The organism is Streptomyces stelliscabiei (assembly GCF_014873495.1).
In the GTDB taxonomy this organism is placed as follows: Bacteria; Actinomycetota; Actinomycetes; order Streptomycetales; family Streptomycetaceae; genus Streptomyces; species Streptomyces bottropensis.
Genome location: NZ_JADBGF010000001.1, coordinates 9801503 through 10262875 on the forward strand (window position 1 = coordinate 9801503; position 461373 = coordinate 10262875).

General features: G+C 69.7%; 395 protein-coding genes and 56 pseudogenes (2 of these 451 only partly in view). 238 read left to right on the plus strand and 213 right to left on the minus strand.

Going from position 1 to position 461373, the window contains the following annotated elements; all coding sequences use genetic code 11:
- Positions 1–43, minus strand: the 5' end (the start) of a protein-coding gene (locus H4687_RS42790; RefSeq protein ID WP_046917864.1) for an SPFH domain-containing protein. It extends 905 nt beyond the left edge of the window; the window shows 43 of its 948 coding nt (coding positions 1–43); the start codon lies at positions 41–43; the stop codon falls past the left edge of the window.
- Between the two features lie 221 nt (positions 44–264).
- On the opposite strand from H4687_RS42790, the pseudogene H4687_RS42795 reads away from it, so the two are divergent.
- A pseudogene (locus H4687_RS42795) lies at positions 265–660 on the plus strand (DUF1062 domain-containing protein); the annotation flags it as partial.
- A gap of 82 nt (positions 661–742) precedes the next feature.
- Here the strand turns inward: H4687_RS42795 and H4687_RS42800 are convergent.
- From H4687_RS42800 to H4687_RS42835, 8 genes are all read right to left on the minus strand, one after another.
- Positions 743–1909 (minus strand): NAD(P)/FAD-dependent oxidoreductase, encoded by a 1167-nt coding sequence (locus H4687_RS42800; protein ID WP_046917863.1) that lies wholly within the window; start codon positions 1907–1909, stop codon positions 743–745.
- A 72-nt stretch (positions 1910–1981) separates the two neighbouring features.
- A complete protein-coding gene (locus tag H4687_RS42805; RefSeq protein WP_046917862.1) occupies positions 1982–2695 on the minus strand; it encodes a GntR family transcriptional regulator in 714 nt (237 codons plus the stop codon).
- A 162-nt stretch (positions 2696–2857) separates the two neighbouring features.
- Entirely contained in the window at positions 2858–3550 is a 693-nt protein-coding gene (locus H4687_RS42810; RefSeq protein ID WP_046917861.1) for a DUF4232 domain-containing protein, read from the minus strand.
- A 525-nt stretch (positions 3551–4075) separates the two neighbouring features.
- Positions 4076–4576 (minus strand): hypothetical protein, encoded by a 501-nt coding sequence (locus H4687_RS42815; protein ID WP_046917860.1) that lies wholly within the window; start codon positions 4574–4576, stop codon positions 4076–4078.
- A 136-nt stretch (positions 4577–4712) separates the two neighbouring features.
- Complete coding sequence (locus H4687_RS42820; RefSeq protein WP_046917859.1) at positions 4713–6278, minus strand: FAD-dependent oxidoreductase; 1566 nt, start codon at positions 6276–6278, stop codon at positions 4713–4715.
- Entirely contained in the window at positions 6275–7003 is a 729-nt protein-coding gene (locus tag H4687_RS42825; RefSeq protein WP_046917858.1) for a class I SAM-dependent methyltransferase, read from the minus strand. The genes H4687_RS42820 and H4687_RS42825 overlap by 4 nt, the downstream gene beginning before the upstream one ends.
- Positions 7004–7091: 88 nt before the next feature.
- Positions 7092–8330, minus strand: coding sequence for a lycopene cyclase family protein (locus H4687_RS42830; protein ID WP_046917857.1), 1239 nt, complete (start codon positions 8328–8330; stop codon positions 7092–7094).
- A 364-nt stretch (positions 8331–8694) separates the two neighbouring features.
- Entirely contained in the window at positions 8695–9321 is a 627-nt protein-coding gene (locus H4687_RS42835) for a sigma-70 family RNA polymerase sigma factor (protein WP_046917856.1), read from the minus strand.
- 491 nt (positions 9322–9812) lie between these two features.
- On the opposite strand from H4687_RS42835, the gene H4687_RS42840 reads away from it, so the two are divergent.
- From H4687_RS42840 to H4687_RS47060, 8 genes are all read left to right on the plus strand, one after another.
- Positions 9813–11138 (plus strand): polyprenyl synthetase family protein, encoded by a 1326-nt coding sequence (locus H4687_RS42840; protein ID WP_046917855.1) that lies wholly within the window; start codon positions 9813–9815, stop codon positions 11136–11138.
- On the plus strand, positions 11135–12679 hold the full coding sequence (gene crtI, locus H4687_RS42845) for a phytoene desaturase family protein (protein ID WP_046917854.1): 1545 nt from the start codon (positions 11135–11137) through the stop codon (positions 12677–12679). The genes H4687_RS42840 and crtI overlap by 4 nt, the downstream gene beginning before the upstream one ends.
- Positions 12676–13728: a phytoene/squalene synthase family protein gene (locus H4687_RS42850; RefSeq protein ID WP_078907314.1), complete on the plus strand. Its 1053-nt coding sequence runs from the start codon at positions 12676–12678 to the stop codon at positions 13726–13728. Before crtI ends, H4687_RS42850 begins: the two co-directional genes overlap by 4 nt.
- The gene (locus H4687_RS42855; protein WP_046917853.1) at positions 13725–14729 is read left to right on the plus strand and encodes a DUF5914 domain-containing protein; all 1005 of its coding nucleotides are present in this window, start codon (positions 13725–13727) and stop codon (positions 14727–14729) included. Before H4687_RS42850 ends, H4687_RS42855 begins: the two co-directional genes overlap by 4 nt.
- 149 nt (positions 14730–14878) lie before the next feature.
- Positions 14879–16024 (plus strand): MerR family transcriptional regulator, encoded by a 1146-nt coding sequence (locus tag H4687_RS42860; protein ID WP_078907313.1) that lies wholly within the window; start codon positions 14879–14881, stop codon positions 16022–16024.
- Positions 16025–16262: 238 nt separating this feature from the next.
- Positions 16263–16541, plus strand: a complete 279-nt coding sequence (locus H4687_RS47050) for a helix-turn-helix domain-containing protein (protein ID WP_225966986.1) — start codon at positions 16263–16265, stop codon at positions 16539–16541.
- Positions 16453–17034 carry a hypothetical protein gene (locus tag H4687_RS47055; RefSeq protein WP_225966987.1) on the plus strand — a complete coding sequence of 194 codons (582 nt, stop codon included), beginning with the start codon at positions 16453–16455 and terminating at the stop codon, positions 17032–17034. The genes H4687_RS47050 and H4687_RS47055 overlap by 89 nt, the downstream gene beginning before the upstream one ends.
- Positions 17035–17063: 29 nt before the next feature.
- Complete coding sequence (locus H4687_RS47060; RefSeq protein WP_225966988.1) at positions 17064–17300, plus strand: hypothetical protein; 237 nt, start codon at positions 17064–17066, stop codon at positions 17298–17300.
- Between the two features lie 31 nt (positions 17301–17331).
- On the opposite strand, the gene H4687_RS42870 is transcribed toward H4687_RS47060, so the two are convergent.
- Both H4687_RS42870 and H4687_RS42875 read right to left on the minus strand, forming a co-directional pair.
- Positions 17332–18831: a hypothetical protein gene (locus H4687_RS42870; RefSeq protein ID WP_046917852.1), complete on the minus strand. Its 1500-nt coding sequence runs from the start codon at positions 18829–18831 to the stop codon at positions 17332–17334.
- An 85-nt stretch (positions 18832–18916) separates the two neighbouring features.
- Positions 18917–19504: a hypothetical protein gene (locus H4687_RS42875; protein ID WP_373560600.1), complete on the minus strand. Its 588-nt coding sequence runs from the start codon at positions 19502–19504 to the stop codon at positions 18917–18919.
- 396 nt (positions 19505–19900) lie between these two features.
- On the opposite strand from H4687_RS42875, the gene H4687_RS42880 reads away from it, so the two are divergent.
- Positions 19901–21289, plus strand: coding sequence for a DUF5685 family protein (locus H4687_RS42880; RefSeq protein ID WP_050398588.1), 1389 nt, complete (start codon positions 19901–19903; stop codon positions 21287–21289).
- Between the two features lie 243 nt (positions 21290–21532).
- On the opposite strand, the gene H4687_RS42885 is transcribed toward H4687_RS42880, so the two are convergent.
- The 3 genes from H4687_RS42885 to H4687_RS42895 form a co-directional block, all read right to left on the minus strand.
- A complete protein-coding gene (locus H4687_RS42885) occupies positions 21533–21826 on the minus strand; it encodes a putative quinol monooxygenase (protein ID WP_046916479.1) in 294 nt (97 codons plus the stop codon).
- Positions 21827–21861: 35 nt separating this feature from the next.
- A complete protein-coding gene (locus tag H4687_RS42890) occupies positions 21862–24390 on the minus strand; it encodes a glycoside hydrolase family 32 protein (RefSeq protein ID WP_046916478.1) in 2529 nt (842 codons plus the stop codon).
- A 215-nt stretch (positions 24391–24605) separates the two neighbouring features.
- Complete coding sequence (locus H4687_RS42895; RefSeq protein ID WP_046916477.1) at positions 24606–25568, minus strand: carbohydrate kinase family protein; 963 nt, start codon at positions 25566–25568, stop codon at positions 24606–24608.
- A 248-nt stretch (positions 25569–25816) separates the two neighbouring features.
- Between H4687_RS42895 and H4687_RS42900 the strand changes: the two genes are divergently transcribed.
- From H4687_RS42900 to H4687_RS42945, 10 genes are all read left to right on the plus strand, one after another.
- Complete coding sequence (locus tag H4687_RS42900) at positions 25817–26845, plus strand: sugar ABC transporter substrate-binding protein (RefSeq protein ID WP_046916476.1); 1029 nt, start codon at positions 25817–25819, stop codon at positions 26843–26845.
- Between the two features lie 151 nt (positions 26846–26996).
- Complete coding sequence (locus tag H4687_RS42905) at positions 26997–28010, plus strand: ABC transporter permease (protein WP_046916475.1); 1014 nt, start codon at positions 26997–26999, stop codon at positions 28008–28010.
- The gene (locus H4687_RS42910; protein ID WP_046916474.1) at positions 28007–28843 is read left to right on the plus strand and encodes an ATP-binding cassette domain-containing protein; all 837 of its coding nucleotides are present in this window, start codon (positions 28007–28009) and stop codon (positions 28841–28843) included. Before H4687_RS42905 ends, H4687_RS42910 begins: the two co-directional genes overlap by 4 nt.
- 78 nt (positions 28844–28921) lie before the next feature.
- Positions 28922–29953 carry a LacI family DNA-binding transcriptional regulator gene (locus H4687_RS42915; RefSeq protein WP_046916473.1) on the plus strand — a complete coding sequence of 344 codons (1032 nt, stop codon included), beginning with the start codon at positions 28922–28924 and terminating at the stop codon, positions 29951–29953.
- 1028 nt (positions 29954–30981) lie between these two features.
- Positions 30982–32982, plus strand: coding sequence for a serine/threonine protein kinase (locus tag H4687_RS42920; RefSeq protein WP_046916472.1), 2001 nt, complete (start codon positions 30982–30984; stop codon positions 32980–32982).
- Positions 32983–33056: 74 nt separating this feature from the next.
- Positions 33057–34142 carry a DNA polymerase III subunit beta family protein gene (locus H4687_RS42925; RefSeq protein ID WP_078907312.1) on the plus strand — a complete coding sequence of 362 codons (1086 nt, stop codon included), beginning with the start codon at positions 33057–33059 and terminating at the stop codon, positions 34140–34142.
- A 355-nt stretch (positions 34143–34497) separates the two neighbouring features.
- The gene (locus tag H4687_RS42930) at positions 34498–35187 is read left to right on the plus strand and encodes a DUF485 domain-containing protein (RefSeq protein WP_078907311.1); all 690 of its coding nucleotides are present in this window, start codon (positions 34498–34500) and stop codon (positions 35185–35187) included.
- Positions 35184–36842: a solute symporter family protein gene (locus H4687_RS42935; RefSeq protein ID WP_046916471.1), complete on the plus strand. Its 1659-nt coding sequence runs from the start codon at positions 35184–35186 to the stop codon at positions 36840–36842. The genes H4687_RS42930 and H4687_RS42935 overlap by 4 nt, the downstream gene beginning before the upstream one ends.
- Before the next feature lie 310 nt (positions 36843–37152).
- Positions 37153–37398, plus strand: coding sequence for a hypothetical protein (locus tag H4687_RS42940; protein ID WP_179859931.1), 246 nt, complete (start codon positions 37153–37155; stop codon positions 37396–37398).
- Between the two features lie 11 nt (positions 37399–37409).
- Positions 37410–38162 (plus strand): hypothetical protein, encoded by a 753-nt coding sequence (locus tag H4687_RS42945; protein ID WP_159026187.1) that lies wholly within the window; start codon positions 37410–37412, stop codon positions 38160–38162.
- Between the two features lie 13 nt (positions 38163–38175).
- Here H4687_RS42945 and H4687_RS42950 read toward each other — a convergent pair whose 3' ends face one another.
- Genes H4687_RS42950 through H4687_RS42970 form a run of 5 tightly spaced genes read right to left on the minus strand, consistent with a single transcriptional unit; the run spans position 38176 to position 44034 of the window.
- Positions 38176–39606 carry an MATE family efflux transporter gene (locus H4687_RS42950; protein WP_046916468.1) on the minus strand — a complete coding sequence of 477 codons (1431 nt, stop codon included), beginning with the start codon at positions 39604–39606 and terminating at the stop codon, positions 38176–38178.
- On the minus strand, positions 39606–40664 hold the full coding sequence (locus H4687_RS42955; protein ID WP_046916467.1) for a cysteine synthase family protein: 1059 nt from the start codon (positions 40662–40664) through the stop codon (positions 39606–39608). The genes H4687_RS42950 and H4687_RS42955 overlap by 1 nt, the downstream gene beginning before the upstream one ends.
- A gap of 18 nt (positions 40665–40682) precedes the next feature.
- The gene (locus tag H4687_RS42960; protein WP_046916466.1) at positions 40683–42029 is read right to left on the minus strand and encodes an alanine racemase; all 1347 of its coding nucleotides are present in this window, start codon (positions 42027–42029) and stop codon (positions 40683–40685) included.
- Entirely contained in the window at positions 42026–43048 is a 1023-nt protein-coding gene (locus tag H4687_RS42965; RefSeq protein ID WP_078907309.1) for an ornithine cyclodeaminase family protein, read from the minus strand. The genes H4687_RS42960 and H4687_RS42965 overlap by 4 nt, the downstream gene beginning before the upstream one ends.
- A complete protein-coding gene (locus H4687_RS42970) occupies positions 43045–44034 on the minus strand; it encodes a TauD/TfdA family dioxygenase (protein ID WP_046916465.1) in 990 nt (329 codons plus the stop codon). Before H4687_RS42970 ends, H4687_RS42965 begins: the two co-directional genes overlap by 4 nt.
- Positions 44035–44324: 290 nt before the next feature.
- On the opposite strand from H4687_RS42970, the gene H4687_RS42975 reads away from it, so the two are divergent.
- The 6 genes from H4687_RS42975 (at position 44325) to H4687_RS43000 (ending at position 50784) form a co-directional block, all read left to right on the plus strand.
- Complete coding sequence (locus H4687_RS42975) at positions 44325–45875, plus strand: ABC transporter substrate-binding protein (protein ID WP_046916464.1); 1551 nt, start codon at positions 44325–44327, stop codon at positions 45873–45875.
- A gap of 68 nt (positions 45876–45943) precedes the next feature.
- Positions 45944–46879, plus strand: coding sequence for an ABC transporter permease (locus H4687_RS42980; RefSeq protein WP_225968392.1), 936 nt, complete (start codon positions 45944–45946; stop codon positions 46877–46879).
- A complete protein-coding gene (locus H4687_RS42985) occupies positions 46876–47682 on the plus strand; it encodes an ABC transporter permease (RefSeq protein WP_046916462.1) in 807 nt (268 codons plus the stop codon). The genes H4687_RS42980 and H4687_RS42985 overlap by 4 nt, the downstream gene beginning before the upstream one ends.
- Positions 47679–49241, plus strand: a complete 1563-nt coding sequence (locus H4687_RS42990) for an ABC transporter ATP-binding protein (RefSeq protein WP_050398586.1) — start codon at positions 47679–47681, stop codon at positions 49239–49241. Before H4687_RS42985 ends, H4687_RS42990 begins: the two co-directional genes overlap by 4 nt.
- A gap of 133 nt (positions 49242–49374) precedes the next feature.
- Positions 49375–49950, plus strand: a complete 576-nt coding sequence (locus tag H4687_RS42995) for an AMIN-like domain-containing (lipo)protein (protein ID WP_046918456.1) — start codon at positions 49375–49377, stop codon at positions 49948–49950.
- Between the two features lie 105 nt (positions 49951–50055).
- The gene (locus H4687_RS43000; protein WP_046918448.1) at positions 50056–50784 is read left to right on the plus strand and encodes a hypothetical protein; all 729 of its coding nucleotides are present in this window, start codon (positions 50056–50058) and stop codon (positions 50782–50784) included.
- Between the two features lie 118 nt (positions 50785–50902).
- Here the strand turns inward: H4687_RS43000 and H4687_RS43005 are convergent, their stop codons facing one another.
- Entirely contained in the window at positions 50903–51535 is a 633-nt protein-coding gene (locus H4687_RS43005) for a GyrI-like domain-containing protein (RefSeq protein WP_046918447.1), read from the minus strand.
- Positions 51536–51660: 125 nt separating this feature from the next.
- On the opposite strand from H4687_RS43005, the gene H4687_RS43010 reads away from it, so the two are divergent.
- Positions 51661–55122 (plus strand): S8 family serine peptidase, encoded by a 3462-nt coding sequence (locus H4687_RS43010; protein ID WP_159026246.1) that lies wholly within the window; start codon positions 51661–51663, stop codon positions 55120–55122.
- A gap of 7 nt (positions 55123–55129) precedes the next feature.
- Here the strand turns inward: H4687_RS43010 and H4687_RS43015 are convergent, their stop codons facing one another.
- Positions 55130–55618 carry a hypothetical protein gene (locus tag H4687_RS43015; protein WP_192781784.1) on the minus strand — a complete coding sequence of 163 codons (489 nt, stop codon included), beginning with the start codon at positions 55616–55618 and terminating at the stop codon, positions 55130–55132.
- Entirely contained in the window at positions 55576–56067 is a 492-nt protein-coding gene (locus H4687_RS43020; RefSeq protein WP_046918446.1) for a hypothetical protein, read from the minus strand. Before H4687_RS43020 ends, H4687_RS43015 begins: the two co-directional genes overlap by 43 nt.
- Before the next feature lie 351 nt (positions 56068–56418).
- Between H4687_RS43020 and H4687_RS43025 the strand changes: the two genes are divergently transcribed.
- The 3 genes and pseudogenes from H4687_RS43025 to H4687_RS43035 all read left to right on the plus strand — a co-directional run.
- Entirely contained in the window at positions 56419–57363 is a 945-nt protein-coding gene (locus H4687_RS43025; protein WP_046918445.1) for an acyl-CoA--6-aminopenicillanic acid acyltransferase, read from the plus strand.
- A 208-nt stretch (positions 57364–57571) separates the two neighbouring features.
- Positions 57572–57771 (plus strand): annotated as a pseudogene (locus tag H4687_RS43030) (NAD-dependent epimerase/dehydratase family protein); the annotation flags it as partial.
- Between the two features lie 96 nt (positions 57772–57867).
- Positions 57868–58669 (plus strand): annotated as a pseudogene (locus H4687_RS43035) (IS5 family transposase); the annotation flags it as partial.
- Positions 58670–58780: 111 nt separating this feature from the next.
- On the opposite strand, the gene H4687_RS43040 reads toward H4687_RS43035, so the two are convergent.
- The 6 genes from H4687_RS43040 to H4687_RS43065 all read right to left on the minus strand — a co-directional run bounded on the left by H4687_RS43040 (position 58781) and on the right by H4687_RS43065 (position 63145).
- Positions 58781–59617, minus strand: coding sequence for an ATP-grasp domain-containing protein (locus H4687_RS43040; protein ID WP_046918442.1), 837 nt, complete (start codon positions 59615–59617; stop codon positions 58781–58783).
- Positions 59618–59698: 81 nt separating this feature from the next.
- Positions 59699–60808: an NADH:flavin oxidoreductase/NADH oxidase gene (locus tag H4687_RS43045; RefSeq protein WP_046918441.1), complete on the minus strand. Its 1110-nt coding sequence runs from the start codon at positions 60806–60808 to the stop codon at positions 59699–59701.
- Positions 60809–60890: 82 nt separating this feature from the next.
- Positions 60891–61559 carry an SDR family oxidoreductase gene (locus tag H4687_RS43050; protein WP_046918440.1) on the minus strand — a complete coding sequence of 223 codons (669 nt, stop codon included), beginning with the start codon at positions 61557–61559 and terminating at the stop codon, positions 60891–60893.
- 2 nt (positions 61560–61561) lie between these two features.
- On the minus strand, positions 61562–61963 hold the full coding sequence (locus H4687_RS43055; RefSeq protein ID WP_046918439.1) for a RidA family protein: 402 nt from the start codon (positions 61961–61963) through the stop codon (positions 61562–61564).
- 48 nt (positions 61964–62011) lie between these two features.
- On the minus strand, positions 62012–62665 hold the full coding sequence (locus tag H4687_RS43060; protein ID WP_046918438.1) for an NAD(P)H-binding protein: 654 nt from the start codon (positions 62663–62665) through the stop codon (positions 62012–62014).
- Between the two features lie 48 nt (positions 62666–62713).
- On the minus strand, positions 62714–63145 hold the full coding sequence (locus H4687_RS43065; protein ID WP_046918437.1) for a VOC family protein: 432 nt from the start codon (positions 63143–63145) through the stop codon (positions 62714–62716).
- Positions 63146–63273: 128 nt separating this feature from the next.
- On the opposite strand from H4687_RS43065, the gene H4687_RS43070 reads away from it, so the two are divergent.
- Together H4687_RS43070 and H4687_RS43075 are read left to right on the plus strand one after the other, a co-directional pair.
- Positions 63274–63936 (plus strand): GntR family transcriptional regulator, encoded by a 663-nt coding sequence (locus H4687_RS43070; protein WP_046918436.1) that lies wholly within the window; start codon positions 63274–63276, stop codon positions 63934–63936.
- 103 nt (positions 63937–64039) lie between these two features.
- Positions 64040–64399 (plus strand): hypothetical protein, encoded by a 360-nt coding sequence (locus H4687_RS43075; protein WP_046918435.1) that lies wholly within the window; start codon positions 64040–64042, stop codon positions 64397–64399.
- A gap of 656 nt (positions 64400–65055) precedes the next feature.
- On the opposite strand, the gene H4687_RS43080 is transcribed toward H4687_RS43075, so the two are convergent.
- On the minus strand, positions 65056–65736 hold the full coding sequence (locus H4687_RS43080; protein WP_046918453.1) for a class I SAM-dependent methyltransferase: 681 nt from the start codon (positions 65734–65736) through the stop codon (positions 65056–65058).
- Between the two features lie 369 nt (positions 65737–66105).
- Here H4687_RS43080 and H4687_RS43085 point away from each other — a divergent pair, with 369 nt between their 5' ends.
- From H4687_RS43085 to H4687_RS43100, 4 genes are all read left to right on the plus strand, one after another.
- The gene (locus H4687_RS43085) at positions 66106–67893 is read left to right on the plus strand and encodes a VanW family protein (RefSeq protein WP_078907308.1); all 1788 of its coding nucleotides are present in this window, start codon (positions 66106–66108) and stop codon (positions 67891–67893) included.
- 713 nt (positions 67894–68606) lie between these two features.
- The gene (locus tag H4687_RS43090) at positions 68607–69104 is read left to right on the plus strand and encodes a winged helix-turn-helix transcriptional regulator (protein WP_046918434.1); all 498 of its coding nucleotides are present in this window, start codon (positions 68607–68609) and stop codon (positions 69102–69104) included.
- 173 nt (positions 69105–69277) lie between these two features.
- Positions 69278–69802, plus strand: a complete 525-nt coding sequence (locus H4687_RS43095; protein ID WP_046918433.1) for an SRPBCC family protein — start codon at positions 69278–69280, stop codon at positions 69800–69802.
- A complete protein-coding gene (locus H4687_RS43100; RefSeq protein WP_046918451.1) occupies positions 69802–70860 on the plus strand; it encodes an LLM class flavin-dependent oxidoreductase in 1059 nt (352 codons plus the stop codon). Before H4687_RS43095 ends, H4687_RS43100 begins: the two co-directional genes overlap by 1 nt.
- A 140-nt stretch (positions 70861–71000) precedes the next feature.
- Here H4687_RS43100 and H4687_RS43105 read toward each other — a convergent pair whose 3' ends face one another.
- On the minus strand, positions 71001–71783 hold the full coding sequence (locus H4687_RS43105; protein WP_046918450.1) for an IclR family transcriptional regulator: 783 nt from the start codon (positions 71781–71783) through the stop codon (positions 71001–71003).
- Between the two features lie 162 nt (positions 71784–71945).
- Here H4687_RS43105 and H4687_RS43110 point away from each other — a divergent pair, with 162 nt between their 5' ends.
- Positions 71946–72656: a CoA transferase subunit A gene (locus H4687_RS43110; protein ID WP_078907307.1), complete on the plus strand. Its 711-nt coding sequence runs from the start codon at positions 71946–71948 to the stop codon at positions 72654–72656.
- A gap of 11 nt (positions 72657–72667) precedes the next feature.
- Entirely contained in the window at positions 72668–73303 is a 636-nt protein-coding gene (locus H4687_RS43115) for a CoA transferase subunit B (protein ID WP_046918432.1), read from the plus strand.
- A 47-nt stretch (positions 73304–73350) separates the two neighbouring features.
- Here the strand turns inward: H4687_RS43115 and H4687_RS43120 are convergent, their stop codons facing one another.
- Positions 73351–73920: a YrhB domain-containing protein gene (locus tag H4687_RS43120; RefSeq protein ID WP_046918431.1), complete on the minus strand. Its 570-nt coding sequence runs from the start codon at positions 73918–73920 to the stop codon at positions 73351–73353.
- A gap of 371 nt (positions 73921–74291) precedes the next feature.
- Here H4687_RS43120 and H4687_RS43125 point away from each other — a divergent pair, with 371 nt between their 5' ends.
- The 3 genes from H4687_RS43125 to H4687_RS43135 all read left to right on the plus strand — a co-directional run bounded on the left by H4687_RS43125 (position 74292) and on the right by H4687_RS43135 (position 78066).
- Positions 74292–75707 (plus strand): family 2B encapsulin nanocompartment shell protein, encoded by a 1416-nt coding sequence (locus H4687_RS43125; RefSeq protein WP_046918430.1) that lies wholly within the window; start codon positions 74292–74294, stop codon positions 75705–75707.
- Positions 75708–75795: 88 nt separating this feature from the next.
- Complete coding sequence (locus H4687_RS43130; protein ID WP_050398582.1) at positions 75796–77169, plus strand: family 2 encapsulin nanocompartment cargo protein terpene cyclase; 1374 nt, start codon at positions 75796–75798, stop codon at positions 77167–77169.
- 15 nt (positions 77170–77184) lie between these two features.
- A complete protein-coding gene (locus H4687_RS43135; protein ID WP_046920160.1) occupies positions 77185–78066 on the plus strand; it encodes a geranyl diphosphate 2-C-methyltransferase in 882 nt (293 codons plus the stop codon).
- A 147-nt stretch (positions 78067–78213) separates the two neighbouring features.
- On the opposite strand, the gene H4687_RS43140 is transcribed toward H4687_RS43135, so the two are convergent.
- Entirely contained in the window at positions 78214–79056 is an 843-nt protein-coding gene (locus tag H4687_RS43140; protein ID WP_046920161.1) for an NAD(P)H-binding protein, read from the minus strand.
- 73 nt (positions 79057–79129) lie between these two features.
- Entirely contained in the window at positions 79130–79570 is a 441-nt protein-coding gene (locus tag H4687_RS43145) for a nuclear transport factor 2 family protein (protein WP_046920162.1), read from the minus strand.
- 151 nt (positions 79571–79721) lie between these two features.
- Between H4687_RS43145 and H4687_RS47780 the strand changes: the two are divergent.
- A pseudogene (locus tag H4687_RS47780) lies at positions 79722–80135 on the plus strand (LysR family transcriptional regulator); the annotation flags it as partial.
- Between the two features lie 80 nt (positions 80136–80215).
- On the plus strand, positions 80216–80611 hold the full coding sequence (locus tag H4687_RS47785; RefSeq protein WP_257034277.1) for a LysR substrate-binding domain-containing protein: 396 nt from the start codon (positions 80216–80218) through the stop codon (positions 80609–80611).
- Positions 80612–80713: 102 nt separating this feature from the next.
- On the opposite strand, the gene H4687_RS47790 is transcribed toward H4687_RS47785, so the two are convergent.
- The 3 genes and pseudogenes from H4687_RS47790 to H4687_RS47075 all read right to left on the minus strand — a co-directional run bounded on the left by H4687_RS47790 (position 80714) and on the right by H4687_RS47075 (position 81853).
- The gene (locus H4687_RS47790; RefSeq protein ID WP_267886954.1) at positions 80714–81061 is read right to left on the minus strand and encodes an MMPL family transporter; all 348 of its coding nucleotides are present in this window, start codon (positions 81059–81061) and stop codon (positions 80714–80716) included.
- 34 nt (positions 81062–81095) lie between these two features.
- Positions 81096–81230 (minus strand): annotated as a pseudogene (locus H4687_RS47795) (hypothetical protein); the annotation flags it as partial.
- Complete coding sequence (locus tag H4687_RS47075) at positions 81227–81853, minus strand: hypothetical protein (RefSeq protein ID WP_225966990.1); 627 nt, start codon at positions 81851–81853, stop codon at positions 81227–81229. The gene H4687_RS47075 and the pseudogene H4687_RS47795, both read right to left, overlap by 4 nt.
- 306 nt (positions 81854–82159) lie before the next feature.
- Here H4687_RS47075 and H4687_RS43160 point away from each other — a divergent pair, with 306 nt between their 5' ends.
- From H4687_RS43160 to H4687_RS43175, 4 genes are all read left to right on the plus strand, one after another.
- Positions 82160–83026: a hypothetical protein gene (locus H4687_RS43160; protein ID WP_225966991.1), complete on the plus strand. Its 867-nt coding sequence runs from the start codon at positions 82160–82162 to the stop codon at positions 83024–83026.
- Positions 83027–83322: 296 nt separating this feature from the next.
- On the plus strand, positions 83323–84387 hold the full coding sequence (locus tag H4687_RS43165; protein WP_050398581.1) for a tetratricopeptide repeat protein: 1065 nt from the start codon (positions 83323–83325) through the stop codon (positions 84385–84387).
- Entirely contained in the window at positions 84384–85421 is a 1038-nt protein-coding gene (locus tag H4687_RS43170; RefSeq protein WP_046918201.1) for a polyprenyl synthetase family protein, read from the plus strand. The genes H4687_RS43165 and H4687_RS43170 overlap by 4 nt, the downstream gene beginning before the upstream one ends.
- A 278-nt stretch (positions 85422–85699) precedes the next feature.
- A complete protein-coding gene (locus H4687_RS43175; protein WP_046918202.1) occupies positions 85700–86470 on the plus strand; it encodes a methyltransferase domain-containing protein in 771 nt (256 codons plus the stop codon).
- Between the two features lie 396 nt (positions 86471–86866).
- Here the strand turns inward: H4687_RS43175 and H4687_RS43180 are convergent, their stop codons facing one another.
- Complete coding sequence (locus H4687_RS43180) at positions 86867–87226, minus strand: hypothetical protein (protein ID WP_046918203.1); 360 nt, start codon at positions 87224–87226, stop codon at positions 86867–86869.
- A gap of 268 nt (positions 87227–87494) precedes the next feature.
- On the opposite strand from H4687_RS43180, the gene H4687_RS43185 reads away from it, so the two are divergent.
- From H4687_RS43185 to H4687_RS43195, 3 genes are all read left to right on the plus strand, one after another.
- Positions 87495–88799: a glycoside hydrolase family 30 beta sandwich domain-containing protein gene (locus tag H4687_RS43185; protein WP_046918204.1), complete on the plus strand. Its 1305-nt coding sequence runs from the start codon at positions 87495–87497 to the stop codon at positions 88797–88799.
- A 186-nt stretch (positions 88800–88985) separates the two neighbouring features.
- A complete protein-coding gene (locus H4687_RS43190) occupies positions 88986–90905 on the plus strand; it encodes an ABC transporter ATP-binding protein (protein WP_046918205.1) in 1920 nt (639 codons plus the stop codon).
- A gap of 773 nt (positions 90906–91678) precedes the next feature.
- Positions 91679–92566, plus strand: a complete 888-nt coding sequence (locus H4687_RS43195; RefSeq protein WP_233443469.1) for a M23 family metallopeptidase — start codon at positions 91679–91681, stop codon at positions 92564–92566.
- A 5-nt stretch (positions 92567–92571) separates the two neighbouring features.
- Here the strand turns inward: H4687_RS43195 and H4687_RS43200 are convergent, their stop codons facing one another.
- The 4 genes from H4687_RS43200 to H4687_RS43215 all read right to left on the minus strand — a co-directional run bounded on the left by H4687_RS43200 (position 92572) and on the right by H4687_RS43215 (position 97849).
- Complete coding sequence (locus H4687_RS43200; RefSeq protein ID WP_404819305.1) at positions 92572–93966, minus strand: serine/threonine-protein kinase; 1395 nt, start codon at positions 93964–93966, stop codon at positions 92572–92574.
- A complete protein-coding gene (locus tag H4687_RS43205; protein ID WP_179859929.1) occupies positions 93963–94829 on the minus strand; it encodes a serine/threonine protein kinase in 867 nt (288 codons plus the stop codon). Before H4687_RS43205 ends, H4687_RS43200 begins: the two co-directional genes overlap by 4 nt.
- Positions 94830–96475: 1646 nt before the next feature.
- Entirely contained in the window at positions 96476–97102 is a 627-nt protein-coding gene (locus tag H4687_RS43210) for an NAD(P)-dependent oxidoreductase (RefSeq protein WP_046918207.1), read from the minus strand.
- Between the two features lie 168 nt (positions 97103–97270).
- Positions 97271–97849 (minus strand): TetR/AcrR family transcriptional regulator, encoded by a 579-nt coding sequence (locus tag H4687_RS43215; protein WP_046918208.1) that lies wholly within the window; start codon positions 97847–97849, stop codon positions 97271–97273.
- Positions 97850–98105: 256 nt separating this feature from the next.
- Between H4687_RS43215 and H4687_RS43220 the strand changes: the two genes are divergently transcribed.
- Together H4687_RS43220 and H4687_RS47080 are read left to right on the plus strand one after the other, a co-directional pair.
- Complete coding sequence (locus H4687_RS43220) at positions 98106–98654, plus strand: maleylpyruvate isomerase N-terminal domain-containing protein (protein WP_199813429.1); 549 nt, start codon at positions 98106–98108, stop codon at positions 98652–98654.
- 4 nt (positions 98655–98658) lie between these two features.
- Positions 98659–98910, plus strand: a complete 252-nt coding sequence (locus H4687_RS47080; RefSeq protein WP_199813430.1) for a hypothetical protein — start codon at positions 98659–98661, stop codon at positions 98908–98910.
- 56 nt (positions 98911–98966) lie between these two features.
- On the opposite strand, the gene H4687_RS43225 is transcribed toward H4687_RS47080, so the two are convergent.
- Positions 98967–99605: a hypothetical protein gene (locus H4687_RS43225; protein ID WP_159026239.1), complete on the minus strand. Its 639-nt coding sequence runs from the start codon at positions 99603–99605 to the stop codon at positions 98967–98969.
- A gap of 242 nt (positions 99606–99847) precedes the next feature.
- Here H4687_RS43225 and H4687_RS43230 point away from each other — a divergent pair, with 242 nt between their 5' ends.
- From H4687_RS43230 to H4687_RS43240, 3 genes are all read left to right on the plus strand, one after another.
- A complete protein-coding gene (locus H4687_RS43230; RefSeq protein ID WP_225966992.1) occupies positions 99848–103096 on the plus strand; it encodes an ABC transporter permease in 3249 nt (1082 codons plus the stop codon).
- Complete coding sequence (locus tag H4687_RS43235) at positions 103093–105879, plus strand: ABC transporter permease (RefSeq protein ID WP_107082382.1); 2787 nt, start codon at positions 103093–103095, stop codon at positions 105877–105879. The genes H4687_RS43230 and H4687_RS43235 overlap by 4 nt, the downstream gene beginning before the upstream one ends.
- 74 nt (positions 105880–105953) lie before the next feature.
- Positions 105954–106919, plus strand: a complete 966-nt coding sequence (locus H4687_RS43240; RefSeq protein WP_046918212.1) for an ABC transporter ATP-binding protein — start codon at positions 105954–105956, stop codon at positions 106917–106919.
- Here the strand turns inward: H4687_RS43240 and H4687_RS43245 are convergent.
- From H4687_RS43245 to H4687_RS43255, 3 genes are all read right to left on the minus strand, one after another.
- The gene (locus tag H4687_RS43245) at positions 106906–107598 is read right to left on the minus strand and encodes an ABC transporter ATP-binding protein (protein WP_046918213.1); all 693 of its coding nucleotides are present in this window, start codon (positions 107596–107598) and stop codon (positions 106906–106908) included. The genes H4687_RS43240 and H4687_RS43245 overlap by 14 nt on opposite strands.
- Positions 107599–107873: 275 nt before the next feature.
- Positions 107874–108740, minus strand: a complete 867-nt coding sequence (locus tag H4687_RS43250; protein ID WP_046918214.1) for an SDR family oxidoreductase — start codon at positions 108738–108740, stop codon at positions 107874–107876.
- An 84-nt stretch (positions 108741–108824) separates the two neighbouring features.
- Positions 108825–109019, minus strand: coding sequence for a hypothetical protein (locus H4687_RS43255; protein WP_046918215.1), 195 nt, complete (start codon positions 109017–109019; stop codon positions 108825–108827).
- A 104-nt stretch (positions 109020–109123) separates the two neighbouring features.
- Here H4687_RS43255 and H4687_RS43260 point away from each other — a divergent pair, with 104 nt between their 5' ends.
- Positions 109124–109303, plus strand: coding sequence for a helix-turn-helix domain-containing protein (locus H4687_RS43260; RefSeq protein WP_306458957.1), 180 nt, complete (start codon positions 109124–109126; stop codon positions 109301–109303).
- 48 nt (positions 109304–109351) lie between these two features.
- Here the strand turns inward: H4687_RS43260 and H4687_RS43265 are convergent, their stop codons facing one another.
- The 7 genes from H4687_RS43265 to H4687_RS43295 all read right to left on the minus strand — a co-directional run bounded on the left by H4687_RS43265 (position 109352) and on the right by H4687_RS43295 (position 117260).
- Positions 109352–110767, minus strand: coding sequence for a M1 family metallopeptidase (locus H4687_RS43265; RefSeq protein WP_046918217.1), 1416 nt, complete (start codon positions 110765–110767; stop codon positions 109352–109354).
- Between the two features lie 250 nt (positions 110768–111017).
- Positions 111018–111713: a type 1 glutamine amidotransferase domain-containing protein gene (locus H4687_RS43270; RefSeq protein WP_046918218.1), complete on the minus strand. Its 696-nt coding sequence runs from the start codon at positions 111711–111713 to the stop codon at positions 111018–111020.
- A gap of 250 nt (positions 111714–111963) precedes the next feature.
- A complete protein-coding gene (locus H4687_RS43275) occupies positions 111964–113079 on the minus strand; it encodes a S8 family peptidase (RefSeq protein ID WP_046918219.1) in 1116 nt (371 codons plus the stop codon).
- 170 nt (positions 113080–113249) lie between these two features.
- A complete protein-coding gene (locus H4687_RS43280) occupies positions 113250–114239 on the minus strand; it encodes an ornithine cyclodeaminase family protein (RefSeq protein WP_046918220.1) in 990 nt (329 codons plus the stop codon).
- A gap of 141 nt (positions 114240–114380) precedes the next feature.
- Complete coding sequence (locus tag H4687_RS43285) at positions 114381–115349, minus strand: glycoside hydrolase family 113 (protein WP_046918221.1); 969 nt, start codon at positions 115347–115349, stop codon at positions 114381–114383.
- The gene (locus H4687_RS43290) at positions 115343–116359 is read right to left on the minus strand and encodes a hypothetical protein (RefSeq protein WP_050398580.1); all 1017 of its coding nucleotides are present in this window, start codon (positions 116357–116359) and stop codon (positions 115343–115345) included. Before H4687_RS43290 ends, H4687_RS43285 begins: the two co-directional genes overlap by 7 nt.
- A gap of 199 nt (positions 116360–116558) precedes the next feature.
- Positions 116559–117260, minus strand: a complete 702-nt coding sequence (locus H4687_RS43295) for a TetR/AcrR family transcriptional regulator (RefSeq protein WP_046918223.1) — start codon at positions 117258–117260, stop codon at positions 116559–116561.
- Positions 117261–117397: 137 nt separating this feature from the next.
- Here H4687_RS43295 and H4687_RS43300 point away from each other — a divergent pair, with 137 nt between their 5' ends.
- Positions 117398–118561, plus strand: a complete 1164-nt coding sequence (locus H4687_RS43300; protein ID WP_046918224.1) for an FAD-dependent oxidoreductase — start codon at positions 117398–117400, stop codon at positions 118559–118561.
- 81 nt (positions 118562–118642) lie between these two features.
- On the opposite strand, the gene gap is transcribed toward H4687_RS43300, so the two are convergent.
- From gap to H4687_RS43325, 5 genes are all read right to left on the minus strand, one after another.
- A complete protein-coding gene (gene gap, locus H4687_RS43305; protein ID WP_046918225.1) occupies positions 118643–119641 on the minus strand; it encodes a type I glyceraldehyde-3-phosphate dehydrogenase in 999 nt (332 codons plus the stop codon).
- A 196-nt stretch (positions 119642–119837) separates the two neighbouring features.
- Positions 119838–120794 (minus strand): GlxA family transcriptional regulator, encoded by a 957-nt coding sequence (locus H4687_RS43310; protein WP_046918226.1) that lies wholly within the window; start codon positions 120792–120794, stop codon positions 119838–119840.
- 195 nt (positions 120795–120989) lie between these two features.
- Positions 120990–121346, minus strand: coding sequence for a hypothetical protein (locus H4687_RS43315; RefSeq protein ID WP_192781785.1), 357 nt, complete (start codon positions 121344–121346; stop codon positions 120990–120992).
- A 5-nt stretch (positions 121347–121351) separates the two neighbouring features.
- Positions 121352–121804 carry a DUF1622 domain-containing protein gene (locus tag H4687_RS43320; protein WP_046918258.1) on the minus strand — a complete coding sequence of 151 codons (453 nt, stop codon included), beginning with the start codon at positions 121802–121804 and terminating at the stop codon, positions 121352–121354.
- 330 nt (positions 121805–122134) lie between these two features.
- Positions 122135–122989, minus strand: a complete 855-nt coding sequence (locus tag H4687_RS43325; protein ID WP_046918228.1) for an aldo/keto reductase — start codon at positions 122987–122989, stop codon at positions 122135–122137.
- A gap of 271 nt (positions 122990–123260) precedes the next feature.
- Here H4687_RS43325 and H4687_RS43330 point away from each other — a divergent pair, with 271 nt between their 5' ends.
- The 5 genes from H4687_RS43330 (at position 123261) to H4687_RS43350 (ending at position 127316) form a co-directional block, all read left to right on the plus strand.
- A complete protein-coding gene (locus H4687_RS43330; RefSeq protein WP_046918229.1) occupies positions 123261–124034 on the plus strand; it encodes an MBL fold metallo-hydrolase in 774 nt (257 codons plus the stop codon).
- A gap of 45 nt (positions 124035–124079) precedes the next feature.
- Complete coding sequence (locus H4687_RS43335; RefSeq protein ID WP_046918230.1) at positions 124080–124436, plus strand: hypothetical protein; 357 nt, start codon at positions 124080–124082, stop codon at positions 124434–124436.
- 143 nt (positions 124437–124579) lie between these two features.
- Positions 124580–125989, plus strand: coding sequence for a M1 family metallopeptidase (locus tag H4687_RS43340; protein ID WP_225966993.1), 1410 nt, complete (start codon positions 124580–124582; stop codon positions 125987–125989).
- Positions 125990–126111: 122 nt separating this feature from the next.
- Entirely contained in the window at positions 126112–126654 is a 543-nt protein-coding gene (locus H4687_RS43345) for a DUF6882 domain-containing protein (protein WP_046918231.1), read from the plus strand.
- A gap of 50 nt (positions 126655–126704) precedes the next feature.
- Positions 126705–127316: a hypothetical protein gene (locus H4687_RS43350; protein ID WP_233443468.1), complete on the plus strand. Its 612-nt coding sequence runs from the start codon at positions 126705–126707 to the stop codon at positions 127314–127316.
- A 213-nt stretch (positions 127317–127529) separates the two neighbouring features.
- On the opposite strand, the gene H4687_RS43355 is transcribed toward H4687_RS43350, so the two are convergent.
- A complete protein-coding gene (locus H4687_RS43355) occupies positions 127530–127850 on the minus strand; it encodes a hypothetical protein (RefSeq protein WP_046918233.1) in 321 nt (106 codons plus the stop codon).
- A gap of 252 nt (positions 127851–128102) precedes the next feature.
- On the opposite strand from H4687_RS43355, the gene H4687_RS43360 reads away from it, so the two are divergent.
- The 4 genes from H4687_RS43360 (at position 128103) to H4687_RS43375 (ending at position 133440) form a co-directional block, all read left to right on the plus strand.
- On the plus strand, positions 128103–130850 hold the full coding sequence (locus H4687_RS43360; RefSeq protein ID WP_046918234.1) for a helix-turn-helix transcriptional regulator: 2748 nt from the start codon (positions 128103–128105) through the stop codon (positions 130848–130850).
- Between the two features lie 95 nt (positions 130851–130945).
- On the plus strand, positions 130946–131770 hold the full coding sequence (locus H4687_RS43365) for an alpha/beta fold hydrolase (RefSeq protein WP_046918235.1): 825 nt from the start codon (positions 130946–130948) through the stop codon (positions 131768–131770).
- An 18-nt stretch (positions 131771–131788) separates the two neighbouring features.
- Positions 131789–132613: an alpha/beta fold hydrolase gene (locus H4687_RS43370; RefSeq protein WP_046918236.1), complete on the plus strand. Its 825-nt coding sequence runs from the start codon at positions 131789–131791 to the stop codon at positions 132611–132613.
- A 29-nt stretch (positions 132614–132642) separates the two neighbouring features.
- Entirely contained in the window at positions 132643–133440 is a 798-nt protein-coding gene (locus tag H4687_RS43375; protein WP_046918237.1) for an alpha/beta hydrolase, read from the plus strand.
- 106 nt (positions 133441–133546) lie between these two features.
- Here H4687_RS43375 and H4687_RS43380 read toward each other — a convergent pair whose 3' ends face one another.
- Complete coding sequence (locus H4687_RS43380; RefSeq protein ID WP_046918238.1) at positions 133547–134380, minus strand: PIG-L family deacetylase; 834 nt, start codon at positions 134378–134380, stop codon at positions 133547–133549.
- A gap of 68 nt (positions 134381–134448) precedes the next feature.
- Between H4687_RS43380 and H4687_RS43385 the strand changes: the two genes are divergently transcribed.
- Complete coding sequence (locus H4687_RS43385) at positions 134449–134739, plus strand: MmyB family transcriptional regulator (RefSeq protein WP_159026240.1); 291 nt, start codon at positions 134449–134451, stop codon at positions 134737–134739.
- 27 nt (positions 134740–134766) lie between these two features.
- Here H4687_RS43385 and H4687_RS47800 read toward each other — a convergent pair whose 3' ends face one another.
- Positions 134767–135462 (minus strand): winged helix-turn-helix transcriptional regulator, encoded by a 696-nt coding sequence (locus H4687_RS47800; protein WP_046918239.1) that lies wholly within the window; start codon positions 135460–135462, stop codon positions 134767–134769.
- A gap of 220 nt (positions 135463–135682) precedes the next feature.
- On the opposite strand from H4687_RS47800, the gene H4687_RS43395 reads away from it, so the two are divergent.
- The gene (locus tag H4687_RS43395; protein WP_046918240.1) at positions 135683–136555 is read left to right on the plus strand and encodes a class I SAM-dependent methyltransferase; all 873 of its coding nucleotides are present in this window, start codon (positions 135683–135685) and stop codon (positions 136553–136555) included.
- Positions 136556–136667: 112 nt separating this feature from the next.
- On the opposite strand, the gene H4687_RS43400 is transcribed toward H4687_RS43395, so the two are convergent.
- The 4 genes from H4687_RS43400 to H4687_RS43415 all read right to left on the minus strand — a co-directional run bounded on the left by H4687_RS43400 (position 136668) and on the right by H4687_RS43415 (position 143456).
- Positions 136668–139595: a glycosyl hydrolase 115 family protein gene (locus H4687_RS43400; RefSeq protein ID WP_107082384.1), complete on the minus strand. Its 2928-nt coding sequence runs from the start codon at positions 139593–139595 to the stop codon at positions 136668–136670.
- Positions 139596–140130: 535 nt separating this feature from the next.
- A complete protein-coding gene (locus H4687_RS43405; protein ID WP_046918242.1) occupies positions 140131–140586 on the minus strand; it encodes a (2Fe-2S)-binding protein in 456 nt (151 codons plus the stop codon).
- A gap of 22 nt (positions 140587–140608) precedes the next feature.
- Positions 140609–142759 carry a xanthine dehydrogenase family protein molybdopterin-binding subunit gene (locus H4687_RS43410; protein WP_046918243.1) on the minus strand — a complete coding sequence of 717 codons (2151 nt, stop codon included), beginning with the start codon at positions 142757–142759 and terminating at the stop codon, positions 140609–140611.
- Positions 142760–143033: 274 nt separating this feature from the next.
- Positions 143034–143456, minus strand: a complete 423-nt coding sequence (locus H4687_RS43415; protein ID WP_046918244.1) for an amphi-Trp domain-containing protein — start codon at positions 143454–143456, stop codon at positions 143034–143036.
- A 223-nt stretch (positions 143457–143679) separates the two neighbouring features.
- On the opposite strand from H4687_RS43415, the gene H4687_RS43420 reads away from it, so the two are divergent.
- Positions 143680–144006 (plus strand): carboxymuconolactone decarboxylase family protein, encoded by a 327-nt coding sequence (locus H4687_RS43420; protein ID WP_046918245.1) that lies wholly within the window; start codon positions 143680–143682, stop codon positions 144004–144006.
- 180 nt (positions 144007–144186) lie between these two features.
- Here H4687_RS43420 and H4687_RS43425 read toward each other — a convergent pair whose 3' ends face one another.
- On the minus strand, positions 144187–145227 hold the full coding sequence (locus H4687_RS43425) for a LacI family DNA-binding transcriptional regulator (protein ID WP_046918246.1): 1041 nt from the start codon (positions 145225–145227) through the stop codon (positions 144187–144189).
- Positions 145228–145505: 278 nt separating this feature from the next.
- Here H4687_RS43425 and H4687_RS43430 point away from each other — a divergent pair, with 278 nt between their 5' ends.
- The 3 genes from H4687_RS43430 to H4687_RS47095 are packed head-to-tail and all read left to right on the plus strand — an operon-like array spanning position 145506 to position 149451.
- Entirely contained in the window at positions 145506–148865 is a 3360-nt protein-coding gene (locus H4687_RS43430) for an alpha-L-rhamnosidase-related protein (protein WP_079028256.1), read from the plus strand.
- Between the two features lie 55 nt (positions 148866–148920).
- Positions 148921–149235, plus strand: a complete 315-nt coding sequence (locus H4687_RS47090) for a GNAT family N-acetyltransferase (protein ID WP_225966994.1) — start codon at positions 148921–148923, stop codon at positions 149233–149235.
- 3 nt (positions 149236–149238) lie between these two features.
- The gene (locus tag H4687_RS47095) at positions 149239–149451 is read left to right on the plus strand and encodes a GNAT family N-acetyltransferase (protein ID WP_267886940.1); all 213 of its coding nucleotides are present in this window, start codon (positions 149239–149241) and stop codon (positions 149449–149451) included.
- A 193-nt stretch (positions 149452–149644) separates the two neighbouring features.
- On the opposite strand, the gene infA is transcribed toward H4687_RS47095, so the two are convergent.
- Together infA and H4687_RS43445 are read right to left on the minus strand one after the other, a co-directional pair.
- Positions 149645–149869, minus strand: a complete 225-nt coding sequence (infA, locus tag H4687_RS43440) for a translation initiation factor IF-1 (RefSeq protein ID WP_046918247.1) — start codon at positions 149867–149869, stop codon at positions 149645–149647.
- The gene (locus H4687_RS43445; RefSeq protein WP_046918248.1) at positions 149866–150657 is read right to left on the minus strand and encodes a GNAT family N-acetyltransferase; all 792 of its coding nucleotides are present in this window, start codon (positions 150655–150657) and stop codon (positions 149866–149868) included. The genes infA and H4687_RS43445 overlap by 4 nt, the downstream gene beginning before the upstream one ends.
- Before the next feature lie 386 nt (positions 150658–151043).
- Here H4687_RS43445 and H4687_RS48590 point away from each other — a divergent pair, with 386 nt between their 5' ends.
- The 3 genes from H4687_RS48590 (at position 151044) to H4687_RS43455 (ending at position 154222) form a co-directional block, all read left to right on the plus strand.
- Positions 151044–151256: a hypothetical protein gene (locus H4687_RS48590; RefSeq protein WP_046918249.1), complete on the plus strand. Its 213-nt coding sequence runs from the start codon at positions 151044–151046 to the stop codon at positions 151254–151256.
- On the plus strand, positions 151256–151933 hold the full coding sequence (locus tag H4687_RS48595) for a hypothetical protein (protein WP_046918250.1): 678 nt from the start codon (positions 151256–151258) through the stop codon (positions 151931–151933). The genes H4687_RS48590 and H4687_RS48595 overlap by 1 nt, the downstream gene beginning before the upstream one ends.
- Positions 151934–152089: 156 nt before the next feature.
- Positions 152090–154222 (plus strand): eCIS core domain-containing protein, encoded by a 2133-nt coding sequence (locus H4687_RS43455; protein ID WP_225966995.1) that lies wholly within the window; start codon positions 152090–152092, stop codon positions 154220–154222.
- Between the two features lie 98 nt (positions 154223–154320).
- Here H4687_RS43455 and H4687_RS43460 read toward each other — a convergent pair whose 3' ends face one another.
- Positions 154321–155463 (minus strand): substrate-binding domain-containing protein, encoded by a 1143-nt coding sequence (locus H4687_RS43460; RefSeq protein ID WP_046918252.1) that lies wholly within the window; start codon positions 155461–155463, stop codon positions 154321–154323.
- Positions 155464–155885: 422 nt separating this feature from the next.
- On the opposite strand from H4687_RS43460, the gene H4687_RS43465 reads away from it, so the two are divergent.
- From H4687_RS43465 to H4687_RS43480, 4 genes are read left to right on the plus strand one after another with little or no spacing between them, the layout of a single operon-like run.
- Positions 155886–158312, plus strand: a complete 2427-nt coding sequence (locus tag H4687_RS43465) for an ATP-binding protein (RefSeq protein WP_050398578.1) — start codon at positions 155886–155888, stop codon at positions 158310–158312.
- Between the two features lie 2 nt (positions 158313–158314).
- Complete coding sequence (locus H4687_RS43470) at positions 158315–158785, plus strand: roadblock/LC7 domain-containing protein (protein ID WP_097248650.1); 471 nt, start codon at positions 158315–158317, stop codon at positions 158783–158785.
- A 26-nt stretch (positions 158786–158811) separates the two neighbouring features.
- Positions 158812–159258, plus strand: a complete 447-nt coding sequence (locus H4687_RS43475; protein ID WP_046918264.1) for a DUF742 domain-containing protein — start codon at positions 158812–158814, stop codon at positions 159256–159258.
- Entirely contained in the window at positions 159206–159820 is a 615-nt protein-coding gene (locus tag H4687_RS43480) for a GTP-binding protein (RefSeq protein ID WP_046918253.1), read from the plus strand. Before H4687_RS43475 ends, H4687_RS43480 begins: the two co-directional genes overlap by 53 nt.
- A gap of 227 nt (positions 159821–160047) precedes the next feature.
- Here H4687_RS43480 and H4687_RS43485 read toward each other — a convergent pair whose 3' ends face one another.
- Positions 160048–161733 carry a TROVE domain-containing protein gene (locus H4687_RS43485; RefSeq protein ID WP_050398577.1) on the minus strand — a complete coding sequence of 562 codons (1686 nt, stop codon included), beginning with the start codon at positions 161731–161733 and terminating at the stop codon, positions 160048–160050.
- Between the two features lie 746 nt (positions 161734–162479).
- Between H4687_RS43485 and H4687_RS43490 the strand changes: the two genes are divergently transcribed.
- Positions 162480–162920: a VOC family protein gene (locus tag H4687_RS43490; RefSeq protein ID WP_046914817.1), complete on the plus strand. Its 441-nt coding sequence runs from the start codon at positions 162480–162482 to the stop codon at positions 162918–162920.
- A gap of 89 nt (positions 162921–163009) precedes the next feature.
- Here the strand turns inward: H4687_RS43490 and H4687_RS47100 are convergent.
- Positions 163010–163175 (minus strand): annotated as a pseudogene (locus tag H4687_RS47100) (IS5/IS1182 family transposase); the annotation flags it as partial.
- Here H4687_RS47100 and H4687_RS43495 point away from each other — a divergent pair.
- The gene (locus H4687_RS43495; RefSeq protein ID WP_373560597.1) at positions 163107–163553 is read left to right on the plus strand and encodes a hypothetical protein; all 447 of its coding nucleotides are present in this window, start codon (positions 163107–163109) and stop codon (positions 163551–163553) included. The pseudogene H4687_RS47100 and the gene H4687_RS43495 sit on opposite strands and share 69 nt — an antisense overlap.
- A 54-nt stretch (positions 163554–163607) precedes the next feature.
- Here H4687_RS43495 and H4687_RS43500 read toward each other — a convergent pair whose 3' ends face one another.
- Together H4687_RS43500 and H4687_RS43505 are read right to left on the minus strand one after the other, a co-directional pair.
- On the minus strand, positions 163608–165935 hold the full coding sequence (locus tag H4687_RS43500) for an outer membrane protein assembly factor BamB family protein (RefSeq protein ID WP_046914816.1): 2328 nt from the start codon (positions 165933–165935) through the stop codon (positions 163608–163610).
- Positions 165936–166191: 256 nt separating this feature from the next.
- The gene (locus H4687_RS43505) at positions 166192–166794 is read right to left on the minus strand and encodes an MmyB family transcriptional regulator (RefSeq protein ID WP_233443466.1); all 603 of its coding nucleotides are present in this window, start codon (positions 166792–166794) and stop codon (positions 166192–166194) included.
- A 762-nt stretch (positions 166795–167556) separates the two neighbouring features.
- Between H4687_RS43505 and H4687_RS43510 the strand changes: the two genes are divergently transcribed.
- The gene (locus H4687_RS43510; protein WP_225966996.1) at positions 167557–167919 is read left to right on the plus strand and encodes a hypothetical protein; all 363 of its coding nucleotides are present in this window, start codon (positions 167557–167559) and stop codon (positions 167917–167919) included.
- Between the two features lie 165 nt (positions 167920–168084).
- On the opposite strand, the gene H4687_RS43515 is transcribed toward H4687_RS43510, so the two are convergent.
- Complete coding sequence (locus H4687_RS43515; protein WP_046914824.1) at positions 168085–169200, minus strand: acyl-CoA dehydrogenase family protein; 1116 nt, start codon at positions 169198–169200, stop codon at positions 168085–168087.
- A gap of 487 nt (positions 169201–169687) precedes the next feature.
- The gene (locus tag H4687_RS43520; RefSeq protein ID WP_046914815.1) at positions 169688–170188 is read right to left on the minus strand and encodes a GNAT family N-acetyltransferase; all 501 of its coding nucleotides are present in this window, start codon (positions 170186–170188) and stop codon (positions 169688–169690) included.
- 384 nt (positions 170189–170572) lie between these two features.
- Here H4687_RS43520 and H4687_RS43525 point away from each other — a divergent pair, with 384 nt between their 5' ends.
- Complete coding sequence (locus H4687_RS43525) at positions 170573–172525, plus strand: RICIN domain-containing protein (RefSeq protein ID WP_046914814.1); 1953 nt, start codon at positions 170573–170575, stop codon at positions 172523–172525.
- Positions 172526–172601: 76 nt separating this feature from the next.
- On the opposite strand, the gene H4687_RS43530 is transcribed toward H4687_RS43525, so the two are convergent.
- Entirely contained in the window at positions 172602–172979 is a 378-nt protein-coding gene (locus tag H4687_RS43530) for a nuclear transport factor 2 family protein (RefSeq protein WP_046914813.1), read from the minus strand.
- Positions 172980–173341: 362 nt separating this feature from the next.
- Here H4687_RS43530 and H4687_RS43535 point away from each other — a divergent pair, with 362 nt between their 5' ends.
- From H4687_RS43535 to H4687_RS43550, 5 genes and pseudogenes are all read left to right on the plus strand, one after another.
- Positions 173342–173797 carry a CPCC family cysteine-rich protein gene (locus tag H4687_RS43535; RefSeq protein WP_078907321.1) on the plus strand — a complete coding sequence of 152 codons (456 nt, stop codon included), beginning with the start codon at positions 173342–173344 and terminating at the stop codon, positions 173795–173797.
- A 105-nt stretch (positions 173798–173902) separates the two neighbouring features.
- Positions 173903–174046: pseudogene (locus H4687_RS47105) on the plus strand (GNAT family N-acetyltransferase); the annotation flags it as partial.
- Positions 174047–174066: 20 nt separating this feature from the next.
- Positions 174067–174327: pseudogene (locus H4687_RS43540) on the plus strand (telomere-associated protein Tap); the annotation flags it as partial.
- A gap of 3 nt (positions 174328–174330) precedes the next feature.
- Positions 174331–174890, plus strand: a pseudogene (gene tpg, locus H4687_RS43545) (telomere-protecting terminal protein Tpg).
- A 239-nt stretch (positions 174891–175129) separates the two neighbouring features.
- Complete coding sequence (locus H4687_RS43550; protein ID WP_046914811.1) at positions 175130–175909, plus strand: polysaccharide deacetylase family protein; 780 nt, start codon at positions 175130–175132, stop codon at positions 175907–175909.
- 114 nt (positions 175910–176023) lie between these two features.
- On the opposite strand, the gene H4687_RS43555 is transcribed toward H4687_RS43550, so the two are convergent.
- Entirely contained in the window at positions 176024–178447 is a 2424-nt protein-coding gene (locus tag H4687_RS43555; RefSeq protein ID WP_046914822.1) for a SpoIIE family protein phosphatase, read from the minus strand.
- A 328-nt stretch (positions 178448–178775) separates the two neighbouring features.
- Positions 178776–178982: pseudogene (locus H4687_RS43560) on the minus strand (winged helix-turn-helix transcriptional regulator); the annotation flags it as partial.
- A gap of 88 nt (positions 178983–179070) precedes the next feature.
- Between H4687_RS43560 and H4687_RS47805 the strand changes: the two are divergent.
- From H4687_RS47805 to H4687_RS43575, 3 genes are all read left to right on the plus strand, one after another.
- Positions 179071–179406 carry an MBL fold metallo-hydrolase gene (locus H4687_RS47805; protein ID WP_233443465.1) on the plus strand — a complete coding sequence of 112 codons (336 nt, stop codon included), beginning with the start codon at positions 179071–179073 and terminating at the stop codon, positions 179404–179406.
- Complete coding sequence (locus H4687_RS47810) at positions 179379–180173, plus strand: transposase (protein WP_233443464.1); 795 nt, start codon at positions 179379–179381, stop codon at positions 180171–180173. The genes H4687_RS47805 and H4687_RS47810 overlap by 28 nt, the downstream gene beginning before the upstream one ends.
- Before the next feature lie 171 nt (positions 180174–180344).
- Positions 180345–180932 carry a 3'-5' exonuclease gene (locus H4687_RS43575; protein ID WP_046914810.1) on the plus strand — a complete coding sequence of 196 codons (588 nt, stop codon included), beginning with the start codon at positions 180345–180347 and terminating at the stop codon, positions 180930–180932.
- An 89-nt stretch (positions 180933–181021) separates the two neighbouring features.
- Here H4687_RS43575 and H4687_RS43580 read toward each other — a convergent pair whose 3' ends face one another.
- Complete coding sequence (locus tag H4687_RS43580) at positions 181022–181474, minus strand: DUF5707 domain-containing protein (RefSeq protein WP_046914809.1); 453 nt, start codon at positions 181472–181474, stop codon at positions 181022–181024.
- A gap of 319 nt (positions 181475–181793) precedes the next feature.
- On the opposite strand from H4687_RS43580, the gene H4687_RS43585 reads away from it, so the two are divergent.
- Positions 181794–182363 (plus strand): dienelactone hydrolase family protein, encoded by a 570-nt coding sequence (locus H4687_RS43585; RefSeq protein WP_046914808.1) that lies wholly within the window; start codon positions 181794–181796, stop codon positions 182361–182363.
- A gap of 250 nt (positions 182364–182613) precedes the next feature.
- Entirely contained in the window at positions 182614–183375 is a 762-nt protein-coding gene (locus H4687_RS43590; RefSeq protein WP_192781786.1) for a LamG domain-containing protein, read from the plus strand.
- Positions 183376–183572: 197 nt separating this feature from the next.
- Here the strand turns inward: H4687_RS43590 and H4687_RS43595 are convergent, their stop codons facing one another.
- The 3 genes from H4687_RS43595 to H4687_RS43605 all read right to left on the minus strand — a co-directional run bounded on the left by H4687_RS43595 (position 183573) and on the right by H4687_RS43605 (position 186715).
- Complete coding sequence (locus H4687_RS43595; protein ID WP_046914807.1) at positions 183573–184154, minus strand: dihydrofolate reductase family protein; 582 nt, start codon at positions 184152–184154, stop codon at positions 183573–183575.
- A 373-nt stretch (positions 184155–184527) separates the two neighbouring features.
- Positions 184528–185646 carry a fatty acid desaturase family protein gene (locus H4687_RS43600; protein ID WP_046914806.1) on the minus strand — a complete coding sequence of 373 codons (1119 nt, stop codon included), beginning with the start codon at positions 185644–185646 and terminating at the stop codon, positions 184528–184530.
- A gap of 7 nt (positions 185647–185653) precedes the next feature.
- The gene (locus H4687_RS43605; RefSeq protein ID WP_046914805.1) at positions 185654–186715 is read right to left on the minus strand and encodes a ferredoxin reductase; all 1062 of its coding nucleotides are present in this window, start codon (positions 186713–186715) and stop codon (positions 185654–185656) included.
- An 86-nt stretch (positions 186716–186801) separates the two neighbouring features.
- Between H4687_RS43605 and H4687_RS43610 the strand changes: the two genes are divergently transcribed.
- Positions 186802–187941: a PucR family transcriptional regulator gene (locus H4687_RS43610; protein ID WP_046914804.1), complete on the plus strand. Its 1140-nt coding sequence runs from the start codon at positions 186802–186804 to the stop codon at positions 187939–187941.
- 150 nt (positions 187942–188091) lie between these two features.
- Here the strand turns inward: H4687_RS43610 and H4687_RS43615 are convergent, their stop codons facing one another.
- Positions 188092–189444 (minus strand): serine hydrolase domain-containing protein, encoded by a 1353-nt coding sequence (locus H4687_RS43615; RefSeq protein WP_046914803.1) that lies wholly within the window; start codon positions 189442–189444, stop codon positions 188092–188094.
- Positions 189445–189605: 161 nt separating this feature from the next.
- Here H4687_RS43615 and H4687_RS43620 point away from each other — a divergent pair, with 161 nt between their 5' ends.
- A complete protein-coding gene (locus H4687_RS43620; RefSeq protein WP_046914819.1) occupies positions 189606–190289 on the plus strand; it encodes a TetR/AcrR family transcriptional regulator in 684 nt (227 codons plus the stop codon).
- 264 nt (positions 190290–190553) lie between these two features.
- Here the strand turns inward: H4687_RS43620 and H4687_RS43625 are convergent.
- The 3 genes and pseudogenes from H4687_RS43625 to H4687_RS43635 all read right to left on the minus strand — a co-directional run.
- A pseudogene (locus H4687_RS43625) lies at positions 190554–191783 on the minus strand (IS256 family transposase); the annotation flags it as partial.
- Between the two features lie 275 nt (positions 191784–192058).
- Entirely contained in the window at positions 192059–192832 is a 774-nt protein-coding gene (locus H4687_RS43630) for a maleylpyruvate isomerase family mycothiol-dependent enzyme (RefSeq protein WP_050398575.1), read from the minus strand.
- A 503-nt stretch (positions 192833–193335) separates the two neighbouring features.
- Positions 193336–193923 carry a carboxymuconolactone decarboxylase family protein gene (locus H4687_RS43635; RefSeq protein WP_159026269.1) on the minus strand — a complete coding sequence of 196 codons (588 nt, stop codon included), beginning with the start codon at positions 193921–193923 and terminating at the stop codon, positions 193336–193338.
- 538 nt (positions 193924–194461) lie between these two features.
- Between H4687_RS43635 and H4687_RS43640 the strand changes: the two genes are divergently transcribed.
- Positions 194462–195085, plus strand: coding sequence for a hypothetical protein (locus H4687_RS43640; RefSeq protein ID WP_046919535.1), 624 nt, complete (start codon positions 194462–194464; stop codon positions 195083–195085).
- A 373-nt stretch (positions 195086–195458) separates the two neighbouring features.
- Here the strand turns inward: H4687_RS43640 and H4687_RS43645 are convergent, their stop codons facing one another.
- Positions 195459–196022 carry a dihydrofolate reductase family protein gene (locus H4687_RS43645; protein ID WP_046919534.1) on the minus strand — a complete coding sequence of 188 codons (564 nt, stop codon included), beginning with the start codon at positions 196020–196022 and terminating at the stop codon, positions 195459–195461.
- An 80-nt stretch (positions 196023–196102) separates the two neighbouring features.
- On the opposite strand from H4687_RS43645, the pseudogene H4687_RS43650 reads away from it, so the two are divergent.
- The 3 genes and pseudogenes from H4687_RS43650 to H4687_RS43660 form a co-directional block, all read left to right on the plus strand.
- A pseudogene (locus tag H4687_RS43650) lies at positions 196103–196561 on the plus strand (hypothetical protein); the annotation flags it as partial.
- Between the two features lie 315 nt (positions 196562–196876).
- Positions 196877–197005, plus strand: a complete 129-nt coding sequence (locus H4687_RS43655) for a DUF4259 domain-containing protein (protein WP_159026091.1) — start codon at positions 196877–196879, stop codon at positions 197003–197005.
- Between the two features lie 360 nt (positions 197006–197365).
- Positions 197366–197593, plus strand: a complete 228-nt coding sequence (locus H4687_RS43660; protein WP_046913873.1) for a hypothetical protein — start codon at positions 197366–197368, stop codon at positions 197591–197593.
- 10 nt (positions 197594–197603) lie between these two features.
- Here H4687_RS43660 and H4687_RS43665 read toward each other — a convergent pair whose 3' ends face one another.
- Positions 197604–198569 (minus strand): helix-turn-helix transcriptional regulator, encoded by a 966-nt coding sequence (locus H4687_RS43665; RefSeq protein WP_046913872.1) that lies wholly within the window; start codon positions 198567–198569, stop codon positions 197604–197606.
- Between the two features lie 92 nt (positions 198570–198661).
- On the opposite strand from H4687_RS43665, the gene H4687_RS43670 reads away from it, so the two are divergent.
- Together H4687_RS43670 and H4687_RS43675 are read left to right on the plus strand one after the other, a co-directional pair.
- On the plus strand, positions 198662–199027 hold the full coding sequence (locus tag H4687_RS43670) for a VOC family protein (RefSeq protein WP_046913871.1): 366 nt from the start codon (positions 198662–198664) through the stop codon (positions 199025–199027).
- Positions 199028–199951: 924 nt separating this feature from the next.
- Complete coding sequence (locus H4687_RS43675; RefSeq protein WP_046913870.1) at positions 199952–200806, plus strand: RCC1 domain-containing protein; 855 nt, start codon at positions 199952–199954, stop codon at positions 200804–200806.
- 792 nt (positions 200807–201598) lie between these two features.
- Here H4687_RS43675 and H4687_RS43680 read toward each other — a convergent pair.
- The gene (locus H4687_RS43680) at positions 201599–201745 is read right to left on the minus strand and encodes a hypothetical protein (RefSeq protein WP_159026090.1); all 147 of its coding nucleotides are present in this window, start codon (positions 201743–201745) and stop codon (positions 201599–201601) included.
- A gap of 176 nt (positions 201746–201921) precedes the next feature.
- Here H4687_RS43680 and H4687_RS43685 point away from each other — a divergent pair, with 176 nt between their 5' ends.
- The 4 genes and pseudogenes from H4687_RS43685 (at position 201922) to H4687_RS43700 (ending at position 207679) form a co-directional block, all read left to right on the plus strand.
- Positions 201922–202554, plus strand: coding sequence for a DUF6368 family protein (locus H4687_RS43685; RefSeq protein WP_050398573.1), 633 nt, complete (start codon positions 201922–201924; stop codon positions 202552–202554).
- Positions 202555–203194: 640 nt separating this feature from the next.
- Positions 203195–204955, plus strand: coding sequence for a S8 family peptidase (locus H4687_RS43690; protein ID WP_046913868.1), 1761 nt, complete (start codon positions 203195–203197; stop codon positions 204953–204955).
- 891 nt (positions 204956–205846) lie between these two features.
- Positions 205847–206647, plus strand: coding sequence for a class I SAM-dependent methyltransferase (locus H4687_RS43695; RefSeq protein WP_046913867.1), 801 nt, complete (start codon positions 205847–205849; stop codon positions 206645–206647).
- Positions 206648–206700: 53 nt separating this feature from the next.
- A pseudogene (locus H4687_RS43700) lies at positions 206701–207679 on the plus strand (IS5 family transposase).
- A gap of 69 nt (positions 207680–207748) precedes the next feature.
- On the opposite strand, the gene H4687_RS43705 reads toward H4687_RS43700, so the two are convergent.
- The 3 genes and pseudogenes from H4687_RS43705 to H4687_RS48600 form a co-directional block, all read right to left on the minus strand.
- The gene (locus tag H4687_RS43705; RefSeq protein ID WP_046913865.1) at positions 207749–208699 is read right to left on the minus strand and encodes an SDR family NAD(P)-dependent oxidoreductase; all 951 of its coding nucleotides are present in this window, start codon (positions 208697–208699) and stop codon (positions 207749–207751) included.
- 449 nt (positions 208700–209148) lie between these two features.
- Positions 209149–209655 (minus strand): allene oxide cyclase barrel-like domain-containing protein, encoded by a 507-nt coding sequence (locus H4687_RS43710; RefSeq protein ID WP_225966998.1) that lies wholly within the window; start codon positions 209653–209655, stop codon positions 209149–209151.
- Between the two features lie 271 nt (positions 209656–209926).
- A pseudogene (locus tag H4687_RS48600) lies at positions 209927–210569 on the minus strand (SDR family oxidoreductase).
- Here H4687_RS48600 and H4687_RS43720 point away from each other — a divergent pair.
- From H4687_RS43720 to H4687_RS43730, 3 genes are all read left to right on the plus strand, one after another.
- Positions 210458–211162, plus strand: coding sequence for a sugar isomerase domain-containing protein (locus H4687_RS43720; protein WP_199813392.1), 705 nt, complete (start codon positions 210458–210460; stop codon positions 211160–211162). The pseudogene H4687_RS48600 and the gene H4687_RS43720 sit on opposite strands and share 112 nt — an antisense overlap.
- Complete coding sequence (locus H4687_RS43725; protein WP_046913863.1) at positions 211144–211485, plus strand: hypothetical protein; 342 nt, start codon at positions 211144–211146, stop codon at positions 211483–211485. The genes H4687_RS43720 and H4687_RS43725 overlap by 19 nt, the downstream gene beginning before the upstream one ends.
- A gap of 172 nt (positions 211486–211657) precedes the next feature.
- Positions 211658–212194: an AAA family ATPase gene (locus tag H4687_RS43730; protein WP_159026088.1), complete on the plus strand. Its 537-nt coding sequence runs from the start codon at positions 211658–211660 to the stop codon at positions 212192–212194.
- A gap of 247 nt (positions 212195–212441) precedes the next feature.
- Here the strand turns inward: H4687_RS43730 and H4687_RS48310 are convergent, their stop codons facing one another.
- Positions 212442–212666, minus strand: a complete 225-nt coding sequence (locus H4687_RS48310) for an MmyB family transcriptional regulator (RefSeq protein WP_046913861.1) — start codon at positions 212664–212666, stop codon at positions 212442–212444.
- Positions 212641–213204, minus strand: coding sequence for a helix-turn-helix domain-containing protein (locus H4687_RS48315; RefSeq protein WP_318787730.1), 564 nt, complete (start codon positions 213202–213204; stop codon positions 212641–212643). The genes H4687_RS48310 and H4687_RS48315 overlap by 26 nt, the downstream gene beginning before the upstream one ends.
- On the opposite strand from H4687_RS48315, the gene H4687_RS43740 reads away from it, so the two are divergent.
- The gene (locus tag H4687_RS43740) at positions 213139–214092 is read left to right on the plus strand and encodes a sialidase family protein (protein WP_052768274.1); all 954 of its coding nucleotides are present in this window, start codon (positions 213139–213141) and stop codon (positions 214090–214092) included. The genes H4687_RS48315 and H4687_RS43740 overlap by 66 nt on opposite strands.
- 135 nt (positions 214093–214227) lie before the next feature.
- Here the strand turns inward: H4687_RS43740 and H4687_RS43745 are convergent, their stop codons facing one another.
- From H4687_RS43745 to H4687_RS43765, 5 genes and pseudogenes are all read right to left on the minus strand, one after another.
- Complete coding sequence (locus tag H4687_RS43745; RefSeq protein ID WP_046913859.1) at positions 214228–214767, minus strand: hypothetical protein; 540 nt, start codon at positions 214765–214767, stop codon at positions 214228–214230.
- 711 nt (positions 214768–215478) lie between these two features.
- Positions 215479–216072, minus strand: coding sequence for a TetR/AcrR family transcriptional regulator (locus H4687_RS43750; RefSeq protein ID WP_046913858.1), 594 nt, complete (start codon positions 216070–216072; stop codon positions 215479–215481).
- Between the two features lie 241 nt (positions 216073–216313).
- A pseudogene (locus H4687_RS43755) lies at positions 216314–216502 on the minus strand (alkene reductase); the annotation flags it as partial.
- Positions 216503–216557: 55 nt separating this feature from the next.
- Positions 216558–217220, minus strand: coding sequence for a response regulator (locus H4687_RS43760; RefSeq protein WP_046913527.1), 663 nt, complete (start codon positions 217218–217220; stop codon positions 216558–216560).
- Positions 217217–218506, minus strand: a complete 1290-nt coding sequence (locus H4687_RS43765) for a sensor histidine kinase (RefSeq protein ID WP_225966999.1) — start codon at positions 218504–218506, stop codon at positions 217217–217219. The genes H4687_RS43760 and H4687_RS43765 overlap by 4 nt, the downstream gene beginning before the upstream one ends.
- Before the next feature lie 392 nt (positions 218507–218898).
- Between H4687_RS43765 and H4687_RS43770 the strand changes: the two genes are divergently transcribed.
- The gene (locus tag H4687_RS43770) at positions 218899–220353 is read left to right on the plus strand and encodes an alpha/beta hydrolase family protein (RefSeq protein ID WP_199813389.1); all 1455 of its coding nucleotides are present in this window, start codon (positions 218899–218901) and stop codon (positions 220351–220353) included.
- 184 nt (positions 220354–220537) lie between these two features.
- Here H4687_RS43770 and H4687_RS43775 read toward each other — a convergent pair whose 3' ends face one another.
- Complete coding sequence (locus tag H4687_RS43775) at positions 220538–221425, minus strand: helix-turn-helix domain-containing protein (protein ID WP_050398571.1); 888 nt, start codon at positions 221423–221425, stop codon at positions 220538–220540.
- The gene (locus tag H4687_RS43780; protein ID WP_046913525.1) at positions 221418–222242 is read right to left on the minus strand and encodes a helix-turn-helix domain-containing protein; all 825 of its coding nucleotides are present in this window, start codon (positions 222240–222242) and stop codon (positions 221418–221420) included. The genes H4687_RS43775 and H4687_RS43780 overlap by 8 nt, the downstream gene beginning before the upstream one ends.
- 329 nt (positions 222243–222571) lie before the next feature.
- Here H4687_RS43780 and H4687_RS43785 point away from each other — a divergent pair, with 329 nt between their 5' ends.
- The 3 genes from H4687_RS43785 to H4687_RS43795 all read left to right on the plus strand — a co-directional run bounded on the left by H4687_RS43785 (position 222572) and on the right by H4687_RS43795 (position 226973).
- Positions 222572–222982 (plus strand): peptidoglycan-binding domain-containing protein, encoded by a 411-nt coding sequence (locus H4687_RS43785; protein ID WP_046913524.1) that lies wholly within the window; start codon positions 222572–222574, stop codon positions 222980–222982.
- Positions 222983–223833: 851 nt separating this feature from the next.
- On the plus strand, positions 223834–225135 hold the full coding sequence (locus tag H4687_RS43790; protein ID WP_046913523.1) for a hypothetical protein: 1302 nt from the start codon (positions 223834–223836) through the stop codon (positions 225133–225135).
- A gap of 389 nt (positions 225136–225524) precedes the next feature.
- A complete protein-coding gene (locus H4687_RS43795; RefSeq protein ID WP_046913522.1) occupies positions 225525–226973 on the plus strand; it encodes an FG-GAP and VCBS repeat-containing protein in 1449 nt (482 codons plus the stop codon).
- Between the two features lie 263 nt (positions 226974–227236).
- Here the strand turns inward: H4687_RS43795 and H4687_RS43800 are convergent, their stop codons facing one another.
- From H4687_RS43800 to H4687_RS43815, 4 genes are all read right to left on the minus strand, one after another.
- Positions 227237–227776, minus strand: a complete 540-nt coding sequence (locus tag H4687_RS43800; protein ID WP_046913521.1) for an NAD(P)H-dependent oxidoreductase — start codon at positions 227774–227776, stop codon at positions 227237–227239.
- 98 nt (positions 227777–227874) lie between these two features.
- Entirely contained in the window at positions 227875–228855 is a 981-nt protein-coding gene (locus tag H4687_RS43805; protein WP_046913520.1) for an aldo/keto reductase, read from the minus strand.
- A 294-nt stretch (positions 228856–229149) separates the two neighbouring features.
- The gene (locus H4687_RS43810) at positions 229150–229632 is read right to left on the minus strand and encodes a nitroreductase family deazaflavin-dependent oxidoreductase (protein WP_046913519.1); all 483 of its coding nucleotides are present in this window, start codon (positions 229630–229632) and stop codon (positions 229150–229152) included.
- A gap of 10 nt (positions 229633–229642) precedes the next feature.
- A complete protein-coding gene (locus H4687_RS43815) occupies positions 229643–230488 on the minus strand; it encodes an SDR family oxidoreductase (protein WP_046913518.1) in 846 nt (281 codons plus the stop codon).
- A gap of 252 nt (positions 230489–230740) precedes the next feature.
- Here H4687_RS43815 and H4687_RS43820 point away from each other — a divergent pair, with 252 nt between their 5' ends.
- Both H4687_RS43820 and H4687_RS43825 read left to right on the plus strand, forming a co-directional pair.
- Positions 230741–231691 carry a helix-turn-helix transcriptional regulator gene (locus H4687_RS43820; RefSeq protein ID WP_046913517.1) on the plus strand — a complete coding sequence of 317 codons (951 nt, stop codon included), beginning with the start codon at positions 230741–230743 and terminating at the stop codon, positions 231689–231691.
- Positions 231692–231993: 302 nt separating this feature from the next.
- Positions 231994–232947, plus strand: a pseudogene (locus tag H4687_RS43825) (helix-turn-helix domain-containing protein); the annotation flags it as partial.
- 93 nt (positions 232948–233040) lie between these two features.
- Here H4687_RS43825 and H4687_RS43830 read toward each other — a convergent pair.
- Positions 233041–233541: a helix-turn-helix transcriptional regulator gene (locus tag H4687_RS43830; RefSeq protein ID WP_050398570.1), complete on the minus strand. Its 501-nt coding sequence runs from the start codon at positions 233539–233541 to the stop codon at positions 233041–233043.
- Between the two features lie 67 nt (positions 233542–233608).
- Here H4687_RS43830 and H4687_RS43835 point away from each other — a divergent pair.
- A protein-coding gene (locus H4687_RS43835; RefSeq protein WP_233443437.1) for an IS5 family transposase occupies positions 233609–234405 on the plus strand; the annotation gives its coding sequence in 2 pieces (ribosomal slippage) (positions 233609–233944 and positions 233947–234405; 795 coding nt in all).
- Here H4687_RS43835 and H4687_RS43840 read toward each other — a convergent pair.
- Positions 234395–234859: an AraC-like ligand-binding domain-containing protein gene (locus H4687_RS43840; protein WP_159026080.1), complete on the minus strand. Its 465-nt coding sequence runs from the start codon at positions 234857–234859 to the stop codon at positions 234395–234397. The genes H4687_RS43835 and H4687_RS43840 overlap by 11 nt on opposite strands.
- A gap of 369 nt (positions 234860–235228) precedes the next feature.
- Between H4687_RS43840 and H4687_RS43845 the strand changes: the two genes are divergently transcribed.
- Positions 235229–236002, plus strand: coding sequence for an alpha/beta hydrolase (locus tag H4687_RS43845; protein WP_233443310.1), 774 nt, complete (start codon positions 235229–235231; stop codon positions 236000–236002).
- Positions 236003–236303: 301 nt separating this feature from the next.
- Here the strand turns inward: H4687_RS43845 and H4687_RS43850 are convergent, their stop codons facing one another.
- Positions 236304–237179, minus strand: a complete 876-nt coding sequence (locus H4687_RS43850; protein ID WP_046913532.1) for a LysR family transcriptional regulator — start codon at positions 237177–237179, stop codon at positions 236304–236306.
- Positions 237180–237301: 122 nt separating this feature from the next.
- On the opposite strand from H4687_RS43850, the gene H4687_RS43855 reads away from it, so the two are divergent.
- From H4687_RS43855 to H4687_RS43870, 4 genes and pseudogenes are all read left to right on the plus strand, one after another.
- Entirely contained in the window at positions 237302–238300 is a 999-nt protein-coding gene (locus tag H4687_RS43855; RefSeq protein WP_046913533.1) for an NADP-dependent oxidoreductase, read from the plus strand.
- 102 nt (positions 238301–238402) lie between these two features.
- Positions 238403–238555, plus strand: a pseudogene (locus tag H4687_RS43860) (oxidoreductase); the annotation flags it as partial.
- Positions 238556–238847: 292 nt separating this feature from the next.
- The gene (locus H4687_RS43865; RefSeq protein ID WP_225967001.1) at positions 238848–239015 is read left to right on the plus strand and encodes a hypothetical protein; all 168 of its coding nucleotides are present in this window, start codon (positions 238848–238850) and stop codon (positions 239013–239015) included.
- A 210-nt stretch (positions 239016–239225) separates the two neighbouring features.
- Positions 239226–239672 carry a hypothetical protein gene (locus tag H4687_RS43870; RefSeq protein ID WP_050398116.1) on the plus strand — a complete coding sequence of 149 codons (447 nt, stop codon included), beginning with the start codon at positions 239226–239228 and terminating at the stop codon, positions 239670–239672.
- 11 nt (positions 239673–239683) lie between these two features.
- Here the strand turns inward: H4687_RS43870 and H4687_RS43875 are convergent, their stop codons facing one another.
- Both H4687_RS43875 and H4687_RS48605 read right to left on the minus strand, forming a co-directional pair.
- On the minus strand, positions 239684–241402 hold the full coding sequence (locus H4687_RS43875; protein WP_046913535.1) for a cellulase family glycosylhydrolase: 1719 nt from the start codon (positions 241400–241402) through the stop codon (positions 239684–239686).
- 370 nt (positions 241403–241772) lie between these two features.
- A pseudogene (locus H4687_RS48605) lies at positions 241773–241922 on the minus strand (NUDIX hydrolase); the annotation flags it as partial.
- Between the two features lie 424 nt (positions 241923–242346).
- On the opposite strand from H4687_RS48605, the gene H4687_RS43880 reads away from it, so the two are divergent.
- The 5 genes from H4687_RS43880 (at position 242347) to H4687_RS43900 (ending at position 247257) form a co-directional block, all read left to right on the plus strand.
- Positions 242347–242688: a PadR family transcriptional regulator gene (locus tag H4687_RS43880; protein WP_046913536.1), complete on the plus strand. Its 342-nt coding sequence runs from the start codon at positions 242347–242349 to the stop codon at positions 242686–242688.
- A complete protein-coding gene (locus H4687_RS43885) occupies positions 242685–243641 on the plus strand; it encodes a hypothetical protein (protein WP_046913537.1) in 957 nt (318 codons plus the stop codon). Before H4687_RS43880 ends, H4687_RS43885 begins: the two co-directional genes overlap by 4 nt.
- 93 nt (positions 243642–243734) lie before the next feature.
- Positions 243735–244646, plus strand: coding sequence for a phosphatase PAP2 family protein (locus tag H4687_RS43890; RefSeq protein WP_050398117.1), 912 nt, complete (start codon positions 243735–243737; stop codon positions 244644–244646).
- Between the two features lie 718 nt (positions 244647–245364).
- Positions 245365–246345, plus strand: coding sequence for an alpha/beta fold hydrolase (locus H4687_RS43895; protein WP_046913539.1), 981 nt, complete (start codon positions 245365–245367; stop codon positions 246343–246345).
- A 363-nt stretch (positions 246346–246708) separates the two neighbouring features.
- Positions 246709–247257 (plus strand): putative immunity protein, encoded by a 549-nt coding sequence (locus H4687_RS43900; RefSeq protein ID WP_046913547.1) that lies wholly within the window; start codon positions 246709–246711, stop codon positions 247255–247257.
- Positions 247258–247291: 34 nt separating this feature from the next.
- On the opposite strand, the gene H4687_RS43905 is transcribed toward H4687_RS43900, so the two are convergent.
- A complete protein-coding gene (locus H4687_RS43905) occupies positions 247292–247585 on the minus strand; it encodes a transposase family protein (RefSeq protein WP_046913540.1) in 294 nt (97 codons plus the stop codon).
- 53 nt (positions 247586–247638) lie between these two features.
- Between H4687_RS43905 and H4687_RS43910 the strand changes: the two genes are divergently transcribed.
- Both H4687_RS43910 and H4687_RS43915 read left to right on the plus strand, forming a co-directional pair.
- Positions 247639–248166 (plus strand): type 2 periplasmic-binding domain-containing protein, encoded by a 528-nt coding sequence (locus H4687_RS43910; protein WP_225967002.1) that lies wholly within the window; start codon positions 247639–247641, stop codon positions 248164–248166.
- Positions 248167–248577: 411 nt separating this feature from the next.
- On the plus strand, positions 248578–249087 hold the full coding sequence (locus H4687_RS43915; RefSeq protein ID WP_046913549.1) for a GNAT family N-acetyltransferase: 510 nt from the start codon (positions 248578–248580) through the stop codon (positions 249085–249087).
- Between the two features lie 302 nt (positions 249088–249389).
- Here the strand turns inward: H4687_RS43915 and H4687_RS43920 are convergent, their stop codons facing one another.
- The 3 genes from H4687_RS43920 to H4687_RS43930 all read right to left on the minus strand — a co-directional run bounded on the left by H4687_RS43920 (position 249390) and on the right by H4687_RS43930 (position 250874).
- Entirely contained in the window at positions 249390–249833 is a 444-nt protein-coding gene (locus tag H4687_RS43920) for a DUF2267 domain-containing protein (protein WP_046913541.1), read from the minus strand.
- A 113-nt stretch (positions 249834–249946) separates the two neighbouring features.
- Positions 249947–250342: a DUF2267 domain-containing protein gene (locus tag H4687_RS43925; protein ID WP_046913542.1), complete on the minus strand. Its 396-nt coding sequence runs from the start codon at positions 250340–250342 to the stop codon at positions 249947–249949.
- A 100-nt stretch (positions 250343–250442) separates the two neighbouring features.
- A complete protein-coding gene (locus H4687_RS43930; RefSeq protein ID WP_046913543.1) occupies positions 250443–250874 on the minus strand; it encodes an Hsp20/alpha crystallin family protein in 432 nt (143 codons plus the stop codon).
- A gap of 124 nt (positions 250875–250998) precedes the next feature.
- Here H4687_RS43930 and H4687_RS43935 point away from each other — a divergent pair, with 124 nt between their 5' ends.
- The 3 genes and pseudogenes from H4687_RS43935 to H4687_RS43945 all read left to right on the plus strand — a co-directional run bounded on the left by H4687_RS43935 (position 250999) and on the right by H4687_RS43945 (position 253366).
- Positions 250999–251637 carry a hypothetical protein gene (locus tag H4687_RS43935; RefSeq protein ID WP_050398120.1) on the plus strand — a complete coding sequence of 213 codons (639 nt, stop codon included), beginning with the start codon at positions 250999–251001 and terminating at the stop codon, positions 251635–251637.
- 239 nt (positions 251638–251876) lie between these two features.
- Entirely contained in the window at positions 251877–252476 is a 600-nt protein-coding gene (locus tag H4687_RS43940; RefSeq protein WP_233443311.1) for a uridine kinase family protein, read from the plus strand.
- Positions 252477–252524: 48 nt separating this feature from the next.
- A pseudogene (locus H4687_RS43945) lies at positions 252525–253366 on the plus strand (IS5 family transposase).
- On the opposite strand, the gene H4687_RS43950 reads toward H4687_RS43945, so the two are convergent.
- From H4687_RS43950 to H4687_RS43995, 10 genes and pseudogenes are all read right to left on the minus strand, one after another.
- Positions 253348–253800 carry a DUF5959 family protein gene (locus tag H4687_RS43950; RefSeq protein ID WP_046919599.1) on the minus strand — a complete coding sequence of 151 codons (453 nt, stop codon included), beginning with the start codon at positions 253798–253800 and terminating at the stop codon, positions 253348–253350. The pseudogene H4687_RS43945 and the gene H4687_RS43950 sit on opposite strands and share 19 nt — an antisense overlap.
- Positions 253801–254089: 289 nt before the next feature.
- Positions 254090–254487: pseudogene (locus tag H4687_RS43955) on the minus strand (winged helix-turn-helix transcriptional regulator).
- A 171-nt stretch (positions 254488–254658) separates the two neighbouring features.
- Positions 254659–254814 carry a hypothetical protein gene (locus tag H4687_RS43960; protein ID WP_005477440.1) on the minus strand — a complete coding sequence of 52 codons (156 nt, stop codon included), beginning with the start codon at positions 254812–254814 and terminating at the stop codon, positions 254659–254661.
- A 730-nt stretch (positions 254815–255544) separates the two neighbouring features.
- Positions 255545–256342 (minus strand): maleylpyruvate isomerase family mycothiol-dependent enzyme, encoded by a 798-nt coding sequence (locus tag H4687_RS43965; protein ID WP_046919592.1) that lies wholly within the window; start codon positions 256340–256342, stop codon positions 255545–255547.
- 429 nt (positions 256343–256771) lie between these two features.
- Complete coding sequence (locus H4687_RS43970; RefSeq protein WP_046919591.1) at positions 256772–257932, minus strand: oxygenase MpaB family protein; 1161 nt, start codon at positions 257930–257932, stop codon at positions 256772–256774.
- A 92-nt stretch (positions 257933–258024) separates the two neighbouring features.
- Entirely contained in the window at positions 258025–259077 is a 1053-nt protein-coding gene (locus tag H4687_RS43975; protein WP_046919590.1) for a polyprenyl synthetase family protein, read from the minus strand.
- The gene (locus tag H4687_RS43980; RefSeq protein WP_046919598.1) at positions 259070–259348 is read right to left on the minus strand and encodes a hypothetical protein; all 279 of its coding nucleotides are present in this window, start codon (positions 259346–259348) and stop codon (positions 259070–259072) included. The genes H4687_RS43975 and H4687_RS43980 overlap by 8 nt, the downstream gene beginning before the upstream one ends.
- A 792-nt stretch (positions 259349–260140) precedes the next feature.
- Entirely contained in the window at positions 260141–261484 is a 1344-nt protein-coding gene (locus H4687_RS43985; RefSeq protein ID WP_143685338.1) for a TraB/GumN family protein, read from the minus strand.
- Between the two features lie 548 nt (positions 261485–262032).
- The gene (locus H4687_RS43990; protein WP_192781787.1) at positions 262033–263505 is read right to left on the minus strand and encodes an RICIN domain-containing protein; all 1473 of its coding nucleotides are present in this window, start codon (positions 263503–263505) and stop codon (positions 262033–262035) included.
- Positions 263506–264445: 940 nt separating this feature from the next.
- Positions 264446–265393: an alpha/beta fold hydrolase gene (locus tag H4687_RS43995; RefSeq protein ID WP_050398121.1), complete on the minus strand. Its 948-nt coding sequence runs from the start codon at positions 265391–265393 to the stop codon at positions 264446–264448.
- Positions 265394–265516: 123 nt separating this feature from the next.
- Here H4687_RS43995 and H4687_RS44000 point away from each other — a divergent pair, with 123 nt between their 5' ends.
- Both H4687_RS44000 and H4687_RS44005 read left to right on the plus strand, forming a co-directional pair.
- Positions 265517–266131, plus strand: coding sequence for a TetR/AcrR family transcriptional regulator (locus H4687_RS44000; RefSeq protein WP_046918340.1), 615 nt, complete (start codon positions 265517–265519; stop codon positions 266129–266131).
- Positions 266132–267185: 1054 nt separating this feature from the next.
- Positions 267186–268508: an aldehyde dehydrogenase family protein gene (locus H4687_RS44005; protein WP_046918341.1), complete on the plus strand. Its 1323-nt coding sequence runs from the start codon at positions 267186–267188 to the stop codon at positions 268506–268508.
- A gap of 364 nt (positions 268509–268872) precedes the next feature.
- Here the strand turns inward: H4687_RS44005 and H4687_RS44010 are convergent, their stop codons facing one another.
- Entirely contained in the window at positions 268873–269397 is a 525-nt protein-coding gene (locus H4687_RS44010; RefSeq protein ID WP_050398122.1) for a hypothetical protein, read from the minus strand.
- 521 nt (positions 269398–269918) lie between these two features.
- Between H4687_RS44010 and H4687_RS44015 the strand changes: the two genes are divergently transcribed.
- Positions 269919–270917 (plus strand): YdcF family protein, encoded by a 999-nt coding sequence (locus tag H4687_RS44015; RefSeq protein WP_046918782.1) that lies wholly within the window; start codon positions 269919–269921, stop codon positions 270915–270917.
- A 33-nt stretch (positions 270918–270950) separates the two neighbouring features.
- Here H4687_RS44015 and H4687_RS44020 read toward each other — a convergent pair whose 3' ends face one another.
- Positions 270951–271541, minus strand: a complete 591-nt coding sequence (locus tag H4687_RS44020; RefSeq protein WP_046918781.1) for a TetR family transcriptional regulator — start codon at positions 271539–271541, stop codon at positions 270951–270953.
- Between the two features lie 73 nt (positions 271542–271614).
- On the opposite strand from H4687_RS44020, the gene H4687_RS44025 reads away from it, so the two are divergent.
- From H4687_RS44025 to H4687_RS48610, 4 genes and pseudogenes are all read left to right on the plus strand, one after another.
- Entirely contained in the window at positions 271615–272451 is an 837-nt protein-coding gene (locus H4687_RS44025) for an SDR family NAD(P)-dependent oxidoreductase (RefSeq protein WP_046918780.1), read from the plus strand.
- Positions 272448–273875 carry a coniferyl aldehyde dehydrogenase gene (locus tag H4687_RS44030; protein WP_046918779.1) on the plus strand — a complete coding sequence of 476 codons (1428 nt, stop codon included), beginning with the start codon at positions 272448–272450 and terminating at the stop codon, positions 273873–273875. The genes H4687_RS44025 and H4687_RS44030 overlap by 4 nt, the downstream gene beginning before the upstream one ends.
- Before the next feature lie 517 nt (positions 273876–274392).
- Entirely contained in the window at positions 274393–275190 is a 798-nt protein-coding gene (locus H4687_RS44035; RefSeq protein WP_046918778.1) for an SDR family NAD(P)-dependent oxidoreductase, read from the plus strand.
- Positions 275191–276139: 949 nt separating this feature from the next.
- Positions 276140–276208, plus strand: a pseudogene (locus tag H4687_RS48610) (hypothetical protein); the annotation flags it as partial.
- Positions 276209–276501: 293 nt separating this feature from the next.
- On the opposite strand, the gene H4687_RS44045 reads toward H4687_RS48610, so the two are convergent.
- Both H4687_RS44045 and H4687_RS44050 read right to left on the minus strand, forming a co-directional pair.
- On the minus strand, positions 276502–276717 hold the full coding sequence (locus tag H4687_RS44045; RefSeq protein ID WP_046918783.1) for a hypothetical protein: 216 nt from the start codon (positions 276715–276717) through the stop codon (positions 276502–276504).
- Positions 276718–276785: 68 nt separating this feature from the next.
- Positions 276786–278987: a helix-turn-helix transcriptional regulator gene (locus H4687_RS44050; RefSeq protein ID WP_079028260.1), complete on the minus strand. Its 2202-nt coding sequence runs from the start codon at positions 278985–278987 to the stop codon at positions 276786–276788.
- A gap of 189 nt (positions 278988–279176) precedes the next feature.
- Between H4687_RS44050 and H4687_RS47130 the strand changes: the two genes are divergently transcribed.
- The 5 genes and pseudogenes from H4687_RS47130 to H4687_RS44075 all read left to right on the plus strand — a co-directional run.
- On the plus strand, positions 279177–280379 hold the full coding sequence (locus H4687_RS47130; RefSeq protein ID WP_225967003.1) for an Acg family FMN-binding oxidoreductase: 1203 nt from the start codon (positions 279177–279179) through the stop codon (positions 280377–280379).
- A gap of 74 nt (positions 280380–280453) precedes the next feature.
- Positions 280454–282034 (plus strand): MFS transporter, encoded by a 1581-nt coding sequence (locus H4687_RS44060; protein WP_079028224.1) that lies wholly within the window; start codon positions 280454–280456, stop codon positions 282032–282034.
- An 89-nt stretch (positions 282035–282123) separates the two neighbouring features.
- Positions 282124–282534, plus strand: coding sequence for a winged helix-turn-helix transcriptional regulator (locus tag H4687_RS44065; protein WP_046914291.1), 411 nt, complete (start codon positions 282124–282126; stop codon positions 282532–282534).
- 106 nt (positions 282535–282640) lie between these two features.
- A complete protein-coding gene (locus tag H4687_RS44070; protein ID WP_046914292.1) occupies positions 282641–283498 on the plus strand; it encodes a PhzF family phenazine biosynthesis protein in 858 nt (285 codons plus the stop codon).
- A 249-nt stretch (positions 283499–283747) separates the two neighbouring features.
- A pseudogene (locus H4687_RS44075) lies at positions 283748–284122 on the plus strand (transposase); the annotation flags it as partial.
- A 76-nt stretch (positions 284123–284198) separates the two neighbouring features.
- Here the strand turns inward: H4687_RS44075 and H4687_RS44080 are convergent.
- Both H4687_RS44080 and H4687_RS44085 read right to left on the minus strand, forming a co-directional pair.
- The gene (locus tag H4687_RS44080; protein WP_046914294.1) at positions 284199–284735 is read right to left on the minus strand and encodes a hypothetical protein; all 537 of its coding nucleotides are present in this window, start codon (positions 284733–284735) and stop codon (positions 284199–284201) included.
- Positions 284736–285030: 295 nt separating this feature from the next.
- Entirely contained in the window at positions 285031–285435 is a 405-nt protein-coding gene (locus H4687_RS44085) for an mRNA interferase PemK (RefSeq protein WP_046914295.1), read from the minus strand.
- A 166-nt stretch (positions 285436–285601) separates the two neighbouring features.
- Between H4687_RS44085 and H4687_RS44090 the strand changes: the two are divergent.
- Positions 285602–286000, plus strand: a pseudogene (locus H4687_RS44090) (transposase); the annotation flags it as partial.
- 136 nt (positions 286001–286136) lie between these two features.
- Here the strand turns inward: H4687_RS44090 and H4687_RS44095 are convergent.
- On the minus strand, positions 286137–286274 hold the full coding sequence (locus H4687_RS44095; RefSeq protein WP_167358685.1) for a hypothetical protein: 138 nt from the start codon (positions 286272–286274) through the stop codon (positions 286137–286139).
- Between the two features lie 320 nt (positions 286275–286594).
- Here H4687_RS44095 and H4687_RS44100 point away from each other — a divergent pair, with 320 nt between their 5' ends.
- A complete protein-coding gene (locus H4687_RS44100; RefSeq protein WP_046914296.1) occupies positions 286595–287095 on the plus strand; it encodes a peptidylprolyl isomerase in 501 nt (166 codons plus the stop codon).
- Between the two features lie 133 nt (positions 287096–287228).
- Here H4687_RS44100 and H4687_RS48615 read toward each other — a convergent pair whose 3' ends face one another.
- On the minus strand, positions 287229–287432 hold the full coding sequence (locus tag H4687_RS48615; protein WP_323806059.1) for a hypothetical protein: 204 nt from the start codon (positions 287430–287432) through the stop codon (positions 287229–287231).
- 102 nt (positions 287433–287534) lie between these two features.
- On the opposite strand from H4687_RS48615, the pseudogene H4687_RS48790 reads away from it, so the two are divergent.
- Together H4687_RS48790 and H4687_RS44105 are read left to right on the plus strand one after the other, a co-directional pair.
- Positions 287535–287654: pseudogene (locus H4687_RS48790) on the plus strand (IS630 family transposase); the annotation flags it as partial.
- A gap of 16 nt (positions 287655–287670) precedes the next feature.
- Positions 287671–288495: a hypothetical protein gene (locus H4687_RS44105; protein ID WP_046914297.1), complete on the plus strand. Its 825-nt coding sequence runs from the start codon at positions 287671–287673 to the stop codon at positions 288493–288495.
- A gap of 28 nt (positions 288496–288523) precedes the next feature.
- Here H4687_RS44105 and H4687_RS44110 read toward each other — a convergent pair whose 3' ends face one another.
- Positions 288524–288844, minus strand: a complete 321-nt coding sequence (locus H4687_RS44110) for a hypothetical protein (protein ID WP_097248606.1) — start codon at positions 288842–288844, stop codon at positions 288524–288526.
- A gap of 343 nt (positions 288845–289187) precedes the next feature.
- Positions 289188–290240: a LacI family DNA-binding transcriptional regulator gene (locus H4687_RS44115; RefSeq protein ID WP_046914299.1), complete on the minus strand. Its 1053-nt coding sequence runs from the start codon at positions 290238–290240 to the stop codon at positions 289188–289190.
- Between the two features lie 101 nt (positions 290241–290341).
- Here H4687_RS44115 and H4687_RS44120 point away from each other — a divergent pair, with 101 nt between their 5' ends.
- From H4687_RS44120 to H4687_RS44130, 3 genes are all read left to right on the plus strand, one after another.
- Entirely contained in the window at positions 290342–290539 is a 198-nt protein-coding gene (locus tag H4687_RS44120) for a hypothetical protein (protein WP_046914300.1), read from the plus strand.
- 32 nt (positions 290540–290571) lie between these two features.
- On the plus strand, positions 290572–290736 hold the full coding sequence (locus H4687_RS44125) for a hypothetical protein (RefSeq protein WP_159026113.1): 165 nt from the start codon (positions 290572–290574) through the stop codon (positions 290734–290736).
- Positions 290737–291081: 345 nt separating this feature from the next.
- On the plus strand, positions 291082–291834 hold the full coding sequence (locus H4687_RS44130; protein WP_233443805.1) for an NAD-dependent epimerase/dehydratase family protein: 753 nt from the start codon (positions 291082–291084) through the stop codon (positions 291832–291834).
- Here the strand turns inward: H4687_RS44130 and H4687_RS44135 are convergent.
- Positions 291824–292789 (minus strand): annotated as a pseudogene (locus H4687_RS44135) (IS110 family transposase); the annotation flags it as partial. The gene H4687_RS44130 and the pseudogene H4687_RS44135 overlap by 11 nt on opposite strands.
- A 432-nt stretch (positions 292790–293221) precedes the next feature.
- Positions 293222–293628 (minus strand): annotated as a pseudogene (locus H4687_RS44140) (telomere-associated protein Tap); the annotation flags it as partial.
- A gap of 567 nt (positions 293629–294195) precedes the next feature.
- On the opposite strand from H4687_RS44140, the gene H4687_RS44145 reads away from it, so the two are divergent.
- Positions 294196–295149, plus strand: a complete 954-nt coding sequence (locus H4687_RS44145) for an FHA domain-containing protein (protein WP_046914303.1) — start codon at positions 294196–294198, stop codon at positions 295147–295149.
- 14 nt (positions 295150–295163) lie between these two features.
- Positions 295164–295556 carry a hypothetical protein gene (locus H4687_RS44150; protein WP_046914304.1) on the plus strand — a complete coding sequence of 131 codons (393 nt, stop codon included), beginning with the start codon at positions 295164–295166 and terminating at the stop codon, positions 295554–295556.
- A gap of 231 nt (positions 295557–295787) precedes the next feature.
- Here H4687_RS44150 and H4687_RS44155 read toward each other — a convergent pair.
- Positions 295788–296755: pseudogene (locus tag H4687_RS44155) on the minus strand (TIGR01777 family oxidoreductase).
- Positions 296756–297231: 476 nt separating this feature from the next.
- Here H4687_RS44155 and H4687_RS44160 point away from each other — a divergent pair.
- From H4687_RS44160 to H4687_RS48620, 3 genes and pseudogenes are all read left to right on the plus strand, one after another.
- Positions 297232–297429: a YlcI/YnfO family protein gene (locus H4687_RS44160; RefSeq protein WP_225967005.1), complete on the plus strand. Its 198-nt coding sequence runs from the start codon at positions 297232–297234 to the stop codon at positions 297427–297429.
- Positions 297426–297722 carry a type II toxin-antitoxin system PemK/MazF family toxin gene (locus tag H4687_RS44165; protein WP_046914305.1) on the plus strand — a complete coding sequence of 99 codons (297 nt, stop codon included), beginning with the start codon at positions 297426–297428 and terminating at the stop codon, positions 297720–297722. Before H4687_RS44160 ends, H4687_RS44165 begins: the two co-directional genes overlap by 4 nt.
- Positions 297723–297747: 25 nt before the next feature.
- Positions 297748–297939, plus strand: a pseudogene (locus H4687_RS48620) (hypothetical protein); the annotation flags it as partial.
- Positions 297940–298245: 306 nt separating this feature from the next.
- On the opposite strand, the pseudogene H4687_RS47135 reads toward H4687_RS48620, so the two are convergent.
- The 3 genes and pseudogenes from H4687_RS47135 to H4687_RS47820 form a co-directional block, all read right to left on the minus strand.
- Positions 298246–298513: pseudogene (locus H4687_RS47135) on the minus strand (NF041680 family putative transposase); the annotation flags it as partial.
- A 93-nt stretch (positions 298514–298606) separates the two neighbouring features.
- Positions 298607–298840: a DUF6207 family protein gene (locus H4687_RS44170; RefSeq protein ID WP_159026115.1), complete on the minus strand. Its 234-nt coding sequence runs from the start codon at positions 298838–298840 to the stop codon at positions 298607–298609.
- Positions 298841–299526: 686 nt separating this feature from the next.
- The gene (locus H4687_RS47820; RefSeq protein WP_257034254.1) at positions 299527–299661 is read right to left on the minus strand and encodes a hypothetical protein; all 135 of its coding nucleotides are present in this window, start codon (positions 299659–299661) and stop codon (positions 299527–299529) included.
- Between the two features lie 633 nt (positions 299662–300294).
- Here H4687_RS47820 and H4687_RS44175 point away from each other — a divergent pair.
- Positions 300295–300810 carry a MarR family winged helix-turn-helix transcriptional regulator gene (locus H4687_RS44175; protein WP_046914307.1) on the plus strand — a complete coding sequence of 172 codons (516 nt, stop codon included), beginning with the start codon at positions 300295–300297 and terminating at the stop codon, positions 300808–300810.
- Between the two features lie 78 nt (positions 300811–300888).
- On the opposite strand, the gene H4687_RS44180 is transcribed toward H4687_RS44175, so the two are convergent.
- The 4 genes from H4687_RS44180 to H4687_RS47140 form a co-directional block, all read right to left on the minus strand.
- Positions 300889–301305 (minus strand): PPOX class F420-dependent oxidoreductase, encoded by a 417-nt coding sequence (locus H4687_RS44180; RefSeq protein ID WP_046914308.1) that lies wholly within the window; start codon positions 301303–301305, stop codon positions 300889–300891.
- 72 nt (positions 301306–301377) lie between these two features.
- A complete protein-coding gene (locus tag H4687_RS44185; RefSeq protein ID WP_046914314.1) occupies positions 301378–301773 on the minus strand; it encodes a nuclear transport factor 2 family protein in 396 nt (131 codons plus the stop codon).
- 35 nt (positions 301774–301808) lie between these two features.
- Entirely contained in the window at positions 301809–302591 is a 783-nt protein-coding gene (locus tag H4687_RS44190; RefSeq protein WP_046914309.1) for an MBL fold metallo-hydrolase, read from the minus strand.
- A gap of 143 nt (positions 302592–302734) precedes the next feature.
- Entirely contained in the window at positions 302735–302935 is a 201-nt protein-coding gene (locus H4687_RS47140) for a VOC family protein (RefSeq protein ID WP_225967006.1), read from the minus strand.
- Between the two features lie 465 nt (positions 302936–303400).
- Here H4687_RS47140 and H4687_RS47145 point away from each other — a divergent pair, with 465 nt between their 5' ends.
- Together H4687_RS47145 and H4687_RS47150 are read left to right on the plus strand one after the other, a co-directional pair.
- Positions 303401–303577, plus strand: a complete 177-nt coding sequence (locus H4687_RS47145) for a hypothetical protein (RefSeq protein ID WP_225967007.1) — start codon at positions 303401–303403, stop codon at positions 303575–303577.
- 469 nt (positions 303578–304046) lie between these two features.
- Positions 304047–304283 (plus strand): hypothetical protein, encoded by a 237-nt coding sequence (locus H4687_RS47150; RefSeq protein WP_225968449.1) that lies wholly within the window; start codon positions 304047–304049, stop codon positions 304281–304283.
- Between the two features lie 197 nt (positions 304284–304480).
- Here the strand turns inward: H4687_RS47150 and H4687_RS47155 are convergent.
- Positions 304481–305047, minus strand: a pseudogene (locus H4687_RS47155) (winged helix-turn-helix transcriptional regulator); the annotation flags it as partial.
- A complete protein-coding gene (locus H4687_RS44210) occupies positions 304932–305897 on the minus strand; it encodes an ADP-ribosylglycohydrolase family protein (protein WP_046919619.1) in 966 nt (321 codons plus the stop codon). The gene H4687_RS44210 and the pseudogene H4687_RS47155, both read right to left, overlap by 116 nt.
- 215 nt (positions 305898–306112) lie before the next feature.
- Between H4687_RS44210 and H4687_RS47160 the strand changes: the two genes are divergently transcribed.
- The 3 genes and pseudogenes from H4687_RS47160 to H4687_RS44220 all read left to right on the plus strand — a co-directional run.
- Positions 306113–306379 carry a DNA ligase-like domain-containing protein gene (locus H4687_RS47160; protein ID WP_050399434.1) on the plus strand — a complete coding sequence of 89 codons (267 nt, stop codon included), beginning with the start codon at positions 306113–306115 and terminating at the stop codon, positions 306377–306379.
- A gap of 140 nt (positions 306380–306519) precedes the next feature.
- Positions 306520–306651, plus strand: a complete 132-nt coding sequence (locus H4687_RS47825; protein ID WP_257034252.1) for a hypothetical protein — start codon at positions 306520–306522, stop codon at positions 306649–306651.
- A 24-nt stretch (positions 306652–306675) separates the two neighbouring features.
- Positions 306676–306849: pseudogene (locus tag H4687_RS44220) on the plus strand (transcriptional regulator); the annotation flags it as partial.
- Between the two features lie 212 nt (positions 306850–307061).
- On the opposite strand, the gene H4687_RS47165 reads toward H4687_RS44220, so the two are convergent.
- Entirely contained in the window at positions 307062–307706 is a 645-nt protein-coding gene (locus H4687_RS47165) for a winged helix-turn-helix transcriptional regulator (RefSeq protein ID WP_318787731.1), read from the minus strand.
- Positions 307707–308277: 571 nt separating this feature from the next.
- On the minus strand, positions 308278–308886 hold the full coding sequence (locus H4687_RS44235) for a TetR/AcrR family transcriptional regulator (protein WP_046919617.1): 609 nt from the start codon (positions 308884–308886) through the stop codon (positions 308278–308280).
- A gap of 502 nt (positions 308887–309388) precedes the next feature.
- Here H4687_RS44235 and H4687_RS44240 point away from each other — a divergent pair.
- Both H4687_RS44240 and H4687_RS44245 read left to right on the plus strand, forming a co-directional pair.
- Positions 309389–310240 (plus strand): alpha/beta fold hydrolase, encoded by an 852-nt coding sequence (locus H4687_RS44240; protein ID WP_046919616.1) that lies wholly within the window; start codon positions 309389–309391, stop codon positions 310238–310240.
- A 1557-nt stretch (positions 310241–311797) separates the two neighbouring features.
- Complete coding sequence (locus tag H4687_RS44245; RefSeq protein ID WP_233443651.1) at positions 311798–312664, plus strand: alpha/beta fold hydrolase; 867 nt, start codon at positions 311798–311800, stop codon at positions 312662–312664.
- Between the two features lie 367 nt (positions 312665–313031).
- Here H4687_RS44245 and H4687_RS44250 read toward each other — a convergent pair whose 3' ends face one another.
- Positions 313032–313625, minus strand: coding sequence for a TetR/AcrR family transcriptional regulator (locus H4687_RS44250; RefSeq protein ID WP_046914613.1), 594 nt, complete (start codon positions 313623–313625; stop codon positions 313032–313034).
- A 164-nt stretch (positions 313626–313789) separates the two neighbouring features.
- Between H4687_RS44250 and H4687_RS47170 the strand changes: the two genes are divergently transcribed.
- Entirely contained in the window at positions 313790–314110 is a 321-nt protein-coding gene (locus H4687_RS47170; protein ID WP_046914614.1) for an AMP-binding protein, read from the plus strand.
- Positions 314111–314191: 81 nt separating this feature from the next.
- On the opposite strand, the pseudogene H4687_RS47175 reads toward H4687_RS47170, so the two are convergent.
- From H4687_RS47175 to H4687_RS44265, 3 genes and pseudogenes are all read right to left on the minus strand, one after another.
- A pseudogene (locus tag H4687_RS47175) lies at positions 314192–314602 on the minus strand (SDR family NAD(P)-dependent oxidoreductase); the annotation flags it as partial.
- A 211-nt stretch (positions 314603–314813) separates the two neighbouring features.
- On the minus strand, positions 314814–315881 hold the full coding sequence (locus H4687_RS44260) for an alkene reductase (protein ID WP_046914616.1): 1068 nt from the start codon (positions 315879–315881) through the stop codon (positions 314814–314816).
- 194 nt (positions 315882–316075) lie between these two features.
- Entirely contained in the window at positions 316076–316915 is an 840-nt protein-coding gene (locus H4687_RS44265) for an alpha/beta fold hydrolase (RefSeq protein WP_046914617.1), read from the minus strand.
- Between the two features lie 68 nt (positions 316916–316983).
- On the opposite strand from H4687_RS44265, the gene H4687_RS44270 reads away from it, so the two are divergent.
- Together H4687_RS44270 and H4687_RS44280 are read left to right on the plus strand one after the other, a co-directional pair.
- A complete protein-coding gene (locus H4687_RS44270; RefSeq protein WP_225967009.1) occupies positions 316984–317655 on the plus strand; it encodes a TetR/AcrR family transcriptional regulator in 672 nt (223 codons plus the stop codon).
- A 370-nt stretch (positions 317656–318025) separates the two neighbouring features.
- Positions 318026–318271 (plus strand): hypothetical protein, encoded by a 246-nt coding sequence (locus H4687_RS44280; RefSeq protein WP_143685337.1) that lies wholly within the window; start codon positions 318026–318028, stop codon positions 318269–318271.
- On the opposite strand, the gene H4687_RS44285 is transcribed toward H4687_RS44280, so the two are convergent.
- The gene (locus H4687_RS44285; RefSeq protein WP_046914620.1) at positions 318237–318929 is read right to left on the minus strand and encodes a TetR/AcrR family transcriptional regulator; all 693 of its coding nucleotides are present in this window, start codon (positions 318927–318929) and stop codon (positions 318237–318239) included. The genes H4687_RS44280 and H4687_RS44285 overlap by 35 nt on opposite strands.
- 149 nt (positions 318930–319078) lie before the next feature.
- On the opposite strand from H4687_RS44285, the gene H4687_RS44290 reads away from it, so the two are divergent.
- Genes H4687_RS44290 through H4687_RS44300 form a run of 3 tightly spaced genes read left to right on the plus strand, consistent with a single transcriptional unit; the run spans position 319079 to position 320501 of the window.
- Entirely contained in the window at positions 319079–319750 is a 672-nt protein-coding gene (locus tag H4687_RS44290; RefSeq protein WP_046914621.1) for an SDR family NAD(P)-dependent oxidoreductase, read from the plus strand.
- Positions 319751–319791: 41 nt separating this feature from the next.
- Positions 319792–320265, plus strand: a complete 474-nt coding sequence (locus tag H4687_RS44295; RefSeq protein ID WP_046914622.1) for a PNPOx family protein — start codon at positions 319792–319794, stop codon at positions 320263–320265.
- Positions 320265–320501, plus strand: coding sequence for a hypothetical protein (locus H4687_RS44300; RefSeq protein WP_050399436.1), 237 nt, complete (start codon positions 320265–320267; stop codon positions 320499–320501). Before H4687_RS44295 ends, H4687_RS44300 begins: the two co-directional genes overlap by 1 nt.
- Positions 320502–320558: 57 nt before the next feature.
- On the opposite strand, the pseudogene H4687_RS44305 reads toward H4687_RS44300, so the two are convergent.
- The 6 genes and pseudogenes from H4687_RS44305 to H4687_RS47830 form a co-directional block, all read right to left on the minus strand.
- A pseudogene (locus tag H4687_RS44305) lies at positions 320559–321556 on the minus strand (IS5 family transposase).
- A 332-nt stretch (positions 321557–321888) separates the two neighbouring features.
- The gene (locus H4687_RS44310) at positions 321889–322719 is read right to left on the minus strand and encodes an enoyl-CoA hydratase/isomerase family protein (RefSeq protein ID WP_046914625.1); all 831 of its coding nucleotides are present in this window, start codon (positions 322717–322719) and stop codon (positions 321889–321891) included.
- A 623-nt stretch (positions 322720–323342) separates the two neighbouring features.
- On the minus strand, positions 323343–324041 hold the full coding sequence (locus H4687_RS44315) for an SDR family oxidoreductase (protein WP_046914627.1): 699 nt from the start codon (positions 324039–324041) through the stop codon (positions 323343–323345).
- Between the two features lie 434 nt (positions 324042–324475).
- Positions 324476–324883: a DUF4345 domain-containing protein gene (locus tag H4687_RS44320; protein WP_050399437.1), complete on the minus strand. Its 408-nt coding sequence runs from the start codon at positions 324881–324883 to the stop codon at positions 324476–324478.
- A gap of 212 nt (positions 324884–325095) precedes the next feature.
- On the minus strand, positions 325096–326007 hold the full coding sequence (locus tag H4687_RS44325) for an alpha/beta hydrolase (RefSeq protein ID WP_046914628.1): 912 nt from the start codon (positions 326005–326007) through the stop codon (positions 325096–325098).
- Positions 326008–326108: 101 nt separating this feature from the next.
- Positions 326109–326234 carry a hypothetical protein gene (locus H4687_RS47830; RefSeq protein ID WP_257034248.1) on the minus strand — a complete coding sequence of 42 codons (126 nt, stop codon included), beginning with the start codon at positions 326232–326234 and terminating at the stop codon, positions 326109–326111.
- 184 nt (positions 326235–326418) lie between these two features.
- Between H4687_RS47830 and H4687_RS44330 the strand changes: the two genes are divergently transcribed.
- Positions 326419–326733, plus strand: a complete 315-nt coding sequence (locus H4687_RS44330) for a hypothetical protein (protein WP_050399438.1) — start codon at positions 326419–326421, stop codon at positions 326731–326733.
- 200 nt (positions 326734–326933) lie between these two features.
- Here H4687_RS44330 and H4687_RS44335 read toward each other — a convergent pair.
- From H4687_RS44335 to H4687_RS44345, 3 genes and pseudogenes are all read right to left on the minus strand, one after another.
- A pseudogene (locus H4687_RS44335) lies at positions 326934–327469 on the minus strand (transposase family protein); the annotation flags it as partial.
- Positions 327470–327562: 93 nt separating this feature from the next.
- Positions 327563–328366: a class I SAM-dependent methyltransferase gene (locus H4687_RS44340; RefSeq protein ID WP_179859921.1), complete on the minus strand. Its 804-nt coding sequence runs from the start codon at positions 328364–328366 to the stop codon at positions 327563–327565.
- Positions 328367–328622: 256 nt separating this feature from the next.
- A complete protein-coding gene (locus H4687_RS44345) occupies positions 328623–329387 on the minus strand; it encodes an IS5 family transposase (protein WP_046914629.1) in 765 nt (254 codons plus the stop codon).
- 266 nt (positions 329388–329653) lie between these two features.
- Between H4687_RS44345 and H4687_RS44350 the strand changes: the two genes are divergently transcribed.
- A complete protein-coding gene (locus tag H4687_RS44350; RefSeq protein WP_159026124.1) occupies positions 329654–330211 on the plus strand; it encodes a hypothetical protein in 558 nt (185 codons plus the stop codon).
- Positions 330212–330274: 63 nt separating this feature from the next.
- Here the strand turns inward: H4687_RS44350 and H4687_RS44355 are convergent, their stop codons facing one another.
- Positions 330275–330721, minus strand: a complete 447-nt coding sequence (locus H4687_RS44355; RefSeq protein ID WP_046914630.1) for a hypothetical protein — start codon at positions 330719–330721, stop codon at positions 330275–330277.
- Between the two features lie 382 nt (positions 330722–331103).
- On the opposite strand from H4687_RS44355, the pseudogene H4687_RS44360 reads away from it, so the two are divergent.
- The 3 genes and pseudogenes from H4687_RS44360 (at position 331104) to H4687_RS44370 (ending at position 335410) form a co-directional block, all read left to right on the plus strand.
- Positions 331104–332646 (plus strand): annotated as a pseudogene (locus H4687_RS44360) (ISL3 family transposase).
- A gap of 581 nt (positions 332647–333227) precedes the next feature.
- Positions 333228–334646, plus strand: a complete 1419-nt coding sequence (locus H4687_RS44365) for a non-reducing end alpha-L-arabinofuranosidase family hydrolase (RefSeq protein WP_046914633.1) — start codon at positions 333228–333230, stop codon at positions 334644–334646.
- A 626-nt stretch (positions 334647–335272) separates the two neighbouring features.
- Complete coding sequence (locus tag H4687_RS44370; protein WP_159026125.1) at positions 335273–335410, plus strand: hypothetical protein; 138 nt, start codon at positions 335273–335275, stop codon at positions 335408–335410.
- A gap of 368 nt (positions 335411–335778) precedes the next feature.
- Here H4687_RS44370 and H4687_RS44375 read toward each other — a convergent pair whose 3' ends face one another.
- The 6 genes from H4687_RS44375 to H4687_RS44400 all read right to left on the minus strand — a co-directional run bounded on the left by H4687_RS44375 (position 335779) and on the right by H4687_RS44400 (position 338851).
- On the minus strand, positions 335779–336090 hold the full coding sequence (locus H4687_RS44375; RefSeq protein WP_046914634.1) for an STAS domain-containing protein: 312 nt from the start codon (positions 336088–336090) through the stop codon (positions 335779–335781).
- A gap of 68 nt (positions 336091–336158) precedes the next feature.
- The gene (locus H4687_RS44380) at positions 336159–336434 is read right to left on the minus strand and encodes a hypothetical protein (protein WP_046914635.1); all 276 of its coding nucleotides are present in this window, start codon (positions 336432–336434) and stop codon (positions 336159–336161) included.
- A gap of 10 nt (positions 336435–336444) precedes the next feature.
- Positions 336445–337041, minus strand: a complete 597-nt coding sequence (locus H4687_RS44385) for a DUF5994 family protein (RefSeq protein ID WP_225967010.1) — start codon at positions 337039–337041, stop codon at positions 336445–336447.
- Between the two features lie 147 nt (positions 337042–337188).
- Complete coding sequence (locus H4687_RS44390; RefSeq protein ID WP_046914637.1) at positions 337189–337536, minus strand: hypothetical protein; 348 nt, start codon at positions 337534–337536, stop codon at positions 337189–337191.
- Positions 337537–337894: 358 nt separating this feature from the next.
- A complete protein-coding gene (locus H4687_RS44395) occupies positions 337895–338443 on the minus strand; it encodes a DUF5994 family protein (RefSeq protein WP_050399440.1) in 549 nt (182 codons plus the stop codon).
- A gap of 156 nt (positions 338444–338599) precedes the next feature.
- On the minus strand, positions 338600–338851 hold the full coding sequence (locus H4687_RS44400) for a hypothetical protein (protein WP_046914638.1): 252 nt from the start codon (positions 338849–338851) through the stop codon (positions 338600–338602).
- A gap of 151 nt (positions 338852–339002) precedes the next feature.
- On the opposite strand from H4687_RS44400, the gene H4687_RS44405 reads away from it, so the two are divergent.
- Positions 339003–339488, plus strand: a complete 486-nt coding sequence (locus H4687_RS44405) for a DUF5994 family protein (protein WP_046914639.1) — start codon at positions 339003–339005, stop codon at positions 339486–339488.
- Between the two features lie 1299 nt (positions 339489–340787).
- On the opposite strand, the gene H4687_RS48320 is transcribed toward H4687_RS44405, so the two are convergent.
- From H4687_RS48320 to H4687_RS44420, 3 genes are all read right to left on the minus strand, one after another.
- Positions 340788–341561, minus strand: a complete 774-nt coding sequence (locus tag H4687_RS48320; RefSeq protein WP_318787732.1) for a DUF5994 family protein — start codon at positions 341559–341561, stop codon at positions 340788–340790.
- 443 nt (positions 341562–342004) lie between these two features.
- A complete protein-coding gene (locus H4687_RS44415; RefSeq protein WP_046914640.1) occupies positions 342005–343183 on the minus strand; it encodes a N(5)-(carboxyethyl)ornithine synthase in 1179 nt (392 codons plus the stop codon).
- 1662 nt (positions 343184–344845) lie between these two features.
- Positions 344846–345781: a hypothetical protein gene (locus H4687_RS44420; protein WP_159026126.1), complete on the minus strand. Its 936-nt coding sequence runs from the start codon at positions 345779–345781 to the stop codon at positions 344846–344848.
- 270 nt (positions 345782–346051) lie between these two features.
- On the opposite strand from H4687_RS44420, the gene H4687_RS44425 reads away from it, so the two are divergent.
- Positions 346052–346621 (plus strand): DUF4232 domain-containing protein, encoded by a 570-nt coding sequence (locus tag H4687_RS44425; RefSeq protein WP_046914643.1) that lies wholly within the window; start codon positions 346052–346054, stop codon positions 346619–346621.
- Between the two features lie 377 nt (positions 346622–346998).
- Here the strand turns inward: H4687_RS44425 and H4687_RS44430 are convergent, their stop codons facing one another.
- From H4687_RS44430 to H4687_RS44440, 3 genes are all read right to left on the minus strand, one after another.
- Positions 346999–348630, minus strand: a complete 1632-nt coding sequence (locus H4687_RS44430; protein ID WP_046914644.1) for an MFS transporter — start codon at positions 348628–348630, stop codon at positions 346999–347001.
- A gap of 83 nt (positions 348631–348713) precedes the next feature.
- Positions 348714–349721, minus strand: a complete 1008-nt coding sequence (locus tag H4687_RS44435; protein ID WP_192781788.1) for an NAD(P)H-binding protein — start codon at positions 349719–349721, stop codon at positions 348714–348716.
- A 215-nt stretch (positions 349722–349936) separates the two neighbouring features.
- Positions 349937–350953 carry an NAD(P)/FAD-dependent oxidoreductase gene (locus tag H4687_RS44440; RefSeq protein ID WP_046914645.1) on the minus strand — a complete coding sequence of 339 codons (1017 nt, stop codon included), beginning with the start codon at positions 350951–350953 and terminating at the stop codon, positions 349937–349939.
- Between the two features lie 90 nt (positions 350954–351043).
- On the opposite strand from H4687_RS44440, the gene H4687_RS44445 reads away from it, so the two are divergent.
- Together H4687_RS44445 and H4687_RS44450 are read left to right on the plus strand one after the other, a co-directional pair.
- Entirely contained in the window at positions 351044–351280 is a 237-nt protein-coding gene (locus H4687_RS44445; protein WP_046914646.1) for a hypothetical protein, read from the plus strand.
- Positions 351281–351369: 89 nt separating this feature from the next.
- On the plus strand, positions 351370–352131 hold the full coding sequence (locus H4687_RS44450) for a methyltransferase domain-containing protein (protein WP_046914647.1): 762 nt from the start codon (positions 351370–351372) through the stop codon (positions 352129–352131).
- Between the two features lie 95 nt (positions 352132–352226).
- On the opposite strand, the pseudogene H4687_RS48625 reads toward H4687_RS44450, so the two are convergent.
- Positions 352227–352416 (minus strand): annotated as a pseudogene (locus H4687_RS48625) (IS5-like element IS4811 family transposase); the annotation flags it as partial.
- Between the two features lie 1859 nt (positions 352417–354275).
- Between H4687_RS48625 and H4687_RS44460 the strand changes: the two are divergent.
- From H4687_RS44460 to H4687_RS44470, 3 genes are all read left to right on the plus strand, one after another.
- The gene (locus H4687_RS44460; protein ID WP_046914648.1) at positions 354276–355178 is read left to right on the plus strand and encodes a TIGR03619 family F420-dependent LLM class oxidoreductase; all 903 of its coding nucleotides are present in this window, start codon (positions 354276–354278) and stop codon (positions 355176–355178) included.
- A 291-nt stretch (positions 355179–355469) separates the two neighbouring features.
- The gene (locus H4687_RS44465; RefSeq protein WP_107082326.1) at positions 355470–355763 is read left to right on the plus strand and encodes a protein-arginine deiminase family protein; all 294 of its coding nucleotides are present in this window, start codon (positions 355470–355472) and stop codon (positions 355761–355763) included.
- The gene (locus tag H4687_RS44470; protein WP_046914649.1) at positions 355760–356647 is read left to right on the plus strand and encodes a nuclear transport factor 2 family protein; all 888 of its coding nucleotides are present in this window, start codon (positions 355760–355762) and stop codon (positions 356645–356647) included. Before H4687_RS44465 ends, H4687_RS44470 begins: the two co-directional genes overlap by 4 nt.
- A gap of 131 nt (positions 356648–356778) precedes the next feature.
- Here H4687_RS44470 and H4687_RS44475 read toward each other — a convergent pair whose 3' ends face one another.
- Positions 356779–358521 (minus strand): IS1182 family transposase, encoded by a 1743-nt coding sequence (locus H4687_RS44475; protein WP_234317453.1) that lies wholly within the window; start codon positions 358519–358521, stop codon positions 356779–356781.
- Positions 358522–358779: 258 nt separating this feature from the next.
- On the opposite strand from H4687_RS44475, the gene H4687_RS47185 reads away from it, so the two are divergent.
- On the plus strand, positions 358780–358971 hold the full coding sequence (locus H4687_RS47185; protein WP_225967011.1) for a hypothetical protein: 192 nt from the start codon (positions 358780–358782) through the stop codon (positions 358969–358971).
- A 107-nt stretch (positions 358972–359078) separates the two neighbouring features.
- Here the strand turns inward: H4687_RS47185 and H4687_RS44485 are convergent.
- Positions 359079–359892 (minus strand): annotated as a pseudogene (locus H4687_RS44485) (helix-turn-helix transcriptional regulator).
- Between the two features lie 136 nt (positions 359893–360028).
- On the opposite strand from H4687_RS44485, the gene H4687_RS44490 reads away from it, so the two are divergent.
- On the plus strand, positions 360029–360883 hold the full coding sequence (locus tag H4687_RS44490; protein ID WP_046914651.1) for an NAD-dependent epimerase/dehydratase family protein: 855 nt from the start codon (positions 360029–360031) through the stop codon (positions 360881–360883).
- A gap of 338 nt (positions 360884–361221) precedes the next feature.
- On the opposite strand, the gene H4687_RS44495 is transcribed toward H4687_RS44490, so the two are convergent.
- Positions 361222–363540 carry a family 43 glycosylhydrolase gene (locus H4687_RS44495; protein WP_318787733.1) on the minus strand — a complete coding sequence of 773 codons (2319 nt, stop codon included), beginning with the start codon at positions 363538–363540 and terminating at the stop codon, positions 361222–361224.
- A 107-nt stretch (positions 363541–363647) separates the two neighbouring features.
- Entirely contained in the window at positions 363648–365099 is a 1452-nt protein-coding gene (locus H4687_RS44500) for a glycoside hydrolase family 43 protein (protein ID WP_046914652.1), read from the minus strand.
- A 697-nt stretch (positions 365100–365796) separates the two neighbouring features.
- On the opposite strand from H4687_RS44500, the gene H4687_RS44505 reads away from it, so the two are divergent.
- Both H4687_RS44505 and H4687_RS47195 read left to right on the plus strand, forming a co-directional pair.
- On the plus strand, positions 365797–366369 hold the full coding sequence (locus H4687_RS44505; protein WP_046914653.1) for an RICIN domain-containing protein: 573 nt from the start codon (positions 365797–365799) through the stop codon (positions 366367–366369).
- A 379-nt stretch (positions 366370–366748) separates the two neighbouring features.
- Positions 366749–366879 (plus strand): annotated as a pseudogene (locus H4687_RS47195) (DUF418 domain-containing protein); the annotation flags it as partial.
- Positions 366880–367048: 169 nt separating this feature from the next.
- Here H4687_RS47195 and H4687_RS44510 read toward each other — a convergent pair.
- The 4 genes from H4687_RS44510 to H4687_RS44525 form a co-directional block, all read right to left on the minus strand.
- Complete coding sequence (locus tag H4687_RS44510) at positions 367049–368494, minus strand: purine-cytosine permease family protein (protein WP_046914654.1); 1446 nt, start codon at positions 368492–368494, stop codon at positions 367049–367051.
- 15 nt (positions 368495–368509) lie between these two features.
- Complete coding sequence (locus H4687_RS44515) at positions 368510–371539, minus strand: aminotransferase (RefSeq protein WP_046914655.1); 3030 nt, start codon at positions 371537–371539, stop codon at positions 368510–368512.
- Complete coding sequence (locus H4687_RS44520; RefSeq protein ID WP_046914656.1) at positions 371532–372965, minus strand: amidase; 1434 nt, start codon at positions 372963–372965, stop codon at positions 371532–371534. Before H4687_RS44520 ends, H4687_RS44515 begins: the two co-directional genes overlap by 8 nt.
- A gap of 61 nt (positions 372966–373026) precedes the next feature.
- On the minus strand, positions 373027–373839 hold the full coding sequence (locus H4687_RS44525; protein WP_046914657.1) for an SDR family NAD(P)-dependent oxidoreductase: 813 nt from the start codon (positions 373837–373839) through the stop codon (positions 373027–373029).
- A gap of 311 nt (positions 373840–374150) precedes the next feature.
- Between H4687_RS44525 and H4687_RS44530 the strand changes: the two genes are divergently transcribed.
- Together H4687_RS44530 and H4687_RS44535 are read left to right on the plus strand one after the other, a co-directional pair.
- A complete protein-coding gene (locus H4687_RS44530) occupies positions 374151–374795 on the plus strand; it encodes a TetR/AcrR family transcriptional regulator (RefSeq protein WP_046914658.1) in 645 nt (214 codons plus the stop codon).
- 319 nt (positions 374796–375114) lie between these two features.
- On the plus strand, positions 375115–375633 hold the full coding sequence (locus tag H4687_RS44535) for a HEAT repeat domain-containing protein (RefSeq protein WP_046914659.1): 519 nt from the start codon (positions 375115–375117) through the stop codon (positions 375631–375633).
- Between the two features lie 123 nt (positions 375634–375756).
- On the opposite strand, the pseudogene H4687_RS48325 reads toward H4687_RS44535, so the two are convergent.
- A pseudogene (locus H4687_RS48325) lies at positions 375757–376044 on the minus strand (thermonuclease family protein); the annotation flags it as partial.
- A gap of 117 nt (positions 376045–376161) precedes the next feature.
- On the opposite strand from H4687_RS48325, the gene H4687_RS44545 reads away from it, so the two are divergent.
- From H4687_RS44545 to H4687_RS44570, 7 genes are all read left to right on the plus strand, one after another.
- Positions 376162–376995 carry a hypothetical protein gene (locus H4687_RS44545; RefSeq protein WP_192781848.1) on the plus strand — a complete coding sequence of 278 codons (834 nt, stop codon included), beginning with the start codon at positions 376162–376164 and terminating at the stop codon, positions 376993–376995.
- A 141-nt stretch (positions 376996–377136) separates the two neighbouring features.
- Complete coding sequence (gene araB, locus H4687_RS44550) at positions 377137–378819, plus strand: ribulokinase (protein ID WP_046914661.1); 1683 nt, start codon at positions 377137–377139, stop codon at positions 378817–378819.
- A 64-nt stretch (positions 378820–378883) separates the two neighbouring features.
- Complete coding sequence (araA, locus tag H4687_RS44555; RefSeq protein WP_046914662.1) at positions 378884–380401, plus strand: L-arabinose isomerase; 1518 nt, start codon at positions 378884–378886, stop codon at positions 380399–380401.
- A 49-nt stretch (positions 380402–380450) separates the two neighbouring features.
- Positions 380451–381176, plus strand: coding sequence for an L-ribulose-5-phosphate 4-epimerase AraD (gene araD / locus H4687_RS44560; protein WP_037683737.1), 726 nt, complete (start codon positions 380451–380453; stop codon positions 381174–381176).
- 22 nt (positions 381177–381198) lie between these two features.
- Positions 381199–381456 (plus strand): DUF6248 family natural product biosynthesis protein, encoded by a 258-nt coding sequence (locus tag H4687_RS48630; RefSeq protein WP_404819306.1) that lies wholly within the window; start codon positions 381199–381201, stop codon positions 381454–381456.
- A gap of 870 nt (positions 381457–382326) precedes the next feature.
- Positions 382327–383415 (plus strand): homoserine dehydrogenase, encoded by a 1089-nt coding sequence (locus H4687_RS44565; protein ID WP_046914677.1) that lies wholly within the window; start codon positions 382327–382329, stop codon positions 383413–383415.
- Positions 383408–384838, plus strand: a complete 1431-nt coding sequence (locus tag H4687_RS44570) for an aldehyde dehydrogenase family protein (protein ID WP_078907576.1) — start codon at positions 383408–383410, stop codon at positions 384836–384838. Before H4687_RS44565 ends, H4687_RS44570 begins: the two co-directional genes overlap by 8 nt.
- A 68-nt stretch (positions 384839–384906) precedes the next feature.
- Here H4687_RS44570 and H4687_RS48330 read toward each other — a convergent pair whose 3' ends face one another.
- The gene (locus tag H4687_RS48330) at positions 384907–385368 is read right to left on the minus strand and encodes an Lrp/AsnC family transcriptional regulator (RefSeq protein WP_046914663.1); all 462 of its coding nucleotides are present in this window, start codon (positions 385366–385368) and stop codon (positions 384907–384909) included.
- A pseudogene (locus H4687_RS48635) lies at positions 385355–385615 on the minus strand (helix-turn-helix domain-containing protein); the annotation flags it as partial. The gene H4687_RS48330 and the pseudogene H4687_RS48635, both read right to left, overlap by 14 nt.
- Before the next feature lie 687 nt (positions 385616–386302).
- Between H4687_RS48635 and solA (H4687_RS44585) the strand changes: the two are divergent.
- The 8 genes and pseudogenes from solA (H4687_RS44585) to H4687_RS48640 all read left to right on the plus strand — a co-directional run.
- The gene (gene solA / locus H4687_RS44585; protein WP_046914664.1) at positions 386303–387442 is read left to right on the plus strand and encodes an N-methyl-L-tryptophan oxidase; all 1140 of its coding nucleotides are present in this window, start codon (positions 386303–386305) and stop codon (positions 387440–387442) included.
- Positions 387443–387488: 46 nt separating this feature from the next.
- On the plus strand, positions 387489–388625 hold the full coding sequence (gene solA, locus H4687_RS44590; protein ID WP_050399446.1) for an N-methyl-L-tryptophan oxidase: 1137 nt from the start codon (positions 387489–387491) through the stop codon (positions 388623–388625).
- An 18-nt stretch (positions 388626–388643) separates the two neighbouring features.
- Positions 388644–389615, plus strand: a complete 972-nt coding sequence (locus H4687_RS44595) for a succinylglutamate desuccinylase/aspartoacylase family protein (RefSeq protein ID WP_192781789.1) — start codon at positions 388644–388646, stop codon at positions 389613–389615.
- A gap of 399 nt (positions 389616–390014) precedes the next feature.
- Entirely contained in the window at positions 390015–390323 is a 309-nt protein-coding gene (locus H4687_RS44600; RefSeq protein WP_225967012.1) for a cupin domain-containing protein, read from the plus strand.
- A gap of 76 nt (positions 390324–390399) precedes the next feature.
- Positions 390400–390780: an ABC transporter permease gene (locus tag H4687_RS44605; RefSeq protein WP_225967013.1), complete on the plus strand. Its 381-nt coding sequence runs from the start codon at positions 390400–390402 to the stop codon at positions 390778–390780.
- Positions 390777–391094: a succinylglutamate desuccinylase/aspartoacylase family protein gene (locus H4687_RS44610; protein WP_225967014.1), complete on the plus strand. Its 318-nt coding sequence runs from the start codon at positions 390777–390779 to the stop codon at positions 391092–391094. The genes H4687_RS44605 and H4687_RS44610 overlap by 4 nt, the downstream gene beginning before the upstream one ends.
- Positions 391091–391702 (plus strand): annotated as a pseudogene (locus H4687_RS44615) (aldehyde dehydrogenase family protein); the annotation flags it as partial. The gene H4687_RS44610 and the pseudogene H4687_RS44615, both read left to right, overlap by 4 nt.
- 12 nt (positions 391703–391714) lie before the next feature.
- Positions 391715–392007 (plus strand): annotated as a pseudogene (locus H4687_RS48640) (Tn3 family transposase); the annotation flags it as partial.
- 204 nt (positions 392008–392211) lie between these two features.
- On the opposite strand, the gene H4687_RS44620 reads toward H4687_RS48640, so the two are convergent.
- The 3 genes from H4687_RS44620 to H4687_RS44630 are packed head-to-tail and all read right to left on the minus strand — an operon-like array spanning position 392212 to position 395115.
- Positions 392212–392883, minus strand: a complete 672-nt coding sequence (locus tag H4687_RS44620) for a HisA/HisF-related TIM barrel protein (RefSeq protein WP_052768298.1) — start codon at positions 392881–392883, stop codon at positions 392212–392214.
- Between the two features lie 46 nt (positions 392884–392929).
- Entirely contained in the window at positions 392930–393913 is a 984-nt protein-coding gene (gene pdxA / locus H4687_RS44625) for a 4-hydroxythreonine-4-phosphate dehydrogenase PdxA (RefSeq protein ID WP_234317490.1), read from the minus strand.
- Positions 393910–395115, minus strand: coding sequence for a four-carbon acid sugar kinase family protein (locus H4687_RS44630; RefSeq protein ID WP_052768299.1), 1206 nt, complete (start codon positions 395113–395115; stop codon positions 393910–393912). Before H4687_RS44630 ends, pdxA begins: the two co-directional genes overlap by 4 nt.
- 110 nt (positions 395116–395225) lie before the next feature.
- Between H4687_RS44630 and H4687_RS44635 the strand changes: the two genes are divergently transcribed.
- Positions 395226–396122, plus strand: coding sequence for a LysR family transcriptional regulator (locus tag H4687_RS44635; RefSeq protein WP_046917078.1), 897 nt, complete (start codon positions 395226–395228; stop codon positions 396120–396122).
- 202 nt (positions 396123–396324) lie between these two features.
- Here H4687_RS44635 and H4687_RS44640 read toward each other — a convergent pair whose 3' ends face one another.
- A complete protein-coding gene (locus H4687_RS44640; RefSeq protein ID WP_159026209.1) occupies positions 396325–396474 on the minus strand; it encodes a hypothetical protein in 150 nt (49 codons plus the stop codon).
- A gap of 172 nt (positions 396475–396646) precedes the next feature.
- A pseudogene (locus tag H4687_RS48645) lies at positions 396647–397127 on the minus strand (transposase); the annotation flags it as partial.
- Here H4687_RS48645 and H4687_RS44650 point away from each other — a divergent pair.
- The 4 genes and pseudogenes from H4687_RS44650 to H4687_RS44665 all read left to right on the plus strand — a co-directional run.
- A pseudogene (locus tag H4687_RS44650) lies at positions 397103–397201 on the plus strand (IS5/IS1182 family transposase); the annotation flags it as partial. The pseudogenes H4687_RS48645 and H4687_RS44650 sit on opposite strands and share 25 nt — an antisense overlap.
- Entirely contained in the window at positions 397177–397533 is a 357-nt protein-coding gene (locus H4687_RS44655) for a hypothetical protein (RefSeq protein ID WP_107082365.1), read from the plus strand. The pseudogene H4687_RS44650 and the gene H4687_RS44655, both read left to right, overlap by 25 nt.
- A 17-nt stretch (positions 397534–397550) precedes the next feature.
- On the plus strand, positions 397551–398051 hold the full coding sequence (locus H4687_RS44660) for a hypothetical protein (RefSeq protein WP_159026210.1): 501 nt from the start codon (positions 397551–397553) through the stop codon (positions 398049–398051).
- A gap of 45 nt (positions 398052–398096) precedes the next feature.
- Positions 398097–399173: a ferritin-like domain-containing protein gene (locus H4687_RS44665; protein WP_225967016.1), complete on the plus strand. Its 1077-nt coding sequence runs from the start codon at positions 398097–398099 to the stop codon at positions 399171–399173.
- On the opposite strand, the gene H4687_RS44670 is transcribed toward H4687_RS44665, so the two are convergent.
- From H4687_RS44670 to H4687_RS44685, 4 genes are all read right to left on the minus strand, one after another.
- Positions 399099–399377: a hypothetical protein gene (locus tag H4687_RS44670; protein WP_050399376.1), complete on the minus strand. Its 279-nt coding sequence runs from the start codon at positions 399375–399377 to the stop codon at positions 399099–399101. The two genes, H4687_RS44665 and H4687_RS44670, sit on opposite strands and share 75 nt — an antisense overlap.
- A 169-nt stretch (positions 399378–399546) precedes the next feature.
- Positions 399547–400101, minus strand: a complete 555-nt coding sequence (locus H4687_RS44675) for a transposase (protein WP_046917079.1) — start codon at positions 400099–400101, stop codon at positions 399547–399549.
- A gap of 186 nt (positions 400102–400287) precedes the next feature.
- Positions 400288–400500 carry a hypothetical protein gene (locus tag H4687_RS44680; RefSeq protein WP_050399378.1) on the minus strand — a complete coding sequence of 71 codons (213 nt, stop codon included), beginning with the start codon at positions 400498–400500 and terminating at the stop codon, positions 400288–400290.
- Between the two features lie 191 nt (positions 400501–400691).
- Positions 400692–401732, minus strand: coding sequence for a glycoside hydrolase family 5 protein (locus H4687_RS44685; RefSeq protein ID WP_050399379.1), 1041 nt, complete (start codon positions 401730–401732; stop codon positions 400692–400694).
- Positions 401733–402040: 308 nt separating this feature from the next.
- Here H4687_RS44685 and H4687_RS48795 point away from each other — a divergent pair.
- Positions 402041–402256 (plus strand): annotated as a pseudogene (locus tag H4687_RS48795) (transposase); the annotation flags it as partial.
- 102 nt (positions 402257–402358) lie between these two features.
- Here the strand turns inward: H4687_RS48795 and H4687_RS48800 are convergent.
- Positions 402359–402815, minus strand: a pseudogene (locus tag H4687_RS48800) (ISAzo13 family transposase); the annotation flags it as partial.
- Between the two features lie 22 nt (positions 402816–402837).
- Positions 402838–402924: pseudogene (locus H4687_RS44695) on the minus strand (IS5/IS1182 family transposase); the annotation flags it as partial.
- Between the two features lie 435 nt (positions 402925–403359).
- Here H4687_RS44695 and H4687_RS44700 point away from each other — a divergent pair.
- From H4687_RS44700 to H4687_RS44720, 5 genes are all read left to right on the plus strand, one after another.
- Positions 403360–403506: a hypothetical protein gene (locus H4687_RS44700; protein WP_159026212.1), complete on the plus strand. Its 147-nt coding sequence runs from the start codon at positions 403360–403362 to the stop codon at positions 403504–403506.
- Complete coding sequence (locus H4687_RS44705; protein WP_159026211.1) at positions 403503–403661, plus strand: hypothetical protein; 159 nt, start codon at positions 403503–403505, stop codon at positions 403659–403661. Before H4687_RS44700 ends, H4687_RS44705 begins: the two co-directional genes overlap by 4 nt.
- A gap of 60 nt (positions 403662–403721) precedes the next feature.
- Positions 403722–404539 (plus strand): IS5 family transposase gene (locus tag H4687_RS44710; protein WP_167358665.1). Its coding sequence is split into 2 segments (ribosomal slippage): positions 403722–404082 and positions 404082–404539, totalling 819 coding nucleotides; the frame shifts between segments, so codons are not numbered across the junction.
- Positions 404540–404609: 70 nt separating this feature from the next.
- Positions 404610–405427 (plus strand): IS5 family transposase gene (locus tag H4687_RS44715; RefSeq protein WP_167358665.1). Its coding sequence is split into 2 segments (ribosomal slippage): positions 404610–404970 and positions 404970–405427, totalling 819 coding nucleotides; the frame shifts between segments, so codons are not numbered across the junction.
- Between the two features lie 297 nt (positions 405428–405724).
- Entirely contained in the window at positions 405725–413803 is an 8079-nt protein-coding gene (locus H4687_RS44720) for a SpvB/TcaC N-terminal domain-containing protein (protein ID WP_046913444.1), read from the plus strand.
- A gap of 31 nt (positions 413804–413834) precedes the next feature.
- On the opposite strand, the gene H4687_RS44725 is transcribed toward H4687_RS44720, so the two are convergent.
- The 4 genes from H4687_RS44725 to H4687_RS44740 form a co-directional block, all read right to left on the minus strand.
- Positions 413835–414164, minus strand: coding sequence for a nucleotidyltransferase domain-containing protein (locus H4687_RS44725; RefSeq protein ID WP_046913445.1), 330 nt, complete (start codon positions 414162–414164; stop codon positions 413835–413837).
- A gap of 14 nt (positions 414165–414178) precedes the next feature.
- Complete coding sequence (locus H4687_RS44730) at positions 414179–423592, minus strand: Tc toxin subunit A-related protein (protein WP_159026076.1); 9414 nt, start codon at positions 423590–423592, stop codon at positions 414179–414181.
- 459 nt (positions 423593–424051) lie between these two features.
- Positions 424052–427861, minus strand: coding sequence for a CHAT domain-containing protein (locus H4687_RS44735; protein ID WP_046913447.1), 3810 nt, complete (start codon positions 427859–427861; stop codon positions 424052–424054).
- Between the two features lie 28 nt (positions 427862–427889).
- The gene (locus H4687_RS44740) at positions 427890–429875 is read right to left on the minus strand and encodes a caspase family protein (protein ID WP_046913448.1); all 1986 of its coding nucleotides are present in this window, start codon (positions 429873–429875) and stop codon (positions 427890–427892) included.
- A 466-nt stretch (positions 429876–430341) separates the two neighbouring features.
- Here H4687_RS44740 and H4687_RS44745 point away from each other — a divergent pair.
- The 3 genes and pseudogenes from H4687_RS44745 to H4687_RS44755 all read left to right on the plus strand — a co-directional run.
- Positions 430342–431777: pseudogene (locus H4687_RS44745) on the plus strand (ISL3 family transposase); the annotation flags it as partial.
- A gap of 70 nt (positions 431778–431847) precedes the next feature.
- Positions 431848–432156 (plus strand): transposase, encoded by a 309-nt coding sequence (locus tag H4687_RS44750; RefSeq protein ID WP_046913449.1) that lies wholly within the window; start codon positions 431848–431850, stop codon positions 432154–432156.
- Positions 432153–433070, plus strand: a complete 918-nt coding sequence (locus H4687_RS44755) for an IS3 family transposase (protein ID WP_046913450.1) — start codon at positions 432153–432155, stop codon at positions 433068–433070. Before H4687_RS44750 ends, H4687_RS44755 begins: the two co-directional genes overlap by 4 nt.
- Here the strand turns inward: H4687_RS44755 and H4687_RS44760 are convergent.
- On the minus strand, positions 433049–433321 hold the full coding sequence (locus H4687_RS44760) for a hypothetical protein (protein ID WP_159026077.1): 273 nt from the start codon (positions 433319–433321) through the stop codon (positions 433049–433051). The genes H4687_RS44755 and H4687_RS44760 overlap by 22 nt on opposite strands.
- A gap of 446 nt (positions 433322–433767) precedes the next feature.
- On the opposite strand from H4687_RS44760, the gene H4687_RS44765 reads away from it, so the two are divergent.
- The 4 genes and pseudogenes from H4687_RS44765 to H4687_RS44780 form a co-directional block, all read left to right on the plus strand.
- A complete protein-coding gene (locus H4687_RS44765) occupies positions 433768–434091 on the plus strand; it encodes a PadR family transcriptional regulator (protein ID WP_199813387.1) in 324 nt (107 codons plus the stop codon).
- A 44-nt stretch (positions 434092–434135) separates the two neighbouring features.
- A complete protein-coding gene (locus H4687_RS44770; RefSeq protein WP_046913452.1) occupies positions 434136–434636 on the plus strand; it encodes a hypothetical protein in 501 nt (166 codons plus the stop codon).
- A gap of 260 nt (positions 434637–434896) precedes the next feature.
- On the plus strand, positions 434897–435070 hold the full coding sequence (locus H4687_RS44775; RefSeq protein ID WP_159026078.1) for a hypothetical protein: 174 nt from the start codon (positions 434897–434899) through the stop codon (positions 435068–435070).
- A 114-nt stretch (positions 435071–435184) separates the two neighbouring features.
- Positions 435185–435310: pseudogene (locus tag H4687_RS44780) on the plus strand (peptidoglycan bridge formation protein FemAB); the annotation flags it as partial.
- Between the two features lie 209 nt (positions 435311–435519).
- On the opposite strand, the gene H4687_RS44785 reads toward H4687_RS44780, so the two are convergent.
- From H4687_RS44785 to H4687_RS47845, 3 genes and pseudogenes are all read right to left on the minus strand, one after another.
- The gene (locus tag H4687_RS44785; protein ID WP_225967017.1) at positions 435520–436056 is read right to left on the minus strand and encodes a tetratricopeptide repeat protein; all 537 of its coding nucleotides are present in this window, start codon (positions 436054–436056) and stop codon (positions 435520–435522) included.
- Positions 436057–436068: 12 nt separating this feature from the next.
- A pseudogene (locus H4687_RS48655) lies at positions 436069–436170 on the minus strand (hypothetical protein); the annotation flags it as partial.
- 134 nt (positions 436171–436304) lie between these two features.
- Positions 436305–436433, minus strand: a complete 129-nt coding sequence (locus H4687_RS47845) for a hypothetical protein (protein WP_257034236.1) — start codon at positions 436431–436433, stop codon at positions 436305–436307.
- A gap of 542 nt (positions 436434–436975) precedes the next feature.
- Between H4687_RS47845 and H4687_RS47210 the strand changes: the two are divergent.
- A pseudogene (locus H4687_RS47210) lies at positions 436976–437554 on the plus strand (telomere-associated protein Tap); the annotation flags it as partial.
- A 95-nt stretch (positions 437555–437649) separates the two neighbouring features.
- Here the strand turns inward: H4687_RS47210 and H4687_RS44790 are convergent.
- Both H4687_RS44790 and H4687_RS47850 read right to left on the minus strand, forming a co-directional pair.
- A complete protein-coding gene (locus H4687_RS44790; protein ID WP_225968450.1) occupies positions 437650–438012 on the minus strand; it encodes a hypothetical protein in 363 nt (120 codons plus the stop codon).
- 12 nt (positions 438013–438024) lie between these two features.
- Positions 438025–438150: a hypothetical protein gene (locus tag H4687_RS47850; RefSeq protein ID WP_257035699.1), complete on the minus strand. Its 126-nt coding sequence runs from the start codon at positions 438148–438150 to the stop codon at positions 438025–438027.
- Positions 438151–438412: 262 nt separating this feature from the next.
- Here H4687_RS47850 and H4687_RS44795 point away from each other — a divergent pair, with 262 nt between their 5' ends.
- The 8 genes and pseudogenes from H4687_RS44795 (at position 438413) to H4687_RS44830 (ending at position 447239) form a co-directional block, all read left to right on the plus strand.
- Positions 438413–440251 (plus strand): APC family permease, encoded by a 1839-nt coding sequence (locus H4687_RS44795; protein ID WP_046913455.1) that lies wholly within the window; start codon positions 438413–438415, stop codon positions 440249–440251.
- Positions 440252–440351: 100 nt separating this feature from the next.
- A complete protein-coding gene (locus tag H4687_RS44800; RefSeq protein ID WP_167358672.1) occupies positions 440352–440513 on the plus strand; it encodes a hypothetical protein in 162 nt (53 codons plus the stop codon).
- Positions 440510–440599 (plus strand): K(+)-transporting ATPase subunit F, encoded by a 90-nt coding sequence (gene kdpF, locus H4687_RS44805; protein ID WP_037690246.1) that lies wholly within the window; start codon positions 440510–440512, stop codon positions 440597–440599. The genes H4687_RS44800 and kdpF overlap by 4 nt, the downstream gene beginning before the upstream one ends.
- Positions 440600–440607: 8 nt before the next feature.
- Positions 440608–442272 carry a potassium-transporting ATPase subunit KdpA gene (kdpA, locus tag H4687_RS44810; RefSeq protein WP_046913456.1) on the plus strand — a complete coding sequence of 555 codons (1665 nt, stop codon included), beginning with the start codon at positions 440608–440610 and terminating at the stop codon, positions 442270–442272.
- Positions 442269–444401 (plus strand): potassium-transporting ATPase subunit KdpB, encoded by a 2133-nt coding sequence (gene kdpB / locus H4687_RS44815; protein ID WP_079028216.1) that lies wholly within the window; start codon positions 442269–442271, stop codon positions 444399–444401. Before kdpA ends, kdpB begins: the two co-directional genes overlap by 4 nt.
- A gap of 5 nt (positions 444402–444406) precedes the next feature.
- Positions 444407–445078 carry a potassium-transporting ATPase subunit C gene (locus H4687_RS44820; RefSeq protein WP_046913458.1) on the plus strand — a complete coding sequence of 224 codons (672 nt, stop codon included), beginning with the start codon at positions 444407–444409 and terminating at the stop codon, positions 445076–445078.
- A 133-nt stretch (positions 445079–445211) separates the two neighbouring features.
- Positions 445212–445607: pseudogene (locus H4687_RS44825) on the plus strand (response regulator transcription factor); the annotation flags it as partial.
- Between the two features lie 397 nt (positions 445608–446004).
- A pseudogene (locus tag H4687_RS44830) lies at positions 446005–447239 on the plus strand (IS110 family transposase).
- Positions 447240–447248: 9 nt separating this feature from the next.
- Here the strand turns inward: H4687_RS44830 and H4687_RS44835 are convergent.
- The 4 genes from H4687_RS44835 to H4687_RS44850 all read right to left on the minus strand — a co-directional run bounded on the left by H4687_RS44835 (position 447249) and on the right by H4687_RS44850 (position 451763).
- Positions 447249–447686 (minus strand): VOC family protein, encoded by a 438-nt coding sequence (locus tag H4687_RS44835; protein ID WP_046913459.1) that lies wholly within the window; start codon positions 447684–447686, stop codon positions 447249–447251.
- A gap of 134 nt (positions 447687–447820) precedes the next feature.
- Complete coding sequence (locus H4687_RS44840; RefSeq protein WP_225967018.1) at positions 447821–448735, minus strand: protein-L-isoaspartate O-methyltransferase family protein; 915 nt, start codon at positions 448733–448735, stop codon at positions 447821–447823.
- Positions 448736–448958: 223 nt separating this feature from the next.
- Complete coding sequence (locus H4687_RS44845) at positions 448959–450401, minus strand: glycoside hydrolase family 43 protein (RefSeq protein WP_225967019.1); 1443 nt, start codon at positions 450399–450401, stop codon at positions 448959–448961.
- A gap of 1074 nt (positions 450402–451475) precedes the next feature.
- Positions 451476–451763 carry a hypothetical protein gene (locus tag H4687_RS44850; protein ID WP_192781790.1) on the minus strand — a complete coding sequence of 96 codons (288 nt, stop codon included), beginning with the start codon at positions 451761–451763 and terminating at the stop codon, positions 451476–451478.
- A 604-nt stretch (positions 451764–452367) separates the two neighbouring features.
- Between H4687_RS44850 and H4687_RS44855 the strand changes: the two genes are divergently transcribed.
- Together H4687_RS44855 and H4687_RS44860 are read left to right on the plus strand one after the other, a co-directional pair.
- Entirely contained in the window at positions 452368–453810 is a 1443-nt protein-coding gene (locus H4687_RS44855) for a non-reducing end alpha-L-arabinofuranosidase family hydrolase (RefSeq protein WP_192781791.1), read from the plus strand.
- A gap of 148 nt (positions 453811–453958) precedes the next feature.
- A pseudogene (locus H4687_RS44860) lies at positions 453959–454087 on the plus strand (4-hydroxyphenyl-beta-ketoacyl-CoA hydrolase); the annotation flags it as partial.
- 69 nt (positions 454088–454156) lie between these two features.
- Here the strand turns inward: H4687_RS44860 and H4687_RS44865 are convergent.
- Positions 454157–454742, minus strand: a pseudogene (locus tag H4687_RS44865) (chorismate-binding protein); the annotation flags it as partial.
- A 7-nt stretch (positions 454743–454749) separates the two neighbouring features.
- On the opposite strand from H4687_RS44865, the gene H4687_RS44870 reads away from it, so the two are divergent.
- The 3 genes from H4687_RS44870 to H4687_RS44880 all read left to right on the plus strand — a co-directional run bounded on the left by H4687_RS44870 (position 454750) and on the right by H4687_RS44880 (position 456463).
- Entirely contained in the window at positions 454750–455049 is a 300-nt protein-coding gene (locus H4687_RS44870; RefSeq protein ID WP_199813419.1) for a tetrahydrofolate dehydrogenase/cyclohydrolase catalytic domain-containing protein, read from the plus strand.
- 214 nt (positions 455050–455263) lie between these two features.
- Positions 455264–455710 carry a hypothetical protein gene (locus H4687_RS44875; RefSeq protein ID WP_046916618.1) on the plus strand — a complete coding sequence of 149 codons (447 nt, stop codon included), beginning with the start codon at positions 455264–455266 and terminating at the stop codon, positions 455708–455710.
- Positions 455711–455896: 186 nt separating this feature from the next.
- Complete coding sequence (locus H4687_RS44880; protein WP_046916617.1) at positions 455897–456463, plus strand: Uma2 family endonuclease; 567 nt, start codon at positions 455897–455899, stop codon at positions 456461–456463.
- A gap of 349 nt (positions 456464–456812) precedes the next feature.
- Here H4687_RS44880 and H4687_RS44885 read toward each other — a convergent pair whose 3' ends face one another.
- Positions 456813–457463, minus strand: a complete 651-nt coding sequence (locus tag H4687_RS44885) for a TetR/AcrR family transcriptional regulator (protein ID WP_046916616.1) — start codon at positions 457461–457463, stop codon at positions 456813–456815.
- A 221-nt stretch (positions 457464–457684) separates the two neighbouring features.
- On the opposite strand from H4687_RS44885, the gene H4687_RS44890 reads away from it, so the two are divergent.
- The 4 genes and pseudogenes from H4687_RS44890 to H4687_RS44905 all read left to right on the plus strand — a co-directional run.
- Positions 457685–458539: an MBL fold metallo-hydrolase gene (locus H4687_RS44890; protein ID WP_225967021.1), complete on the plus strand. Its 855-nt coding sequence runs from the start codon at positions 457685–457687 to the stop codon at positions 458537–458539.
- Positions 458540–458641: 102 nt separating this feature from the next.
- Positions 458642–460243: an MFS transporter gene (locus tag H4687_RS44895; RefSeq protein WP_046916614.1), complete on the plus strand. Its 1602-nt coding sequence runs from the start codon at positions 458642–458644 to the stop codon at positions 460241–460243.
- Positions 460240–461184, plus strand: a complete 945-nt coding sequence (locus H4687_RS44900; RefSeq protein ID WP_046916613.1) for a fumarylacetoacetate hydrolase family protein — start codon at positions 460240–460242, stop codon at positions 461182–461184. The genes H4687_RS44895 and H4687_RS44900 overlap by 4 nt, the downstream gene beginning before the upstream one ends.
- Before the next feature lie 74 nt (positions 461185–461258).
- Positions 461259–461373, plus strand: a pseudogene (locus H4687_RS44905) (CoA transferase subunit A); it runs 649 nt beyond the window's last position.

The following is a 461373-nucleotide window of genomic DNA, read 5'->3' on the forward strand; positions in this document are numbered from 1 at the left end:
CGACTGCGTCCGGTGCGTCCGGCGTGCGGTCCTGTGTGCTCATGGTGTGCTCCCCGATGCGAGTGGCCTGAGTGGTGGGCGAGGGGCGTTTCCGGTGGGTCCGCCCCCGGGGATCTGTTCCCGGGTTCGTTCCCGACGGGTCGCCGGCCTCGCCATCTAGCATAGTGATATCACTTTATTCGTCGAAGTGAAAGCGGTGGAGCGGCGGCCCTGTGCGCAACTACCGTGCTTCCGGGCCGAGTCGTCCGCGAAAGGACGTGCCGTTGTACACCGTGTGAGACCCCCCGAGCGCTGCTGGAGCGGATGCCTGTGCGCTCCGTACGGCCTGAACTGCTGGACCGGCTGCATGCCAACGACCATGGCCTGACAGCGGAGTTGCTCCAGGACCCGGTCGTGCGGCGCCGCAATCGCGTCGCCCTGGACTGGGACGACGCCTGGCGGCTGGACACCGGCGGGGTCGATCACCTGGACCGCGAGGCGATCGACGTCGCCGTCCGCTTCGCGGCGCGGATTCCGGTCCGGCCGGTGCGACTGATCGCCGAAGGATGCGGTCTTTCGCGGGCCGAGGTCGAAAGGCTGGTCACGGAGGGGAAGGCCGTCTCGACGGTACGGCTGAGCGGCAAGCTCTCCGGCGATTTCACCTTCACGCTCAAACGCTGAGCCCCCGGACCACGGGCCTGTACCGGACGAGGGGCCTGCCCGGCGGGAGCCGCCGGACAGGCCCCGTCGCGGATGCCGTCGGCTACTGCTCACCCAGCCCGACGGCGCGTTGGTCCACCTCGGTGTCCGAGCGGGCCGCGCCGGTGAACCGGGTGGGCCGGAAGGCCCCGAGGAGGTCCTGTTCCAGGTCGGTGGTGATCTCGGCCGCGGCCAGGCGCCCCAGAATCGGCGCCAGGGTCACCCCGCTGTGCGTGACGAGACAGTAGACGCGGGACCGCGCGGAGGCGTAGCCGGCGATGGTGTGGCCGTCCGCGGGCAGCGACCGGATGCCGACGCGCAGATCGATCCTCGGTGTGACGGCGGGGTCGGGCAGCACCGCGCGGAACCGTCGCGCGAGAGCGTCGGCGATGTCACCGTCGGCGGACGGAGGGTCCGCCGGATCGACGTCGGCGTTGAGATCGAGGGCCTGGAGGACGGTGTGCCCGTCAGCGGCGGGGCGGAGGTTGAGCCCGGGGCTGTGGACCACACACCGCAGGTCGAGCCGCGGGTGCCGGGCGTATCCGAGCAGGCCGACGGTCTGCGCCCCGCGACCGGTGTCCGTCACCATGGGAACGTCGATCCCGGCCCGTGCGGCGAGCCGTCGCGTCCAGCGGCCTGCCGCCAGGACGACGCGGTCGCCCGTGTGGACCCGGCCTCCGGCCAGGGTGACGGTGACTCCGTCCGGCCTGTCGTCGATGGTCTCGACCTCGCCGGTCAGGTACGTGGCGCCGTGCCGGACGGCATCCGCCAGCAGGGTCCGGACGAAGAGGTCCGGCAGGACGTATCCCTCGCCGGGGAAGTGCGCGAGTGCGGTGATGGCCGCCGGAACACTCAGGTCGCCCGCTATCCGGACGGCCTCGTCGGCCGTGACCCACTCCGCGGCGTAGCCGAGGGACCGCAGCCGTGCCACGTTGTCGGCGAGTCGCCGCTCGTTCGCGGCGTCCGCCCACTGCAGGGCCCCGCTGGGGAAGTAGGACGGCGCGCCGCGCAGTCGCCCGGCGAGCCTGGCATGTTCCTCCATCCCCGCGAGGTTCAGCCGGTGGTAGGCCGGATCGGGCTTCCGGCTGGAGTTGGTCCAGGCGAAGGTGGTCGCGGACGTGCCGGTGCCCGCGCCCCGCCGATCGAGCAGGAGAACGTCTTCGCCGGCGACGGCGAGATGCCTCGCGACACTCACGCCCAGGACGCCGGCGCCGATGATGATGACCTTCATTGTCTGCGTATCTCCTTTCCGGGAACGACACGCTGCTCACGGACGGCACGCTGCTCACGGACGGCACGCCGCTCACATGGCCGGGACCGGAAGCTCCAGGAAGAACTCGGCGGTTCCCGGACGGACCAGGGTCGTGACCACCTCGACGGTGCTCCCGTCATCGGTCCGCAACTCCCTGCGCCTCATCAGCGCGGGCGTACCGATCTCGCTGTCCAGCAGTGCGGCGTCGTGCTCGTCGAGGGTCACCGGGTCGAGGTAGAGCCGGATCGTGTCGACCGGAACGCCTCCGCGCCGCAGATACGGCAGGGTGACCAGGTGTTCGAGGTTCTCGCTCAGCAGGTCGGGGGCGGCGGCGAACAGCACGACATGCCGCTCGACCGACTGCGGCTTCTCGTGAACGTCGAGTTTGCGGCGGACCAGCTCCACCACGGCGGTGTCCGCGGCGGCGCCGGGGAGGCGCAGGACGGCGTCGGCGGCCCTGACGACCCGCGCGGAGACGACGTCGTGTCTGCCCGGGGTGCCCTTGGCGGCCGTCGCGGGGGTGACGAAGTTCAGCAGGTTGATCTGCCGCGTGACGTCGGCGACGAACGTGCCGTGGCGGCGTCGGCGGATCGCCAGCCCCGCCTCCGCCAGGTCGTTGAGGACGCGCTGGGCCGTGGCGCGGCTGACGCCGTACCGGGTGCTGAGGTCCTTCTCGGTCGGCAGCCGCGCGCCGGGGGGCAGCTCCCCGGCGCGGATCCCGGCTTCGATCTCCCGCCTGATGCGTACGTACAACGGTGCGGTCATAGGGGGTCCGTGAGGTCGCGAGGCAGGGCAGTGTGGCGTGCCATTAGACCGTACAATTCTTCAATTGACCGGTCAATTGCCTGGAGGCTGGCCCACGGGGTCCGGCGCGCCGGTGCCGTGCTCGATGCGCGACCCCGCTCCGCCAGGGAGGCGGAATGCCGATCAGTAGGTGAGCGCGTCCTCGGCCGTGCCGAAGAAGCTGGTGACCTGGCCGTCGTTGACCGTCACGGGGCCGTCGGCGATCGTCACGGTCGCCGGGCTCTCGGAAGCGGTGAGTGCGACCTCCACCTTGTCGGCGCTCTTGCCGCCCGCGGTGTCGGCGCGGGAGAACAGGATCCCGGCGTAGGCGGTCTCGCCCGCCTTCATGATCCAGTCCTTCCCCTCCGGGCCCATGTGCTCGGCGGCGCCGTCGAGCCCCGGAATCGTGATCACCAGGTCATTGGCCGGCAGCAGGCAGGGGTCACCGCTGTTGTTGGTCGCGGCCAGCAGGGCGTGGTTGACGAGCTTGGACGCCACGGTGACCTTGTAGGTCAGGTCGGTCGTCTCGCACATGCCGACGCCGCCGTCCTGATCGTCGTCCGCCCCGGGCTCCGAGGATGCCGGGGTGCTGTCGGAGCCGCCGGACGCGTCCCCGCTGCCGCCGTCATCGCCGCCCTGGCCGGCCGTCGAGGGCTTGTCGGGCTTGTCGGCGTCCTTGCCGCCGTCCGAGGCGGACGGGCTCGCTGCCGTGCCCGGGCCGGAGGCGTCCGCCTCGGCGTCGCCCTTGCAGGCGGTCAGGGTGATGATGCCGAGCGAGAGAACGGCGAGTACGGCGGTGGTGCGGCGTGTGCGGCGTGAACGAGCTGTGTAAGCCATGAGAAGCCCCCCGGGAAACGGAATGTCGGGGTGATAGTGCCGCACGGCAGCGGCGCCGGAACCCGCTGATATCGAGAGAGAACCGTCTTCGAACGGATTTGTGACACTGTGACGGGCGCCATGACGGGGGCGTCCTGACGGGGAGCGCGACGTCGCGTGCATCGATACGTCCGCGCGCCGTTCGCGCTGCCGCGCGCCCTGCATCGGAATCTCCCGCTACAGCGACGAGTTCTTCGCCGTAGTCCTCTCCGCCGACCGCACGGCCGGCGGCCTGCAGCTGATCTTCGCGTCGGCCGGGGATTCCACGCCGCGCAGTCCGCGGACATCGTGCCTGAACCAGGGCGGCGCGCAGGAGTACGCCGAGGACGTCCGGCTGGAGCGCAGCGACACGACCCTGAACCACTTCCACTACGGCGCCATGAACCTCCCGCCCGGCGCGCCGGGCAGCAGCTTCACCTATTCGTGCGCCGACGACTGCAGCGCCGTAGCCCTGCCGTGAGGGGGCATGGAGGAATGGAAGCACGGTCACGGTCTCGGCCTACGGTCGAACGGAGCCGTCGGGTTGCGGGTGTTCGGGCTGTCGGGTGTGGGGGTGTGGTCCGGGTGGTCGTGGGTGCGGCGGGATTCCTTCATCTCCGCCTCGTACAGGTGGTCGCGTCCTGCGGCGAGTTGGTCCACCGCGTCTCGCTCCAGGGCCTTGAACGCCTGGTAGTAGGTCTGGTCGTAGGCCTCGACGATCTGGAACGTCCAGTGGCCCGGAATGACGTTGCGTCCCAGGACCTCCGTTTCGACGCGGCGGGCCCACTCGTGGTGGCCGGCCTCGCGGAGCAGGGACGTGGCCCGGTCGAGTTCGAGATCCGCCGTGCCGGTCAGCTGGTGGAAGGAGAACAGGTGTCCTCGGGCACGTTCGGTGGTCTCCAGCGCCTTGGACAACGAACCGAGCGCCTCGACCGTCGCGTCACTGAGGCCTTCCGGACGCCGATGCGACCTGTCGGGCCCCTCAGCCTCCTCGTGCGGGCTTGTCATGGTCGGCCGGCCCCTTTCGTGTGTGACGGGTGACGAGCGTGGCAGCCACCCGGGCCACCGCGAACGCTGCCACGCCGGTCCACGGCCGTGGGGCCCCGACCGGCGCCGCTCCCGGCGGGTGCCCACTGCCGCCCGCCTATGTCGTGAGCCGTTCGAGTCGCGCGAGGCGGCGCAGCAGGGGGCCGCGCCCCTGGTCCGGCACGGTCCACAGGGTCTGGCCCCTCACCCCCCACCGTTCGAGCAGCGCGTTGGCGGCGAGGAACCCGCTCGTCGCCGCGCGCTCCATGAGGGCGACCGGGAGGCCGGTGCGGACCAGATCCCCGGCCAGCACCAGGCCGGGATCGCCGGTGCGCACGGTGGGGCGGTCGTGGTACCCGCCGACCGGGAACAGCGGGCAGTCGGCCCGCCACTCGTGCCGTTGGTCCAGGACGGTCGCCTCGCGGGTCTCGGGGTAGACACGGTGCAGTTGCTCCAGCAGACGCTTCTCCTCGACGTCGTGGGGTGAGCGCTCGGACAGGGCGTAGGCGTGGAGTTCCACCACGGATCCGCCCGTGCGGGCGGCCCAGCGCGCCGCCTCGCCCTCCCAGCGGTCCAGCACGCTGATGTTGTCCAGCGTGCCGTAGCCGCTGGTGCCCAGGAATCCAGGACGGTCGGCGGCGACCGGCCGGTCCAGCCAGAGGCGGGACACCAGGAACGGCGGCGCGGTCCGCAGGGACGCCACCCGCTCGCGCCACACCGCGTCGGCCAGCCGGGGGGAGCGTTCGACGAGCGAGCGGAGGCCGTCCGTGTCCAGGGCCAGGACGACGGCGTCGTGCCGCCGCTCCTCCCCGTCGGCGACGACGAGGAAGCCGCCGTCGGGGGTGGGCTCGACCGTCTCGACCGGGGTTCCGGTGCGCAGGTCGGCTCCGTGACCGCGCAGATAGCCGGCGAGGGGGTCCCACAGGGCGGTGGGGAAGGGCTCGGCGGGTACGTCGAACAGGAGCCCTTCCGCCGAGCCGAGGAAGTAGATGTGGAACATGAGGACCATCTCGGCCGCCGACAGCTCACGGGGGTCGGCGAAGAAGCTGCGGGAGAACACCTCGAACGCGAGGTGCTGCGCGGCCTCGGGGAACCGGATCGCGTCGAGGAAGTCGCGGGCGCTGACGTCGTCGAAACGGTCGTGGATCTCCGGGACCCGGACGTCCAGCAGCGGCAGCGCGGCGACCGGGTTCATACGCAGTAGGTCCCGCAGGCCGAAGGAGGGGCTCAGGGCGACGAAGCCGAGCGCGCTCCACGGCGGGGTGCGCGGGACGTGCCGGAAACTGTCGTGGAGCCCGTCGGAGTGCCGCAGAGGGTAGTCGGGCAGTGCCCGCAGGCGCGCGAGAGCCGGGTCGGTGCGCCGCAGCAGCCCTCGCAGGTTGTAGTACTGGCGGAAGAACGCGTGAAAGCCACGGCTCATGGTGACGGTCGTACCGTCCGACAGGACGGTGGACCGCCCGGCCAGGCGTCCGCCGAGGGACGCCTCCCGTTCGTGGAGCGTGACCCGTGTGCCGCGTTCGGCGAGGGCCGTCGCGGCGGCCAGTCCGGCGATGCCGCCCCCGACGACGGCGGTGGACGGCGGACGACCGCTCGTGAAGCGCGGGGCGCCCGGCACGGGGTCCAGTCTGCGGGCCCGCCGGTCCCTGCCGTGCCGCATCGGGTCGGTGCGCCCGGCGGCCCTCATCGGCCGTCCCCGGAGGCGGCCGCTCGGCGCGCGACGATCGTGTGCGTGATGCCGGTCTGCCACCCGGGCAGCGGCAGCACCCTCACGGTGTCGAAGCCATGGGCGCGGACCCGGGCGGCGAAGGTGTCCGCGGTGTCGAAGTCCACCACGCTGCGCCACAGGTGGCGGTACAGGTCACCGTCGCCGAGGAGGGTGGCGACGGGCAGGACCATGCCGCGGCACACCCCTGTCCACACGGCTCGGTGGGTGGCCCGGCCGCTGAGGGTGTACTCGTGCACCGCCAGGCGGCCATGCGGTGCCAGTACCTCGCGCACGGTCGACAGGACGGCGTCGGGGTCGGCGACGTTCCGGAAGAGGTAGGCCGCGAACACCGCGTCGAACGGCCCCTCCACACCGGCCTCCACCAGGCGTTCGGCGGGCGCGCGTACGAAGCTCACCCCGTCGCGCCAGGGTTTGCGGGCCGCCCGCTCCAGCATGCCCGCCGACGCGTCCACGGCGGTGATCTCGGCACCGGGGAGCACGGCGCCGAGCGCGGCGGTGGACGCACCGGTGCCGCAGCCGAGGTCCAGGACGCGCAGGCCGGTACCGGGGCGCGGCAGCCCGAGGCGGCGCGCCGAGCGGCGCAGATGGGCGTGGTAGCCGGGGTTGGCGGCCACCAGCGTGTCGTAGCTGCGCGAGGCGTGGTCGAACGCGGCGGCCAGGTCCTCGTCGCGGAGCAGGGTCATGCGGTGTCTCCTCAGGCGGAGTGGACGGAGGCGGAGTGGACGGAGGCGGGGTGGGCGGAGGCGGGGCGCACGGAGGTGTCCGTGGCATTCATGGGTGGCCGCCGGGACGGTGGCCCGGGAAAGGCATGCCGGGGTCGGCGGGCGGCGCGGGTCTGCGGGGCAGCCAGGACAGTTCGGCGGCGGAGCGGAGCATCGGCAGCACGGGCGTGCGGAGGCCCAGGGCGAGGTCCTCGTGGAGGCGGGTCTCACCGTCCAGGAAGCGCAGCAGCCGCTCCGCCGGCACCCGCGAGAACAGCCGTGCGAAGAAGGCGGCGCCGTCGACCCGGCCGCTGTCCAGGGCCCTGAGCAGGACGGCGTCCATCGCGCGGGAGCGCGCCCGGTGGGCAGGGGGAGGCAGCGGGTGCCGGCCGGCGCGCAGCGCGCCGGCGACGGCCCGTGTCTGCCGTTGGATCGCGGAGAAGGTGTAGCCCGTCGACGGCCGGGTGGCGCCGGCGGCCGCGCCGATGCGGAACACCGACGGTCCCGACCGGCGGTCGAAGCGCGCGTCGGTCATGGGGATCACCCCGGTCTCGGTTGAGACGACCTGGAAGTCGCCGAGCCCCAGCACCTTCTCGGTGTAGTGGCGCAGCGCGGTGTCATAGGCCTCGGGGGCCAGGACGGCGCGGGAGAACTCGGTGTACTCGACGAGCGCCCGGCGGCTGTCGGTGGGCAGGACATAGCCGAAGGCGAGCCCGCCGGACGGCTGCGGGACCCGGAAGTCCATGAACTCCACCGTGCCGTGATCGAACACCGGCCGCCCGGCGCGGACGTACCAGCCGTGGAAATGCTGCAGCAGGGTGGTGCGGGCGGTGGGCAGGCTTCCGAGGGGCCGGGAGTCGAAGACCCAGCGGGCGCGTACCGCCACGGGGACGCCCTGGCCGGTGCGGGCCCGGATCTCGGCGCCCTCGGTCACGCCGTCCACCGTCTCCACGGCCGCCTCGATACGGCGGACCACGTCGCTGTGGGCCAGTTCGCGCGAGACGAGATCCTCGAAGTCGTCGGAGCGGATCATCTTGTACGCCAGGGGCGCGATGTCCTCCTCAAGGAGCCGGCCCTCGGGCGTACGCACCCGCAGTCGCCGCCAGACGGCGCTGAGGGCGGCGTCGTACGGGCCCGCCCCCTCCTCCCAGAAGCACCACGTACGGACCGGCGGACGCAGCGGGCCGGGCGGGGCGTCGATCAGGAGGACCGACAGGCGAGGGCCGGCGGGGGCGCCACGGGACAGCCGGTGGGCGAGGGACAGTCCGGCCGCTCCGGCGCCCACGATGGCCACGTCAGCTTCCAGCACCTACGGCTCCCTCCCTGTCCGACCGCACCGGCGGAACGTGTGCGGCCACCGGCGTCTCGCCAGCTTTCCGCCCCGGCGGCCGCGGCGGATGCAGGCTCGGCCGGATTGTCGGCCGGGTGGACGGCGAATTGCGGGGGCCAGCGGGTGCGTAACGCATGGGTTCCGTCTGCCCAGGGACGAGGCATGCAGGGTTCTGAGTCGCGGCGCTGCGTCCGCACCGATACCGCAACGATGTGTACCGACGGAACGCCGATGAAGCGCCGACCGCCGACCCGACAGCGCACCCGTGGAGCGCCCGTGGAGTGCCCGATGGAGCGCCGATGGAGCACCGCTGTCTCCGGCCGTGCCGCGGCCGTGCTCCGCATCACGCCGAGTGATCGTCGGCGCCTCCCTCCTGCAGGCTGCGGCTCAGTCGCTGCAGACCGCGCCGGGCGTGGCTCTTGACGGTGCCCAGCGGCCAGCCGGTGACCTCGGCGATCTGGGCCTGTGTCAGGTCGTCGTAGAAGGCCAGGGTGAGCACCCGGCGCTGAGGGGCCGGAATCCTGGCGAACTCGCGGCCGATCAGCACCCGGTCGAGCACGGCGTCGGGCAGCGTGTCGCGGTCCACGGGCGCCTCGGCCATGCGTGTTCCGGCCGCCGCCACGAGTTCGGCCTGCCGTGTCCGTGCCGTCAGCGCGTCGGCGATCTTGCGGCGGGTGATGCCGACGAGCCAGGCGCCGAGGGCGCCGCGCTCCGGCGCGTAGCCGGCACGTCCGCGCCATGCCGCGAGGAACACCGACTGCCTGACGTCCTCCGCCTCCCTGGCGTCGCCGAGAGAGCGCCGGGCCAGGGTGTACACGAGCGCGCCCCACCGGTGGTAGGCGGCGGTCAGACACTCCTCGTCACCTGCGACGAACCCGGCGGCCAGTTCCTCCTGCGCCACGGAGTCCTCCACCGGGGCCCAGAGCGCGACGCTGTCGTGGGTCCTGTCTGCTGCCTGCTGTGCAGTCATGGCGTCTGCTCCTTGTGCGATGCGGGCTGTGTCCGTTGCGCCCGGTGGGTGACGGGCGGGCTCGTGGGGGCACCCGTCCCGTCCGTGTCGGGCGCGCGTCGCTCGGCTCCTGCAACTCCTCCACCCTGGGAGGACGAGGGAAGAGGGGACAACTTGCATCGCCTGTGCAGCGCTTTGCGCGGGCGCAGCGTTTTGCGCCGGACGGTGCCGTGCCGTCGTACGGACGATGCCCGCCGTCGCTCGGACGGTGCCGTGCCGTCGTACGGATGGTGCCGCGCTATCGCTCGGACGGTGCCGCGCCCTTGTGCGGACGGTGCCGGACCGTCGCACGGACGGCCCCAGGCGGTGCGCGGACGGCCCCGCCTGGTGCACGGATGGCCCTCCGGCGGCGCACGGGCCGCACCTTTTCACTCCTCCGGCGCATCCGCGGACGCCTCTGCCGCGGAAAGCGTTGAGGCAGGACCGCTGTGTTTGCGACGGAAGGAACCGTGATGGGCCCCAGCGACGCGAAGGACCACCCTGTGGCTGCGTCACCGCCCGGATCCCGCGCGGCGCCACCGGGGGAGCCCACGACCGACGCCCCCTGCCCGGGGGACCATGGTCCCTCTGCCGGTACGCGGCACGAAGGCCGCCCGCATCAGCCGCCCGGCACGAGCGAGCCGCGCGGCATCGACCAGGACGTGCCGGGGGCTGTGCGGCGCGTACTGGAGAGCCTGCTGGCGGAGCGCACCGAACGTGCCGCCGCGCTCGACCCGGTGTTCGCGGGGGACCTGGCCGAGCGCGTCGCGCGATTCGCCCTGGACGGCGGCAAACTCATGCGCCCGCGCTTCGTGTGGTGGGCCCTGCGCGCGTGCGGGGGCGGTGCCGCGGAGGCGGAGGCCGCGCTGCGCATCGGCGCCGCGCTCGAACTGATCCAGACCTGCGCGCTGGTTCACGACGACGTCATGGACGGCTCCCGGCTGCGCCGCGGACGGCTCTCCCTGCACGCCGACATCGCCGCGCAGTACACCGACGGCATGGCCCCGGCGGACGGGGCGCGCTTCGGCGAGGCCGCGGCGATCCTCGCCGGAGATCTGGCCCTGGCCTGGGCGGACGACATCGTCGCGGCGACCATCACGGCGCCGGGCACCGATCGCGTCGTCCGTGAGCTGTGGAGCACCATGCGCACCGAGATGGTGGCCGGGCAGTACCTGGACATCCAGGGCCAGGCCACCTCGTCCCGGTCGCTGGCCCGCGCCATCCGCGCCGCCTGCCTGAAGAGCGCCCTGTACTCCGTGGAGCGTCCGCTGGCCCTCGGAGCGGCGCTGGCGGGCGCGGACGCCGCGCGGACCCGGGCCCTGTGCTCGGCGGGCCGGTGCGTCGGCATCGCCTTCCAGCTCCGGGACGACCTCGGTGACGTCTTCGGCGGCCCTCGGCACACCGGCAAACCCACCGGGGGCGACATCCGGGCGGGCAAGCCCACCTATCTGGTCGCCGTCGCCCAGGCCCGGGCCGAGGCGGCCGGCGACCGCCGCGCCGTCACCGTGCTGCGGCAGTCGCTAGGCGACGCCGATCTGCCGGAGAGCCGTCTCACCGAGGTCGTCGACGTCCTCGTGCGCACCGGCGCACGTGACCTCGTCGAGGCCAGGATCGACCGGCTGGTCGCCCAGGGCCTGCGCCATCTGGAGTCCGCCCCGCTGGAGGCGGAGGGCCGACTGCGCCTGCGGGAGCTGCTGCACGCCACGGCCGGCAGCACGCCGCCCTTCGCCGCGCGCGGTCCTCTGGACGGCATCCCGGTCTCGCTGCTGCCCAGCGCCGTCGAGGAGGTGGCTCGTTGAACCGGACCGTTCCCGGGCGTACGGATCACGTCGTGGTCGTCGGCGCCGGACTCTCCGGCCTGGCGGCCGCACTGCACCTGCTCGGTGCGGGCCGCCGGGTCACCCTCGTCGAACGGGACGCGCTGCCCGGCGGGCGCGCCGGACGCCTGGTGCGCGGCGGCTACCGCATCGACACCGGACCCACCGTGCTGACCATGCCCGAGCTGGCGGACGAGGCCTTCGCCGCGGTCGGGGAGAACCTGCGCGACCGGGTCGAACTGGTCCCCCTGCACCCGGCCTACCGGGCCCTGTTCGCCGACGGCAGCGGCATCGACGTGCACACCGACGCCGACGCCATGGAGGCGGAGGTCGAACGCTTCGCGGGCGCCGAGGAGGCCGCCGGCTACCGGCGGCTGCGCGGGTGGCTGGAGGAGCTGTACCGGGCACAGATGCGGCGCTTCATCGACACCAACTTCGACTCCCCCCTCCAACTGCTCACCCCCGACCTCGCGCGCCTCGCCGCGCTCGGCGGCTTCGGACGGTTGGACGCGCGGATCGGCCGTCACCTGCGCGACGAACGCCTGCGCCGCGTCTTCTCCTTCCAGGCGCTGTACGCGGGTGTGCCGCCCGAGCGGGCGCTCGCCGCCTACGCCGTGATCGCGTACATGGACACGGTGGCCGGCGTGTACTTCCCCCGCGGCGGCATGCACGCTCTCCCGCAGGCCATGGCGGACGCGGCCGCCGAGGCGGGCGCCGACCTGCGCTTCGGGCAGGAGGTCACCCGGCTGGAACGCTCCGGCGACCGCGTCAGCGCCGTGGTCACCGCACAGGAACACATCCCCTGCGACGCCGTCGTCCTCACCGCCGACCTGCCCGCCGTCTACGGCCTGCTCGGCCGCACGCCGCGCCGCCCGCTGCGGATCCGGCACGCGCCGTCGGCGGTCGTCCTGCACGCCGGCACCGACCGGACCTGGCCCGGGCTCGCGCACCACACGCTGTCCTTCGGGGCGGCGTGGCGGCGCACCTTCGACGAACTCACCCGCACCGGCAGCCTGATGAGCGACCCGTCGCTGCTGATCACCCGTCCCACCGCCACCGACCCGACCCTCGCCCCGCCCGGCCATCACCTCCACTACATCCTCGCCCCCTGCCCGAACACCGACATCGGACCCGATGCCGCAGCATGGGGCGACCTGGCTCCCCGCTACCGCGACAGCATCCTGTGCGAGCTGGAACGGCGCGGCTTCGACGGCCTCGCCGACGCCGTGGAGGAACAGGCCCTGATCACCCCGGCCGACTGGCACGCCCAGGGCCACGCGGCGGGCACCCCCTTCTCGGCCGCCCACACGTTCGCGCAGACCGGCCCGTTCCGGCCCCGCAACCTCGTGCGCGGCACCACGAACGCCGTACTCGCAGGCTGCGGCACCACACCGGGCGTCGGCGTGCCGACCGTCCTGCTGTCCGGCAAGCTCGCCGCCGCCCGGATCACCGGAGGGCACGCGGCCCCCGTCCCCAGGCGCGGGCGCACCGCGCGGACCGCACCGGAAGGACTCACCTCATGACCGCCCGCGAACTCGACGCGGCGGGCATCACCGAGCCGGCCCTGCGTGACGCCTACACGCGCTGCCGCCGCCTCAACGCCCGGCACGGCAGGACCTACTTCCTCGCCACCCGGCTGCTGCCCGTGGAACGCCGTCCCGCCGTGCACGCGCTCTACGGCTTCGCCCGCTGGGCCGACGACATCGTCGACTCCCTGGACACGAACCTGCCCCGGCACCGCCGCGCGGCGGACCTGACCCTCCTGCACGAGCGCCTGGAACGCGGCCTGCGCGACGGCGACAGCACCGAGCCCGTGGTCCTCGCCCTGGCGGACACCGCCCGCCGGTACGCCATCGACCACCAGCACTTCAGCGACTTCATGGCGTCCATGCGCAGCGACCTGGACGTCACGGACTATCCGACCTACGACGCCCTGCGCGCCTACATGCACGGCTCCGCCGCCGTCATCGGGCTGCAGATGCTGCCCGTCCTGGGCACGGTGGTCCCGCGCGAGGAGGCGGCCCCGCACGCCGCCGCCCTGGGGCTCGCCTTCCAGTTGACCAACTTCCTGCGCGACGTGGGCGAGGACCTCGACCGGGGCCGCGTCTACCTGCCCGCCGACCTGCTGGACGCCCATGGCGTGGACCGCGACCTGCTGTCGTGGAGCCGCCGCGCAGGCCACCGAGACCCGCGGATCACCCGTGCCCTGCGGGCCTTCGAGGACCTCACCCGGGGCGTCTACCGCGAGGCCGCTCCCGGCCTCGCCATGCTCGACCCGGTCGCCCGTCCCTGCATCCGCACCGCGTTCGTGCTCTACGGAGGCATCCTGGACGCCGTGGCCGACGACGGCTACGCGGTGCTGCACCGGCGGGCCGTGGTCCCCCGGCGGCGGCGGGCGGCCGTCGCCGCCGACGGGCTCCTGCGCCTGACGGCGGCACGGGCCCGCATGCGTGCCGGGGCGCGTGCCGGGACGCGGGGGACACCACCGCCGAGTGCCCCGGCGCCCGCCGCCGGACACCCGCGGGCCGACGTGACCGCCGCACCGGCCCCGCTGCACGAGGAGGTCGCGTGAGCCCCCGACGCCCCGTCCGCCGCGGACGGTACCCCTTGTCCCTGTACCGCGGCCCGGTGGCCTGGGAACGACAGCGGCCCACCTGGCGCGAGGCCCGCCCGGCCGTGATCGCCCGTGCCCTCAAGCGCGCGCAGGCACGCCCGTCGGGCAACTGGTACGTCGTCGGCGCGACTCGGGACCTCCGCGACGACCGGCCCCTGGCCCGCACGGTCGCCGGCCGGGAGGTGGTCCTCTGGCGCGACGCGGACGGCCGGCTGGTCGCCGGTCCCGGCGTCTGCCCCCATCTGGGCGCGCCGCTGAAGGACAGCCCCGTGCGCTGCGGCACGCTCGTCTGCCACTGGCACGGACTCGCCCTGCCCGGGACCCCGTTCGCCGGCTGGGAGCCCCTGCCCGCGTACGACGACGGCGTGCTGGTGTGGGTGCGGCTGGACGACGTGGGCGGCGAGGCGCCGCTCGACGCCCCGGTGGTGCCGGAGCGGCCGGCCCGTGCGGCGTCGGTGTCGGCGGTCTACGTGGGAGTCGGCACCTGTGAGCCGGAGGACGTGGTCGCCAACCGGCTGGACCCCTGGCACGGCGCCTGGTTCCACCCGTACTCCTTCGTCGACCTGACCGTCGCCGACGTACCCACGGGGGAGGAGGACGCCTTCGTCGTCGACGTGTCCTTCCGGCTCGCAGGGCGGCTCGTCGTGCCGGTGCGGGCGGTGTTCACCGCGCCCGAACCGCGCACGGTCGTCATGCACATCACCGAGGGCGAGGGACAGGGGTCGGTCGTGGAGAGCCATGCGACGCCGCTGGCCCCCGACGACCGGGGCCGGCCCCGGACGGCGGTGGTGGAGGCGGTCGTGGCGGCGTCGGACCGGCCCGGTTTCGCCGTGGCACGCAAGGCGGCTCCGCTGCTGCGGCCACTCATGCGGGCGGCCGCGGGCCGGCTGTGGCGCGACGACCTCGCCTACGCGGAGCGGCGCTGGCACCTGCGCTCCACGGGGCGCTTCCCCGGCTGAGGCGATGCGGCCGTGCCGCCGTGGCCGGGACGCGGGCACCAGGCCTTCGACGCGCGGTGGTCCTCGCGTGCATCCGTTCACCCGGGTCCGCCGGAAGTGATGCCGCGTGGTCCACCCGGGCCCGCGGCAGGCGGAAGGAGGCGGAACCCATGGCGGACCACCGCTCGCGGGGGCTCACCGGCCTTCCTCCGGGCAGCCGTTCCGCGTCGATCGCACCGGACCCGCTCGGCGAACCGGGCACGGACCCGGTCGGTGAGCCGCCCCGGCACGGGGTGACGACGGGCTTCCTCGCACGCCAGCTCGGGGTGTCACCGACCACGCTGCGGTCCTGGGACCGCCGCTACGGGCTGGGACCCGCCGTACGGGCCGAGGGCCGCCAGCGCCGCTGGTCGCCCGAGGACGTGGCGATGCTGCAGGACATGTGCCGGCTGACGGCCACCGGCATACCTCCGGCGGAGGCCGCCCGCGCCGCCATGCGGCGAGCGCGGGGACGCGCCGCCGATGTGCCCGCCGACGGGGCGGGCACACCTTCGCTCGACGCCGACGCGTCCGCATCCCCGGCCAAGGAACACCGGGAGCATCGGGTACACCGGGAGCCCGGGTCGTACGGCGGCGGTTCCCACTCGGCCACCGCCCTGCCGCTGGGCGATGTACGCCAGGAATGCCGGGGTCTGGCCCGTGCCGCTGTCCGGCTGGACGCGGCGGCCGTTCAGGAGCAGCTCCTGACGGTGGTCCGTACCTACGGGCTCGTCGTCGCGTGGGAGGAGGTGATCGCGCCCACCCTGCGCGCGGTCGGCCGCAAGTGGGAGTCCTCCGGCGACCGGTACGTGGAGGTCGAGCACCTGCTGTCCTGGCACATCTCCACCACGCTGCGGCACCTGTACGCGGCCGCGCCGCAGCCGCAGGGGGATGCGCCGCCCGTACTGCTGGCCTGCCTTCCCGACGAGCACCACACCCTGCCACTGGAGGCGCTCAGCGCCGCGCTGGCGGAGTCGCGCGTACCGGCGCTGATGCTCGGCGGCGCGGTCCCGGCCGACGCGCTCGACGGAGCCGTCCGACGCACCGGCCCGGCCGCGGTCGCCCTGTGGGCCCAGTCGCGGCGCACCGCCGGCCTGCCGCTGGCCCAGCACACCGCCGCGACCCGGTGGGGGGTCCGCGGCGCACGCAGACAGACCCCCGTCCTGCTGTGCGGCCCGGGCTGGGGCCGCCGTACGCCCGAGGAACTGCTCCGGCCGTCCGGGCTGCGCGACGCGGTGGCCATGCTCGTCGCGCTCTCCACCGCGTGCAGACCCTGACGGTGCCGCGGTCGCGACACGGGGGCGGCCCCTGGGCGGCGGCTTGCCACGCTCGACAGGCAGCAGAATGGAACGGCCGTCCCGGCTGCCGAGTACGACGACGGCTCCGGTGGCGGCGAGCTGCTCCGCGGCGAAGTAGCCGATCCCGGCGTTACCCCCGGTGAACAGGAAGGTCCGGCCCTGGGCAGACCGCAGCCGGTGAACGTCCCACGGTCGGCTCTGGGATGCGGAAGACACGATGACAGGCTCCTGGCTCTCTGGGGCAGCGTGGCACGCCGCACGCGGACGCTCCAACGCGCGCATCGCCCGTGAGACGGGGCTGGATCTGGACACGGTCCGCTGCTGGCGCGGCCGGTTCGTCGAGCACGGTCCGGCCGGTCTGTCCGACCGCGAGCGGTCAGGGCGGCCCGTCGTTCACCGCGTTGCAGGTGGCCCAGGTCAAGGGCCTGGTCTGCCGGCTGCCAGCCGAGAGCGGCGTGCCGCTGGCGCGCTGGTCGTGCCCGGAACCGGCCCGTGAGGTCGTCGCCCAGGCGATCGCCTGCTGGGTCTCCGCCTCCACCGTGCGCCGCTGGCTCACCGACGACGCGCTCAAGCCCTGGCAGCACCAGTCCTGGATCTTCATCACCGATCCCGGCTTCCGGACCAAGGCCGAGCGGGTGCTCGGCTTGTACGCCCGCACCTGGCGAGGCGTCCGGCTCGGCGAGGACGAGTACGTCATCAGCGCGGACGAGAAGACCTCCATCCAGGCCCGCTGCCGCTGCCACCCCACCCTCGCCCCCGGCCAGGCCCGCGCGATGCGCGTCAACCACACCTACGGACGCGGCGGCGCCCTGGCCTACCTCGCCGCCTACGACGTCCACGCCGCGAAAGTGTCCGGCCGCACCGAGCCACGCACCGGCATCGACCCGTTCATGAACCTGGTCGCCCAGGTCATGAGCACCGAGCCCTACGCCAGCGCGAAGCGCGTGTTCTGGATCGTGGACAACCCGCCGCCTTCCCCAACGCGGTGATGGTCCACACCCCCGTGCATGCTTCGTGGTTGAACCAGGTGGAGATCTACTTCTCCGTCGTACAGCGCAAGGTCGTCTCACCCAATGACTTCACCGACCTCGCCCAGGTCGGCGACCGGCTTGGGGCCTTCGAAGACCGCTACAACGCCACAGCACAGCCGTTCCAGTGGAAGTTCACCACCTCCGACCTGGACGATCTGCTGGCCAGGCTCGACCGGCACACCACCGATCACCACGAAGAATCCTCCGCCGAGCCAGCTACATGATCAACCCCCGAAGGGCTTACGGAGCCGACCGCTAAGGCACCAGATTTCGCATCACCGCACCCGGCAGCGAAGCATTGCCCGCCGCCGCCTTCGCCACATGACCGTCATCGTCGGCGAGCAACTCCACGATCACCTGGGGCGGGAGGGCCGGATGGCCCGCGGCAATGGGCCTCGCCTGGCCGTCCGTCAGGCAGGCGAGCAGGGCCCGCGGGGTCGCGTGGGGGTGGGCGGCGATTTCGCGGAACGCCTGGTGCACCGGCGGACAGTCGTGGGCGAGGTGTTCCAGGAGTGCCCCGGACGCGTCCGGGTTGGCCGCCACCGCCGCCAGGACCTGGACTCCGTGCCGGTCGACCATGGCCCGCAGTCGCGCCTCGGAGAGGCCGGGGTGCGGGGCGATGCTCTTGAGCACCTTCGCGTCGGGGTCGGTGGCGAGGGCGTCGCGTATCTCGGCGGGCAGGTCGCGGCGCAGGGCCACGAGCATCCGCACGGTCGAGTCGGCCGAGTGGGCCAGTTTCCCGACCTCGGCCGGGGACGCGGCCTCGACGCGGGGTAGCAGGGTGGGGCCGATTTTCGTGGTGGCGATGAGGCGAGCGAGGACGTCGAGGGGCACGTTGGGGTTGTGCGCGAGTCGGCGCCGTACGTCCTGGTATTCGTCCTCGGCCAGTACGCGCATCAGGGCGTCGTCGCCGGCCGGCTTCTCGGCGATGCAGGCCCGGATGTGCACGTCCGGGTCCGTGGCGAGCCGTCGGCTCACCTCCGGGGGCAGGTCGGAGCGCTCGGCGAGGGCCCGGCGCAGGAGCTCCGACGGGTCGTCGGCGAAGGGGATCGCGGCCTCGATGGGGGTGGCGGGGTTGCTCAGGGCCCCGTGCCGTACGTCGTGCACGGCGGTCTCGTGCGTGCCGCCGCAGACATCGTACGCCCACACCTCGCAGCCGGTCTCCTCGACGCCGCAGACCGAGCACCGCTGTACGGGAGGCAGTCCCTTGTCGTCGAGGAGTGCCGCCAGTACGGCTGGTGGCGTTGCCTCGTTCCAGGCCGCGTACTTGCGGACCTCGGCGTTCGGATGCCCCGCGAGCCTCGTGGCCAGCGCCCGATCCGTCGTCCACAGGGCGAGTTCCCCCACCACCCGCACATCCGGACCGGCGGCGAGCGTCTCGACGACATCGGGCGGCAGGCCCACACACCGGGCCAGCCGCTGCCGACGCCAGAAATCCGGGTCCGCCACGAGGACCCGGCCCCACACCGGATCGCCGCGCCCCTCGCCGAGCAGCGCGAGAGCGGTGTCCGGATCGGCTGCCGGATCGACGTCGGCGACGGTCAGCCGGCCCTCGCACGCGAGCTGTGGGCCGCTCTCCGGGACGCGTGCGTACAGCGCGAGCGCCTGCGCGTGGGTGAGGTCGGGGCGTTTGGCGAGGTCATCGGTGAAGTCGGCGTCGGTGTCGGCGACCGCGAGTTCGATCAGACGGTCGACGAGTTCGGGCGGAAGGGAGGCGTTGGCGGCAAGCCCGCTCAGGACATCGGCATGCTTCACAGGAGCATTGTGACCGCAACAGGCCCTGGCCTTCAGGCATTAATTGTCCCGCCGAATCGAAGCAGTGTGGACTCAGACATCGGCCTCAGACATCGGGCTCCAACTCGCGCAGAAACCCACCCGTCCGGGAACCGCCCCCGTCCTCCTCCTCCGCCGCCCGCGCGACCTGCTCCGGTGTCCCCTCGGCCACCACCCGCCCTCCCCCGGCGCCGCCCGCCGGGCCGAGGTCGATGATCCAGTCCGAGGCGCGCATGACGTCGAGGTTGTGCTCGATCGTGACGACCGAGTGACCCGCGTCCACGAGGCGTTGGAGTACGTCGAGCAGGCGGGCGGTGTCGGCGGCGTGCAGGCCGGTGGTCGGCTCGTCGAGGAGGTAGAGGGTGCGGCCGGTCGCACGGCGCCCCACCTCCTTTGCCAGCTTGAGGCGTTGGGCCTCGCCGCCGGAGATGGTGGTGGCGGGCCGGCCCAGCGGGAGATAGCCGAGGCCCACGTCCGAGAGCCGTTGCAGCCGAGCCGCGATCTGCCGTACGCCCCGGAAGACGGTCAGCGCCTCGTCCACCGTCGCGGCCAGCACCTCCGCGATGTCGTACCCGTCGTAGCGCACCGCGAGGACCTCGCTCCGGAACCGGCGGCCCCGGCAGCCCGGACAGACGCACTCGACTGTGCCTGCCATCTCCACCTCGCCGCCCCCGACACCTGAGCAGACGCCAGACACAGAACTGCCTCCGACGTCAACCCCCGAAGGGCTTACGGAGCCGACCACTTAGGCAAGCCCGGCTGGACGCTCACTATCGCACCGAGGCACCGAGGCACCGAGGCACCGAGGCACCGAGTCGCCTCGCAGTAGCCCTGGTGCAGCCACGGTGTCCAGGCGGCCGTTCGTCACGCAACGATTCTGGATTCGTCTCGTTCCCGCCACTGCAGACACCGCACGGAATCGACCATTTAGGATGTCGGCCGCGCGTCGATGTCACGCGTGGCCGTGCCTCTCGGGCGGTTCGGGCGGTCGCGTCCGTGAGCCGTGCGTCTGGCTGTGCCCGGGTAGCTGTATCTGCGGGGGAGAACATCGGTGTTCGGAATCATCAGACCGTGCCGGCATCGCCTGGGCGACGGCATGCGGACCGAGTGGATGGCGCACCTGTGCGGGCTGTGCCTGGCGCTGCGCGGCGAGTACGGGCAGTTCGCGCGGGTGGCCACCAACTACGACGGCCTGATCGTCTCCGTACTGACCGAGGCGCAGTCGGAGCGCACCGGCGACTGGCGGCGGGGCGCCGGTCCGTGCCCGCTGCGCGGGATGCGGTCGGCGGACGTGGCGCAGGGCGAGGGCGCGCGACTCGCGGCGACGGTGTCCCTGGTGCTGGCCGCGGCGAAGATACGTGACCACGTGGCCGACGGAGACGGCCTGTTGGGGCGCCGCCCGGTCACTCTGGCGGCGCGACGGATCGCCTCCGGCTGGAACCGCGCGGGCGCCGCCGGCGGCGAACGGCTCGGTTTCGACACCGCCGTGCTGCTCGCGGCGGTGGACCGACAGACGGAGATCGAGCGGTCGACGGGCCTCGGAGGCTCGCTGCTCACGGTCACGGAGCCCACGGAGACGGCGACCGCCGCCGCTTTCGCGCACACGGCTGTGCTCGCCGACCGTCCGGCCAACGCCGAACCGCTCGCGGAAGCAGGCCGTCTCTTCGGTCGGCTGGCGCATCTGCTGGACGCGGTGGAGGACCTGGACGCGGACGAGGCGTCCGGCGCGTGGAACCCCATCGCCGTGACCGGCGTCGAGCGCGCCGAGGTACGCCGCCTCTGCGACGACGCCGTCCGAGGCATCCGACTCGCCCTGTCCGACGCCGAGTTCGTCGACGCGCGTCTGGTACGGGCGCTTCTGGGCGGTGAGTTGGAGCGCGCCGTCGACCGCGCCTTCGACCCCCGGCACCGTCACGACCGTCACCATCAGGACCGCCCCCAGGCGCGGGGCGCGCGCCTGCTGCCCTGGCTGGGCCTTCGCACGGCGACGGAACCCACCTCGCAGACCGGCACGGACCCCGCCTGCGGCGTCGGCGCGCTCGCGGGCGCGGCCCCCGAGGGCGCTCGGATGGCGTCTGGCCGGCCGCGAGAGGGGGAGTGCCGACGGTGTGGCCGGTGGCGCCGCCTGTGCGGATCCTGCGGGCTGTGCCCCAACTGCTGTACCTGCGACGACGAGGGCCCGGACGACGGGGAATTCCAGTTCGGCAACGACAACCGCGACGGCGGCTCGGGCCGCGACGGTTCCGGGGGCGACGGCTGGTCCGGCGGCTCGGGTGGCGGCAACTCGGGTGGCTACTCAGGCGGTTCGGGCGGCGGTCATGGGTCCGGCGGTCACGGGTCCGGCGGTTCGGGTGGCTCCGGAGGAGGCTCGGGTGACGGCTGCGGCTGCGGTGGCGGCTGCTGCAACCCGTGCAAGTGCTGCTGCGACTGCTGTGACTGAGAGCATGTGACCGTCGGGGATACGTGCGCGAGGGAGCGCGGTGCTGAGCAGCGGGTCGAGCTGCTTGTCAGCGGGGCGCCCCCCGGTCCTGGGAGCCCGACGGAGTGCAGAGGTTCCGGTGGCGTCGGGCGGTGCCACGGGTGAGGACGCCGAGGGCTGGCGCGTCGGTTCGGGGGCTGCCCCGGGACCGAAGCCCCGGGGCAGCCCCTCGCGGGTCCGATGCCGCCGGCCGCGTGGGGGCCCTCAGGTCACCGGGTCGAGGAACGTCAGCACCGACGCGTCCTCCTCGATCAGGGGAGTGAGGGCGGTGTTGAACGGGCCGCCGTAGGGGGCGTCGATGTGGGCCTGGAAGGCGGCCTCGTCCCGGTACACCTCGAAGATCCAGAAGGCGCGGGGGTGGGACGCCTTGGTGTAGACGTCGAAGACGAGGTTGCCTTCCTCCTCGCGCACCTTCTTGGCGTAGTCCAGGATCAGGCGGCCCACCTCGTCCTCCGTGCCCTCGCGGGCGGTGAACTCGGCGAGCAGGGTCTTGTTCATGATGTGGTGCCTTCGGTGTCGGGGGTGGGTCGGGATCAGTCGTGGGCGGAGGTGAGGTGCCAGACGGTGGCCTTGTCCAGCTTCACCGAGCCGTTCTCGGCGAAGACCTGGACTCCCTGGCTGGCGGGGTCGGGGAAGATCTGGTCGGTGATCACGGCCTCGCCGTCGCCGCCGAAGACCTCGACGGACGACCAGTCGACGAGGATCCGCAGTCTGATCTTTCCGTTCGCCGCCTTCAGAGGTGCGGTCTGGATGCCGGGGAAGGTGCTGTTGAAGTTCACGGCGCCGGAGCGGGTGCGGTCGACGTAGAGTTCCTGGGTCGTGGTGTCGTAGCCGATGACGGTTTCCTCGCCCGCGGTGCCGGTGCGTACCTTGAGCCCGAAGCGTTCGGCGTCCTTGAGGGAGAAGGTGGCTTCGATGTCGAGCGCCTTGCCGTCGGCGGCGGGGCCGATCAGTGCCTTCGAGGTGTTCGTCACGGTTCCCGCGGTCGCGGTCGCCGGAGGTTCCTGCCGCAGGGACTTCACGCTGTTCACCGGCTCGCTGGTCAGCCGGACGCGGCCGTCGACGGTGCGCAGCGCCATCTCGCGGGGGATGCTCTGTGCTCCGCGCCAGGGGGAGGTGGGGGTGGCTCCGGCGTAGTCCCAGTTGCTCATCCAGCCGATCATGTGCCGCTTGCTGCCCGGGGTGTTCTCCCAGGAAACGGCCGCGTAGTAGTCCTTGCCGTAGTCGGCCCAGTGGGCGCGCCGCAGGACGGAGAGGGCGGGAGCGTCGGCGGCGGTGAACCGGTCGGCGAGGATGTGGCCCCAGCCGCCGGTGTTCATGTCGACGAGCTGGATCTGCGCCTTCCTGCCGAGATAGGGGCGCATGTCGAAGGAGGCCCAGTCCAGGGTTTCGCTGTCGGCGCCGGTCGCGCTGCGGACGACCTGGCCGTCGACGATCAGACTGACGGAGGTCTCCTGGGCGCCGGGCTGGGCCTGGGTGTCGGACAGCGTGATCTGGTCGACGTTGAGGTGGCCCCAGCCGCCGGTGTTGTCATCGACCACCCTGATCCGTGCCTTCTTGCCGACGAGGTCGTGGACGTCCCAGGACGCGGTCTCCAGTTCCTCCGCGTCCTTGCCGGTGGCGCTGCGGACGACCTGGCCGTCGACGAGGAGTTCCAGGGCGGTGGGGTCGGCGGAGCCGGCGGGGTGGTTGCCGCCGCCGATGAGGAAGTTGACGTAGCGCTTGTCGATAGTGAACTCGGGTGAGGTGAGGGTGCCGGTGCCGCCGTCGCCGTTCAGGAAGGTGTTGACCAGGCCGCTGCCCTGGAAGCCGGAGACCTGCTGCTGGCCGGGGAGGGTGCCGGTGGCCGGTGCCGGGCCGAAGGCATCGCCGGTCGTCGTCCAGTCGCCGTAGGTGCCGCCCTCGAAGCCGGCGAGGACCTTCCCGGGCTGGTGCGGGTGCCGGCCGCCACCGATCTTGAAGTTCAGGTAGGGGCTGTCGACGGTGAAGGAGGGCGAGGTGAGGGTGCCGGTGGTGGCGTCCCCGGAGTGGAAGCTGTTGGCGAGGCCCTTGCCGTCGAAGCCGGAGACGGTCTGCTGCCCGTCGAGCGTCCCGGCCGCGGGTCCCGGGCCGAACGCGGTGCCCGTGGCGGTCCACGAACCGAAGCCGGTGCCCTCGAAGTCCTGCACGACCGTCCCGGCGGGCGGGGTGTAGACGCCGTCGTCCTCGGCGGTGAACTTCGTGCCGTCGAAGTCGCCGATGAAGTACTGGGCTGCCGAACCGCCCGCGATACCGCCGGGGTTGATGTTGACGACCAGCACCCACTTGATGGTGTTCTTGTCCCCGTCGACGGCGAGGGGGAACAGGTCGGGGCACTCCCACACGCCGCCCGTGGCGCCGGCCGGGCCGAACTCGCTGAGCCGTGTCCAGTCCTTGAGGTTCTTGGAGGAGTAGAACCGCACCTTGTGTTCGGTGGACAGCGACACCGTCATCAGCCAGCTCTTGGTGGGCGCGTACCACTGGACCTTGGGGTCGCGGAACTCCTTGGAGCCGATGTCGAGGACGGGGTTGCCCTGGTATTTCGTCCAGGTGCGACCGCGGTCGGTGCTGTGGGCGAGCGACTGCGACTGGATGCCGGTGGCTTTGTCGAGGCTGGTGTAGACCGCCACCATGGGTGGGTTCTTCTTGGTGCCGAACCCGGTGGTGTTGTCCTCGTCGACGACCGCGCTGCCGGAGAAGACCATCTCCTCGTCGTCGTGCGACAGGGCGAGCGGCAGCTCCGTCCAGTGCATGAGGTCCGTGCTCACCGCGTGCCCCCAGGACATGTCTCCCCAGGAGTTGCCGTTCGGGTTGTACTGGTAGAAGAGGTGGTATTCGCCCTTGTAGTACACGAGGCCGTTGGGGTCGTTCATCCAGTTCTTCTCCGGTGTGAAGTGGAACTGGGGCCGGTAGGTCTCGGAGTACGGCGCGGTGCCGGCCGCGGCGGCCGGCGGTGTGAGCGGGGCGGCGGACAGGACGCAGACGGTCGCCGCCGCCGCGATCATCCGGGTGCGGGCATGCCGGGATACACGTCCAGAGCGCATGAGGTCTCCTGTGCTGCGGCCGTCGGAGCGACGGAGCCGGATGCCCGGCGCGGCCGACCGAAGTGACGGGTGCCGACGCCGTCGTCCACGGCGTCCGGCCGCATGTCATCGTTGACTTGTGTCATCGATGACATCGCGTGGCCCGATGATGGGGGCAGTCCGGCCGGTGCGTCAACAGTTCGATCGTGCCGCCGTCTTGTACGACAATCCGCCGCTCAGGCGTGGTCGGCCGCGGTGAGCTGCGCCAACTGGCTCTCCCACGGCGGGTTGGGGCCGACGACCGAGCAGGTCAGGGCCGCGACCCGGACGGCGAAACGGCACGCCTCGGCGACGTCGTCGAGGCGGAGTTCGGTGAGCCGGCCGCCGAGGAGACCGCGGGTGCCGAGGTGGTGCAGCAGCCCGGCGGTGAAGGAGTCGCCCGCCCCGACCGTGTCGGCGACCGGCGTCCGCACGGCGGACACCCGCACGCGCTCGCCGTCGAGCGAGGCCAGTACGCCGTCGGCGCCGCGCGTGATCACGACGAGCCGGGCCCCGGCCGCGTGCCAGAGGTCGCACGCCTGCTCGGGCGGGGTGCCCGGCAGCAGCAGTTCCAGGTCGTCCTCGCTCAGCCGGAGCACATCGGTGAGGGCGCACCAGTGTGCCAGCCGGGCGCGGTACACCTCGGGGTCCACCAGCAGGGGGCGTACGTTCGGGTCGATGCTGATGGTCGCGCCGGGGGCGGCCGCCGCCAGGAAGTCCTCCACCGCCGCCGCGCCGGGTTCCCGGACCAGGGCCAGTGACCCGGTGTGCAGGCAGGCGGTGCCGGACAGGTCCACCCGTGCCAGCTCCGCGGCCGTCCACTGCCAGTCGGCCGTGCTCTGCGCGTGGAAGGAGAACGTGGCCTGTCCCCGGGAATCCAGTTCCGCCACGGCCAGGGTGCTGGGCTCGGCGGCCTGGACGGCACTGGACAGATCCACCCCGGACGCCTCCAGGTGGGCACGGAACAGGCGGCCGAACACGTCGCCGGACAGCCGGGCCAGGAAGCGGGCCGGGGTCCCCAGCCGGGCCAGGGCCACCGCCGTGTTCGCGGGTCCCCCGCCCGGCAGGACGCGCAGAGCGAGTTCGTTCGAGGCGCTGGAGGGTTCGGCGAAGGCGTCCGCGACGCACTCTCCCAGGACGGTGATCTGACGCGGGCTCATGAGCTGCTCTTCTCTGACGGACGAACGGGCCTACCGGACGGGTCCCGGCCGCTGCCGGACGGCTGCGTGGGGGCGGCGGGCGCCTACGTTGCCGATTTGTGACGAGTGCAGGGCATTGACGTTTCCGGGAGACGGAGTCCATCATCCTCGCCAGGCAGTGTCAACGATGACATAAGTCAACGATGACACCCCGGACGGTACGCACCGAACCTGATCCCGTGCCGCCCGCTATCCCACAGGAGTCGAACATGTCTCGCACCACTCGCCTGTCCTCCTCCCTCATCAGAACCGCCGCTGTCGCGGGCGTCGCCGCTCTCACCCTGACGGCCTGCGGATCCGGCTCGGGCTCGACCTCCACCGGCTCGGGCTCGGGCTCGGGTTCGGGCGAGGTCAAGGTCGGTCTGATCACCAAGACCGACACCAACCCGTTCTTCGTGAAGATGAAGGAGGGCGCCGAGAAGGCCGCGGACGCCGAGGGCGTCAAGCTGATGACGGCGGCCGGCAAGTTCGACGGCGACAACGCCGGTCAGGTCACCGCCATCGAGAACATGGTCGCCGCCGGAGTGAAGGGCATCCTGATCACCCCGAGCGACTCCAAGGCCATCGTGCCCGCCATCGAGAAGGCCAAGGCCAAGGGCGTCCTCGTCATCGCCCTGGACACCCCCACCGAGCCCGAGAGCGCCGTCGACGCCCTGTTCGCCACCGACAACCTCAAGGCGGGCGAGCTGATCGGCGAGTACGCCAAGGCCGCCATGAAGGGCAAGAAGGCGAAGATAGCCGCCCTGGACCTCGCGCCGGGTGTCTCCGTCGGCGTCCAGCGCCACAACGGCTTCCTCAAGGGCTTCGGCGCCACCGACAAGGACGTCGCCTGTGCCCAGGACACCGGCGGCGACCAGGCCAAGGGCCAGACGGCGATGGAGAACTGTCTCCAGAAGGAGCCGGACATCAACGTCGTCTACACGATCAACGAGCCGGCCGCGCTCGGCGCCTACACCGCGCTCAAGGCCAAGGGCCGCGAGAAGGACGTCCTGATCGTCTCCGTCGACGGCGGCTGCACCGGCACCCAGGCCGTCAAGGACGGCAAGATCGCCGCCACCTCGCAGCAGTACCCGCTGAAGATGGCCGCCGAGGGCGTCAAGGCCGTCGTCACGTACGCCAAGGACGGCAAGAAGGCGTCCGGTTACACCGACACGGGCGTCACCCTGATCACCGACAAGGCGCAGGACGGGGTCACGTCCAAGGACACCGCCTACGGCCTGGAGAACTGCTGGGGCTGAGCAGCCCCCTGAGGCCGTACGACTCCGCCTCACCCTTCAGCGGGGCGGCCGTCCCCTCCCCTGACCGGGACGGCCGCCCGCCCGTCCTCCTGTCCGCCGATCTCCTCGATCAGCGCGGGCGACGACCTCTGTCTTCCGACAAGGACTTCGCATGACTGCCACGACCACACCCCCGGGCACGTCCTCGCCGTACGCCGAGCTCAAAGCACCGAACCCGGCCCGCCGGCTGCTCACGGCACCGACCACCGGCCCCCTGGTCGCCCTGCTCCTGGCCTGCGCCTTCTTCTCCCTCTCGTCCGACCAGTTCCTCACCGGCGGCAACTTCTCGCTGATCGTGCAGCAGGTCATGGTCGTCGGCACCCTCGCCATCGGGCAGACCCTGATCATTCTCACGGCGGGCATCGACCTGTCGTGCGGGGCGGTGATGGCGTTCGGCAGCATCATGATCGCCAAGATGGCCGCGGAGGGCTCCCTGCCCCCGCTCGCCGCCATCGCCCTGGGGCTGGTCGTCTGCGGAGGCTTCGGACTGCTCAACGGGCTGCTGGTGCAGAAGATCCCGCTGCCCCCGTTCATCGTCACCCTCGGCATGCTCAACGTGGCGTTCGCCCTGACCCACATCTACTCCGAGGAACAGACCGTCACCAACCTGCCCGGCCCGCTCACGGCCCTCGGGCAGACCTTCCCGCTCGGCAGGACCGACATCACCTACGGGTCCCTGGTCACGATCGCCCTGTTCCTTCTGCTCGCCTACACCCTGAGCAACACCGGCTGGGGTCGCCACGTCTACGCCCTGGGCAACAGCCCGGAGGCCGCGCGCCTGAACGGCATCCGCACCGGCCGGCTCACCATCGGCGTCTACACCGTCGCCGGCATCCTCTACGGCATCGCCGCCCTGCTGCTCATCTCCCGCACCGGCGTCGGCGACCCGCAGGCCGGACAGACCGACAACCTCGACAGCATCACCGCCGTGGTCCTCGGCGGCACGAGCCTCTTCGGCGGCCGCGGCTCGGTACTGGGCACCTTCATCGGCGTCCTCATCGTCGGTGTCTTCCGCAACGGTCTGCAGCTGATGGGCGTCGCCTCCATCTACCAGACCCTGATCACCGGCGTCCTGGTGATCCTCGCGGTGACCGTCGACCAGATCTCCCGGAAGAAGGCACGATGACCGCCACCAGCACCGTCACGCCCGTTCTGCAGGCCCGCGGCCTGGTCAAGCGCTACGGACATGTCACCGCCATCGACGGCGCCGACTTCGACCTGCTGCCCGGCGAGGTCCTCGCCGTCATCGGCGACAACGGAGCCGGCAAGACCAGCCTCATCAAGGCCCTCACCGGCGCGGTGACCCCGGACGCGGGCGAGATACGCCTCAACGGCGAGCCCATCACCTTCTCCGGACCGCAGAGCGCCCGCGCCCACGGCATCGAGACGGTCTATCAGGACCTGGCCGTGGCCGCCTCCATGGACATCGCCTCCAACATGTTCCTCGGACGCGAACTGCGCCGGCCCGGTGTCCTCGGCAGTGTCTTCCGCATGCTCGACAAGAAGCGCATGCGCGACGAGGCCGCCGAACACATGGCCGACCTGAAGATCGGCCTGCGCTCTCTGACCCAGTCGGTCGAGACCCTGTCCGGCGGGCAGCGGCAGGCCGTCGCGGTCGCCCGTTCCGTCGCCTGGGCGCGCAGTGTCGTCGTCATGGACGAACCCACCGCCGCCCTCGGGGTCAAGGAGTCCGGCCAGGTCCTCGACCTCATCCGCCGGGTCCGGGACCGGGGTCTGCCGGTCGTCCTCATCAGCCACAACATGCCGCACGTCTTCGAGATCGCCGACCGCATCCACGTGCACCGACTGGGCCGGCGGGCCGCCGTGATCAAGCCCTCCGACTACTCCATGGCCGAGGTCGTCGCCATCATGACCGGTGCGCTCACCGTCGACGAGGCCGGGGATACTGTCGTAGCGGATTCCGCGGCGGCGAAGGCCGCGGGCGTCCAGGCCGACTGACGCCACGATTCACGTCACTCACAGGTTCCGGCCGAAGGCCGCGGCCGGAACCGACGAGCGCAGGGAGACCGTTCCACCATGGCAGCGAACCGCCGCCCCACCCTGGCCGATGTCGCCCGTGAAGTGGGCGTCAGCGCCAAGACCGTCTCCCGCGTACTCAACGAGGACGGACCCGCCTCCGCCCAGACCCGCGAACAGGTGATGGCCGCCGTGGCCAAGCTGGGCTTCCAGCCGAACCTCATGGCCCGCAACATCCGTGTCGGCGGACCCGACACCACCGTCGGACTGGTCATCCCCGACCTCGGCAACCCCTTCTTCGGAGCCGTGGCCAGCAGCATCGAGGACACCGTCCGCGACCGGGGCCTGACCCTGCTCATGGGGTCCTCCGCCGACGACCCCGGCCGTGAACGCGCCCTGACGGACAAGTTCCTCGCCCGGCGCATCAGCATCCTGATGGTCGTGCCGTCCGTCGGCGCCGACCACTCCCATCTCAAGTCCCATCGCGCCGCCGGGCTGCCCGTCGTCTTCCTCGACCGCCCCGGAGCGGCCCTCGCCACGGACCACGTCGTCAGCAGCAACCGCACGGGCGCCCACGACGGCGTCGCCCACCTGATCGCCCACGGCCACCGCCGCATCGGTTTCATCGGCGACCTCCCCACCAAGCTCTACACCCGCCGCGAGCGCCTGGCCGGCTACCGCTCGGCCCTGCAGGAAGCCGGCCTCCCCGCCGACCGTTCCCTGATCACCAACGCCCACGACCAGCGCGGTGCCTCCGTCGCCACGTCCCAGCTCCTGGGCCTGGCCGATCCCCCCACCGCCCTGTTCGCCGGCAACAACATCGTCGCGCTGGGCATAGTGACCGAACTCGCCCGCACCGGCCGCAAGGACGTGGCGGTCGTCGCCTTCGACGACGTGGCCCTCGCGGACGCCCTCGAACCGGCCCTGACCGTCGTCGCCCAGAACCCCGAGGAGATCGGCAGAACCGCCGCGACCACCGCCCTGGCCCGCCTCGACGGCGACCGCACCCGCGCCCGCACCATCACGGTCCCCACCCGCCTCATCGTCCGCGGCTCGGGAGAACGCCCCGCACCGGCGCTGCAGGAGGCGTGACGGGGGGCCGACCCCGTCCCGGGCGAACGGGGAGAGTACGCCGGCGGGCCCGAACCTCCTGACCGGTGGCTTCGGCGTCCCGCGTCTTCGCGCCGCCCCTCCCGGCGACCACGTCCGCCTGCGCGGCGACCCCGACGAGCAGTGGGCCGGCGTGAAGAACACCCGCTGCCTGCACGTCATAGGCGGCAGGCACGGCCTGCAGATGCGCGGCGTGCCGGGCCGTCCCGACGCCGAGATCTGCCACCCACGCCCCGTCCGGGCCGCCCAGGCCTCCTTCTTCGATCCGACGATCGGTCAGATGGTCAACGTGGGCGCCGGTTTGAAGACATCGCGGTCATGCGGGCGGATCCATGCGGGAGTTCAGCCGCTTCTCCCACTCGCCGGCGCTTCCCGGATTCAGGGTGCGTGTGCGCCTTGGCTGCTCCGGCCGGCGCGACTTCGCGGGGTGACGTGCCTTCAACCGGCGTGTGTATTCACGCTGTTCACGCTGTGGCGGGGTACGAAATCGGGGATGATGATGCGATGAGTGGCGACATCGGGCACGGGCGGCCAGGCCCGAGAAACAATCCGAAGCGGCAGCGGCCGCTGAAGCGGGCGCGCGGTGGGGCGGCCGGTGGCGCTGCGGCTGGGGCTCGCGGAGCCGCCGCCGCGCCCACTCGGCACCTCGTCCGTTCGCCGGCCTTCGGTCTTCCAGCACAGCGCCACGAGGGCACGGGGCGAACGCCGTTGCGGCTGCGGTGACGCGAAACGAAGCCGGCTGTCTCAGCGCACGCAGAATACGGGGGAAGCACAGTGGCGGATGAGAAGAGCGGTGAGACACCTTCTCTGCATGGGCGTTCCCGGTCGAGCGCGCTCGGCCGCGCACCGACCGACACGACGGCCCGCGAACCGCTGCACGGCACCGGAGAGCCGGGCCGGAACCAGGCCCGTGCCCGACGCGCCAGACTCGCCCGCCCGCGCGCCACTCTGTCGATCCGTCATTCCCTGTCGGCCTGTTCCAGGCCGCTCCTCAGCGCAAGGAAGTACTCGTGAGCGCAATCGGCCCCGGCGGAAGAGTCCAACCGGCCCGTCCCGGCGATCCCTCGCGCATAGGCCCCTACCGCATCGTCGGCCGTCTCGGCGCGGGCGGCATGGGCACGGTCCACGCCGGAGTCACCCCCGACGGAACGCGCGTGGCGGTCAAGGTGATCCATCCCGAGCAGGCGCAGGAGCCGGAGTTCAGAGCCCGTTTCGCACGCGAGGTGGCCCTGTCCTCCCGTGTCACCGGCCCGTATCTGATTCCGTTGCTCGCCGCCGACACCGACGCGACGACTCCGTGGCTGGCCACCGCCTACGTCCCCGGCCCGACCCTGGATCAGCACGTGCACGAACGTGGGCCGCTCGCCGAAGGGAGCTTGTACGCTCTCGCGGCGGCCACCGCGCAGGCACTGGCCGCCATCCATGCCGCCGGCGTGGTGCACCGCGACGTGAAGCCTCAGAACGTCATTCTCACGCCCGCCGGTCCCCGCGTTCTGGACTTCGGCATCGCGCACGCCCTTGACGGCACCAATGTCACCCGTACCGGAGTCATGACCGGGACACCGGGCTGGATCAGCCCCGAACAGTACCGGCAGGGCACCGCCGGCCCGGCGGGCGACGTGTTCGCCTGGGGAGCGCTTTTGGCCTACGCGGCGACGGGAAGGCTGCCCTTCGGCGTCGGGCCACCTGACGTGGTCGCCTTCCGCGTGATGTCGGGGGAACCGGACCTGGACGGCGTCGCCGCCTCCCTGCGCCGGATCCTGGAGAAGGCGCTGTCGAAGGAACCGGAGGACCGTCCTCCGGCCGCCGAAGTGGCCCGGCTGTGCGAGGCGTCGCTGGCTTCCCAGGCGACTCAGATCGTGGGCGTCGACGCCCTGCCGACCCAGGCCGGGGACCTGGTCACCCCACTGTGGGAGATGCCGGCCGGAGACGACCCGTCATGGCAGGTGCCGCCGGGCCGGTCGGCGAAGCGACGGGTGGGCGCCGTGGTCGTGGCGGCGGCGGTGATCGGCGGCCTGGTCGGCGGAGTGACGGCCCTGATGCCCGACACCACCGACGGCGGGAAGCGCGTGGCGTCTTCTTCGCCCTCCGTGCCCGCCGAGTCCGGGACGCAGTCCGCGAACACCGACAAGGCGGGTACCGCGGCGGAGCGGGGCAAGGTCGTGAGCGACGGCGCGGCGAGTGCGGTGAGCTGGGCGGAAGCCCGTACGGCTCAGGGGCAGGGTGAGCACGACGTGGCCCGGTCCGTACTGCACGACCAAAGTGTTCTGTCCGGGGAGATGAGCGACGTCCGGCTCTCCCCGGGGAGCGTGACGTTCCACGAGTCACGCCGGGAGGTCTATTTCTCCTACAGCCTGGACACCGACGCGCACGGAACGTTGATCGCGGAGACCGAGATCGCCAGAGCGATGTGCCTCTCGTTGCGTGATGTGGTGCTCAACGTCCACCCGGATCTGCCGTATCGCACCTACGTCACGGTGCGGGAGGAGGCGGGCCGCGACCCGCAGGTGACGTGGCAGGAGGACTTCGTGGCCGACGATCGGTGTCGGTCGGCCGCCGAGGACGGCACGGCGAAGAACGACGGCACCGAAGCGGAGTCGGAGTGGGAGCCGGACGACAGCGGCCTCGGGGCGGCGATGGTCCCCAGCACCGACGGCGACGAGATCCGGGTCGCGGACCGTGCCGCCAAGAAAATCATCGTGCGCAGCAACGAGATGCGCACGACGCTCGGCACCGGTCAGGTGCTCGGCCACGAAGAGATCATGGTGGGCTTCGACCCCGCGAACTCGGCCATGTACGTGTGGTCCGACTACCTGATGTGGAACCAGGAGCAGGTCGAGACGTGGGCCGACATGGCCGCGGGTGAGGCGTGCCGTGCCCTGGTGAACCAGAGGCGGAACGCGGGCTCCGGCTGGCTGTACACGCGCTACGCCGTGGCGGAGATCGGCGGGTCGGGCTACCTCATGATCCGTTGGGGCACGGCCACCGCGCTCGCCGACTGTCCCACCTGAGCGAGAAGGGGGGCGGGACCGAGGTTGACCCTCGACATGGTCGAGGCACCAGAGTCCCGGGTGTGGAGAGCGAGATGCGCAGCATTGGAGAAATGTCCCGGGACAGTGGGCTCGGGGTGAGTGCCCTGCGGTTCTACGACCGTGCCGGAGTGCTCATCCCGGCCTGGGTGGACCCGGTGAGCGGTTACCGCTGGTACGAACCCGACCAGCTCGAAGAGGCCCGGCTGCTGGCCCGGTTGCGTCGGGCGGGCATGCCCCTGGCCGACATCCGGCTCGTCCTGGCCGGCTGGCACGGCGCGGACACGGAACTGGTGCGCGGTCTCCTTCAGGCGCACCTGCGCCGTCTCGAACTGGGGCTGTCCGATGCCCGCAGCGAGTTCTCCACGCTCCGCGCTCTACTCGACCACAGGGAGACAACCTCCATGACCTCGCTTCACACCACCACCGCCCGCTTCTCCGCGCCCGCGCAGGAGGTGGCCGCCGCGCTGGACGCGGTCCGTTTCGCCGCCGGTAACGACGCGTCGCTGCCGATGCTCGGCGGGATCCTGTTCGACATCGAGGGAGAACTGCTCCACCTCGTGGCCACCGATCGCTACCGCATGGCGGTCGCGCAGGCACGTACGACCGGGCACGGCGGACCTCGCACGCAGGTGGTCGTGCCTCTTCCGCTCGCCGACGCGATGCGGGCCCTGCTGACCGGCGAGGAGCCCGCGCGGCTCGTCGTGGACGGTGATCGCGTGACGCTCGAGACCGGGGATCGCCAGGCGGCCGGGCAGAGCCTCGGTGGCGAGTTCCCCGACTACCGTCGCCTTGTCCACCTCCCGGCCGGTCGCCGGGCCCACGTCGAGACGGCGGCCTTCCGCCGGGCCCTGGAGACCGGCCCGGTCCGCGAGGGCGAGACACGTGAGCAGGACGGCGAGCCGTACGACCTGAGCGTGCTCCGGGTGGCGGAGGACGGGACCGTGATCGTCTGTGACGACCGTGACGACGACCAGGACAACGTGGCCGTCAACCGCGAGTTCCTGCTGCACGCGCTCACCGCCGGGGCCCGGGACGAGCTGATCCTGGAGCTGGGCGCGTCCACGGCGCCGCTCGCGATCCGCCGGCCCGACGACGAGCACGCCTTCTCGCTTCTGATGCCGGTCCGCTTGGAGGACTGACTTCCCGCGTGACGCGTTCCGTTTCCGGCGGGCAACTGCGGTGGGGCGGGCGTGGGTGAACGCAAGGCACGCAAGTACCTCATATCGTTGCCGTTCCCGACTTGTCGGCCCAATGATCACTGCGGCACGGTAGGGGCCGATGAAGCGAGGACGGCGGTGGGGCCCGGGACGGCTCGGCCGGCGAACCGTGTGCACGGTTTCGGGGCACGCCCGGTCCGTCTCGGTGTCATCCCCTGCCGAGTGTCTTCGTCGTTGACGTCGGTTCCTCGACCGTGAGTCGGGAGGAGCCGTATGGCCACAAGCCTTCGTCCTGCGCGCTCTCCCCATCCGTATCACTTCCTGCCGAGGACGACTGATGGATTCCCGCGATCTTTTTTCCGATCAAGACCCTCCCGCGGCTGCCGCGCTCTATCTCAGTGCGCTCGACCACGAACAGCACTACTCCGCCGCTGAGTTGCGGCAAGCCGTCTCCCGGGCCCAGGCGGCCACCGGCGGTCGGCCGGCCGAACTCGCGCGGCTGTACCGGCAGTCCACGCTCGGAGCCGACGCCTCCGAGTACGACGTCCGGGCCGGCCGAAGATCCTGGGCCCTCGACATGGCCCGGCACCTGGCACTGGACGAAGGCCGCCCCGCCGACGCCGAGCCTCCTGCGTGGGCGGCCTGGGAAGAACCGGTCACCGCCTTCCTCGCGGCGCCCCACACACCCTCGGCGTCCTCGTCCCGACACGCGGCCCCACCGTCGTACCCCGGCCCTCGACAGACCACCGCGCTGCGTGAACTGCGTGCCGCACGCCGTCGCCCGGCGCGGGTCGCCGCCGCGGTCGTCATAGCCCAGATGGCAGGCGTCGTCCTGGCCAACGAGGCACCAGGTGTCATGGCGACCGCCTGGGCGGGACCCCTCAACATCGGGCTCACCCTGGTCCTGGCGCAAGTGGTGTGCACCGGCTGGGCGGTCCTCTGGTACGCACGGTATGCGCGAAGGCGTCTGGAGCCCCTCGTCGAGCGCCATCGGGCGTCCTTCCCGCACCTGGAGAGCCCCCGGTGAACTCCCTCCTCGCGCTCTCCGACTTCGCGCGATCCGACTCCGCGCTCTCCGACTCCGGCGGCGCCTTTCCGCTTCTCGCCGTCTTCGGCCTCTGTGTCGTCTGTACGCTGCTCCTGTCGATCGGGTCGATCCTCCCCGAGAAGGACGAGCTGAGCGGCTTCTACCTCGGTCAGCGGCGGCTGCCGTCGGCCGTCAACGGGCTGGCCATCTTCGGCAGTTACATGTCCGCGGCAGGCATGCTGGGCAACCCCGGTCTGATCGCGCTCACCGGTTACGACGGCATCGCGTACGTGCTGGCACCCATGGTCGCCTGGTCCGTCCTGGTGCTGCTGGTCGCCGAGCCGTACCACAGCACCGCACGGTTCACCATCGGCGACTCCCTCGCCCTACGGCTGCACGCCCGGCCGGCGCACCTGGCGGCCGGCGTCACGAGCGTGGTCGTCTGTCTGCTGTACCTGACCGCCCAACTCGTCGGCGCCGGAGCACTCGCGGCCACGGTCCTGGGCATCGACGGAGACGGCGCCCAGCGGGTCGTCGTGGCCGGCCTCGGTCTTCTGATGGTCCTCTACGTCGTGATCGGCGGCATGCGCGCCGCGACCCTGGTCCAGGGCGTCAAAGCCGTAGTCCTGCTCGCCACAGGCCTGTTCGTCGTCCTGGCGGTGATGTCGGAGTTCGGCTGGAGCCCGGCACGCCTGCTGGACGCCGCCGTCCTGCGGAGCGGCTTCGGTGACGCCTTCCTGGAACCCGGCATCCGCTTCCACGACCGCACCAGCAGAATGGACTCGCTCAGCCTGCAGCTGGCGTTCGTGCTGGGAGCGGCCGCCCTGCCGCACGTCCTGATGCGGATCGGGACCGTGTCCAGCGGACGCAGAGCCCGCAGGTCGGCCGGGTGGGCAGCCTGCCTGGTCATCGTCTTCACCCTGTTCGAGGTGGTGACGGGTTTGGGCTCCGCGGCGCTGATCGGCTCGCAGAGCATCGCGGGTGACGCCACCTCCGGCAATACCGCCGTGCTCCTCCTCGCCGAGCGCCTGGGCGGGCCGGTCCTGCTCACCGTGGTCGCCTGCGTCGCGTTCGTCACGATCGTGGCCGTCGTCGCCGCTCTCACCCTCACCGCGGCGGCGGCCCTGGCCCACGACGTCTACGGTGCGACGATCATGCGGGGCAGAGCGTCCGAGAAGAGCGAACTCGCCGTGGCGAGGTGGGGCGTCGGACTGATCGGCGTCGCGGCGATCGCCCTGTCGATGCTCGCCCAGCACCTCAACATCGCCTTCCTGGTCAGCCTCGCCTTCGCCATCGCGGCATCCGCGATCCTGCCGGCACTGCTCTGCAACCTGTGGTGGAAGGGATTCACGACGCAGGGAGCGGTCTGGAGCATGTACGGCGGCCTTCTGGTCGCCGTGGTGCTGACGGCACTGTCCCCGGCGGTCTCGGGCAATGCGACCGCCCTGCTGCCCGATGCCGACTTCGCGGTGTTCCCCTTGCGCAACCCCGGCCTCCTCTCCATTCCCGTGGGATTCCTGCTCGCCTGGACCGGCTCGGTACTCGACCGCCGACGACGAGGAGGGGGAGCGGACTACTCGGAGATGGAGATCCGCGTCCTCACCGGAACAGGCTCCGGACGCACCGGAACAGGCCCCGGCCGTCGCGGCGGTTGACCCCCGCCGGCGGACCACCTCGGCAGGGGCCGGCAGTCCGGACTCGGCGTAGAACGGCACCCCAGGCGCCTCCGGAGCCGCAAAAACCCGTTCGGCACCCGTCGAGATCGTGGCACCATGTGCGGCATGACGACGAACCGAAAGGTCCATGCCGCGTAGACGGCCAGGACGAGTCCGGGTCGGCACTGCCCGTCTCCGGACAGCGGAAGCGAGGTCGGACATCGACGGCCTGTCCTCGCGTGCGCGGGCCGAGATCCTGCTCCTCGAACGTACGCGCAACTATTTGCGGCCAGGGGACGTCGGTGCTGCCGTGCGTCTGTGGAGGGACTACGTCCAGCGCCCCGAGCGGCAGCACTGGGCCGACCACGAATCGGGCAACGAGTACTGGGACTGCTGCGGTGATCCCCTCGAAGCCCGTGCTCTGCTCGCCACCGTGATGCGGGCGATGTCACCACGCAACGCGCGCGAGCTCAGGCAGGCTGTCGGCCGGTCCGACGCCGTCTGGTGCCGATCGTCGCCGCCGTACGACCTGGGCGAGAATCAGAGCGTCAGCTGAACACCGGAGACATGACGACCGTGCCCCTCCCACGACACCGCATCCGGGGCTTGGCGTGGTCCGTGCCGGCCACGCTCGCCGTGGTGGTGGCCGCCGGCTGCCAGACCTCGTCGCCCGCGGCGAACAAGCCACCCGCGACGGACGGACCGGCGGTGTCGGGCACGACGTCCGAGGCCGGGAAGGCCTCTTCCCCAAGGGAAGAGGGCTGCCCGAGCACCCGCGCCTCCGGCCGGAAGGCGGGTCCGACCTCACCGCCGGCGGGGGTCTCCCGGCGGATGTTCCACGGTGTCGCCGTCCCCGCCTCCGCCACCCTGGGGCCGAGGAGGACGGCGGGGGACATCGCACGCTGCTACGCGCACGACTCCTCCGGCGCGCTTCTCGCCGCCGCACAGATCGGGGTCCGCTTCCCGCTGTCGACGCGATGGAGGACCGTGGTCGAGGAGCAGACCTACGGCGACGGGCGCGACGGCTACGTCCGCGCGCGCACCCGGCGGGAGGCGGAGGCCGGCGGGCCTCCCACGCCCGCGGCCGGAGAGCTGCTGCAACTGGCCGGGTTCCGGTTCGACAGCTACTCCGACCGGCGGGTCGTCGTCTCCCTGGCGTACCGGCAACCCGGTGGCGGCCTCATCGAGGCCGCCACCGTCACCATGGAGTGGCAGGGCGGAGCCGGCGGGGACTGGCGCTACGAGATTCCCCGGTCTCCCGGCCCGTACCAGAAGCTGAACAGCCTCAAGGGCTACGTCGCGTGGGGGGCACGGCGCTGAGCCCGCGCCCCCGTCAGGGAGTCGCTAGGGCCGCGGTCGTGTCGCGCAGTCGTACGCCTCGGTTGAAGCGGCGCAGGAGGAGCAATGCCGTGGTGGCGAGGCCGGTGAGGAGGCCGAGCCAGATGCCCGTGGTGTCCCAGCCCGTGGTGAAGCCGAGGAGCAGGGCGGCGGGCAGGCCGACGAGCCAGTAGCCGACCAGGGTGATGCGGAAGCCGCCCTTGGTGTCGTCGAGGCCGCGCAGGAGGCCGACGCCTATGTTCTGGGCGCAGTCGAAGAACTGCATCACCGCGGCGATCAGCAGGAGGCTCGTGGCGAGGTCGGTGGCCGTGCGGCTCTCGCCCTCGAAGAAGGGGGCCAGCACCAGGCCCGGCACGGCGACGTACAGGAGTGCCACGACCGCCATGACGGCGGCGGCACACGCCAGCGCCGTGGACTTCAGCCGCTGGGCGGCCGCCGTGTTGCCGAGGGCGAGTTCACGGCTGACACCGAGGGACGCGGCGTGGGAGAGGCCGACGGCGATCTGGAAGACGATGTAGACGAGCTGGTTGACGGCGGTGTGCGCGGCCAGCGCGGCCGTGCCGAAGCTGCCGACCAGCAGGGCGACGACGGAGAAGAAGCCCGCCTCGGATCCGTAGGTGGCGGCGATCGGCGCGCCCAGTCCGGTGAGGCGGCGCAGGGTGGCCGGGCGGGTCTTCCAGATGCTCAGCGACAGCACCGGCGCCAGCCGGGGATCGCGCCGGGCGGAGAGGTACAGCGCCAGGAACGACAGCGCGTACACGGAGGTCGTGGCGAGTCCGATGCCCGGCAGGCCCAGCTTCGGCAGGCCCCAGGTGCCGTGGATGAAGGCCCAGTTGAGGCCGGCGTTGACGGCGATCGAGGCGAGGGTGATGCGCAGCAGCGCCTGCGGGCGGCGCATACCGACGGTGAACTGCCGGATGGCCTGGAACCACAGGCAGGGCAGCAGCCCGGGTGCCAGCGCGTACAGGACGGGCTTCGCCGTGTCGACGACGTCCGGGTCCTGGCCGAGGAACACCACGGCGTGCCCGATCCCCACCATCAGCAGTGCTCCCGCGAGACCCGCGAGCGTGGACAGCAGCAGGCTGGCCCGGACCAGGTCCCTGACCTCCTCGTGAGCGGCCCGCGTCGCGTGCGCGGCCTCCGCCCCGGCACCGTCCGTCTCCGTGTCCCGGGACTCGGCACGGGCGTCCGCCGCGGCGACCTGGTTGCCGACGGCGGTGACCAGGCCCACCCCCATGGTCCGCAGCTGGTTGAAGATGACCAGGGCGAGGCCGCCGGCGGCCAGGGCCTCGGTACCCAGCAGGCCCATCATGATCGTATCGGTGGTGGTGAGCGCGACCTGGGCGAGCTGGGTGAGCGCGAGCGGTACGGCGAGGGTCGCCAGGGCGCGGCTGTCGGTGAGGAGGCGGGTCAGGGCGGGTGGCATCAGGTCGTTTCCTGCGGGGGCTCGGGTGCTGCGATACGGCGGAGTTTGATCAGCAACTCGTCGATCTCGCGCTCCACCTGGGGGGAGAGGAGATCATGGGCGGCCATCCAGTCGTCGTCGAAGACGGTGTCCATGTACTTTTCCCCGCCGTCGTTGATCAACGCGACCATAGTCGTGCCGGGCGGCAGCGCGGACAGCCGGGTCAGGGCCTCGTGCACGACTCCGCCGGCCGAGCCGCCGAGGAGCAGTCCGGTGCGCCGGGCGACGGCCCGCGCGGTGGCGAACGCCTCGACGTCGCCGACCTTCACGCCCTCGTCCAGCAGGGAGTAGTCGACCATCGCTCCGATCGTGGCGCCCTCGGGTGTGCCGGTGCCCGACTGGTGGTAGTCGTGCGCGGGCGGTCCGAACGCGATCGAGCCCTTCGGTTCCACGCCGACGATCCGCAGCCCGGGCACGGTCTCCCGCAGTGGGCCCCCGGTCCCGAACAGCCCGCCGCCGGTGCCCACCGCGCCGATGAGGATGTCGATACGGCCGTCCAGCGCGGCGTGGAGTTCCCGGGCCACCGGGTGGTAGCCCACGCCGTTGGCCATGTTGTTGTGCTGCTCGGTGAAGTAGGCGTTGTCGGACTCGGCGGCCAGCTTCTCCGCGAACTCCTCGCGGGCGGCGGTGGCCAGGTCCCCGTCGCCCTCCTCGGCGACGTACACCAGCTCCGCGCCGAGGGCCTTCATCGCGCGCAGCTTGTCGACGGCGGCGTGGTGGTCGACGACGGCGGTGAAGGTGTAGCCGCGCTCGGCGGCCACGACGGCGAGGCCGAGCCCGGTGTTGCCTGAGGTCGATTCGACGATCCGGCCGCCGGGGCGCAGCAGGCCGCGCTCCTCGGCGTCGACGACCATCTGCCGGGCCATGCGTATCTTGGCGGTGCCGGTCGGGTTGAACTGCTCCAGCTTCAGCAGCAGCCGGGTGTCGCTCTCCGTGCGGGCCAGCTCGAACAGCGGGGTGGCGCCGATGAGTTCGGAGACCTGCCGTACGACGGGCGGCCGGTACAGGGGGTCGTCCATGGGGGCTCCTGGGGGTTCTCAGTGGGGGTGGCGGTCGAGGCGCCAGCGGAAGCGGGCGCCCGAGGGCTCGACGACGACCTTCGGGGGCAGAGGGAGGTCGTGGAACGGCGATTCGTTGGAGTCCATCTGGTAGCCCGCCGTGTTGAGGTACACGAGCAGGTCACCGGCGATCGGCCTTAGCGGGAAGGGGATCTTCCGCCAGGTCAGCATGTCCGACTCCAGGCAGGTCGCGGCTCCCACGCAGGCCGGGTACGGGCCGGCGCCGGCGACGGGGCGTGTGCCGGCCGGCACCAGCATCGGGTCGGGCAGGAACTCGCTGTCGAACCACTGCTCCGACAGGCTGAGGCTGGTGCCGTCGACGGTGAGGAGCGCGTATCCGTCGCGTTCCTTGACGCCCTGGACCCGGAACACCGTGAACCCGGCCTGGTCCAGCAGGGCCCGGCCCGGTTCGACGAGCAGGGTGATCCCGGCCGCCCGCAGCAGCCCGGCGAGGCTGGTGCCCTCGTCCGCGCCGGTCGGGGTGGCCGTCAGGATCGTCCGCAGGGCGTCGGCGCCGGCGACGGGGGAGTGGTACGGGTAGAAGCCCCCGAAGGACTTCTCCGCGTGGAAGTGCTCGGGGCGCCGGCTCTCCTCGAACCGCCGCCAGTCGTCGGCGGCGACGTAGTCGACGGCGAAGCCGCCGCCGATGCTGATCCGGTCGGCGCGCAGCCCGAGTCCGCGGGCCCGCGCGCAGAGGTGGATCAACTCGGCTGTCAAATCGGTGCGTTGGCGCGTGTCGTAGCCGGAGAGGTGGAAGCTGAAGCCCTCCATGTCGACGGGGCCGGTGGCGCACCGCCGCAGTGCCGAGTCCAGCTCGCCGTCGTCCAGGCCGAAGCGGCTGTGCGGCTGTTGCGGGGGCAGTCTGCGCAGCAGCGCCCGTGCGGTGCGGCCGAGTTCCGCCGCGAGCGACAGGAGGCGGTCCAGTTCGTCGAGCGCGTCGACGGCGACGAGGGCGCCCTGGAGCAGAGCCACGCGCAGCAGGTCGTCCGCCTTGGCCGGGCCCGTCACCACCAGGTCCTCGCCGCGCACCCCGGCGGCGAGGACCTCGCGCAACTCGCCCTGGCTCGCCACGTCCACGCCCAGCCCGGCCACGGCGGCCCGCTCGGCGTAGACGGCCGCCTTGTTGGCCTTCTTGGCGAAGTACACCCGGCCGTCGACGCCCGCCTCGGTGAACGCCTGGCGGAAGGCGGTCGCGTTGGCGTCGAAGCGGTCCGGGAAGAGCACGTGGTAGGGCCCCCGCAGGCCGTGGCTCAGCTCGTGCAGCAGCGCGTCGCCCAGCAGGGCACGCACCTCGGGCGTGGTGTGCGAGGCGAGCACCGACGTCATTTCCACAGCGGCACCGCCGTGCCCAGCCCCTGGGCGAGGGCCAGTTGGGCGAAGCGATGGCCGAGGGCGATGTCGGTGACGACCAGCCCGCTGTTGTACGCGAAGATCCGCTGCCCGGCGTCGGTGCGGCCCTCGGTGCGGCCGGCCAGTACGCCGGGGAACTCGGCGTCCACGTCGGGAAGTTGTCCGTCGGCGTCGGCCATGTCCACGCCGGTGACCCGCATCTGCGCGGCGCTGGTGGCGATCACGCGGTCGGCGCGGTGCAGGGTCGAGGGCGCGATGCCGTAGCCGATGAGCACGGACAGGGCCGCGGGCTTGAGCCAGTCGGCGTCCACGGAGGCGGGGGTGTTCGGGCCGGCGGTGGCCAGCACGATGTCCGCGTCCCCGGCCGCCGCCCGCAGATCGGTCACGACCTCCAGCTCACGGTCGGGGAAGTGGGTGCGCAGCTGCTCGCGCACCGCCCGTATGCCGTCCGGGTGCGTGCCGAAGAGCATCAGCCGCTCCAGGTCGGGCAGTGTGGTCAGCAGGAACGGCAGGGCGAGACGCCCCTGGGTACCGGTGCCGATGACCAGGGCGCTGCGGGCGCCGGGCGCGGCCAGTTCGCGGGCCAGCAGCGCGGAGACCGCCGGGGTGCGCAGTGCGCCCACCCGGCCGCAGTCCAGCATGGCGACCGGCAGCCCGGTCTCGTCGTCGTACAGCGTCAGCGTCGTGTAGTAGTGCTGCTTGTCGCGGTCCTCGTGCAGGCCGTACTTGTACGAGGTCTTCACCGCGACCACCCCGCGCACGCCGTCGCGGCCGAGCATCGCGTACGCCACCGAGTGGCCGTCCTGCGGCTTGACGGTGAGCTTCCGGGGGTTGTCGGACTGTCCGTCGGCGAGGGTGCGGTACGCCTGTTCGACCACGGACACGACGTCGGCGAGGGTGATGTCGATGCCGGCCACGTCGCTGGTGCTGAGGATGCGCAGGGTCGTGTCGTCGGGCGCCATGGCGGTTCCTCCGGTGCTGTCGTCGCCGGTCATGCGTGGGCCTCCACGGCGGCCTGGCCGTAGCCGTGCTCCGACTCCTCGGCGGGCGGCCGGGTCCGGCGGCCCTTCGCCCGTACGGAGGAACGTTTCAGCCAGCGGTCCGTGCCGTCGTACCGGGCCTGGAAGGGGACCCGGCCGTGCACGACCAGGTCGTTGTCCACGACCAGCACCTCGCCGGGGTCGAGGCTCACGGCCACGCTGACCCGGGCGAGTTCGTCCTCCAGCCGGGCGTAGGCCGCGCGGTGGTCGTCGGGGGCCCGGTCCAGCGGGGTGTACGCCGGGTCGAAGCGCAGGGTCAGACCTTCCTCCGACTGCCACAGCGTGGGCACGGGCGGCGGGTCGCCCTGGTAGGCCTGGGCCTCCTCGTAGGCGTCGTCGGGGAGGATCGGCAGCACGGGTCGGCTGAGCAACTCCACGTCGAAGTCGGACAGTTCGACGTTGCGGATGCCGGCGGCCGTGGTGGCGACCGAGTCGTGGTTGCGCATACAGCCGAGGATCAGCAGGTGGGCGCGGCCCGGGTGGAAGGCGTCCTCCGTGTGCGGGCTGAGCAGCACGCTGCTGCTGGCGCCGGTCTGCTCCACCTCGTGGCCGGGGCTCGGCACGATGTTGTGGACGAAACGGCCTTCCTGCTGGCCCTCCCAGGCGATGGGGGTGCCCATCACCGTCGACAGCAGGAGCAGGATCACGTCGTACACGGCTCCGGCGCTCCCGGCGGTCGACCAGTGGCCGGGGGTGGGGCCCACCGCGTCGTCGTCGACGTGCAGGCCGCGCAGGACGAAGAGTCCGTCCGCGGTGTCGACGGGGCGGCAGGCGTGCCGGATCGGGTCGCTCAACGAGGCTGCCGCGGCCGGGACTTGGCTCAGCAGGCCGGGGTGGGTGGGGTCGCCGTCGTGCTCGGCGAGGAGGGCGTGGGCGACGGCGGTGAGTTCTGCCGCCGAGGCGTGGTCGAGCAGGCGTACGGGAGTGCTACCCGTGGGCATGGGGGGTCCGTCCGTTCCGGTGCGGAATGCGTGTGCGGGCGCGGTGCAGGGGCTACGGGTGGGGCTGTGCGAGACGGTCGGCGGGCATGGCGAAGAAGGCCGCCCGAGGTGGGCCGCGTGGGTCAGGTGCGGCTCCGGTCGACCTCCGGAAACATAGCCAGACGGTGAATAGTAGGGAAGGCTTGCCTAAGTTGATGAAGATCACATACGAGGTGGTCTTGTCACGTAGCCGCCGCACAAGATAGGTAAGGCTAAGCAAATCAAGCCAACTGCGGGAAATTGAGGGACAAGTGCACCTGACGCGACGTCAACTGCTGTGGACCGGCGGCGCCATCGGCGCGGGCGTCATGCTCACCGCCTGCGGCGGCGACGACAAGCCCACGGCCTCGGCCACCGGCGACTCGGCCAAGCCCCGCAAGGGCGGCACCCTGCGCGTCGGAGCGCTCGGCCGGGCCGGCGCCATCACCCGCGACCCGCACGGCAGCCAGGCCAACGAGAGCGACTACCTCATCATCAGCCTGCTCTACGACACCCTCACCGTCCCCGGCGCCAAGCCCAACACCGAACCCCGGCTCGCCGCGAGCTGGAAACCCTCCGAGGACCTGAAGACCTGGCGGTTCACCGTCGCCAAGGGCGCCACGTTCCACGACGGGACACCGGTCACCGCCGAGGACGTCGTCTTCTCGCTGAAGCGGCTGCGCGCCACCCCCTCCGGCGCCTCCCGCCTGCCCGGCATCCAGGCGAAGAACATCACCGCCGACGGCACCGACACCGTCGTCATCGTCTCCGACTACGCCAACGCCGAACTGCCCCTGCTGGTCCGCCTCACCACCTTCGTCGTCCCCAAGGGCACCACCGACAAGGACATCGCCAAGGCCCCCGGCACCGGCCCCTTCAAGCTCGACTGGTTCCGCGGCGGCAACGCCCGCCTCGTGCGCAACGACGACTGGTACGGCGGCCAGGTCCACCTCGACGCCATCGAAGTCAAGATCTTCGAGAGCCCGCAGGCCATGGCGAGCGCCCTGCTCGCCGGGCAGATCGACCTCGCCTCCAACGTCGGCGCCGTCGCCGCCCGGACCGCCGAGAGCCGCAAGGACGTCCAGGCCGTCCGCCGCCCCAACGACATGGCGATGCCCCTCGTCATGCGCACCGCCGACGGCCCCTTCGCCGACCCCAAGGTCCGCGAGGCACTGCGCCTCGCCGTCGACCGCGAGGCCATGGTCAAGCAGGTTCTCTCCGGCTACGGCACCGTCGCCAACGACGTCCTCGGCACCGGCGACCCCGCCTACGACAAGGATCTCCCGCAGCGCACCCGGGACCTGACCAAGGCCAAGGCCCTGCTGAAGGAGGCGAAGTTCGACACCTCCAAGACCTACGAGCTGTACACCACCGAGGACATCTCCGGCCTCGCCGAGTCGGCCACCCTCTTCGCCACCCAGGTCCGCGAGGCCGGCGTCAAGATCAAGGTCGTCAAGCAGGAATCGGCCACCTTCTGGGACAAGACCTGGCTCAAGGGCGACCTGTACACCACGTACTGGGGCACCAACGACTCCGTCGTCTTCTTCGCCAGCAAGACCATGGTCTCCGACAGCGGCACCAACGAGGCCGGCTGGAAGGACGACGACTTCGACACGGCGTACGAGAAGGCCATCGGCACCGCCGCCCCGGCCGAGCGCACCGCACTGCTGAAGGCGCTCCAGAAGATCGAGTACGACAGCTCCGGCTACCTGCTGTGGGGCATGGCCGACGGCATCGACCTCGCCGGGGCCAAGGTGCGCGGGCTGCCGACCCTGCCCGGGTACGGAAGGGTGCAGCTCGAAGGCGCGTGGCTGGCCAGTTGACCCCCGACACCGCCGCGCCGGCCGCCTCCCGGGTCACTCCGGGCAGGCGGTCGGCGCGTACCTCTGTCCTGCTCCTGGCCCGCGGGGGCACGGTCCTGCTGAAGCGAGCGGTCCTGCTCGCCGTGCTCCTCGCCCTCGTCTTCGGCACCGTCGAACTGCTGCCCGGCGACGCCGCCACCGCCACCTCCGAACGCGGTGAGAGCGCCGCCGACCTCGCCGCCCGCCGGGCCCTCCTCGGCCTGGACCGCCCGGTGCTCGAACGCTTCGGCGACTGGATGACCGGTCTGCCCACCGGCGACCTCGGCACCTCGGCGCGCGGCGAGAAGGTCACCGACCTGCTCTCCAGCGCCTTCCCCAACACCCTGCTGCTCGGCGGCATCGCCCTGCTGCTCACCGCGCTCGTGTCCCTCGCCCTGGGCTGCTGGGCCGCCCTGCGCCCCGGCGGACGTCTCGACCGGGCCGTTTCCGGCACCGCGACCGCCGTCCTCGCCCTGCCCGAGTTCGTCGTGGCCGTCGCCCTGGTCCTGGTGCTGTCCCTGTGGACCGGCTGGCTGCCGGCCGTCACCCTCACCGGCGCCGACGGAACCCCCGCCGACTGGACCATGCTCGTGCTGCCCGCCCTCGCCCTCACCGTCCCGCAGACCGGCTGGAACATCCGCATCGTGCGCGCAGCCCTCGCCGACGAGGCCCGCGCCCCCCACGTGGAGACGGCCGTCCTCGACGGACTGCCGCCCCACCGCGTCCTCACCCACCACGTGCTGCCCGGTGCCCTGCCCGCCATCGCCGCGGGCCTGGCCACCTCCACCGGCATGCTGCTGGGCGGCGCGGTCGTCGTGGAGACCATCTTCAACTACCCCGGCATCGGCTCCGTCCTGGCCTCCGCCGTCAGCGACCGCGACAGCCCGGTCATCGCCGGCGTCACGGCCCTGTCCGGCGCCGTCATCACCGCGGTCCTGCTCCTGGCCGACCTGGTCCGCGACCTCGCGACAGGAGTCCGACGGTGAGCATCAGAGCCGCCCTGCGCAGCACCCCCGCCCTGCTCCTCATCGGCCTCGCCCTCGTCGGCCCCTGGCTCGCCCCGAACGCCGTGGACGCACCCGTGACCGCCCCCTACGCCACCCCCGACGCCGCGGCCTTCCTCGGCGGCGACCAGCTCGGCCGTGACGTCCTCAGCCGTCTGCTGGCCGGCGGCCGCGACCTCGTGCTCTCCTCCCTGCTCGTCGCCCTCCTCGTCACCGGCACGGCCGCGGTACTCGGCGCGATCGGAGCCGTACGCCCCCTCGTCGGACGCCTCGTGGAACGCACCGCCGACGTCCTCATGCTGCTCCCGGCCGTGCTCGGCATCCTCCTCGTCACCCTGTCCTGGCCCGACGGCGGCCGCCTCGCCGTCATCGCGGCCTCCGTCGTCCTCGGCGTGCCCTACGCCGTCCGGCTCGCGGCGAGCGCGGCGACCCCCATCGCCGAGGCCGGGTACGTCGAGGCGGCGGCCGCCGGCGGCGAACGCCTGTGGTACCTCGTCGTCCGCGAGATCCTGCCCAACCTGCGCGCCACCCTGCTGGCCCTGTTCGGCCTGCGCTTCGTCGCCGCCGTCTACCTCGTCGCCACCGCCGGCTTCCTCCAGGTCGGCCCCCAACCACCCGCCGCCGACTGGGCGTTGATGATCCGCGAGAACTCCTCCGGCCTCCTCCTCAACCCCTGGGCCGTCGTCGCCCCCAGCATCGCCATCGGCCTGCTCGCCCTCAGCGTCAACCTCGCCGCCGCCACCCTCGCCCCCCAGACCGGCCGGAAGGCGGTGACCGTCCTGTGAGCCACACCCGCGACCGGTACGCGCACACGGAGACCCCGCCGGGCGACGACTCCCCGGCGGTCAAGGTCACCGACCTCACCGTGGCCGCACCCGACGGCCGGCATCTGCTGCGCGACGCCTCCCTGACCGTCCACCCCGGCCGCCTCGTCGCCCTCACCGGCCCCTCCGGCGCCGGCAAGACCACCCTGCTGCGCGCCCTCACCGGCCTCCTCCCGCCGGGCACCACCCGCACCGGCGGCCGGGTCGACGTCCTCGGCCACGACGTCTTCGCCCTCACCGACCGGGAACTGCGCACCCTGCGCGGCACCCGCCTCGCCTACGTCGGCCAGGACCCCGGCTCCGGGCTCAACCCCCGGATGCGGGTACGCACCCTGGTCCGCGAACTCGCCGCCGACCGCGGCCCCGAGGCGGTCACCGCGCTCCTCGCCGAGGTCCGCCTCCCGGACGACGGCCGCCTGACCAGCCGCCGCCCCGGCACCCTCTCCGGCGGACAACAGCGCCGCGTCGCCCTCGCCCGCGCCCTGGCCCGCCGCCCCGACGTCCTCCTCCTGGACGAGCCGACCGCCGGCCTGCACCCCGAACTGCGCGACGAGATAGCCGAGTTGCTGCGTCATCTCGCCCGCGAACACCATCTCGCCATCGCTCTGTCCTGCCACGACCCGGCCGTGGTCGAGCGCTTCGCGGACGACGTCGTGGAACTCGGCCCGCGCCCGGCCCCGCGCTTGCCGATGCCCGTCCCCGCCCCCGCGACCCGTACCGCCGCCCTCGCGACCCGTACCGCTCCCGCGGCCCCCGCGAGCCAACCTGCTCTCGACGTACGGAACCTGCACGTGGCGTTCGGCGGAACGCCCGCGCTCACCGGTGTCGACCTCACCGTCGCCTCCGGCGCCGCGGTGGGCATCGTGGGCGTCTCCGGCTCGGGCAAGACCACGCTGGTCCGTACCGTCGTGGGACTCCAGCGCGGCACGGCCGGCACGATCCACCTGGCCGGCACCCCCCTGAGCACGGGCCTGCGCGGCCGTACCCGCGAACAGCGGCGCCAACTGCAGCTCGTCACACAGAACCCGCTCGGCGCGCTCAACCCCAGCCGCTCCGTCGCCGACACCGTGGGGCGCCCGTTGCGCCTGCACCGCCGCTGCCCCTCGGCGGGGATCGACGAGCGAGTGACGCACCTCCTGAAACAGGTCGGCCTGTCGGCCGCCTTCGCCGGCCGCTACCCCCACGAGCTGTCCGGCGGACAGCGGCAGCGGGTCGCCATCGCCCGGGCCCTGGCCGCCGAGCCCGAGGTCCTGATCTGCGACGAGGTCACCTCCGCGCTCGACGCCGACACGGGCCGCGCCATCATGGACCTGCTGGCCGACCTCCGCGAACGCAGCGGCACCACCCTCGTCCTCATCAGCCACGACCTGCCGCTCATCGCCGACCGCACGAGCACGGTCACCGTGCTGGAGGCCGGCCGCGTCGTGGAATCCGGCCCCACCGCCGAGGTCTTCACCATGCCCCGACACGCCGCGACGAAAGCCCTGTTGGGAGCGGCCGTACCCGCGACGGGACCCTGATTCCGCTTCGCCGTGACGCGCGCGGGAGAGATCCCCCGATTTTTCCTCTGCCGGGCGTGCAACCATCCCGCCCGTCCAGCTGTCTCATCCGGCACCAGGAGCTACACGGCAAAACGTGATCAAGGGGCACATCATGCGACGTATCGGAGCGGCAGTGGCCGTACTCGTGCTCGCGGGCACCACGCTGGGGACGGCGGCCGGCACCGCGGGTGCCGAGACGAGGACAGAGGGCACGCGCGCGGTGGCGGCCTGCCCGACGGGCTGGGGCAGCGGCGCCAAGGGCGGCCCCGCGGTGGGCGCGGATCACCTGCGCGACATCAGGACCGGACGGCACGCGTGCTACGACCGCATGGTGTTCGACGTGCCCGGCGGCGGCAAGGTCACCTACCACGTCGCCTACGTGGACCGGCTGTACGCGGACCCGTCGGGCCAGTACATACCGGTCAGTGGCGGGGCGATCCTCGACATCCGCGTCGGCGCGTGGAGCTGGGACCTGGAGGCCGGCGTGCCGACCTACCCGGGCGTGGTGGGCAAGCGCCTGCCCGGCGTGAACGTCAGCGGCTACAGCACCTTCCGGGACACCCGCTTCGGCGGCACCTTCGAGGGGCAGACCCAGGTCGGCCTCGGCGTCCGTGCCCGACTGCCGTTCCGTGTGCTCCAGTTGGACGACCGGATCGTGGTCGACGTCGCCCACAAGTGGACGAGCTAGTACGACGCTCCGGACCTCCACGAGGTCACCGTCGGCAGGCCGGGGCGGCACCGGGTGCGGCCGGTCGGCGGAGCGTGATCCCCGGCGTGTGGTGAAGTGGGGATCATGACGAGAACCGACGCGATCGTGGTGCCGGAGCTGTACGTCGGTTACCCGGGGGTGGCCTTCGGCGGCTACGTCGCCGGTGTGCTGGCGGACAGGCTGGGGACGCGGACGGCACGGGTGGACTTCCGTGGGCCGGTGCCGGTCGGCGCGCCCCAGGCGATCGCGGAATCGGCGGAGGGAGGCGTTCGGCTGGGTGAGGCCGAGCGGCCCCTCGCCGCGGCTCGCCCCGCGGAGTTGTCGCTCGACGTGCCGGCCGCCCCCTCCTGGCAGGAGGCGGCCGCCTCGTCCGAGAGGTACCGGGCCGAGCCACCGCCGGGGGTGGTCGACTGCTTCGGCTGCGGCCTGCGGGCACCCGACCGCGGCCTGCGCGTGCACTGCGCGCCGGTGCCCGGCCGGGACCTCGTGGCCTCCGCCTTCATTCCGTCCCGGACCTTCGCCGAACCGGACGGTCTTCTCCCGTCCCGACTGGTCTGGGGCGTCCTGGACTGCCCGGGGAACTGGGCGGGGCGCTTCCTCGGCACCCAGCGTCCCGGCGCGGTCACCGCGGCCCTGACGGGGTCGCTTCTGCGGCCGGTCGCCGCGGGTGAGCGGCACGTCGTGTACGCCTGGCTGCTGTCGGAGTCCGGCCGCAAACACACGATGGGTGTCGCGCTCGCCACCGCCGACGGTGAACTGTGCGCCGTCTCCGAGTCGTTGTGGATCGATCCCCGGCCCGTCCCTGATTCCTGAAGCCGACCGCGCCCCCTCCAGCCCCGCGCGGGCGGCACGAGGCTCACCGCCCCCTGCGGGCGGCACGAGACTCACCGCTCCCTGCGGGCGTCACGAGACTCACCGCTCCCTGCGGGCGTCACGAGGCGTCGCGCAGTCGCTCCACGGGTTGCCGCAGGACGGTCCGCAGCTTGGCCGGGTCGGTCCTGCGGGGGTCGCTGAGATAGATCTCGTGGTGCAGCCCCGCCTCCCGCAGGCCGTTGGCGGGGAGGTAGTCGTGGTGCAGCCTGGTCAGGACAGGTGTCTCGTCGTCGTAGGACCCGAGGTGCAGGACCTGGGCGCTGGTCCCCTCGTGGAGCGTCTCCGGCCGGACCTCCCCGATCACGGGATTGCCCTTCTTCACCAGGGCGGTCCGCCGGGCGTCCTCGATCACGGGGTCGGTGATCCAGTCGGGGACGTTGATGAGCAGTCTCCACCGCCAGTTGTCCTTGCGCCTGGCCAGGAAGTCGGTCATGTCGTCCGCCCACCACAGCCCTTCGAGCGGGCCCACGACGAAGTCCCGGCCCAGCTCCCGCTTGCTCGTGAACTTGACGGTGTAGGCGACCGCGTAGAGCGCCTCGACCGTGTGGCGGTACGCGGCGGCGGTGTTCGGGTCGCCGTGCCCGTCGACGGCGAGGAAACGCAGTTCGGGGATGTCGACCAGCTCCCAGTCGGAATTCCTGGGTGCATAGCACCGCTTGAGCTCACGCTTGACGTCGTACTTGGCCGTCATGCCCCGCCCCTCTCCGCCGTCCCCCGATTCGCTCTCGCCACAGCGCAACCTAACTTCTCACCCGTGCGTAGTACCGGAGAACACGTTGGTGTGCAGAGGTGTGCGGATGAGGCGGGGGAACACGAGTGGGATCCACAGCACGCGCGAGAACGGCGGTACTGGCCGCCGTGATGGCCGGGGCGTTGGTCACGGGGGCGGTGTCCGTCGGCGGACAACAGGCGCGAGCCGACGGCCCGGCCGTGTTCGACGGGGTGAAGAACCCGGACGGGAAGAACCCGGACGGGAAGGACTCGGACGACGGGAAGGACTCGGACGACGGGAAGGGCTCGGACGACGGGAAGGGCTCGGACGAGGGGAAGGGCTCGGACGAGGGGAAGCAGCCGGCCACCGTCACACTGATCACCGGCGACCGTGTGGTCGTCGACTCCGGCGGTGAGGTGCTTCGGCTGGTGCGCGGCAACGGCCGTCAGGGGATGGGCTTCTCGGTGCGGCGTGAGGCGGGACGCACCTACGTCGTCCCGCAGGACGCCCTGCGCCTGGTCGCCGACGGCGTGCTCGACCGGCGCCTCTTCGACGTCGAGCGGCTCGTCCGGGACGGGTACGACGACGGGCACCGCACCACGCTGCCGCTGATCGTCGGATACCGGCAGGACGGCCCCGGAGCGCAGGCCCTCACCGCCGCCCGCGACCCGTTCGCGGGGGTCGCCGTCCGCCATCGCCGGGCACTGCCGGCGGTCGACGGCGAGGCCTTCGAGGCACCCAAATCCGGCACCCCGGCCCTGTGGGCGGCTGTCACCGGCCGCTCTCCGGCCCGTACGGCAGGCGGTACGGCCGCCCCCTCGCGGCCCGTCGCCCATGTCTGGCTGGACGCGAAGGTCCGGGGGGCGCTGGCCGAGAGCGTGCCGCAGATCGGTGCGCCCGCCATGTGGAAGGCGGGCTACACCGGCAAGGGCGTCAAGGTCGCGGTCCTGGACTCGGGCGTGGACCAGACCCACCCGGACCTCAAGGGCCTGGAGATCGCGCAGAAGAACTTCAGCGACTCTCCCGACGTCAAGGACCGCGTCGGTCACGGCACACACGTGGCCTCCACCATCGCCGGCAGCGGCACGAAGTCCGGCGGCCGCCACAAGGGCGTGGCACCCGACGTGAAGCTGCTGGACGTCAAGGTCCTGGCCGACGACAACCGCGGAGACATCTCGAAGATCGTCGCCGGTATGCAGTGGGCGGTCGACCAGGGCGCGCGGATCGTCAACATGAGTCTGGGCTCACCCGACACCCCGGGGGTCGATCCGATGGAGGCGGCCATCGCCCGGCTCTCCGACAAGGCCCTCTTCGTGGTGGCCGCCGGCAACGCGGGCGACGGCCCCGGCACGATCTGGTCACCCGGCAGTGCCCCCGCCGCGCTCACGGTCGGTGCCGTGGACAAGCAGGACCGGATCGCCGACTTCTCCAGCCGGGGCCCGAACCTCGACGGTACGGCCAAGCCGGACCTCACCGGCCCCGGTGTGGACATCACCGCCGCCCAGAGCACCCAGGGCTCGCCGCCCGCGGGCGAGGACTACGCGACGCACTCGGGTACGTCGATGGCCGCCCCGCACGTCGCGGGCGCCGCCGCTCTCGTGCTCCAGCTGCACCCGGACTGGAGCGGAGCCCGGCTGAAGTCGCTCCTGACCGGCTCGGCCGAGCCCAACCCGCTGCTGAGCGCCCATCAGCAGGGCGCCGGCCGGGTGGACCTGGAGCGTGCCGCCACGGCCCTGGTCGTCTCCGAACCGGGCTCGCTGAACTTCGGCACGCAGGCCTGGCCGCACACCGACGACAAGCCGGCCTCCCAGACCGTCACGTACCGCAACGTCGGCCCCCGGCCCGTCACCGTGCACCTGAGTGTCTCCGGGACCGGTCCCTCGGGCGGCCCCGTCCCGGCCGGCATGTTCACCGTCAAGGACACCCAGCTCACCGTTCCGGCCGGAGGCACCGCGAAGACCACCGTCACCGCCGACACACGCAAGGGCACCGTCGACGGCGTCTTCGGCGGCACGGTACTGGCGAAGGGAGACGGCCAGGAGGTGCGCACCGGCCTGGTGGCCGAGCGGGAGGCGGAGTCGTACGACGTCACGGTGCGGCACATCGACGCCGACGGCGCCGTGCCGCCCTCCTACGCGACGACGATCAGCCGCAGGGACGGGGACGGCCAGTACGTGGAACTCCCGTACCGCGCGAACGGCACGGTGGTCCAGCGTCTGCGCAAGGGATCCTACCACCTGCAGAGCCTGGTCTTCGCCGAGGACGGCGAACTCGGCTTCTTCGTCCAGCCCGTGCTGAAGGTGAACGGCGATGTCACGGTCACCCTCGACTCCCGCAAGGCGAAGCCGTTCTCGGTGAAGGCCTCGGACCGGACCGCGAAGCCCGTCACCTCCGTCGTCGGCTACTACGACGAGGCCCTGGGTGTGGGCGACTCCTGGTCCACCAGCGGGGCGCCGCCGGTCCGCACCGCCGGCCTCGGCCCGGCGTCCCCCACGCTGCGGGCCCAGTTCCACGGCGTGTGGAAGGCGCCCGGCGCGGCCGCCAAGAACGTCGACCACCGGCTCGCCTTCAACCGCGAGGGCAGCTTCTTCACCGGGCTGACCCGCACCCTCACCCGGGCCGACGTGACCGAGGTGAAGCTCGGCTTCGGGGCGTCCGTCACCGGGGCCGGGGGCCAGGTGCACCTCACACCGCTGGACGGAGGCGGCAACAGCATCGGCGGACAGGAGCCGCCGGTGCAGAAGCTGCCGCTGTCCACGACGCACTACCTCACCACGGCCGGTGTGCGCTGGTCCTGGAAGGCCACGCAGCTCGACGCCCGCGGCGAGCCCCGCATGTTCTACGCGAAGGACTCGGTGACCTACAGGCCGGGCTCCCGTCACACCCTGAGGTTCAACACCGGTGTGGTGGGCCCCGATCTCGCGGCGGGCAGCCCGCAGGAGCAGGGCGCCGAGCGGACCGGTGACCGTATCGACGCCAGGGTCCCGCTGTTCCACGACGGCAGCGGCAACCCCGGGTTCTCGATCGTCACCGGTGGCTTCGCCCGGCTGGAATCCGGCGGGCGGGTACGGGGCGAGGGCCCGGCCACGGACTGGCTGAGCGCCGAAGTCCCCGACGCCTCGGCCGCGTACCGCCTGACGGTCGAGGCGAGCCGCTCGGCCGCGGACACCTCCACCAGCACGAAGGTGTCCGGGGTGTGGACCTTCACCTCGGCCCGGCCGGCCTCGGACCGCTCGGTCGCGTTGCCGCTGTCGACGGTGCGGCTCACGCCGAAGCTGAGCCTGAAGGGCACGGCGCCGGCGGGCGGCACGCTCACGGTGCCCCTCAAGCTGAGCGGCGCGGCCGCGAAGGCCGGGCAGGTCGCGGCGCTCGCCGTCAACGTCTCCTACGACGGCGGCCGGACCTGGAAGCCGCTGACCGTGAAGACCGACGCCAAGGGGGCACGCTCGGTGAGCGTGAAGCACCCGACGACCGCCAAGGCCGTCTCCTTCCGAATCGACCTGAAGGACAAGGGCGGCAACACCGTGCGCGAGACGATCACGAACGCCTACCGGCTCGCCCCGTGAACTGACCTCACGCCGGTGACCCGTACCCGGCACCGGTGAATCCTCCGGCCCGGCCCCCGCACCTGGGGGAACCGGGCCGGAGCTGTGTTCGCCACTCCCCGAACGCCCCCACGGCCCGGTCGAGCAGTGCGGCCAGGGCCCCCGGCCGGGTGTCCGTGGGAAGGCAAGGGACAGTCTCCAGCCGAGGGGCGACCTCGGACACCCACCAGCTCCGCCCGGCCAGCTGCTTCTCGTGGTGCCGGGCCCGAAGTGACGGGGTTTCCCGGAGCATGCGGAGATAGCTGAGCACCTGCTCGGACGCCTCCTCGTTCATCCGCGTAGGAACGTCGAACGCCCTGCGCAGGGCTTCCCACGGCCGCTCGTCGTCCGGGCGGGCGGCGAGCGCCTGCGCGATCCGGCGGCCCGATTCCTGCAGGCCGCCCAGGACGTCACCGGGCGGTGGCCTGCGTGCCGTCAGACGGCGTCGCCCTGGGCCTCGGCCGTGACGTCGGCCCACTCCTCCCACGGGAGGTTCTTGTGTCGCCGGAGCTCGCCGATCCGCTCCACCGGGAGGTCGCGCCAATGATCGGCGAGAGCACGGGCCTCGACAGGGGTGAATGCGAGCGCGGCGATCGTGTCGGCTGGCAAGGTCTCGGGGTTCCAGTCTTGGTGCTCGTGATCGGGACCGAGCTGGTCGATCACCCACATCCGAAGCATGAAGTCATGATGCGTCTTTCGTGCCCGATCCCATGGACTGTCCCCAGGCAGACGCTGGTTGGCCCGCAGGGAAAGCTCCGCCCACTGGCGGCGGGCTGCGCGGGGCGCGTCGGCGTCGTAGGCATGACCCTGCGCGACGACACGTACCGATTCGAGCTGCGGGCCATGGGTGGCATCGGCGAATGACCGAAGACGCTGGATCGTCCAGGTGCTGAGGTCACGGCTGGGGCTGTCGTCATCGGCGTTCAAGAGCCCTCGTTCCTCATGGTGGGGGTGCCGAGGCCGATGTCGGTTCCCGTGGGCGAGATTGTGCATCGCTCCGGCCGGACACCGACACCGAGCGGACACCGACATCGAGTTCCTTCGACTTCGCCCAGCCACCCCGCGGGAGAGGGCGAGCGGAGGGTCCCCTCCCAGAGGACGACGTTCCTGTTCCGTCAGGCGTCCCGGTCTTCCGCCCGGTACTGACGTCTGCTGGACGTCCGAGACCTGACCGGCGGCGCTGCCGGTGCTGCTCCAGGGACCTAGTGAATCACCTGCGGAGTTGGCATGGTTGCCGTCACCTGCCTCGCAGTCCAACGTCCAGTAGGGAGCGGCCGCATGAGCCAACAGCAGAAGACTTTCCGTGCTGTAGAGGTCGGCGACGGAAGTGATGGGCGATGGGCAACCCATACACAGGCCTTGTGGCCGCTCGCGGAGGAGTGGATGACCGAGGAGGGGCGGACCTTAGAGGGGGCGAACCGTGCTCGGAAGCTGTTCGAGACGCACATGCCGGAGCTGGTTCCCGTTCTGGACCGCCTCTCCGGGCAGCTCGACCGGCCCGACGGGGAAACCTTTCTCACCCTCGCCGCCCTGCGGCCGTTCTTCTCGGGCTGCACTCAGATCGGCGGCAACGGCACTCTGTTGCGCAACTACGACTTCAGCCCCGACGAGTGTGAGGGCACCATTGTCTCCTCCCACTTTCTCCGACCGGTGATCGGAATGCAGGATGCCGCCTGGGGCTTGCTGGACGGGATGAACGACGCCGGACTCGCGGTGTCACTCACCTTCGGTGGACGATTCGTCCACGGCCCTGGCTTCGCCATCCTCATCGTCCTGCGCTACCTGTTGGAGACATGTGACACCGTCGATGAGGCAGTCGGCAGGCTGCGGTCCCTACCCATCGCGATCCCGCAGAACGTGACGCTCGTCGACTCCGAGCAGGCGGTGACGGTGTTCGTGGGGCCTGACATCGCGATGACCGAGGCCGCGGACGCCTGCGCCGCCAACCACCAGCACGAGCCGGTTCCTGAGGAGCAGGAGCGGTTCTCCCGGACCCAGGAGCGGCTGAAGGCTGTTCGTGCAGCGGGTACAGAAGTGGCGGCGATGTTGCGGCCGCCGCTGTACCAATCCGCGTACGACGAGGGATTGGGAACGGTTTACACCGCCCGCTACCGGCCGTCCGAGGGCCGTGTGACCTACTACTGGCCGGGCGAATCCTGGGAACATTCCTTCGACGGCTTCACTCCGGGATCCCGCACCGTGACCATCGGCCAAGCCGACTGAGCGGGTCCGTCGATGCCTTCGGCGCGGTGACGGACGCGCTTCAGAGGGCGCCACGGCGTACGGACGCTGGTCGCCTCGTCCGGCGTTACGGGCTGGTGGCGGTGGCGGTGGCGGTGGCGGTCCGGTCGGGGGTGGAAAGGCTTACGAATCCCTGACGGCCGGGCGTCGTCCGGTCCGGGGTCGGGCGGGTCGTCGTACGGTCGGCGGCATGTTGATCCTGGTCACCGGGGGTGCGGGCTTCATCGGCTCGTACGTCGTCACCGCTCTCAACGGCGCCGGGCACGAGGTACGCGTCCTCGACGCCCTGCTGCCGGCCGCGTCGCGCCGTCGATCCCCGAAGGGGTGGACTGGCGGCACGCGGACGTCCGCGACGTCACGGCCGTGGCCGACGCCCTGCGAGGTGTCGACGATCGGGGACCGGGCCCTGGAGATCGAGCCGATCTCATCGCGGGGGCCGCCCGGACGGCGGGCGGCCCCGGCAGCACTGCAGAGGGCCAACCCGTGATGCGTCTCCGCCGCTATCCCTCGGACACCACCAACGCCGAATGGGCCCTGCTCGAACCCCTGCTGCCCACACGGGCCTGCGACACCAGCCGCGGCGGCCGGCCGGCCGGAGAAGCATCCCCGCCGCGACATCGTCGACGCGATCCGCTATGTCGTGGACACGGACTGCGAATGGCGGGCTTTACCTGCGGATTTCCCGCCCTGGCGCACGGTCTGGGGCTTCATGGCCCGCTGGGCCGCGGCCGGTGTCGTCGGCCAGATCCGCGACCAGCTCTCCGGGCGGATCCGCCGCGAGATGGGCAAAGGCCCCCGCGCGGTCGCCACCGTCATCGACTCCCAGTCCGTGAAGGCCGCGGAGACCGTCGGTAAGGACTCGCGTGGCTACGACGCGGGAAAGAAAATCAATGGACGCAAGCGGCATCTCGTGGTCGACACCCGCGGCCTGCCCCTGATGGTAATGGTCACTCCGGCCGACTTGCACGACTCCGCAGCGGCGAAGGAGGTCCTCTTCCGCCTCCGGCTGATGCACCCCGAGATCGCCCTTGCCTGGGCCGACCGGGCCTACGCGGGCAAGCTCGTGACCTGGGCCAAGCGACACCTGAACCTCACGATCAAGACCGTCAGCCGTCCGAAGGACACCTCCGGGTTCGTCGTTCTGCCCCGCCGTTGGGTCGTCGAACGGTCGCTCGCGTGGCTCATGCACGCCCGCCGTCATGCCCGAGACTACGAACGACTCGTTCAGCACTCCGAGTCCCTGATCACCTGGGCGGCGATCACCCTCATGACCCGCCGCCTCACCCGCAAGCCGGCACGGCAGCGGACATCGGCCGCCGCCTGCCGCCGGAGGCCCTAAACCCGTGTCGGGGCATGTCTGCCCAGGGCCGCGCTCGCTCTTGAGGGCTCGTATGCCACCTCAGGCGCGTGGCTGAGCGTCCAGGAACCGGTGGAGGGATGCCGTCATGCTCGCCACGAACGCGTCACGGGTCCGGTCGGAGACCAGATCCAGGGACAGGTACGGGTTGAGGTCCTCCAGCTCTACGAGGAGCAGCTCGCCTTCCTGGGCGCGGCAGGCGTCCACGCGCTGGATGCCGTGGTCGAGGGTGTTCCAGTCGATGAAGGGCCGGGCGAAGGCCAGGTCGGCGTCGGTGGGCTCGTAGGGCTCAAGGACCCAGCGCCGCTCGGGATCGGGGGCGTGAAGGGCGTACTGGAAGGCGTCGTCGACGTAATAGAAGGACACCTCGTAGCGGAAGTCGATGCGCGGCTGGACCAGGATGTCGCCGTAGGCCAGGTCGCTCAACTGCTCTCGGGGCACGAAGGTCAGGCCGATGGAGTCCGCGCCCGCTTTCGGCTTGACCGCGTACTGGCCTGCCTCGGGCAGCAGGTGCAGGTCCTCGGGCCGATCGATGGTGGGGATGACCGGGTATCCGGCGGCGGTCAGGTCCAGCAGGTACTGCTTGCCGGCCATGTCGCCCCGGCCGGACAGCGGGTTGTAGACCCGGATGCCACGGACCATGGCCTGCTCCCGGAAGGCGTCGTACTCCTTCTGGTAGTGCAGCACGGGCCCGCTGTTGCGGACCACGACCACGTCGAAGGCGTCCATCAGGGCGGCGGCGTCCAGCGGGTGGCACAGGGTGATGGCGAAGCCGTCGCGCAGTCGGGAGGTCAGGAAGATGTCCTCGTCGCAGTAGCGCCGCCCCCGGGCTGGGTAGGCGAGGTCGGTCACGAACAGAACTCTGCGGCGCTCGGCCATCGTGCAATCTCCCAAGGAGGTGGTGCAACGCATCGTGCCTGGTGAGGCAGAAGGCTGGTGGTCAGGAGGGTGGCTTGAGGGTCAGCGCTTGCGGCGCTGGACGACGTAGGCGTACTGGTCCGGCCAGGTCGGCTCGGCATTGAGTGCGAGGGCGGCGTGCTGTGCCCAGTATGGGTCGCGGAGCAGTTCGCGGCCGAGGAAGACGGCGTCGGCCTGGCCGGAGGCGATGACGTCCTCGGCCTGCTGCGGCTCGGTGATGATGCCGACGGCGGCGGTGGGGATACCGGCCTGGTTGCGGGCCCGGGCGGCGAACGGCACCTGGTAGTTCGGCCCGGCGACGATCTTCGCGTCGCGGACCATGCCGCCGGTCGAGACGTCGAGCAGGTCGACGCCGTGAGCGGTCAGTTCCTTGGCGAGGCGGACGGTGTCCTCACCGGTCCAGCCCTCGCGGGTGTCCTCGGGGTTCTCGGTCAGCCAGTCGGTCGCCGAGGTGCGGAAGAAGACCGGCAGCTCGGCGGGCCACACGGCGCGCACCGCGTCGACGACCTCCAGGGCGAAGCGGATGCGGTTCTCGAAGCTGCCGCCGTAGGCGTCGGTGCGGTGGTTGGAGACCGGGGAGAGGAAGGAGTTGATGAGGTAGCCGTGGGCGCCGTGCACCTCGGCGACCTGAAAGCCGGCGTCCAGGGCGCGCTTGGCGGAGTCGGCGAAGTCGGCCACAAGCTGCTGGATCTCGGCCACGGTCAGCTCGTGCGGGACGGGCAGGCCGTCGTACGCGACCGTGCTGGGCGCCACCGTCTGCCAGCCGCCCTCGCTCTGGGGCACGTACCGGTCGGACAGCCAGGGCTTGTCCACCGACGCCTTGCGGCCGGCGTGGGCGAGCTGGATGGCCGGGACGGCGCCGTACGCCTTGATGGCCCGGGTGATCCTGGCGAACGCCTCCTGCTGACGGTCGTTCCACAGGCCCAGGTCCCAGGGGCTGATCCGCCCGTCGGGGCGGACCCCGGTGGCCTCGGCCATGACCAGGCCCGCGCCACCGGCGGCGCGCGAGGCCAGGTGGGCGAGGTGGAAGTCGGTCGGCGCGCCGGTCTCCGGGCCCGTGGGGGCGGCGGAGTACATGCACATCGGCGACATCCACACCCGGTTGGGTATCTGGAGGGAGCGCAGCTTTAGGGGGGTGAACAGAGTACTCACGGTGTTTCTCTTTCAGGTGGGGCATCGCCGGCCGGGACAACGCCGTCGAGGGGGAGATGAGGGGAGACGCGGAGTGGGCGGGTCAGTGGGCTGCGTGGGCTGCCACGGCGTCCGCGATGGGAGTGCTGCCGCCGATGACCTCGACGGTCCGGCCGGTCAGCCGCGATTCGTCGAGCAGTGCCAACAGGACGGCGGCGACATCGGCCCGGGAGATGGGGCCCGGGCCGGTCCGCTCGGCGAGCGTGACCCGGCCGGTGCCAGGGGTGTCGTCGAGCAAGCCCGGGCGGACGATCGTCGCCTGGAGCGCGGTCCGGGACCGGACGGCGCTCTCGGCCGCGAGCTTGGCCCGCAGATAGGTCCGGAAGACCGGGTCGAGGCTCTCGTCGTCGACGGCCCGCAGATCGGTGCCCATGGCGGAGAGCAGCAGATAGCGTCCGGCACCGGCGCTCTCGGCGGCGTCCGCCAGCAGGATCGCCGCGCCGCGGTCCACGCTGTCTTTACGGCCCACCGAACTCCCGGGGCCCGCTCCGGCGGCGAACACCACCGCGTCGGCACCCGTCAGATGCCGGGCGACCTCGTCACTGGTGGCCTTCTCCAGATCCACGAGCCGGGCCTGGGCCCCGGCCTTCTCCAGCGCCTCGGCCTGGGCCGGGTTGCGGATGAGGCCGGTGACCACATCGCCGCGTTCGGACAGGAGCTGCTCCAGGAGGAGGGCGACCTTGCCGTGTCCTCCGGCGATGACGACCTTCATGATCAGGCCGGCAGACGGGTGTCGAGGACGAAGTTGACCTCGATGAGCTGGCCCGGGAAGAACAGCGAGGCGACGCCGATGGTGGAGCTGGTGGGGCGGTGGTCACCGAAGTAGGCCAGGTTCGCCGCGGCCATCGCCATGTTGTACTTCGGCAGGTCCACGATGAACTGGGTCTCGGAGACGACCTGGTGACGGGTGGCGCCGTAGTGGGCGAGCACCTTCTCGAAGTTGGCGTAGGACTGCTTCAGCTGGGCGTCGAAGTCGCCCGGGTAGAGGAAGTTGCCCTGCTCGTCGTGGGAGAGCTGTCCGGAGACGTAGATGGTGTCGCCGACTTTGATGGCCTGGGCGAAACCGAACTCCTTCTCGCCGGAGACGTCGTGGCTGTAGGAATCGATGGCGGTCATGGTGCTTCTCCTTGCTGAGGGTGCTGTGGTTGAGGTGCGGGTGTGAGCTCAGGCGACCGCGAGGCGGGTGACGGCGTCCGCGACGGGGGTGTCACCGGAGGTGAGCTCGACGATCACGCGGCTGAGGGTCGGCGCGTGCAGGGCGGCGTCGAGGAACGCGGCGACGTCGTCGCGGTGCACGTCGCCGTACTCGACGGCGGGACCGGCGGCGACCCGGCCGGTGCCGGGGGTGTCCAGAAGGGTTCCGGGACGGACGATCAGCCAGTCCAGATCGGAGCGCGTCAGATAGACGTCGGCGGTCTTCTTGACCTTGATGTAGTGCTCGAAGCCCTCACTACGTGTCCCGTCGCGCAGCGCGTCGGGGAACACCGAGACGAGGACGAACCGCGCCACCCCGGCCAGCGCGGCCGCGTCGGCGGCCTTTTGAAGGCCACGGCCGTCGATGAGGGTCGTCTTGTCCTGACCGGTGCCATGTGCGCCGGCCGAGAAGACCACGGCATCATGGCCGCGCATCCTGCCGGCCAGGTCATCGACCGAGTCGGCGATGAGATCACCGACCACCGGAGTCCCGCCGGCCGCCCGCACCGTCTCACCCTGAGCGGGCCCGCGGTGCATGCCGGTCACACAGTCACCGCGTGCGGTGAGGAGTTGAGTGAGGCGGCGGCCGACTCCTCCGGCGGCGCCGATCTGGAACACCTTCATGAACTCGTCCTGTCTTTCGCGTGTGGGGGTGGGGGTGCCGGCCGCCGGTCAGGCGGCGAACACCTGCGAGTCGTCGGCGAACGCCTTGAACTCCAGCGCGTTGCCGGCCGGGTCGAGGAGGAACATCGTCCACTGCTCGCCCTTCTGGCCCGCGAAACGCACATACGGCTCGATGACGAACTCGGTACCCGCCGCCCGCAGCCGCTCGGCGAACTCCTGGAAGGCCTCGACCGTCAGAACCAGACCGAAGTGCGGCACGGGTACGTCGTGGCCGTCGACCGGATTGTGTAGGCGCTGCGCGCGCTCCGGCGCGAGGTGCGTGACGAACTGATGGCCGTGCAGATTCCAGTCCACCCACGTGTCCGCACTGCGGCCCTGCTCCAGGCCCAGGACGTCGCCGTAGAAGCGGCGCGCGGCAGCCAGGTCGTCGACCGGCACGGCCAGGTGGAAGCGGGGGATCGGGGAGTCGAGAACGGTCATGGCACTGCCTTCCTGCCGGGGAGCGGAGCGACCCATGGGCGATCCCGCTCGACTTGTCCTAATGTTGACATCACGACAACGTCCGAATGTTAACATTAGGTCATTGGTGGAGGAGGTGCAATTCGGTCATGAGTGATCAGGGCAAGGTGGCCCCGGCTCGCCGCCGGGGTCTGGCCGACGAGGTCGCGGACCGCATCCGCGAGGCCATCTTCAACGGGGCCTACGCCCCGGGCGAGCAGCTGCGCGAGGTGGAGCTGTCCGGTGAGCTGGGCGTCAGCCGTGGTCCGGTGCGCGAGGCGCTGCGGCTGCTGGAGCGCGAGGGCCTGGTGCACTGTGCCTGGCACCGGGGCACGACGGTGACGACGCTGTCCGCCGAGGACGTGGCTGAGCTCGACAGCCTGCGCGGCGCGCTGGAGGACCTCGCCGTACGGCAGGTGATCGCCCACGCCTCGGACGAGGACCTCGCGTCCATCGCGAAGACGGCCGACATGATGGAGCGGGCCGGCGATGCGCACGAGATGGTGCGCCTGGACATCGCCTTCCACGACGCGGTGTTCGCCGCCGCAGGGCACCAGCGCCTCGCCGACGCCTGGGACGGCATACGGTGCCAGGTCCACCTGTTCCTGCTGACCCGGATCGGCCGCAGCACCGCCGGCTACCTCGACTGCATCCCGCGCGAGCACCACGGACTCGTCACCGCACTGCGCGCCCGGGACACCGACACCGCCCTCGACCTCTTCGCAGCACACCGGCGCCACGCCGTCGACGTGGTCGCCGGAACCACTGCCTGAGTGTCGGCAAACGATCGAATGACGACAGGCACGGCAGGCGCCCGATGAACCCGGACTTTCCGGGGCCCGACAGCGGCGCCGACCCAATCAGATCCGATGGCGGATGACAGGGTTTGCCAACAGCACCGCATACCTGGAAGGCCGGTCCATCGCCACCCTCGCCCGCGACCACGACGTACGCCGCGGCGCCATCCCCGTCGCCGACCTCCTGTCCGAGCGTACGGTCGCCGACCCGGGCGCCCCAGCCCCGGAGCTGCCGGTCGTCCTCGACATGCCAGGCAAGGTCGCCGACTTACTTCGCACGGCCGACCCGGTGCCCGCCGAGCGCGCCGCGCTTGACCAGGGGGTGACCGTACGACGCGGCCACGGCTACACCCTGCGCGTCACCGCCGCGCCCGCGGTCCACCGCCAACTCCTTGACCGCTGCCAGCTCCCTGACCGGACCCAGGGCACCCCGAGTTGAGAAAACAGGCACTGAGAGGGCCCATGATCGCGTTGGTGACGAAGTTCTTGTCCTGCTGACGGGCACCGGCCGAACTCCGTAGCCGCTGGTACGCCTCGGCCACCTGCTTGTCGAGGAGGGCGAGTTCTCTGTCGACCTGCCCCTTGGCCTGGCCGGGGACCGAGGTCAGTGTCGCCCTGACGTCCGGGCAGCTGGTCGTGACGGCGCCGGCCGCCGGCGTCCGAACGGCCCGGCCCTGACTCTGGCTCCGGGAGACGCGTGTGGTCGCGTAGTCGCCTCCGCCCTCGTGGGCGGAGGCGTACACGTTGACCGCCACCAGACCTCCCGCTCCCAGGGCCAAGCCTGCCGCGGTGGCGACGACCCGGCGGGTCGCCCTGGATCGCTTGAGTGTGTCGCGTCGCATGGGGCTCCTCTGGCGCTCTCGCGTCAGCAGCTGCGGCTCGTCAGGCCGCTGGACGACAGGTCGTCGACCGGTGTGATGCCGTGGTCAGAGTTACGGAGGGGATCAACGTGAAGGCGGGTTTCCGTCATCACGTTGATCCCCTCCGTAAGAACTCGGAGCCGGCCCGGAGCCTAGCCCGTCGTACGTCGACCGCTGGTCCATGTCGGCGCGCATGACTCCGCCCCGGCTGTCACCGAGGGCCCAGAGGGAGCAGTCAGCGCAGGCGCCGTACCCGCAGCACCACGTCGTCGGTGTGGTGCGCGCCGGCGCCGCCCTCGGGTGCCACACGCGGCCGCTGCTCGTCCACCTCCACCACCCAGTCGTCGTCGAGCAGGTCGGCGACCATCGAGGGCCAGACGTAGTCGGCGGGATCGAAGCCGCCCTCGTGCGGCTCCTGGGTGTCCATCCCCGCGTGATGGACGAGCAGCAGCACGCCGCCGGGCGCGACGGCAGCGAGCAGCGCCCGCTCGGCCGCGGCGTCGGGGGTGCGCAGCAGGGCCGGATACTGCGCGGAGACCAGATCGAAGGAGGCCGGTGGGAGGGCGGCCCCGGTGAGTTCGGCGTGCACCCACCGCACCGTGAGGCCGGCGTCCCGCGCGTGTCCGGCCGCCCGCTCCAGCGCCACGCCGGAGACCTCCAGCGCGGTCACCTCCCAGCCTTGGCGCGCGAGCCAGACGGCGTCCGCGCCCTCGCCGCAGCCGACGTCGAGCACCCGCCCCGGGGTGAGTCCGGCGATCTCTGCCACGAGCGCGCCGTTGGGCCGACCGCTCCACAGCTGTGCTCGGTCGGTGTAGCGGCTGTCCCACTCCGCGCGCACCGAGGGGTCTCCCACGTACGCGTCGGCAGGCGAGGGGAGGTCGGACACGGGCGATCCCGCTGCGATGTCATCAGTCACGGGCTCACCGTCGCCCACCGTGCCCCCGTACGCCATTTCTGTTGCCGGTCCGGCAAAACAGTGCCCCAAGCCTGTCCCAAGGGCGTCCCAAGGACGGAGCACGGGACGCCCGCCGGTACCTGTCTGCGCCGTCCCGCCGCCGGAGTGCTTCCTGCCTTGCGGCGGCCAGGTGCCCGCCAGGTTCCGGTCCCGCGCCAACCACGTGCCCGCCCCCGTGATGATCTCCCTGACGGCCCGGTGTGATCCGAAACATACGTGTTCTGCGGCATACGTGCCTGTAATCCGTTATGGGTAGCTTGAGGTGCTTGCCCAGCTCGTGGCGCCACGCCGTCGCGTGCGCCGCCCTTCGATCCCTCGTCCGGGAGACCCATGCGCCTGCGAATAGCCTCCGTGCCGTCCCCAGTGCTGACAGGGGGTGTGCTGACCGTCGGTCTCGGTGGTCTGTATCTGGCCGGGCTGCTCGTCACGGGCGGGGAGATCGCGGCGGGTACGACGGTGCACGGGGTGGACATCGGGGGCCTCAGCCGTACGGAGGCCATCCGCAAGCTGGACGATCACCTGGCGGCGGCCGGCTCGCGGGACCTGGCCGTACGGGTCGGCGACCGCAGGGGCACCGTCGACCCGCGGCGGGCAGGACTCAGCTTCGACACCGAGCGGACCGTCGACCGGGCGGCACGCACCTCGTCCGACCCCGCCAGTGTGATCGGCGGATTCTTCCGCTCGGGGGGTGACATCGAACCGGTCGTACGCGTCGACGAGGGCAGGGCCCACACCACGCTCGGACAGCTGGCGAAGGCCCTCGACCAGAAGGTGCGCGACGGTGCCGTCACCTTCGAGGACGGCCGGGTCGAACAGGTCGCTGCCCACAGCGGTTACGCCCTGGACGTGAACGCCGCCGTCGACACCCTGCGCGAGTCCTTCCTGAACGGCGCGGCGCACACGGTCACGGTCCTCCCCGCCCGGGAGACCGAGCCGAAGGTGGCGACGGACGAGGTACGGCGGGCGGTGCGCGACTTCGCGTCGCCGGCCATGTCGGCGCCCGTCACGCTCACCGCCGCCGGCAGGCGCTTCACGGTCGATCAGGCCGTCCTCGGCACGTACCTGACCATGCGGCCGGACGGCTCCGGCCGGCTGCTGCCGAACCTGGACGCCAAGGGCCTGCGCTCCGCCCCCGCGATCGCCCGCCCCCTGGCCGCCGTCACCACCACGGCCGAGAACGCCCGCCTGCGGCTCGACGGCGATCGCGCCGTGGTGGCCGAGGACGCCCGCCCCGGCGTACAGATCAGCGACGACGCGCTGAGCGAGGCCGTACTCCCGCTGCTCACCAGGACGGGTTCCGCCCGTACCGGAGAAGTGGCGGCGCGACGCACCCAGCCCGAGGTGACCCGCGAGAACGCCGCGCGGTTGGGGCTGACGCAGAAGATGTCATCCTTCACCGTCAACTTCGAACCGGCCGCCTACCGCACGAAGAACATCGGGCGGGCCGCCCAGCTCATCAACGGCTCCGTCGTCATGCCCGGCAAGACCTGGAGCTTCAACCGGACCGTGGGCCAACGCACCGAGGCCAACGGTTTCGTCGAGGGCATCATGATCCTCGACGACCAGTTCACCAAGGCGGCCGGCGGCGGAGTCTCCTCCGTGGCGACGACGATGTTCAACGCGATGTTCTTCGCCGGGGTCAAGCCCGTGGAGCACGGCGCCCACTCCTTCTACATCGAGCGCTACCCCGAGGGCCGTGAGGCGACGGTCGCCTGGGGCAGCCTCGATCTCAGGTTCACCAACGACTCCGGCAAGGCCATCTACATCCAGGCCGAGTCCACCGACACCTCGGTGACCATCACCTTCATCGGCACCAAGCGCTACGACGAGATCAGGTCGGTGAAGGGGCCCCGGACCAACGTGAAGCCGCCTGAGAAGAAGGTGCGCGTCGACGACAAATGCGTGCCCCAGACACCGCTCGAAGGCTTCGACGTCACCGTGGACCGCGTCTTCTACGACGACGGCAAGGAAGTGAAGCGGGAGCCGTACCACACCCACTACACACCGCGTGACGAGATCACCTGCGAGGCACCCAAGCCTTCCGACAGCAACAGCAACAGCAACAGCAACAGCAACAGCAACAGCAACAGCGACACGCCCGACGCCGCCACCAGGTAGGCCACGCCCTACAGCGTGCCGCGCTCCGCGCCTCCGCACCTCGGGTGGTGAGTCCCGCGCCGCGGACCGCACCCGCACCTGACACCCCGCCGCGTGCAGGTGAACGTGCACCAGACCCAGATCGGCCCCGGCGGGCGCACGCAGATCGGGCACGTCACGCGCGTGCAGCTGCGCCAATGGGTACATCGCTGTCGGACCGTCAGGCAGGGGGACGGCCGGGCGACTTGTCACCGGATAGCTCCTCGCGGGGCGAATCCGGGCCAGGGTCTCCCGTTCCTCCGGGGTCATGCTCCTGCCGTGCGCGGCGGCACGGATCTGTCGTTCCAGCCTCACATCCGCCGGGGGCCCGGCCGGGTTCGGCCTGTCGGGTTCGTGGGGGCCCTCGCAGTGCGGCCACGGCTCGTCGGCGGGCCACAGCAGCGGGCCGCCGACCGAACTGTCCTGTGGTGCAGGAGATCCGGGGCGGGGGTGCAACGGGTCGCCGTACGTGCCAGCGGAGCGAGATCGGGGAAGGCCGCGGCGGCATCGAGCGGTCGCGGCGGTGTGCATGGTGACTGATGCTGCCAGCGGCCTCTGACACCGGGCGGCCGTTCGCCTTCGCGTGCGGACCCCCGCGGACCGCCGTCGCCCCCGGCTCCGGGGCTTCCTCCCCCTGTGTATCGACGTCCCCACCTGCTGGGTTGCTTTACCAGATGGACACGTATGCTGGCGTCATGAGACGGACGTCCTTCGCGCACTGGCCCTGCTCGATCGCTCGGACCATGGACCTGCTGGGCGACTGGTGGACGCCACTGGTGCTGCGTGAGGCCGGGTACGGGATCAAGCGCTTCGACGCGTTCCAGGAGTCGCTCGGGATCGCGCGCAACACCCTCACCGACCGGTTGCGGCGACTCGTGGACGAGGGGCTGATGGAGAAGCGGCCCTACCAGACCGAGCCGGTCCGGTACGACTACGTCCTCACCGAGAAGGGCCGCGACTTCCACACCGTGCTGCTGGCGATGAGCCGCTGGGGAGACCGCTGGCTGGCCGGTGACGAGGGCCCGCCGGTCGTGCTCCACCACGACACGTGCGGACAGGAGAGTCACGCCGAAGTGGTGTGCGCCGCCTGCGGTGGGCCGATGACCGCCGACAACACGCGCTCCAGAATGGGGCCGGGGTATCCGCCGCGCCTGGCCGAACGCCCGGACGTCCGGGCGAGGTTCGCCGACTGAGACAAGATTCGCGAGACCACTCCCTCTGCTTGACAAGTGAGTCTATCTACACAACTTTAGTGGTCAGAGACACGGAGACGTAAATGTAGCCGTAGGCACAGACGCAGACGCAGAGGCGCAGGGACCCCTTCGCCGCTGCCGGGGTCTGTCGTGGTGACGAGGAGGGCCGGGCCATGGAGTGGACGGGTGCGCGCTATGCGGACAAACCGACGGTCGAGGTGCCGATCTGGATCGCTGCCCCGCCGGACCGGGTGTGGGAGCTGGTCTCCGACATCGAACTGATGCCCCGCCTGAGCCCGGAACTGCGGTCGGTGGACTGGCTCGACGGAAGCACGGGCCCGGCGTTGGGGGCCCGGTTCGTGGGCAGGAGCAAGCACGAGGCGTTCGGTGAGTGGGCCACCACCTCCCACATCGTCGGGTACGAACCCCCGAGCCTGTTCGCCTGGGCGGTGGAGAACCCCGAACACCCCTCCGCGATGTGGAGGTTCACGCTCGATCCGCAGGACGGCGGCACGCTGCTCCGGCAGTGGATGCAGCTGGGCCCCGGCCGCTCGGGCCTCTCCTTCGCCATCGACCGCATGCCGGACAAGGAGCAGAAGATCGTCTTCGTGCGGATGCGCGAGTTCGAGCGAAACATCGGCACCACCCTCGAACAGATCAAGAAGCTGGCCGAAGAGGCCGGAAAGGCGTGTGGCTGATGCGTACGTCGACCACGATCGAGGCGTCCACCGGCTGGCCGGAGACGGTGGAGTTCGTCACCGAGGCGGAGAAACTGGGCCTGGACATCTGCTGGGTGGCCGAGGCCTGGGGCGCCGAGGCCCCGTCGCCGCTGGGGTATCTGGCCGCGCGTACGGAACGGATGCTGCTCGGCTCCGCGATCATTCAGCTCTCCACCCGCACACCGATGGCCATCGCCCGGGCCGCGATCACCCTGTCGAACATCTCCGACGGCCGCTTCCTGCTGGGACTCGGCCCGTCCGGTCCGCAGGTGATCGAGGGTCTCCACGGAGTCCCGTTCGCCCGGCCCCTGTCGCGTATGCGGGAGACGGTCGAGATCGTGCGGCAGGCCGTCGCGGGCGGGAAGATCTCCTACCAGGGCCGGGAGTTCCAGATCCCGCTGCCCGACGGTGAGGGCAAGCCGATGGGCCTGTCGACGCGCGCCGAGCACGACATCCCGATCTACCTTGCGACCCTGTCACCCAAGATGCTGCGCCTGACCGGCGAGATCGCCGACGGATGGCTGGGCACCAGCTTCGTCCCCGAGGGCGCCAAGGAGGCGTACTTCGACCACCTGGACGCGGGGCTGGCCGTGGCGGGGCGGTCGCGCGCCGACTTCGACGTCTGCCAGGGCGCGGAGGTGGCCTTCGCGGAGGACGAGGAAGCGCTGCGCGCGATGGTGGGCGGACGCAAGAAGGAACTGGCTTTCAGCCTGGGCGGGATGGGCTCGCGGACCACCAACTTCTACAACAACGCCTACAGCCGCCAGGGATGGGCGCAGATCGCGGCAGAGGTCCGGGAACGCTGGCAGGCCGGAGACCGTGACGGCGCGGCCGGCCTGGTGACCGACGACATGGTGCTGGCCACCACGCTGATCGGCACCGAGGACATGGTCCGGGCGCGGCTGAGGGTATGGCGCGACGCCGGGGTCGACACGGTCCGTCTCTATCCGGCCGGCGACACCCTGGACGCCCGCCTCACCAACCTCGGCCGGGCCATCGACATGGTCCGCGAGCTGGACGGGGAGACGGCGGCCTAGCCGCGCCGCGGGCAGGACGGGAAGCGCGGGAGCGCTGAATCGCCGCCGAGTCGGCGGTGTCCACGGGCCAGGTCGAACGGTCGGCCGGTCCGAGCGGCCGACCGCTCCGAGCGGTCGGTCCGAGCGGTCGGCCGTGGGGGTCAACGGCGGGCGTTCGCCCCGCTGTTGAGCGTACGGCCGAGCAGATGGGCCTCGCGGAGCAGGAGCGCGCCGAGTTCAGGTCTGCGCTCGGCGCGGAACCTGGTCTCCACACCCGTCACGGTCAGCGCCCAGGCGGGCTGTCCCGCGTGGTCGAAGACGGCCGCCGCCATGCCCCAGCTGCCCTCCACGACCAGGCCGGGGTTCACGGCGTAGCCGTCGGTCCGGGTCCGCGTGATCCGCTCGCGAATCGCGTGCGGGGCGTGTGCCGCGCCCCAGCGGTCGACCAGACCCTTGCGTTCCAGATAGGCGTCGATCTCGGCGTCGTCGAGGAACGACAGCACCACCAGGCCCGCCGACACCACACCCAGCGGGAAGCGCGCGCCCTCGTGCAGGACGAACGACCGGATCGGGAAGTCCCCGTCCTCGCGCAGCAGGCACACCGTCTCGTCACCGCGCCGGGCCGAGAAGAACGCGCTCTCACCCGTCGACGCCGCGAGCCGTCGCACACTCTCGCGTGCGTGGCGGGTGATGTCGTAGCGAATGCCGGCCACCCCGCCCAGCAGATACAGCTCGGGGCCGAGGAACCAACGCCCGCTGCGGCGATCACGGTCGACGAACCCCTCGTCCGCCAACGAGACGAGCAGCCGGTGCGCGGTCGGTCTCGGCAGGCCGGTCGCTCGCGCCAGCTCCACGGTGGCCGCACCGGTCTCGTTGACCGTCGACAGCGCGCGCAGCAGTGCGCCCATCCTGCCGACGAGGTGCGCTGCCGGGGTCGCGTCCATGCACCCCATCGTACGTTCACTCAGTGGACGCCTCGCACCCTCCTCGCTCACCCGTCAACCGGTTTTCGTCCTGCGATCCACTGTTCCTTGCCCATATGGGCCGCACGCCGGTTGACTCTGGCGCTCAGCCAGTGAACGCCCGAGATGTGACGAGGGGGAGAGTTGATCAAGCTGCGCGCGACCACGGAGGAGGCAGTGGCCGACGTGCTGACCGACGGGATGACGATCGCCGTCGGCGGCTTCGGTCTCTGCGGTGTCCCGCATGACCTCATCGAGGTCGTACGGGACAGCGGAGTCACGGACCTCACCATCGTGTCCAACAACATGGGCGTCGACGGCAAGGCTCTCGGCCTGTTGCTGGAGAACCGCCAGGTCAGCAAGGTGATCGCCTCGTACGTCGGCCAGAACAACCTGTTCGCCGAGCAGTACCTGAACAAGGTGCTCGACGTGGAGTTCTCCCCGCAGGGCACGCTCGCCGAGCGCATGCGCGCGGGCGGGGCCGGAATCCCGGCGTTCTACACGAGGGCCGGGGTGGGCACGTCCGTCGCCGAGGGCAAGCCGCACGCGGAGTTCGACGGACACGTCCACATCCAGGAGCGAGCCATCGTCGCCGACCTCGCCCTCGTACACGCGCACACCGCCGACCGGGCGGGCAACCTCACGTACCGGGCCTCCGCGCGCAACTTCAACCCCCTCGCGGCCATGTGCGGCCGGGTGACCGTGGCCGAGGCCGAGCACCTGGCCGAGGAGTTCATCGACCCCGATCTCGTCACCACCCCCGGCATCTACGTGAGCCGTCTGGTGGTCGCGCGTAAGCGGACCAAGGACATCGAGCAGCGTACGGTCCGCCCCCGCGCGACCGCCGACACATAGGAGCGACGACCGTGCCCTGGACACGCGACGAGATGGCCGCGATCGCGGCCGCCGAACTCAGCGACGGCGACTACGTGAATCTCGGCATCGGCATTCCCACGCTCGTGGCCAACCACATCCCCGACGGCGTCCGCGTGACGTTGCAGAGCGAGAACGGCATCCTCGGGCTCGGCCCGTTCCCGTGGGAGGGGGAGGAGGACGCCGACCTCATCAACGCGGGCAAGCAGACGGTCACCGTCAACCCCGGTGCGAGCTACTTCGACTCCGCGACCTCCTTCGGCATGATCCGGGGCGGCCGCATCGACATCGCCGTCCTGGGTGCCATGCAGGTGAGCGCGAAGGGCGACCTCGCGAACTGGACCATTCCCGGCGCCCTCGTGAAGGGCATGGGCGGTGCCATGGACCTCGTGGTCGGCGCCCGCCGCATCGTGGTCCTCACCGACCACGTCGCCAAGGACGGCAGCCCGAAGATCGTCGAGGACTGCACACTGCCGCTCACCGCCGCCGGCGTGGTCGACCGCATCATCACCGACCTCGCCACCCTCGACGTGCGCCGGGACGGCCTGCACGTACGGGCGCTCGCTCCGGGCGTCACCGAGGAGGAGGTCAGGGCCAGGACGGCAGCCCCCGTGCGCGTGTCGGGGTAGTCGGCAGCAGGCTGGGCCAAGCCCCCGGCCGCCCGGCCGTCTCCCGGTCAGTCGGTCCGCCGGCGCGCGGCGGGGCGAACGGTCTCCACGGCCGCCACCGGGTCGAAGGGTTCGACGAGTTCCGCGGTGGCCACCGCGAAAAGACGCCCCGGGGGATCACCTCCCAGCAGTGCGCTCACGTACTCCAGGGCCTCGGCAGGCGACAGCACCGGCAGCCTCCGGCGCAGTGTCCGTACAGCCCGCATGCGTCCGCGCGCAGCGGCGACTTCGCGTACGTCGTCGTGGAGATCGTCCACCGCCGTGCGCACCGGCAGCCCGCGTATCCGGGCCCGGTAGTCGGCCTCCCATGCCCCGGACTTCGCCGAGACGACGCCGATCCGGTGCAGTGCCCCGTCGACGCGATCGACCAGGTACGGGCCGTTGCCGATCAGCATGGACGCGGTGTTCTGTGTGCGTAGGAACTCTTCGGACTGCCAGGACACGATCCACACCAGCTCGTGCTCCCTGACACAGACCACCGCCATGCGCATCGCCTTGTCGTCGGCGGCCGACCACTCTCGATAGTCACGGGCCAACTGCTCCACGACCACGCGGACCGCGGCTTCTCGGTCGATCACGCGTGCAGCATCCCGTACGGGTGTGTGCCTCGGCCAGTGAATTGTCCGGCCCAGGCGGGCCCCTCCGACGACTCCCGGGCCGGAAACCGTAGGCGTTGGACTCCGCCGGACCACGGCCGTGGTGGCTCGGCGAGGACCGGGCACGGGCGCGGAGATGACGCATGTCAGGCCGATAAACCGCATCGCACTGATTGTCACCGCTTCGAGGTAAGCATCTCGTCCGCCCGGTGGTTGCGGCCGGTCAGGGGGCTAGGTTTTTGCAGGTGAACGGATTCCCGTGATCCTCTCGCCCGTTGCCCACTCCTCCCTGTCTCCCGGTCGGCGTACCCGTGTGCGCCCGACGGCCCGTCGCGCAAGGAGAAAGACCCCCGATGTCCGTCGACAGCGTCCCGGAAGCTCGGACCACCACCGACGCGCCGCAGCAGTCCCTGAGTACCGCTGCCGCCCGTAATCTCGCCACCACCACCAAGTCCGCCCCGCAGATGCAGGAGATCACCTCCCGCTGGTTGCTGCGGATGCTGCCCTGGGTGGAGGTGGAGGGCGGCGCCTACCGGGTCAACCGACGACTGCGCCACACCGTGGGCGATGGGCGCATCGAGTTCGTCCAGGAGGGGGCCGCGGTCCGGGTGATCCCCCGGAAGCTCGGTGAACTGGCCCTGCTGCGCGGATTCGAGGACACGGGCATCCTCACCGCCCTCGCCGACCGCTGCGCGCAGCGCGACTTCGCGGCGGGCGACGTCCTCGTGGAACGCGGCAGCACCGCGGACCGGATCCACCTGATCGCCCATGGCCGGGTCAGCCGGACCACCGAGGGCAAGTACGGCGGAGAGGACACCCTCGCGGTGCTCGCGGGCGGCGAGCACTTCGGTGCGCACGCGCTGACGGATTCCGCCGCGCACCACGACTGCACGGTCACCGCCGAGACCTCCGGCACCCTCCTCACCCTCTCCCGTGCCGACTTCCTCGCGGTCCAGGCCTCCGCGCCACGCCTCCAAGCCCACATCGACGCGGTCGGCTGCCGTCAGCGGCGGCGGCAGAACACGCACGGTGAGGCCGAGATCGCCGTGTCGGCCGGCCACGTCGGCGAGCCCGAACTGCCAGGCGCCTTCGTCGACTACGAACCGGCACCACGCGAGTACGAGCTCTCCGTCGCGCAGACCGTCCTGAGAATCCACACCCGGGTCGCCGACCTCTACAACGGGCCGATGGACCAGAGCGAGGAGCAACTCCGGCTCTCCGTCGAGGCCTTGCGCGAGCGGCAGGAACACGAGCTGGTCAACAACCGGGAGTTCGGTCTGCTGCACAGCGCCGACTTCAAGCAGCGGATCCAGCCCCGGCTCGGCCCCCCGACCCCGGACGACATGGACGATCTGCTCTGCCGACGTCGCGGCACCAAACTGTTCCTCGCCCACCCGAGGACCATCGCCGCCATCGGACGCGGCCTCAACGCCTGCGGTCTCCGTCCGGACCAGGTCGAGGTGGACGGGCACTCCGTGCCCGCCTGGCGCGGGGTTCCCATCCTTCCCTGCGACAAGATTCCGATCAGCAGGGAGCAGACCAGCTCGATCATCGCGATGCGCACCGGCGAGAAGAACCAGGGCGTCATCGGTCTGCGGCGCACAGGACTGCAGGACGAGTACGAACCGGGGCTCTCCGTGCGGTTCATGGGCATCAACGAACAGGCGGTCATCTCCTATCTCGTCAGCACCTACTTCTCCGCCGCGGTGCTCCTGCCCGACGCCGTCGGCGTGCTGGAGAACGTGCTGATCGCCCCCGGACCGCGTTGAAGCCCTGATCCGTCGCAGGTCCACGCCTGAGACGCATGCTCCGCGCACCGCGGAGCGCCCACCCCGCCGCAACAAGGAGCCCCCGACGATGCCCACTTCCGGGCCCCTCGGATCGATCACCCCTGAGCAGGGGCAGCCGACGCCCCCCACAGCCGTGCCGGACACGGCGGCGCCGGCGGCCCCGGACCACCGTCCGGTGACAGCGACCGCCTCCGGCTTTCTGGCAGCACTGCACCCGCCGGTCGCGATCCTCGCCCCACCACCGCCGACGCCTCCGCCCCCGCCCGTGGAGCCCGCCACCGCCGTACGGGACGCGCCCGCCACCGCCGTACGGGACACGCCTGACACGACCGCGGCCGGTTCCGCCCTCCAGCGGATCCTGCGCGGACCGACCGGACCGGGCACGGCCTCACTCGCCGTCGCCGGCAGGTACGAACCCCCGCTCCCGAGTCCGGTGTCCCCGGCCCCCGCCGAGCCCGCCGCGGGGCGAGCCGTCCCCGGCCTCTACCACCACCCCGTCCCGGAGCCCGACCCCGTGCGCGTCGAGGAGGTGAGCCGCCGGATCAAATGCTGGGCCGAGGACGAGGTCCAGCTCTATCCGAAGGAGTGGGAGGGGCAGTTCGACGGCTTCTCCGTCGGCCGTTACATGGTCGCCTGCCACCCCGACGCCCCGACGATCGACCATCTGATGCTCGCCACGCGGCTGATGGTCGCGGAGAACGCGGTGGACGACTGCTACTGCGAGGACCACGGCGGGTCACCCGTCGGTCTCGGCGGGCGCCTCCTTCTCGCGCACACCGCGCTCGACCACTTCCACACCACCGCGGAGTACGCGCCGGCCTGGCAGGAGTCCCTCGCGTCGGACGCCCCGCGCCGGGCGTACCGCAGCGCGATGGACTACTTCGTCGGCGCGGCCACGCCCTCCCAGTCCGACCGCTACCGGCACGACATGGCCCGGCTGCACCTGGGCTACCTCGCCGAGGCCGCCTGGGCGCAGACCGGTCATGTCCCGGAGGTGTGGGAGTACCTGGCGATGCGCCAGTTCAACAACTTCCGCCCCTGTCCCACGATCACCGACACCGTCGGCGGCTACGAACTGCCCGCGGACCTCCACGCCCGGCCGGACATGCAACGGGTCATCGCCCTGGCCGGCAACGCGACCACCATCGTCAACGACCTCTACTCGTACACCAAGGAACTCGACAGCCCGGGTCACCACCTGAACCTGCCGGTGGTGATCGCGGAGCGGGAGCGGCTCTCCGAGCGCGACGCCTATCTGAAGGCCGTCGAGGTCCACAACGAACTCCAGCACGCCTTCGAGGCCGCCGCCGCCGACCTCGCGGAGGCCTGCCCCCTGCCCCCTGTGCTGCGCTTCCTCAGGGGCGTGGCCGCCTGGGTCGACGGCAACCACGACTGGCACCGCACCAATACCTACCGCTACACCCTGCCCGACTTCTGGTAAAGAACGGATGTCTCTGTGACCACTGAAAAGCCCTCCACCTCCACCGCCACCGTGAAGATCCCGGCGCCGGCGACCCCCTATCAGGGAGACATCGCCCGCTACTGGAACAACGAGGCGCGGCCCGTCAACCTTCGTCTCGGTGACGTGGACGGGCTCTACCACCACCACTACGGCATCGGCGCCGTGGACCAGGCCGCGCTCGGCGACCCGGCAGACAGCGAGTACGAGAAGAAGCTCGTCGCGGAGCTGCACCGGCTGGAGTCGGCGCAGGCGGAGTTCCTCATGGACCACGTCGGCCCCGTCGCTCCGGACGACACCCTCGTCGACGCCGGCTGCGGGCGCGGCGGATCCATGGTCATGGCCCACCGTCGCTTCGGCTGCGCGGTCGAGGGTGTCACCCTGTCCGCCACCCAGGCCGAGTTCGGCAACAACCGCGCCCGAGAACTGCGTATCCAGGACCGCGTCCGCTCCCGCGTGTGCAACATGCTCGACACGCCCTTCGACAAGGGCAGCATCACGGCCTCGTGGAACAACGAGTCGACCATGTACGTCGACCTGCACGACCTGTTCGCCGAGCACTCCCGCTTCCTCAAGGTGGGCGGCCGGTACGTGACCATCACCGGCTGCTGGAACCCCCGCTACGGCCAGCCGTCGAAGTGGGTCTCCCAGATCAACGCCCACTTCGAGTGCAACATCCACTCGCGCCGCGAGTATCTGCGCGCCATGGCCGACAACAGGCTCGTGCCGCAGACCATCGTCGACCTGACCCCGGACACCCTGCCCTACTGGGAACTGCGGGCCACGTCGTCGCTGGTCACCGGAATCGAAGAGGCGTTCATCGAGTCGTACCGGGACGGCTCCTTCCAGTACGTCCTGATCGCGGCCGACCGCGTGTGACCCCGCCCCCGCGGGGCCGGGCCGCCGGTCGGCGACCCCGCGCACGACGGTGATGACGGTGCGCTGCCCGGTCACCGGCGACACCCCGTGCGTGGGGGTGTCGCCGGTGCCTTGTGGCGGACCAGGGGTCAGGGCGCGTTGCTGCGGTCAGCCGAAGGCGGGTGCGTTGTCCCGTGCCCAGTCGGCGAACGTACGCGCGGGCCGGCCCAGCAGGGCTTCCACGGTGTCGGTCGTGGGTCCTGGGCGCAGGGCGTAGTCCGCCAGGGAGCCGAGGAGGCGGTCGGGGATCTCCTCGGGCAACCCCTGCGCGAGCATGCCCTGACGTACGCGCTCGGGCGGGAGTTCCTGGAAGGACAGCTTCCTGCCGAGTGCGTCACCGAGGAGCCGCACCTTGTCGACCTGGGTCAGTGACTCCGGGCCGGTCAGGGTGTGGGTCGACCCCGCGGGCACGCTGCCCAGGAGGGCGCGTACGGCGACTTCCGCGATGTCGGCCTCGTGAATCGGGGAGGTGGCGGCCGTGCCGTACGCGCCCCGCACCACGTCACCGGCCCTGAACTGGGGCGCCCAGGCCAGCGAGTTGGCCGCGAAGTCGGCCAGCCGCAGGACCGTCCAGTCCAGACCGGATTCCCGGACCAGGTCCTCGTACGGCGGCCGGAACTGCGCGGCGAAGCGGGCCTGCCCAGCGGGGTGTTCCACGGTCGTCGCCGACAGCAGGACCGCCCGCTGTACGCCCTGCCCGGCGGCGAGCCGCAGCAGTTCACCCAGCCCCGGGCCCGTGGCGCGTGGACTGATCAGCAGAGCCTTGGCCTCTTCCAAAGACGGCTCGATCCACCGAGGGTCGAACAGGTCGCCCGTGAGCGCCTGGACGCCGTCCGGGAACGCGGACACGCCGGCACCGCGGCCGACCGCGCCGACGGCTGCACCCTTCCGTAGCAGCAGACTCATCACCTGACGCCCTACGACGCCGTTGGCTCCGGTGAGCACGAACATGACGGTTCTCCCTTTGCTTGAGGCTGTGAACGGTGTCGATCTGCCGCCGGCCGTCCTCGGACGGCCTCGCGGCTCAGGAGGTGGGCGGTGCACCCGTCAGCGGGGTGAGGTCGTGATACCTGACCTCGTAGACGCGCTCGTCGAACTTCCAGCCGTCGGACGTACGCCGGTAACGGTCGTGATAGACGGCGTAGTTGAGATGTGAGCCGCCGTCCCGCATCCGTCCGAACTCCTGGACGTACGCGCGCCCGACCGCGGTGTCGCCGTCGAGGCGGACGACGCCGGGGTGGACGTTCTGCACGAAGAACTCCCAGAGCCCCTGCCCCCACGCGATCCCCGAGCGGATCTCCTGCCTGCCCACGAACTCCCTGTCGATGTGCGGCCACCGCATGCTGCCCTCGGGCGTGAACAGTGCGGCGGCGCGGTCGTAGTCGCGCATCATCACCGCGTCGGTGATCTCGGCGCGCAGCGCCTCGATCTCGAAGCGGTCGACGACCGCGTGAAACTCGCTCATCGGTCCCCCCGGCGTTGTCGGCGCGTCGATGCGTCGATGCGCCGGCGAGTTGTCTCTCACCCGTTCTCCGGGCGATGTGTTCATCATCGGTGCAGGTCAGGGGCGTAACAAGGTAGAGTTCGCGGGGCTACTCATAACTCGGGGGTTATGTATGGGGCTACGTGACATCGAGATCTTTCTGACGCTGGCGGAAGAACTGCACTTCGGCCGCACCGCCGAACGGCTGCATGTCTCCCAGGCCCGTGTCAGTCAGGCCGTCCGTCAGCAGGAACGCCTCCTCGGCGTGACCCTGTTCGACCGCACCAGCCGTCGCGTCACCCTGACCCCCGTGGGCCGGCGTCTGCGGGAAGATCTCCAGCAGGCCCTCGACCTCATCCACGCAGGACTCGCCCGCGCCCAGGAAGCCGGCCGGCACGCGGACCGGACGCTGCGACTGGGCGTCTTCGGCCATGCCGGACACGAACTACGGCCTCTGGTCGACGCGTTCCGCGCCCGCCACCCGCAAGGCACCCTCCAGTTCGGCGAGATCAACGCCAACGACGCGTTCACCGCCCTGCGCGCGGGCACACACGACGCCCATGTGCTGTGGCTGCCCGTCGCGGAACCGGACCTCACCGTCGGCCCCACCGTGCTCACCGGGGCCGCGTGCTGGCCGTGTCCGCCGACCATCCGCTCGCGGAGCGCGGCACCGCGTCCCTGGAGGACCTCGCCGACGACCACGTCGTCGACCTCGGCCCCGACGCCCCCGCGTACTGGGTCGCCTCCATGGTCCCCACCCGCACACCGCTCGGCCGCCGCGTTCCCCGCGGGCCCGCCGCGCGGACCTTCCACGAGATCCTCTCCCTGGTCGCCGCCGGGCGCTGCGTCCACCCGCTGGGTGAAGTCGCCGCCCGCTACAACAAGCCGCCCGGCATCGTCTTCGTGCCCCTGCACGACGCACCCACCCTCGAATGGGCCCTCACCTGGCGCACCACGGCCGACAGCCCCACCCTCCGCGCACTGGCCCGGACCGCCGCCGACCTCGGCCCCATCACCCTGTGACGGAGCCGACGGGCACGGCAGGGGGCAGGGGCAGGCGACGGACGCCCACCGGCTCGCATCCTGTGCCCGGGTACGGAGTCACTGTCGAAGGTGTCCCGCTTTTCATGGACTTTCCGGGACCGTGACGACGGGAGTGAGGACGCGCTGACCGACCAGCATGCCGAGCAGCGCGACGACGGTCAGGCCGGCGAAGACGACCGCGCGGCCCGAGGTGTTGAGGGACTTGGCGATCGACTCGGCGACCGGCATGCCGGCCATCAGGTTGCCGCGGTGCCGGTTCACGATGAACAGGGCGTAGTCGATGCCCACACCCAGGCCGATCAGCGAGCCGAGGGTGAGCGTGGTGCTGGAGAGCGTGATGACATGGCCGAGCAGGATGACCGCGACCGCGGAGGTACCCACACCGATGACGGCCGTGCCGTGTGGGCAGCGCGGCCACCCACACGGCACGGAACACGAACAGCAGCACGACGAAGGCGAGGACGATGCCCATCGCGTCGGCGACCGGGTTCGGCTCGGGGTTGATCGTGAACGCCTGACCGTTGAGCGCGATGCGCAGGTTCGCCGCCCGCGGGGCGGTGGCGAGTTCCCGCACCCGGTCGACCCGGGAATCCGTCACGTCCCGGTCGAAGGCGACCGTCGCGTACGCCGTCTCGTCGTCCCCGCTGACCTGTGTTCGTCCGGGCTGCCGACCGCGACGACGCCCGGGGCGTCGGCGATGCGGTCCAGCGCGCGGGACATCGCCTTCTCGGCCTCGGTGTCGGTGGCCCTGCCGCCCTTCAGCTGCCAGACGACACGGCCGCTCTTGCCGGCGGCGCTGTCGGAGGCTTGCCGCAACAGGGCCGTCGCTCGGGCGGAGTCGGTGTCCTGCGAGGCCGAGCTGTTGCCGAAGGCGTTGCCGGCCGCGCCGACCCCGGCGCCGAGTGCGAGCAGCAGGCCGACCCAGGCCAGTACAACGACGAGCCGGTGCCGGTGCCGGTGACACCAGTGGCGAGAGGGGACATCGACGAGCCATTCCGGAGGTGCGTCACGCGAGCGGGCCGTCGATCCCGGCCCACGCTCACGCTCGCAGTTCGGGACTCTCTCGTCGTTGGCCGTCCGCAGACACTTGTGTCTCCTGCGATCGCAGCAGGACCCGGCCCTGCAGCGAGACCGTCGACGGCGGCGAGGGGTGGTCACGGTGTGCTGTGCGGGTACCGTGCGCCGGGTGGTCGCCGTGGTGTTCCCGGGGCGATCGCACAAGCTCCTGGGCCTTCCTTACGCAACACGAGTGAATCTGCCGGCTTTGTGGCTCGGTTCCGGTGTGGGTTCCGTACGGTCTGCGTACGGATCCGGCGGCCGGAGAAGAGAAGGCCTGACGGCGGACACCGCACGAAGGGGCAACTGCATGTCGAGGTCGGGGAAGTGGCCGGACGTGCGCAAGGTCCTGATGAGGCACCGCAGAGGGAGCAGCGCGGCATTCTGCGGGGTGGTCGGTGCGGCAGGTGTCGTCGGAGCAGCGCCGCCTGCTCCCGGTGGTGCGCGGGCTGGAGGCTGGGGTTGCGGGTGATGTCCTTCGGACCGGCCGTCGGCTGCTGGGTGTTGACGATTTCCCTGCTGCTGCGTGTCCGGGGTGCGCGTGGGCGAGCGCGGACGCGGCTGTTGCTGGTGGCGGGCTCCGCCGCCGCCGGGGGTGTCTACCGGGCCGCACTCGCCGCGCTGCCGGCGCAACCGGCGCAGGCATCGGATGCGGCCGGGCTGGCCGGCTTGACGGTGGTCGCGGGGGTGACGATCACGGTGGGGCTGGGGACGGCCGGTCTGGTGGCGGCGGCCGATGCCGGTTCGGGCTGGCGGACCTGGTTGCGGCGCGTGCTCGACGGGGCCGTCATGGCCGGGGCCGCGTTCATGGCGGGCTGGGTGTTCCTGGGCAGGTCGGAGGAGGGCTGGCGGGCGGGGACGGGAATGCTCGGCGTCCTGTGGGCCTCGGAGGTCGTCTTCCTCGGATTTCTGCTCGCTCTGCGTCGTCTCGTACGCGCCGATCAGCAGGCGACTGTCTGGGCGGCGATCGTAGGGGTGTCCTTCCTCGTGATCGGCGACAGTCTGCCGCTGTCGACGGGTGGTCCGGGTGGCGACGAGGCGATGTCGTTCCGGCCTGCGGACCTCTTCGTCACCGCGGGCCTGCTGATCGTCGCCGTCGGCCCTTGGGTGCCCGGCGGGGCGAGTGTCCTGGTCGCCGGACGGCCGGCGCTGCGATCGGGCATGGAGGGCGCCGCGGCGTTCGTCCCGCTGACCGTCTGCACGGTAACGGCGCTCGGGTACGTCTTGGCGCCTTCCGCCGGCGACCCGGTGCCGCTGTTGGTCGGCGCGGTGGCGCTGCTGGGACTGTGGGCCCGTCAGATCTGCCTGCCGAGCGAGGTACAGGCGCGGGACGACTGAGCGACGGGTTCCCGGCCTGTCGGTTCGATCGAACCGCCCGGCATCCGAGCCGAGACGCGATCGGGTGTTTTGTCACCGCGCCGGGCCCTCGCGTGAGGTGATCTGCGCCTCACGGGCAACCTCCTGGGCGCGTACGGCATCTTGATCGGCAACAGATGCGGCCGAGGCCCTTGGGGCACCGCTCATCTCCGACCCCGTATACACGCCATGTATACACAATATGTATACATGGCATGTATAGATCGCACGCATGGACCCCACGCGGTGACAGCATGCGACCGGACCGAAAGGCAACCATGTACGGCAAGGCGTTCGCCCCCGAATACCAGGGCGCCCTGACCACCCTGTCCGTGAACTCCTCGCTCACCGAGGTACTGGCGGCCGGCACCCGGCAGTTGAGAGAGGCCGAGAGTGCCGGGGAGCACGGCGAGGCGGCGCGCTCCGGGCTGGCGGTGGCCGAGGCGCACCGACGGCTGGGACAGATCGGCGAGGCCGACCAGGCGTGGAAGGCGAGTTACCGGGCGGCCAGAGCGGTGGGAGACCTGGGGGCGATGGCCTGGGCGCTGTGGAGCGGCGGCACCCTGGCCCGGCAGCGAGGCTCCTTCCCGCTGGCCCGGCGCCTCCTCGGCCTCGCGGCCGGGCTGGGTGAACGGGGCGGTGATGTCGTCGTGCGCGGCTACTCCCTCGCGGGACTGGCCGAGACCGGCAGGATCCAGGGTGACTACGAGGCCGTCGCCCGGCTGCACGAGCAGCTGCTGGCCGAGGCCCGACGGCGCGGCGAGGCGCGGCACACGGTGTGGGCGCTGGAGGGCATCGCCCAGATCCACCGCCAGCGGGGGTCGTACGGCAGCGCGTACGCGCTGTTCGAGGAGGCGGCCCAGATAGCCGCGGGCGCCGACGACCGGCGCGGCCACGCCTGGGCGCTGCGCGGGCTCGCCGACATCGTCTCGGCGCGGGACGGGGACGTCGAGCGGGCACTCGCCCTGCTGTCGGAGGCGGAGGCCACCTGCCGGGCGATGCGCCTGTCCAGCGCGCTGGCCTACAACCACAAGATGCGCGGCAACGTGTACTACCGGGCCGGGCGTTACGCCGAGGCGCGGGACACCTACGAACTGGCACTGGCCGAGTTCCGCGAGATGAGCGAGCCACGCGGACAGGCCCTGGCCCGGCTGGGGCTCGCCAAGTCACTCGCCCGGCTGGGCCGCGACCACGACGAGACGGCCACCGAACTCGCCTCACTGGCAACGGAGTTGGAGCGGATCGGGCTGCGGCACGCGCGGGAGATGGTGGCGCGGGCGCACGACGAACTCGGGGTGCGGACCCATCGGCAGGGCGGCGTCCGGGCGGAGGCCGCACGGTGACGACGCTCTCCACGGCGCTACGGGCGCCGGTCGACGTCCCCCTCGTCCTGGAACGCTGCCGCGAGGTGGTGCGGCCCGCGCTGCGGGAGGCGGTCGGGCGAACGCACCCCTGGGTGGGTGAGATGGCGGCGTACTCGTTCGGCTGGTGCGAGGTCGGCGGCGCTCCCGCTGCCGCGTCCGGCGGCAAGGGCGTGCGGCAGGCCCTGGCCGTGCTCGGCGCCGAGGCGGTGGGCGCCCCCGCCCGGGCCGGGGTGCCCGCGGCGGTCGCGGTGGAACTGGTGCACGCCTTCTCGCTGCTCCACGACGACATCATGGACGGCGACACGTCCCGGCGGCGACGCCCCGCGGTCTGGAAGGCGTACGGCACCGGGCCCGCGGTTCTCGCGGGCGACGCCCTCTTCGCGCTGGCCGTCGAGACGCTCGCCGGCACGGAGGCGGGTGCGCCAGGGCTGCGGACGCTGTCGGCGGCGCTCGGTGATCTGGTGCGCGGACAGGCGGACGACCTGCTGTTCGCCGCACGCCCCTGGACGGGGCCGGAGCGGGTGCGGCCCGCGGAGTACCGGGCCATGGCCGAGCGGAAGACCGGCGCGCTGCTGGGCTGCGCGGCAGCGCTCGGTGCCCAGCTCGGCGGCGGCCCGCCGACCGCGGTGGCGGCTCTCGACCGGGCGGGCCGCCGTCTCGGCCTCGCCTTCCAGATCGTCGACGACGTGCTGGGCATCTGGGGCGACCCCGAGGTCACCGGCAAACCCGTGCACGGCGATCTCCGCGAGCGCAAGAAGACCTTCCCCGTCCTGGCCGCGCTCGACTCCGCGTCCCCCGAAGCGCGACGTCTGGCCGCGCTGCTGACGTCGGGAGCGGACCCGCAGGAGGCGGCCGTACTCGTCGAGGCGGCGGGGGGCCGGGCGGCGGCACTGGACGAGGCACGCCGGCACATCGCGGCGGCGGAGACCGCGCTGGCGGACATCTCGCTGCGGGGCACGGCCGTCGACGAGTTGCGCGCACTGTCGGCGTTCCTTCTGCGGCGCGACGTCTGAGGGCTCTCAGGGCGGGGTGAGCGTGTCCCGGGGCCTTCGCGGGCCTCCGCCGGGCTCGGGGCCGTCGAGCGCTCCCTCCCCAACGGGGGCGCGCCGACCCCGGGTCGGCTGTCCGATCAGCGCATGACCTTGCCAGAGTGGCATATAGCGAACATAAGGCCCTGATGCGGTGTATCGGCCCTCGACCGCCTATGGGGGAATTCGTCATCCCACTGCGCGCGTGCCTCCGTGATCCTATGCTGACGCCGAGGGGTGGACACGAGCTGGGGGGATGCCTGATGAGAGCGGTTGGCAAGAATCCGTCAGTAGTGAAGTCCGGTGTCAAGCGGCTCTTGGGGCGCGCTGGATTCGACATCGTGCGCAGCACCAACAACCTGGGTGGAGTCGACGACTTCATACCGTTCGAAGCGACGATGCGTGCTGCGCGGGCGTCGGGCATGTCGATCGGCGACCATATCGACGCGGTCATGAACGGGACACCTGGCGCCACCCAGTCCACCATCGACGAACTCCGCGCTCACGGCGTCTTCGCCGACAAGCCGGGCACGGTGCTGGAGATAGGTCCCGGGTCCGGTCGGTATCTGGAGAAGACGCTGAAGGAGTGTTCACCGGACCGCTACGAGATCTATGAGACGGCGGAGCCCTGGGCCACCTACCTGGTGGAGACGTTCGGCGTGGTCGCCCAGCCGACCGCGGGATCCAGTCTCGCCCCGACACCCGACGGCAGTGTCGACCTCGTGCAGGCCCACAAGGTCTTCAACACCGTGACCTTCCTGTGCGCCTCCCGCTACTTCCTGGAGATGGCACGCGTGACGCGACCGGGTGGTCGCATCGTCTTCGACGCCATGACGGAGACGTGCCTGGAACCGGCCGCGGTACGGGCCTGGGCGTCGGAGGGTGGCGCGGGGCACGGCTCCTACCCGGCCGCGATGCCGCGCCAGACATGCGTGGACCTCTTCGAGACGCTCGACTGCAGCCTGGAGGCCAGCTTCCTGGCGCCCATGGGCGTCGGCTCCACGGAGGTCCTTGTCTTCGCGAAGCGGGCCTGACCGCCGCCCCGGCGGCGACCCCGGGAGGCGTCGTTCGCCGATCCGGGGGCGCACCGGCGTGCGATCTGGCCGAGCACGAGCGTATGTCCCGACGCCGCAGGCGCGCGCGGGCACGGCTCGTCCAGGTGTGCACACCCGCGTGCGCACCGCGTCCTGTGCCACCGCTCACGAGCGGCTGATCGTGAGCGGCTGATCGTGAGCGGCTGATCGTGGGCGGCTGACCGGTCGCCGCTCATGCGCGGCGACCGGTCGGGAACAGGGATCGGAGCTGGAGCGTGGGGTGAGGTGACGTGGCGAGGGTCGCGAACCGGCTACCGAGCGCCCTCGGTGAACCTGTGCCGGCGCGCGGCGCGAACAGGATCGACCCGAGGGGCACTCGACAGCCGGCGACCTCCGTCAGCTGTCGGAGTAGCTGAAGTCGCCCACTGTCCAGGCGCTGACGTCCTCGATCGCCACGCGATACATTCCCCCTGTTTCCGGAATGCCCACAGTGCCCTGCAGGATGCGGGCCACGTGGAAGTGCAGATGAGTGGGTGTCTCGTCCTCCTTGCCGGGGGCCTCGAACATGGCGGAGAACTCGCCCAGGCGGTCCGAATCCCTGAGCACATCCGACACCCGCTGCCTCCACACCGTCTCGGGAGCCAATCGGCCGGTGATGACGGCACCACTGGTGACCACGGTCAGGGACATCTGATTGCTCTGCTTGGACTCGACCAGGGCGGCGACGTCAACGAGCAGCTTGTCAGGCTTCGACATGACGCAGAGTGTATTCGCCGCCTCGTGCGGCTGGGGGGCCCGGGAGGGAGTGAAGCGGCGCTTTTACCACCCGGACGCCCACGAACCGCTCGGCTCGAACCAGGTCCCGGCGGGGCCGGGCCTGAGGCCCCGGTCCTCGGCGTCGTCGGCCACCCGCCTCCCGCGTGGCGAAAATGGCGCGATCTATCGTCGCTTTTTTATTGGTGGGAGCGCTCCCATATTCAGGGGAGTGGGGTCGGAGCCGGGGCTGCAGCCAGGAGGAGAAGACATGAGGCAGAGCCAGAACGAGCCCACCGACGGACACCAGGGAGCGCCTAGCCGCAGGACCGTGCTGGCGGCGGCGGGAGCCCTGCCGATTCTCGCCGCCACGGCGGCACCGGCCGCCGGGGTCACGAAAGCAGCTGCCGGCGCGGCGGTCATCGACCCGTCCGTGCGGCGCCAGACCGTCCGGGGCTTCGGCGGGATGACCCACACGGCCTGGATCGGCGACCTCACAGCCGCCCAGCGGGACACGGCATTCGGCACCGGAGAGGGGCAACTCGGGCTGTCGCTGCTGCGGATTCCCGTTCCCGAGGACAGGGCGGCCTGGAGCCGCGACCTTGCCACGGCGAAGCGCGCGGTCGGGCTCGGGGTGGCCGTCATCGCGTCTCCCTGGAACCCTCCCGCCCCCATGGTCGAGACCTTCGTCCACGGCAGTCAGACCAACGCCCGGCGTCTCAGGTACACCATGTACGGCGCCTACGCCCAGCACCTCAACGACTTCACCACGTACCTGCGGGACAACGGCGTCCCCCTGTACGCCATATCGGTGCAGAACGAGCCCGACTACGCGCAGGACTGGACGTGGTGGACCTCGTCCGAGATGGTCCGGTTCCTGCGGGAGAACGCCGGCTCCATCGGCACCAGGGTCATCGCGCCGGAGTCGTTCCAGTATCTGAAGAACATGTCGGACCCGATCCTCAACGACCCGACGGCGCTGGCCAACGTGGATGTCATCGGGGCCCACCTCTACGGCACCTCGTTCTCGAACTTCCCCTACCCCCTGTTCAAGCAGGAGGGCGTGGGCAAGGAACTCTGGATGACCGAGGTCTACTACCCCAACAGCACCGACTCGGCGGATCTCTGGCCCCAGGCCCTCGATGTGGGGGAGCACATCCACCGCGCCATGGTGGACGCCGAGTTCCAGGCGTACATCTGGTGGTACATCCGGCGCAGTTACGGTCCCCTGCGCGAGGACGGCAGGATCAGCAAGCGCGGTGCCTGCATGGCGCAGTTCGCGCGGTTCGTCCGGCCCGGATACGTGCGGATCGAGGCGACGCCTAAGCCGACGTCGGACGTGTACGTCTCGGCGTACCGGGGCACCGGCTCCACGGTGGCCGTCGTCGCCGTCAACAAGGGGGGCTCGGCGGTGAGTCAGCAGTTCACTCTGGCGAGTGGCGCGCCGTCCGGTGTCTCGTCCTGGGTGACCGACGCGGGCCGCAGCGTCGCGCCCCTGGGTAGGTCCGGTGTGTCCAACGGGACCTTCACCGCCACGCTGCCCGCGCGCAGCATGACGACGTTCGTGACCGGCTGACCGGCTGACCGGCTGACCGGTTCACGTGCGGCAGAGGCTGCCCGGCGTCGGAGTGCGCGGCGCCGGGGACCTCCGTCGCGCACGCCTATCGGAGCGATGTCCGATTCTCGCCGTTCCGCGTTAAATGCCTGGACTGGAAACCGCCCCGGACGGGACACTTCCGACTTCCGAACCTCCGGGAGTGTGATGGGGACCACAGACATGTCAGGACCGACGCCGGGCAGGAGCGCGGTCGTCCTGGCGCTGCGCCACTACGGCCGGGAGCTGCTGCGACTGCGACGGCTGGCCCTGCCCGCGCTGCTGTTGCCGGCCGTGGGCAACATCGGCATCCGCTACGTCGCCCCCTTGCTGATCGCCAAACTGGCGGCCCAGGCCGCCGATGACGGTCTCACCCTCGGCTCGGCACTGCCGTACGTGCTGGGCTTCGGTGTGACACTGCTGCTCGCCGAGGCCGTGTGGCGCGTCGGGCAGCACTGCCTGAACCGCGTGGACGCCCTCGGCATGGAACACCTGTACGTGAGCGGCATGGACGAACTGCTCGCCAAGGACGCCGCCTTCTTCCACGACAACTTCGCGGGCTCCCTGACCAAACGGGTGCTCAGCTTCGGCAAGCGCTTCGAGGACTTCGTCGACACACTGACGTACCGGATCGTGGGCAGCCTCGTCCCCCTGCTCTTCGGCGCCGTGGTGCTCTGGAGCTACGAACCGATGCTCGTCGTCGGCCTCCTGGTGATGATCGCGCTGACCGTGGGGGCCGCGACGCCGCTGATCCGTCGTCGGCAGAGGCTCGTCAACGACCGTGAGGAGGCGATCGCCCGGGTCTCCGGCCACGTCGCCGACAGCCTCATGAACATGGAGACCATCCGGGCGTTCGCGGCCGAGCGGCGCGAGGCCGACGAACACCGCAGCCGGGTCGCGGACTCCCGGCGCCTGACGCTGAGATCGTGGGACTACGGCAACCTGCGCGTCGACATCCTGATCGCCCCCATGTCCGTCCTGACCAACGTACTGGGCCTGTTGGTCGCCATCGCCTTCGGCAGCCCGGGCCAGGGAGTCGAGGAGATCGTCGTCGCCTTCACCTACTACTCCAACGCGACCCAGATCATGTTCGAGTTCAACCAGATCTACCGGCGTCTGGAAAGCTCGATGACCGAGGCCGCGCAGTTCACCGAGCTGCTGCTGGATCCGCCCACCGTGCTCGACCCGCCCGAACCCGAACCGCTCGCGCCGCGGGACACCAGCATCCGTTTCGACGCGGTGACCTTCGCCCACGCGGGTGCGAAGCCGATCTTCCAGGGGCTCGACCTGGATGTGCCCGCAGGGGCGCGAATCGGTCTGGTCGGCAGGTCCGGCGGTGGCAAGACCACGCTCACCCGCCTCCTGCTGCGCATGTCGGACATCGACCACGGACGCCTGGTGATCGGGGGCCAGGACATCAGCCGACTGCGCCAGACCGACCTGCGCTCACTGATCGCCTACGTTCCGCAGGAGCCCGCGATGTTCCACCGCAGCCTGCGGGACAACATCGCCTTCGCCCGCCCCGGCGCCACCGACGAGGAGGTCCGCGCGGCGGCAGCGGCCGCGCACGTCACGGAGTTCGCCGAACAACTCCCCGACGGCTTCGCGACCTTGGTGGGGGAGCGGGGGGTCAAACTCTCGGGCGGCCAGCGCCAGCGTGTCGCCCTCGCCCGCGCGATCCTGCGCGACGCCCCGATCCTGCTGCTCGACGAGGCGACCAGCGCGCTGGACTCGGAGAGCGAGTTCCTGGTCCAGGACGCCCTGTGGCGGCTGATGGACGGACGTACGGCTCTGGTGGTCGCCCACCGTCTGAGCACGGTCGCCGGCATGGACCGTCTCGTCGTCCTCGATCGCGGAAGCGTCGTCGAGCAGGGCACCCACGAGGAACTGCTCGCGTCACAGGGTGCCTACGCCAAACTGTGGCAGCACCAGTCGGGCGGCTTCCTCGGGGAGAGCGACGACTCGGCCGACGCATGCCCGCCCCCGCAAGCCGACCCCGGCAAACTGCCCGGCCCGGCCGATCCTGGGGCGGCGGACGGGGACCTCAGGACGTGGTCGCACGCCCGTACGGGCACTGGGTCCACGTGAGCGAGACGGAAACCGGCCATTCTCGACCGTCGGCGCCGTCACGCTGACACATCCGCCGCGAACGGTGCCGGCGCAGCCGTCGGCCCTCCCGTGGGGAGGGCGGGAGGGACGGCGCGGCCCCGCCCGGGCACGAGTGCGCGGGCGGGGCCAAGCGGGGTGACCCCCAACGGGGGAATGGGGGAGCACCGCTGTCACAGCTTTGCACTGGATCCGGCCAAGCGACAGAGGTGTGACTGAAATCAGTTGCCTGGCATCTTCCGGCCCGGACACCATGATCGGTGTGCCCGGGCCGATGCGCCCTCAGCAGATGTCGAGGCGATTGAAGTCGTACGTCGCGTGGTCCGGCACCGTATAGATCACGCCGTTCGCAGGATCTCGACGTTGTACGTGGGTCCCCAGAAGTGGACCTGGGCTCCGCCGGTCTGGTTGTTGCGAACAGCGAGCGCGTCGATGAAGTTCGAGAGCGAATTCGATCTCCTCTGTTGTGGCCGGTCACGGTCAGGATGTGCGCCGGGGGCGTGTGCCGATGAGGCTCGGCGCTCCCTGCCCGCACAGTGCTCAGCACTGCTCGGGGCAAGATCCGTTCGGCGACGGACCCTAGGCGGGGGCGGCGCGGGAGGACATCCGGAACATGCGGGAGTCTCCTTTCCCGCCGGTTGGGGGACCCTGCCGACGGAACAGTCATGTGGATCGGTGACAGGGAGGGGTGGGGTTCTGTGCGGCTCCGACGAAGGAGAGGTCCGGGCCGGGCGGCCGCGGTATGGGTGACGCTCGTGGCCGTCCTGACGGCACTGGCGGCCACGGCGTCGGCGGCATCCGCCGCGCCGCCGGCCGCGCGCTCGGCGGCCGCGGCGCCTGCCGACAGACCCGACTTCAAGTTGCCCTTCGCCTGCGGCCAGACCTGGCAGCTGCAGACGTACCGGGGCCATGCCCCCGACGACAAGAAGCTCGACATGTACCGGGTCGGCGGGAACACGCTCGGCTCGTTGGTGGCGGCGTCCGCGGCCGGCACGGTCACCGAGCTGTTCGAGCCGGGCGGCCTGGAGATCAACCACGGCAACGGCTGGTTCACGGTCTATCTGCACATGGACCGCAGGGACGTGAGCGTCGGGCAGCGGGTGGCCTCCGGCACCACACTCGGGCGGCTCGGCCTGGTCGAGACGACCTCGGCGCATCTGCACTACGAGCAGCTCTACGACACCAACGGCGACAACAACGGCGAGAACGACGAGATCGTCCACCCGGTGATCCAGGGAACCGAGTACCGGCTCTCACCGGATCAGACCTTCCCTCGGGTGACCAGCACCAACGCCTGTGGCGGAAGCGGTGAGCCCGAGAAGTACTGGGTGGACACCTTCGCCGACGCGACCGGTTACGCCGCCGTCGACTGCGTCGGCGACAGCAGGCCGCAGTGCGCGCCCCAGGGCAAGCTGTACAAGGGCACCAACTACGTCCTGTGCAAGAAGTGGGGCGCCGAGGTGCGGGTGGGCACGTCCTTCAACCACTACTGGCTGCTGACCGACCTCGACGAGGTGGTGCCCGGTGGGAAGGGCCGTGCCTATGTGTCGGCGTACTACCTCCAGCGCTGGGGGAACGACGAGGCGAAGGACAACGACGGGCGTGTGATCCGCGACTGCGGGGCCGACGAAGTCCCGAGGTGACGTCCTCAGGAACACTCGGGCAGCACCGGACTGTCCTTCGTGCGTACGGCGGGCAGCCAGGCCGTTCTGTTCGGTGCGTCGTCCGGGAGACGGACCCGTAGCCACCGGGCGGAGAGTCTGCCGGACTCGTCCTTGACCGTCGTCCCGCGCGGGAGACGGCAGTCGACAGTGAGGATGTCTCCGTGCCACACCCGGGTCGCCACGACGTTCTCGACGGTGTACGGGAGTGCCGGATCCACGGCCAGGCCGAGGCTGCACGCCGCAAGGCGTTCCTCGGCCTGGTCGCGGCACAGCTTCACGATGTTGAACACGGCGATGCGGCCCGCCGGTGGGGCGGTGCTCCGTCCGTCGGACCGGTCGTGCCCGTCACCGCCGGAGGCGTACGTTCCTCCGGCGGCCGCCGCGCCGCACAGCAGGGTGGCCAGGGCGACGCCGAGCAGAGCCTTTCGCCGTCCGACGGACTTCGGGACCGACGCCGTCCGCATTCGAGCCAACAGGCTCTCGGCGGTGTGGACGGAACGCTCGGCATGCGTCGGAGCCAGGCAGTCGGCGGCCAGCTCGCGCCAGAAGAGGGGTACGGCACTGTCCAGCCGCAGCGGCGCACGCCCCTCGGCGTACTCCTGCGCGGCCGCCCCGCGCGCCATGGGTGTGGCCCCGGCGAACGGTGAGGCACCGCCGGCGAACATCTGGTGGATCATGATGCCGAGAGCCCAGATGTCGTTGCTCGGCCGCACCTGTACGCCGCGCTCGCCCAGCGGGGCCCTCCAGCGCTCGGGGGGCAGGTAGTCGGGGGTGCCCAAGGGCGGCATGTAGCCGTGGGTGCCGTCCAGCTCCACGGCGAGACCGAAGTCGGAGAGCCTGGCCGAACCGTCGGCCATGATCAGTACGTTGTCGGGTTTGAGATCGCCGTGCACCCAGCCGATGCCGTGCAGATGGGCCAGCCCCTCGCAGATCTCGGTGAGGAGCCGAGACTTCTCGGACTCGGCCGGCCCCGGCCCGTCCTGTTCGAGGAGCTGGCGCAGGCTGTGCTCCGCCCGCTCCATGATCAGGACGACGGAGCCGTCGAGAACGGCGTCGCCGGGTTCGCTGAGCACGACCGAGTCGAGCATCCGGATCAGCCGAGGATGGCGAGCCCGGCGCCCGAACTCGCGCTCCCGCCGGGCGGTTTCCACCAGGGCGCGCGCCTGGCGTGGTGCCAGCCCGGCGGTCGGCAGGAACTTGAGCGCGACGACATCCCCGTCCCCGTGCCCTTCTCCGGACCTGGCTGCCGGTTCCTGGTGCCGGGGACGTGCGGCCCGGCCCTCGTAGACGGTTCCCCAGCCCCCACTCGCGATCCGGTCACCGACCTCCCAGCCCCCCACCCGGTAGCCGGGCGGGACCTGGTCCACGGACGCGCTCACGTGGCGCACGCCTTCGCGCGTAGCCCACTTGCGGCGCGCGGCGGCAACAGACCGAGGTGCTCCTCGCGGACCAGACCGAAGCGGAGAGCCAGCCCGACGATCGCCTCGCGCTTGCCGTTACGACGGGCCCCGTGCCCGGGGTCCGTCGCGACGGGAACTCCCAGCCGGAGTTTCTCCTCGGCGAGGTATTCGATGTGGGAGCTGACGGCGCGGGCCGAGAGCCCGCCGTACTCCGGAGAGCTTTTGAGCCGTTCGACGACCTGAGGCGTGGTCGGCACGGCGACCGCGGACTCGTCACGCAGCCGGGGTTCGCAGAGCGCGACCAGGACCAGGAAGTAGGTGGCCGTCTCGTCCAGGGAGTAGGCGGTGAGGGTCTGCGTGCCCCACCGGCCGCCCGCGTGCTGCGCGCGGTCCGGGTCGAGGTACACATGATCCGGCGCGAACACCTGAAAGCTCACGGTCGACCCCCGGGTGGGCAGCACGACCCGGGCGAACTCGAAGGGAATGGGCGCCCCCACGCGGCGCGGCGGGACCCGCAGATATTCGCCCGCCCCTTCCGGATTCTCCACCAAATAGCTATGGCCGGCACTGAAGTTGCTCAACTGCCAGTGATCGTCGGTCACCCGTATCTCGCCCGCCAACCGGGACACCGCCGGGTCGCCGAGCCGCAGTTCGACAGGGGTGTCGGCCGACCCGCGCCCGAAACGGGCCACGGCTCCCGGCCCCAGCCGCAGGGTCACCGGGCCCGCACCGCGTTCCGGCCGGCCCTCGGCCCCGGCGTGGCTCCCGGTGCGCACCTCATGGCCGTAGCCGCCCCCGTCGCTCCCTTCGCCCTGCGGAAGATGGATCACTACTCCGCTCATTCGCTCCCCCAGATCTTGCCGGTTCCGGCCCCGTCGGTGCCGTACACGGTGAACACTGTGCTGTTTCACAGGAGTTCACTCCCGCCCTCGCTCTTTCAGCGTGCCGTTGACAACGTTGGCCGTCACACGGGCGTGCGCCCGGCGGTTCTCACCCACAGCAGGTCGGTGGTCAGGCCGTCCTGCTCGACGGTGCGCCGAGCGGCAGTACGCCGATTGCAGGGAAGGGTCCGCCGACGGGCCGGACACCTTCACCGGGATCGAGCTACCGCTGAGCGCCGCTCACGGATGGTCGGGCATGGCACCGCGGCAGGCGACCGACGGTGCCGGTCGGCCGGCGCCGTCGAACGGTGCTTTCGCGAACAGGGCCGTCAGTGCGTCGGACGATCCCAACGCGGCTTTACGCACTGTCTTCTCCTGTGTCCATCGGGATGAGGTGCCGCTGGATGCGGTCATTGGTTATACGCACGAGGCAACGGCCTGGTTGCACAGGAGTTGTGCCTCTTGCGTCCGGTACTCCCGGGCCGGCGGGTGGGACGGTGAGTTCGGCCCGGATCGAAGGGGTTCGTGCTGCCCAGGCCGGGGTGGGACGTGGGGCGCTCCGGGGGGCCTCTCCGGAAGAAGCGGGACCAGACCGTGGCGAACACGATCGCCCTCAGGGCGTATGTGAGCAGGGGCCATGGAAGGACCGGGCGAGGCCTGCAGCAGCGGCTTCTTCAGGCGGCGGACCATCCGGCAGGCTTCGGCGACGCCGCCGCCGGTCGGCGGGACCGCCCGCCGACCGGCGGAGATTCCTCACTGTCCGGTCGGGCTGACCGGACGGCGGCCCTCACCAGCCACTCGGCGGGGGCACAGTGGGTGCCATGACAGATAGTTCCGCCCCTCTCCCTCCGGACGTGGACGACCGCCAGGCGGTGGAGGAGCTCCTCGGGCGCCCCGTGAGCCGGACATGGCCCACGGGTGCACTGGCACCAGGAAGCCGGGTCACAGTCGTGCGCGCGCTGGACTGGGACGGACCGTGGCAGGTCGAGTTCGCCGGAACGATCGACGCCTTGGGCGCGCCCGAACCCAACGAGCATGCGCAGGCGCTGGATGGTGAGTTGCTGTACTGGGTCGTCTTCGACACACCACAGCACGACAGCGGAGGGGGTGGCCCCTATCGCAAGGCTCAGATCTGGGGTCGCTATCTGAGAGCCGAGCCGAGCCGAGCCGGAGGCGGCACCCACCCGCTGAGGTCGCGGAATCCTGCCCGTGACGAGAGGCCAGCTGCCGGAGCGCCACCAGAAGGCGGGCATCGATCCGGCAGGACAGACTGACAAGGGCCCACGAAGATCAGCACACTGGGCGCATGCGATACGAGGAGAGAGCGAAGCTCGTCGCGGCGAGGGCCCTGATCCCGGCGGCCCTCCTCGTCGCTTCGCCGGTGCTGCTGATAGCCGGAGCGCCGATTCGCCGTGGATACCTGCGTCACGTACACCGCGAGGGAGCCGCACCGATCCTGGACAAGGAACAGGGGCGGATCAGTGTCCACTGGTTCGTGGTCACCAGCCCACTTCTCGGCTTGCTCTGCCGACCCACGGAGTCGCTCGCCCGACTCCTCTCACGTCGAGGTAGAACGGCAGGCTGAAGAAACTGAGCGAGCGATGGCGTCAGTCGGTGATCACGGGGCTGCGGTGGATCCACTCGCTGCCGTGGACCGCCAGGTGCATGAAGGCGGCCACGTCCGCGCGGCTGATCGTCGGGTTGCCCTTCATCGGCAGCCGGTCGGCCGCACTGTAGACGCCGTTGGCGGGGCCGTTCGTCAGACGGGTCGGGTAGACCACGGTCCAGTCCAGCCCGCTGGAGCGGATGCGCTCGTCGGCGATCGCCTTGTCGGCGTATATGGACCGCAACAGCGTGCGGTAGATGGCCTTCTGGGCAGTGCTGGCCGAGTCGAAGGTCCGGCCGACGCCGAACGACGACAACCACACCAGGCGGGAGACACCGGCCTCCTCGGCCGCACCGATCACGGCCGACGAGGAGCGGGTGAAGAGTTCGTCGGCGCGAATCGACGTGCTCCTGCCGAGGGCGGAGACGATGGCGTCGTGCCCGGCCGAGGCCGCGAGGAGGTCGCGGTGCGATGTGGCGTCGCCGGTGGCCACGGTGACCTTCGCGGCCAGGTCACCGAGGGCCGCCGGGTTGCGTACGAAGGCTGTGACGGAGTCACCGGCGCGCAGGGCCAGGTCGACGACATGACGACCGGTCGGGCCGGTCGCACCGAGGATGAGCAGCTTCATGGCAGGAGTGTCTTTCGTCAGGGTGGGCCGCACGCGAGGCGCGTGGGAGGACTATGGAACCGGATAGCTGTCCGTCCCAGGAACGTACCGGACAGCTATCCGGTTAACAAGGTCGAACCCTCGACCGAGAACGTGCGTGCGGGCGAGCGGGCGAGTTGACGGCGGCTCTCAGCGCCGTCCCGGGGCCCCGGCTCGCAGGCCGTCCATGACGAGGTCCAGTAGTCGGGTTACCTGGACGTGCCAGTCTCCGCGGATGTCGATCTGCCAGATGCCGGCGATGGCGAGGAGGAAGTCGTCGACGGTCATGTCCGGGCGAATCGTGCCGGCTTCGTGGTTGGCGTCGAGCAGGGTCTCGATCGATTCGCGCACCAGCGCGTACCCCGACAGCTCCTTCCCTCCCTTCGTGCTGGCCTGACGCAGTGCGACCGCCATCCCGGTCTTCGCCATGATGAAGTGGGCGAGGCGGTCCATCCATGCGCGCAGGGCCTGATCGGGCTCCCTGGTCTTCAGCAACTCGGCGGCGCCGTCAGTGAGTTGCTGCACCTCGTGGCGGTACACCTCCAGGACGAGCGCCTCGCGGTTGGGGAAGTTGCGGTACAGGGTGCCCTGGCCGACGCCCGCCTTCTTGGCGATCACGCTCAACGGGATGTCCGCGGAGCGCGACAGCTCGACCAGTGCCACCTCGAGAATGCGCTCCCGGTTGCGCTGGGCGTCCGACCGCTGTGGCCCGTCATTCCTGGAATCCACATGCCCTCCCTCGGGGCTCACGTCGAAGCCCTTGCCTTAACGGACGCCCGTCCGGTCATCGTGCAGCTCGGACGGTTGTCCGCTTACGCCTCCACCTTAGCGGGCGGTGCGGTGCGGTGTCGTTGACCGTGGCGCGTGGCACCGGCGCCTGTTCGCCATTCCGCCCGGTCACGCCCCGGCCTTCCCGGCCCGCGGCCTCGCGTCGGCCGCCCCGCCTCGGCCGCGACCCTCCCTACGTGAGCCACGGAGATGCAGCATGAGCAACACCGCTGAACGCGCCGACCAGGTCATCGCCGCCCTGCACGCTGGACATGACCACCTGGCCTCTGTCGTACGCGGCCTGGACGCTGCCGACCTCACCCGGAAGTCCGGGGCCGTGGAGTGGGACGTGTCTCAGGTGCTCAGTCACCTGGGCAGCGGTGCGGTGACCGGCCGGGCCGTCCTCGACGGTGCCTTGGACGGGACGGGACCCAAGGGCGCGGAATTCAACAAGTCGGCCTGGGCACGGTGGGACGCGATGTCCCCCGGCGAGCGGGCCGAGCGCTTCGTGTCCGCCGACGAGGAGCTGGTCGCCCGCTACGAGAGCCTGGACGCGCGGACACGCGAGGCGTTGCGGATCACCCTCGGCTTCCTGCATGTGCCTGTGGACGTGGCCACGTTGGCGGGCCTGCGGCTCGGCGAGGTCACCTTTCACACCTGGGACGTCGAGGTCACCTTCGACCCGGCGGCCGTGCCCGGCGCCCGTCGCGAGGGGACCCCTGCTCGGCCAGACCGGGTTGCTCATCGGCCGCCTCGGCCAGGCTGACGCCGTGGACGGCCGTCCGGTCCGCCTCGCGATACGGACCACTTCACCCGACAGGTCCTTCCGGGTCGACCTCGGCGAGACGGTCGCGCTCGGCGACCCTTCGGCCGTGCCCGACGTGGCGTTGAGCGCGCCCGCCGAGTGGTGGCTGCGCCTCATGACGGGCCGCCACGCGCCCGCGTACACACCGGCGAGCGTGACCCTCACCGGAGAGGCCTTGACGCTGGACGACCTGAGGCGGGTCTTCCCCGGGTTCTGACACAGGGGAGACCACCGCCTTCTGTCTCCGGCACCGGCTCCTTGACCGTGAGGCGGTCAGGCAGCAGTTTCCGGACCAGGGGGCAGGCGCACATCCCGGGGCCAGCCGTTCAGCCGGGCGAACTGACGCATGAAGCGCTCGCACCGTTCTACGAAGTCGTCGCCCCGGTCGGGCAGCCGCGTGAGCTCGACCATGCGCGCGGGATTCGACTCGGGCCTCGGCAACATGGAGATCTCGGCGTCGACGAACCGGCCACCGCCCAGGCTGCCGGCTGCCAGTGCGAGGGCCGTCGCGGTCACCACGCCGACACACGTCCGTGGGGGGCTGAACACCGCCTCCACGGGCTCAAGTTGGTCGTTCGACGCCTGGTGGTCCAGCACCTCGCACGGGTCGAACACGATCAGTCCCACGGTGTCCTCCCCTCCGGCTACGCGGAAGTCGAAGTCGCGCTCGTGCGGACGCTGGCCGGCGGAGTGGGTGGGGCGCTCGCCGATCAGCAGGGTGCCGAGTTCCTGGCGCAGAAGACGACGGCCTTCGTGGACTGGGCGTCCCCGCTCGGATTTTCGTTCAGTGACGACCTCGATGACGGGGGCCGCCTGCATACCGAGCAGGCGTGCCAGCGTCTTCCCGGCCGCGTCGACGAGCACGTCCAAGGGCACCGGAGTGTGCACTGTTCCCACGAGGTCGACGGACATGGTGACCAACATAGACGCTGTTGTGGGGAAGCCCTGCCGTGGATACCGAGGGCGGCCATCGGCTTTCGGCCGGGGCGGGGCGAAAACGGCTACGTGGTCGTGCCGTACAAAACGTGCCGCATTCGATCACAGGATGACCAAAGTCGGTCCTACAATGCTCTCTGCACCCGCACGCCACCCACGCCGCACAACGGCCCGGTGCGTGTGGTGGAAAACCGGGGGGTTTGGTGGGGGAACGAGCGTTGCCTGCGGGCGCGTTGCGCTTCGTCGTGCTGCGAGCGTGGGCGTACCGCGTGCTTGTCGGTGCCGTGCTGCTGACCGTGCTGCTGACCACAGCCGTGCTGGCCGCGCTCACCGCCTACTCGGGCGCGATGGGTGACGCGGCACTGCGGCGGTCGCTCGCCGAGCAACGCACCGCCGCCGAGGCCGCGTTGGTGCTCAAGGCCGACGTGCCGGCCGACGAACGGAAGGCGGCCGACGACGCCGTGCGGGCGGGCGCCCGAACCATGTTCGACGGGCTGCCCGTTCGGGTGCGGACCTTGATGAGGTCCGGCCCCTACGCCCTGCCGCCCGCCCTGCGGCCGGCCTCCGAGCGGAGCGAGAACCCGGACCTCACCTACTTCGCCGCCCTGGACCGCACGCAAGTGCGGACCGTCGCCGGCCGCCTGCCCCGTGAGGCGGCCAGTGCCGGGACCATCGAGGCGGCACTGCCGCAGAGCGCCGCCCGACGGCTCAAGGTGGGCCCCGGCGACCGGCTGACCGTCACCGACCAGCTGCACGGCCCGGCGGTGCGCGTGCTGATCACCGGCGTGTACCGGCCGGTGGATGTCCGGGCACCCTACTGGCGGTTGGACGACCTGGGCGGCCGGGGTGTGCAGGCGTCGAGCTTCACCACGTACGGCCCCCTGCTCACCGCCGCGGGCGTGCCGGCGTCGGGGCGGGTCAGCGTCGGCGCGTCGGGGTGGCTGGCCTCGGCCGACTACTCCTCGCTCACCACGGAGCGGATCGACGCGCTGCGCGAGGCCGCCCGCTCGGGGAGCGCGGCGCTGCGCAAGGAGCCCTCGCTCAGCGGTGCGACGGCGGCGGACACCGCGTTGCCCGAGGTGCTGGACCGGGTCGAACGCTCCCTGCTCGTCACGCGCTCCAGCATGCTGATCGTCGCCGGTCAGCTCGGACTGCTCGCGGCCTGCGCCCTGTTGCTCGTCGCGCGGTCGCTCAGCTCCGAGCGCACGGCCGAGACCCGGTTGCTGCGGGCGCGCGGTGCCACCCGGGCACGGCTGGCGGGCCTGGCCGCGTTGGAGGCCGTGCTGATCTCTGTACCGGCGGTGGTGGTGGCACCTTTGTCGTCGGGGCCGTTGACGCGGCTGCTGGTCGGGCAGGGTGCCCTGGGCCGGGCCGGGATACGTGTCGACGTGCCGGTCGCGGGCCGTGCCGAGGTGTGGGTGGTCACCGCGGGCGTGGCCGCGCTGTGTGCGCTGGCGGTGGCTGTTCCGGCGTGGCGGGCGTCCGCCACGGGCACCGTCGGGGCGCGGACGGGGGCGCTGGCCGCGCCGCTGCGCGCCGGCGCGGACGTCGGGTTGCTGTCCGTGGCCGGTGTCGCCCTGTGGCTGCTCGGCAGCCAGGACTCCGGCGCCGTCAGCGCCGACCGCGAGGGGGTCCTCGGCGTCGACCCGCTGCTGGTGGCGGCGCCCGCTCTGGTGCTGCTCGCGGGAACGGTCCTGGTGCTGCGGCTGCTGCCCGTCCTGGCGCGTGTCGGCGAGCGGCTGGTGACCCGCGGCCACGGGCTGACCGCGGCCATGGTCGGCTGGCAGTTCAGCCGCCGACCGATGCGGGGGGCGGGGCCGGTGCTGCTCCTGGTCGTCTCCGTGGCGCTGGGCGTGATGGCGATCGGGCAGAACGCCTCCTGGCACCGCTCCCAGGCCGACCAGGCCGACTTCCGCGCGGGCGCCGATGTACGCGTCAAGTCCGCCGGGGGCGGCGGCCTGGGCCGTACGGACGTCTACGCGGACCTCCCGTACGTCGATGCGGTGATCCCCGCGGTGCGGAGCGCCGTGCCGTTGTCCGGCAGCCGCAGTGCGACCGTCCTGGCCCTGAACACGACGGAGGCGGCCGGGGCGGTGCTGGCGCGAAGCGATCTGACGGACGGTCCGCTGCTCGCCGGGCTCGCGCCGCGCAGTGCGTCGGCAGGTGTCGAGGTGCCGAAGGGCACGACCCGGCTCAGTCTGACCGCTGCCCTGCACAGCACCGGCCCCGAGGAGGACGCGGACGTCACGCTCACGGTGGGGGACCGTCACGGAACCTCCTACGAGATACCGTCCGGCCACCTCGCCGCCGATGGCCGCCCGCACCGGCTGAGCCCGGATCTGAGCGGCGCCCGGGGCCCGTTGACGCTGATCGGACTCAAGCTGAGTACGCCGCAGCCGACCGACCGTGCCCACCGGCACCGCCTGGTCCTCGGCTCGCTCACGGCGACCACGGGCGACGGTGACACCCGGCGGCTGACCTGGCCGACGAAGTGGACGACCGCGATCGAGGCCGACTCGGCCGCCGCCCCACCCGACGACGACGCCCGGCCGACCCGCCCCCGGCTCACATCGACGGCACCCGTCACCCTCACGTACGGCACCGGGTACCAGCAGTCCGGCATCTCGCCGCCCGCCCTGCCGCTGGAGGTCCGGCTCGAGGTCGCCCAGCCCACGGCGCCCGAGATCGTCGCGGTCGCCACCGAGCGGTACCTCATCGCGTCCGGCGCGCGCGTAGGACAACGCGTGAAGGTGACGTTCGACGGCCGTTCCGTGCCCGTACGCATCGTCCGCACCGCGAGCGCCCTGCCCACGACGGAAGCCACCACCCAGGACGGCGGGGCCCTGCTGGTCGACCTGCGGGCCGTGAACCTGGTGCTGCAGGCCCGCTTCGGAACCAGCGCGAAGCCCACCGAATGGTGGCTGAGCACCGAGGCGCCCCGTGCCACCGCGGCGGCCGTGCGGGCCCTGCCCGACGTCGATCCGGAGCAGGTGACGGTGCGCGACGAGATAGCGGCGGAGCTGCGCGAGGACCCCTTCGGGGCGGCACCGGAAGCGGCGCTGACCGGGGCGGCGGCGGTGACGGTGTTCTTCGCCTCGCTCGGCTTCGCGGTGAGCGCGGCGGGGGCCATGCGTACCCGGGACGGCGAGTTCGCCGTGCTGCGCGCCCTGGGGACACCGCGTCGCCGGCTGGCCCGTATGGTCGCCGTGGAGCACGGCGTGCTGGTGGCGCTGGCGCTGCTGGTCGGCACGGCCCTCGGCATGGTACTGACGCGCGCGCTGGTTCCCCTCGTCGTCCTGACCGGGCAGGCCACCCGGCCGGTCCCACCGGTGCTGGTCGAACTCCCGCCCCTGCCGCTGGCCGTCCTGCTGGCGGCCCTCGCGGCGGGCCCCGCCCTCGTGACCGTGGCCCTCGCGCTGCGGCGGGCGAAGCCCGTGATGGCTCTCAGGGACGAGGTGACGCAGTGACCGAGCAGCCGGTACCCCCTCAGGACGGGGGGACGAACGCGGGGAGGCCGCGCGTACGGGCGGGGTTGTGGACCCGCCTGCAGACCTTCGCCGGTACGTCCCTGGCCCTCGCCCTCCTGGTGGCCGTGACCGCGGCACTGGCCGCCGCCTACCCGCGTGCCGTCGACCGGTACGGGGACGCCGGACTGCTCCGGGCGGTCGAGCAGGCCGGGCCCGATCAGACGACCGTTCAGGTACAGGTCCCCCTGCCCTGGATGGACACGGTCGGGGAGATCGAGGCAGCCCTGCGCCCGGGTCCGCTGGCGGCGGCGCGGGCCAAGGTCCTCGACACCGCCGAGGCACCGCTGGTCCCCGACCGCGCGCAGTCGTCGTACGGCGTGCGCACGACCGTCCCCCTGGAGGTGCCCGACCCCTGGCTTCCCCAGCCGGGCGGCCGCCCCGCCCAACTGGTGCTCGCCGCCCAGCAGGAGCTGGGCTCGCACGCCAGAGTCGGCGCGGGCCGGCTGCCCCGCACCACGGGCGCGCCGGCGACCGCGCAGGTCGAGGCCGCCGTCACCGTGGAAACCGCCCGCACGCTCAAGATCCGCGTGGGCTCGGTCATCCACATACCGGGCTCGGGACGCGCCCCGCTCGCGGTCCGGATCACCGGGATCGTCGTCCCGCGCGCGCCCGAGGGCGCCTACTGGTCGGCCCTGCCGGTGCTGCGCACCCCCGCCCTGAGCCACCAGTCCGGACGCCTCCCGGGGGAGGTCCACTGGTTCGGCGGCCTGCTTCTCGCCCCCGATGCCGGCCCGGCCCTCCTGGGCACCACCGGCCGCCCGGAGCGGTACTGGAACGTGGCCCCCGACATCGCCACCCTGCGCGGCCACGATCTCGACCGTCTGACGTCCGCCGTGGCGGCCCTGGAGTCGGGCCCCGGAGTGCAGCGACTGCGGGCGGACCTCGACCAGAGCCTGGAGGCCCAGACGAACCTCGACGAGGTTCTCGCGGACCACGCCCGGCTGCGGTCGGGGATCGACCCGCTGCTTCTGCTCGCCGCCGTCGGGACCGGCAGCCTCGCCGTGATCGTCCTGGCCATGGCCGGCGGAGTGGCAGCCGATCGCCGCCGCGCCGAGCTGGCCCTGCTGCAGGCCCGTGGCGCCTCACCGACCGGCCTGGCCGCGCGGCTGCTGGCGGAGACGTCCGTGGTGGCCGTGCCGGCCGGCGCCCTCGGGCTGAGTGCCGCACTGCTCGCCCTGCCCGGTGCCCGTACCGCGCCCCCCGTCGTCGCCGCCCTCGCCGTCACCCTCCTCGCCTGCGTCGCGCTGCCCCTGCGCGCCGTGGTGGCGCACCGCACGGTACGGCTGCACGACGGCCGGGAGGACCTCACCGCCGCCCGGCCGTCGCGGCGCCGCACGGTGGCGGAACTGACCGTGCTGGTGATCGCGTCGGGGGCGGTCGTCGCACTGCGCCGACAGGGATCCGGCAGCACCGCTCTGGTGGCGGCCGCCCCGCTGCTGACGGGCGTGGTCGCGGCGCTGCTGCTGGCACGCCTGCACCCCCTGCCGCTGCGCGCACTGAGCAGGGCGAGCACGCGCATGCGCGGCCTGCTGGTCCCGCTGTCGCTGGCGCAGGTGGCCCGCGCTCCCGGCTTCGCCGTACTGCCCCTGCTCGCCCTGCTCAGCGCCCTGACCACGGCCGCGTTCGGCGGCTCGGTCCTGGCAGGGGTCACGGAGGCCCGCGACCGGGCCGCGCTCCTCGACGTCGGCGCCGACGGCCGCGTCGAGACCATCACCGGTGAGCTGCCGCGAACCCTGTCCGACCGCGTACGCCGGCTGCCCGGCGTACAGGACATGACCGAAGCGAGCGTCATCTACGACGCCAAGCCGGAACGAGGCATCCAGCCGCTCCCGCTGGCCGGTGTGGACCCCGGCGCGTACGCGCACCTGTCGCACCGCATGGGCCTGGGCCCGTTCGACGCGTCGAGCCTCGCGTGGAAGGACGCCGGCACGAAGGAGAAGGACGCCGGTACGCGGGGGAGCACCGACCGGCCCCTGCCCGCGCTGGCCTCACCTCGCGTGGCCGACGAGTACGGTACCGGCCCGCACTCCCTCTCACTCCCGGACGGCACCTCCGTCACCGTCCGGATCGTGCTGGTCCGCGAACACACCCCCGCCGTCTTCGGCGACGACTTCCTGATCGTGGACCGCGCCGCCCTTCCCCGTACCGCCGCGCCCACGACGACCCTGTTGCTGACCGGCGACACCCTGAACGGCCGGGCGCTGCGCTCGGCGACGAAGGGCACCGCGGCCACCGTCCGGCTGCGCACCGAGGAACGCGATCGACACGTCGACTCACCGCTGCAGTCCGGCGCGGAGCGCCTGTACGGTGTCGCGGTCGCCGCGGGCGCCGGTTACGCGGTCCTCGCCCTCGTGCTGACCGTGCTGCGCACCGCGCCCGAACGCGGAGCCCTGCTCGCCCGGTTGCGCACGATGGGCATGACCCGCTCCCAGGGCCGTCGGCTGCTGATTCTCACGGCCCTCCCCCAGGCGTTCCTGGCCGCGGCCGGAGGCATGCTGACCGGCTGGGCCGCCATCCACCTGCTCTCGCCCGGGGTCGACCTCACGACCATCGCCCTGGCCTCCCCGTCCGCTCTGGAGGGCGCCGCGCTGCGCACCGATCCGCTCTCGCTGACCCTTCCGGCGCTCACCGTGCTGTTCCTGGCGATCGGGGTGCCCGCCGGTCAGGCGTGGTGGGCCGGCCGGCGCGGCTCGGTGCGCGAACTGAGGCTCGGTGACGACTAGACCGTGACCACGACCTCGCGACCAAGCCCCTTCCGGCACCGGCCCGTGTCCCTCCGACCGCCCAGGAGCAGCCGATGACCAGCAGCCCGACCTTCCACGAACTCGCCGACCGTGCCCTCGCCGAGCGCGACGCCGCCGCCTACGGGCACGACGCCCTGATCACCTGCGACCGGCTGGTGCGCATCTTCTCGGCCGACGGCGTGGAGGTCCAGGCACTTCAGGGCCTCGATCTCCTCGTGCGCAAGGGCGAACTCATGGCCCTGGTCGGCGCCTCCGGCAGCGGCAAGTCCACGCTCATGAACATCCTGGCCGGACTGGACAGACCCACCGCCGGCGCCGCCCGCGTCGCCGACCACGACCTGGTCACCATGTCCGCCAAGGAACGCCTCGCCTACCGCCGCAGGACCGTCGGCTTCGTCCGGCAGCAGACCTCACACAACCTCCTGCCCTACCTCACCGCCGCACAGAACGTCGCCCTGCCCCTGCAGTTGGCTCGCGCCGGAGGCCGGCACCGCGACCGGGCCGACCGCGCCATGGAACTCCTGAACATCCTCGACGTCGCCGCCTGCCGTGACCGCCGGCCGCACCAGATGTCCGGCGGCCAGCAGCAGCGCGTCGCCCTCGCGGTCGCCCTCGCCAACGACCCCGCGGTCCTGCTCGCCGACGAACCCACCGGCGAACTCGACTCGCACACCGCCGAACAGGTCTTCGCCGCGTTCCGCACCGCCAACGAGGAGCTGGGGACCACCATCGTGATCGTCACCCACGACCAGTCCGTCGCCGAGGAGGTCCGCCGTACGGTCGCCATCCGGGACGGCCGTACGGCGACCGAGGTCCTGCGCCACAGCGAGGTCGACTCCACGACCGGCCAGGAGAACCTGGTCGCCCGCGAATACGCCATGCTCGACCGGGCCGGCCGCCTCCAGTTGCCCGCCGAGTACACCCGGGCCCTCGGGATGCGCGACCGCGTCGCCCTGGAACTGGAACCGGACCACATCGCCGTCCGCCCGGACGACGCAACCGGCCCTAGAACTCCGTGATCTCGCCGTCCCTCAGCTCCAGCACACGATCGGCGAGGTCGAGAAGTGTCGTGTCATGGGTGGCCACCAGCGCCGTGATCCGTTCGCTGCGGACGACCGCGCGCAGCAGTTCCATCACGGAGTGCCCGGTCTCCGCGTCCAACTGACCGGTCGGCTCGTCGGCGATCAGGATCGAGGGACTGTTGGCCAGGGCGCGGGCGACGGCGACGCGTTGGCGCTGGCCGCCCGACAACTCACCGGGGCGCTGCTCGGCATGGTCCGCGAGTCCCACCAGGGACAGCAGCAGTTCGACGCGCTCCCGCCGCTCGCGGGGGTCCGCCTTCCTCAACCGCAGCGGCACACCCACGTTCTCGGCAGCGGTGAGGATGGGGATGAGCCCGAACGACTGGAAGACGAAGCCGATGCGCTCCCGGCGCAGCGCGAGGAGGGCGTCCTCACCCTGGTCCCCCAGGTGCAGCCCGTCGACGGTGACGCGTCCGCTGTCCGGCTCGTCCAGACCACCGACGACGTTGAGCAGGGTGGTCTTGCCCGAGCCCGAGCGCCCCTTCAGAGCGACGAGTTCCCCCCGGGGAACCTCGAAGGAGACGCCACGCAGCGCGTGAACGGCGCCGGCGCCCCGCCCGTACGACTTGTGCACGTCCTCCACCTGCAGCATGGCCGCGGTCACCGCCTGGCCCATCGTGCCCCCCGTATGCTCCGCCGATTTCGCAGCGCACCACTATCGCACCCGGCAGAACGAGCGGCAAAGGGTGACGCCGACCCCGGCGGCCGGGGCGACGGCCGCGTTCACCGCGCGCCTGCGCCGAGTGCCTCCCGATAGACCCGTTCGTCGTCGTCCTCGAACACGGTGAACACCACGCTCACCCAGATGAATAGCGCCTTCTGATAGTCAATGAGCGACACTCTTTGTATCCGGGGCGGCCGGACGCACCCTGTCGCCGGCCCTGGTAGGAGTCAGCCCCGTGCGGCGCGGACGACGTCGGCGAGGGGAGTGGCGGGGTGGCCGGTGAGGCGGGGAACGGCGTCGCTGACTCCGTCGAGTTCGCCGGACGCCATGGCCGTGTAGGTGGACACCCAGGCGTCCAGCTGCCACGGCGGAGCGCCGTAGGAGGCGCGTGAGGCGTAGGCCTCCTCGACCGTCTCCTGCTGGTAGGTGACGGTGCGTCCGAGCAGCTCGGACAGGATGACGGCCGCCTCGTCCAGTGCGAGGGACTCGGGTCCGGTCAGGTCGTAGGCCGTGCCCGCGTGGTCGTCGGGCCGGAGCAGCACCGTCGCGGCGGCGTCGGCGATGTCGTCCTGACCGACGAACGCGGCGCGCCCGTGCCCGGCCGGGCCACGGATGACGCCGTCCTCGCCTACGAGGTCCGGGACGAACTCCGCGTAGAGGTTGTCCCGGAGGAAGGTGTACGCCAGGCCGCTCCCGCGGATGTGCTGCTCGGTGTGGAAGTGGTCGCGTGCCAGGGTGAACGTGGCGTCCGCCGCCGCGCCGTAGAAGGAGAGGTACACCAGGTGCCGGACACCTGCCTCCTCCACGGCGTCCACGAACGCCTTGTGCTGGGCGAGCCGGTCGGCGCTCTCGGAGGCGGAGACCATGAAGACGGTGTCGATGCCGGTGAGGGCCTTGCGTACGGCGTCCCGGTCGCCGTAGTCGGCCCGTGCGGCCACCGCGCCGGGAAGGCGTGGAGTGCGTTCCGGGCTGCGGGCCAGGAGTCTCTGCGGGACACCCCGCTCGGCCAGCCGCCGGGCGACACGCCCGCCGAGGCGGCCGGTGGAGCCGGTGACGGCGATGGTGGGGACGGAGGTCCCGGATGCCAGGGACATGGCATTGCCTCACTTTCTGTGGTGACGTCCTGTGGGGACGCGGGTGCGCTGCCTGGGGTGACGAGGGTGCGCCGGCGCCGTGCGTCAGGGATGGAGTCCGTCGAGCAGCTGGTCCGCTCCGAGGGGAACGGACAGCGCTCGCGAACCGAGGTCCGACGGAACATCGGGATGGGCGGGGTTGATCCGGACGAGCCGGGCCCGTGAGGTCTGGCGCACCAGCTTCTCCATGGGCCGACGGATGACGCCGGGGGTATGGAATCCGGCCCCGATCTCCACCACGCGCAAGGCGCTGTCCGCGGGCGCGTCGTCGAGCCACTTCCCCAGGCGTCAGCCCGCGGGCAGGTAGGCGTCGTCGACGAACTCCGGGCCCACACCGCCGGGTGGTGCTGGAGGCGAAACGTCTGCTGGCGCACGGCGACGAGACCGCGGCACAGATCTCGGACCACCTCGGCTTCGTCACGACCTCCCAGTTCAACAAGTACTTCATGCAGCGAACGGGCCGGTCCCCGATCGACTTTCGTCGAGAGATCCGGGGACAGGCGACGAGTGAGTGGCCCACCTGAGCGTCCGAGCGTCGGCACCCACATCCGGCTTCCGTTCCGCTGTGGCTGTCAGGGGGTGCCGGGCTTTCCCTGGGCATAGAGCCACTTGTGGAACAGCGGAGCGAGGTCCTTCCCGGAGAGCTGCTCCGCGAGCCGCTGGAACTGGGCGGTGGTGCCGTGTCCGTTGCGCTGCTGTGTGGCCCAGGAGCGCAGGAGGCGGAAGAAGACACGGTCACCGACGGCGGTGCGCAGGGCGTGCAGGGTCATGGCGCCTCGGTCGTAGACCGGGCGTTCGAAGATCTTGGCGCCGCTGCCGGGGTTGCCGGGCGGGAACGCCCACAGGGAGTCCTTGGAGGGGGTGGCATACAGGTCGTCGAAGGTCCGCTGGGCGCTGGGGCCGCCGTGCTGTTCGGCGTAGAGCCATTCGGCGTAACCGGCGAAGCCCTCGTTGAGCCAGATGTCCTTCCAGGAGGTGAGGGTGACGGAGTCACCGAACCACTGGTGGGCGCTCTCATGGACCAGAGTGATGAGGTCGGGTGCGCTGCTGTAGACGGGCCGGGTCTGCGTCTCCAGGGCGTAGCCGACCGTGGGGGCGTGGTCGACGATGGAGCCGGCGGCGCGGTACGGGTAGGGCCCGAACAGCTTGCTTCCCCACTCCAGTACGGCCGGCAGCCGCTTCAGGACAGGTGTGGCTTCCTTGGTGAGGCGCGGGTCGACGGCGTCGTAGACCTTGATTCCGCCGGGGGTCGTGTACTGCTTGACCTTGAACTTCCCGATGGTCGCGGTGGCGAGGTAGGCGGCCATGGGTTCCTTCTGCCGCCAGTGGAAGGTGGTCTTGCCGTTGCGGGTCTTCTGTCCGAGCAGGACGCCGTTGGAGACGGCGGTGCGCCCCTTGGGGACGGTGATCGTGATGTCGTACGACGACTTGTCCAGCGGGTGGTTGTTGGCCGGGAACCAGGTCATGGCGCCCTGGGGTTCGCCGGCGACGAACGCGCCGTCGTCGGTGGGGATCCAGCCGTCGAGGGAGCCGTCGGGGTCGGTGACCGGACCGGGCTTGCCCTGATAGGTGACGGTGACACGGAACGTCCGTCCCTTGTCCAGCGCGCGCCGGGGCGTGATGACGAGCTCCTGTCCGCTGCGCTTGTAGGCGGCTCTGGCCCGGTCGACGGTCAGGCCGGTGATCTTGAGGCCCTTGAGGTCGAGGTCGAAGCGGGACAGGTGCTGGGTGGCACGGGCGGTGAGGACCGCTTTACCGGTGAGGTGACGGCTCGTCGTGTCGTAACCGAGCGTCAGACCGTAGTGGGTCACGTGGTAGCCGCCGTTCCCGGCGAGCGGGAAGTAGGGGTCGCCGACGCCGGGGGTGCCCGCCTGTCCCGCCGCGGTGGCGGGTCCCGCCGCGGTGAGCAGCGCCGCCACGGCGACCGGGACGGTGAGGCCGACGATTCTGCGGCCGAGGACGGCGGGGCCCTCAGGGGAATGGCTCACGTGCACGCTCCTTGGGGGGTGGTGTGATCAAGCGAACCCCAGGTTATGCAACCGCCGTTCCCGCGTGCACCCGGCTCGGGTGAAGTCAGCGGGTCCGCGACGAGCAGGGGCTTTCCGGCCGACGTTCGTGCGTGCCGTTGTGGTGTCGCAGCTGTTCGTGGCGCACCCCGGGGCGGCTCGCGGACGTCGCCGTCGAGCCCGCGTGCGGGACCACCCGGCGGCGCCGGGCGGCCCCCTGCGCGGCCGGTGCTCAGGTGAGTCGGCGGACCACCGCCTCGGCGACGGCCCTGGCGCTGCCCGGGTTCTGTCCGGTGATCAGACGGTCGTCCTCGACGACGTATGTGTCGAAGGGCTTCTCCGCGATGCTGTAGTGCGCGCCGAGTTCCTTCAACCGGTCTTCGAGGCTGTAGGGGACGGCGTCGGCGCGCTGTGCGAGTTCCTCCTCCCGCCAGGAGAAGCCGGTGACGTTCCTGCCCCTCACCAGGGGTTCGCCGTCGCTCAGGGTGACGTCGAGCAGACCGCACGGACCGTGGCAGACCGCCGACACGATCCGGCCGGTCTCGTGGAACCGGGCGATGAGCGTCTCCAGCGCCTGGCTCTGGTGGAAGTCGAACATCACGCCGTGACCGCCGGTGAGGTAGATGGCGTCGTAGTCGTCGACGTCGACCTCGCTCACGGCGGTGACGTGCTTCAGCTCGTCCATGAACGCGCGGTCGGCGTACCGCTTGTCCGTGCCGAGATCGCTGAGAACGTTGTGGGCGAGGCTCTCCGGGTCGAGCGGCACGGCGCCGCCTTCGATGCTCGCGATGGTGAGTTCGAAGCCGGCCTGCTCGGCGACGTCGTAGAAGTGGGTCAGTTCGCCCAGCCAGAGGCCGGTGCGGTAACCGACCTTCTCGTACTCGCCGGTGCTGGTGACGATGATCAGGATGCGCTTGGTGGGGGACATCTGCGTCTTTCTGTTCAGAGGGGCCGGGCCGCCGTGCGGACACCGGGGCCTCGTGCGCTCCTCGCCGGCGGACACCGGGTCGGAGCGCTGAACCCTGGAGGCCGGTCCCACGATAGGACGTGATGGCGGGTCAGACCCGGTACCGGGGAGGCGCATCGTCGAGCGGGGGGCAGTACCGCAGTGCTACCTCCGCACCTCGGTGGGAGCCGAGGGAGCCGTGGCCGAGGACAGGCCCGGTCAGAGGCCCGCCTCAGAGGCCGCCGGTGAAGAGCAGCCGGTTGGGCGTGTCGGAGCGGACGCCGCCGACGACGCCCCGGGTCGCCGCGTGGTCGAGCCAGACGTGGACCTCGCGAGCCGTGGCGTGGGGGTGTGCCGACAGGTACAGCGCGATCACACCGGTCGCATGGGGGGCCGCCCAGGACGTCGCGCCACCGGTCTCCGTGACCGTACCGCCGCCGGCGAGGGCGGCCGTCACCTTCTGCCCGGGGGCGTACAGGTCCACGCACCGCCCGTACCCCGATCCGTAGGAGCCGCCGTCGCTCCACACACGGTCCTTCGACGTGGAGGCCGCCACGACGATCGTGCCGGGAACGCCGGACGGGGAGTGCTTGCAGGCGTCGTCGTTGTAGTTGCCGGCCGACACCACCGTCGGGATCCCCGCGTCGACCATCTTCTTCACGGCGGCGTCCACGGACGACGACCGGTGCCCGAAGTTGAGCGACATGTTCACCACCGCCGGCTTCTGCGCATGCGCGATGACCCACTTGACGGACTTCACCACGGCTTTCTCGGCCGCCGCCTGGGAACCGCCGCCCTGGCTCTCGCACAGGACGCCCTGGACGCGTACCAGTTGAGCCTTGGGGGCCACCCCGTACTTCGCTCCCGCGATGATCCCCGCGACGAACGTGCCGTGACCGGTCCCCTCCTCGCTGAAGCAGTCACCGGAGTCCTTCGGGCCCACGAAGTCGGCGCCGAGGCGGGCGCGTTTGCCGAACTCCTTGTGCGCGATGTCCATTCCGGTGTCGATCACATAGACGTGGACACCCTGGCCCGTGGCGGTGGTGGTGAGCCTTCCGTTCAACGGACGCGACCGCTGATCCAGGATGTCGAGATTCCACGGCACCTTTCGGGTGAGGAGCGGTCCCGAGGTCCGCGCCGTCCCGGACATCTTCTCCACGCTGTCAGCAGACGCCGACGCCGAGCCGGACGACTTCCCGCCCCCCGAGGACACCGCCGACCTCGACTTCCCCTTCCCGTGCGCGGAGAGCGTTCCGCCGGACCCGCCGGCCTCCCCGCCGCAGGCCGAGGCCCCGAGCACCGTCACCATGGCCACGGCCAGAAGACCGGCCTTCGTCACGTTCCGCATCACATCGTCCCCCGTATCCCGCTTCGTGCACAGTCAGCGCACAAGACGACCACAAGTCGCGGGCGGTTCCGGCGGGGTGGGGACGGGCCGCTCCACACGCTCCAGGCCCACCGCGCGGCCCGGACATGCGTCAGCCACTACAGATGCCGTGATCCGTGCTCGTATCGGCATCACCACAGCGTGATCTCCTCGCCGACCGACCGCTCCCGGGCGGAGGCGAGGACCAGAGCCGCGGCCGCCGCGTCCTGCGCCGCCACGCCGACCGACTTGTAGAGGGTGATCTGGTCCGGATCCGTGCGCCCCGGTCTGCTGCCGGCGATGAGTTCGCCCAGTTCCGCGTGCACGTGGTCGGCCGTGATGAGGCCGTCGCGGATCGGGACGAGCAGGTCGTTGCTGCCCGCAGGAGGCGGAGCGAGCACGGCCTGACGCGATTCGACGCACACCAGCGCCTCGGCGATCGTGGCGTCGTCGATCTCGCGGCCGGCCAGGTTGTATCCCACGGACGTGATGTGCACCCCGGGTGTCAGCCAGGGACGGCGGATCACGGGTTCGACCGCGTGCGTCGTCGCGGCGGCGATGTCCGCTCCGTCGAGGGCCTCCGCGTAGTGGGACACCGCACGGATCTCGGAGTCCAGTACGGCTGAGAGCTCCTCGGCGAGGACGGCCGCTTTCGCCGGATCCCGGCCGGCGACGCGGATCTGCCGGATCGGGCGGACCCGGCACATCGCGCGGGCATGGGACCGGGCCTGTACGCCGGTGCCGAGCACCGCCAGCACGGACGCGTCCTCGCGGGCCAGCAGTCTCGCGGACAGCGCGGAGCAGGCGCCGGTCCGCGCCGCCGTGATGGCCGTGCCGTCCAGCAGCGCGGCGGGTTCGCCGGTGTCCGGATCGAAGGCCACGATCAGCGCCTGATGTGTGGGCCACCGTGCCCCGTCGTTGTGCGGGAAGAGTGAGACGAGCTTGGTCATGAGTACGCCGCTCGACGGCACGAAGCCGGGCATGGCCGCCAGGAAGCCGTCGCGTTCGGGCACCAGGGCGGCGACGCGGTCGGGGACGGAGGCCCGGCCCGCGCTGAGGTCCGCCATCGCCGTGGCCATGGCATCGATCAGCGCGTCCGGGTCGAGCAGTGCCTCGACCTGCGAGCGGCCCAGAACGAGCATGTGGCTCAGCCTCCTTGTACCGGTCATCGAGTCAGCGACAGCACAGTCCAAGCGTCGACCGTAGGCTCCCAGTGTCCCGGCTACGACACGCTGGCCCTCGTGCGCCGACGCGGGGCGTGCCCGGCGGTGTGTCTCGCCGGGTCATCCTTCCTCGGCGATGTCGCCGTAACGCCGCGCGACCTCGTGGAACGCCTCCTTGGGGCCGCGCACTCCGTCGTCGGTCACCGCCACGATGCCGAAGCCGGCCCTGTCCAGGTCGAACCGAGGATCGTCGTGGCGCGCGAAGTCGGGCATGGCGAAGGTGAACACGAAGCAGCCGTGCACGCCTTCGGCGTCGTACTGGCCGATGAGCTCACCGAGGTAGCGGGCCTGGACGGTCTCGTCGCGAGGGTGGTCGCCGCGGATGCGCGGGGGCACGGCGAACCAGTTGACGATCCAGAAGGAACCGGCTCCCCGCCGGTCGGCCCCGGTGAAGGCGCCGCACCCGAACTCGGTGATGACGACGGGCTTGTCGTGATCGCGCACCAGAGTACGCAAGCGGTCCGCGTAGGTGGGGTGGTTGCGGCCGGAGCGGTAGAGGCTGACGCCGACCACGTCGAACAGGGACCAGTCGACACGCTCCCACGCGGCCGCGGAGTAGGTGACCGGCCCGCCGAAGCGCCGCCGCGCTGTGGTCACGGCGGTGGGGAGCAGCCGGTGGAGCCGCCGGTCGATCCTTCGCCGCAGCACCCGATGGAAGCGCACGATGAGCTTCAGGCGCAGGAACGACCGAGGTCCGGGGACGACACCGGGCACGGTGTGGGAGAACTCGCTGCCGACCAGCAGCGTCACCCGGTCCGGGTGTTCCCGGCGAAGTGCTTCGGCGGCCTCGGCGACGGCGTCCAACTGCTCCAGTACCTGGGGCTGAGGCAGTTCGGTGACGTGCGGCCGGATGTAGACGCCGAGACCGGTCTCCAGTGCGGTACGGGCGGCATCGATCAGCCGCTTGCCGTCCCCGATGAGCATCACCGTGGTGCAGTGCAGGTCCCGGGCGATGACCTCCATGTCCCTGCGCGTGTCATCGGCGCTCGCCTCGCCGACCAGGTAGGAGATGCCGCGGACGGTCAGCATGCGGTCGGCTCCTGTCGACGCAGACGGTGGGCGGCGACGAACAGAAGGGCGGCGACACCACCGAGCATGGCGGCGTTGACCATGTACTTCACGGTGAGATCCACGCTGTCGCCGAGCGGTTCGACCAGGAAGGACAGCCCGGCCCGGACGACGAGGGCACTGCCCGCGGCGGCCAGTACGTGCCGACGGTCCCACCCCTGCCGGCGCGACCAGCGCAGCAGCAGCCAGCCCAGTACGAGCATGGCGGCGACGTTCACCGTCACGCCCGTCCAGGTCGCCGGCAGCAACTGGCCGGCACACCACGCGACACCGGTGACACCGCCGACCAGCCACCACGACGGTGCCGTCGCCGCCGACCGGGTCCGCGCGGACCGGACGGTGAACGCGGTGGTGATCAAGGCAACGGCGACCGCCGCGGCGCCGATCAGCTGCGCCGGGTCGGCGGGGGAGTCCGCTGCCGTGTCGATGTGGATCAGCGTGGCGCTCAGCGCCCACAGCAGCGCCAGGCAGCCGATGCCGATCGGGCCCAGCCATCGCCGGTCGGCGATGCGCGGGGCACAGGACTCGACCACCGCGATCGGGGCGGCGAAACTCCAGATCACATGCCCCCCGACGTAGTTGAGGAAGTTCGCCGCGTCGACCCCCAGGCCGGGGACGAGGGTGACGAGCGGCTGGGTCGCCCAGTCGGGCCCCTCGGTGTCGGCCTGAAGGTCGAAGAGCGTCTGGTCGATCAAGCCGGCCTGGATCATCCCGAAGGCCGCGCTCAACAGCAGGATCGTCGGCCAGCCGCGGCCCGTGCGCCGGGTGATCTCGCGGATGAGCACCGCGACGGTTCCGTAGAGCGGCGCGAGGATGAGCAGGCCTGCCAGGAGTTCGAGCGGTCGACCGGTGCTTTCGCCGTAGCCGATGAGGTACTCGGCGCTGATCGGGGAGAGCACCAGCAGGCCGGCCACGGCCGTCCAGCGGTGTCGAAACCGCGGTAACGCGGCAGGGGTGGACTGTGCGGGCATGAGGATCCTCCGCGTGGTGGTCACAGGGAGACCGGGGCGGTGTCGGTCCGCTCGACCCTAGGGAGACCGTCGACGGCCGGGCATCCGTCTTTCGTCCACGCGCACATGACTTCCGTCTAGACGTGCGCCGCCCTCCGGCCCCACCCGGTCCGAGCCCGACCGCGACTCCGGCTTGCGACGGTGATGCGCCCGTCCTGTGTCATGCGGGCGATCGCGGGTCCGTGGTCGCCGTGTGCAGGCCGTCCAGGAGCAGGTCGAGGCCGGTGGTGAACTGATCCCGGTCGGTGTGGTCGCGCAGCTCGGCGCTGGAGCGCGTCAGGAAGGGATAGACGGTGGGGTCCAGCTCCTTCCAGTGCTCGGCGGTCCGGGCGAGGTAGGCGTCACGGCTGATGGTCGCGCCGAGGGTGGTGCTGGGGGCGATGATCTGGGCGCTGACGCCGGTGATGTAGTAGAAGATCGCGGTGCAGACGGTGAACCGTCGCTCGGCGGGCAGTCCGGTTCGCTCGACCAGGATGCCGATGCGGTCGAGCAGGCGTAGTGAATGCGCCAGCGTGGCCGGCGCGGTGAGGCGGGACGCGGCCCACGGGTGCCGGTCGAGCGTGTCGAAGACGTCGACGGCGAGCGCGCGCAGCGCGGAGCGGGTGCTCTCCTCGGGGCGCGGGTCCGTGGTGACGACGTCGCCGAGCACCTGGTCGGCGGCGAGAGCGACGAGCTCGTCCTTGTTCGACACGTGCCAATAGAGGGCGCCGGTGCCGGTGTTCAGCTGTTCGGCCAGCAGCCGGAAGGTGAGTCCCCGTTCGCCGCGCTCGTCCAGCAGCGCGACGGCCGCGCGGACGATCACCTCCTGCGAGAGGCCGTCGGCACGGCCTCCGGCGGGTGCTCTTCCTCGCGTCCGTGGCATGAACTCAGTCTGACACACGCTGGACCCGCGTTCCATTTTGCTTTTGGAACGTTGGTCCATATGCTTTTGGAACGTTGGTCCATTTGAGTGTCCGGGGCAACGCCTGGTGCGCTGCTCGTACAGGAACGAGGAAGCCCATGACCGGCACCACCCACTCGATCGTCATCGTCGGCGCCGGACTCGGCGGCCTGATGCTCGCCCGGGTCCTGCACGTCCACGGCATCCCCGCGACGGTCTACGAGGCCGACCCCTCGGCCGAGTCCCGTACGCAGGGCGGCCAGCTCGACATCCACACGGACGACGGGCAGCGCGCGCTCGCCGACGCCGGCCTCACCGATGAGTTCCGCGCGATCATCCACGAGGGCGCCGAGGCGCTGCGCGTGCTCGACCAGCAAGGGAAGTTGCTGCACGACAACCCCGACGACGGCAGGACGGCACGCCCCGAGGTGCTCCGCGGCGACCTGCGCCGCATCCTGCTCGATTCCCTGCCTGAGGGAACGGTGCGGTGGGGACGCAAGGTCACCGGCGTCCGGTCAAACGGCGACGGCCGGCACGAACTCGCCTTCGCCGACGGCTCCACCGTGACCAGCGACCTCCTCGTCGGCGCCGACGGCGCCTGGTCGAGGATCCGCTCGCTGCTCTCCGACGCCGAACCTCATTACAGCGGAACGACCTTCGTCGAGACCTGTCTGTACGACGTCGACGAGCGGCACACCGCGACCGCCGACCTCGTCGGTGTCGGCGCGATGTACGCGCTGACACCGGGCAAGGGGATCGTCGCGCACCGCGAGGCGGGGGACATCCTGCACACCTACGTCATGGTGAACGCCCCCGCCGACTGGATCGCCGACATCGACTTCACCGACCCCGCCGCCGCGACCGCCCGGGTCGCGAGCGAGTTCGAGGGATGGGCGCCGGAACTCATCGCGCTGATCACCGACGGCGAGACCGCTCCCATCGCGCGGATGATCCACACACTGCCCGACGGGCACCGATGGGAGCGTGTGCCGGGCGTGACGCTCCTGGGCGATGCCGCGCACCTGATGCCGCCTTCCGGCGACGGCGCGAACCTGGCCATGTTCGACGGCGCCGAACTCGCCAAGGCGATCGCCGCACACCCCGACGACACCGAAGCGGCACTCGGCGCCTACGAACAAGAACTGTTCCCGCGCACCGAGGCCTTCTACGCCGACGCCCACGCAACCATGGACCTCTGCCTCGGCGACCGCGCGCCGTTCGGACTCGTCGACCTCATCAGCGGCGGCTCCCAGGGCGGGCCCGGAGCACCCGAGCAGTCCTGAGCCCGCTCGACCGGTCAACCGGAGCGCCCGAAGGAGTACTGGCCGACCCGGGCACCGGAGGTGGGTCCTCCCCGCGTCCGGTCAGCCGGTGGCGAGGAGTTCGAGCGTGTCGATCACGCGGTTCGAGAAACCCCACTCGTTGTCGTACCAGGCGACCACCTTGATGTGGCGGCCGTCGACGCGGGTGAGGTCCGAGTCGAAGATCGACGAGGCGGGATTGCCCGTGATGTCGGAGGACACGAGCGGGTCGTCCGAGTACTCCAGGACACCGGCGAGCGGCCCCTGGGCCGCGGCGCGGTAGGCCGCGAGCACCTGGTCGCGCGTCACGTCGCGGGCGACGGTCGTGTTGAGTTCGACGATCGAGCCCACCGGCACCGGTACGCGGATCGAGTCGCCCGACAGCTTGCCTTCGAGGTTCGGCAGCACCAGGCCGATGGCCTTGGCGGCACCGGTCGTCGTCGGCACGATGTTGACGCCGGCGGCCCGGGCGCGACGGGCGTCGCGGTGCGGTCCGTCCTGGAGGTTCTGCTCCTGGGTGTAGGCGTGCACGGTCGTCATGAACCCGTGCTCGATGCCGGCCAGTTCGTCCAGGACCTTGGCCAGGGGCGCGAGTGCGTTGGTGGTGCAGGAGGCGTTGGAGACGACCGTGTGCAGGTCCGGGTCGTAGGCGTCGGTGTTGACCCCGAACGCGAGGGTGACGTCGGCGCCGTCCGACGGCGCGCTGACGAGAACCTTGCGGGCGCCCGCGTCGAGATGGGCGCGGGCGGCCTTCGCCGAGGTGAAGCGGCCGGTCGCCTCCAGGACGATGTCGACGCCGAGTTCGGCCCACGGCAGCTGCGCCGGCTCACGCTCGGCGAGCACCGTGATCCGGCGGCCGTCCACGACGAGGGCGTTGCCGTCGACGGTCACCGGGCGTCCGAGGCGGCCGGCCGTCGAGTCGTAGGCGAGCAGCCGGGCGAGTGTGGCGGGCTCGGTGAGGTCGTTGACGGCGACGATCTCCAGGGTGCTGTCACGCTCCAGCAGTGCGCGCAGCACATTGCGTCCGATGCGGCCGAATCCGTTGATGGCGATGCGAGTCATGTGTGGTGTCCCTTCCCTTCGCCACACAAGGCTCGCCCGCGGCTCACCTCGCTGACAGTGGCGGGATCGCCATGGTTCACAAGGATCGCGCCACGGCCACGGTTCCGCGACGGCCACGGTCCGCGCACGGTTCCGCGACGGCCACGGTCCGCGCACGGTTCCGCCACGGCCACGGTCCCGCCACGACCAGGGTTCATCACGTGCCGCGGGTGAAGGTGCGTCGGTACTCGCTCGGGGTGGTGCCCAGGATGTGCTGGAAGTGCAGGCGGAGGTTCGCGCCGGTGCCGAGACCGACGTCGGCGGCGATCTGTTCGACACTGCGCTCGGAGCGCTCCAGCAGTTCGCGGGACAGGTCGATGCGGGCGCGCATCACCCACTGCATCGGCGTGTAGCCGGTCTCCTCGACGAAGCGCCGGGAGAACGTGCGCGCCGAGACGCCCGCCTGCCGCGCCAGGGTGTCGAGGCTGAGGGGCTCTCCGAGGCGGTGCAGCGCCCACTCGCGAGTGGCGGCGAACCGCTCACCGAGCGGCTCGGGGACGCTGCGCGGCACGTACTGGGCCTGGCCGCCGCTGCGGTACGGGGCCGCGACCAGGCGGCGGGCCGCGTGGTTGGACGCGGCCACTCCGAGGTCGCCGCGCAGGATGTGCAGGCAGAGGTCGATGCCGGAGGCGGCGCCGGCCGAGGTGAGCACGCTGCCCTCGTCGACGAACAGCACGTTCTCGTCGACCTGGACCAGCGGATGCCTGGCCATGAGCGCACGCGTGTAGTGCCAGTGCGTCGTGGCGCGTCGGCCGTCGAGCAGACCCGTGGCGGCGAGCGCGAAGGCGCCCGTGGAGATGGCGGCGAGCCGCGCGCCCCGGGCGTGGGCCGCGACCAGCGCGTCGACCACGGCCTGGGGCGGTTCGTCGCGGTCCGGATGCCGGTAGCCGGGCACGAAGACGATGTCGGCCCACGCGAGCGTGTCGAGGCCGTGCGCGACGGCGTACGACAGGCCGTCGCCGCCGGTCACGAGGCCGGGTGCCGCCCCGCACACCCGTACCTCGTACGGCATGCTCGCGCGGGTCGTGAAGACCTGTGCGGGAATGCCGACATCGAGCGGCTTGGCACCTTCGAGCACGAGGACGGCGACGCGATGCAGGGGGGCGGCTGGCATGGGGGAGAGGCTACGCGGGGCGCGACGGGGACCTCGCGACTGCGGACACGGCACCGCGACGGCCGGCGTGCGGGCGAACCGTCATGATCCCAACGCCCGCCGTGACCCCCACCTGCGCTGCGGACCCTCCCCCTGCGCGGAGGCCAGCGGGCACATGGGGCCGGCTCAGCGCGCGCGGGGCCAGGCCGGCACCGCTCAGGTGCGAGGGCGCGCCCCTGGCTCTTGCTGCTGACCCGATGCCCGCCCAAGCTCGGCTGCGGCTGCGGCTGCTGCTGCCTCTTCCTCCGACTGAGGCGCTGCCGAGGAATCGCTCCGCCGAGCGGAAACCACGGCGCGCAACCCCGAGTTGAGCAGCATTCTGAGGGCGGCGGTCGCCGCGGTGATGGTCAGGGTCGTCCACGACGGATCCGCGGCGAGCCGTATCAGCACCGCTGCCAGGAGGAAGTCGGTCAGCAGGGCGACCGGGGGTCGCACGCGCCGCAGGCGTACCCCGGCGCAGGCGGCGGCGATCAATCCGAGCAGCGTCACCAGCAGGGCCGCCTGGTGCAGCACCGCTGTCATCCGAGGGCCGCCGGGTTCGCGGCGGGCCCCTTGTCCGGTGTCCGCTCGACCTCCTCGCGCTCCTTCTCGATCTCCTTGCCGAGGAAATAGTTCAGGGCGGTCCGGATGGCGGCGATCGCGGCCAGCTGTCCGATCTCCGTGTACGTCGGCGCGACGGCCGTCCGCAGGATGTCCCCCGCCAACTGGAACTCGAGCCCCAGCGTGAGGAACCGTCCCAGGGACAGCCGAATCCGATTGAACTCGAACTGCGGCTCCCGCACACCGGTACGGGGCGACCGGATCCACAGCACGGCGCTCTTCAAGAGCTGCCCGAACGCCCACAGCGCGCCGAAGAAGATGACGAGCGCACCGGCGAACTCCACCAGATGCACCATCGTGTCGACGACTTCCTTCAACGTCGACTCCGGGAGCAGATACCCGGCCGCGACGACCCTGTTGTCGTCCCGCATCACATCCACCACACGTCACTCCTTGCTTCCCTTGCTTCGAGAACACGTGTCGCACGAAAAGCACGCGGATCACGTCACCGACACCGCCGACGTGATCCGAGTACCCGGCGAAGGCGAGGTCAGATGGTGGTGTCGTGCGCGTCCGGGTTCCCCGCATACACGGCCTCTACGGGGCGCGTCCCCGCGCGACGGACCCACGCCAACGCCGTGGGCGCCCGCCTCCACCGAGGCTTCACGGCTGGGAGTTGGGTGTCGTTCGCGGTCCGGCTACTGCCCTGTGGCGTGTGTCGGTCGGCCTTCCGTTCCCCGCCGGAGCTGCACGACCGGGCCCTATGCCGAGCGGGCCAGCCGGTCGAGGCGATCGCGGTGGGCCTGGGTCAGCTGGACGCCTTCCGCGGCGAGGTTCTCCTCAAGGTGGTCGATCCGGGCGGTGCCGGGGATCGGGAGAATGACCGGTGAACGGCTGAGGAGCCAGGCGAGGGCGACCTGCGTGGGCGTGGCGCCGGTCTCGGACGCCACGGCGGCGACCTCCGCCCTCGTCCCGGACTCCCCCCAGGCGACAGGGCGCCATGGCAGGAACGCGATCCCCGCCGTCTCGCAGGCCCGGAGTACGGGCTCGTGCTCACGATCGAGCAGGTTGTAGCGGTTCTGCACGCTCGCGATGTCCACGATCTCCCGTGCCGCCCCGAGCTCGTCGACGGTTACCTCGGACAGCCCGATCCGGCCGATTTTGCCCTCGCTCCGCAGGTCCAGCAGCGTCCCGAGCTGGTCGGCGAGCGGCGTCCCGGGATCGATACGGTGCAACTGCAGCAGTTCGATACGCTGCAGGCCCAGTCGGCGCAGAGCCTGCTCGACCTGAGTGCGCAGAACAGCGGGCCGCCCGTCGAGTTTCCACTCGCCGGAGGGGCCCGAGCGCGCGACGCCGACCTTGGTGGTGACGAGCAGCTCGTCCGGATAGGGGCGCAGGGCCTCGGCTATCAGTTCCTCGTTGGCGCCCCCACCGTACAGATAGGCGGTGTCGATGAGTGTGACGCCCAGCTCGACGGCCCGCCGGACGACCGCGGAGGAGTTCTCACGGGCCGGGCGTGGCTCCGCCGGCAAGTGCATGGCCCCGAAGCCGAGCCGCCGTACGGTGAGGTCCCCGCCGATACGGAACGTAGCCGGTGTCACGTGCTGTCTCCCCATCCTCAAGGGGCGAAGCTAGCACCGCAGTTGGCCCACATCGCGGTTCACTGACAAAGATCGGCCACGGGCTGGAACAGCGGCCGCAGACCGCAGACCGCAGACCGCAGACCGCAGACCGCAGACCGCAGACCGCAGACCGCAGACCGCAGACCGCAGACCGCAGACCGTGGGCCGTGGGCAGAGAGGTGCGGACTGAGCTGGAGGAGGCTGAGGCGATGACTTTCGCCGCACCCCGCTGTCTCAGCACCGTAGTCGACCGTGAGGAGTGGAGATGGGCGAGCTGACACAGGTGGCCGACGGCGTCTGGGTGCGCCAGAGCGAGTGGGCGTGGAGCAACTCCATCGCGGTGCGCGCCGAGGAGGGGATGATCCTGATCGATCCCGGCATCAACGGCTCCGAGTTGCAGCAGCTGGCCGATGCCGTGGAGCGGCTCGGCATCCCGGTGGTCGCCGGGTTCTGCACCCATCCCCACTGGGATCATCTGCTCTGGCATTCCCGGTTCGGCGACGTGCCGCGTTATGCCACCCCGGCCGCCGCCCAAGTCGCCGCTGGGGTCCGGGAGAGGGCGCAGGCGATGGCGGCGGAGAGCGCGTCCGGCATCCCTCTTGAGCTGGTCGGGCTCATCACCCCGCTGCCCGCGGACGGTGGAGCGATGCCGGGCGAGATCATCGAGCATCGGGCGCACGCCGTCGGCCACGCCGCGATCCTCCTCGCGGACCGTGGCGTCCTGCTCGCCGGCGACGTGCTCTCCGACGCCCTGATCCCGCTCCTGGACGTTCGTCAGGACGATCAGGTGGGCGCCTACGAGGCGGCACTCGACCGGCTGGCCGAGGCGGCCCGGCATGCCGATGTCGTGGTCCCCGGTCATGGAGCCGTGGCCGAGGGCCCTGAGGTGGCGGCCCGTCTCGCCGCCGACCGGGCCTACATCGACGCGCTGCGGCGAGGAGAGGAACCTGCCGACGGGCGTCTGGGGCCGCACGCGGACTGGCTCCAGGGCCCCCACCGGTCGAACCAGGAACAGGCCCGCCGAAGCGGTAGGACCTAGGCTGAACTGTGGCTGACTGACAGGGGCGTCGAGGGGGAGTTGAGCATGGGCAACTGGGTCGTGATCGCGCAGTACTCCCACGGCGAGATGTACCGGACCGAGTTCATCTGCCGGGGGAAGGACACGAAGGACCAGGCGCTGGAGGCACTCCGTGGTGCCCTGCGCACGTACTTGCCGAGCAAGAACATCATCGAGAAGCGGCGGCACGTGTACCGCTTCGCCGACCAGGAGTCGTACCTGGTGGTGATCAAAGGCAAGCTGACGGAGTGGGAGTGCGTCCTGCGCGTGGCGGAGCTGGTCTCGGACTCGGCCGATCCGGCCGTCGCCAAGCGGGCGCGGTGGGACGACGGCGCGAGAGCGGTGGATGACGGGCCGCAGGACCAGATCCCGCCCAGACACTGACCGGCGGACCGGATGCGACTCCGGACACTGACCGGCGAACCGGACGCGACTCCGGGCCCATGGCCGGCCGGCGCATCACGAGCCGTCGTAAGGACCGTCCAAGTCGGCTCCGTACGGGGTGAGTTGTGGCAGGATCCCATGGCATGTCGCTGTCGGTCATGTGGTCGCGCACGTCCGGTCGTCGTCTGACGGGTGTCCTGCTGGTGCCGCTGGTGCTGCTCGCGCAGCTCCTCGCGGTGGGGCCGGGTGCGCGCGAGGCCGGCGCGTCGACCGGACCGGGAGCGGCCAGGGCCGCGGCGCCGGATCGCGCACGCTACGACGTGTCCCTGCGCTCCGACACCGACGGCAGTCACTGGACGGGACGGCAGCGGGTGTCGTTCCGCAACGCCTCCCGTCAGCCGTTGCGGGAGGTGTATCTACGTCTGTGGGGCAACGGCGAGGACGGGTGCGGCACGCCGGGCGCGCCGTCGCCCGTCACCGTCTCGCACGTCACCGGCGGCACGCCGGAACGGCTCTCCGTGCGGTGCACGGCTCTGCGCATCGCCCTGCCCAGGCCGCTCGGACGCGGCGAGAGGGCGTCCGTCGCCTTCGACGTCTCCCTCGCCGTGCCCGACCGCAACGCGCGCTTCGGCCGCGAGGGTGCCCACCGCTTCCTCGGCAACGCCCTCCCCGTGCTCGCCGTGCACGACACGCGAGGGTGGCACCTCGATCCGTACGTGTCCCTCGGAGAGAGTTTCTACGCGCTGACGAGCGACTTCCGGGTCCGCCTCGACCACCCGTCGGCCCTGAAGGTGCCGGCGACCGGCCGCACCCGGGCCCTCCCCGCCGGCCACGGCCGTACGGTGACGCTGAGCGTCGCACACCGCGTGCGGGACTTCGCGTGGGCGGCGGGCCCGTTCCGCACGGCGACGCAGACCACGCCCGGGGGCGTCCGCGTGAAGTCGTACTGGGGGACCGACACACCGGCCGAGGGAGTGCGCCTCAACCGTGCGGACGCCGTCACCGCGATCGACCGCTTCGGCAGGGAGTTCGGCCGCTACCCGTACGGCGAGATCGACCTCGTGATGACCAGTCAGTTCGGCGGCGGCATGGAGTACCCCGGTCTGGTCCTGGTCGGTACCACCGAAGAGGGCGGCGCCGTCGTGCACGAGGTGGCGCACCAGTGGTGGTACGGCATCATCGGCAACGACGAGTACGCCTCACCGTGGCTGGACGAGAGCTTCGCGCAGTACGCCAATGCCCGCTTCTACGGGTGGGAGACGCGCGACTGCTGGTCGGACGTCTCCTGGCCGGACGACAGCACCATGCTGACGAACTCGATGGGCTACTGGTCCCGGCATCGCGGTGACTACCACCTCGTCTACACGGCCGGGCCCTGCGCCCTGGCCGACCTGGAACGCACCCTGGGCGCCCGCACCATGGCCCGCCTGCTCAAGCGGTACGCCCATGACCACTGGTACGGCGTCTCCACCACGGCCGCCTTCAAGAAAGCCGCGCAGGCGATGACGGACGAAAACCTCGGCCCGTTCTGGGAGACCCACCGCATCCGGTGAGGACGCGCGAACGGCGCGCCGCCGGGCCGAGCCGATTCCCCACGGGGAAGCGGGAGAGGCGAGGCGACTGGGTGCAGGAGGGGGAGGCGGGCTGGTCGAAAGCCTCTGGCAGACTTCGCGACATGGGACTGTTCAAGCGAACCAGGAAGTCCGAGAGTGCTGCTCAAACCGGGGATCGGGCTGACCTGAGCACGCTGGTGCTGCAGGGCGAGGACATGATCGACCAGCTGGCTCACGCGCACATGTCCTGGGGTCTGGGCTCGGCGGACCGCTGGGGCCTGGATCAGCGAACCGGCCTCATCACCTGGACTTTCGCCGACAGGATCGCGACGGCACCCGCACAGATCCTCGGCAGTTTCAGCCCCACCTCGGGCTCCTGGCTGTGGGCGTGGGCGAACGAGAGCATCCTCCCCGAGATGAGCCGCGACGCCCGAAGCGTTCGGGAGTGGGCGCAGGCCCATGGCCATGCCGCCCTCACCCAGCCGAAGATCGACGCGGACGAGGAGGCCGCGGTGACCCTCGCGGCCCTGGCCGTCCGGATCACCGAGGCGACCGGCTTCTATCGGGGCCCCGGAGCCAACTCCGTCGCCATCATCACGTTCGGTCCGGTCACCCTCACCGCCGAGGACGGCAGCACGTCCACGTTCGACGTCCATGTCGACTAGCGTCGTCGACGCCGTACGGCAGGATGCGCGTACGTGCGGGGGAGGGGATCGTGGTGGGGATCGGATACAAGACGTCCTGGCTGGCCGTGCCCGACGGTGACAACGGGCAGGTCGCCGACGCGCTGGGGTTGCACACGAGGGTGACCATGGACTGGGAGGCGGGGACGGAAGCGGCCTACCGGCGAGGCGTCTTCGTGGCCTCCCCCGTGGACGGCTGGACGCTGGCTCACGGCCGGATTCACCTCGAAGCCGGAATCGAGGACGGCGGTCCGTCCCTCCTGTCCTGGCTTCGGTCACTGGGCTCGCACCTGGGCGACTTCCAGTACTTCCGCACTGATCGCATCGGCGAGTTCCACGCCTGGGCGAGAGTGGAGGCCGACCGGGTCGTCCGCGCCTACGTCTATGACAGCTCAGCCGGTGACGTGCCCCTGCGCATCGGTGAGCCGACCGACATCGAGCGCCGACTCGGTGTCGGAATCAGAGGTGCGGAAGAGGGCATGGCGTCCTGGAGCGAATCCGAATGGGACGACTGGTACGCCGCCATGCCGTACGAGCGGCACGTCATGGCCATCGCCAAGGACTGGGGAATATGTCCTCCCGAAATCCCGGAAGCGCCACCTGGGGGCAACGGCATCTACGGCCTTCCGCCTGGAGTCGAGTGACATCACACGGAGTCGAATGGCTTCGGTGGCGGCGCGGCAGGGCAACGAGGCCCCGCGCGTGCTGATGAGACTCGCCGAGAGCAGCTCGTACGCCACCCCACAGAACCCCAGTTGACGGGACGGCACCCGCACCCTGGCAGGGGCCGGCTCCGGGCACCTCCTGGGTGGCCCCGACGGCGTGCGTCGGGCCACGCCGGAGAACCCGCCGGCCGGTCAGAGGCCGGCCACGTCCCTCGCCCGCTTCGCCACGGAGCCGAGCGCGTCCACCACCGTGTTGTGCCGCTTCGCGCGCGCCGCCTCGTCCGCGGGCACCAGCCGGGCGGCAGCCTGTACCGCGTAGGCGTCCGGATCGCCGAAGGCGGTTCGCGGATGCTCTCCCGACTCCGCGCAGTGCGCCGTGACCTCCTTGACCGCCCGGAGCACGACGGCCCGGTCCACGCCCGGCTGCATGGCCAGCCGCACCTGGAAACGCGCCATCCACTTCTCGCGGTCCTTCTCCTGTGCCGCGTCCGTCTTCTGGTCCTTCTCGGCCATGCGCTCTCCCGGTCGATCGGCGGCCCTCGTCGTGGAGTTGGACGCCGGGGCATCGGGGCGGGTTGCGTACGCGCGGACACGTCTGCCGGGCGAAGCGGAGCAGTGCGTGTGACTTCTGGAGGTCTCACATAAGTGATGGCGAACCTGCGCAGGATGATCAGAACTGGCGGAGGGTGTCCGTGTGGGGTGCGTGGGGGGCCACGTCGACCTTGTTCTCCGTCATCCGGTCTTTCTCTCCGAAGGGGTGTCGGCGTGGTGCTCAAGGGGCGGGTCAGGGAACGGGAAGCGCTGGATCGGTTCGTCAGGGAGTTACGCGAGGGGTTGAGCGGTGTCGTCCTGCTGAGGGGGGATGCCGGGATCGGCAAGACCGTCCTGCTGGATCATGCGGCCTCCGAGGCCGCCGACCTGCGGGTCCTGCGGGTGGCGGGCGTGGAGGCGGAGTCGGGGTTCGCGTTCGCGGCGCTGCACCGCGTGCTCGTGCCGTTCCTGGACGGACTGAAGGAAGCCGGCGCGCTGCCCGGGGCCCAGGGCGAGGCGTTGCGGGTGGCGTGCGGACTGGCCGACGGCCCGCCCGCCGATCGCTTTCTGGTGGGGCTCGCGACGCTCACGCTGCTCGCGGAAACCGCGAAGCAGCGGCCCCTGCTGGTCTGTGTCGACGATGCGCAGTGGCTCGACGAGGAGTCCTTGGGTGTGCTCGCCTTCGTAGGGCGGCGTGTGCATGCGGAGGGGGTCGGCCTGTTGTTCGCCGCGCGCACCGGTTTCGAGATGCCTGCGGGCCTTCAGGCCACCGAAGTCGCCGGTCTGGAGCACCAGTTCGCCCTGGAACTGCTGCGGGACATCGTCCCCGGGCAGCTCGACAACCGTGTGGCGGCACGGATCGTGGCCGCCACCGCCGGCAACCCGCTGGCGCTGACCGACCTGGGGCGGGAGCTGTCCGCCGATCAGCTCTCCGGCGGGCTCGCGCTGTCCGAACCGCTGCCGGTGGGCGGCAGACTGGAGGCGTACTACCTCCGCACGGTGCGTGCGTTACCGCAGCCGACGCAGACCTGGCTGCTCCTCGCCGCCGCCGAGCCGGGCGGCGACCTCGGCTACCTGATGAGCGCGGCCCACCGTCTCGGGATCGGCGCGGACGCTTCCGGCCCGGCCGAACGCGCGCGTCTCGTGGTGGTGCACGCGACCGTGAAGTTCCGTCACCCGCTGGTGCGCTCGGCGATCTACAGCGGTGCCACCAGCGTGGAGCGACGGCAGGCACACCAGGCGCTGGCCGCGGCGACCGCTCGTCCGGCCGACAGCGACCGGCGGGCCTGGCATCTGGCCGCGGCCGCGATCGGTGAAGACTCCACCGTCGCCGCGGAGGTGGAACGGGTGGCCGACCGGGCGGGCGCGCGAGGTGGCTACGCCGCCCGCGCCACCTTCCTGACCCGGGCGGCCGAGCTGACACCGGCGGGCGAAGTGCGGGCGGGGCGGCTGCTGGCGGCGGCCGAGGCGGCACTGCGCGCCGGGGCGCCGCTGCAGGCGGAGTCGCTGCTGGACGCGATCGACGAGGAACTGCTCGGCGATGTCGGCCAGGGCCGGGCGCTGTTGGTCCGGGCGAACACGGGCATCACGCTGGGCGGCGCGGATTCGTTCGCGCACGCGCCGGCGCTGTGCGTACGTGCCGCGGTGCTTCTCCTGGACGGCGAACCGGACCTGGCCCGTGAGGCGCTCCTCGGGGCGATCGAGCGCGCCATCACCGCGGAGCACCTCATGCGGGACACGACACTGGCCGAGATCGCCCGAGCCGTGGAGACGCTGGTACCGCGAACGGCCGAGGCGAGGGGGCTGGACCTCGTGCTGCGCGGCTTCGCCGCCCTGGTCACCGACGGCTACGAACGCGCCATGCCCCACCTGCGAAGGGCCTGCGCCATGATGCTGGATCCGGGGACCGCCGAGGAGGAGGTGCTGCGCGGCTACCTGCCTGCCGTCACCATGTCGATGATCCAGTGGGACGAGGAGATCCACGCCGCTGTGATCGAACGGGCGGCCGACGTCGCCCGGCGCACGGGTTCCCTGTGGCAGCTGGACACCGCGTTGTTCTGCGCCTCGATGTCCGCGACCAATCTGGGTGAACTGGCGGCGGCCGACGCCCTGTTGGCCGAGGGCCACCAGATTCGATCGGCGATCGGCGCGAACGACGACGTGTGGGCCATCTACCGGCATCCCGAGCTGCTGGCCTGGCACGGCGAGCGCGACGACCTCGACGCCGTGCTGCACGGGTCGATGCAGGCCGGCACCTATCTCGGCAGCGGCGCGGTCGAGTCCATCGCCGGCATCGCCATGGTGGTGCTGGCCCTGAGCCGCGGTGACTACGCGAGGGCCCGCACCGTCGCGCACACGCTGATCGGGCAGGACGTGCTCGGGGTGCACTCCCGGCTGCTTCCCCAGCTCGTCGAGGCGGCCGTACGCTGCGGCGACCGGGTGCTGGCGACGGAGGCACTGGGCACACTGACATCCCGGGCGACGGCCTCCGGTACGCCATGGGCCCTCGGCCTCCTGGCCCGCTCAAGGGCCCTGCTCGCGGCGGCCGGTGACGCCGAACCGCTGTATCGCGAGGCGATCACCCTGCTGTCGGGCACCGGCGCCCGCTCCGACCTCGCCATCGCCCACCTGTTGTACGGCGAGTGGTTGCGCCGCCGTAAGCGCCGCAGGGACGCCGGCGAGCAACTGGGCACGGCCGTCGCGATGTTCGACGCCATGCGGGCCACGGGATACGTGGCGCGCGCCGTCCAGGAGCTGGCCGCCACGGGCGCGCGGCCTCGGCGCGGGACGGTCGGCACGGCGTCCGCGCTGACCCCGCAGGAACTCCAGATCGCCCGTCTCGCCAAGGGCGGGGCGACCAACGCCGAGATCGCCGCCCAGCTGTACATCAGCGCCAGCACCGTCGACTACCACCTGCGAAAGATCTTCCGGAAGCTCGATGTCACCTCCCGCCGGCAGCTGCAACAGGCCCTGGAGGACTGACCGGGCTCACGACTACGCGCTCCACGGGATTCGAGCACCGTCCGTCCGGGCCGACGCTGGGGCGACCGGACAGATCCTGCAGAAGGGAGCACGGCATGCCATACGTCACCGCACGTGACGGAGCGCGGATCTTCTACAAGGACTGGGGCACGGGCCGGCCGGTCGTGCTCAGCCACGGCTGGCCGCTGAACTCCGACAGCTGGGAGGCGCAGCAGCTGTTCCTCGCCTCGAACGGCTTCCGCGCCATCGCCCACGACCGCCGTGGGCACGGCCGCTCGTCCCAGACCTGGCACGGCAACGAGATGAACACCTACGCCGACGACCTCGCCACCCTGATCGACACCCTCGACCTGCGCGACGCGACACTCGTCGGCTTCTCCACGGGCGGCGGCGAGGTCGCCCGCTACATCGGCCGGCACGGCACCGGCCGCATCGCGCAACTGGTGCTGGTCTCCGCCGTACCGCCGTTCATGCTCAAGACCGACGACAACCCCGGCGGCCTTCCGATCGAGGTGTTCGACGCGATCCGCGCCGGTTCGCTCGCCGACCGCTCACAGCTGTACCACGACCTGGCCGACGGGCCGTTCTTCGGACACAACCGACCCGGCTCGGACGTCTCCCAGGGCGTCCGGGACGCGTTCTGGCTCCAGAGCATGCAGGCCGGACACCGGGGCGCCTACGAATGCGTCGCGGCCTTCTCGGCCACCGACTTCCGTGCCGACCTCGACGCCTTCGACGTGCCCACGCTGGTCGTCCACGGCGACGACGACCAGGTCGTCCCCTTCGAGGTGGGCGGGAAGGCGTCGGCGGCACGGATCAAGAACGCCACGCTGAAGGTCTACCCGGGCGCCCCGCACGGGATCACGGACACGCACAAGGAACAACTCGGCGTCGACCTGCTGGACTTCCTCAACTCCTGACCCGGAAGGACCCCACACATGATCTCCGAAGGTCAGCCCCGCCGCCGCGTCCTCGGCGGTCTGCTCGCCGCGGGTGCGGTCACGCTCGCCGGCGCTCCCGCCTCGGCCGCGGCCCCCTCCGGCAGCGGCAAGAAACCGACCGTCGTGCTCGTGCACGGCGTCTTCGCCGACTCCTCAGGCTGGAACGACGTCATCGCCCGGCTGCTGAAGGCCGGCTTCCCGGTCATCGCCCCCGCGAACCCGCTGCGCGACCTCGCGGGCGACTCCGCCTACGTCTCCAGCGTCATCGGCAGCATCCCCGGCCCGGTCATCCTGGTCGGTCACTCCTATGGCGGCGAGGTCATCACCAACGCCGGGCGCGGTCACTCCCACGTCAAGGCCCTGGTGTACGTCGGGGCCTTCGCGCCCGACAAGGGCGAGAGCGCCCTGCAACTGGCCGGCATGTTCCCGGGCAGCAAACTGCCGGAAGCCCTGCTGACCCGGCCGTTCCCGCTGCCCGACGGCACCACCGGCCACGACGGCTACATCGACCCGGCGAAGTTCCACGAGGTGTTCGCCGGGGACCTGCCGACCTCCGTGACGCGGCTCATGGCAGCCACCCAGCGCCCGGGAAACGTGGACGGGCTGACATCCGCCAGTGGCGCACCGGCCTGGAAGAACCTGCCGTCCTGGTACGTGATCCCCACCGCCGACAACGTCATCCCGGCCGCCGCCCAGCGCTTCATGGCCAAGCGTGCCCGGAGCACCACCGTCGAGGTCGAGGGATCCTCGCATGTGGTGATGATGTCTCACCCCGACATCGTCGTCCGCCAGATCCTGGCCGCCCACCGCGCCACCCGCTGACACCCGCTGACACTCGGGAAGGAACACCGATGACCGCACCGGACACCATCGTCCTGATCCATGGCTTCTGGGTCACGCCCCGCAGCTGGGAACACTGGATCGACCGCTACGAGAAACAGGGCTACCGGGTGATCGCGCCCGCCTACCCCGGCTTCGAGGCGGAGGTCGAGTCCCTGAACGCCGACCCGTCCCCGATCGAGGCGATCACCGCCCCACAGATCGTCGAGAGCCTGGCGAACGTGATCCGCGGCCTCGACGAGCCACCCGTCCTCATCGGTCATTCGGCGGGCGGGGCGTTCACCCAGGTCCTGCTCGATCACGGCTTCGGCGCGGCCGGGGTGGCCATCAACTCCGCGCCCACGGAAGGCGTGCGGGTGGCTCCGCTCAGCCAGCTGAAGTCGACCTTCCCCGTGCTCAAGAACCCCGCCAACCACCACAAGGCGGTCGGCCTCACCCACGAGCAGTGGCACTACGCCTTCACCAACACCTTCTCCGAGGAGGAGTCCCGGGCGCTCTACGAGCGTTACGCGATCCCCGCCTCGGGCCGCATCCTGTGGAACAGCGTGCTGGCCAACCTCCAGCCAGGCCACCAGGACATCTGGGTGAACTACCACAACGACGGCCGTGCGCCGCTGCTGTTCCTCTCGGGTGAGCTGGACCACCTCATGCCGCCCAGGATCCAGCAGTCCAACGCCAAGCACTACAAGTCGAACACCGTCACCGAGGTCAAGGTGTATCCGGGACAGCCTCACCTGATGCCGGCCTCGCCCGGCTGGGAGGAGATCGCGGACCACGCGCTGTCGTGGGCCCTGTCCCACGCCCGCTGACTGCCAGGACGCCCGGGGCGGGCGGGTCACACACCCCGCCCCGGGCCGACGGAAGAACTCGGATCAACGGCTGCCGGGTCAGCGGTTGCGCATCAGCGGTTGCGGTTTAGCGGAGCCCGGCGAAGAGGTCGTTCTCGGGCGTGGCCGCGCCGGTGGTGTCCTGGACGCGTACGAAGGTCTCCAGGCCCATCAGCTCGCCGAACCTCTCCTTGCCCATCCTGAGGAAGAAGATGTTCTCGCCCTGGCTGGCGTGCGCGGCCAACGCGTCGAACTTCTGGCCGCTGAACGCGGTGGTGTCCACCCACGTCGTGATCTCGTCGTCGGGCAGGCCGATCTTGGCCAGCGCGGCGGTCTCGGCGGGATCCGGCTCCGGCATGTCCTCGTGGAACTCGCGCATGATCTCGCCGAACCGCTGCATCATCGAGCGGGGCATCGTCGTCCAGTACACCTTGGGTGTCAGCGTGGTCATCTCCAGCGCCGCCATCGTGATGCGATGGGCCTGGATGTGGTCGGGGTGCCCGTAGAAGCCGTTCTCGTCGTAGGTGACGACCACATCAGGCCGGTAGTGCCGCATCAGCTCCGCGAGGCGGGCCGCGCCCTCCTGCACGGGGGTCTGCCAGAAGGCGCCCGGGGCGTCGTTGCTCGGCCAGCCCATCATTCCGGAGTCGGCGTAGTCCAGCATCTCCAGATCGCTGATCTTCAGGACGTCGCAGCTCTCCTGCAGTTCGTGACGGCGCATCGAGGCGACGGCCGAGGGATCGTGCCCGGGATCGCCCGGCTTGACGCCCCCCGGTCCGTCACCGCAACCGCCGTCGGTACACGTCACCAGAACCGTGCGGATGCCTTCGGCCGCGTACCGCGCGAGAACCCCTCCCGTTCCGGTGGCCTCGTCGTCGGGGTGGGCGTGCACAGCCATGAGCGTCAGCGGCCGGTCAGCCATGAAGAAGTCCTCCTGCGAAATCCGTCAGAGATCCGTCTGGGTCTGCTTGCGTAACCGCGCCGACCCGACTGGCTGTTCCCGGCGCGGTCGCTTGTTTATCAGGCGACGAGTTCCGCACCCGCTGGGGCGCCCACGACGTCCGCCACCACGGCACCGGCACCAACGCTTCCACCACCAGGCCGTGCGATCTCACCCTCGCCTCCGAGGGCCTGGAGGCGGCCGCCGAACCCGGCCTCACGCTCACCGTCCACACCGCCGAACCCGGCTCACCGTCCGAGGAGGGCCTGCGCCTCCCGGCCTGCCTGGGCGCAGCGCGGACAGCCGCCTCGGGTACCGAGCAACCGTCCGGCCCCCGCTGACGCGCACAGCGGATGCCGTACCCGCTCCTACGACTCCGTCGTGGCCGAGACGGGCCGGGGCACCGCGGCGAACACCGACAGCGCGAACCATCCCGGCACCGCCCGGCGCAGTGGCTCCAGGCCCTCCACCCGGACCGCGCCCACCCGCAGAGCCTCCGACCAGCTGACGTCACCGCGCCACACCTCGATCATGCGGCGCAGGCCGGCGGTCACCGTGACCGTCACCGGGTGACCGGGGTCCACGTCGCAGACGTCGGTGTCCTCCGGCGTGATCACCAGCCACCAGTCCCGGGCGCTGATGGGTACGTCCGGGAAGCGGAACCGGACCACCGTCCGCCCGTCGGGAACGGCGTCATGGACGACGTTGCGGTGCAGGTCCCACAGCAGCAGTTTCGGGTCGAGATCCTCGTCCCCGATCCGTCCGATCCAGCGCGTGCCCCAGACGCCGAGCGCCTCGATCACCGGACGCAGTTCGAGCCCCGCCGGAGTCAGGACGTACTGCACGTCCCTGCCCTCGGTCCGCTTCTCCACGACACCGGCGCGCACCAGCTGGTGCAGCCGCTTGGACAGCAGCGTGGGGGACATCCGGGGCACCCCGCGGCGCAACTCGTTGAAACGCCGGCTGCCGAGCACGAGCTCACGCACGACGAGCAGCGTCCAGCGCTCGTCGAGCAGCTCCATGGCCTTGGCGACCGGACAGAACTGGCGATACGGGGACCCCATGCCGCGCAGCGTATGTCCGCGCGGCCGGACGAACCAGGCCAGTGTCGGCCTGATGGTGCCGAATGCCGACGCTCCGGTACAGATCTGGTACTAGGAGACGGCGCGCCTCGTTCCTAGGCTCTGTTCCGTCATGTTCCGTCGCGTTGCGTGACGGGCGGCGTGCTCGCCGTCCCGTCACCGTCGTGCTGGTTCCGCGTACGTGCGCAGAAGGAGAGCCGTCGTGAGTGAAGTTCCCGACCCGGTCGAGGCCGACCGTGCCCTGAAGGCCAAGCACCGGGCGATGTGGGCGCAGGGTGACTACCCCGCCGTGGCCGCCGAGATCATCCCCGACCTGGGCCCGATCCTGGTCGAGGCGTGCGGCCTGCGAGGCGGGGGCGGCACCGGGGCTCCCGGCGCCGAAGGCAGGGGCACGCGGGTGCTGGACGTGGCGGCCGGCTCGGGCAACGCCGCGATCCCCGCGGCGCTGGCCGGCGCGAGTGTGGTGGCGAGCGACCTGACTCCGGAGCTGTTCGAGGCCGGACGGCGGCTCGCGGCGGAGCGGGGCGTCGAGGTGGAGTGGCGCCAGGCCGACGCCGAGGCGCTGCCGTTCGAGGACGACGAGTTCGACACGGTGCTGTCCTGCGTCGGGGTCATGTTCGCCCCGCACCACCAGGCCGCCGCCGACGAACTGGTACGCGTCTGTCGTCCCGGAGGCACGATCGGCCTGCTCAGCTGGACACCCGAGGGTTTCCTCGGCCAGATGCTCGCCACCATGAAGCCCTACATGCCGCCGCCCCCGCCGGGTGCGCAGCCCCCGCCCCTGTGGGGGGACGAGGCGCACGTCCGCGCCCTGCTCGGGGACCGGGTCACGGACGTCGAGGCACGCAAGCAGACGGTGCTGGTCGACCGCTTCAAGAGCCCCGAGGAGTTCCGCGACTACTTCAAGGCGCGCTACGGCCCGACCATCGCGGCCTACCGGGCCGTCGCCGACGACCCCGACCGCACGGCCGCGCTGGACCGCGACCTCGCCGAACTCGCCCGGCGGCACGACAAGGGGTCGGGCAGCACGGCGATGGAGTGGGAGTACCTGCTGTTCACCGCTCGAACGGCGTGACCGCTCGAACGGCGTGACCGCGTGACCGCGTGACCGCGTGATGCATGGTTCTTGAGGGACGCCGCGTCCGGCCGTGGGCCGTCGCGGCGCCCCTCGTGGCTACCGGTGACACCTACCGGCCCGGCGAGTCCGGCAGCTCCGGGGCCGCTTCCGGCACCGGGTCGGGATTGAAGGAGTGGTGGTAACTCTCCGGCGGGGCCAAGTAGGTGACGGGCAGCCCCCCGGTGTCGACGACGATCTGGTCCACGGCGATGGCGGGGTCGACCATGAAGAGCCGCAGGACATGTTCGCCGGGTTCGGTGACGGTCACCGTGGTGGTCAGTTTCTCGATGCCGTCCTCGACGTTACGGGCCCAGGCGTCGCCGCGATTGCCGGTGGCGACGGCCTGCCCCGACAGCACCGTGACCGGCTGGTCGTCGAGGGCGAGGGCGACACGGCGACGGCCGCGCTCGTCGAGGGAGGGAAGCCGGAAGAGGGTGACCCGGAAGTCCCCGGTGCCGGCGAAGCGGACCCGGTAGCGCAACTCCGGTGCCCGGCTGGTGATTTCCTCGGTGATCGGGGCTGCCGTCGAGGGCGCCGCCTCCATGGCGGCCGTACGGCGGCCGAGTCCGCGTACCGTCCGCCAGCGGGCCCCGCCGCGCGCCACCCGGTGGTCGAAGTGCGCGGCGTCGATCGAGACGTACCCATGGGCCTCGACGAAGCCGCGCGCCCGCTTGCGCGCCCGTGTCCCGTCGTTGACCACCCGCAGGGGTACGGCGACGCTGTTCCCGCCTCCGGCGAAGGTCACCTCGGCGTCGTACGCGCCTTCGGGGGCCCGGTCCCAGTCGATCTCCACCGACACCCGGGTCTGCTCGGTCATCGTGCCGCCGGAAGCGCTCAGCCGCACCCAGGGGTGGCTCGCCTCGGCGGCCCAGTCCAGCGGCAGGAAGCCGGTGTTGAACACGTCGACGAAGCGTCGGTCACGGGTGTACGAGGAGAAGGACAGCGGCCGCCCGGTACCGGTCTCGTTGCCCTCGGCCGCCACACCCAGACCCGAGGTCTCCTTCCGGGCGACCCTGGTGACGCTCGGACGGCCCGGCGCCTTGGGAATCTCCGAGGGGTACGGGTTGACGATCCCGTTCCATTTTCCGCCGGCCACCTCGGTGTTGTAACGCCTGGTGATGGCCACTTCCTCGGCGTGGGCGGCGTCGGACAGGTCCGCGAAGCGGTTCGTGCCGGCCCCGCGCCCCTGGCGGACCGCGAGAGCGTTGCGTTCCGCCCAGTAGAACTTCAGGTTCATCAAGTAGGCGCCGTGGACCGGGTATTCGACCAGTTCGTAGAAGGCGTCGCGGTAGGCCGCCGGCAACTCGGCGCCGAGCGTCCGGACCCGCCGCAGGAGGCGGTCGTAGGCGGACATCCGACGGCCCGCCTCGTCACCGTGGTGGACCACGGAGAGCAGACCGCGGGCGACGAACTCCGGGCGCAGCTCCGCCGCGAGCCGGTAGTACTCGGTGCGGATCGTGGCGATCTCCGCTCCGTGGCGCTGCCCGAACTGCCGGCCGGCCCATTCGACGAGGAAGCCCTCCACGTCGTGGGCGTCCCAGCGGTCCACGTCCCAGGCCATGTCCATGGAGAAGGACAGTCCGGTCTCGATCGACTTGATGTCTCCCACGTTGAAGATCCACATACGGTCGGCGCCGTGCTCGTGGACCCGTCTCAACTCCTGCCAGACCTTGGCCAGTTGCGTGGTGTCCAGCCACAGATAGCTCTTGGGCCGGCCCCAGTAGGAGAGGTGGTAGTAGATGCCGTTGCCGCCCGAGCGCCGCCGCTCCGCCTCGTCGGGCAGCTGGCGCATGTTGCCGTGGTTGTCGTCCGGCCAGATCAGTGTGACGTCGTCGGGCACCTGGACGCCCGCGTTGTACAGCTCCAGGACCTCCTTGTACGGGATGAAGATCTGCGGCCGGGCCGCGGCGCCCACCTCTTCGGTCAGAAGGCGGCGCTGGTCCGCGATGATGTCGTTCATCACCACGACCTTCTCCGCGAGGGTGGTGGCGTGCCTGGTCTCCAGCGCGCTGTCGTGCAGACCGCGCATCCCCAGGGTCCAGCTGCTCTCGTAGCCGGCGTTCTGCCGCGCCCTCGCCCGCCAGTAGTCGGAGATGACGGCGGGGTTCACCGTGTAGTCGTACACCGGCGCGCTGCCGTCGGCGGCCGGGTGCTCCTCGGCCCAGGGCTCCCACTCGTGGACGCCGTTGCGCAGCATGGCCTCGGGGTGGCTGGAGCCGACGACGACGCCGTAGTGGTCGGCCAGTTCGGGGTTCGCGCGATGTTTGTTGAAGAAGTCGGAGTACGGGTGCATGGCGGGCCACAGGTAGTTGGCCTTGAGGCGGAGCAGCAGTTCGAAGACGCGTCGGTAGGTCTCGGGGCCGATGTTCTTGTCCGGCTCCTGCGTCCGGTGGGACCACGTGGTGAGGTTCTGCTCGTCGTTGATGAAGATGCCCCGGTAGCGGACGGACGGCTCGTACCGCTTCGAGACACCCGACGGCACCGTCACGGTGTCGCGGCGTTCGACCGGAACGTCGGCCCACCAGTGCCAGGGCGAGACACCGATGCGCTCCGAGGTGTCGTAGATGCCGTAGACGGTTCCGCGCCGGTCGCTTCCGGCGATCACCAGGGCGCGTTCCACTCCCGGCAGCGGGCGGTCCACGACCTGGGTCACGGACGCCTCCCAACGGCCCTTCACCCGGGAGACGTCCAGCCGCCGCTCCGCGATGAGCCGGTCGATGGCAGGGCTCGCCCCGATGGTGCCCACCAGGACGAGGTGCGAGGCCTGCTCCGGCAGGGTGCGCAGCAGCCGTGGACGCACGCCGCCGACCCGTTCCACGTCCGCCTGGAGGTCTCCGGCGGCGCGGGCCACGGCGGGATCGTCGGCCGGATCGACGAACAGGTCGACGGCGACGCCGCCCCGCAGCAACGGGAAGTCGCCATCACCGTCCGGCGAGGCGGCCCGGGCCGACGAGGGCAGCACTCCGGGCAGCAGCGGAGCCACTCCGACGGCCGCCATTCCCCGGAGGAACGACTTACGGGTCCACGCGGGCGCTGGCGACGGGCTCAGTGGTTCGTCGTGCGGCACGGGGCGCTGCCTTTCCGCGCCGCGCCCGCACCGAGGCCAGGTCCGGGCCGTCGGGCAGGGCTGGCGCATGACTCACTGACGGAGGCGGGGGAGCGGTGCGTTCGGCGCGGGGCGGAGCGTGTCGGGCGTAGGGGGCGTGGACCGGCGAGCCCAGGGCATGGGTTGCCATGACCAGATCAGAAAGCGCTTACTGCACACCCTAGGCCAGGCCCACGAGGGCGTCCAGACGCCGGGAAACGCCCTCAGCTGAGCTGACCCGCATACGGCAACCCGCACCCCGGACACGACCTGGGCGGACACCCGTCGCCTGGGGACTGCCTCCCTGCACACCTGCTTGATGGCCGAGAAAGTCATGTTCTTGTGACGCGGCCTTCTTCTCCTGTCTCGTCGTCCCGGCCGTGTTCGACCGCACCCTTCTGCCTCTGGCGGATGATCATCCGCATTCGCCAGTACCACGGGCCGAAGGTCAGTCGTTCGCCGCCGCCTTTTTGATCGCCTCGCGGATCCGGGAGTACGTCCCGCAGCGGCACACGTTCTCGATGCGGTCGATGTCGGCGTCGGTCGGATGGCGCGTCTTCTTCAGCAGGGCCACCGCGGCCATGATCTGGCCCGGCTGGCAGAACCCGCACTGCGCGACATCGCGGTCCAACCAGGCCTGCTGCACGGGGTGCAGCTCGTCGCCGTCGGCCAGGCCCTCGATCGTGGTGACCTCACGGTCCGCGCAGTCCGCGACCGGAACGACACAGGGCTGGATCTCGCCACCGTCGAGATGGCTCGTGCAGGCCCGGCAGACGCCGGTGCCGCAGCCGTACTTGGGGCCGGTGACGTTCAGCATGTCCCGCAGGACCCAGAGCAGCGGCATGTCGGCCGGTGCGTCGACAGTGACCGGCTTCCCGTTGATGAGGAAGGAGTAGGAGGGCATCGGCACCTTCTCGGAGAGGGGTTCAGAAGTCGAGCGGGAAGCGGCGGGGCTTGGTGCCGGTCGCACGGGCGTAGGCGTTCGCCACGGCGCCCGCCGCCGCAGGAACGCCCAGCTCACCCGCTCCTCCCGGCTCCCGCCGGGAGGGCATGATGTGTGCCTCGAAGCGCAGCGGGGCGTGACGCTGGCGGGCGTACCGGAAGTCGGCGTAGCTGCTCTCGCGGACCGCGCCCCGGTCGATGTGCAGGCCGGCCTGCAGGACGGTGGAGATGCCGTCGATCGCGGTGCCCATGAGCTGGGCTTCGAGTCCGCCGGGGTTGACGGCCGTCCCGACGTCGGCCGCCATCACCGCCCTGGTCACCCGGGGGTTCTTCGGATCGGTGACGTCGATCTCGACCAGGCACGCCACGCACGAGCCGTACTCCTCGTGGACCGCGACCCCCTGCGCGCGACCGGCAGGCATGGTCCGGCCCCATCGGCCGGCGTCGGCGACCTTGTCGAGCACGGCTTTCACCGCCTTGCTCCTCAGCGTGGTGCGCCGGAAGGCGACCGGATCCTTGCCCAGACGCTTCGCGACCTCGTCCACGACGATCTCCTCCGCGGTCCGCATGGTCCCGGAGTCCACCGACCGCCAGGCGCCGAGAGGAACCGCCAGGTCGATCGACCCCCAATCCCCGGTGACACGGCCGAAGTTGTACAGGCCGCTGTCGCTGGGCAGCGGATCGGCGGCGCGGGCGACGGCCTGGGTCACCCGGCCCCGGACGGGCCCTCGGGCGCTGCCCTGAGCGGAAAGCCCCTGTCCCTCGTACGCCTCGCTCACCGAGGCCACCGCGTGGGTGAACGCCACCACCCGGCCCCGTGCGTGGCTGGCTCGGATCCTGTGATGGCTGGCCGGGCGCATCCTGCCGTGCCGGATGTCGTCGGCGCGGCTCCACATCAGTTTGACCGGCAGACGTGCCGCCTTCGAGATGAGGGCGGCCTCGATCGCGGCGTCGTGGTTCAGCCGCCGGCCGAACGAGCCGCCGCCTCGTACGACGTGGACCTTGACCTTCGACTCGGGCACCCCGACCGCCGTGGCGATGGTGTCCCGCGCGTCCATCGGCGACTGGGAGGAGAACCAGATCTCGGCACGGTTCGCGCGGACGTCGGCTATCGCGGTCAACACCTCCATCGGGGCATGGCCGACGAAGGCGAACTCGAACTCGGCCTCGGTCTGCGCCGAACCGGGCGGAGGGGTGCCGAGCCGGGGGACGGCGGCCCGCAGCCGTGAGCGGATCGCGGAGTCGGAGAGCGCCACGAGCGGGCCCGGGGCCCAGGTGATCCGCAGGGCGTCCCTCGCCTGGAAGGCGTGGTGGAAGGACTCCGCCACCACGGCGACCCCACCGGCTACCTTCACGACCGCGTGTACGCCGGGCATGGCCCGCGCGGCCTGTGAGTCGACCGAGACCGCCTTCCCGCCGAGCGTCGGCGGCCGTGCCACCACGGTCGGCTTCGCCCCGGCCACGGTCAGGTCACCGGTGTAGTCGGCCTTGCCGGTGACGATGTCCCGGGCGTCGATCCGGGTCGTCGCCTTCCCGATCACCTTGTGCCGGGAGGCCGGCTTGGGTTTGGCCGACACGGTCGGCCGGGTGATCCGGGCGGCGCTCGCGGTCAGTGACCCGAAGGTGGCCGAACGCCCGTCCGGTGCGACCACCTTGGTGTTCCGGGTCTTCAGGGTCCGCGCGGGCAGGTGCCAGCGCCGGGCCGCCGCGGTCACCAGCTTGGCGCGCGCCAGGGCGGCCAGTTCACGGGCCGGACCGTACAGCGAACTCACCGAACTCGAACCGCCGGTGAACTGGTTGCCCTTGGCGCGGGCGTCGGCGAGCGGGATGTCCACGTCCACGAGCCGCGCGTCCAGCTCCTCGGCGATCATCATGGCGACCGCGGTCGTGACCCCTTGGCCGACCTCGACGCGCGGCAGCCGAACGACGACCCTGTTGGCCTTGGTGACTTCCAGGACCAGCATCTCCTCGTCGGCACCGGTCACCAGGACGTCGGACGGCCGACGCGCGACGTCCGCGGGGGGCTCGACGCCTTGCGCCATCGACGCGTCACAGCCGAGCGGCGCGGCCACGGTCAGGGTGGACGCCGCGAGCGAATAGACGACGAACTTCCGGCGGGACAACTGACGAGCCAACGGACGCCCCTCTCCAAGTAACCCCGTGCTTCCCCTGTTTGAGGGATCAGCGCCCTACGGGGTTGCCTGGGAGAGCGGATTTGTCGAAGGCATGCCGAGCCGAGTGGGTGAGGGTCGCCCCTGACCTCGTGGCGGCGGCAGGGAGATGGCCGGGGCAGACATGTGCCGGCCGGGCGTGGTCGCGTGACACCGTAGAGGTCACTCAAGACCCATGCCGGCCCGCCCCGCCGAGCGCACCCATCTCGGCTGTCCGCCAAGCCGGATCAAAGCCCACTCAGGGTGACGCGGTGGCGGACCGCTTCGCGACTTTGCCCCGGTTGGGGGCGGAAGAGGTGCCGCTCCGAGTCGGCTCGTCGGCCGGGCGCTTTCGCCGTGCGATCTTCTTCGTGTCCGTCGTAGCGTCCGTCTTCTCCGTCTTCTCCGTCGTGTGTGCCGTGTCCGCTGCCGTCCGCGATCGTGCCGTACCGGTCGGCGCGGTCGGCCACTTGAACTCGATTTCCAGCTCGATCTCGCCGTTGCCGATCTCGACCTCCACCTCGCTGCGCAGGTCGTCGGGGATCCGCAGGCTCAGCGTCCCGGGGCCGAATTCCAGTTCGGCCTCCCCGCCCTCCCGCAACGCGGCTGCGAGGGCCGTGAGCTGGTCAGCTGCTTCAAGCCGCGAGAGAGAGCGCTTGTGCTCGAACTTGAGGTCCTTCACGTTGTCTCCGATCCGACAGACGGGTAGACAGTGTTCATTCTGGTGCCAGGTGCGGGATCGGGCATCCTCACGCCTGCGGCTGGAGCCGGCGCTCGTGTCCGCCTCGTGCGCGCGGGCCGGATGGGTTCTACGGTTGAGAAGAACTCACTCCCGAGTTCGCGGACCCGGGTCCTTCCGCCGCGTCGGTTCCTCGGGCCCGAGACTCACCCGGAGGTCATGCACTATGACGACCGCGTCTGAAACCCCTGTCCTGGACACCCTCGCCGCCATGACGGTCGACTCGCTGGAGCGCTGCCGGCTGGCCCCGGACACGCTCATCCTCACCCGCATCGCGGCACTCGCCGCCTCGGACGCCCCGCCCATCTCCTACGTGGCCCACATCGACCCCGCCCTCAGGGCCGGCATGACCGCCGACCAACTGCAGGACGTCCTGGTCGCCATCGCTCCCATCGTGGGCACCGCCCGTGTCATGACGGCAGCGGGCAACATCGCCACGGCGCTCGGCATCGCCATCGCGGTTGCCGATACCGAGATCGGGCCCCAGGGCTGAGAGAGAACGGACGCCTGGAGGCGATGATCCGGCTGGAATGACCCGAGTGTGTCGACCCGGGCGACGGAGGCGAGCGTCGGGGCCAAGGGTCCTGGCGCCGCGGGTCGACCCAGCCGGCTCCGTGGAACGTTCCACGTTCGAGACCGACCCAACCCGCTCACCCGCCCCGCACGTACAGGCTCACCGGCGAGCCGGACCACTGCTCCCGCGCGGCACCAGGTGCGGGGTCGACGCCATGACCACCGCCCGGTCGCGTCGCTTCTCGATCCGCTCCAGGAGCAGCCGGGCCGCTGTCTCGCCCATCATGGCGCCGGCTTGATCGACGCTGGTCAGGCTCACCGGCGCCAGCGCGGCGACCGACGTGTTGTTGTAGCCGGCCAGTGACAGATCCTCCGGGATGCGCAGGCCCAGCTCGGCGGCGGCCCGGAAGACGCCGGTCGCGGCGACGTCCGCGCCCGCGAAGATCGCGGTGGGCGGGCGCGTGGAGGTGAGCAGTTCCCTCGCGCCCCGGTAGCCGCCCTCGTCCGAGTACCCGGAGTGCTCGATCCGGGCCAGGTCCGCCAGCCCGTGCCGTGCCATCGCCGCACGGTAGGCCGCTCGGACGTGGTGCTCGGGCCGCTGCTCCCACTGGGTGCCGCGCACGGTCGGATGCGACAGATGGGCAATGTCCCGGTGTCCGAGACCGACGAGGTGGTCGATGACCAGGTCCACGCCCACCCCGTCCTGGTTGACCACGGAGTCGTACGTGGGGGAGGGGTCGTGATGGCCGATCACGACCGTCGGCACCTCGGCCGCGAGGCGCTCCACCTCCGTGCGCCGGACGGCGGGCGCGATCAGGATCAGGCCGTCCATCTGACGGTCCGCCATGGCGTGGACGAGCCGGGTCTGGTCCTCCATCTCGGACGAGCCGCTGGAGCCCAGGAACAGGGCGTACTCGGTGTCGCGCAGGGCCGCGTTCACGCCGTCCAGCAGATCGGCGTAGAAGGCGTTGCGCATGCTCGCCAGAAGCATGCCCAGCGTGTAGGTGCGGCCCCGCATGCCGCGTGCCGCCGCGTGCGGGCGGTAGCCCAGTTCGGCCATGGCCGTCCGCACCCGGTCGTGCATCGCCGGGCTCACCCCATAGGCGTTGTTGAGCACCTTCGACACCGCCGAGGTGGACACCCCGGCACGACGCGCGACATCGGCGATCGTGACTCTCTTCGAGCCGCCCGCTGGTTGCACTGGTGGTCCCCGCCTCCGTCGTTCGAACCCGCGTCATGCATCGCCACGCCCCTCGGCGCCTCGTCGTCTCGTGGCCTCGGCACCTCGGAACCTCGGGAACGTTATACGCCGAGACCTTGACGATGCGGGCCTCCTCCCCGCAACCTTTGGGCATTCCCGTGTGGCACGTTTTACGAATGTGCACATGAGCCGCCGCGTTAGCCATATGAGACCCTTCATTGAATCGATTCAATGCACCGTCGAAGGTCGATTCAGATCGCCGAACCAGGAGAGCCGCCATGCCCGACCCCACACGCCGGTCCACCCTGCGCTCGGCCATAGCCGTGGCCCTCGCTCCCACCCTGGGCTCCCTCGTACTGCCCGGCCTCGCGTCCGCGGCGGCCGCCGCCGTCTCCTGGACCGCGAAGTGGATCTGGGCGCCGTCCAGTTCCGCGAACCAGTGGGTGGCGTTCCGCAAGACGTTCATTCTGGCCTCGGCGCCGTCGAAGGCGGTCACGCGGATCGCGGCCGACTCGAAGTACTGGCTGTGGGTGAACGGCACGCTGGTGGTCTTCGAGGGCGGACTCAAGCGCGGCCCGAACCGTACGGACACCTACTACGACGAGGTCGACCTCGCCCCCTACCTGCGCAGCGGCAGCAACACGGTGGCACTGCTGGTGTGGTACTTCGGCAAGCAGGGGTTCTCGCACAACAGCAGTGGCAAGGGCGGGCTGCTGTTCCAGTCGGACATCGAGACCGGCTCGACCACCACACGCGTGATCAGCGACACCGGTTGGAAGCACACCGTCCACCCGGGCTACGCGAACAACACCAGCGGTACGCAGGTCAACTTCCGGCTGCCCGAGTCCAACGTGTACTACGACGCCCGTGCCGCCGCCGTCATGTCGGGCTGGCGCTCGCCCGGCTTCGACGACAGCGCCTGGACGGCCCCCAACGACTCCGGTGCCGTAGGGGCCGCGCCCTGGAACGGCCTCGTCGAGCGGCCGATCCCGCAGTTCCGCTACTCCGGCCTGAAGACCTACACCAACGCCTCGTCGCTGCCGACGACCGGACGCGGGTCCACCGCGATCTCGGCCACGCTGCCGTCCAACATCCAGGTGACCCCGTTCTTGAAGGTGGACGCCCCGGCCGGGGCCGTGATCGGCATCCAGACCGACCACTACGACGACGGCGCGGGCCTGGTGGGCATCGAGCCCGGGACGCAGTACAACATGCGCGCCACCTATGTATGCGCCGGTGGTGTGCAGGAGTTCGAGTCACTGGGATGGATGAGCGGCACCGCGGTGCGGTACACCATTCCCTCCGATGTGACGATCCTGGAGCTGAAGTACCGGGAGTCGGGTTACGACACCGACTTCGCCGGGTCGTTCAGCAGCAGCGACGCCTTCCTCGACACACTGTGGACCAAGGCCGCCCGCACTATGTACGTCAACATGCGTGACAACTACATGGACTGTCCCACGCGTGAACGCGCCCAGTGGTGGGGGGACGTCGTCAACCAGCTCAAGGAGGGTTTCTACACCTTCGACACCAGGTCCCACGCGCTCGGCGAGAAGGCCATCGCCCAGCTCGCCGCCTGGCAGAAGTCCGGTGGCCAGCTGTATTCCCCGGTCCCCACGACGATCTGGACCGCGGAACTGCCCGTCCAGATGCTCGCCTCGGTGTGGTCGTTCTGGACCTACTACCTCTACACCGGCAACGAGAACGCCGTCACCGGCGCCTACCCGGCCGTGAAGAAGTACCTGGGCCTGTGGACCCTGGACAGCGACGGCCTGGTCAACCACCGGGCGGGGGACTGGGACTGGGAGGACTGGGGCTCCGACATCGACGCCCGGGTCCTCGACAACTGCTGGTACTACCTGGCGCTGGACACCGCGGCCAAGCTCGCCGATCTGAGCGGCAACGCCGCTGACGTGGCGGGCTGGAAGTCCCGGCGCGACGGCATCAGGACCAACTTCGACCGTGTCCTGTGGGACACCTCCAGGAACGAGTACCGCTCACCCGGCTACACCCGCGACACCGACGACCGCGCCCATGGCCTCGCCGTCGTCGCCGGCCTGGCCCCCGCATCCCGGTACAAGGCCATCACCGAGGTACTGCGCACCCACCTCAACGCCAGCCCCTACATGGAGTTCTACGTCCTCGAAGCGCTGTACCTGATGGGCGCGGCCACGGTCGCCGAGGAGCGGATACGCAACCGGTTCGCCGCCCAGGTCACCGACCCCGCCTGCCACACGCTGTGGGAGGTGTGGGAGAAGGCCGCCGGCACCGACAACCACGCCTGGAACGGCGGCCCGTTGTACGCCCTGTCCGCGTACGCCGCGGGTGTTCGTCCCACGAAGCCCGGCTGGAGCACGTACGAGGTGATCCCGCAGACCGGCACCCTGACGAAGATCGACTCTGTGGTGCCCACGGTCAAGGGTGACATCCGCTTCGGGATCACCCGCGAGGGAGCGAAGGCGACGCTGACCCTCACCTCCTCGAACGGCACGACCGCCCGGGTGGGCGTGCCGACCTACGGCGGTGCGCAGCCCGTCATCAAGGCGGGCGACACCACCGTCTTCAGTGGCGGTTCCTCCACCGGCAGCGTCGGCGGGCTCGCCCACGACGGCAAGGACGCCTCGTACGTCTACTTCCTCCTCCAGCCGGGCGCGTGGACCTTCACGGTCACCGGCGCGGGCCGGCTCGACAACCTCGCGCTCGCCCGTCCGGTCACCAGCAACAACAGCCTGGAGAACGCCGACTGGGGCAGCGACCGGCTCACCGACGGCAAGCCGACCGGTGTCAGCGGCGCGCGGGGCTACACCAGCAACGAGTTCACCTCCGCCGACATCGGTGCCACCCCCGTCTGGATCGAGGTCGACCTCGGAGCCGACACCGACCTCGACGCCGTGCGGCTCTTCCCCCGCACCGACACCCCGGCGGCCGGGGGCGGAACGGCGGGTTTCCCGGTCGACTTCACGATCCGGACCCGCCCCGACGGGTCCAGCTCCTACACCACCGTCCGCACCGTCACCGGGCAGGCCAACCCCGAAGGCCGGGTCCAGACGTACGGCTTCCGGACGACCACCGCCCGGTACGTGCGGCTGCGGGCCACCCGGCTCGGCACCCCCGCCACGGACGAGTCCGCCAAGTACCGCCTCCAGCTCGCCGAACTCACCGTCCCCACCGCCGCGACCACCGTCACCGCCAACTGCACGCTGGAGAACGGCGACTGGGGCAAGACCCGGGTGTTCGACGGCACCCTCACCAGCACGGCCGGCGCCAAGGGCTTCACCACCATCGACTTCCCCTCCGCCGACGTCAGCGGCACGCCCGTCTGGATCGAGATCGACCTCGGCGCCGACCGGGCCATCGGTAGCGTCACCCTCCACCCCCGCACCGACACCAGCGGCGCGGGCGGCGGTACGGCGGGTTTCCCGGTCGACTTCACGATCCAGACCCGCCTCGACGGCGCCACCTCCTACACCACCGCCCGCACCGTCACCGGTGAACCGAACCCCAACGGAGCCGCCCAGACCTACACCCTGACCTCCACCGGCCGCCACCTACGGCTGAGGGTCACCAAGCTCGGCAAACCCGCCACGGACGAGTCCGCCAAGTACCGGCTCCAGCTCGCAGAGATCCGCGTCGGCTGACGACCTCGCTGAAAATGCCTGATCACGGGGGCGGGTGAGCGTTATCGTCGCCCACATGCCTGAACTGATCCCGCCCACCGGCCGACTTCGGCTTTCCTGGCTCGCGGCGCGTGACGAGTGGTCTCCAGGCGCTCACCAAGCCGGCACCGGCCTGGGCCTCATGCCCGAGGCTGACCTCGACGATCCCGCCGTCTTCTCGGCGTGGGTGGAGCAACTGCAACGGCAGTCGGACAGGTCGGTTGCTCTGCGGGACGGGTGGGTCCACGCCACCCACTGGTGGATCGTCGAGGGCGACAGCTATGTGGGAGCCATCGATCTGCGGCACCGCCTGAACGCCTTTCTGCTCCATAGCGGCGGGCAAATCGGGTAAAGTATCCGGCCCTCCGCCCGAAGGCGCGGCCTGGCCACGTGGGCTCTCGGGGCTGTTCTCCCCGAGGCCCGTGCGCTCGGTATGGGCCGCGTCCTCATCACATGCGACGACGACAATGTCGCGTCGGCACGCACCATCGAGCGCAACGGCGGCGTTCTGGAGGACGTCCGCACCACCGACGAAGGCATCAAGCGCCGCTACTGGATCACACTGTAGGCGAGCGGTTGCCGCCAGGGCGTCAGGGATCCGGCGGCTGCGGTGGATGCTCCGCCGCAGCCGCCGTCCCTCGTCGTCATCGATCTCACGAAGCCGTACGTGTTCCACCACGTGATCATTCCGGGCCGGTCCACCGCGCAGGGAACCACCCACGCGGCAGACCGTCACGAGTCGAACGTGGCCTGCTCCAGCCCTAGTTCCGGTACCGGAACACGATCCGGCCGCGCGCCAGGTCGTACGGCGGGAGCTCCACCAGCACCCGGTCCTCCAGCATGATCTTGATGTAGTTCTTGCGGATCTTCCCGCTGATGTGCGCGAGCACCTGGTGGCCGTTCTCCAGCTCCACGGTGAACATGGCGCTGCGCAGGCACTCCACGACCCTGCCCTCGACCTCGATGACGTTCCTGTTCCTCGTCATCGCACCAGCTCCAGGTTGCTGCTCATCGACTGGGCGCCGATGCCCTCGAACAGCGCGGAGGCCGCTCGGTTGGACTCGTGGACCTCGGTGTGGGCCTCGGCGAACCCCGAGTGGCGCAGAGTTCGCAGTGCGTGGGCGAGCAGCGCCCGCGCGATTCCGCGACGCCGCTCGCCGGCCCGGACCGCGATCAGCCCGATGCGCGGCCGGATCGCCGTCACCACGCGGATCAGACCCAGGTAGCCCTCTGGCGAGGCGGCCACCGCGTACTTCGACGGGTCGACGATGGTGTCGCCTTCGGGGAAGGGGACCACCTCGGCGGGCATCGACTGCCAGCCGACACTCGCCTCGACCTCGTCGCGGATCGCGCCGTCCACCGCCCGCAGCAGACTCTCGTCCGCCTGACCGGCGGGCACGATCGTCACACCCGCAGGCGGCAGTACCGCATCAAGTCCTGTGACCCGTGGGTCGGTCGGCACGACGTACTCCCACTCGCGGCGCCTGACCGTGAAACCGGCTCGCAGCCAGCCTGCCGTCAACTCGACGTCGGCTGCGTCGACCACCGTGTACAGCGGGGCCGGCAGGTCGGCCAGCATCGCCTCGACGAGCCGGTCGAAGGTGACCTCGTGCCAGGCGTCGACGCTGACGAACAAGCGTCCGTCGGGCCGTTGCGCCGCATGTCCGCGGCCGACCACCAGGTCGTCGTTCAGTGCGTGCCAGTGTCGGTCCGCGACGCGTGTGATCGTCACAGCGTTCTCGCTCGGGCCGTATGTGATCTCTTTTGTGTCCATCGGAGTCTCCCTCCAGGAGTGCCTCGACCTCAGGCGCTCCTGGCGACACCGAGTGTCAGCCGCCGGACCGTGACGGGTTGGGGGAGCGCCCACGGGTAACTGCGTTCACGGGGCTCACCTCCCAGCGTCGGTTCAACGGTCCACCGCGAAGCTAGCAGCGGGGCGCCGCCTCGTTCCAGTCCTTTTCCACACCCGGCAGCGGTGCGGCCCAACGTGCCGAGTCCGCAGGCGGCTGTCACTCTCCTGCCGCTCGCCATGGTGGTGAACCCCGTCGCTCCGCGGCCGACCGGACCGCCACCCGGCGGGGGCCGTACCCGCCGGGTGGCGGGGGTGGGCCGGACATGCGCCGGATACTCCGGGCGCCGGCTGCGCCACAGCCTGGACGCATGACCCAGAACACAGACGGCGCGATGACCGTGCTCCCGGGTGCCGCTCCGGCCGAGGCCCCGGTGGGCGCACCGAGCACCGTGTCCGAGACCGGACGTTCCCAGGTGGGACGCCTGATCGGCGTGGACCTGGCCCGGGGGCCGGTGGTCTTCGGGATGTACGCGGCCCACGTCGGCCCGACCCTTCCGAGGGCGGCACGACAGGCTTCCTGATGGAGCTGGCGCACGGCCGGGCCTCCGCGCTCACCCTGTCCGGCACTCCGGTCGAGGTGATCCTCGCCTTCTACGGCCTGTACTTCCTGATCGTCCTGCCGCTCCACCGGCTCGGTGCCCGTCCGCTGGCGATCATCACGGCGGTCGGTGCCCTGGTGCTGCCCCAGGTCCTGTACCTGGTCCAGCGCGCGCTCGAAGCGGCGGGAGGGCCGGCGCCGCCGTGCTTCCCCCCAGCACGTGCCGTGCGCCGTCGCACCGGCTCCGAGGACGTCCTCCGGGCCGGTGCGACGTTTTCCGACTGCAGAGTAGGACGGGGTTCTCGGGGGCATCCGTTCCTGCCCGTTCTGGTCCTTCCTCCGGTGCGGCGCCTCGGTTACAACAGGGGTGCAGGGTGGCCCGGTTGCCCGCCGGGCCGGTCAGGGTGGTGCAGAGCCGGCGCGGAACGGTGGGGTGTGGTGGAGGACGGGGCGTCGCAGGGGGCAGCGGTCAGCACCGGGACGCGGCACGAGGGGCCGTCGGGCGTGGACGGAGGAATCGCGCAGTCCGCTCCGGAGGTTTCCGTGGTCGCCCGCCTGGCCCATCTCCAGGACGCGGCGGGGAACGCCGCCGTCGTACGGCTGTTGGGCGCGGGGGCGGCTGCCGACGACACCCTGGGGGCACCGGATCCTGCCTCTTAGGTCCTTCCGGTGGGGCGCGGGCTTGGTCTACAACGGGTGGCAGGGCAGCCGAGTTGTCGAGGAGGACCACCTGTGCACTCCGTCGGTCGGGAGCACCTCAGGGTCGGCGAGCCGGCATCGGGGACGACGCGCCGGACGCGGTCGCCGTCGACGACCATGAGCGGTGCGTGGGTACGGCATCTGCAGCGCGTGGCTGCGGGCGGGCCCACCTCGTCGTCCGCCGGAGCCGACCGGGAGACCGAGGTCGTCGACCAGTCCCAGGTGCAGCGGGCCGCGGTGGACGAAGGCCTGCGCTCGTCGTCGCGCCCCCTCGCCCCCGCGCTGCGCGGCGAGATGGAACAACGGTTCGGCGGGGCCGACTTCAGCGGCGTACAGGTGCACGACGGTCCCGCGGCGCGGCGTGCTGCCGCGGCGGTCGAGGCCAGGGCCTTCACCAGCGGCGCGCACATCGTCGACGGTGGCGGGATGTCCAGGAAGGACTGGGCGCACGAGCTGGCGCACACCCTCGATCAGGCGGTGGGGCCCGTGCCGGGCTCCGACAACGGCGCGGGCCTGCGTATCTCCAACCCCCGTGACGAGGGTGAACGCCGGGCGGTCGCCGCGGCCGACCAGGTCATGAGCGCCCCCGCGCCCGTGCAGCGCCTGACCTCGGAGCACGAGCACCCGAACGCCCACGCGGAGCACGACCACGCGCACCCGCACGCCGGTGCGGCGTTCGTCCAGCGGGTGCGCCAGAGCGCCGCCACCGGGGAGCCCGTCACCGAACAAGCCGCGGGGGGCGAGCAGTCCGGGCAGTCCGGGCCGCAGGCCAAGGGGGCGGAGGTCATCGCCCGCCTGAGCCGGTCGATCGAACAGCACACGGTCCAGAGCAAGATGAAGAAGAACGTCTTCGCGCCGGGCACCTGGTGGCCGGAGCAGTGGATGGTCGAGGGGCCGGCCCGGCTCAGGAAGACCCTCGATCGGCGCGTGATGCGCGGCGAGACGTTCAACGACCAGGAGCTGGACGACATCAGGCACCTCTCCAAGGTGAACGCCCAGTGGCTCGAAGCGGTGGGCATCGGCACCTACGAGCAGGCCGAGAAGTACACCGAAGGCCGTTTCGACACCTGGCTGACGCTTCCTGCGGGCAAGCGTGTGCTCACGGCCACCCTGGCCGTTCGCGCCAACCATCCGGACGTGCGGGCGACGGGCCGGGGCACGCCGATCTCGCCGGACTACACGCTCGGCCGGTTCATGCTCACCCAGGCCCCCGACACCTCGCCGGAGGAGAAGGAGGGCCTGGAACGGGAGCGTGACCAGCAGATCCGGGAGACGGCCGTCGACACCCTGTACCCGGCCGGGATCGCACCCGGGCGTCGACACCCGGACGGCGTCCCCGAGGCGGGCCCCACGACGGCCAAGGGCAAGGGCAGGAGCACGGAGTCGGACTTCGCGGCGAAGGACGCGCGGGCCCGCGAGATGCTCACCAAGGTGCTGCTCATCCTGCAGCACGGGCTGAAGCTGTACGACCCGAAGGCCGGGGCACACGTCGCCGACTACGAGAAGGACGTCATCCGAGCCCTCGCCCACGGCGGCCGGGTCAACATCCGCATCCCCGCGCTGAGTTCCGCGGACGAACCGGCCTACTCGCTGCCGGAGTTCCTGGGCGTGACCCAGGACGACCGTACGAACACCCGCGCGGGGGACGTCATCGACCGTGGCTTCGCCACGCACCGCACCTCCATCGAGGCGAACAAGGAGGGCAAGCCCGGCGCGTTCAAGGAGAAGGGCGGTCCCATCGCGTCGGTCACCAACATGGTGTCCGTCGGTGCCAACCGGCCGGACCTGTGGGGACAGAACGTCTCCGGCGGCGGCCTCGGCTCCAAGGACTGGAACGGCGACGTGGTACTGCCGAACGGGTCGCACGGCCACATGCTGCTGGTCCACCACCGGCCGACCACGCGGAAGGACGGCTCCCTGCAGATCGGCATCGAGACCCTCGCACCGCACGCCACCAGCCCGGTGGGCTACCAGCACGACTTCCGTTCCACCGAGGCCACCGCCAACCCGGAGTCCGTCCTGCACGGCCACAAGGGCGACAAGGTCGGCTCGGGCGGCCTGGGCAAGAACGAACGCCTGGTCGAACTCGCGGAGATGGGCAAAGCCCATTCCAGCGGCGACTGGCGCACCTTCCTGGACGAGATCAAGAAACAGTGGGACGCCGCGCTGGCGGAAACCGGGGAGGAGTCGCGGGAGCGGCGGGTCTTGTACGAAGGCCTGGTCGGTCCGCGGACCCGAAGCCCCTCCTGACCACGCGAGCCCGGCGGTCCAGTGCCATCCGATCCCGAGAGGGTGTGTTCGTACGGGGCGGTTCGCACCACGGCGCGACTGCGGCCGGTCGCCCGTTGCTACTTCTCCCAGATCTTGCGGTAGGCCCTGCGGTACCCCTCGGAGTCCCAGGACAATGCACCGCCGCTGTTGGCCGCGGTGGTGATGTGGACGGGGGCGACGTAGGAGCTGGCCGGTTCGTCGGTGAAGGCGCGGTTGAACTCGTCGATGATCTGCCAGCCCTGTTCCGACAACGGCTCGGGCACGGTGGCGGACTGGTACTGCTTGCCGTTGATGCGTTGGAAGGCCGACGGGTCGCCGTCGCCGGCACCGATGTTGAAGGGTGCGCCGTCGCCCTTCCGGTCCGCGGCACGCAGGGCGGGCGCGGCGTGGTCGAAGTACAGGTCGTTGATGGCGGCGGAGTAGGTCCACCGGTCGCCGAAGCGTGAGTGGAGTGCGGAGACCCTTTCGACGGTGCGGCTGTTGGCCTGGGGGATGGGGATGTTCTCGTAGCTCAGCAGATCGATGTCGGAACAGGTGGCGAGTTCCTTCTTGATCAGTTCGGACTTCCGCTTCGCGAACGGTATGGATGCGTCGGTGAACAGCACCACGCCGGCGCGGCCGTTGGACCGGGCGATGATCCAGTCGGCGCTGATCCTCGCGACGTCCTCGACCTTGGTGGTGATGTTGCTGAACAGCTTGGGGTTCTTGCTGGGGCCGGGGGTGGCCGTGGCGTGCCAGCCGATCAGGGGTATCCCCGCGGCGTTCGCCTGGTGGACCTGCTTGGTCACGGAGTCGGGGTCGAAGCCGCCGACGACGATGCCGGAGGGTTTGAGGGCGATTGCTTCGGCGAAGGCATCGCGGATGCCGGTGGGTGTGCCCTCTCCGTCGATGGTGCGTACGTCCCAGCCGATGATCTTGGCTGCTTCCTGAACGCCCTTGGCGACGCCGGAGACGCCGGGGTTGGTCATGGTCTGGGCGACGTAGACGATGGTCCTGCCGGGGACGGCTTCGGGTCCGGTGGTGGGGCCGCTCCAGGGGGCGTTGACGTCTTCGGCCTCCTTGACAGCCTGCTTCGCCTTGGTCAGGGCGGTGGGGCAGCCCGGTTCCTGGGAAGCGGCGGTGGCCGCGGTGGTGGTCGAACCGCTCTCGCAGCCGGTGGCGGCGGTGGCCAGGGCCAGGAGCGCGATGGCTGCCGCGGTCGCCTTGCGGGTGGAGTGCACGGGGTCTCCTCAAGTGGGCGCGAGGGGCTACGGAACGGGATGGGGGAGGAGACCGATCCAGCCAAACGGCTGGTGGCGCAGCGGTCATGACGTGCCTCAGGCTGTGGCCGGGAGGCTGTCGCGGTGGAATGTAGCAGGGCTCCGACATGGTCATCCACGCCGAGGACGTCGTTCGGTAGGCATGCGTGAACAATTCGTAATCACGTATTGGTTACATAGAGGTTCACAGCGATCACAAAGGCGATAGTCTCCGGCCGACGAGATCCGGACACGTGACGCGATGTGGCGACCTGCGCGCGGGTCCGGTCGCTCACGCCCGCTGCCCCGTCGCGAGAGCGTCAGGTCAGTTCCCCGGTCGTCGACGGTCAGGCGGTAACAGCACCACGACCGCCACCGATCAGAACACACCCAAGGAGACCAGCGTGCCCGCGAACCCAGTGGAGCCGCCGCCCGGGCAGAGAGACCGGACTTCTCCGTTCCGACGGAAGACGGGCTCCGTTCTCGCCCGGTGGCCGTTCCGGCGGAAGCTCAACATCCTGGTCGTCGCGCCCGTCGTGGTCGTCGGAGTGCTGCTCGCCGTCGGCGTCACCGGACAGATGGAACAGGCCGGCGACGCCGACCGGATCGCCGAACTCGTGCGCGACAGCGAGCAGGTCGCGACCCTCATCAACGACGTACAGGCCGAACACCGGCTGGCACTGCTGCTGTCGGTGCAGTACGAGGCGGCCCGCCCCGGAGCCGCCCGGCCGTCGACCACCGCCTATCGCGAGGCACAGCAGGCCACCGACGCGCAGGTCACCGCCGTGCGGTCCGCCTTCGGGTCGAGCCTGCCGGCCGAGGAGGAACAGGCACTCACCTACATCACCGGCCTGGACGTCCTGCGGGAGAAGCTCGGCCGGGACTACGTCCCCGCCGCCAACATCGACCCCGCCTACGCGGCCGCGGTCGGCTACCTGATCGACGGCATCGGGCTCGACCTCTTCGCTGTGACCTCGGCCTCCTCGGCGACGTCCGTGCCCCATCTGCTGGACGCGATCCTGCGCGCCGACGCCGCCCACGCGGCCTTCGAGAGCGCGGTGTTCTCCGCCCAGACCCGCGACGCCAACGCCCTCACGGAATACACCCGCGCGGTCGGCGCCCACGAGCTGTACACCTACCAGTCGGACCGATTCGGCCGCATGGCCACGCCGGCACAGGTGCTCAGCATGGCGGCCATCGAGCGCGGTTCCGAAGAGAACGACATCGAGGCCCAGTTCGCGGCACTCCAGATCGATCCGTCCGCCCTGCAGTCGCAGACCACCCGGGAACTGCGCGAGAAGATCACCGCCGGTGAGCGGCAGGCCGAGATCCGCCTCGGCGTCACCCGGACACTGATCGAGCAGACCGCCGCACAGGCCGACTCCGCCTCCGCGGACGCCCTGCGCAAGGCATGGATCCTGCTCGGTGTGGCCCTGCTCGGATTCGCCGCCTGGCTGGCCTTCTGCGTCCTGGTCCGGCGCTCGGTCGTCCGTCCCCTGGTGGCTCTGACCGGCTCCGCCCAGCAGGTGGTCGAAGCCGCCGACGAGGAGCTCGCCCGGGTCGCGGACGACGAACTCGTCGACAGCGCCCCCTTCAGCCCACGGGCGATACCGGTCCCGGTACGCGACGAGATCGGCGAACTGGCCGAGGCGTTCAACCGGGTGCAGGACACCGCCGCCGCGCTGCTGGAGCGCCAGGTCCTCAGCCGCCGCAACATCGCCGAGATGTTCGGCAACGTCGGGCGCCGAGTCAGCAATCTGACCACACGGCAGCTCCTGCTCATCGACGCCGTGGAACGGGAGGAGACCGACCCCGACCTCCTGGACCGGCTCTACCGCATCGACCACATCGCCGTACGCCTCCAGCGCAACGCCGACAGCCTGATGCTGCTCGCCGGAATCCGGGAGACCGACGTCGAGGCCCGGCCGATCACCCTGGCCGACGTCATACGTTCGGGCCTCGGCCGGATCGAGGGATACCAGCGGGTGTCGCTGCGCTCCGAGACGGACATCACCGTCGGACCCGACATCACCGGCGACCTGACCCTGCTGCTGGCCGAACTGATGGAGAACGCGGTCGCGTTCTCCCCCTCCGACACCCCCGTCGAGGTGGTCGTCCGGCCCGGCACCGACGTCACCAGGGACGGCGGCGCCCTGGTCGAGATCATCGACCACGGCCTCGGCATGAGCGCGGAACGCCTCGCCGAGGAGAACGCCCGCCTCGTCCGCCGCGAACGCCTCGACCTCGTACCGACCAAGGTGCTCGGCCTCTTCGTGGTCGGCAGCCTCGCCCGCCACCTGAATCTGCAGGTGGCCTTGAGCCGCACACCGGGCGGTGGCGTCACCAGCACCGTATGGATCCCGGCCACGCTCCTGCTGGCCATGAGCCCCCTGGACGCCTCACCGGCCCACGCCGGCCAGAACAGAACCGTCCAGGCGTTCACACCGAAGGCCGCCGCGCCCGCACCGGCCGCCGCCGCTCCCGAACGTCGGCCGGTCGCCCTCCCGCCGGAGGGCGCGCTGCCCCGGCGCGTCCCGCTCCGCCCCCGCACCCCGGACACCGACGCGCCCGGCGGCGCGTCCCCGTCGATCACCGCCCGGCCACTGCGCCGGCGAGTCCGGGGCGCGACGCTCACCGTGACCGCCACGGCAGCCGAACGGAACATCCCCACGGCGCGACAGCCCGCGGACGCCGACGCCGTCCGCGCGGAACTCGACGAATTCGAGGCCGCCGTCCGCAGAGCCGAACAGGACAGCGCCACGGCCCCGGGCCCAGCCCGCACGACCGCGACACGAGAAAACCCCAGAAGGCCAGAAGGAGACGGGCAGTGACCATGTCGGCAGAGGACAGCACCCCCGAACAGACGCAGCCCACCGACCTGCGTACCGCGGCGGCCGACTTCACCTGGCTGCTCGACCGTTTCGCCACGGAGACCGCCGGTGTCGTCGACGCCATCGCGGTGTCCTCCGACGGTCTGCTGATCGCGGTCTCCCAACTCCGCGACAGAGCCGACTCCGAGCGGCTCGCCGCGATCGTCTCCGGCGTCACCAGCCTCGCCGCCGGTGTCTCCGGCAACTACGGCCTCGGCGGCCTCAACAAGGTCATCATCGACCTGGAGGGCGGCCACGTACTGGTCTCCGCCATCGGCAACGGCGCCGTACTCGGCGTGGTCGCCTCCAAAGAGGCGAAACTGGGCAACATCGCCTACGAGATGACCCTCTTCGCCAACCGCGCCGGAGCCGCACTCACCCCCCAACTGGTGATCGAGCTGAAGAACAGCGTCGGCTCCCCAGTCGTCGGCTGACCCATCCCGCGAGGCAGGAGGTCGTCATGGCCGACGGTGGGCGAGAACCACACGAGACAGACGAAGAAACCTGGCACGACACGGCGGATCCGGTCGGCCGTGCCCCAGCGGTCCGACCGTTCCTGCTGACCGCCGGCCGGGTGTCGGGGGGAGGACCGGCCGCGCCCATCCCGATCGAGACCCAGATCGTCTCGACGGCCGCCGGACTCTCCCTCCTCGGCCGGCTCGCCTTCGAACACCACGACATCGTCGCCGCCTGCCGACGGCCGCAGTCGGTCGCGGAACTGGCCGCACGCCTGCGACTGCACCTCAACGTGGTCCGTGTACTCGCCGAAGACCTGTGTGCCGCAGGGCACCTGGCGATCTACGTACCGCACGCCAGGATCGCCCAGGACATCTCCGTACTGCGAAGGGTTATCAATGGTCTCCGTGCCGTCCCCGACTCACGGGGCACACTCCGCGACAGCGGTTGAACAGCCGCCGCTGCCGGTCAAGCTGGTCATCGCCGGCGGCTTCGGGGTCGGCAAGACCACCACCGTGGGCTCGATCTCCGAGATACGGCCCCTCACCACCGAGGCCGCGATCACCGAGGTGGCCGCAGGCGTGGACGACCTCACCCACACACCGGACAAGACCACCACCACCGTCGCCATGGACTTCGGCTGCATCACCCTCGACCCGACCCTGAAGCTGTACCTGTTCGGGACACCGGGCCAGGACCGCTTCGGCTTCATGTGGGACGACATCGTGGACGGCGCCGTCGGCGCCCTGGTCATCGTCGACACGCGCCGCCTCGACGACTGCTACGCGGCCGTCGACTACTTCGAGCACAAACGCATCCCCTTCGCGGTCGCCGTCAACGCTTTCGACGGAGAGGTCGAACACGATCTCGATGAGGTGCGATGGGCACTGGACATCGCCGAACACGTCCCCCTGACCGTCTTCGACGCCCGCCGCACCGGCTCCGTCCGCGACGCGCTGCTCGTCGTGCTCGACGTCGCCCTGTCCCGCGCCGAAGCGGCCGCGGTCACCTGAGGCCGGCGTCCCGGGAGGTGGAAGGGCGACACCCACGACCACATCCGTCCCGACGCCCGGGCCGGGGGAGCGCCGCGGGCAGGCAGGTCCTGGCACGTGTCCGCGATGTGGTCGTGGGGCGGCGATGCTCGGCATCGTCACCTGCCGCGACATGGTGGCCGCGCGGAGCGGGAAGAGAGTGCCCCACTTGGTTCTCCGACCCTGTTCGCAGTCCAAGCCCAGGAGGGCTACGAAGCCGTCTCCCACGGCCACTCGGAGTCCCGGCCGGCTTCGATGAGTGGGATCAGCCGGAACGCGGCGTCGCTGAGGCCGCCGAAGGTGTGGTGGTGCGGGCCGGACGGCGCGTGGGCCGGGGCGTAGCCGGCCAGGTTCCAGGTGTAGACGGGGACGCGGAGAGGGATCGCCTGCAGCGGGTTGGACCACTGACTGGGCCCGGCCTGTTCGTCGGTCACCACGACCACCCGGTCGTGACGGTCGTAGTGCCGCCTGAGCGCCAGGGCCGTATTGGTGCCGCCGAGGTCATGGAAGCGATCCAGGACGCGCAGTACCGGCTCACCCGGGACGAGTTCGACGCGACGGCTGTCCGAGCCGAACTCCACCAGGTCGGCCCGCGCGGCCCGCTGCGCCAACGCCGTACCGAAGATGGCCGCCGAATCCGCCCGGTTGAGCTGGGTGCGCTCACTGGGTTGGTCGAACATCGAGCCCGACCGGTCCACCAGGATCAGCGTGCGGCCGGGCAGTTCGGGGACGTTGGCCAGGGAGTGTCCGAGTGCTGTCTCCAGGGCCTTCTCCCAGCGGCGCGAGGGCGCGTTGCGATGGGCTGCCAGGTAGCGGAACGGGAACTGCCGCGAGCGGCGCACCTCGTCCGGGCAGGAGATCCGCGCGGCGACCTCGGCGGCGACCCGGTCGCTCACGCCGGCCTGGTCGAGGTTGCGCAGATTGCGTACGAGTGCCATCGCCCCCATCGAGGGGATCAGCGCCTCCCACACCGCCGCGTCGAGTGGCCCCTGCAGCCAGCCCGCCACCGACTCCCAGGTCATCCCTGCCGCGCTCAACCGCTCATCGCCGCCCGGTGCGGTGACCAGGGCACGCCGTTCCTCGACCGGTACGGCCAGCAGCTCCCGGTGTGCGGCGAGCAGCGTCTCACCGGACGGGGGAAGAGCGCGGTCGGGGTGGTGGCGGCGGTCGATCGCGTACTTGAACAGGTCACCCTGCCAAGGACGGCGGGGGTCGGGGGAGGGGTGGGTGAGTTCGACGACGTCGCCGAAGCGGTAGGGGCGGGAGGCGGTGTCGTACTTGAGGAGCGCGCGCCCGGTGTACAGACGTCGTGCGGCGTCGGCGATTCCGCGCTTGAGCGGCTGCGGGATTCCGCGCCCGTGCCGGGACGTCCAGCACGCAAGCAACTCACCCGGCTCGTCGGCCCGTTGGAGGACGACGGACACGGCCTGCCGTGAGAAGCCGACGGCCCCCGCCTCCAGCCTGGCCCGCACGAACTCGGCGGCGCCCACGAGGGAGGCGGTGCGCATGTGGGCCTCGGTGCGCAGCCAGCCCAGCAGGCCGAGGGTCCACTCCGGATCGCTGACGGCGAGCGTGCGCACCAGCTGCTCGTAGCGCTCGTCGCGGGCGGCGGCGTCCTCGTAGAAGGTGTGATGGCCGACCATGTTGGCCACGGCGAGCAGGAAGAGTTCCATCTTGGGCGTGCGGGCGTACGCGGCGCCACCCTGGTGCGTACGGTTGTGGAGTCGGTGCGCGGACGGGGGCCGCAGGCCCGGTGTGGTGGCGGACGGGGTGAACAGCCACCGGCCGTGGGTGGAGAGCGACGAGGTCGCTCCGCCGGCGGTCAGGCCCGGTATCTCCGCCTGGATCTCGCTCCGGGCTTCGGACTTGGCTCGCTGACGGTTGAAGTGGGGCATGCAGAAGGTCCCTTGGGAGACGTTCCTGGAAGAAGGAGAGACGCCTTCCGAGATCAAGAGTGGCACCGGGGTGGTGTTGCGGTTTCAGAAAGGAAGTAACCGGGGCACAGCGCATCGGAAGGCGTCGGACACGCACGCTAGTCGAAGCGGCGAGCGGCCGCACGCCATTTATTGCCGCACTCCGCCCGTTCCCAGGTCCCACCCCTCGGGCCGACCCGAGCAGGAGCCGCCGACTGACGAGGTCCGTGACTGCGCGCCTTGAGCTGGGTGTCCGGTGGGCGGTTGTGGGTCGTGGTGAGGCAGGCCTGCGCCGCTCCGCTGCTTCGGAGAGTCTCAAGACCTGGTAGACCGTCTCGCCGACGAAGTAGACGGTTGGGCATCGGGTGTCACGGCGACGACGCTCACTGTGGTCACAGCGGCGGCGACGTCGTCGAACGCGGGGGTACGCCCGCGGACCAGTTCCTGGTCCTTGAACGTGGCGAAGTTCAGGGCGCTGCTGACGCTGAAAGCGCTGCGTCGTGAGAGTAGGACGCCACACTGTGGCTGAGCGTCTTCGCGAGCGGCTGCCTGCGCTGCACGCAACGCCGCTGCTGGCGCGAGGCTCCCGGGTCTGCTGTCGTGTCGTTCCGGGTGCGATCCAGGCTTTCGGGTTCGGTGGTGTGAGGATGTCGAGAACGTGCCGGCCGCTCCGTCCCAGGAGCGACGGCGGGCACCACCGGCCGCACGGGAACGAGGGAGGATCCGGCATGGCGATTCAGCGGATGGACAACGTCGGCATCGTCGTCGAGGACATGGATGCCGCCATCGCGTTCTTCGTCGAACTCGGTATGGAGCTGGAGGGCAGGGCGGAGGTCGAGGGCCTCGTCGCCGACCGGTGCACCGGGCTGGACGGCGTCCGGTGCGACATCGCGATGGTCCGGACCCCGGACGGTCACAGCCGGATCGAACTGGCGAAGTACCGCAGCCCTGCGGCGACCGGCGACGAGCCGCGCAACCGGCCCCACAACATCCTGGGCACGCACCGCGTCATGTTCGCCGTCGACGACCTGGAGGACACCGTCGCCCGCCTGCGCCCTCACGGCGCCGAACTCGTCGGAGAGATCGCCCGGTTCGAGGACAGCTATCTGCTGTGCTACGTCCGCGGTCCGGAGGGCATCATCGTCGGACTGGCCGAGCAACTGCGCTGAGAAGCGAACCTCTGCGGAGCGCAGCGCCAGTTGCTGTCCCGTAGATGATCGCCTGTGCGGGAGGGCACGGTCGGTCAACTCGCCATCGCCCTCAGGCTGCAGTCGCGAAGGATCTTCCAGCTCCTCATCCGGGCGAAGACGTGCTCGACGCGGGCTCGGACCTGTGGCGATGCAAGGCACGCGTTCGTGGCGGTGCGGGATGGCCGGGCAGGTGCCCCGACAGCCGGCGTCGGCGATCGCCAGCACAGAACTCAGCTTTCGGCGGAACGCGCCGAACAGCAACGACAGCAGATCTCCTTGTCGGAGGCCCGGCGCGCGGAACGGCTGGCGCTGCTGGAGCGGTTCATCGAGGTGGCGGCCGAGGCAGAACGCTCCGCGTTCAGCCGACCTTCCGAGTGGGACGACACCCACGACTGGTACCTGACGACCCAGGACGTCATGAACAGGCTGTGGGTCGCGGAACGACTCATCCGCGTCCAGTTCCCCCTGCCCGTGCACGACGCGGCACGGGCGTACTTCCTCGACCTCAACCGAACCGTGTGGGAAGGCCTGCCCGACGGCGAGAGTGTGCGGGACTACCTGGAGGCCAACCGGCTGGCTTCTCTCGACGCGGCTCGTGCGGTCATGGGGTAGCCCACCAGCCAGGCTGCCACATCGTCGAAGGCGCGCCGGGCGCGGCCGTCGGTCTCAGTCCCCGTCCTTGCTGATGGCGTACACCTTGCCCTCGTCGTCGCCCACATAGACCGTGCCGTCGGCCACGGCAGGCGCGGAGCCGGCCAGGGCGGTGGTGGTCGCATTCCAGTTCGTGTCGCCGGTGGTCGCGTCCACCGCGTACACGTGGTCGCCGCTGACCACGTACACGACGCCCTTGGACACCACCGGGCCGTAGGGGGTGCCGTAGCCGACGGAGGTGCTCTCCCATGTGCGGCGGCCGGTCTTCGCGTCCAGGGCCATCAGTTCGCCCTCCCCGGAGACGTAGACGGTGTCGCCGACCACCGCGGGGGCGGAGCCCTGCCAGTCGCCGCTGGCGACGGACCACCTTTCCGCGCCGGTCGCCGCGTCGAGGGCGTAGAGCGTCTTGTCCCGGCTGCCGACGTAGAGGGTGTCACCCGACAGGACCGGTGCCGACTCGATCCAGTCGCGGGTCGGATACGTCCACTTCTCGTCGCCGGTGGCGGCGTCGAGGGCGTACACCTTGTAGTCGCCGCTGCCCACGTAGACCGTCCCGCCCGCCACCACGGGGCGGGTCTCGACGGCGCCCTTGGTCCGGTGCGCCCATTTCCGGGCGCCGGTCCTCGCGTCCAGGGCGTACACCTGGGCGTCGCCGCTGCCGACGTACACCGTGCCGCCGGCCTCGACCGGTGTGGACTCGACCCCGGACGCGGTGGTGTAGGCCCACTTCTTGTCGCCGGTGGCGGCGTCCAGGGCGTACACCTTGCCGTCGCGGCTGCCGACGTAGACCGTGCCTCCCGACACGAACGGCGAGGCCTCGATCGCCTCGCCCGTGCGGTAGGCCCACTTGCGGGCGCCGGTGGCCGCGTCCAGGGCGTACACCTTGCGGTCGTTGCTGGTGACGTAGACGGTGTCGCCCGCCACCACGGGCGCCGACTTGACGGCTCCGGTGGTGGCGAAGGTCCATCGGTTGCCGCCCGAAGGGGAGTCCTCGGATTCGGCGCCGCTGTACAAGCCGGTGAGGCCCGACGCCAGGGCCATCCCGCCGGCGGCGAGACCCGCGACCACGACCGCGGCTGCCAGACCACCCGCCAGCATCGGGGCCCAGGGGCGGGCGCGCCGCGCCCGCGGCCCGACGGTGACCGAGACGGACACCGGATCCGTGAAAGGGGTGCCGCCGGGCGTCGGAGGTGAGGCCGGGCCCGTCTGCGTGGCCCATGTCGGAATTCCGAACGTCACGGAGTCGGCTGCCGAGCGTCCCCGGGGCGCGGTGGCCCACGTCGGCGCGGTCGGGGTGGACGCGGCGACGGTGCGGACGGCCGTCTGGGCGCCCTCGTCGACCGCCGGGCCGCGCCCGGCCCCTCCATTCGGCGCTCCGGGCGGTCCATCCGGTGCTCCGCCCGGTCCCGGCCGGCGAGGTCGCGCGGGAGTGGCCGGCCGTGTCGCCGCGCCCGGACCGGCGGGCACCGTCATGGCGTCCGGCGCGACCGGACCGGCGGGCATCGTCGCGGCGTCCGGCGCGGATCGCGGGGAGGTGGGCAGGGCGGCACGCAGGCGGTCACGGACCTCGGCGGCCGTGGCGGGACGGTCATCGGGATCCTTCGCCAGCAGTTCCAGTACCAGCGCGTCCACCTCCGGTCCCGGCCCCGGACGCACCTGGCTGGGCGCCGTCGGCACCTGCTGCAAGTGGGCCACCAGCAGTGCGGCGGTCTCCAGATCCCCGAACAGCCGCTCACCGGTGAGGAGTTCGTACAGCACGCAGCCCAGTGCGTAGAGGTCCGCCCGACCGTCACCCGGCCGCCCGGCCAGCCGCTCCGGTGGCATATAGGCCACGGTCCCCACCACCGCGCTGCTCGCCGTGGTCGTGGCCGCGTAGCGCGCGATGCCGAAGTCGAGGATCTTGAGCAGGCCGGCGTCGGTGAGCATCAGGTTCGCGGGCTTGAGGTCGCGGTGCACGATGCCCGCGGCATGGGCGGCGGCCAGGGCATCCGCCGCCTGGGCGGTCCAGCCGAGCGCGTCGGCGACCGGCGGCGGGCCGTCCTTGCGGAGCACCGTCGACAGATCCCGGCCCGAGAGCATCTCCATGACCAGGAAGAGCGTGCCGTCCGTGTCCTCGCCCAGATCGTGGACGGTGACGATGCCGGGGTGGTTGAGGCCACCGGCCGTCCGCGCCTCGCGGAAGAACAGCCGGGTCCCCTCACCGCCCTCCAGGTGCGGCTGGAGCAGCTTGACCGCCACCCGCCGCTGTATACGGGTGTCGTGCGCGACCCAGACCTCGCCCATGCCCCCGCGCCCCAGCAGCACCTCCAACTCGTAGCGACCCGCCAGCATTCGCCCCGTCATGACGCTCCCTCAACCCAACAACGCCGCAAGACCCCCCTATGCGGCACCCGGGCCACGCAGGACACGCGGGCGATCGTAGTGCCCCGCCCGCCCGCTCACGGCACATGGGGAGGCGCTCGCGGAAACCGTGCGGCACAAAACTGGACACATGTACGCATCGGCGCGGGCGGGCGCCAAGAGTCCGCCACGGCCGACCGTTCCCCAACCCGATGACCGGCCCCCTCCACGCGGGACCACGCCGCCGTCCCACGGCCGTTCAGCGCAGCTGGTCGGTGGGCTTCGTGGTCCGGACGGGAGCGGCCGTGGCCGCCAGGCTGGCGAGGAGCTGGAGGCGTTCTTCGGAGGTGCTGCCGGGTTCGGCGGTGTGGAGGCTCAGGTCGTGCACGGCCCGCTGCGAGACGGGCAGGGCCAGCGACTGGTAGGTCAGCTCCAGGGGGCCGACCTCGGGGTGCCGCAGTCGCTTGGTGCCCTCGTGGCGGATACGGACGTCGTGCGCGGCCCACATGGTGCGGAAGTCGGCACTGAGCGTGGACAGTTCGCCGATCAGCTCGCGCAGGGCGCGGTCGTGCGGTTCACGCCCTGCCTCGGCACGCAGCAACGCGACGGTCGCGGTGGCGCCGGCGTCCCAGTCGACGAAGAAATCCCGCGAGCCGGGGTCGAGGAAGTGGTAGCGGGCGAAGTTGGGACGGCCGCCCTTGTCGGTCGTGGGGCTGTCGAACATCGGCGTGTGCAGGGCCCGGCCGAGCGCGTTGTGGGCGATGACGTGCAGGCGGCCGTTGCGTACGAAGGCGGAGCCCGATCGGGCCCAGGCCGAGGACGGCGACGCTCTCGCCGGGGCGGATCCCGGCCCGCCGACCACCGTCCTGGCCCTGCACCGCCACCGCCGAGCCGCGGCGGCAGGCTCGACGCACGTTGCGCACTGCTGGGCCGACATCCTGCGGGCCGAGGAGGCGGGCCGCCGTGGTGGGCACCGCCATCGCCGCCCTCACTCTGATCCCCACCTTGCCGGCGTGACGGACGGCCAGGGCCATCAGGACCGGGTTGGCGCCGAGGCCGAAGAAACCGAGCAGGGCGACGAGGACGATCGTGGCGGGGCGGAGCCGGCCGGCAGGACGATCGCGAGCAGCAGGAGGGTGGCACCGGCGGCCGCGACGAGGGTCACCGTGGTCGGCGACGACGCGCCCTGGCGCTCCGGTTCGTGCTCCCCCTCAATGTCCCCCCAAGACAGGATGTGGTCCTTCGCCGGCTCCCCACCGCGGGACCACGAGCATGCAACCGCGACGGCACCGTGGGGTCAATGTGCCGCATGACTGTCGAGAGGCATGGTTCCGGACAGTTGAGGTCGGACTGCCGCGCGCAACGCGCCGGGCCACGGGGACGGATGCGACGAGTGAGTGTCAGGTCCATCATGGCTGTTCGGAGGCGGTTTTGGTAGGACACACGGCACGTCCGTTCGACCTTGTGGCAGCTGGGACCGCGCGCCAGACTCGTCGTCATCCACTCTCCGGCCAACCTGTCGGCAGCCTCTCTCGGTTGTCGGCGCTTTCGCTGTGCCGTCTCGCCGTGTGACGTGCATCGGCCGGGTGTGTGGGGGGACGAAGGGGGATCGATGGATCAGGACATGGTTGTGCAGGCGAGGGTCAGGCTGCTCAGCGCCAACCGGCGAGTGGTGCGTGGTGCCGAGGGGCTGTGGATCTACCGCCTTCTGACGCAGGTCGAGCCGGAGGTGTACGGGTCGAAGCTGGCGTACGTCCTGGTGGAGGCGAGCACGTCGCCCCTGGTGCGGGAGCTGCCTGAGAGGCGGTTGGCCCTGTTGGACGAGGCGGTGGAGGTGGCGAAGGCCCTCAGCAGGGAGAACCCCTACCGGGCGAAGATGCTGGCGAGGGCTCTGACTGCCAGGCAGCGGGAACTGGCGGGCCCTCGCGCGGCCGGTGAGCGGGAGCATCGGGCGGATCCTCAGGAGGAGCGGCGAGAAGGCGCATGACCTGGTCGGTGTGGGGAGTTGACCCAGGTCGGTGAATGAGGGTGGCCGAAGAATGCCCCGGGGCTCATGGCCCCGGGGCGGTGACGGGCGGGGCGCGGTCCACCGGGAGGCCGCCGCGTCTCGGTCGCGGCTGGAATTCGCCGCTGGTGCGGGTCGCGCCGTGCCTCACACGAAGGCGCTCTGGCCGGTGATCGACTTGCCCACGATCAGGGTGTTCATCTCGCGGGTGCCCTCGAAGGAGTAGATCGCCTCGGCGTCGGCGAAGAACCGGAAGATGTCGTGGTCCAGGAGGATGCCGTTGCCGCCGAAGATCTCCCGGCTCCAGCCCACGACCTCGCGCATGCGCGAGGTGACGAACGCCTTGGCCAGGGAGGAGTGTTCGTCACGGAAGATGCCGGCGTCCTGGAGGCGGGCGAGCTGTACCAGCATGGCCCACGAGGCGGTCAGATTGCCGAGGCTCTTGACCAGGAGGTCCTGCACGAGCTGGAAACCACCGATGGGACGTCCGAACTGTTCACGCTCCCGGGCGTAGTCCAGGGCCAGTTCGTACGCGCCGGTCATGACGCCGAGCGCCTGCCAGGCCACCCCGGCACGGGTCGCGCGCAGGATCTCGGCGACGTCGCGGAAGGAGTTGACGCGCCGCAGGCGGTCGGCCTCCGGGACACGGACGTCGGTCAGGGTGATCTCGGCGTTCTCGACGATGCGGAAGGCGACCTTGTGCTCGATCTTCTCCGGGGCGAAGCCGGGGGTGCCCTTCTCGACGACGAAGCCCTTGACGTGGTTGTCGTCGACGTCCCGCGCCCACACGACGACGTAGTCGGCGAAGGTGGCGTTCCCGATCCACTTCTTGGCGCCGTTCAGGATCCAGCTGTCGCCCTCGCGCCGGGCCGTGGTGCGCATGCCGCCGGCGACGTCGGAGCCGCCGAGGGGCTCGGTCATCGCGAAGGCACCGATCTTGTCCATCGCGGCCATCGCCGGCAGCCAGCGGTCGCGCTGCTCCTGGGCGCCGCCGGAGTGGATGGCGTACATGGCCAGGCGGTTGTGCACGCCGAAGAAGGTCGACACCGAGGCGTCGGTACGGGCCAACTCCAGGGCGAGCATGCCGGACAGGAGGTTGCTCGTGGCGGGCCTGTGCTCGCCGTAGCCCTCATAGGGCAGTCCGGCCAGGCCGCCGTCGCGGAACAGGCCGATGAGCTGCGTGGGGAACTCGCCCTTGGCCCAGTTGTCGTTCACCAGCGGCTTGACCTGCTCGCGCATGAGGGCGCGGGCCTTGAGGAGGATCTTGCGCTCCTCGACACGGGCACGGTATACGGACTGCTGGGGGCTCTCGGGGGAGCCGGCATCGCCGGCCTCGCGGCCATCTACGGCCCGGACTCCTGCGCAGCGCTGCCCAGTCAACGGTCCCGTCACGGCACGAGGTTCTGGAGGTCCTGGAGCGGGTTCGCGCCGCGCGGGCCCAGCTGAATGCCGTGTTGGTCGAAGAGATCGCCCACCTCAACGAAAGTCGCAGGCGGCGCACATAGCAGAGGGCATGCGGCTCGCCTGCGTCGTCTCCTGGGGTCGTTGACGGTGAGGCGAGAAGTGAAGCCGCTGACGGGGGATCGGGGAGGTCGCCGAGCGTCGTCGTCGAAGACTGTCCAGCGCGCCTGGGCCGTCGAGGCGGCGGCCGCCAAGACTTGCGGCCGAGGATGGTCACTTGCGGCTCATGGCGGTCAGTGGTGGCCGCGGCTGTCTCTCGGTTGGCCTCAAGCCTCAAGTGCGGTCGCTTCTACGGCTGGTGCAGGAGTTTTCGTTCGTGCCAGGTTCCTTGCTTTCCGCCGAGGTGTGCGGGGTCGGCCGGGCCGGCGGAGGTGAACCCCGCTTTGGCCAGCACCCTCTGAGATGCGGCATTGTCGTGGCTGGCGGCCGCCCGCAAGGTGTGCAGCCCGTGCCGGGACGCCGCGAGCAGGCACAGCTCTCGGACCGTGGCGGTGGCCACGCCGTGGCCGGCGGCGTGCTGAGCGACCCGGTAACCGAGTATCGCGCTGTGGTCTTCGAAGTCGATCAGGTTGAACCTGCCCATCACCGAGCCGTCGTCGGCGAGGAGGACGTAGAAGGCGCAGACGCCGGCTTCCTGCTCTGCGAGCAGGGCGTGGAACCGGTCGGTGAACTGGTTGAAGTAGTCGTCGCCGCGGTCGGAGATCGAGGCGGCGAAGTACGCGCGGTTCTCGAGTTCGAAGGCCAGGACCGCCGGGGCGTGGGCGGCGTGCAGCTGTTGCAGCTCGGGCATGGCCCGACTCTATCCAGGAGACGCGTCGTGGGCACTTGGGTTACCGACGGCGGTAGCTGTCTCTCTGGCTGGGGTGGCGCGGACGGAAGCTGCCGGTGTGCGGTGCCGCCGGAAGTTCGTGAAAACATGGCATGTATATAAGGCGCATAAAGCAACTTTGCCATCATATTGGACTCTCTTTGTTCTTGATCGGAGCGCTTTCATCCCCGTACTCATTGACATCGGGGCGTCATATCACTGAACTTCATGCGTAACATCCGGCGCCTGAGGGCCCGGAGGAAGTCCGCCGCGTCAACTAGGCCTGCCGGCCGGCCGAACACCCTCCGGCTGTCACCCAGTGCTGCACTCCGACCCATCGGAGCCACCCGAACCGGGAGTACGCCCATGTCATCAGGAAGACCGTCCCGTCGCGCGCTGCTGGGTGCCGCGGGCGGCGCTGTGGCCGGCACCGCGCTGCCCGTGCTTCCCGCGTGGTCGCCCCTGCTGACGCAGGCGGCCGCCGCGGACACCCAGACCAATCTCAGCAACCTGGTGAACATGCGGTTCGGCATGTTCAACCACTTCAACCTGGGCACGTTCACCAACGAGGAGTGGGCCGCCCCGAATCAGAGCCCCGCTCTGTTCGCGCCCACCGCCGTGGACTGTGCCCAGTGGGCGGCGGCCGCAGCAGCGGCGAAGATGAGCTACGGCATCCTGACGACCAAACACCATGACGGCTTCGCGCTGTGGCCGAGCGCCTACGGCACCCAGAACGTCGCGAACAGCTCCTACAGGCAGGACGTGGTGAAGGCGTACTGCGACGCCTTCCGGGCGAAAGGGCTGAAGGTCGGCCTCTATTACTCGATCTGGGACCGAACCTTCGGTGTCGAGGCGTGGGAGAGCCGACACGGGGTGTCCGGTCTCGAGCCAACGGACGCCATCCAGCCCGGAGACATGACGTTCATCCTGGGCCAGATCACCGAACTGCTCACCAACTACGGCACCATCGACCTGTTCGTCACCGACGGCTACGCATGGCAGATGGGGCAACAAGCCCTCTCCTACCAGCGGATCCGGGAACACGTGAAGTCGCTCCAGCCGGACATCGTCATGATCGACCACGGTGCGCTGTCGGTGCCGTTCCTCGGTGACGCGATCTACTTCGAGGAGCCGCTGGGGGTTTCCGCCCCGGCCGGGAACACCTACGCCGCCACGCAGGGGCAGACGATCAGCAACGGGTGGTTCTGGCATCCCTCCACGCCCACCGAGGGCCTGATGAGCAAGGGCGCGATCCTGTCCCATCTGGCGGACCTGGAACCGAAGTACACCTCGTTCATCCTCAACTGCCCGCCCAACCGCAACGGCAAGCTGGACACCAACATCGTCAACCGGCTCGCCGAGGTCGGCGCGGCATGGAGCCCCAACACCTCCCGGCCGGCGCTGCCGACCCAGATGCTGCGCGCCGAGCACCCCGTGGCACCCGTCAGCGCCTACGCGACCGGCTTCCGCACCGGCGAGGGGCCGCTCAACGCCATGGACGGGCTGAGCGACAAGGGGTACGAGACCTGCTGGTCGACATGGGGACTGTCCTCGGCCCTGCCGCACTCGATCACCATCGACCTGGGCGGGGTATGGAGCAACGTCTCCACTCTGGAGTACCTGCCCAAGCAGTGGAACCGCAACGACTCCACTGACGGCGACATCACCTCGTACACCATTTCCACCAGCACCGACGGCGCGAACTTCACCCAGGTCGCCACCGGCACCTGGGCCGGCAACCGCGCCACCAAGGTGGCCGAATGGCCCGCACGGAACGTGGGCTTCGTGCGGATCCGGGCCACCGCGGCCACCGGCGGCTACGCCAACGTCGGCGGCGTCCACATCGGCGGCCGGACGGCCAAGCCGTCACTGGTGTCCACCACGCTGCCCGGCAACGCCACCGTCTATCGGCTGGTCAACCGCAACAGCGGCAAGGTCGCCGACGTGGAGGGCGGAGGCACCGCGAACGACACCCACCTCCTGCAGTGGCCGTGGCTCAACGCGGCGAACCAGAAATGGACCCTCGCCAACACCGGCGACGGCTACTACAAGATCAAGGGTGCGGGCAGCGGCAAGCTACTGGAGGTGGGCGCGCTCTCCCGCGACGACGGTGGCTACGTCGACATCTGGTCGGACGCCGACGCCCCCCAGCAGCAGTGGGCGGTCACGCCCACCGGTGACGGCTACTACTTCCTCATCAACCGCTACAGCGGGCTCTGCCTGGCCGTGGACGAGGGCAGCACCGCCGACGGGGCGAAGATCGAGCAGCAGCCGTATGCGTCGCTGACGCGGCAGCAGTGGCAGATCATCGCCGTCTGACGATCCTGGCGATCCTGACGACGGGCGTCGACTTCGCCGACGCCCGTCGTCGTTTGTTCCGGGTGCCGGACCGGGCTCAGAACATGGTGTTGTCGTTGGCGCTTTTCTCGGGCACCTCCTGCACCACGTCCCAGTGTTCGACGATCTTCCCGTCGACAACGCGCCAGAAGTCCGCGACGGCCATGCCCCGGTCGCCGAACTTGAGATGCAGGTCGCTGTGTGTGACCACGAGGTCGCCTTCGGCGATCGCGCGCTTGATGTCCAGCCGCAGTTCGGGGAATTGACCGCGCAGCCAGTGGACGTAGCCGACGAAGGCCTCCTGGCCGTCCTGCGCCTCCGGGTTGTGCTGGCGGTAGGTCTCGCCGAGGTGGGCGGCGGCCTGCTCCGGTTGCGAGTCGTTCAACGCCTGCTCGTAGAACGCGACCACCAGTGCCTTGTTGTCTGCGGCGGGCATGGGCTCTCCTGCCTCGGGGATACGGGAAATCGGACCGACGCGAGTCATTCACCGGCGTGGTGTCCGAGGAAGGCCGCACGTGACGACGGCATCGGCGATCGCCCTCGGTGCTGATGCTGAGGCCGGGGTCGGTGCGCGCCGAGTCCGGCATTCCCACGCGCTTCCAGAAGCCGTACGAGACGATCACTGTGTCAGCCGACCGCAGCCCCGTGGCGGGGAGCCGAGCTTCTGGACAGCGCCACACCGGGAGACCGCTCACCGAGAGCGCAGCCTGTGGTGCTCCAGGAAGCGGAGCAGGCAGGCGGCCGGTAGTGGTGGGTCATACCGACCTCGGGCGGTCCTGGCAGAGCGGCGGTGGCCTCATGAGCCTCGATGTCGGCTCGCTGGAAATCGAGTTGGTTGCCGTCGCGGGGCCGGGCAGGATCACCCGTGTGGTACTGAGATATCCCTGCGTCTGCTGCGGCCATCTGACGATGGATGAGCCGCCGGGCTCCTATCAGATCTGTCCGGTGTGCTTCTGGGAGGACGACGCCGTCCAGCTTCGCTGGCCGGGCTACTGGGGCGGTGCGAACCGGCCTTCGCTGATGGAAGCTCAGAAGAACCACCAGGCTTTCGGAGCTTGTGAGGAACGCGCCGTGGAGCACGTCCGCCCGCCCGAGGACCACGAGCCGTTGGACTCGAGTTGGCGCCCCATCGATCCCGAGCGTGACCAGTTCGAGCCGAAAGACCTGTCGCTGGCCCCATGGCCCGACGATCGAACTGCCCTGTACTGGTGGCGCTATCGGAACACCGGGTTCTGGCGTTCTGCCGGCGGATGATGCCGCCACCTGGTCCGGGATCGTCTCCGTCGCAGGTGTCGTCAGCTTTCGCCGGTCGGCCCGCGAGCCTTGATCGCCGCCGACTCAGTTGATTGGCTGATGGTCATGACTGACCTCGGAGCCGGCGCCTGGCCGCCTGCCCCGATCAGGACGGAGCGGCTTGTACCGCGTGAGTCCGAAGCCGGGGATCGTGCGGCGTTCGTCGAGCTGTTGGCATCGCCCGAGGTGCACACCTACCTCGGCGGGCCCGTGGCGGCACGAGGAGCTTGAAGATGACCGGCCTGTACCCGCCCGCCGTACTGTCCGACTGCGTCGTCTACCCCTCACCGGGCCCGAGCCCCCTCGACTTCCTGCCCTACGACGCGTCCGGCAAGCCTCGGCCCGGAGCCTTCCGGCTCGGGCTCTCGCCGGGACTGGCGAAGCTGGAGGGCGTGCAGCCGCTGGCCTGGGCGGTCGACCTGATGGAACGGGGCCTCAACCCGGCCCGGCACATCAAGGGCGGCGAGGCCGTCCTGAACGAGGGCGAGTAGACCATGGCCGGAGAGATCCATGACGCGATCGAGCGCGCCGACCGGGAAGGCTTCACCCGGCAGCCACCCAGCACCTGAAGGGCCAGATCAATCACCTGCTGCGCCAGTTGGGCAGTGCCCGCGCGGTAGCGACCGAGATCGGCGTGACAGCGGACTCGGTCAACCGCTACCGCCGCGGCGCCCGCTAGCACGCCCGCCCGGACATCGCCGCGGGAATCGACGAGGCCGTCCGGCAGCGCCGGCAGCCCCAGGTCCGCAAACGCCGTCGGCGCCAGGCCGCCACCACGGGTGGCATCACCGTGGAGACCCGGGCCCGGTTCGGGTACGCCGCGCCCGTCGGGACCACTGACGACGGCCGCTTCCGCCGCCTCACCGTCCACCTCCCACCCGCCTACGCGCAGCGCCTCTTCGACGCCCGCGCGCAGGGTGCCGGTGACCGCCGACTGCGCGGAATCGTCGCCGAGGGGCTCAAGGACATCTACTTCCAGGACGGCGGAAGCCGCGCCACGGGACTCTCGGACGTGGAGATCAACGACATCGACCATCTTGATCTCGATTACTGAAAGGATCACCCGTTCACGGATCACGTCTCCTGTGTGCCGTGCTTCAGCGAGAACTCCCCGTGGTGCAGGAGCGATTGCTCGGCACTGAAGTGAAGCTCCTGAGCGACCGGCTGCAACACGCCGCCCGGAAGAGGGATTTCGTCCTCACGCGGGCACCTGAAGCACAGTACATCCATGTGTCCTGCCTCACTATCGAGGCCGCTGGGCAACCCTTCCGCCGCTGCAATCTTCTCCTTGGGATGAAGATCCTGAAAAGGCGGCTTCGATTACTCATACCCCTGACCCTGGCCGCGGTGGCGGCCGTGACCTTGACCGTCGTCCTGGTCATCCAGGCGAACAAGTTGGAGACACTCTCCCCGCGCGAGGAACGTGACCAAGCGGCCGCATCCGGACCAGGCGCGTTACCTGGACAGGTGGACTGCCGGAAAGCCAAGTGCATCGCGCTCACCTTCGACGGCAATCCGGGCGAACCCACCGGCCGACTGCTGGACCTTCTGAAGGAGTACAAGGCGCCGTCGACGTTCTTCCTCGAAGGCCGACGCATCCACACGTTCCCGCACGTGGTGCGGCGGATCGCCAAGGAGGGCCACGAGATCGGGAACCACACCTGGACGCACGCAGTGCTGACCGACGTCTCCGATACGCAGATCCGCGACGAGCTGCGCCGCACCGCACGGGCCATCTCCAGCATCACCGGCAGCGAGCCGACGCTGATGCGCCCGCCCCAGGGCCGCACCGACGACCGCGTCTCCCGGATTTCGAAGGACATGGGGATGGCGCAGGTGCTGTGGACCGTGACCGCGAAGGACTACGAGACGGACGACACCGCGCTGATCACCAAGCGCGTACTCGCGGGCGCCGACCGCGACGGAATCATCCTGCTCCACCCGCTGCACAAGGGCACCATGCCGGCCATGCCTTCCGTCCTGAAGGCGCTCAGCAGTCAGGGCTACACCCTCGTGACCGTCTCCCAACTGCTCGCCCCGGCCGAGGCCGAGCCCGGCGAGATCTACAAGTGACGGACTGACTCTCGCGGCAGGCACTGCTGGAGAGCACGTGGCGGCACCTGCCGCGACCGGGGCAGTGCGACCGCGACCGCGACCGCGACCGCGACAGTGCGGCTGCGGCTCAGGCTAGGGGAGGGCCTGCGCGCACCAGATGGTCTTGCCGTCGGTCGTGTGCCGGGTGCCCCATCCCTGGGTGAGCTGGGCGACGAGCAACAGACCCCGGCCGCCCTCGTCGAAGGCGCGGGCCCGGCGCAGGTGCGGAGCCGAGGTGTTGGCGTCGGAGACCTCGCAGATCAGGGAGGCGTCGCGAATCAGTCGCAGCCTGATCGGCGGCTGACCGTACCGGATGGCGTTGGTGACCAGCTCGCTGACGACCAGTTCGGTGACGAAGGCCGTCTCCTCCAGCCCCCAGGCCTCCACCTGGTCGACGGCGAACTTTCTGGCGTGCGGCACCTGCGCGGTGTCCGGCTCGACGTCCCAGTCGGCGACGTGCTCGGGATCCAGCGCGTGAGTGCGAGCGAGCAGCAGAGCGGCATCGTCGGTGCGGCTCGCGGAGAGCATGGCGTCCATCGCCGTGTCGCACACGGCCTGCAGCGACGTGACCGAGTGGGTGACCATCTGCTGCAGTTCGGCGACCCCCTCGTCGACGTCCCGGTCGCGGCTTGTCACCAGCCCGTCGGTGTACAGGGCGAGCAGGCTGCCCTTGGGCAGCTGGAGCTCGGTGGCCTCGAAGGGCAGCCCACCGATGCCGAGCGGCGGTCCCGGCTGTGCGGCCACCGGGACCCGGGCGCCGTCCGGGGAGATGATCAACGGCAGGGGATGGCCGGCGCTCGCCAGCGTGAAGCGCCGGGAGACCGGGTCGTAGACGGTGTACAGGCAGGTGGCCCCGGTCTCGCCGGTCGGCTGGAAGTGGCCGGTGGGCTGATGGTCGCTGGCGAGGTGGAGGACCAGGTCGTCCAGGTGGGTCAGCAGCTCGTCCGGCGGCAGGTCGACGTCTGCGAGAGTGCGTACGGCCGTGCGCAGTCGGCCCATGCTGGCGGAGGCGTGCAGGCCGTGACCGACGACATCGCCGACGACGAGGGCGACACGGGCACCGGACAGCGGAATCACGTCGAACCAGTCACCGCCCACTTCCGCACCGGTCCCGCCTGGCAAGTAGCGGGATGCCACGTCGAGTGCCTCCTGCTTCGGCAGCCCCTGCGGCAGCAGACTGCGTTGCAAGGTCAACGCGGTCGTGCGCTCGCGCGAGTACCGGCGGGCGTTGTCGATGGCCACGGCTGCCTTGGCGGTCAGCTCTTCGGCGAGGATCAGGTCGTCCGCCGTGAAGGCCTCCGGCCGGTCCAGACGGCAGAAGGCCACGACACCGAGCAGCACACCGCGTGCCCGGAGCGGCACGGTGATCCGGCCGGTCAGTCCGTCCGCGCCGAGGGATTCGTCGATCACCGGGTTGCCTGGTGGCCAGTGGGCCGGGTCGGCGGCGAGTCCGGGCCCGAAGGCCCACTCGCCGCCCTGGCCGGGCTCAGCGGCAAGTTCGACCGTGGACGTGCCGGTGCCCAGGCAGCGGGCGGCGGCGGAACCGGGAACATGCGTGACGGATCGCCCCGGTGCCCGGTCGGTGTTCTCCTGCGCGCTGTGCTGGGCGGCACGGCTGAGCCTGATCGTCTCGCCGGGGACGAACGCCGACACCGCGGGTGGTTCCTCCCCGTGCAGCACCTCGTCGAAGAGATCCACGCTGACGAGGTCGACGAATCCCGGCACCGGGGCCCTGGCCAGCTCTTGGGCGGTGCCGATCACGTCGAGTGTCCGGCCGATACCGCCGCCGGCCTCGTTGAGGATGAGCAGCCGCTGCCGGGCCCAGTACTCGGCACTCATGTCGAATCCCCAGTTGGCGACCGCGCGGACCCTGCCCTCGCCGTCTCGGACGGGCCAGATGCTGGTGGCCCAGGCATTGGCGTAGTCACTTCCGCGAGGGCGGAAGACGGTGATCAGACGCGCGGGCTCGCCGGTCCTCGCCACCTCGGAGAGCTTGTCCGTGTAGGGCTTGTCGTCCCTCTCGGGAAACAGCGTGCGGTCGAATTCGGGCAGCACCTCGCGGTACTTCCTCCCAAGCACTTGCTCCTCGGAGTGCGCTATCACCCGGCCCGAGGAGGCGTTGATCCACAAGAACCGCAGCTCAGGGTCGTAGACGCCCAGAGCGAAGGGGCACTGCTCGAAGGCCCGGTCGGCGATCACCGGACGGCGTGCCCAACGCTGGAAGGTCACCACGTGGCCCGGTGCCCGCCCGTCGCGGCCGAACAGCGGTTGAGCGGCCACCACGGCGTCCACTGTGGAGCCGTCCCGATGGCGCAGGGGAAGGAACTCCGAGGGGCCGGCGCCGTAGCCCGCGGGGAAGCCGGGCGGCGGATCGACCAGGAGGTCGGCCACCGGGCGGCCGACGGTGTCCTCGGCCGTCCAGCCCAGCAGCTGTCGGCCCCCTTCGTTCCAGCCACTCACCGTGCCGTCCGGGTCCACCACGGCAACGGCAGTGGGAGCGTCTTTCTTGTCGGCCATCTCCACGCGCCACGCCTCCGTCCGGACAGCCGTGCCCGTCAGGGCTGGTCGCCAGCGGCTGATTCCACACTAGAGCGGCTCGCGGGCTACGGCCTCCGGGGCTGGAGCCGGACGACATGCGCCGCGGGACGGGAGCACGGTGAGGCGCGCACGCCCGAGCCTGCCTTTCAGGGGTATGGGTGGGGCGTGTGGGCCTGTCGGCGGTGGGCGTAGCCGCTGGTGTGCTGTTCGGCCCGTTCTGCGGGTGTTGCGGTGCGGCGGTGGCGCCGCGAGCGAGGTCGGTCAGGAGGTACTGCACCGTCGGAGAGCCGCTGGGGTGCACGGTGCGGGTGATCAGTCCACCGGCTTCGAGGTCGCGGAGGGTCTGCGCGAGCATCTTGTCGCTGTCGCTGTCGCTGCCGGCCCGCCGGCGCAGCTCGGACCAGCGTTGCGGGCCGTCGATGAGGTGGACCAGGACCAGGGTGGCCCACCGGGCGGTGACCAGGTCGAACAGCTTCCTGCTGGGGCAGGCGGGATCTCGGACGTCGCCTCGCATGCTTTCCCGCAAGCGCTCACCTCACCTCACCTCAAGCCATGTACTTCCCGACAGAAAGCAGCTCGGTCAGAGTCACCCCTGATCGACGGTGCTCGGCGGCCCCACCGCGCTGATCCGCCTGGGCGGCTGGACGCTGCTGACCGACCCGACCTTCGACGCCGCCGGCACCGAGTACCAGGACGGCCCGGTCCGACCGCGCAAGACCGCCGACCCGGCGTTGATGCCCGAGCGACCGCCCTCTCTCGACGCCGTCCTGATCAGCCACACCCAGCACCGGGACAACCTCGACACCACCGGACGTACGGTGGCCTCCGGTGCCCCGAACGTGCTCACCACCGTCGCCGGTGCTTCCAGGCCGAGGTCAAACGCGACCTCAAGCGCGTCGCCCGGCCGGACATGGCGGTCGGTATCGACCTCGGGGTGAAGACCCTCGCGGTCATGGCCGACAGCACCGGCGAGATCCGCACCGCGCCCGGTCCCGGCCACTACGACGCCGCGCGCAGGCAACTGCGCCGCGCCTCCCGCGTCGTGTCCCGCCGCCAGGGTCCCGACCGGCGCACCGGACAGCAGCCCTCCCGCCGCTGGGAGAAGGCCAACGCCGCCCGCAACAAGGTCCGCCACCGGGTCGCGAACCTCCGCGAAGACGCCCTGCACAAGCTCACCACCGCCGTTGCGGCCGAGTACGGCACCGTCGTGATCGAAGACCTCAACGTCGCCGGCATGTTGAAGAACCGGCGCCTGGCCCGCCGCATCGCCGACACCGGATTCGGCGAGATCCGCCGCCAGCTCGACTACAAGAACCGCCGGCGCCACGCCACCCGCACCATCGTGGCGAGCCGCTGGTACCCCTCTTCCAAGACCAGTTCCGGGTGCGGCGCGGTGAAAGCCACGCTGCCGCTGCACGTCCGGACCTACGCATGCGACGCCTGCGGCCTGGTCATCGACCGGGACGACAACGCCGCACTCAACCTCGCCGCCCTCGTGGCGGCCTGTGTGACTGGTACCGAAGTGGCCGGAGACCAGGACACCGCCCCGGCGGTGTCGAAGCCTCGTGGAGCCGACCAGAAGACCCGCGCCACCCGCACCCGCCGCAAGGCGAGTGCGGGGCGGGCAGGTGGCGCAACCCTGCCGCAGCAGCGGCAGGAGGAAGCGAGAGACCGTACTCAAGCCGAGCCCCTGAAGCTCTGGTGATGTGGCGGACCTTCCGGGCCGAAATGCCCGGAATGCTGAGACCTGACTACGGACTCAGCAACGGTTGCTCGTCCGCCTCGACCGAAGGCGCCCCACAACCGAGGTGTTCTCACCCCTTCTCACCAGAAAATGAGGTGCTGGGATCCGGAGCATTTCCCTACCCTCGTCCCCATGCACCACGAATCCTCCCTGCTGAACGTCATTGATGTGGAAGCCACTTGCTGGGACGGACAGCCGCCGCCCGGCTCCGTGAACGAGATCATCGAGATCGGTCTCTCCGTCGTGGACGTGTCGGCCGGGCGCCGGGTGTCCCGGCACCGTGTCCTGGTTCGCCCTGTCCGGTCGACGGTGAGTGACTTCTGCACTGAACTGACAGGTCTCACGCAAGCCGAGGTGGACCGTGGCGTCACCTTCGCCGAGGCATGCCGGATCCTCGTCGAGGAGTACGAGGCGGGGGAGCGCCCCTGGGCGAGCTGGGGAGAGTACGACCGGCGGCAATTCGCTCGGCAGAGTCAGGCCGACGGGGTGGCGTACCCGTTCGGCTATCCGACGGAGCGCACCCACACCAATGCCAAGGCCGTGTTCACCGCGGCGTACGGGTTGGGCAGGAAACCCGGCATGGCCCAGGCCCTACGGATCGCCGGACTGCCGCTCGAGGGACGCCATCACCGCGGTGAGGACGACGCGTGGAACATCGCCGCACTCGTCCTCGACCTGCTGGACCGTGGGGCATGGCCGGTCAGGGCCACAGCCGCATAGGACCGCACGGGTTGTCCGGCTGCGCCACTTCGCAGGCGGGGATCAGTGACCAGTATCGCATCCGTGCCACGATCACCCGCCCGCCTGGATCATCCCACCGTGAAATCGGCTGCCTTGGTGTCCAGCGTCGTGTCGCCGTTCTCGGCGGTGGCCAGGACAGCCACGTGCCACCGGCCCTGAGGGGATCCCTCGGCATCGGCGCGGGTGACAGTGAGCTTGTAGGTGCACCGCTCGGTGTCCCCGCCCGAAGGCTCGCACACGGCCCGCTCGGCGGCGGCCATGTCCTTCGCGGTCAGTCCCTTCTTCGCGAAGGACGAGTTCGCCGGCCATGCCAGCACCTTCACACTCTTGACGTCGGAGGACGCCGTGACGACAGTGGTGAAGGTCAACGAGCCGACGCGGTCGCCGTCGGGAGCGGTGTAGCGGGCCTTGCTGTGCTCCAGCGCCGGAGGTTGGCCCCCGGCGTAGGCGAGGGAGAAAGCGCCGGCCCCGGCGAGGACGACGACACCGGCGGTCACGGACAAGGCGATACGACGCGACATGAGAGATTCCCCTGACAAGCTCAGCTGGATCACACCGGCGCTCTCGGTGGCGCCGTGCACCCATACTGGCCGCGCAGCGGGCACCGGGTATGAGCTTGGGTACTCAAATCCCGCCTGAGTAACGGCTGTTACTGCCGTGAGCGAATCATGGTGTCGGCCAGCCCGTTCTCGACGGCGGAACCGATTCGTGTGCGGGGCCTGGAGGTGAACCGCCTGCCATGCCCGCAGGCGCTGTGAGAGGCTCGGGTGCTGAATGAGGTACCAGCGTCCTGGTGCCTTGGCGGAACAGTCGATCAACAGGCGAAGGACACCGCGAAACATGGCTGAGGTGCTGCTTTACCATCACGTCCAGGGCTTGACCGACGGGGTGCGGGCGTTCGCCGACGACCTGCGACAAGCCGGCCACACCGTACACACTCCGGATCTGTTCGAGGGCCGCACCTTCGGCAGTCTTGAGGAGGGCATGGGGTTCGCGCGGGAGACCGGGTTCGACACTCTCAGGGAACGTGGTGCGGCAGCCGCCGAGGAACTCGGCCCAGAACTGGTGTACGCCGGCTTCTCGTTCGGCGTGACGATCGCCCAGAGGCTCGCACAGACGCGGCCCGGCGCACGTGGAGCACTGCTGATGCACTCCTGCATCCCCGTCACCGAGTACGGGGATTCCTGGCCCGACAGTGTGCCGGTACAGATCCACGGCAAAGAGGGCGACGAGTTCTTCGAGGAAGACCTGCCCGCGGCACGCGAGTTGGCCAAGTCCGCATCGGCGGCAGAGCTGTTCGTGTACCCCGGCGAACAGCACCTGTTCACCGACGCCTCCCTCGAGGCCTTCGACTCGGAGGCATCCGGGCTGCTGCTTGAGCGCGTGCGGGCGTTCCTCGCCACCGTCTGATTGAAGGTCTGAGCAAAACATGCTCAACTGCAGGAGACCGTAACCGCTCCGGTGATGAATTCCACGGTTACCTCCACCGGCTCGCAGGCTTTGATCACGGCGGCCAACAGCGGCTGATCGTCCCAGTGGATGCAACCACACCAGTGGACGCAGAAAATTGTTGTCATATAATTTCGCCCGTACGAGTTTTCTGTTCCGTCATTTCACCGGCATTTGCATGCCGAAGTCAGATGCGGAGCAGCATCCATGCATGGAGAATTCTGGAAACGACGGAACACCGTCGACAGAGGCGATCTTGACTGGCGCTGAGGTCGTCTTCACGGCGGATTTCACGTCCACCCGTCAATGGGTGGCGGGACGTTCGTGGGCATATCCGAACGGCGGACCGATCAACCCCGGTGACAACAAGCTGGATCACCTGACGGCGGACCCGGCCTACAGCCGTTCGGGTACCTTCCGTGCCACCCGCCGCAGGGACGGCCGGTGGACCACCGGCCTGCTCACCACGGAGGGGAGCGAGGAGGGCTTCACCGTCCGCGCGGGGGATGTGCTGGAGGCACGGGTCAGGTTGCCGCACGAGCTGGGCGCGTGGCCGGCCATCTGGACCTGGCGGGACGGCGACCAGGAGATCGATGTCTTCGAGTACCACCCCGACAACGCCGACCTCCTGGAGCTGACCAACCATGTTCGCGGCGCCAACCTCTACTACCGCGACCCCGCCATCGGCCCGGGCGCATGGGTCGATCTTCGCGTCGAGTTCGGTCAGAGGTCCGTGATCTGGTGGGTGAACGGCAGTCGGGTGTTCGCCGACCGCCGAGGTGTGGGACGCTCCTGGCACGCGTACCTCATCGTCAATCTGTCGGTGTGCGCAGGCCGTTACCACCCTCCACCGGCTCCTCATGTCAAGGAGATGTCGTACAAGGTCCAGCACCTCGTGGTGCGGCGGCCGGTCGCACTCCTGGAGGCGGTGTCCGACGATTCCGAGGAGGTGGCGGACAATGACGCACCGTGATCATCTGGGGCGACGGAGAATTCCGTAGGTGCCAGTCGGGATTCGGATGTGCCATCCCGGATCGCTCTCACCGGTGCATGGGCAAAGGTGCCTTCGGCAGGCAACAAGGCAGAATTCGCGCACGCCGCCGAACTTGACCTCGTCCATTCGCGTGTCGCCGTTCGCGGTGGGCTTCTCCGCGTACGCGCTCTGATCGGTCAACGGCGTACCTGATAACGCAGATGAAGCACCCGGTTGCCCTGAATCACCACGTCAGGATCTTCCAACAGGTGCTGCGCGTGGACCGACCCGAAGTAGCGCTTGCCGGACCCGAACACCACGGGTACGACGTCCATGCGCACCTCGTCGACCAGACCCGCGGCCAGCACCTGGCCACCGACGTCGCCAGCGGCGACCTCGACCGTGCGGTCGCCCGCAAGCCCTTGCGCCTTCGCCATGGCTGCCTCGACGCCGTCGACGAAGTGAAACGGCGCCTCGGGGTCCCAGCCCTCGGGTTCCGGCCGGTGCGTCACGACGACCACGTGGTCGATCCCGCCCGGAGGCTTCCCGGCCCAGCCGTCCGTCAGGTCGAAGACGTGGCGGCCGACGACGGTCACCCCGATCTGGTCCCAGTACGGCCGGGTGTAGTCGAAGGACGCCTGCGACACCTTCAGCTCGCCGCTCTCGTCCAACGGGACGTCACCGCTGGACAACCAGTCGAACAGCGGTCCGGGCTGGTCATTCTCGTCCGCGACGAAGCCGTCCACCGACACCGAGCTGTACATGACCACAGTGCCCACGGGGCTCTCCTCTGCTTTGGGGTGCCCCCAAACTAACGCGTCGTCAGCTGCCGCTCCTGGAGGCGAGCCAACAGGCCGGCAGAGGCCAGCTGTCCAAGACATCTGCTGCCAGCCTCTACACCGGTTGGGGTCCCAGCCGGTGCAGAGCGGTGACGGCGGTCGCCGGCCTCGATTCCCTGGATCCTCGCTTGGCTCCGGTCGCCAGGCAGCTCCGATGACAGGTGCCTTATCGGCCGCGCGGACAAGGTGGCATGGGTGGTCGCACATGCCTGGGTGGCCAGATCGGACACGTACTCGGGCCCTGCCATCAGATCTCACCGAGACGAAGGTGATGCCGTCGGCACGGCCGAAGGTTCCGAACCCATACCGGGAATCAGGCCGCGACGAGCTCCTGCTCGCGATCCGGCGCCTGGAGCTTGGGCTTCTTGTTCGGCAGGGAGAGCCGGAAGACCTTGTGCCACGCGGAGAACACCTGCTTGGGCAGCGGTCCGCTGACGTACTCCAGCTCGTACTTCTCGAACAGCGCGCGCACCTTCACCGCGACCTCGGCGTACCGGTTGCTCGGCAGGTCCGGGAACAGGTGGTGCTCGATCTGGTGCGACAAGTTGCCGGTCATGAAATGCATGGCCTTGCTGCCGCTGATGTTCGCCGAGCCCATCATCTGGCGCAGGTACCACTGGCCGCGCGTCTCGCCCTTGATCGACCGGCGCTCGAAGACCTGCACGCCCTCGGGGAAGTGCCCGCACATGATCACCGAGTGGGTCCAGATGTTGCGGACCAGGTTCGCGGTGAACGTGGCGGCGAGCGTGGTGAGGAACGACGGGCCCGACAGCAGCGGGTGGATCACGTAGTCCTTGAGCACCTGCTTGCGGATCTTGCGGCCCACGGCCCTGGCCCGCGCGCGGAACTCCGGGTTCTTGCGGCGGCGCTTGTGCAGGTTCTTGCCGAGCTCCAGGTCGTACGCGGCGATGCCGTACTCGAAGAAGCAGGCGTTGATGAAGTTCCACAGCGGCTGGCCGAGGTGGAACGGGTACCACTTCTGGTCCTCGTCCACGCGCATGATGCCGTAGCCGAGGTCGTTGTCCTTGCCGATCACGTTGGTGTACGTGTGGTGCAGCTCGTTGTGCGAGTGCTTCCACTGTTCGGCCGGCGAGACGTGATCCCATTCCCAGGTGGTGGAGTGGATCTTGGGGTCCCGCATCCAGTCCCACTGGCCGTGCAGGATGTTGTGGCCGATCTCCATGTTGTCCATGATCTTCGCCACGGACAGACCGGCGGTGCCGATCAGCCATGCGGGCGGGAAGATCGAGAACAGCAGTACACCCCTGCTGACCAGTTCGAGCTTGCGCTGCGCCGAGATGACCTTGCGAATGTAGGCAGCGTCCTTCTCGCCGCGGTCGGCGATCACCTCGTCGCGGATCGCGTCCAGTTCGCGGCCGAGCTCCTCGATCTGCTCCGCGGTCAGGTGGGCGGTGGGGTCGATGGCGGTCAAGGTGCTCCTACCGTTCGATGTCGCAGGGGCCCGCCGCGGCGGACACACAGGTCTGGATGAGAACGCCCGGCTCGGCCTCGGTGATCTCGCCGGTGCGCAGGTCGCGGACGGCGCCCGCCTTGAGCGGCGTGACACAGCCGAAGCAGATGCCCATACGGCACCCGGACGGCATGAGCACGCCGGCCTCTTCGCCGACGTTCAGCAACGGCGTGGCGCCGTCCGCGTCGACGGTCTTGCCGGTGGTGCTGAACGTGACCTCACCACCGCCACCGTCGACGGCGACCACGATGCCGGGGCGGAAGCGTTCGGTGTGCAGGCGCTCTTGGACGCCGTGCTCGGTCCAGTGCTCTTCGGCGGCGTCGAGCAGGCCCGCGGGCCCGCAGGCCCAGGTCTCGCGCTCGGCCCAGTCGGGCACGAGTTCGTCGAGTCGGGCGATGTCGAGCATGCCGTCCGTGTCGGTGTGCACCTCGATGAGACGCAGCTTCTTGTCCGCGACCAGGCCGTGCAGATCGTTGCGGAAGATCACGTCCTGCGGCTGTGGCGCGGAATGGACCATGACGACGTCGTCGAACTCGGTGTCGCGCAGCATGCCCATCACGGGCGTGATGCCGCTGCCGGCCGTCAGGTAGAGCACCTTGGCCGGCTTGGCCAGCGGCAGCACGAAGTCACCGGTGGCCTGGTCGAGCTGGATCAGCGTGCCCGGCTTCGCCCTGCGGACCAGGTAATTGCTGACCTTGCCGTCGGGAATCGCCTTCACGGTGATCGTGACGCGGCCGTCCTGGCGGCTTGTCGGCGAGGTGACGGAGTAGGCACGCCACAGGCGCACCCCGTCGACGTCGACCCCGATCCGTACGTACTGACCGGCCGTGTGCCCGCGCCAGCCTCGTCCCGGCCTGATCACGACGGTCGCGGCGTCATCCGTCTCGGGGTGCACGGCCTCGATGCGCCCACGCAGGTCGGCGCCCGCGCGCAGCGGGCTGACCAGGTCGAGGTAGTCCGACGGCAGCAGCGGCGTCGTGACCATCTCCAGCATTTTCCACGCCCTGGTGCGGAGGGCTGTACTCGTCATGACTCCAGCTTGCTGTGCCTCAGGGCGTAAAGTCCTGACCGCAGGACGTGAATCTGGTCGGTCGATTTGTTCGCAGGGAACAAAAAATGAGCCATGTAATCCGGAGGGCCACCGAGCCGGCCCTGGATGAGACGACGGTCACCGCGCTTCGGGCCGCGCTGAGAACCACCGCCGACGAGGTCGTCCAGGCGATCATCGACGAGGTCCCTCCCTACGCCAACGCCCTGTCGGGCCGTATGGGCGGCACGATCCGCCGAGCCGTCCGCACGGCCCTGGGCCACTACCTGGACGTGGCGAGCGGGAACGCCACGGGCGGCGACGCCGGTGACGCGGCCTACGAGCTGGGCCGCGGCGAGGTGCGCGACGGCCGTTCGATGGACGCCCTGCTCAGCGCCTACCGTGTCGGTGCCCGCGTGGCCTGGCGATGCCTGGCCGCCGGTGCCGTACCCGCAGGTCTGCCCGCCGCCGAGGTCGCCAAGTTCGCCGAGTTGACCTTCGCCTACATCGATGAGCTCTCCGCCGCGAGCGCCGCGGGCCATGCCGACGAGCTGGCCGCCCGGGGCCGGGTTCATGAGCGCCACCTGGAACAACTGGTCCGCGACCTCCTCGCCGGCGCGAGCCCGGACGTGCTGCTGGCCTCTGTTCAACGGGCCGGCTGGCAGCCTCCGGTTTCGCTGACCGCGGTCCTGCTGCCCGCCGCCCAGGCCCGGCCTGCCTACCGCGCGCTCGACCCGAGCACCCTCGTCCTCGACGATCTGCCGGACGCCTTGGGCGTACTGCTCGTCCCCGATGCCGACCGATCACATCTCCTGAGGCAGCTGGCCGACCGCACCGCCGTGGTCGGCCCGGCCCGGCCATGGACCCGTGCGTCCGCCTCGTACGAACGAGCGGTACGCGCGCGCTCCCTCTCCTCCGACATCCGCGACACCGAGGACCACCTGCCCGAGCTGGTGCTGAGCGCCGACATGGAGGCGTTCGCGGACCTGCGGGCCCGAGCCCTCGCACCGTTGCGGACCCTGCCTGACGCGACCGCGCGGCGGCTGGAGGAGACGTTGCGGGCGTGGCTGCTGCACCAGGGCAGACGGGACGAGGTGGCGGCGGCGCTGTTCGTCCATCCCCAGACCGTCCGGTACCGGATGTCGCAGCTGCGGGAGCTGTTTCCCGATCTGGGGTCGCCGCACCGGGTCCTTGAACTGACGCTGGCGGTCGGTCTTCGGGGCAGCTGATGAGTTCCTTCGACCGTCCATGACAGCGTCCACGGCCGCGTCCGCGAGTGGTCCAGAACCGTGTCCGCGAGGAGTAATTGTCAAATGTTGTGGACCTGGGCGAGGCTGTCACCGGCCTCACCTGCGGTGCTCTCCGGGGGTTCCCAGGTTTCACTCGGCGGGTGTCGGGACCCGGTTGAAGAACCGTCCGGCCATGTCGGCCCCGATGATGGCGCCGTTGGCGTCGCGGGTGAGGAAACCGCGCTGGCCGATCAGGCCGCCACCGGTGACGATGTACTCGTCGCCGCAACCGGGTAGCAGGCCGAGGCCGGCTGGCGGCAGGTCCGCCGGCAGTTCCCGGTCGGCCGCCGCGCGGATCTCCGGCTTGATCCGGCATTCAACCGTCATCGTGTCACCGTCGGTGTCGATGATCAGCGTCATGAATTCGTTCGCGTAGTGCCCGGTGATCTCATGGGCTCGCTGCGGGTCGTACGGGAGCGGCTCGGGGTCCCGCTCGACCACGCCGAGGTAGTGTTCGAGCGCCCAGCGGAGCACGGCCTGGTTGAACTCCAGCCCGTTGTCGGGCCCGGCGTTGGACGCTGCGACGACGGCGAAGTCCCGCTCCGGAACCAGTAGCAGGTTGGCGAACTGGCCGTTGGTCGATCCGCCGTGCCCGACGGTGCGCACGCCGTCCACGTCGCGCAGGAACCAGCCGAGGCCGATGGCGTCGCCGAGCGTGGAGCCGTGCAGTTCCACCGTCGGCTCCTGCATGCGCCGCGCCAGGTCACGGCCGCCGAGGTGGAACCGGGCCCAGCGCAACTGGTCGGAGACCGAGGACACCAGGCCGCCGCCCGGGTTGTTGCCGCGCGTGTCCTTCCACGTCCGGGCGACCTTGAGCGCCCCTTCGCTGAGGTTGTGACCCACGGCGAACCGGCGGGTGATGGCCTGTCCGGCGGTGAAGACGCTGTCGGTCATGCCGGCCTGTTCCAGGACGAGTGAGGCGACAGCGGCCTCGTAGGTCTCACCGGTGACGTTCTCGACGACCCGGCCGAGCAGGTTGTAGCCGAGCTGGCTGTAGGAGGCGCGGCCGCCGACTGGGCCGATCAGCGCCACCTCAGCCATGTGGGTCACCTCGCGGGCCAGCGCGTCGTCTCCGTCTCCGCTGTCGAAGACCATCCGGGTGTCCAGCCCGGCGGTGTGGTTGAGCAGGTTCAGGATGGTGATCTGCGCGGCCGCGCACTCATCGGGGAGCCGGAGTTCGGGAACGTAGCGGCGCACCGGCGCCTCCAGCTCGACCCGCCCCTGCTCGACCAGGCGCATGATCGCGGTCGCCGTGTAGGTCTTGGTGACCGAGCCCAGCACGAACAGCGTGTCCCGGTCGACGGGCAGCGGGTTGTCGATGCTCGTCACGCCGTGGCAGACGGTCAACTCCCGTCCGTCCACCAGGACTCCCACCGCCGCACCCGGGATGCCGAGCTCCTTGGCCTTCTCCTCGATGAGCTCCGCCAGCGCATCGTGTGACATCTCGATTCCCCCTCGATCGGTGTGGTTCGCGCTCGGCACCGAGCTGCCCATCCGGGCGTCGCGGCGACTTGCACTGTGTTCAAGTGGAGGCTAGCGAACGACTTGAACACTGTGCAAGGAGTTTCTTGAACAGCGTGCAAGTCGAGGGCTATCGTGAATCCATGCCCCGCAACACACTGACCCGCGAACAGATCCTCATCGCCGCCATCACCCTGCTGGACGCTGAAGGGCTGGAGGGTCTGAACATGCGTGCTCTGGGCCAGCGGCTGGGCTCGGCGGCCACTGCGGTCTACTGGCACGTGGGCAGCAAGGACAACCTCATCGCCCTCGCCGGCGACCAACTGTGGCACGAAATCGCGCTGCCCTGCCCCGACGAGGTCGGCTGGCGCACGGCGGCCACCATCATGGCCAGTGACCTGTACGCGATGCTCACCCGCCACCCGTGGCTGCTGCAGGCCTTTGGCTCCCTCCTCATGTTCGGCCCCGGCAAGGCCCGCCACGACGACCACCTCCTCGCCATCTACGAAACCGCGGGATTCGCTGGCCCCGCAGCCGACCAGGCCGCGGCCGCCGTTTTCACCTTCGTCCTCGGCAACGCCCTCGGCACAGCCGCGACAGCCTCGCTCACCCGCAAACTGCGGCGCGAAGGTAGCGGTGACGCCGAACAGGCCATCGGCGACGCCCAGGCCGAGGCTCGCGAGATCGCCGCACAATTCCCTCGGCTGCGCGCCCGCCTGGACACCCACAGCGCCGACTACGGCGCGGCGCCCGACAACACTTTCCAGATCGGCCTCCAGGCCATCCTCGACGGGCTGGAGGCGCTGCGACGCGGGCCTACTCGGTGACCATCACGCGATTATCCGGGAAGGCACGCTCGGCCCACGGTTCGAAGACGGGGCCGAGGCGGAGGGCGGCGGCCCTGCGGTCCAGGTGCCGCAGCACAGCAGACTGGGCCATGGCCTGGTCTGGATCGGTGAGGACCTTCGTGACCAGAACCGTCTCTTCAGCGCCGGTGACCTGCACGAACTCGCGAAGGTAGGCAGCGAAACGTAGGGGCTCGGCCGGCTCTTCCTGTGGGGCGTCGTAGGGGCGCATGCGGCTTGGTCCCGCCGCTCGACCAAGACGCCGTTCTCGAACCTCGCTCCCGCGCGGACGAGGGCGACGAGGTGGGCTCCGGTGATCGCGCGCCAGCGGGCCTGGGCGGACTCGACGAGCTTGAACACCATGGCGAGCGCGGCGGCCGGGCTGCCGGCGCCGCGGGTGACCTCGGTGCGGAGCTTGACGGTGGAGAAGGTCGACTCGATGGGATTCGTGGTCCGCAAGTGGATCCAGTGCTCGGCCGGGAAGTCGTAGAAGGCCAGCAGTTCCTCCTGGTCGTCGGCGATCTTCGCGACGGCTTTGGGGAACTTGGCGCCGTAGGTCTTCGCGAATGTATCGATCGCCTTCTCGGCGTGGCCGCGGTCCTCGGCGTTGTAGATCTCCTGCATTGCCTTCGTCGCGCCCGGCTGTGCCGACTTCGGCAGGGCGTTCGTGACATTTCGAGCCTTGTGGACACAGCAGCGCTGATGCCGGGCGGCGGGGAACACCTCGGACAGGGCCTTCCACAGGCCCATCGCGCCGTCGACGACGACGAGCTCGGGGTCGTGCATGCCGCGGCGGCGGCAGTCGCGCAGCAGGTCGGCCCACGACTCAGTGGACTCTCGCAGCCCCTCGGCCAGGGCGATCAGCTCCTTGGTGCCATCCAGGCGCACTCCGAGCAGGACCAGGACGCAGGAGTGGGCCTGGCCGAGGCGGACCTTGGGGTGCACCCCGTCGGCCCACACGTGGACGAAGTCGCTGTCCGCGAGGTCTCCTGGAAGGCGGCGTGGTCGTCGCTCCACTGCTTGGTCAGCCGGGTCACGGTGGCCGGCGACAGCCCGGCCGACGAGCCGAGGAACTGCTCGAGCGCGGGCACAAAGTCGCCGCTGGACAGCCCGTGCAGGTAGAGCAGCGGCAGCACCTCGCTGACCTTGGGCGACTTGCGGCACCACGGCGCAAGGATCTTCGAGGAGAACCGCATCCGCTCGCCGGTGGCCTCGTCCACGCGCCGGTCGTTGACTCGGGGCGCGGTGACCTCGACCGGTCCGGCCGCGGTGGCCACCGCGGCCGGACCGGTGGCGGCCGTTGCGGACCACCAGGCGGCGGCCACGCTCGTCGGTCTCCGCAGCCAACTCGGATATGTACTGATTGACTTCGGCCTCCAGGGCGGCGGCGAGCATCCGCCGGGCGCCTTCGCGGACGATCTCGTCGATCAGAGAGCCGGTCTCGGTCGAGCCGCCGGCGTTCACTGCGGTGAGCACGGGCGTGCCTTCCCAACCCGCGCTGCGAACGCGGGCCTACTCGGTGACTGGTCGATCAATCACCCGGGAAGGTACGCCCTTCGCGCGCTCCGGGGGAGCCGATCCACAAGTCCTGAGCATTGCTACCGTGTCCGCGAGTGGTCCAGGACTGGCACCTCGTCCTTGGCGCGATCAGCTGGCTGGTGCCCCCCGGGAAAGAACCTACCGAAGCAGCAAGGCACGTTCTTGCGCGAGGACGAGTCGGAGAGGTCGCTCAGTGGCAATCTGCTCGCTCTCTACGGCGCTGTGAAGAACATCGGGAAGCGCAGGCCCAGCCACGGTTTGCGGCCCCAGACGAGGACCTTGGCGCGGGCCATGACGGTGGGGGTGGTCCAGCGGCCCAGGGCGAGGAGGAGGAAGGCGACGGGGTCGATGGCGATCGTGCAATCGGGGCGCCGGGGCGGGGTGTCGGTGACCGTGGGCACGCCGTCCGCGAAGGTGACGGCGAAGCGGTCGCTGCCGATTCGCAACAGGTAGCACGCATGATGGCCGACCGCGCCGGAGTTCACTACACGGGGCATGGCCAGTCGTATGAAGGGCAGCGTGAACGCGACCACTTCCCGGTTGACCATGTGCGGCCCGCGCAGCGCGACCGCGATGTCGTAGCCGTGCCCGAGCAGGTGCGTGAGCAGGTACGAGCCCAGGGTGGCCCTATCCATCGGCCCCATGGGCGTCAGCATCGTCTCCCGCGAACTGCAGTCGGCAGCGGCCGCAACGAAAGCCCGCGCCCTGTCCGCGATCTCCGCGCCGAGGATGGCCGGATCCCGCTCCGGGAAGACTGCCAGCGCCGCACGGTTGGCCGCCGCGAGGCCGCTCGGCGTCCCATCGCCGTAGGTATGGTGCTGGCCCGCCCCGATGTCCGCCATCAGCTTCCCCGCCAGCGCGAGGTGCGCCGCCGCCTCGCCCACCGTCCACTCCGCGCCCGGCAACGGCGTCTGCGGGTCGGCCCCCGCCTCCAGCAGCACCGCGATCCGGTCGGCAGTGGCGACAATGGCATCCTCGGGTGTCATGAGCACGATCCTTTACGCACTCGGACGTCCTGTCCAGAGTCCTGTCGTCCCACTCCCCGCCCCAACCTGAAGAACCACCACCGGTAGTTCGTCAAATCCGGCGGTGGCGGTGGCGGTGGCGGTGGCGGGGGTTGGCGGTAGGCCGGGCCTTGCCGTCCGGGTGTAGGTGGTGCTTCTGCGGTCCGCACTCGTCGGCGGATACCGTCGATCAGCTTCCGCCGCCAAAACCGGCGGCCGCCCCACCCCCGCTACCGGCAACAGCGGCGCCAGCACCGACCACTGCTCGTCATAAAAGCACCCCCGGCCCTACCCGGCCCAGCCGCCACAGCCCTGGCGTCTCTGTACGCGAGCGCGGTGAGGGGCCCACGGACTATCGGCGGGCCCTTTCGCGGATTCCCACACACCCTCCGGCGGCGGACGCGCCAGCCGATCCCGACCCTTCTTCGATCTCCGGGACTACCGGGGCAGGGAAGACTCGCCCGGCTGCTGCCCAAGACGTTCTGTCAGCTCATGGGGGGCAGCCCGGGTTCCGGCAGTACCCGCAGGGAGTTCAGGGTGAAGGCCAGCAGATGGTAGTGGCCCACCAGCATGGGGAGTTCGATCAACTGTTGCTCCGTCAGGTGACGGGTCAGCCCTGCCCACGTCGACTGACCGATCCGGGCGTCGGAGTGCAACTCGTCCGTGGCCCGCAGCAGCAACGACTGCCGTTCCGTCCAACCCGGCGCGTCGGGCCCCACAGCCACCCGAGCCATGTCCTCCGATGACAACCCCGCCTTCGCCGCGATTCTCACGTGCTGGCCCCACTCGTAGGGCGAATCGCAGTTGCGCGCCACTCGAAGAATGACCAACTCGCGGTCGGCGAAGGGTAGCTCCCCCGCAAGCAGCAACTGGCTGCTGAAGGGAAGCCAGGCGGCGAACAGCTTCGGATGACGAGCAAGCGTCGTAAACACGTGTGCCTCACCGAGCGAAGACACGCCGAGGCCCAGTGATCCGATGTCGGCGGACAACGTCTCCCGCACGGATTCATCCCATTCATCCGCGGGCTGCGGGGGAATGCGAGGCGCGGCGGGCGGCATCGGCGGCTCTGACACGCGGGCCACGGTATGTCAAAGGCAGTCCGGCGGTAACGCCAACGACAAGCCACGTATCTGAAGCACTTCCAGCCACGCGTCACCGACGGCGGACGACGGCGGCGCGGGATGGTGGACAGCGGACACCACGGCACGGAGGAGCACGAAGCCTGTTCCGCCTCGTACCCGGCACCGGCCACATCCTCGACTCCTCGGTTGTCCTCCACCGCGGCAAGGTGGCGGCTGCGCATCCACGAGGGCGGCGCGTTCTCCACGATGGGCCCTGTGGCCGTCGGCTTATACCGACAGGGTTGCCTTCTCCGCGTACGACGTACGACGTACGACCTCGCCCGGCCAGGGCACGGTATCCCAGGCACTCCATGTATCCGCAGGTCAGGCGGGATGGGATGGTCCCATCCCGCCGGATCGGCCGTGGGTGGTTGCGCGCGGCTGCTGCGACCGTTGATGCTGTGGATGCCGCACCGACCAGGCCCGGGCTGACCAGCCGGCCTCGCCGCGGCATCCACGTCCACGCACTCACATCCACGGGGGAACACCCATGTCCATGCGCATTCGCACGAGCGCTCTGACCGCACTGACCGTCGCCGCTGTCGCGGCGGGCACGGTCCTGACCGCACCTGTCGCGGGCGCCGCACCGAAGGCGGCCGCGCCCAAGTTCCTGTCGGCGTCCCAGCTGCCGCCGCACCCGACGTCATCCTGGACCGCCGGGCCGGTCACCGAGGGGTTCCCGGAGGCACTCGGCCTCTGCGTGAGCACGGAGGGCGTGCTCGACTACGACTACCGCCACCGCACCTTCCGAACCGATGTGGACGCCAGTGCCGTGCAGCTGACCGTCGTGACGGGCACGGCCGCCCAGGCCAAGGCCCTGGCGAAGCACTACGACGACCTGATCCGCACCTGCGCCGACCGACTCGAGGCCTCCTCGCCCGACATCGACGCCGAGGGCCGGGACTACGGCACGCTGCCGGTCGAGGAGGGCGCCCACGTCCGTGGCCTCAACACCGAGACGTCCTGGGGCGCCAACGACGTAGCCCTGCTGTCGGTCGGACGGGACGGCAGGACCGTCACCGTCGTCCAGTGGGGACAGATGGGCGACTTCGTGAACGCGCCGGTGACCGCTTTCAAGACGACCACGACCACGGCCGTCAACAAGCTGTACTGACCAGACGACCACCGGGAAAGGGGCCGGCCGCCGCTCTTCGCCACGGGGGTCGGAAGGACGGCCCCCGTTCCGGTCATGCCCCGGGGACCTCCGAGTTGGTTGCCTAGGCATTCCTCGCCTCGGGCCGCGACGACTCCGACGGCGTCGGCCCGGCCAACGTGCTCGACCTCCGGCGGTGAGCGCGGTGCCCTGGCCCGTACGCACGTGACTGAAGGACTGTCCGTCCTGCAGGACGTCCGTCCTGGAGGACCTGCCCGAGCAAGGCCGGGCGATGTTGCGTGACGTGCTGGACATCGCCCGGCCGCGCCCGACAGCAGCCGGGCGGGCGGGGCGGTGGCCATCGTCTGGCGTGCTGCCGTATGCGGACGGGCGCTCAGCGCCTCGTCTCGTACCTGGTCAGGAGCACGCCGCCGGGAAGCGTCCGCGTCTCCACCAAATTCAGGTTCACCCAACCGTCCAGCGCGGTGAAGAACGGTGTGCCGCCGCCCGCCAGGACCGGCGCGGTGGCCAGCACGTACTCGTCGATCAGTCCGGCCCGCATGGCCGCTCCGGCGAGCGTCGCGCCGCCGATGTCCATCGGGCCGCCGTCCTCGGCCTTGAGCCGGGTGATCTCGGCGACCGCGTCGCCGGTGACCAGGCGGCTGTTCCAGTCGACCTTGTCGATCGTCGAGGAGAACACCACCTTCGACATGTCCCGCCAGCGGCGCGCGAACTCGGCCTCCGCCGGGGTGGCGTGGGGCTGCTGGTCGCCGGTCGGCCAGTAGGAGCTCATCGTCTGCCACAGCTTGCGCCCGTACAGCGTGACGTCGGTCGCCTGCAACTGGTCGGACCAGAACTGGAACAGCTCATCGCTCGGCACGCTCCAGCCGATGTCGTCGCCGGGTGCGGCGATGTAGCCGTCCAGGGTCACGTTCATGCCGTAGATCAGTTTCCGCATGGCGCCAGCCTTCCGTAAGTCGGTCTCACACGTGGAGACCGGCGCGGGGCGGGAAACTCATCGGTGCGCGATCTGCTCGTATGGAGTCCTCGTGGTCGGTGGCTCAGGCGATAGTTCCTTCCCGCAAACGCACGGGCCGGGACCCGGCCGTGCTGCCCCGCAGCGTGGTCTACGACCCCGATCATCGCCGTGAACCCCGGCGGCCTGTGAGCCCGCACCGATGCTCTGCGTGGCGCCTGGCTGTGCGGGGCCTGTCTGGACGCCACGACCCTGTCGCTGCACCACAAGCTGTGCCACGTCCTGGGCGGCACCTCTGCTTGCCCCACGCCGCCCTCCACACCGTCCTGGTGCCGTACGTGACCGCCTTCAACCTCCCCACGGCGCCGGCCGCCGAACAGGCCCTCCGTCGCGCCCTGGCCACGGATGCGTACCGAAGCACCTGGCGCGAGCATCAAGCCGAACTCGGCGCCCCGCGCTCGCTTGCCGAACTCGGCCTTGACGACGGGGACTTGGGCGGGGCCGTCGCCCAGGCCCTGGCCCACCCCTACACCAACCCCCGCCCGGTCACCGCCAAAGCCCTCCGCGCGCTCCTCGTGGACGCCAGGAGGGGCACTCGATGTGATCGCTGTCCGCGGCGGTGCGGCAGGTGGACGGAGCGGTTGCGGTCGGCTCTCGGCCGAGGTGGATCTCGTCCGCGCCGGCCGGCCTCGACCGGAACAGGAAGCTCAAGCGCCAGATGTGCGCACGCGCCGACTTCGCACCGCTCGCCAAGCGGGCCCTCCTCGCCCCGTGACCGATGTCAGGGGCGCATGGAAGCATGCCTTCGTCCGAGACAGCCGTATCAGGAGCCATGCATGGGAACGTGGGGAACCGGCCCGTTCGACAACGACCGCGCCGCAGACTTCGTCGACGAACTTGAGGGGCTCACCCGGCAGCAGGTCATTGACGTGCTGGAGCGGGCATTCCGCCGAGTCACCGACTAGGGAGTGCGCGTCGACGGCGGAGACGGGGCCGATGCCGTTGTCGCCGGCGCTCTCGTCGCCAGCACCCTTCCGGACAGTCCCACCGGCATCAACCCCGATGTCGGCCGATGGCGGGGGCGCCGCTGAAGACAGCCCGTGATCGTGCGTCCGGACGAACCCAGGGGGCCTGAATCGCTCCGGGTGGTGCACATTGGGTGGTGCGGTGGCGCCGGTTCTCTCGCGCGGTGTCGTCAGAGGCGGGCAGCGGCCCGCCAGGCCGACAACAACGACGTCCGGCACGTGCCACCGGGACGGCCGGGACGGGTCGGCGCACGGAGCCGCGGGTCATCCGCGAGCCGACGGTTCCGCCGGGAAGGTGTCGTGGTCGTCGACATCCGTGAAAGCAGTCGCACACTCTGTCCGAGCCCCTCGGCCGAACTGGTGGACCCGGGCGGGAAGGCCGAGCCCCGGAGCCTGGACGGACCCGGAAACCACCGTCGCGTCGAGCATGAGGGCGAGCCGGAGCTGCGGATCCCGCCCCAGTACAACCAGGACGTCATCGCCGGCGAGTTGCCCGCAGAGATCACACAAGTCCTTGCCGTCACCTAGCTGTTGCGGGTCAGGACGTGGGTGACGGCGCATAGTGGTGGGCAAGGCTGGTGGCGAGGTCACGGAGGTGAGCCCTGGCTTCGGTGGGGCCGTGCACAGTGATGGTGCTCCCGAACGGCAGTAGTGCTCGGAGGTCCTCCAGTTGCAGGAAGCGGATCGTCACCTTGTGGCCGGTGGCGGATGCCTCATGGTCGTCGCGGACGAGTCGTTGTCCAAAGATTCGTCGCGCTCGCTCGATCTGGGTGTGGTCGACGGTGGCGCTGACCTCGATCGCATGGCTGTGTTCCCACTGATCAACGAGCGCTGCAGCGACGGTGGCCAGCGTCTGGTTCGCGCGAATCCGTCGTGGCTGGTCGACTTCCTTCCACGTCGTGATCCGTTCGAGTCGGTACATCCGTGGCACTTGGGCACGGTCGGCGACGAGATACCAGGTGCCGGCCTTGGCGAACAGCCCGTAGGGATCCACGACCAGGCCGCGTGGGCATGACTCGCGGGGGCTGTCGTATTCGATCCGTAGTCGGCGACCTCGCCGCACCGAGCCGATCAGCGAAGCCGGAGTCGTGCCCGAAGCTCGTGTCTGGAGCCAGGGACGGCTGTCCGCGTGCACGACGTCGGTGAGCGGCAGGAGTTCATGACCTCGACGTGCCTGTGTTGCGACGATCTTGGAGAGCGCCCGCCGGCTTTCGACCGATGCGTTGAGCTCCGCACGTTGCTTCTCGTCCAGCCCGGTGAGCGAGAGATGATCACGCTCGCCCGGCGTGAGCCGCGTGAGGTCGAGCCCGGACCCGGGCAGCATGGTCACGCCGCCGAGGCGGCCCCGTTGTGCGGTCACCGGCAGACCGGCGTCGCGGAGCCAGTTCAGGTCCCGGGTGATGGTTCGAAGGGACACCCCGAGGGCCGAGGCAAGTTCCTGTGTGGTCACGGCATCCCGCGATTCGAGGAGCAGCATCAGGGTGAAGAAGCGGTCTGGCGTCACACCCCAAGTTTTTCAGGAATTGCGACACGATGCGGCGCAGATTCCGATCAGGCTGGTGGATGTGTACCTACGACCCGTGAGAGGGAGCAACCATGACCACATCCGTCGTGTCCATCGTCTACGTGAACGACGCTCCCGCCGCAGCGCGTTTCTACGGCGACCTCCTCGACATGAGGCCGTCGTTCGAGACTTCGGGATACATCACCTTCGACCTCGGGCCGGGCGCTGACCTCGCTCTGTGGGCTGGCCAGTTCGAGGATCTGTCACCGGACGTCCCGCGTACCAGTGAGGTGTGCGTGGCCGTCGACGGTGGGCCCGACGAGATCGACGCGATCTTCAAGCAGTGGCAGTCCAAGGGCGTCACGATCCTGCACGAGCCTCATGATGAGGGGTTCGGGCTGACCTTCCTCGCAGCTGATCCCGACGGGAACCGTATCCGCGTCGCACCGCAGGACTGAAAGTCCACAACGTGGCAGGCGCACACGACGAGTGTCGCGCCTGCCGCCGTCCGACTTCGAGAGGACGTCGAGTGCCCCACGCGATGCGGCCCCTGGGCGTCGAGGGCCGTAGGCGGCTCGTGCAGCGGTGTCAGACACGCCCCATCGCCCACGTCGCCAATCCGAACGGGGCACCAGCATGGCTCATCGAGCAGAGCGATTCCTGGCGCCGCGAGCACGAGTGGTCCGGGCAACGGATCACCCACGAACCTGTGAGCATCGGTCTGTGATCGATCGGCGGACTGTCAGTCGAACACCTGACCGACCCGGCTGGGCCTCGGCCCACGCCGCTTCAACGACACAGGCGGCGAGAACAGCCGGAAGCCGGGGAAAGATCACCGCCCGCCGGCCCTGACGCATGGTGCACCGGGAGGTGAAGAAGGTCGGCGGGATCCTTGATGGCGGCGGGTGCCGGGCCACGCACAGCCGAAACAGCGATCAGGCCGAGGTCGCCAGTCGGGCGAAGTCGGCGGGGCGAAGCGCGGCTACGTCTACCTGCACTCCGTCGTCGACGGGTTCTCCCGGCTCGCCTACACAGAACCGCTGGGCGACGAGAAGGGCGCGACTGCTGCTGGCTTCCTTGCCCGGGGGGAAGGTCTGGCTGGCCGCCCACGGCAGAGAACACATCCACCAGGTCGTCACCGACCATGGCACTTGCTACCGCTCCGGCGACTTCGCCCGCATCGTCGGGCAAGGCGCCCGGCATCAGAGGACCAAGCCATCCACACCTCGACACCACGGGAAGGCGGAGCGCTACCAGCGCATCATGGCCGAGGAAGCACTCCTCTACGCATGTGAGTTCACCAGCGAAGACGCCCGGTCAGCCGCGATCGCAGTGTGGAATCATGGCGCGGACCCGCCCCAGCGTAAGGACGAGGAGTCAGCATGCTCGCCAATTGGTCGGCGCTGGCGGCCGGAAGGCGTCATTCGGTGGGACGGCGCAGGGACGGAACCGTTCTCGCCGTGGGCCATACCGCAGCCGATGAATGTCGCGTCGAGCGCTGGGAGGATGTCGTCGCCGTGGCAGCCGGCAACGTCCATACGGCGACGAACACGGGCAAGTCCCATACGGTGGGACTCCGGTCGGACGGCACGGTGCTGGCGACGGGGTGGAACGGCGATGGGCAATGTGAGGTCACCGGATGGAGCGGAGTCGCGGCCGTGGCCGCCGGCTGGCGCCGCACCCTCGGGCTGCTCGGGAACGGCCGCGTGCTGGCCGTCGGCCGGAACTCAGAAGGGCAGTGCGACGTGCGGTCCTGGCGCGAGATGGTCGGCCTCTCGTGCGGCGACTGGCACTCGGTCGGAGTTCGGGCGGACGGTTCCGCACTGGCCGCGGGCAACGATCGACGACGTCAGTGTGCCGTCGAAGGGTGGCGTGACCTCGCCGCCATCGCGGCCGGGTATGCCCACACCGTCGGCCTCAGGGCCGACGGGCGCGCAGTGGCGACCGGAGACCGGACATCCGGAGCGTGCGAGGTCGATCGGTGGGAAGAGGTGGTGGCGCTCGACGCGGGCAGCCACCACACCGTCGGGGTGACTGAGTCCGGGCGAGCCGTCGCCGCGGGAGACAACAGCTACGGACAGTGCGAAGTCGGCGATTGGCGCGACATCATCGCCGTGGCAGCCGGTTCGACGCACACCCTTGGCCTGCGGGCGGGTGGCACAGTCGTGTCCACAGGAAACAACGCCGACGGACAGTGCGCCGTCGACGCCTGGGCCGGAATCCGGCTTCCCTGGTAATCCGGCCGGACTTTATATGTGTCCTGGAGATGTGGACGTCGGTCAGCGCGAACACCTCGTCCTCGTCGCTGTCCCAGCCGGTCGCCGGGTCGTCGGGGCGGTGCACCCGCGACGCGCGGTAGGAGCAGCCGTCCTGGTCGGCTTCCGCCCAGGTGAAGGGCGCGGCCTCGCCGGATTCCCGGGACGCGGACGAGTCGGGGTCCGGGGTGCGCACGGCCGAGAAAGGCGCCCAGACCTCGCCCGGTACCTCGGGCGAGGCCCAGACCCCCCGGCCGGACTCGTCGTCCCACGACCGGCCACGCCCGCGGCGCCCGACGCCGAACCGCCCGTCACGTCGGTAGGCGACATCGTGGTGGACTCCGTCCACCAGCGGGCCGTCGTCAGCAACCCGCGCGGCGGCCAGATCGTCGTCACCGACTACGACGGCAGGACCATCAGAACCGTGCCTTCGCTACCCGGCGCGAACGGTCTGGAACTGTCGGCCGACTCGGGCACGCTGTTCGCGGCGGTGCCGGGCGCCGACGCGGCTCAGAGTTCTTCCCGCTCGGTACGACCGGCGTCTCCGAGGTCACGCTCACGGGCACCCCGACCACGAAGGTCCGCTTCCGGTTCCGCTCGGAGTACCACGACACCGCCTCCGGCGACAACGTCAACACCACGACGTACGGCGCCTGGAAGTACTTCATCTTCACCAGTTAGCGCTGGCGCATCAGACGACGTCTGCCCAGTGCGGGATCTCCCCGAGGCGTTCGTCGGCAGGGTGCATGTTCCGCCAGATGATGTAGTGGCGGATCAGGCTGCCCTGCGGTTGAGTCGGGAGCTGTTGGTCTGATTGCGGACGATCTCCGCGTGGTTCGCCGGCGCCCGGGTCGCGACCCGACGGCAGAGCTTCGTCGTCAGGTGCGGTGAGTAGTCGTCACGGACGATCGCCATACCCACGTTCGCCGGGTACAGCGAGCGCAGGTAGCGGCAGCACTCCTGGAACTTCGCCCTGTTTTCCGTCCGGGCGTGTCTAGTGCTGTGACCGCACGGGTTCGCCGTGGCGGCGGCGTCGGTGCTTGGACCGGCTGGAAGAATCTGTGCGGTCGCGGAGCAGAGCAAACTAGGCTCCCGACATGTCTGGTCCGACGTTGGTGATCGATCTGGCGGAGCCGCTCTCCCCATCTGCGCTGCAAGAGTTCCGCGCTTTGATGGTGGGGCTCTCCTCCCACTTCGCCGAGAAGCGGCCCGGGTTCTTCGACGTGAACGTGCCTGCGGAGCGGCTGGGCGTCCAGGACAGACGAGAGGAGGACTGGCGAAAGCCGTTCCCGCTTCCGCTCCTCGGCAACACCCCCGCGGACGAGGAGCTCACCGCCCTGGTGGGATTCAATCCGCAGCGTGAGGACTGGCGTCGGCCCTTCCTGGTCTACTTGATGGGACCTGGTATCGGCGATGAGAGCATCTTCCAGGCTGAGCACGCGGACGAGCCCGAGGTGGAGGCCGTCCTGGGCTTCAGACCGACCCATGCCGTCAATGTCAGCGCCTGCTGCAATCGCGAGATCGATCACGTGACCACGGCCCTGCTGACTGCCGCTGTCATGGACGTCATCGGGGGCGTGGCCAAGGCCGAGCTGCTGGACGGACAGGTGTCGGTCGTCGCCGGCCTTCCGGGGGTGTTGGGGATCACGGACGACGACTGGACCGTGCTGGGAACGGCGGAGTTCCTGCGGGCCTGGGTTGGGCAACCCGCCTTCCGGCTGGTCAAGTAGCCCATACAGATCCGCGATAGAGGTGATGCTGTGACCTGGAACGTTTGCCGTGTTCCGAAGTTCCGGGCGTCTGCCACGCCCAGCGCCGCGTCTGCCAGAGTGCCAGTGACGACGGCCGCCCGCGGCGGGTAGATGCGGAAGAGACGGCCGATCCGGAACGTCCGCACGCACGTCCCGGAGGAGTCGAAGCGCGTCACGGGCATCGACAAGCGGCCGCCGTACTTGCTGTACAGCGCGATGTCGCCGGTCTTGACGTATCCCGGCGTCCAGCGACGCGGGGATGATGTAGCCGCTGACCAGGAAGCTCGGCCCGATGTTGGGGGCCCGAGTCGGCCCCACCCTCGACGTGGGGCTGGGCCGCTCGGTGTGGGTCTCCGTGAGGGGGCGATGTCGGGTGGCCGCGAAGGAAGAGCTGTTCCTGCTGATCCGTCGGGACTCGTGGCGGAAGGGGTACGTCTCTTTTCAGCCATGCTCGTACAACGTCCCTGCACGGAAAGGTACTTCCGTGGAGGAGCATGCACCTGACATCTTGCATCCACCACTCGTTTCGTACGGCCCGGCCGGTGCCCTCAACACGGCCGGCCCGTCTCCGGAGGACGCATTGATACCCCACATATCCAGCCGGTCCAGACGCACGCTGGTGCTGGCGGCCACCCTCGGCGCCGCCCTCACGTTCGGCGCCCCGGGCGCCCTCGCGGGCACCCTCCCCGTCGTCCCCTCCACCGCGCCGGCCGCCAAGGCCCCCGCGCCGGCCGCGAAACCGGCTTCCCAGAGTGCGAGCTGGGTGGCCGGCACGCGTGCCTACCTCGTGATCACCGCCCCCGGTGACAACTCGGCGGTCCGCTCCGCGATCGCGGCCAACGGCGGCACCGTCTTCTCGGACTTCGACGCCATCGGCGTGATCGTCGCGCACTCGGCGTCCAGCGGATTCGCCGCCACCATGCGCGGCGTCGCCGGCGTGCAGCAGGTCGGTGCCACGCGTACCTCGGACGTCCCGGCCGACGCCTACAACCCGGCGCTCCCGGCCAATCCGGCCCAGGCCTCGACCCCGGCCGGGGAACCGGTCCGGGCCGACATGAGCCAGATCAAGGCCGACCAGGCCTGGGCCGTGAACCCGGGCTCCGCCTCGGTCAAGGTCGGCATCCTCGACACCGGTGTGGACGACCAGCACCAGGACCTGGCACCCAACTTCGACGCGGCCGACTCGGTCTCCTGCGCCTACGGCAAGCCCGACACCCGTACCGGCGCCTGGCGGGACGTCGACACGCACGGCACCCACGTAGCGGGCACCGTCGCCGCGGCCAAGAACGGCAAGGGCGTCGTCGGCGTGGCACCCGGAGTGAAGATCGCCGCGGTCCGGGTCGCCGAGCCGGGCAACTCCTTCTTCTTCGCCGAGAACACCATCTGCGGCTTCGTCTGGGCCGGTGACCACGGGTTCAAGGTCACCAACAACAGCTATTACACGGACCCGTGGCAGTTCAACTGCCCGGACAACATCGACCAGGCCGCCATCATCGAGGGCGTCAAGCGTGCCCAGGAGTACGCCGAGGCCAAGGGCTCCCTCCAGATCGCCGCCGCGGGCAACGAGAACTACGACCTCGCCCACAAGACGACCGACTCCGCGAGCCCGAACGACTCGACGCCGGTCACCCGCACCATCACCAACGCCTGCCTCGACATCCCGACCGAGCTGCCGGGCGTGGTCACGGTCGCGGCCAACGGCACGGGCGTCACCAAGGCCTCGTTCTCCAACTACGGGCAGGGCGTCATCGACGTCGCGGCGCCGGGCAGCAGCGTGTACTCCACCGTCCCCGGCGGCGGTTACGGCAGCAAGAGCGGCACCTCGATGGCCACCCCGCACGTGGTCGGCGTGGCGGCGCTCATCGCCAGCGCCGACCCGGGCATCACCCCGGCGCAGATCCGCGCCAAGCTGGCCACCCAGGCCAACGACATCGCCTGCCCCTCGGACAGCCGCTGCACGGGCACGACGGCCAACAACGCGTTCTTCGGCGAGGGACAGGTCGACGCCCTCAAGGCCGTCGGGGCCACCCCGCCTCCCGGCACGTACTTCGAGAACCTCGCGGACTTCGCCATCAACGACAACGCGACCGTGGAGAGCCCGATCGCCGTCACCGGCGTGACCGGCAACGCCCCGGCCACCCTCAAGGTGGGTGTGGACATCAAGCACACCTACATCGGTGACCTGAAGGTCGACCTGGTGGCGCCGGACGGCACCGTCTACGCGCTGCACAACCGCGCCGGCGGCAGCACCGACAACATCGCCCAGACCTACACCGTGAACGCCTCCTCGGAGGTCGCGAACGGCACCTGGAAACTGCGCGTCAACGACAACGCCGCCTCCGACACAGGCAAGATCGATGCCTGGAACCTGACCTTCTAGCGCAGGGCCCGGCAACGCCCGCGTGCAGGACGCACTGCGCCGACGACAGCTGCCCGCCCGCGGCCGCGGACAAGGCGGGGCTGGGATCTGTTCGGCCAGGGCTGCGAACGGCTGGGCGGCAGAGGACATAGGGGCCTCGGCGGCGGTGTACACCGCGGTCGGGGCCCCTATGCCGAAGGGGTCCAGGAAGGCCGTGGATGGCCTGGGGCCGGTGTCCGGCTCACCCTGCGTCTCCGGGAGGGGCTGCGAGGCCGTGTCCACGCTGACCGTACGGGCGGCAGGGCCGAGGCTGAGCACGCCGCGGCCCCGAGGAGTGCCGGCCGGTTCGAGCGGAGGACCGCCGTCCAGGCCCGGACCGCGGAGGCGGCCTGGCCGGGGGAGGCCTACGTCTCGCGCACCGACTCCTGCAGGGCGGCCATCAGTCCAGTCCCGGACCCGGCTCCGTCGGCTCTCACGGTCGCAACGGCCGCCTCCGGCCAGATCGGAGAGCCTCGTGGCGTCCACGCCGTTGCCCCCCGACCAGGTCGCCGACAGGGTTGGGCCGCTGCCGGTCGACGCGCTGCACGGGAACCGGCCCCTGCCAAGCGGCGGCGCCGCACGACTACGGTATCCACCACAGGGGCCTGCCGAAGGGCCCGAGGTGAGCTGTTGGCCTCCGCCCCGGGCCGCTCCGGGGAGCGAATCTTCATGGCGTCCTGGAGCTGTTCAAGGCGTATCTCAAGCCCCCGGCGGCTGGCGGAGGACGCCACCCGCCGGAACCCGGTCCCTCTTCACCACCCCGGCTGTCCACTACGGGCCACGCGACAGCGAACCCGGTCACCGCGACGAGCGGAAGGCCCCGCTGGATACGGGCGCTCCCCACGCCGGCGACACGCAACTAGGGTACGGCGTATGAGCCAGACTCCCGTCGACCCCGTCGCGCACAACCGCCTCGCCTGGGACCGCGAGGTGGAGGAGGGCAACGAGTGGTCACGCCCGGTCGGCCCCGAGGTGATCGCGAAGGCGCGGGCCGGCCAGTGGTCCATCGTCCTGATCGGGTACGAGCCGGTCGACCCGACCTGGTTCCCGCCGGAGATCGCCGGTCGCGACGTGCTCTGCCTCGCCTCCGGCGGCGGGCAGCAGGGTCCGGTGCTGGCCGCGGCGGGCGCGCGGGTGACCGTCTTCGACAACTCGCCCCGCCAGCTGGCGCAGGACGAGATGGTCGCGGCGCGGGAGGGGCTCGACCTACGCACCGTGCTCGGCGACGCGCGCGACCTGAGCCCGTTCCCGGACGCCTCGTTCGACCTTGTGGTCCACCCGGTCTCCAACCTGTTCATCCCGGATCTGGCGCCGGTCTGGCGCGAGGGCCACCGCGTGCTGCGCCCCGGCGGGACGCTGCTGTCCGGCTTCCTCAACCCGGACGTCTACCTCTTCGACGCCGAGTCCTTGGAGACACGCGGCGAGCTGGTGGTGCGCCACCGCCTGCCCTACAGCGACCTCACCCACCTGGAGCCCGCCGAGCGGGAACGGCTGTGGGGCCTCGACGCGCCGGTGGAGTACAGCCACACGCTCACCGAGCAGCTCGGCGGGCAGATCGCGGCGGGCTTCGCCATCACCGGCTTCGTCGAGGCGCCGCACCACTCGGAGGCCACCGCCGGCTGGCTCTCCGGCTACTTCGCCACGAAAGCGGTCAAGGCCGGCGCCGGTCATTGACCCTCCACCGGCCGGGCCAGGTCAGCAGTGAGGCCGGCGGGCGGCTGGGTCAGGTGGGCAACGACTCTGCTGATCACAAACCGGGAATCGAGCCCTACCTGCCGGTCGGCGGGTTCGGCCCGTACCCCAAGCGGCTGCGGGAGCAGTTCGAGGGAGCGATCTGGCGGTTCCGGTCCGGCGCCCAGTGGCGGGAGATGCTCTGCGAGTTCGGTCCTTGGCCAACGGTCTACGGCCGCTTCCGGGTCTGGAGGGACGCCGGCGTGTTCACCGCACTGCTGGAAGGTCTGATCGCCGAGGCCGCCCGCCACGGGAAAACAGACTTGTCCCTGGTCAGCGTGGACTCCACCACCGCCCGCGCCCACCACGACGCCGCCGGGATGCGCATCGGCAAGGAGGTCATGGATGCCCTTGAGGAAGCCGCCGCAGAGCAGGAGCAGGCCCGGCAAAAGGGGGCGGCCCGCAGGAGCAGAACGGGCAGAACAGCGGCGACACGTCCGGCGACGGTGCAAGCTCCGCTTGAAGGAAGCCCTGCTCGGCAGGTCCCGGGGCGGGTTGACCAGCAAGGTTCACCTCGCTGCAGACCGTAAGTGCCGCCCGTTGCCGCTCGTTCTGACCGCGGGACAGGCCGCCGACAGTCCGCAGTTCGTCCCCGTGCTGCAGAAGGTGCGGGTCCGTCTGCCCGTCGGCCGTCCCCGCACGCGGCCTGACGCGGTCGCGGCAGACAAGGCCTACTCGTCCCGCGGTAACCGCGCCTACCTGCGGAAACGCAACATCAAGGTGGTCATCCCGGAGAAGAAGGACCAAGCCGCCAACCGGAGGAAGAAGGGCAGCCGGGGTGGCCGACCCGCAAGCCATGACGCCGATCTTTACAAGGAGCGGAACACCGTCGAGCGCCTGATCAACAAGCTGAAGGTCTGGCGAGGCATCGCGAGCCGCTACGACAAGACGCCCGAGAGCTACCTCGCCTGCCTCCACCTCCGCGCCCCGATGATCTGGATCAACGACCTCCTGCAGGAACCTGGTTGTGACTGAGGCGTCCCGGCTGACCGGGCGGAACATGGCAGCTGGCCACCGGATGGCCGCCCTGGTTGCGGCTCCGGCCTACCGAAAGCCGAGATGCGGATCGGTGCCGGCCAGCTCACCGCTGGTGGCCCAAAGGCGAGCGGCGACGGCCGGGTCGGCCATGTGAGAGGGGACGGGCTCACGCCGTGGTAGGCCACGCAGGCCGAAGGCCCTCGGCCCCCACAGCTGCCCTCCCTGCACCTGCGAGTCGAGGACGGCACGGACGACGGGCCATGCTCCGGCGTCTTTGCCCTGCACCAAGAGCCCGGCGGGCAAGGCTCGCAGCCGCTCACCGGGAGTGGTCACGCATACCGGCGGACGGGACGGGGTGAGGGAGTCCAGTGCGCCACCGGGATGGGCCACCACACTGAGCACCGTGCTGCCGACGGCACGCAGACGGCGATCGAGTTCGAAGCCGAAGCACATCTGCGCCAGCTTCGATCGGCCGTAGGTGCGCTTGGGCCGGTAGTCCTGGGTCGACTGCAGATCGCCCAGGTCCAGTCGCTCGGACCGCGCCGCGAAGCTTCCCACCGTCACGATGCGGCCCGCCGACGCCGCGGACAGCCGGGGGGCCAGCCACTGGGTGAGCGCGAAGTGGCCGAGGTGGTTGGTGCCGAACATCAGCTCGTGGCCGTCCCCGGTCTCTCGACGCGGTAGGTCGTCGAGCGCGACCCCTGCGTTGTAGACCACCGCGTCGAGATGATCGAGGTCCAGCCTGTCCACGGCGGTCTTCAGGGACGACAGGTCGGCGAGGTCCAGTTGCAGGTGCCGCACATGCGCGCCGGAGACGCGGGAGCGGATCGAGGCCATGGCGGCGTCGGCCTTCGCGGCGTCCCGGCAGCCGAGTACGACGACGGCGCCGGTGGCGGCGAGCTGTTCCGCGGCAAAGTAGCCGATCCCGGCGTTACCCCCAGTGACCAGGAAGATCCTGCCCTCGGCAGACGGCAGCTGGTGAACGTCCCACGGTCGGCTCTGGGATGCGGAAGACACGGTGACAGGCTCCTGGCTCTCTGGGGCAGCGTGCTCATGAGGAGCACCAACCCGCCCAAGGTCGCAACCTCCACCGACATACCGCCGACAGATCACGGAAACCGCCGACAGACTTCCGACACCTCTCCGGAGAACTACCGAGAGCAAGAAGGCTGCTTCGCCACGACCGGTGCAGAACTGAGAGCGAGCGTGGCCAGGTGAAGTACTCAGGGGTCAACTCGGGCGCTCAGTCACACTGCTTGATCACAACCACACACAGGCCCTAGGGGAGGGGAATCGGGAGCTGCCGCGAGCGAGGTCCGCGAGTGCCGGGCGCTGGCGGTGCGGTGGCTGATCGTCAGCGCCCGGCCATTCCGTACCCCGCCCCGTCCGGGATCGTGCTGCTGAGCTGCGTCGCGCAAGGGGGGAGCCCCCGGCCGGCTTCACCGGGCAGGGGCAGGGGCAGTCGGTCAGTCGAGGTCGATCGTGAAGCGCCTCGTGCCCGGAGCGATCGTGTCGGCGTGGATCGAGCCGCGAGCTCGGTCGTACTTGCCGGTTCCGCCGGTGATCGCGTTGTCGAACGATGGGGGAGGGCCCGGGTTGAGGATGCCGAAGACCATGCCCTGCACGGAGAGTTGTCCACCCGGGAGGGTGTAGGTCACGACGCACACCTCCGCTCCGCCCTTGTCGACCCGGGTGGTGTCGCAGGTGCCGCCGGTTTCCCCCACCTGGTTGCCCTTCTCGTCGAAGAGGGTCGAGCGGAAGACGGTCCGATCGCCCTGGGCGGGGCTGCCGCCGGGGTTCACGGGGAAGCGCGTCTGCTGCGCGAGCCGGCCGATGAGTGTGATGACCTTGTCCTTGCCCTGGGCGTGAGCCGAATCGGCGTCGGTCGCGACGGCACCCGCGACAGGGGCGTAGGCGAGAAGGGTGACCAGCGCGGTGGCCGTGCCGAGACAGGTTGCTCTGATGGGGCGCATCGAATGGCTCCTGAGGTTGATGCTCATGGATGGTTCTCGTGACGCATCCATAGCCTCAGTTCTGCCGTGCCCAGCGCGGCGATCGGAAGAACTGACCGATCGGACGAGCGCGGGACGAGGGACGGCCCGCCTGATCATGGGCTTCGGTGCCACCGACGCTCCCTCACGACGCAGACCATTTCGGCACGCCATACCGGACGACTGCTGCGGACGTCTGTCAGACGTGCCGGCAGTGGGAGCGCGGCTGAAACATCGGTCGCAGAGTCCGGGGTCAGCGGTAGGCGTCTTGGCCGACGGGGCGGATGAGGATCTCGTTGACGTCGACGGTGGCGGGCTGGGTGACGGCGTAGAGGACCGCGCGGGAGATGTCGCCGGGTTCGAGTTTCGGGTCGTGGGCGTGTTCGGGTGGGATGCCGCCGGTGTCGACCAGGCCGGGCTGGACGAGGGTGACGCGCACGCCGGTGCCGACACACTCGGCGCGGATGTTCTGGGCGAGGCCGTTGACCGCCCATTTCGTGGCGGAGTAGAGGTTGCCCCGGCCGTACCCCCCGGCCGGCGGCCGATCCGGTGAGCACGAGATGACCGCCGGAGGCGACCAGAGCGGGGAGCGTGGCACGTGCCGTCAGAGCAGGTCCGTGGACGTTCGCGAGCACCATGTCCCGCCACTGGTCGGGCAGTGCGCCGTGGGTGCCGAGAAAGCTGGTGACGACACTGGCTCCGGCGTTGGCGAAGGCAACGTCCAGCTGTCCCCAGGTGTCCTGGACCTGACGGACGAGTCCGCTGAGCTGGTCCCAGTCGGTGCGTGGACTTTCGTGACGACTTCGGGGCCGCGATGCGCGCCCATCTCCGCATGATCGAGGAACACAACGACGCCGCCCTGGACGAGGTGGCAGCGCGGCTGCTCGACGTGGCACGCACCGGCCGGGTCGTACACGCCGCGGCGGCGGGCCACAGCGTGGCCGCGGTCCTGGAAACCCTCTACCGCGCCGGCGGACTGGCCTGTGTACGCCCGTTGTTCCATCCGGGCCTGCTGCCGCTGAACGGCGCACAGGCAAGTACCGAAGCGGAACGGGTCAGCGGACTGGCGGCGACCCTGGTCGCCCCGGCGGGTGTCCAGCCGGGCGATCTGGCCGTCGTCTTCTCGAACTCGGGCGTGAACGCGTTCCCGGTCGAAGCGGCCCACGAACTCAAGGAGCGCGGGGCCTACGTCGTAGCCGTTTCCTCACGCCTCCACATGGCGCAGGCGCCCGCACGGTCCTTCGCCGAACTCGGTGATCTGGCGGACACCGTGCTCGACACCGCCATCCCGCCCGGTGACGCGGTCGTGCCACACCGAGCGGAGCGACCGCGTCGATATCCACGCTCTGCTCCGCCCATCTGTGGAACCTGCTGCTGGCCCGTCTGGGCCGACTCTCCGCAACCCAGCAGGTCTCCCTCCCCCTCTGGCACAGCTCCAACAGCCGTTGAAGCGGCCGGAATCCTCGGGGAGTGCTGGTCACCGCGCTGATCACGACCCTGCCGCCGGACACGGCGTTGTACACCGTGACCCTGATCGGCATCGTGGTCGCTCTGGTGGGCGCCGCGTCGCTCCTCGGCCTGGAGAATTTCCGCGAACGCACCCCGCGGGCCGTGCGCTCGGGTTGGCTGGGGATCGTCGCGCTTGGCCAAGTCACCATCACTTGCTGGTCGCTGCGCAACGTGTTCGAGCAGGATCCAGGACCGGACATCGTCTTCGGTGTCGCGGTGGCGACAGCCGCTTTGGGCGTCGCCGTCGCATGTGTCGTCGAGGCATGTGCTTCCGGACCAAGCACGCCCACCGTGCAGGGTTGAGGGGGGCGGTACGTGATCGCGATGGCCTGCTTGTCGTCTTCGGCAGGGCAACTGAGCCCGAGCTTTGGCCGTCCACCAGCTGTGCCGGAAGGAGTCGGTCGGTCGAAGCCGCGCCTTGCCCGATCGCGGCGACTGCGTCGCTGGCCGGAATCGTCGTGTCTACGCTGGTGGCGTGACAGTGGTATGGGTGACCGGCAATTCAGGGACTGGTAAGTCCACGGTCTGCGGGGTGTTGCGAGCGCGTGGCCACGTCGCGCTCGACGCCGACGAGGACGGCTTCAGCCGCTGGATCGACCGAGCTACGGGCGAGGTCGTGAGGGAGCCTCCGTATCCGGTTCCCGAGGGTTGGCTCGATCGATATGGGTGGGCGATCGTCCGCGAGCGCGTTGAGACCCTCGTCAGTGAGTCCCGTTCCCGAATCGCGTTCTTGTGTGGGTCGGCGGAGAACGAGGCGGACGTCCGCGATCTTTTCGATGTCATCGTGTGCCTGGTGATCAACGAGGACACCCTCCGCCACCGGCTCGCGACCCGCACGACCAACCCATTCGGTCAACATCCGGAAGAGCTCGCCGCGGCCCTGAAGTGGAATCCTCGGATGCGAGCGATCTACGAAAGCCATGGCGCAACGATCATCGATGCATCCGGGCCGCTGACCGAGGTGGTGGACAGCGTGATCGGCGCAGTTCAGAAGCCGTCTTCACATTCTTGAGCAGCACGTGCACCGCTGCCGGTGGCGCGATGGCCGCCCTCGACCGATAACTCTCCGACTGCCTCACGGCGGTGGCTGTCCGGGCCAGCCCCGCGAAGGCCAGCCCCGCGAAGGCCAGCCCCGCGAAGGCCAGCCCCGCGAAGGCCAGCCCCGCGAAGGCCAGGCCCGGAGAGCGCCCAGGGAATGTATTTTCGGCGAAGATCTCAAGCCCCCTGGTCGGACGTGGTGCGACGGCCTCGACTGATGCTCAGGGGGTTGCCGAACCCGTGTCCCCGTCGGACTTCGGTGCTCCGGCGGAGGCGCCGTGACCGACCGGGTCGGTGTGGTCGGCAACCCAGCTCACCAGCATCCCGAGGGCCTCAGCTGTTGGTGAGCCGGGCTGCGGCAAGTAGGTGATCAGTGAGCGATCGGGGCGTGCGGGCACGGTCAGCACGTGGTAGTCGAACTCAAGCGTGCCGACGACCGGGTGCACGATACGGGCGACGCCCAGCCGCTTCTCCCGTATTGTCGAGGCGGGCGCCGAGCAGCAACGCGGGCGCGTCCCCCATGGCCTGCAGCAGCCGGACCAGTGGCTCGTCGGGCACCACTCTCGATGCCCGTCGCGCGGTTCTCGCCTCGGCGTCGGCGCGACGCGGGCGGGCCAGGTTGCGCAGGTGCTCGGTCTCCACGTCCGAGAGGGAGAGAGCCTGCGCGACGGCGTCGAACACCTGGTCGGAGACCTGCGCGGTGCGCCCCTGCTCCAGGCGTTGGTAGTAGTCGGGGCTGACCCCGGCGAGCAGGGCGACCTCCTCGCGTCGTAGCCCTGGCACCCGCCGCGTGAGACGGGGAGGCAACCCCGCCCGTTCAGGCGTGATGCGCTCGCGTCGGGTGCGCAGGACACGGCGACCGAGGGCGACGGCCCCCGCACCCCCGACATCATCAGCACCAGCGAGAACGACGCGGTCGTGGTGTGGCGGGAGGGCACCACCGCCACGGTGATCACCGACACCTCGGGACCGGTCGTCGACCACGGGTACATCCGATACGCGTACACCACCGACGGCGGCGTGAGCTGGAGCCGCCCGCAGACGCTGGCGCAGGAGACCAGCGAGCACTCCTGGCACTACGTCGAGCTCTACAAGACGGGGGACCGCATCCTCGCGTACATGGACAGAACCTCGCCCGTGAACCGCAGAGGCCTGCCGATCGACGCCATCGTCGCCAGGGAGAGCACCGACGGGGGGCACACCTGGCACGACTTCACCGTCAACCTGCCGCTCGCCGACCACGGGAACCTCGCCCTCGCCGGACGTCCGGTCCAGATGGCCGACGGGAGATACGTCATGCCGGCCTGGTGGACGGGCAGGCAGGTCGGGGCGCTGTACTCCGACAACCTCCGAGACTGGACGGCCGGAACCGCCGCCCTCAACCCGACCGACCACCAACCCGGCGAACCGCAGTTGGTCATCTCCCAGGACAACCCGAACAAGCTGCTCATGGTCGCCCGCAGCAGTTCCCCTGACGGCACATCACCGACGTTCGCGTTGACGGCCACCAGCACGAACGGCGGCGAGTCCTGGAGCAACCTCGCCCTGGACACCAACGTGCCCAACAACGACTCCAAGGGCTACTTCACCAAGGACAGCACCGGCCGGTATCCGACCATCTACAACACCGACTCGAACCCGATCCGGCAGGTCCTGAACTACCGGACCAAGAACCCCGGTGGCGCGGCCTGGTCGAGCAGCAAGCTGTTCGCCAACCCCACCGGCCCCACCGACCCGACACCGGCCGGCAACGGCGCCGGCTGGGACACGTACCCGATGGGCGATGAGTACGCGCCCGGCAAGTACTTCATCGTCTGGGAGCACGACACCTCGGCCATCCTGGTGAGCAAGCTCGACATCTCCGACACGTAGACCGACCGGCTCCGCCGCCCCGGCTGCTCCCGGATGTGGGGAGCAGCCGGGCCGGCGGACGTCCACTCATGCCCGCGCAGTCGAGGTCCGAGGCGGTCGGCCGAGCTGGAGGCAGTCTGTGCCGGGGTGGAGAGATCAGGGCCCGTTCGGGTCGTCCGAGTTCGAATCGATGTTCCATCGGCGGGGTAGGTCCGCGTCGCAGAAGACGCAGACGAAGTGGCCTTCTCGCACGATGCTGTGCTCCTGGCAGGTGAGACACCGACGGAAGATCACTGCGTGGGTGAAGCAGTCCGAGTGGTCGAGGCCGGCTTGATCCAGCGCCTGTGCGACAGCCGGCCATGAGGCAACATCCGGGCAGTAGCCGGTCGACTGGTTGCTGACCTCGTTCACCGTCCAGCGTCCGGCCTCGGTGCGGAAGCTGATCTCGCCTGCTCCCAGCACCCGGTCGCCGCCCGCGCAGGCGGCGTGTTCGCTGCGGCGTGGAGCCAGCCGCAGGGCGCCGTCCGTGCGGACGACGTAGGTGAAGGGCTCGTCCAGTTCCTCTGCGGTCCGGGCTGCGACCCAGGCCGCGAAGTCGACGGCTGTGCGGATCGTGGCACCGCTGTCTGCTGATTGAACGGCAGCGATCACATGGTGCGGTCCGACGTAGCGGTAGGCCCGGTCCGAGGCGGTCATGTCGGTCAACGTAGAACACGCAGTCTGGGCGCGCTCATCGTTTCGGCGCGTGGATCTTGGCTTTCCAGCGGGTCACCCGGTGATGCACCTTGAGAGCGTGCGGCCCTGCACGACACAGCTCGCCAGGAGCCAGCGCCGTGCGGCCTCGTCCGGCAGCGCTACGTCGACTCCCGACTCCCTGAACCAGTCCGTCGAGGGCGGACTCGCGTACGGGTGGGAAGGGAGCGCGGTGAATTGCCCCCGCGCCAGGCCGATCCGTCAGGAGTCGCTCGATCGCGGTCTCCGCCGCCCTCGCTCTCCTGCTCCACCGGGGGCATGCGCGCGCTCCACCGGGGGCTTGTGCGCGACCGGCGGATCAGCGACGACGACATCGCGGCGATCGTCGACGCCGACCTCATGCCCCTGCTCTACCGGCCCTTCGCACAGCTCACCGGCAGGCGGAGGGCCATACGGCGACGAGGCGGTCGTCTCGCGGGGCGCGATGCGGAGGATCGGCACGGTCGACGTCCCGTGCGGGCCCGAGCCCGGTCCCAGGGCCTGTGCTGCCGCCCAGGCGTACCGAATGCGCGCCGCGCCATCCGCCGTACGAGCGGACGACCGCCGCGTCGGTGTCGCTCCCGAGATGCGCAGGTGCCCCTGGGGGGTCACCCGCGCACGCTGACGGCGGAAGCGCGGGTGCACGGCACCAGCGTCATGGCCTTTGCCAAGCGGTCACGCAGCCGGTAGCGACCCGGACCGCGCCAAGGCGAGGACGTTCTCGATTCCCTGCGTGAGGACCTCGTCGGAGAACTTCCGGTCGGAGAGCGCGCGGGACAGCTGCAACGTTCCCACCGCCATGGTGTAGAGCCCGACGGCCTGACCGCGGGCGGATTGCGGATCCTCGGGTGCCAGGCGGGCGGCGAGCTCGTCCAGGACGGCTTTGGCACCGTGGGTGTAGGCGTCCTTGGTCGCGTCACCGCAGCGGCCGATCTCGTCGAGCAGGGCTGCGGACGGGCAACCGTCGCCGGGGTTGTCGCGATGCTCGGGTGACAGATACGCGCGGATGAGATCCTCGAGTCCCTCGCGGCCGGGGCGCAGCGTGTCGTACTGCTCCACCTGCGCGCGCAGCTGCTCGGCGACGACGTGAGCGACGAGGTCGTCCTTGGACTCGAAGTGGGCGTAGAAGGCCCCGTTGGTGAGTCCGGCGTCGGACATCAGCGTGGAGATGCCGGAGCCGTCGATGCCGTCCTGCTTGAACCGGTGGCCGGCCTGCTCGATGATCCGCTGCCGCGTCACCTGCTTGTGCTCTTTGGTGTAGCGCGCCACAGGGTTCCTCCATCAAGTCCGCCGGGCCATTGCCTCGCATCCCATCCTAATGTGTGGTCTGACGCATGTAATATTATGGTTGGCAGGTGATTTTTTGGGGGCCCTCGACGGGGATGCCCTCGTGGTCATCGCCGGCATACCGCTCGCGTCGCGAGCGCATGTTCACTGCTGCCTGCCTGTGCCTTGCGTACGCCGAAGCGTCCGAGGAGGGCGACTCCCTCGGACGCCGGGTCATGCTTCGTCAGGCGGTGTGGGTGGGGTAGTCGGTGTAGCCGGCCGCGCCGCCGCCGTAGAAGGTGGCGGGGTCGGGGGTGTTCAGGGGTGCGCCGGCGCGTATGCGTTCGACCAGGTCGGGGTTGGCGAGTGCCATCGAGCCCACGGTGATGACGTCGGCGATGCCGTTCTCGATGTCCTTGGTGCGGGTGGTGCGGGTGGTGCGGGTGGTGCGGGTGGTGCGGGTGGTGCGGGTGGTGCAGGTGGTGGCGTCAGGCCGGGTGGATGAGGCGGCTTTCGTAGGCGAAGATCACGGCTTGTATCCGGTCGCGGAGTTCTAGCTTGTGCAAGATTCGCCCCAGATGTGACTTCACGGTCGCCTCCGCGAGGTGCAGGGCGGCCGCGATCTCGGCGTTGGACAGGCCGCAGCCCACCTTGATGAGCACCTCGCGCTCACGAGCGCTGAGCCGGCTCAGCCGCTCGTCGCGGCCGGCGCCGCTGCCGTCGGGTATGTGCGGGCGGAGGTTCTCCAGCAGGCGGCGGGTGATCCGCGGGGAGACCACCGCGTCGCCCGCGGCCATGCTGCGTATCGCGCTGAGCAGTTCCTCGGGCCTGGTGTTCTTCAGCAGGAAGCCCGAGGCTCCGGCGTTGAGTCCGGCGAAGGCGTATTCATCCAGGTCGAAGGTGGTGAGGATCAGCACTCTGCTCTGCGGGGAGATGCGGATGACCTGCCGGGTCGCCTCGATCCCGTCGGTCCCGGGCATCCGGACGTCCATGAGGACGACATCGGGGCGCAGCTCCCGCGCGAGGCGTATGGCCTCTCTGCCGTCAGCGGCTTCGCCGACCGGTGCCATGTCGGGCTGGGCCTCCAGGACCGTGCTGAAGGCCATGCGGAGCAGCGCCTCGTCGTCGGCGATCAGGATGCGGATCGTCATGCGGACGCCGCTCCGCTGCTGCCGAGGTCGAGGCGGGTGTGGACTCCCCAGCCGCCGCCCGGGAACGGTCCTGCCCGCAACGTCCCCCCGTAGGCGGCCGCGCGCTCGCGCATGCCGGGAATGCCGTGGCCGGATGGTGTGGCGCCGGGCAGCGGCGGGCGGGGGCCGCTATCGGTGACGTCGACTGTGACGGTCTCGGTCGAGCACCGTATCCCGACCTTCGCGCGTGTGCCGGGGGGTGTGTGCTTGAGGGTGTTGGTCAAGGCTTCCTGCACCAAGCGGTAGACGGTCAGTTGTGCGGTGGCGGGAATGTGGGTGTGGCCGCCCCGGACCTCTACGCGGGTCGGCAGCCCGGCGGCGCACATCTGGTCGGCGAGAGCTGTCAGTTGTGCGATGCCGGGCAGCGGGTGGCGCTCCACGTCCGGTTCGTCGGTCCGCAGGATGCCCAGCGAGCGCCGCATGTCGGTCAGTGCCTGCCGGCCCGTCTCGGAGATCTGGAGCATCACCGTGGTGGCCTTGTCGGGCGACCGGTGCTGCGCGTAGACGGCGGCGTCGGTGAGCGCGACGATGACGGACAGGTTGTGGGTGACGATGTCGTGCACCTCCCGAGCGATACGTGTCCTCTCCTCGGCGACGGCCAGCCGCGCCTGCTGGTCCTGTTGTTGCTCCAGACGCGCGGCCCGTTCCTCCAGAGCCGCGAGGTAGGCGCGGGTGGTCCGCACATTCACCCCCAGGACGGCGGAGGCGACGACCATCGCCGTCACCGCGACGAAGAGGGTCAGGAATGCGCCTTCCGTCGCCCAGCGCAGACAGGCAAGCAGGGCCCCGCCCTCCACGATGGCACCGGCGACAAGGGTGCCGCGCCGGCCCGAGTTCGCGGCCACCGTGTACAGGGCCACCAGCAAGGCGATGTCCGCAGGCAGTTGGACGTTTGTCAGCCACTGGACGAAGGCCGCGGCTGCCACGGCGCCGAACACCGTGAGCGGGGCCCGGCGCCGCCACACCAGGGGCAGCGCCAGGGCGGCGGTGAGGGCCACGGTCACCGAGAAATCTTGCGGCGCGCGCGTGGTCATGATGTTGAGCAGGAGCAGCGCCGGCAACAGCGAGTCCCGCACCACGGGCGGCAGCCGAAGGGCACAGCGCCGGGCGGCTGTCACCAATCGTCCCGCTCGCGCGGAGGCCAGGTCGGCGTACCTCGTCAGCCGTACGGCCGTCTTCGTCCGCCGCGCGCGGTCCCTGAAGCGTACCGGGTGGGCGTTGCCGGCTTCCGCGGCCGCCTGGGTCATCACATGTCCCTGTCGATCGAGCATCGTGGTGGCCCCGGCCGGGGCCACCACCGCGTACGCCGCAGCCAGGTCGGATGAGGGGAGCGAGGCCCCGGCTACCGGGCGTGTTGCGCAGCCCTGTCACGGTAGGCCGCAGTCCCAGGGGAACGCATGAGTCCACCGTCTGATGGCACCGCACCGAGCTACGACTGTGGGAGGAGTCCCGCTACCCCCGTAGTCGCAGAGCGGCCGCTGGACCGGCGTGTTCGATTGCGACTCCGGTTGCACGGGGGACATGCGTTGGATTGCGACTCCGGTTGCACAGGGACATGCCTCGGATTGCGACTCCGGTTGCACGCGATGGCGACCCGGGATCGATGTGGCATCGCGTGCCCCGCGCTGAGGATGGCCGGATGACCGAGATCATCACGGGGCTGTACATGTCCCCTCTGGAATTGCTTGTGTTGCTGGGCGCCGTCGCACTGGTGGTGGCGCGCTGGCTTCCCCCAACTGCACGCCCGCGCGTCACGAACGCGGCGGGGGTGGTGTCGTTGCTGTCCGCGATCGTGCTGAGTGTGGCGGGGATCCGCTGGCAGATGCTGCCGGTACTGGCAGGGGCTGCCCTCGCGCTGCCGTTCGCCTTCTCTCCTTGGTCGCGACGCCGTAGCAGTCGGCCGGCGTGGCGGGCCCGATGGTGGCTGGCGTTGCCGGGGTCGGCTGCCTGCGTCGGTCTGATCGCCACGGGCCCGGTGGCTGCCTGGTCCTTTCCCGTACCCGTGTTTCCCGAGCCGTCAGGCCGTTTCGCGGTCGGCACCCGTGTGATGCAGTGGACCGACCCACACCGCCCCGAGACCTTCACCGCCGACCCGCACGACCGGCGCACGGTCGTGGTCCAGCTCTGGTATCCCGCGCGGAAGAGCCCCGCAGGCGCGCAGCGTGCTCAGTACCTGGGACGCACAGAGCACGAGGCTCGCATCGTCTCTGACGCCCTCGCCAGCGAAGTCGGTCTGCCCGGCTTCCTGGTCGACGGCGTCCCGCGTGCCCACACCCATGCGGTCTTCAACGCCGCAGTGGACGGCAGGAGCGGACGATTCCCGGTCGTACTGTTCTCTCCCGGGTCGGGCGGAGTACGCACCCAGAACACCGCCTGGGCGGAGGAACTGGCCAGCCACGGCTACATGGTCGCCGCCCTCGACCACCCCTACGACTCTGCCGCCGTCGTCCTCACCGACGGCCGGACGATCCACACCAAGACCGCCTCGACCGGCGACCGGGACAAGGACGACAAGCTGGCGGCCGACTGGACGGATGTTCGGGCCGCTGACCTCAGCTTCGTCCTCACCCAACTGGACCGTCTGGGCCGAGGTGCGATCGCCGGCCCGCTGACCGGACGCCTGGACACCAGCCGGGTCGCGGTGACCGGCCACTCCATGGGGGGTGCCGCCGCCCTGCAGACAGCCCGGCAGGACGGCCGGTTCGACGCTGTCATCGACCTGGACGGCTACCCCCACGGACCCCTCTCGCCCGCCCTCCGCCAGCCGACGCTCGCCCTGACTCAGGCCATCACCCCCGGAACCGACCCGCACTACATCCCCCGCCTCACCAAGGTCCTCAAGCTCAGCGCCGCGACGAGCTACCGGCTCACCATCCCCGGTGCCGCGCACCTCACCTTCATGGACGGCCCCCTGTACCTGCCGCCCGTGCCCTCGATCGTCGGCTCCCTGGGCCGTACCGAGAGCCCGCGCGTCGTCGCCGCGACCACGCTCGCCTTCCTGGACACCACCCTGCGGCGCACACCCGGTGACCTGGCGGACGTTCTGTCGGCCTACGGCGACCTCAGCGTCCACCGCCCGGCCGAAAGCCGCTGATCGGCTGGGCCACGGCAGCCGACGGCATGGCCGTTCCCCTGTCGAGGACGAAATTCTGCCGGGCGGTCGCCGGCGGGGGAGGGTGTGTCGCGATCGGATACCTGGTGGACCGGGTGGAGGCGGAGGGCGACGTCTAGGCCGAAGGGTGTGGTCGGCAGACCGGCGGGGTGCGGCCCGCGCCCGCTCAACGCCCCCACGGAGTGCAACCGGACCGTCCATCCGCCAACTCGAAGCAGGCCCGCGCGTCAGACGGCCGCTCGATGCCGAGCATCAGGGTGTAGATGGCACGGTTCGGTACGGCGACCTGCCCCGACTGGTGCTGCTCGTCGGTGGTCTCGACCCATACCCGGTCCCCGCGCCGCGGTTCGGTGATGCGGCCCCATGACGCCTGGCACTTCAGGCTGACGCGCAGCTCCACGACCCGGCCGGCGGTCTCCCGCCGCGCACGCGTGTCCGCGTCCGTCCAGCAGTCCGTGTCCCTTTGTTCGGAGTTGCGGCCCGTGCAGTGCTCACCTCGGCACGCGCCTGTGCTCAGCCGGGGCGCCGCCTCCTCGCGCCCGCCGCCGTACGTCCATGCCCAGGCGGTCCAGGTCCCCGCGCCCAGCGCGGCGGCCAGAGCGGCTCCCGCCGCCGCGACCACCACGGTCCTGCGGCTCAGCTTCCCGTCCCTCGGGGCGAGCGCCGGCGTGTCGGCCCGGACGTCCGCCCTCGGCGGGGAGTCCACCGCGCTTTCGAGTCTGTTCTGCCCTCCTCCGGTCTCCCCTCCGGCCGCGGTGTCGCGTGCGTCCCGTCCGCTCCAGGCACGCTCGGCGAGCCGCCACAGTGCCAGCAGTCTCGCCGGATCCGCGCCGCTCAGCTTCGCGAGCGCCTCCACCGCGTCGCGGGGCGGCAGCGTCTTGCCGTTGAGGTAGCGCTCCCACGACGACTTGCTGTACGAGGTCCTGGCCGCCAGCGCGGCGAAGCTCAGTCCGGTGCCGTCCTTGGCCTCCCGCAGCCGCTCCGTGAGGTGGCGGACCTCGGGCGCGGTCGGCTCCGATATGCCGCGCGGCTGCGGCCGAGCGCCCTCAGCCACTGGGTTTCCTGAGTTCGCGCCAGGTCATCGGACCCACGATGCCGTCGTCGTCGAGTCCACGGGATCGCTGGAACCTTTGGACCGCGGCCTTGGTGTTGGGCCCGAACGACGCGTCGATCCCCTTGGGGTCGAAGCCGTGCTTCTTGACCAGACACTGCACCTCGGCGACCGCCTCGACGGTGGTTCCGACGCCGTACTCGTCGGTCAGGGTCGTGCTGTGCCCGGCGTACACAAAGCCGTCGCGCACCGTGAAGTAGCACGGGAACGTCCGCACGGAGTACGTGGAGGTCGGCACGCTCGTGCTCCTGCCCTGCTCGCGCGGCTCCGCCTCCGACTCCCAGGGCCGTGCGGCCAGCAGGGCCGCCGCCGCGAGCACCACCACGACGGCGGTCGCCGACGCCGTGACCAGCGGACTCCTGTGCAGGTGCCGGCCGGAGCCCTTCCGCTCGCTCGGGGATGCCGTCTCCGGCTGCGCGGGTTCCTGTGGCCGCTCCTCCTCCCGCGCGGACTCCTGCCCCGGCTGTTCGGGCTGCTCCGGCGGTGCGAGCTCCGCTTCGACAGCGGATGTGGCCACTTCCCACAGTGCCGTCAGGTTGATCCGATCACCGCCGCATACGTCCGCCATGGCCTCGACGGCGTGCCGGGGCGGCACCGCCTTCCCGTTGAGGTAACGCTCCCACGACGACTTGCTGTACGAGGTCCTGCTCGCCAATGCGGCCAGGCTCAGACCGCTGTGGTCCTTCAACTGTCTGAGCTGCACCACGAGTTGCCGGATCCGAGGATCCAACGACTCGGGCAGCGCCTTCCAACGCGACATGCCAACCCCCTTTCGCGCACTCCATTGTGTGCACCTTCAGCGTGTGGCCAAGCGTACGGAGATACGACCGTCCGGACGCACGTTCCCCACCTCTCTCGTCCATCGCGCCTTCACGCCACCCCCACGTCCCGCCGTCGTGTCGTCCCGCATGACGTCCCAGCAGGTCAGAGTGGTACGCATCCCGTGCTGTCCCAACCGGGCGGGTTCTGTGGCTGGTGGGGAGCCCGACCCTCCAGCATGGATCTCGTTCGACCGGACGGCACGGTTCACCCGGGGCCGTCCGCCGAGCACGACCGATATCCAGACCACACCTATTCCGGGGGTACCCCATGGCACTCAGCGCAGCCCGCAAACGCACCGCGATCATGCTCGCCTCCCTCACCCTGGTGGGCGGCACGGCCACCGGGGGTGTCGCCGTCGCAGCCGGAACCGCGGCGGCCGCGGTCTTCCCGTGCGACGTCAACATGAGTTCCAGCGGCCGGCTCTCCGCCGGTTACTACAACGGCAACACCGTCGTCCCCTCCTCCTCGCAGGTGACCGCCGCCGGCAAGGAAGCGCAGTGCATCCTGAAGTACCACGGCTACAACCCGGGGACGGTCGACGGCATCTTCGGCAGCAACTCCAAGGCAGCGGCGAAGAGGTTCCAGGAAATCTACAACGACGCCTGCAACGGCAGGCTGGACGAGGACGGTCTGGTCGGCGAGGAGACCTGGCCCCGCCTTCGCCGTCTCTCCTGCTGACCGTGGTGTAGGCACGCTGGGCTGTGGACCGCCTCCGGTAGGACCCTCGTACGGTCCGGCCTGGCTCAGGGCGAGTCTGCGACGGGGGAAGCTCAGAGGTGAGAGAGGTGTCTGGGCAGGCCGAGCCCCCCGGGGGCAGCGGAGCCGCCCACCACTGGTGGCTGCAGTGCGACGCCGGACTTTGAGATGCCGGCCTCCGGCTGGACGGCGGAGATCAGCCGGGGTGATAGGTGGGCGTCCGGAAGCGGTGGCCTCGGGCGGTCGGCTCCATGGGGCTCAGCCGGACGATAGCCCCCCTGGTCCGTCGGCCGCGCCGGCTTCTCCAGTTCGTCTGCCGGCGCACCGAGTTGCCGTCGGCTTCCCGTGGGGAGGCCGTGAGGGTGCTCGACCTCGATGGTGTCCGCTCGAACCCTCGGACGCGGGCCCGGCCGCTGGCTGGTGCGTCGGCCGCACCGACCAGTTGCCGCGTCGTGCTTCGGACTCGGGACGAACGGGGAATCGGCGGTCACTCTGGAGGCGCCCGGCGAGAGGTGTGTCCGGACTCGGATGCGCCCGTCTACGTCATCGGATCGCTTGGCGACAACGTCAACTCGAGACCTACGGGGCCTGGAAGTACGCGCGCTCCTCCAAGTAGCCTCGGCCCGCAGCCGATCCGGTAGCACGGCTGCGTCCCGCTGTCGGCCGCCGCACACCTCTTGGCGTGCCTGAGGAAGAAGGCTCACCCACCATGGTCCATACAGCCTCGCCGCTCACCGGCCTCGGCCGACGCCGTCCGTCACAAGGCGCCCTCTCCGTGGCACATCTGAGTGACTTTCGCATCCGGCGCACACTCGTGTCGGGGAGGGGGTGAGGTGCGCAGGCCCGTCGATGGTGAGGTACATGTTCACTACAGCCAGATCTATGTCGAAAGCGACCCGGACGGGGTCGGCCCCGGCCTGGCGGAGGCGTTCGCCGGGCAGAGCAGCGGACTGTGCGGGGCGGCGATTCCCGGCGCGCTGTGGCTGACGACGGGGTTGCACACCGGCAGCGTCGGATTCACCGTCGAAGTCCACGACGAGGCCCCGCCGTTGGACCCGAAATGGGAGGACGTCGTGGAGGTGTCCTTCCGCCCGCTGTCCGCCACCAGCGTGCTCATGCAATGGGCAGGCGAGGACTCCTGGGCGCTCGACCTGGACAGGATCGACTACCGGGTGCGCTACTGCGCCACCGGCATGGACGCGGCACGCAAGCGGGACACCCGAATGGACGACGATCCCCAACTCGACAGATACCTGCTGCAGTTCTGGCCCGCGTCGCCTCGGCCCGACCAGGTACTCAAGCAGACCTCGCACAACGCCGCCTACTGGCACGACTATGCCCGACAGCAGCCGCCCCCTCCCACCTCCGCCGAACGCGCCGCAGCCGAAGACCAAGCCCGCCTCGCCGAGCAACAAGCAGAACGAGAAAGCCAGCTCGCTCACGAGCGGTGGGAATGGGGCGGACAACTGCCCAGTCAGGCCCTGCGCACCGTCGGCGGCAACGTCCGAGGCCTGCTCGCTTTCGACCCCGCACTCCTGCACGCCATCGACGCCGCCGGTCCCGCCACCCAGCGCGCGGTGGCCCTGTGCGCGGCCCGACGGGCCTGCGAGAGGGCCGGTCTGACCGGCCTGGACTGGATCGCCGACGCACTCACGGCCCTGGCCGCCGGCCGTCCGCTGCCGCCGCCCTTGGACGACCGGGACCACATGTGGCGGGTGCTGGATGTGGACCAGAGTGTCCCGAACAGGACCGTCGCTCGGGCCGTCCCGCCTCGACGGTCGCCCTACCGTACGTCCGGCCCTTCAAGGGACCATGTGCTTCTGCGGAAGCCCTCACCGGCGTCACCGCCGGTGGTGGGCCCCGCGGCTGCTGTGGTGAATCCGCCGAGCCCGTCCGCACCGCAGCCCGACGACAGCCCGGCGCACACCATGACCATCGTCTTCGGCGCACCCGACCCGTCCCTGCGGATGTCGCAGCCGCACATGGCCCTGCCCGCACTGGTCGATGCCGCAGCAGCCGACCCGCTCCAGGCCGCCCTGGACGCGGTATACGCGGGCGTGGTCACCTACGGCGAGGACTACCCGGCGTTCCTCGAAGAGATCTGGTCCGCGCTGCGCGCCGGCCTCGGCCTCTAGCCTGCGCTATCACCTGCCGCATCGTCCGGATCTTTCGCTACTGAAATCCTCCGTACGGTCCGACGGTTGGCTGCAGGACCGCTACGACGCGCGCGCAAAGGCCTGCTTACCGGAGGGCAGGCACGGCGTTCAGCCAAGTCCCCGGCCCCCGGTGGACGGCGACGGCCGCCTCCTGTACTGCGACCACGGCGGACGCGAGGTGACCCCGGCCACATCGCATGCTCAAGAAGAACGCCCCGGACTGGTACGAGGGCGTCCATGAACACCGGACCAGTCCGCACCCCGCGACACGCAGCTAAAACTCTGCAACCGTTGCGCACCCTCGATGGTCAAACGATCGGATGTGAACAACCGGTATCCCATCCCTTCATCCAACTCCTGGAGACTCTGTGCCTCTTCGCACCAGCCGTCGTACGATCCCCGGCACCGCCCGTCGTACGAGCAGCCGCACGGTCGCGGGCAGCGCGGCCGTCGCCGCCGCGCTGCTGGCCGCTCCGCTCGTCGTCGCCGCCCCGGCTGCAGCAGTCCCGAAGGCACCGATCGCCGACTTCAACGGCGACGGTTTCGCCGACCTCGCGACCGCGGCGCCCGAGGCCACCGTGTCTGGTGTCGAGTTCGCCGGCTATGTCGCCGTCGTCCACGGCTCCGCGGCCGGCGCCGACACCGCGCACCCGCTGATCGTCTCGCAGGCCCTGTCGTGGGTGCCCGGTGAGCCCTCGCCCTATCGCTTCGGCATGTCCACGGCCGCACGCGACCTCGACGGTGACGGCTACACCGACCTCGTGGTCGGCGCCTACCGGGGTGCCGCCGTGCTGTGGGGCTCCCCGAGCGGCCTGACCTCGGCCACGGCGCTCAGCGGCACCGTCAGCAAACTGGCCGGCGGCGACTTCAACGGCGACGGCAAGGACGATCTCGCCCTCGGCAATGACGGCGTCCTCCAGGTCCGCCTGGGACCGTTCACCCGTGACGGCGCCCCGGCGGGCACCAACGTCTTTCCGGTGAACGAGAAGAAGGAGACCTGGGACGTCATCGCCGGTGACATGAACGGTGACGGAAAGGACGACCTCGTCACCACCCACGGCTTCGAGGAGCGGTCGTACGGAACGCTCTGGTGGCCGGGCACCGCGACCGGCATCGACACCGAGCACTCCAGGTCCACCGGGTCCGCCTCCGTCGGCGGTGTTGTCGCCGACGTGAACATGGACGGCTACGGCGACTATGTCGGACGGCAGGTCGACGCCGTCTCCGAGATGCGGATGTACGAGGCGGGCAACGTCCGGGTCGTCTACGGCGGCCCGGACGGACCGAGCACGCGGGTCACGCGCATCACGCAGAACACGGCCGGCGTGCCCGGCGTCTCCGAGGACGGCCACCGGAACGACGACGACAGCGACTACGGTGACCAGTTCGGCGCCTCACTGGCCGCCGGTGACGTGACGGGCGACGGCTACCCGGACATCGCGGTCGGCGTCCCCGGCGAGGACATCGGCTCCGTACGCGACGCCGGTTCGGTCGTCCTGCTGAAGGGCGGTGCCTCCGGGCTCACCGGCACCGGAGCGCAGGCCTTCGACCAGTCCGACTCCGGAGTGCCTGGGGCCTCCGAGGCCGGTGACGAGTTCGGCGGCAACGTCGCCCTGCTCGACGTGAACGCCAACGACCGCGCCGACCTCGCCGTCGCCGCACCCAAGGAGGACGGCACGTACAAGAACTCCGGAGCGGTGTGGCTGTTCCGCGGCTCCAGGGCCGGGCTGACCACGACCAACATCACGTCGTTCGGGCCCTCGGTCCTGGGGGCGCCGGAGAAGGGGGCGCTCTTCGGCCGCGAGTTCGCCAAGTAGGTTCACCACGTGCCGTGCGCCCGGGTCCCCGTCCCGATGGCCCGGGCCCACGGCCCTTCGGGGCAGGAGTCCAGCCCGCGCACTGGCACCCGCACGGGTTTCGCCGCTCAGCAGCGTCCGGTCCGGGGTCTGTCGTACGAGCGGTGCAACAAGGGAGTGTGGCCATGACTACCTCCCGCACCGCCCGCAGCCCCACCCCCACCACCGGTCGGTCGTACGTGTCACGGTGCGTCTGAAGTATCTGCCACCTCCTGAGCGTGCGGTCAGGCGGCGTAGGAGGCGAGCAGTTCGTTGTACTGCTTGGCGGCGGTGTTCAGGTCCTGGTCGGAAAGGCCGAAGGCGGTGCCGTACAGCTTGACCATCGGCTGGATGTCGAACTGGCACAGCCGCAGGGTGGCGTGCCAGTTGCTGAGGAGGGTCTCGACGGTGGCTTGGTTCGGGCCTTCGGGGGTGTAGTGGTCGGCGGGGACGCCGGTGGTGACGGCGACGACGGCCTTCTTGCCGGCCAGCTGTGAGACGGAGCCGTCCATGGTGAAGGCCCAGCCGAGGGTGAAGACCTTGTCCTGCCACTGCTTGAACAGCGGGGTGGTGTTGTACCAGAACACCGGGTGCTGGAAGACGATCACGTCGTGCTCGGCCAGCAGTGCCTGCTCGGCGTCGGCGTCGATCTGGAAGTCGGGGTAGGTGGCGTAGAGGTCGTGCACGGTGACATGGGCCAGGTCGCGGACGGCGTTCACCAGGGCCTTGTTGGCCTTGGACCGGGACAGGTCGGGGTGACCTACGACAAGAAGGACCTTGGACATGATGAGAAAACCTTTCGGTGATCAGTGATCAGTGAAGCGGGTGCGACGGATGAGGGTTGGTCGGGTGCGACGGGTCAGCAGGTCGCCAGGGCGTCGGATCACCGATCGACGGTGGCCATGTTCGCCTCGTCGTGGCGCTCGCCCGCGGCCGGTGTGAGGTTGTTCAGTCGGTCGAGCTGAGCGGCGCTGAGTTCGATGCCGTCGGCGGCGGTGTTCTCCTCGACGCGCGCGACTCGCCGGGTGCCGGGGATGGGCGCGATGTCGTCGCCGCGGGTCAGCAGCCAGGCCAGTGCGGTCTGGGCCGGGGTGGCGCCGATCTCGGCGCCGATGGCCTGTACTTCGTCGACGATGCGCAGGTTGCGCTGGAAGTTCTCGCCGGTGAAGCGCGGGTTGGTCTTGCGCCAGTCGTCCTCGGTGAAGTCGTCGACGGTGCGGATCTGCCCGGTCAGGAGGCCGTGGCCGAGCGGCGAGTAGGGCACGAATCCTATGCCCAACTCCCGCAGCAGCGGCAGGATTTCCGTCTCGACGTCACGGGTCCACAGGGAGTATTCGGTCTGCAGCGCGGCTATCGGGTGCACCGCGTGGGCGCGGCGGATCGTGGCGGGGCCGGCCTCGGAGAGTCCGATGTGGCGCACCTTGCCCTCGGCGACCAGTTCGGCCAGCGCGCCGATGGTCTCCTCGATGGGGGTGTTCGGGTCGACGCGGTGCTGGTAGTAGAGGTCGATGCGGTCGGTGCCGAGCCGCAGGAGCGAGCCTTCGACCGCGGTCTTCACGTTGTGGGCGCTGCTGTCGATGACGCCGGGGCCGTCGCCGGCATGGGAGACGAGACCGAACTTCGTCGCCACGACGACGTCGTCGCGGCGCCCCTTGATGGCCTTGCCGACGATTTCCTCGCTGTGGAAGGGGCCGTAGATCTCGGCGGTGTCGATGTGGGTGACTCCGAGGTCCAGCGCACGGTGGATGGTGCGGATCGATTCGGCGTCATCGAGGCCCCCGCCCGAGGTGTAGGTGCCGGCCATGGTCATGGCTCCCAGCCCGATGCGGGAGACATCGAGTCCGCCCAGTGATACGTGCTTCATCAGGTACTCCTTGTCGTGACGGCCGTCAGGCCGGTCGGTGGTCGTGCGTGGTGGGGAGCGCCGCCGGCCGGCGGAGCCGTGCTGGGGTGATCCGCGCGCTGTCGGCGCGGGCGCCGTTGCCCGGGTAGCGGGACAGAGCCGTCGATGCACCCGGCGGCTGCCGGTCTCGGCCGGGGCATGGTGCTCAGGCGTGAGCGCCGTCGTAGGTCGGGCTTGCGAGGAGGGTGGGGTCCGGCGATGGTGTGGCCGGGGCCAGGCGGCGGGGGATCGGCGGGCTGAACCGGCTGCGCCGCGTCAGTGCTCGTGGGTCGCCGGCTCCAGAACGAGGACCGGGATCTCACGGGTGGTGTTCTCCTGGTACGTGGCGTAGTCGGGGAACGCCTCGACGGCTCGGGCCCACCACAGGGCCCTCTCGTCCCCGGTCACCTCGCGTGCCACCATGTCCCGGCGCACCGGGCCGTCCTGCAGCTCCACCCGGGGGTCGGCCACCGCGTTGCGGTACCAGACAGGGTGGGTGGGGGCTCCTGCCATGGAGGCGATGGCGGCGTGGGAGCCGTCGTGCTCCACCCGCATGACCGGCGTCTTGCGGATCTTGCCGCTTCTCGCGCCCAGGGTGGTCAGGATGACGACGGGCAGGTCCCGGAGCCTCTCGTCTTCTTCACGCGTGACCAGGACACTCAGCGTGGTTCCCTGCGTACCGCCCGAGCTTTCGTACAGCGCGACCTGGTCACGTACGAACTGCGCCTTGCTCGGCTCGTAGTCGCCTTTGAGGGGCATGTTGTCCCTCTCAGGCGTGGGCGTCGTCGTAGGCCAGGCTGTCGCCCAGTTCGCGGGAGGCTTCGGCCTGGGCGAGGAGTTCCTTCGCCTTGGCCTCTGCGGCCTCGATGGCGTCCGAGCCGGCGACGAATCGCAGCAAGGGCCTCTCCTGGTCGGCGATGGTGAGGAGGGCGCGGGCGAGCTTGGCGGGGTCGCCGGGCTGCCGGCCGTTCATGTTCTTCATGCCCTCGATCCGCGGGGCGGTGCGCGGGGCGTAGTCGTCGATGGACAGCTCGGGCCAGGTGGTGGAGCCGTCCACGAGAAGTTCGGTGCGGAAGTAGCCGGGCTCCACGATCGTGGTGTGGATGTTGTACGGCTCGACGTCGTGGCGCAGGGACTCCATCCAGCCCTCTTCCGCGAACTTGGAGGCGGCGTACGCGGAGGTGAACTCCATGCCGACCAGGCCGGCGGTCGAGGTGATGGTGATGATGTGGCCCGCGCGCTGCTTGCGCAGGACGGGCAGGACGGCGCGGGTGACGTTCATCGGGCCGAAGAGGTTGGTCTCGAACTGCCGGCGCATCTGCCCGGGCGAGATCTCCTCGAAGTAGCCGGTGAAGAGGTTCCCGGCGTTGTTGATGAGGACGTCGATGCGGCCGAAGCGGTCGACTGCTGCCTGCGCGGCGGCCTCGGCGTCCTCCAGGATGGTGACGTCGAGCCTGGTGACCAGCAGGTTGTCCTGAGGCCCGCCCAGGGTCTTCTCGACCTCCTCGGGGCGGCGGCCGGTGGCGACGACCTGGTGGCCTGCGGCGAGGGCCTCGCGGGCGATGTCCGTGCCCAGACCGCGTCCGGCACCGGTGACGAGAATGACCTTGCTCATAGGGGGTTCCTTTCAGGCGCCGTGATCCGGCGCCCGCTGTGTGCGGGGTGAAGCATGGAGCGCCGACAGAGCCGACAGCGCTACAGAGGAGGCCCGGACCGGCGGCACAAGCGCCGGCCGTCCGGACGGTTCACACGCCGTGGGCGGTGCACCAGCAACAGAACCGCTTGTCACGGGAGTGTGGGAGTCCCTCTTGAAGGGGGCACTGACAGGGACCCCCAACCCGGCCGGAGCACTCGTAGAGTGAAACGCATGGCAGGCAGAAACGACCCAAAAGGCACCGATCGGGATATTCGCGATGATTTCCGTGCGGAGATCCGGGAATTCCTGGGCACCCGACGGGCCCGGATCACCCCCGAGCAGGCCGGGCTGCCCCTGTACGGCGGAGAACGCCGACGGGTCACCGGGCTGCGCCGCGAGGAAGTCGCTCTCCTCGCGGGCATCTCCAGCGAGTACTACACCCGGATGGAGCGCGGCAACGCCACCGGCGTCTCCGAGAGCGTCATCGAGGGCATCGCGCAAGCACTGCAGCTCGACGAGGCCGAACGCATCCACCTGCTCGACCTCCTGCGCGGCGCCGCCACGACCCGCCCGCCACGCCGCCGCCCCACTCAGCAGCGTGTACGGCCCGCGGTGCAGCGCGTCCTGGACTCAATGGCCGGCACCCCCGCGTTCATCCTCAGCGGACGCGGGGACATCCTGGCCGCCAACCACCTCGGACGCGCCCTCTTCTCCCCCGTCTACGCCGTCCCCGTACGGCCGCCGAACAACGCCCGGTTCGTCTTCCTCAGCCCGCACGCGACCGAGTTCTTCCGCCACTGGGACGAAGTCGCCAATGACACGGTCGCCATGCTGCGCGCCGAGGCCGGCCGCGACCTCTACGACCGACGGCTGACGGACCTGATCGGGGAGCTGTCCACCCGCAGCGAGGAATTCCGTCGCCGCTGGGCGGCCCACAACGTCCGCATGCACACCACCGGCGTGAAGCTCCTCCACCACCCGGTCGTCGGCGACCTCGACCTCCCCTTCGAAACCTTCCCGCTCCCCGACGGCCCCAGCCAGTTCCTCCTCACCTACACCGCCGAGCCCCACTCACCCTCCCAGGACGCCCTGAACGTGCTGGCCAGCTGGGCCGCGACCAACGACGAGTCCGCGCCGGCCGACGATTTCCAGCCCGCCGACACGGGCGACACCCCCGACTGACCGACGAGCCAGGCCAGTCGATCTGCGGAAACCCGTGCCGAGAAGCGGCAGCAGACGCCCGGGGCTGCCCCATTCGGCCTTCCCCTGGCCCGTCCAGGGGAAGGCCGGGCGCTGATCTCCTCGTAGAGCCCCTTCCTGCACAGCGCTGGTCTGAGCCTGCGGGAGTCGTGTCCCTGAGTGCGGGAGGACATCGGACCCTGGGAACTGGCATTAGTGTCAGTGGTCTTGTAGCGGGAGGCGAGGGAGCCGGCCGGTCCCGTCAGTCGGCAGCGGCCTCGGACCGCGCCGGACATGGGGGCCATGTGAGCACTGCGTTTGACGCGAGCCGCATCCCACCGTCCGACAGGGCCGAGGTCATTCGCGACATGATCTGGGGCCGAGTCGTCCGTGTGGACATCCAGCGTCATCCGCAGCAGGAACGGATCTCGGCGGTCGGCATGATCAGCGATGTCGGGGCTTTGAACAACTGCTCGGTGAGGTCCAACGCGACCGTCATCCGACGTACCTCGTCGTTGGTACGCGACGACCTCGAACCCAGCCTGTTCCTCGGACTTCAGGTTTCGGGGTCGAGCGTGGTGGTGCAAGGCGGCAGGGAAGCGGTGCTGCGCCCGGGCGACCTCGCGGTCTACGACACCACCGAGCCGTACACCCTGGTCAACGAAAGCGGCATCCACCAGCACTACTTCCGCATCCCCCGCCGGGAACTGGCCTTGCCCACGGCAGTACTCAGCAGGATCACCGCGGTACGACTGAGCCGGGACCACCCCGTCACCGATCTCGCGTCGACGTACTTCGCGCGGCTGGCGGACACCCGGCAGAGAATGAGCCCCTTGCACACCGCAGCCGTGGAACAACCGAGTGTCGAACTGCTGCGAGCGGTGCTCGCCACCCGTCTCGGCGACTCTCGACTCGCTCAAGAACCCCTCGAATCCACCTTGCATTACCGGATCAGGGAGTACATACGCGCCCATCTCGCCGAGCACGACCTGAGCGCGGCCCAGATCGCCCGCGCGCATCACATATCAGTGCGGCACCTCTACGCGATCCTGGCCCGCTCGGGGATCACTCTCGGCGACTGGCTCCGCGCCAACCGCCTCGCCCAGTGCCGCAAGGAGCTCGCTCGTCCCGGGAACAGAACGGTGACCATCGAAGTCGTCGCACACCGCTGGGGCTTCAGCAGCGCCAGCCACTTCAGCCGGGTATTCAGGGCCGCCTACGGTATGTCACCGCGAGAGCGGCGTCAGTGTTCCGGGCCGGCGCGCCGTCGGCCCGGAACACTGACGCATCGGAACAGCTCCCGCGCCTTGTGCGGCCGAGAAGGGCACCTTCGCCCCCGCATCGCCAACCCTTCAGCACGTACCGCCTGCGCCACTCAGCCTGCGCCACTCACTCGGGGTCATACCGTAGGCGGCCCGGAACCTCCGGGAGAAGTGGCCCGGGCTTGCGAACCCCCATCTCCGGGCCACTGCCGCGATGGTCGGATGGCCCAGGTGCGGAGAGGCCAGCATGTTCCGTGCGCCCTCCAGCCGTTCGGAGATGATCCACTGCTCCAGGCTGAGTCCCGCGCGTTGAAACGTCTCGTACAGGTGGCGTACCGATATCGCGTGCTCGTTGGCGATCAGTTCAGCATCGAGGTTGCGGTCGGTGAGATGGCGGCGTGCGTACGCGAGCATCCGGGTCAACAGCGTGTCGTCCATGATCTCCCGGGCAAGCGCCCCGGTCTCCTGCGAGGCCGACACCACCAGCGCACGTATCAACTCGATCGTGGCATTCGCCAGGGCCGGGGCTCCGGGGTCGGCGGCGAGCCGGTCCGGAGCTCGCCACAGCGCGCGCACATGCTGCAGAACCACATCGTGCAACGGGCTTGCCCTTAGAGGTCGTCTCATTTGGGCTGTTCGATAGTATGCCGTCGTGGGGATCGTTGAGCGTCTGGTGCCGGATGAGTTGTGGGAGCTGTTCGAGCGGGTCGTGCCGCCTGCTCCGTCGCGGCCGCAGGGCGGTGGCCGACGACGGTACGGGGACCGCGAGGTGCTGGCGGCGATCGTCTTTGTGGCCACGTCAGGCTGCACGTGGCGGCAGCTGCCCCCGTCGTTCGGGCCATCGGGTCCGACGGCCCACCGGCGGTTCACCGAATGGAGCAAGGCCCGGGTGTGGGCCAAGCTCCACCGCCTGGTCCTGGACGAACTCGGTTCCCGCGGTGAACTGGACTGGTCCCGGTGCGCGATCGACTCGGTGAACATGCGAGCCCTGAAAGGGGGGACCTGACAGGTCCGAATCCTGTCGACAGGGGCAAGAAGGGCTCGAAGATCCACTTGATCACCGAGCGAACCGGTCTGCCCCTCTCGGTCGGTATCTCCGGTGCGAACCTCCACGACAGCCAGGCACTCGAACCACTGGTCCGTGGTATCCCGCCGATCCGCTCCCGCCGCGGACCCCGCCGACGCCGCCCCGCCAAGTTGCACGCGGACAAGGGCTACGACTACGACCACCTGCGGCGATGGCTCCGCAAGCGAGGCATCCGCCACCGCATCGCCCGCAAGGGCATCGAGTCGTCCACACGCCTGGGCCGACACCGCTGGACCATCGAACGCACGATGGCCTGGCTCGCCGGCTGTCGCCGACTTCATCGCCGCTATGAGCGCAAAGCCGAACACTTCATGGCCTTCACCAGCATCGCTTGCACCCTCATCTGCTACCGCAGGCTCACCAAATGAGACAACGTCTTAGCCGGAAAGTGGTGTTCCGCAGGATCTCCATCGGCAGCCCGAGCCGGTCGAAATCGATCAGTATGGCCTGGGCAGCTCCCTTTCCCGTCCAGCCGAATTCGCGCGGCGTCATCTCGTTGAACAGATAGACATCGTCCGGGCCGACGAGTCCGTGCTTACCGTCGATCTCGGCACGGCCGACCCCTCGGTTCTGCAGCGCGACGGCAACGATCGGCCGACTCTCCTGTCGTACATGCCGGGCTGTACGGGTCAGCTTGAAGCCGGTGTTGTGCGACGTGAACAGGTCGAGCGCACCGATCCGCCACAGGTCCATCCGCGCCTGGATCCCGGTCCCCGGTTCCTCGTGAACGATGCGGTTCGGAACGGAGGCATGGGTCAGTGCGTGATGGAACGCCTCCGCGCGGTCGGCACGAGGCACGGTAGCGGTGTCCAGTAGCAGCATGCCGACCACCATCCGTGAGAAACGCGTTGTCGGTCATCGGTACCAGCGTCCCTGGGGGGTTCCACATGCCGACACAGGTCGACAACCGGTCCTTGTGCACGGTCAGGACAGTCCTGTGCACGAGGAGTCACTACCGCAGACCCGTCCGGCCCTAACTTGAGCCCTGACCAATTCATCGGGGGTGACCTTGATAGGGCACATCGTCAGAGGCTGCCGCGACGCCGAGCGGAGCCGTGACTGTCCTCGTGAACGCCTCCAGCCGGTCCCCGGTGATCCAGCGACTCCCGCCGACGCGCCTACCTGGTCGTGGCGGGGCCGGAAAAAGAGGATGAGAAGATCAATGCCAGCGGCCGTACCCCGGCAGTCTTCGTGCACGGCCTGTGGCTGCTGCCGAGTAGCTGGGACAGGTGGGCCGCCGTCTTCGACGAGTCCGGCTTCGCGCCCCTGACTCCCGGCTGGCCCGACGACCCCGAAACCGTCGCCGAAGCCCATGCCCACCCTGAGGTGTTCGCGGGAAAGAGTGTGGGTCAGGTCGCCGACCACTTCGCCGAGTTGATCGGCAGGCTGGATCGCAAGCCCGTCGTGGTCGGCCACTCCTTCGGCGGCCTCATCGCCCAGATGATCGCGGGCCGGGGTCTCTCGGCAGCGTCCGTGGCGATTGACCCGGCGCCCTTCCGCGGCGTACTTCCCCTGCCGGTCTCCGCTCTGCGCGCCGCGCGGCCCGTGCTCGGCAATCCCGCCAACTTCCACCGGGCCGTCCCCCTCACCTACGACCAGTTCAGGTACGCCTTCGCCAACGCGGTCAGCGAAGAGGAGGCCAAGGAACTGTACGAGACCTTCGCGGTCCCGGCCCCCGGAGAGCCGCTGTTCCAGGCCGCCGTCGCGAACATCAATCCCTGGACGGAGGTGAAGTTGGACACACTGCACGCCGAGCGTGGCCCGCTGCTGATCATCTCGGGAGAGAAGGACAACACCGTTCCCTGGGCCATCGCCCATGCCTCGTACAAGAAGCAGACACGCAACGAGGCCGCCGTCACCGAGATCAAGGAACTGCCCGGCCGTGGCCACGCGTTGACGATCGACAGCGGCTGGCGCGAGGTCGCCGACACCGCTTTGGCCTTCGTGAAGCGCTTCGCCTCCTGATCGGGGACGTTCCTCGCGGCATGCGCCCGGATCCGGAGCGGAGCCCTCGGCTCTCGTGGGTGTCCACCACCTGCCGCGTCCCGAACTCCGCCGCTCCCACCGGGCGGCCAGGATGCCGACGGCCGGCAGTATCACCCCGCCGCCGAAGTCCGTGACGTAGTTCAGCGGCGGCAGGGGAGGGGCGTCCGCTGGACTGAGCCGGCGCAGCGCAACCCGAGCGGTACCGGCAGACGCGCGATGAACACGGCGCGCGTGAGCACCGCTTGATGCAGTTCAGCGCAAGCGGGTCGGCTGGTCCCGGTCAGGCTGCCGGGGCGGTCAGGACGGCCTTGGCAGCCAGCCGGAGATTCCCGATCATCGGATTCGGGTCGCCTTTGCGGCTGACCAGGACGACCTGGCTGGGGGGAGCGTCCTCGATCGGGACGGTGACGAGGTCGGGACGCAGTGAGCTGCGTCGGTCGCCGACCGGTAGTACGGCGACCGCCCTGCCACTCGCCACGAGTTCGAGCTTGTCCTCGTAGCTCTCGATCGGCGGCACGCCGGTCCCGAGGATGCGGTAGGAAGTCCAGTCAGCGGTCTCGAAGGCGCACGGCGCCGCCTCTTCGCCGGCCAGCTCTTGCGCGGTCACCGATATGCGGTCGGCCAGGGGATGGCCGCGCGGTACCGCGAGCATGCGGGGTTCCTCGTACAGCGGGGTGGTGAGCAGGTCGTCGGCAGCGAGCGGCAGCGGGGCTCGTGCGATCAGGGCGTCGACGTGCTTGTCGGGCAGTGCCCCGACGTCGCGGCAGCTCAGGTACCGGGTGGTGATCTCGGCGTCCGGATGACGGCGGCGCAATTCCTGTACGGCGGCAGTGATCACCAGGTCTTCGACGTAGCCGATGGCGATTCGTTCGGTCTCGGCTTGTTCACGCACGGCCAGCTCGGCCTGGCGGGCGGCCTGCAGCAGGGCGTGGGCGTGGGGGAGGAAGCTCTGGCCGGCCGGCGTGAGCCGGGTCCCCTGGGGGGTGCGGTTCAGCAGCAGTACGCCGAGATGCTTCTCGAGCCGCTGGATCTGGCGGCTCAGCGCCGGCTGGGCCACGTGCAAGTCGGCGGCGGCCCGGCCGAAGTGCTGGTGCGCCGCCACCACGGTGAAGTAGCGCACCAGCCGCAGTTCCAGGTCCTGTCCGAGATCGTTCACCCTTCCAGCGTACGGGTCATGCTGTTTCGGAATGATCAGGTTGCCGAACCGGTCTTGGACGGCCGTGTCGTCCTGGGCCTTGACTGAAGGAGCAAAGATTCCCAAGGAAAGCGACAGGCGCGATGAAGGCGATCCAGTTCCACGCGGCGGGCGGGCCGGAAGTTCTGCAGTACGACGAGGTGCCGGTTCCCGAGATCGGCCCGGGCGAGGTGCTCGTCCGGGTGCACGCGGCGGGCATCAACCCGCCGGACTGGTACCTGCGTGAGGGGATGAAGGTCATGCCGGCCGAGATGGGGCCGGTGATGGAGTTCCCCTTGATCCCCGGCACGGACATGTCGGGCGTGGTCCAGGCGGTCGCTCCGGACGTGGCGGGGTTCGCCGTCGGTGACGAGGTCTTCGGCATGCTGCGGTTCCCCGGCTTCGACGGCCGGACGTACGCCGAGTACGTAGCCGCACCGGCTTCGGACCTGGCTCACAAGCCTGCCGGTCTCGATCACGTACAGGCGGCTGGGGCGCCGATGGCCGTGCTGACGGCCTGGCAGTACCTGGTTGAGCTCGGCCATGACGTGCCGTCTCCTTTCACCGGCCGGGTGCACCAGCCGGTGCCGATCACGCCAGGGATGACCGTGCTGGTCAACGGGGCCGCCGGTGGAGTGGGCCACTTCGCGGTGCAGCTGGCGAAATGGAAGGGGGCACACGTCATAGCGGTGGCCTCGGGTCGGCACGAGCAGTTCCTGCGCACACTCGGCGTCGATGAGTTCATCGACTACACCACGACGCGGGCCGCGGACGTGGTCAGCGGTGTGGACCTGGTGATCGACGCCGTCGGTGGCCCGGACAGCGCACGCTTTCTGGCTGTGCTCAAGCGCGGCGGCACCATGCTTCCGGTGTTCTTCGCCGAGTACGACCCGGAGAGGACGGCGAGTCTGGGCGTCACCGTCTCGAACATTCAGGTGCGTTCCCACGGTCCCCAGCTCGCCGAGATCGGGCGCCTGTTCGGCGAGGGCAAGCTCCAGGTCGGGGTGGACAGCACCTACCCGCTGTCCCAAGCGGGCAGCGCACACACGCGAGCCGCGCAGGGCCACCTCCAAGGCAAGATCGTACTGACGGTGGTCTCGTGATCGCCGAACTCCAGCAGGCCATGGCGAAGGACGCCCACGCCCTGGACGATCTGAAGGTGCCCGAGCCGGAAGCGGTTCTGACCGAAGACACCGTATGGACTGATGGCCACCTACTGCGCCCAGCGCGCGAGCGCCGGCCTGATCATCACCGAGGGCACCCAGCCGTCGGCCGGCGGCCAGGGCTGCACGACCCCCGGCCTGCACTCCGCGGCGCAGGTCGACGCCTGGCGGAAGGCAACCGACGCCGTCCACGCCCGGTGCCTGCACGGCCGACTTCCCCTGACCAGGCCCACCCGGGCGCGCTGACGGCAGGGCCTCAGGCCTCCTGGAGCGCCGTGGCGGTCTGGCCACGAGAGGCAGGTCCAGCAAAGTGTCACCTGCTGACCACTGGGTGACTGCTGTCCGCCCGGCGATGCACCGGAGTCCAGGGAATGCTTGGTGAGCGTCACGGCGAGCGATCGCCGCCGACACGCCGTGCGCAAAATCCGAACCGCACCGGAAGGAATCTGACGCCGCGTCCGCGCCGAAGGCTCCGACTGCACCGGGAGTGCGCTCCTGGTGGGGGATCCGGTACGCCACCGCCGAGCGGTACCGCCGCCCGGTGGTCGCGGACTTCGATCCGGACCGCCCCTATGACCGTAAGGGCCTCGTCTCTGTCCAGCCCGACAGCGGCGACCGGCTCGAAGCGGACAGCGGGACGGGCGAGGATGTCTGAACCTGAACGTGTGGGCTCCCGAACTGTCGACCGGGAAGGCGCTTCCGGTGGCCGTGTACAGGCGGTCGATGTCGTAGGCGAGGCGGGACACGGCGGTCCCTGCTCGTCACCGCCACCCGCTACGCGCTGATCGACCACGCCCCTAACCGGTTCGCCCTGGTCCTGTTCGCCGTCTTCCTGCCGCTGTGGACGTCTCTGACGTATCTGGCGATGCCCGACACACCCTCGCCGGTGCGGCTGCGGGCCACCGGGCAGTGGCTGACGCCTCCGGGCAACGAGCTGACCGCGATCAGCGGGGCGCTCAACGCCGTCACCCTGATCGCCGGATTCATGATGTTCGCGGCGGCCTTCGAGCGGAGCGCTTTCGACCGGCGCCTGGCCGCGGCCGGCTACCCCTGGCCGCACCTCGTCCTCGCCAAGGTGGCCGCCCTCGCCCTGTCCGCCGCAGCTGTCTCGGCCTATGCCACCGCGGTCACGTTCCTGACCCTGTCGCCCAGCCGGCTCCTGGCGCTCTTCGCCGCGCTGTTCTGCCCTGCTACAGCCGTTGGAACGGGGCGGGCGACGCCCTCCAGCGGTCAGGAGAGGTGCATCCGGTGTCATCAGCGGGCGGGCGCGGTGCCGGTCGGACGGGCGTCAGAACGCCCGTCCGATTCCTGATGGACCTGTTTTCAGGCGGAGGCGCCCGTGACCGTGGTGCCGGACCTGGTCAGCGTGTACGTCAAGATCGCCCCGCTCCAGAAGTGGAAGGTGAGGGTCACGGGGGCGTCGTCGGTGACCTCGCCGAAGAACGCGGTCGGCAAGGTGATCGTGTCCGCGGCGTAGTCCACCGTGAAGGCCACGTTGAACTGCTTGTACGTCGTCCAGGACTGCGGACCGGCGGGGCTGCCGTCGGCGTAGACGGCTTCCATGGTCGCCAGCTTGTCCCCGTTGAACGCGGTGGGGATCACGAGCGAGGTCGTCGTACCCGTCGCGCTCGTCAGGGCCGGCTTGTCGTAGGTGATGACGTTGACGGCCCAGGGGATTCCCGCCGTGAACCGGAGGGACAGGACGGCGTTCGTGCCGTGTTCCTGCGACGCGGTCAGCCGGCCGAGCGTCGCCGCCGCGATCGTCAGGGTGCTGCCCCTGACGGTGTAGTCCACGCCCCGGAGCAGCGGACGGGTGCCGACATCGATCCTCGTCAGCCTGGTGCCGTTGAGGTTCAGCGTGATCGTCGCGTCCGTCGGGGCCTTTCCCTTGGGCACGAAGAGCTGATCGGTGGACGCGGTGCCGGAGCGCCGGGTCCAGCTGGAACGTATCTGCGCATAGAGGCTCGGGTCGTTCCATTGCAGGGTGCGGCGGTTGAAGCGGCTGCCGTTGTCCCACAGCATCGTGGTCAGGCCGCGGTGGCGCGCGTAGTAGCCGAGATACTCAAGGTACTTGAGCGTCTCACCCTGTTCGACCGTGCCGGGGCCGGAGTCCCAGCCGAGCAGCCCGTACTCGCCGACGACGACCGGGATCCCCTTGGCGACGAAGGACCTGTGCAGCAGGTCGAACGTGTCGGTCAGGTCCTTCTGAGTGGCCGCGTTGAAGGTCGTGTAGCCGGCGAGGTTCACGCTGAAGGGCCAGAAGCTGTAGTAGTGGATCGAGGCCACGAGGTTCGGGTCGTCGAGCGCGGCGAAGGTGGCGAGCAGGGTGTCGATCTTCGGCTGATCCGGGGTGTCCCCCAGGGTCGGCATGACCAGCAGCCGGTCGGCGTTGCGTCCGCCGGCCGCGCGCACGACGGAGTGGAAGGTCGTGTTGAGTTCGTTCATCAGAACGGCGTTCTGCTCGTCCCCGGAACTGCCGTTGAAGAAGGGCTCGTTGATGCTTTCGAAAAGCAGCCGGCGCGGCTCGTCCCGGAAGGCGGCGGCGATCTGCTTCCAGGTGGCCGTGTACTGGGCCAGGACCGCGTCATGCCGGGTCGGCATGTTCGGCACCCACTGCCACGCGTCGCCGTGCATGTTGATCAGAACGTAGAAACCATCGGCCAGGGCCCAGTCGACCACCTGCTTGAGCCTGGCCAGGAACACCGGGTCGAGGGTGTAGGTCGGAGCCGGGCCCTCGTGCTGGCCCCAGGTGACCGGGATCCGGATGCTTTTGAAGCCCTGCGCCTTCAGCCTGCGGAAGAACGCCCGGGTCACCCGCGGGTTTCCCCACGCCGTCTCGTCGGCGCCGATCGCCTCGAAGGTGTTGCCCAGATTCCAACCGGGCTGCATCTTCGCGACGACGTCCAGCGCGGACGCCGACGCGGCGGAACCAGCGGACCGGGCAGCGGCCTGGGCGGCCGTCGAGGTGGAGAACGCCGCGACGGCGAGGGCCGCGGAGGTCGTCATGACCTGGCGGCGAGTGAAACCGGCTGAACTCGGCATAGAACTCTCCATTGAGTCGAAGGCCTGCCCCTGCGTCGAAGACGCCATCGTCGAAGCGCTTCGAAACGTCGAGGGAGCCTAGCGCAACCTGGCGACGGAGAGAACGGGCTGATCCGCATCGAGCCCGCACCGAGTTTCGAAAAGTCGCGCGTCGAAGCGCTTCCTTCCATTCGGCGTCAGGGGTGGACCAAGGGAAGGTCGACCAGGCGTGCAGCACCGCCATGCAAGCTCCGGAGTCCGCGTCGGGCGGTGGCTTCCGAGCAGGTGCCAGGCCATCTCAGGGAGTTCTACGACCAGTTGGCCCCACACGGGCAGGAGCCCGTAGTCCTGGCCTTTGAGGCACGGCTATGGGCGATGCTCCCACCGGTCGGCGGATTGCTTCATTCATGAGCAGGTAGAGAAGGCCAACGAGGGTTTCACTGCTGACGATCTCGCGGCGGTCGATCATTGCGCGCACCTCGCTGAGCGGCATCCGCTCGATCCGGTCCGACTCGTTCTTCACGGTGGGCGGTCCAGTGAACTGAGACGTCTTCCTCGCGGAGTTGGGCCCGAAGGCCCTTGTGTCTGATGTCGTCGACCGCCCCTCGGCTGCCGGGAAGTCGGTCGGCATGGCAGAACTTCAAGCCGAGAACGGCAGGCCGCGTTCGGCTGGCTTGAACTTGGCGATCTTCTTGATCTCCGGTCCGGGCCGGGCGAACAGGCTCTGGTGCGTGGAAAGTTCAACGGAAGCGAGACGGGTCCGGCCGGCACGGCGGGAATGACGGACCGCTCGGCCCGGACCGGGTCGCGGTGAGCATCCGCCAAAGCCGCGCGGGTTGCGTGCGGAGGCCACCGTCGCGCCCGCCGGCCGGGAGAAGACGCTCGCCGTGGGAGTGGATGCGCCGCCGCTGAGCACCCGGGAGTGCCTGGACGATATATTTCGTAGCTCGATATATACTCGACGCATGACCAGACAGAACCCGCCCTTGACGGAACCGCAGTACTTCATCCTTGCTGCGCTCATGGACGGCCCGTTGCACGGTTACGGCATCATCAAGGCTGCCGAGCAGGCCACCGACGGGCGGCTCCGGATCGCTGTCGGTACCCTCTACGGCGCGCTGGAGCGGATGGAGCGGGCCGGGCTGGTGGCCGCCGGCCATGAGGAGATCGTGGACGGGCGGGCGCGGCGCTACTACCGGCTCACCGAGGACGGTGCCGAGGCGCTCGGCCGGGAGGCGCTGCGGATGCAGCAGGCGGCGGCCGTCGTCATCGGGCACTCGCGGGATGCCGGAGCAGCCCCGGCATGAATCGTCTGCTGCTTGCGGCCTATCCCGAGTCCTACCGTTCCCGGCAGGGAGAGGAGGTGCTGGCCTGCCTGGCCGAGGCGTATCCCGACCGCTCCTGGCCCCCGCCGCGGGAAGTTGCCGCCCTGGTGCGCGCCGGAGTGCAGGCCCGCGCCCGTGCCACCGTCGACGACCCGACTCGGCCCTGGTGGCTGGACGGCATCCACCAGGCCGCCCTGGCCCTCGCCGCGCTGGCGCTGGTTCCGTACCTGCAGGATGTGTGGCACTGGGCACTGCACATCGACCCCGGACAGCACGCCATCGCCTTCCATTTCTCCGGCTGGTACCCGTGGGCCGAAGGACCCACGCGGATACGGCTGTTGCCCTACGGGCTGCTCCCGCTGGGCTGTCTGATCGCTCTGCTGCGCGGCAGAGCATGGATCGCGCTGCCGGCCGCGGCAGCCATGATCTGGGCCGGCGCCACGTCCCACGGCCGCATTCTCTTCGGCGACGAGGGCAAGGCGGGCCTGGGCTATTACGGTCTCGGCACCCCGATAACGGCCCGTGACCTGGCGCTCTCGGGGGCACTGTGCGCCGCGTGCGCCGTGCTGGCGCTCTGCCGTCCCAGTCGTCTACGACGCCGCTCGTACCGCTGGCTGGCCCCCGTCGCGCTCGCCATGTTCGTGGCCGGGGGCCTGCACATCATCTCCGTCAGTCCGACCTTCCAACGCGGCCTGTTCGCCCTCGAAGTCGCCGCGCTGATCGCCGCGTGGGTGGCGACGGACGCCACCGGCGACCACCGGTGGCTGATCCCCGTCGCGGCGGTCGCGATCGTCCGCACGCAGGCGATCGTCGTCCGGCCGGACGCGTTCATGCAGTCCCTTCCGGAGCTGGTCGTCCTCATCCTGCTGACCGCACCCCTCCCTGCCCTGGCGTTCACCGCCCAGCGACGGCAGGGGCGGGCACTCGCCGAATAGGAGCGTCTCCCGGTGGGCCGACCGAGCCCGGCGGCTCACTTCGTGCCGCAGGACGCGCACGACCGAACTCCCCCCAACGGAAGAAACAGAGCGATGACTCAGCACGATTCCCCGTCCCTGCACGCGTACCGTCCGGGGACCTCAAGGCAGGCCCCCGACGACCCAGGCCCGTCGCTTACGACACGGCCGTGGATGCCGGCTCTGCTGTACACCCTGGGGTTCCTGACGGTCTACCTGCTCGCCATCTGCACCCCGTGGGGGCAACGAGCTGAGAACGCCCTGTTTCATCTCGGTAAGCAGGGCGGCGAAGAAGCATGGATCTACCCCCTGTCAGGATCGGCCTACGGCTCGACACCCCTGCCGCCGATGGAATTGACCGCCAAGCCCACCCTGATGGTGGGCCTGGCCGTCATCGTGGTCCTCACCCTGGTGCGGCGGTGCTGGCGGCAGGGGTGTGCGGCGCTCGGGATCGTCATTCTCACGACCGGAGGCAAGGAGGTGTTCAAATCGACCATGCCCCGCCCCGATCTGGTGGGTGCGCCCGAGAATCTCCTTGATCAGGGCTTTCCCAGCGGGCACACGGCCATCCCCGCCGCGCTGACCCTCGCCGCCGTCCTCGTGGTCTCCCCTCGCATCCGCCCCTACGTCGCCACGGCCGGTGTGCTGTGGCTGGCCTGCATCGCCGCCGCGACCGCGACCATGGGCGGCCACCGACCCAGCGAAGTGCTGGGAGCCACACTGTTGGCCTGTGCCTGTTACGGCCTCGCAACCTGGCTGCTGCCGCCAGCCGCCGCGCCAGGCGCCACGCTGAGCCCCCGTGCGCTGCCGGCCGTCAGCCTGACGCTGGCACTGGCCATCGCCCTCGTCTCCGGCGCACGGAGCGACACCCTCACAAGGTCACTGGTCTCCGCGACGACGGCCTTCATATGCGCGGCCCTGGTCTGGCACGCCGCAGTCGGGTGGCCCGCACACACCGCACGCCGCACACGCCCCGCACTGGGCTGACCACCCGGCGGGCTCCGGGCGGGAACCGGCGCGGCAGCCGGCGGACGCGATGCCGGCCCACATCGTCGCGGCCGACACCCTCTACCTCCTCTACTTCGTGGAGGAGGTGTCCACCCGGCTCGACTGTTGGCGGAAGCCCCGTGTGGTGCCGCCCGGTCGACGGCCCATCATGGAGATTGCGGGCATCGAACAGCGGCTCATCGGCTGGCAGTCGAGCCCGCGATCAGCAGATCGAGGACGCGCTTCATGTCTTCACCGCCGAGTACGAGGAACGGCAGGGGCACCCGCCGGGGGAACGGGGCGCTACGCGCTGGGCCTGCCAGTGCGCGGATCGGATCAGACGCGCCCGCCGAAGCGCACAGAGGTGTTATTGCTGACCGAGCTGCGCGAGTGATGGCGCACTTCAGCGGTCCGGGCCTACGGCGCCGACGTCATCGACCGGCTGGCGGAGCGGGCGCGAACGCCGGCTGCGGTGTGTGGGTCCAGGTGCGGCGGCCGGTGGTCGACATAGCGCTGGCCGCCGTCGACACCGTTGCTGTGGTGTACGTGATGCGCGGCGGCTGTCGGGGGCGGTCGCTTTTGCTGAAGCGGCAACGGGAGTCGCGCTTGGCGTGCCGCCCACTGAATGATCATTGCCGGTGCCCTTGGCCGGAGCCTGGCAGCAGGGGTGTGGTCCGGTCACCGGCACCGGCCACCCGTCATGTGCCCAGGAGGACCCATGCCACAGACCGCCGTCGGCCTCACCCACCGTCTGGTGCCCTCACCCGCCGGCCGAATCCACCTGGTGGAGCAGGGCAGTGGGCCGCTGGTTCTCCTGGTCCACGGCTTTCCCGAGTCCTGGTACTCATGGCGCCATCAGCTGTCCGCACTGGCCGAGGCGGGCTATCGCGCGGTGGCTGTGGACGTCCGCGGCTATGGTCGCTCCTCCCGGCCCGGGGCGGTGGACGCGTACCGGATGCTCAACCTGGTGGAGGACGGCGTTGCGGTGGTGCACGCTCTGGGGGAGCGGGCCGCGGTGATCGTCGGGCACGACTGGGGAGCGACCATAGCCGCGAACTCCGCGCTGCTTCGCCCCGATGTCTTCAGCGCGGTCGGGTTGCTCAGTGTGCCGTACGCTCCGCCCGGCGGACCGAGGCCCAGTGAGGCCTTCGCGCAGATGGGCGGGGCTGAGGAGTTCTACGTCTCCTACTTTCAGCATCCGGGCCGCGCCGAGGCGGAGATCGAGCCCGATGTGCGCGGCTGGCTCGCGGGCTTCTACGCCGCCCTGTCTGCCGACACCATGCCCGGGCCGGGCGCGCCGGATCCCCATTTCGTCAGCCACGGCGGCAGGCTACGTGACCGGTTCCCGGCCGGTCGGCTGCCGTCCTGGCTGGGCGAGCACGACCTCGATGTCTACGCCGCGGAGTTCGAACGGACCGGCATGGCAGGGGCACTGGCTCGCTATCGGAACATGGACCGGGACTGGGAGGATCTGGTCGATTACAACGGCGCCCCCATCACTCAGCCGTCGCTGTTCGTGGGCGGAGCCCTGGATGCCTCGACAGCCTGGATGGCCGACGCGATCAAGGCGTACCCCACAACTCTGCCCGGCCTGGTGTCTTCGCAGATTCTTGCTGGCTGCGGTCACTGGATCCAGCAGGAACGCCCCGAGGAGATCAACCGGTTGCTGACCGACTGGCTTGCCTCCTTGCCCGCCTGACGCATGTGCGCATGACGAGCGCGACTCCCGATGATCAAGGTGACGTCCCTACGGCCACGCACCGCGATGCGCACCGCCGGGCGGGAGTGGGGATGCACGGAGTGACTCCACACTGAGCCTCCGCCGCCTCGAGGGCGCAGGTAAAGGGCTGGTGTGACAGTCCTCCGGGATGCTCACGCTGGTCGAGGGCAACGGTCTGCGAAGTAGGTCATCCGGCAGAGCGGTCGGCTCACCGATTCCAGTCTGCTGTGGCCGGGTGGCCTTCCACATCCGGTCTGCTCGGGAGCCAGTCGGATGGGGCCGGCCGGCCCATGAGCCGCCCCAGCCGCCTGGCTGTCCAGTGCAATGGTCGAGGATGGAGTCATGGCAGGGGAAGCGAACGAGATCGTTCTGAGCAAGCAAGATCTTCGTGAGGTCACCGCGTTCGCTGCAGCGTGCGCGGACGTGGTGCTCGAGGTATTCGAAGGCGACCAGCCGGACGACTTGCGGCCTCGAGAGGCTATCGGCGCCGCGTGGGAGTTCGCTCGAGGTGGTGAGCGAGGGAAGGCTCTGCGCGACAGAGCGTGGGCGGCACTCAAGGCAGCCAAGAGCGCGGACACGCCGGCTGCGCGCGAGGCTGCTCGGGCAGCGATGTCTGCGGCAGGCGCCGCCTACCTGCATCCGCTGGCCAAGGCCACCCAGGTCAAGCACATTCTCGGAGCTGGCGCTTACGCGGCCAGAGCGGCCGAACTCGTCGCCGACGACGATCGGAGCGTTGGTGCCGAACACCTTGAGCAGACGCTGCACCGTGCGACACCGGTCGTCGTTGACGTGCTCAAACGTTTCCCGACGGCGCCGAGTGGCGGCGGACGGGTAGGCGAGCTGATCCGCATGCTGGACGCAGACCTTCGTTCACTTGCCCTCGCTGAGTGACTTCGAACGTGCAGCCGGTGCGGCCCCACCTCCGTCAGCGGTTGACTTCGAGGTTCGTCAGGACAAGCAGGGCATGCGGGAGCTGGGTGGCGTGGGCGAGGTCAGTGCGGAGCTTGGCGAGGATCCGCCAGTTCTTGAGGTGGGCGGCGAAGCAGTGCTCGACTGGCGCGTGTCCGCTGGCGAGGACTCGGTTGGCGTCCTTCTGACCAGCGGTCAGCTTGTGGGTACGGCCGGCATGGAAGCCCGTGACGATCACGGGATCGCGTACGTCGTTGTCCAAGCCGCGGAAGCCGAGGTGAGCGAGAGCGCCGAGGCCAGCGGCACGCACGTGGGCCAGGACGTGGTCGTGGCGGGCAGCGGTGTCGTCGTGGGTGCGGCCGGGTGCGCGTCGCTTCTAGAAAGCTCATCATCGACAAGTACGGCTGGGACCGGCTGCGCCGGTTCGCCGCCCAGGACGTGGCGTGGGTGCGCGGCACGCAGGAACCCGGCGACCGGGTCGAGGCCGGCACCGCCGTCGTCGCGCTCGGCACGGACGGCATGCTCACCCCGGCCGAGGGCATGGGCACTCGCTTCGTCCTGCCCGAGCACGGCCCGTTCATGGCCTGGGCGCAGCGTGCCGCCATCTTCAAGGACGCCGACCACCCGGCCGCGGCCAAGTTGTACCTGACCTGGTGGCTGTCCAAGCAGACCCAGTCCCACTTCTGCATGTGGTCCGTACGCACCGACGTGACCCCGCACAGGGGCTACCGGCCCGTCTGGGACTACCCCAACGCCCACCTCGACGGCTTCGAGCACTTCACGGCCGACCGCGCACGCGTCGAGCGCTTCAAGCAGCACCTCACTCTCTACGTGGATGAGGTGAGCGGCGCCCCGTCCCCCGGGTGGCTCGGCCTGCACCCCGGCCGCTGACGCGGAGGTACCCGCCTCGCCGCCGACCGATCACGGGGCAGCGAGGGGGAGTTGGGGCTTCGACTCGGCAGGGCGATCGTGCACGGCGACGGGTGTCGGGACCGGGGCAGGACGCCGAGGCCATGGCCGCCACGAGTGGGGCCACGAGCGGCCAGCGTGGAGGCCGTCCCGCCGAAGAGGCCCCGCCACCGTTCCCGTGGGCTGTGCTGGGGTGGGCTTTACGAGGCGCGCGTCCCGGGGGGCCTGGGCGGGTCGGCCCCCGGCGTACTCGACTCCAGGGCGGCGAACTGTACTCGGTGGCAGACCGGCTCTGTCTTCTCCGTATCTACGATCATCAACGGGAGGCAGGGCGCCGCCCCGTCGGATAATCCAGGTGCGGTTTGCGCGCTTCGCGTGATACTCCTCCCTGCCATGGGTGATCTTGTGACGGCGCGGCTGGTGCTTCATCCGATGACCGTCGGCGAGGCTGAGCGAGTGGTGGCGGGCGAGTCGGACAGCGATGCCCTATGGGCGCCCGGATACCCCACCGAGGGGGACGTGTTCGCAGCCAGGCGCTTTCTGGACACCTGCGCGAGCACTGGTGATCCCCAGCCTTTCGGTAACTATGAGATCCGTCGCCGTGAGGACGGTCAGGCGATCGGCGGCCTGGGCTTCCACGGCCCCGCGGACGCGAACGGCGGCGTCACGATCGGCTACGGCCTCATCCCGTCGGCGCGAGGCAACGGATACGCCTCCGAAGCCCTTCGCGGACTACTGCTGTTCGCGCGGGCACGCGGCGTCACCTGTGTGAAGGGCGACGCCGACCACGACAACATCGCGTCCCAGCACGTCATGACGGCAGCGGGCATGTTCCCGGCCGGACAAGACGAACGCGTCAGGTACTTCGAACTCGTCTGGACCGAAACGAGGGGCGAATATTGACCCGTGCTCCTAGCCACTGGCGGTCTTCTGCCCAAGTTCTCGCGTGCCGGGCCCAGGGCGGTACCGACGAGGTCGCCCTCCTCGCGGTACCCCTCCCGCCCCGGGGCCTGAAATCTCCCGGTCGAGGAGGGCCCTGAAGCAGGGTCCTTACCGGGTGTGATGTGCACGCGGGGCGGGAGGCGATTCGTCGGTGCGCGCTGACGAGCGGGCGACGGTGGACACCTCCCGGGCGCCGAGGTGCGAGTCGGGCAGCGCGGGCCGGTCGTCCGTCGTGCCCGTCGCCGAGCCCGTACGTCGCCGGTCTACGCGGCGGGTGCGAGTTCGGCGCGGCCGAACAGCAGGGCGTAGCCGGTGGGGAGCTGGTGGAGGATGCGGGTGATCAGGTCGGGGCCGGCGCAGGCGGCGACGGCGCAGAAGACGGATCCGGTGTCCCATCGGGTAGTGGCCAGGGAGGCACCGCTGCGCGCGGCGATGTCTTTGACGAGAGCCCAGCCGGTCAGAGGCTCGGTGTCGGGGATCTGCGCGGTCAGCACGCGTGCGGCTTCCAGGGGCAGGCAGGCGGCCAGGTCGACGCGTTCCTCGCCGGTCACCTGGCGCCCCAGTCCGGCAAGGACCAGGCGGACGGCTTCGTCAGCTCGCTCACGGGTGGGGTAGGCGCCCTCGTAGCGGACCTTCTCCAGCATCTGCTCGTACGCCGTCCCGTACGGTTGCCGATGCTCAAGCGGAGTGTGCGCGTCGGAGATCACTGCAGATGCCTTTCGTGGAGCTGGGACGGCCGGGGTGGTGCCAAGCGCGGCGCCACCGGTCGTGGGGTCAGGTGGGCTGGGGGCGCTGCCAAGCGCGGCGCCACCGGTCGTGGTCAGGTGGGCTGGGGGCGGCCGAAGAGGAGGTCGTAGCCGACAGGGAGCTGAAGCAGGATCTGCCCCAGGAGGTCCTCGCCGACGGCGTCGACGACGGTGGACAGCACTGCGCTGACGTCCCAGGCCGCGGTCTGCTCGGTGGCGCCCTCGATCCAGGCGGCGGTCGCCCGGACGAACCGCTCCGGGGGCAGCGGCTCGGCGCTCCGCAGCGGGTTGAGCAGGATCAGGGCGAACTCCTCCGGCAGGCGCGCCGCCAGCTGGGCGCGGACGTCGCCGACCAGGTGCGCGCCGAGCAGGGCGAGCACCACGCGGGCCGCGCGCTCGGCTTCCTGCAGGGTGTCGTACTGGCCGCGTTCCTTCACGTGTCCGAGGAATGCTTCGCGTCGCAGTGTCATCACAGCTGCCCCCCTTCTTCTCCGGATTCCATGCAGGGTGCGGAGGGTGGGGTGAGGGGGAGACCCGAGTGCCCGCCCTCCGTACCTCGTCCGGCCGGTGTCAGCCGGCGATCTCCTTGTGGCCGGTCCCGACGCCGAGGGAGATCTTGCGGGGCTTGGCGCGCTCGGCGATCGGGATGCGCAGGGTGAGCACGCCCGCGTCGTAGTCGGCCTGGATGTGCTCGGTGTCGAGAGTGTCGGCGAGCACGAGCCGGCGGGAGAAAACGCCCAGCGGCCTCTCGGACAGCTCCATCTGCACGTCGTCGGCCTTCGTCACCGGCCGCCGCTCGGCCTTGACGGTGAGCATGTTCCGCTCGACGTCGATGTCGATCGCGTCCGCGGGGACACCGGGAAGGTCGAAGGCCACCACGTACTCGTCGCCCTCGCGGTAGGCGTCCATCGGCATCACCGACGGCCGTGACCAGGTACCCGGGCCCATCAGCTGCTGCGCCAGCCGGTCCAGCTCACGGAAGGGGTCAGTGCGCATCAACATCGGAGAAGCACCTCCAAGGTCTTGGGCAGTTGCTGCATGCGCTCACTGACACCGTTGTAACATGTCATCCAATGGATGACAAACATGGCGTCATCGATATGATGACAACCCGAGGGAGGTGTCCGTGACCGCAGCCGACCCGCCGGCCACGAGCAGTACGAACACCCACGGCCCGGCGTCGTTCGTCGCCGCCGTTGCGGCCCTGAACGCCATAGACGACGCCCTGCGCGACGCCCAGCGGGACACTCCGGACAGGCCCGACGGCCCCGGCCCCGGTCCTGGGCCGGAGCAGGCGCTGGCGTCCCTGACGCTGCTGCGGCAGGTGCGCGAGCTGCTCGCCGGATGGGAGACCGGCCTGATCGAAATCGCCCGGGACGCGGGCGCCAGCTGGGCCGATCTCGCCCAACCCCTCGGCGTCGCCAGCCGTCAGGCTGCCGAACGCCGCTATCTACGCGGCCGCCCCGGCCCCAGCGGGACCACCGGCGAGCAGCGTGTGACGGCCACCCGCCAGGCCCGGGCCGCCGAACGCACCACCGCCGCCTGGGCCCGCGCCAACGCCGCTGACCTGCGCCGCATCGCGGGCCAGATCACCGCCCTCACCGACCTGCCCGCCGCCGCCCGCCGCCCGCTCGACAAGCTCCATGCGGCCCTGGCCCACGACGACCCCGCCGACCTCATCGTCCCCCTGGCCGCCACCCGCCCCTACCTGCCAACCACCCACCCCGACCTCGCCACCCGGCTCGACACCCTCACACCCCCCTGAAAATGCGGCCGCCGACTCCGTCGAACCCCTAGCGCGGCAGCCCGACGACGGCGCCGAGCAGATGCTCGCCACCCCCACGTCAGTCTCGGGCCGCGACACTCTCGACCATGACGTCGAAGAGTCGGGCGATCGGGGGACCCGTCCGGGCAGGCAGGACGCGTGGCCTCATCTCTGGCGAAAGGTTGTCGATGCGTCTCCATCCAGGCGAGACCGAGGCCGTCGGCTGGCGGGTGGTGTCCGTGCTCGCCGCCGTCCGGCAGCTATGCGATGCTTCACCCGACGTCATCGGACGTCCGCGGGTGATCGGGATCGACGGCCGAGGCGGCGCCGGCAAGACGACCCTGGCCGAGCGGCTGCGCAAGGTGATGCCCCACTCCGCCGTCGTGCACACCGACGACGTCGCCTGGAACCACGCCTACTTCGAATGGGGCGCTGTGCTGGTCGAGAACATCCTTCGCCCCCTGCGCCGGGGTGATGCAGTGGACTTCCGCCCTGATGCCTGGATCGCCCACGACCGGCCCGGATCGATCACCATTCCCGCCGGTGCCGACTTCATCTGGGTCGAGGGCACCGGAATCATCCGCGAAGAGCTTGCCCCGTGGTTGGACGCCTCCGTGTGGATGCAGGGCGACCTCGATGAGCAAGAGCGCTTGTTGATCGCCCGCGACGGCGGCTCCCCTGAGCAGTTGGAGCACGTGGCGAACTGGCTGCTGGAGGAACAGCCGTTCATGCTACGAGAAAAGCCGTGGGCCCGAGCCACCATGATCGTCGCCGGCCCTCCTGCGATCGCCCATGACTCGAACACCGAGTTGGTCGTCGCCCCGCCGACCAGCCCTTAGAACTCCTAACGAAATGATCTTCGAGTTGGTTGGATCACTCCAGGACCGATGATCCGGGGGTGCGGGGTGGCTCGGCCGAAGCCGTGGGAAGCCGATGACGAGCTGTGGGCAGTGATCGAGCCAGTGCTTCCCAAGGTCGAGCGTCGGAACCGGCATCCGGGACGCAAGCGGCATCCGGATCGGCTCGTGTTCCAGGGCATCCTGTTCGTCCTGCACACCGGCATCGCCTGGGAACACCTGCCGCAGGAACTCGGCTTCGGCTCGGGCATGACCTGCTGGCGCCGCCTGGCCGAGTGGACCGACGCGTGTGGCCCCGGCTGCACGAGGCCCTCCTGGCCAAGCTCCGCAGCGCAAACGCCCTGGACTTCTCCCGGGCGGCGGTCGACGGCTTCCACATCCGCGCGTTAGAAGGGGGAGCCAAGACCGGACGAAGCCCTGTCGACCGGGGCAGGACGGGCAGCAAACACCACCTGATCACCGACGCCACCGGCATCCCGCTCGCCGCCACCCTGACCGGCGGCAATCGCAACGACGTCACCCAGCTGATCCCGCTCCTCCAGGCCGTGCCGCCGGTGCGGGTCAAGCGCGGCCGGCCCCGGCGCCGACCGGACGTGGTGCTGGGCGACCGCGGCTACGACCACGACAAGTACCGCCGTCTCGTCTGGGACCTCGGCGTGAAGCCGTTGATCGCCCGCCGCGCCACCAAGCACGGCTCCGGGCTCGGCACCCAACGCTGGGTCGTGGAACGCGTGTTCGCTCATCTGCACTGGTTCCGCCGCCTGCGGATCCGCTGGGAGATACGCGACGACCTCCATGAAGCCCTCCTCACCCTCGGATGCGCACTCACCTGCTGGCGGCGCCTGGCCGCAGTTCAGCGCCGCCATTCATAGGCACCCGGTGAAGACTCCAGCACTTCGCCCGGCCACTCCTGCAGCACCTGCCCGAGCAGCTTTCGCTGCTCGTCGATCCAGCCATCTTCAAGACTCATGGGAAGGAACACGGAGACGCATGAACTGCCCAGATCTTCCACACGGACAGCGACAGCCTCATGCTCCTTGTTATACGGCTGGATCTTGATCTCGGGGCTGTGGTCGTCGTCCCTCCAGCAGATGTCCTGACCGGCAGCAAGCAGGTCCAGAGCACGGGACCACTCCTCCAGGTCGGCAGGGAACAGGGACATGTCCAACCGACCGCTGACGAAGCTGCTGGTCACAATGACCTCTGCATCGAGCTGGTCGTGAAGATGCAGCACGCCCGGCGACCTACGCCCCAGCACACGCACCCGGAAGCTGTTGTCGCCATCCGAGAGGCTGATCAGTTCCACCCTGCACCCACTGCCCTGCCCGCTCACATCTGTCAGAACTCAGGATCTCTGAACCAGATCAACGGGCACAAGCAGGTTGTCCCCCCTCATTTCGTTAGGAGTTCTTAGGGGCAATGCCGTCGGCGTCGGGTCAGGGCCTGTGGGCGGTCGTGTTCAGAGTGCGGATTTCGCTGCCTAGGTGAGGCTGGTCGCGATGGACCGCAGGGTGTGACATGGCGACAGTTCGCTGATGACCAGGGGAAGCTCGTCGAGCCGTACCTGTCGATGAGTGGGTACAGCCGGGCGGGGGTCAGGCGGGCGAGGTGTCGGGGCGGGCGTCGTACACGGCGCGGGCGGCGTCGATGTGCGTCAGGTGCGTGAGGCTCCCACTTCAACAGGGGTGCGGTGGCTTCGCGGAGAGTCCTGCCCATCGGGGTGAGTTCGTAACTGACGTGCGGCGGCATGACGTTGCGGACGGTCCGTGTGAGGATCCCGTCGCGCTCCAGGTCGCGCAGGGTGACGGTGAGCATACGCTGGCTGATCCCGTCGACGGCCCGCTTGAGCTCGGTGAAGCGGCGCGGCCCCCGGCTGAGGTTACGCACGATCAGCAGCGACCACTTGCCGCCGACGATCCCGAGTACTTCACGTTGCCTGGCACGGGTCCTGCGGTCGTGCCGGCCGCGACTCGCCGCACACTGTGCCGCTCATGGTTACCTCCAGAGAACCGGGGCACCGCAATGTGCCTTATTGATCGAGGCGCGGCGGGTGCAGCACGATGATCTCGGTTCCTGAGGAGTACTGAGGCACGAAGAGGAACGCCGCTGCCCCGCGAGCGGGGCGCGGTAGTAGAACGGTGTGCCCTGCGAACCGCCAGGCCGGTCACCGGCCCTTTTTGTTGAACCATCCGAGCGACTGGACGACGGACGCGCCGATAACGAGGATGCCGAGAGGAACGATCGTGAACCAGGTGGCATCGGCTTTCATGGCCGCGAGCAGGGCGATGGCGCCGAGGGCCAGCGCCAGGAGCACGAGCATGCCCAGAAGGACACGAATCTTGGAAACCAACGGAAGACTCTCCCATGTTCGGCTGGGCTCTATTGACCAGAACAGCGTTCGCTACCTGTTGGAGAGCTGCCGACGGTTGCTAAGTCGAGGGGGCAGTAAGTTCCCCGGCGTGACACCGCGGCTCCGTCAGGAAGCTCATCGGCGAGTCTCCCCAACGCCGCCCTACCGAGGCGCCAGTAGAACTACGTAATCGCATACGTAGGTGCACCGGTCCGGGCCGGGGGAGCGGCGAGCCGTACAGTGGGCCCTCGCCAATCTCACCTGCCGGATGGGTAGTTGGCCTGTGCCACGAACGCCCCGGACAGCTCGTTGGCGAAGCCTTCCACTTGGCGGTGTCCGGGGCCGTGGCGACGGTGACCCCCAAGAAAGCGGCGGATCTGGCCGAGCGGATCGCTCATGACGGGCTGAACGTGCGTGACGTCGCTGAGGACCTGAAAGGCTGGACGAGCCGCCCCGCGAGGTGAGTCGACAGCGCACTTCCAACAGGGGAGTTGCGGCACTTCGCAGCCGCAGCACGCCGCCGGCCGACGCAGGCCGTGGCGGTCCGCGGCCCGGCTGATCAGTGACGAGGTCAGCTCCCCGGCCAGCGGCACGGTCCGTAACACCCCTGCTGCCACAGCTTTCCCTCTCAGCGGGGACGACGGCTCTGCACGCCGTCCAGGAGGAGGCTCGAGGCGAGGCCAACCGCGGCCGCTACGTCCTACTCCTCCGGCTCCCAGGCGCGGAGCAGGTCGAGCAGCCCTGCGTCTCCGTCAACGTGCAAGGAGTCGGCTGGGATGCGGTCGTACAAGTAGAGGACCAACTCACTGGCCGTGCCATGAATGGAGGCGCCAGCCACGTCCGAGTCCTCGCCGATCGCTGCAGTGGGCGCGGGGATGCGGGTGGAGCGTGCGCCGTCGCTGTCGACCGTGAGGCGCCAGGAGCGGCCCTCGGCGGTGTGGAAGGCGAAGGCCGTGGGCTTGTGCGGCCAGGCGCTGGGCGTCGCGACGCAGGTGAACAGGAACTCCTCGACACCGTCGAGCGCGACCCCGGTCGGCAGCGGCTGCGGGGCGCCCGCGGCGAGCTGGGCGTCGTAGGTGTGCACCGTGGTCTCCTGGACCCGGTGCCGGGCGACTCCGCCGGAGGTCCGCGGCGTCTGCAGGGGACTCCACCACGCCCAGCAGTCGGCGTCCGGGCCCGCCTCCCGCAGGGCGCTCAGCAGGAGCCGCGTCGACGCGGCCAGCCAGGCCAGCAGGGCCTCACGCTCCCGTGGCACTTCCAAAGCGGCGCGCGCAGTGGTGGCCTCGGCCGGGGGAGCGTCGGCAGGCCCCGCGCCGACGATGGCGGCCCAGAAACGGTCTCCCCCACCCAGGTGCTTCACCAGATCGAACAGCGTCCACCCGGGGCAGGTCGGCACCTGTGCGTCGAGGCTGGGCGCGGCGGCGACCGCAGCGTGGAAGGCGGTCGACCGTTCATCGATCAGTCGCAGCAGGTCAGGGAACTCAAGATTCTTCTCCACACCGGATGTCTATCACCGTGCTCCGATGATCGGACAGAGGGTTTCACAGCCGCCGCCGGTTGGCCGACGCGGACGTCGGCCTCGCCTCCCCTTGCGCGGGTGACAAATGCCTCGGAGCGAGAGATGACGAAACCGTCTTTTGGCTGGCTTCCTGCGCATCATTCCTGACGGGTGCGTCGCGGATGTGAGGTCAGCACGTTGCCGGGCGGGCGCCGCGACACCGCGGGGTCGGGATGGGTGGGCGCGCCGGCGCGCACAGCCTCCCAGGCGGCTCCGCCGACGCCCACGAGCGGCGCAAGGAAGTACGACGGATCCCCTCCGAGCACTCGAAACACGCGCCGGTCACCCAGCGTGATCACTTCGCGCTCGTGGAAGCCGTGCCGGAACCCGTATCGGTGCCGGAGCCCGTTGTCGTGAACAGGGCCAGTGTCAGGTGATGCTGGGTGCGGGTGGGGTCCAGCGGTGGGTGCGGGGCACGGTGGCGGTGAGGCCGTAGTCGTTCTTGAGTTGTTCGGGGATGGCGTAGTGCATGACGCGTCCGCGGGTGAGGGAGGACAGTTCGATGTTGGTGGTGAAGTGGCCGAGGCGGTCCAGTGCCCAGGCGCCGAGCGGTGAGCGGTCTTCGATGGTCTCCAGGATGCCGAGCAGGTGGGGGACTGCTTTGACAGCGGTGTCCCAGGGGGTGCGCGGGACGTGGAGCCAGTCGGCGCAGGTGTCTCCGATCAGGTGACGGATCAGGGCGGAGACGATCGGGTCGAAGAAGGTGCCGGGGACGACTTCCTCGTACAGGTCGATCAGCTGCCGGGTGAGGTGTGCGCCCTCTTCCGAGGGTGCCATGTGCCGGATCATGTACCGGTCGAGGAACTGGCGTGCCTCCTCCAGGGTTTTGGGGACGGTGTCCTGGTCGACGCCGAGCATCGCTCCGACGACTCGCCAGGCGTAGAAGTAGGCCTCGGCGCCCTCGGTGGACATGTGGATGCCGAGGCGGTGCAGGGAGTCCAGGACGAGCAGGGAGAAGAACATCTGCCCGCCGATCATGTCCTCCTGGCAGATCGGCACGCCCTGCGTGGCGGTGTCCCAGCGGTTCTCACGCTTGAGGTGGTGGCGGATGGAGGCGTGCAGAAGGCGGACCTTCTGGGCCGCCGGGATGAAGCGGCTGCCGGCCTCGAACGCGCCGGGCTGCATGAGGTAGACGGTGAACTGGCCGGTCTCCGCCATCCGCTTGGAGGGGTACTTCAGCCCGTGGGTGGCCGACAGCAGCTTCGCCACGTGCGGGACGACGTAGCAGGCCGGCATGGAGGCGAACGACAGCGCGGTGGAGATGTGCACGTTGTTGTCGATGAAGAACAGGCGGGCCTTTTCCATCTCCGCCCAGTCCACCCAGGCCGGCGGGGCGCCGGTTGCCTGGAGGTATTCCCGGGCCACGTCGGGCAGCCCGTCGGGCAGGGGAGCACCGGCGGTGGACACGTACCGCATGAGGGTGTTGAACGTGCCGACCTCGCCACGCTCGAACAGGGTGGCGACGGTGGCGTCGGCGAGTTCGTCACCGGCCTGGCGCAGGGCGTCCATCGACGCCTCGGTGTAGGTCATCACAGGGCTCCTTGGTCGTGCGGGGCGAGGGGGGGTGGGAGCGCGGGCACGCGACGCCACGGTGCGGTGCGGTCTGCCGTTGTGTGACGGCGTCAGTGGTGGCGGACCGCTGCCGACCGGGCCAGGCCGGCCAGGGCCGCGGTGGCGTGCCCGGGAAGGTCCAGGTCGTGCAGGCAGCGGGTGGCTTCTTCGACCCGCGCGGTGATCATTTCTTCGATGCGGTCCGGCGCCTTCAGCCGCTGCATCAGCGCGCGCACCGCGTCCAGACCGTTTCCGTCCAGATCGCGTCGGCCCAGCAGGGCACGCAGCCGCTCCCGCTCCTCGCCACTGGCGATACGCCAGGTCTCTGCCAGCAGGGCGGTGGGCCGGTGGCCGCGCACGTCGTCGAGGTTGGTCTTGCCGGTGCGTTCGGGATCCCCGAACAGGCCCAGCAGGTCGTCCCTGAGCTGGAACGCCTCGCCCAGCGGCAGCCCGTACGCGGAATACCCCTCGCTCAGCCGCTCACCGGCGCCGGCCAGCGCGCCGCCGATCAGCAGGGGCTGCTCGACGGTGTACTTGGCGGTCTTGTACCGGATCACCTTCAACGACGCGGAGGTGTCCGGCATCGCTCCGGTGTGCAGGATCTCCAGGCACTCACCGGCGATCAGCTCGCGGGCCAGCGCCGCCCAGAGCGGGCGGGCCCGGCCGAGGTAGGCGGCGGGCAGGCCGCTGGTGACGAACAGCTGACCGGCCAGCGACATCAGCAGATCCCCCACCAGCATCGCCAGCGAGCGGGCCGCGTTCGCCGCCCGCGGCCGGCGCCGCAACGCGCTGCGCAGGGCGACATGCGCGGTAGGACGGCCGTGGCGCAGCGCACTGTCGTCGATGAGGTCGTCGTGCACCACGGCGGCGGCGTGCACCAATTCCATGGAGGCCGCGGCCCGCACCAGCGCATCACTGTCCGGCTGCCCAGCCGCACGCCAGCCCCAATAGCAAAACGCCGCCCGCAGTCGCTTGCCGTCCGCTACCGCCTCCTCCAGCTGCCGGGCGACGACATCCAGAGCCGGATCGATCACCGCGAACCGGTCTGCCTCCTGGGCGACGAAGGAGCGCAGCACCTCATCGACCCGGGCCTTGAACGCAGCCGCCTCCCAGCGCTCAGACACCGTCGCCGGCCTGCCGGGCCAAGGCCTGCCGGGCGAGCACCTCCAGATGCGCCGGTGGCGCGGCCGCGTAGCGGTCCAGCGCCAGGCGCCCGCGCGCGATCAGATCCTGTTCGGCCTCGGCTGCCAGCTCAGCCGTGTCCGAGCGACGCAACAGCCCCCGCACCGTGCCGAGCGCCGAGCCCAACGTACTGACGGCCAGATCCGTCAGCCCCGCCACCAGCAACACCGTGTGGTGTTCCAGTGTCCCAGGGCGTTCCGTTTCCCGTGTCATGCCAAACCCCCACCCAGAGAGCAACTTCGGGCGCCGGTCCCGCGCCACGATTCCCAGCGTCCCGTCACACCGGGCGGAGAGAGGGAGAAACTCACCAACGGGCGATCCCACCGTATGGATGTGCGGCTGGCACATCCCCAGCGGCATGGCCGTACCTTCCACCGTCCCACGACGCACCGGGCACGGGTACGTCTGACGCTCCTGCCAGGAAGGCTGGCACCTGACACAACGCGAGGGGCCACGCCGACTCCGGCACGGTCCCTCGCGATCTCCGCTGCCGTAACGCCGTCACCCAGGGGCGCGTCGGAGGGCGGCGAGTGCCTTGGGCGAACACAGACTCCAGCGTCGCCCTGCGCCGCCGGTACGGTCATCCGATCGCGTCCGTCTCGGACCAGCAGGGGAGGCCGCGGGCCGCCCTCACGTACGAGCGGGTGCAGAACCGGCTTGCCCTGCGTAGGGGCGGGGCGGCCCGGGCGGAGGACGAGTGGCCGGCTCACCTCGCCGCGTTCGATCTGCCGCGGCTCGACATGGCGCCGAACCAGGCCCTGGACAGCTCTGCAGTGCATGGCCGAGGGGGGACGGATTTCAGCGATCACTTCGTGGCGGGGCCACTTCACCCGCGGGGAGTTGACGTGACCGCGTGAAGCGACGCCGTGCATGCGGAACAACTGCAGTAGCCCCCGGACATCTTGGGCCTGCCTCGGGCCGCGGATCTGAGTCATCACCCCCTCCACGTTCGTCGCGTACGTCGAGGCGTAGGGCCTCCCAAATCTCCGCGACCTGGTCGTGCCGTCAGGAGTTGGGCAGGCGGCGAAAGCGGTCGTCGTTCTCGAAGCCGACCGCCGGAATGCCCAGCAGATCGTCCACGCCGGGGAAGCCCTCGTCCTTCTGGAACTGCGCCCCGTGCACCCGCGCGTCCTGTGACGGACCCTTGTGCGTGCCGGTGTGCGCGCTGCCCAGTTCCATGAGGTAGCCGCCCGTCGCCGACAGTCGGCGCCGGTCGTTGGTGACGACTTGGGTGGCGTAGGTGTTCATGGCGGCGACACGCTGGTAGAGGACGGTTGCTGACATCAGGGGGCGACGGGCCGGGCGGCCGTCCAGGCCCTTGACCCTGATGCTGTGCGTCCGGGCGGCCTCCAGTACCGCCCCCAGCCCGGTGGTGCCCAGGTTCATGCTGTTGTCGTAGCGGGTGACGAACGCCTGCAGGTCGGGGTGCATGTCCGCACCGGCGAGGTAAGCGTCGACGTCTGACTGGTAGCTGTCGTCCCGGATGCTTTCCAGGTAGAGGGTGCGCACGCCTGCGGCCTGGATCTGTTCCATGTGCGTGCACAGAAACTGCCAGATACGTGCCCCGGAGTGGGTGCCGCCGATGGCCACACCCTCGTAGCGCGCCAGCAATGCGCTCAGGTCGCCCATCGCGTCCTGGGAGTCGGCCTCGGCCAGGGTCTCCTCCACGGCCCGGTGGCGCTGTTGCCGGTCCTCGGGAGTCTCCGTGTACGCGTCGCGCACGGCTCGCGCGTCGCTGCCCAGCTGTCTGTCGCGTGCGTCCTGGCGGTTCCAGTGGCCGAGCGTCCCAGGGTCGTTGCGGCCCATGCCCTCCAGGACCTCGTTGCGGCCGGCGGTCATGGCGGTGTTCGGCGCCAGCCTGCGCACAGCACCCAGGTTGTAGTGGAGCAGCGGGTCGGTCTCCTGGAGCTTCTGCGGGTCCGCGTCGATGTCCACGCGTTGCTTGCGGCCGGCATCCCGGGTGGCCTGCGGCAGACTGTCCCATTCGGCCGCCCCCAGCGCGTTCGGTGTGCGGTCGCTCGCGCGGGACTTGCGGGGACCTCGTACCCGGAGTGCGGGGCCGGGAGGGTGTTGGTGCAGCTCGTCCTGCTGCATCCGCTGTACCACGGGAGCGGACCCCGACGGCTCCGTCGAGCGCTGGACAGGGGGTGTGTGGCCGCAGTCGGCGGTGTGTGCGTGCCGCTGTTCCTCGACGGCGCGGGACACCGCCGCATTACCGGCGAGCCGCTGAAGACTCAGCATCGACTCTGCAGGCGTTCCGCCGCCGGGCCGGGGCTGTCGCACGGCCTTCGCGGCCCCTGGGCGCTGCGAGTCCTTCCACTGCTCGTCACCGGTCTGCTGCGCCCGCATACGTGCGTCCCCTCTGAAACACGAACTGGGAAATGTCCAGTGTCACCGCTCTGCACTGCTCGGCTGTACGTCCGAACGGGCAGGGGCGAGTGCAGGCTCCCTTGCCCCTTTTGCACGAGGCCGGGAGCACGGTCAGTTCGGTGTCCGGTGTCGCTCGGGGGTCCACACGGGGCGAAGGGGCAGGGGATGGGCGGGGCGGACTGCGCCGCCCCGGGCGGCGCGGGCGGGGCAGGGCGGCACTGGACGGGTGATCGTGCATCACAGGCCTGAAGGACGTGGTTGTCGGCGGCAGTGCACCACCGCGCGCTTACCGGCCGCCATCCGCCCGCCGCCCTCACCCTGGATTGCCAACTGGCCGTCCGGGCCACCCTCGCGGTCCGCTCACACCATCGTGGGCGCCGTCGTCAGTACCAAAGAGCCGTCGGGGGTCAACTGCGCGCCAAGCCAGGCACGCAGGGCCAGCGAGGGCTGGGAGTCTCCGGCCCCTGTTGTTACGTCTCTGAAGAAAGCACAGGTCAGCCGACTGCGTTCGCGCTGGCGGGGCCCGATCATCCAAGATCCCCGGCAGAGTCAAGCTCAGGTCCGGCCTGGGCTGTGGATGTTCCCGGGGCCGGCTCGACCAGCCATCTCTGTTCCGCCTCTCCGTTCCGGGGACTTGGTACCAGAACGGTGTCGGTCTCGGGCGAGGCGGGGGCGATCACGAGACTTCTCTCGTCGCGTGCGAAAAGTTCCCCTTCGGGGCCCAGCTCGAAGCGGAGGCCGAACGAGACGTCACCCGAGGAGTCGCAGAACTCCAGGTCCAGTACCTCGTCGTCCCCACCGGCGTCCAGGCACAGATCCGGTTCGGCGAGATTGCGCAGGAGCCCGTCCTCCAGGAAGGACCACCGCTGCGTGCCGGCGGCTGAGCAGGCGGACAGGGTGGCCTCCGCGCCACGTTCGGGCCGCGTCCCCCGGACGTCCATGCACAGGTCTGCGGCCGCATTGCGCAGTCGGCCGCTCTCCAGGGGGACAGGGAGCGCGGTCGCGGTCGTGGGGGAGGAAGGTGACGGAGGGGGCGCCTGTGTCGCAGGAGTCGGTGCGGTGGTGTCGGACGAGGTGCCGGTCACGACGAGTGCTGCCGCGACAGCGGCCGAACTCGCGGCGATCCCGGCGACGAAGATCTTCATGCTCTTGCGGCCGGCGCCAGGCCTTCCCTTACCAACCGGCGTTTGCGGCGTCCGCGGGGTGTCGGAGGGGCGGGTGGCGGCTCCCTCGGCGGCCGTGGCGATGGACGCCGCCCGCGAAGGGCGTGCGCGGCACGCGACCAGATAGGGGTGAGCGGTCTCACCGAGCAGCGCTTCCGCCAGCAGTACGCCCGGTTTCGCGGCGCAGAGCCTGAGCTGCTCGGCGGTGTCTTGGCAGTAGGAGCACTGATCCTGATGCAGTTGCACCTCGGGCAGCATGGAACCGGCACCGCGTGAGGGTGCGTCGAGGAGGCGGCTATAGTCCCGGCACTCTCTCCCGGTCGCATTCTCGACATGCGTGCGCAGGAGCGCCGATCGCCATTGTTCCCGCGCCCGGTCCAACTCGTAGGGCGGTATGTCCCCCTCGATATCGAGCAAGGCTGCGAGATCGGCCGACGATTCTGCTTCCACTTCCAGATGCCACAGAATGTACTGCGTGGTCCTCGGGAGCCGCAGAAAAGCCACGTGGCTCAGGTGCCGACTCCCGGTGACCGGGTGCGTTGGGGGCCTGTCGCTGTCGGCCGCCCTGGCCTGGTCGTACGACAGCCCCGAACCGGCGCCGGTCTGTGAGCGCGCACGCGCGATGTTGCGCACGGCGACGAGCAGGCGAGGGCGCAGGGCATCGGTGGACCCGGCTCTTTGGAGGTCCTGCACCACACGGCGGAACGCCGCAGTGGTGAGCGCTCGCGCGTGGGAGGGTGAACCGGAGGCGCAGATCTCCGCATAGTCGGAGACCGATGTCCCGTGTCGCGCGATCAACGCCGCGACCGGCGTTGTGCCCTCGATGGTCCGGGACATCCTCAGCGCGGCGACGAGAGTGTCGTCGGACATCCCCGGAGCGGTCTCGGGGTCGGGAGCCGGACTTGCGGGAAGCGGGTGAGCGAATGACACAGGGACTTTCCTTCTCCCAGGGCACGCAGAGCAGCCTTGTCCCGGGCCGATACGGGAAGAGCGTCAGCGCGGACCTGGTGTGGCCGTGCGGAGAGAGGTGTTGAGTTGGTGACCGCCCGGGCGATGCCGCGCGACCGCCTTGTGGGGGAGCGTGCAACGCCACGACCCGTGTGAGCCGATAGGCCGTTTACTTATTGTTTAAGCATGAACCACCCTGTCACACAGGCCATATGTCCAACAAGGGATGTCAGGACGAAAAAGGCTGGGATCGGCTCTCGTCGTCAGAACGGCCGGCGGACCAGGCGTGACCGGGACTTGTTCATCTATCGGTTGCGGACAGTGAACCTGGCCTCAACCGCAACTGGTCGTTGCACCACCGGCTTTCTGGGCCGTGACGGGTGCTCATTGGGCTTCGGCTGGTGTCGTCCAGCCGGACGTCTGGCGGCGGGGTCTGGTGTGGAGTGCGAGAGCAACGGCCGCGAGTTCGCCGGTTTCCCATCGCGAGAGGCTTGTGTCCTTTGGCGACTCTTGGCGCAAGAGTCCGTTTCGTGCTTTCCTTCGCGCTTTGCTCGGGCGGCGTGGTGGTCGTGCCGGTGATCGCGTCTTCATGGCCTCGGCGCCGGGACCGGCCAGGGCCGGGCTGTTCTTGACCTGTGGCTCGACACCGCCACCGGCCCGACCACCACGTCGGCGCTCGCATTCGGCCCTGGCGGCCGACGCGATGTTCGGCGCGTTCCTGCGCTGACCGAATCCCGGTCCGGCGTGACGCCCGCGCGTGGTTCCGCCGAACCGGTGAGGTACCCAACGCCGGTGCCGGTGCCGGTGCCGGTGCCGGTGCCGGTGCCTGTCAGACCGCATGGCGCAGGATCTCCCCGGCCAGGCGAGCGTCCAGGACCGTGGGCAGGGTGTGCCCCAGCCCCTCGATGAGGACCAGCCGTGCTCCGGGTATCGCGGCGGCGGTGGCCTCCCCGTGGGCGGGCGGGAACATCGGGTCCTCCGTACCGTGCAGCACCAGCGTCGGCGCGGCGACGGAGGCCAGGCCTGCCGAGTCGTCCCCGTCGGCCGCCCCGGCGAGCGTGTGGTGGAAACCGGCCGCCAGATCACGCGCCCGCTCGTACACCCGCCGTTCCATGCGCCGGTACTCCTCCTCGTCGAACGGCAGCACCGACCCGTGCAGCACCCTCCACAGCGGGAGCCGGAGAGAGAGGTAGCCCTCCAGGCCCCCTGCCGGATCAGGGAGGGCGGCGGCGAGCGCGGTCAGCAACTCCGAGCTGGGCGGCGGCAGTTGACCGGGAGCAGGGGGTTCCCCAGTCATGGCCCGGCGCACCGCCTCCGCCATGTCCGTACCGAGCGGCTGCGACGACAGGCTCGTCAGGGTCAGCACCCGCTGGGGATCGGTGACGGCGATCCGCTGCGCGATGATCCCGCCCAGCGACGCCCCAACCAGGTGCGCCCGCTCCACCCCGAACGCGTTCAGGACGGCGAGCGCGTCCGAGGCCATGTCGGCGACGGTGTACGGCCGGACGGCGAAGTCGACGACCGAAGACCGTCCCACATCGCGATGGTCGTACCGGATCACCCGACGCCCGCCCTCGACCAGCCGACGCACGATCCCGTCGTTCCACTGGACTCCCTGCGCCTGCGCGCCCATCACGAGCAGCACGACCGGATGCTGAGGCGCGCCGAACTCCTCCGCCCACAGCTCGATGCCGTCGGTGGGGACGATCCTCTCGCGGCCTTCGTGAAGGCGTTTGTGACGGCCGTCGTGAAGGCCGTCGTGAAGGCCGTCGTTCATGGGGTCGTTTTCCTGCATCAGTTTATTTTCCTGCATGGTCGTTCAAGATAATGACTCGACAGAGATCACGCACGGGGTTTTTCGAGGTGGACGCCCTGCCGCCGCACCCGGCACCCTGAGCGCATGGCCGGAGTCAAGGGACAGGTGCAGCAGCGGGGCGTGGAACGCCGTCGCGCGATGGTGGACGCCGCGATCACGCTCTTCTCCCAACAGGGCGTACGAGGGACAGGGGTCGCCGCGATCGCGGAACGGGCCGGCGTGACCCCCTCCGCCCTCATCCACCACTTCGGCAGCAAGGACGGCCTGGTCCGGGCGGTCCTGGAGGAGGCCGACCGCCGCGCCCTGGCCCGCCTGTCGGCGACTGCGGCCTCGGAACCCACCCTCGACGAGGCCTTCGACTGGTTCGTACGGGACGCCGAGCACACGGCCGCCGCCGAACGCGAACTGACCGCCCTGCACACCACCCTGACGGCGGAGAACCTGGAACCCGGCGCAGCCCTCCACACCTGGTTCCGCGACCGGGGCCGAGCCCTGCGCGCCCACCTCACGGCCCTCTTCACCCGAGCCACGGCCGACGGCACCGCCCGCCCCGGCCCGAACCCGTCCCTCCTCGCCACCGAAGTCGCCGCCTTCCTCGAAGGCGCCCACCTCCTCTGGCTCCTGGACCCCGACGAGGTGGACCTTACGGCCGTGCACCGCGGCTACTTCGAGGGCCTGGCCGCCCGCCTGCGCCCTTGACCCCGACCCCCGTCAGACACGCGCCGGCGCGGACAGTGACAGCACCGCCGGCGCGGACAATCTCGATGCCGGGCCGCTCGGCGAGCCCGGCCGCCAGCGTGTCCGCCTCCCGGTCCGGCAGGAGGGCCATCGGGCGACGCGTCTCGACGTCGACGAGCACAGTTCCGTAGACACGTGCCTTGAACTGGGCGTCCTCATCCCCACCGACCACGCGGGGCGTGGCGGTAGGCGGGTCGGGCAGCACGGTGATCAGCCTCAGTAGGGTGTTGCGGCAGACCGGCGATCCGAAGGCGTTGGCATCCGGGCGCCGGCCGGGTCCGCGAGCGCAAGACCCGCCGAGACCAGAGTCGCTCGCAGCCTCTCGGTCCGTCGGCCGAACCGGCGGGTGAACCCGGACACCTGCTCGGCGAAGGTCTTGCGCGAGCAGGAGCCGTCTGCGCAGACGAACCGGCGCACCCGTAACGAGACCACGACGAACTCGGCGACCGCTGCCCGTTCGCGGGGAAATCGTAGGGAGGAACCGTGTACGCAGCCCGATCAGCAACCGCGTTCCGGGCTGGCGCCCGCCTGACGGTCGTCGGGCCTCGACCCGGACGACCAGGTCGGTCACCTCGACCGACTCCACGGACACGCCCTCCACCGAGGAGAACAGCAACTCATCCAACTGCGGCCGTACGTCGGTCACCGCGCGTCACTGCCGACCACACCGCACTCCGGCCGGGCGATTTTCGGGCGACCTCAACCTGCCGCACACGAAGATCGACAGTCATACGGCGTACGCGACCACACGAAGTGGCCCAGAGCCCGCTCGCGCTGGCGAAGCCACCGTGCGGACGGCTCTCGCCCGTGAGGGTGCGGCATTCCCCCGGAGCGCCCGCAAAGGCATCGACCCCTCCCGTGATCCGGCCTGGCCTCGTGAGCCTGGTGAGTCTCGTCACGAAGACGCGTCGACGGGAAGCGGCGGAGCACAAGAAAGGCTGACATACAGCCGACATACATCTGATCGAGACTCCGCGGCGGGCGGGCGACCGCCCGCGCTCACCTGCGAGGCACCATGAGCGACCACACATCCGAGCAGCCCGCCGACGTCGTGGCCCGGCTGCGCGCCACCTTCCGCACCGGACGCACCAGGCCCGTCGAATGGCGCACCGGCCAGCTGCGCCGACTGCGGGCGATGCTCACCGAGCGGGGCGCCGACCTCGCCGCCGCCCTCAAGGCAGACCTCGGCAAGAGCAGCACCGAGGCCTACCGCACCGAGATCGACTTCACTGTCCGGGAGATCGACCACACCCTGGACCACCTGGACGGGTGGCTGCACCCCGAGCCCGCTCCCGTCCCCGCGCACCTGGGCGCCGACGCGACCGCCTGGACGCAGTACGACCCCCTCGGCGTGGTCCTCGTCATCGCCCCGTGGAACTACCCGGCCCAATTGCTGCTCGCCCCGGTGGTCGGCGCGCTCGCCTCCGGCAACGCGGTCGTGGCCAAGCCGAGCGAGCTGGCCCCGGCCACCTCCGCCGCGCTGGCCGAGCTTCTCCCGGCCTATCTCGACACCGACGCGGTCGCCGTCGTCGAGGGCGGCGTCCCGGAGACCACGGCCCTGCTGGCAGAGCGGTTCGACCACGTCTTCTACACCGGCAACGGCACCGTCGGCCGCATCGTGATGCGCGCCGCTGCCGAGCACCTCACGCCGGTCACCCTCGAACTCGGCGGCAAATCGCCGGTGTTCGTCGACCGCAACACCGACCTCGACGTGGTCGCCGACCGGCTGGCCCGCGGCAAGTTCCTCAACGCCGGGCAGACCTGCGTGGCCCCCGACTACGTCCTCACCGACCCGGAGACCGCAGCCGCCCTGGAGGCCGCCCTGGTCCGCGCCGTCGACGCCCTGTACGGCGCCGACCCGGCGGCCTCGCCGGAATACGGCCGGATCGTCAACGAGCGGCATTTCGACCGACTGTCGGCCGTGCTCGACTCAGGCCGTGTCGTGGTCGGCGGCGGCAGCGACCGCACCGGCAAGTACATCGCGCCCACGGTGCTTGCGGACGTCGACCCGAAGTCCCCCGTGATGCAGGAGGAGATCTTCGGGCCGATCCTTCCCATCGTCACCGTATCCGGTCTCGACGAGGCGATCGGCTTCATCAACGACCGCGACAAGCCCCTCGCGCTGTACGTCTTCAGCGAGTCCAGCGAGACCCGCGACCGGATCGCCGCAGAGACCTCATCCGGCGGTCTCGGGTACGGTCTGCCGCTCGCCCATCTCACCGTCTCCGACCTGCCGTTCGGCGGGGTGGGGGAGAGCGGCATGGGCAACTACCACGGCAGGTACTCCATCGAGACGTTCAGCCACCGCAAGGCGATCCTGAACAAGCCGCTGAACTGACACCTGCGGCCGGAACCTGTGGGTGAAACGTCGCCGTTGACCAACGGCGAACTGGGCGCGCGCGGCGACTGGACGGGTCCCGTTGTGCGGCCGACCCGGTGAACATGCGGGCCTTGAAAGGGGCCCCACCGGCGACGGCTTGGCGTCTGGGCGGCCGAGTCGGTGGGGCAGGGGGCAAGTTTCTCGTTCCGGGCCTGCTTGGGCGCCGTGTGGTGCTTCGCCCTGCCCTACGACGAGGAGGAGATCGAGTTCTCCGTCTGGCCTGAGGACGTCCTCGACCGGGCGGGGTGGCCGCGCGAGTGCATCGCTGCGATAGGCCGCCGATGTCGGGGACTTGTCCAGCGTCCCCGCCCGGTCCGGCCGCTCACTGCTGCCGCAGGGCCTGACTCATCTGGCGGAGGCGGTCCAGGGAGCGGCGGCGCGTCCACAGGACCCAGGAGCACAGCGCTACCATGCCGAGTGCGAAGAGAAGGGGGAAGGCGAGGGACCCGTTGACGGCCCCCAGGACGAACATGCCGACCGCGACGAGGCCCATGGCGCCGAGCCAGTAGGGCAGCCACGTGCCCGCCCGCTCCATCTGGCCGAGCTGCTGGGCGACCAGCTGTCGCATGGCCGCCTGCTCCTGGGGGCTCTGCGGCACCTCATGGTGGCGGATCCTCCGGTTCAGATCGGCGAGTCCGCCCGCGTCGGTGCCCACGGCTCGGGCGGCCCGGCGGCGCTGGACGGTCAGGACCGCGAGGGCGACCCCGGTGTAGAGAGCACTTTGGAACACCCAGACAGCCGGGTGCTCGTTCCTGCGGATCAGGGCTGTGGCGCCCAGTCCCAGCAGGAAGACCAGGGCCGCCTGCGCGGTCAGACTGCGGTCGAGTAAGCGCTTGAGCGAGAGCACAGCGCAGACCTCCATCAAGGGGAGTCGGGACAGCTTCGTCCTCTCCCGGATACCCCGCGTTCTCCCGCTCATCGAGTCCGTGCGCTGGCACGGTGGGTGCACGTTGCCGACCGAATCGTGCCGTGTTGTGTCTGTGTTGGTCTGATAGGTCCGGTTGGTCTGGTAGGGCTTCGGTGACTGGCTGATGCGGAGGCGCACGGGGTGGGGGCGAGCCGGGGCAAGCGGGGCGCGGCAGCGGCGGGAGCGGGCAGTGGACTGCGGCTGCTGCGGCACGGGCGGCGCACCGCCCTGCGGGCCGGGCTATAGGGCACACCGTCCCTGTGTGTCCTGCGCGGCCGCCGGGCAGGGCAACTGGCGTGACGTGCCGGACCTGCACCACCGCCGCCCGAGTTCGGCGCACCACAGCAGGTCTGGGAGGATGGCCGGCAGCCGTTCGTACCGGGTCCGGGAACCCGCAGGCGGCGAGAGCGGGCGGGTACGGGCAGCGGCCCGGTGGGCGGGAGAGTGGAGCGGTGCGGCACATGCCGGAGTACCCGGAGTACCTCGCCGCGGTCGTGTTCGCCGCGGGTGGTGTCGTCAACGCCCTGCTGGCACCGCACCGGTTCTCCACCGCCGTCCTGTTCTGCCTCGCGGTGACCTCCGCCGGACTCGGCGTGGCAGGCCGCAGCGCCGCAGCCCACCCGACCGTTGCCACCGTCCTCGCTGTCGCCGCCCTGCTCCTGGTGCTTGCCCTGGGCCTGCTGCTGGTGACCGACGGCATCCTCCTGGTCCGGCGCTACGGTCCGCAAGCAGCCCTGCTGGCGACCGGGGCCGCCGGCTGCGCGTTGCTGGCGGTGCTCGGCCTCAACGTGGTCTTCCACGCGGTTGGCGGCGAGGCGTTCGGTGCCCTCGTGGTCGCGGTGAACGCGGCCGCAAGCTACCTCACTCTGCTTTTCCTGACCTTCGCCGGCTACGTGTTCGTCCAGGGCCGCAGCACGCCCCTGCCGGAAACCACCCATGTCGTCGTCCTGGGCGCCGGGCTCAACGGCGACCGGCCCGGCCCGCTCCTGACCCGCAGGCTGGAGCGCGCCCTCGCGATCGACGCCGCCTGTGCACCGGACACGCCTCGTGTGGTGTTCGTCGTCTCGGGCGGCCAGGGCGACGACGAGGTCCGCTCCGAGGCGGACTCGATGGCCGACTATCTGCGCGGACGCGGAGTGCCCGCCGACCGGATCGTGCGGGAAGACCGCTCCGTCAACACCGGGCAGAACCTCCGCTTCAGCGCGGCCCTCGTGGGCGGCACCACTGCCGACCACCGTGCCACGGTGGTCACCAGCGGCTTCCACGTCTACCGCACGACCCTGCTGGCCCGCCGCGCAGGCGTGTCCGTGCACGTCGTGGGCGCGCCGACCTCCCCCGCCTACTGGCTGGCCGCGACGTTGCGCGAATTCGCCGCCATCCTGTGGCTGGACCGCCTGCCTCTGGTCGGACTCAGCCTGCTGCTGGCAGTGCCGGTGGCGACGGCGGTCTTCGGGCACTGAAGCGTCGGCCGCAGATCCTGGACGCGGCCGGTTTCAGTTCGGGCGGCGGATGGCCTGCACGGCGGTGTCGTAGAGGTCGAACATGTCGGCCTGTCCGTCCAGGCGTACCCATTCCTCGTTGGCTGCCTGCATGCAGACGATCGCTGCGGCCGCGATCGCGCGGGCTTGCAGGGTGCGGCGGTCGGAGTCGGGCAGTCGCGACTCGATCAGCGGGGCGAACAGGTCTTGCCAGCGGGCCTGCTTCTCGGTGTGTCCGGCGCGCAGGGAGTCGTTGCCGAACAGCAGCGTGATGAACTCCAGGCGCCCTTCGGCTGTCATGTCGATCTCCTCGAGCACCTGGAACGCCGCGCGCAGCGCCGTCCAGGCGTCCTCGTCGGCCGGGCGCTCGGCGAGGCGTGCGGCGATCAGTTCGCCCTGTTCGTCCAGCCCGCTGAGCGCGAGGTCTTCCTTGTTGCGGAAGTAGTTGAACAGGGTCCGCCGGGAGACGCCCGCGGCCGCGGCCACCTCGTCGAGGGTCGTGTTGTCGAAGCCCTTGGCGGCGAACAGCTCGATGGCGGTACGGGCGAGCAGGGAGCGGACCACGGAGCGGGTCTGCTCCCGAAGAGGTGTCGGTTTCTGCGGCATGCACCCATGGTACGTCGTTTCGCGTGATGCAGTTGCTTGCACTCAGTGCAAATCCGTGCGTAGAGTGAATGTCATGAGCGACATCGACTACCACCGACAGACCGTCATCGTCACCGGCGCCAGCTCCGGCCTCGGCGCCGAATTCGCCCGCCAGCTGGCCCGCCGCGGCGCGAACCTCGTGCTGGTGGCCCGCCGGGCGGAGCGGCTGCAGAGCCTGGCCGCCGAACTCACCCGCACCCACGGCGTCACGGTGACCGCCGTCGCCCGCGACCTCGGCCGGCCCGACGCCGGCCGCACGCTGCGCGCCGAACTCGAGTCCCGCGGCATCTACGCCACCGGGCTGGTCAACAACGCCGGCTTCGGCACCCACGACGCGTTCAGCGACGAGGACCCCGACCGCCTGCAGAGCATGATCGCTCTGAACGTCAGCGCGCTGGTCGACCTCAGCCGCGCCTACATCGACCCGCTGACCTCCGCCGACACCGGCCTCCTGATCAACGTCGCGAGCCTTCTGGGCTTCCAGCCGACCCCGTACATGAGCGCCTACGGCGCCACCAAGGCCTTCGTCCTCAACTTCACCGAATCGCTGTGGGAGGAGACCCGCGGCACCGGTCTGCGCGTCCTGGCCGTGTGCCCCGGCGCCACCCGGACCGAGTTCTACGACGTCGCCGGCAGCTCCGCCGACTACGGCACGAAGCGGGCAACCCCCGAGCAGGTCGTGAAGATCGCCCTCGACACGCTCGACCGACGGTCCGCACCCCCGTCGGTGGTCACCAACGGCCGGCCAGTCGCTCTCCTCGGAAGGCTCCTGCCGCGCCGCTCGATGGTCCGGCTCATGGGCTGGATGGACCGCCGCCAGCGCCCGCAGCACCCCGTCGCCCTCACCAACAGCCAAGGAACACGATCATGACCATCACCGACGTCACCACACAGCCCACGGACACGGAGCGCTTCAACCACATCCTCCAAACCCAGCGCGCCGCCTACCTCCGCGACGGAGCGCCCTCCCTGGAGGCCCGGCGCAGCGATCTGACCCGGTTCAAGACGGCCCTGATCGCCCGGCGTGGCGACATCGAAGACGCGATCAACGCCGACTTCGGACATCGCTCGCGGCATGAGAGCGCGCTGATGGAAGTCGTGGGCGTCGTGCAGGGCATCGACTACCTACGGCGCAACCTTCGTCGGTTCATGCGCCCGACCCGCCGCCACATCGAGCTGCCGCTGCGTTTCGGCAGCAACCGCATCGAGTACCAGCCGCTCGGCGTTGTCGGCGTCATCTCACCGTGGAACTATCCGGTCAACCTGTCGCTCATGCCCGTCGTCACCGCGATCGCCGCCGGCAACCGCGTCATGCTCAAGCCGTCGAAGCTGACCCCGGCGACGAACGAGGTGCTCGCGTCGATGCTCGGCGAGCTCTTCCCGCCGGAGCAGGCCACGATCGTCAGCGGCGACGGCTCCGCGTTCTCCTCACTGCCGTTCGACCACCTCGTCTTCACCGGCAGCACCGAGGTCGGGCGAGCCGTGATGAAGGCGGCCAGTGACCACCTCGTCCCCGTCACGCTGGAGCTCGGCGGCAAGTCTCCGACCATCGTGGCCAAGGGACACGTCCGGGACCAGGCCGTGTCCGACATCGTCTTCGGCAAACTCCTCAGCGGCGGACAGACCTGCATCGCCCCCGACTACGCCCTGGTGCACGAATCCGAGATCGACTCCTTCGTCGCCACCTACGACCGACTGGTGAAGACCGCCTACCCCGACGGCCCCACCAGCGACGACTACACCTCGATCATCGACGACAAGCAACACAAGATCCTCACCGACCTGATAGACGACGCCCGCGCCCACGGGGCGCGGATCATCGAGGTCGGACACCGGCCGGGCGACGCCGCCCGCCGCCCGCACACCCTCGCACCGACCGTCGTGCTCGGCGTCACCGACGACATGCGCATCGCCCACGAGGAGATCTTCGGCCCCATCCTGCCGATCTTCGGGTACCGGGACATCGACGACGCCATCACTTACGTCAACGAACGACCGCGACCGCTCGCCCTCTACTACTTCGGCGACGACGGCCCCGACCGGCGCAAGGTCCTCGACCGCACGACCTCCGGCAACGTCACCGTCAACGGCACCGTCATGCACGTCGCGCAGGACGACCTCCCCTTCGGCGGCGTCGGCGCCAGCGGCATGGGCAAGTACCACGGCATCGAAGGGTTCCGCACGCTCAGCCACCCCAAGGGCATCTACGTACAGGGACGCTGGAACGCCACCCGCATGCTGCGCGCCCCCTTCGGCAAGCGCACCGAAAGCCTCCTCAGCTTCCTGCTCAGGTGAAGGAGGCAGCACCGCCGCCCGCTGCCTCCAGCACCCCCACACCTGTGGGGCCGCCCGTTCGGCGCGACCGATCAGAGGATCGGCGAAGGGTGTGCAATCCGAGCGGCGGCATCGAACGCCAGGCCGCATTACCGCCCGTACAGCGGCCAGGGCCTGGTAGAGGCGCACCCCTCCGCAAGGAGGCCACCGATGGCTGATCACGACCTCGTTCTCGTACTCGGCGCCCGCGCCGGCGGCAAAGGCCGCCCTGTCACCGAGCGGCTGCGCGCCCATAACGTGCTGGTCCGCCGCTGATCCGCCGCGAGGACGACCGCGCGGCCGACCGCGCGGCCGAGGCGCGGGCACCGGGCGCCGAGGTCGTCACCGGGGACACCTCAAACGGCACGACCATCGCCTCGGCGGGCTCCGAGCCCGCCTCGACGACAGATGAGCACCGATGACGGTCGCAGACCGTCGCAAGGATGGAAAGGAGAAGGGGAAGAGGTACCCGCCAGGGCACCGCGTCCCCGACCACCCCATGACCGGAATCGACTACCGTACCCAGACCACATTGATCACCGGCGCGAGTGCCGGACTCGGCGCGGAGTTCGCCCGCCAGTTCGCCGAGCGCGGTTCGGACCTCGTGCTGGTGGCCCGCCGCGCGGACCGGCTTCAGGCCCTGGCCGACGAGCTGTCCGCGAAGTACCGGATCACCGTCACGGTCGTGCCTTTCGACCTCACCGTTCCGTCTGCGGGTGAAGCGCTGGCCCAGGAGACGGCCCGGCGGGGGATCACCGTCACCAGCCTCGTCAACAACGCCGGCTTCGGCACCCACAGCCCGTTCCGCCAGGAGGACCCGGCGCGCGTCCAGCAGGAGATCAACCTGAACGTGGCGAGCCTGGTCGACGTGACCAGGGCGTTCATCGGCCAGCTGACCGGTGTCCTGGTCAACGTCGCCAGCACACTCGGGTACCAGCCGTGGCCGAACGCCGCCGTCTACGGGGCGACCAAGGCCTTCGTGCTGAGTTTCACCGAGGCGCTGTGGCAGGAATCGCGAGGGACCGGCCTGCGCGTGCTCGCCCTCTCCCCGGGCCCGACCCGCACCGAGTTCTTCGACGCGGCCGGCTCCGACGACATGGCCCGCGGTGTCCGGCTGCAGACCCCGGGCCAGGTGGTCACCACCGCACTGCGCACGCTGGACCGGCGCAACCCTCCGCCCAGCGTCGTCTCCGGCACGTTCAACTGGGTGGGCACCCTCGTCTCGCGCTTCACCACCCGCCGAGCCACCGCTCTGGCCTTCGGCGCGATGACCCAGTGGCAGATGCGCTCGCGCTGACCCGGCCACTGACCTGCTCGGGGCCACCGACAACGAGAGGGCCCCGACTTCTGCCGCGCCGACGAGACCACGACCTGACCGCGGGCGACGCAGACCGGTCTGCACACGAGCACCGGTCCGCGCGAACACGGCGCTCGGGCTACGGCTGCGGCTCCAGGGAGGCCGGGGCTGGAAGACTTGCGATGCGCACGACGGGCAGCGGTACGACCTGACCGGGCCAGAGCTGCTGACGTTCGCACAGCAGGTGGCGATCCTGACGGGCGTGCTGGCACGGCCGGTTGAGATCACCGCTACGAATGCGCTCGACCAGTTGCCGGCCGAGATGAGCACGGGCATCGGCTGGGCGCGCCGGCGGTGCGGCCTATGTCACCGACCACATGCCACGGGTGCTCGGCCGACCGGCGGGCACCTTCGAGCAATGGGCACGTGACCACTGGTGCGGACTCGCGCTTGGGTGTGGGCTCATGGTTGCCCAGCGGTGAGTGATCCAGGCGTAACGGATGAGTCTGCGCACGGTGATGACGCCACCGTGAGGTCGAGGGATGCACTGAGCTTCCAGGGAGAGCCGACCGTTGCGCGGGTGCCCGTGTGTGTCAGCTCCGGGCGGCTGAGGACGTCAGTGCTGTCGATGAACTGGTCGACAGCACCGATTGTCGGGAGGGCGCGGATGGCCGGGCCGGTGGTGCAGGTGGTCGGCGTCCTGGCGAAGCGTTCGGCGTGCAGGAGCTGCAACGGCCTGCCGTGGTAGGGCCGTGTGGCGGGGCCGACAGGGTCGGAGAGTCCGAGTTGATTGTGCGCGGCCGCGACGATCTCGTAGGCGCGGTCGAGGTGACGTTCGCGGGTGTGTCAGTTGGTGGCGGCGATCTCGCCCTTCGTGCATCGGGTGCCCGACGAGTGCGCCCCCAGCCAAGGCCACAGGCCAGGCCAAGGTCACCGGCCTGGCCTGGTCGTGACGGTTCCGGGTGCATCACGGGTCGCAGGCCGCCACCGCACCGGCTGGCTGCTGCTGGCCGACGGCGCCGCCCATGTGCACAGCCCGGCCGGTGGTCAGGGAATGAACACCGGCATCCAGGAACGGCTACGCCCTCGGCAGGGCGATCGCGTCCCGGCAGCTCGACGGCTACGAGACAGAGCGCGTGGTCCCCTTCACCCATCGGATGGCCCGCGTGGCCACCACGCGCAACGCGATGGCTCGTGGGGCACGCAACATTGCGCTTCCCCTTCTCGATCACACGGGCCTGCCCAGGAAGCTCGCCACCGAACTCGCCTAAGTCAACTACCGGTAGAGCCGCCATTTCTCCAGGGGTCGTGTCAGGTCGTTGTCTCTGTAAAGGCCAGTACGTCGTGGTTGGTGTCCCAGAGCAGGGTCAGCAGGGCGCGTAGTGATGCCTGGTCGATGTTCTCGACGATCAGTACGGTGCCGTCCGTGCCGGGCGCGGACACATGGTCGAACCTGGTGCTGATCACGTCCAGCAGCGTGCGGGCGATCGGTCCGCGCAGCGTCAGCACGTAACGGTTAGGGGCCATGGCGTACAGGGAACCCGCCGCCCGGGTGGCCGTGCACCACCCGCCCGGGAGAAGCACCCGGGGTGGACTCAGATCAAGCCGAGTTCGCGTGCCGCTGTGACGGCGTCGTGCCGGGAGGCGACGCCGAGCTTGCGGTACAGGCTCTTGTTGTACGCCTTGACCGTGTTGATCGACAGGAACAGCGCTGCCCCGATCTCCCGCTGGGTCGCCGTCCCCTGCAGTGCCCGCAGGATGGACAATTCGCGGTCGGTCAGTTCCTCCGCGAGGACACCGGAGCGTACGGCGGTGCGGGCGCCGACGCGGCCCAGCCGCGCCTCGCTCTCCTCGAGCCGCCGCTTTGCGTAGGCGCTCACCGGCTCCTCGTCCACCACCTCGCGGGCCCGGGCCAGTGCGGCGCGGGCGGCGGGCCGGTCGCCGCGGGCGAGCTCGGCGTCGGCGAGGTAGAGCAGGCCGAGGAAGAGCACGGTCGGCCTCGGGTGCAGTTCGGCGAGGGTGACCGCGCGGCGCAGCAGAACTGCGGCCTCCTCCATGTCGGCGTTCTGGTAGCGGCGCCTGGCCTGGGCGATGCGCAGCGGGGCCAGCCCCGGCGTACTCGTCTCCCGCCCGTCGCGCTCGACCGCGTCGGCGAGCGGAGCGGCCTCGCGCAGGACCCGGTCGCAGTCCTCGCCGCGGCCCGCTTCGACGAGGCTGATCGTCAGCGTGCCCGCTCCCTGAAGCATCAGAGAAGGCGGCCACGCCTTGCGGTGGGCCGGCGACGACCACAGATCGAGCACCAGTGTCGCGGCCTCGTCGAAGCGGCCGTCGCGAGCCAGCATGGCCCCCAGTGCCGCCCGTACGGTCGGATGTCCGGCGGCGCCTGCCCTGATTTCCTCGTCCAGCGCCTGTTGCACCATGACGACGGATCGCGCGGCCTCGGCATCCGACATGCCGAAGCCCGCGCGTACGCAGAGCACGGCGCTGCGGAAGCTGTGCCAGCCGGGGACGGCGGTGTCGGGGGCGCTTCCCGCCTCGCAGGCGTCCAGCCAGCGGTTGACCCGGTCCTGATCGCCGCAGAGCGCTGCCGTGTAGGCGAGTGAGAACGCCAGCTGCGGGCCCACCGTACGGATGGGCAGCCGCTCGCCGAACTGCAGGTAGGTCGCCGCGGCCCCACGAGGGAAGAACCAGCTCTCCGCGTTGGTGAGCATCAGCGCGGCGGCGTCGTCGTCGCGGCCGGCGCGCAGCAGGTGGTGCACCGCGTCGTCGATGCGGTCCTCGTCGGCGAACCAGGCCGCGGCACGGGCGAGGACTTCCCGCGGGTCCGTGGTGGCCTCGCGGGCCAGGACGTCGCGAAGGAGGTGATGGCACCGGTACCAGTGCCGTTGGTCGTCCAGGGCGGCCACGAACAGGTCCGCCCTGACCAGATCGGCCAGCACCCCGGCCGATCCGGTCACCTGCAGCGCGGCGTCGCACAGTGGACCGGAGAGCCGTTCGAGCGGCGCGGCCCGCACGAGCAGGTCGCGCTGGCTCGGCGCGAGGCTGGGCAGCACCTCGGCCGTGAAGTAGTCCAGCAGGTGCCGGTCATCGGCGTGGGCCTTCGCCGGGTTCGCGCGCAGGGCCAGGGCGGCCAGTTGCAGGCCCGCTGCCCATCCCTCGGTCCGTTCCCACACGGCTGCGGCCGCCGCCTGGTCGAGGTCGTGCCCCGACACCGCCGAGACCAGGGCCGCCGCCTCGTCCGGCGAGAACCGCAGCTGGGCCGCCCGCAGCTCGGTCAGGTCGCCGCGGGCCCGCAGCCGCGCGATGGGCAGCGGCGGGTCCGTGCGCGCGGCGATCACGATCCGCAGTGCGGCGGGCAGGTACGCGACCAGGTATTCGACCGCCTCGTGGATGTGCGGGTCGGTGAGCAGGTGGTAGTCATCGAGCACCAGTACGTGCGGTGTCTCGGTCGCTGCCAGTTCGTTCAGCAGCATCGGCAGCGCGAGGTCGACTGGGGAGACGCCCGCCGCGTCCAGTGCCTGCAGGGGGTCCGTGCTGATCGCGTCGCCGGTACGGTGCAGCGCGGTGAGCACGTATCTCCAGAACCGGACGGGTTCGTCGTCGCTCTCGTCGAGCGAGACCCACGCGATGCGGCGCTTCTCCTCGAGGTCGGCCGCCCAGCCGCTGAGCAGACTCGTCTTGCCCCAGCCGGCGGGCGCCACCACCACCGTCAGCCGGGTCTCGGCCAGCCGCAGCTGCCGCTGCAGGCGTTCACGGGGGACCGCGCCGGCCCGGGCCGGCGGGATCACCTGTTTCACGGCCAGCAGTGGCCGCCTGGGTATGTCCGACGTCACGACGCTCCCGACCTGCGGCCCGGTACCGCAACCGGACGCTGATTCTGCCAGCTCCACCACCCCGGGTACATCTCGCGGCGGGGTGGTGCGCCGGCACCCTGTGCGACGCGATTCTCCTGGCACAACCCGGGGTCGGGCGACAGGAGAGACGCAATGGCCACGAACACCGTCACGGACGAACCCCCGGAGATCACCTTCACTCGCAGGGACGCGCTGAAGCTGACCGGCCTCGGCATCGGCTCGGTCGCCGGCCTCGGCGTGGGCGTCGGCGGACTCCGGGCTGTCACCAACGGAGCCTTCAGCGCCGGGTCCGGTGATCCGTACGACCTCTGGCACGACTGGACCTCGATGTCCGGCGTCGAGCGGGTGGTCGCCGCCGGCGTCCTCGCGTGCAACCCGCACAACACCCAGCCCTGGCGAATGATCGTCGACGGCGACACCATCGACGTCCACTCCGACCCGAGCCGGCGGATGCCGCTCAACGACGCGAGCGGCCGTGAACACTTCGCCGGACTCGGCTGCGCCGTCGAGAACATGGTGATCGCCGCCGGACCGGCCGGATTCACCGCCGACGTCGCCCTCTTCCCGGACGGCCCGGTATCGGACCATGTCGCGCGCATCGTACTCAGCAAGGCCCGCACCAGAAAGGACCGTGACCTCGCCGCTGCGATTCCGCACCGGCATACCAACCGCGGCCCGTACACCTCCGCACCCGTCGACGTCAGCGGCTTCACCGAACAGAGTTCCCGCGTCAAGGGGGCGAGCGTGCTGTGGATCACCGACGAGCAGGCGCGGGAGCGGCTGGGCCGGCTCTATGTCGAGGCCACCGAGGCGATCACCGCGGACACCGCGCAGTCGACGGAGGCCTTCACCTGGTTCCGCAGCTCGCGCAGCAGCATCGACAGGCACCGCGACGGGCTCACCCTCGACGGTCAGGGACTGGGCGGGCTGACCTTGTTCGCCGCGAAACTCCTCCCCGCGCAGTCCCGCGAGGACGGCGACGCCTACTGGGTCAAGGCCACCCGCGAGGTGCACACCGCGACCGCCGCCGCCTACGGCGTCATCGCCGTCGACGACGTCACCGACAGAACCGCCCAGGTCAGCGGCGGACGGCTGCTGGCCCGGTTGCACCTCACCGCAACCATGCTCGGCCTCGGCCTGCACCACATGAACCAGATCACCGAACGCATCGACCGCGACACCGCGGCCGGCAGCCCCGACGTCTTCTCCGCCCGCTGGGCCGCCCTGCTGGGCCGCCCCGCCTCGATGGGCCTGCTGTCCTTCCGTATCGGTCACCCCGAGCGCACGCCGGGTCTCAGCCCGCGCCGCAGCCTCGGCGACGTCGTGACCAGCTGACCCCCCGGCAGGTGCGGCGAGTCCCACCGCGCCGCCCGCCCACCAGTTTCGTTCCGTTCAAAGGAGATTCCCTCATGTCCGACTCCAGCATTGCGGAGCAGGCCGGCGGACCGGTGCGCGCCTTGCGCCCCGGTGCCGTTCTGGCCGTGACCTGCCTGGCGCTGGCGACCGTCGTATCGGCCATGGCGTCGCTGAGCGTGGCGTTGCCCGACATCGCCCGCGAGACGCACGCCAACCAGACCCAGCTGTCGTGGATCATCGACTCCTACAGCCTGATCTTCGCTTCGTTCCTGCTGTTCGCCGCGACCCTCGGCGACCGCTTCGGCCGTCGCCGGGCGCTGCTCGGCGGCGTCGCGGTGTTCGGCGCAGTATCGCTGGCCGCGACCTTCACGACCGAGCCGGGCGTCCTGATCGCCCTTCGTGCGGTGCTGGGCGTTGCCGCCGCGTTCGTCATGCCCGCCACGCTGTCCACGATCACCAGCACGTTTCCCCGCGGCCAGCAGGCGCGTGCCATCAGCATCTGGGCGGGGGTCGCGGGCGCCAGCGCCGCACTGGGACTGCTCGCCTCCGGAATACTGCTCGAGGCGTGGTCGTGGCGATCGGTGTTCTGGCTGAACACCGTCATGGCCGCGGTGGCGTTCATCGGCACCTACCTCTTCGTGCCGGAGTCCGCGCAGCCGGGCAGACAGCGCATCGATGTGACCGGAGCGGCTCTCACCGTGGCAGGGCTGGGCGTGCTGGTCTACTCGGTCATCGAGGCGCCCGAGCACGGCTGGGGCAGCACGCGCACCCTGGCAGGCATAGCCCTCGGCCTCGCCGTCCTGGTCGCCTTCGTGGCCTGGGAGCTCAGGCACCCGCACCCCCTGCTCGACCCGCGGCTGTTCCGCAACAAACTGTTCGCGGCAGGATCGATCTCGACCACACTGCAGTTCTTCGCGTTCTTCGGGTTCATCTTCGTCACCATGCAGTACCTCCAGCTGGTGCGCGGTGACAGCGCACTGATGGCCGCGGTGAGCGTGCTGCCCATGTCCGCGGCGATGATCCCCAGCGCCCGCCTCAGCCCGCTCCTGGTCGCCCGGCGAGGCATACGCCGCCCCTGGACCGTCGGCCTGGTCCTGGTCACCACCGGCCTGGTCGTGCTGGCCCAGCTCGACGCCGGCAGTTCGTACTGGCTGGTCGTCGCCGGACTCCTGCCGCTCGGCGCGGGCATGGGCCTGGCCACGACGCCGGCCACCGCGGCGATCACCGACGCCCTGCCGCCACGTCTGCAGAACGTGGGATCCGCCGTGAACGACCTCTCACGCGAACTCGGCGGCGCCCTGGGCATCGCCGTCCTCGGCAGCCTCATGAACGCCCAGTACCGTGACTCCCTCGACACCGGCGGCCTCCCCGCCCCCGTCGCGCAAGCCGCCCGCTCCTCCCTGGCCGCCGCCAACCACATCGGCCACGCCACGAGCAACCCCGCACTGATCGAACGGGCCCGCGACGCCTTCGCCTCCGGCATGCACCTCGCCCTCATCAGCGGCGCCGCGACCACCATCCTGGCCGCCGTCGTCGTCACCCTCCTCCTGCGCCGGACCGGCAAGCCGGGCACGGCCGCCGAACACCCGCAGACCGACGGCACAGACCGAGACACGGCCAAGGCGACGGCATAACCCCCAACCGACCCCCGACACATCCAACACGACGTACGGCGCGAGCGATCACGATTCGTTCCTCGCGCCGTACCAGGAAGGAACCTGACATGACTGTGCTGCGCACTCAGACGGCGCACCAACCCGGCTCTCCCCGATTGCCGGAACCCCTGGAAGCCCTCACCCGCGCCTTCGCTCTCCTCGGCACACGCGGCACCGGGCTCATCGTGGTGGCCCTCGCCAAGGGCCCGGCCGACCTCCACCTGCTTCGCGAGCGCGTCCCCGGTCTCAGCGACGGCCTGCTCACCCGACGCCTTCGGGAGATGGCGGCCCTCGGCCTGGTGACCCGAACCGCCCACCCGGGCACATCCACAAGCACCGTCTACACGCTCGCCTCCCACGGCAAGGCGCTCCTCATCCCCCTGACCGCCCTGACCGTGTGGGCAGAGGGCCATCTCCCTGCGAACGCCTCCGAAGAAGCTCGTTCTGTGCGAGGCGACCGGGCGAGGGTGATTGCGTGAAAGGTCATGAGGACCTGGAGACGGCAGAGCGACACCTATCTGCCCATCCTGTACTCGCTCAGCGCAGTCCTCCCGGCTGCACCCGACGACGCCCGAGGACAAGCCGATGCGCTACCTCCATGTCGATGTCTTCAGCACCCAGCCCTATTGCGGCAACAGCCTGACGGTGTTCCCCGACTCGCCAGACCTCAGCGACAAGCAGATGGCGCGCATCACCAAGGAGATGCGGCACTTCGAATCGGTCTTTCTGGCCCAGGAAGGCTCCAGCAACCGGACCTGGCGTGCGCGAGTGTTCGACCTTGCCGAGGAACTCGACTTCGCCGGCCACCCTCTCATCGGGGCAGCCTGCGTCCTGCACGCTCTGCACGGTGGTGATGACACCGATACCTGGAAGCTGAAGGCCGGAACGGTCGACGTCCCCACCCGGCGCCGCGCAGCGGGCCGGTACACCAGCGTGCTCAACCAAAGCGGTGCCCAATTCCTCGGACGCCCCCACATCCCCGCACTGGCCTCCTGGTTCTCCTTGGACGCCGACGACCTGGACCCGGACCTGCCTCCGGAGGTGGTCTCCACGGGCCTGCGTTACCTGATGATCCCCGTACGCGGCGATGCGATTGCGCGTGCCCGCATCACGCGGGACCTCGCAGCGTCCCTCACTACGGTCGGCGCCCAGTTCGCCTACCTGCTCGACGCCGCCGCCCTGGAAGGACGCCTCTGGAGCAACGACGGCGTCCACGATGACGTGGCCATCGGCAGCGGAGCCGGCTGCGCAGCCGCCTACCTGCGCTGCCACGGCCGAATCGGGACCGGAGAGACTGTCACCCTGCACCAAGGGCGCTTCACCGGCCGCCCCAGTCAGATGGCCATCAGCGCGCACGGCGAAGGACAGGACATCCACTCCGTCACGGTGGGCGGCGATGTGGCGTTCGTCGCCGAAGGACACCTCGCTGAGCTGCCCGCATGACCGCGCCCTCTCTGGCCCCCTCAGCGCCGACGCCATCCGCACTGCGGTCTGGCGCACTTGGAACCGGCGGCCCACGCGCTCGCCGACTACAGCCGGCGTGGGCGATTCCCCGAGGGCGGTCCCTTCGTACGTGGTTCGTCGAGCGATCGCCCGTGGCGGCGGTGCGGGAGTCGAGTGGTGCCTGCCGGCCACCGATATCGGCGTCGAAACGGCGATGAGGCGGATGCCGGGTACTGAGGCACAGGGATGGCGCCGACCGAGGAGGCCGCCCTGGACAGGTTCGCCGAGTTCGCCGACGCGTGGGGCAGGAAGTATCCGGCGATCGTGAAGCTGTGGGAGAACGCCTGGGAGGAGTTCACTCCGTTCCTGCGGTTCGACACCGAGATCCGTCGCATCGTCTGCACGACGAACGCGATCGAGTCGGTCAACGCCCGTATCCGCCGGGCGGTCAGGGCCCGCGGGCACTTCCCCAACGAGCAGGCCGCGTTGAGGTGCGTCTACATGGCGATCATGTCGCTCGACCCCACGGGCAAGGGCCAGGCCCGCTGGACCATGCGCTGGAAGACCGCGCTGAACGCCTTCGACATCACCTTCGACGGCCGCCTCTCCGCAGCCCGTCAGTAACCCCAACTACCGCAGTTACAGCACTCGTTTGACAGTCCCGTTCGACGGACACCGCTCAAGATCGTAACGACAACAGCTACTGATAGCGGCAGAGCTCGTCGATGTCCGCGGCGAAGCTCGCGAACTGAGCCTTGGCCTCCGTGATGATCTCCGGGGCCGGCCGACGCGGGGTGGTCGCGTGCCGTTCGGCGAGCGCGGTCAGGACTGCGTCGGGACGCACGTCGTAAGTCTCGTACATGGCGGCTTCCTTGGGGCCGAGGCCATCGGCCAGTACCCACAAGAAGCCGGACAGGTCCCCGGCGACTACACCGCACTCGCCCTCCGAGTCCATGAACACCACGGGCTGTTCGGCGAGGGGCCGCCCCGGTCGCGCGTACCAGATGGCGGCCTGACCGCCGGTTCCGTCCATCCCGAAGAGCCGGAAGGCGTCGCCGTCGAGCTCGTGGTTCCCAGTCCAGTGACGCAGCCAGTCGGTGGTCTCCTCGGCGGATTCGAAGGCGTCGTACGGCTCGAAGTCCACGCCCTCACCGTCGTCGCCGTAGTCGAACTCGACCCTGGCCACATCGGCCAGAGCAGGCGGAAAGCGCCGGTCATCATCTGTCATCTCGATCACCTGTGCAGACTAACCGCCACCACTGACACCACCGGGTCGACCCCGAGTCAGGGCTGAGGCGGATGGCTGGACCGACGACGACCCGGCATCCGAAGCTCACGGGTGTGCGAGGCAATCACACGACCGGGCGGACGAGTTGGACTCTGCGGACGTCGACACGGAAGACTGCGACACCAGGGCCGGTTGATTCGGACCTCGAGCGTTCGTTCGTCGAGCGCCGTGGTGGTCCACACGTGCTTGCTGTCGGCCATGTCGGAATAGCCCATGCCGTCGCGGGCATCGACTCCTTCTCCGTCTACCCGAGTTCACCGCGACGGAGGGCGTCCCTCATCTCGCTGAGCTTCGCGGTCGTTGCCGGGGTCCGCTCCTGTGCTTGTTCAGCGAGTCGGAGGGCATCGTCGATCTCGCTGAGCTTCCTGGAGGACAGGACGGCCGCCCGCTCCATCAGGTCGTCCCGGGACACGGTGGTCTGCCACGTGCACGGGGTGAAGCCCGGACGCGGGAAGGCGAGCCGCAGCACGCCTTCGAGCGGCAGCCCCTCACCGGCGCCGACCGTGACTTCGATGCCCAGACCGCTGATGTCGAGGCCCGCCGGAGCGACGACCTGCATCACCTGGAACCCGGACGCGTCGTCTCCTGACAGCAGGACGACCAACCTCCGTTCGTCGAACTGGACCCACCAGACTTCGCCACGTTGCACAAGCCCTCCGATACACAGGACGGCAGACAGACGCTGCGCGACCTGACGTGGTGTGAGACGGGGTGCGGCCACCGTTGATCATCCGTGTGTGATAACAAACGATCATGTGGTGGCCATAGGTCACAGCGTAGACCCTGCCTGCTGGCAGGAGGCGTTCGAGGGCTTGATGAGCCGGACAGCGGGACGCTTCACATGGGTCGAATCCCGACGCCGGGCCCGGAAGTTGGTCCCCGGCCTGTTGTCGGACCTGCCGCGCAAGAACTGCTGGACCATCGCCGAGTGGGCCGGGGACAGCCCCCCGGACGGCATGCGGCACCTGCTCGGGAGGGCGATGTCGGATGCCGGCCAGGTCCGCGACGAGGTGGGTGACTACGTGGTGGAGCATCTGCACGACGACGAGGCGGTGCCGGTGGTCGACGGGACCGACGACGCGAAGAGACGCACCGACACCGTTTGAGTACAGCGGCGGTACACCGGCACCGCGGGCAGTATCGAGAACCCTCAGGTCGCCGGCTACCTGGTTTACGCCGGCCGCCGCGGGCACGCCGCAGTGGACCGGGAACTCTAGCTTCTGGTTCTGACGCCTGCCGCTGGAGGACCCGGTCCTGCTGCTCGCCTCACCGCGTGATCGGACATCCCATCAAGGCAGCTCAGGCTGCCTGTTCGCGACCTGCAACACGTTTTGTGTAGGGCGGTCAGGATCAGCGACGGCCGCGGAGTTTGCCCAGCAGGCTCTTGGCCTGGCGCCGACGACGGGGGTCGGCAGCGGCCCGCCGCGCCTGCTCGGCCGTACGACGCCCTTGGGGGCTTCTTGCGAACTGCTTGATACGTTCCATCATGCGTGGCATGCGGCTCCATCCCCTCGGTACCGACGAGTGCCTTCCATGCCTCGGCTACCCCTTTCGGGGCGACTCAGCCCTGGCGCTGAGGAGAAGCTCCGCCAGGTCGATCGGAGCCGAGGGCAGCAGACGGCCGTAGACCTTGGCATCCCTCCAACTCGTGTCGGCGTCCATCTGAACACGCGGGGCCGTACCAGCATGATCGGTCAGGCTCTTCCTGTTGCCCTTCTAGGCGGGGCGGGCGGCGAAAGTGGATACCGGAGGTGACGGAGCCGATGCCGAATGCCGGAGGTCTGAGCTCATGGTGGAGAATCGCTGCCATGAGTGAGAACGTCTACTTCCAAGTTTCCGCGAACGGTGCGGACCTCGGCCGCATCGTCTTCCGGCTGTTCGACGACGTCGTGCCGAAGACCGCCCGCAACTTCCGTGAGCTGGCTACCGGCCAGAACGGGTTCGGCTACAAGGGTGCACCCTTCCACCGGGTCATCACTGAGTTCATGCTGCAGGGCGGCGACTTCACCAACGGCAACGGCACGGGCGGCAAGAGTATCTACGGTGAGAAGTTCGCCGACGAGAACTTCCAGCTCAAGCACGACAGGCCGTTCCTGCTGAGCATGGCCAACGCGGGTCCGAACTCCAACGGCTCGCAGTTCTTCATCACCACTGTGGTGACCCCGTGGCTCGACGGCAAGCACGTCGTCTTCGGCGAGGTCGTCGAGGGCGCGGACATCGTCAAGGCGATCGAGGCGCTCGGCAGCTCCTCCGGCGCCACCAAAAAGAAGATCGTCATTGAGGAGAGCGGCGTCGTCCCCACCGTCTGATCATCGTCCGTTTGGGGCGCGTGTCCAGCGCCCCAAACGGGTGTCCATGTGGGTGCACCACGGTGCCCGGGTGGCTACCGGGCGCGGCAAGGCTGGCCGGGTCAGCCACGTGTGCGATGCCGCCGGGGAGCGGTCAGGTCCGGCGCGGTACCAGCTGGCCGGGTGCCTCCAGCACCAGCGGCTGTCCCAGGCCGGATACGGGCTTCCGTGGCGTGCCGGACGCTGGCGCCTGTACGTGCCACAGCCGCACGGTGCCGTCGAGTGCGCTGCTCGCAAGGGTTGTGCCGTCTGGACTGGAGGCCTTCGTCAGGATGGCCTGGGTGTGACCGGTCAGGATGTTTCCCGATGTCGGTGCTGTCTGTCTCGATGCTGCGCGGGACGTTCAGCCGTTGCCCGGTGACTCGGCGAGACCGACTGGAACTGTTGATACGCCGATCCCGCCGCCGCCGACTCCGGGCGGATCACCCGGGTGGTGAAGCGCGGGTTCAAGCGAATCCAGTACCGCCCCGACCTGGTCGACGCCTGCCTCGCCGCCGCCGAACCCATCCCGGACAGTTGAACGGTAGTTTGCCACCATGTGCATCTCGACGGGTGAGGCCGCGTTCTCCGGCACGATCGTGTATTGCGGCAGGCAGCACCACCCGGTGCACGGCCTGATCCACGTCCTGGGCTACCAGAACACCGCCCTCAATCTGGCGGACGGCCCGAACGCCATGCTGCTGCACCTGCCCACCGCGCAGCTCACCCCCAGGCACTTCCTCTCCGCCGGGCGCACCGGCGATGTCCTGCACCGCATGGTCGCCGCTGTCGAACCCGTCGCCGCCGAAGCCCACGACATCGCGTGGATGAGCGCCGAACCGCAGCCCGTCCACATCTTCGACCACGACGTCTACACAGTGCTCCTGGCTGCCGACCCCACCGCAGTCCCCACCGCGCTGCGACAAGTGCCGCAGCACCGCCGCCCTGACCTCGACCCGGACCTCCTGCGCTTCTACGCCGACCACTTTCCTGACCACACCATCGCCGTGTGCTGCTTCGACAACGCCGACGCGCAACGCGCCAAGCCCCTGCTGCTGTGGTACCCGCCGCTCGACCCCGACCGGTTGACCGTGCCGGCCCTGGACAGCCACACCGGAGCGGCACCGGACCTCGACGCCGCCGTGACCGCGGACCACTGGGTCCTGCTCTCCACCGACCAAGCCCCGGCCGGCTGGGGCGAACCCGTCGACTATCCCGGCAACATGCGCCACAGCCTGCGCGCCTTCCTTCCCACCACCGTAGTGGGCCGGTACTACGGCGAAGGACAGACCCTGCTCAACGGAGACTTCACCATCAGCCACCGAAGCCTTCTCGCCGGCGACCTTGACCGAATCGAGCGCCTGCAACCGACTCGCCGCTGACAAGGCAGGACGACCGGACTGTCGCAGGTCAGCCGAACCTGACATCACCCTTCAAGTCCGGTAGCGGAGGAGCCGGCCATCTGCTGGTCGTGGTGGTGCTCGGCGCGTCACGGGCCGCGAGGATGTCGGCCGGGACGAACTCGCTCCAGCACGCGTGCGTGACGATCGCCGTGGCGAGTTCGACTTCCCGCGCCGTATCCGGAGCGATCTCTCCGCCGCGGTCCAGCATCGACGGCTCCTCGGTGCCAAACCAGGGCCTCGGCAATCCCACCTGCGGCACCGACCCTACGCTGAAGGAGGCAAGCGCTCTCAGGAAACGCCTTGCAAGATCACGGTGGACGGCGAACACGCCTACCCGAGCAGGGGAGTCGGGTCACCCCCTCCAGCCGGATGAACCTCCAGGTCGCCGTCGGTACATCACCGGACCACGGCCCGGATAGCCGTATGAACGTGTATCGCCGACTACCCGCAGCACCGTCCCGCCCCCGGTGGGTGGAGCGAGGTGCGCAAGATCGCGACCCGCATCCGGCGCAGACCTCCGGCGTTTTTTGACAGGCATGGTCGTGGCGGTCGATTGACTGGGGTCGACTCTTTGGTCGGGAAGCGACTGATCAGGGAGCGTCTGGCTGTCTGTCAAGGCAAGTAGTGTCGTTCTCCTCGTGCGGGAGAAAGTGCGTTCCGGGGCCCTGCGGTCACGGTGTGCCGTTCCTCTGCCGCACCGGGCGCCGTGTGGACCGGCGAGGGATCAGCGTCGGCTGCACGAGTCGTCGCCGGTCCACGCCGCCGCGGGCGTTGATGAGAGCGATCAGCAGGTCGACCGCTTCGGTGCCCACCCGGTCGGGGCGGAGGCTGAGCGTGGTGACGGGCGGGGTCGTCGTCGCGTACTCCGGATCCTCGCTGATGCACGCCACCAGCAGGTCCCGAGGTAGTCGAAGCCCGTGGTGGCGTGCGGCGGCGAGGATGTTGTGGCCGGAGTCGGAGTAGACGCCGATGACGGCGTCCGGTTGTGGATCGTCCTTGAGGAGGCGGCCGACCGCGTCCTGTTCGGCCGTGAAGTAGTCGGGCAGCGGGTCGTACTCCTCGACGAGGGCGGGCAGGTGGCGTCCGTCGCACCAGGACCGGTAGGCGTGTGCGATCAGGTGCGGGTACGCGTCGTCGTGAACGGGCAGGCACAGCCCGATCCGTCGGGCGCCGGACTTCACGAGGTGGTCGAGCAGGAGGCGCAGGCCCGCTTCGTAGTCGGTTTCGACCCACGCGTCGTACCAGTGCGGCTGGGGCGGCCGGCCGTCGCAGACCATGGGGATGCCCCGCTCGCGCAGGAGGGAACGAACCGGGTCGTCGGCGCGCGGATCGACGTGGATGACGCCGTCCATCGGCGTGTTGAGCCACATCAGCGGTGACAGGGAACTCGGCATCACCGTGAGCAGGTAGCCGCGTTCGTGCGCCGCGGCCATGGCGCTCAGCGTCAGCTGTGCGTAGTACGGGATCTCGGTGTACGGGACGGGAAGGTCGCCGTACGTCGTCATGGTCAGGCCGAGCACTCCGGTGCCGCCACGGGCCAGTGCACGGGCCGTGCTGGCCTGGGCGTAGCCGAGTTCACGTGCCGCAGCGAGCACACGCTGCCTGGTCGCATCGGACAGCCGGCCGGTGCCGTTGAGTGCGTTGGAGACCGTGGCCGTGGACACCCCGGCCCGTGCGGCGACTGCGCCGAGTGTGGGACGCCGCCAGACAGGCGAGCTCGTCATCTGTACCCCAACAGCCCTGCGGCGGCTTGTGGTTACGACAGTAGGCACACACCGTACCGGGCGTCGGCGGCCGGTGCGGCCGCCGGGTGAGGAGTGATCAGATGTCAGATGTTCTCCACGGCCCCTCCGCAGAGTCCGCGGCCGGGGCGGGCGCTCTCGCGGCGGCCGGTGCCGGTACGGCGGCCAGGGCCGCGACCGGCCGGGCCCCGGTGCGGGTGGCCACCGTGGCGCTGAACGGGCGGGCGTTCACCAAAGCCACCGGCAGCGCGCGAGCGCAGGCGGTGGCCGTCGGCATCTGATCGTCCTCGACCGGCACATCACCGAGGTGCCGGTGAAGGAGATCCGCGCCACCAAGGTCCAGTACACCCTGATCTCCGGACAAGTGGTCCACGACGCGGACTTCCCGACGGGACGGACCCGAGCCGAGGCCGCGCAGCGCATCGGCGCGCAGGGCGTCGGCCGGACATCGGGTGGTTCCTGCTGCCAAGGGCACTGACCCGCACAGACCGACGCGCCTCGGATCCTTCAAGCAGGGGTCGGGGGCGCGGTCGGGAGGGCGCGAGAGGTCGTCACAGCCCTCGCGGTACCTTCCGGGCCCCGGACAAGACATCTCAGGGGGCTAAGAAGTCAAGGTATTGCGGCCCATGACGTTGGTGACGCAGTGTTGGCGCTCGTTGGAAATCCCCCTCAGGAGGTACCCAGACCTGCTCACGCCAGTTCCCCACCGTCTTGATGGGGTGGATCACGGACCGCGATGATGCGAGGGTTGTCGAAACCTGGGGGAGGCGCAGTGGGTCTGGGGACGGTGGCGGTAACAGGCGCGGCGGGGAACATCGGTTCCGTGGTGCGCGAGGCGTTGCAGCGCGAGGCGGGGCGCTTGATCCTGCTCGACCGCGTGCCGTTGCGGCCCAAAGCCGAGAACGAGGACGTCCGCACTGTCGACCTCCGGGACGCGGCCGCCGTGGAGGCGGCGCTTGCGGGGGCCGATCGCGTGCTTCACCTGGGCGGTGTGCCGGACGAAGCGCCTCTTCCGGATCTGCTCGAAGCCAACGTGCTCGGCACCCACCACGTCCTGGAGGCGGCGCGGCGCACGGGAATCGAGCGGGTGGTGCTGGCCAGCAGTAACCGCGTGACCGGCTTCTACCCCACGGGACACCTCACCGGTCCGCAGGAGCCGGTACGCCCCGACGGCCTGTACGGGGTGAGCAAGGCGGCCGTCGAGGCCCTCGGGCAGCTGTATGCCGATAAGTTCGGCCTGTCTGTGATCTGCCTGCGCATCGGCAGCTTCGAGCAGGCGCCTACCGAGCCCCGGCATCTGGCGACCTGGCTGAGCCCACGCGACGCCGTCGGCTACATCCGGGCCGCACTGACCGCTCCGCCGTCCACCCGCTTCGCCACGGTGTACGCCGTCTCCGCCAATACCCGCCGCTTCTGGGAACTTCCCGACTCTGCGGTACTGGCCTACGTCCCCGTCGACGACGCCCAACTCCACGCCGAGGACATCCCAGGAACAGACCTTCCGGCCGACCCCGGCGCACCCCAGGCCGGCCCCTATGCCCTGCCCGAGTTCACCCTTAAGCACCTCAGGCCCTGACCCGCACACCCACGGTCGGGGCAGGGGAGAACAGGAGTGGTGCGAAGGCGCACTCCTCATCGAAGAGCTGGCGGGCCTTCAGGCAGTGATGGAGCTGTCCGAGGAAGCGGTTGAGCAGGTGGCGCTGGGCGGCATTGTGCCAGTCACCGTGTTCGCGGCGACGTCGGTAGTGGGCGTTCGCTCCGGGTGAGGCCTGGAGAGCTGAGAAGGCTCGGAGGAAACCCCCACGCATGTGCCGGTTGTTCTTGACGAAGCGGCGGCCGACGAAGCGTTCCTTGCCGGATGCACGGGTGATGGGAGCGGAGCCGGCGTAGGACTTGAGCGCTCTGGCGTCGGCGAAGCGGGTCCGGTCGTCGCCGATCTCGGCGAGGTCGCGGGCTGCGAGCTGGGGACCGAGGCCGGGGAAGCTGAGCAGGATCTCGCTGTCGGCGTGCTGATGGAAGGCGGCTTCGGTGGCCGTGGCGAGATCGTCCGCGGCCTGGCAGGCGGCATCCACCTGCTTGAGCAGCGCCAGCAACTGCTGGCCGAAGGCGTTCTCGACGGCCGGGAGGTGGTGGGCGTACTCACCGCGGAAGACAGTCCGCAGGCGCTCGGCCTCGGTGTCGAAGGACCGGGTGCGCCCGCTGCGTTTAAGGGCGGCCCGGATCTGGGCGAGGGTGAGCCGGGCCGCCTTCGCGGGAGTCGGTGCCAGAGTGAGGATCACCCGGGCATCTGCCCTGGTCAGGCCGCCTTCCTTGCCCTGGAAAGCGTGCAGGGCTGCGGGGTAGTACTCGCGCAGCAGCGAGCGGACCTGGTTGGCAACCTGCTGGCGGCTCCAGACGGCGTCCTGCTGGGCTCGGGCCAGCACCGCGATGGCCTGGGCGAGTTCACTGTCGGCGGGCAGCGGCCGGTGGGGGTGCATGTCGGTGCGCAGGATGTTCGCCAGTACCAGAGCGTCGCCGGGGTCGGACTTCTCTCACCGGCGCCGCCTCGTCGGCGCCGCACCCCTGCGTCCGGCGGGTAGTGCCCGCCCGGCTGCCGGACCGGTGCCCGCGAGCGACCACGTACCAGCCACACCACCGTGGTGCACTTGCACCTCCCGACTGCCGCCGGAGACGTCGGCCACCATCTCGGCCAACAGCTGCTGCTCCCGCACGCGGCGGTTCTCACGGGCCAACTGCACCCGCCTCCACTCCCGCGCCCCGGCAGCGACCACCGCGGCCAGGAGCGCGAGCACCCCTCCGGCCCCAGCATCACCTGCACCTTCCCACCACCCCGTTCCTTGTACCGAATCGCTCTCCACGCTGTTCATCGCGCGAGCACCCCACGATCGGTACCGGCAAACCCAAGATCTTTTACTCGACAAGTACGTCCAGACCGTGCCCGGGGCCAGTGGGTGCCCTGACCTGCCGCGCTGGTGTAAACGCGGCAGGTCCGCCTTGACCGGGGTGTCGGCCGGGTGCCTCGCACGGCGCGCAGTCCACCGGATCCTTGCCCAGGGAACCGGGATCGTGCTCGGAGTGCTGCTTGCCCGTTGAGTCCGGTTCGGAAGCACGAGTCGGTGGGCGCAGGGCAGTCGTCAGCTCAGACCGGTCACGGCGGTCGATCCGCGCGGCGTCATCATGCGGGTCGCATACGTGCCCAGCAGCCGGGCCAAGTCAGCCAGCGGCAGTTGCCCCGCGTCTGCAAGGTGCCGGGTGTTGAGCGCGTCCCACGACGGGATGCACAACTGCACACACGCCCGCTCCGCGCCCTGCGCGGGGCGGTAGAACCGCGCCATGGCCCGAACCCGCGCTCCGTCAGCTGCCAGTGGGCAGTACACCCCAACGACGCCCACGAGGAGTACCTCCAGGCGTCCGTCTGGCCAGAAGTCGTAGCTGTCGCCCGACGCCTCGCTCAGGTCATGGCCGCGAACCACCTGAGGAAACTTGCTACGTTGCGCCAGGCGAAGAAGACTGCCGCACTCTGGGAGAGCCTCGGCTTCCAGCGATTGCTTCCAGCGGTTGGGCGGGGGCCCGGCCGGGATGGCTCTAGCCGACGTGGCTGCCCGGCGAGCGGACGGGCAGCACAGACGGTGACCTGACGCGCGGCCCAGCCTTCGGCGCGATCACGGCGGCGCCGCGGCATCCTGGATCAAGGCGTTATGGGTCGCTGAGAGGCGGGCGGCCCGACGGGCAGAGGCCGGAGTTGCGGAGAGCAGCCCGTCGGGATCGGAGGGCTGCGGACCGGGGGGACGGCGGCCGTACGCACTGCCGAGTTCCGGCCGTCCGCTGTGGCAGGACGGGGGCGATCGGCCTTTACTGGAAGGTGAGGATCAGCTGAGTAGGCGACCGAATCGTTTCGCCCGACGCCGGATGCTTCGCCAAGGCAGGAGGTCGTGCCATGGACCCGCCTCTGCGAGAGCGCGACCTACCGCACCTCGTGGTCGACCGCCCGGACCGGCTGCGCGGCCGGGTCTTCGTCCTCGACGACCAGCCGATGCTGGTCGGGCGGGACTCCGACTGCCAGATCCAGGTGGGCGATCCGGGCGTCAGCCGACGGCACGCGGTGGTGTGGCGGGCCTCGGGCCGGACCACCGTCGAGGATCTCGCCTCCACCAACGGCACCATGCTGAACGGTCACCCGGTGCTCGGGCAGCAGGTGCTGCACTCCGGCGATGTGCTGGATTTTGGGCCCTTAGAGGTGCACTACGAAGAGCTGCGCTCCGCTGAGCGGACCGTTCAGGCCCCGAGGCCCGGAGCCGGCGGCACCCCGGGCGGTACCTCGGACACCATGCCGGGCTGGGGCCCTGCCTCTGCGTCCGGGCCCACGCCGCACGGCGCTCCCGCTCCAGGGCCGCCACCCTACGGCCCGCCGGGTCGCCCGTCACCGCGCGAGGCCGGCCGTACGCCGCCCGGCGGCGAGCGGCGGTTCGACATCGGAGAGCAGCAGGCCGACCGGCTGAGCAACATCGCCGGGAACCAGTACAACTACGTTCAACAGGCGCAGCGCGAGAGCTTTTTCAAGGAGATCGCAGCGACCCGTACCAGGGCGCGACACCTGATTATGCTCGGGTTCCTGCTCTTTCTGGTAGGTGGCGGGATCTACGGCTGGGTGATCATTCGATTCATTGCCGGGACCAACGACGATATTTCGTCGGGGAGTTCGAACTTCGACTCTTCCCCGGAGCTGCTCGGGCCGAAGGTGGCCGGGGTGCCGGTAGGGGCGGTCGGGTTCGCGATGGCGGCTATCGGGACGGTTCTGATGGTCATCGGGATCGTTCTGCACATAGTGGCGACGTCCCGGCGCCGCCGCTTTGAGGATGCCGAGCAGCAGGCGTCCTGGCGGCAGCGGTGAGGAGATGGGGAGCCATGGCCTTCAACATTGGCAACCAGCAGGGCGGCGTGGTCAACAACGTCGCTGGGAACCAGACCGTTCACGATGGCCAGTCGGCCGTCTTCACGGCGGGCGGGCAGGAGGTGCGCGACCTGGTCCGGGAACTGAGGGCGTCGATCGAGCGGACGGCGCTGCCGTCAGCAATCGAGCCCGAGGTGCGGGTTGAGCTGGACTCGCTGGACGAGGAGGTCGCCGAGCCGGAGCCGGACCGGGAGGCAGTGGCGGCCCGGCTCGGCCGGATCACCCGGCTGCTGACCTCGGCAGGTGCGCTGGTCACGGCCGGCACCGGGCTGATCGGGCCGCTCGGAGCGCTCGCGGGCTGGCTTGGCGCACTCGGCCAGCCGATCTTGCGGGCGATCGCAGGCTGATGGGAGGAGGCTGAGGTGGGGCGGCGCGGGAACGGTGGCGTTGCGGGTACAGGATCCGGGTTCCTGGGGCTGGGTGCCACGTCATGTTTCTCGGTAGCTTGATACGGATGGTGCGGGCCGGCCCGGGGCTGGGCAAGAAGTGGTGTTGCGCGCATGGTGGCTGGTGCAGCACAGGCTGGCCAGGGCTCGATGGGGCGGCCGGATCGGCCGCCGTCCCGGATCCGTTCACGTTCACCGGCGTGCCGCACAACTGGTTCCGGCCTGTTTGCGCACCCGGCGCACCAATTCATCCGCGGCCTGCGGCCACTGTGCGTATTGAAAGTCGAAGCCTGCCTGGATCAGTCGGCCCGGGACGACACGGCGGCTCTTCAGCAGCAGTTCGGTGTCGGAACGCAGAGCGCACGCGCCGACCTCGGCCATCCACTTGGTCGCGGGCAGACCCACCGGTACGCCCCACGCCGAGCGCAGGGTGTGCAGGAAGGCGCGCTGCGGCAGGGGGTGGGGAGCCGCCAGGTTCACCGGCCCTGCGATGTCCTCCTGGTCGATCAAGAACTCGACCGCGCGCACGAAGTCGTGCTCGTGGATCCACGACACGTACTGTGCCCCACCGGCGACCGGGCCGCCGAGACCCAGGCGGGTCAGTCCCAACAGGACGGCGAAGACCCCGCCGGGGTCTGGGCTCATCACCATGGCCGAGCGCAGAGCGATCTTGCGCGTGGTCGGCGTTTCGGCCTGCTGCTGAGCCTGCTCCCAGGCCTTGGCGATCTCTACGCTGTACGCCCAGCACTCCGGCACGCCCGGTTCGGTACCGCCGATCACACCGGTGGCCTCGTCGTTGGGGGCGTCGCTGCGGTGCGCGTACACCGTGGCGGTGCTCACTGCAGCCAGACCCGGGGCGGTCGGGCAGCGCCCGCGATCGCGGCGCCCACGACCCGCGTGGAGCAGACCCGGGAATCCATCATTTCCTTCAGATTGGTTGCCGTGTAGCGGCAACTCACACTGCGTCCGGCCAGATTGATGACGACATCGCTGCCGTCCACCGCCGCCGTCCATGGCCCCAGGGTCCGACCGTCCCATGTGACCTCGCCCTCGCGCATGGGGTGTCTGGTGAGAATCACAACCTCGTGCCCGGCGGCGTCGAGTGCGCGCTTCAGGACCGCTCCGACCTGTCCGGTACCCCCAGGAATCACAATCTTCACCGGCTCCCTTTCCTTCGCCTCGAGTGAGCCTAAACCAAGAGTTGAACGCGTTCAAAACTGCGGAGTGCGGTCCACGGCCCCAGTCAGCCTCGGCATGCGGCATGCGGCATGCCGTATGGAGCGCTGGGTCAGTTGAGAGCGTTCTCCGGTTTGCCCACGTGACGTCGAGGGCGATCAGGGGGCGGCTGGCGTTGCGCTGTGATGGCGAGGGCGGCGGAGATACTCCTGGGCTCTGCCAGGCGGAGGGCGCCAATGGCGGGGTTGTGCATGCGGGCCAGTGGCCCGGGGGCGGCTGCACCTGCGGCGATCAGAGGGAATCCGTCGGGGGGCTGACGCCCCACCCGGTCTGGCCGATGCGCAGGCGGCGAGCGCGCGTGCGAACGCGCGTGCTTCGGCGAATCCGACCGCTGGCTGCCGGGAGACCCCTTTCATGCCACTGGGTGACGCCACCAGGAAGTGGTGGCTACTCTGCAGTCATGTCTGTCACCACTATGACTCTGCGCATCCCTGACGAACTGGCTCCCTCGATCAAGGCGGCGGCATCCGGCGCCGGTATGAGCGTGAACGCGTGGATCGTGCGCGCAGCCCGCCGCGCCGCGACCCTCGACGCCGCGCACCAGCTTGCCGCGCTCGGCCTCGGCGACGACCTTGCAGGCGAGGGAGATTCGCTGTGAAGCGTGGCGAGGTCTGGACCCTCCCCGACGAGCGCCATGTCCTGATCGTCTCCCTGACCGGCCTGGAAGAGGCCTACGGCGCGGTGGTCGTGATCGTGCTGCACCCGTCCGGGAAGTTCCCCGACACGGCCATGTCCGTTGTGATCGGCGACCCGGTCCCGTGTACCGCTGTCGCGGTCAACATGCAGCAACTGCGGGCCAACCGGTTCGACGGCGCGAAACTCCTCGGCGAGGTACCCCCCGAAGCGATGGCCCGCGTCGACCAAGCGCTGCGCGCCGTCCTCGACCTCTAGGCATGATGCGACGACGTCACCATCAGTGCGCACCGACCATGACCGTCCCGGCCCGAAGCCGGGACGCAGCTACGCCGAACTGGTGGGCGGGCCGCTGGACGGACTGTTGCTCGACATCACCGGATGGAGGCCGGAGGAGATCGACGAGGGTGTCTGCCCTCCTCACGGTCGTTCCGAGCCTCCAGGCCCTCGTCACGCACCGCCGCGAGCAGTGGACGGCGTTCGACCGGCGGTCCACCCCAGCCACCCACGAGACCCCGCAGGCAGGGCATTCGGCCCGGCCCACGCCGCCGAGCTCGGCAGCCGCCCGCCTGCACAACCGCAGGTCCCGACGCCACCGACTGGCCCGACAAGCCGCCGAACAGAACCTCGTACGAGCTGGAGCACCCGGCCGCAACCATTCACCACAGCCCTCGCGCACCCGCCCCGCAGCCTCCCTGGCGTCCTCGGACACCCGACCAGGCTAGGGCCCAACGTCCCCCAGAACCAGGGATCGAAAACAGGCATTGAGCTTGCTCTTCATCTACCGAGATCCACCGGGTTTGCCCACGGCCTTGAGGGTCTCGGGGCGTTTGGCGGTTTCGCCCACGCCGTAGCGGGGTGCCCGGTGTTGGTTCTTGGCGCCGGGTGGCCGTTGGGGGCTAGCGCCTCGAGGTTGGGGAACACGGGCCGGGCAGGCGAGGTGAGCGCGGATGTTCCGGAACTCCCGGCGGATCCCGGCCGGGCGTAAGACGGTCTCGGACGGTGGATTTCTCCCACAGGTGGCGGAGGTCGGCGGCGAGGGGACGGGCGGGGTTCGGCAGACCAGTGCTGCGACTCGTTTACGCCCGTCGTCGGCGATGTGGGGGTGGAGGTCGTGGCGGACACGACCCGGCACGCCGTCGTCACGGTGATGCGGCTGCGCTGACCGGAGGCAGCGCTTCGTCCCGCCCACCCTGGCTGACCGGCTGGCGCAGGTCCAGGTAGCAGCACAACCGGACGCCGGGCTCCCCCGCATCCGGCGTCGCCCGCTCCGCTGTCACCGTTGCCCACCGTTCGGCGAGCATCTGCTGGAAGTAGAGCGCGGCGTCGTCGTCGACGGCCACGACGTCGACGACGACCGGGCCCGGCTCACTCACGTGCGCCTCGTGGGTGGGGTCCGTGTACGGCACTACGCCCGGGCTGCAGTGGGTTCCGCCGGCGCGGTGTCTTCGTCCGGCCCAGTGCAGGTGGTCGATGTCGGAGGAGCTGACGGGGACACGGTTCCCGCTTGAGACGGCCGTACGCGGCTGAGTGCGGCCCGTCGGATGAGCGATGAAACCGCAGCCCGCACACACCCGCTCTCCGGCTTGCCCGGTGCCCTCGGACATCCCGCCAGCTTAGGTCCCAAAGCTACTCAAAACCCGGGATCAGAAACAGACGCCCAACGATCTGCGCAGGCGCGGCCTGTCCATCGATGCCGGCCGCACCCGAGGGGGAGAGGAGGTACGCCTACTCGCCAAGGACGGACCGGCCGCTGCCGGACTCGAGTTGGACCGGGGGCCGGAGGAGTTGGGTGGCATGCCCAAGAGCGCGGGCCGCTGGGGGGCCTCGCGCGCGATGACAGCCAACGAGAAGGTCATCGCGATGATCGTTCGAAGCTCGACCTCCACCTGGTGGCCGGTGAGCCGGCCGAAGCGATCGCGGCCGCCCAGGCAGTCGTCGACACCCCGGTCGGGATCGGCGGCATCACCTCCTACGCCGCCGAGGTCGCCCTCCCGGAGACGGGAACGTGGAAGAACCCCGGGGGAGGCGCGTGGGCCGACGACGGATGCGAGTGCCGTGGTCAGGCGCTGGGACAGCGCCCCCGTCCGTCGGGCAGCCGCAGCCGTACGGCGAGGACCCTCGGATGCCGGGCCGTGCCGGTGAAGCCGACCATCGTGGCGTCGGCGGCGTCCGCGTGCCGCACCTTCGCCCACACCCGGCCGCGCCTTGTAGGCCGACCGGAGCGGCTTGGCCACGATCCCCTCAGCACCGGTTCCTTCGAGCGTCTCGAACCAGAGCAAGGCCTCCTCGAGGTCCGTGGCAGACCACACCGGCACGATCGGCGGACCGGCGTCGGCGAGCACGTCCAGGAGGACCTGGCGGCGCTCCACGTACGGACGCGGCCGAGGTCAGGGAGGCCCGCCGCAGGGTGGGCCAGGATGTCGAACGCGACGAATTCCCTGTTGGATCGGGCGGGTTGAAGCCGATCTCAACGGATGTGGGTGTGGCCGCGCCAGCAGGTCCGGCGCCTGAGAGAACTGCGAGCGGCGGACGCCGAAGAGATCGCCCAACTCAAGGCCGGCGTCGAAGGACTCGTAGGCGCCCTGCACCAGGTCAGGATTCAATACGCCCACTTGCACCAGCAACTCGCCGCCCGCCATGCCGTGGTCCGCGCATGGCCAGCCCAGCCCACGCTCAGCACGACAAGCCCTTTGCCGCCACCGACCGACTGAGATCTTGGCCTCAATCCGCCCGCATCGGTCTCGACACCCTGGCGTTCCCTGAGAGTCCCGTTGCCGGTGGCCTACAGTTAACTGTCTGTGGAAGATAATTCTTTGGAAGATGAGTGATGGCTGGCACTGATCTGAAGCTGCTGTACCGGGAGCTGGTCTCGCTGGAGATCGAGTTGTGGGACGGCATCGAGGGGCGGTTGCGGGCGGAGTATGACCTGGCGTTGACGTCGTTCGAGGTGCTGCACCTGCTGTTGCGGCGGCCTGGGCGGCGGATCCAGGACATCGCGGAGGAGTTCTCGATCACGGTGGGCGGCACGAGCAAGGTCGTCGACCGTCTGGAGACGGCGGGCCTGTGCGGGCGGCGGGCCAATCCGAACGACCGACGTTCTTCGATCGTCGAGCTAACCGTTGAGGGGCGGAAGCTGGTGGAGGGGGCTCTGAAGGTCTTCGAGGAGGAGCTGGAACTGCGGATCGGGTCGGTGATTCCTGAGGAGTCGGTACGCGAGGTGACCGCGGTCCTCAGTACCCTGCGGGCGGCCGGACGTGCTCTGGATGCGGAGCGGAGGGCCGCGGGTCAGGCGCCGGTGCCGGCGCTGCGAGCGACGAAGCAGCCCGGCCGGCCGGCCTCGTGAGCCAGGACGTCCCGGGCACGGCAGCGGGGCAGGCAACCACGGTTGCCTGCCCCGCTGCCGTGCCCGGGACGTTGTCGTTCAGTCGGCGATGCCGATGACTTTGTCGATGTGGGCGCGGACGAGGAGGTTGCCCGGGCCGCCGTTGCGGGCGGCGTACTCCTGGGTGCGGTCTTCGCCCATGTAGCGGGCGCCGAGGAGGCCGCCCCAGTGCAGCATCTCGTCGGGGTTCGCGGAGGTGTCGGCGTGTCCTTGGAGGATGACGAACGCGTATGGGGGGTGGTCGTCGTCGACGCAGAGGGCGAAGCGTCCGTCGCGGGCGAGGTTGCGGCCCTTGACGCCGTCCTTCTCGGTGGTGAGCACGATGTCGTCGCCGTCGAGGAGGAACCAGACCGGTGTGACGTGCGGGCTGCCGTCGGCTTTGACGGTCGAAAGCTTGCCGGTGCGGGTGCCGTGCGTGACGAACTCCCGCCACTGCTCGTCGGTCATCTTCCGCATGCGATGCCTTTCACTGGTGGGGCCGTCGCTTCGCCCCGAGGCCGGGTCGGCCTCGGGGCACACCACCGGGTGTCAGCGGCCCCAGAAGGCGTCTTCGGCGTTCTGGTCGCCGGAGAAGAGCCACATCTCGGTGATCTTGCCGTTCTGGATGCGCAGGAGGTCCACGCCGTCCATGGCCATGGACGCGTCGCCGCGGCGGCCGGTGAAGTGGATGGTGGCGGCGACCAGGTCGCCGTTGCCCATGAGGGAATGGATCTTGTCGATGGCGAAGGTGCCCTGGCTGGCCTCCATCATGCTGCCGAGCATCTGGAAGACGGCGCCCTGGCTCTTGTGGTCGCCGGAGAACTGGTTGGCGCCGGGCTGGTGCCAGACGATCTGCTCGTCGAGGAGGCCGCCGAGGGCGGCCATGTCTCCGGTCTGCACGGCCTGGAAGTAGGCGCGGGCCAGGTCGAGGTTGGCAGTGGTCATCGTGGTCTCCGTGATCGTTGTGGGTTCGGTCGGGGTCATCGGGCGAAGTCGAGGTGGTCGGCGAGGCCGGCTTGAGTGAAGGCGGCCTGGATCTCGCCCCGGCCTTCCTGGAAGTGGGCCCAGCTGTCGTAGTGCGCGGGGACGACGCGTCGGGCGCCGAGTGTCTTGGCGGCCTCGGCGCCCTGGGCGCTGTCGAGGGTGAGCAGGGCGCCGTCGAAGGCGAAGGGCATGCGGGCGCCGCCGAGGAAGAGGATCGCGGTGTCGACGGGTGCGAACCTCTCGGCGATCTCCTTGACGTGCTCCAGGGCGGCGTTGTCGCCGCTGACGTAGACCGAGGGCAGGTCGTCGGAGGTGAGGATGAAGCCGATGACGTCGCCGGTGATCGGCTCACAGCCCACGGGGCCGTGCCGGGCGGGCACCCCGGTGACGGTCACGCTGCCGCCGTCGGGCCGCTTGAGCTCGGAGGCCTGCCAGAAGGCGAGGCCGCGGGCGTTGCCGCCCAGGCGGCCGGCGCCGCTCTCGGTGGTGAGGACGACCGGCACCTCGGCCAGGAGGCCGCGGCCGGCGTCGTCGAGGTTGTCGTCGTGCTCGTCGTGGGAGAGCACGACGACGTCGACGCGGCCGAGGCCGGCGGCGGTGACCGTTGAGGGGTCGGTCTTCACGAGCTTGTGGTCGCCCGGGAGGGGCATGGGGTACTCGCCGGGCGGGTCGAGGGTCGGGTCGGTGACGATCCTGAGTCCGCCGTACTCGATCAGGGCGGTGGGGCCGCCGTAGACGCGGACGGGGATCCTTTCGCTGGTGTCGCTGGCGCCGGACATCGGGGCACCTCTCGGTCGGCTAAACGGTGGTACGAGGCACTGCGGTGTGCTCCGACGGGGCAGGGCGCTAGAGGCACGGGTTACGGGGCCGCCCGCTCCCTCAGTGCGCAGCCGGCAGGTGGGCCGGTGGCCCATGGCCGGGTTTACGGGGCGGGTACCGAGAACACGCCGAAGTGGTGGCCCGCCGTGTCCTTGAGCCGGGCGAAGGTGAAACCCGCGGAGTCGGAGACCGGCGCCATGAGCACCTCGGCGCCCAGCTTCTGGGCGCGCTCGACGGTCGAGGCGACGTCCTGGACGAAGACGTAGAAGATCGCGTAGTTGGGGAAGCCGCCCCCGACTCCCATACGCCGCCGGCCGGCTGCTGGGCGCCCGGCGTCATCACCGAGTGATAGGTGACCCCCGGGGTGTTGGTGTTGAGGATGTACTGCCAGTCGAAGAGCTCGCCGTAGAACTCCTTGACCTTCTCCGGCTGGTCGGTGCCGAACTCGAACCAGGCGACCGAGTTGAAGGCGGGAACGGTCATGGCGCTCACTCCTTACGCCCCATAGGGGCAAATGTCTCTTTCTGTGGCATGCCGAATCCAGGCAGTGCAGGCCAACTGGCAGTGGGGTGGCATGCCTGACCGGCAGGGATCGGGACCCGGAACCGGCTCGGCGTCCAGCAAACCATGTGTATTCCATGGAAGCAACTTCCTTGGATTATTGTTCCATGGGTGCGGGTTCGGTGGTTCTTGGAGGACCGGCCCGCAGACAGCGGAGGAACCCGGCCCCTCGTACGCGGACCGCCGGGTCGGCAGGAAGGAAGCGGCCATGGAACCGATCGAGATCGAAGCGAAGACCTTGATCCAGAAGTCGAAGACCCCGTCGAACGACTACGTCATCAACCCCTACACCGGCTGTGTGCTGGGCTGTGCCTACTGTTTCGCCGGCTTCGCCGGGCGCCAGTTCGGCCGGTCCTCAAGGAGTGGGGCGACTACCTGCACGTGAAGAAGAACGCGGTCGAGCTCGCCCGCAAGGAGCTGGCGAAGATGCCGCAGGACAAGCGGCGGGGCACGATGCTGCTCAGCTCGGTCACCGACCCCTACCAGGGTCACGAGACGAAGTACCGGCTCACCCGGGGCATCCTGCGCGAACTTCAAGCAGTCGAGTACCCGGGCCTGGTGCGCATCCTGACGAAGTCGCCCGTCGTCACCCGCGACATCGACCTCTTGACCAGCCTGCCCCGCGCCGAGGTCGGCATGACCGTGACCACCACCGACGACAAGGTCAGCCGCTGGCTGGAAGTACGCGCCCCGCTTGCCTCCCACCGCCTGCGCACCCTGGCCGAGCTGAACGAGGCCGGCATCCCCACCTACGCCTTCGTCGGCCCGCTTTTGCCTCACTTCGCCACCCAGCCCGAGCTTCTGGACGACCTTTTCGGACGGCTCGTCGAGGCAGGGATCGGGGGGAGGTGTTCATGGAGCACATCAACCTCAAGCGGTACATCCGCGAGCGCATGGACCAGGTGCTCGCCGACGAGCCCGAAGACGTCCGGGAGGCATACCTCCAGGCGCGGACGAGTGAGCACCGCGAACAGCTCGACGCGATCGTGGCGGAGCTGCTGCACAAGCACGGGCTGAGGCGGCGCTTCGAGGAGGTCGTCCACCACGACGACAACGACGCCCTGCGGGAGAGGCTCGCATCCTCGGCGTGACCGTGACCGTGACCGTGACCGTGACCGTGACCGTGACCGTGACCGTGACCGTGACCGTGGCCGTGGCCGGATCGCCGGGCCAGGTGTACGTCAGGCGGCGACGCCGGACTCGGGATCCAGCACCCCCGTGGCCCACGTCCCATGGCCTCCAGGACCTCGCGCAGTCCTTCGCCCAGAGGGGTCGGCGCGTATTCGACGCGCGGCGGGATCTCCGCATACGTCGTGCGGGTGACGATGCCGTGCCGCTCGAACTGGCGCAGTCGGCTGGTCAGGGTGTGCGGACTGATGCCGGGCAGGGCCTCGTGCACCTGGTTGAAGCGGTGGTAGCCGTGGAGCAGTTCGCGCACGATCAGGGTGGCCCACGGCCCGTTGAGCAGGGTCTGGAACCGGGCGACGCCGCACTCGGGGAGCACAGGGATCGGTCCCAATTGTCCTTCAAGTACCGCCGACCGCCCGGCCAGAACCCGTCTCGCCTTCAACACGCTGAACTTGAAAGGGAAGACGAAGCGGGCTGGCCACTCCTGTGCCGCCCGGGTCGCACCGGCTCCGCGCCGGGCAAGCCGGTTCCGCAACCGCTCGAACGCGAGGCGGCCCGAGGCGTCCCCGACGACCAGCTCGCCGATTATGCGGGCTGCCAGACCTGTCTCATCAACAGCCTTTGCCCGTGTGCAGATCACTGGTGTGAGCGGTTTCGAGGCGGTGTGCAAGGTGGAGCAGATTCGCCAGGCGCAGCACGCGTCCGTCGAATCCTGGGAGGGGGACATGGAGCGGCTGGGTCCAGTGGGCGGGGATTGCGTCCAGCCCGTAGTACGCCCCCGCGAGACCTCCGGTCACCGCGGCGACGGTGTCCGTGTCACCGCCGAGGTCGATTGCCGCGCGTATCGCGTCTTCGAAGCTGGCTGTGGTGCTCAGGGCCCAGAGGGCGGAGCCCAGGCAGGGCCAGACGGCACCGTTGAACTCGGTTGCCTGATCGGGGTGCCAGTCGGGCGCGAGGACTGTGGCGTAGCGGCTGCGGTGGTCGGGGTGGACGAGGGCCAGGATGTCCGGGAGCGCGGTGAGGGGGTCGGTGTCCTCGAACGTGACACGGATGAGTTCGTGGAAGATCGCGGTGCCTTCCCAGGCCGCGCGGTCACCGTGGGTGAGGGCGGCGATGCGGCGGGCCGCGTCCATGGTGGCTTCCCGGCCGGCGGCCGCGAAGTGGACCGCGGAGGTCGACGCCCGCATCAAGGAGCCGTTTCCCGCTGCTCGTTGGTTGACCTGGAAATGGATCGCGGCGGCGAGGTCCCAGGGCATGCCGTTGGTCAGGACGTCTTCGGTCTGCAGGCCGATGTCCTTCGGTTCTGATGCTGCCCACCGCTGGAAGCGGGCGAAGATGTCCGGCAGATCCAGTCTGCCCCGCTCCAGCAGCGACTCCGCGACCAGGACGGCCATCTGCGTGTCGTCAGTGGCCTCGCCGGGGTCCCAGCCACCGCCTCCGCACATCTCGCCACCGGCACCAGGCGCGGGGAACCGAGCGGAGAACGCTCCCGGGGGACCGAACTCGAAGGGGCCGCCCAGGGCGTCACCCACGGCTGCGCCGACGACCGCGCCAGCGGCCCGCTGAATCCGATTCATTCGCGCAGGTTATCCCTGCCGCGCCGGCGGCCGCGCGGCCCTATTTCCTTCCTCGGCTCTCCGGGCCGTCCTCTTCGCGCGCCCCGGGCTTGTCATGCTCCAGTCCCGCCAGGGCGCGGACCTCACCGGCGCCTTCCCTGACATCGCCGCTGCGGCCACCGAGCTGGGTGAGGCTCGAGTGACGCGCGATCCCGGAGGACCTCTTCGCCCGCGACGTGCTCGCCGCCCCTTTCACGCTGTGCCCTGCCACCAACGACCGGGCGACCGTGCTGGACTGGCTGGACCCGGCCTGGGGCACGGTCGGCATCGACGGCGTCGTGATCAAAGGAAGCGGGCAGCCGTACCTACCTGGCAAGCGTGCCTGGATCAAGGCCCGCTCCCACACCACGTCCGAAGGGCTGATCGGCGGCGTCACCGGCGCCCTGGCCTCGCCGGCCACGCTGCTCCTGGCCGCTACGACGAGCTTGGGCACCTGCGGCTGATCGCGCACACCACTTTGCTTTCCACCGCCGTACGCCGCACCCTCGCACCGCGGCTGCACCAGGCTGACGCCGATCACCCCTGACAGGGGCGCCACTTCAGTGCGGGGTGGGGCACCCGCGGCGAGTTGGAGTACCACCCGGTGAGCCTCGACCTGGTGGCCGAGTTCCAGGCCGACATCGCTGTCGACGAGGGCCGTTACCGTCACCCAGTGCGTTCCCTGCGGCTTGGAGAAGACCTCACACCGGGCGACGTACCGCCGTTCGACAACTGAGTTCTCGGTTGGCATCCCCTCGTCGGCGACTTCACCCTGTCCTTCGAGACATTCAGCCTGCCCGACGGCAGCGACCAGGCCCTGATCACGCATCACGCGCACCCGGGATCGCCGTCCGCGGAGGCCGCGAGGCTGCTTGCCGGCTGGGGCGCGGACGCCACGCGGGCCGGATCGGACACGTCGGCCCCGTCCGCCTGACGGGACCGCGGACCGGCCGCATCCGCACCTGGGCACGCCGAAGACTGTCGTGCCGCTTCGACCTGCACCCTTGCCCCTGGGTTCTCCGGTGACCCGCACGAAGACCACCGACGATCCCGCGTCGGCCGCGCTCAGCAGGGTCAGAAGCCGTTGCACGTCTGCCGTCAGCGACGGCGATTCTAGCCCTGAGCTCTGCACGCAGTTCATGCTGGTCAGGGCGCTCCCTCATACGCGGAAGCACGGCAACGTGTGCACACCGAGCCTGCCCTTTCAGGGCTTCGGGTCGGTGGGTGGGTGTGTCGATGGTGGGCGTAGTCGCCGGTGTGCTGTTCGGCCCAGTCCTGCAGGTGTTGCAGTGCGGCGGTGACGCCGCGGGCGAGGTCGGTCAGGGCGTACTGCACCGTCGGTGGATGGCTGGGGTGCACGGTACGGGTGATCAGCCCACCGGCTTCGAGGTCGCTGTAACCGACGTTGCCGTGACCCGCGCCGTGAACACCGTGACGGTGCTCGGCGGCCCCACCGCGCTGATCCACCTGGCCGACTGGACGCTGCTGACCGACCCGCCCTCCGACGCCGCTGGCACCGAATACCGGGACGGCCCGGTTCTGGTGCGCAAGACCGCTGACCCGGCGCTGAAGCCCGCGCAACTGCCCGCTCTCGACGCCGTCGTGGTCGTGGGGCTGACCCCGCGCGCCACCGGTCAATGACTCACGTGGATCGGCCTGTAGCCGACCCGCCCGCCCGCAACGAAGAAAGAGAAGAAACATGACACCGGAAGTCGTGCACGAGTGCTTCGCCCAGTACCTCAAGGACCGGGACCTCGACGGACTGGGTTCCTTGTTCGACGAAGACGCCATGTTCGTACCGGGACCGGGACAGAAGCCGGTCTATGGCAGGGCAGGCATAAAGGAAGCACTGAAGTCCTACCTCCCTGCGCAGCGGCGGCACCGTTCTTCCACTGCCTACCCGCAACCCGCCCACCCCGTCCCGAAGCCGAAACCACAGGAGGCGTTTGGCGTGCGAAAGGACGCTGGGCGTGGCGCCCAGCCAACTACCGATGAACAACTGTTCATCAAGCCGTGCGTTCCAGCGCCATCACAGCTCCCGCCCTTGTCGCGTCGGTGCCCCAACTGGCCAGCATCTGGGAGGCAGTTCGGGGTTGATGTGCCCGCTATGAGCAGGGTGGCGCTGCGTCGCGAGGTCGGGTGTAGACCTCGTCGCCCGCCTCGCACCCGTGCACCGTGGGTCCAACGCGGCAGGCGACGCCCGCGACATCGCGCCCGTATGTGGGAGGGTGGACAAGGCTGCGTGCAGGCTCCGGGTGTCGAGGGGGCATTTCTTCCCGTACGGGTGTCGCGCCGCAGGTGAGGTGTGGGCGCGGTGCCGAGGGTGCGGCGTGCGCTCCGCGGTGTCCGCTTTTCACGCCGGTCAGTGCGCCGTCCTGGTGTCCCCTTCGTGCTCGATGCCCAGGAGGGCGAGGGCGTTGTGGATGCCCTGTTCGAGGACTTGGTCGGCGAGTTGCGGGTCGGCGAGGGCCCGTGCGAGCTGGAGGGTGCCGGCCAACATGGCGTACGAGCTGAGGGCCATGGGGCGGACCGAGAGCGGGTCACCCGGCGCCAGGCGGGCGGCGATGCCGTCGGCGACCACCAGTACGCCCTCGGTGTAAGCCTGCTTGGTCGGGTGGGTGCAGCGCCCTATCTCGTCGAGCAGGGCGGCGGACGGGCAGCCGACGTCACGGCTGTCACGGTGCCAGGGGGACAGGTACCAGCGCACGATCTGTTCGAGGCCGGCGCGGCCCGGTTCCGCGTGCGCGACGATAGTCGCGTTCTGGGCCTGCAACTGGTCGGCGATCGTGGTGGCCACGAGGTCGTCCTTGGACGTGAAGTGGGTGTAGAAGGCGCCGTTGGTCAGCCCTGCGTCCTTCATGAGCGCCGCGATGCCCGAGCCGTCGATGCCGTCCTCCTTGAAGCGGCGGCCCGCCGTCTCGATGATCCTCTGCCTGGTCGCCTGCTTGTGCTCTTTCCTGTAGCGCACCACACACTCCTCTACGCGCCGGGAGGGCTACTCGCTCTCCAGCGGCTCCTCCAATGTATTGTATTGTGAACGTAATTCAATAGCTCCGAATTCCGACGCTCTCGCGGCCGGGGTGGGGTTGCGGCCCCTCGGTCTCCGTTGTGCTGGACCGCTGGCGTTGCCGGCCCGTGTGCGGTCCCGAGGTCGGCTGCGGGCTTCGCCCTTCGTCGGGGCCCCTTGTGGACCCAGGGCGCGTCTGCTTAGTATTATGGACATAATTTAATTGCTCACGGCTCGCGTGGGGGATTCCGAGGTGATCGGAGCGAGCCGGAAGCCGCCTGGGTCACCCCAGGGGGCGACTAGGAGATCGAGCGATCCGAGCGGATCGTCGGTCTGGTCCACAACTCCGGCTCGCCTCGTCGCACGCCGGCCAAGGGCAGCGGCCCCACAGGCCCAGCATGTCTTGCGTGCTGCATGAGCAGATCCGCGAGAACGGACGGGCACCCGCCAACAAGAGAAGGACGTCATGCGTACGTATCTGGCAGACAAGGCCGAGAACCTCACCGTGGAGGGGCCCTCCGCGACCTTCACCTACCGGCGCATGGGTCCGCAGGGCGGTGTCCCGCTGGTCCTGCTGCAGCGTTTCCGCGCGACCATCGACTGGTGGGACCCGGAGTTCCTGGACTACCTGGCCGCCGACCACGACGTGGTCGTCTTCGACAACGTCGGCGTCGGCTACACCACCGGCGAGCCGCGCGACTCCATCGACGGATTCGCCGAGGGCGCCGCCGAGTTCATCGAGTCCCTCGGCCTCACGCAGGCCGACGTGCTCGGCTGGTCACTGGGCGGTTTCGTGGCCCAGCGCCTGGCCGCGCGTCGCCCGGAGCTGGTGCGCAAAATCATCGTGGCGGGCAGCGGCCCGAACGGCTGGGTGCCCGGTGCGCCGGAGGCGAGCCAGAAGGTCCTCGGCATCATGGCCAAGCCCGACGCCGACCAGGACGACATGCTGTACCTGTTCTACCCGGAGACGGAAGCGGCCCGCGCCTCAGGGCACGAGCACTTCTCCCATGTCGCGCCCCGGCTCGCCGCCGGTGGCCCCGCGGTCACCGAGGCGACGGCGCAGGGCATGCTCGCCGCGATCGGCCAGCTCCTGGCAGCCCCCTTCGACGACGTACAGGCCGAACTGGAGTCCATCAAGCACCCCGTCCTGTACGCCAACGGCCTGCACGACGTGATGGTCCCCGCCCACGCGTCCTACGTCGCCGTCCAGCACCTGGCCGACGCCACCCTCCTCCTCTACGGGGACGCCGGCCACGCCTTCCTCTTCCAGCACGCCAGAGCCTTCACCAAGCAGGTGGCCGACTTCCTCGCCGCCTGAGCACGTCGACCGCGCCGCCGATCCCGAACCCCGGCGGCGGCCGGCTGACAGTCGTGCAAGCGCCGCCTCACAGTCATGAGGCGGCGCTTGCACGATGGTTGACCGGCGTCGCCATCGAGGCGGGGCAGCCGGTGCGCACCGGCGACATGACGGGATTCTGGATTGTCGGTTCCGAGTAGGGCACCGTCGTGTAGCCAAGGCCCTCGCCGAAGGCGGACGTGATCCCCCCGCACCTGGCCCCAGTGGACCGGCAGCTGTCCGGCAGGGCGGGGAACGCTGAGCGGCAGCAGCCCGCTCGGCTCGATGGGCTCGAGTGCGAGCTCGGCGATCACCCGACCGCCCCGCATCCCCGGGTTGAAGGCTGGTCGATGGCGTCCGCACCGAGTTCCGTGGCGGGCAGTGTCGATAGCTTGCCCTGGATAAACGAGACGAGGGGCCGGTTGAGCTTCTGAGGTCGCCGAGGAGCGCGATGTGACAACCGATGAGATCCAGCGTCGCCGTGGAGCGGCCTCTTCCGGTCGGACCGACGGTGTCGCCGACGTAGTCCGCCTGGGACGCGACCGCCATCGCCTCAGCCAGTTCGGCCTCGCCGACCTCGACGGGCAGGGCCGACCGGATCGGGGATCAGCCGGCCGATCTGCGCCCAGCGACGGTGTTGCGCAGGAGCATGAGTGAACACCGCGACAGTTCGAGGACTGGGCGGACGTCGATGACGACGGCGCTCACCGCGTCACCGGCCGGGATGCTTTTGGGCCGGCCCGTGAGCTCAACGCAGCGGAACCCGTGGAAGGCCATGGCCGGTTCGAAGGCGTCTTCGCAGCCCCTCTAGATGAAGTGGCCGGTCGCCAGGCCGAACGCAGCGGCCCTACGCACAGCTCGCCGTCCTCAAGGACTCCGGGTGCCGCGCCGTGATGACGGTCCGCCACTGCGCGGGCACGGAGCTTGCGCCAGCCCACGATGTTCTGTCCGAAGGCGAGCAGAAGGGCACCCTGAACGTTGCGCCAGTCCACTGCGGGTGCAAGTCGGCGAGCGCTGTACCGGCGGCGCGGGATCGGGGTTGAGGCGGGCGTTGTCGTAGTCGACGGCTCGGGCTCCGGCCCGGCCTCCTGGAATCCGGTGCGCAGCCAGGCGTCGTCCTCACGCCGGCATCGATGTCGTGACCGCTGTACTGATCGTCAGCTGTCACCGGTCCGGGGCCGGACGTCAGCGACTCGCCGGTCACGACCAGCGTCTCGCAGCCGTCGGCGTAGGTGAGTCGCTCCTGCCCTGGTGGTGCGCTGGGCTGTGCGCCGCGAAGCCCGGCGGAACCAGTGATTCCACAGCTGTGCATCTCGTTCGGCCCCACCACTTGCACCCTAATTAAATTATGGTCATACTTCAATGGTCGACGGGTTGTTCAGAGACCTGATCCAGGCGGTTCTCCATGGGCCTCCTCCGGCCGTCGACTCCGGACTGCAGCCGCAGCCGGGAGACACGGGAGCACCGCTCTTCGCCCACCTGCGAGGAAGCAGAAATTGGCGCACAGTGGCGGTGACCCACACATCGAAGGGCACGACCGTGAACGCACGCGAAACACATGGTGACGTGGTGATGTCGTACAAGAACGCGCAGACCCGTACCGTCACCGCCGACGGAGTGACCTTCGCCTACCGCGACCTCGGCCCCCGGACCGGCATGCCGGTCATCTTCATCACCCACCTCGCCGCGGTCCTGGACAACTGGGACCCCCGGGTCGTCGACGGCATCGCGGCCAAGCGCCGGGTGATCACGTTCGACAACAGGGGTGTGGGCGCGTCCACCGGTGTGACGCCGAAGACCATCGAGGAGATGGCCAAGGACGCCGTCACCTTCATCCGGGCGCTGGGATTCGAGCAGGTCGACGTCCTCAGCTTCTCGATGGGCGCCATGATCGCCCAGGTGATCGCCGAGACCGACCCGCAGCTCATTCGCAGGCTGATCCTCGCGGGCACCGGTCCGGCCGGCGGCGAGGGTATCAAGAACGTGACCCGGATCTCGCACTACGACACCCTCCGGGCACTGCTCACCCTTCAGGACGTGAAGCAGTTCCTCTTCTTCACCCGCACCCCGAACGGGATTCGGGCCGGAAAGGAGTTCCTGGCCCGCCTGAAGGAGCGCACCAAGGACCGGGACAAGGCGATCCGCCCCACCTCCTACTTCTCCCAGCTCAAGGCCATCCACCGCTGGGGGCTGGCACAGCCGCAGGATCTCTCCCGCATCCAGCAGCCCGTACTCGTCGCCAACGGCGACAACGACCGCATGGTTCCGACGTCGAACTCGCACGACTTGGCCCGGCGACTGCCCAACGCCGAGCTGGTGATCTACCCCGACGGCGGCCACGGCGGCATCTTCCAGTACCACGAGCAGTTCGTGCCGACGGCTCTCGAGTTCTTCGGCCGGCCGTAGGGGCGCAGTGTGACCGGCACTCAGGCCGAGGAAGTTGACTCAGAGCCGTGACGCCCGGCGGGCGTCACGGCTCTCGTCACGTGTTCGACGTAACTGACCTGCTCGCCTCTCGGCCCTGCGGCGTCGAGGCGGCTGTCGTGCAGGATGGCGATGCGGAGACCGGTCGACGTCCCCTCGGGCCTCGGGACCTGGGACCCGGGCCCCGGGTCCCAGGCCCAGGACCTGCCCTGCCGCTACGGCGTATTTCGAACGGGCGCAGAGTCAGCCGCCGTACGAGCGGAGGACCCCCGCGCCGGCCGCGCCCGAGATCGCAGTCGCCCCGGGGGCCACCCGCTCACGCGGCACCGGCGTCCCGGCCCGGGCCAGGTCATCCAGCCGGTGCGGACGTGCATCGCGCGATGGCGAGGGCGTTCTCGATTCCCTGCTCGAGGACCTCGTCGGAGAGCCGTTGGTCGGAGAGTGCCCGGGACAGCTGCAGCGTTCCCACCGCCAGGGTGAAGAGCCCGACGGCCTGGCCGCGGGCGGACTGCGGATCCTCGGGTGCCAGGCGGGCGGCGAACTCGTCCACGATGGCTTTGGCACCGTGGGTGTAGGCGTCCTTGGTTCCGTCACCGCAGCGGCCGATCTCGTCCAGCAGAGCGGCGTTCGGACAACCGTCGCCGGGGTTGTCCCGGTGCTCGGGCGACAGATACGAACGGATGAGATCCTCAAGCCCCTCGCGGCCGGGCCGCAGCGTGCCGAACTGCTCCACCTGCGCGCGCAGCTGCTCGGCGACGACGTGAGCGACGAGGTCGTCCTTGGACTCGAAGTGGGCGTAGAAGGCCCCGTTGGTGAGCCCGGCGTCGGACATCAGCGTGGAGATGCCGGAGCCGTCGATGCCGTCCTGCTTGAACCGGTGGCCGGCCTTCTCGATGATCCGCTGCCGCGTCACCTGCTTGTGCTCCTTGGTGTAGCGCGCCACAGGGTTCCTCCCCAACTTTGCCGGACCATTGCCTTGTATCTCATCCTAATCTATGGTCTGACGCACGTAATATTATGGTCGGCAGGTGATTATTGGCCGATCTTCGCCCAGCAGACGGCAGGCCCGGCTCGACCGCCCTCACCCGCAGAACCAGGAGAGCAGTGATGCTCAGCCCGAGCCGCAACGTGTCACGACTGCGGACGGACACCGCGTCCCGATACCCGGAGTGCACCGCGATCGTCTTCGGCAAAGACCACATCACGTACGCCGCCCTCGGCGCCGCCGCCAACCGTGTCGCGAATCTGCTCGTCTCGCGCGGGATCCAGCCGGGCGACAAGGTCGCACTGTCCTGCCCCAACCTGCCCCACTTCTCCGGCGTCTGCATCGGCATCCTCAAGGCCGGCGCGGTGGTCGTGCCGTTGAACGTGCTGCTGAAGTCCCGCGAGATCGCCTATCACCACGCCGATCCCGACGCGAACGCGTAGTTCGCGTTCGAGGGCACGCCGGAACTGCCGATCGGGCAGGCCGGCCCCCACGCCGTTGAGGAAGGCGAAGACGGGACTGATCAGGACGACCTGGCCCTGGTTGGCGATGATCTGCTCCATCGCCGCGTTGACGGTGTTGACGACTCCGTTGATGTTCACGACCAGCACCTTGTCGACCGCGGGTGCGGGCGTGGCACGAAGTGTGGAGCCCTGCCCCACGATGCCGGCGTTCGCGATCACGACGTCGACCCGCCCTGACCGCTCACACGGATGGGCCACCACATCGTCGAGCGCGCTGCGGTCGCAGACGTCCGGGGTAAAGCCGACGACATGAAACGACGAGATGTCCGCTGCGATCTCCCGGCGTGTCCGGACGCAGATCCACGATGCCGACCCGGGCGCCGCGGGAAAGGAGGTTTCGGGCCGTAGCGCTGCCGAGTCCGCCGGTGCCGCCGCTGATGAGTGCGACCTTGTCGGCGAGATCGAACGCATTTATAGGGACGCCTCGTCTTCGGCCACGGGATGGGGTCGAGTGCACGTCCGCAGCGGCGGCTCCGGATTCGGAGCCGCAGAGCGGGACCTCGTGGTCATCGCCGGCATACCGCTCGCGTCGCGAGCGCATGTTCACTGCTGCCTGGTCGTGTCGTGCGTACGCCGAAGCGCCCGAGGGAGGCGACTCCCTCGGGCGCCGGGTCATGCTTCGTCAGGCGGTGTGGGTGGGGTAGTCGGTGTAGCCGGCCGCGCCGCCGCCGTAGAAGGTGGCGGGGTCGGGGGTGTTCAGGGGTGCGCCGGCGCGTATGCGTTCGACCAGGTCGGGGTTGGCGAGTGCCATCGAGCCCACGGTGATGACGTCGGCGATGCCGTTCTCGATGTCCTTGGCCCGGGTGGCGACGTCGGTGCCGGCGCGGTTGAGGATCAGCGTGTGGGGCCACAACTCGCGCAGCGTGCCCAGGAGTTCCTCGTCGCCGCCGTGGGCGAGGTGCAGGTAGGCGAGGTCGAGGGGGGCGAGGGCGCGCACGAGGTGCGGGTAGAGCTCGTGGGGGTCGTCCTCCGTGAGGTCGCCGAGCTGGAAGGGGTTGCCGGGGGAGAGTCGGATGCCGGTGCGGTCGGCTCCGATCTCGTCGGCCACGGCGGTGGCGACCTCGACCGCGAAGCGGATGCGGTTGTCGAGGGAGCCGCCGTACTGGTCGGTGCGCTGGTTGGTGTTGGTGGCGAGGAACTGGTGGACCAGGTAGCCGTTGGCGCCGTGGATCTCGACGCCGTCGGCGCCGGCCGCGATGGCGGCCGCGGCGGCCTGCCGGAAGTCGTCGACCGTCGTGGTGATCTCTTCGGTGGAGAGTGCGCGCGGCTCCGGCATCTCCTGCATCCCGGAGGCGGTGAACATCTGGCCTGCCGGCCTGATTGCGGAGGGGGCCACCGGCTGGCGGTGGTGGGGGGTGTTGTCGGGGTGGGAGATGCGCCCGACGTGCATGAGCTGGATGACGATGCGTCCGTCGGCCCTGTGCACGGCGTCGGTGACCCTGCGCCAGCCGGCGATGTGCTCGTCGGTGTGGATGCCTGGGGTCACCGGGTAGCCCTGGCCGTCGGCGGAGGGCTGGGTGCCCTCGGTGATGATGAGGGCGTGCGAGGCGCGCTGGGCGTAGTACTCGGCGTTCAGCTCGGTCGGCACGCCGTCCGGGGTGGCCCGGCTGCGGGTGAGGGGGGCCATCGCCAGCCGGTGCGGCAGGGAGATCTTTCCGGCGACGGTCGGGGTCCACAGGCTGTCGAGCATGAGTGCTTCCTCAGGTGTTGGCGGCGGACATCCGGCAGATCTGCGTTCCGGGCTGTGGATCCGATGAGACATCCGCCATGAGCATGGGTAAATTACATTACGTCCGTAATGTATTGCTGGGTGACGGACGGCCCGGGAATGGCCGGGACGGCCGTCCGTCGAGGATGTGCCGTTCGCCTTGCGCGCGCAGCTGTCTACTCGTCGAGGAACTGAAGGGCGTGCTTCAGGAACCGCTCGGGGTACTGGAACTGCGCTCCGTGCCCGGCGTCGGGGTAGATCAGCAGTTGGGCGTTGGGGATGTTCTGGGCGAGGTGCCGGGAGTTGATCGAGGCGATCATCACGTCGTTCTCGCCGTTGAGGACCAGTGTCGGCTGGGTGATCGCGTTCAGGTGGGCGTAAGGGTTTTCGCCCGGCAGCGGCTCCGCGTAGGCCATGGACGCTTCGAACTGCGCCTGCCCGACTGCGGACGAGCTCGGCGGGTCCTGTTCGGCCCGCTGGTGGCGGCGCTCCCAGAATGCCCGGCCCGCTTCGACCGCGGCTTGCGAGCGGCCGAAGAACAGGAAGAGGAAGTCCTCCAGGCCGGGGACCGGATTCAGCGCCACCTCGGGCACCTTGGGGTCCATTGCCGGGTCCCCGCCGCGCAGGCCGGTGCCGAGCAGGAGGAGCTTGCGCACCAGCTGGGGGTGGCGCAGCGTGACTTCCTGTGCCTGGTAGCCGCCGAGCGAGAAGCCGAGCAGATCGACCTGATCCAGCCCCAGCGCCCGGATGACCGCGGCGATGTCGTCGGCCATGTCCTCGACCCGGTTGCGCGGCGTGCCGGATGAGGAGGCGATGCCGCGCCCGTTGAACAGGATGACCTCGCGGCCTTCGGCCAGGCCGTCGGTGAGCAAGGGGTCCCAGTTGTCCATTCCCCCGCGGAAGTGCTGGACGAGGAGGATCGGGACGCCGGAGGGCTTGCCCCAGCGGCGGTAGGCGAAGCGGTCGCCGTCGACCTCGATGTACTGGGTCGGGGCGGTCACATGCGTGTCACTCATGGTCTGTGGCTTTCTGGAGGGGGTGAGCAATACAATGACGGTCGTAATATAAAAAGTCAAGCTCTTAGATGTCGATCGACATCTATATATGCTTGCCCGTCGAGCGTCGACCATGGAAGGGGCGGCTGGACATGCGAGTGACCAAGGCGCAGGCGGAGCAGAACCGTGCGCATATCGTCGCGACAGCCGCCAGGCTGTTCCGCGAGCGCGGCTATGACGGTGTCGGGGTGGCGGAACTGATGGCAGCCGCCGGGTTCACCCATGGCGGGTTCTACAAGCACTTCCGCTCCAAGGCCGATTTGATGGCAGAGGCGTCCGCAAGCGGGCTCTCACAGATCGCGGCACGGACGGAAGGTCCGGGCCTCACCGAGTTCGTCGAGAGCTACGTCTCCCGGGAGCATCGCGACGGGCGAGGCGACGGCTGCACCATCGCGGCCCTCAGCGGCGATGCCGCACGTCAGCCGGCGGACATCAAGAAGGTGTTCGCGGCCGGGATCGAGAACCTGCTGACGGCCCTTCAGGCCTCAAGCGGCACGTCGGGCGATGCGGACCAGCGGGCAGCCCGCGCCATGGTGATCGACATGCTCGCACATTCGGTCGGCGCGGTCATGCTGTCGCGGGGATGCCCGGACGGTTCTCCGCTGGCGGACGAGATCCTCGATATCTGCCGCACGGGGATCCTCGCCTCACTGGCACACGGCAGCATCGACCAGTCGGCGGCACGGAGCCCGGAAGCCTGACCGCAGCCGACCCCGACCACCCGTGGGTCAGACACTGACGAGCCCGCGATTTTGAGCCGATGGTGCGGCATGCAGTGCCTTCTCCAGGGATGGTCTGCGCCGCTGCCGAGAGCTGTTCATGCGCCGTCGACGACGTCACGGCACCGGACGGGGGAGCGGTCGACTGGGGCCTGTTCTGAGTTGAGGTCACGGGAGGGCTGGAAGGCTGCGTAGCCAGAGGATGGACCTGCGCAGGTGGAGTCCTGCGGCATAGCTCTCGGGTGTCTTGTCGTAGCGGGTGGCCAGCCCCCGCCATTCCTTGAACTTGTTGATGGCGCGCTCGACTGTGTTGCGGTCTTTGTAGAGCGTGGCGTCGTGGCTGCTTTACCTGATGCATGTCAGCAGCGAGGACCCGGACGTGGTCTGGATGTGCGAATGCTTCGCCGACGAGGCGGCCTTCGAGCGCGCCGTGTCGCTGGTGCACGCGGAGGTCACCGAACGCCTCCACGAACTCTGCACCGCAGGGACGGAGGCGTACCGGCTCGGCCTGGTCGCCGGGAAGGGGCTCCCGCGGCGCCTTGGGACAACGCGCGTCCCGACGGTCAGGCGCCGCAGGCCCCGTTTCCGCCGAGGCTGATCATGGCGCGATACAGCTGCTCCTCGGTGAGCGGCGGCGCCGGTAGCGGGTGGGCGCGGTCGGTTCGGAAGCCGTCGAGCAGAAGGTAGAGGTGGCGGCGCCAGGCGTCCGGGGCGATGGCGTGGGTGGCCTCGGTGACGCGGCTGTGCGACCAGATGACGAAGGCAAGGTCCTCGGGGGTGAGGTCGGGGCGCAGGCTGCCCTGCTCCTGCGCACGCTCGACGATGTGTACACCGAGTTCGCGGATGCGGGTCTGGGCGCCCGCCAGGCAGGCGCTCTCCGGCAACCGTATGGAGGCCAGGTCGTTGAACCCCCGGTCCTGTGACTGGAGTTCGCACATGGTCTCCAGGAAGTGGCACAGCCCCGCCCAGGCGTCATCCATGGTGACGGCCTTCTCGGCGGCCTCCCGCCAGACGGCCAGCTTCCCGGCGAAGGTTGCCTGCACCAGGTCCAGCCGGGTGGGGAAGTGCCGGTACAGCGTGCCGATGGCCACCCCGGCCCGCTTGGCCACCTGCTCCAGGGGTGCCTCCATGCCCTGCTCGGCGAAGCAGGAGCGGGCCGCGGTGAGCAGGGCCTCGCGATTGCGCTGCGCGTCGCGCCGCAGGGGGCGGACGGGGGCCGGGTTCCCGGCGGAGGCGGACGGAGGGTCGATGGCCATGTCACTCAGACTATCAACCGGAGGGATGCCTCATGTTCTCTGCTACGATCCAAGAACATGAGGCTGCCCTCGACTTTCAGTCCTGACCGCTGACGTGGCGGGAAGTGCACCTCATCCGTCCAGCCCGTCCGACCACAGGAGCACCACCCATGCCCGTCATCGCCGTCATAGGGGCAGGCCCCGGCCTGGGCCTGTCCATCGCCCGCCGCTTCGGAAGGGAGGGTTTCCAGGTCGCCCTGGTCTCCCGGACCCAGGACAAGCTCGACGCGCTCGCCGCGCGGCTCGCCGCGGAGGGCATCGAGGCCGCGGGCTTCGCCGCGGACGTGACGCGTCCCGACTCGCTGCAGTCGGCGCTCGCCGCGGTCGCCGACCGGTTCGGGGCCGTCGACGTACTGGAGTACTCACCCGCCGACCCCACGTTCGCCGGCGCCGCCGCTGTCGACGCCACGGCGCAGGACCTCCACGAGCAGCTCGACTACTACCTGTACGGAGCGGTCGCCGCGGTCCGTCAGGTGCTGCCCGCCATGCTCGAACGCGGCAGTGGCACCCTGCTGTTCTCCACGGGCGCCTCCTCGGTCCGACCGATCGGCGGCGCGTTCGGCAGCATCGGCGTCGCGGCGGCGGCCCTGCGCAACTACGCCATGGCCCTGGGCATCGACCTCGCCGAGCGCGGAGTGCACGCCGCGCACGTGGCCATCGGGGTATTCATCGGCAGCGGTCCCGGCACCGAGCCGGAGACCATCGCCGAGCACTACTGGGACGCGTACACCAAGCGCGACCAGGCCGAGATCGTCCACACCGTCCCCGGCGGCATCTGGTGAGCACCTCCGGCACACCCGCGGCGAACACGGCCAGGCCACCCATGGTGAAGATCTTCCGAGCCGCCAACAAGGTCGTACGGCCGCTGCTCGCCTCCCGCTTCCACAAGCCGCTGAGCGGGCGCCTGATGCTGCTCACGTACAAGGGGCACAGGACGGGCCGCGAATTCACGGTCCCCATCGGCTACTTCGACTGGGATCCCGGCACGGTGCTCGCCATGTCCTCCCAGCTCGGCTGGATCCCCAGCATGCGCCAAGGGTCCGCCGTCCGGCTGCGCATCCGGGGCCAGGACCACGGCGCCGTCCCGACGGTCGTCGAGAACCCTGAGGAAGTCGCCGCCCTGCTGGGCGAGTTCGGCCGGCGCAAAGGGCCCAAGGCCGCCAAGGGGCTGATGCTCGGCCTCCCGGGCGACCGGCAGCCCACCGACAACGAGCTGCGCACGGCCGCCGCCAAGACCCGCTTGGTCCGCTTCCGGATGGAGCCCGAGCGGCCGGACCGGCAGTACTCGACCGGCTGATGCGGTCGACGGAGACCCTTCTCGCCCGCAAGCACTACCACCATGAGCGCCAGGAGCGAATCATCACCGAGGCCCTGGCCGACCGCTGGCCGGACCCTGAACGGCAGCAGGCACTCCGGCTGGTCGCCATGGCCGGAGTCGGCACAAAGATCTGGAGCAGCCTGGAACGCCATGGGTCGCCGGCCGACCATCTGGACGAGGCGTTCGCGGCAGTGCAATCCGAGTTGACCCGGTGACTCGACTGCGCCGGACTCGCGGCTCGCACTCCGGCTAGGGCCTGTCCGACGTTGAGGTCACGGGAGGGCTGGAAGGCTGCGTAGCCAGAGGATGGACCTGCGCAGGTGGAGTCCTGCGGCATAGCTCTCGGGTGTCTTGTCGTAGCGGGTGGCCAGCCCCCGCCATTCCTTGAACTTGTTGATGGCGCGCTCGACTGTGTTGCGGTCTTTGTAGAGCGTGGCGTCGTGGCTGACCGGGCGGCCGCCGGAGCGTCCTTTCTTCTTGCGGTTGGCGGCCTGGTCGGCCTTCTCCGGGATCACCGCCTTGATGTTGCGTCTGCGCAGATGGGCGCGGTTGGCGCGGGAGGGGTACGCCTTGTCTCCGGCGACCGCGTCCGGCCGGCTCCTGGGGCGGCCGACCGGGACACGCACCTTGATCTTGTTAAGGACCGGAACGAAGCGCGGGCTGTCCGCGGCCTGCCCGGGGGTGAGGATGATGGACAGCGGGCGGCAGCGCCGCTCGACGGCGAGGTGGACCTTGCTGGTGAGTCCGCCCCGGGAGCGGCCCGGTTCGGCGGCCCGCAGTCGGGCTCTGTGGTGTCGGCGCTCGGCGCGGCGATGTTCCCGCTCGCGGTTCTCCCTGTCCGCGGCCCCCTCGCCTACGGGATCGTTTTGCCCCTTTGCTGCAGCCCCTTTTCCTCCGCCACGGCCTTCTCCGGGTCCTCAAGGAGCTCCGGTTCGACCACCATGCCCGCTGCGTGGTGATGCGCGCGGGCAACGGTCGAGTCCACACTGACCAGGCTCAGATCGACATCGTCGCGGGCCCCCGCCTCGGCGATCATCGCTTCCATGAGGGTTTGGAAGACTTCGTCACGCGCCCACATCCGGAACCGGTCATAGATCGTCGACCAGGAGCCGTAGCTCTCCGGCACATCCCGCCAGGGACTGCCGGTACGGAACCGCCACATCACCGCGTTGAAGTAGCTGCGCAGGTCAGGGATCGGTCCGAACGGCCCCAGCGGGAGGTGCGGCTCAATCAACTCCCACTCGGCATCAGTCAGAGCACCACGAGTCACGCCACCGGTCTACCGCAGCCAGCACCCTCCTGAAGCGGGAATGATCGATTCCGTGATCTCAACTTAGAACAGGCCCTAGCACGTGACGACCGGTGCGTGGTGGGGCATTGCCCGTCGCGTTTTCCGTGTCCGGACCCCGGCGGGTGCGGCGGGACTCTCCGGCCGGGAGCTGGCGCCTCCGGCCGGGAGCCGACGGCCGGGCCGCCGTGGAAACGCGCCCGGCCGCCGTGGGGACTCTGGTGTGGGCCGGGGACGGAATCCGCCCGGGGTGTCGCGGCGCCTACGGGCGCCCTGTGGGGCGCTGCGGTCGGTCGTGGGCGCGGCCGGGGGACTCAGAGGGCTTCGTTGACCCGGCCGATGTACTCACCCAGCTGGTACTCGACGTCGAGGCCCTTATCGGCGGCCACGGCGCCGAGCCCGACCGCACGCGCGGCGAATCCCGGCTGCGTCAGAGTGCCCGCGAACTCGCCGAAGGCGGCGATCAGGTGGGCGTCCGGCGGCAGTGTCGCCCGGTTGACCTGGGACTTCGCGGTCGCCAGTGCCCGCCGGTCGAAGGAGGCAAGGCGGGCGACGGTCGCGTCGACGAAGGCGTCGAGCTCCGCGTCGGGGAGGGTTCGGGTGACCCATCCCCAGCGCTCGGCCAGGTCGGCGTCGTAGTCGGCGCTGGTCAGGATCGCCTCCAGTGCGCGGTCGCGGCCGATCGAGCGCGGGAGCCGCTCGGCGCCGCCTCCGCCGGGGACGAGGCCGAGGCCGACCTCGGGCTGGCCGAAGTACGCCTTCTCGCGGCTGGCGTAGCGCAGGTCGCAGGCGAGGGCCAGCTCGTTGCCGGCGCCCCGGGTGCGGCCCCGGATGGCCGCGATGCTGACGAACGGAGCCTTGCTCAGCCGCAGGACCATGTCTGTCCACAACGGGTTGTCGTCCTCGTGCTCGGGCACGGGAAGGTCGGCGGCCGCGGCGGCGTCGAAGTGGTTGATGAAGAAGTCGGGGAGTTCGCTGGCGAAGACGACGACCTGGATGTCCGGGTCGTTCTCCAGCTCCGAGACGATCTTGTGCAACGTCACGATCGACTCGGGAACCACCAGGTTCACGGGAGGATTCGAGAACGTGATCCTCGCGGTCCGCGGATTCGTCCGCTCAAGGCGGATCGTGCTGGGCTGGCTCATGGCGTGGTTTCCGTTTCGTGTTTCGTAGGGGGCTTGGGCTTGGGCTTGGGCTTGGGTTTGCGTGGCCGTGATCGCGTTCGGCGACCACGGAGCTGTTGCGCCGGGTGGGGTGCGGGTGTCGTCGGCTTGTCACTTGGAGCTGCGTCGGCTGAGCCGGTCCCGCCTGCACCTGTGCGGCATGGTGTGGGCTCCGTTCGTTCGGGCTGATGGCTAGCCACCGCTCGGTCTTCACCATTTACATTACAATCATAATGTTATGGGTCGGGAAACGCTCAGCGGACAAGACCCGACACATGGGGCGAGTCACCGACCGGCCGCTCCCATGGATGGCCGACCGGCGAACCGCAGCCGTCGGGACCGTCCGGCGGCGTACGAGAGCGGGAAAGGTCAGGCGGGCGGAAGAGATCCTCGTTTTCGAGCGAGGCGCCGACGAGGTCTTTGCGGATGGCCGGGGGGTGGGGGAGTGACGATCAGGTTGTCGAGCGCGGTGATGAAGCCGGCCATGCTGATGATGACCGCGGCCCCCACCGCACTGCCTCCCGAACCGGTCGCTTTGTGATGCTGTGTCAGGACGTTCCCTTGGTGGACGTGTCTGGCGGTTGGCCAGCGAGGATCGGCCCTCCTCAGGGGAGTTGCGGGTAGAGCGCCGATACGCCCCCGGACAGGGCGGCCTGTGCCTGGCGGGCCGCGTTGTCGGCGAGGATCTCGTAGGCGCCGGCGGCGACACCGTCCACGGCGATGCGCGCGATGTCGGCCGGGTGGGACTTGGGCGCGTCGACGGCCCGGACCATGTCGGTGTCCATGTAGCCGACATGCAGACCGGCCACCCGGATGCCCTGGTCGGCCAGTTGCACGCGCAGGGTGTTGGTGAGTGACCACTCCGCGGATTTGGCGGCGCAGTAGGCGCCGAACTCCGGGAAGCTGACCCAGGACAGGCCGGACAGGACGTTCAGCATGGCCCCGCCGCCGTTGGCCGCGATCTGGGGTGCGAAGGCGCGGGCCACCGTCAGGGTGCCGAGGTAGTGGGTGTTCATCTCCAGGCGGATGTCGTCCAGGTCGCCGGTGAGCAAGTCGGCGCCGGTGGAAGATCCCGCGTTGTTGACCAGGATGGTTACATCGCCGGTGGCCGCGGCGGCGGCCGCGACGGAGGCGGGGTCGGTGATGTCGAGCGCGATCGGCTTGGCGCCGGGCAGGTCGACCTGGTCGGGGTTGCGGGCGCCGGCGTAGACGGTGGCGCCGCGGCTGAGCAGTTCGGCGGCGAGGGCCCGGCCGAAGCCTCGGTTGGCTCCGGTGACAAGGGCGGTGCTGGCGGAGAGGTCCATGAAGGTTCCCGGTGAAGTGGAGGGGAGATGGCAAGAGCGCTGATGGCGTGGCCTGATGTGGCCCTTATTGAATTACGATCATAATCGTAAGCGGGTTGAGTCGGCGATCGCAACCGATCCGCCTGGCGACCGACGCTGCGCCGGGCACCTTGCCCGAGCGCCGTCAAGGACCTGATCGACGCGGGCAAGGTCAAGTACTTCGGCCTGAACTAGGCCGGCCCGCGGACCATCGGCAGGGCGCATGTCGTGCAGCCGGTCTCCCTACTTCAGACCGAGTAGTCCCGCCGAGCGGGACGCCGAGCAGCGCGCTCCGCACCGTCGGCCGGCCGACGCCGCACTTGCGCGTCACGGCCCGCTTCGTAATCCAGCGATGCCTTCAGCCGGCCGCATCGAGAGCTGCTGTCGTGCGCCCTGCCGCACGTGGGCGTTGACTGTCAGGCGGCGGTCTCCCTCAGCTGCGGGGAGGAGTCCTCCGCCCGCAACGCATAGGCCGCGGCGGCGGCGTAGGAAGCCTCGACGACAAGAACGGCGATCAGCAGCGCATGGGGCCACCCGTCCGCCACGATGCTGACCACGCGCCCCACAGCCAGGCCGCTCATGAAGGTGAACAGCGTGATGAGCGACGTCCTGGTGTACCGCGTGTTGGAGGCTCCCAGGCAGAACAGGATCGCCAGGGCTACGAACAGTGACCCGGAACCGCTCCTGAAAATGTTCGCCTCCGACGGCGACTGGATGTCGACCCCGTAGACGTCGAGCAAGAGGTGGGGAGCCAGGAGATAGATCAGCCCGATCACGGCGATCCCGAGCCCCGCGGAACCAAGAACCATCTTCTTCAGACTCATCTTTCTGATACCTCCGGTTTGGGCTCTCATCGAAGAAGCGCCAGAACATGCGGTACGACTTGCTCGTGATGTCGGAAGACGCCGCCATGGCCGGCATCGGATGAAGAATCGCCTTGAGCTGGGCAGCGACCCTCTCGGTGAGGTGCCTGATACGGCCTGTCCGGGCGGGATCCCGGAAGATCACCGGAACGGTGACGTGTGAAATGCGGTGGTCAGGCGCCGAGATGCCGGCGCAGCCACTGGCCCATCTGCGCGATCGCCTGGTCGACTTCGGGTACGCGGCCGGCGGCGAGGATGAACGAGTGCTGTCCTTCGGGCATCGGGTGGACCTCGGAGGTGACCTTGAATTCGGTGAGTCGGCGTCCGAGTTCGGCGCCGTCGCCTGCGAGGGTCTCGTACTCGCCGTAGTGCACGACGGTGGGTGGGAGGCCGGTCAGGTCGGCATTGACGAGGCTGATCTTCGGGTCGGCGAAGTCCAGGGAGGGGTCCTGCAGCCAGGCTCCGCGGAAGAGTTCGAGGGTGCTGCGGCTGAGCATCTTGTCGTTTTCCTCGTTCTCGTCGACCTTGGAGTTGGCGATGGTGAGGTCGGTCCACGGTGAGATGCTGACGATGGCGCCGGGGGTGGGTTCGCCGTTGGCGAGGAGCCGCAGCGGCAGCATGATCGCGAGGGTGCCGCCGATGGAGTGGCCGGTGCTGCCGATGTTCTGCGGCTGGTAGCCCTGCGCCAGCAGCCACCGGTAGGCGGTTTCGGCGTCGTCGAGCTGTGCCGGGTAGGGATGTTCGGGGGCCAGTCGGAAGTCCACGACCAGTGAACGGATCCCTGCGGCTTTCGCGATGTGGCCGGCGGCCTTGCGGTCGGAGTGCACGGACGCGGTGACCGAGCCGCCGAAGTGGAAGTGCAGCAGCGCCCGGTCGGGGTCCGCGTCGGCGGGGATGCACCAGAGGGCGGGGACGCCGCCGGCGTCGGCCTCGGCGTAGGTGACGCCTTCCGGTTCGGTCGAGGCCAGGTGGTGCGTCTCGACGATGTCGCGCACAACGCCCAGGTCGAGGCCCGGCGTGGACGATTTGGCGCGCACGCTTTCCAGGAACTGCGCGAACTGCCACGCCTGCGGACTGGTTCCCACGATGACACTCCTGTCTGTGCTGGGCACGCTGGTCGTGCCCAGCCGGTTCGGTGATGCAACAAGGTGCTGGTAAGCCGTGCTCGCCGGCTCGGCGGCGAGCGTCAGCCGGGCATCCGGCTGAGTTTGCGGCCGCTCCTGTCGAAGGTCCGGGTCGCCACGATGCGGTGCAGCACGCTGATGCCCGGGGACGCACCCGTCACGAGGGCCACCGGCCGTGTCGCTGTCATCGTCAGCTCCCTGGTCATTTATATTACGTTCATACGACTATAAGGCGGGAGGGTGCGGGGGCAACGGGTTGGGGGAAATAAGATTATGGTCGTACGTCAACGTGCTCGGAGACGGCGGGCGGCCGCCGGTCGGACGAGTGCAGGAGTGTGCGGGGTGTGATGCGGACGAGACCGCAAGCAGGCGATGCGGCGGCGGATCATCGAGGCAGCCGGCCGCCAGTTCAAGTCGACGGCATCGACGGCGGGGATCGCCGCGCTCATGGCGGATGCGGGGCTGACCAACGGTGCGTTCTGTGCCCATGTCGACTCCAAGGACGACCTGGTCGCTTCCGCGGTCGCCGACCGGCTCCGCGAGCAGCGCGAGATGCTGGGTGCGGCGCCGCCCGGTCATCTCGGGAGATCCCCAGCGTTTGCGGCACTTCCCTCCGCCTGGGCTCTGTCGAGTTCTTCCTGGAATGCAACCCAGGAGGGGCACTTGATGAGAATGTCCCGTGCTTAGGTGAGACGTCGCACCCGGTCTCTGCCTGGACGCCTGCAGCGCGGAGTACGCCAACGGCACGAAGCTCGTCCTGTGGTCCTGCAACGGTCAGGCCGACCCGAGGTGGAGTCGGACGTGACCGACCGTTCCCGTGCCCCTGTTTTCCCGGAGACGAGGGGAGCCGCGTGAACGGGCCGGACCACAATGAGCTGTTTCCAACCTCAGTTTGAGCAGGTCAGATGCAGGGTGAGGACGGCCTGAACCAGGCTGGTGATGCGAGTCGTGGAACATCGCAGCTTGCGCAGGAGCCGGCAGGTCTTGAGGGTGGCCATGGCCTGCTCGACGAGCGTAAGGATCCTTGCATGCGAGCGGTTGACAGCCTGCTGCCTGTGGAAAGCGTCTCCCAGCGACCCCAATAGGGCAGCCGTACGGTGCCGCCGGCGCCCCGGTAACCCTTGTCGGCCCAGCACTCCACGCCCGCTTCCTCCAGGGCGTCGATGATGCCGTGGGTTCGCGCGGCCTTGATGTAGCGGACCGCGCCGGACAGTGCAGGCGATGCCCACACCAGTCGCCCGGCGGGATCGGTGATGATCTGCACGTTCATACCGTGCTTCTCATGTTTCCCAGAGTAGAAGGGCCGGTCGGCCGCGATTCGGTCGATCGGCAGCAGCGTGCCGTCCAGGATCACGAATGCCTTGGTGGAGGCGGTGCAGGCGGCGGTCCGCAGGTCGCAAGCCAGCGCGGCGAGGGACCGCACCCGCAGTAACCGATTCAAGCGCTGAACACTTCGCGAAGAACCCGCTGCAGGCGGTCGCGAGCCGGCAGGTCGGCAACAACGACGAAAGGCGGATCAGCGCGCCGGCTCGGACGTGCCTCGCGCCTGGTCGCGGCTGGCGACCACCAGGTATCCATCGCTCTCGGGGTCGAAGGTGGTGGACTGCACCGTGAGCCCGACACTCCGCAACTGCGCCACGAGGTCCTCGTACCGGTAGGGCCAAATGGACAACCGCTCCGAGCAGGCTCGCACTGCCCCATCCGACTCGATCTGGGCGACCACGATCTCGAGGAAGTGTTCCTGCTCCCAGCGCTGCTCGATCTGCCAGTAGTAGCTGACGACCGCATCCCGGTCGTTGCGGCGGATGAGTCGATCGCGGACGTCTACCCGTGAGCCGGCGGAGCGCACGAGCTCCCAGTTGCGTGACGTGAGCACGAGGCGTCCGCCCGGATTCAACAGCCGCGACATCGCTTCCAGTGCGGTCAGGCGCCCGGCTGCGCCCTCAGCGTGCCCGAGCGAGTTGCCGACGCAGAACACCAGATCGAACGTGGAGTCCTCCAGGTGGTCGGGCAGCTCGTCCCAGCTCGCGCGGAGGGCTCGAAGCGAGACACCCTGCTCGTCGGCGGCCTTCTCGGTCCGGCGAACCATCCCATTGCTGGCATCTGCGGCGACCACGTCAAGGCCAAGACTCGCGAGACCGACGGCGAGCTGGCCGGTTCCACACGCGCAGTCGAGGACGCGCGCGTTGGGCGGCAGGGAGCCCACGACATCGCTGTAGTAAACCGCGGCTGCCTGGGCAGGGGTCAACCTGTCGTCCCCGATCAGCCACTCGTATACGTCGGAAAGCGCCCCATAACCAGCCACCGCGATAACCTCCATCACTCGACGACACGCGGGCTAGACCGCGCCTGCGATTCGGACCTTGCGCCTCGCACTGTGCCGGGCCGTGTCAGCGAAGCATTGAGCAGGACCCAACCACTTCCGGCCGCTGAGACTCCACCGGATTTCGTGGGAAACCGCGACACGCCGCACCGACGCAGGTCCCCACTACACCGGCGCCCCATCGGCCGCGATGGGGACCGAGGCCGGCAAGCGCGCGTACACCGCGGAGCGCTTTAGGCACAGCCATCCAACTTCAGCTTGAGCTGGCCAGATGCAGGGTGAGTACGGCATGGACGAGGCTGGTGATGCGGGTGGTTGAGCAGCGGAGCTTGCGCAGGACTCGCCAGGTCTTGAGCGTGGCGATCGCCTGCTCGACGAGGGCTCGGATCTTCGCGTGGGACCGGTTGACGGCCTGCTGATTTGTGGAGAGGTTCTCCCAGCGGCCCCAATATGGGACGCGGAGCGTGCCTCCCGCCCCTCGGTAGCCCTTGTCGGCCCAACAGGTGATGCCGGCATCGGTGAGGACATCGACGATGCCGTGCTCACGAGCGGCCCGGACGTCATGGATCGCACCGGGCAGGGCCGGTGAGGCCCACAGCAGTCGGCCGGCCGGATCGGCAAGGATCTGCACGTTCATCCCGTGCTTCTTGTGCTTGCCTGAGTAGAAGGGCCGGTCCGCGGCGATGCGATCGGTCGGGAGCAAGGTCCCGTCCAGCAGGACGAACGCTTTCGTCGATGCCGTGCGTGCCACCTCTGCAAGGCTCGGAGCGAGAGCTGCCAGGACCTCCACCGCCTCGGCGATGTACCGATAGGCGGTCGTGGTCCCGATGCCGAACCCAGCCGCGAGCTGGGCATACGAGTGGCCGTTGCGGAGATGGGCGAGGGTGAGCAGGGCCTGCCGGCCCGGAGTCAGCCGCCGCCAGCGGGTGCCGATCTCCTCACGGCGTCGGCGGAGCTCGGTGGACAAGAAGCGCAGGGCAGAGCTGGACACGTCCAGCCCAGACGGGTAGCCAAGCACACGAAGCCTCTGGTGGGGCGAGGGAATCTTGGTCGTGAACCCGTCTACCAGGGGCTTCACCACGTTGTCAGCCCAACTACCGGACATCAGAAGCAGGTTGGAAAAGGCTCAATGTCTGTTGGCGCCACAGAGATCACAACGTCGTACGCGCATCTGCGATGGTGGGCGGATGAGCAAGGTGTGGCAAGGACACGTCATCGATGGCACGCGCTTCGTGGTCCCGGCGTCCGGTGTGACGCCCGAGGCACGTGCTGTGCGCGATCGGCGTGGGCCTGGATCCCGATGTCATCAGCCGGGTGGTCGAGGAGGCGGGCGCGGGGGACTTCACGCTCGACGAGTTCCAGCGGGAGCCTGACCCCCGGATACGTGAGGCGTTCGACGTCGCGGTGGCTTCCCGCCGGGCCACCGGCGTCGACGAGTTCGGCGACGACGACTGGGCCGCGGTGGACGCACACGACTCGGTCGCCTATGTCCTGTCACCGCCGGTCTCCCAGGTCGCCAGCCTCGATGTGTCCCGCCGGGCGCTGGCCGTCACCGCTGCCCTGCTGGCCAACGGAGCCACCGCGGTGAAGAACGAGTCCAGCGGGGTGGCCTGCGGTCGGGAGCGGTGGCTGGCCCTGGCGAGCGAGGCGGCGGCCGCCGGGACCGCGGACGACCTGGTCGGCGCCCTGGTCCGGGCGTGGGTCGTGCCGGTGATCCACGACGGGGAGGTCTCTTACAGCTGCGGCATGCACCGGACTGCGCGCGGATTTCACGCACGTCCAGTCCATAGATTTTCAGTTCTGACACGGACGAATTCAGAACCGGCTATAAAAAAATCCTGAGCTGAAGCGCGATAGGTGTCACAAAGGCAGGTTTGTTGTCACCGAGGTCGGCGGCGCTCTCCTTTACCGAGAATCTTGACCGCCGAACCCGGAGTCGTGTCCTCCAGCGGGCCGATGTAGTCGGCGCTCCGGAAGCCGTGTGATCGCGGCGCTCACTGCCAGCCCGAGCGTGACACCGACAGCGGAGGCAACGCTCTGCGCCCAGGCATCGTCGAGGGAGCCGGGCAGGACGGCGCTTGTGAGCCGGCTGGCACCCCACAGGACTGCTACCGCGGCCAGCGCGGCCGGCCAGCGGTGCCGTACCCCATCGATGATGTCGCCATAAAAGAGGAGCAGCAGCGCCATGCCGAAATCGTCGTCCCAGCCGAACGCGCTGAGACCGGCCCCGAAGGCGAGCGCGAACAGCCAGAGCCCCGCCAGTTGCCGGGCGAAAGTGGGCGGCTGTCGTCTTGCATCTCGCGGGGGCCGGAAGAACCGCGTGATGTGCTGGATAATCGCGTACTTCTGCATGACTCGGTCCCGATCCCCCGGGGTAGCCGGCTTTTGCCGGCGCTCAGTATTGGGACGCACAGGAGCAGGCGACGGTTGTGGTGTAGTGACGCCGCATGGAATGCGAGCGCGGCTACGACTTCGCCGCCGCTCTCGCCAAGCAAGGCGAGAACCCAGGATCCGGCATGGCGGACAACGTCTTTCTCTGGTGCCAGGACCGGCTGACGCCAGCAGCAGGCTTCACGGGCAAGGTCACTACGGCGATGATGCAGGGCTGCATCTGGGCATCCCAGCAGAGCTCCGCACCTCCGCCGGATGCGCCCAAGGCGGGTGCGTCAACTTAACGGCCCTGTCTCACATTCGGTGGTGACGGAGAGTTGTCAGGGTTGTTGACCTTCATGTGATGGGTGTCAACGAGCTTGTGCAGACGGTGTTTTCGGGTCTGTCCCCACTGGTCATGGAGGATGTGGCCGACGAGGGTGAGCGGATCGTGGTGCGGGCCCGGACGCCGCTGGACACCGCGGTCTGCCCGGTGTGCGGGGCCTCGTCGGGACAGGTGCACGGCTATCACTGGCGGACGGTGGCCGACGTTCCGGTCGACGGGTGGTGGTCCGGGCGACGGGTGGTGGTCCGTGTGCGGGTGCGGCGTCCGGTGTGTCCCACGCAAGGCTGCCGCCACACCCTCCGCGAACAGGTGCCCGGGGTGCTGGAGCGATACCAGCGACGCACCGCTCGCCCGACCAGGCAGGTCAAGGCCGTGGTCAAAGAGTTGGCGGGCCGGGCGGGATCACCTTTGCCGGCGATACTCGCGGTGGGCCTGTCCCGTCACACGGCCCTGCGCACCCTGCTACGCATCCCGTTGCCCACCGGGCGGGTGCCCCGCGTGATCGGCGTCGACGATTTCGCCCTGCGCCGGCGGCACCGCTATGCCACCGTGGTGATCGACGCCGAGACCCATGAGCGGATCGACGTACTGCCCGACCGCACCGCCGACACGCTGGAAGCCTGGCTGCGCGGGCATCCGGGCATCGAGGTCGTGTGCCGCGACGGCTCAGCCACCTACGCCGAGGCCATCCGCCGTGCTCTGCCTGACGCGGTGCAAGTCGGTGATCGCTGGCATTGATGGAAGAACCTGTGCGAAGCCGCCCTGAGCGAGGTGAAGGCACACAGTGCCTGCTGGGCCACCGTACTGGACGCGCCGATCTACGACGGGCCCGGCGCTCAGACCACCCTCGAACGCTGGCATCAGGTTCATGGCCTGCTCGACAAGGGCGTGGGCCTGCTCGATGCGCCCGCCGCCTGCAACTGGCCCTGAACACCGTCAAACGCCACGCCCGAGCCGACCGGCCCGAGCGCATGCTCCGCGTCCCCAAGTACCGCGCCAGCCTCGTCGACCCCTGCCGCGAGCATCTGCGCAAACGCCGGGCCGAAGATCCCGCCGTCCCCGTCCAGCACCTCTTCGAAGAGATCAAGACCCTCGGCTTCACGGGCTGCCTGAACCTTCTGCACAAGTACATCAACCAGGGCCGCGCGGACGCCGACCGCAGCCACATCTCGCCATGCCGGCTCGCCCGGATGCTGCTGACCAGACCCGACAACCTCAAGCGCGAGCAGCACGAGCTCCTGGTCAAGCTCACCGCCGCCTGCCCCGAGATGACCCAACTGGCCGCAGGCCCAGGAGACTTCGCCCCGCTCCTTACGCAACACCCGACAACGCCGATGCGCTCACGCACTGGATCGCCCAAGTCCGAACAGCCGACCTGCCCCACCTCCACGCCTTCACCCGGGGCCTGGACCGGGACATCGACGCCGTGATCGCCGGGCTCACGCTTCCGTACAGCAACGGCCCCACCGAGGGCGTCAACACCAAGACCAAACGGATCGCGCGCCAGATGCACGGACGAGCAGGCTTCACCCTGCTCCGGCACCGCATCCTCCTCGGATAACAGCACACTCCGTCACCACCGAATGTGAGACAGGGCCGTTGATTAGACACTCCCCCTGCTTGCCGCGCGGGGAGACCCTGATCCACGGTTCGCCGTGTTTCTTGACGATCGCCACCCCGCCCATCGTGCCCTCCTCCAGCGCCTCCGCGCGCCTGACCTTCGCCCACACGCGGCCGCCTTGTAGGACGACCGGGGCGGCTTGGCCACGATTCCCTCAACGCCGGTGCTTTCGAGTGTCTTGAACCAGAGCAGGGCGGCGAGGCACAGGCGCGCCTGATGGTCGGCGCACGCGCTGTCGTGGCACCACACCAAGCCCGTGCCCGCACGCAGTGCTACCTCCCCGTCATGCCAAGAGACCCGTATAACCACGGAACCCGAAGCCGTCTGGTTCAATCTGCGATTTCGGCTGGCGAATCGTGCGAGAAATATTGACGCAGTTCACCGGAATCATATGATCCAGTCGATCGACACTTCGACCCGTGTTTGACATATCGAACACGCTAGGGCCGCGCCCCGCCGGATTCCGGACAGCCTCTGACAGGCGAACCGGAACCGCCAGCTTTAAGGATCACGAGGTTCGCATGCACAGACGTAGATTCAGCCGCAAACACCCGTCTGCGGTGCTCGCCGCTACCGTTGCCGCCTTGGCTGCCCTGGCGGCGACGCTCCTCGCCAGTCCCGCTCAGGCGGCCACCAGTGGCGCGCTGCGCGGGGTCGCCTCGAGCCGGTGCCTCGATGTGTCGGGCGCCAGTCAGGCCGAGGGTACGAACGTGCAGATCTGGGACTGCCATGGCGGAACCAACCAGCAGTGGACGCTGACGGACGGCAATCAGCTGACCGTGTACGGCAACAAGTGCCTCGACGTTCCCGGTCACGCCACCGCGGCCGGCACCCGGCCGGTGATCTGGTCCTGCAACGGCGGCACGAACCAGCAGTGGCGGGTGAACGCCGACGGCACGATCGTCGCCGTGGAGTCCGGGCTGTGCCTGGACGTCAGTGGGGGCGCCACGGCCAATGGCACGGCGGTGCAGCTGTGGAACTGCACCGGCGCCAACAACCAGAAGTGGACCGGCCTGTCCGGCACGACCAACTCGTGTCCTCTTCCGTCGACTTACCGGTGGACTTCGACGGGTCCGCTGGCGCAGCCGGCGAACGGGTGGTACTCGCTGAAGGACTTCACCACCGTCACGTACAACGGCAAGCACCTGGTCTACGCGACGAACGCCACGGCAGACGGATGGCGCTCGATGATGGTCAGTCCCTTCACGAACTGGTCCGACATGGCCGCGGCCGGCCAGACCCAGATGAGCCAGCTCGCGGTGGCGCCCAGACTGTTCTACTTCGCGCCCAAGAACACCTGGGTGCTGATCTCCAACGGGTGGGGTACCAACTGGCCCTTCACCTACCGCACGTCCAGTGACCCCACCAACCCCAACGGCTGGTCCGCGCCGCAGGCGCTGTTCACCGGCAGCCTCCCCGAAGGCGGCCCGATCGACCCGACCATCATCGGCGACGACCAGAACATGTACCTGTTCTTCGCCAATGACAAGGGCAGCATCTTCAAGTCGACCATGCCGATCGGGAACTTCCCGAGCAGCTTCGGCTCGTCGTACACGACGGTCATGAGCGACACGGAGGACAAACTGTTCGAGGCGGTGGAGGTCTACAAGGTCCAGGGCCAGAACCAGTACCTCATGATCGTCGAGGCGAAGGGTTCGAACGGGCGCTACTTCCGCTCGTTCACCGCCACCAGCCTGAACGGTCCGTGGACCGTGCAGGCCGGCAGCGAGAGCAGCCCCTTCGCGGGCAAGGCCAACAGCGGCGCCACCTGGACCAACGACATCAGCCACGGTGACCTGGTCCGCAACAACCCCGACCAGACCATGACCATCGACCCCTGCAACCTGCAGTTCCTCTACCAGGGCAGGGACCCCAACGCGAACGACCCCGACTACCTGAAACTGCCGTACCGGCCGGGCCTGCTCACCCTGCAGCGCTGACCGCCCTGTCCCGGTGATCGCGACGCGGGGCGTCCCGACCGACGCGTGGACGAGCTGTCCAGGACGTGGCTGACCCACCCGCTGACCGACCCACCGCCTTGAGGAACCCCAGCCGCGCGTCGGCCGGGGTTCCTCCCTTCAGGCAGTCGCACTTTCCCAGCAACCACAGGTACAGCGGCGACACCTACGAGGAGTGCACCGGCGCGCCACGCTGGCCGAACTGCGTGACGCACCTGGCACCATGACCCGCAGGCTCATCGGCCCCCTGCTCCGCTCCCTGGGATCCGGAGAACTCCTCGCCAAAACCCTGACGAACGAAGGATGAGCCTCGCTCCACAAGACGCCACGGGCCCCAGGGACCAGCCATGACGTTCCCAGGGCGCGGCTTGGCGGGGGCCCAGCGTCCGATGTCGCCGCGCCCCCGCCGTCACGCGGTGCGCTGTGGAGCGTCAGTCTTCCTCGCCCACTTCAGCCTCGCCCGGTGGAGGTTCCCGCCCATTTCGGCCCCACAACAACCGCCTACACCACTACGACCCACCGGCGCCCATACAGTCCAGTCCAGAACGCTGGGAACGGGGTGCCGAAAGGGGCTGTCGGTGGGGCGGGATCCGGGCCTGGATGGGGTGGTGGACTACTTCACCCTGTCCGGCGACGAGACTGGCTGCTTACGAAACAAGGGCGGCGCCACCAGGCCGGGCTTCGCCGTCCATCTGAAATTTCGCGGCGCGACCTCGGAGGCGGTTCACGAGTTGCTTGGCACCTGATTCGCAGCTCGCTGACGGCTCCCCGACCGACGCCACCACTGGCTCCGGGCCCTTCACGCCGGAGAGCCCCGAGCCATGCCCGCAGTGGACGACGGACAGAACGAGACCCCATCCATGACTTCGTTTCTGCGTTCCCTCGTGTCCACGCCAGTCGTAACAGCAGGGCGTGGCCCGGCCGGGCCAAGGAGTACGTCATGGCGAAGAACCAGTCCACTGGCGCGCAGAACGTCCGCAGTGCGAGCCGGAGCGCGCGCCTGGCATCGCCAACATTCTGCCCCCACCGCACACCACCAACAGCAGCCACCAGGTGCCGGACTCGCCGCGTCAAAGCGGCATCTCCGCACCGCTGTTCCCGCGCGCCCGGTTCATCAGAGGAGTATTCGATCGGAGCCGGTGTCTGCGAGGAGCCGTGCGGTCTGCGGGGACGGGTAGTGCAGTCGCAGGGACGTGTGGGTCTCGGCGGCGTGTCGCGACGCGTCGAGGAAGACGCGCAGGCCGCTGGTGTCGCAGAGGCTGACGGTGGTCAGGTCGACGTCGATGGTGGTGATGCCGTCATACAGGCACCGCTCCAGGGCGGTCCGCACCTGGGATGCGGTGACCGGGTCGATCTCGCCGGCCAGGGTGATGAGTGCGCGTGTGCCCCGGTCGTGCCGGTAGATGTTCAGCTGCGGAAGGGTCATGATGCCTCGGTTCGTGGGCCCCGGCCGCCACTTGCGGGTTCGATGGCTTGGTGACGGAAACCGGCTGGTCACCTGTGGTGAGTGGTACGGCTGCGTGGGCGGCGCGGCGGGAAGCGGCCACGGCCCCCGTCGCGGTGGTCCCGTCGCTCGCCGGAGGTCGGCGACTGGGACCGGCCGGGTTCCACCGGAGGTAGCGGCGTGCCGTGTCCGCGGCGGCCCGGCAGGGGGGCGCTGTAGCGGTGCACGGCGATTCTTTCGGCGTGCTCAATGTTGAGCCGGTGGATCAGGTATGCCCCCGCTGCGATGAGGACGATGAAGGCGGCGGCCGTCAGGAAGACGTTCATCACGGCCGCCTCACATACCGACGATCAGGCGGCTGGGCCGAGTGGCCCGACCGGGTTGGTGCGGGACGGCCCGGGACACCGCGGCGGCGCCGCCCTCGTATTCCCATGCCTCGTCCGGGTCCAGTGGCTCGTTGGTCGCGGCGACGCCGTGCTGGGCCTCGTCCGCAGCGATGAGCGCGCTCGCGGTCAGGGGCGGGGCGTCGGAGTGGGATGCGGCAGCCATCAGCCGGGCCGCCGGCGCCGCTGCGGTTTCGGGCGGGACGATCAGCAGGTCCCAGCGAGCGGTGCCGTAGGAGAGCAGCAGCAGCTTGTGCGGGTCGATTTCCGGGGTGAACCAGCCGACCTTGACGTTGTGGCCGTCCACGGGAACCTGGCGCGGGATGACCGGCCAGTACTTCGGATTGACGGCGATGCGCGTGATGCGGCCCCACAATGGGTCCAACATGTCGGTCAGCGCGGGCAGTTCACTCAGCAGGTCTCGGGAGCGGGGCCACCAGGCACCATCCAGGAGTCCGCGGGGGGCGCCGTCTGTCTTGAGGGCGAGACGCGAGGCCGGGGTCGCGACAGGCTCGTGGTGCGGCAGGGTGGGGTGCAAGGTCGCCGGCATGATGCGGACCCGTCTCCGGGCCGCCTCTGCGGCGGCCCGGGTTTCATCCCTCGCCGAGAACGACCCGGCGTGGAAGCCGGTGTGCGAAATGCCCTCGGTACTGTCGACACTACTCCGCGCTCGGCCGCGACGCGGCGTAGTGGCCGCCTAGATATGGAGCAGTCTCTGGGTGATCTCCCGGTACTGCCTCAGTGCGTGTCGAAGTTCTTCGGACTGTGCGTCGGGGTTCTGGTCCTGCCAGCCGGCGCGCAGGAGGCGCCGTCGTTCCGCGAGGGCGTGCACGAGTTGGGCGGTGGCTTCGTCGTAGGCGTTCTCGGCCTCTTCCAGCGCCGCGAGCGGGGTGTCGGCGAAGGTGTTGAGGGCGTGCCGGAGGCGGTGGACGATCTTGTCCTGTTCGCCGGACGGGAGCAGCGGCTCCGGACTCGGGCTGCGGCGTCCGGCCGGGCCCGGAGTCTGGCCGGCGGGCTGCCGGGCGCGTGTCTGGTCGTACATCATCGGGGGCCACTTCCGTTCCGCCTGAAGGCGTCCTTGGTCTTCTCCCCGGCCTGTTTCAGGCTTCCGGAGACGCGGTCGTTCCTGCCTCGGTGTTGCAGTCGCCGGTTGCGGGTGCCCCGGCCGAGCTCTTGCGTGATCCTGCCCTTCATCGTCTGTGCCTGGCTGCTGATGCTCCGTGCAACGGTCCTGGCGGGCCTCGCTGTTGTCCGGTGGGTGGGTTCTCGCGGGGACCGGGCGAGGCGGAAGGGCGGAATGCTTCGCCGTGCGTTCCGCAGGTGAATGTCCCGGCACCTTGCGGCCTTTCCGCCTCCGACGACGGTCCGTGTCAACGCGGTGGCCACGCGATCCGGCCCGCCTCCTACGGCCGGGGCGGCGTATATGACCGCATCGACGCGGTCAGCCGGTCGGGCCGTCCGGTGTCGGCGTCGGCCGATGTGGAGGGGGCGTCGACCGGTTCCGCCGTCATCAGAGCGGTCGCGGTCGCCTGCGGGGCGGTGCTCGCGCTCGCGGCCGCCATCAGCCGGGCGGCCGACGGGGCGCTGGCCTCTGGAGGTATCACCAGGAGGTCCCAGCGGCCCGACGTTCCGGAGAGCAGCAGGATCTTGTGCGGGTCCAGCTCCGTGGTGAACCAACCGACCTTCACCACATGGCCGTTGACGAAAATCCGTTGCGGGATGACCGGCCAGTAGCGGGGGTTGACGGCGATACGGGTGATCCGCCCCCACAGCGGGTCCAGTACGTCGGCCAGCGCGGGCAGTTCGTCGCTCAGGTCACGGGAGCGGGGCCACCAGGCGCCGTCCAGCTCGGCCTGCCCCGGGGAGGGGCACAAGGATTTGAGGGCGAGGCGTGCGGTCGGGGCCCTGAAGGGCACGGCGCGCGGCGAGGGATGGTCGGTGATCGCGGACATCGTGCGAACCCGTCTCCGAGCCCCTGCGTGTGAGCAGTCGCCCGGTGCCGTTGCTCACCAGGAACGACACCGGTATCGGGGCCGGTGCGCGAAGTACTCCCGATGGGTTCACGCTACTCCCCGAAGAGGCCGAACGGAGCGCTTCCGGAGATCCCGTCACTTCCGGGGGCCGTCCTGGCCCGAGGAGCGGCTGGTGTCCAGCCAGGACCGTGCCGGTTCTGCCGCGCTTATGGTGTCGACAGTGAGCTCGAGGCGGGTCCCTCCCTCGGCGTCCGCGGGATAGCTGCGCTGTTCTGTGGAGGCGAAGCAGCGACGGAGAACTTCCGCGACCCGGCGGGCGACCTCGGGAGAGGCGGCGACGATACGTACGTCGGCGTGTCCGTCGGGGGGCGTTTCCTGGGGCTGCATAACGACCGTTCCCTCTTGGGCATGGATCCGTGGGCTGGATCTTTCACCCTACTCCGGCCCGTGTGACCAGCGAGCTTTCCGACGGCTGCGGACCACGGAGTACCGTGAAACGAGGAAGTCACTCCGTACCTCTCGCAGACAGGCGAGTGTCATGTCCGACTCCGGCTCCTCGCGTGTGATCAGGCTCCTGCCGGACGCCGTCCACCAGGCGGTGAAGCCGGGGACGGCTGTCGTTCGGCTGCAGACCACGCATGACCGACGGGGCGTCCTCGACGGGGCGTGGTGGCCGTCCTCCCGTGATATCGCAGCCGAGCTTCCCGCCCTGATCTCCGCACTGACCGAGTACCTCGGGCCGCTCACGCGCGTCGGCCTGGACGCCGGAGCCTGGGACGCGCTGCCGACGCGACTGCTCGTCGACGACCGCGTCGTCCATATCGACTCCTTCCCGGTCGGCGACGACACCGTCCTCCTCACCAGGGGCGATCAGGACCACTTCTCCCTCCTCGTCATCCCGCCGCATGCGACGCCCGAGGCGGCACGCACCGCGATGGCCGAAGCCGTCCGCGCCGACAACACCACGCAAGCCGAACAGATCCTCATCAACACCGGTACCGACCGGGCAGCGCCGAAGACGTGACGCCGGTCGGCCGAGGCGGCCGTCGTGCCACTGGGGTGTCGGCGCCGGGACGACCGTGTCTCTCGAAGGCGCGGGAGACGACTGTGCCGTGAGTTCGGACAGGCACGAGCCAAGGCTGCCCCCACCACCCGCGGCGGTCGCATCCCCACGACGCTCTGCTGAATTCCCGCGGCCCTGGGCAGGTACGCATGGGGGCTGCCTGTGTCGTTTTCCGTGCATGGCGTTTCGGCGTGAGTTCGGGAGTCAGTGCGGCTGGCCTTGCTGAACCGGCCGGTGATGGGGCGTCGGCTCCGGACGTCATGCACCGACACCTCCGGAGCTGAACGAACGCATCGGGGTGCGGCAGTGGACCAGCGAGCCCGCGAAGAAGGTGGTGGGCTGCAAGGCCGACGATCCAGCCACCGCACTCCCCGGAGCCGTCGCCCCGGCGGGTCCGGATCCTGCCCGGCCCCCAGGGCATCCATCCCGCCCCACCAGTCTGCGCTGACAATGAGCATCTGCTCCCCGAGTGGCTCCGCGTGATTCGCGTCCGTGACGTGCTCGTGGGACCGGGTGCCACCCGGTCCCACGAGCAAAGCGGCGGATCAGGGTTCAGCCAACCGTGAGGCCCGCAGTCCGGGTTTGCGAACCGGCACCTGCAGACAGTTCTCGGGGCAATCCAGCCGCATGCCACCGGCCACGGCGGCCTCGGGTTCATGGACCTGCCCGAGGCCGCCTTCACCGGCCCGGTTCACCGGAAGGCGCGGCCTGGTCTGCCGTGAGTTGCCGACGCACGTACGCGTGCGCCGTGTATCGACCAGCAACGAGCGCACCCAGGTGAGCGTCACGGCCACACGTCGACCCGGCAGCACGCGCTCGCGCGACCATCGTCAGTCGCACGAGCACGCCGACCCGCGGCTCTGGTCCGAACCGCGAACTCGATGTCCGGGTTCCACGGTTTCGGCGCCCCAGACCTGCCGCCCTCGGCGGGTGTGGAGACGCATGCCTGCGGGAGACCGCACGACGGTCAGCAAGAGGATGTTCGAATCCTGGGACCTGGGGCAGGGGCCCCGGGCGGACCGGAGCCGCCTCCGCGGGGGAGCCGCTTCCGCGGGGGAGCCGCCTCCGCGGGGGAGCCGCTTGCGGCCCCGGCCTCAGTCCTCATGGCCCGGTTGAGCTGGGGCTGAATCCAATTTGGCTGGTGCACCCGCCCGTCGACAAACCCGTCCGTACAGCGTCGGCCTCTCCGTTCACGCGGGGCAGCGCAGTCCGCACCGGACCGCTCGCCGCACGCGCTTGACCCTGCCCGGACCCACGCGATCAACATCGAGGTTTCTTCACAGCTTCTCGCGTCTCCCCGGCCGCCCCGTCAGCCGCGGCCGCCATGAGCGGTTCCGCGGCCTCCTCGGTCGTATTCGGTGGCACGACCGTCAGGTCCCAGCGCCCCCGGCCGGGCGCGAGAAGGACGATGGTGTGCGCGGCGGATGCCGTGAGGGACCTGTGCAGCCGTACGACCTGGTTGGAGACGAGCATCCGGCCGGGCACCGCGGACCATGTCGCCCCGTTGACCGTGACGCTGGTGATATGGCCCCACGCGCGCGGCACGCCGGCGAGCAGCCGGGGAAGTTCGGTGGGCAGGTCGTACGAACTAGGCCACCACGCTCCATCGATGAGGCGGGGCATGCCGCCGCGCGGTGCCAGGCGCAGGCGCAGGAGGGGATGGGAGGGAAGCGGGGGCTGTAGTGCGGTGGTCATGAGATCTCCTGCCAACTGCCGTACATGGACGGATGGTTGATATCGGGCGCGGTGGGTGGCGGCGCGGGCCGGACTCCGCCGACGGACGTCGTGCACCCGGCCGAGGCGTTCGAGGAGACGGATGGCGGCGGCCGACGGGTCGAGCCGGCCACAGGCGACGCCGTGGCGGGCGCTGGCGGGGTCGGCGTGGTGGCGGTTGTGCCCGCTTTTGCCGAACGAGAGCAGGGTGAGGGCGAGGAACGCGGCGCCGGGAAGGGGGACGTCCTTTTCGTGGCCCTGGGGCAGCGGGCCGGTGCCCGACGGTGTGACCGTCGTGGACGTGGTCGGAGTGAGCGGCATACGTGACTCCCTGGCCTGGATGCGGATGGCGCGGCCGGGGTCACGGACTGCCCTGTGAGGACGGGCGGCGTGCTGCGGAAGGAGGGTGGGCTGGTGGACCCGAACACGAGGCGACGGGTCCGGGGCGGGCCGGTCCCAGTTCCGGCATACGGAAAGTCCTCGTCCTTTCCACCGTCTCCTGCTCGTGTCGCAACCGTGTCTGTCGCACGCGGCATCGCGTTGACGCGTGCCGACACACCGGACGGTGACCGGCTGCACGGCTGAGAGCCATGCCGCTCCGCGAAACCGCCACGACGCACAGGAAACGGCGCTGGATGATGAACAACCAGACCCGGTCCCAACAGCGGGCGGACCAAATCTGATCGAACCACTCCGCAAGGCGCCCGTCGGGCGGCGGCTTGGGACAACGGCCGCAGGACGGCTTGACACCGGATGCCTTCCGGCTATGGCCGCGACGCTGCCAGGGTCTCCTCGTGGGCGTGCGGATACTGTGCGGTGCGGTGCTGGAAGGCGAGCACCTTGGGGTTTTGGACGACGCCACGGCGGATTTCGATGGCGTGCCGGATCGTGTCGTCGGTGTCCCAGCCGTCGGGGCCCTGGAGCACGACGTCCAGATACGGCAAGAGGGCCTCGCTGTTCTCCCAGGTCGCGGAGTTCCACAGGTAGGAGGGGCTGTGATCCACCGCGTAGTAGCTGACGTGGTCGCCGACGGTGAACATCGGGTCGGTGAAGGTGGTGGGCCGGGCCCAGTCGAAGCCCATGCCCTCGTCGCAGGAGACGTCGATGACCAGGGTGCCGGGGGCCAGCTTGGGAAGGTCCTCGTCTATCAGGAACATCAGCGGCGCGTCGGTGTCCTGCAGTACACAGTTGACGATGATGTCGTGCCCGGCGAGGAACTCGGCCAGCGGCAGAGGGCCGTCCTCGGTGAGGGCGACACTGCGTCGCGGGTCGAGGGTGTCGTCGGCCTTGTCGTGGTCGAAGTGGACGATCCGCGCGGAGTGGATGGGGGAGCTGACGGCGGTGACGCCCCGCGCGGTGAGCACGTGGACGTCGTGCACGCCCAGGGCGCTGAGCGCGGTCACCGCGCCGCGGGCGGTCGCGCCGAAGCCGATGACAACCGCGCGCTGCCGCCGCCCGTAGTCGCCTGTCACGCCGGTGAGTTGCATGGCGTGCAGGACCGAGGAGTACCCGGCCAGCTCGTTGTTCTTGTGGAAGACGTGCAGGTTGAAGGCGCCGCTGCGGGTCCAGTGGTTCATCGCTTCGAAGGCGATCAAAGTCAGCCGCCGGTCGATGGCGGTCTGGGTGAGCCTCTCGTCCTGCACACAGTGCGGCCAGCCCCACAGGACCTGGCCCTCGCGCAGGTCCGCCAGGTCTTCGTGGAGCGGTTTGGCCAGCAGGATGACATCGCAGTCGGCGATGAGTTCCTCGCGGGTGCGAAAGCCCGCGACGAGCGGGGCGAGCCGGCTGTCCGGGACGCCGAAATGCTCCCCGTAGTTTTCCTGGAGGTAGATGCGCTTGCGGAGACCGGCGTCGATGCGGTCGAAATGAGCGGGGTGAACGGGCAGACGATGCTCGTTTTCCTTGCGGGTCTGCGACATGATTCCGAGCGTGAGCTGCTGCAAAATGCCCCTTTGGTTACTCCCTGTCTAGCACACCGGGGCAAGCCGGCAGCCGGTCGCGACGGGCGGGGGCAGGGCAGGCGCATGGGCGGGAGCCGGGTCCGGGCGACATACGCGTGGCCCTGTGCGCTTCCGCCCGACAGCTTCGAGGAGAACGTCCAGGCCCGCGTAAGCTCGGCGACCTGGCCGCGACCATAAGGGCATCACCGTCTCCCGGCTGGCCCTGGCCTGGCTTCTCACCCGGGGCGAGCACGTCGTGCCGATCCCGTCAGGAAAGGCGGCTGAGGTCCCGGGGCGGACTCACATCCAGACGGGCGCGTAGTCCTCGGAATAGCGGGCGCCGAAGCCGCCGTGCGGCAGGATCTCGTCGATTGTGGCGAGGTCGGACCCGGTCAGAGGGACGTCGACGGCGCCGGCGTTCTCCTCGATGCGCTGGACGCTGCGAGTGCTGGGGACGCCTGTCCCGTCCTGGGCAGCCCGGTCACCTCGCCGCCGAAGCGCTCTCGTGCGCCCGACTGCTCCAGACTGTGGCCCGCGGCGACAACCTCGCACTCGAGGACCAGCTCCGTATCTGGGCAGAGGAACTGCGTCACCGCTGAAAGAGCCGCCCGGGTGTCGCTGAGGAACACTGGCTGGCCCGTCATGGCCGGGGCGACCACGTACCCCGACCATGAGGCCGACTGTCCGATGGTGGGCTGCCCGCACGCCTGGCCAGGGTGGCTGCCGCCTGGACAGCCTCGAACGGCGCCTTCGGTCGGCGTAGGCGCCGATGACGGGCGGGGCCACGCGGGTCCAGATGTGCGACGATGCCAGGACACGAGACGGACCGGCACCACGGTGCCGCTCTTCGGGTTCTGGGCGTCGCCCCCTACCAGGGCTTCCAGCTCCCGCCATCGTCAGCCCGACCCCTTCTCAAGGGGGCGCTTCGCCCTTGGGCTCCTCACCCCCTAGAAGGGGCTCGCCCACCATGCACTTCACCCTGAGGATCGACGGCACCGCCGCTCACATCACCGTGCACGGAGAGATCGACTACACCACCCTGCCCACGCTCCGTGCCGCCACCGCCGGGCTGCCACGGGAGGTGACCGAGCCGGTCCGGGACCTGCATGACGCCCGCTTCACGGACGTCGCCGGCCTCCACCGGCAAGCCCGTACTGGATCAGCCAATCAGGCGGTGGCGGCCGCATCTCCTCACCTCGACGCCGCTCCGTCTCGCGCCGCTCCTCGGCCTCGATCCAGCCGTCGAGCTGGGCTAGGCGCCGCCGTCGCCTGTTGTACCACCACGCGTCTGGCGAAGCGGAGCAGCTGAGGCCGCGACGATTCATCGTTCATGTGTTCGATTCTAGGATCTCGGGCGAGCCAGGTGTCCAGCCCTCTGACTGCCCCGTGCCACTGGATCTTGACCTTTTGCCATCGGGCTTTGACGGACGCGAGTTTGTGTCATCGGAGTCTGATCACCGCAGGTCAGAAGCTGTGTCAGAACCCGGAAACTTGTGACGCTCCGTGAGCCGTGGCTCATTGCGGACGCGTCAGGAGACATGAAGGGCCGGGAGTTTCCCGGCCCTTCATGGTGTGAGGGGCCGTGTGCGCTTGACGCCTGGCCACCGCGGCCGTGCGCCGGGCGGAAGTGGCTGCCGTCCTGCGCGGACGCGGGTGCGGGTACGGTCAACGCGGTACACGGCGGGCACGGCGCCAGGCGCTTTGCCAATGGCGCCAGGTATCCGCGCCGTTGACACCGACGGCGCCCGCCACGGCGACGATGGACAGCAGCCCGAAGATCCAGGAGAGGGTGAACCCGACGAGGATCGCCATCCCCGCAAAGCTCATCCCGCTGTACGTGGCGACCAACCGCTCGGCCAGTTCGGTGTATCGAATGGACCCTTCGATCAGCAGCACGTTCCCGTAGTGCAGTACGAACCAGCCGCCGACCAGGATCAGTCCGAGGTAGACACGTGTCCAGAGAGGCCATGGTTCGTACAGTTCCTCCCACCGGTGGTGCACGCTCTCCTGCCAGGCCCACACAATGCCCTGCGATTCGGCGACGACGACCTCCGAGCTGTGCCGCTCACTCCAGTTCGGCCCGATCTGGAACGTCGGCTCCGAGGCCCCGTCGAGATACACGTACAGCACGGACAGGCCGCCCCAGTCCTCCCGCTCGCCTGTTTTCGTGATGGCGGCGGTCCGCACAGGCAGGCACTGGTCGACACCACGCTCGGCGATACACGCCGACACGACCTGTTGCTGGTGCTCGCGGTGGTGCGCCGGCCCGATGCGCCAGGCGCCCAGTCCCACGAGAACCAACCCGAACACGATGCCGGCGACCCACCATGAACTGCCGTTGTCTCGCCAGCGCATTTGGCAAGTAGAACAGCGAAAGGCGGAGCCGTACAGGTGGTAGTGGATCCGCTGTTCCTGGCGCTTCGTCGCACTGCGGACCTGGAGTCCGCCGAGCGGCCCTTCCTCGACCAGGGGACCGTAGGGCGCGGCCAGGGCAACGACTGAACGTCCACCGCCTGCGGAGAAGGCAGCCCGGTTCGGCCTGCCAGCTGCTGCAGCCTGGCGAACGAACTCGCTCACCAGCCACAGATGGTCACCGATCAAGGGATATGGCACAGCTTCTCCGCGACTCAGCGCACCTTCGGTGCGCGCCGGGGCTGGTAAAGCCCGTGGCGCGCTGGAGGTGCTTCGGTCTGCCCTGACGGCCATCTGTACGAGTGCAGCCTGTCGTCACCATTCCGTCACAACGAGTCGCCGCACGGAACCCTGCCGCTCTCCCGCCCTGTCTGCACTCACGGACCACGACCACGCGTACCGCGGGGCAACAACCGACGACCGAAACCCGCGGACGAGACGACTCAGGGGGACGACAGCATGCGGCACAGCAACGGCATTCGCAGGGCGGCTCTGGCGACGACGGCGGTCACGGCCGTCGTCGCGGCGATGGCCGGCATCCTGCCCGGCACCGCCGCGGCAGCGAGCACCACCACCTCCACCCCGCGGCCCGCCTGCCCGGCCTCCGCCCTCCAGGTCAGCGCGTGGCAGGCGGTTTACCGGCCCGTCGGGACCGGGACCGGGGCGGCGGTCGTGCAGTTCACCAACGTCTCCCAGAGGACGTGCGTCCTGAAGGGCCATCCCACGGTCGCGGGCGCAGGCAACGGCTCTCCCGCCCACAACACCCCGCTCAAGGTCACACGCACCGGCAGGGCGGCCACCGTGACGGTCCGGCCGCACAGCAAGGTGTGGGTGAAGCTGACCTTCGTCCAGGTCCACGGGGAGGCCGACGGCTACTGCAAGTCGGGCAAGGACCCGGTGACGTATCCGACGATGGTCATCGGGCTGCCGCACTCCGGGAAGCACCAGGTCGCCCTGAACGACGGGGTGTGGGCCGAGTGCGACAACAAGGTGACCGTCACCCCGGTCTCGGCGGTCAAGCCTTCCTGACCCGCCGTCCCCACAAATCGAACAGCCTGCACGACGATCGCAACGCTCTGACCTGCACGTTTACGAGGTGCTGCACATAAGTGCAGGTCAGCGACTCAGCGCACCGAAGGTGCACTGAGTCGCTGACCTGCGGTGATCAAACTCCGATGACACAAACTCGGCCCGGAGGCTGAGGACGGTGAGGTGTTCCGGCAGAGGACCCGCGTGGCCGTGGACCGTGGACCACGCGCGCCCTGCGCGTCTCGCGCCGCCGGGCTCCTGCCCGACGCGCCTGGCGGGCGATCCGGCGAAGGTGGTGACCGGCGACCCGGCGGACGCGTCGCCCGGCGATCCCGCGGACGCGTCCCCGGCGATCCGGTGGACGCCCCGTCGGCGATCTAGCGGGTGGCCCCGGTGTGCTCCCGCACAGTGGCCGCCTCGCTCGCGGCCGTCCCGGCTCCTGGCTCGGCGCTCTGCTTCGCGAACCCGCGCCGGCCCGGCAGGATGGCGAGGACGATCAGTGTTCCGGCGGCCATGATGATCCCGCCGATGAGGCTGGTCTGGGCGACTCCGTGGGCGAAGGCCTGGTGGACGGCGTCCACGGCGGCCTGGGCCTGCTGGGGCCCGGCGGCAGGGTCCTGCGCGACGCGCTCCGCGACGGCCAGGCCGGCGCCGACGGAGTCCTTGGCGGTCTCCATCGCCTCGCCCGGGAGCCGGTTGCCCACCAGGTCGGTCAGTTCGTCCCGGTAGGCCGTGCCGAGCAGCGAGCCCAGCACCGCGATGCCCAGCGCCCCGCCCAGCTCCAGCGCGGTGTCGTTGACGCCGCCGCCGACGCCCAGCTCGGACTCGGGGAAGGAGCCCATGATCGTGTCGGTCGCCGGGGAGATGGCCAGTCCGAGCGCGAGGCCCAGCATCATCAGCGGCGCCAGGAAGTCCCCGTACGTCGACCCCTTGTCGATCTGGGTGAGCAGGAACATGCCCGCCGTGCCGACGGCCATGCCGGTCACGGCCATCACCCTCACCCCCAGCTTCGGGGCGAGCACCCCGGTCACCGCGGACCCGAGGAACACCGCACCGCCCAGCGGCAGCAGCCGTACACCCGTGTCCAGGGCGCCGTAGCCGAGGACGAACTGCAGGAACTGCGTCACGTAGTAGATCACGGCGAACATACCGAAGAAGAAGAACATCACCGCGAGCATCGAGCCGCTGAAGGGCCGCAGAGCGAACCTGCGGACGTCCAGCATCGGGTGCGGGTGCCGCAGCTCCCAGGCGACGAAGGCGGCCAGACCGGCACCGGCGACCACGGCGGCGGTGCCGGGGCCGGCGCCCCAGCCGGAGTGCGGGCCCTCGATGGCGGCGTAGATCAGGGAGCCGACGGTGACGATCGACAGCAGACCGCCGACGTAGTCGATCCGGCCCATGCCCTCCGCCTTGGACGGCGGTACCAGGGCGAGCGCGCCGAACACGGCGGCAACGGCTATCGGCACGTTGATCAGGAAGGTCGAGCCCCAGGCGTGGTCCTCGAGCAGCCAGCCGGAGACCAGCGGGCCGACGGCTACCGCCACCCCGGAGGTCGCGGCCCAGGCGGTGATGGCCTTGGCCCGCTCGCTGCGGGGGAAGGTCGCGACCACCAGGGAGAGCGTGGCCGGCATCACGACCGCGGCACCCACGCCCATGATGGCGCGGGCCACGATGACCAGCGAGGTCTCGTCGACCAGGCTGCCCATCACCGAACCGCCGGCGAAGATCAGCAGACCCAGCACCAGCGCGCCGCGCCGGCTGTACTTGTCGCCGATCGCTCCCAGCACCAGCATCAGCGCCGCGTACGGAACGGTGTAGGAGTCGACGACCCACTGCAGATCACTGCTGCTCAGGCCCAGGTCGGTGGTCATGTCGGGGGCGGCGACGATCAGTGACGTGTTCGCCATCACCGTGATCAGCAGGCTCAGGCACAGCACGAGCAGCGCCCACCAGCGCCGCGCGTAAGGCCCGGTCATTTTCTCCACGGGGGTATGTGCAAGGAAGGGCATCAGTAGCTCCTGAGAGGGACGGGGCGGACGAGCGGAAGCTCTGAATTGCCCATCGGGTGGCGTCATGTTCTGCTCCGGAGCGCTCAGTGGCTCGGAGCACCCGCCAGTTCGCGCAGGCGAGTGTTGTTCTGCAGCGCCCACCGCATGGTCCGCGGTGGGTGCCCGAGCAGGGTTTCCAGTTGGTCGGAGAGGACGTCGTACCGCCCGCCGGCGATCAGCCTGGTCTGGTTCCTCAGGTGCGCCGCCACGTGCCGGGCCGTAGCCGGATCGCCCAGGGCCTCCTGCAGGACGGTCTCGTCGAGGAAGGCCTTGTTCCAGGCCTCCACTTCCTCGGGGATGTAGGTGACCTGGCGTCCCAGCACGGCTGCGTAGTCCTCAGCGAACCCGTACATGTCCTTCAGCTCCGGGCCGGTGAGCGTGTAGGACTTCGAGATGTGCGGTGCGGGGTCGGCCAGCATCTTCACGCACACCTCTGCCACGTCGTGAACGGCGATGGGCGCGAGCCGCTGGTTGCCGAAGGGCAGGCGCAGTTCACCGTTGCTCAGCGGGCCCTGCAGCATCCAGGTCAGGTGGGGGTTCTCGGCGAACAGGGTCGCCCGCACGTTGACGGTCGGCAGGCCGGACCAGTCCAGCACCCGCTCACAGACCCAGTGCGCCCGCTGCTGCGGTGACCAGTCCGTGACCAGTCCGCCGAGCCAGGAACGCCGCTCCTCCTCCGGTTCGGTCATCTTCTCGAGCGTCATGTACGACTGCTCGTAGTTGGACAGGTGCACGAAGGCCTCGATGTCGCCCTGGGCTCGCGCCGCCGCGGCCATCACGGTGAGGGCATCGGCGTAGTACGGCTGCGGGGTCATGCTGAAGTAGATGCGCTTGACACCCTTCAGCGCGGCGGCCACGTCCGCGAGTTTGAGCAGGTCGCCGACGAAGACCTCGGCCCCGGCCTCGCGCAGCGACTGCGCGCGTTCGTCGTCCCGTCGCACGAACGCGCGCACCGGGTGGCCCTGTTCGAGCAGCATGTCGATCATCACCCTGCTCACGCCACCGACTTGGCCGCCGGCGCCGGTGATCAGAATGGGATTGCGCTCCGACATTGTTGTGTCCTTCATCTGGTGGGGGTGGGTCGGCCGTTCGGGAAGCCGAGGATGTGAAGTCGTCGAGGAGGTCGAGGAGGGTGGCGTTGACCTCGGCGCGACGCTCCTGCTGCCTGGTTGTTGGGCATGGCAGAAAGCCGTCTGGAAACTGATTGGTTTCTCACCGATGGAGGTGAGGCGGGCGGGTGACGGGCTGGGATCTCAGGGCTTCGAGATCATCGTGTGGCCGCTTTTGGGCTTGCCTCGGCGATCTTCTGGAGGGCCGCGTCGGTGTCTGCGGTGGCCAGAGTGCTGTTGATGTCGGCGCCGGCCAGTGCGCCGGCCGCTGCGGAGGCTCCGACCTGGGCGACCAGATCGGTGGCGTTGCCGGCCACCCACACACCCGGCACCTCGGTGGTGCCGGCCGTGCCGGAGGCGAAACCGTGGCCCTTCGGCAGGTCCTGCACCGGCAGGCCCAGACCTTCCAGGCCCTGGGTGCGGGCCTGCATCGGCGCGGCGACCGCGACGACGCGGCGGGCCACGACCTGGCCGTCGGCCAGGCGCACCCCGGCGAGGGCACCGTCCGCGTCGTCGACGACCTCGGCGACCGGGGTGTCGATGACACGGATGCCGCGGGCGGCGAAGCGGGCGCGGCTGTCCTCGTCCAGGTCGGTGCCGTGGGTGAAGTAGGTCAGGTCCTCGGTCAGCTGACGGAACAGATACGCGTGGCCGATGGAGGCCGCGCCGGTGGCGAGGATGCCGATGGGCTCGTCGCGCACCTCCCAGCCGTGGCAGTACGGGCAGTGCACCACACTGTGCCCCCAGTGCTCGGCGAGCCCGGGCACCTGTGGCAGCACATCCTTCAGGCCGGTGGCCACCAGGATGCGGCGGGCGGTGATGCTGCGGCCGTCGGCCAGGGTGACGGTGAACCGCAGGTCCCCGTCCGCCGACGGGGCGGCGGACCCGGCCGAGACCACCTCGCCGAACACGACGCGTCCGCCGTACTGGCGCACCTGCTCCCGGCCCCGTCGAAGGATCTCGGACGGCGGGGTGCCGTCCAGGGCGATGAGGCCGTGCACGGCCTCCGCGGGCGCGTTGCGCGGGGAGCCGCTGTCGATCACGACGACCGAGCGGCGGGAGCGGGCGAGGATCAGCGCACCGTTCAGCCCCGCGGCGCCCCCGCCGATCACCACCGCGTCGACGGTCCCCTCGGCCAGCGCGTCGCTCGCGTACGCAGGAGCCGTCGCAGTCATGGCCTCGTGCCTTTCCTTGTCAGTCATGGTTCGGTCGACCTTCGAGTTCAGGGTGGTTGGAGGGGGTCAGCTGTTCAGGAAGCCCAGGATGTGGTCGGCGACCGTCTTGGGCTGTTCGACGTGCAGGAAGTGCCCTGCGCCGAGGACAGCCCGACGTTCGTGATGTACAGATCCAGTCCGGCGATGAAACTCGCCGTCGCCAGGATCGCGAGGATCAGACCGTGCCTTGCCGGCCTGGAAGGCGTCGCGACGCCGGGCGGCGCGGAGGAGTTCAAAGGCATGGGTTGCCCTCAATCGCGCCAGGCGTACACGCACCCTGTCCGGTGAGCTCAGGACGTTGTTTACTGAACAGTCCGAAACTTACGTAGTTCTGTACTGGGTTGTCAAGTACGGCGGGTCGGTCGTACCTTCCGTGTATGGCGAGACCACGAAGCTCCGACCGCGATACCGAGGCCATGCTGGCCCTCCTCGACGCGGTGGATCAGATGCCGAGCGCCAGCCTGCTGCGGGCCCGCTCCTATGAACTGCTGTCTCTTGTCCCGGGCTCGTCTGTCGTGGACATCGGCTGCGGTGCCGGGCAGGCCGTCGCCGAGTTGGCCGAGCGTGGCGTCCACGCGGTGGGTGCGGATCCCGATCCGTGGATGCTGGCCGCGGCCCGGGAGCGGTGGCCGGGGGCCGAGTTCTGGGAGGCGGGGGCGGAGGATCTGCCGTTCGCCGACGGAAGCATGCGCGGCTACCGTGCCGACAAGGTCTTCCACGCACTTCAGGAGCCGTGGCGCGCGGTGGCGGAAGCGCGGCGCGTCCTCTGCCCGGGCGGCAGGATCGTCCTGGTCGGGCAGGACTGGGACGCCATCATGGTCGATTCCGATGATGCGGCGCTCACTCGCACGATCGTGCACGCCCGCGCCGACCTCCTGAGCACGCCCCGCGCCGGCCGCCAGTACCGCAACCTGCTCCTGGACGGCGGCTTCAACGAGGTCACCGTCGAGGTGCACACCAGCGTGTTCACCGATCCTGCGATGCTGTCGTTGCCCACCATGCTCGCCGAGCGGGCCTGCGCGAGCGGTGCCGTCGGCCGGGACCAGGCCGATGAGTGGCTCGCCGAACAGCGCCGACGCGCCGAGGCCGACCGCCTCCTCATCGCCATTCCGTTCTTCGTGGCTGCCGCCTCCGCCTAGAGAGCAGCTGGAGCACGGGCTGCGGGGATCCGCCCGACCGGGGAACGGTGACCACGCCTGTCAGGCAGGCCGATGTGGGTTTCCTGGGTCAGCTGGGGCCCCCTCCGTGCGAGAGGCCTGGTCATGAGGGTGATGACGGCCCAGGTGTTCGGGGTCTCAGTACTGGATGAGCCGTTCGTGGTCCCGGGCCTGGCGGCGTGCGTGCATCATCCACGTGAGCGACCTCTCGACGACCCAGCGGCGGGGCAGTGCGACGAAGCCAGACGCGTCCTTGGGGCGGCTGACCGCGGCCGTGTCCTCGCGCGCATCTCCGCGCAGTACGCCCACCCCCGAGCCTCGCCCACACCGCTCGGGAGTTCCCCACCGCACTGTGCACGTGGGTGAGCAGGACGTCAGGCTGACGCTCACGCGGGATGGCGACGATCGGGCTGGTCGCCGACTCGTCGACGCCCAGCGGGAGTCCGTACCGCTGCCCGCATCCGCGGGGATGGCACCCATCTCCGCGAGGGCGGCGAGGCGGAGCACTGGCACGAATTCCTGCAAACGCGGTCCGAGTTGGCGCAGCGGCGGCCGAAGTGCCACTGTCTGCTGCGGTGAGGCGTTCGGCGACTGACCGTGCAGTTCGAGCCCGGCGACACCGTGCATGCGGTGGAGCAACTCGACTGGTTGCGGGCGCAGTTCTTCGGCCAGCCGCCCGGGCGACCGCAGCCGCCAGCAGAGCGGCCCGGCTGAGGCGCATGAATTCCAGGTACGCGAGCCTCATCTCCTGTAAATCGAGACTCGCGATGGGGTTGGGGGCGTCGCGCTACGTTGTGTGGTTTCGTCGGTACGCGTCGAGTGTGCGTGGGCCGAAGGCGTCAGGCAGTACTTGTTCGATCGTCTTGATGCCGCTGATGGTGTCGCGAAGCATTCCGGGTGCCGAGTGTTCGAAGAGGAGCTGCCTGCAGCGTCCGCACGGCATGAGGCGCTTCCCGTCGCCGTCGCCGTCGCCGTCGACGCATGCAATGCCGTCAGTTTGCCTCCGCCGGTCATGACGAGGTTGGCCGGCTACTTCGCCCGGCTGGGGCAGGGTCCGGCGAAGGCGCTCGCCGGACCGGCGCGCTCGCCTTCCAGCAGCTGCTCGCCGGACGGGGACGAGGGCGAAAGCGGAGCGGACGACACTGGATGCGAGGGTCGGCCGCGCCAAGGACAGCGGGCAGTTGCGCGAGGACTTCACCAGCCGCGCTCTCGTGCTGCTGCTGATGGCCGCGCCACCGCGGCCTGAGCACAGCCCGGAAGGCGGGCTCCACCACGCCACGACGCACCATCAGACGCCTTCCCGCTCAACAACGTGACAGCGCCTTCATAAGACCTTTTTGAGGTCCCGGAGAGCGTATCGACTTGTGCGGGCAGCGTCTCCGATATCCCATGTGCTCGCCGTGTGCATACACGGCGAAGTGTTTGTGGAAGGCGTTCTGCCGGGGCGGCCCGCTGAACATCGCCCGACGCGGCCACCCTGCCGTTTCCGAGGGTGCGGACGGCTACCTCTGCCAGACCTGCTGACACCGACTCTGCGGGCGGCGCCGATCAGCACCTCAACAGTCCCGTACGAGCTTGTGGTTAAGAGGTTAACCACTCAACATTCGGGGTGCCGCCGCTGGGTCGGGAGTGGGCACATGCCTGACGCTTGAACAGTGCTGCGGAAAGTGAGCATGTCCACCAAGCCCGGAAATCCGGTCAATCTGTGAAGGGAAGGTGAGCAATGAAGAAGAGGGCTCTCCGCGGCATCGTCAGTGCATTCCTGGTCGCCGCCGCGGCCGGTGCCGTTCTTTTTGCTGCCCCAGCCGAGACGGTCAACGTGGCGGCGTCGGATCCCTGCTTGCGTGTCCACTGCTTTCCGATCGGCTGATACGCAGAGCTGACCCGGTTCGTTGGCTACCAAGGTCCAGTACACCCTGATCTCCGGACAGGTGGTCCACGACGTGGACTCCCCGACGGGACGGACCCGAGCCGAAGCGGTGCAGCGCATCGGCGCCCAGGGCGCCGGCCGGACATCGGGTGGTTCCTGCTGCCAAGGGCACTGACCCGCGCGGACCGACACGCCTCGGATGGCGCCCACCCTTGCTCTGGCGAAGTCGCCTCACTCCACTTGAGAAAGAACAACCATGAAGATCGGTTTCGCGCTCCCGCAGTTCCACAAGCAGGCCTCCGGCATCGCCCGGACCGCCGAGTTCGCCCGGAAGGTCGAGAATGCAGGGGCTGCCAGTCTGTGGGTTGGTGACCGCAACCTCGCCGCTGTCAACCCGAAGGTCGGTTATGGCGGGCAAGGCAACACCATCCCGGCCGAACTGAACCCGGCCGCCGACCCCTTCGTGCTCCTGGGTATCGCCGCGAGTGCCACCGAGCGCGTGCTCCTCGGAGCTCATGTACTCATCGCCCCTCTGTATCCGCCAGTGCAACTGGCCAGGTCGCTGACCAGCATCGACCTGATAAGCGGTGGTCGTCTGCTGCCTGGGTTCGGCATCGGCTGGTCGCCCGAGGAGTACGAAGCCGCGGGCGGGGACTTCAGCCGCCGTGGAGCCAGGATGAACGAACTGCTCGACGCTCTGGAAGCCATCTGGACCACCGACCCGGCCGCATTCCAGGGTGAGTCGATCTCGGTGCCCTTGCATCACTCTCCGCTCAAGCCGGCACGGCGCCCACGACCGCCGTTCTACCTGGGCGCACTGTCAGAGCGGGCGCTGCGGCGGGTCGCCGAACGCGGGGACGGCTGGCTGCCGTTGTGCGTGGTGCCGAGTTACCTGGACGTCGACGGTCTGGTAGCCCAGCGGGCGGTCATCGACCGGCTGGCCCGAGAGGCCGGCCGGGATCCGTCCGCGATCGACACGGTCCTGCGGGTCAACATCGACCCGGACACCTCCTCACAGCAGGTCGCGGATGCTCTCAAGGCGGTCCACGAGCGCACCAGCATCGATCACTTCATGATCGACTCCATGTACGCCGTCCACAGCGTCGACGGAGCCATCGCCTTCGCCACCGAGCTGATCGAACTGGCAGGCAAGGGCTGACCGCCGGCCATTCCGACCTGGCGAGAGCGCCCCGCCGATACGTGTGCTCAGCCATTCGCACACCGCGTGTCGCAGGAACACGGGTCGCCACAATGGGGCCGGCAGGCTCTGGTTACCCACCGTCGGGGCCGACCGCTGGGAATGACTGCGGGGCCGGACCGGCCGCTGCGCAGCCGTGATCTCGTCCCGGGATCGCAGTACGCGCGTAACGGATGCGGCATGACCTTGGGTGTGGGCGACGTGACCATCGAGAAGGTCACGCAGTAAGTCGCACGACGCGAGTGGCAGCGAGTGTCGGCACCTCGGGCATCCGCCCCGACGCAGCGCAGGAGATCCTGTGCGCAACTGACCGCGACCGCCGAACTGCGCGCAGGGTCATCGGCGACAAAGGACATCCTCGCCGAGGCGGTGACCTGGGCGTACACCAAGGCCGCCAGGCGGGTGCGCCAAGGCGACGACTGGCGTACCCACCACGTCTTCGGCGGCGAGGTGTGCTGCGGCGCCCACACGATCCGCGCCGCCGGCACCTGCTGGTGGAACTCCCTCACCAGCATCGAACCGACCATACATAGGAGATTCAAGTGAGATACCGGAAGACTCTGCCCTGGCTCGCTGCGGTGGCCTGCTTCGCCACCGCCTGCAGCAGCACGTCCGGCACCGACCCGGCCGCCCGGTCGACAACGTCCGCCGCGGCCCGCTCGGCGTCGGACTCCGAGGAGCGAAACGAGGCGCTTGTTCTGCGCCTGTACTCGGAGGCGTTCAACAAGGACAAGACCGACGTGGTGAAGGAGCTCGTCGCGACCGACTACGTGCAGCACGACAAGTCGGTGCCCGGCGGGGCCGACGGGCAGATCAAGCAGTTCAAGGACGTCAAGGCGAAGATTCCCGGTGCGGTGGCGACCGTCAAGCACGTGGCCGCCGACGGTGACCTGGTGGCCGTGCACTGGCACGCGTCGGCGACCCCGAAGAACGAGGCGACCGGCCAGGCCAAAGCCGACCTCTTCCGGGTCGACAACGGCAAGCTGGTCGAGCACTGGGGCATCACGCAGACCGTGCCGAAGAAGACGGCCAGCGGGAACTCGCTGTTCAGCGACGTGTACCGGTACCCGGACGGGGCACCGGCCCTGTCCGAGGAGCAGGAGGACAAGAACCGGAAGTTCGCGGTCGACGCGTACCGAAAGCTCTCCGACGGTGACGCGTCCGTGATCGACAAGAGCTGGGATCCTCGGTACTACCAGCACAACCCGATCGCTCCGAACGGAACGGCTCCGCTGAAGCGGTTCTTCGAGCAGAACACGCAGGACGCCCCCTCGCCCAGCAGTACCGGAGGCGGGACCCGGTTCGGCAACACCCTCGCCGACGGGGACCTGGTGTGGGTCTTCAGCTCCGACTACGTCGTCGTGGACCTCTTCCGCGTCGTCGGCGGCAAGATCATCGAGCACTGGGACGTCGTAGCCGACGGGCAGTAGCCCTTTACCAAGCCTCGCCCTGCTGGAGAACGGAACGCCGGGCAGGACGTAGCGATCTGCCTCCCAGGCGTTCTGGATTCTCCCGTGTAGCAGGGCTTTGCGGGGGTCCGGGACTCTGCTGCGCAATTCGTTCAGGCGGAGAGTCTGTAGCTGAGTCGTTCGAGTCTGCTGGTGCGGGGGCGGTTGAGGGGGCCTGTGGTCCAGTGGGCGTCGAGCCTGATCACGTTGAGTGCGGTGGCGGAGAAGGCGTGTTGGAGGCGGACTTTCGGCAGGCCGCGGTAGCGGGCCCGGCGGATGCCGGTGTTGAGGGCCTGGTTGATGGTGCCCTCGACTCCGGCACGCAGGGCGTACTTGTTCTTCCAGGTGTCGGTCTTCTGCTCGGCGCGGGCCCGGGCGAGGTTCTCGTGGAGTTCCTCGGGACGCAGGGTGAGCATGCGGCGCCCGGTCTTCGAGGTGGTGCACTGCTTCTGGAGAGGGCAGTTGCGGCAGGTCAGGACGCTGAAGGTGATGACGATCGCGTCTTTGCCGTGCTGTTTGACCGGGTTCCAGTGGGAGCTGGTCCTGCCGGCGAGGCAGCGGACCTGGCGGGTCTTCCAGTTGATGGTGAAGGCGTTCTTGTCGAAGCCTTCGGCGGCCTTGGCCTGGTCAGAGTGGTCCTGGAGGACCGGGGTGACCATGCGGATGCCCTGTTTCAGGGCCTTGGTGATCAGGTCGGCCGACGGGTAGCCGGAGCCGAGGTAGTGCTCGCCGGGCTGCACTCCGTGCTCGGCGAGCTTGCGCTGGATCAGGGCGGTCGCCTTCACATACGGCACGGTCGCGTCGGTGGTGTGCACGTCGGTGATCAGATTCGGCATCACCCCTGTGCCCACCCCTGTGCCCACGTCGGCGTCGGCGTCGGCGTCGGCGTCGGGGAGGGTGGTGCAGGTCTCCGTGAGATGGATCTTGTAGCCCATCCAGAACAGGTCGTCGCCCTTGGCCGCCCAGCGTGCGTCGGAGTCGTAGGGGGAGGCCAGGCGGAGTTGGCCGGGCGGGACGCCGTCGTCGGCTTCCCGCTTCTTGATCACCTGCCGTCCCCGGGAATCGGTCCGGACGATGTAGGTCTGCACGAGGACCTGCCGCAACAAGCCCACGGCCTCGATCTCGCGAATCCAGGCCGGAGCGTCATCGGCCCAGGCCGCCCGGCACAAGGCGATGGCATCCTGCCCGAAGACCTGGGCGAGACGGTCACGTTTCGTCTGCGAGGGCGGCATGCGCCAGCCGTCGACCCGCGGCCCGTACCGCTCGGCGAACTCAGTGACGTTGATGTGTCCGGCCAGCCAGGCCGGTGCCGCGACCGCGAGGGCCTCCAGGGCCGCCCGCACACTCTCCCCGGCCAGCTCCAGACGGTTCAAGTCCCGCACCGCACTGATCACATGGGTGGAATGGGTGCGCTGCTTGCCTCCGGCCGCCACCAGGCCGGCGTCCTTGCAGTGCTCAAGGAGCCGGTCGAAGACCGCCCGCTCCATACCGTTGTCCGCGAGCCGGGCCCGGAACCGGCACAGCACACTCGCGTCGAATCCGGTGTCCGTCAGCTCCGCACCGAGCGCGTACTTCCAGTCGATCGCCCGCACCGCCATCGCCGCGGCCTGCCGATCCGTCAGGCCCTCCGCGAACTGCAACACCATCACCAGCGACAACACCCCCGGCGACAGTCCCGGCGCCCCGCGCACCCCGAACGCCTCCGTGAACGGCTCATCGACGAAGACCTCCGCGAGGCGATCCCGCGCCCGTATCGCCAGGCTCCCCTTCGGGAACGCCGCCCGGGCCACCACCACCGTCTGTTCCGAGATCTCCGGCAACCCCACCGGCCGCATCGACATCCGTACCGCCTCCACGACCGCACGACAGGAAGGCGACCCCGCCAACGATCATCGCCGACCCGGCCTTACCCCCGCAGCGAATTGCGCAGCAGAGTCGTCCGGCTCCCGGACGGATACCGAAGCGGGGGGGCGGGTGCGGTGTGCGGTGCCCGGGAGATCCGGCCGTACCGCACCTGTAGGCGGAGGCCCGTGTGTCACGTGGCGTGAACGTTACTGCGGCGGCGTATGCGGGCACTCGGGATCGGCGGGGCAGCCGACGAGGAGGGTCCGGTCATGCAGGTGTCGCCTCAGGGCGTTACGGTCGTGGCTCTCCTGGCGGATCCGGACGCGCCGACGGAGGTCGCCCAGCGCATGGCCCGGACACTTCCTGATCGGCTCACCGACAAGTCGGACCAGGGGCGACGGTTCGACGTCGAGGTGGTCAGTGAGCCCTTCACCTCGGGGACGGAGGACCCGCCGACCTAGATGCGAAGGATCATGGACCGCGGGAGTGCGGAGAACTGGGACATCGTCGTGGCCCTCACCGACCTTCCGCTGCACTCCCACGGGCGCAAGGTGGCTGTGAACCTGAATCACGAACACGGCTTGGCGCTGCTCTCTCTTCCTTCACTGGGGGGCCTGCGGCTGCAGACGAGGGCCCGGCGAGCCGTCGAAGAAGCGACGAGGACCTCGCAGTCGAGTTCGAGGATGCCGATCACAGGGTGCCGGAAGCGTTTCGTGGTGGCGCGGCGTACAGCGACCTCGTGTTCGTCCCAGAGGTGGGCGAACTCCTCACTCGCGGCGCGTAGTTCCGCGACGAGGGCGGCCGGTTCGTGGTCCGTTGGGCGGGCAGAGGCCACCGCTCGCAGGCCGGCGACCTGCTCGCGGGCGCGCCGGGGGCGGTCCTCGGGCGGGAACAGCTCCTGGGCCGCCGGGTCCAGGAAGAAGCAGCGGATCATGTTGCGTCCTCGGGGCGGGCGGGCGAGGACGTCTCCGCTCAGCGCCCGTGACAGCGCGTTCTGGGCCAGGACCTCGCCGCAGTCGGTCGCCACCATCGCGGGGGTGTCGTGCAGCCGGTCCAGCACCAGGAGCAGGCCCGGGCGCACGTGCGTGCTGGTCGCCTCCCGGCGCGGCGCTTCCTCACCGGTGAGGTGGAAGAGGTGGTCGCGTTCGTCCTCCGTCAGGCGCAGGGCGCGGGCCAGCGCGGTGAGCATCTGGCGGGACGGGCGCGGGCCCCGGGACTGTTCCAGCCGTGTGTAGTAGTCCACGGACATGCCGGCCAGCTGGGCCACCTCCTCGCGGCGCAGCCCCGGCGTACGGCGCCGGGCTCCGGCCGCGAGGCCCACGTCGGAGGTCCAGGCGGGCGCGAGCGCGGCGCAGGAAGTCGGCGAGTTCGGCTCGGTTCACCTCTCCAGGGTGCGGGAGGCCGGCCGGCTTATCCAGGGACTGGCGATCCCCTGATGAAGAGGTCTCTCCCTCTCGTCCCCGCGTCGGCCGAGGCTGGCCGTCAACGGCAGGCGACACAGCGCGTGAGGAGCAGATCATGCTGACGTTGGTGACCGGTACGACGGGACAGGTCGGACGCCGCTTTGTGCCGAGGCTGCTGGCCCAGCGGCAGCGGGGCGAGCAGGTGCGAGTCCTGGTGCGGGACGCGGCCCGCGGCGAGCGCTTTGCGGAGCTGGGCGCGCAGATCGCCGTAGGGGACATGCGCGACGAGGAGACATTCGGCAAGGCGCTCGCCGGCGTGGACGCCGTCGTGAACGTCGCCGCTTCCTTCCGCGGGGTGCCGGACGAGGAGGCGTGGGCCGTCAACCGGGACGCCGCGGTGGCCCTGGGCCGTGCCGCGCAGGCCTTGGGCGTGGAGCGGTTCGTGCAGGTCAGCACGAACAATGTGTACGGCGTCGGACGGGGCCGTCCGCTGACCGAGGAGGACGAGAGCCGGCCGGGCGGCGCGATGTGGGGCGCCTACCCTGCGTCCAAGGCCGAGGCCGAGGCCGAACTGCTCGCGCTCAAGGGCCTGGACGTACGCATCGGACGGCTCCCCTTCGTCTACGGCGAGGGCGACCCGCACCTCGCCGACTCCTTGCACTGGGCATCCCGTTGGGCGCCGCACCAGCGCCTGCAGATGGCCCACCACGCGGACGTCGCCCAGGGGCTGATGCGCCTGCTCTACGCGCCGGGCATCGCCAGCCGGATCTACAACATCGCCGATGACGCCCCCGTCACCACGGTCGAGCTGTACCAGCTCGACGGCGTCGAGGTGCCCGCCGGGCTCCACGAGCTCACGGACCCCGACCCGTGGTTCGGAATCATGTCCAACCAGCGGATCCGCCGGGAGCTCGGCTTCCGGCCGATCTACCCGAGCGTCTGGACCGCCCGGGACGCCGGAGCCCTGTGACGGTCACGGCGCCCGGCCGGTCCACCCCTCTGATCCGCCATCATGGTCACCACCAGGTACAGCACCTGGTAGCACCAGGTACCTCATGATCGGCGCGGCAAAGGGCGGGCGCCCGCGGCCTGCGACAGCGCGTTCGCCACGTTGATCACACCGAGGTCCGCCAACGACACGTAGCGCGCCGTATCGGTGACAACCACCGGGCTTCGCCCGCCTGAAGCCGCAGTTCAGCGGATGCCGCCGGCGACACCTGTCGTGCTTCGGCTCAGCCCATGAGCCGATGCACGGGCTGCCCCGCACGGTAAAGCCGTGCGGGGCAGCCGGCGAGTGAGGGAATGCGGTCAGGCCCAGGGGTTGACCGCAGTGAAGGAACTGTCGGCGCGGAAGGTGGCGGTGTCCTGGAAGGGGTCGATGCGCAGCTCGTAGTTGTAGTGGCGGAGGTAGCGGCCGGGGTAGTTGTACGACTCGAGGGAGACCGAGCCGGCGGTCGAACCGGGGCGGGCGCAGTAGGTGGCGTCCTTGTTGAAGAGCGCCGTGCCGCCCGGCGCGTCGAAGCGGATCCGGAGGTCCTTGTGGCGCAGGTAGCGGCCGGACGCGTCACGGAACGAGTAGCAGCTGTCGTCGGCCAGACCGGGGACGATGGTGAAGGTGGCGCTCTGTTTGACCGCCGTCGTGCTGGAGGACGTCACCGGATCGAGGTAGCCGAGGCTGTCGGAGCGTACGGCGGCGTAGCGGCCGGGGAAGTTGACGGACTGGAGCGAGCGGGTGGTGTTCGTCGGCAGGGCGACGCCGCCGGAGACCGGAGCGATGCTGCTCAGAGTGGGGACGACCTTTCTGATCAGGCCGTCGGCGTCGAACTCCAGCTTGTCGATGGTGGTTTCGCGGTGGGTGCCGTCGCCGCCGGGGATGGCGAAGCGGTGGTAGGCGATGTACCAGTCGTCGGTGTTCGGTACCTGCACCACGGAGTGGTGGCCGGGGCCCTTGACGCCGAGCGAGAGGTCCTTCTCCAGGATCACGCCGCGCTTGGTCCAGGGGCCGGTGGGCGAGGAGCCGGTGGCGTAGGCGACCCGGTAGTTCTCGTCACGTGTGTCGTTCTCCGACCACATGAAGTAGTAGGTGCCCTTGCGCTTGATGACGAAGGAGCCCTCGCGGTAGCCGCTGGGGGTGATGTTGGTGACCTTGGAGGCGTCGAAGGAGACCATGTCGTCGTTCAGGGGAACCACGTACGCCTGGCCGTTGGCAAAGTAGAGGTAGGACTGGCCGTCGTCGTCGGTGAAGACCGCCGGGTCGATCATCTGGCCCGAGTAGGCGCCGCGGGCGATCAGGGGCTTGCCCAGGGGGTCCTTGAACGGTCCGGTGGGCGAGTCGGAGACCGCGACACCGATGTTCCCGTCGGCGGAGTAGTAGAAGTAGTACTTCCCGTTCTTCGCGGTCATCGCCGGGGCCCAGGCCCGGCTGTTGGTCCAGGAGATGTCAGGGCCGAGGTCCAGGATGACGCCGTGGTCCGTCCAGTGGACCAGGTCCTTGGACGAGTACGCCTTGAACTGCGTACCGCTCCAGTTCGCGAAGCCGTCGGTGGTCGGGTAGATGTAGTACGTGTCGCCGAAGCGGACGATGTTCGGGTCGGCGGTGAGCCCCGGCAGGACCGGGCTCCTCATGACCAGCGCCTCCACCGTCCAGGTGCGCTTCGTTCCGTCGGAGCCGGTCACCTCGTACGTCACAGGGTTGGTGAAGTCGCGCGGGGTGCCGGAGGCCGGGCTGATGGACGCGCCTTGGGCGAGGGTGAACTGCGGGGCGAGCGCGGTGAGGTCCGTTCCCTCCTTCACCGGCAGCGTGATCTTGCTGCGGGCGTCGTCGATGAGGGCGTCGATCTTCAGCGAGGGATGGGTGGCCGCGGCGATGTGCGTGGTGTTCCCGCTGATCTCGAGGACCTCGCCGGGTGCCAGCGCGCGGTTGTAGACCCTGAAGTCCCGCATCTTGCCCTTGAAGAGCTTGTCACCGCTGTAGAGGGACTTGCCGATGTAGTTGGCCGTGGTGGTGCCGGATCCGATGGAACCGGGGGTGGTGGTGACCGACGTGTTGCGGGCCACCTCCACGCCGTCCTGGTACAGGACGCCCGTGGTGCCGGTCTGCGTGTAGGTGACGTGCTTCCAGACGGAGCGCGGCAGGTCGCTGGTGGTTCGGGTGTTCTGCTCGGTCGAAAAGGCCCCGGAGGCGATGGCGGTCCGGAACGTGTTGCCGGTGCTGAACAGGTACCCGTTGCCCGCTCCGTTGGCGGAGTTGCCGAAGCCGTAGAGGAAGTACGGCGTGGCCTGGGCGGCGTCGATCTGCACGTCCATCGAGACGGTGATCGAGTTCATGCCGCTCATGATGTTGTCCGGCACCTTGATGTAGGTGCTGGACCCGTTGAACGTGAGCCCTTCACCGGAACCGGACCAGCCGGCGGTGCCGTTCACGGTGCCGTCCCGGCCGTTGCCCGAGGAGTCCGCCGCCACCGTGCCGGAGGTGGCGTCGAGTTTGTACCAGAGGGCCAGGCCGTCGGTGATCTCCGCCGCCCGGGCGGGGGCCGCCGGGCCGACGACGCCCGCCAGAAGCGAGACGGCGGCGGCCACGGCGGCCAGAGCGCCCTGCCGGAATCTCGGGCGGCGCTGTGCTGTCACGCCGCGTGGTCGAAAAGTATCCGGCATGCCGGACAGCTCCTTTCGGTCTGGTGGAGCGATGGGTGGGTGGGGGCGCCGTGCAGGCGCCCCCACCTTGTCGGCGTCGGTCAGCTCGTTACGCGGAAGGTGGCGTCGCTGCGTCCTGTCGCGGTGCTGATGGGGTCGAGGCGGAGCTGGTAGGCGTAGTGGCGGATGTAGCGGTCGGGGTGGTTGTAGGACTGGAAGGAGGACCAGGTGGGGTCGGCGAGGCCGGCGACCTGGCGGAAGGTGGCGTCTGCGGCGAACTGGGCGGTGCCGTCATTGCGGACCAGTTGGAAGTCGTAGTTGGCGTGGCGCAGGAAGTAGCCGGGGAACTTGACCGACTCGAAGGACACGGTGCCGGTGCCCGTGAGGCCGGGCCGCATGCGGAACTGGGCGTCGTCGGCGGGGCTCACGTTGGGATCGATGCGCACGTCGAAGTTGGTCTGGCGCACGTACCGGTCCTGGAAGTTGAACGACTGCAGGCGCTGGACCGGGGTGTTGGGCCAGCGGGCGAGGACACGGCTCTCCTCGGCGGAGGTGAGGTTCATGATCCAGCCGTGGCGCTTCTTCGTGACGCCCATGTTGTAGCTGCCCGTCACCTGCTTCTGGTAGGAGGCGGGGTCTGAGGGGTTGGTCGTCAGGACCGGCATGTAGCCGCTGTTGGTGGCGTACTGGTCGAGGTAGAGACCCCACTTGTTGGTGCCGTTGAACTTCATCCACATCGGGCCCTCGACCCGCGTGCCGGTCGTGCCCTGCGTGCCGATCAGGCCGATGCCGGAGAGGTCGCCCAGCCTGGTCCACGTCCCGAGGATGGAGTTGCTGCCCTCGAGGGTGATCTGCCCGTCGGCGGAGGCCCGCACGTAGCGGTAGTTACCGACACCGGCCGGGACCTCGATGATCTGGGTGTCGATGATCTCCTGGGCGCCGGGGCGGTCGATGTAGATCTGCGGGGTGGTGATGGTGCGGAAGTCGCTGGTGCGGGCGTAGAAGATGCGGTGCTTCGTCGCGCCGTTGAGGGGCACGTTCGTCGCCCAGTACAGGACGTAGTCGTTGGTCTCGGGGTCCCAGATCGCCTCGGGGGCCCAGGCGTTGCGGCCGTCGGGGATCGCGCCGGCGACGTTGAGCAGCCACGGATCCGACCATGAGACCAGGTCCGACGACTCCCACACCACCAGGTTGCGGCTGCCGTTGTTGATGGAGGCGTTCCAGTCCTGCCCGCAGCTGATGCACAGGTCGGTCGCGATGATCCAGTACTTGCTGCCGTCGGGGGACCTCACGAGTGCCGGGTCGCGCACCCCCTTGGTACCGACCGTGGAGCGCAGCACCATGGCGCCGCCGTTGAGGTCGTTCCAGTGCAGGCCGTCGGTGCTGTGCGAGAGGTACATCTGCTGGTTGGTCGCCCCCTCACCGGTGAAGTGCACCATCAGGTAACCCGGGTCGGCGGCGGCGGCCCGCTGAGGTGTGGTGACGACTTGGGCGGTGAAGAGCAGGCAGGCGGCGACGAATATCGCCGCCAGCCGTGAGAGAACCGCGGGCATATGCGTTCCTGTCTTTCTGGGGTGCCGTGAGCAGGGGCAAGTGAGGTCGAGGGTGAGGCCCGGCCTCCGTACTGTCGGGGCAGGACCGGCTCCGCGCGACGTGGGCCCACGTCGCGCTGGTCAGCGGCCGACGTGCCGCGGTTTCCGCGTGAGCATGGCAACGACCGGGGACCCCGCCATGGCGGGTCGGGCGACGAGGGCGGCGCAGAGGGTCGCCGGAGCCGGCTCGGGAGCGTGCCGGAGACGGGTGCGTAACATGGGCTGTCCCCTTTGACCGGCCATGGTTCGAAAAATCGAACGTTGTTCGCAAGTTCGATCAGAAGATAGGTCTCAGTCAGAAGCGCGTCAATGAAACCGGCCAGTTCGATTTCCGCGCGTTCGTACCCCGCAACCGCCCATGACGGTGAGACTTTCTCCGCTACGCCCCTGAGCTGCGGAGACTTCCCCACGCGCTCGGGCCGCGCGTCAGAACGCCGACCGCACAACCACTGCCAGGGCGCTGCGAACAGGACAGGGGTCTCGCCTGCAAGCACATAACGCCGAAACCTCCATCCGTCGGCGGCCTCGGAGAGCAACACTGGCCCGGCGGATCGAACCTCGGCCTCCGGCGCGACGCCCTCGCGTCCAGTCTCGCGACGGCGTGCTCGCGTCAGCGGGCAGCCGCCGCGTAGCGCCAGCCGCATGCGACAGCGACGAGGTGACCTTCCCGACGATCACGACCTCTCAGTTCCGGGTGGTCTTCACCCCCCAGGCAGGCAAGTTCGTCGGCGTCACCGAGCTGGGGTCCTGGTACCCGGAGACACCGCAAGTGAAGATCGTCAACAAGAACAGCAACCTGGAGCTCGGGATCACCGGTTCCTCGATCGTCGCCGGAGCTGCCGTACAGCAGCAGAGCGCCAGTGACAGCGCCAACCACTGGTGGAAGATCGTCCCGGCCGAGAACGGCTACTACAAGATCTTCAACACCAACAGCGGACAGGTCATCGGCGTCAAGGGAGCGTCCACGACCGCCGGCGCGGCGGCGGTGCAGTGGGGGGACACGCTGACCGCCGACCACCTGTGGTCGATCGTCGACGCCGGTGGCGGCTACGCCAAGCTCGTCAACAAGAACAGCGGCCTGGTACTGGGCTATTCGATTTATGCACTATTCGCGCGGCGGTCCGCGGCAGATGGTGCGCAAAGCCGGCCGTATCGCCGATGCGGGAGCTACTGGCGAGCCTTCCCAAGGCCAATGCCGTTGCGTTACGGGTTTGCTGGTTGGGGTCGTTGAACGGTGATTGCCCGGGTGTCGGTTCGGGTGGGTTGGGGCCAGGTGTGGTGTTCGGCCCGTTTGAGCCGGTAGTTGGACATCTTGCGCTTGACGACGCGAGGCTGGCTGCGCAGGCGTCTGGGCGGTAGGAGTCGTTCCAGGAGGTCCTGCTGGAGCAGGACGAGGGTTCTGACCAGGAGGTCAGGGGGAAGTACTGCCCGGCATGACAGTCATACCGCGTCGGGCGGAGCGCAGGGTCTCAGTGAAGGAGATCCGGTCGGGGTCCAGGCACCGGGTCGCGGCCGTTCCCACCATCAGCTCGCGCGGGCCTCGCCGTGCGCCGAAGCAGCCGCGGGTGGGGCCACTTCAGCGGCGGTCGGCTCGCCGCCCCGCTCGCTGAGCATGGGTGCCGCTGATCATGTTCGTCCTCGGGCGACCGTCTTCGCCGCGATCTGGTCCCGCTTCTTCCGCCGAGGCCCCCTGGAACACCTCCTCGACGCCGCCACCAAGCCGGCGAAGAACATCCGATGAGACCCGGCCGGGGTGGGACGCCCCTCGTTCCACCCCGGCACCGAGATGCCCGAGCAGTCCGGATTCGGTCGGCGGAGGTGCTCGCCGATGCCCGGTCTGTCACCGGTGCCCGGCTCCGGCGGGCCAGAACCGCAGGTCAGGCATGGGTGCGCAGGGCTGGGGGCTCGGGTCACGAGGGAGAGGTCCGGTGCGGGCGCGCGACTGCCGTGAACGGCTCTCCCTGGGTATCGCGGCCGACGCGGACGAGCGCCAGGTAGACGACCGAGGTGACGACCATGCCGGGAATCCAGGACAGGTCGGCGTTGGAGAAGTGTCGTGCGACGGGCCCGACGTACCAGGCGTTGCTCATGGCCGGGATGCCGGACACCACGCCGATCAGGAAGGCGATGAGGACCTTGAGGTTGACCCCTTTGTGGGTCCACGTGGCCGGATCGCTCCAGTACTTTCCGCTGCGGACGTACATGCCGGGGACGTCGTACTCTCCGTGCTGGACGAGGTAGAAGTCCACGAGGTTCACCGCTCCCCAGGGAATGAGCAGCAGGAGCAGGAACGACAGGAACGCCGTCAGGTTGGCGGTGAAGTCCTGTGACGCCGTGACGGCCAGGCCCAGACCGATGACGAGGGTCGGCAGCATCATCGCCGCACGGGTCCGGAACGAGTTCGGGATCTTGACGAAGGTCGAGAGGCCGGTGATCAGGTTCAGCATCCCGCCGTAGAGGTTGAGCATGTTCGTCACGGCCAGGCCCAGGGCGGTCACCACCAGGACGACAGCGGCGAGGGCGCCACCGCCGAGCGCGGCACTGGTGCTCTGGAAGACGTCCGCGGCAGCGAATTTGGCCGCGAGCAGCACACCGATGACGCAGCAGAAGGTGGACGACAGGAACACCCCGGCCGCCGTCCACCAGAAGACCGCCCGGCCTGACGCGTCGCTCGGCAGGTAGCGCGAGTAGTCCGAGACGGCCGTCGCGTAGGTGAGCGCGAACGTCACCGCGACCCCGGTGCCGGCGAGGAACGACGCGAGCGACACCGGACCGGACGTCACCGCCACGCCGTCCCCTCGGACGAGCGTGTAGCCGCTGACGACGATCAGGCTGATGGTGAGCGGCCAGGTCGCGTAGCGGGTGACGACGTGGATGGCCCGGTTTCCCATCAGTGCGGGGAGCACGCTCAGCGCGGCGATCAGACACGTGGCCAGGGGCAGCGGGATCCTGCCGTCCGTGGCCACCTTGAGCGCGATACCGCCCGCGAGCGAGACCGAGACCGTGAACCCGACATACATGACGGACCCCACCACGACGGGCACCAGGGCGCCGAGGTAGCCGAACTGGCCGCGGCTTTGGATCAGTTGGGGAATCCCCAGCCTGGCACCCTGGATCGAGTGCAGGGCCATGAGGACGGTCCCGACCAGGTTGCCGATGACGGCGGCGAGCAGCGCCAGCGGGATGTTGCGGCAGACCGAGTAGATGATCGCGCCGAAGATGGCGTTGCCGACGTTGAGGTTGGAGGCGAACCACACGTGGAAGAGGTCGCGGGGGCGCCCTCGCCGATGGGATGCGGGCACAGGATCGACGTGGTGCAGTTCGATCCCGGCTTCAGTGGCGGGTGTTCCGGTCATGCGCTCTCATTCCTTTCACTGGCGGCCTTGCCCGGTCGTGGGGTGCCGGTGAATCGATCGGGCCGAGGCCGTGCGGGACTGCGCCCGCTCCTCGAGCACCCGGGTGAACTGGGCGAGGAAGTAGTCGGCGGCCGCCTTGTCGAAGCAGAGGGGCGGCTTGATCTTCAGGACGTTGAGCTCGACTCCGGTGGGTTGGATGACGACACCGAGTTCGAGCATGCGTGCGCACATCTGGGTCGCGGCGGCGGGCGCCGGCTCCTTGTCGCCGCCCGGTACGACGATGTCGACCCCGCGGTAGAGGCCCTCCCCGTAGACGGCGCCGATCTCGGGGAAGCGCGCCGCCAACATGTTGAGCTCTCCGCCGAGGTACGCACCGACCGTGCGCGCGTTCTCCGGCAGGCGTTCGTCACGGAGGACGTCGAGGACCGCCGTACCGATCCGGCACGAGACCGGGCCACCGCCGGTGGAGGAGAAGAACCCGGCTCGTCGGCCGAACTCCGCCGCGATCTCGGCCCGGCACGCCACGACACCGAGGGGATGTCCGTTGCCGGTTGCCTTCGCCGCGGCGACGATGTCGGGGGTCGCGCCCTGGCCTTCGAACGCCCAGAAGGCCGGTCCGGTCCGCCCCATCCCGACCTGGATCTCGTCGGCGACGCACACCCCGCCTGCCTCGCGCACGGCGGCGTAGGCCGCGGCCAGGTATCCCGGAGGCGGAACGATTCCTCCTTGGCTGCCGAGCAGGGGCTCGGCCACGAACGCGGCCACGCCACCGCCCGGGCGGGCTTCGGCGCAGGCTTGCCGCACGGACTCCGCATACGGCTCGGCGCGCGCACCGTGCCGGCCCCGGTACGGGTCGGGTGTCTCGGCGACGTGGACGTGGTCGTCGAGCTTCTCGCGCCAGCGCGGGCGGTCATGGGGAAGTGTGTCCAAGGCGAACACGTCCGAGGTCCAGCCGTGGTAGGAGCCTTCGATGACGACCACCGAGCGACGCCCGGTGTGGACGCGGGCCAGTTGGACGGCGAGATCGACGGCCTCGCTGCCCGAGTTCACGAAGAAGAAGGTGTGCAGTTCCTCGGGCAGGGTGCCGGCGAGCCGTTCCGCGTACTCGCCCATGGCGTCGTACAGGAAGCGGGAGTTGGTGTTGAGCAGTGCCATCTGCCGAGCCGCTGCCGAGGTGAGTGCGGGGTGGGAGTGCCCGACGATCGCGACGTTGTTGATCATGTCGAGGTACCGTCGGCCCGCGCTGTCGTAGAGCCAGTGCCGCCGGCCTCGGACCATCTGCACGGGAGTCTCGTAGTACGTCGACTGGGCGCCGGCCACGTACGTGGCCCGGCGCTCATGCACGCGTTCGACCGATTTTCCGCGCTCCGCCCTGGTGGGCGTCCCGACGAGCGGTGACGGGTCCGCACAGAGCGTCAGGAGGGCCGCACGGTCCCGGACCCTGCCGTGGCCCGGCAGGTCGGGTGAGAGCCCGAGCTGCACGTGGACGTGGGAAGGCAGCGGGCCGGCCGACGGTGCGACCAGCGCGACCTCGGTACCACGGCGCACGGTGTGCCCGTTGGAGAAGTGCGGGGCCACTCCGGCGAGCCGGACGAAGAAGGTGGTGGTGTCGACGCGGCTCTGCAACACGACGGCGTGAGCATCGGCCCGGACCACCGTGGCGTCGAGCGGGGCGTACACCGCGGTGCCGGCGGGGACGAACAGGTCGGCACCCAGGTGCAGTGCGGCGGGCGCCTGGTCGGTGAGGTCGCGCTCACCGAGGCGGATCTCGTCGAAGCGCCCGACGGCCACCTCCGTGTCGGATCCGAGCGTGGGGAAGGCCGCGCCGTCCAGCCAGTTGCCCGCCGAGAACAGCTCCGACTCGACGCTCAGATCGACCGGCCGGAGCGGACCGAACTCCTGGTCGCGGAGTATCGGGCTCGGCGACTGCCGGGCGACGAGATCGGCCAGGTCGGTCTCCGGCGCGCCGAAGCCGCAGGCCTGGCGCACCATCGCCGTGGCGAGCGCCGGGTCGGTCTCCACCACGGCCCGCAACGCCCGCCAGTCCTCGGCGGCGACCTTGGCCGCCCCCTCGTCGCCCGGATCCTGTTGCGACGCGACGGTCTGGAGCGCCGCGCAGAGCACGGCACGCGCGCGGACCAGCGTCCAGAGCGCGTCCGCCTCTGCCTCGGACAACGACAGCCGGTCGAGGTACCCGGCGAGGACGGGCAGGGCCGCCCCCAGCGAGTCCTCGGGAGCACGTGCGACGGCGGCCAGCATCGGCGTCGCGACCTCGCCGGCCCGCCACGTCCACACCAGGTCACCGAAGTCGATGATCCCGGTCGGGACGAACGCTCCGTCGGCATCGAAGTCACCGACCACGTTGTACTCGTGGATGTCGGTGTGCACGGCCTGTTCCGGCAGTCGCCCGGCGGTCCCACCGCCGACGAGATCGGCCACCGGAGCGAGCGCCCGATCGATGAGGGCGTTCTCCGGGCCCGTGAAGTGATCGGTGAGCCCGGACACGGTCCGGACCGCGTGGCGCGGATCCCACGAGGAGTGGCGGTGCAGCCCGGGGTGGTCGAACCCGGCGAGTGCCGCGACCGATCTCGCGGCCAGTCGGCCAAGGCCGCGCAGCGCCGTCGGCGAGAGGTACGCGACGGAGCCCAGCGGTGCGCCCGGAACCCACTCCAGCAGCCGCACGCGGAGTCCGGCGCGGTCGACCAGGTCATGGTCCTGCAGCGTCGGAATGGCTTCCGGCACCACGAGACCCGGATCCCGGGACCGGAAGCGACGGATCGCCAGGTGCTCGGCGTGGACTGCCTCCACACCGCCCTCGGCCGGCGTCGCCTTCAGGACGTACCGGCGCCCGTCGCTGTCGTCTCTGACCAGCATGACCTGGTCCTGGGTGCTCCCCAGGTCGGTGAGCCGAGCGGTGATTCCCCATTCCTCACGCAGGAGGCGGGTCGCATCCTGCTCGGACAGCATGGGTCCGGTGAAGGGGGCGGCTGAGGCGCCGACGTCCACTGCGCCTTCGTCGGTGAACGACCGTTGTGCCTCAGCCATGGTGCGCCAGTTCCGGCCGCCAGTCGGGGTCGCTCCAGAGCCCGAGACGTGCTTCGGCGGCCGCCCCGAGGCGGAACGCGGTCAGATCGTCGAACGGTCGGGCGACGATCTGCACGCCGGTCGGCACCCCGTTGCCCGCGCGGCCCGAGGGCACGTTGAGGACCGGATGGCGGCTCGCGATGTTGAAGAGCTGGGTCAGGCACTGGCTCACGAGGTTGTCGAAGTGCACGCCCTCGGTGAGCTCGACGGGTTCCGCGGACGTGGCGTCCGCGGGGTAGCCGGTGGTGGCCATGGTCGGACAGATGATGGCGTCGTGGTCGCGGTAGATCTCGGCGAGCACGGCGTGCATGCGGCCTTCCTCTTCCGCGGTCCGCAGGGCGCCGAAGTTCTCCAGGGCGGCCCCACACGCCTCGACGACGTCGAGGACGTTCCGGGACCAGCGCGGGTCCTCAGCCGGCGCCGACTCCCGTACGGACGGTGCCAGGAGGAGGCCGTAGTGCGCCATGGCGGTGGCTATGATCGACTGACGGGTGATCGGGATCTCGACCGGCGTCACCTCGGCTCCGGCGTCACGCAGGGCGCTCGCGAACCGCTCGATGTTGGCCGCAGCCTCGGGGACGAGGGGGAAGTCACCGATGGTGACCGCGAGCCCGACCTTCAGTCCCGCACACGATCCGAAGGTCGTCGGGAGCGGTGGAGCAGCAGGTACCGAGACGTGGTCGACGAGGTCCGGCCCGGCGATCACGTTCTGGAAGAGAGCACAGTCGGTGACCGTGCGGGCCATCGGCCCGTCCTGACAGTAGGTGTCGAAACTGAGCGGCGGCAGCGACGGCACCCGTCCGTAGGGGGGCCGGAACCCGACGACTCCGCACAGAGCCGACGGAACCCGGATGGAGCCCGCGATGTCGGAGCCGGTGGCCAGGGGGGCGAGCCCGGCAGCCAGTGCCGCACCCGAGCCGCCCGACGAACCGCCGGGGCTGTAGTCGAGGTTCCATGGATTGCGTGTGACGCCCCACAGCGCGGAGTGGGTGGTCACGGCGATCGAGAACTCCGGCGTCGTGGTCCGCAGGTGCAGGACCGCGCCGGCGTCGATCAGGCGCTGGACCATCGGCTGGGTCTGCGTCGCGACGTTGCCTTCGGTCATCAGGGAGCCGAAGCGATGGGACCTGCCGGCGATCGGCATCTCCTCCTTCACCGCGACCGGGACGCCTTCGAGCGCCCGGGGCGCCGGGCCCTTCCCCGCGTACCTGGCCTCGGCGGCCCGCGCGACCTCGTGGGCCTCGTCGAACATCTCCTCGGCGACCGCGTTGACCTCGCTGGTCTTGGCGACCCGTGCGATCAGCGAGTCCAGGACTTCCACCGGGGACAGTTCGCGCCGCCGAAACGCTCCCAGCATCTCGTCGGCCGACAGATAGTTCAGGTCCATCCTTCGCTCCTCTTGGCGATGGGCAGCACAGGCAGAACAGGAAGTGCGGGTGAGCAGCGGGCTACTGCGCGAACAGCGTCAGGGGACCGCCTGCCGGGCTCAGCCCGCGCTCCTCCTGGATGGAGTTGCCGCCGTCCACCACGAACAGTTGTCCGGTGACGTAGGACGATTCCGGCGAGGCCAGGAACGCCACCAGCGCGGCCACCTCCCCGGGACGCCCGGCACGGCCGACCGGTGTTGCCGCCCCGAGGGCGTCGACGTGCTCGTCGAGTCCCCCGGTCGCGATCCAGCCGGGCGCGACGGCGTTGACCGTGATGCCCCGCGAGGCCGTGTCCATGGCTGTCGAGCGAGTGAGACCGATCAAGCCGGCCTTGGCCGTGTGGTAGGCGACGTCACCCTTGTAGGCCATCACCGGACCCGAGAGCGACGACATGTTCACCACCCGGCCGTAACCGCGGTCCAGCATCGGCCGGAGCGCAGCACGGGTCATGTAGAAGGTGGTGTCGAGGTTTCGCGAGAGGGCCGAACGCCACTGCTCGTCGGAGGCCGTCGCGAGGCTGGACGGATCCTCGGGCTCGGCCACCGAGACCATGCCGGCGTTGTTGACGAGAACGTCGATCCGGCCGAAGGCATCCAGCGCCTCGGCCACCACCGACTCGGCGAACCGGGCATCGGTGAGATCGCCTGCGACCCCACGGACGGGGCAGCTCCCCGCCAGCTCGGCCACCCGCTCGTGAATCCGCCCGGTGGTCGAGGTGATCAGCAGCGAGTAGTCGTCGGCCAGCCGTTCGGCGCAGGCGAAACCGATGCCGGACGCACTGCCGACCCCGGTGATGACCGCGACGGGCCGGCCGTCGGCGTTGGTCGGGTTCATGTGGTGCCCACCCTCGAATCCCTGGACGTCTCGTGACGTGACTGAGTTGAACGTTCGTCACAGTAAGGGAGAACAAGGCTGCGCGGCAATGAGCAATTCACCTGTATGCCAGGGGGAGGGTACCGTCACGAACTCGAGTGGGGGTCGGCTTTTCTTGATACGAGTGGTACGTTCGTTCCAGTTCCAGCGATGAAGGGACAGGATGCCGCGGCGCACCGCACAGGCACTTCGCCCCCCGATTGCTACCGTGCGGCCATTGCCGTCGTGCGACGCCCGGCGGTCACCCACAGGCGAGAAGGACGACGACAGACATGAGCCGGCCCGGCGAGTCCGCCCAGCAACGAGACACCCCTGTCCTGACCGAGCGCGGCGGGGTCCGCAAAGCGGCCATCCTCGAAGCAGCCCTGCGGGTCATCGGAGACAAGGGACTCGCCGGGCTCTCCATGCGTGCCATCGCGGCGGAGGCGGGGCTGCCGCTCGGAGCTCTCGGCTACTACTTCAAGACCAAGGACGATCTGATCCTCGAGGCGTTCGAGTTGCACACGCGCCGGGAGGCGGACCGGGTCCTCGCCGCCTTCGCGGGTGTCGAGAACGGCGACCATGCCGACGACATCGCGGAGCACCTCACGACGTTCATCCATCACGGGCTGACCGAGGCACGCACGAGCCTGGTCGCGGAGTACGAGTTCCTGATCGAGTCGACCCGCAGGCCGGATCTCGCACGTGTCTCGCGAGCGTGGCGCCAGGCGCTGCAGATCCAGGTCGGCCATGTCGCGAACCGGCTCGGCTCGGACGATCCCGAGACGGACTCAGAGATCATTCTCTCGGTCATCGCGGGTCTGGAGATCGACCATCTCTCCACACCGCTCGACCCGTCGACGACGCAGGCGATCCGGACCGCACTCCGCCGCACGATCACAAGGCTCGGGCTCCGTGGCAACGCCGCGCGGCAGTAGGTCCCAGCCCGGCAGTCCGAACGAACGGCACCTCCCCGTGCGGCAGGCGGCATCGCTGATCCCGCCTGCCGCTGACCGCCGACGAACGCGGTCAGCGGCAGACCGCGGTGCTCCCGACCTCACCGGCTGGTGGTGGTGCGGGCGGCATAGACCCGGAGGTCCTCGCGTCCGCACTCGGCGAGCACCGGGCGGGCGGAGTGCCGCCCGGCGCACAGGACCTGCCGGCGGCGACGACCGGGCCAGAGGTCGGCTGAACCCTAACAAGATCATTCTCGGCGAGTGCCTCCCGAGGGTTCAACGCATGGGAGGCTGTCAAGCGATGACCCCCGAGGAGCAGGAACTGATCATGGGCCTGGCGGTCGGACTGGGTGATGGTCCGACGCGCACGCTCGACGAGGTGCTCGCCCACTTCGGCGAGTCCGACGGCGAGGCCCTGGCGCTGAGGCTGCTCCGGGACGCCATGGAGCGCCAGGACGCCGACGACGTCGAGATGGCGCTGATCCTCCATGCCGCCGCCGACGCCTCGGTCGAGGAGTTCCTGGAGGCGTTGACCGAGTTGCTCCCCGCCGACTGGCACAGGGACCACGAGGACATCGTCAGGATGCTGGGCCGCCTCCGCTCGCCCCGTACGGTGCCGACGCTGGCCCTGGCGACCCACTGGGTTCCCGAGCATCTGGACTGGGACGAGAACCGGGCGCTCGCGGTGAAGGCGATCTGGGCTCTCGGCGCCATTCCCGGCCCGGAGGCCCGGGACGCCCTCGAAGGCTTGCGCGACGACGAGAACAAGATCGTCCGCGAGAACGCGCTGAATCAACTCGCACGCCGCGGCGAACTCTGACCGCGGAGTCGTAGCCGCCGCTCCGTCGGAGCGAATGGAGGTTTCCGGCTGCTCGGGGCAGGCGGTCCACAGGCCGGCTCCCGCCTGCCGGGCGGCGTCCTCGGAGTCAGAGATCCTGGGCCAGTACTTGTCGTTGGGCGGGAAGAGGACCGCCTCGGCGTGACCGCTGCGGACAAGGGACTGGTTGACGAAGGCGCCCTGCTCGTTCCGCACGTACAGCAGGTACCGGTCATAGCGGTCGGTGAGGTCGACGTCCCGTTCGGCGCGGACGCGGCTGCCCGGCGGTAGGAGCGTGGCCGTGCGGCCAGTGACGTCGTCGGCGAAACAGGCACCGCGCTCCGGAGTGTCGATCTCCAGAAGCCGGACCCGGGCCACGGTGTCCTTCGGCGGGACCTCGCCGTCGCCGCGCACCTCGAGGGTGTCACCGTCGATCGTAATGGCACCGCGGGCTGGTCTGGCAACGGTGAGGGGCTCACGTTCAACGGGTCCGGCACCTGCATCAAGGTGCCGGACAACATCATGAGCGGCATGAACTCGATCACCGTCTCGATGGACTTGCAGCTCGATGCCGCCCAGGCCACGCCGGCGGCGAGAACAGGCCCAGAACGAATCGGAACTGAACTGGCCAGTCCCATTGACGTGCTCTTGGCTGAAACCTATCTTTCGTTCGTAGTTCATGGTTCGCAATACCGCACGTCGTTCGAAATATCGGACTGCGGCCGTCGAAGGGGGCAGCACGTGTTCCGCACCCGCCACTGGTCCACCGTTCCGCGCTCCGGCGAAGCCTCCGGCAGGAGGCCGGCGATATCTACGGCTGTCGGCCCGCTCTTCCCATCCCAGACCCTCGCTCTCCGAGGCGCCGGCGCCCTGGCCCTGGACTCCGGTGACAACGCCGCCTTCGACGTGTTCGCTCCGGCCGACGGCTACTGCACCGTGCACGCCGACTACGCATCCACCGCGAGCGGCACGCTCGGCCTGGCCGGCGACACTGCCGTGACGCCGGCGTCCAGCAGCGGCAGCCCGACGGACAAGACCCTGAAGCTGGGCCTGTCGGCGGGTAACAACCGCATCACCGCCGCCGGCCCGTCCAGCGACAGCCTCACCCTGCGCGACCTGCGTGTCACCGGCGGCGTCGACACCACGGGCGCCACGACCTACCAGGCCGAGGCCGCCACCCGTGCCGGAGCCGCGGCTGTCGCCAACAGCACCTGGGCCTCCCGGCGGCAAGTACGTCGGCAGCGTCGGCAACGGCTCGGGCGACACCCTCGCCTTCCAGGTGCACGCCCCTGCGGCCGGGCGCTACGTGATGAACGTGCGCTACGCCAACAACCAGGTCTCCGGGTCCGGCAACTGCAACCTTGAGCAACTCCTCCGCCTTCGCGCCCGACATCGACAAGGTGACCGTCGCGCCGCTCAACGGCCGGCTTCCCGGCTTCCCGGATCTCACTTTTCGCCTTGTCCATCCACTCGAACGACGTACGAAATATCGAACAGAGAGAGCAGATGGTGAACGCTGAACACGCGGAACAGCCGCAGTCCGACACCTACGTCATCGGAGTCGACTACGGGACGCTGTCCGGACGGGCCATCGTGGTTCGCGTGTCCGACGGCACCGAACTCGCCTCCGCCGACCACCCCTACACCCACGCCGTCCTCGACCGGGAGCTGCCCGACGGGACCCCGCTGCCGCCCGACTGGGCCCTGCAGGTGCCCTCGGACTACATCGACGTCCTGCGTATCGCCGTACCGGAGGCGCTGGCCCGGGCCGGTGTGCGGCCGGAGCAGGTCATCGGGATCGGTACGGACTTCACCGCCTGCACGATGCTGCCGGTGCTCACCGACGGCACCCCGCTGTGTGAACTGCCGCACCTCACCGGCCGCCCGCACGCCTACGTCAAGCTGTGGCGCCACCACGCGGCGCAGGCCCAGGCCGACCGGATCACCGACCTGGCCGCAGAGCGCAAGGAGCCGTGGCTGAAGCGGTACGGCGGGAAGATCTCCTCGGAGTGGGAGTTCGCCAAGGCACTGCAACTGCTGGAGGAGGACCGGGAGCTCTACGAGCTGACCGACCGCTGGATCGAGGCCGCCGACTGGATCGTGTGGCGGCTGTCCGGCACCTACGTCCGCAACGCCTGCACCGCCGGATATAAGGGCCAGTACCAGGACGGCACCTACCCTTCCCCCGAGTACCTCGCCGCGCTCAATCCCGGCTTCGCCGACTTCGTGACCACCAAGCTGGACCACCCCATCGGTCAACTGGGCGATTTGGCAGGCACGTTGACGGCCGAGGCCGCCGCGTGGACGGGTCTTCCCGAAGGCATCGCGGTCTGCGTCGGCAACGTCGACGCCCATGTGACGGCGCCCGCCGCCACGGCCGTCGAACCGGGCCGGATGGTGGCCATCATGGGCACCTCGACCTGCCACGTCATGAGCTCCGACCAGTGGGCCGAGGTCCCGGGCATGTGCGGCGTCGTCGACGGCGGCATCCTGCCCGGCCTGTGGGGCTACGAGGCCGGGCAGAGCGGCGTCGGCGACATCTTCGGCTGGTTCATCCGCACCGGCTTCCCCGAGTCGTACGCCAAGGAGGCCGCCGCGCTCGGACGGAACGCACACGAACACCTGACGGCACTCGCGGCCGAACAGGAGATCGGCCAGCACGGACTGATCGCTCTGGACTGGCAGAGCGGCAACCGCAGCGTCCTGGTCGACCACGACCTCAGCGGAGTCCTGGTGGGCCTGACCCTGTCCACCCTCCCGGAGGACGTCTACCGGGCGCTGCTGGAAGCCACCGCCTTCGGCACCCGCACCATCATCGAGACATTCGAGACCGCGGGCGTGCCCGTCCACGAACTGATCATCGCGGGCGGCCTGACGAAGAACGCGCTGCTCATGCAGATCTACGCCGACGTCACCCGCCGACCCCTCGGCGTGATCGACTCTGCCCAGGGACCCGCTCTCGGCTCGGCGATGCACGCGGCGGTCGCGGCGGGGGCGTACCCGGACATCCGGGCCGCCGCCCGGGCCATGGGCAAGGCGCGTGCGGGCGTCTACCAGCCCGACCCGGAGCGGGCCGCGGCCTACGACCGGCTGTTCGCCGAATACCAGCTCCTGCACGACTACTTCGGGCGCGGCGCCAACGAGGTCATGCACCGACTACGCCGGATCCGCGCCGAGGCGTCCGCCTGAGCGACCCCCTGTACCCGACGGCCCTCGCCTCATCGGTGGTCGTCACCCTGAAAGGAAAACCCTCATGAACACCAGCACCACCCCCTACCTCGAGCACGAGATCTGGTTCCTCACCGGAAGCCAGGGCCTGTACGGCGACGACGTCCTGCGTCAGGTGGCCGACCAGTCCCGGAGCATCTCCGAGACCCTCGGCCGCCCCGGCAAGCTGCCGGTCAGGATCGTGTGGAAACCGGTCCTCACCAACGCCGAGTCGATCCGGCGGATCTGCCAGGAGGCGAGCGCCTCCGACACCTGCGTGGGCGTGATCGCGTGGATGCACACCTTCTCACCCGCCAAGATGTGGATCGGCGGACTCAGCGCCCTGGACCGGCCGCTGCTGCACCTGCACACCCAGTACAACCTGTCGCTGCCCTGGCCGAGCATCGACATGGACTTCATGAACCTCAACCAGGCCGCCCATGGCGACCGCGAGTTCGGCCACATCGAGTCCCGTGTGGGCATCGACCGCAAGATCGTCGCCGGGCACGCCACCGACCCACGAGTCATCCGACGCGTCTCGGCCTGGGCCCGCGCCGCCGTCGGCCGCCACACCTCCCGCAGCCTGCGCCTCGCCCGCTTCGGCGACAACATGCGCGATGTCGCCGTCACCGAGGGCGACAAGGTGGAGGCCCAGCTGCGGTTCGGCTTCTCCGTGAACACCTACGCCGTCAATGATCTCGTCGCCGTCGTGGACGCGGTCGAGGACAAGGTGGCGGCCGAACTCGCGGAGGAGTACGTCGAGTCGTACGACGTGGTCGCGGCGCTGCGCCCCGGCGGCATCCGCCACGACTCCCTGCTCTACGCGGCCCGTATCGAGGCCGGCCTGCGGACCTTCCTCTCCGAGGGCGGCTTCACCGCCTTCACCACGAACTTCGAGGACCTCGGCGGCCTGCGCCAACTGCCCGGCCTCGCTGTCCAGCGGCTGATGGCCGACGGCTACGGCTTCGGCGGCGAGGGCGACTGGAAGACCTCGGCCCTGCTGCGCACGATGAAGGTCATGGGCGCCGGGCTGCCCGGCGGCACCTCCTTCATGGAGGACTACACCTACCACCTCGGCCCCGGCACCCCACGCGTCCTCGGCGCCCACATGCTGGAGGTCTGCCCCTCCATCGCATCCGCCCGCCCTCGCTGCGAGATCCATCCCCTCTCCATCGGCGGCCGCGAGGACCCCGTCCGTCTGGTCTTCGACGCGGCGCCCGGAAAAGCGGTCGTCGTCGGCCTCTCCGACCTCGGCGACCGGTTCCGGCTGACCGCCAACGCCGTGGATGTCATCAGCCCCAGCGAGCCGCTGCACCGCCTGCCGGTGGCCCGCGCCGTGTGGAAGCCCCGCCCCTCTCTCGCGGAGTCCGCCGAGAGCTGGCTTCTCGCCGGCGCCCCGCACCACACCGTGCTCAGCTCGGCCGTCGACATCGAGACACTCACCGACTACGCCGCCATGACCGGCGTCGAGCTGCTCACCATCGACGAGACCACCAGCATCGAGCAGTTCGCCAAGGAAGTCCGCTGGAACGCCGCCTACCACCGCCTCGCCCAAGCCCTGTGACAGCGGTGCAGCCCAAGAACCGGATCCGTATCCAAGGAGACGACGACAGATGACCGTACGAGTCCGCGACGGCCTGCGCCAAGAGGTGCTGAACGCGAACCTGGCCATCCCTCAGGTCGGCCTGGCGACGCTGACCTGGGGCAATGTGAGCGGCGTCGACCGTGAGGCAGGCGTCTTCGTCATCAAGCCCTCCGGCGTGCCCTACGAGGATCTCGCCCTCGACCACCTGGTGACCGTTCGCCTCTCCGACGGCGAGGTGGTCGACGGAGACCTGCGCCCCTCCACCGACACCGAGACCCACCGCTGCCTCTACCTGGCTTTCCCCTCCATCGGCGGCGTCACCCACACCCACTCCACCCACGCCGTCGCCTTCGCCCAGGCCCGCCTGGAGATACCGGTGCTGGGGACCACCCACGCCGACACCTTCAACGGCCCCATCCCCTGCACCCCCGACCTCACCGCCGAGCAGTGCGCGAAGGACTACGAGTACAACACCGGCCGGGTGATCGTGGACATGCTTAAGGAGGACGACCAGAAGGCCGTGGAGGTACCTGCGGCCATGGTCGCGGGCCACGGCCCGTTCACCTGGGGTGCCACCGCCCGCAAGTCCCTCGAACACGCCATCATCTGCGAGGCCGTCGCCGACATCGCCCTCCACACCCTGGCCCTGTCTCCGACCGCCCCGCCGCCCCCGCACCTCCTCAACCGCCACTACACCCGCAAACACGGCCCCGACGCCTACTACGGCAACCCCACTCCCGCACCGGCCGGATGAGCGCAGCGGCCGTCCCCGACCGGTGCGTCAGCGCCGACGGCCCCCGCAAGGGTTCGTCGTCGCCGTCATCCGGTACGGACCGGGCCGGCGGCCCTGCCGGTGGCTCTGCACCTGCCCTCACCCGGCGGACGTCGAAGAGACCTTCGACACGGACAAAGCCGAGAAGCCCCCTGCCGCCCAGCACGCCATCCCCGCACACCGGCCTGCAGCCGACCCGGAGGAAAAGCTCACCCTCTTCGCGAGCGGCCCGCAGGGGCGCGGGGGCAGGGAGGCACCATGAGGTCCCCGGTACAGGAGACCCTGCCGTTCGAGGACCTGCCGGAGGTACCGACCGCGTCGCCCTGGTGCCAGCGGTGGCGCGAACGGAGGCACTCGCGGGCGCATGTCCGGGACGGAGGTTTCGACGCCCGCCGCTACACCGTGGAGGCCCGCAACGGCCATGGTGCTCACATGCACCACACGGCTCTGCGTCGGCGTGGCGGCCGCCCGCACCGGTCGGCCGGGGGCTGCGGCGTGCGGGTGACGTCCCCGGCGCACCGTGGAGTATCCCGACCCTGAGAGCTTCCACCCGGGCAGATGGGCCAGAGCGGCCGACCTGCGGTCCGACATCCCGGACGTTCAGTCGAACGGCTCGTGTCCGCCTCCGGGCCCGACCACAGTGCTGGTCTCCTTCGACACGGGCAAGCTGCGCTCTGCGTCGTCGCCCCGGGCCGTCGGTGACTGGTTCGGCGCCGGGCGGCAGCGTGCCCCCGGCGAGCATGGAGCTTGGTGTGTCGGGACAAGAAGTGGTCGGAGAGCGGATTGACGATGCCGCGCAAGATCTCGACGGGCTGCCTGCGGCGACCATCGGCTGAGCAAGTCGGTGACGCGAGGGCGGCGGGCGCACTGCGTCCGTGCCGAAGCGCCCGCGGACTCGTCCGGCCCCAGCTGTGGAGCAGTAGGCGCACAGTGGGAGCCGTTGCTCGGTCCCGTACGGGCCGTCCGGCCTCTCCAGCGCGGTGTCGCCGAAGGTGGTGTGGGCGAATCGCCATCCGACACAGCAGATCGGCATGCGTCGTGGCCGTTGTGGCATGGAGCAGGTGACAAGCAGACAAGCGAGGCTCTCGAGCAGCCGCACCGTGGAGGCGGCGGACTGCGAAGGAGCGATCTCATGGGCCGATACGATCTCGCCCTCATCGGGTTCGGCGGCGTCAATCGCGCGCTTGCCGAGCTGATATCCCGGAGCGGGGAACGCCTGGCCGAGGAGCTGGGCTTCGCCCTGCGGGTGGTGGCGATCACCGATCTGCGGGCCGGTTCCCTGGTGGACACCGACGGCATCGATCTGGCGCCGCTGCTGGCCGCCGAACCTGGGGAGCTGAGCTTCGCGGGCCGTGCCGGCGGCAGCGCGGATCCGCGCAACGAGTGGGTGATCCGCGAGGTCCCGGCCGACATCGTCGTGGAGGCGACGTTCACCGATCCCACCGACGGCGAGCCCGCCCTCTCCCATGTGCGCTGGGCCCTGGAATCGAGCAAGCACGTGTGCACCACCAACAAGGGACCGGTCGCACTCGCCGGCCGCGCACTGAAGCAGCTGGCCGCAGAGCGCGGTGTCGGCTTCGAGTTCGAGGGCTCGGTACTCAGCGGGACCCCCATCCTGCGCACCGTCGAGCGCATGTTCGCCGGCCTTGAGGTCACAGGCGTCCAGGGCATCTTGAACGGCACCTCCAACTACATCCTCGGCCGCCTCGAAGAGGGCGTCGAGCTGTCGGCGGCCATCGCCGAGGCCCAGGAGCTCGGGTACGCCGAAGCCGATCCCACCGCGGACATCGAAGGCCATGACGTCCAGCTCAAGGTCATGATCCTGGCCAACGAGGTCCTCGGCGCGGACCTGCGCCGCGAGGACGTCTTCTGCGAGGGCATCTCCGCGATCACCCCCCATGAGGTGCGGGACGCCGCCTCGAAGGGGCTGCGCTGGAAGCTGGTCGGCTCCGCGGTCCGTCAAGAGGACGGCAGTGTCGATGCCCGCGTCGCCCCGCTGGCCCTGCCCGCCCAGCACCCGCTCGCCGGGATCTCCGGCCCGGTCAACGCGGTCGCCTTCCACACCGACCTCCTCGGCACCGTCACGGTGTCCGGGCCGGGCGCCGGGCGCATCGAGACCGCCTACGCCCTGCTGTCGGACATCATCGCCATCCACCAGCGCCACGCGGACGACGACACCGCCCCCACGCGCCCCGTTCTGAAGGAGACTCACCGTGTCTGACACCGTCGTGCCCCCCGGCATCGAACTCGGCACCGACACGACGCCCGTGCACAACCCCTACACCGGCGAGGTCATCGCCTCGGTGCCCACCGTCGACGCGAGCGCCGCTGGGAGCATTCTGCAGCAGGCGAGGTGCGGGCGCCGCACGGCGGCCGCGCTGTCCCGCGCCTCCAGGGCCGCCGTCCTGGAACGCGCCGCCCGCCTGATCGAGCGGCGCGCCGAGTCCTTCGCCCAGCTGATCGTCAGCGAGGCCGGCAAGACCATCACCCAGGCCCGCAAGGAGGTAGCCCGCGCGGTCAACACCCTGTCGCTGTCCGCGGCCGAGGCACGCCGCAACGCCGGCGAGGTCATCCCCTTCGACTCCTACGAGGGCTCGGAGAAGCGGCAGGGCTGGTTCACCCGCGAGCCGCTGGGCATCATCGCCGCGATCACCCCGTTCAACGACCCCCTCAACCTGGTCGCCCACAAGCTCGGCCCGGCCATCGCCGGCGGCAACGCGGTCATCCTCAAACCGTCCGCGCTGACGCCGCTGTCCGCGCTGCGCCTGGTCGACACCCTCATCGAGGCCGGCCTGCCCGAGGAGATCGTCACCGTCGTCAACGGCGATGCCGACATCGCCGCCGCGATCGTGGCCGCCCCCGACGTGCGCATGGTGTCCTTCACCGGCGGGTTCGCCACCGGCGAGGCCATCTCCCGCACGGCCGGCCTGAAAAAGCTCGCGATGGACCTGGGCGGCAACGCCCCGGTCATCGTCATGGACGACGCCGACCTCGACGAGGCCGTGGCCTCCTGCGTCTCCGGCGCGTTCTGGGCCGCGGGCCAGAACTGCATCGGCACCCAGCGGATCCTGATCGCCCGCGAGGTCTACGAGCGCTTCCGCGACGCGTTCGTCGCCCGCACCAAGCTGCTGCGCGTCGGCGACCCGCTCGACGAGCGCACCGACGTCGGCCCCATGATCACGCAGGAGGCCGCGGCCGCCACCCGGGCCAAGGTCGACAAGGCGGTCGCCGAGGGCGCGAGGCTGCTGTGCGGCAACCACGCCACCGGCTCCCTGTACGCGCCGACCGTCCTGGAAGACGTCCCGGCGACCTGCTCGATCTGGCAGGAGGAGGTGTTCGCCCCGGTCGTCGTGCTGCAGCCCTTCACGTCCTTCGAGGACGCCATCGAGCAGGCCAACGCCATCGACTACAGCCTCCACGCCGGCATCTTCACCTCCCGCCTGGACCGCGCCCTGAACGCGGCCCGGCTGCTGGAAGCCGGCGGAGTCATGATCAACGACTCGTCCGACTACCGCTTCGACGCCATGCCGTTCGGCGGATTCAAGTACGGCAGCATGGGCCGCGAAGGTGTTCGGTTCGCCTTCGAGGAGATGACCCAACCCAAAGTCGTCTGCATCAACCACATCAGCGAAGTGGTCCAATGACCGCCTTCCGTGCCGATCGGGGCTTTCCGGGTATCACGATGGCCGAGGAGCACGGGCAACTCCGCTGCTCACGTCGCTGCCGTCGAACTCCGCTCTCCTCGCGGGCGGTCGACCACCCTGGACAGCGTGAGCGCCGTGACCGTGTCCCGTACGCCCGGCATCTGGGCGATGTCCTCCCAGATGACTCGTACGCGTTCCAGCGAGGCCGCCTCCAGGCGCACCATGATGTCGAAGTCGCCGCTGAGGACCTCGCAGATGACGACCTCCGGGATGCGTTTGAGCGCGGCCAGGACATCGCCGCCGCGCATGCGGTCCTGGCGGTAGACGAGGACCAGCGCCGAGACGACATCGCCGGTGTCGTCGCCGGCGCGGACGATGGTGTAGCCGGCGATGTGGCCCTGGCGCTCCAGCCGTTCGACACGCTGGCGCACCGCGTTGCGGGACAGCAGCACCTTGCTTGCCAGCTCGGAGTGCGAGATGCGGGCGTTGCGGGTCAGCTCGGCGATGATCTTCTCGTCAATGGCGTCCACGGTGGACCGTCTCCTTCGCGAATCGGTCGAGGTCGCATGCCCTCACAGCAGGCTGGTCGCGGGGTGCCGCAGACACTGAGGCCGGTCGTAGCGGCGACGCGGGGAGCTGCTGTGCTTCGGGAGCAGGGCGCAGGGTACGTGTGCCGCGCTCGAAGCGGGTCACGAGGGCTCGTTCGAGGTTCTGGACCTGGCGGCTGACCGCGCCATGCGTGACGTGAAGCTCGTGGGCGGCGATGGTACCGCTCGCGTGACGAACGGTGGTTCAGAAGGGGAACAGGATGTTGAGCGGTGGAAGGTCTGGCCGACGCTTGCGTGAACTTTACTCACACCAGCTGTGAGAACGAATCGTTTGTCCAGTGGTTCTGACGGCATCAATATTGATCGCGTCACCGTGGGCCAACGAAATCGAGAGGCGGGCCACGTCCTTGCTAGGCAGCGCGTTTCCGAGCGTTGCCGTTCCGGTGGATGAACTCACCGGTGCTCCCGTCGGCCGGCCGACGGGCGGGCTCGGCGGCGTCAGGGTGTAGGCCCGGATCCTGTCACGTCCATGCGTTACAGGGCATCGGACGCCGAAGGTGGACCGTTTTGAGTCTCGTCGAACTCCCCGGCGGTGGGGGCGGGTGACCGCCCCCAGGTGCGCGGTGACCTGCAGGCGCTCTGCGTTTCCATCCAGTTTCCCCCGTAATCCCCGGAATTTCTGTCCAATACCCTCTTGACCCTCCTGTGAGTCGCTGCCATTGTCTGTGCCAGATTTCAGCATACTGTTCCACATTGTGGCACGATCTGGAGGATTCCATCAGGCCTGAGCCGGTGCTCCGAGACGCGATGGTTGCGAGCCGGTGTCCCAAAAGCCCAGGACCCATCCGAACAGCCTGGAATTGACAGCTCACGTCGGGGGCCAGCATGTGCCTCGGCGATACGAAAGGAAAGCCCTGTGTCGACTGCCAAGAAGCGCGTCGCCGTCGTCGGCGTGGGAACGATGGGCAGCCAGGCCGCCTGGCGGCTGGCGGCCCGGGGCGCCGAGGTCGTCGGCTACGACCGGTTCGCTCCCGGCCACGACCGCAGTGCCGCTGGCGGTGAGTCCCGAGTTTTCCGCAGCGCGCACTTCGAGGACTCCCGGTACGTCCCGCTGCTCAAGCACGCCGACTCCCTGTGGGAGCAGCTCCAGCAGGAAACCGGCCGTGAGCTGCGCCGGCTGACCGGGTGCCTGCTGATGGGGCCGACTGAGCAGCAGCAGATGGCCACCGTCCTTGAGTCCATCGCGGAGCACGGCCTCGACCACGAGGTCCTGGACGCCGAGTTGCTCGCCAAGCGCTTCCCGCAGTACCGGCTCGAGGACGGCGACGCGGCCGTGCTCGACCGCCGCGCCGGGCTCATCCGTCCCGAGCTGACCGTCCAGACGGCCGCCCGCCGGGCCGAGCAGTTGGGTGCCGTGATCCACCGCTACACGCCGGTGCGTGAGATCACGCCGGTGAGCGGCGGGGTGGAGGTCCGCACCGACGCCGGCAGCGAGCGCTTCGATGCGGCCGTGGTCACCCCGGGCCCCTGGGTCAACGACCTGTTGCCCGGCCTGCCCTGGGAGGTGGAGATCCGCCGCCTGATCAGCGCCTGGTTCGTGCCCACCACCCCCGGCGCCTGGTTCGGCGAGGAGCGTCCCGCGTTCATCCGCACCGCGCCCACCCACTGCTACGGTCTGCCCTCCCCGGACGGCGTCTCGGTCAAGCTCGGCCTCTCCCAGTACCTGCACAAGCCGGCGGGCGACCCGAACGCGCTGGACCGTACGGTGCAGCCGGGGGAGCTGGAGATCTATGCCGAGCTGATCGGCCGCTATCTGCCCGATCTGCACCCGGACCCCACCCGCCTGTCCGTCTTCATGGAGGGCTACACCGAGAGCAGTCGCCCGCTGGTCGGCCCGCTGCCCGGTGCGGAGAACATCGTCGTGCTGGCCGGGTTCTCCGGCCACGGCTTCAAGCTCTCCCCGGCCTTCGGCGACATTGCCGCCGGCCTCGCCCTGGACGGTACTTCGCCCCAACCCATCGACTTCATCTCCACCGTCGACCGCACCGCGGCCTGACTCCGTCCCCCGACCACCATTCGGCACACCCAGCAAGGAATGTGACATGGCCGTAAGGAAGCGTGTCGCCGTCGTCGGTACCGGCACGATGGGCAGTCAGGCCGCCTGGCGGCTGGCGGCACGCGGCGCAGAGGTCGTCGCCTACGACCGGTTCGCCCCCGGTCACGACCGCAGCGCCGCGGGCGGTGAGACCCGGGTCTTCCGCAGCGTGCAGACCCACGACGGCCGCTATGTGCCGCTCGTCCGGCACGCCGACGCCCTCTGGAAGCAGCTGCAGGCGGAGACCGGGCGAGTGCTCCGCCGCCTGACGGGAGCCCTGGTCATGGGGCCGGCCGACGACCCCGAGATGCGTACCGTCATGGACGGCATCGCCGAACACGGCCTCGACCACGAGGTGATCGACGCCGACGCGATGGCCAAGCGGTTCCCCCAGTTCCGCGTCGACGACGGTGACCTGGTGATTCTCGACCGCCACGCGGGCTTCATCCGCCCCGAGCTGACGGTCCAGACCGCGGCCCGGCGCGCCGAGGAGCTGGGCGCGCGCATCCGCCGCTACACCCCGGTGCGGGAAGTCACTCCTGTAGCCGGGGGAGGCGTGGAGATCCGCACCGACACCGGCACGGAGCGTTTCGACGCCGCGGTCGTCACCCCTGGCCCGTGGGCGGGTGACCTGCTGCCCGACCTGCCGTGGGAGGTGAGCGTCTACCGCGCGATCAGCGCCTGGTTCCTGCCCCACCAGGACCACCCGGCAGACGCGGAGCGTCCCGCCTTCATCCGTTGCGGGGACATCCCGTTCTACGGCATCCCGTCCCCGGACGGCCTGGCCGTCAAGCTCGGCCTGCCCCAGCCCCACCACAAGCCCGTGGACGACCCGAACCGCCTGGACCGGACCGTCACGCCGGAGGAGCTGGAAGCCTTCACGGCGGCGGTGCGCCGCCATCTGCCGGGCCTGAACCCCGATCCGGTGCGCCTGTCGGTCTTCATGGAGGGCTACACCGACAGCACCCTGCCGCTGGTCGGACCGCTGCCGGGCTGCGACGACATCGTCCTGCTGGCCGGGTTCTCCGGCCAGGGCTTCAAGATCTCGCCGGCCATGGGCGACATCGCCGCCGACCTCGCCTTGGAGGGCCGCACCTCCCAGCCGATCGACTTCATCACCACAACCGGCCGCATCACGGCCTGAGTTCGAACGAGGTAAGCCATGACTTTGACCATCGGCTCGCTGCGGGCCGAGCCCGGCCAGAAGACCCGCGGGAGCCTGACCGCCGACCTGGGCACCACGACCGTGGAGGTCCCGCTGGTCCTCGTCAACGGCTCCCGGCCCGGCCCGAGGGTGGTGATCACCGGTGGTGTCCACGGCGGTGAGTTCATCGGTGTCGACGCCGCCACCCGCCTGGCCGGGCTGCTGGAGCCGGAAGAGGTCGCCGGCCAGGTGGTGATCTGCCCCGTGGCCAACCCCCCGGCCGTGTACGGGGGCAGGCTCAACATCTCGCCGCTGGACGGTGTGAACATCAACCGGGTCTTCCCCGGCGACAAGGACGGTGGCCCCACCGAGCGGATGGCGGCCTGGCTGTTCGAGCACCTGATCGACGGCGCCGACGCCTACGTGGACCTGCACAGCGGCGGCATCGACCAGCATCTGCTCGACTTCGCCGCCTACCGGCTGACCTCCGACTCCGCACTGGACGCGAAGAACAGGGCGATGGCCCACGCGGTCGGTTACGAGCGGATCATCGTCCGTCCCCTCCCCGACGGCGGGAACAGCCATGCCGCTGCCAACCGGCTGGGTGTGCCCGCGATTCTCGTGGAGACGGGGCAGCTCGGCGACCGCGAGTCCGCCACCGTGCGCAGGCTGCTCGACGCCCTGTACCGGATCCTGCACCACCTCGGTGTCATCGAGGCGTCGGAGCACGTCAAGCCGGCGACCGTGCAGCCACGCGAGTGGATCTGGACGGGTGACGTCGTCTCCGAGATCACCGGTCTGTGGTACCCGGACGCGGTCACCGGTGACGAGGTGACCGAGGGACAGACCATCGGCCGCATCATCGACCCGGTCGACGGCGCCGAGCACAAGGTCACCGCCACCGCCACCGGAAAGATCCTCTACGGCATGAACGGGCTCTCCGTCCGCCCCGGCACGGAACTCGCCGCCATCGTCACCCCGCACGACTGACGGGCCGTGTGCCCGCCCTCTGACTCCACTCCCTACTCCGTGCTGGGCATCCCTACCAGCATCGGGCTGAACGCCCGTCCTCCGCGCTGCCTCGGGCGCCGCCGATTGCAGCATGACCGATCGACCACGAGTCGAGCGCATGCCTCGATCGCCGCACTCGGATTGCGCCACCCACAGTGCGTCCGTGCCGAGGACCGCATCCGCGCCACCCGCCGCCGGCCTCCGTACACCGGAAACGGGCCACGCCCACGAGCACGTGCCAGGCGCCGCTCGGCAACGGCTCATCGACCGTGCGCCGTACCAACTTCTCAAGTTCAAAAAGGGAAAGCATGTCGCTCCTGAAGGCCATCGACACCGATCTCCTTCGCGCCACGCGAGTCCGGCCCACTCCCGGAACGCTTGATTTCCGGCAACCCCGCCTTCAAGACCTGGGCTCGGGACGTCGCCCGTGAGGAGACGATTCATACGGGCGTCCGGGAAGGGACTCCTGGGGAGACGCACTCGATCAAGGGGGAGACCTTCGAGTTCTGCCATATCCTCTCCGGCATCGTCGAGCTCACGCCGGAAGATGGCGAGCCGGTGGTCTACAAGGCAGGCGACAGCTTTGTCATGAAGCCGGGCTACGTCGGTGTCTGGAAGACCATCGAAACCGTGCGCAAGATCTATGGCCGGCCGCGCTCTCCCCGAGCGCCCTGGTCGCCGCCCTGAGCACCGTGTTCTCCCTGATCATCGGAGTCACCGCCACCACGCCCTGGTCCGCAGCGAACTCCCGCTGCGCTCGGCGGTGTTCGCTCTGGTCCTCGGCCCCCTGGTCATCCCGCAGATCGTCACGGCACTCGGACTGTTCCTTCTCTTCGAACCCGCCGCGATGCTCGGCAGCCCCCTCGCCATCGCCCTGGGCCACACCGTGCTCGCCTCACCGATCGCGGTACTGATCCTGATCGCGACCCTGCGCGGCATCGACGAACGCCTGGGGGACGCCGCCGCCAGCATGGGCGCCGGACGCCTCACGATCGCCCGGAAGATCACCTTTGCCAACGGATCGCTCGGCGCCGAGGGGGACGACCTCCTCGTCGTCCGGCGAGGGGAGGGCCCGTACGTCGACGACACGGACGGCAGGCGCTACATCGACGACCTGTCGGGACCAATGTCGAGCACCACATGAAGTCGATCCGCAACATCCTGGGCAGCCTCGGCCTGACCGACGGCGAGGCGGAGCTGCGGGACACCTACACGACCGTCTCCGGGACCTTGGCCCGCTCCGCCGCCGGCGGCTTCTTCGTCGCCCACGCCGAGCCGGGGGAGACCTGCAAGGAAGGCGACAGAATCGCCACCATCACCGACCACTACGGCACCACGCTGGAAGAGGTCAGCGCGCCGCAGGACGGCATCGTGCTCTGGGTCCGCCGCATCCGCACGGTCCGCCCCGGCGACGAGGTCGTCATCTTCGGCGAGGTGCTCGGGGAGATCCGGCCATGACCAACGAACTGCAGCTGACCGAGCTGCTCATCGACGGCAAGCAGGTCCCGGCCGCCGACGGACGCTCCTTCACCGTCCTCGACCCGTCGAACGACACGGCCATCGCCGAGGTGGCGCTGGGCGGCAAGGCGGACGTGGACCAGGCGGTGGCCGCCGCGCGCGCGGCCCTCACCTCCCCGGCGTGGGCCGGGATGCGTGCCGCCGACCGCGGCCGGATCCTGTACCGGATCGCGGAGGCCATCCGCTACCAGGGCGAACGGCTGGCCCGCCTGGAGAGCCAGGACGTCGGCAAGCCGCTTCGCCAGGCGAAGGCCGATGTCGAAGCGGCCGCCCGCTACTTCGAGTTCTACGCGGGCGTCGCCGACAAGCTCGGCGGCTCGACGATCCCCCTCGGCCCCGACCTGATCGACTACACCGTCCGTGAGCCGATCGGTGTCTCCGGCCAGATCATCCCGTTCAACTACCCCCTGCAGAACACCGCGAGGGGTTCCGCCCCCGCGCTGGCCGCCGGCTGCACCGTGGTCCTCAAGCCCTCACCCGAGGCGCCGCTCACCCCGCTGGAGATCGGCAGGATCGCCCTGGAGTGCGGTCTTCCGCCGGGCGTCCTGAACGTGGTCCAGGGACGGCCCACCCCGCTGGGCACCGCGTTCGCCGAATGTGGGCGGATCGCCCACGGCCCTGCACCTGCTCCCCGTGGTCGACCCGATCACCTACGCAGCGGCAGATGAACCGGCAGTACACCGTGCAGGAGTGTCGCCACAAGTTCGCCCGGGACATTTGCCACGGCAGGCGCGGGTAGATCATGCAGGCGTACCGGACGTGGCAGGAAGACCAGCTTGGCGCGCCCGGCCCGGGCCTGAATGCCGCCGTGCTGTGGACGACGCGCTGTCCCGTCGTCCGGGAGCTGCGGGCGCTGCCTGCGGAAGAGTTGCTGGCGGCCGGGGCGCGGCGGCAGCGGACGGCTGCCGTTGGCCCCAGCTTGAGTGCTGGCGGGTCCTGGTGGCTGTCCACGGAGCGTCTACTCTCCGCTTGTCCCGATGGCTGGCCAGCCATCTACGGGGATGGCCAGCCGCCGTGGAACGTCGGTCCGTCGGTCGTGGTGCCGGGACAAGGGCTTCTACAGGGCGCTGACCGTCCGCAGCACGGGGGCCAGTTGGGAGCGGATGGTGCCGGCGTGGGGCTGGAGGGAGCCGTCGAAGGCTGCGGAGCCGATGGTGAAGGCGTCGGCTCCGGCCGCCGCTATGGCCCGGATCTGGTCGTCGCCGGTGATGGAACCGGCGACGACCAGACGACCGGTGGTTGCGGCGCGGGCGGCGCGGACCAGGTCGAGCGGCTCGGCGTCGGTGGCGCGGTAGGCCAGCAGGTCGACTCCGGCGCAGCCTTCGGTTTCGGCGCGCCGGCAGTCCGCGGCGATGCGTTCCGGGTCGCCGGCCAGGCGGGTGGGGTGGCCGATCGGCTGGCCGGCGAACGGCAGGTAGGCGATGCGGGTGCCGTTCAGGAGGCCAAGGGTCTCCTTGGTCCAGGTGCCGCCCATGAGCCAGTCGACACCGAGATCGACCGCCGTGCGCACTGAGTTGAGGGCCTGTTCACGGTTGGTGCTGACGACTTCGAGGTAGGTGGTGGCGCCGGAGTCTCTGAGGCGGGTGTGGAGCTGGGTGAGGGTGTCGCGGTCGACGCCGACGTCCTTGAAGCCGATGTGGGTGATGCCAAGGTCCTTGACGGTGTCGAGGACGTCGAGGCAGTCAGTGACGGTGCGGTCGTCGCGGGTGAGCATGAAGATGAAGTCCACGGTCGTGCGCCTTTCTTTGAGTACGGCCGAGTGGGGTGCGGCGGGATCAGGGGTGGCCGGGTGCCGACAGGTCGTCGGCCTGGCGCAGCGCGGTGAGCAGGCTGGTGTGGTCGGCCATGCCGAGGCCGGTGATGTCGAAGGCCGTGCCGTGGTCGACGCTGGTGCGGACGAACGGCAGGCCGATGGTGATGTTGACGCCGTGTTCGATGCCGAGGTACTTGACGGGGATCAGACCCTGATCGTGGTACTGGGCGACGACGACGTCGAAGTGCCCGGCGCGTGCCTTCATGAAGACGGTGTCGGCCGGCCAGGGACCGCTGGCCTGGATACCCTCCCGCTGGGCCAGCTCGATGGCGGGGGCGATGACGTCGAGGTCCTCGCGCCCGAACAGGCCGTTCTCGCCGGCATGCGGGTTGAGGCCGGCGACCGCGATGCGCGGGGCGGCCAGGCCGCCCCGCTGGAGAGTGCGGTGGGTGAGGCGGATGATGTCCAATTCGCGGTCGGTGGTGATCGCGTCGAGTGCGGTGCGCAGGGACTGGTGGACGGTGACCAGGACGGTGCGCACTTCGTCGTTGGCCATCATCATGGCGTAGTCGGTGGTGCCGGACAGGTCGGCGAGGATCTCGGTGTGGCCGGGGTAGGGCACGCCGGCGAGGCGCAGGGCTTCTTTGTTGATCGGGGCGGTCACCACGGCCCGTATGTCGTTGTCGAGGGCGAGTTGGATGGCGCGCCTCACATAGGTGTAGGAGGCGGCGCCGGCGCGGGCGTCCAACGCCCCCAGGGGGAGGTCGTCGGGAAGATCACTCTCGGCCAGGACGTCCACAGTCCCCGGGGCGTGGGTGGCCTGGTCGAGGGAACTGATGGCGCGGATGGTCAGCCCCGTGCCGGCGACGAGGTCGGCTCGGGTGAGGACGCCGGGGTCGCCGATGACGACGACGGGAACGGTACGGCGCGGGTCGGCGCAGGTCCTGAGGGTGATTTCCGGGCCGATGCCGCAAGGGTCGCCCATGGTGATGGCGATCGGGGTCACGTGTTCTCTCCTCGTTCGAGGGTGTGTGTGAGGGGGTGTCTGGCGAGGTGGCACAGGCGCAGGAGCGCGGCGTCGTCGCCGAAGCCTCCGGCCTTGACCAGTACGGGCAGCGGGTAGCGACCGAGGAGCGTGCCGCGGGCGCTACCGGGTTCGGGTTCGTCGATCAGGGCGATGCCCGTGGCGCCGAGGGCGTGGAACACCGTCGCGGCGGTCTCTCCGCCAGTGATCAGGAGGGTGTCGGCGGCGTTCTCGTCGACCAGCAGGCGGACGGTGGTGGCCAGCGACGCGGCGAGGGCCTGTGCGGTGGCGGCGTCGTGGCGCTCGTCCGGGGTCCGCAAAGTGAGCACCTCGGAGGTGAGACGGCGCGCTGCGACGAGCGACTTTCCCGGATCCTCGGTGACACGGATTCCGTCGGCATCCCCCCGGGCGTGAAGGGCGGCCAGCTGACGTCGGCTGACCGGGTTGGCACTGCCGACGACCACCAAAGGACGCCGGGCCGGCCGCACGGACGGCGTGGGCTGAGCGGCCTGACGCGCGCAGCGGCGGGCCAGGGCCGCGGCGAGCCCTGGGGAGCCGACCCACAGCACCTGGTCAAGCCCGGGCACGGCTCGCACGAACCGGTTCAGTTCCTCGTCCGTCGCAGCCGAGCAGATGAACAGGCCGCCGTCGGCGATCAGACGGGGCAACTCATCGGCCTCGTCCGGCCCGACCCGCACGGCCTCCGGGAGCAGCACCGCCAGGTCCGCGCAGCTGACCGGATGCACCGGATCATGCGCGAAGTCGCTCTCGTCCACCGGCACGCCGTGCACATACTGCACCCCACCCACCGTCACCCGCCCCTGCGCCGGAAAGGCAGGGGCGACGACCACCGCCCGCCGCCCCGATCCGGCCTGCGCAGCCCGGACCTCGGCGGCGACGTGGCCTCGAAGGGTGGAGTCCACTGTCTTCAGCAGCAGGTCACAGCCTGCGAACGCCGATGCCGTGTGGCGCGTACGGTCTACGGCTTCGGTTTCCTGCAGCAGCCGGGTGCCGAGGTCGATGGCGGTCACGCCCGGGGTGTGCCGGTCGGCGGTGGCCGGTGCACCGAACAGGATCCGGGCCTCGTGGCCGGTTCGGCGAAACGGTGCCGCACCGTCCCCGGCACTGGTGAGGTCATCCGCCAGAACGGCGATGCTCGGTAGGGTGCTGCGTAGCGGGGGCATGGCCCGCCTCTCGATTTCGTCGGCTTCCCGGTGACGCAATCAATAGTGAGGCCGCCAAAACTGCTGGACAAACGATTCATTCTCACGGCTGGTGTGAGTAAAGTTCACGCATGCGCTGGCCCGACCTTCCCCCGCTCAACACCCTGCTTCCCTTCGAAGCCGCCGTGCGCCACGCGAGCATGACCAACGCCGCCCACGAGCTCCACGTCACGCATGGCGCGGTCAGCCGCCAGATCCAGAACCTCGAACGAGCCATGGGCATGACCCTCTTCGAGCGCGGCACACGTACGCTGCGCCCCACTCCTGAGGCACGGCAGCTCGCAGCCGCAGTCCGGGATGCCCTCGACCAGATCGATACCGCCGCCCGGCTAATCTCCAGGCGCCCGGTCACCGGGCCGCTCACCCTCTCCTGCGAACCGACCCTCCTGATGCGCTGGCTCATCCCCCGCCTACCCGACCTGAAAGCACAGGCTCCGGACCTCGACCTCCACCTGTCCGCAGGCGGCGGCCCCCTCCACCTCGAACGCGACAACATCGACCTCGCGATCCGCCGCGACGACTTCCCCTTCCCACCGGAGATGACCCGCACCTACCTGTTCGCCGAACGGATCGGGCCGGTCTGCCGCTTTGACCTCGCGCCCGGCGTCACCACCGCCGACGGCATCGCGGCGGACGTTCTCCTCCACACCGCTACCAGGCGCCGAGCCTGGGACGACTGGCGAAGTGCCACCGGAATGGCGGCCCTATCCAGCTCGGAGCAGACGTTCGAACACTTCTACCTGACCCTGAAGGCCGCCTCAGCAGGCATCGGCACCGCCATCGGCCCCTACGCCCTCGTCCACGACGACCTGGTACAAGGACAACTCGCCGCGCCCCACGGCTTCGTCCCCGACGGAACCGGCTACTACCTCCTCAGCCGCCGGCCACCCGAGGACGACGCACGGATCTCCGTCCTGCTCTCATGGCTACGGACCCAGGCGGCACAACTCGGCGACGGCAACCCGTGAACTCCTTGGGATCAACGTCGTTCGCCGGAGAAGCCGACCGTCAAGTCCAAGCGGTGACACGGTGGCTCGGGCACGTCGATGCCGTGTGCGGGGCAGGCAGTCGGCGACTCAGGCCAAGGAACGCGGCGTCGAAATGCTCAGCCATCCAGGCGCCGGCTGCATGAAGGATGTGGTGCTCGGCGAGCTTGTCACCGAAACTTGATCAGTAGGGCGCCGTGCTCGCACAGGGGCCGTGCAGGCCCGGCCGGGACGCCTCCTTGGCGACGGCCACCGCGCGGCCCACGTCCGAGGCGTCGGATGCGGGTACCCGGCCGATGATCTCGCGGCGGCCGGGTTCTCCACCTCGGCCCATTCGCCGGAGTCCGCGGGCCCGCGCCGGTGTTGCGGCTCTCCTGGAAGTGAGCAGCCCCTAGTAGTGCTTGGTCAGGTGGGTATCGGTTCTGGCATGTTGCGGTGACAGGTGGGGCAGGGGCCGGTCCAGACCGCGAGGAGTAGCTGCAGTTCGCGGGCGACCTTGTAGAGGCTCAGGCCGGCGCCGTCCCTTTTGGGGACCGGGTGATGCGCTGGAGGGTGCAGAAGGCGTGTGCGACGGAGACGAGGGTGACGTGGTGGTGCCAGCCTCGCCAGGTGCGGCCTTCGAAGTGGGCCAGGCCCAGGGACCTGCTTCATCTCGCGGTAGTCGTGCTCGATGCGCCAGCGTAGTTTCACGGTTCGCACCAGGGTGGCCAGTGGGGTGTCGGCGGGCAGGTTGGACAGCCAGAACTGGACAGGTTCGGGCTGGCCGGCGGGCCATTCGGCCAGCAGCCAGCAGACGGGAAGCTCCGGGCCGCCGCAGGCTTTGCGGATCTCGCGTCCGGCGGGCCGCACGCGCAGGACCACGAAGCGGGAGTACATGCGCTTCACTCCGCTGCGGCCGCTGCCCGGGCGGGAGCCTTCCCGCCACTGCACCGGCCGGGCTGTCTGCTTGCCGGCCTCGATGACTGTGGGCTTCACGAGCCTTGGCCGGCGCCGTCCACGACGTCCGGGCCGCGCGCGAGCACGGCATCATCGAGGCGTGGACGACACCGGCCGCGCGGTGCCCGGCCAGATCGACGACGGCGAAGCCCGCCTCGCCTACGTCGCCGTCACCCGCACCCGCCACCGCCTTGACATCGGAGGCCTGTCCTGGATCGACGATCACCCAGCCGCATCCCTGACCTGCACAAAGGGGCCAGGGAACTGGCGGCGCGCCCACATTCGGACTGATGCCTCGTACGCGTCACCGCCTCCTCTACCTTCGGCCGAGACGGAGGAAGCGGTGATCAGGAAACGCCAGGACATCAGCGCGCTCATTCCGCGCCGTTCCGCGCAACTGAACGACAGCCGCAACCGACGGACCTCGTTACGGAGGTCAGGCTCAAGGACGTCCTGATGGAGGTTACGGTCAACGTGCGTACACCAGTCTTCGAACTCCATATCCGGCCCATGTTCCGCGCCACCGATCGCGACCATATGAGTGACGCGTTCGACCTCTGGGACTATGACGCCGTCGTCGCCCAAGCCGATGACATCCTCGGCCGCCTGAAAAGCAACATGCCGCCTGGCAGCCACGGCGGACTGTGGCCAGAGGAGTGGATCGAGCTCTTTACACGCTGGAAGGACGGCCCCCGCAAGCGGCTCGAACTCGGCGCGGCGACGTACACCTTCGACCAGACGGCCACCTCGGTGACCATCAAGGCAGCCGGCACCCTTCCTGCCGCGGGCAGCAAAGCCTGGCTGCAACTCGACAGCGAGACGGACACGGCGAAGACCTACGTCCTGTACGTGGAACAGCCGGACGTCCCGGTGACAGGTACGCCGCCCGCTTTCAACGCCAAGGAGCGCTACAGCGCCACGGACACCCGCTCCGTCTTCGTCCGTGACGCGACGGGTGTCCAGCAACTGCACTGAAGCGGCCATCCGCTGTGATGCGACCGCGATGGGAAGGAGTCTCCCTTGACCCAAGCTCTCGCCTATGAGGGCAAGGCAATCGTCGCCTTGATGGGCCAGCCCGAACCGCAGCGAAATCACCGGTGGTTGCAGGACGCCCTGCAACTAGCGGTCATGCTGGAGCTCGCGACCATCCCTCCGTATCTGTGCGGACTGTGGTCGATCAAGGACCCGGAGAAGGACAAGGCCGTCCACGACGCCATCTTGGCGATCGTCATGGACGAGATGTCCCACATGGGGTTGGCATGCAACATGCTCACCACCATCGGCGGGTCCCCGCGCATCGCAGACCCCGATCTGGTTCCGAAGTATCCTGGTCCGCTGCCCGGGGGGGTACGGCCCAAGCTCTCCGTGTTCCTCAGCGGTCTGAGCCGCGCTTCCGTCGACATGTACTGCCAGATCGAACGGCCCGAGGATCCCGTCGCCGAATTCGAGGAACCCAGTACGTCGATCGGGGCCTTCTACAGCGCTGTCCGGCAAGCATTCAAACAGAACGCCGACCTGATCAAAGGCCACAGACAGGTCGAGAGGGAGATGACGAACGCCCACGGCATGGGAAACAGCCTCGTCCCGCTCTCCACACCGAAGTCCGTGGACAACGCCATCCAGGTCATCATGGAACAGGGCGAGGGAAGCCACAGCTCACCCAGGAACCGCTACTTCGGCAGGGAGGGCGAACTCGCCCACTACTACGAGTTCCGCCAGATCCTGCAGGGCAAGAAGCTGGTCGAGGTGCCGACGGCTCCCGAGGGGTGGGCCTACCAAGGCGATCCCATCGTGATGCCCGAGGCCCACCGGATGGGGCGCGTGCCCAAGGGAGGCTGGGCACAGGAGCCGATGCACCGTCCCGACGCCGAGGTGCAGGAACTCCTCACAAAATTCAACCAGCGCTACAGCGAACTGCTGCGATGGCTGACGAAGACGTGGCAGACGGACGATCCGCAGGCAGCGAGCGAAGCCTTGGAAGAAGCTGAAGCGAAGATGCGGAGCCTGGCGAGTCCCGCCCGTTCACTGATGCGCCACGAGCTGCCGGACGGGAGCGGGCAGACATACGGACCCGAGTTCCTGTACATCCCAGCCTGATCGAACACGCGAAGGCTGCCGCTGAGGTACGGCCTCACGGGCGCGGGCGGAGCGGTAGTAATCGAAGCTGCTCAGGAGCAGGGTGTTGTCGTCGGCTACGAGGCGCATGCCGGCCAGTACTGGGGCGGGCGGGTTGCCGGGGATGGCGTGCAGCGCCCACTGGGCGGCGTCGGCGACCTTGTCGGTGTCGATGGTGAGTTTCATCCGGTCCTTCGGTCTCGGGTGGGAGCGTGACAGGGTTCGGGCGGGCCGCCCTGGGTGCAGGCGGCCCGCCCGGGCCTGTCGGTGCTGGGCCCGCCTGGAGCCGGCCCGGCCCGACCGTTTCGATACACGCCCTAGCTTGACTCTGCCGGGGATCTTGGGGTTGGCGAGGTCAACTGCCCAGGGTGCGCCAGGATTTCAGCCGAGGTAACTCGCGCTGGTCGAGGTAGCTCGGGAAGGCAGTCGGTCGGCGGCGTATGGGGGCTTCCTCGGCCGGTGGCAATCCGCTGAGGCGCTCGATGTTGACGGCGATGGCCGTCAGGACGTGCTGGATGTGGGCCTTTCCCTGCCCTCGGTAGCGGCAGCGCCGCATGCCGTGGCCATGGGCGGACTCGTTGACTGTGCCCTCCACTCCGGAGCGGACCGCGTAACGCGCCTTCCACTCGGGTGTCTGCTGCTCGGCGGCGGACACGGAGTTGCAGGTCACGGAGCTCTCGTGGAGGAAATCCCACGGTGCGGGCGCTGTCGGTGGTGGTGGTGCACGTGCGAGGTCGAGCAGGCGGTCGGCGCGGTCGTCTTCGGAGAGACGGTCTCGGAAGTCGGCCAGCACGCTGTGGTGGAAGCCGAGGTCGTCCAGCTCCATGGCCATGGCGTACTTGAAGTCAATGCGGCAGCGGACCGACTCGGCGGCCTGTCGGTCGGACAGGCCGAGCAGGAACCGCAGCACGCAGACGGTGGCCAGTTGGGCAGGTGAGAGCCCCGGACGCCCGTCTCACGGGTACCAGTCGGCGAAGTCCTCGTCGCACCACAGCCCACAGAGGCGGTCACGTACACCCGTCGATCTTGCTGCCGCACCGGGAAACTCCAAGATCCCCGACAGAGTCAAGCTAGACGTGTGCTGCCGATGGCAGGGTCATTCCGGCGGTGACTGCTCGTACCGAGCGAGGTCGTCGTCCGTCACGAAGTAGTTCTGCCCGCTTTCGGCGTCATATAGCAGAGCACCTCGCAGAATCGGATTGGAAGCGTTGAACACGTGCTTCTTGATGAGGACGCTCTCGATTCCGTACATTCCAGGGTCTTTCATCACGAGTGTGCTGCGGGTGACGAAGGTCAGTTCATCCATCATTGTGACCCCTATCTGGTTGTCATTGAGCAAAGTGCCGAGGTGTGAGGAAAGCCCGCACGGCCGGTTTCGCCAAGTTACCGGCACAGAATAGAGATGTTCGCTGCCTACGCCACCGGGCGGGCCCGACACGACAGAGAACCGCTGGTTCCCCCAGTCCGGCCCGTCCGTGTGGGGGTCGGTCGGGACGCCGTTCACGCGTAGAGGTAGCCTCTCGGGGCGGTGCCGCCATTGCCGCCGGAGCTACCTCCGCTGGCGTAGATGGTGGCCTCCTTCGCGGTGCTTGCGATGCCGTCGGTGCCGCTGAAAATGCGTTTGCCCCAGTCGGTCAGGGAGTTGGCCCTGAAGTTGTCGACCATGTCCAGGTAGCCGCCAGTGTTGCCGCTCCAGGACCAGCCCAAGTATCCCAGGCTGAGTTCCTCTGCGGTGGCCATGATCGAGTCCTCGTTGGGGTTGCCGTCGGTGTGCCAGTCGCCGAACTCACCTATCAGGATCGGCAATCCGGCGCTGACGAAGAAGTCGAGGTAGTCCCGCACCGTCTCGGCGTTTTCGTAGACCCCGTACATGTGGATCGAGAAGATCGTGTTCCGGTTGGGGTCGGCGTCGAAGACCGTGTGGGCGTGGTTGCGCATGGTACCCGAATAGTCCTGACCCCAGTTGGGGGCGTCGACCATGATGGCGTGGCGGAAGCCGGCGCCTCGCAGCTTCCGGATAGCGGCGCTGGTGTCGGAAGTCCAGCGCTCGTAATCCTTGTTGCCGTGCGGCTCGTTGCCGATGTTGATGACGACGTACTGCTCCTGGCCCTGCAGTGCTCCTCTGACCTTGATCCAGTAATCGGCGGCCTCGGAGAGCGTGGCGGCGCCGCTCACCTCGCCGTAACCGGTGGTGTCGTGCACCTCCAGCACGCAGATCAGCCGGTTCCGCTTGCACAGCCGGACGATGGTAGAGACCTCAGCGGTGCTGGTCATCGGCCAATGATGGCCGCTGGAGAGCACCACGCGGACGGTGTTGGCGTCCTTCGCCTTGATGTCGGAGAGGGAGCCCGTCCGGTCGGTGTACCAAGCGTGAGGATGGTTGACGCCGCGCATCACGAAGTCGTTGCCGTTGGCCTCGACGACGCGTCCGTTGCTGACGCGGATGCCGATGGCGGCCTCGGCCTCATCGGCGGCTCCGGACGTGGACGCCAGCGCCGTGGCCGCTTCCGTGGGCAGCAGATGCCTTGGTCGCTTCTGCATGTCCCCTCCTCAGATTTTTCTTCATGCTCTCTTTCAAGAGTGCCTCTCCTGAGCGGTGCCCGCAGGGAGGCCCGCGGGGTCTTTCGGCGAGCTGCGGACCAGGGGACAAGCAGTTCCGAGAGTCGGGAGCCTGTGGACGGTGGCTGGGTTGCTGTGCGGAGCGGTGCCGGGGCGTTTTGCGTCGGGCTCCTGGGAGGGCGACCCCGCGCTCCATGGCAGAGGACGGCACCATCCGCCCCATGCCTACTGGGGTGTTTGATCTTGGACACGCGAAACACTGGATTCTGAGGATCTGAGAACGGACATCTCTGGTCACGAAGCACTGCCCGCCGGAGTTCAAGGCGGATGCGGTCGTGCTGTGCCGGTCGCACCCTGAAGCGATGATCAGGCAGGTCGCGACTGATCTGGGAGTCAACCCGGAGACGCTGCGGAACTGGGTACAGGCGGCCGGGGCGAACCGGCCGAAGGGGTGTCGGACGGAGGGACCCGCGGAGCCGCCCACGCCGCTGGAGGCGGAGAACGCGGCACGGCGCAGGAATGTGTGCGACCTGGAGGAGGAACGCGAGATCCTGTGCAAGGCGGCGAAGTATTTCGCCGGGGGAGACGCACTGGTGAGGAGTCGTCAACTATCGGTAACTACTACCGGACTTGAATGTTGCCTTTGTAGTCAGCGATCACGTCTTGGAGGGCGTCGATCGTGCGGGGTGGGCGGGTTCGTCGGCGCTGGGGGATGGCTGCAGTGATGTCGGGGGCGGCGGCGTAGGCCAGCCAGGGGCATGGTTCGGTGGGCGTGGCAACTCAAGGTGTTGCTGTCCCGGCCGAGAAGTCAGGCCGTCAGGGTGAGGGCGACGGTGTTGCGGCGGCTCAGGACGGCGGCCAGGACGCGGTGGCGGTGCCCGGGGTTGTATCCGCGCCGGGTGAGGCCCCTCCTCTCTCCTGCTCCGCATCGGCCAAGACCCGACGGCAGGGCTCGAGTTCGTCCACGAGCCGGTCGAACAGCTCGCGGGACATGCCGGTCAGGACAGGATGCGTGAGCAGGTGGGTGGCTTCGGCCGGGATCGGCGGTGCCCTCGCACGGTCCGGCTAGGGTGGCGGTGCCATCTGACGTGCAGCCCGAGGTCGCCACGATGACGATCGCGGCCAGCACTTCGCGGTCGCCGTGCCGACGCAGGCCACCGCCCTGGGGCAAGATGCAGACGAGGTGCCGCAGTGCGATCCTGATACGGGAGTGCATCGCGAGTATTCACCTTCACGCGCGGGCATGGCTGTCGTGCTCTGCGCCGTCTACGTCAGCCCCGAGCTTGCAAAACGTACGACGCACGCCAGCAGGAGATTGCTGTAGCCGGAGCTTTCTACCACTCCTCAACCCGCAACTCCGCCAGACGCACTCAAAGGGACGGTTGGTTCCGGCCGAGATGTCATAGCGGGGTCGGGCAAGTCGACGCGGCCTCGTATGGAGGATCCGTGCAACGTCAATCCGGCTCCGCACCAGTCTGCTTGTGCCCCCGCTCTCTGGCCAGAGGACGCCCAGCTACCCGTTCCAACTGAACAACTCCCAGAGCGACTGGGACGAACTGGACGCAGTAGTCGAATACATCCGGACCGAGCGGAACGTCCCGCAGGTCGCGTGCTCGGCGGAAGCGTGCCCGTGCTGATCGCCTACGGGGAGTACGACACAACCGCGAACGCCACGCCGGACAGTGGCGATCCTCTGCTCACCTTCTCCGTTCCCGCGCTCTACGACGCCATCACCGGCCCGCACCGGCCCAAGTGAAGATGGCCTGTGCCGGACACCGGGTGGTCTGGGAAGGCCAGCACAAGAACCTGCACAACCTGTCAAAGCACTGGCTCAAGCACACCAAGGTCGACGGCAAGACCCAGGGCCTCTTCGACATGGCAGAGGACGGCACCATCAGCCCCATGCCTTAGAGGCCCTAACAGAAGTCGTTGATCATGTGACTTTTGGTGTGGGTGGTCGTTGGTCTGGTCGTGGGGAAACGTCAGTCGCGGCCATGGATCGTGTCGGATGAACTGTGGTCGCTCGTCGAGCCGTTGCTGCCCGGGCCGCCGCCGAAGGTGGTGGAGGGCAGACCTCGGGTGCCGGACCGGCAGGCGTTGTGCGGGATCCTGTTCGTGCTGCATACCGGCATCCAGTGGGAGTACCTGCCCCAGGAACTGGGCTTCGGTTCCGGCATGACGTGCTGGCGGCGCCTGGCCGCGTGGAACGAGGCCGGGGTGTGGGATGAACTGCACCTGGTGCTGCTGAGGAAGCTGCGGGCGGCGAAGAAGCTGGACTGGTCTCGGGCGGTGATCGACTCCTCGCACGTGCGGGCCGCTCGGCGCGGCCCAAAAGCGGGCCCAGCCCGGTCGACCGCGCACGTCCGGGCAGCAAGCACCACGTCCTCACCGACGCCCAGGGCATCCCGCTCGCAGTGTCTCTGACCGGCGGAAACCGCAACGACGTCACCCAGCTACTGCCCCTGCTCGACAAGGTCCCCGCCGTGTCCGGCCTCGTCGGCCGGCCCAGACGCAGACCCGATGCGCTCCTAGCAGACCGCGGCTACGACCACGACAAGTACCGGCGCCTGCTCTGGACCCGCGGCATCCGCCCGGTCATCGCCAGACGCGGAGAAGAGCACGGCAGCGGCCTGGGCATCTTCCGCTACGTCGTCGAGCGCACGATCGCCTGGCTGCACGGCTTCCGCCGACTGCGCATCCGCTGGGAACGACGCGACGACATCCACGAAGCCTTCCTCGGACTCGCCACCTGCCTGATCACCCACCGCCACGTCCAACGCCTTTGTTAGGACCTCTTAGAGGCCCTAACAGAAGTCGTTGATCATGTGACTTTTGGTGTGGGTGGTCGTTGGTCTGGTCGTGGGGAAACGTCAGTCGCGGCCATGGATCGTGTCGGATGAACTGTGGTCGCTCGTCGAGCCGTTGCTGCCCGGGCCGCCGCCGAAGGTGGTGGAGGGCAGACCTCGGGTGCCGGACCGGCAGGCGTTGTGCGGGATCCTGTTCGTGCTGCATACCGGCATCCAGTGGGAGTACCTGCCCCAGGAACTGGGCTTCGGTTCCGGCATGACGTGCTGGCGGCGCCTGGCCGCGTGGAACGAGGCCGGGGTGTGGGATGAACTGCACCTGGTGCTGCTGAGGAAGCTGCGGGCGGCGAAGAAGCTGGACTGGTCTCGGGCGGTGATCGACTCCTCGCACGTGCGGGCCGCTCGGCGCGGCCCAAAAGCGGGCCCAGCCCGGTCGACCGCGCACGTCCGGGCAGCAAGCACCACGTCCTCACCGACGCCCAGGGCATCCCGCTCGCAGTGTCTCTGACCGGCGGAAACCGCAACGACGTCACCCAGCTACTGCCCCTGCTCGACAAGGTCCCCGCCGTGTCCGGCCTCGTCGGCCGGCCCAGACGCAGACCCGATGCGCTCCTAGCAGACCGCGGCTACGACCACGACAAGTACCGGCGCCTGCTCTGGACCCGCGGCATCCGCCCGGTCATCGCCAGACGCGGAGAAGAGCACGGCAGCGGCCTGGGCATCTTCCGCTACGTCGTCGAGCGCACGATCGCCTGGCTGCACGGCTTCCGCCGACTGCGCATCCGCTGGGAACGACGCGACGACATCCACGAAGCCTTCCTCGGACTCGCCACCTGCCTGATCACCCACCGCCACGTCCAACGCCTTTGTTAGGACCTCTTAGAGGGCGCGACTGAAATGTTCAGAGCTGATGCCCCGATAGCAGAACATCATCGGTCAGATGATTGGCGGGCGCGCAAGTGCGGCGGTCTGCGCATGGCAGGACGATGCCGGGCGTAGCGAGTAGCGTGGAATTGGATGTGCTCGGAGAAGCCGGCACAGATTATGGAAGTTTCGGGCCCCCTTGCAGGCTCCGCTGACACGGATTGCGACCTCATGCACACCACGGGAGGAACCAATTGCGGTGTGAACGAGCAGTCTCAGACAGGCCCGGCAACATAGCAGGCGACCATGGCGGCGCCTGAGCGGGCCTCGGGGCGGGCGGCTGGCGACCAACAGGTCCAGGGGAGTTCCCTCCCCGCACCCCCGTCCATCTCCCTGCCCAAAGGCGGAGGTGCCGTTCGCGGCATAGGCGAAAAGTTCGCCGCGAACCCGGTCACCGGCACCGGAGCGATGACGGTACCCATCGCCACCAGCACGGGTCGCTCCGGTTTCGGACCGCAACTCGCGCTCTCCTACAACTCGGACGCGGGCAACGGGCCGTTCGGATTTGGCTGGAACCTGGCCTTGCCCTCGATCACACGCAAGACCGACAAAGGCCTTCCGCAGTACCGCGACGCCGACGAGTCCGACGTCTACATCCTGTCCGGTGTCGAGGACCTGGTGCCCGTACTCCGGCCGGACGGCACCCGTTTCGTCGACGACACCAGCGCACCCGGATATGTCGTACACCGGTACCGTCCGAGAACCGAGGGGCTCTTCGCTCGCATCGAACGCTGGACCCATGTCGCCACCGGCGATATGCACTGGCGTTCCGTCAGTGCCGACAATGTGACGACGCTGTACGGCACCGACAGCCGCTCCCGCATCGAGCGTCCGGCCGACCACCAGCCGTCAAAGGAATCGTCTCGCGTTTTCAGCTGGCTCATCTGCGAGAGCTTCGACGACAAGGGCAACGCGGTCGTCTACGAGTACGCGGCGGAGAACACTGACAATGTCGACCACTCTCTGGCAAGCGAACGAAACCGACTGCGCAAAGCGAACCGGTACCTTAAGCGCATCAAGTACGGCAACCGGGTCTCCCGGCTCGTCCAACCGGACCTGAGCCAGGCAACCTGGCTGTTCGAAGTGGTCTTCGACTACGACGAGGGTCACTATGAGACCGTCGATCCCGACCCGAGCCTGCCCTCGGCCGAGCAGCACCAGTTCGCCCGGGCTTCCGTGACGCCGGCCCATCCGTGGGCCGCGCGCCCCGACCCGTTTTCCTCGCATCGTGCCGGCTTCGAGGTGCGAACCTACCGCCGGTGCCGCCGCGTGCTGATGTTCCACCACATTCCCGACCTGCCGACCGGGGAGGACGGCTACGAAGGACTGGTCCGGTCCACCGAGTTCGACTATGCCGACCTCGACTACAGTCGACCGGTCTCCGTGGACGACGAACTGGCCCATCAGGGCAGTACCCGCATCGCATCCTTCATCCGCAGGGTCACCCAATCCGGATATGTCCGCGACGACAGTCAGCCCGCCGTGGTGCGCGGCGGTGTCACGTACGCCACTTATCTCAAGCAGTCGCTGCCGCCGTTGGAGCTCGAGTACAGCAAGGCAGTCGTCCAGGACGAGGTGCGCGATGTCGAGGCAGAACGCCCGGAAAGCCTGCCAGTCGGTTACGACGGCGTGTGTCAGTGGGTCGACCTGCATGGCGAGGGGATTCCGGGGGTACTCACCGAGCTGAGCGGCGGCTGGATCTACCACCGCAACCGCAGCCCGCTCCCTGACGAAGGCACCGACTCCACCGCCGCCCGATTCGGTCCGGCCGAACTGGTCGCGACCAAGCCGAACCTGTTCCTGGCCGGCGGGCGGGCACGGCTGGTGGATCTCGCCGGTGACGGCCACCTGGACCTGGCGATGCTGGACGGCCCCACGCCTGGTCTGTACGAGCATGACGACGACGAGGGATGGCTGCCCTTCCGCCCCTTCACGTCCTGCCTCAACCTCGACTTCCGCGACCCGAACCTGCGGCTCGTGGACCTCAACGGCGATGGCCACGCCGACGTACTGATCACCGAGGAAGATGCCGTCGTCTGGCATCCCTCGCTCGCTGAGCAGGGCTTCGGTCCGGCCACGCGGGTCACCCAGCCGCTCGTCGAGGAGGACGGCCCACGCCTAGTATTCGCCGACGGCACCCAGTCCGTTCATCTGGCCGATATGTGCGGTGACGGCCTGGCCGGCCTGGTGCGCGTCCGTAACGGAGAAGTCTGTTACTGGCCGAGTCTCGGTTACGGACGGTTCGGAGCCAAGGTCACTGTGGACAACGCGCCATGGTTCGACACCCCTGGCGCGTTCGACCAGCGCCGGATCCTGCTGGCCGACATCGACGGCTCCGGCACCACGGACATCATCTACCTGCACCACGATGGGCCATGCCTCTACTTCAACCAGGCGGGCAATCGGTTCAGTGATCCGCGTCGGCTGCGTGGGCTGCCGGCCACCGCTGACGGTGTCTCGGTCACCACGGCCGACCTGCTGGGAAACGGCACCGCCTGTCTGGTCTGGTCCTCACCCCTGCCAGCTGACCATCGCCGACCGATGCGCTACGTCGACCTGATGGGCGGCGACAAGCCCCACCTGCTGACCAGAGCGGTCAACAACCTCGGAGCGGAGACCAGAGTCCACTACACGCCCTCGACGAAGTTCTACCTGGCGGACCAGCGCGCCGGCCGCCCCTGGGTGAGCCGCCTGCCGTTCCCGGTTCACGTTGTCGAACGGGTCGAGACCTACGACCACGTCAGCCACAACCGGTTCGTCACCCGGTACGCCTACCACCACGGCCACTTCGACGGCGAGGAACGGGAGTTCGGCGGCTTCGGCATGGTGGAGCAGCAGGACACCGAGCACATCGACGCGCTGTCGAGCAGCGCCGCCTTCCCGGTCGGCACCAACGTCGACGCCTCCTCGCACGTGCCGCCGGTGCTCACCAGGACCTGGTTCCACACGGGCATCCACCTCGGCGGCGCGCACGTGTCGGACTTCTTCGCAGGGCTCTTGGACGCCTCCGACAAAGGCGAGTACTACCGCGAACCCGGGTTGACCGACGAGCAGGCGCGGGCCCTGCTGCTGACCGACACCGTGCTGCCCGCCGGCCTCACCACCGAGGAAGAACGCCAGGCGTGCCGCGCTCTTCGCGGCTCGGTCCTCAGGCAGGAGGTCTACGCCCTCGACGGGACCGGTACCGACGACTACCCCTACGGTCACCCGTACACCGTCTCCGAGCAGAACTTCACAGTTCGCCGGCTGCAATCACGCGCCGGCAACCGCCACGCGGTGTTCCTCACCCACGCCCGCGAGGCCATCACCTACGAGTACGAGCGGAAACCTGCCGACCCGCGCACAGCCCATGGCATCACCCTGGCCGTGGACGACTTCGGCAATGTGCGCAGCTCGGTGAGCATCGGCTACGGACGCCGCCAATCGGATACCTCGCTCCCGTCGGCCGATCAGGCACGACAGGCTCAGATCCTCATCACACACACCGAGAGCGACGTCACCAACGCCATCGACTCGACCTCCGACCATCGCACGCCGCTGCCCTGCCAGACGCGCACCTATGAGCTGACCGGGCTGAGCCTGCCGACGGGCCACCCCCGCTTCACCTTCGACGAGATCCGTGACGCTGTGGCGACGGCGGCCCCGCTCGATTACGAGGCCGCGCCCATCGCCGGGACCCGGCAGAAGCGCCTGATCGAACACGTACGGACGTACTACCGCCGCGACGACCTCACCGGGCCTGCCCAGTTGTGCGAGCTCCAGCCGCTGGGGTTGCCCTTCCAGAGCTACAAGCTCGCCTTCACCCCCGGCCTCGTCACCCATGTGTACGGCGACCGGGTCACCGACACCATGCTGGCAACCGAGGGCCGCTACGTGCACACCGAAGGTGACGCCAACTGGTGGGCGCCCCTTGGCCGGATCTTCTACTCACCGGACCCGGACGACACCCCGACCCAGGAGCTGGCGCACGCCCGACAGCATTTCTTCCTGCCGCACCGTCACCGCGATCCGTTCCACACTGAGACGGTCAGCACCGAGGGTGTGGCGACATACGACGCCTACGACCTTCTGCTGCAGGAGACCCGTGACGCGCTCGGCAACCGGGTCACCGTCGGGGAGCGCCACACCGACCCGACCAGTCCACCGGTCCGGCTCGCACAGGACTACCGGGTGCTGCAACCCGCGTTGGTCATGGATCCAAACCGCAACCGGTCAGCAGCCGTCTTCGACGCCCTGGGCATGGTCGTCGGCACCGCGCTGATGGGAAAACCGGAAGACGTACCGGCGCGGGGCGACCAGCTGACCGCGGCATTCCACGCCGACCTGACCCGGGCTCAGACCGACGCGTTTCTCGCCAACCCCCGAGGACCGCTGGCGGCCACCCTTCTGGATGGCGCTACCAGCCGCGTGGTGCATGACCTGACGGCCCACTGGCGCGAGCCCGACCCGGCACGCAAGCCACCGATCTCCATCGCCACGCTCGCTCGGGAGCAGCACGCCGCCGAGCTGGCCCCGGGCGGCCTCCCACGCATCCAGGTCGCCCTCTCCTTCGTCGACGGGTTCGGCCGGGAGATCCAGCAGAAGGTCCCGGCCGAGCCGGGACCGGTGCCGCAGCGCGCCGCCGACGGCACGATCATCATCGGCGCCGACGGGCAGCCGCAGCTGACCGCCCACGACATCGACCCGCGCTGGGTGGGCAGCGGCTGGACGGTGTTCAACAACAAGGGCAAGGCCGTCCGCCAGTTCGAGCCGTTCTTCACCGACACCCACCGCTTCGAGTCCGACGTGCGCATAGGGGTCAGCCCGGTGCTCCTCTACGATCCGATCGGTCGAGTGGTCGCGACCCTGCGGCCTGATCACAGTTGGGAGAAGACGGTCTTCGCCGCGTGGCGGCAGGAGACCTGGAACGTCACGGACACCGTGCTCGTCGCCGACCCTGCGGCCGACGTCCACGTGGGCGACCACTTCCGACGCCTCGAGCCCGCCGCATACCTGCCCACCTGGCACGCACTGCGCACCGACCCGGCGCATACAGCGGCGTTGGCGGCCCAGTACCCGGACGCGGACGACCGGGCCAACGAGACCCGAGCCGCACGGCAGACCGAGCTGCATGCCGCGACGCCGACCGTCACCCATGCCGACTCGCTCGGCCGCACCATTGTCACCGTGGTCCACAACCGGCTGCGCTACAGCGACGCGCCTGCCCCCCAGCCACCGGTCGAGGAGTTCCAGCGCACCAGCGTCGTCCTGGACGTCGAGAACAACCAGCGCGAAGTGACGGACGCAGTGAGCCGGGTCATCATCAGGTACGACCACGACATGCTGGGCAACCCCGTCCACCATGCCAGCATGGAGGCGGGCGAACGCCGGATGCTGCACGACGTGGCGCGCAAGCCACGCTACGCCTGGGACAGCCGCGGCCACCGCTTCCGCACCGCTTATGACGCGCTTCAGCGGCCGACCCAGTCTTTCCTGCGCGAAGGCGCGGGTGCCGAGTTGGTCGTCGAACGCAGCACATACGGAGAGAGTCGCCCCGATCCGCACCTGCGCAACACGCGCGGGCGGCTGATCGAACACCGTGACCAGGCCGGTGTCGTCACCACCGACGACTACGACTTCAAGGGAAATCCGCTGATCGGACGCCGTCGCCTCGCCCGGGACTACAAAGCCACCCTGGACTGGAGCAGCTCCCCGTCACTGGAGCCCGAGATTTTCACCAGCCGGACCAGGTACGACGCCCTCAACCGCCCCACCCAGTCGGTCGCCCCGCACAGCGACCGGCCCGGCACCGTGATCAACGTAATCCAGCCGACCTACAACGAGGCCAGCCTGCTGGAACGACTGCACGCCTGGCTTGACTCGCCCGCCGAGCCGACTCGCCTGCTCGATCCCGCCACCGCGACCCTCGCCGCGGTCAGGGACATCGACTACGACGCCAAGGGCCAGCGCACCTCCATCGACTACGGCAACGGCGTCCGCACCCGCTACCGCTACGACCCCCGCACCTACCGGCTGACCCACCTGCACACCCGCCGCGACCCGGCCGCCTTCCCGGGCGACTGCCCTGACATGGCCCCGGTGGGGTGGCCCGGCTGCCAGGTGCAGAACCTCCACTACACCTTCGATCCGGCCGGCAAAATCACCCACATCCGGGACACCGCCCAGCAGACCGTCTTCTTCCGCAACCAGCGCGTCGAGCCGGCCGCCGAGTACACCTACGACGCCGTCTCCCGGCTGATCGAGGCCACCGGGCGGGAACACCTGGGCCTGGCCGGAGGCGTGCCGAACCCACCGTCCCCGCACTCGTACAACGACGCTGCCCGCATCCCCGTACTTCACCCCGGCGACGGCAATGCCATAGGCCGGTTTGTGGAGCGATACGTCTACGACGCCGTGGGCAACCTCCTCGAAATGCGCCACCGCGGCACGGATCCGGCACACGCAGGATGGACACGCACCTACGCCTACGCCGAGACCAGCGGGCTCGAGCCCGGCCGGCCGAGCAACCGACTGACCAGCACCACCGTCGCCGGAGTGACCGAGACCTACAGCGCCGCGGGGGGCGGCTATGACACACACGGCAACCTGCTGCACATGCCGCACCTGAACACCATGCGGTGGGACGAGGACGACCGGCTGCGGATGACTCAACGGCAGGCGGTGAACCCCGCGGACGCCGACGGCGTACTGCACCAGGGCGAACGCACCTGGTATGTCTACGACTCAGGCGGGCAACGGGTACGCAAGGTGACGGAACTCCCCGGCGGCCAGGTCAAGGACGAACGCGTCTACCTGGGGGCCCTCGAAATCTATCGCGCCCACGGAGCGAACCCGCTGGTGCGAGAGACGCTGCACATCATGGACGACCAGCGGCGCATCGCCCTCGTGGAGACCCGCACCGAGGGATCCGAGCCCGGAGTACCCCGGCAGCGGATCCGCTACCAGTTCGACAACCACCTCGGCTCGGCGGTGCTGGAGCTCGACGACGCGGCGCAGATCATCTCCTACGAGGAGTACGCGCCCTACGGCAGCTCCACCTACCAGGCAGGGCGCGGCACGACAGAGGCGGCGAAACGCTACCGGTACACGGGGAAGGAGCGGGACGAGGAAAGCGGGTTCTATTACCACGGGGCGCGGTATTACGCGCCGTGGCTGGGGCGCTGGACATCGCCCGACCCAGCCGGACTGAAAGATGGAACCAATCGGTACGCGTACGTCCACAATGCCCCGACGCGGCTGGTCGACCCGTCGGGCACGCAGGGCGAGAGTTTCGAGGATCTCGACCAACCGATCAAGGAGTTGAACGAGAGCAACACGGTGCAGGACCTGCTCACGGACAAACGTGCTCCGTTGACGCCCCGGGGCAAGCCATGGGACATCAACACGAAGGAGGCACGCAAGTACGGCAACAAACAGGCCGCAGCACACCGAGCGGCCAGCGGCATGAACCAGGGTGCCACCGTCCAGGCGGGCCACACCGCTGCAGCCCGCCACGCCCCGGAGTCTGGCATCAGCGAAGCCGACTGGGACAGGCAACGCATGCAGGAGCTCCACAGCCGCAAAGGACAGGGCCTGGACGTCAACGTCCAGGATCAGACCGGCAAGCGAACGACAAGGACCCGCCACACCGCCCAGGAAGGGCTCATCGACGACGCGGTGGATCGAGCGAGGGCGGGCAACGGCGGCAAGCTCACACCGCAGGGGCAACTCGATGCGGCTGCCGAGGTCGACTGGCGCACGTCCAACGTCCCCATGGACCAGCGTGACGTCGAAGCAGTCCGCAAGGGCGGGGCGGCAGCACCAGAGAAGGGGCCGAAGGTCGGCCCGACGGGAGAGGTTGTCAAGTCGGAAACGGCTGCGTCCAAGGCCGTGAAGACAGAAGCCAAAGCGATCAAGGCCGGAACCGAGGCAATCGAACAGGGCGCGAAGGCAGGCGGGAAGAGCGCACTCAAGAAGCTCGGAACCAAGGCGCTCAAGGTGATCCCGTTCGTCGGCATCAGCGCGGGCGTCGCGTCGGCCGGATACGAGGCGTCCCAGGGCAACACCGGCACGGCCGCCCTGGACGCTGTCGGGCTGATCCCCGTGGCCGGTGACGTGGTGGACGCTGCCAGGCTGGGCGTGGCGGTCGGTGAGGTCGCCAACGAGGCGCTCGGCATCAGCGACGTGGCTGCCGAGCACGGCTCGGCCGTCGAAGGCGCGGCGAAGTCCCTCGGTATCAATCAGGACGCATCCATAATCATCGGGGCAACCGGAGCAGCCCTCAGCGCCATCACGATCGCCCCGAGTATCGCCATCGGCCGGACCATCTCTGGCTGGTTCAACTGAAGGATGTCAGGGCTGTGCGGCTTGGGCGCCACTATGCTCCTGACTCCCGATCTCGCTGGTAAAGCGTCTGTCCGGATCTGAGGACGGAATGCAGGAAGTGGTGTTCCTCCCTGCCGTACTCCTCGAGCTCCTCGGCCGTGACGAAATGCAGGTCGACTGGTACCGCCCAGCCGCCCAGGTAGGGTTCCACCTCCGATGCCCGTACCAGGGCGGGCGCGTCGGTCGGCATCACGACCAGCAGGTCGAGGTCGCTGTTCACGGTCGCCCGGCCCTTGGCGTACGAGCCAAACATGAGGACGCGTTCCGGACGGGCCACTTCAACGATCCGTCCGACGATGGAGTCGATTTCCTCGTCCGTCATGAGTCCAGTCATGTTCAGTCCACCGTGTAGTTGAGGATGAGGAAGAGCTCGTCGACCGCGTCCGCGGGCAGCGAGTCAAAGTCCGGGGCGCCGGCCTTGCGGATCTTCACCGTCCAGCCGGTCATCGGCGCCTCCTGGCCGGTGAGATCCTTGGTCGCGCGGTGCATGCCCCGGTATGTGGGGTCGGGGGCCAGCGTGAGTAGATCGCCGGACCCGGAGCCCAGCGGCGCGAGCTGCACCTCGTACGTGGCTGTGTCCTTCATTCGCGCGGCGATTTCCACGCGCCGCACCTTCTTGGTGGCGAAGGCGCGGGTGAATGACGGCAGCCGATCGGTGAGGTCACCGAGTTCGATCGTCTGGTCGTCGGTCGGGTTCGCGGGATGCAGGAACCGGTAGAACTCGTCCGGGAACTCACGCTTCAGGTCCAGCACTCGGTACAGGCCGTTCCGTCCGCCGGCCAGGGCCACGGAGGACAAGGTCTTGTCGATGTCCTTGAGCGCCTCGGTGCGCAGCAGTCCGCCACCCTCGCGCGCGGTGTACTGGAGGTGGATCACCACATCCGAGATGGAGTCCGTGTCGAACTGTGCGATCTCGGAGTTCAGCCGCAGGTGCCAGGAGCTGATCGCGCCGGCCCCCTCGAAGGGCAGATACCGCTGGTCGTCGAACCGCAGGTCGAACACTCCGGCGTCATTGACGGCGGAGCTGGTGGCGATTGACTGGACCGCTGTCACTCCGTCGCGGAACCGGATGTCGCCCGCAGGGTCCCTGGGGTACTTCCCGCCCAGCAGGGAGGCGTCCTTGCGCAGGCTGTTCGCGGTCAGAGTGAGCGTGCACCCCACCGTTCCGTAGGGGCCGACGACGCACGGTACCGACAGCGAGACCGTCTTGAGCCGGCGGAAGTATTGCCCCGGGTGGTCCAGGTCGAAGATCGCCTCGGGGATGTCGATGAAGCACTCACCGTTGGTCTTCAGCTGCAGCAGTGCGACGGGATCCAGGTCGGCGAGTGAGATGTGCTTGGTCAGCTCGTATTCGCGCTTGTGGAGCTCCAGATAGGCGGCGTCCAGTCGGCGCAGGTCGTGTCCGAGCCGTTCGCCGGCCAGGAGGCCCTTCCGCAGGCTGTCCCAGTAGCCGTAGCGGACATAGTTCGAGTCAGAGAGCCCCAGCTCGTGCCGGAAGCACCGCTCAGCCCGCTTAGCCAGGTCGAACGCCAGCTGGTAGCTCTGGAAGTACACGGCGGACAGCTGGCCGACCATCCAGTCGAATAGTTCCTTGTTGGTGAACTTGGTGCGCTGGAAGTCCTCCTCGGCAGTTGCGTTCTCCCGCTGGCGGTCGTGATGGCGGAGTTCCTGTTCGGCGATCCGGTGGCGGATCTCTGCCGCCAGGATCTGCTTGTCGACCTGGGGGAGCTCCGTGGCGGCCATCGCCGCCTGGTGTTCCCACTCCTGCGCGCGCCGGGCATGCCCGGCCAGCACGCTCGCCACGCTGGCACCCTTCTCGGCCGCGGTGGCCAGCGAGCGCAGCACGGAGACCGCCGACTCAGCCGCGCCCCCGATCTGCGGGCCGCCGGTTGACCCCGACACGGTAGGCGTACCGCCGAAGCCTGCAGCACCGGCCAGAAAAGTCGGAATCAGTTTCAGACCACCGCTCAGGATGGTTCCGACCACGATTGTCGCCTCCAAGCCCAGCGAGACGCCGGACAGGGCGAGTGAGACGTGCTCTCCAGTGTTCAGGCCCTCGTCGAGCAACCGCTGGTGGTAGGCCCGTCTGAGCTCGACGACATCGCGGCTGCGCAGGCTGGCTTCCCAGGTCTCCCGCGCCTCGGCCACCTGGCTGTCGCGGACATCCCGCAGGAGATCGAGCAAGGCCATCTCATGACTGGACCGCAGCGCCGTGAACGCCTCGACGTCGCGCTTCTCCAAAGCGCTGAGCATGGCCGCGCCGAGGTTGCTGACCGCGGCGCAGACCTCCTGCGCGCGCTGGAGCATCACCGAGAAGCGGTACGCCGGCATCGGCGCGCTGATGTCGCTGAGCGCCGCGCCGATGTCCAGACCGGCCGCCGTGGCTTTGACCAGCAGGGCGGGGTCGATCGGCGGTTCGAACAACGGCAGCTGACGGACCTGCCCGGCGATGTTCATGCAATGCCTGATCTTGAACAGCCGGTCATCGACGGCGTCCCACAGCGTCAGCAGCTTCTCGTTGGTCGGGATGCCGAAGTACAGCACATCCAGGCGCGGCAGTTCGGGGCCGTCGGGAACGGGCGCGGACGGGGCGGGGACGCCTGGCAGCAGATTCTCCACCTGCCGCAGCACATTGCCGAACACGTCGATCCCGGCCGCCTGGAGCTGGTAGAAGGTCCGCACCGGGTTCGGTACCCGGCGGGGCACGTTCTTGGGCCGAGGCCCGAGCATCGTCGCGGCCAGCACGTACAGCTGAGTCGCCTCGTTGTTGGATTCGACGGTGTCCTGACCGAAGAGCTGGTCACCCCAGGCGATCAGTGTCTGGATGTACTTGATCAGCACGTTCTTCTGGTATGCGACCGTGCGCATTCTCGCGATCAGATGCGGATTGAACGGGTGATCGCGCCATTCGGTAACCTGGGCCTGCAACTTGGCATCGCCCTTGGCGATGACCTTCATGATGTTCTCGATCTTCTGTTGGTAGTAGTCGGCCTTGGTCGTCTCGTAGAACGGCTTGGTGATCCAGAACTTCTGCTGCGGGGTGTCTGGATCGGGGGTCGCGGTGTCGGTGCTGGTCGGGTTGAACACGGAGTGGTACCACTCCAGCGCTTCCTCGAACCGCTGGTTGGCGGCGAGCTTGCCCGCGATGAACATCGGCACGTGGAAGAACAGCTCCCAGTTGTACGCCGCGTACGCGCCCTCGTAGTCGAAGTCCACCTCCTCCGTGGGCCACGGACGCGCGACCGTATCGTTGTTGGGCTGGTAGGCCGCGAAATCGAACGGACTCGCGCTGCCTGGAACGGTTTCCGGGCTGACCTGGATGCGCCGGTTCAGCAGGCCCGGCAGACCCCAGGTGTTCAGCTCCTTGATGAAGAGTTCCACGAACGGGTGGTAGTGGGGTTGGAACCGGAACGACGAGATGGACCAGCTGTGCCAGGCTCGGGAGAAGTACGTCCAGTAGGTGCGGTGGTCGTAGTCGACGAAATAGGTCCGTGCGGGATCCCAGGTGAAGAAGGAACCGGAACCGGCGAACCCCAGGGCCTGCGAGTCGATCACCGTCCAGGTGCGGCCCGGCACGATGTTCTGCAGCAGCATGATCGGCTCGGCGTTCGAATGGGACTGAATGCGGTGCGGCTCGTCTTTCGGGGAATCGATCTCGGACGAGTAGTAGAAGTACTGGGGCGGGTCGAGGTGTTGGATCAGATTTCCACTGAACCGGCTGTTCGGTGGCGAGACGAGGTGCTCGGCGAGGGCCGCCTCACCAGGCGTGATCTGCGGGCCCAGCTTCTCGAAGTAGTCCTTGCCGTTCGGCGCGAGCCAGTCCGGGACCGGGCTCGTGAACAGGCATGTCCGAATCTGCGGTGCCGTTCTCGTCCGGAAGGTGATGCGATCCAGCACGAAGACGGCGGTCGCCAGGCGTGACACCGTCATCGGGGTGTCCGACAGGACCTTCGGTGTCCACTTTCCCTGTTTGAGCTCGCTCCAGTACATCTGGACGTCCCAGTACTTGTCCGGCGTCGGCAGAAAGAAGGCAGAGTTCGCGCTGGGGGTCGGTACGCGGTCTGGGACTGTCGCCTTCTCCAGGAACTGCGGCCAGAACATGTAGAGACGGCGGTTGTGCATGCCCAGCGTCAGATGGTCGGACTGGATCTCGAGGCCGACCGGCTGCCACGGGGTCCAGCGGGCCCGGTTGACTCTGGTGCGGTAGAAGTACTCAGCTCCTTTGTTGCTGCGGGTACGGCCCACGACGTGGAGCACGGACTCGTCGCCGATCCGCTCCTCGTACATCGCGCGGATCTCGAGATTGGCCACCTTGTCCAGCTTTTCGAGGTAGCCGCGGTAGGCCTGTTCGACGGTTTCTGCGGTGACGTCGTTCTGCTGGAGTTCGTTCTCGAGGTCGACGAAGAACGGTGACTTTTCGTCGCGCAGTTCCGGCTCGATCCAGTTCTCCGGGTAGAGGAAGACCTTGCGGTTGGCTTCCCAGATCCGGTAGCGGCGCATCCATTGCCACTGTTTCCACTTGGGGTCCTTGACGGTGCTCGCCACGATGTCCGGCTCGAGGTTCAGCAGTACACGTTGGACGAACAACTGGGCGGAGCCGGTGGCCTGCTTCAGACGGGACGTCAGCGCGCAGGCGCTCATCTCGACGTCGATCAGCAGGTGGCTGTACAGGCCGTTCGCATCGGTCCAGTGCTGACCCTGGATCGGGTCCGGGTGCGCCACCAGCCAGTCCACCAGGACATCGCGGCGCCGCTCGCGCAACGCGTCCTGCACCGGCCGGTTGGCCTTCAGCCATTGCGGCAGGTCGTAGCGCGCTTTGAGTGCCTGCTTGATCCCATCGGCGATCGCGGCGCTCGGCGTGGCGTCGGCCCAGGCGATGGCCCGCTTCGCCTCGACGCCCAGCCGGGGTAGTGCCGCCATGCAGTACGCGACACGACGGAGATTCTCCGCTCTCGCGAGCTGGGCTTTGACCTGGTCCACGCCCGTCGCTGTCAGCCAGCCGAATGCGGTGACGAGCGCGGTGATGTCCTCGGCGCGCCAGGCGGTCAGCTTGGCCAGCGCGGTGATCGTGGCAGTGGACGGCGCGGTCGGCGAGAGCAGTTCGTCGGCGAAGTCCAGCGCGGACAGGCTGGACGCGGGCAGGTGCGACTTCCAGTCGAAGAACCATTGCATCGCCGTCCATCGGCCGATCGCGACGGTGATGCTCTGGTCGAAGCCAAGCATGTCGGCCCGGATCCAGCCGAGGCGTTCGGCGTGGTCGCCGGACAGCCACCAGCTCACCTCGGCGGGCTTCATGTTCAGCTTGCCGATGACGATCGCGACCTTGTGCAGGAGCCGCAGGGCCTTGTAGATGTCCGAGAAGGTCAGCTCGTCCAGGGGGAACTGGAAGCTGCCGTCAGCCGCCGTGACGAGCAGCCGGGGGTCGTTGATCACCCTGCGCAGATCGGTGGTCGAGCTCGGCAGATGGAGCCTGGTCAACGCCGTCTCTGCGGAAGGCTCGTCGATTCCGAGGAGCGCGGCCACCTGCTGGTCGACGTAGAGGTCCTTCTGCGCACGGAGCAGAAACGCCTGCAGCTTCGGCATGACGAAGGCGAACCGTGCGTCGATCCGCTCCTGTCGCTTGGCCGGTGTCTCACCGGGCGGCAGCGCGGCCAGCTTCGTATGGGCTTCGGTCAGATCGTTGAAGAGGACACCGAAGTAGCGGTCGATGAGAGCCTCGCGTTCGGCGGTGCTACCTGTCCAGCTGCCGTTCACGAGGGCCATTGCGGTCACCAGGTCGGCGTCCGCCGCGAGGGTGGGGACGAGCCCCAGACGGGTGGTGACGTAGTCGGCGTCGGTTTCGTCCTTCTGCCGTGCCAGTCGGTCGGCGATCTCCGTGAGGCCTTGTCTGAGCTGTTTCAGAAAGGCCAGTACGGCGCGGTCCTCCAGCGCGATGCCGGAATTGACCGTGAAGTGGTGGGTCAGCAGATAGTCGAGGTCAGCGACGGAGAACGCCGATGACGTCACCTGATCGACCAGGCTGCTGAATTCCACGGCGCTGGCCGGCGACGTGAAGGGGTCGGAGCTCCACATTCTCCCCAGTCGAAGGAATTCACCGATGGTGAGGCCGAGCCCTCGGCTCAGTGCGGTGATCCGGTGCAGGTCGGCGAGGACCCCGGCGTTGAGCGGGGAGCCGAAGTCCAGCGATCGGTCGGCCAGGATGAGGCCGAGGTCGCTCTCGCTGAGGCGTAGGCCGGCGAGCAGGCCAGGTACCCGCTGGCCGATCGTTCCGCCGAGTTCGGCGGCCCGCGGCGGGAAGCCGCCGGTTGCGTCCACCAGCCGGTTCCGGAAGAGGCGCTGGTAGACGGTCTGGACCGGAATTCCTCCGTCCGTGGCGCGGTCGACGTACTCGTGGTCGTCGAAGCCGGCGAACACCGTGACCAGCGTGGACCAGTCCAGCCCGGTCCGCTCCTGCAACCGCCGGATCGAGGCGATGCCGCGCAGCCCGGTGTCGTTGAGGGTCCAGGCAGTGAGGTAGCGGTCGAGCTCCCACATCGGAATTCCCAGCCGCCGCCAGAGCCGCACGAAACGGTGGATCTGGCCCAGTGCGTCCGCGGTCAGGCCACCGATGGTGAAGGAGGAGGTGTCGCAGGCGGCCGCGTTCGGGTCGGCCGGTTCGAGGATGGTGAGGGCATTTGCCGGATCGACCCAGCGCATCTCCAGCAGCTGCACCAGGTCTCGGTAGGCGAGCTTGGTCCGGTGCAGCATCACGGGCACCTTGGCGAGCACTTCGATCCAGGTACCGGTCACGTTCTGGGTCGGGTCCGTCGGGGTGTCCGGGTGCGGAATGGAGTTGCCGGTCTCGGCGAGTCCCCAGTACTCCCACGGCTGACGCCCGAGTGTGCCGCTCAGGACCTGCCGCTCGACATCCCCGATCCCCAACAGCGCACAGTCGACCTGCGCGTCGGTCGGCGTCTTCGCCGCGCCGTCCGGTGAGGACCGCTGGAACAGTCCGAGCAGCCGCGGTTGCGGCACGCCGAGCTGATCCAGGTAGCCGCGGCTCTGCTCGTTGGGGAGGTTGAACGGCAGACTGAACGGAAACACCTCGCCGGTGAGCTTGGTGTAAGCGGAGAGGTTCAGATGCTCGGGATTGGCGCGTACCTCGGCCGCGGAGCCGGTCGTCTGACGGGTCGCCCGCAAGAAGAGGGCGGCTCCCCGGTGGAAGACGCTGTACGAGTGGGTGCTGTCCCTGATCACCCACCGGCCCTGGCTGTCCGGGGCGTACACCCAGGCGTCGTCGCTGATGGCGACGTCCTTCGTCCTCAGCTCCGCCAGGATCTCCGGTGCGATCGGCCCTTCGACCAGCTTCGGTACGATCCCGGGATCCAGGACAACCAGCGCGGGGGGAGTGACGACGTCTTCCAGAATCTCGTTGACCAGGTCGATGTACGGAACGGCGGTGTTGGTGTTCTCGCAGCTCAACTCCACGTCGCCGAGGTCGGGGCGTCGCTCGAGTAGAACCTGAAGGACGCCTTTGCCGCTGTGGGGGCCAGTGCCCTGAGTGCCGCGGTCGCCCAGGAAGCGCAGGACGTCCACGAAATGTGCGGCCGGGCTGTACACCGACCGGCAGGCGGGGCAGTCGCAGTAATCGAGGGATCCGATGAGGGTCTGCAGGCTGGGCAAGGTTCTCGGCTGGGGCTCGCGCTCGAGTTCTGCCTGCGGGGTAGGGAAGGCACCCGCCAGAAGCTGGGACTCAGGCGTCGTCTGCGGACTGGGCAGGGCGGCGGGCAGGGCCCCGGTCAGCGCGCGGTTGTAGTCGGCGAAGGTGGTCAATGCGAGGGCGTACGCGTTCTCCGCCCGGCGGTAAATCCTCCGCGCCTCGATCCTGTTGATCGACCCGGCCAGGACACTGACGAACTGCCCCTCACCCATGAAGTAGATCTGCTGGGCGGAGTCGATGCTCTGGGACAGCAGGGCGTTCGCGGCGCTGAACGTCGGATTGAGTTTGAACACCCGCTGCACCGAAGCGAGCTCCGCGAGGAGCTCGGCATCTGGCTGGGCGGCTGCCGCGCCGTCCTGTCGCTGGCGGTCGCCACCGTTCCGTGAGAGTTGCTCAGCCAGGTAGTGGTCGATCCGGAAGCGGTCGAGGTGGAAGTCAGGATGATCATCCAGGAACCGGGCGACACGACGACTCAGCTGCTCCGCTGACGAGTCAGATCGGACGATCTTCGCCGCCAGGGACGCGGTCGGATAGGACCGCTCGAACTGCTGGTCGAGGATGGCCGCGTACGTCGCCTTCTTCTCCTCGGTGGTGGTGCCGTCCATGTTGTCCGGCACGCCGACCGGAGTGCCGTTGGGAAGCCGTCGCGCGAACACGTCGAACCAGTCCGCTTTGGAATACTGCGCCAGAGCGCGTTTCGTCAGTCGGCCGCTGTTGATGTCGTCGGCCAGCACCGTTACCAGCGGCACGTGATTGCGGGTCAGCGACCCGATTTCCACTACGGTCCGCACCTTCTTGACGGTGGCGTCCGGCAGTGACGGATCATCATCCAGCCGCTTCCACAGCTCGGCCAGCGATCCGGTGTGGTCTGACATCGTGGCGAGAATCGTGGTGCGCTGGTCGGCCGGCACATTGGCGACGTTGAGCAGCTGGCCGATCGTGCCCTTGCCTCCGCCCACGGTGATGTCGGCCGTGTACTTGAGCCTGATGCGCGCAAGGACCGCGAGGAATTCACCGATCCTGGGCCGCAGGTTGGCCGACACCAGGTTGTCGTCGATGGCCTTGACCAGCAGGTCTCGCTGCCGTTGTTCATCCAGACCGGACAGCGCCCGGAGCAGCGCTTCCTCCATCAGAATGATGCGCTCGGGGTGCTGGACGTCGGCGAGCAGGGACTCACGGAAGATCGATGGCTCGCCCTGGCGGAGGAAGGCGAAGAAGACTTCGGCAGGCAGCGGCGTCCCGTCCCGCTGGGTCCTGTCGGCGAGCCGCCAGCTGGCCACCCAGGTGCCGATCTCAAGCGCCGTATAGCCGGTCTCGCCGACGAGGAACGACACGTCCTGATGCTGCTGGTCCTCGCGCAGGTCGATCGGCGCGAGAGTGCCGAGTAGCGGTGTGATGACGCCCGTCTGCACCTCCCATTCGGAAGGCCCGGAATAGACCGCACCCTGAAGCGTCAGGTTGACCTCGTAGTCGGCGGGCGCGTTGTAGTGCACCGGAGACCGGAACAAGACCGTGCTGAATCTGAGCACAACAAGAACCAGGTCTGCCGATCCCTTCTCGTCCGCATTGAATTTGTTGTCGGTGTAGGAGATCTCATAGCGTCCGTCCGGGCCCACGGCTTTTTGACCGAGCAACTGCTCCGTCCGTAGGTCTCGGTCGAACGCTTGCACGGTTACATTCTGCATCGCCTGGCCGAACTGGTCCCGTACGATGCCGCTCACCGTTCGCTGGGCGGGCGTCGTTGGCTGGAACCCCGTCTTTAGACTGATCACCGTCTCCGGTGCCTGCTTGCGGTTCGGCTTGCTCGTGCCCACCACGATTCCGTCGATCAGCACCTTGATGATGACCGTGGCGACGTGGGTATGCGGATCTGAGGAGTCCTCATCCACCCTGATCCGGTAGCGGCCGGCGCTCTCGGTAAAGGCCTCCCCGAGCGGTGAATCCTGGTGACCCTGCCCCGGCCCGGAGGCCCGGACCAGCGCGTCCGGCAGCGGACTGCCCTTAGAATCCGTAATCGTTCCAGTGATCAGATATGACCGCTCTGCTGGCATGATGCTGCTCCCAGTGTCAAACGCGCCGTGTTTTCGGAGCACGTCTTGCCATGCGTTTCCGCTGAGTCAGCACCATGGACAGGCCTAGGCGCCCCTCTTGCCCCGCTATGTAACGACTCTGAGTCTGTAGGGCTAGATTTCGCAATTGCTGCTCCGCCGACGGAGTACACATAGCCGACTATCAACTCACGGTTCCGGGGCCACGTGGCACGCAGCCCGCCCAAGGCCTGCAGGCGTAGGGCGGCCTAGACATACACGCTGCTCTGACGGTGCGAGCGATGTGTTCCTGCTGTCGACCGGCGACGCGGGCCTTGACCCCCTACTTCTCACCCGGCTGCGGGCGCGGTGAGACGGCCGTCGCCTTTCAGTTCACCGATGACAGCGCCACCCGCAGGAGCGGCCCCGCACCGCACCACCGGCGTGTGCCCACGCCGCCCCGGGTGCGGGCGGTCGGCGGCGTCATCGAGAACCCGGATCGACATCGCTCAGGAAGCCTGCGGGCATCGGCCTGGGATCGCCCTGGCAGATGAATGCGCCCCAGTAGTAAGGATCGGGCTTGCGGGCACGCATCGCCAACTGGGCCGCGCGGAACGCGGAACCGCGCGGTTCGCCACGCTTGAGGCGACCGTAGAAATCTTCCATGAGCTCCTGCGTCTCCCGGTCGGGGACCTGCCACAGGCTCATCACCAGGGTCCGGGCGCCAGCGATCCCCACCGACCGGCGCAGCCCGTACACCCCCTGCCCGACGGCGACCAGCCCGCGACCGGTGTCGCAGGCAGACAGCACGACGAGTTCGGTGCCGGACAGGTCCATGGTGGCGAGGTCGGCTGCGGTCAGTAGCCCGTCTTCCGCCTCTTGGGGCAGGTGGCCGCGGCGCAGCCAGGTGTTGGCTCCTGCGAGCGCGAGCCCGGAGTTGAGCAGCGGGGCGGGGAAGGCGCTGAATGCGCGGCGGTCGGCCTGCCGGGTGCTGCTTTCCGCCGGCTGGTCGTCGTCGAGGAAGTAGCCGTGCGAGGCGATATGGAGAATGACGGGCGACCGTTGCTGTTTGAGCGGTCCTTCGACGGCATCGGTACCGAGCCACGCCTGGACACCGAGCAGGTCGGCGACGTGCTGGCCTTCCTCGCGGGTTCCCGGTAGCCGGGCGAAGCGAAGGCCCGCAGCCCGTCGCTCGTCTGGTTCGCCGTCCGGGGGAGCCGGGTCGGTGGTCGTGTCGAGGGCGAGGTCGTAGTCGGGGTCGGCGACGACGACCGGGGGACTGGCCGGCTCGGGGACGGTTGCGTGGGCAGGGACCAGGTCGCGGCCGCTCGTCAGGTAGGTGATCTCGTGGTCATCGATGACGAGGCGGGTGTCTTCGAGGGGCAGGATCTCGAAGGGCAGGGTGTACAGCTGGGCGTCGGGAGCAAGGAACCACCGCGTCCGGTCGTTGATCCGCAAGGGGTCTACAAGGGTCTTGCGTAGTTCGACGGCTGCTTTGCCGGTCGCCCGTGCGGCGTCGTCCGCAGCGGTCTTGCCCAGGTCGATATCGCGTGCCCGGCCGCCACGGCTGACGTAGCGGCGCAGCAGGATGATGTTCGTGTCGATGCTGTCGGCCTTGCCCAGGTCGATCAGGCGGACATCGTCGTCGCGACCGGGCGTGAGGACGAAGGCGTAGTACCGGTCGGGTCCCCACCGGGACTCGCCTTTCGCCCGGACGGCCGTCTCGTCGAGTGTCGGAACGCACAGGAACTCGACGAGCGCCGAACCCTCGGGAAGCCGGGACCGGACGGCTTCCAGGGTGACCCGCTGCAGGACCTCGCCCAGCCATCCGCCGTCAGGAAAGAGGATCCGGAGTTCGGACTCGAGGCGGTCGCGGTTTCCCATGAGGGCCCCCGCCGTGCCGGCGTATTCGTAAAGCCGTTCCAGCCAATCCTCCCGGCTCAGGTCGCCCTGTTCGGGCCATCCCTCCATGAGGTGCGCGTACACCTCTTGGTGGGCCCCCTCGATCTTCGGGTACATTCCGTACCGCAGGTTGCGCGCGAAGGTGGCGAGCACGTCCTCGAGCACATTCTCGATGTCCTGTGGGATCTCGCCGTTCTCGATGCTCTGCAGCACCTCGGCGAGTTTGCTTTGTGCGTCGCCGCCGTCGTGCTCTCTGCTGTGGATCTCCTCGCGCCTGCGGATGAAGTCGGCCTCTGCCACGATTCCCTTGCGCCGCCAGACGACCTCCAACAATTGCGATACCAGGCCGGGGGACTGGAACCGAGGCTGGCCGAGGATGTTCAGCAGTGCGACCGGCTGGTCGACGGAGAGGGACGACATACCTGCCACTGCGGACTGCCCCAGGACGAGATCGTCCTGGTGCCGCTCGGCAGTCAGAAGGACGTTGATCGCCTCGCGTTCGCGTCCCATCCCGACGAGGGCAGAACCGAGATCCCGCAACAGCTCGATGTACAGCGGTTTCTGTTCCGCATCGGTGTCCCCGCCCAGTAGCTCGACCGCGTGTCGCAACAGCTTCTCCGCGCCCTCCCAGCGGCCCTTCGCGAGCTGAACCGCTCCGCGCAGGCGGATGGTGGACGCGATGGCCGGAGCATCGTGGCCCACCGCCCCCTCCATCAACTGGAGGCTGGTCTGCAGAAGTTCGTCGGCCTCGTCGTAGCGGTGTTGGGCCATGTGACACTTCGCCAGGCCAGTGCAGGCGTGCGCGTAGTGTTCGTTGTCGCGGCCGACCTTCTGCTCGATTACGTCCATCGCTTGGCGGAGGGTGGTCTCCGCGTCGTCGTGCTGTCCCTCGGCGGAGTCGACTGCAGCCTTACCGATGAGCAGCATTGCGTGGTCGACGGAGTCCTCGGGGCCAGCCGAGCGATGGAGTTCGATCGCCTCCTCTGCGTAGCGGCGGGCGGAACGCGTGTCCCCGACGTCGAGGTGGAGGACGGCGAAGTTGTGCGTGGTGACCGCGAGGTCTGCGCCTGACTGGCGGCTCATGACGTACTGGTAACTGAGCATCGCCTCCCTGAACCGGCCGGCGAGCTTTTGGGCGAGCGCCAACTGGGCAGCCGTGTCTACGACTGTGGGGTGGTCGAAGTCCAGCTTTGAGTGCTCGATCAGGAGGGCTTCGTGGTACCGGTCGGCGCTGTCGGAATGCCGACCCAACTGGTGATAGAGGTAGCCGAGCTGCTTGAGGCGCGATGCGTACTCCAGCGAGTCTGCGCCGTTCATGCGGCCGACAATCTCTACGATCTCCGTTACCAGGACTTCGGCTGCACTGAGCTTTCCCATGTCGATGTAGACGTTGGCGAGGCCGTCGGCCATGCCGATATACCGCAGGTCGTCGGTGCCGAAGAGGCGGCGCCGAAGATCGAGAGCCTCGCGATAGAGAGGCTCGGCCTCGGTGTGCTTGCCGAGCTCCGCGCACACAAGGGCCAGGTTGCCAAGACACGTCGCGTACGACGGGTGGTCTGTTCCGACCGCTCTAGCGAAGGATGGCAGAGCCTGGCGGTGCATTTCCTCGGCGACCTCGCGATGCCCCTGAGCGTGTTTCGCCTGGGCAAGGTTGTCGAGGAAGGTCGCGTAGGCCTCGCTGAACATTCCATCGAAAACCAGCGCCATCTGAACAGCGGGAACCAGGAGCGGCTCGGCTCGCGTCCAGTCACCAATTGCGGCGTAGGCCATGGCCAACTCGTTCAGACTGCGGCCCGTTTCGGGATGGAACTTGCCGCGCCAGCCGACGACGAGCGCCAACACGACGTCGGCGATGTGGATCGACTGTTCGTGGTGCCCGCTGGACCGAAGAGCGTGGTAGTAGCCCCGGAGGCGGGTGACCTCCGCATCGACCTCAGGCGCCGCCTGGCTCCACTGGCCGAGCAGGTCCGTGTCCATCAATGCGAGCTGGTTCTCCATGCACGTGACGTTCAGGTCGAGGCACTCGCGCAAGTGCTGGCGTCCGGTTTCCAGGTCGCCGGTGGTGATCAGATGCATTCCGGCGTAGCACAGAGCCTGGCACCGCTGAAGAGCATCGTCCGCTTCGGCGATGACCGACGCCGGCTCTCGTCGGCCCAGCGTGACATCGAGGAGGGCAGACTCCCACGGGCCGCCGACGGCCTCGTGCAGGTTCTGCGCGATCGCGTCGTCGGCGGCTGACATCCCCATCCGGCGCATGCTGACGAGGAAGATCTGCGCCATCCCCAGGCTGACGCCGCTTGTTCCCAGGATGTTCATCGCGATCGCGGATGCGGCGGGGTAGTCGCGTCGCACGAACGCCCATAGGCACTGTTCGAACGGTTTATAGTCCACCTGATCTCCCCGTTTCTTACCAATGCGCCTACTGGGTGCGAGGGTCCTGGTCAAGATCGCCAGGGCCGCCCGGTACTCGTGTGATGACCTCGACGGTTTTGACGGCCCAGTCCAACGCGACATGCGGCGCCGTCTCGGCATCACGCTCCATCGCGAGCAGACCGAGCTGGCCCAGGACCCCGGTGATGCCGCGCCGCCCGCCTCGGGCGGACGGCCGGGGAGTCTGCCTAAGCCGGGGCAACGCGAACGGCGCCGAGCTGAACGGCTCCTCCGCGATCAGTAGCACCAGCCAGTCCGTGACTGAGGCGCCCGGCTGAACCGGCTGGTCGGGGGGCAGGGACAGCGTGACGGCCGTACCGTTACCAGCCTCCGCTGTCCAGTGTCCCGCCACGTACTCCCCGGGGAACAGGTCCGCATGCATGCGGTGCCGGTCAGTCAGATCGAGCAGCACACAGAACAGCTTCCGGTCGGTGGTGTTGCGCAGCCGCACAAAGACCGAGGGCGGCTCCCAGCCGGTGCCTGTCCAGGTGTAGGCGAAGTTGAGGTCCTTCACCGGGGCTGGCACGCCGTCGCGGGGCGGACGCCGCTGCCCCGGCAGCGCCAGGACACACTCGAGCTGGATTGCCTCCTCAAGCGCAGGGGAGGCACTTTCCAGGTTGCGTACCTGAAGCCAGCGGGCAATGTGCTCCAGGTCGTGGACGGTCTGCTGGATGCCACGATCATCGACGGGGACCGGGGGCGCCAGAGGCCGACCGTCCAAGCCGGTGACCTGAATCGTGCGGCCGCCGTCTCCTTGGCACACCCGCATACGGAGCCGGCACACAGACTCATCACTGGTTGGGACAACGCGAATGTGCGGCGACGGGCCGCCGCCGGGACCGGCGGTCCGGACGGCCCCGGTCAAGCGATGGACGATCTCAGGGTCTGCTTGGAACGACACCGCCACAGGAGGCAGCGGTACATCGGTCAGAACCATGTCGTACTGCCGTTCCTCATGGGGCGCCCACCCAACTGGCTCGACGACGCTGCGCTGAGTGTCCACTTCGACAACGTCCACCTCCCGGAACGGCGAGGAGCGGTGCACTGCGAACCGAGAGCCCGTGACGACGCCGTGGATGCTCCCCGCGTCCACCTCCCACTGGCCCCGCAGGTATCGCATAGTGACCCGGGCCGTACGTGGCCGCAGAACCCCGCCGAAGATTTCCCTGTCGGCGAGACCGCTGGCGGCTTCCAGGTGGGGAATCTGCCGCATGAGCTGGCCCTCGACACGGCATCGTGCGTAACTGAGCACTTGGCGATAGGTGGCGCCGTGGCCGAGCCGGGCCAGCGTATGACCGAGCGCCTCGGTGAACACGCCGTGCCAGCCGTCCGGGAAGTGCCGCTCGTTGGCCAGTCCCCACTCGTCGCACGCAGACAACGCCACATGCCTGGGCAACTGGGCACCGGGGACCGGCACGGACGGATCCGCAGTACCCGCAACCAACTCGGGCAGCAGATCGCGCAGTCGAGGCGACTCTTCCAACCCGGGAGCCAGCCGCGGGTGCAGGTCGGGCGGCAGGCCCTCACGCATCGCGCTGCGCGAATGGCACGCATCCATGATCGTCACAAGGGTGGCGCCCGTACTGACCACCTCGTGCGCCAGGACGGCGAGCTCCTTGTCGTACAGGTCCGCAACGTCGGCACGGCTGTCGTGGCATACCACCGTCTGGCACATACCGGCGCTTTCGGCGTACCAGATCTCTTCCGGCAACGGCCCCGTCGAGCCGTGACCGCTGTACCAGAACAGCGCGATGTCGTCGGCGCCGAGACCACCGAGATGGCTGCGGAACGCCTCGACAATGCCAGCTCGGGTGGCCTGCTCGTCGCAGCGCTTCTCGATGACTAGATCCGTCGGCGCGATGCGTTCGCGCAACAATTGTTCGGCCAGCCTGACGTCGTTCACACAGCCGCGCAGGTTCAGGTGCGACAGCCGGTATGTGTCGATACCGACCAGCAGGGCGTGGACCTTGGGCATCGTTGAAGTCCTGTCCGTCTAGCGGTCGTGGACGGCTGCACGCGTACGGGCGCCTACACGGGGGCTAGCCGTCGACACGACTTCCACCCGGCGCACCGAATGGTGCAGTCTCGCACCGGTTTGCATGGAGCACTCTGGCGGACGCCAGGGCGCGACGGTCGTCCGAAATAACCCGTGCCGACTCCCCAGTTCACCCCCCGCGTTTGAGCCGTACGACACCCGTCTGCTCGAGTGCCGTTACTCATTGCACGAGCCACCACCACGATCCGTTCCCAGCTGCCCGGGGCGCACAGAAGCACTTCTACGGCGCATCCCGCCACTATCTGAGCGCCTCTACGCCCCCAGGCGACGGCCCATCGAGGGGGAGTGGGACGAGACCTCGGCGCTGAGCGGGACTGTAAAACGTTCGGCCCTGTCTCACATTCGGTGGTGACGGAGGGTTGTGAGGCTCGTTGGCCTTCGTGTGATGGATGTCAACGAGGTTGTGCAGATGGTGTTTTCGGGTCTGTCCCCGCTGGTCATCGAGGATGTGGCCGACGAAGGTGAGCGGATCGTGGTGCGGGCGCGGACTCCGCAAGGCACCGCGGCCTGTCCGGTGTGCGGGGCGTCGACGGGGCGGGTGCACGGCTATCACTGGCGGACGGTCGCCGACGTGCCGGTGGACGACCGCCGGGTGGTGGTCCGTGTGCGGGTGCGGCGCCTGGTGTGTCCCACACGCGGCTGCCGGCAGACCTTCCGTGAGCAGATGCCCGGGGTGCTGGAGCGATACCAGCGCCGCACGGCCCGTCTGACCAGGCAGGTCAAGGCCGTGGTCGAAGAGTTGGCGGGCCGGGCGGGATCACGCTTGCCGGCGATACTCGCGGCGGGCCTGTCGCGCCACACGGCCCTGCGCACCCTGCTACGCATCCCGTTGCCCACCGGGCGGAAGCCTCGCGTGATCGGCGTCGACGACTTCGCCCTGCGTCGGCGGCACCGCTACGCCACTGTGGTGATCGACGCCGAGACCCATGAACGGATCGACGTACTGCCCGACCGCACCGCCGACACGCTGGAAGCATGGCTGCGCGGGCATCCGGGCATCGAGATCGTGTGCCGAGACGGCTCAGCCACCTACGCCGAGGCCATCCGCCGCGCCCTGCCCCACGCAGTCCAGGTGGCCGACCGGTGGCACTTATGGCACAACCTGTGTGAAGCCGCCCTGGGCGAGGTGAAGGCACACAGCACCTGCTGGGCCGCCGTGCTGGACGCGCCGAACTACGACCGGCCCCGCGCGCAGACGACCCTGGAACGCTGGCACCAGGTCCACAACCTGCTCGAGAAGGGCGTGGGCCTGGTCGAACGCGCCCGCCGACTGCAGGTGGCCCTGAACACCGTCAAACGCTACGCGCGGGCCGACCGGCCCGAGCGGATGCTCCGCGTCCCCAAGTACCGCGCCAGCCTCGTCGACCCCTACCGCGAGCACCTGCGCAAACGCCGGGCCGAAGATCCCGCCGTCCCAGTCCAGCATCTCTTCGAAGAGATCAAGGCCCTCGGGTTCGCAGGCTGCCTGAACCTCCTGTACGAGTACATCAACCAGGGCCGCGCGGACGCCGACCGCAGCCACACCTCCCCGCGCCGGCTCGCCCGGATGCTCCTCGCCAGGCCCGACAACCTCAAGGCCGAACATCACGATCTTCTGGCACGGCTTACCGCTGCCTGCCCCGAGATGACCCAACTGGCCGCCGCCGTCGGCACTTCGCCAAACTCCTGACGCCTCGCGCAGGAAACGCCGACGGGCTCTCGCGCTGGATCGTCGAGGTTCGCTCAGCCGGTCTGCCTCATCTGCACGCCTTCGCCCGGGGCCCGGACCGAGACCGCGACGCCGTGCACGCCGCACTCACACTTCCGTACAGCAACGGCCCCATGAGGTTCCCCCGAGATGCGGAGTGTGTTGACAGAGGGTCAGATGGTTCTCATGAGAGGAACATCGACCATGGCCGCCCCCAGAAAGTACTCGCTGGAGTTGCGTGAGCGTGCGGTGCGGATGTACCGGGCCTCCGACCCGAAGCCGCAGATCAAGAAGCTGGCCGTCGATCTCGGTGTGCATCCCGAGGCCCTGCGCGGCTGGATCCGGCAGGCCGAGGCCGATGCCGGCGAGCGCGACGACCGGCTCACCACCGACGAGCGGGCCGAGCTCGTAGCCCTGCGCAAGGAGAACGCCCAGCTCAAGCGGGCCAACGACGTGCTGCGGACGGCCTCGGCTTTTTTCGCGGCGCAGCTCGACCCGACCCGGCCCAGGTGACGGCGCTCCTCGACGAGCATCCCCGCCTGGGAGTCGAGTGCGTTCTGCGGGAACTGCACATCGCCTCCTCCACCTACTACCGCTGGCGCCTCGCGGAGAAGGAGCCGTGCGAACGGCGGCGCCGGGACGTCGAGCTGACCGAGCGGATCAAGGAGATCCACGCGGAGTCCGGCGGCAATTACGGCTCGCCGCGCGTGCACGCCGTCCTCAGACGCGAGGGCACGCGCGTGGGCCGCAAGCGGGTCGAGCGGCTGATGCGCGAGGCCGACATCGCAGGCGTCAGCCCGCGGCGCAAGGGCTTCACGCGCCGCGATCCCAAGGCCACGCTCGCCCCGGACCTGGTCAACCGGAACTTCACCGCACCGGCGCCGAACCGGCTGTGGGTCACCGACCTGACGATGATCTCCACCGGCGAGGGACCGTTGTGGCTCTCGGCGATCCGGGACGCCTTCTCCCGCCGGGTGGTCGCGTGGGAGACCTCTGCCCGCGCGGACGCCGACCTGGTCCTGACCACCCTGGAGTACGCGCTCGCGTCCCGCGAGGTCGAGCCCGGCAAGCTCATCCATCACGCCGACCACGGCTGTCAGTACACATCCATCAAGCTCACAACTCGGCTGCTGCGAGTGGGAGTTGAAGCATCCATGGGGTCCGTCGGGGACTCGTACGACAACGCCCTCGCGGAGAACCTCTGGATGCTGATCAAAACCGAATGCATCCGCGGCCGCACCTTCACGACGAGGGCCGAGGCCAACCTCGCGCTCTTCGAATACATCGACGGCTTCTATAACTCCCGCCGCATCCAGGAACGGCTCGGCTTCCTCAGCCCGATCGAGTTCGAGGAGAAGCACTACGCCGAGCAGGCGACGGCCGAACCAACGAATCTGAACACCCATCACCCCCTCCTGACCAGCTGATCAGCACCTCCTGCATGACGGGGGAACCTCACCACCGAAGGTGTCAACACCAAGACGTAGCCGTTGCCGACGTCCTCCCATACGACTTCGGCGATGCTGCCGTAGAAGGTGACCAGGTCAGCGGCCGCCCGGCCATCACTGCCCAGAGCACGCGCTATTTCTTGATCATCGTGGCGAGCCAGGCGGACCCGGTTGGTACCCGGAGGGAAACCGTGCTTGCGCCCGAACTCCTCCGTCATCTCATCCAGCACGCCTGAGACCGTGCTTGCCCACGCGGACAGCCAAGCAGACGACAACGACGGCTCACTCACGAATCCGCATCCTGCCATCCGCTGCAGACAGCCTTCCCTCCAGAAGAGCTGCACCCATCCCACATTCACGCCTCCCCGGCGTCTCGGTGCATCCGCACCGCCACCGGAGCTGGCGGTGCGGCACCGGCATCCTGCAGACCGGCCCGCATCCGGACCTCTTCACGGTGCTGCGCTGCTCGGCGGTCAGCCCGCCCCATCTGGGTACCGCATGCCTCGGGGTGCCATCCAAGGCAGCCGCCGTCACCAGGTCCGACGATGACCCAGACCATACGGTGGTCGAAGTCAGTAACGCCGAATCGACCTCACCGCACTTCGCGCCGCGCCCCGACGGTGCTGCATTCTCTACATGTGTAGCAACGGGCTGGCTATATGTGTAGAGTCGGGGTGTGGATGTGAAGTTGACGCCTCAGACGGAACGGGTGTTGCAGGTGTTCCGGCAGGACCCGGCGGCCCCGCGATACGGGTACGAGCTGATGAAGGCGGCGAAGCTGGCGAGCGGCACTCTGTATCCGATCCTGTCCCGGCTGAGCGATGCGGGGCTGGTGGAGTCGGAGTGGGAGACGTCCGAGGAAGGGCAGCGGCCCCGCCGCTACTACAAGCTCACCGCCGAAGGCGTGCGGGTGGCGCATCTGGAGCTGGCCCGGCTTTCGTTCGATCGCGTGTCGGGCGGGGTCGGTCGTGCACGTCCGGCTCCCGGGGGTGCCTCGTGAACGGGGGTAAGAGGCCGCGGCTGGCCCTGCGCTGCGCGGAGGGCGTGATCCGCACGGCGTGTCTGCTGCTGCCAGAAGTGGATCGGGTCGAGCGGGAGGCGGAGTGGTGTGAGCAGGCCGAAGCGATTGCCAGTGATCCGGACATTCCTTGGCGGGCAGTCGAGGTTTTGAAGTACGCGCTGCCCCTGCTGCCGTGCGCACGTGCCACCCGCAGTGCTTCCACTGCAATGGCGCAGCGTGCCGCCCTGCACCGCTCCTTCAAGTATGGCCTTGGTGCTTTGGATCAGATCCTCACCGACGGCTTCAAGCAGGGCCGCATTGGCGGTCGTTTCCTCGGTATTGCCACTGTCGTCCTTGGTGTCTCGGGTGTCGTCAGCCTGGTCGGCGGGGTCGTCAGCTTGATCAGCGTTGGCGTCGGCCGCACCGGCGTCGTCGGCGTCTTCCTCGGGGTCCTCGGCGTCTTTCTCGGTGGCGGCGGTACCTTCGCCATCCTGGAGCGGCTCAGGATGATGCTGCGTCGTGAGGAAAGCGCAAGGGATGGATAGGGCTTTTGAGCGGTACGGCTGATTTATTGAAGGCGTTGTCTCTCGGCAGCCGTACTGGTTGCCGGCGTTAACTTCCCTTCTGGTCTACATGTGTAGAGCGCTGGAGCAGTGGCCCAGCCGTCTGTGCACATCTTGGCCCGTCTGTGTGGAGCCGCAGCTGGACGCCGGTCTCTGCGGGACGTGTGGACCTCCTCAGAACTCGAGCACCAGACTCCTGGCACCCCCTGGGGGCGTCAGGACTTCCCAAGGGGGAACTCTTCATGTCCACGCTTGTGCTGCTCGTCGGCCTGCTCTTCGGGCTGGTCGGCCTGATGCTGTTCGGCGGCCTCGTCTACCTTGTACACCACCATCCGACCTGGGCTGTGCCGATCGGCGTCGGCCTGGCCGGACTCACGCTCATGGGCACCATGATCACAGTGATCACCTCCCGATGACGGGACGTCGTGTAGCCCGGCGCACCGGGGGTGAACCGCTCCCGGGGATTGGTGGAGGCTCTATGCGTTGACTGCAGCCGCCGGTTGGGGCTGGCATTGAGCGTAGCTCTCGTGGGGGATGTGAAGCCGGACTGGCGGTCGGCGAGCGTGGGCTGGTTCGACGAGAGGCGCCGTCTCGTCGGCGTGGGCTTGGTGCTGCTGCGGCCGTTGCCGAAGCTGAAGCGGTATTTCGCCTACCTGTCCGGCACGGCGGCGAGGCCGTCGAAGTCACTGATCCGGCTGCCGCGGTGCTGGGGGCGGCGACACTGCGGCCCAATGCAGCAACAGGGCATACTGACACGCGGCTGCGGTTGGTGACCGGGCGGTAAGCCGGCATCAACTTCGACTCGGCGGCTATGAAATTCCGCGCAACCTTTGTAAGGGCCGGGTTGACCAGTGCGGGCGTCGAGTCAAGTGGCCGCCGTGGTGACTGCCCGCGTCAGAGGATGACTGCTGCCCAGCGCCCGGCGGCAGTCCTCCTGTAGTGCGGCCAGCATGACCGCAGCCGTCTGTGCGCCCTGCGTGCGGCGTGCGACCAGGAGTTGGTCATATCGGGTTGCCAGAGTGCGAGGGTGGGAGGCGCCGTGGAAACGCTCTTGATCACGGAGCACCTCTGACAGGACTTCCAGGGCCCTTTCCGGCTCACCGGTCTGAGCCAGGAGCCTGCCGAGTTGATGACGTGTGCTCAGAGTGCGTGCATGCAGGCCGAGAACACGCTCCTGGTCGCTCAGGACGGCCTGCAGCGTTCGGATGGCCCGGTGGAGGTCACCGGAACGGGCGACCAGGAGCGCCAGTTCGAAGCGGGTGCTGAGCGTGTGCGGGTGCGCTGCGCCCAGAATGCGCTCCTGGTCCTCGAATAGCTCGGTGATGCAGGTGAGGGCGTCGTAGGTCCGACCGAGGTGGCCGAGAGTTCGGCCCAGTTCCTGACGTGCCAGCAGGACGTCCATGTGAGCCGGTCCCAGGGCGGCAGTCATGGTGGGGAGCAGTTCCCGAAACAGGTGTAGTGCCTGCGGGGCGTCTCCGCTGTCGCGCAGAAACCTGGCTCTGCTGCTACGGGTCACCAAAGTTGCCGTATGGCGGGGGCCCAAGACGCGCTGTCGGTCCGAGGCGAGCAAGCCGATGACGGCAGTGCCGCGGCACCCGCCTCATGACGCCCTGGGCGGGGCTCTACCGGCAATTTCCAAGAGGCCGGGCCTCACACGCGGCCGCTCAGTGGCCAACCTCCGGGCGCGGGAAACAGCTCGGTGCTGATCATCTCGACGCGCTTCCAGCGCAGACAGGACCGCTTGCCGAGCGTTGAGTCCGTCATCCGGGCTCCGAGCATCGTGGCTCCTCTCGTGGAACGGTCCCGGCGATGATGACCGGGCCACGCCGAGTTCCACCCGCGGCAGCACGAGGCACTACAGCTTCCGGGCCAGGGGATTCCGCCACACAGCCGAGCGGGCGGGCTGCCTTCCAGCGCCCAGGTGAACGGCGAGCCTCACGCCGTCCGGCGTCGTGCCCGGACCGGCGACGCAGCACTCTATGCCCGCGAGCCCGTTGCTGCTCGACGCCTCCTTTCACCGGCCCTGACCGCGACGACGGGAGCGGGATCGATCGGTTCTGGACGGCAGGGGAGCGGGCCGTCCCTGCATAACGCGCTGGGCTCCCCGCGTGGAAGAACCGGCCCAGCGTCCGGGGATCATCCCCACGTGCGCGGGGGACAGGCTTCTTGACCTGCGGCTCTAGGCGAGGCGAAGGCGGTTGGTGAGAACTTCCGCGGACTCCAACAGTCAGGGCGTACAGACAGCCAAACGATCACCGCATGCGTCACTCCTTGGCCAGAATCTCCCGGTGCCCGCTCTCCTCACCGACCGCTCGGCCAAAACTGAGCCGCGACCGCCGCAGCGCGCCGCCTACGCCCGACTGCTCGAGAACCCGAGACGTTCACCGGCATGCCCGCCCCGGCTCCGGCGGGCCCTGTATTGACAGGCCAGGCGCCCGAGGCTGCGGTCATGACGACCGAAGAGAAGACCCAGCCCCGCCCCACCGCCAGCGCCGCAGCTCCGGCTGCCGCGTCGCGTCCGGCGCACGCCGCCAGGCCCGTCGTCGGCGTCGCGGCGCTCGGACGCGCGGAAGGCGGCCCCGGCAAACGCCCCGGCCGGTGGCACGGATCCGCGCTTCGCCAACGGTCCGCTCGCGGTCGTCGACGTCGACGCCGACGACCAAGTCCTCGCGTACTGCGTCGGCGGCCTGGTCCTGGACGTGCCCGCCAAGTCCATCCCGTCCCTGGTCGACTGGACCCTGAAGGAGGCCAAACTCGGTCAGCCGAAGCTGTCCGGGCCGGGCAAGGACGCTGACCCGCTGCTCATGCTCACTCAGTCCGCGCTGGAGCGCTACGGCCTGCCCGTCGCCCTCACCGACGAAGAGCGGCTCGCCGGACGCATCCCGGAGGGCCACAAGGTCACGGTGTGTCGGGGTGTGGTGGGGCCCGGTTCGGGCCTCTGCTCAGGCCGTGGTGGGCAGGGCGCTGCACCCGACTGCCGAGTCGAGATGACCATTCAATTTGCCACCTGGAACCAGATCACCGGCGGGCGGCTCAGCGCGGTTGCCCCGCACAGCAGCGTGCCGGCGGTTGCCGACTTCCGGGCGCCCGCGTCCAGATGTGGCCACAACCGCGGGTTCCGCACGAGGACTTCGGGGTCGATCGCCATCCGGCCGCCGACCGAGTCCCGCAGTACGAGTCGTTGCGACACGCCGTCCAGGCAGCGGACGGACGCCAGCAGATCGGTACGGACGCGATGTTCGCGCAGTAGTCGGCGCGAGGGGAGCCAGCCTTCGCCGGCGCGGACCCGGGCGGGATACAGCGCGAGGAGGAGCAGCAGCGCCAGGCCGAACCACAGGGCGCCGCGCCAGAGCGTCAACCGGCCCGAGCCTCAGTCGAGGAGGAGGAGAAATCCGAGCAGCGCGCCGGCGCAGCGGAGCGAGTCCCGCACATCGCGCGCCCAACGGAAGTCGTGAGCCGTGTTGAGTTGTTCGTGTGTGCCGTCGGGGGGTGCCATGACGGAGACCGTAGGGAGCGGCGGAGCGGGCTCGTCTCCTTCCTGATGTGACTCTGACGGCTCTGCCACCTGGGTCACACCGCCGTTTCGTCACCGTCGTCAAGACCTCGTCAAAGTCGGCCGGTTCGGCGCGAAGAACGCGCTAGGAGCGGTCGGCCGGAGCCGGAACGGGACACACCCTGAGTGCACCGCGCCCACCTCAGCCTCTCGTACGGCTGAGGGAAGACCCTCGCGCGACCGAAGGAAGAAGGAGCACCCACCGATGTCCGTCCTGACCGTCCAGCCGGGCGCGACCCCTGCCGGCGAAGGGCCGCCCGATGCCGGCGAGCGTCACCGGCTGACCGCCGTCACGGGCCTTGCCGCCCTCTCCCTGGACGCGATGGCGTCGGTGGCGTACGGCCCTGAGGCGATCGTGCTCGTGCTGGCCGCGGCCGGTGCCCACGGCCTCGGGTTCACCCTGCCGGTGACGCTGGCCATCGCGGGTCTGCTGGCGGTGCTGGTCGCCTCGTACCGGCAGGTGATCACGGCCTTCCCGGACGGCGGTGGCTCGTACGCGGTCGCCAAGGTTCATCTGTGTGCGCGCACGAGCCTGGTGGCGGCCGCCTCGCTGGTCCTGGACTACGTCCTGAACGTGGCCGTCGCCGTCACGGCGGGCGTGGCCGCGCTGACCTCCGCCTTTCCCGCCCTCTACGGCGACCGGCTGGTCCTGTGCCTGGTGGTGCTGGCGCTGATCACGGCCGTGAACCTGCGGGGCATCGTGGAGTCGGCGAAGGCGTTCATCGTGCCGACCGTCGTGTTCGTCGGCTCGATCCTCGTGCTGATCGTCGTCGGCCTGTTCCGGTCCGCCCCGGTCAGCACGGCCACGGCGGACGGGCACGCGTCGGTCCTCGCCCACAACGCGACGACCGTGGGCGCGCTGCTCCTGCTGAAAGCTTTCGCCTCCGGGTGCAGCGCGCTCACCGGTGTCGAGGCCCTCGCCAACGCCGTCCCCTCCTTCCGCATACCGCGCGTCAAGCGGGCCCAGCGGGCCGAGGTCGCTCTCGGCGCGGTCCTCGGCGTGATGCTGATCGGCCTGTCGGTGCTGATCTCCCGTTTCCACCTCCAGCCGGTCGAGGGCGTCACGGTCCTCGCCCAGCTCGCCGACGCCTCGTTCGGCCACAACTGGGCCTTCTACGTCGTCCAGTTCGCCACGATGATCCTGCTCGCCCTGTCGGCCAACACCTCCTTCGGCGGGCTGCCCGTGCTGCTGAAGCTGCTGGCCCGTGACAACTACCTCCCGCACGTCTTCGCGCTGAAAGCCGACCGTCAGGTCCACCGGCACGGCGTACTGGCCCTGGCCGTGGTCTCGGCGGCGCTGCTGGTGTTCTCCGGCGGCGACACCAACACGCTCGTGCCGCTCTTCGCCATCGGGGTCTTCGTCGGGTTCACCATCGCCCAGGTGGGCATGGTCCGGCACTGGCGGCTGGAACGCGGGCGGGGATGGCGGGGCAAGGCGCTGCTGAACGGCTTCGGCGGGCTGCTGGCCGGCGTCTCGGCCGTCGTCGTCACCGCGACCAAGTTCGAGGAGGGCGCCTGGCTGGTCGTGGTGGCGTTGCCGCTGCTGGTGGCGGCGTTCGTCGTCGTGCACCGCGCCTACGCCCGCATCGGGGAGCGACTGGGTCTGGGTCGTGTCCCCGAGCCCCCGCACCGCGACCGTTCGCTGGTGATCGTGCCCGTCTCCTCGCTCTCCCGTCTGACGTCCGAGGCACTGACCGCGGCGGTCTCACTGGGCGACGAGGTCCGCGCCGTCACCGTCTGCCACCCCGACCCCGAGGACCGGGCCCAGCTGCACGCGCTGGAGCGTGCCTGGGCGGAGTGGGACCCCGGTGTGCCGCTGGTCCGGCTGACGTCCGAGCGCCGCAGCCTGGGCCGCCCCATCGCCGCGTACGTCCGTGAGGTGGCGGCGGAGCCGGCCACGCGGGTCACCGTCCTGATCCCGGAGGCCGAGCCCGAGCGGCTGTGGCAGCGGCTGCTGCAGAACCAGCGGGGCGCGGTCGTCGCGCACGCCGTACGTCGCGAGACCGACGCGGTGATCTGCCGGCTGCGTTTCCGGCTGCTGTGAGCGGGCCGCTCCGCACCGTCACGTGACCCCCGCCACCAGTGACGGCCAGGGGCGTATGGATCCCGTCAAAGGTGTGCGGGCCGCCGTATGAGAGCCGTCAATGGACGACCGAATCCGGCCAGAGTCGCGGTTTCCTCTAACTGTCCGTTCTTCCCGAACCTCACTCCAGGAGTTCGCGATGGCCGATCTGGCCTTCGTCGTCACCACGATCGCCGTGTTCGCGCTGGTGGCCTTCGTCGCCAAGGGGGTGACGAAGCTGTGACCGTCGAGAACATCGTCGGCCTGGTCGTGGCCGTCTCCCTGCTGGGTTATCTCGTCCTCGCCCTGATCTTCCCGGAGAGGTTCTGAGATCTGATATGGGTCCCGTACTCGCCGGCGTGCTCCAGCTGCTGGCCCTCATCGCGGCGTTGGCGCTCGCCTACGTTCCCCTCGGCACCTACATGGCCAAGGTCTACTCCTCCGACAGGCACTGGCGCGTCGAGATGTGGATCTACAAGGGCATCGGCGCCAACCCCGACACGGAGATGCGCTGGCCCGCGTACCTGCGCGGCGTGCTCGCCTTCTCGGCGGTCGGTGTCCTGTTCCTGTACCTCCTCCAGCGGCTGCAGGGCGTGCTGCCCGGTTCGCTGGGCTTCGCCTCCATCGACGCGGACCAGGCGTTCAACACCGCCGCGTCGTTCGTGACCAACACCAACTGGCAGTCGTACTACGGCGAGCAGGCCATGGGCCATGTGGTGCAGGTCGGCGGGCTGGCCGTGCAGAACTTCGTCTCGGCTGCCGTGGGCATGGCCGTCGCCGTCGCCCTCGTTCGCGGCTTCGCGCGCTCCCGCTCCGGTGAGCTGGGCAATTTCTGGTCGGACATGGTGCGCGGGGTGACCCGGATCCTGCTGCCGCTCGCGTTCGTCGCGGCGATCGTGCTGGTGGCCTGCGGGGCGATCCAGAACTTCTCCGGCATCCACGAGGTCGGCCAGTTCATGGGCGGCTCCCAGCAGTGGAACGGCGGCGCGGTCGCCTCGACGGAGGCCATCAAGGAGGTCGGCACGAACGGCGGCGGCGTCTTCAACGCCAACTCCGCCCACCCGTTCGAGAACCCGACCCCCTTCACCAACCTCTTCGAGATCTTCCTGCTGCTGGTCATCCCGTTCGCCCTCACCCGGACGTTCGGTGTCATGGTCGGCTCGGTGAAGCAGGGCTACGCGATCCTCGCCACGATGGCCACCATCTGGCTCGGGTTCACCGCCCTGATGATGTGGACCGAGTTCGCCCACCACGGCCCGGCGTTCGAGATCGCCGGCGGAGCCATGGAGGGCAAGGAGAACCGCTTCGGTGTCGGCGCCTCGTCGATCTTCGCGGTGGCGACCACGCTCACCTCGACCGGCGCGGTGAACTCCTTCCACTCCTCCTTCACCGGCCTCGGCGGCGGGATCACGATGCTCGGCATGCAGCTGGGCGAGATCGCGCCCGGCGGTGTCGGCTCCGGCCTCTACGGCATGCTGATCATGGCGATCATCGCGGTGTTCATCGCGGGTCTGATGGTGGGCCGTACGCCCGAGTACCTGGGCAAGAAGATCGGCACCCGCGAGATCAAGCTCGCCGCCTGTTACATCCTCATCACCCCGGCCCTGGTGCTCGTCCTCACCGCCGCCGCGATGGCCCTGCCCACCCCGGGCAACTCGATGACGAACTCCGGCGCGCACGGTTTCTCCGAGATCCTTTACGCCTACACCTCGGCGTCCAACAACAACGGCTCGGCCTTCGCCGGGCTGAACGCCGACACCCAGTGGTTCAACAGCACGCTCGGCGTCGCGATGCTGCTCGGCCGGTTCCTGCCGATGGTGTTCGTGCTGGCGCTGGCCGGATCGCTCGCCGAGCAGAAGCCGGTCCCGGCCACCGCGGGCACGCTGCGCACCGAAAAGCCGCTGTTCACCGGGCTGCTGGTGGGCGCGATCCTGATCATCACCGGGCTGACGTACTTCCCGGCGCTCGCGCTGGGTCCGCTGGCCGAGGGGCTGGCGTCATGACCACCGACGTAACGAAGCAAGAGGACGCGATGTCCACAGCCACCCCGACCCGGGCACCGCACCGCGACGTCCCCACCGGGCACAAGCCCGCCGAGGGCCGCGTGGGAGCGGGCCTCTTCGACCCCAAGCAGCTGCTCAAGTCGCTGCCGGACGCCTGCCGCAAGCTCGACCCCCGGGTGATGATCAAGTCGCCCGTGATGTTCGTGGTGCTGGTCGGGTCCGTGCTGACGACGATCTTCTCCTTCAGGGACCCGACCGACTGGTTCGGCTGGACCATCAGCGCCTGGCTCTGGCTGACGGTGATCTTCGCCAACCTGGCGGAGGCCGTCGCCGAGGGGCGGGGCAAGGCGCAGGCCGACACCCTGCGCAAGGCCAAGACCGACACCGTGGCACGCCGCCTCGCCGGGGACTCCGAAGAGAGTGTCCCCGGTACCGAGTTGAGGATCGGTGACCTGGTCGTCTGCGAGGCCGGCGACATCATCCCCGGCGACGGTGACGTCGTCGAAGGCGTCGCCTCCGTGGACGAGTCGGCGATCACCGGTGAGTCCGCGCCCGTCATCCGTGAGTCCGGCGGTGACCGCTCGGCCGTCACCGGTGGCACGAAGGTCCTCTCCGACCGGATCGTCATCAAGACCACGACGAAGCCCGGCGAGACCTTCATCGACCGGATGATCAACCTGGTCGAGGGCGCGGCCCGGCAGAAGACACCGAACGAGATCGCGCTGAACATCCTGCTGGCGTCGCTGACGATCGTGTTCCTGCTGGCGGTGGCGACCCTGCCGCCGTTCGCGGACTACGCGGGCACCCATCTGACAATGGTCGTGCTGGTGGCCCTGCTGGTCTGCCTGATCCCGACGACGATCGGCGCGCTCCTGTCGGCGATCGGCATCGCGGGCATGGACCGGCTGGTCCAGCGCAACGTGCTCGCCATGTCGGGGCGGGCGGTCGAGGCCGCCGGGGACGTGTCGACCCTGCTCCTCGACAAGACCGGCACGATCACGCTCGGCAACCGGCAGGCCGCCGAGTTCGTGCCGGTCGAGGGCACCACCGAGGCCGAGGTCGCGGACGCGGCCCAGCTCTCCTCACTGGCCGACGAGACGCCCGAAGGCCGTTCCATCGTCGTACTGGCGAAGGAGAAGTACGGTCTGCGCGAGCGCGTGCAGGGCGAGCTGTCCGGCGCCGAGTGGATCGCCTTCACCGCCCAGACCCGGATGTCGGGCGTGGACGTCGACGGGCGCAAGGTCCGCAAGGGCGCGGCCGGGTCCGTCATCGCCTGGGTGCGGGAACAGGGCGGCACGGTCGCCGACGACGCGGACACGATCTCCAACCGGATCTCCGAGGCCGGTGGCACCCCGCTGCTGGTGGCGGTCGAGGACGCCGAGGGCGCCCGGGTGCTGGGCGTCATCCACCTCAAGGACGTCGTCAAGGAGGGCATGCGGGAGCGGTTCGACGAACTGCGCCGCATGGGCATCAAGACCGTCATGATCACGGGCGACAACCCGCTGACGGCGAAGGCGATCGCCGAAGAGGCGGGCGTCGACGACTTCCTCGCCGAGGCCACCCCCGAGGACAAGATGGCCCTCATCAAGCGGGAACAGGCCGGTGGCAAGCTCGTCGCGATGACCGGTGACGGCACGAACGACGCGCCCGCGCTCGCCCAGGCGGACGTCGGCGTCGCGATGAACACCGGAACGTCGGCCGCCAAGGAGGCCGGCAACATGGTCGACCTCGACTCCAACCCGACCAAACTGATCGAGATCGTCGAGATCGGCAAGCAACTGCTGATCACCCGGGGCGCGTTGACGACGTTCTCCATCGCCAACGACGTCGCGAAGTACTTCGCGATCATCCCGGCGCTGTTCGCGGCCGTCTACCCGGGCCTGGACAAGCTCAACATCATGGGCCTGTCCTCGCCCGACTCCGCGATCCTCTCCGCCGTCGTCTTCAACGCGCTGATCATCATCGCCCTGGTGCCGCTCTCCCTGAAGGGCGTGCAGTACCGGCCGGTCAGCGCCGACAAGCTGCTCCGCCGTAACCTCACCGTCTACGGCCTCGGCGGACTGATCGCCCCCTTCATCGGCATCAAGCTCATCGACCTGCTCATCTCCCTCATCCCCGGAATCGGCTGAGCGCCATGAAAAACACGGTCATCAACACCGCCCGGCTGTTCGGAGCGGGCCTGCGCGCCCTCCTCGTCCTCACCCTGGTGACGGGCGTCATCTACCCGCTCGTCGTCACCGGCTTCGCCCAGGCGCTGTTCAGCGACAAGGCGAACGGCTCGGAGATCAAGGACGGGACCGGCCAGGTCGTCGGCTCCTCGCTGATCGGGCAGTCGTACAACCTGCCGCTGAAGGAGGGCCAGGAGACCCCGGAGCCCGACCTGAAGTGGTTCCAGGGCCGCCCCCAGAACGGTCTCGGCACCAACAGCGTCAACACCCAGTACAAGCTGATCCTGTCCGGGGCCACCAACCGGTCCGCCGACAACGCGGACCTGATCGACTGGGTGAAGGCAGCCAAGGCCGCCGTCGTCAAGGACAACTCGACCGCCGACCACAAGGTCGAGCCCTCCGAGGTGCCGGCCGACGCGGTGACGTCCTCCGGCTCCGGCCTGGACCCGGACATCTCCCCGGCCTACGCCGACCTCCAGGTCCACCGGGTCGCCGAGCAGAACGGCCTCTCCGCCGACCAGGTGCAGAAGCTCGTCGACGACCACACCGAGAGCCGCACCCTCGGCTTCATCGGTGAGCCCCGCGTGAACGTCCTCGAACTCAACATCGCGCTCAAGGACCTGCTGGCCAAGAGCTGACGGCAGCACACGGTCCACAGGGGAGTCGGCGGTCCGGGCGGGAGCCGGGAACCGCCGACTCCCGCCCGCATGAGTGCCGGTCGCACGGCCCCCGGCGTTCATGGCCCGACGTACGACAGGAAGGCGCACACCCATGACACGGGTGCTGGTGGTGGAGGACGACCCGCAGCTCGTACGGGCCCTCATCATCAATCTCCAGGCACGTCGGTACGGGGTCGACGCGGCCCCCGACGGTGCTACCGCGCTCCGGCTGGCCGCCGCGCGGCAGCCCGACGTGGTGCTGCTCGACCTCGGGCTGCCCGACATGGACGGGGTCGAGGTCATCAAGGCGCTGCGTGCCTGGACCCGGGTGCCGATCATGGTGCTCTCCGCCCGCCAGGCGTCCGAGGAGAAGGTCGCCGCGCTCGACGTAGGCGCCGACGACTACATCACCAAGCCGTTCAGCATGGACGAACTCCTCGCCCGGCTCCGGGCCGCCGTCCGCCGCACCGAGGACACCGTGCTCGCGCCACGGATCGGCCGCATCGACGCCGCCGACGCGTCGTGGACGTTCATGCTCTTCCTCAACGCCACGACTACAGCAGTGATGGCCTGCACTGGGGTGGCCCGGGCGAGGCCCACCACGAATCCGGCCTCGAGTCGAAGCGGCATTGACCCCGAATAATGCGATATGCGTCCGGCAAGATCGCTCAACCTTCCCTACGTTGTTCTGCGGGACCGGGCGAGCCCTTCGCATGGTTCATCCACCCAGGGACTTCGGGTGTGGCTTTCAACCTTCTGCCGCTTGTGGCTGGCATTGATTGGCCGCCCGACGTCCCACGACGACTCGGCTGCCAATTAGGAATTGCGAATGATCGCTCCGTAGGGAATCGACAGCGAGGTCGTCCGTCGGGAGGCACCAGCACCCCACCGCACGGAGGCACCACATGGCCGCGATCTGGGCCGGCATCGACGCAGGTAAGACCCATCACCACTGTGTGGCCATCGACGAGAGCGGCCGTCGGCTGCTGTCGCGACGCGTCGCCAACGACGAACCCGAACTCCTCCAACTCCTCACCGACGTCCTGGCCCTGGGCGACAACGTGACCTGGGGCATCGACCTGGCCGACGGCGGAGCCGCCCTCGCGATCGCGATCCTCCTCAACCACGATCAGTCAGGCCCTCTATCTCTCCGGCCGGGCCATTCACCGTGCATCCGAGGGCTACCGCGGCGAAGGCAAGACCGACGCCAAGGACGCCGCTGTTATTGCCGATCAGGCTCGTATCCGCCGTGATCTGCAATCCTTTACGGGCTGGCGACGAGACTGTCATCGATCTGAAGATCCTCACCGGTCGGCGCATGGACTTGGTCGCCGACCGCACCCGCACCGTCAACCGGCTCCGTGCCCACCTCACCGGTATCTTTCCCGGTCTGGAGCGTGCGCTCGACGTCACCAACACCGGCCCGCTCGTCTTGCTGACCGGCTATCAAACGCCGGCTGCCTTCCGCCGGATCGGCCGCAAGAGGCTGGAGACGTGGCTCCGCAACCGAAAGGTCCACCGCGCCGACCAGCTGGCCGAGACTGCCTTCGAGGCCGCCGAGCGCCAGCACACCAGCCTGCCGGGCGAGAAGCTGACCGCCCGGATGGTGCACACCCTGGCGAAGGAGGTGATGAACCTCAACCAGCAGGTTGCCGAGATCGACAAGCTCATCGAGGCCCGATTTCGCGAGCACCACCACTTCGACGTGATCACCAGCATGCCGGGTCTGGGCATCATCCTCGGTGCCGAGTTCCTGGCCGCCACCGGCGGCGACATGAGCGCCTTCGGCACTCCCGACCGGCTCGCTGGCTTCGGCGGTGTCGCCCCAGCACCACGGGACTCCGGGAAGATCAGCGGGAACCTGCGGCGCCCGCAGCGATACAACCGCCGACTCCAACGGGTTTTCTACACCTCGGCATTGTTCAGCATCCGCCACTGCGAGGAATCCCGTCGTTTCTACGATCGCAAACGCGCCGAAGGCAAGCGCCATACCCAGGCCGTTCTGGCCCTCGCTCGTCGGCGCGTCAATGTCCTGTGGGCCCTCCTGCGCGACGGCCGGTGCTACGAGCCAGCTCCACTGGCAAGGGCTGCCGCGTGTAGGAAAGAACGCGACCCGCTGCACGCGGGCCAGCCAGTCTGACGGCCCCCGTCAGACCAGGCAAAACTCGTTACCTTCCGGGTCTGCCATCACCACGTGATCCGGCCTGCCCTGCAACTCGTCCTCGCGGACCACGGTCGCGCCCGCAGCAGTCAACCGCTCCACCGCTTCGACCACGCGCGGCCAGCGCACCTCCCACGGTGTTTCGCGGCCGCCACCGACTTGCACGTCAATGTGCAGCCGGTTCTTTACCACCTTCGGCTCCGGCACCTTCAAGAAGGACAAGGTGGGGCCTGCGCCGTCCGGATCCGAGAGGTACGCCCCGTCATCCCACTCGTCCTCCGGAACCTCATGATGTGAGAACCACTCCTCCCAGCTCCCGAACCCTGCGGGCGCGGGCTTCTCCGCATAGCCCAGCGCCAGCGCCCAGAACGCGGCCAGCTTCCCCGGGTGCGCGCAGTCGATCGTCAAGCTCCACTTGGTCGCCATGAGCCCTCCCTAGTCGGAGAAACGGACACTACCGCGCTCCGACACCTCCTTGCCCCCGCCTCGTGCATACCCCGCGGCTTGACGAACGGCATTAGGAATCGCTGCGATAGGTCAGCCGCAGCCGGGCGCGCCGATCACCAGGTGCCGGCGCCGAAGTCCCTCACCAGCCCGCCGAGGAGATGGTCCGCGGCCAGCCACAGGCCCCGGTCGGCATCGGCCGGCGGCGCCAGCATGCTCCGCTGAGTCCAGGTGCCCGGCTCGGCGTTGATGCGCCGGCGGAACTCCCCGCTCAGCCAGATCCGCTCCATGCCGTGCCCGGCCCGGTGCGCGAACTCCACGGCCCGCAGCTCCGCTGCGATCCGCCCGCCGGCAGTGCGCTCCACGACGGCGAGGCCCGGCCACGACGGAGACGCGCTGGTGAGGTGTACGAGGAGCCGGCCGCCGGGAGCGAGCTGCTCGACGAGCGCTGTCGGTACGTGCTCCATCGCGTACGACACGAAGATGCAGTCGAACTCCGCCCCGGCCACTCCCTGTTCGCCCGAGCCGCACACGATCTGCGGCCGGAAGCCCAGGTCGGCCAGCCGGACCGCGGCCGCGTCGGTGAGATGCCGGTCCCGGTCGAGGGTGACCACTCCACGGTCGCCGCAGATTTCGCACGCGACTGCGGCGGTCGCCCCCGCACCGGTGCCGACGTCCAGCACTCGCTGCCCGGGGCGCAGTTCAAGCTCCTCCAGCAGGGAGGCGGTCAGGCCCATCACCGTCGACATCGACGTGATCGACGCTCCCGAGCGCGACCCACCGGCCCGGCCCAACAGCGGCTCCCCGCCGTGCTGGACGAGCACACTGCCCCCGCCGTACAGCAGCCCGAGCAACCCGGGGCGGTCCTGCGGCGCCGACCAGTCCAGCAGATCCCACCGCGGCGGCTCCTCGCCCGGCGCGCCGCGTCGCACGTACGCCTGTGGCATCAGGACCTCGCGCGGCAGTGTCAGCAGCGCATCACGCACCGGTCCGGGCCGCAGCCCGTCCCTCGCCTCCAGCTCAGCCACCATCGCCCTGCGCGCGGCAGCCGGGTCCACCGCGCCGCGCCGCCGTCAGGGCGGCGGTGATGTCAGGCGGGGGACGTCGGCGGGAGGACGTGAAGACGGCCGCCGGACTGGCGGTTACAGCCTGTGGAGCGCAGGTCAGACCAGGACCCGTCCCGGCACAGCGCGACGAAGCGGGAAGCCCGGATTCCTCGGGCCTCAGCGCGAGGAGCAAGTCAACGCGGTGAGGTTACGCGGCGCGGGTGAACTGCCACCAGTTGACATTGAACAAGTAGCCGCTGCCGCCGGTGAACTGCAGGTAGAGGTCCTGGGTTCCCGTCGCGCCGCTCACTGGGCAGGTCACCGTGGTCCAGGCCTGCCAGCCGCCGGTGTTCGGCACACTGCACCGGCCCACGACCGTCCCACTCGGACTGCCCAGGCGCAGCTCGACGGTGCCGCCGCCGGCGGCGGAGGCCACGCGCGCGGTGAAGGAGGCCGCGCCGGCCCCGAAGGCCACGCCCTTGACCTTGATGGAGTCGCCGTTTTCGATCCAGCCGACGTCCATTCCGCCGTCACTGGTCCATTCGGTCTCGATCCCGGAACCCCAGGCGATCGTCTCGGCTTCCTGGCGTACGTATGGGTCAAGCGCACCGACCTGGGGTGCACCGGTGTTCGTCATGTTGATCGTAGGGATCGTTCCGTCAGGGTTGTAGGAGAACTTCTCCACCGCGACTGAGCGGGTGAAGTTGCCGCCGCCCGGGAGGGCGCCGTTTTGGTAGAAGAAGTACGAGTTGCCCTGAAAGTCCACGATGCCCGAGTGGTTGGTGAAGCTGTTGCCCTGGGCGGGCATGACTGTTCCACGGTAGGTCCACGGCCCGGTCGGGCTGGGTGCCGTGGAGTAGGCGATGAACTCCGAGCAGCACCTGGCCGCGTACACCAGGTAGTACAGGCCGTTGCGCTTGTAGACCCAGGGTGCTTCTTCGTACAGCGTGGGACGGTCGGGGTTGTCGGTGCGGGTTCCGAAGCCCGCGGTGGTGAGCGGGATTTGGACGGGGCTGCCTGCGTAGGACGTCATGTCCGCGTTCAGCTTGACGTACCACAGGTTCGGGTTGCCCCAGTACAGGTAGGCCTGGCCGTCGTCGTCGATGAAGACGGTCGGATCGATCTCACTGTTCTCCACCAGCGGGTGGCCGAGGGCGTCCCGGAACGGGCCGGTGGGGCTGTCCGACACCGCCACGCCGATGGCCATCCGGCCGGTCGCCCGGGCCGTCACCGGCACATACCAGTAGAACTTGCCACCCCGTTCCACGGCCTGGCCCGCCCACGCGTCGGCGGACGCCCAGCTGAAGGTGGCCAGGCTGAGCGGCGAGCCGTGGTCGGTCCAGTTGACCATGTCGGCGGAGGACCACACCCGCCAGTCCTTCATCACGAAGGAGGTGGAGCCGTCCTCGTCGTGCCCGGTGTAGAGGTAGACCCGCCCGTTGTACACCAGCGGGGCAGGGTCGGCGGTGTAGACGTTCTGCACGATCGGGTTGTCGGCCCTGGCCGCGGTGGGATGCACCACGACGGGAAGGACGGCGAACGCCAATATGAGGATCAGCCCCCAGGTTGCCCGGGCGAGTCTCGTACCGGTGGCGGGTGATCTCCCTGCGGTCGGGTGAGCCGTTGGCCTGTGGACGGTGGTACTGGCCATGGTGTGGTCCTTTCTGGTGCTGCGGGTCGGGGACTGAGCAGCTGGTCAGGTGCGGGGGAGGGGCGTTGCTGCGCTCGGGGTGTGGTCGGCGCGAACCGTGCGATGTGGACGGAGATGCCGAGTGTCTGCGCGGCATGGTTGGAAAGGGCGAAGCGGTGGCCCGTGAAGAACTGCCAGGTGTGGCCCTTGGTGAACGCGGGCCCCAGGAGGGTGAGTTGGTGCCGTCGGTGCTGTGGGAGAGGGGTCCCGGGCGGGAGGTGCCGGGGCGGATGTCGGCGGCCGCGCGCAGCCGGATGTGACCGCCCGTGGCGTTGGCGCTCGCGTTTCGGTGCCGGTGGTGTTCCAATTGCTGCCCGTCGCGGATCGTCGCGTCGTCCAGCTGGATGGTCGCGGTGCAGGTGGGTCCCTGAATCCGGTGCGTGAGGGTATTGCGGGCCCGGTACAGGTGGTTGGTGTCGGTCGTGGTGCACAGGGTCAGGCCGTTGTTGACGGACCACTTGTCGTGGTCCGGATTGTGGTTCCCTTCCGGTCAGCGGGGTGACCTGGCGGGGTGGGGGCGGCAGGGCGGGGCTGGGGTACGACGTGCCCCAGGCACGGCCTACGAGTTGGACGACGGGCAGGCCGCGCCAGGCTCCAGGAGGTGATCGGGGCTCGCCGCACGAATGCCGGGTGCACCCTTCCAGGTCCGGCACTTGGCGTGTGGGGGAGAGCCTGACTGGTACGGATGATGGGGGTGCTGTCATGCCCGGCATGTGCACCATGCGCGAGCCGCTGCGGGCCGAGATGTGTTCGGAATTGCGAACGTGAACCGATCCTTCGGACGGCTTGGATCCTAGGAGTTGAGAGCGGACAGCACAAGATCCTTGATCGACCCGTTCATGCCGAAGATTGAGGAGTGGGTCGACCGGTCGCAGCACGCGGTGCGAGCGACAAGCTCCACGCACGCCTCCAGTTACTGGGGTTCACCGGGGACGAGCGGACGACGCGGCGGGCGGTCGCGCGAGCGAAGGGGACGGTGGCGGGCGGCCACCGTCGTACTTACCGGCCGTGGATCGCCGAGCCCGGTCCCTGGTTTCAGTTCGACTGGGGATGGGGCCCGAAAGTGCCTGGTCCGGGCGGTGGAAGCGAACGCGAGACGCCGTTGTTCTGCGCGTGGCCGGCGTGGCCGGCGTGGCCGGCGTGGCCGGCGTGGTCCCGCTTGCGGGTGGTGATCCCGGTCTGGGACCGGACCCTGCCCGCGATGATCTCGTGCATCGACTCCACTTCGCGGGCGATCGGCGGGGCACTGACCTGTCTCCTCACCGGCAACGAGAAGACGATGACCATCGACCGGGTCGCCGGGATCGCGGTCCGTCTCCTCAAGTTGTGGCCGCAGGGCGCCACTGCGGCCTGCAAGTGCCCGCCTGCGTCCCGTTGGGCCCCGAGTCCAAGTGGGGGCAGGGAGGCCACCGTCCGTATCGCGAAGACGGACCTGATCCCGACCTCCGCGAACCCGCGGGAGAAGCACAGCAGCTTCGCCGAACTCCGCGGGGCCTGCGCGATCTTCTGGCGGCAGGTCAACACCCGCGTCCACCGCGAGACAGGCGGGGCACCGGCCTCCGCGCTAGACGGTCGAACGCACCCGCCTGCACCCGCTGCCCCTCACGCCTTCAGCTTGGGTCGGGCAGCAACCTTTTCGGGAGCGGCGGCAACCAGTACTGCAACGGTGCCTGTCCAAGCCCGCGCCCGCACCGCTGCCTGCCCTCGCGTCCAAGTCCCTTGCAACCAAGGGACTTGGAGCCGCCTGGTTTCAGCCTGTGAACGTTTCTGCTCGCGGATCTTGCGCGAAGTATTGACGTCATTCATGGGATATCTAGCATTCTCCCGATCGACACTTCGACCTATGTTCGATATATCGGACGACGGCATCCCGGCAGCCCCTGACGGGGAAGACCGGAACCGCTTGCTCAAGGATGACGAGGTCCTTATGCGCAGACGTAGTTCCAACCGCAGACGCCCGTCCGCGGTGCTCGCCGCCGTGGTTGCGGCCCTGGCCGCGTTGGCGGCGCTGCTCGTCGCCGGCCCGGCTCAGGCGGCCACCACCAGTGACGTGCGCGGTGTCGATTCCGGCCGGTGTCTCGATGTGGCGGGCTTCAGCCAGACCGACGGCGCGAACGTGCACATCTGGGACTGCCACGGTGGAGTCAACCAGCAGTGGACGTTGACGGACAGCAGCCAGCTGACCGTGTACGGCAACAAGTGCCTGGATGCCCGGGGCGGTGCCACCACGGCCGGGACCCCGGTGCAGATCTGGACGTGCAACGGCAGTGACAACCAGCAGTGGCGGGTGAACCCCGACGGCACGATCGTCGGCGTGCGGTCCGGGCTGTGCCTGGAGGCCTCGGGCTGGGGCAAGACCAACGGCACGGAGGTGCGGCTCTGGTCGTGCCACGGCGGCGCCAACCAGAAGTGGACCGGTCTGTCAGGGGCGAACAACATGTGTGCTCTTCCGTCGACGTACCGCTGGACATCGACCGGCCCGCTGGCGGAGCCGAAGGCGGGCTGGGCCTCGCTCAAGGACTTCACCAGCGTCGTCTCCAACGGCAAGCACGTCGTCTATGCCACCACGCACAACACCCTCGCCGGTGACGACGGGCGCTGGGGACTGACTACCTTCAGCCCCTTCACGAACTGGTCCGACATGGCCACCGCCACCCAGAACACGATCCCCTTCGACGGCATCGCGCCGACGCTGTTCTACTTCGCCCCGAAGAACCTCTGGGTGCTCGCCTACAACGGGGGTTGGCCCTACAGCTTCTCCTACCGCACTTCGAGTGACCCCACCAACCCCAACGGCTGGGGCCCGCAGCAGGAGCTGTTCACGGGCACCCTCCCGAAGGGGGGTCCCCTCGACGTGACCCTCATCGGCGACGACACGAACATGTACATGTTCTTCGCCAACGACGAGGGCGACATCTATCGCGCAAGCATGCCCATCGGTAACTTCCCGGGCACCTTCGGCTCGGTCACGAAGATCATGAGCGACACGGCGCTCAACCTGTTCGAGGCGCCGGAGGTCTACAAGGTCCAGGGCCGGAACCAGTACCTCATGATCGTCGAGGCCCAGAACTACACAGGGTATGGCCGCTACTTCCGCGCGTTCACGGCCACCAGCCTCGACGGCACGTGGACACCGCAGGCCGGGGCCGACACCGTGACCAACCCCTTCGCCGGCAGTGCCAACAGCGGCGCGACGGCCTGGACCAGGGACATCAGCCACGGCGATCTGGTTCGCACCAACCCCGACCAGACCAAGACCATCGACCCCTGCAACCTCCAGTTCCTCTACCAAGGGCGCGACCCCAGCACCGACGGCATGGACTACGGCCTCCTGCCGTACCGGCCGGGTGTGCTGACGCTGCAGCGCTAGCCGGTGGCGTGACACAGGTCCGGCTCCGGTGTTCCTGACGCTCGCGGGCAACGACGTACGCCGAACCGGGTGAGCGTCACAGCGAGCGATCAGGAACGGGTGGAGTTGGAGCGGCGGGCTCGGTGCAAGGCCGAGCCCGCCGCCACACCCCCTGATCACCCCCGACCGGTGGCGAGCCGACTTCGCCAAGCTCGACATCAAGGACCACGTCCGCCCCAAGATCCTCAAGGACAACGCGGTGCGGGCCCTACGACTCGACCGAGAGGGCACCCGATGACCATCTCCATTTCCTGGAAGACCTGTCCGGAGTGGAGGGCGCTCAGCTGGACGCCAGTCTGGATCGACGTCACCCAATCGATGACCAACCAGTTCGCCGACCCCACCGGCGATTACCGAGGGCTTCGGTGTCCACATGACCCCAACCGCGAGCTTTTCCATCACCACGCCTTACAGCCTCATGGCTCGTGGTACTCGCCTTGTACGCCCCTGATGCCACTGCGAGCAGCCGTGACGCTTTCAGTTCGGTCTCCCGCCACTCCGCCTTGAGGTCCGAACCCCAGGTGATGCCCGCGCCCATGCCGAAACGCAACACTTCTTCCGTGCGGCAGATCCAGAAGGTACGAATGCCCACCGCGAGCTCGCCCGTGCCGCGGCCCGCGTCGACCCAGCCGATACCGCCGCAGTACGGGCCCCGGGGCGCGGTCTCCAGCGTGTCGATGATCCGCAGAGCGCTCGGCTTTGGGTGCGCCGGTGACCGAACCAGGCGGGAAAGCGGCAGCCAGCAGCTCCGGCCAACCAGCCTTCTCGCGAAGTTCGCCGCGCACGGTGGAGACCAGGTGGACCAGGCCGGGATGGTTCTCCACTGCGCACAGGTCGGGCACGCTCATGCTGCCGGTGGCGCAGACGCGGCCGAGGTCGTTGCGGACCAGATCCTCGTCGGTGACGACCCCGCCTCGGAGGTCTACGTACGACAAGCGCCGCCAGGCGGCCGAGGTCGGCCTCGTCGACATCCACCGACGGTTCCCCGCCACGGTGACCACAGTGACGGAACTCGCCGCCGACCCCAACGTCTCGGGCATCCTCGTGCAACTCCCGCTGCCGCCCGCGATCGACGCTTCGGCCGTGATCGACGCCATCCCCTGCACAAGGACGTCGACGGGCTCACGACGACCCTCACTGACGGCGAGATCTGCGAAGCCGTCGAGCGGCTCACCGCACGAGGATTCCTCGAACGCGTAGGCGAGGACGGCGTCTCCATTGATCCCGTCGTGATCCGCGTGATCGACCGGCGTGAGTTGCCCGCCCGTTTCCTCATGGATTGGAACGCGGCGAAGGTCAGAGCGCCGATCCCAGGGCCGCCTCCTGAGGCAGCTGCAGAGACATCCACCGGGTAACGGACGGACATCCCCGTGCGTCAAGAGGACATGCCCGGTTTCCATCGGAGCGGAGGACCATGCCGAAGAAGCGCAAGAAGGACCGGAAGGCGCGCAAGCAGCGCGTACCAGGTCAGGCCGCGACGGTCGCTGAGGCCGACGAATCCCTCTATGACGAGGAGTACGACGAACTCGAGGCCGATGAAGACCGCGACATTTTCGGCTGGTTCACTCAGATCTACCCGACGCCCGCCGATGCGGTGCGCGCAGCGTGCTCGGGGGAGCAGGTGAAGTGGCACGGGCGAGTCGAGGGCGGCCTGATGCGGCACCGCGTACTTGGCGGCGAGAATCCGGTCGTTGAGCAGGTCGTCTTCATGGACGGTTTCCTCGCCTCGGCCTCCTGCTGCGGCTGGCTCCAGGCCGAGGACACCGCGCAGGCGGAGCGGGGAATCCTTACTACCCTCGCTGAATTGCACGAAAGCTGCCGGCCGGTTCTTGAAGCGGAGATCCGTACGTCCCGTGCCTGACTACCGAGCGCCACAGCTGCGCCCCTTTTCCGAGGAACCAGGTGACGACCCGCTGGCGTTCCCCAGGTTCGGCCACGACGGGGAGAGGAGTGACGGGGAGCAGCGTGCCAATCGGACGCCAGACAGTACGCTGAGTCCAGCGGGATCGGGCCCGCAGCACAGTGTCCAGTGTTCGGGAGGTGCTTCATGACGGCCGAGATGATGACGCCGGCGTGGATGCATGAGCAGATCACGGCGGAGGAGTACGAGTCCTGGTCCGAGGAACAGTGCGCCGGAATCGAGATCGTGGACGGGATGGTCGTTGTGAGTCCGAGTGCGTCCAAGCGGCACAACCGTCTGGCCCGGATTCTGGCGAACGCCCTGGATGGCGCTGCGGGCCCGGAGTGGAACGCCGACACGGACTTCGACGTCCGGCTCCAGGACGTCCCACTTACCAATCGCCGTCCGGACGTCGTCGTGTACCGCGCAGAAACGATCGACATCACACCCACCCGCCCTGAGCACGTGCTGCTGGTCGCGGAAGTGGTGTCGCCAGGCTCGGAGACCACCGACCGGATCGTGAAGGTCGACCAGTATGCCAAGGCAGGCATCGGCTTCTACTGGCGGATCGAGCAGGCCGCGACAGGCGTTCCTCTCGTGTACACCTACGTTCTCGACCCCGCGACGAGAACTTACCGGGACGGAGACGTCTTCATCGGCATCCTCAAAGCGTCGGCCCCCTTCCTGGTGGAGATCGACCTCGGCCAGATCTGACCCCCATGCTGCTCAGCATGGGGTGGCTTTGTGTAGTCCCAGGAGACTCCCTGTTCCTGCTCCGGCTCCAGCCGTGCGGCGACTACCGCCACCCTGTTCTGCACGAAGCTGGTCAGCAGACGGAGCCCGGTGAATACGGGTCTTCGAAGTTGAGCGGTGCGGTGGCTCGGTCTACGGATGGGACGTCACAGTAGGTGTTGGGCCGGGGGGCTTGGCCCTGGATGCAAGATGCCCGGGCCCTGCGTGATCATTTATGTTCTCTCCGCAGAACGATCACGCAGGAGTCATAAGCTTGCTTTATCGACGGGCCCACCGGCCTTCTGCCTCAAGGCGGCGGTGAGGAGAACTGTCAGGGTTCCCCGGCATGTGTTTCGTCGGCAAGAAGGCCCAGCAGGATGATGTCGAGCGCCCCGGCGATGCGCTCGTGCAGGTCGAAGGGGGCCGGTTCCTCGCGGATCCAGCGCAGGATCGTTGAGAAGTAGCAGGCGGCCAGCAGTTGGCCGGCCTGATCGCGGTCGACGCCGGCCCTGATCTCCCCGCGTTGCCGCCCTTGCTCGACGATCCTGGCGAGTTCGTTTTCCAGAGACCGATCCTGCAGAAGGCTGCCGTACCGCGCGGAGGCGTCCATCAGGACGGTGGTCTCGGCGCGGGAGGCGACGTTGAGGTCGGCCATCGCCTTCAGGTAACGGCGCAGCCGGTCGCCGACCGGCAGGTCCTCGGCGTGCTGGGAGCCGAGGATCTCGTTGACGCGGGCGCGGCGGCGGACTCCCCATTCTTCAAGGAACCCGACCTTCTGTGAGAAGTGGTTGAAGACGGTGGCCCGGGCGACGTCGGCGGTTTCGGCGATCTGGTCCATGGTCGTCGCCTCGTACCCCTGGGTGACGAACAGGTGCAGCGCCGCGGCGTAGAGCTGGTCGCGCGCCTGCTGTCGCTTGCGTTCCCGCCGTCCGGCGGGCGGCGCTGCGGGCACGACTTCGACTCCGGCCTCCGGGATCTTCATGGCCTCCAGTACAGCACATGGCTGCACGGGTATTGACGCCACCACACGACCTTCTTAGATTGTCACCCATTGATGGACCTCAGTCCAATAATGTACCTAGGTCTCGCTATCTGATGCGGGGCGAAACAGGAGGCAACGTGGCTTCCGTGGCATCCCGAACAGGCTGTGTCGAGCTCGGACACGGCTGTTACGCCTGGATCGCGGACACTGTCGGATGGGGCATGAGCAACGCCGGGCTGATCACCGGCGGGGGCGAGTCACTGCTCGTCGACACCCTCTACGACCTGCGGCTGACCAAGAACATGCTCGACGCGCTGACGCCACTGACCGCCACCGCGCCGATCGCCACCGTGGTCAACACCCACGGCAACGGCGACCACTGGTTCGGCAACCAGCTCGTGGTCCACGCCGAGATCATCGCGGCCCGCGGGTCCGTGGCCGACATGCGTCAGGTGGGTCCGGCCGAGATGCTGGCACTGACCGGCATGGACAGCCCCGCCGGACACTTCGCGCGACGGATCTTCGGCCGCTTCGACTACACCGGCATCGAACCCGCCCTCCCGAACCGGATCTTCGACGGCGAGACAGTCCTGGACATCGGCGGCACCGAGGTCCGCCTCATCGACGTGGGACCCGCGCACAGCGCCAGCGACACGATCGTGCACGTGCCGCAGGCCCGGACCGTCTACACCGGCGACATCGTCTTCGCCGGAGCAGCGCCGATCGTCTGGCACGGCCCCTTCGCCCACTGGCTCGCTGCCTGCGACCTGCTGCTGGGCCTCGACGCGGACACCGTCGTGCCCGGCCACGGCCCCGTCACCACCAAACAGGCGGTCCGTGAGATCCGCGACTACCTGGAATACGTCCATGAGCAGGCCACCGCCCGGTTCACCGCCGGTATGCCGGTCATGGACGCGGCCTGCGACATCCGCCTCGGCCGCTTCGCGGACCTGCACGAGAGTGAACGCCTGGCCGTCAACGTGCACACCGTCTACCGGGAGCTCGACCCCAGCCTGCCCCCGCTCGACGGCCCCGGGCTGTTCGGCTGCATGGCCGAACTCTGCCCCCGCCTCTGACGACGCCCCACCCTCCGCCGACCGGCGCACCGCCCCTTCCGGTGCGTACTCCTCGCCGTCCCCTCGGGCCATACGTCCCGCCAAACCCTGCAAGGAGGAGACATGGTCTCCGCCCCCTCCTACGACCCATCCGCCGCCCCGTCGCCAGATGCCACACCGGCCCCTACGGCACGCCACACCCGCACGATCATCGCCGGCTGTCTGGCCGTCTGCCTGGCCCAGATCGGACTGGTCCTGCCCGCCGCGATCAACGGCGTCATGCAGCGCACCCTCCACGCGTCCGGCGGAGAACTGACCTGGATCAGTGACGCCTTCCTGGTGCCCGCCGCCGTCCTCGCGCTGACCTTCGGCGTCGTGGGCGACCTGTACGGCCGCAAGACACTGGTGGTGGGCGCGGCACTGGTGTCCGCCGTCGGCTACCTGGTGTCCGCCACCTCGGACTCGGCAGCCCAGCTGATCACCGGTCAGGCGATCTCCGGCATCGGAGCCGCCGCGCTCTTCCCCGCCTCCCTGTCCATGATCACCGCGGTCACGACCACCCCGGCCGCACGGGCCAAGGGGCTGGCCTCCTGGACCACGGCCCTGTCGCTCGGCGCCTTCCTCGCCCCCCTGATGTCCGGCGGGATCGTCGAACACGCTTCCTTCCAGTGGGCGTTCGGCGTGACCGGCGTGCTCGCCGTGATCACCGCGTTGGGTGCCTGGCTGCTGGCCACAGAGTCCAGTGCCCCCGAGGGCCGCTCGCTCGACTGGCCGGGCCAGATCGCCATTGCCGTGGCCATGCTCGCCCTCCTGTACGGCATCATCCAGGGCCCCTCCGGCGGCTGGAGCTCGACACCCGTCGTCGCGTCCTTCGTCGCCTTCGCCGTGTTCATCGTCGCGTTCGTGCTGGTGGAGAGCCGCAGCGCGGCCCCGATGCTGCGCCTGGAGCTGTTCCGCATCCCGGCCTTCGCCGCGTCGGCCGCGATGGCGGTGATCGGCATGTTCGGCTTCCTCGGCGGCGCGTACGACCTGAGCATCCGCCTCGGCGTCATCCAGCACCAGAGCCCCTTCCAGGCCGCAGTGCCCTTCCTGATCATCCAGGGCGTCACCCCGCTCATCTGGCCGCTGCTGGTCCGCCTGCTGCACCGCGTCGGCCCCGGCCCCATGCTCGTCACCGGGTTCGTCTCACTGGCTGGAGCCCAACTGTGGCTGCGGGCGGTGCCGGTCCACGAAAGCGGCCTGATCCCCCTGCTCGGGCCGCTGGTGCTCAACGGTGTCGGCTTCGGTCTGGTCGTCGCCGCCCTCACCGCCGCGGCCGTGAACGTCGTACCGCCCAAGCTGACCGGCATGGCGGGCGCCACCACCAGCCTGGTCCGCGACCTCGGCCAGACCCTCGGCCCCGCCATCGTCGGCGCCGTCGCCCTCGGCATGGCCGCACGTCAAATCACCGGCAGCCTTGCCGACGCGGGCCTGACCCCCAAGGAGCACGGCATCGCCTCCACCGTCCTGCACGAGGGCGGCCCGCTCGCGCTGCACACCGCCGACCTCGGCCCCCTCAGCGCCAAGCTCGCTCCGTACACCACGGAGGCACTTGCCCGCGGCTACAACAACGGACTGATCCTCACCGCCGTCGCCTGTCTGGCCGCCGCCGTGATCGCCGCCGTCTTCGTCGGCTTCCGGCCCAGCGGCACGCGGCCGGCCGAGGCGGAAGGGAGCGCGGCATGAGGTTCGCGACCTTCGTCCACGACGGGAAACGGCAGCCGGGGACCGTCGCCGGCAACCAGGTCCACCCGTTCGAACACCCCGTCGAACTATTGGATCTGGTCATGGAGGGCGAGCAGTCCCTGCGCGGGGCGGGCGAACGCGCCCTCACCGGCTCCCTGCCGCTGCCCCTGGCCGACGTACGGCTGCTGCCACCGCTGCGACCGCCGACCGTCCGCGACTACATGACCTTCGAGAGCCATGTCGCGGGCATCGCCCAGGGATACGGCGACACCGTCCCCGACGAGTGGTACGAAGCCCCCGCGTTCTACTTCACCAACCCGTACTCGATGATCGGCGCCCACGACGACGTGCCGGTACCGCCGGGTTGCGTACGATTCGACTTCGAACTCGAAGTGGCCGCCGTCATCGGCAAGCCCGGCCGGGACCTGACCCCCGAGCAGGCACGCGGGCACATCCTCGGCTACACGATCCTCAACGACTGGTCCGCCCGCGACCTGCAAGGCCGCGAGATGAAGGTCAAACTCGGCCCGGCCAAGGGCAAGGACACCGCCACCACCCTCGGCCCCTGGCTCGTCACCGCCGACGAACTCGAACCCCACCGCAACCCGGAAGGCTTCCTCGACCTCGCCCTGACCGTCCAGGTCAACGGCGAGACCGTCGGCCAGGACCGACTGGCCAACATGGCCTGGACATTCGAGGAGATGGCGGCGTACGCCTCCCGCGGCACCTGGATCCGCCCCGGCGACGTCCTGGGCTCCGGAACCTGCGGCAACGGCGGCTGCCTGGCCGAACCCTGGGGCCGCAACGGAACCTTCGAACCCCCGCCGCTGGCCCCCGGCGACATCGTCACCATGACCGTCGAGGGCATCGGCACCATCAGCAACACCGTCGTTGAGGGCGTCGCCCCGGTGCCTCTGCCACCTGCCCGCCGCAGCCGATGACCACCGTGCGCTGAGCTCTGGCACCACCCCGGTGCCGGACACCCCGTCCGGCACCGGAGAAAGGCATGAACAACGTGGACAAAGTCATGGCCTCGGCCGCCGACGCGGTCGTCGACATACCGGAAGAGGCGTCGCTGGCGGTGGGCGGCTTCGGGCTGTGCGGCATACCCACCGTGCTCATCGGCGCTC

Excerpts from the sequence above, each read along its gene's own strand:
- H4687_RS42800 (WP_046917863.1), bottom strand. The coding sequence starts at position 1,909 with ATGAAGGTCATCATCATCGGCGCCGGCGTCCTGGGCGTGAGTGTCGCG.
- H4687_RS42805 (WP_046917862.1), bottom strand. The coding sequence starts at position 2,695 with ATGACCGCACCGTTGTACGTACGCATCAGGCGGGAGATCGAAGCCGGG.
- H4687_RS42810 (WP_046917861.1), bottom strand. The coding sequence starts at position 3,550 with ATGGCTTACACAGCTCGTTCACGCCGCACACGCCGCACCACCGCCGTA.
- H4687_RS42815 (WP_046917860.1), bottom strand. The coding sequence starts at position 4,576 with ATGACAAGCCCGCACGAGGAGGCTGAGGGGCCCGACAGGTCGCATCGG.
- H4687_RS42820 (WP_046917859.1), bottom strand. The coding sequence starts at position 6,278 with ATGAGGGCCGCCGGGCGCACCGACCCGATGCGGCACGGCAGGGACCGG.
- H4687_RS42825 (WP_046917858.1), bottom strand. The coding sequence starts at position 7,003 with ATGACCCTGCTCCGCGACGAGGACCTGGCCGCCGCGTTCGACCACGCC.
- H4687_RS42835 (WP_046917856.1), bottom strand. The coding sequence starts at position 9,321 with ATGACTGCACAGCAGGCAGCAGACAGGACCCACGACAGCGTCGCGCTC.
- H4687_RS42840 (WP_046917855.1), top strand. The coding sequence starts at position 9,813 with ATGGGCCCCAGCGACGCGAAGGACCACCCTGTGGCTGCGTCACCGCCC.
- H4687_RS42850 (WP_078907314.1), top strand. The coding sequence starts at position 12,676 with ATGACCGCCCGCGAACTCGACGCGGCGGGCATCACCGAGCCGGCCCTG.
- H4687_RS42860 (WP_078907313.1), top strand. The coding sequence starts at position 14,879 with ATGGCGGACCACCGCTCGCGGGGGCTCACCGGCCTTCCTCCGGGCAGC.
- H4687_RS47050 (WP_225966986.1), top strand. The coding sequence starts at position 16,263 with ATGACAGGCTCCTGGCTCTCTGGGGCAGCGTGGCACGCCGCACGCGGA.
- H4687_RS42875 (WP_373560600.1), bottom strand. The coding sequence starts at position 19,504 with ATGGCAGGCACAGTCGAGTGCGTCTGTCCGGGCTGCCGGGGCCGCCGG.
- H4687_RS42885 (WP_046916479.1), bottom strand. The coding sequence starts at position 21,826 with ATGAACAAGACCCTGCTCGCCGAGTTCACCGCCCGCGAGGGCACGGAG.
- H4687_RS42890 (WP_046916478.1), bottom strand. The coding sequence starts at position 24,390 with ATGCGCTCTGGACGTGTATCCCGGCATGCCCGCACCCGGATGATCGCG.
- H4687_RS42895 (WP_046916477.1), bottom strand. The coding sequence starts at position 25,568 with ATGAGCCCGCGTCAGATCACCGTCCTGGGAGAGTGCGTCGCGGACGCC.
- H4687_RS42900 (WP_046916476.1), top strand. The coding sequence starts at position 25,817 with ATGTCTCGCACCACTCGCCTGTCCTCCTCCCTCATCAGAACCGCCGCT.
- H4687_RS42905 (WP_046916475.1), top strand. The coding sequence starts at position 26,997 with ATGACTGCCACGACCACACCCCCGGGCACGTCCTCGCCGTACGCCGAG.
- H4687_RS42910 (WP_046916474.1), top strand. The coding sequence starts at position 28,007 with ATGACCGCCACCAGCACCGTCACGCCCGTTCTGCAGGCCCGCGGCCTG.
- H4687_RS42915 (WP_046916473.1), top strand. The coding sequence starts at position 28,922 with ATGGCAGCGAACCGCCGCCCCACCCTGGCCGATGTCGCCCGTGAAGTG.
- H4687_RS42925 (WP_078907312.1), top strand. The coding sequence starts at position 33,057 with ATGCGCAGCATTGGAGAAATGTCCCGGGACAGTGGGCTCGGGGTGAGT.
- H4687_RS42930 (WP_078907311.1), top strand. The coding sequence starts at position 34,498 with ATGGATTCCCGCGATCTTTTTTCCGATCAAGACCCTCCCGCGGCTGCC.
- H4687_RS42945 (WP_159026187.1), top strand. The coding sequence starts at position 37,410 with ATGACGACCGTGCCCCTCCCACGACACCGCATCCGGGGCTTGGCGTGG.
- H4687_RS42950 (WP_046916468.1), bottom strand. The coding sequence starts at position 39,606 with ATGCCACCCGCCCTGACCCGCCTCCTCACCGACAGCCGCGCCCTGGCG.
- H4687_RS42955 (WP_046916467.1), bottom strand. The coding sequence starts at position 40,664 with ATGGACGACCCCCTGTACCGGCCGCCCGTCGTACGGCAGGTCTCCGAA.
- H4687_RS42960 (WP_046916466.1), bottom strand. The coding sequence starts at position 42,029 with ATGACGTCGGTGCTCGCCTCGCACACCACGCCCGAGGTGCGTGCCCTG.
- H4687_RS42965 (WP_078907309.1), bottom strand. The coding sequence starts at position 43,048 with ATGACCGGCGACGACAGCACCGGAGGAACCGCCATGGCGCCCGACGAC.
- H4687_RS42970 (WP_046916465.1), bottom strand. The coding sequence starts at position 44,034 with ATGCCCACGGGTAGCACTCCCGTACGCCTGCTCGACCACGCCTCGGCG.
- H4687_RS42995 (WP_046918456.1), top strand. The coding sequence starts at position 49,375 with ATGCGACGTATCGGAGCGGCAGTGGCCGTACTCGTGCTCGCGGGCACC.
- H4687_RS43000 (WP_046918448.1), top strand. The coding sequence starts at position 50,056 with ATGACGAGAACCGACGCGATCGTGGTGCCGGAGCTGTACGTCGGTTAC.
- H4687_RS43005 (WP_046918447.1), bottom strand. The coding sequence starts at position 51,535 with ATGACGGCCAAGTACGACGTCAAGCGTGAGCTCAAGCGGTGCTATGCA.
- H4687_RS43025 (WP_046918445.1), top strand. The coding sequence starts at position 56,419 with ATGAGCCAACAGCAGAAGACTTTCCGTGCTGTAGAGGTCGGCGACGGA.
- H4687_RS43040 (WP_046918442.1), bottom strand. The coding sequence starts at position 59,617 with ATGGCCGAGCGCCGCAGAGTTCTGTTCGTGACCGACCTCGCCTACCCA.
- H4687_RS43050 (WP_046918440.1), bottom strand. The coding sequence starts at position 61,559 with ATGAAGGTCGTCATCGCCGGAGGACACGGCAAGGTCGCCCTCCTCCTG.
- H4687_RS43055 (WP_046918439.1), bottom strand. The coding sequence starts at position 61,963 with ATGACCGCCATCGATTCCTACAGCCACGACGTCTCCGGCGAGAAGGAG.
- H4687_RS43060 (WP_046918438.1), bottom strand. The coding sequence starts at position 62,665 with ATGAAGGTGTTCCAGATCGGCGCCGCCGGAGGAGTCGGCCGCCGCCTC.
- H4687_RS43065 (WP_046918437.1), bottom strand. The coding sequence starts at position 63,145 with ATGACCGTTCTCGACTCCCCGATCCCCCGCTTCCACCTGGCCGTGCCG.
- H4687_RS43070 (WP_046918436.1), top strand. The coding sequence starts at position 63,274 with ATGAGTGATCAGGGCAAGGTGGCCCCGGCTCGCCGCCGGGGTCTGGCC.
- H4687_RS43075 (WP_046918435.1), top strand. The coding sequence starts at position 64,040 with ATGACAGGGTTTGCCAACAGCACCGCATACCTGGAAGGCCGGTCCATC.
- H4687_RS43085 (WP_078907308.1), top strand. The coding sequence starts at position 66,106 with ATGCGCCTGCGAATAGCCTCCGTGCCGTCCCCAGTGCTGACAGGGGGT.
- H4687_RS43090 (WP_046918434.1), top strand. The coding sequence starts at position 68,607 with ATGAGACGGACGTCCTTCGCGCACTGGCCCTGCTCGATCGCTCGGACC.
- H4687_RS43095 (WP_046918433.1), top strand. The coding sequence starts at position 69,278 with ATGGAGTGGACGGGTGCGCGCTATGCGGACAAACCGACGGTCGAGGTG.
- H4687_RS43100 (WP_046918451.1), top strand. The coding sequence starts at position 69,802 with ATGCGTACGTCGACCACGATCGAGGCGTCCACCGGCTGGCCGGAGACG.
- H4687_RS43105 (WP_046918450.1), bottom strand. The coding sequence starts at position 71,783 with ATGGACGCGACCCCGGCAGCGCACCTCGTCGGCAGGATGGGCGCACTG.
- H4687_RS43125 (WP_046918430.1), top strand. The coding sequence starts at position 74,292 with ATGTCCGTCGACAGCGTCCCGGAAGCTCGGACCACCACCGACGCGCCG.
- H4687_RS43130 (WP_050398582.1), top strand. The coding sequence starts at position 75,796 with ATGCCCACTTCCGGGCCCCTCGGATCGATCACCCCTGAGCAGGGGCAG.
- H4687_RS43140 (WP_046920161.1), bottom strand. The coding sequence starts at position 79,056 with ATGTTCGTGCTCACCGGAGCCAACGGCGTCGTAGGGCGTCAGGTGATG.
- H4687_RS43145 (WP_046920162.1), bottom strand. The coding sequence starts at position 79,570 with ATGAGCGAGTTTCACGCGGTCGTCGACCGCTTCGAGATCGAGGCGCTG.
- H4687_RS43160 (WP_225966991.1), top strand. The coding sequence starts at position 82,160 with ATGTCCTTCGGACCGGCCGTCGGCTGCTGGGTGTTGACGATTTCCCTG.
- H4687_RS43165 (WP_050398581.1), top strand. The coding sequence starts at position 83,323 with ATGTACGGCAAGGCGTTCGCCCCCGAATACCAGGGCGCCCTGACCACC.
- H4687_RS43175 (WP_046918202.1), top strand. The coding sequence starts at position 85,700 with ATGAGAGCGGTTGGCAAGAATCCGTCAGTAGTGAAGTCCGGTGTCAAG.
- H4687_RS43180 (WP_046918203.1), bottom strand. The coding sequence starts at position 87,226 with ATGTCGAAGCCTGACAAGCTGCTCGTTGACGTCGCCGCCCTGGTCGAG.
- H4687_RS43185 (WP_046918204.1), top strand. The coding sequence starts at position 87,495 with ATGAGGCAGAGCCAGAACGAGCCCACCGACGGACACCAGGGAGCGCCT.
- H4687_RS43190 (WP_046918205.1), top strand. The coding sequence starts at position 88,986 with ATGGGGACCACAGACATGTCAGGACCGACGCCGGGCAGGAGCGCGGTC.
- H4687_RS43205 (WP_179859929.1), bottom strand. The coding sequence starts at position 94,829 with ATGAGCGGAGTAGTGATCCATCTTCCGCAGGGCGAAGGGAGCGACGGG.
- H4687_RS43210 (WP_046918207.1), bottom strand. The coding sequence starts at position 97,102 with ATGAAGCTGCTCATCCTCGGTGCGACCGGCCCGACCGGTCGTCATGTC.
- H4687_RS43220 (WP_199813429.1), top strand. The coding sequence starts at position 98,106 with ATGAGCAACACCGCTGAACGCGCCGACCAGGTCATCGCCGCCCTGCAC.
- H4687_RS43225 (WP_159026239.1), bottom strand. The coding sequence starts at position 99,605 with ATGTCCGTCGACCTCGTGGGAACAGTGCACACTCCGGTGCCCTTGGAC.
- H4687_RS43240 (WP_046918212.1), top strand. The coding sequence starts at position 105,954 with ATGACCAGCAGCCCGACCTTCCACGAACTCGCCGACCGTGCCCTCGCC.
- H4687_RS43245 (WP_046918213.1), bottom strand. The coding sequence starts at position 107,598 with ATGGGCCAGGCGGTGACCGCGGCCATGCTGCAGGTGGAGGACGTGCAC.
- H4687_RS43250 (WP_046918214.1), bottom strand. The coding sequence starts at position 108,740 with ATGTCCCTGGCATCCGGGACCTCCGTCCCCACCATCGCCGTCACCGGC.
- H4687_RS43270 (WP_046918218.1), bottom strand. The coding sequence starts at position 111,713 with ATGTCCCCCACCAAGCGCATCCTGATCATCGTCACCAGCACCGGCGAG.
- H4687_RS43275 (WP_046918219.1), bottom strand. The coding sequence starts at position 113,079 with ATGCGGAACGTGACGAAGGCCGGTCTTCTGGCCGTGGCCATGGTGACG.
- H4687_RS43280 (WP_046918220.1), bottom strand. The coding sequence starts at position 114,239 with ATGCTCGTTCTGGGCCGCTCGCAGGTCGAGGCACTGCTCGACCCGGAC.
- H4687_RS43285 (WP_046918221.1), bottom strand. The coding sequence starts at position 115,349 with ATGCTGACCGTCCGCGGCATCTCCTACCTGGTCGGCGAGGCGAGCGCC.
- H4687_RS43290 (WP_050398580.1), bottom strand. The coding sequence starts at position 116,359 with ATGCCCGCACAGTCCACCCCTGCCGCGTTACCGCGGTTTCGACACCGC.
- H4687_RS43295 (WP_046918223.1), bottom strand. The coding sequence starts at position 117,260 with ATGCCACGGACGCGAGGAAGAGCACCCGCCGGAGGCCGTGCCGACGGC.
- H4687_RS43300 (WP_046918224.1), top strand. The coding sequence starts at position 117,398 with ATGACCGGCACCACCCACTCGATCGTCATCGTCGGCGCCGGACTCGGC.
- gap (WP_046918225.1), bottom strand. The coding sequence starts at position 119,641 with ATGACTCGCATCGCCATCAACGGATTCGGCCGCATCGGACGCAATGTG.
- H4687_RS43310 (WP_046918226.1), bottom strand. The coding sequence starts at position 120,794 with ATGCCAGCCGCCCCCCTGCATCGCGTCGCCGTCCTCGTGCTCGAAGGT.
- H4687_RS43320 (WP_046918258.1), bottom strand. The coding sequence starts at position 121,804 with ATGCGGGACGACAACAGGGTCGTCGCGGCCGGGTATCTGCTCCCGGAG.
- H4687_RS43325 (WP_046918228.1), bottom strand. The coding sequence starts at position 122,989 with ATGGGGAGACAGCACGTGACACCGGCTACGTTCCGTATCGGCGGGGAC.
- H4687_RS43330 (WP_046918229.1), top strand. The coding sequence starts at position 123,261 with ATGGGCGAGCTGACACAGGTGGCCGACGGCGTCTGGGTGCGCCAGAGC.
- H4687_RS43335 (WP_046918230.1), top strand. The coding sequence starts at position 124,080 with ATGGGCAACTGGGTCGTGATCGCGCAGTACTCCCACGGCGAGATGTAC.
- H4687_RS43340 (WP_225966993.1), top strand. The coding sequence starts at position 124,580 with ATGTCGCTGTCGGTCATGTGGTCGCGCACGTCCGGTCGTCGTCTGACG.
- H4687_RS43345 (WP_046918231.1), top strand. The coding sequence starts at position 126,112 with ATGGGACTGTTCAAGCGAACCAGGAAGTCCGAGAGTGCTGCTCAAACC.
- H4687_RS43355 (WP_046918233.1), bottom strand. The coding sequence starts at position 127,850 with ATGGCCGAGAAGGACCAGAAGACGGACGCGGCACAGGAGAAGGACCGC.
- H4687_RS43365 (WP_046918235.1), top strand. The coding sequence starts at position 130,946 with ATGCCATACGTCACCGCACGTGACGGAGCGCGGATCTTCTACAAGGAC.
- H4687_RS43370 (WP_046918236.1), top strand. The coding sequence starts at position 131,789 with ATGATCTCCGAAGGTCAGCCCCGCCGCCGCGTCCTCGGCGGTCTGCTC.
- H4687_RS43375 (WP_046918237.1), top strand. The coding sequence starts at position 132,643 with ATGACCGCACCGGACACCATCGTCCTGATCCATGGCTTCTGGGTCACG.
- H4687_RS43380 (WP_046918238.1), bottom strand. The coding sequence starts at position 134,380 with ATGGCTGACCGGCCGCTGACGCTCATGGCTGTGCACGCCCACCCCGAC.
- H4687_RS47800 (WP_046918239.1), bottom strand. The coding sequence starts at position 135,462 with ATGGGGTCCCCGTATCGCCAGTTCTGTCCGGTCGCCAAGGCCATGGAG.
- H4687_RS43400 (WP_107082384.1), bottom strand. The coding sequence starts at position 139,595 with ATGGCGGCCGTCGGAGTGGCTCCGCTGCTGCCCGGAGTGCTGCCCTCG.
- H4687_RS43405 (WP_046918242.1), bottom strand. The coding sequence starts at position 140,586 with ATGCCCTCCTACTCCTTCCTCATCAACGGGAAGCCGGTCACTGTCGAC.
- H4687_RS43420 (WP_046918245.1), top strand. The coding sequence starts at position 143,680 with ATGACGACCGCGTCTGAAACCCCTGTCCTGGACACCCTCGCCGCCATG.
- H4687_RS43430 (WP_079028256.1), top strand. The coding sequence starts at position 145,506 with ATGCCCGACCCCACACGCCGGTCCACCCTGCGCTCGGCCATAGCCGTG.
- H4687_RS47090 (WP_225966994.1), top strand. The coding sequence starts at position 148,921 with ATGCCTGAACTGATCCCGCCCACCGGCCGACTTCGGCTTTCCTGGCTC.
- infA (WP_046918247.1), bottom strand. The coding sequence starts at position 149,869 with ATGACGAGGAACAGGAACGTCATCGAGGTCGAGGGCAGGGTCGTGGAG.
- H4687_RS43445 (WP_046918248.1), bottom strand. The coding sequence starts at position 150,657 with ATGGACACAAAAGAGATCACATACGGCCCGAGCGAGAACGCTGTGACG.
- H4687_RS48590 (WP_046918249.1), top strand. The coding sequence starts at position 151,044 with ATGACCCAGAACACAGACGGCGCGATGACCGTGCTCCCGGGTGCCGCT.
- H4687_RS48595 (WP_046918250.1), top strand. The coding sequence starts at position 151,256 with ATGGAGCTGGCGCACGGCCGGGCCTCCGCGCTCACCCTGTCCGGCACT.
- H4687_RS43455 (WP_225966995.1), top strand. The coding sequence starts at position 152,090 with ATGAGCGGTGCGTGGGTACGGCATCTGCAGCGCGTGGCTGCGGGCGGG.
- H4687_RS43470 (WP_097248650.1), top strand. The coding sequence starts at position 158,315 with ATGTCGGCAGAGGACAGCACCCCCGAACAGACGCAGCCCACCGACCTG.
- H4687_RS43475 (WP_046918264.1), top strand. The coding sequence starts at position 158,812 with ATGGCCGACGGTGGGCGAGAACCACACGAGACAGACGAAGAAACCTGG.
- H4687_RS43480 (WP_046918253.1), top strand. The coding sequence starts at position 159,206 with ATGGTCTCCGTGCCGTCCCCGACTCACGGGGCACACTCCGCGACAGCG.
- H4687_RS43485 (WP_050398577.1), bottom strand. The coding sequence starts at position 161,733 with ATGCCCCACTTCAACCGTCAGCGAGCCAAGTCCGAAGCCCGGAGCGAG.
- H4687_RS43490 (WP_046914817.1), top strand. The coding sequence starts at position 162,480 with ATGGCGATTCAGCGGATGGACAACGTCGGCATCGTCGTCGAGGACATG.
- H4687_RS43500 (WP_046914816.1), bottom strand. The coding sequence starts at position 165,935 with ATGACGGGGCGAATGCTGGCGGGTCGCTACGAGTTGGAGGTGCTGCTG.
- H4687_RS43510 (WP_225966996.1), top strand. The coding sequence starts at position 167,557 with ATGGTTGTGCAGGCGAGGGTCAGGCTGCTCAGCGCCAACCGGCGAGTG.
- H4687_RS43520 (WP_046914815.1), bottom strand. The coding sequence starts at position 170,188 with ATGCCCGAGCTGCAACAGCTGCACGCCGCCCACGCCCCGGCGGTCCTG.
- H4687_RS43525 (WP_046914814.1), top strand. The coding sequence starts at position 170,573 with ATGTCATCAGGAAGACCGTCCCGTCGCGCGCTGCTGGGTGCCGCGGGC.
- H4687_RS43530 (WP_046914813.1), bottom strand. The coding sequence starts at position 172,979 with ATGCCCGCCGCAGACAACAAGGCACTGGTGGTCGCGTTCTACGAGCAG.
- H4687_RS43535 (WP_078907321.1), top strand. The coding sequence starts at position 173,342 with ATGAGCCTCGATGTCGGCTCGCTGGAAATCGAGTTGGTTGCCGTCGCG.
- H4687_RS43550 (WP_046914811.1), top strand. The coding sequence starts at position 175,130 with ATGAAGATCCTGAAAAGGCGGCTTCGATTACTCATACCCCTGACCCTG.
- H4687_RS43555 (WP_046914822.1), bottom strand. The coding sequence starts at position 178,447 with ATGGCCGACAAGAAAGACGCTCCCACTGCCGTTGCCGTGGTGGACCCG.
- H4687_RS47810 (WP_233443464.1), top strand. The coding sequence starts at position 179,379 with ATGGCGGTCGGTATCGACCTCGGGGTGAAGACCCTCGCGGTCATGGCC.
- H4687_RS43575 (WP_046914810.1), top strand. The coding sequence starts at position 180,345 with ATGCACCACGAATCCTCCCTGCTGAACGTCATTGATGTGGAAGCCACT.
- H4687_RS43580 (WP_046914809.1), bottom strand. The coding sequence starts at position 181,474 with ATGTCGCGTCGTATCGCCTTGTCCGTGACCGCCGGTGTCGTCGTCCTC.
- H4687_RS43585 (WP_046914808.1), top strand. The coding sequence starts at position 181,794 with ATGGCTGAGGTGCTGCTTTACCATCACGTCCAGGGCTTGACCGACGGG.
- H4687_RS43590 (WP_192781786.1), top strand. The coding sequence starts at position 182,614 with ATGGAGAATTCTGGAAACGACGGAACACCGTCGACAGAGGCGATCTTG.
- H4687_RS43605 (WP_046914805.1), bottom strand. The coding sequence starts at position 186,715 with ATGACGAGTACAGCCCTCCGCACCAGGGCGTGGAAAATGCTGGAGATG.
- H4687_RS43610 (WP_046914804.1), top strand. The coding sequence starts at position 186,802 with ATGAGCCATGTAATCCGGAGGGCCACCGAGCCGGCCCTGGATGAGACG.
- H4687_RS43615 (WP_046914803.1), bottom strand. The coding sequence starts at position 189,444 with ATGTCACACGATGCGCTGGCGGAGCTCATCGAGGAGAAGGCCAAGGAG.
- H4687_RS43620 (WP_046914819.1), top strand. The coding sequence starts at position 189,606 with ATGCCCCGCAACACACTGACCCGCGAACAGATCCTCATCGCCGCCATC.
- H4687_RS43630 (WP_050398575.1), bottom strand. The coding sequence starts at position 192,832 with ATGACACCCGAGGATGCCATTGTCGCCACTGCCGACCGGATCGCGGTG.
- H4687_RS43640 (WP_046919535.1), top strand. The coding sequence starts at position 194,462 with ATGTCCATGCGCATTCGCACGAGCGCTCTGACCGCACTGACCGTCGCC.
- H4687_RS43645 (WP_046919534.1), bottom strand. The coding sequence starts at position 196,022 with ATGCGGAAACTGATCTACGGCATGAACGTGACCCTGGACGGCTACATC.
- H4687_RS43655 (WP_159026091.1), top strand. The coding sequence starts at position 196,877 with ATGGGAACGTGGGGAACCGGCCCGTTCGACAACGACCGCGCCGCAGAC.
- H4687_RS43670 (WP_046913871.1), top strand. The coding sequence starts at position 198,662 with ATGACCACATCCGTCGTGTCCATCGTCTACGTGAACGACGCTCCCGCC.
- H4687_RS43675 (WP_046913870.1), top strand. The coding sequence starts at position 199,952 with ATGCTCGCCAATTGGTCGGCGCTGGCGGCCGGAAGGCGTCATTCGGTG.
- H4687_RS43685 (WP_050398573.1), top strand. The coding sequence starts at position 201,922 with ATGTCTGGTCCGACGTTGGTGATCGATCTGGCGGAGCCGCTCTCCCCA.
- H4687_RS43695 (WP_046913867.1), top strand. The coding sequence starts at position 205,847 with ATGAGCCAGACTCCCGTCGACCCCGTCGCGCACAACCGCCTCGCCTGG.
- H4687_RS43710 (WP_225966998.1), bottom strand. The coding sequence starts at position 209,655 with ATGCGCCCCATCAGAGCAACCTGTCTCGGCACGGCCACCGCGCTGGTC.
- H4687_RS43745 (WP_046913859.1), bottom strand. The coding sequence starts at position 214,767 with ATGACCGCCTCGGACCGGGCCTACCGCTACGTCGGACCGCACCATGTG.
- H4687_RS43760 (WP_046913527.1), bottom strand. The coding sequence starts at position 217,220 with ATGACGATCCGCATCCTGATCGCCGACGACGAGGCGCTGCTCCGCATG.
- H4687_RS43765 (WP_225966999.1), bottom strand. The coding sequence starts at position 218,506 with ATGACCCAGGCGGCCGCGGAAGCCGGCAACGCCCACCCGGTACGCTTC.
- H4687_RS43770 (WP_199813389.1), top strand. The coding sequence starts at position 218,899 with ATGACCGAGATCATCACGGGGCTGTACATGTCCCCTCTGGAATTGCTT.
- H4687_RS43780 (WP_046913525.1), bottom strand. The coding sequence starts at position 222,242 with ATGTCGCGTTGGAAGGCGCTGCCCGAGTCGTTGGATCCTCGGATCCGG.
- H4687_RS43785 (WP_046913524.1), top strand. The coding sequence starts at position 222,572 with ATGGCACTCAGCGCAGCCCGCAAACGCACCGCGATCATGCTCGCCTCC.
- H4687_RS43800 (WP_046913521.1), bottom strand. The coding sequence starts at position 227,776 with ATGTCCAAGGTCCTTCTTGTCGTAGGTCACCCCGACCTGTCCCGGTCC.
- H4687_RS43805 (WP_046913520.1), bottom strand. The coding sequence starts at position 228,855 with ATGAAGCACGTATCACTGGGCGGACTCGATGTCTCCCGCATCGGGCTG.
- H4687_RS43810 (WP_046913519.1), bottom strand. The coding sequence starts at position 229,632 with ATGCCCCTCAAAGGCGACTACGAGCCGAGCAAGGCGCAGTTCGTACGT.
- H4687_RS43815 (WP_046913518.1), bottom strand. The coding sequence starts at position 230,488 with ATGAGCAAGGTCATTCTCGTCACCGGTGCCGGACGCGGTCTGGGCACG.
- H4687_RS43820 (WP_046913517.1), top strand. The coding sequence starts at position 230,741 with ATGGCAGGCAGAAACGACCCAAAAGGCACCGATCGGGATATTCGCGAT.
- H4687_RS43840 (WP_159026080.1), bottom strand. The coding sequence starts at position 234,859 with ATGCTGCTACTGGACACCGCTACCGTGCCTCGTGCCGACCGCGCGGAG.
- H4687_RS43855 (WP_046913533.1), top strand. The coding sequence starts at position 237,302 with ATGAAGGCGATCCAGTTCCACGCGGCGGGCGGGCCGGAAGTTCTGCAG.
- H4687_RS43870 (WP_050398116.1), top strand. The coding sequence starts at position 239,226 with ATGCCCGACACACCCTCGCCGGTGCGGCTGCGGGCCACCGGGCAGTGG.
- H4687_RS43875 (WP_046913535.1), bottom strand. The coding sequence starts at position 241,402 with ATGCCGAGTTCAGCCGGTTTCACTCGCCGCCAGGTCATGACGACCTCC.
- H4687_RS43880 (WP_046913536.1), top strand. The coding sequence starts at position 242,347 with ATGACCAGACAGAACCCGCCCTTGACGGAACCGCAGTACTTCATCCTT.
- H4687_RS43885 (WP_046913537.1), top strand. The coding sequence starts at position 242,685 with ATGAATCGTCTGCTGCTTGCGGCCTATCCCGAGTCCTACCGTTCCCGG.
- H4687_RS43890 (WP_050398117.1), top strand. The coding sequence starts at position 243,735 with ATGACTCAGCACGATTCCCCGTCCCTGCACGCGTACCGTCCGGGGACC.
- H4687_RS43895 (WP_046913539.1), top strand. The coding sequence starts at position 245,365 with ATGCCACAGACCGCCGTCGGCCTCACCCACCGTCTGGTGCCCTCACCC.
- H4687_RS43900 (WP_046913547.1), top strand. The coding sequence starts at position 246,709 with ATGGCAGGGGAAGCGAACGAGATCGTTCTGAGCAAGCAAGATCTTCGT.
- H4687_RS43915 (WP_046913549.1), top strand. The coding sequence starts at position 248,578 with ATGGGTGATCTTGTGACGGCGCGGCTGGTGCTTCATCCGATGACCGTC.
- H4687_RS43925 (WP_046913542.1), bottom strand. The coding sequence starts at position 250,342 with ATGACACTGCGACGCGAAGCATTCCTCGGACACGTGAAGGAACGCGGC.
- H4687_RS43930 (WP_046913543.1), bottom strand. The coding sequence starts at position 250,874 with ATGTTGATGCGCACTGACCCCTTCCGTGAGCTGGACCGGCTGGCGCAG.
- H4687_RS43960 (WP_005477440.1), bottom strand. The coding sequence starts at position 254,814 with ATGCTCGTGCTCCTGGCGCTGGCCCTCGGCGCCATCGCCCTGCTCGCG.
- H4687_RS43970 (WP_046919591.1), bottom strand. The coding sequence starts at position 257,932 with ATGACCTACACCGAGGCGTCGATGGACGCCCTGCGCCAGGCCGGTGAC.
- H4687_RS43980 (WP_046919598.1), bottom strand. The coding sequence starts at position 259,348 with ATGACACGGGAAACGGAACGCCCTGGGACACTGGAACACCACACGGTG.
- H4687_RS43985 (WP_143685338.1), bottom strand. The coding sequence starts at position 261,484 with ATGCGGGCGCAGCAGACCGGTGACGAGCAGTGGAAGGACTCGCAGCGC.
- H4687_RS43990 (WP_192781787.1), bottom strand. The coding sequence starts at position 263,505 with ATGTCCCGGACCATCGAGGGCACAACGCCGGTCGCGGCGTTGATCGCG.
- H4687_RS43995 (WP_050398121.1), bottom strand. The coding sequence starts at position 265,393 with ATGAACGACGGCCTTCACGACGGCCTTCACGACGGCCGTCACAAACGC.
- H4687_RS44000 (WP_046918340.1), top strand. The coding sequence starts at position 265,517 with ATGGCCGGAGTCAAGGGACAGGTGCAGCAGCGGGGCGTGGAACGCCGT.
- H4687_RS44005 (WP_046918341.1), top strand. The coding sequence starts at position 267,186 with ATGAGCGACCACACATCCGAGCAGCCCGCCGACGTCGTGGCCCGGCTG.
- H4687_RS44015 (WP_046918782.1), top strand. The coding sequence starts at position 269,919 with ATGCCGGAGTACCCGGAGTACCTCGCCGCGGTCGTGTTCGCCGCGGGT.
- H4687_RS44020 (WP_046918781.1), bottom strand. The coding sequence starts at position 271,541 with ATGCCGCAGAAACCGACACCTCTTCGGGAGCAGACCCGCTCCGTGGTC.
- H4687_RS44025 (WP_046918780.1), top strand. The coding sequence starts at position 271,615 with ATGAGCGACATCGACTACCACCGACAGACCGTCATCGTCACCGGCGCC.
- H4687_RS44030 (WP_046918779.1), top strand. The coding sequence starts at position 272,448 with ATGACCATCACCGACGTCACCACACAGCCCACGGACACGGAGCGCTTC.
- H4687_RS44035 (WP_046918778.1), top strand. The coding sequence starts at position 274,393 with ATGACCGGAATCGACTACCGTACCCAGACCACATTGATCACCGGCGCG.
- H4687_RS44045 (WP_046918783.1), bottom strand. The coding sequence starts at position 276,717 with ATGGCCCCTAACCGTTACGTGCTGACGCTGCGCGGACCGATCGCCCGC.
- H4687_RS47130 (WP_225967003.1), top strand. The coding sequence starts at position 279,177 with ATGGCCACGAACACCGTCACGGACGAACCCCCGGAGATCACCTTCACT.
- H4687_RS44060 (WP_079028224.1), top strand. The coding sequence starts at position 280,454 with ATGTCCGACTCCAGCATTGCGGAGCAGGCCGGCGGACCGGTGCGCGCC.
- H4687_RS44065 (WP_046914291.1), top strand. The coding sequence starts at position 282,124 with ATGACTGTGCTGCGCACTCAGACGGCGCACCAACCCGGCTCTCCCCGA.
- H4687_RS44070 (WP_046914292.1), top strand. The coding sequence starts at position 282,641 with ATGCGCTACCTCCATGTCGATGTCTTCAGCACCCAGCCCTATTGCGGC.
- H4687_RS44095 (WP_167358685.1), bottom strand. The coding sequence starts at position 286,274 with ATGATGGAACGTATCAAGCAGTTCGCAAGAAGCCCCCAAGGGCGTCGT.
- H4687_RS44100 (WP_046914296.1), top strand. The coding sequence starts at position 286,595 with ATGAGTGAGAACGTCTACTTCCAAGTTTCCGCGAACGGTGCGGACCTC.
- H4687_RS44105 (WP_046914297.1), top strand. The coding sequence starts at position 287,671 with ATGTGCATCTCGACGGGTGAGGCCGCGTTCTCCGGCACGATCGTGTAT.
- H4687_RS44115 (WP_046914299.1), bottom strand. The coding sequence starts at position 290,240 with ATGACGAGCTCGCCTGTCTGGCGGCGTCCCACACTCGGCGCAGTCGCC.
- H4687_RS44120 (WP_046914300.1), top strand. The coding sequence starts at position 290,342 with ATGTCAGATGTTCTCCACGGCCCCTCCGCAGAGTCCGCGGCCGGGGCG.
- H4687_RS44145 (WP_046914303.1), top strand. The coding sequence starts at position 294,196 with ATGGACCCGCCTCTGCGAGAGCGCGACCTACCGCACCTCGTGGTCGAC.
- H4687_RS44150 (WP_046914304.1), top strand. The coding sequence starts at position 295,164 with ATGGCCTTCAACATTGGCAACCAGCAGGGCGGCGTGGTCAACAACGTC.
- H4687_RS44160 (WP_225967005.1), top strand. The coding sequence starts at position 297,232 with ATGTCTGTCACCACTATGACTCTGCGCATCCCTGACGAACTGGCTCCC.
- H4687_RS44175 (WP_046914307.1), top strand. The coding sequence starts at position 300,295 with ATGGCTGGCACTGATCTGAAGCTGCTGTACCGGGAGCTGGTCTCGCTG.
- H4687_RS44180 (WP_046914308.1), bottom strand. The coding sequence starts at position 301,305 with ATGCGGAAGATGACCGACGAGCAGTGGCGGGAGTTCGTCACGCACGGC.
- H4687_RS44185 (WP_046914314.1), bottom strand. The coding sequence starts at position 301,773 with ATGACCACTGCCAACCTCGACCTGGCCCGCGCCTACTTCCAGGCCGTG.
- H4687_RS44190 (WP_046914309.1), bottom strand. The coding sequence starts at position 302,591 with ATGTCCGGCGCCAGCGACACCAGCGAAAGGATCCCCGTCCGCGTCTAC.
- H4687_RS47140 (WP_225967006.1), bottom strand. The coding sequence starts at position 302,935 with ATGGGAGTCGGGGGCGGCTTCCCCAACTACGCGATCTTCTACGTCTTC.
- H4687_RS47145 (WP_225967007.1), top strand. The coding sequence starts at position 303,401 with ATGGAACCGATCGAGATCGAAGCGAAGACCTTGATCCAGAAGTCGAAG.
- H4687_RS47150 (WP_225968449.1), top strand. The coding sequence starts at position 304,047 with ATGGAGCACATCAACCTCAAGCGGTACATCCGCGAGCGCATGGACCAG.
- H4687_RS44210 (WP_046919619.1), bottom strand. The coding sequence starts at position 305,897 with ATGAATCGGATTCAGCGGGCCGCTGGCGCGGTCGTCGGCGCAGCCGTG.
- H4687_RS47165 (WP_318787731.1), bottom strand. The coding sequence starts at position 307,706 with ATGGCGTCTTCGTCGAACAAGGAACCCAGTCCGTCGAGGTCCCGGTCC.
- H4687_RS44240 (WP_046919616.1), top strand. The coding sequence starts at position 309,389 with ATGCGTACGTATCTGGCAGACAAGGCCGAGAACCTCACCGTGGAGGGG.
- H4687_RS47170 (WP_046914614.1), top strand. The coding sequence starts at position 313,790 with ATGCTCAGCCCGAGCCGCAACGTGTCACGACTGCGGACGGACACCGCG.
- H4687_RS44260 (WP_046914616.1), bottom strand. The coding sequence starts at position 315,881 with ATGCTCGACAGCCTGTGGACCCCGACCGTCGCCGGAAAGATCTCCCTG.
- H4687_RS44265 (WP_046914617.1), bottom strand. The coding sequence starts at position 316,915 with ATGAGTGACACGCATGTGACCGCCCCGACCCAGTACATCGAGGTCGAC.
- H4687_RS44270 (WP_225967009.1), top strand. The coding sequence starts at position 316,984 with ATGTCGATCGACATCTATATATGCTTGCCCGTCGAGCGTCGACCATGG.
- H4687_RS44280 (WP_143685337.1), top strand. The coding sequence starts at position 318,026 with ATGCATGTCAGCAGCGAGGACCCGGACGTGGTCTGGATGTGCGAATGC.
- H4687_RS44285 (WP_046914620.1), bottom strand. The coding sequence starts at position 318,929 with ATGGCCATCGACCCTCCGTCCGCCTCCGCCGGGAACCCGGCCCCCGTC.
- H4687_RS44290 (WP_046914621.1), top strand. The coding sequence starts at position 319,079 with ATGCCCGTCATCGCCGTCATAGGGGCAGGCCCCGGCCTGGGCCTGTCC.
- H4687_RS44295 (WP_046914622.1), top strand. The coding sequence starts at position 319,792 with ATGGTGAAGATCTTCCGAGCCGCCAACAAGGTCGTACGGCCGCTGCTC.
- H4687_RS44300 (WP_050399436.1), top strand. The coding sequence starts at position 320,265 with ATGCGGTCGACGGAGACCCTTCTCGCCCGCAAGCACTACCACCATGAG.
- H4687_RS44310 (WP_046914625.1), bottom strand. The coding sequence starts at position 322,719 with ATGAGCCAGCCCAGCACGATCCGCCTTGAGCGGACGAATCCGCGGACC.
- H4687_RS44315 (WP_046914627.1), bottom strand. The coding sequence starts at position 324,041 with ATGGACCTCTCCGCCAGCACCGCCCTTGTCACCGGAGCCAACCGAGGC.
- H4687_RS44320 (WP_050399437.1), bottom strand. The coding sequence starts at position 324,883 with ATGAGTCTGAAGAAGATGGTTCTTGGTTCCGCGGGGCTCGGGATCGCC.
- H4687_RS47830 (WP_257034248.1), bottom strand. The coding sequence starts at position 326,234 with ATGACAGCGACACGGCCGGTGGCCCTCGTGACGGGTGCGTCCCCGGGC.
- H4687_RS44330 (WP_050399438.1), top strand. The coding sequence starts at position 326,419 with ATGCGGCGGCGGATCATCGAGGCAGCCGGCCGCCAGTTCAAGTCGACG.
- H4687_RS44340 (WP_179859921.1), bottom strand. The coding sequence starts at position 328,366 with ATGGAGGTTATCGCGGTGGCTGGTTATGGGGCGCTTTCCGACGTATAC.
- H4687_RS44355 (WP_046914630.1), bottom strand. The coding sequence starts at position 330,721 with ATGCAGAAGTACGCGATTATCCAGCACATCACGCGGTTCTTCCGGCCC.
- H4687_RS44365 (WP_046914633.1), top strand. The coding sequence starts at position 333,228 with ATGCACAGACGTAGATTCAGCCGCAAACACCCGTCTGCGGTGCTCGCC.
- H4687_RS44375 (WP_046914634.1), bottom strand. The coding sequence starts at position 336,090 with ATGACCCTTCCGCAGCTGAACATCTACCGGCACGACCGGGGCACACGC.
- H4687_RS44380 (WP_046914635.1), bottom strand. The coding sequence starts at position 336,434 with ATGAACGTCTTCCTGACGGCCGCCGCCTTCATCGTCCTCATCGCAGCG.
- H4687_RS44385 (WP_225967010.1), bottom strand. The coding sequence starts at position 337,041 with ATGCCGGCGACCTTGCACCCCACCCTGCCGCACCACGAGCCTGTCGCG.
- H4687_RS44390 (WP_046914637.1), bottom strand. The coding sequence starts at position 337,536 with ATGATGTACGACCAGACACGCGCCCGGCAGCCCGCCGGCCAGACTCCG.
- H4687_RS44395 (WP_050399440.1), bottom strand. The coding sequence starts at position 338,443 with ATGTCCGCGATCACCGACCATCCCTCGCCGCGCGCCGTGCCCTTCAGG.
- H4687_RS44400 (WP_046914638.1), bottom strand. The coding sequence starts at position 338,851 with ATGCAGCCCCAGGAAACGCCCCCCGACGGACACGCCGACGTACGTATC.
- H4687_RS44405 (WP_046914639.1), top strand. The coding sequence starts at position 339,003 with ATGTCCGACTCCGGCTCCTCGCGTGTGATCAGGCTCCTGCCGGACGCC.
- H4687_RS48320 (WP_318787732.1), bottom strand. The coding sequence starts at position 341,561 with ATGCCGCTCACTCCGACCACGTCCACGACGGTCACACCGTCGGGCACC.
- H4687_RS44425 (WP_046914643.1), top strand. The coding sequence starts at position 346,052 with ATGCGGCACAGCAACGGCATTCGCAGGGCGGCTCTGGCGACGACGGCG.
- H4687_RS44430 (WP_046914644.1), bottom strand. The coding sequence starts at position 348,630 with ATGCCCTTCCTTGCACATACCCCCGTGGAGAAAATGACCGGGCCTTAC.
- H4687_RS44435 (WP_192781788.1), bottom strand. The coding sequence starts at position 349,721 with ATGTCGGAGCGCAATCCCATTCTGATCACCGGCGCCGGCGGCCAAGTC.
- H4687_RS44440 (WP_046914645.1), bottom strand. The coding sequence starts at position 350,953 with ATGACTGCGACGGCTCCTGCGTACGCGAGCGACGCGCTGGCCGAGGGG.
- H4687_RS44450 (WP_046914647.1), top strand. The coding sequence starts at position 351,370 with ATGGCGAGACCACGAAGCTCCGACCGCGATACCGAGGCCATGCTGGCC.
- H4687_RS44460 (WP_046914648.1), top strand. The coding sequence starts at position 354,276 with ATGAAGATCGGTTTCGCGCTCCCGCAGTTCCACAAGCAGGCCTCCGGC.
- H4687_RS47185 (WP_225967011.1), top strand. The coding sequence starts at position 358,780 with ATGCAGGTGTCGCCTCAGGGCGTTACGGTCGTGGCTCTCCTGGCGGAT.
- H4687_RS44490 (WP_046914651.1), top strand. The coding sequence starts at position 360,029 with ATGCTGACGTTGGTGACCGGTACGACGGGACAGGTCGGACGCCGCTTT.
- H4687_RS44500 (WP_046914652.1), bottom strand. The coding sequence starts at position 365,099 with ATGCCCGCGGTTCTCTCACGGCTGGCGGCGATATTCGTCGCCGCCTGC.
- H4687_RS44510 (WP_046914654.1), bottom strand. The coding sequence starts at position 368,494 with ATGACCGGAACACCCGCCACTGAAGCCGGGATCGAACTGCACCACGTC.
- H4687_RS44515 (WP_046914655.1), bottom strand. The coding sequence starts at position 371,539 with ATGGCTGAGGCACAACGGTCGTTCACCGACGAAGGCGCAGTGGACGTC.
- H4687_RS44520 (WP_046914656.1), bottom strand. The coding sequence starts at position 372,965 with ATGGACCTGAACTATCTGTCGGCCGACGAGATGCTGGGAGCGTTTCGG.
- H4687_RS44525 (WP_046914657.1), bottom strand. The coding sequence starts at position 373,839 with ATGAACCCGACCAACGCCGACGGCCGGCCCGTCGCGGTCATCACCGGG.
- H4687_RS44530 (WP_046914658.1), top strand. The coding sequence starts at position 374,151 with ATGAGCCGGCCCGGCGAGTCCGCCCAGCAACGAGACACCCCTGTCCTG.
- H4687_RS44535 (WP_046914659.1), top strand. The coding sequence starts at position 375,115 with ATGACCCCCGAGGAGCAGGAACTGATCATGGGCCTGGCGGTCGGACTG.
- H4687_RS44545 (WP_192781848.1), top strand. The coding sequence starts at position 376,162 with ATGAACTCGATCACCGTCTCGATGGACTTGCAGCTCGATGCCGCCCAG.
- araB (WP_046914661.1), top strand. The coding sequence starts at position 377,137 with ATGGTGAACGCTGAACACGCGGAACAGCCGCAGTCCGACACCTACGTC.
- araA (WP_046914662.1), top strand. The coding sequence starts at position 378,884 with ATGAACACCAGCACCACCCCCTACCTCGAGCACGAGATCTGGTTCCTC.
- araD (WP_037683737.1), top strand. The coding sequence starts at position 380,451 with ATGACCGTACGAGTCCGCGACGGCCTGCGCCAAGAGGTGCTGAACGCG.
- H4687_RS44565 (WP_046914677.1), top strand. The coding sequence starts at position 382,327 with ATGGGCCGATACGATCTCGCCCTCATCGGGTTCGGCGGCGTCAATCGC.
- solA (WP_050399446.1), top strand. The coding sequence starts at position 387,489 with ATGGCCGTAAGGAAGCGTGTCGCCGTCGTCGGTACCGGCACGATGGGC.
- H4687_RS44595 (WP_192781789.1), top strand. The coding sequence starts at position 388,644 with ATGACTTTGACCATCGGCTCGCTGCGGGCCGAGCCCGGCCAGAAGACC.
- H4687_RS44610 (WP_225967014.1), top strand. The coding sequence starts at position 390,777 with ATGAAGTCGATCCGCAACATCCTGGGCAGCCTCGGCCTGACCGACGGC.
- H4687_RS44630 (WP_052768299.1), bottom strand. The coding sequence starts at position 395,115 with ATGCCCCCGCTACGCAGCACCCTACCGAGCATCGCCGTTCTGGCGGAT.
- H4687_RS44635 (WP_046917078.1), top strand. The coding sequence starts at position 395,226 with ATGCGCTGGCCCGACCTTCCCCCGCTCAACACCCTGCTTCCCTTCGAA.
- H4687_RS44640 (WP_159026209.1), bottom strand. The coding sequence starts at position 396,474 with ATGGGCCGAGGTGGAGAACCCGGCCGCCGCGAGATCATCGGCCGGGTA.
- H4687_RS44670 (WP_050399376.1), bottom strand. The coding sequence starts at position 399,377 with ATGAAACTCACCATCGACACCGACAAGGTCGCCGACGCCGCCCAGTGG.
- H4687_RS44680 (WP_050399378.1), bottom strand. The coding sequence starts at position 400,500 with ATGATGGATGAACTGACCTTCGTCACCCGCAGCACACTCGTGATGAAA.
- H4687_RS44685 (WP_050399379.1), bottom strand. The coding sequence starts at position 401,732 with ATGCAGAAGCGACCAAGGCATCTGCTGCCCACGGAAGCGGCCACGGCG.
- H4687_RS44720 (WP_046913444.1), top strand. The coding sequence starts at position 405,725 with ATGGCGGCGCCTGAGCGGGCCTCGGGGCGGGCGGCTGGCGACCAACAG.
- H4687_RS44725 (WP_046913445.1), bottom strand. The coding sequence starts at position 414,164 with ATGACGGACGAGGAAATCGACTCCATCGTCGGACGGATCGTTGAAGTG.
- H4687_RS44730 (WP_159026076.1), bottom strand. The coding sequence starts at position 423,592 with ATGCCAGCAGAGCGGTCATATCTGATCACTGGAACGATTACGGATTCT.
- H4687_RS44740 (WP_046913448.1), bottom strand. The coding sequence starts at position 429,875 with ATGCCCAAGGTCCACGCCCTGCTGGTCGGTATCGACACATACCGGCTG.
- H4687_RS44750 (WP_046913449.1), top strand. The coding sequence starts at position 431,848 with ATGGCCGCCCCCAGAAAGTACTCGCTGGAGTTGCGTGAGCGTGCGGTG.
- H4687_RS44775 (WP_159026078.1), top strand. The coding sequence starts at position 434,897 with ATGTCCACGCTTGTGCTGCTCGTCGGCCTGCTCTTCGGGCTGGTCGGC.
- H4687_RS44785 (WP_225967017.1), bottom strand. The coding sequence starts at position 436,056 with ATGGACGTCCTGCTGGCACGTCAGGAACTGGGCCGAACTCTCGGCCAC.
- H4687_RS47845 (WP_257034236.1), bottom strand. The coding sequence starts at position 436,433 with ATGCTCGGAGCCCGGATGACGGACTCAACGCTCGGCAAGCGGTCCTGT.
- H4687_RS47850 (WP_257035699.1), bottom strand. The coding sequence starts at position 438,150 with ATGGCACCCCCCGACGGCACACACGAACAACTCAACACGGCTCACGAC.
- H4687_RS44795 (WP_046913455.1), top strand. The coding sequence starts at position 438,413 with ATGTCCGTCCTGACCGTCCAGCCGGGCGCGACCCCTGCCGGCGAAGGG.
- H4687_RS44800 (WP_167358672.1), top strand. The coding sequence starts at position 440,352 with ATGGACGACCGAATCCGGCCAGAGTCGCGGTTTCCTCTAACTGTCCGT.
- kdpA (WP_046913456.1), top strand. The coding sequence starts at position 440,608 with ATGGGTCCCGTACTCGCCGGCGTGCTCCAGCTGCTGGCCCTCATCGCG.
- kdpB (WP_079028216.1), top strand. The coding sequence starts at position 442,269 with ATGACCACCGACGTAACGAAGCAAGAGGACGCGATGTCCACAGCCACC.
- H4687_RS44820 (WP_046913458.1), top strand. The coding sequence starts at position 444,407 with ATGAAAAACACGGTCATCAACACCGCCCGGCTGTTCGGAGCGGGCCTG.
- H4687_RS44835 (WP_046913459.1), bottom strand. The coding sequence starts at position 447,686 with ATGGCGACCAAGTGGAGCTTGACGATCGACTGCGCGCACCCGGGGAAG.
- H4687_RS44840 (WP_225967018.1), bottom strand. The coding sequence starts at position 448,735 with ATGGTGGCTGAGCTGGAGGCGAGGGACGGGCTGCGGCCCGGACCGGTG.
- H4687_RS44845 (WP_225967019.1), bottom strand. The coding sequence starts at position 450,401 with ATGGCCAGTACCACCGTCCACAGGCCAACGGCTCACCCGACCGCAGGG.
- H4687_RS44855 (WP_192781791.1), top strand. The coding sequence starts at position 452,368 with ATGCGCAGACGTAGTTCCAACCGCAGACGCCCGTCCGCGGTGCTCGCC.
- H4687_RS44875 (WP_046916618.1), top strand. The coding sequence starts at position 455,264 with ATGCCGAAGAAGCGCAAGAAGGACCGGAAGGCGCGCAAGCAGCGCGTA.
- H4687_RS44880 (WP_046916617.1), top strand. The coding sequence starts at position 455,897 with ATGACGGCCGAGATGATGACGCCGGCGTGGATGCATGAGCAGATCACG.
- H4687_RS44885 (WP_046916616.1), bottom strand. The coding sequence starts at position 457,463 with ATGAAGATCCCGGAGGCCGGAGTCGAAGTCGTGCCCGCAGCGCCGCCC.
- H4687_RS44890 (WP_225967021.1), top strand. The coding sequence starts at position 457,685 with ATGAGCAACGCCGGGCTGATCACCGGCGGGGGCGAGTCACTGCTCGTC.
- H4687_RS44895 (WP_046916614.1), top strand. The coding sequence starts at position 458,642 with ATGGTCTCCGCCCCCTCCTACGACCCATCCGCCGCCCCGTCGCCAGAT.
- H4687_RS44900 (WP_046916613.1), top strand. The coding sequence starts at position 460,240 with ATGAGGTTCGCGACCTTCGTCCACGACGGGAAACGGCAGCCGGGGACC.